General features: G+C 71.6%; 368 protein-coding genes, 1 tRNA gene and 33 pseudogenes (1 of these 402 running past the window's edge). 184 read left to right on the top strand and 218 right to left on the bottom strand.

Annotated features, from left to right (window positions below; all coding sequences use genetic code 11):
- Nucleotides 1-794: 794 nt before the first annotated feature.
- Nucleotides 795-3,332, top strand: coding sequence for a DEAD/DEAH box helicase (locus OHA91_RS39270; RefSeq protein WP_328738204.1), 2,538 nt, complete (start codon nt 795-797; stop codon nt 3,330-3,332).
- Between the two features lie 250 nt (nt 3,333-3,582).
- Here OHA91_RS39270 and OHA91_RS39265 read toward each other — a convergent pair whose 3' ends face one another.
- On the bottom strand, nt 3,583-4,626 hold the full coding sequence (locus OHA91_RS39265; protein ID WP_328738205.1) for a hypothetical protein: 1,044 nt from the start codon (nt 4,624-4,626) through the stop codon (nt 3,583-3,585).
- 263 nt (nt 4,627-4,889) lie between these two features.
- Nucleotides 4,890-5,360, bottom strand: a complete 471-nt coding sequence (nrdR, locus tag OHA91_RS39260) for a transcriptional regulator NrdR (RefSeq protein WP_328738206.1) — start codon at nt 5,358-5,360, stop codon at nt 4,890-4,892.
- A gap of 171 nt (nt 5,361-5,531) precedes the next feature.
- Here nrdR and OHA91_RS39255 point away from each other — a divergent pair, with 171 nt between their 5' ends.
- The 3 genes from OHA91_RS39255 to OHA91_RS39245 are packed head-to-tail and all read left to right on the top strand — an operon-like array spanning nt 5,532 to nt 9,393.
- Nucleotides 5,532-6,887: a dsDNA nuclease domain-containing protein gene (locus tag OHA91_RS39255; protein WP_328738207.1), complete on the top strand. Its 1,356-nt coding sequence runs from the start codon at nt 5,532-5,534 to the stop codon at nt 6,885-6,887.
- The gene (locus tag OHA91_RS39250) at nt 6,884-7,456 is read left to right on the top strand and encodes a hypothetical protein (protein ID WP_328738208.1); all 573 of its coding nucleotides are present in this window, start codon (nt 6,884-6,886) and stop codon (nt 7,454-7,456) included. Before OHA91_RS39255 ends, OHA91_RS39250 begins: the two co-directional genes overlap by 4 nt.
- The gene (locus OHA91_RS39245) at nt 7,456-9,393 is read left to right on the top strand and encodes a hypothetical protein (RefSeq protein WP_328738209.1); all 1,938 of its coding nucleotides are present in this window, start codon (nt 7,456-7,458) and stop codon (nt 9,391-9,393) included. The genes OHA91_RS39250 and OHA91_RS39245 overlap by 1 nt, the downstream gene beginning before the upstream one ends.
- A gap of 6 nt (nt 9,394-9,399) precedes the next feature.
- Here the strand turns inward: OHA91_RS39245 and OHA91_RS39240 are convergent, their stop codons facing one another.
- The 3 genes from OHA91_RS39240 to OHA91_RS39230 all read right to left on the bottom strand — a co-directional run bounded on the left by OHA91_RS39240 (nt 9,400) and on the right by OHA91_RS39230 (nt 14,042).
- The gene (locus OHA91_RS39240) at nt 9,400-11,586 is read right to left on the bottom strand and encodes a dsDNA nuclease domain-containing protein (RefSeq protein WP_328741034.1); all 2,187 of its coding nucleotides are present in this window, start codon (nt 11,584-11,586) and stop codon (nt 9,400-9,402) included.
- A 617-nt stretch (nt 11,587-12,203) separates the two neighbouring features.
- A complete protein-coding gene (locus tag OHA91_RS39235) occupies nt 12,204-13,040 on the bottom strand; it encodes a hypothetical protein (RefSeq protein ID WP_328738211.1) in 837 nt (278 codons plus the stop codon).
- 294 nt (nt 13,041-13,334) lie between these two features.
- A complete protein-coding gene (locus OHA91_RS39230) occupies nt 13,335-14,042 on the bottom strand; it encodes a hypothetical protein (RefSeq protein WP_328738212.1) in 708 nt (235 codons plus the stop codon).
- Nucleotides 14,043-14,390: 348 nt separating this feature from the next.
- Here OHA91_RS39230 and OHA91_RS39225 point away from each other — a divergent pair, with 348 nt between their 5' ends.
- Nucleotides 14,391-14,570 carry a hypothetical protein gene (locus OHA91_RS39225; RefSeq protein WP_328738213.1) on the top strand — a complete coding sequence of 60 codons (180 nt, stop codon included), beginning with the start codon at nt 14,391-14,393 and terminating at the stop codon, nt 14,568-14,570.
- A gap of 70 nt (nt 14,571-14,640) precedes the next feature.
- On the opposite strand, the gene OHA91_RS39220 is transcribed toward OHA91_RS39225, so the two are convergent.
- Together OHA91_RS39220 and OHA91_RS39215 are read right to left on the bottom strand one after the other, a co-directional pair.
- Nucleotides 14,641-15,066 (bottom strand): hypothetical protein, encoded by a 426-nt coding sequence (locus OHA91_RS39220; protein ID WP_328738214.1) that lies wholly within the window; start codon nt 15,064-15,066, stop codon nt 14,641-14,643.
- Between the two features lie 59 nt (nt 15,067-15,125).
- Nucleotides 15,126-22,511, bottom strand: coding sequence for a polymorphic toxin-type HINT domain-containing protein (locus OHA91_RS39215; protein WP_328738215.1), 7,386 nt, complete (start codon nt 22,509-22,511; stop codon nt 15,126-15,128).
- Between the two features lie 758 nt (nt 22,512-23,269).
- Here OHA91_RS39215 and OHA91_RS39210 point away from each other — a divergent pair.
- Together OHA91_RS39210 and OHA91_RS39205 are read left to right on the top strand one after the other, a co-directional pair.
- Nucleotides 23,270-26,269 (top strand): DNRLRE domain-containing protein, encoded by a 3,000-nt coding sequence (locus OHA91_RS39210; RefSeq protein WP_328738216.1) that lies wholly within the window; start codon nt 23,270-23,272, stop codon nt 26,267-26,269.
- Between the two features lie 129 nt (nt 26,270-26,398).
- Nucleotides 26,399-27,403, top strand: a complete 1,005-nt coding sequence (locus OHA91_RS39205; RefSeq protein WP_328738217.1) for a hypothetical protein — start codon at nt 26,399-26,401, stop codon at nt 27,401-27,403.
- A 789-nt stretch (nt 27,404-28,192) separates the two neighbouring features.
- Here the strand turns inward: OHA91_RS39205 and OHA91_RS39200 are convergent.
- Nucleotides 28,193-28,864: a hypothetical protein gene (locus OHA91_RS39200; RefSeq protein ID WP_328738218.1), complete on the bottom strand. Its 672-nt coding sequence runs from the start codon at nt 28,862-28,864 to the stop codon at nt 28,193-28,195.
- 10 nt (nt 28,865-28,874) lie between these two features.
- Nucleotides 28,875-29,075: a hypothetical protein gene (locus tag OHA91_RS39195; RefSeq protein WP_328741221.1), complete on the bottom strand. Its 201-nt coding sequence runs from the start codon at nt 29,073-29,075 to the stop codon at nt 28,875-28,877.
- A 288-nt stretch (nt 29,076-29,363) separates the two neighbouring features.
- Between OHA91_RS39195 and OHA91_RS39190 the strand changes: the two genes are divergently transcribed.
- The 3 genes from OHA91_RS39190 to OHA91_RS39180 are packed head-to-tail and all read left to right on the top strand — an operon-like array spanning nt 29,364 to nt 30,127.
- Nucleotides 29,364-29,708: a hypothetical protein gene (locus OHA91_RS39190; protein WP_328738219.1), complete on the top strand. Its 345-nt coding sequence runs from the start codon at nt 29,364-29,366 to the stop codon at nt 29,706-29,708.
- A gap of 13 nt (nt 29,709-29,721) precedes the next feature.
- Nucleotides 29,722-29,934: a hypothetical protein gene (locus OHA91_RS39185; RefSeq protein ID WP_328738220.1), complete on the top strand. Its 213-nt coding sequence runs from the start codon at nt 29,722-29,724 to the stop codon at nt 29,932-29,934.
- Between the two features lie 16 nt (nt 29,935-29,950).
- The gene (locus OHA91_RS39180; protein WP_328738221.1) at nt 29,951-30,127 is read left to right on the top strand and encodes a hypothetical protein; all 177 of its coding nucleotides are present in this window, start codon (nt 29,951-29,953) and stop codon (nt 30,125-30,127) included.
- A gap of 94 nt (nt 30,128-30,221) precedes the next feature.
- Here OHA91_RS39180 and OHA91_RS39175 read toward each other — a convergent pair whose 3' ends face one another.
- The 3 genes from OHA91_RS39175 to OHA91_RS39165 all read right to left on the bottom strand — a co-directional run bounded on the left by OHA91_RS39175 (nt 30,222) and on the right by OHA91_RS39165 (nt 32,560).
- Nucleotides 30,222-31,043: an IS5 family transposase gene (locus OHA91_RS39175; RefSeq protein WP_328738222.1), complete on the bottom strand. Its 822-nt coding sequence runs from the start codon at nt 31,041-31,043 to the stop codon at nt 30,222-30,224.
- A gap of 253 nt (nt 31,044-31,296) precedes the next feature.
- The gene (locus OHA91_RS39170; protein WP_328738223.1) at nt 31,297-32,043 is read right to left on the bottom strand and encodes a hypothetical protein; all 747 of its coding nucleotides are present in this window, start codon (nt 32,041-32,043) and stop codon (nt 31,297-31,299) included.
- A 316-nt stretch (nt 32,044-32,359) separates the two neighbouring features.
- Nucleotides 32,360-32,560: a hypothetical protein gene (locus OHA91_RS39165; protein WP_031155483.1), complete on the bottom strand. Its 201-nt coding sequence runs from the start codon at nt 32,558-32,560 to the stop codon at nt 32,360-32,362.
- A gap of 6 nt (nt 32,561-32,566) precedes the next feature.
- Between OHA91_RS39165 and OHA91_RS39160 the strand changes: the two genes are divergently transcribed.
- A complete protein-coding gene (locus tag OHA91_RS39160; RefSeq protein WP_031155486.1) occupies nt 32,567-32,818 on the top strand; it encodes an ISL3 family transposase in 252 nt (83 codons plus the stop codon).
- Nucleotides 32,819-32,976: 158 nt separating this feature from the next.
- Nucleotides 32,977-33,105 (top strand): annotated as a pseudogene (locus OHA91_RS40010) (hypothetical protein); the annotation flags it as partial.
- A 632-nt stretch (nt 33,106-33,737) separates the two neighbouring features.
- Here OHA91_RS40010 and OHA91_RS39155 read toward each other — a convergent pair.
- From OHA91_RS39155 to OHA91_RS39140, 4 genes are all read right to left on the bottom strand, one after another.
- Nucleotides 33,738-34,706, bottom strand: a complete 969-nt coding sequence (locus OHA91_RS39155) for a hypothetical protein (RefSeq protein ID WP_328738224.1) — start codon at nt 34,704-34,706, stop codon at nt 33,738-33,740.
- Nucleotides 34,703-37,249 (bottom strand): hypothetical protein, encoded by a 2,547-nt coding sequence (locus tag OHA91_RS39150; RefSeq protein ID WP_328738225.1) that lies wholly within the window; start codon nt 37,247-37,249, stop codon nt 34,703-34,705. Before OHA91_RS39150 ends, OHA91_RS39155 begins: the two co-directional genes overlap by 4 nt.
- Nucleotides 37,246-37,686, bottom strand: coding sequence for a DUF6507 family protein (locus tag OHA91_RS39145; protein WP_031155492.1), 441 nt, complete (start codon nt 37,684-37,686; stop codon nt 37,246-37,248). Before OHA91_RS39145 ends, OHA91_RS39150 begins: the two co-directional genes overlap by 4 nt.
- 241 nt (nt 37,687-37,927) lie before the next feature.
- The gene (locus OHA91_RS39140; protein ID WP_328738226.1) at nt 37,928-39,352 is read right to left on the bottom strand and encodes a DUF6177 family protein; all 1,425 of its coding nucleotides are present in this window, start codon (nt 39,350-39,352) and stop codon (nt 37,928-37,930) included.
- Nucleotides 39,353-39,839: 487 nt separating this feature from the next.
- Here OHA91_RS39140 and OHA91_RS39135 point away from each other — a divergent pair, with 487 nt between their 5' ends.
- Together OHA91_RS39135 and OHA91_RS39130 are read left to right on the top strand one after the other, a co-directional pair.
- Nucleotides 39,840-40,709, top strand: a complete 870-nt coding sequence (locus OHA91_RS39135; protein ID WP_328738227.1) for an IS5 family transposase — start codon at nt 39,840-39,842, stop codon at nt 40,707-40,709.
- Entirely contained in the window at nt 40,706-41,083 is a 378-nt protein-coding gene (locus tag OHA91_RS39130; RefSeq protein WP_328738228.1) for a hypothetical protein, read from the top strand. The genes OHA91_RS39135 and OHA91_RS39130 overlap by 4 nt, the downstream gene beginning before the upstream one ends.
- A gap of 176 nt (nt 41,084-41,259) precedes the next feature.
- On the opposite strand, the gene OHA91_RS39125 is transcribed toward OHA91_RS39130, so the two are convergent.
- The 10 genes and pseudogenes from OHA91_RS39125 to OHA91_RS39080 form a co-directional block, all read right to left on the bottom strand.
- On the bottom strand, nt 41,260-41,763 hold the full coding sequence (locus tag OHA91_RS39125) for a hypothetical protein (RefSeq protein ID WP_328738229.1): 504 nt from the start codon (nt 41,761-41,763) through the stop codon (nt 41,260-41,262).
- Between the two features lie 5 nt (nt 41,764-41,768).
- Nucleotides 41,769-48,002 carry a DNRLRE domain-containing protein gene (locus OHA91_RS39120; RefSeq protein WP_328738230.1) on the bottom strand — a complete coding sequence of 2,078 codons (6,234 nt, stop codon included), beginning with the start codon at nt 48,000-48,002 and terminating at the stop codon, nt 41,769-41,771.
- A gap of 650 nt (nt 48,003-48,652) precedes the next feature.
- The gene (locus tag OHA91_RS40005) at nt 48,653-49,321 is read right to left on the bottom strand and encodes a diiron oxygenase (RefSeq protein WP_078959468.1); all 669 of its coding nucleotides are present in this window, start codon (nt 49,319-49,321) and stop codon (nt 48,653-48,655) included.
- Between the two features lie 802 nt (nt 49,322-50,123).
- The gene (locus OHA91_RS39110; RefSeq protein ID WP_328738232.1) at nt 50,124-51,398 is read right to left on the bottom strand and encodes a sensor histidine kinase; all 1,275 of its coding nucleotides are present in this window, start codon (nt 51,396-51,398) and stop codon (nt 50,124-50,126) included.
- A gap of 16 nt (nt 51,399-51,414) precedes the next feature.
- Entirely contained in the window at nt 51,415-52,203 is a 789-nt protein-coding gene (gene cseB, locus OHA91_RS39105; RefSeq protein ID WP_031154622.1) for a two-component system response regulator CseB, read from the bottom strand.
- Nucleotides 52,204-52,242: 39 nt separating this feature from the next.
- Entirely contained in the window at nt 52,243-53,172 is a 930-nt protein-coding gene (locus OHA91_RS39100) for an endonuclease/exonuclease/phosphatase family protein (RefSeq protein ID WP_245240203.1), read from the bottom strand.
- Between the two features lie 550 nt (nt 53,173-53,722).
- Nucleotides 53,723-54,074 (bottom strand): annotated as a pseudogene (gene tpg / locus OHA91_RS39095) (telomere-protecting terminal protein Tpg); the annotation flags it as partial.
- Between the two features lie 182 nt (nt 54,075-54,256).
- The gene (locus OHA91_RS39090) at nt 54,257-54,544 is read right to left on the bottom strand and encodes a hypothetical protein (protein ID WP_328738233.1); all 288 of its coding nucleotides are present in this window, start codon (nt 54,542-54,544) and stop codon (nt 54,257-54,259) included.
- Nucleotides 54,545-54,955: 411 nt separating this feature from the next.
- Nucleotides 54,956-55,147, bottom strand: coding sequence for a hypothetical protein (locus tag OHA91_RS39085; protein ID WP_328738234.1), 192 nt, complete (start codon nt 55,145-55,147; stop codon nt 54,956-54,958).
- A 323-nt stretch (nt 55,148-55,470) separates the two neighbouring features.
- Nucleotides 55,471-55,695 carry a hypothetical protein gene (locus OHA91_RS39080; RefSeq protein WP_266505737.1) on the bottom strand — a complete coding sequence of 75 codons (225 nt, stop codon included), beginning with the start codon at nt 55,693-55,695 and terminating at the stop codon, nt 55,471-55,473.
- A 290-nt stretch (nt 55,696-55,985) separates the two neighbouring features.
- On the opposite strand from OHA91_RS39080, the pseudogene OHA91_RS39075 reads away from it, so the two are divergent.
- Nucleotides 55,986-56,882: pseudogene (locus OHA91_RS39075) on the top strand (acyl-CoA dehydrogenase); the annotation flags it as partial.
- A gap of 458 nt (nt 56,883-57,340) precedes the next feature.
- On the top strand, nt 57,341-58,105 hold the full coding sequence (locus OHA91_RS39070; protein WP_031154632.1) for a hypothetical protein: 765 nt from the start codon (nt 57,341-57,343) through the stop codon (nt 58,103-58,105).
- 793 nt (nt 58,106-58,898) lie between these two features.
- Here the strand turns inward: OHA91_RS39070 and OHA91_RS39065 are convergent.
- The 7 genes and pseudogenes from OHA91_RS39065 to OHA91_RS39995 all read right to left on the bottom strand — a co-directional run.
- Nucleotides 58,899-59,162 (bottom strand): annotated as a pseudogene (locus OHA91_RS39065) (hypothetical protein); the annotation flags it as partial.
- Nucleotides 59,154-59,243: pseudogene (locus OHA91_RS39060) on the bottom strand (HNH endonuclease); the annotation flags it as partial. The pseudogenes OHA91_RS39060 and OHA91_RS39065, both read right to left, overlap by 9 nt.
- Before the next feature lie 152 nt (nt 59,244-59,395).
- Nucleotides 59,396-61,630, bottom strand: coding sequence for an arylsulfatase (locus OHA91_RS39055; protein WP_328738235.1), 2,235 nt, complete (start codon nt 61,628-61,630; stop codon nt 59,396-59,398).
- 503 nt (nt 61,631-62,133) lie between these two features.
- The gene (locus OHA91_RS39050) at nt 62,134-62,343 is read right to left on the bottom strand and encodes a hypothetical protein (RefSeq protein WP_266505741.1); all 210 of its coding nucleotides are present in this window, start codon (nt 62,341-62,343) and stop codon (nt 62,134-62,136) included.
- 5 nt (nt 62,344-62,348) lie between these two features.
- Nucleotides 62,349-62,777 carry a hypothetical protein gene (locus OHA91_RS39045; protein ID WP_328738236.1) on the bottom strand — a complete coding sequence of 143 codons (429 nt, stop codon included), beginning with the start codon at nt 62,775-62,777 and terminating at the stop codon, nt 62,349-62,351.
- A 167-nt stretch (nt 62,778-62,944) separates the two neighbouring features.
- Nucleotides 62,945-63,058: pseudogene (locus tag OHA91_RS40000) on the bottom strand (hypothetical protein); the annotation flags it as partial.
- Nucleotides 63,059-63,122: 64 nt separating this feature from the next.
- A pseudogene (locus tag OHA91_RS39995) lies at nt 63,123-63,650 on the bottom strand (S1 family serine peptidase); the annotation flags it as partial.
- A gap of 304 nt (nt 63,651-63,954) precedes the next feature.
- Between OHA91_RS39995 and OHA91_RS39040 the strand changes: the two are divergent.
- From OHA91_RS39040 to OHA91_RS39030, 3 genes are all read left to right on the top strand, one after another.
- Nucleotides 63,955-64,281 (top strand): hypothetical protein, encoded by a 327-nt coding sequence (locus OHA91_RS39040; RefSeq protein ID WP_031154644.1) that lies wholly within the window; start codon nt 63,955-63,957, stop codon nt 64,279-64,281.
- Between the two features lie 52 nt (nt 64,282-64,333).
- A complete protein-coding gene (locus tag OHA91_RS39035; protein ID WP_266505747.1) occupies nt 64,334-64,459 on the top strand; it encodes a hypothetical protein in 126 nt (41 codons plus the stop codon).
- Nucleotides 64,460-64,617: 158 nt separating this feature from the next.
- Nucleotides 64,618-65,088, top strand: coding sequence for a DUF3592 domain-containing protein (locus OHA91_RS39030; protein WP_031154646.1), 471 nt, complete (start codon nt 64,618-64,620; stop codon nt 65,086-65,088).
- A 303-nt stretch (nt 65,089-65,391) separates the two neighbouring features.
- On the opposite strand, the gene OHA91_RS39025 is transcribed toward OHA91_RS39030, so the two are convergent.
- Nucleotides 65,392-65,961 carry a hypothetical protein gene (locus tag OHA91_RS39025; RefSeq protein WP_266505750.1) on the bottom strand — a complete coding sequence of 190 codons (570 nt, stop codon included), beginning with the start codon at nt 65,959-65,961 and terminating at the stop codon, nt 65,392-65,394.
- 129 nt (nt 65,962-66,090) lie between these two features.
- Between OHA91_RS39025 and OHA91_RS39020 the strand changes: the two genes are divergently transcribed.
- On the top strand, nt 66,091-66,354 hold the full coding sequence (locus OHA91_RS39020; protein ID WP_266505753.1) for a helix-turn-helix domain-containing protein: 264 nt from the start codon (nt 66,091-66,093) through the stop codon (nt 66,352-66,354).
- Nucleotides 66,355-66,749: 395 nt separating this feature from the next.
- Here OHA91_RS39020 and OHA91_RS39015 read toward each other — a convergent pair whose 3' ends face one another.
- Entirely contained in the window at nt 66,750-70,559 is a 3,810-nt protein-coding gene (locus OHA91_RS39015) for an nSTAND1 domain-containing NTPase (protein ID WP_328738237.1), read from the bottom strand.
- A 178-nt stretch (nt 70,560-70,737) separates the two neighbouring features.
- Between OHA91_RS39015 and OHA91_RS39010 the strand changes: the two genes are divergently transcribed.
- Nucleotides 70,738-71,196: an RICIN domain-containing protein gene (locus OHA91_RS39010; protein ID WP_031154655.1), complete on the top strand. Its 459-nt coding sequence runs from the start codon at nt 70,738-70,740 to the stop codon at nt 71,194-71,196.
- Between the two features lie 68 nt (nt 71,197-71,264).
- On the opposite strand, the gene OHA91_RS39005 is transcribed toward OHA91_RS39010, so the two are convergent.
- Entirely contained in the window at nt 71,265-71,789 is a 525-nt protein-coding gene (locus OHA91_RS39005; RefSeq protein ID WP_031154658.1) for a hypothetical protein, read from the bottom strand.
- 232 nt (nt 71,790-72,021) lie between these two features.
- Between OHA91_RS39005 and OHA91_RS39000 the strand changes: the two genes are divergently transcribed.
- The 3 genes from OHA91_RS39000 (at nt 72,022) to OHA91_RS38990 (ending at nt 73,754) form a co-directional block, all read left to right on the top strand.
- The gene (locus OHA91_RS39000; protein ID WP_031154660.1) at nt 72,022-72,507 is read left to right on the top strand and encodes a DUF2975 domain-containing protein; all 486 of its coding nucleotides are present in this window, start codon (nt 72,022-72,024) and stop codon (nt 72,505-72,507) included.
- Nucleotides 72,507-72,728 carry a helix-turn-helix domain-containing protein gene (locus tag OHA91_RS38995; RefSeq protein ID WP_031154662.1) on the top strand — a complete coding sequence of 74 codons (222 nt, stop codon included), beginning with the start codon at nt 72,507-72,509 and terminating at the stop codon, nt 72,726-72,728. Before OHA91_RS39000 ends, OHA91_RS38995 begins: the two co-directional genes overlap by 1 nt.
- Nucleotides 72,729-73,265: 537 nt before the next feature.
- Nucleotides 73,266-73,754, top strand: a complete 489-nt coding sequence (locus tag OHA91_RS38990; protein ID WP_031154664.1) for a hypothetical protein — start codon at nt 73,266-73,268, stop codon at nt 73,752-73,754.
- Nucleotides 73,755-73,783: 29 nt separating this feature from the next.
- Here the strand turns inward: OHA91_RS38990 and OHA91_RS38985 are convergent.
- Nucleotides 73,784-74,532: pseudogene (locus tag OHA91_RS38985) on the bottom strand (MerR family DNA-binding transcriptional regulator); the annotation flags it as partial.
- 223 nt (nt 74,533-74,755) lie between these two features.
- Here OHA91_RS38985 and OHA91_RS38980 point away from each other — a divergent pair.
- A complete protein-coding gene (locus tag OHA91_RS38980; RefSeq protein ID WP_328738238.1) occupies nt 74,756-75,595 on the top strand; it encodes a hypothetical protein in 840 nt (279 codons plus the stop codon).
- Between the two features lie 20 nt (nt 75,596-75,615).
- Here OHA91_RS38980 and OHA91_RS38975 read toward each other — a convergent pair whose 3' ends face one another.
- Nucleotides 75,616-77,001 carry a sensor histidine kinase gene (locus tag OHA91_RS38975; RefSeq protein WP_328738239.1) on the bottom strand — a complete coding sequence of 462 codons (1,386 nt, stop codon included), beginning with the start codon at nt 76,999-77,001 and terminating at the stop codon, nt 75,616-75,618.
- The gene (locus OHA91_RS38970; protein ID WP_051893407.1) at nt 76,998-77,714 is read right to left on the bottom strand and encodes a response regulator transcription factor; all 717 of its coding nucleotides are present in this window, start codon (nt 77,712-77,714) and stop codon (nt 76,998-77,000) included. The genes OHA91_RS38975 and OHA91_RS38970 overlap by 4 nt, the downstream gene beginning before the upstream one ends.
- Nucleotides 77,715-77,788: 74 nt before the next feature.
- Between OHA91_RS38970 and OHA91_RS38965 the strand changes: the two genes are divergently transcribed.
- Nucleotides 77,789-78,994, top strand: coding sequence for a UDP-N-acetylglucosamine--N-acetylmuramyl-(pentapeptide) pyrophosphoryl-undecaprenol N-acetylglucosamine transferase (locus tag OHA91_RS38965; RefSeq protein WP_328738240.1), 1,206 nt, complete (start codon nt 77,789-77,791; stop codon nt 78,992-78,994).
- A 47-nt stretch (nt 78,995-79,041) separates the two neighbouring features.
- On the opposite strand, the pseudogene OHA91_RS38960 reads toward OHA91_RS38965, so the two are convergent.
- A pseudogene (locus OHA91_RS38960) lies at nt 79,042-79,164 on the bottom strand (helix-turn-helix domain-containing protein); the annotation flags it as partial.
- A gap of 128 nt (nt 79,165-79,292) precedes the next feature.
- On the opposite strand from OHA91_RS38960, the gene OHA91_RS38955 reads away from it, so the two are divergent.
- From OHA91_RS38955 to OHA91_RS38945, 3 genes and pseudogenes are all read left to right on the top strand, one after another.
- Nucleotides 79,293-80,288, top strand: coding sequence for an SDR family NAD(P)-dependent oxidoreductase (locus tag OHA91_RS38955; RefSeq protein ID WP_031154677.1), 996 nt, complete (start codon nt 79,293-79,295; stop codon nt 80,286-80,288).
- An 83-nt stretch (nt 80,289-80,371) separates the two neighbouring features.
- Nucleotides 80,372-81,655: pseudogene (locus OHA91_RS38950) on the top strand (MFS transporter).
- Between the two features lie 140 nt (nt 81,656-81,795).
- Nucleotides 81,796-82,761: an MBL fold metallo-hydrolase gene (locus OHA91_RS38945; protein ID WP_328738241.1), complete on the top strand. Its 966-nt coding sequence runs from the start codon at nt 81,796-81,798 to the stop codon at nt 82,759-82,761.
- Nucleotides 82,762-82,824: 63 nt separating this feature from the next.
- Here the strand turns inward: OHA91_RS38945 and OHA91_RS38940 are convergent, their stop codons facing one another.
- The gene (locus OHA91_RS38940; RefSeq protein ID WP_031154682.1) at nt 82,825-83,208 is read right to left on the bottom strand and encodes a hypothetical protein; all 384 of its coding nucleotides are present in this window, start codon (nt 83,206-83,208) and stop codon (nt 82,825-82,827) included.
- Between the two features lie 75 nt (nt 83,209-83,283).
- Entirely contained in the window at nt 83,284-84,159 is an 876-nt protein-coding gene (locus OHA91_RS38935) for a C40 family peptidase (protein ID WP_031154684.1), read from the bottom strand.
- A 409-nt stretch (nt 84,160-84,568) separates the two neighbouring features.
- Here OHA91_RS38935 and OHA91_RS38930 point away from each other — a divergent pair, with 409 nt between their 5' ends.
- On the top strand, nt 84,569-85,354 hold the full coding sequence (locus tag OHA91_RS38930; RefSeq protein WP_328738242.1) for a rhomboid-like protein: 786 nt from the start codon (nt 84,569-84,571) through the stop codon (nt 85,352-85,354).
- An 8-nt stretch (nt 85,355-85,362) separates the two neighbouring features.
- Here the strand turns inward: OHA91_RS38930 and OHA91_RS38925 are convergent, their stop codons facing one another.
- The 5 genes from OHA91_RS38925 to OHA91_RS38905 form a co-directional block, all read right to left on the bottom strand.
- A complete protein-coding gene (locus OHA91_RS38925) occupies nt 85,363-85,725 on the bottom strand; it encodes an ATP-binding protein (RefSeq protein WP_328738243.1) in 363 nt (120 codons plus the stop codon).
- Nucleotides 85,620-87,464: a SpoIIE family protein phosphatase gene (locus OHA91_RS38920; protein WP_328738244.1), complete on the bottom strand. Its 1,845-nt coding sequence runs from the start codon at nt 87,462-87,464 to the stop codon at nt 85,620-85,622. Before OHA91_RS38920 ends, OHA91_RS38925 begins: the two co-directional genes overlap by 106 nt.
- 181 nt (nt 87,465-87,645) lie before the next feature.
- A complete protein-coding gene (locus tag OHA91_RS38915; protein ID WP_031154691.1) occupies nt 87,646-87,876 on the bottom strand; it encodes a serine hydrolase in 231 nt (76 codons plus the stop codon).
- 84 nt (nt 87,877-87,960) lie between these two features.
- A complete protein-coding gene (locus tag OHA91_RS38910) occupies nt 87,961-89,532 on the bottom strand; it encodes an alpha/beta fold hydrolase (RefSeq protein WP_328738245.1) in 1,572 nt (523 codons plus the stop codon).
- 427 nt (nt 89,533-89,959) lie between these two features.
- On the bottom strand, nt 89,960-90,508 hold the full coding sequence (locus tag OHA91_RS38905) for a CGNR zinc finger domain-containing protein (RefSeq protein WP_328738246.1): 549 nt from the start codon (nt 90,506-90,508) through the stop codon (nt 89,960-89,962).
- A 113-nt stretch (nt 90,509-90,621) separates the two neighbouring features.
- Here OHA91_RS38905 and OHA91_RS38900 point away from each other — a divergent pair, with 113 nt between their 5' ends.
- Nucleotides 90,622-91,248: an ATP-binding protein gene (locus OHA91_RS38900; RefSeq protein WP_328738247.1), complete on the top strand. Its 627-nt coding sequence runs from the start codon at nt 90,622-90,624 to the stop codon at nt 91,246-91,248.
- Between the two features lie 28 nt (nt 91,249-91,276).
- Here OHA91_RS38900 and msrA read toward each other — a convergent pair whose 3' ends face one another.
- Together msrA and OHA91_RS38890 are read right to left on the bottom strand one after the other, a co-directional pair.
- Entirely contained in the window at nt 91,277-91,783 is a 507-nt protein-coding gene (gene msrA / locus OHA91_RS38895; RefSeq protein ID WP_031154698.1) for a peptide-methionine (S)-S-oxide reductase MsrA, read from the bottom strand.
- 191 nt (nt 91,784-91,974) lie between these two features.
- A complete protein-coding gene (locus OHA91_RS38890; RefSeq protein WP_328738248.1) occupies nt 91,975-93,024 on the bottom strand; it encodes a helix-turn-helix domain-containing protein in 1,050 nt (349 codons plus the stop codon).
- Between the two features lie 119 nt (nt 93,025-93,143).
- Here OHA91_RS38890 and OHA91_RS38885 point away from each other — a divergent pair, with 119 nt between their 5' ends.
- Nucleotides 93,144-95,912, top strand: a complete 2,769-nt coding sequence (locus tag OHA91_RS38885) for a helix-turn-helix transcriptional regulator (protein ID WP_328738249.1) — start codon at nt 93,144-93,146, stop codon at nt 95,910-95,912.
- A gap of 62 nt (nt 95,913-95,974) precedes the next feature.
- Here the strand turns inward: OHA91_RS38885 and OHA91_RS38880 are convergent, their stop codons facing one another.
- A complete protein-coding gene (locus OHA91_RS38880; RefSeq protein ID WP_051893413.1) occupies nt 95,975-96,847 on the bottom strand; it encodes an alpha/beta hydrolase in 873 nt (290 codons plus the stop codon).
- Nucleotides 96,848-97,019: 172 nt separating this feature from the next.
- On the opposite strand from OHA91_RS38880, the pseudogene OHA91_RS38875 reads away from it, so the two are divergent.
- The 5 genes and pseudogenes from OHA91_RS38875 to eif5A form a co-directional block, all read left to right on the top strand.
- Nucleotides 97,020-97,611, top strand: a pseudogene (locus OHA91_RS38875) (amidase family protein); the annotation flags it as partial.
- 483 nt (nt 97,612-98,094) lie between these two features.
- On the top strand, nt 98,095-98,769 hold the full coding sequence (locus tag OHA91_RS38870) for a deoxynucleoside kinase (protein ID WP_031154705.1): 675 nt from the start codon (nt 98,095-98,097) through the stop codon (nt 98,767-98,769).
- Nucleotides 98,770-98,896: 127 nt separating this feature from the next.
- A complete protein-coding gene (locus tag OHA91_RS38865) occupies nt 98,897-99,088 on the top strand; it encodes a hypothetical protein (protein ID WP_158714847.1) in 192 nt (63 codons plus the stop codon).
- A gap of 85 nt (nt 99,089-99,173) precedes the next feature.
- The gene (locus tag OHA91_RS38860; protein ID WP_051893414.1) at nt 99,174-99,953 is read left to right on the top strand and encodes a barstar family protein; all 780 of its coding nucleotides are present in this window, start codon (nt 99,174-99,176) and stop codon (nt 99,951-99,953) included.
- 145 nt (nt 99,954-100,098) lie between these two features.
- The gene (eif5A, locus tag OHA91_RS38855; RefSeq protein ID WP_031154711.1) at nt 100,099-100,566 is read left to right on the top strand and encodes a translation initiation factor IF-5A; all 468 of its coding nucleotides are present in this window, start codon (nt 100,099-100,101) and stop codon (nt 100,564-100,566) included.
- 113 nt (nt 100,567-100,679) lie between these two features.
- On the opposite strand, the gene OHA91_RS38850 is transcribed toward eif5A, so the two are convergent.
- On the bottom strand, nt 100,680-102,170 hold the full coding sequence (locus OHA91_RS38850) for a sialidase family protein (protein WP_051893415.1): 1,491 nt from the start codon (nt 102,168-102,170) through the stop codon (nt 100,680-100,682).
- A 298-nt stretch (nt 102,171-102,468) separates the two neighbouring features.
- Here OHA91_RS38850 and OHA91_RS38845 point away from each other — a divergent pair, with 298 nt between their 5' ends.
- From OHA91_RS38845 to OHA91_RS39990, 4 genes and pseudogenes are all read left to right on the top strand, one after another.
- On the top strand, nt 102,469-103,464 hold the full coding sequence (locus tag OHA91_RS38845; protein ID WP_328738250.1) for a DUF4344 domain-containing metallopeptidase: 996 nt from the start codon (nt 102,469-102,471) through the stop codon (nt 103,462-103,464).
- Nucleotides 103,465-103,947: 483 nt separating this feature from the next.
- Nucleotides 103,948-104,469 carry a SpoIIE family protein phosphatase gene (locus OHA91_RS38840; protein WP_408059222.1) on the top strand — a complete coding sequence of 174 codons (522 nt, stop codon included), beginning with the start codon at nt 103,948-103,950 and terminating at the stop codon, nt 104,467-104,469.
- Nucleotides 104,466-105,311, top strand: coding sequence for a hypothetical protein (locus OHA91_RS38835; protein ID WP_266505817.1), 846 nt, complete (start codon nt 104,466-104,468; stop codon nt 105,309-105,311). The genes OHA91_RS38840 and OHA91_RS38835 overlap by 4 nt, the downstream gene beginning before the upstream one ends.
- Nucleotides 105,287-105,736: pseudogene (locus OHA91_RS39990) on the top strand (NAD(P)-dependent oxidoreductase); the annotation flags it as partial. The gene OHA91_RS38835 and the pseudogene OHA91_RS39990, both read left to right, overlap by 25 nt.
- A 183-nt stretch (nt 105,737-105,919) precedes the next feature.
- Here the strand turns inward: OHA91_RS39990 and OHA91_RS38830 are convergent.
- Complete coding sequence (locus tag OHA91_RS38830; RefSeq protein WP_240804227.1) at nt 105,920-106,324, bottom strand: aggregation-promoting factor C-terminal-like domain-containing protein; 405 nt, start codon at nt 106,322-106,324, stop codon at nt 105,920-105,922.
- An 853-nt stretch (nt 106,325-107,177) separates the two neighbouring features.
- On the opposite strand from OHA91_RS38830, the gene OHA91_RS38825 reads away from it, so the two are divergent.
- The 3 genes from OHA91_RS38825 (at nt 107,178) to OHA91_RS38815 (ending at nt 108,879) form a co-directional block, all read left to right on the top strand.
- Nucleotides 107,178-107,798, top strand: coding sequence for a hypothetical protein (locus OHA91_RS38825; RefSeq protein ID WP_328738252.1), 621 nt, complete (start codon nt 107,178-107,180; stop codon nt 107,796-107,798).
- Between the two features lie 62 nt (nt 107,799-107,860).
- Nucleotides 107,861-108,769: an allantoinase PuuE gene (gene puuE / locus OHA91_RS38820; protein ID WP_031154725.1), complete on the top strand. Its 909-nt coding sequence runs from the start codon at nt 107,861-107,863 to the stop codon at nt 108,767-108,769.
- A 35-nt stretch (nt 108,770-108,804) separates the two neighbouring features.
- Nucleotides 108,805-108,879 (top strand) — tRNA-Trp (locus OHA91_RS38815).
- 130 nt (nt 108,880-109,009) lie between these two features.
- Here the strand turns inward: OHA91_RS38815 and OHA91_RS38810 are convergent.
- The 5 genes and pseudogenes from OHA91_RS38810 to OHA91_RS38790 all read right to left on the bottom strand — a co-directional run.
- The gene (locus tag OHA91_RS38810) at nt 109,010-109,636 is read right to left on the bottom strand and encodes a hypothetical protein (protein ID WP_266505831.1); all 627 of its coding nucleotides are present in this window, start codon (nt 109,634-109,636) and stop codon (nt 109,010-109,012) included.
- 668 nt (nt 109,637-110,304) lie between these two features.
- A complete protein-coding gene (locus OHA91_RS38805) occupies nt 110,305-111,129 on the bottom strand; it encodes a MerR family transcriptional regulator (RefSeq protein ID WP_031154729.1) in 825 nt (274 codons plus the stop codon).
- Between the two features lie 48 nt (nt 111,130-111,177).
- Nucleotides 111,178-111,951, bottom strand: a complete 774-nt coding sequence (locus tag OHA91_RS38800) for a hypothetical protein (protein WP_328738253.1) — start codon at nt 111,949-111,951, stop codon at nt 111,178-111,180.
- A gap of 55 nt (nt 111,952-112,006) precedes the next feature.
- A complete protein-coding gene (locus tag OHA91_RS38795; protein WP_328738254.1) occupies nt 112,007-114,703 on the bottom strand; it encodes a DUF6493 family protein in 2,697 nt (898 codons plus the stop codon).
- A gap of 64 nt (nt 114,704-114,767) precedes the next feature.
- Nucleotides 114,768-116,150 (bottom strand): annotated as a pseudogene (locus OHA91_RS38790) (SWIM zinc finger family protein); the annotation flags it as partial.
- A gap of 71 nt (nt 116,151-116,221) precedes the next feature.
- Here OHA91_RS38790 and OHA91_RS38785 point away from each other — a divergent pair.
- Entirely contained in the window at nt 116,222-116,764 is a 543-nt protein-coding gene (locus tag OHA91_RS38785; protein WP_266505844.1) for an NUDIX domain-containing protein, read from the top strand.
- 22 nt (nt 116,765-116,786) lie between these two features.
- On the opposite strand, the gene OHA91_RS38780 is transcribed toward OHA91_RS38785, so the two are convergent.
- From OHA91_RS38780 to OHA91_RS38770, 3 genes are all read right to left on the bottom strand, one after another.
- Nucleotides 116,787-117,329, bottom strand: a complete 543-nt coding sequence (locus OHA91_RS38780) for a hypothetical protein (RefSeq protein WP_031154739.1) — start codon at nt 117,327-117,329, stop codon at nt 116,787-116,789.
- Nucleotides 117,330-117,640: 311 nt separating this feature from the next.
- Nucleotides 117,641-118,456: a YqjF family protein gene (locus OHA91_RS38775; protein ID WP_328738255.1), complete on the bottom strand. Its 816-nt coding sequence runs from the start codon at nt 118,454-118,456 to the stop codon at nt 117,641-117,643.
- 78 nt (nt 118,457-118,534) lie between these two features.
- Nucleotides 118,535-119,770 (bottom strand): serine hydrolase domain-containing protein, encoded by a 1,236-nt coding sequence (locus OHA91_RS38770; RefSeq protein WP_328738256.1) that lies wholly within the window; start codon nt 119,768-119,770, stop codon nt 118,535-118,537.
- A gap of 237 nt (nt 119,771-120,007) precedes the next feature.
- Between OHA91_RS38770 and OHA91_RS38765 the strand changes: the two genes are divergently transcribed.
- Nucleotides 120,008-121,645 carry an alpha/beta hydrolase gene (locus tag OHA91_RS38765; RefSeq protein ID WP_328738257.1) on the top strand — a complete coding sequence of 546 codons (1,638 nt, stop codon included), beginning with the start codon at nt 120,008-120,010 and terminating at the stop codon, nt 121,643-121,645.
- A gap of 184 nt (nt 121,646-121,829) precedes the next feature.
- Here the strand turns inward: OHA91_RS38765 and OHA91_RS38760 are convergent, their stop codons facing one another.
- From OHA91_RS38760 to OHA91_RS38750, 3 genes are all read right to left on the bottom strand, one after another.
- Nucleotides 121,830-122,522 (bottom strand): CPCC family cysteine-rich protein, encoded by a 693-nt coding sequence (locus OHA91_RS38760; RefSeq protein ID WP_107064775.1) that lies wholly within the window; start codon nt 122,520-122,522, stop codon nt 121,830-121,832.
- Between the two features lie 129 nt (nt 122,523-122,651).
- Entirely contained in the window at nt 122,652-123,788 is a 1,137-nt protein-coding gene (locus OHA91_RS38755) for a hypothetical protein (RefSeq protein ID WP_328738258.1), read from the bottom strand.
- 449 nt (nt 123,789-124,237) lie between these two features.
- Nucleotides 124,238-125,068 (bottom strand): hypothetical protein, encoded by an 831-nt coding sequence (locus OHA91_RS38750; protein WP_328738259.1) that lies wholly within the window; start codon nt 125,066-125,068, stop codon nt 124,238-124,240.
- A gap of 289 nt (nt 125,069-125,357) precedes the next feature.
- Between OHA91_RS38750 and OHA91_RS38745 the strand changes: the two genes are divergently transcribed.
- The 4 genes from OHA91_RS38745 to OHA91_RS38730 all read left to right on the top strand — a co-directional run bounded on the left by OHA91_RS38745 (nt 125,358) and on the right by OHA91_RS38730 (nt 128,382).
- Nucleotides 125,358-126,344, top strand: a complete 987-nt coding sequence (locus tag OHA91_RS38745) for an MsnO8 family LLM class oxidoreductase (RefSeq protein ID WP_031154753.1) — start codon at nt 125,358-125,360, stop codon at nt 126,342-126,344.
- A gap of 438 nt (nt 126,345-126,782) precedes the next feature.
- Nucleotides 126,783-127,265, top strand: coding sequence for a lamin tail domain-containing protein (locus tag OHA91_RS38740; RefSeq protein WP_031155608.1), 483 nt, complete (start codon nt 126,783-126,785; stop codon nt 127,263-127,265).
- 247 nt (nt 127,266-127,512) lie between these two features.
- Complete coding sequence (locus OHA91_RS38735; RefSeq protein WP_328738260.1) at nt 127,513-127,725, top strand: hypothetical protein; 213 nt, start codon at nt 127,513-127,515, stop codon at nt 127,723-127,725.
- 105 nt (nt 127,726-127,830) lie between these two features.
- On the top strand, nt 127,831-128,382 hold the full coding sequence (locus OHA91_RS38730) for a GNAT family N-acetyltransferase (protein ID WP_381628381.1): 552 nt from the start codon (nt 127,831-127,833) through the stop codon (nt 128,380-128,382).
- 509 nt (nt 128,383-128,891) lie between these two features.
- Here the strand turns inward: OHA91_RS38730 and OHA91_RS38725 are convergent.
- A complete protein-coding gene (locus tag OHA91_RS38725; RefSeq protein WP_328738261.1) occupies nt 128,892-130,439 on the bottom strand; it encodes a DUF6056 family protein in 1,548 nt (515 codons plus the stop codon).
- Between the two features lie 316 nt (nt 130,440-130,755).
- On the opposite strand from OHA91_RS38725, the gene OHA91_RS38720 reads away from it, so the two are divergent.
- The gene (locus tag OHA91_RS38720) at nt 130,756-132,144 is read left to right on the top strand and encodes a glycoside hydrolase family 15 protein (protein WP_051893515.1); all 1,389 of its coding nucleotides are present in this window, start codon (nt 130,756-130,758) and stop codon (nt 132,142-132,144) included.
- Between the two features lie 176 nt (nt 132,145-132,320).
- On the opposite strand, the gene OHA91_RS38715 is transcribed toward OHA91_RS38720, so the two are convergent.
- The 5 genes from OHA91_RS38715 to OHA91_RS38695 form a co-directional block, all read right to left on the bottom strand.
- Nucleotides 132,321-132,899, bottom strand: a complete 579-nt coding sequence (locus OHA91_RS38715; protein WP_328738262.1) for a hypothetical protein — start codon at nt 132,897-132,899, stop codon at nt 132,321-132,323.
- A gap of 78 nt (nt 132,900-132,977) precedes the next feature.
- Nucleotides 132,978-135,128 (bottom strand): PIG-L family deacetylase, encoded by a 2,151-nt coding sequence (locus tag OHA91_RS38710; protein ID WP_328741033.1) that lies wholly within the window; start codon nt 135,126-135,128, stop codon nt 132,978-132,980.
- A gap of 378 nt (nt 135,129-135,506) precedes the next feature.
- Nucleotides 135,507-135,944 carry a hypothetical protein gene (locus OHA91_RS38705; protein WP_328738265.1) on the bottom strand — a complete coding sequence of 146 codons (438 nt, stop codon included), beginning with the start codon at nt 135,942-135,944 and terminating at the stop codon, nt 135,507-135,509.
- A 936-nt stretch (nt 135,945-136,880) separates the two neighbouring features.
- Entirely contained in the window at nt 136,881-137,966 is a 1,086-nt protein-coding gene (locus OHA91_RS38700; protein WP_328741037.1) for a sugar ABC transporter substrate-binding protein, read from the bottom strand.
- A 286-nt stretch (nt 137,967-138,252) separates the two neighbouring features.
- Nucleotides 138,253-139,707: a hypothetical protein gene (locus OHA91_RS38695; RefSeq protein ID WP_328738266.1), complete on the bottom strand. Its 1,455-nt coding sequence runs from the start codon at nt 139,705-139,707 to the stop codon at nt 138,253-138,255.
- A 387-nt stretch (nt 139,708-140,094) separates the two neighbouring features.
- On the opposite strand from OHA91_RS38695, the gene OHA91_RS38690 reads away from it, so the two are divergent.
- From OHA91_RS38690 to OHA91_RS38650, 9 genes are all read left to right on the top strand, one after another.
- Nucleotides 140,095-140,292, top strand: a complete 198-nt coding sequence (locus OHA91_RS38690; RefSeq protein WP_266505876.1) for a hypothetical protein — start codon at nt 140,095-140,097, stop codon at nt 140,290-140,292.
- A gap of 347 nt (nt 140,293-140,639) precedes the next feature.
- Nucleotides 140,640-141,164: a stress protein gene (locus OHA91_RS38685; protein ID WP_276567047.1), complete on the top strand. Its 525-nt coding sequence runs from the start codon at nt 140,640-140,642 to the stop codon at nt 141,162-141,164.
- A 231-nt stretch (nt 141,165-141,395) separates the two neighbouring features.
- Complete coding sequence (locus OHA91_RS38680; RefSeq protein WP_328738267.1) at nt 141,396-141,941, top strand: stress protein; 546 nt, start codon at nt 141,396-141,398, stop codon at nt 141,939-141,941.
- A 500-nt stretch (nt 141,942-142,441) separates the two neighbouring features.
- A complete protein-coding gene (locus OHA91_RS38675; protein WP_158714920.1) occupies nt 142,442-142,615 on the top strand; it encodes a hypothetical protein in 174 nt (57 codons plus the stop codon).
- Between the two features lie 64 nt (nt 142,616-142,679).
- On the top strand, nt 142,680-142,979 hold the full coding sequence (locus OHA91_RS38670) for a hypothetical protein (protein ID WP_266505882.1): 300 nt from the start codon (nt 142,680-142,682) through the stop codon (nt 142,977-142,979).
- 151 nt (nt 142,980-143,130) lie between these two features.
- Nucleotides 143,131-143,931 carry a dioxygenase family protein gene (locus OHA91_RS38665; RefSeq protein ID WP_328738268.1) on the top strand — a complete coding sequence of 267 codons (801 nt, stop codon included), beginning with the start codon at nt 143,131-143,133 and terminating at the stop codon, nt 143,929-143,931.
- Between the two features lie 276 nt (nt 143,932-144,207).
- Nucleotides 144,208-144,741 carry a hypothetical protein gene (locus OHA91_RS38660; protein WP_328738269.1) on the top strand — a complete coding sequence of 178 codons (534 nt, stop codon included), beginning with the start codon at nt 144,208-144,210 and terminating at the stop codon, nt 144,739-144,741.
- Between the two features lie 527 nt (nt 144,742-145,268).
- Nucleotides 145,269-145,406 carry a hypothetical protein gene (locus OHA91_RS38655; RefSeq protein WP_328741032.1) on the top strand — a complete coding sequence of 46 codons (138 nt, stop codon included), beginning with the start codon at nt 145,269-145,271 and terminating at the stop codon, nt 145,404-145,406.
- A 1,096-nt stretch (nt 145,407-146,502) separates the two neighbouring features.
- The gene (locus OHA91_RS38650) at nt 146,503-146,742 is read left to right on the top strand and encodes a response regulator transcription factor (RefSeq protein ID WP_136234479.1); all 240 of its coding nucleotides are present in this window, start codon (nt 146,503-146,505) and stop codon (nt 146,740-146,742) included.
- 195 nt (nt 146,743-146,937) lie between these two features.
- Here the strand turns inward: OHA91_RS38650 and OHA91_RS38645 are convergent, their stop codons facing one another.
- Nucleotides 146,938-147,213, bottom strand: coding sequence for an isoamylase early set domain-containing protein (locus OHA91_RS38645; RefSeq protein ID WP_328741030.1), 276 nt, complete (start codon nt 147,211-147,213; stop codon nt 146,938-146,940).
- A 225-nt stretch (nt 147,214-147,438) separates the two neighbouring features.
- On the opposite strand from OHA91_RS38645, the gene OHA91_RS38640 reads away from it, so the two are divergent.
- Both OHA91_RS38640 and OHA91_RS38635 read left to right on the top strand, forming a co-directional pair.
- Nucleotides 147,439-147,723: a DUF6400 family protein gene (locus OHA91_RS38640; RefSeq protein ID WP_328741029.1), complete on the top strand. Its 285-nt coding sequence runs from the start codon at nt 147,439-147,441 to the stop codon at nt 147,721-147,723.
- Nucleotides 147,710-147,940: a hypothetical protein gene (locus tag OHA91_RS38635; protein ID WP_328741028.1), complete on the top strand. Its 231-nt coding sequence runs from the start codon at nt 147,710-147,712 to the stop codon at nt 147,938-147,940. Before OHA91_RS38640 ends, OHA91_RS38635 begins: the two co-directional genes overlap by 14 nt.
- Nucleotides 147,941-148,091: 151 nt before the next feature.
- On the opposite strand, the gene OHA91_RS38630 is transcribed toward OHA91_RS38635, so the two are convergent.
- Nucleotides 148,092-148,406 (bottom strand): hypothetical protein, encoded by a 315-nt coding sequence (locus OHA91_RS38630; protein ID WP_328741027.1) that lies wholly within the window; start codon nt 148,404-148,406, stop codon nt 148,092-148,094.
- Between the two features lie 777 nt (nt 148,407-149,183).
- Between OHA91_RS38630 and OHA91_RS38625 the strand changes: the two genes are divergently transcribed.
- Nucleotides 149,184-149,597, top strand: coding sequence for a hypothetical protein (locus OHA91_RS38625; protein ID WP_158721224.1), 414 nt, complete (start codon nt 149,184-149,186; stop codon nt 149,595-149,597).
- Between the two features lie 487 nt (nt 149,598-150,084).
- Here the strand turns inward: OHA91_RS38625 and OHA91_RS38620 are convergent.
- The 7 genes and pseudogenes from OHA91_RS38620 to OHA91_RS38590 form a co-directional block, all read right to left on the bottom strand.
- Nucleotides 150,085-150,852, bottom strand: a pseudogene (locus OHA91_RS38620) (IS256 family transposase); the annotation flags it as partial.
- Nucleotides 150,853-150,878: 26 nt separating this feature from the next.
- Nucleotides 150,879-151,457, bottom strand: a complete 579-nt coding sequence (locus OHA91_RS38615) for a TetR/AcrR family transcriptional regulator (RefSeq protein WP_328741025.1) — start codon at nt 151,455-151,457, stop codon at nt 150,879-150,881.
- Nucleotides 151,458-151,518: 61 nt separating this feature from the next.
- The gene (locus tag OHA91_RS38610) at nt 151,519-152,409 is read right to left on the bottom strand and encodes an SDR family NAD(P)-dependent oxidoreductase (protein ID WP_328741024.1); all 891 of its coding nucleotides are present in this window, start codon (nt 152,407-152,409) and stop codon (nt 151,519-151,521) included.
- A 714-nt stretch (nt 152,410-153,123) separates the two neighbouring features.
- A complete protein-coding gene (locus OHA91_RS38605; RefSeq protein WP_328741023.1) occupies nt 153,124-153,315 on the bottom strand; it encodes a hypothetical protein in 192 nt (63 codons plus the stop codon).
- A gap of 444 nt (nt 153,316-153,759) precedes the next feature.
- Nucleotides 153,760-153,984 carry a hypothetical protein gene (locus OHA91_RS38600; RefSeq protein WP_328741022.1) on the bottom strand — a complete coding sequence of 75 codons (225 nt, stop codon included), beginning with the start codon at nt 153,982-153,984 and terminating at the stop codon, nt 153,760-153,762.
- Between the two features lie 477 nt (nt 153,985-154,461).
- Complete coding sequence (locus OHA91_RS38595) at nt 154,462-154,668, bottom strand: hypothetical protein (RefSeq protein WP_328741021.1); 207 nt, start codon at nt 154,666-154,668, stop codon at nt 154,462-154,464.
- A complete protein-coding gene (locus tag OHA91_RS38590) occupies nt 154,665-154,994 on the bottom strand; it encodes a hypothetical protein (RefSeq protein WP_328741019.1) in 330 nt (109 codons plus the stop codon). Before OHA91_RS38590 ends, OHA91_RS38595 begins: the two co-directional genes overlap by 4 nt.
- Before the next feature lie 156 nt (nt 154,995-155,150).
- Here OHA91_RS38590 and OHA91_RS38585 point away from each other — a divergent pair.
- Nucleotides 155,151-155,571 (top strand): annotated as a pseudogene (locus OHA91_RS38585) (DUF6283 family protein).
- Nucleotides 155,572-155,652: 81 nt separating this feature from the next.
- On the opposite strand, the gene OHA91_RS38580 reads toward OHA91_RS38585, so the two are convergent.
- On the bottom strand, nt 155,653-156,432 hold the full coding sequence (locus OHA91_RS38580; RefSeq protein ID WP_328741017.1) for a DUF488 family protein: 780 nt from the start codon (nt 156,430-156,432) through the stop codon (nt 155,653-155,655).
- 224 nt (nt 156,433-156,656) lie between these two features.
- Here OHA91_RS38580 and OHA91_RS38575 point away from each other — a divergent pair, with 224 nt between their 5' ends.
- The gene (locus tag OHA91_RS38575) at nt 156,657-156,839 is read left to right on the top strand and encodes a hypothetical protein (protein WP_328741016.1); all 183 of its coding nucleotides are present in this window, start codon (nt 156,657-156,659) and stop codon (nt 156,837-156,839) included.
- 185 nt (nt 156,840-157,024) lie between these two features.
- Nucleotides 157,025-157,324, top strand: a pseudogene (locus tag OHA91_RS39985) (ATP-binding protein); the annotation flags it as partial.
- 207 nt (nt 157,325-157,531) lie between these two features.
- Here OHA91_RS39985 and OHA91_RS38570 read toward each other — a convergent pair.
- The 3 genes and pseudogenes from OHA91_RS38570 to OHA91_RS38560 form a co-directional block, all read right to left on the bottom strand.
- Nucleotides 157,532-158,099: pseudogene (locus tag OHA91_RS38570) on the bottom strand (DUF5914 domain-containing protein); the annotation flags it as partial.
- A gap of 145 nt (nt 158,100-158,244) precedes the next feature.
- Entirely contained in the window at nt 158,245-158,751 is a 507-nt protein-coding gene (locus OHA91_RS38565; protein WP_328741015.1) for a hypothetical protein, read from the bottom strand.
- 198 nt (nt 158,752-158,949) lie between these two features.
- Entirely contained in the window at nt 158,950-159,510 is a 561-nt protein-coding gene (locus tag OHA91_RS38560; protein ID WP_328741014.1) for a hemerythrin domain-containing protein, read from the bottom strand.
- 492 nt (nt 159,511-160,002) lie between these two features.
- Between OHA91_RS38560 and OHA91_RS38555 the strand changes: the two genes are divergently transcribed.
- Nucleotides 160,003-160,371: a PRC-barrel domain-containing protein gene (locus tag OHA91_RS38555; protein WP_328741013.1), complete on the top strand. Its 369-nt coding sequence runs from the start codon at nt 160,003-160,005 to the stop codon at nt 160,369-160,371.
- Between the two features lie 862 nt (nt 160,372-161,233).
- Here the strand turns inward: OHA91_RS38555 and OHA91_RS38550 are convergent.
- Nucleotides 161,234-161,554 (bottom strand): hypothetical protein, encoded by a 321-nt coding sequence (locus tag OHA91_RS38550; RefSeq protein ID WP_328741012.1) that lies wholly within the window; start codon nt 161,552-161,554, stop codon nt 161,234-161,236.
- A gap of 270 nt (nt 161,555-161,824) precedes the next feature.
- On the opposite strand from OHA91_RS38550, the pseudogene OHA91_RS38545 reads away from it, so the two are divergent.
- The 3 genes and pseudogenes from OHA91_RS38545 to OHA91_RS38530 all read left to right on the top strand — a co-directional run bounded on the left by OHA91_RS38545 (nt 161,825) and on the right by OHA91_RS38530 (nt 165,664).
- Nucleotides 161,825-163,519, top strand: a pseudogene (locus tag OHA91_RS38545) (alkaline phosphatase D family protein).
- A 1,079-nt stretch (nt 163,520-164,598) separates the two neighbouring features.
- Nucleotides 164,599-164,886 (top strand): annotated as a pseudogene (locus tag OHA91_RS40075) (transposase); the annotation flags it as partial.
- A gap of 463 nt (nt 164,887-165,349) precedes the next feature.
- Nucleotides 165,350-165,664: an Hsp20/alpha crystallin family protein gene (locus OHA91_RS38530; protein WP_328741010.1), complete on the top strand. Its 315-nt coding sequence runs from the start codon at nt 165,350-165,352 to the stop codon at nt 165,662-165,664.
- Between the two features lie 217 nt (nt 165,665-165,881).
- Here OHA91_RS38530 and OHA91_RS38525 read toward each other — a convergent pair whose 3' ends face one another.
- Nucleotides 165,882-166,322: a hypothetical protein gene (locus tag OHA91_RS38525; RefSeq protein WP_328741009.1), complete on the bottom strand. Its 441-nt coding sequence runs from the start codon at nt 166,320-166,322 to the stop codon at nt 165,882-165,884.
- 323 nt (nt 166,323-166,645) lie between these two features.
- Between OHA91_RS38525 and OHA91_RS38520 the strand changes: the two genes are divergently transcribed.
- Nucleotides 166,646-166,819, top strand: a complete 174-nt coding sequence (locus tag OHA91_RS38520; protein ID WP_328741008.1) for a hypothetical protein — start codon at nt 166,646-166,648, stop codon at nt 166,817-166,819.
- A gap of 181 nt (nt 166,820-167,000) precedes the next feature.
- Entirely contained in the window at nt 167,001-167,651 is a 651-nt protein-coding gene (locus OHA91_RS38515; protein WP_328741007.1) for a TetR/AcrR family transcriptional regulator, read from the top strand.
- Between the two features lie 80 nt (nt 167,652-167,731).
- Here OHA91_RS38515 and OHA91_RS38510 read toward each other — a convergent pair whose 3' ends face one another.
- From OHA91_RS38510 to OHA91_RS38475, 8 genes are all read right to left on the bottom strand, one after another.
- Nucleotides 167,732-168,136, bottom strand: coding sequence for a gas vesicle protein K (locus tag OHA91_RS38510; RefSeq protein ID WP_328741006.1), 405 nt, complete (start codon nt 168,134-168,136; stop codon nt 167,732-167,734).
- On the bottom strand, nt 168,126-168,347 hold the full coding sequence (locus tag OHA91_RS38505) for a gas vesicle protein (protein WP_328741004.1): 222 nt from the start codon (nt 168,345-168,347) through the stop codon (nt 168,126-168,128). The genes OHA91_RS38510 and OHA91_RS38505 overlap by 11 nt, the downstream gene beginning before the upstream one ends.
- On the bottom strand, nt 168,344-169,183 hold the full coding sequence (locus OHA91_RS38500; protein ID WP_328741003.1) for a GvpL/GvpF family gas vesicle protein: 840 nt from the start codon (nt 169,181-169,183) through the stop codon (nt 168,344-168,346). Before OHA91_RS38500 ends, OHA91_RS38505 begins: the two co-directional genes overlap by 4 nt.
- Entirely contained in the window at nt 169,180-169,548 is a 369-nt protein-coding gene (locus tag OHA91_RS38495) for a gas vesicle protein (RefSeq protein ID WP_328741220.1), read from the bottom strand. Before OHA91_RS38495 ends, OHA91_RS38500 begins: the two co-directional genes overlap by 4 nt.
- A gap of 72 nt (nt 169,549-169,620) precedes the next feature.
- Nucleotides 169,621-169,869, bottom strand: a complete 249-nt coding sequence (locus tag OHA91_RS38490; RefSeq protein ID WP_328741002.1) for a gas vesicle protein GvpG — start codon at nt 169,867-169,869, stop codon at nt 169,621-169,623.
- A gap of 28 nt (nt 169,870-169,897) precedes the next feature.
- On the bottom strand, nt 169,898-170,617 hold the full coding sequence (locus tag OHA91_RS38485) for a GvpL/GvpF family gas vesicle protein (RefSeq protein ID WP_328741001.1): 720 nt from the start codon (nt 170,615-170,617) through the stop codon (nt 169,898-169,900).
- A gap of 3 nt (nt 170,618-170,620) precedes the next feature.
- Nucleotides 170,621-171,073, bottom strand: coding sequence for a gas vesicle structural protein GvpA (locus OHA91_RS38480; RefSeq protein ID WP_328741000.1), 453 nt, complete (start codon nt 171,071-171,073; stop codon nt 170,621-170,623).
- A 29-nt stretch (nt 171,074-171,102) separates the two neighbouring features.
- Entirely contained in the window at nt 171,103-171,477 is a 375-nt protein-coding gene (locus OHA91_RS38475; protein ID WP_328740999.1) for a gas vesicle protein GvpO, read from the bottom strand.
- A 200-nt stretch (nt 171,478-171,677) separates the two neighbouring features.
- On the opposite strand from OHA91_RS38475, the gene OHA91_RS38470 reads away from it, so the two are divergent.
- Complete coding sequence (locus tag OHA91_RS38470) at nt 171,678-172,751, top strand: histone protein (RefSeq protein ID WP_328740997.1); 1,074 nt, start codon at nt 171,678-171,680, stop codon at nt 172,749-172,751.
- Between the two features lie 3 nt (nt 172,752-172,754).
- Nucleotides 172,755-173,819, top strand: coding sequence for an SRPBCC family protein (locus OHA91_RS38465; RefSeq protein ID WP_328740996.1), 1,065 nt, complete (start codon nt 172,755-172,757; stop codon nt 173,817-173,819).
- A gap of 107 nt (nt 173,820-173,926) precedes the next feature.
- On the opposite strand, the gene OHA91_RS38460 is transcribed toward OHA91_RS38465, so the two are convergent.
- Nucleotides 173,927-174,100 carry a CsbD family protein gene (locus OHA91_RS38460; RefSeq protein WP_266479400.1) on the bottom strand — a complete coding sequence of 58 codons (174 nt, stop codon included), beginning with the start codon at nt 174,098-174,100 and terminating at the stop codon, nt 173,927-173,929.
- 225 nt (nt 174,101-174,325) lie between these two features.
- On the opposite strand from OHA91_RS38460, the gene OHA91_RS38455 reads away from it, so the two are divergent.
- Nucleotides 174,326-175,045, top strand: a complete 720-nt coding sequence (locus OHA91_RS38455; RefSeq protein ID WP_328740995.1) for a hypothetical protein — start codon at nt 174,326-174,328, stop codon at nt 175,043-175,045.
- Nucleotides 175,046-175,052: 7 nt separating this feature from the next.
- Here the strand turns inward: OHA91_RS38455 and OHA91_RS38450 are convergent.
- From OHA91_RS38450 to OHA91_RS38420, 7 genes and pseudogenes are all read right to left on the bottom strand, one after another.
- Nucleotides 175,053-175,931, bottom strand: a pseudogene (locus tag OHA91_RS38450) (IS5 family transposase).
- A gap of 53 nt (nt 175,932-175,984) precedes the next feature.
- Nucleotides 175,985-176,940: pseudogene (locus OHA91_RS38445) on the bottom strand (IS481 family transposase).
- A 188-nt stretch (nt 176,941-177,128) separates the two neighbouring features.
- Nucleotides 177,129-177,692 (bottom strand): Asp23/Gls24 family envelope stress response protein, encoded by a 564-nt coding sequence (locus tag OHA91_RS38440; RefSeq protein ID WP_328740994.1) that lies wholly within the window; start codon nt 177,690-177,692, stop codon nt 177,129-177,131.
- Nucleotides 177,693-177,778: 86 nt separating this feature from the next.
- Nucleotides 177,779-178,426, bottom strand: a complete 648-nt coding sequence (locus tag OHA91_RS38435; RefSeq protein ID WP_328740993.1) for a DUF6286 domain-containing protein — start codon at nt 178,424-178,426, stop codon at nt 177,779-177,781.
- A gap of 35 nt (nt 178,427-178,461) precedes the next feature.
- Nucleotides 178,462-178,779 carry an Asp23/Gls24 family envelope stress response protein gene (locus OHA91_RS38430; RefSeq protein ID WP_328740991.1) on the bottom strand — a complete coding sequence of 106 codons (318 nt, stop codon included), beginning with the start codon at nt 178,777-178,779 and terminating at the stop codon, nt 178,462-178,464.
- Between the two features lie 83 nt (nt 178,780-178,862).
- Nucleotides 178,863-179,042: a DUF2273 domain-containing protein gene (locus OHA91_RS38425; RefSeq protein WP_030239695.1), complete on the bottom strand. Its 180-nt coding sequence runs from the start codon at nt 179,040-179,042 to the stop codon at nt 178,863-178,865.
- 62 nt (nt 179,043-179,104) lie between these two features.
- Nucleotides 179,105-179,584, bottom strand: coding sequence for an Asp23/Gls24 family envelope stress response protein (locus OHA91_RS38420; protein ID WP_328740989.1), 480 nt, complete (start codon nt 179,582-179,584; stop codon nt 179,105-179,107).
- Between the two features lie 163 nt (nt 179,585-179,747).
- Between OHA91_RS38420 and OHA91_RS38415 the strand changes: the two genes are divergently transcribed.
- The 3 genes from OHA91_RS38415 (at nt 179,748) to OHA91_RS38405 (ending at nt 181,428) form a co-directional block, all read left to right on the top strand.
- Complete coding sequence (locus tag OHA91_RS38415) at nt 179,748-180,392, top strand: RNA polymerase sigma factor (protein ID WP_328740988.1); 645 nt, start codon at nt 179,748-179,750, stop codon at nt 180,390-180,392.
- Between the two features lie 329 nt (nt 180,393-180,721).
- Entirely contained in the window at nt 180,722-181,069 is a 348-nt protein-coding gene (locus tag OHA91_RS38410) for an Asp23/Gls24 family envelope stress response protein (RefSeq protein WP_328740987.1), read from the top strand.
- Nucleotides 181,066-181,428, top strand: a complete 363-nt coding sequence (locus OHA91_RS38405) for a hypothetical protein (RefSeq protein ID WP_328740986.1) — start codon at nt 181,066-181,068, stop codon at nt 181,426-181,428. The genes OHA91_RS38410 and OHA91_RS38405 overlap by 4 nt, the downstream gene beginning before the upstream one ends.
- A gap of 615 nt (nt 181,429-182,043) precedes the next feature.
- Here OHA91_RS38405 and OHA91_RS38400 read toward each other — a convergent pair.
- From OHA91_RS38400 to OHA91_RS38385, 4 genes are all read right to left on the bottom strand, one after another.
- On the bottom strand, nt 182,044-182,307 hold the full coding sequence (locus OHA91_RS38400) for a GlsB/YeaQ/YmgE family stress response membrane protein (protein ID WP_328740985.1): 264 nt from the start codon (nt 182,305-182,307) through the stop codon (nt 182,044-182,046).
- A 132-nt stretch (nt 182,308-182,439) separates the two neighbouring features.
- Nucleotides 182,440-182,610 carry a hypothetical protein gene (locus OHA91_RS38395; RefSeq protein WP_328740984.1) on the bottom strand — a complete coding sequence of 57 codons (171 nt, stop codon included), beginning with the start codon at nt 182,608-182,610 and terminating at the stop codon, nt 182,440-182,442.
- Nucleotides 182,611-182,670: 60 nt separating this feature from the next.
- The gene (locus OHA91_RS38390) at nt 182,671-182,946 is read right to left on the bottom strand and encodes a hypothetical protein (RefSeq protein ID WP_328740983.1); all 276 of its coding nucleotides are present in this window, start codon (nt 182,944-182,946) and stop codon (nt 182,671-182,673) included.
- A gap of 13 nt (nt 182,947-182,959) precedes the next feature.
- Complete coding sequence (locus OHA91_RS38385; RefSeq protein WP_328740982.1) at nt 182,960-183,238, bottom strand: hypothetical protein; 279 nt, start codon at nt 183,236-183,238, stop codon at nt 182,960-182,962.
- 476 nt (nt 183,239-183,714) lie between these two features.
- Here OHA91_RS38385 and OHA91_RS38380 point away from each other — a divergent pair, with 476 nt between their 5' ends.
- Complete coding sequence (locus OHA91_RS38380; protein ID WP_328740981.1) at nt 183,715-183,852, top strand: hypothetical protein; 138 nt, start codon at nt 183,715-183,717, stop codon at nt 183,850-183,852.
- A 799-nt stretch (nt 183,853-184,651) separates the two neighbouring features.
- Nucleotides 184,652-184,822, top strand: coding sequence for a CsbD family protein (locus tag OHA91_RS38375; RefSeq protein ID WP_328740980.1), 171 nt, complete (start codon nt 184,652-184,654; stop codon nt 184,820-184,822).
- 95 nt (nt 184,823-184,917) lie between these two features.
- On the opposite strand, the pseudogene OHA91_RS38370 reads toward OHA91_RS38375, so the two are convergent.
- A pseudogene (locus tag OHA91_RS38370) lies at nt 184,918-185,685 on the bottom strand (IS5 family transposase).
- A gap of 299 nt (nt 185,686-185,984) precedes the next feature.
- Here OHA91_RS38370 and OHA91_RS38365 point away from each other — a divergent pair.
- The gene (locus tag OHA91_RS38365; protein ID WP_328740979.1) at nt 185,985-186,566 is read left to right on the top strand and encodes a hypothetical protein; all 582 of its coding nucleotides are present in this window, start codon (nt 185,985-185,987) and stop codon (nt 186,564-186,566) included.
- Between the two features lie 119 nt (nt 186,567-186,685).
- Here OHA91_RS38365 and OHA91_RS38360 read toward each other — a convergent pair whose 3' ends face one another.
- Together OHA91_RS38360 and OHA91_RS38355 are read right to left on the bottom strand one after the other, a co-directional pair.
- Complete coding sequence (locus tag OHA91_RS38360) at nt 186,686-186,940, bottom strand: hypothetical protein (protein ID WP_328740978.1); 255 nt, start codon at nt 186,938-186,940, stop codon at nt 186,686-186,688.
- A gap of 302 nt (nt 186,941-187,242) precedes the next feature.
- Nucleotides 187,243-187,518 carry a hypothetical protein gene (locus OHA91_RS38355; protein ID WP_328740977.1) on the bottom strand — a complete coding sequence of 92 codons (276 nt, stop codon included), beginning with the start codon at nt 187,516-187,518 and terminating at the stop codon, nt 187,243-187,245.
- A 720-nt stretch (nt 187,519-188,238) separates the two neighbouring features.
- Here OHA91_RS38355 and OHA91_RS38350 point away from each other — a divergent pair.
- Nucleotides 188,239-188,436 carry a hypothetical protein gene (locus OHA91_RS38350; protein ID WP_328740976.1) on the top strand — a complete coding sequence of 66 codons (198 nt, stop codon included), beginning with the start codon at nt 188,239-188,241 and terminating at the stop codon, nt 188,434-188,436.
- Between the two features lie 99 nt (nt 188,437-188,535).
- On the opposite strand, the pseudogene OHA91_RS39980 reads toward OHA91_RS38350, so the two are convergent.
- Nucleotides 188,536-188,904 (bottom strand): annotated as a pseudogene (locus tag OHA91_RS39980) (SsgA family sporulation/cell division regulator); the annotation flags it as partial.
- Nucleotides 188,905-189,611: 707 nt separating this feature from the next.
- Between OHA91_RS39980 and OHA91_RS38345 the strand changes: the two are divergent.
- A complete protein-coding gene (locus tag OHA91_RS38345) occupies nt 189,612-189,881 on the top strand; it encodes a hypothetical protein (RefSeq protein ID WP_328740975.1) in 270 nt (89 codons plus the stop codon).
- Between the two features lie 136 nt (nt 189,882-190,017).
- On the opposite strand, the pseudogene OHA91_RS38340 reads toward OHA91_RS38345, so the two are convergent.
- The 7 genes and pseudogenes from OHA91_RS38340 to OHA91_RS38310 all read right to left on the bottom strand — a co-directional run.
- Nucleotides 190,018-190,539, bottom strand: a pseudogene (locus OHA91_RS38340) (telomere-associated protein Tap); the annotation flags it as partial.
- A gap of 162 nt (nt 190,540-190,701) precedes the next feature.
- Complete coding sequence (locus OHA91_RS38335) at nt 190,702-191,544, bottom strand: hypothetical protein (RefSeq protein ID WP_328740974.1); 843 nt, start codon at nt 191,542-191,544, stop codon at nt 190,702-190,704.
- A 607-nt stretch (nt 191,545-192,151) separates the two neighbouring features.
- Complete coding sequence (locus OHA91_RS38330; RefSeq protein ID WP_019072426.1) at nt 192,152-192,355, bottom strand: cold-shock protein; 204 nt, start codon at nt 192,353-192,355, stop codon at nt 192,152-192,154.
- Between the two features lie 240 nt (nt 192,356-192,595).
- Nucleotides 192,596-192,934: a MerR family transcriptional regulator gene (locus OHA91_RS38325; RefSeq protein ID WP_328740973.1), complete on the bottom strand. Its 339-nt coding sequence runs from the start codon at nt 192,932-192,934 to the stop codon at nt 192,596-192,598.
- Between the two features lie 1,437 nt (nt 192,935-194,371).
- A complete protein-coding gene (locus tag OHA91_RS38320; RefSeq protein WP_328740972.1) occupies nt 194,372-195,946 on the bottom strand; it encodes an NAD(P)/FAD-dependent oxidoreductase in 1,575 nt (524 codons plus the stop codon).
- Nucleotides 195,943-196,662, bottom strand: a complete 720-nt coding sequence (locus OHA91_RS38315) for a class I SAM-dependent methyltransferase (protein WP_328740971.1) — start codon at nt 196,660-196,662, stop codon at nt 195,943-195,945. Before OHA91_RS38315 ends, OHA91_RS38320 begins: the two co-directional genes overlap by 4 nt.
- Nucleotides 196,663-196,699: 37 nt before the next feature.
- On the bottom strand, nt 196,700-197,887 hold the full coding sequence (locus OHA91_RS38310) for a lycopene cyclase family protein (protein WP_266504376.1): 1,188 nt from the start codon (nt 197,885-197,887) through the stop codon (nt 196,700-196,702).
- A gap of 218 nt (nt 197,888-198,105) precedes the next feature.
- Here OHA91_RS38310 and OHA91_RS38305 point away from each other — a divergent pair, with 218 nt between their 5' ends.
- From OHA91_RS38305 to OHA91_RS38290, 4 genes are read left to right on the top strand one after another with little or no spacing between them, the layout of a single operon-like run.
- Entirely contained in the window at nt 198,106-199,434 is a 1,329-nt protein-coding gene (locus OHA91_RS38305) for a polyprenyl synthetase family protein (RefSeq protein WP_328740969.1), read from the top strand.
- Nucleotides 199,431-200,951, top strand: a complete 1,521-nt coding sequence (gene crtI / locus OHA91_RS38300) for a phytoene desaturase family protein (protein WP_031155046.1) — start codon at nt 199,431-199,433, stop codon at nt 200,949-200,951. The genes OHA91_RS38305 and crtI overlap by 4 nt, the downstream gene beginning before the upstream one ends.
- Nucleotides 200,948-201,964, top strand: coding sequence for a phytoene/squalene synthase family protein (locus OHA91_RS38295; RefSeq protein ID WP_328740967.1), 1,017 nt, complete (start codon nt 200,948-200,950; stop codon nt 201,962-201,964). The genes crtI and OHA91_RS38295 overlap by 4 nt, the downstream gene beginning before the upstream one ends.
- Entirely contained in the window at nt 201,961-202,971 is a 1,011-nt protein-coding gene (locus tag OHA91_RS38290; RefSeq protein ID WP_031155042.1) for a DUF5914 domain-containing protein, read from the top strand. Before OHA91_RS38295 ends, OHA91_RS38290 begins: the two co-directional genes overlap by 4 nt.
- A 34-nt stretch (nt 202,972-203,005) precedes the next feature.
- On the opposite strand, the gene OHA91_RS38285 is transcribed toward OHA91_RS38290, so the two are convergent.
- The 4 genes and pseudogenes from OHA91_RS38285 to OHA91_RS38270 form a co-directional block, all read right to left on the bottom strand.
- Complete coding sequence (locus OHA91_RS38285; protein ID WP_328740966.1) at nt 203,006-204,631, bottom strand: sigma-70 family RNA polymerase sigma factor; 1,626 nt, start codon at nt 204,629-204,631, stop codon at nt 203,006-203,008.
- 557 nt (nt 204,632-205,188) lie between these two features.
- On the bottom strand, nt 205,189-205,443 hold the full coding sequence (locus OHA91_RS38280) for a hypothetical protein (RefSeq protein ID WP_245240222.1): 255 nt from the start codon (nt 205,441-205,443) through the stop codon (nt 205,189-205,191).
- A gap of 309 nt (nt 205,444-205,752) precedes the next feature.
- Nucleotides 205,753-205,988: pseudogene (locus tag OHA91_RS38275) on the bottom strand (hypothetical protein).
- Nucleotides 205,989-206,249: 261 nt separating this feature from the next.
- Nucleotides 206,250-207,704, bottom strand: a complete 1,455-nt coding sequence (locus tag OHA91_RS38270) for an SDR family oxidoreductase (RefSeq protein WP_328740965.1) — start codon at nt 207,702-207,704, stop codon at nt 206,250-206,252.
- 469 nt (nt 207,705-208,173) lie between these two features.
- Between OHA91_RS38270 and OHA91_RS38265 the strand changes: the two genes are divergently transcribed.
- From OHA91_RS38265 to OHA91_RS38255, 3 genes are all read left to right on the top strand, one after another.
- A complete protein-coding gene (locus OHA91_RS38265) occupies nt 208,174-208,593 on the top strand; it encodes a hypothetical protein (protein ID WP_328740964.1) in 420 nt (139 codons plus the stop codon).
- Nucleotides 208,590-208,805 carry a helix-turn-helix transcriptional regulator gene (locus OHA91_RS38260; RefSeq protein WP_328740963.1) on the top strand — a complete coding sequence of 72 codons (216 nt, stop codon included), beginning with the start codon at nt 208,590-208,592 and terminating at the stop codon, nt 208,803-208,805. The genes OHA91_RS38265 and OHA91_RS38260 overlap by 4 nt, the downstream gene beginning before the upstream one ends.
- A gap of 109 nt (nt 208,806-208,914) precedes the next feature.
- Complete coding sequence (locus tag OHA91_RS38255; protein ID WP_328740961.1) at nt 208,915-209,463, top strand: hypothetical protein; 549 nt, start codon at nt 208,915-208,917, stop codon at nt 209,461-209,463.
- Nucleotides 209,464-209,522: 59 nt separating this feature from the next.
- Here the strand turns inward: OHA91_RS38255 and OHA91_RS38250 are convergent, their stop codons facing one another.
- The 3 genes and pseudogenes from OHA91_RS38250 to OHA91_RS39975 all read right to left on the bottom strand — a co-directional run.
- Nucleotides 209,523-210,428, bottom strand: coding sequence for a hypothetical protein (locus OHA91_RS38250; protein ID WP_328740960.1), 906 nt, complete (start codon nt 210,426-210,428; stop codon nt 209,523-209,525).
- A 72-nt stretch (nt 210,429-210,500) separates the two neighbouring features.
- Nucleotides 210,501-211,148 carry a hypothetical protein gene (locus tag OHA91_RS38245; RefSeq protein ID WP_328740959.1) on the bottom strand — a complete coding sequence of 216 codons (648 nt, stop codon included), beginning with the start codon at nt 211,146-211,148 and terminating at the stop codon, nt 210,501-210,503.
- Nucleotides 211,096-211,266, bottom strand: a pseudogene (locus tag OHA91_RS39975) (hypothetical protein); the annotation flags it as partial. The pseudogene OHA91_RS39975 and the gene OHA91_RS38245, both read right to left, overlap by 53 nt.
- A gap of 376 nt (nt 211,267-211,642) precedes the next feature.
- Between OHA91_RS39975 and OHA91_RS38240 the strand changes: the two are divergent.
- On the top strand, nt 211,643-213,358 hold the full coding sequence (locus OHA91_RS38240) for a histidine kinase (RefSeq protein ID WP_328740956.1): 1,716 nt from the start codon (nt 211,643-211,645) through the stop codon (nt 213,356-213,358).
- 8 nt (nt 213,359-213,366) lie between these two features.
- Here OHA91_RS38240 and OHA91_RS38235 read toward each other — a convergent pair whose 3' ends face one another.
- From OHA91_RS38235 to OHA91_RS38225, 3 genes are all read right to left on the bottom strand, one after another.
- Nucleotides 213,367-213,975: a response regulator transcription factor gene (locus tag OHA91_RS38235; RefSeq protein ID WP_328740955.1), complete on the bottom strand. Its 609-nt coding sequence runs from the start codon at nt 213,973-213,975 to the stop codon at nt 213,367-213,369.
- A 246-nt stretch (nt 213,976-214,221) separates the two neighbouring features.
- Nucleotides 214,222-215,220, bottom strand: coding sequence for a phage baseplate protein (locus tag OHA91_RS38230; RefSeq protein WP_328740953.1), 999 nt, complete (start codon nt 215,218-215,220; stop codon nt 214,222-214,224).
- A 532-nt stretch (nt 215,221-215,752) separates the two neighbouring features.
- Complete coding sequence (locus OHA91_RS38225) at nt 215,753-216,304, bottom strand: RICIN domain-containing protein (protein ID WP_328740952.1); 552 nt, start codon at nt 216,302-216,304, stop codon at nt 215,753-215,755.
- Nucleotides 216,305-216,966: 662 nt separating this feature from the next.
- Between OHA91_RS38225 and OHA91_RS38220 the strand changes: the two genes are divergently transcribed.
- Complete coding sequence (locus tag OHA91_RS38220) at nt 216,967-218,571, top strand: MFS transporter (RefSeq protein WP_328740951.1); 1,605 nt, start codon at nt 216,967-216,969, stop codon at nt 218,569-218,571.
- Nucleotides 218,572-218,588: 17 nt separating this feature from the next.
- Nucleotides 218,589-219,572, top strand: coding sequence for a BtrH N-terminal domain-containing protein (locus tag OHA91_RS38215; protein WP_266504390.1), 984 nt, complete (start codon nt 218,589-218,591; stop codon nt 219,570-219,572).
- Between the two features lie 440 nt (nt 219,573-220,012).
- Here OHA91_RS38215 and OHA91_RS38210 read toward each other — a convergent pair whose 3' ends face one another.
- Nucleotides 220,013-220,957, bottom strand: coding sequence for an endonuclease/exonuclease/phosphatase family protein (locus OHA91_RS38210; protein ID WP_328740950.1), 945 nt, complete (start codon nt 220,955-220,957; stop codon nt 220,013-220,015).
- A 63-nt stretch (nt 220,958-221,020) separates the two neighbouring features.
- Here OHA91_RS38210 and OHA91_RS38205 point away from each other — a divergent pair, with 63 nt between their 5' ends.
- A complete protein-coding gene (locus tag OHA91_RS38205) occupies nt 221,021-222,136 on the top strand; it encodes an NADAR family protein (protein WP_031155026.1) in 1,116 nt (371 codons plus the stop codon).
- Between the two features lie 205 nt (nt 222,137-222,341).
- Here OHA91_RS38205 and OHA91_RS38200 read toward each other — a convergent pair whose 3' ends face one another.
- Together OHA91_RS38200 and OHA91_RS38195 are read right to left on the bottom strand one after the other, a co-directional pair.
- Nucleotides 222,342-222,992 carry a hypothetical protein gene (locus OHA91_RS38200; protein WP_266504395.1) on the bottom strand — a complete coding sequence of 217 codons (651 nt, stop codon included), beginning with the start codon at nt 222,990-222,992 and terminating at the stop codon, nt 222,342-222,344.
- 248 nt (nt 222,993-223,240) lie between these two features.
- Entirely contained in the window at nt 223,241-223,588 is a 348-nt protein-coding gene (locus tag OHA91_RS38195; protein WP_266504397.1) for a chloride channel protein, read from the bottom strand.
- A 359-nt stretch (nt 223,589-223,947) separates the two neighbouring features.
- On the opposite strand from OHA91_RS38195, the gene OHA91_RS39970 reads away from it, so the two are divergent.
- From OHA91_RS39970 to OHA91_RS38165, 6 genes are all read left to right on the top strand, one after another.
- The gene (locus tag OHA91_RS39970; protein WP_408059220.1) at nt 223,948-224,424 is read left to right on the top strand and encodes a zinc-binding dehydrogenase; all 477 of its coding nucleotides are present in this window, start codon (nt 223,948-223,950) and stop codon (nt 224,422-224,424) included.
- A 355-nt stretch (nt 224,425-224,779) separates the two neighbouring features.
- On the top strand, nt 224,780-225,373 hold the full coding sequence (locus tag OHA91_RS38185) for a TetR/AcrR family transcriptional regulator (protein ID WP_328740948.1): 594 nt from the start codon (nt 224,780-224,782) through the stop codon (nt 225,371-225,373).
- On the top strand, nt 225,370-226,209 hold the full coding sequence (locus OHA91_RS38180; RefSeq protein WP_266504401.1) for an alpha/beta fold hydrolase: 840 nt from the start codon (nt 225,370-225,372) through the stop codon (nt 226,207-226,209). The genes OHA91_RS38185 and OHA91_RS38180 overlap by 4 nt, the downstream gene beginning before the upstream one ends.
- A 224-nt stretch (nt 226,210-226,433) precedes the next feature.
- Complete coding sequence (locus OHA91_RS38175; RefSeq protein ID WP_051893445.1) at nt 226,434-227,156, top strand: 4'-phosphopantetheinyl transferase family protein; 723 nt, start codon at nt 226,434-226,436, stop codon at nt 227,154-227,156.
- A gap of 640 nt (nt 227,157-227,796) precedes the next feature.
- Nucleotides 227,797-229,368: a S8 family peptidase gene (locus tag OHA91_RS38170; protein ID WP_266504421.1), complete on the top strand. Its 1,572-nt coding sequence runs from the start codon at nt 227,797-227,799 to the stop codon at nt 229,366-229,368.
- A 186-nt stretch (nt 229,369-229,554) separates the two neighbouring features.
- A complete protein-coding gene (locus tag OHA91_RS38165) occupies nt 229,555-230,622 on the top strand; it encodes a DUF2804 domain-containing protein (protein WP_328740946.1) in 1,068 nt (355 codons plus the stop codon).
- Nucleotides 230,623-230,646: 24 nt separating this feature from the next.
- On the opposite strand, the gene OHA91_RS38160 is transcribed toward OHA91_RS38165, so the two are convergent.
- The 4 genes from OHA91_RS38160 to OHA91_RS38145 all read right to left on the bottom strand — a co-directional run bounded on the left by OHA91_RS38160 (nt 230,647) and on the right by OHA91_RS38145 (nt 236,002).
- Nucleotides 230,647-232,587 carry a hypothetical protein gene (locus tag OHA91_RS38160; protein ID WP_328740945.1) on the bottom strand — a complete coding sequence of 647 codons (1,941 nt, stop codon included), beginning with the start codon at nt 232,585-232,587 and terminating at the stop codon, nt 230,647-230,649.
- A gap of 261 nt (nt 232,588-232,848) precedes the next feature.
- A complete protein-coding gene (locus OHA91_RS38155) occupies nt 232,849-233,289 on the bottom strand; it encodes an STAS domain-containing protein (protein ID WP_266504429.1) in 441 nt (146 codons plus the stop codon).
- A complete protein-coding gene (locus tag OHA91_RS38150; protein ID WP_408059256.1) occupies nt 233,286-234,302 on the bottom strand; it encodes a cobalamin B12-binding domain-containing protein in 1,017 nt (338 codons plus the stop codon). The genes OHA91_RS38155 and OHA91_RS38150 overlap by 4 nt, the downstream gene beginning before the upstream one ends.
- Nucleotides 234,303-234,415: 113 nt before the next feature.
- Complete coding sequence (locus OHA91_RS38145) at nt 234,416-236,002, bottom strand: PP2C family protein-serine/threonine phosphatase (protein WP_408059255.1); 1,587 nt, start codon at nt 236,000-236,002, stop codon at nt 234,416-234,418.
- Between the two features lie 336 nt (nt 236,003-236,338).
- On the opposite strand from OHA91_RS38145, the gene OHA91_RS38140 reads away from it, so the two are divergent.
- From OHA91_RS38140 to OHA91_RS38120, 5 genes are all read left to right on the top strand, one after another.
- Nucleotides 236,339-236,686 carry an STAS domain-containing protein gene (locus tag OHA91_RS38140; RefSeq protein ID WP_031154990.1) on the top strand — a complete coding sequence of 116 codons (348 nt, stop codon included), beginning with the start codon at nt 236,339-236,341 and terminating at the stop codon, nt 236,684-236,686.
- 67 nt (nt 236,687-236,753) lie between these two features.
- Nucleotides 236,754-237,185 carry an ATP-binding protein gene (locus tag OHA91_RS38135; RefSeq protein WP_328740943.1) on the top strand — a complete coding sequence of 144 codons (432 nt, stop codon included), beginning with the start codon at nt 236,754-236,756 and terminating at the stop codon, nt 237,183-237,185.
- A 135-nt stretch (nt 237,186-237,320) separates the two neighbouring features.
- Nucleotides 237,321-239,105, top strand: a complete 1,785-nt coding sequence (locus OHA91_RS38130; protein WP_078959487.1) for a diacylglycerol kinase family protein — start codon at nt 237,321-237,323, stop codon at nt 239,103-239,105.
- Nucleotides 239,106-239,116: 11 nt separating this feature from the next.
- Nucleotides 239,117-240,070, top strand: coding sequence for a YihY/virulence factor BrkB family protein (locus OHA91_RS38125; protein ID WP_266504437.1), 954 nt, complete (start codon nt 239,117-239,119; stop codon nt 240,068-240,070).
- A 53-nt stretch (nt 240,071-240,123) separates the two neighbouring features.
- On the top strand, nt 240,124-240,957 hold the full coding sequence (locus OHA91_RS38120; protein ID WP_328740942.1) for a phosphatase PAP2 family protein: 834 nt from the start codon (nt 240,124-240,126) through the stop codon (nt 240,955-240,957).
- A gap of 313 nt (nt 240,958-241,270) precedes the next feature.
- Here OHA91_RS38120 and OHA91_RS38115 read toward each other — a convergent pair whose 3' ends face one another.
- Both OHA91_RS38115 and OHA91_RS38110 read right to left on the bottom strand, forming a co-directional pair.
- Entirely contained in the window at nt 241,271-241,564 is a 294-nt protein-coding gene (locus tag OHA91_RS38115; protein ID WP_031154976.1) for a DUF1905 domain-containing protein, read from the bottom strand.
- 54 nt (nt 241,565-241,618) lie between these two features.
- Entirely contained in the window at nt 241,619-242,125 is a 507-nt protein-coding gene (locus tag OHA91_RS38110; RefSeq protein ID WP_328740940.1) for a MarR family winged helix-turn-helix transcriptional regulator, read from the bottom strand.
- 101 nt (nt 242,126-242,226) lie between these two features.
- Here OHA91_RS38110 and OHA91_RS38105 point away from each other — a divergent pair, with 101 nt between their 5' ends.
- From OHA91_RS38105 to OHA91_RS38070, 8 genes are all read left to right on the top strand, one after another.
- The gene (locus OHA91_RS38105; protein ID WP_328740939.1) at nt 242,227-243,429 is read left to right on the top strand and encodes a PP2C family protein-serine/threonine phosphatase; all 1,203 of its coding nucleotides are present in this window, start codon (nt 242,227-242,229) and stop codon (nt 243,427-243,429) included.
- 54 nt (nt 243,430-243,483) lie between these two features.
- Entirely contained in the window at nt 243,484-244,035 is a 552-nt protein-coding gene (locus OHA91_RS38100; protein WP_063835611.1) for a MarR family winged helix-turn-helix transcriptional regulator, read from the top strand.
- Between the two features lie 169 nt (nt 244,036-244,204).
- The gene (locus OHA91_RS38095; protein ID WP_328740938.1) at nt 244,205-245,497 is read left to right on the top strand and encodes a PP2C family protein-serine/threonine phosphatase; all 1,293 of its coding nucleotides are present in this window, start codon (nt 244,205-244,207) and stop codon (nt 245,495-245,497) included.
- On the top strand, nt 245,479-247,182 hold the full coding sequence (locus OHA91_RS38090) for a sensor histidine kinase (protein WP_078959484.1): 1,704 nt from the start codon (nt 245,479-245,481) through the stop codon (nt 247,180-247,182). The genes OHA91_RS38095 and OHA91_RS38090 overlap by 19 nt, the downstream gene beginning before the upstream one ends.
- Nucleotides 247,182-247,640 (top strand): response regulator, encoded by a 459-nt coding sequence (locus OHA91_RS38085; RefSeq protein WP_031154963.1) that lies wholly within the window; start codon nt 247,182-247,184, stop codon nt 247,638-247,640. Before OHA91_RS38090 ends, OHA91_RS38085 begins: the two co-directional genes overlap by 1 nt.
- Before the next feature lie 23 nt (nt 247,641-247,663).
- Nucleotides 247,664-248,026, top strand: coding sequence for an STAS domain-containing protein (locus OHA91_RS38080; RefSeq protein ID WP_051893443.1), 363 nt, complete (start codon nt 247,664-247,666; stop codon nt 248,024-248,026).
- 146 nt (nt 248,027-248,172) lie between these two features.
- Nucleotides 248,173-248,937 (top strand): restriction endonuclease, encoded by a 765-nt coding sequence (locus OHA91_RS38075; RefSeq protein ID WP_078959483.1) that lies wholly within the window; start codon nt 248,173-248,175, stop codon nt 248,935-248,937.
- The gene (locus OHA91_RS38070) at nt 248,934-250,151 is read left to right on the top strand and encodes a phospholipase D-like domain-containing protein (protein WP_031154956.1); all 1,218 of its coding nucleotides are present in this window, start codon (nt 248,934-248,936) and stop codon (nt 250,149-250,151) included. Before OHA91_RS38075 ends, OHA91_RS38070 begins: the two co-directional genes overlap by 4 nt.
- Before the next feature lie 17 nt (nt 250,152-250,168).
- Here the strand turns inward: OHA91_RS38070 and OHA91_RS38065 are convergent, their stop codons facing one another.
- The 6 genes from OHA91_RS38065 to OHA91_RS38035 form a co-directional block, all read right to left on the bottom strand.
- Nucleotides 250,169-252,004, bottom strand: a complete 1,836-nt coding sequence (locus OHA91_RS38065; protein ID WP_266504459.1) for a glycoside hydrolase family 15 protein — start codon at nt 252,002-252,004, stop codon at nt 250,169-250,171.
- Between the two features lie 315 nt (nt 252,005-252,319).
- Nucleotides 252,320-252,586, bottom strand: coding sequence for a DUF4235 domain-containing protein (locus tag OHA91_RS38055; protein ID WP_031154953.1), 267 nt, complete (start codon nt 252,584-252,586; stop codon nt 252,320-252,322).
- On the bottom strand, nt 252,583-253,071 hold the full coding sequence (locus OHA91_RS38050) for a DUF3618 domain-containing protein (protein ID WP_328740935.1): 489 nt from the start codon (nt 253,069-253,071) through the stop codon (nt 252,583-252,585). The genes OHA91_RS38055 and OHA91_RS38050 overlap by 4 nt, the downstream gene beginning before the upstream one ends.
- Nucleotides 253,068-253,481 carry a phage holin family protein gene (locus tag OHA91_RS38045; RefSeq protein WP_031154950.1) on the bottom strand — a complete coding sequence of 138 codons (414 nt, stop codon included), beginning with the start codon at nt 253,479-253,481 and terminating at the stop codon, nt 253,068-253,070. The genes OHA91_RS38050 and OHA91_RS38045 overlap by 4 nt, the downstream gene beginning before the upstream one ends.
- A gap of 210 nt (nt 253,482-253,691) precedes the next feature.
- A complete protein-coding gene (locus OHA91_RS38040) occupies nt 253,692-254,738 on the bottom strand; it encodes a YihY/virulence factor BrkB family protein (RefSeq protein ID WP_328740934.1) in 1,047 nt (348 codons plus the stop codon).
- 148 nt (nt 254,739-254,886) lie between these two features.
- Complete coding sequence (locus tag OHA91_RS38035; RefSeq protein ID WP_328740933.1) at nt 254,887-255,885, bottom strand: magnesium and cobalt transport protein CorA; 999 nt, start codon at nt 255,883-255,885, stop codon at nt 254,887-254,889.
- A gap of 143 nt (nt 255,886-256,028) precedes the next feature.
- Between OHA91_RS38035 and OHA91_RS38030 the strand changes: the two genes are divergently transcribed.
- The 3 genes from OHA91_RS38030 to OHA91_RS38020 all read left to right on the top strand — a co-directional run bounded on the left by OHA91_RS38030 (nt 256,029) and on the right by OHA91_RS38020 (nt 258,182).
- Nucleotides 256,029-256,367 carry an STAS domain-containing protein gene (locus tag OHA91_RS38030; RefSeq protein WP_328740932.1) on the top strand — a complete coding sequence of 113 codons (339 nt, stop codon included), beginning with the start codon at nt 256,029-256,031 and terminating at the stop codon, nt 256,365-256,367.
- Nucleotides 256,368-256,517: 150 nt separating this feature from the next.
- On the top strand, nt 256,518-257,432 hold the full coding sequence (locus tag OHA91_RS38025) for a SigB/SigF/SigG family RNA polymerase sigma factor (protein ID WP_037633302.1): 915 nt from the start codon (nt 256,518-256,520) through the stop codon (nt 257,430-257,432).
- Between the two features lie 315 nt (nt 257,433-257,747).
- A complete protein-coding gene (locus OHA91_RS38020) occupies nt 257,748-258,182 on the top strand; it encodes an ATP-binding protein (protein WP_328740931.1) in 435 nt (144 codons plus the stop codon).
- A 103-nt stretch (nt 258,183-258,285) separates the two neighbouring features.
- On the opposite strand, the gene OHA91_RS38015 is transcribed toward OHA91_RS38020, so the two are convergent.
- From OHA91_RS38015 to OHA91_RS38005, 3 genes are all read right to left on the bottom strand, one after another.
- Nucleotides 258,286-259,653: an NAD(P)/FAD-dependent oxidoreductase gene (locus tag OHA91_RS38015; RefSeq protein ID WP_328740930.1), complete on the bottom strand. Its 1,368-nt coding sequence runs from the start codon at nt 259,651-259,653 to the stop codon at nt 258,286-258,288.
- Nucleotides 259,654-259,859: 206 nt separating this feature from the next.
- Nucleotides 259,860-260,888 carry an iron-containing redox enzyme family protein gene (locus OHA91_RS38010; RefSeq protein WP_031154933.1) on the bottom strand — a complete coding sequence of 343 codons (1,029 nt, stop codon included), beginning with the start codon at nt 260,886-260,888 and terminating at the stop codon, nt 259,860-259,862.
- 126 nt (nt 260,889-261,014) lie between these two features.
- Nucleotides 261,015-261,701 (bottom strand): HemK2/MTQ2 family protein methyltransferase, encoded by a 687-nt coding sequence (locus tag OHA91_RS38005; RefSeq protein WP_037633301.1) that lies wholly within the window; start codon nt 261,699-261,701, stop codon nt 261,015-261,017.
- Between the two features lie 434 nt (nt 261,702-262,135).
- On the opposite strand from OHA91_RS38005, the gene OHA91_RS38000 reads away from it, so the two are divergent.
- From OHA91_RS38000 to OHA91_RS37970, 7 genes and pseudogenes are all read left to right on the top strand, one after another.
- Nucleotides 262,136-262,861: a VOC family protein gene (locus tag OHA91_RS38000; RefSeq protein ID WP_031154928.1), complete on the top strand. Its 726-nt coding sequence runs from the start codon at nt 262,136-262,138 to the stop codon at nt 262,859-262,861.
- A gap of 408 nt (nt 262,862-263,269) precedes the next feature.
- A complete protein-coding gene (locus OHA91_RS37995) occupies nt 263,270-264,499 on the top strand; it encodes a PP2C family protein-serine/threonine phosphatase (RefSeq protein WP_328740929.1) in 1,230 nt (409 codons plus the stop codon).
- A gap of 143 nt (nt 264,500-264,642) precedes the next feature.
- Nucleotides 264,643-265,038 carry an ATP-binding protein gene (locus OHA91_RS37990; protein ID WP_051893338.1) on the top strand — a complete coding sequence of 132 codons (396 nt, stop codon included), beginning with the start codon at nt 264,643-264,645 and terminating at the stop codon, nt 265,036-265,038.
- A gap of 40 nt (nt 265,039-265,078) precedes the next feature.
- Nucleotides 265,079-265,387: pseudogene (locus tag OHA91_RS37985) on the top strand (aldehyde dehydrogenase); the annotation flags it as partial.
- A gap of 157 nt (nt 265,388-265,544) precedes the next feature.
- Complete coding sequence (locus OHA91_RS37980) at nt 265,545-266,081, top strand: isochorismatase family cysteine hydrolase (RefSeq protein WP_266504475.1); 537 nt, start codon at nt 265,545-265,547, stop codon at nt 266,079-266,081.
- A 110-nt stretch (nt 266,082-266,191) separates the two neighbouring features.
- Nucleotides 266,192-266,425: a DUF6479 family protein gene (locus OHA91_RS37975; protein ID WP_031153602.1), complete on the top strand. Its 234-nt coding sequence runs from the start codon at nt 266,192-266,194 to the stop codon at nt 266,423-266,425.
- A 226-nt stretch (nt 266,426-266,651) separates the two neighbouring features.
- Nucleotides 266,652-268,715 carry a protein kinase domain-containing protein gene (locus tag OHA91_RS37970; RefSeq protein ID WP_051893339.1) on the top strand — a complete coding sequence of 688 codons (2,064 nt, stop codon included), beginning with the start codon at nt 266,652-266,654 and terminating at the stop codon, nt 268,713-268,715.
- Between the two features lie 92 nt (nt 268,716-268,807).
- Here the strand turns inward: OHA91_RS37970 and OHA91_RS37965 are convergent, their stop codons facing one another.
- On the bottom strand, nt 268,808-269,686 hold the full coding sequence (locus OHA91_RS37965) for a helix-turn-helix domain-containing protein (protein ID WP_328740928.1): 879 nt from the start codon (nt 269,684-269,686) through the stop codon (nt 268,808-268,810).
- 848 nt (nt 269,687-270,534) lie between these two features.
- Between OHA91_RS37965 and OHA91_RS37960 the strand changes: the two genes are divergently transcribed.
- The 3 genes from OHA91_RS37960 (at nt 270,535) to OHA91_RS37950 (ending at nt 273,901) form a co-directional block, all read left to right on the top strand.
- Nucleotides 270,535-271,830, top strand: a complete 1,296-nt coding sequence (locus tag OHA91_RS37960) for an ice-binding family protein (RefSeq protein ID WP_031153609.1) — start codon at nt 270,535-270,537, stop codon at nt 271,828-271,830.
- Nucleotides 271,831-271,941: 111 nt separating this feature from the next.
- Nucleotides 271,942-272,682, top strand: a complete 741-nt coding sequence (locus OHA91_RS37955; protein ID WP_266504482.1) for a DUF5819 family protein — start codon at nt 271,942-271,944, stop codon at nt 272,680-272,682.
- Nucleotides 272,672-273,901, top strand: coding sequence for an HTTM domain-containing protein (locus OHA91_RS37950; RefSeq protein ID WP_328740927.1), 1,230 nt, complete (start codon nt 272,672-272,674; stop codon nt 273,899-273,901). Before OHA91_RS37955 ends, OHA91_RS37950 begins: the two co-directional genes overlap by 11 nt.
- Nucleotides 273,902-273,932: 31 nt before the next feature.
- On the opposite strand, the pseudogene OHA91_RS37945 reads toward OHA91_RS37950, so the two are convergent.
- Nucleotides 273,933-274,875, bottom strand: a pseudogene (locus OHA91_RS37945) (aldo/keto reductase); the annotation flags it as partial.
- Nucleotides 274,876-275,035: 160 nt separating this feature from the next.
- On the opposite strand from OHA91_RS37945, the gene OHA91_RS37940 reads away from it, so the two are divergent.
- Nucleotides 275,036-275,737 (top strand): calcium-binding protein, encoded by a 702-nt coding sequence (locus OHA91_RS37940; RefSeq protein ID WP_328740926.1) that lies wholly within the window; start codon nt 275,036-275,038, stop codon nt 275,735-275,737.
- 317 nt (nt 275,738-276,054) lie between these two features.
- Here OHA91_RS37940 and OHA91_RS37935 read toward each other — a convergent pair whose 3' ends face one another.
- The 6 genes from OHA91_RS37935 to OHA91_RS37910 all read right to left on the bottom strand — a co-directional run bounded on the left by OHA91_RS37935 (nt 276,055) and on the right by OHA91_RS37910 (nt 279,046).
- Nucleotides 276,055-276,285 carry a hypothetical protein gene (locus OHA91_RS37935; RefSeq protein ID WP_328740925.1) on the bottom strand — a complete coding sequence of 77 codons (231 nt, stop codon included), beginning with the start codon at nt 276,283-276,285 and terminating at the stop codon, nt 276,055-276,057.
- Nucleotides 276,286-276,320: 35 nt separating this feature from the next.
- Nucleotides 276,321-276,644 (bottom strand): hypothetical protein, encoded by a 324-nt coding sequence (locus OHA91_RS37930; RefSeq protein ID WP_031153620.1) that lies wholly within the window; start codon nt 276,642-276,644, stop codon nt 276,321-276,323.
- A gap of 420 nt (nt 276,645-277,064) precedes the next feature.
- Nucleotides 277,065-277,418 (bottom strand): STAS domain-containing protein, encoded by a 354-nt coding sequence (locus OHA91_RS37925; RefSeq protein ID WP_328740923.1) that lies wholly within the window; start codon nt 277,416-277,418, stop codon nt 277,065-277,067.
- A 203-nt stretch (nt 277,419-277,621) separates the two neighbouring features.
- On the bottom strand, nt 277,622-278,065 hold the full coding sequence (locus tag OHA91_RS37920; protein ID WP_031153622.1) for a DUF2267 domain-containing protein: 444 nt from the start codon (nt 278,063-278,065) through the stop codon (nt 277,622-277,624).
- A gap of 47 nt (nt 278,066-278,112) precedes the next feature.
- The gene (locus OHA91_RS37915; protein ID WP_031153623.1) at nt 278,113-278,508 is read right to left on the bottom strand and encodes a DUF2267 domain-containing protein; all 396 of its coding nucleotides are present in this window, start codon (nt 278,506-278,508) and stop codon (nt 278,113-278,115) included.
- 103 nt (nt 278,509-278,611) lie between these two features.
- Nucleotides 278,612-279,046, bottom strand: a complete 435-nt coding sequence (locus tag OHA91_RS37910) for an Hsp20/alpha crystallin family protein (RefSeq protein WP_031153625.1) — start codon at nt 279,044-279,046, stop codon at nt 278,612-278,614.
- A gap of 155 nt (nt 279,047-279,201) precedes the next feature.
- Here OHA91_RS37910 and OHA91_RS37905 point away from each other — a divergent pair, with 155 nt between their 5' ends.
- The 3 genes from OHA91_RS37905 (at nt 279,202) to OHA91_RS37895 (ending at nt 281,619) form a co-directional block, all read left to right on the top strand.
- Nucleotides 279,202-279,867, top strand: a complete 666-nt coding sequence (locus tag OHA91_RS37905) for a hypothetical protein (protein ID WP_031153627.1) — start codon at nt 279,202-279,204, stop codon at nt 279,865-279,867.
- Between the two features lie 191 nt (nt 279,868-280,058).
- Nucleotides 280,059-280,688, top strand: coding sequence for a flavodoxin family protein (locus OHA91_RS37900; RefSeq protein ID WP_031153629.1), 630 nt, complete (start codon nt 280,059-280,061; stop codon nt 280,686-280,688).
- Between the two features lie 37 nt (nt 280,689-280,725).
- The gene (locus OHA91_RS37895) at nt 280,726-281,619 is read left to right on the top strand and encodes an SDR family oxidoreductase (RefSeq protein WP_266504505.1); all 894 of its coding nucleotides are present in this window, start codon (nt 280,726-280,728) and stop codon (nt 281,617-281,619) included.
- Nucleotides 281,620-281,912: 293 nt separating this feature from the next.
- Here OHA91_RS37895 and OHA91_RS37890 read toward each other — a convergent pair whose 3' ends face one another.
- A complete protein-coding gene (locus OHA91_RS37890) occupies nt 281,913-282,137 on the bottom strand; it encodes a DUF6480 family protein (RefSeq protein WP_031153633.1) in 225 nt (74 codons plus the stop codon).
- Between the two features lie 99 nt (nt 282,138-282,236).
- Nucleotides 282,237-283,427: a zinc-dependent alcohol dehydrogenase gene (locus tag OHA91_RS37885; RefSeq protein WP_031153635.1), complete on the bottom strand. Its 1,191-nt coding sequence runs from the start codon at nt 283,425-283,427 to the stop codon at nt 282,237-282,239.
- A gap of 249 nt (nt 283,428-283,676) precedes the next feature.
- On the opposite strand from OHA91_RS37885, the gene OHA91_RS37880 reads away from it, so the two are divergent.
- Nucleotides 283,677-285,074 (top strand): AI-2E family transporter, encoded by a 1,398-nt coding sequence (locus OHA91_RS37880; RefSeq protein WP_328740922.1) that lies wholly within the window; start codon nt 283,677-283,679, stop codon nt 285,072-285,074.
- Between the two features lie 52 nt (nt 285,075-285,126).
- Here the strand turns inward: OHA91_RS37880 and OHA91_RS37875 are convergent, their stop codons facing one another.
- The 3 genes from OHA91_RS37875 to OHA91_RS37865 form a co-directional block, all read right to left on the bottom strand.
- Nucleotides 285,127-286,110, bottom strand: a complete 984-nt coding sequence (locus tag OHA91_RS37875) for an AraC family transcriptional regulator (RefSeq protein ID WP_408059219.1) — start codon at nt 286,108-286,110, stop codon at nt 285,127-285,129.
- A 369-nt stretch (nt 286,111-286,479) separates the two neighbouring features.
- Nucleotides 286,480-286,878 (bottom strand): DUF5133 domain-containing protein, encoded by a 399-nt coding sequence (locus tag OHA91_RS37870; RefSeq protein ID WP_158714828.1) that lies wholly within the window; start codon nt 286,876-286,878, stop codon nt 286,480-286,482.
- A gap of 141 nt (nt 286,879-287,019) precedes the next feature.
- Entirely contained in the window at nt 287,020-287,292 is a 273-nt protein-coding gene (locus OHA91_RS37865) for an STAS domain-containing protein (protein ID WP_328740919.1), read from the bottom strand.
- Nucleotides 287,293-287,389: 97 nt separating this feature from the next.
- On the opposite strand from OHA91_RS37865, the gene OHA91_RS37860 reads away from it, so the two are divergent.
- Together OHA91_RS37860 and OHA91_RS37855 are read left to right on the top strand one after the other, a co-directional pair.
- The gene (locus OHA91_RS37860; protein ID WP_408059254.1) at nt 287,390-287,788 is read left to right on the top strand and encodes a helix-turn-helix transcriptional regulator; all 399 of its coding nucleotides are present in this window, start codon (nt 287,390-287,392) and stop codon (nt 287,786-287,788) included.
- Nucleotides 287,760-287,924 carry an SRPBCC family protein gene (locus OHA91_RS37855; protein WP_266504517.1) on the top strand — a complete coding sequence of 55 codons (165 nt, stop codon included), beginning with the start codon at nt 287,760-287,762 and terminating at the stop codon, nt 287,922-287,924. The genes OHA91_RS37860 and OHA91_RS37855 overlap by 29 nt, the downstream gene beginning before the upstream one ends.
- Before the next feature lie 46 nt (nt 287,925-287,970).
- Here OHA91_RS37855 and OHA91_RS37850 read toward each other — a convergent pair whose 3' ends face one another.
- The 6 genes from OHA91_RS37850 to OHA91_RS37825 form a co-directional block, all read right to left on the bottom strand.
- Nucleotides 287,971-288,246: an isoamylase early set domain-containing protein gene (locus tag OHA91_RS37850; RefSeq protein WP_031153646.1), complete on the bottom strand. Its 276-nt coding sequence runs from the start codon at nt 288,244-288,246 to the stop codon at nt 287,971-287,973.
- A 337-nt stretch (nt 288,247-288,583) separates the two neighbouring features.
- Nucleotides 288,584-289,087: a hypothetical protein gene (locus tag OHA91_RS37845; protein ID WP_158714829.1), complete on the bottom strand. Its 504-nt coding sequence runs from the start codon at nt 289,085-289,087 to the stop codon at nt 288,584-288,586.
- Between the two features lie 1,229 nt (nt 289,088-290,316).
- Nucleotides 290,317-292,695: a bifunctional serine/threonine-protein kinase/ABC transporter substrate-binding protein gene (locus tag OHA91_RS37840; protein ID WP_328740918.1), complete on the bottom strand. Its 2,379-nt coding sequence runs from the start codon at nt 292,693-292,695 to the stop codon at nt 290,317-290,319.
- A gap of 91 nt (nt 292,696-292,786) precedes the next feature.
- Entirely contained in the window at nt 292,787-293,350 is a 564-nt protein-coding gene (locus OHA91_RS37835) for a DUF4291 domain-containing protein (protein WP_031153653.1), read from the bottom strand.
- Nucleotides 293,351-293,578: 228 nt separating this feature from the next.
- The gene (locus OHA91_RS37830) at nt 293,579-294,697 is read right to left on the bottom strand and encodes a mechanosensitive ion channel family protein (RefSeq protein WP_328740917.1); all 1,119 of its coding nucleotides are present in this window, start codon (nt 294,695-294,697) and stop codon (nt 293,579-293,581) included.
- 230 nt (nt 294,698-294,927) lie between these two features.
- A complete protein-coding gene (locus OHA91_RS37825; RefSeq protein WP_266504524.1) occupies nt 294,928-296,220 on the bottom strand; it encodes a C15 family peptidase in 1,293 nt (430 codons plus the stop codon).
- 185 nt (nt 296,221-296,405) lie between these two features.
- On the opposite strand from OHA91_RS37825, the pseudogene OHA91_RS37820 reads away from it, so the two are divergent.
- From OHA91_RS37820 to OHA91_RS37800, 5 genes and pseudogenes are all read left to right on the top strand, one after another.
- A pseudogene (locus tag OHA91_RS37820) lies at nt 296,406-296,478 on the top strand.
- Between the two features lie 65 nt (nt 296,479-296,543).
- Complete coding sequence (locus OHA91_RS37815) at nt 296,544-297,683, top strand: leucine-rich repeat domain-containing protein (RefSeq protein ID WP_328740916.1); 1,140 nt, start codon at nt 296,544-296,546, stop codon at nt 297,681-297,683.
- A complete protein-coding gene (locus OHA91_RS37810) occupies nt 297,680-299,371 on the top strand; it encodes an ankyrin repeat domain-containing protein (protein ID WP_266504530.1) in 1,692 nt (563 codons plus the stop codon). Before OHA91_RS37815 ends, OHA91_RS37810 begins: the two co-directional genes overlap by 4 nt.
- Nucleotides 299,368-300,585, top strand: coding sequence for an AAA family ATPase (locus tag OHA91_RS37805; RefSeq protein ID WP_328740915.1), 1,218 nt, complete (start codon nt 299,368-299,370; stop codon nt 300,583-300,585). Before OHA91_RS37810 ends, OHA91_RS37805 begins: the two co-directional genes overlap by 4 nt.
- A 16-nt stretch (nt 300,586-300,601) precedes the next feature.
- Entirely contained in the window at nt 300,602-301,804 is a 1,203-nt protein-coding gene (locus tag OHA91_RS37800; RefSeq protein WP_328740914.1) for a vWA domain-containing protein, read from the top strand.
- A 7-nt stretch (nt 301,805-301,811) separates the two neighbouring features.
- On the opposite strand, the gene OHA91_RS37795 is transcribed toward OHA91_RS37800, so the two are convergent.
- Nucleotides 301,812-302,543: an alpha/beta fold hydrolase gene (locus tag OHA91_RS37795; protein ID WP_328740913.1), complete on the bottom strand. Its 732-nt coding sequence runs from the start codon at nt 302,541-302,543 to the stop codon at nt 301,812-301,814.
- Nucleotides 302,544-302,630: 87 nt separating this feature from the next.
- Between OHA91_RS37795 and OHA91_RS37790 the strand changes: the two genes are divergently transcribed.
- Nucleotides 302,631-303,086 (top strand): hypothetical protein, encoded by a 456-nt coding sequence (locus tag OHA91_RS37790; RefSeq protein ID WP_266504538.1) that lies wholly within the window; start codon nt 302,631-302,633, stop codon nt 303,084-303,086.
- 73 nt (nt 303,087-303,159) lie between these two features.
- Here OHA91_RS37790 and OHA91_RS37785 read toward each other — a convergent pair whose 3' ends face one another.
- The gene (locus OHA91_RS37785) at nt 303,160-304,686 is read right to left on the bottom strand and encodes a hypothetical protein (protein ID WP_328740912.1); all 1,527 of its coding nucleotides are present in this window, start codon (nt 304,684-304,686) and stop codon (nt 303,160-303,162) included.
- A gap of 79 nt (nt 304,687-304,765) precedes the next feature.
- On the opposite strand from OHA91_RS37785, the gene OHA91_RS37780 reads away from it, so the two are divergent.
- From OHA91_RS37780 to OHA91_RS37760, 5 genes are all read left to right on the top strand, one after another.
- A complete protein-coding gene (locus tag OHA91_RS37780; protein ID WP_328740911.1) occupies nt 304,766-305,470 on the top strand; it encodes a VanZ family protein in 705 nt (234 codons plus the stop codon).
- A 40-nt stretch (nt 305,471-305,510) separates the two neighbouring features.
- On the top strand, nt 305,511-306,206 hold the full coding sequence (locus OHA91_RS37775; protein ID WP_031153680.1) for a response regulator transcription factor: 696 nt from the start codon (nt 305,511-305,513) through the stop codon (nt 306,204-306,206).
- Nucleotides 306,199-307,278 (top strand): sensor histidine kinase, encoded by a 1,080-nt coding sequence (locus OHA91_RS37770; RefSeq protein WP_031153683.1) that lies wholly within the window; start codon nt 306,199-306,201, stop codon nt 307,276-307,278. The genes OHA91_RS37775 and OHA91_RS37770 overlap by 8 nt, the downstream gene beginning before the upstream one ends.
- A gap of 47 nt (nt 307,279-307,325) precedes the next feature.
- Entirely contained in the window at nt 307,326-307,922 is a 597-nt protein-coding gene (locus OHA91_RS37765) for a hypothetical protein (protein WP_266504544.1), read from the top strand.
- 193 nt (nt 307,923-308,115) lie between these two features.
- Entirely contained in the window at nt 308,116-309,600 is a 1,485-nt protein-coding gene (locus OHA91_RS37760; protein ID WP_408059218.1) for an eCIS core domain-containing protein, read from the top strand.
- A gap of 71 nt (nt 309,601-309,671) precedes the next feature.
- Here the strand turns inward: OHA91_RS37760 and OHA91_RS37755 are convergent, their stop codons facing one another.
- From OHA91_RS37755 to OHA91_RS37725, 6 genes are all read right to left on the bottom strand, one after another.
- Nucleotides 309,672-310,079 (bottom strand): PPOX class F420-dependent oxidoreductase, encoded by a 408-nt coding sequence (locus OHA91_RS37755; RefSeq protein ID WP_031153692.1) that lies wholly within the window; start codon nt 310,077-310,079, stop codon nt 309,672-309,674.
- Nucleotides 310,080-310,287: 208 nt separating this feature from the next.
- Nucleotides 310,288-310,773, bottom strand: a complete 486-nt coding sequence (locus OHA91_RS37750) for a zinc ribbon domain-containing protein (RefSeq protein WP_037633021.1) — start codon at nt 310,771-310,773, stop codon at nt 310,288-310,290.
- Nucleotides 310,774-310,821: 48 nt separating this feature from the next.
- Entirely contained in the window at nt 310,822-311,343 is a 522-nt protein-coding gene (locus OHA91_RS37745; RefSeq protein ID WP_328740910.1) for an ATP-binding protein, read from the bottom strand.
- 35 nt (nt 311,344-311,378) lie between these two features.
- Entirely contained in the window at nt 311,379-311,615 is a 237-nt protein-coding gene (locus tag OHA91_RS37740) for a hypothetical protein (protein ID WP_328740909.1), read from the bottom strand.
- 155 nt (nt 311,616-311,770) lie between these two features.
- A complete protein-coding gene (locus tag OHA91_RS37730) occupies nt 311,771-312,928 on the bottom strand; it encodes a S41 family peptidase (RefSeq protein ID WP_266504553.1) in 1,158 nt (385 codons plus the stop codon).
- Nucleotides 312,929-312,969: 41 nt separating this feature from the next.
- Nucleotides 312,970-314,289, bottom strand: coding sequence for an MFS transporter (locus tag OHA91_RS37725; protein ID WP_266504556.1), 1,320 nt, complete (start codon nt 314,287-314,289; stop codon nt 312,970-312,972).
- Nucleotides 314,290-314,360: 71 nt separating this feature from the next.
- Between OHA91_RS37725 and OHA91_RS37720 the strand changes: the two genes are divergently transcribed.
- Nucleotides 314,361-315,353: a GlxA family transcriptional regulator gene (locus OHA91_RS37720; RefSeq protein ID WP_031153705.1), complete on the top strand. Its 993-nt coding sequence runs from the start codon at nt 314,361-314,363 to the stop codon at nt 315,351-315,353.
- Nucleotides 315,354-315,368: 15 nt separating this feature from the next.
- Here the strand turns inward: OHA91_RS37720 and OHA91_RS37715 are convergent, their stop codons facing one another.
- A complete protein-coding gene (locus OHA91_RS37715; protein WP_031153707.1) occupies nt 315,369-315,800 on the bottom strand; it encodes a GNAT family N-acetyltransferase in 432 nt (143 codons plus the stop codon).
- A 92-nt stretch (nt 315,801-315,892) separates the two neighbouring features.
- Here OHA91_RS37715 and OHA91_RS37710 point away from each other — a divergent pair, with 92 nt between their 5' ends.
- On the top strand, nt 315,893-316,378 hold the full coding sequence (locus tag OHA91_RS37710) for a hypothetical protein (RefSeq protein ID WP_031153710.1): 486 nt from the start codon (nt 315,893-315,895) through the stop codon (nt 316,376-316,378).
- Nucleotides 316,379-316,400: 22 nt separating this feature from the next.
- Here OHA91_RS37710 and OHA91_RS37705 read toward each other — a convergent pair whose 3' ends face one another.
- The 4 genes from OHA91_RS37705 to OHA91_RS37690 form a co-directional block, all read right to left on the bottom strand.
- Nucleotides 316,401-317,069 (bottom strand): VOC family protein, encoded by a 669-nt coding sequence (locus OHA91_RS37705; protein WP_031153712.1) that lies wholly within the window; start codon nt 317,067-317,069, stop codon nt 316,401-316,403.
- 86 nt (nt 317,070-317,155) lie between these two features.
- On the bottom strand, nt 317,156-317,536 hold the full coding sequence (locus OHA91_RS37700) for a hypothetical protein (protein ID WP_031153714.1): 381 nt from the start codon (nt 317,534-317,536) through the stop codon (nt 317,156-317,158).
- 2 nt (nt 317,537-317,538) lie between these two features.
- Nucleotides 317,539-317,784, bottom strand: a complete 246-nt coding sequence (locus OHA91_RS37695; RefSeq protein WP_031153716.1) for a hypothetical protein — start codon at nt 317,782-317,784, stop codon at nt 317,539-317,541.
- 61 nt (nt 317,785-317,845) lie between these two features.
- Complete coding sequence (locus OHA91_RS37690) at nt 317,846-318,895, bottom strand: ABC transporter permease (protein WP_328740907.1); 1,050 nt, start codon at nt 318,893-318,895, stop codon at nt 317,846-317,848.
- Nucleotides 318,896-319,003: 108 nt separating this feature from the next.
- Here OHA91_RS37690 and OHA91_RS37685 point away from each other — a divergent pair, with 108 nt between their 5' ends.
- Nucleotides 319,004-319,636, top strand: coding sequence for a TetR/AcrR family transcriptional regulator (locus OHA91_RS37685; RefSeq protein ID WP_031153720.1), 633 nt, complete (start codon nt 319,004-319,006; stop codon nt 319,634-319,636).
- Nucleotides 319,637-319,684: 48 nt separating this feature from the next.
- Here the strand turns inward: OHA91_RS37685 and OHA91_RS37680 are convergent, their stop codons facing one another.
- On the bottom strand, nt 319,685-320,158 hold the full coding sequence (locus OHA91_RS37680) for a GNAT family N-acetyltransferase (RefSeq protein ID WP_328740906.1): 474 nt from the start codon (nt 320,156-320,158) through the stop codon (nt 319,685-319,687).
- Here OHA91_RS37680 and OHA91_RS37675 point away from each other — a divergent pair.
- Nucleotides 320,157-320,378, top strand: a complete 222-nt coding sequence (locus OHA91_RS37675) for a hypothetical protein (protein WP_328740905.1) — start codon at nt 320,157-320,159, stop codon at nt 320,376-320,378. The two genes, OHA91_RS37680 and OHA91_RS37675, sit on opposite strands and share 2 nt — an antisense overlap.
- A gap of 68 nt (nt 320,379-320,446) precedes the next feature.
- Nucleotides 320,447-321,502, top strand: a complete 1,056-nt coding sequence (locus OHA91_RS37670; protein WP_266504574.1) for a serine hydrolase domain-containing protein — start codon at nt 320,447-320,449, stop codon at nt 321,500-321,502.
- 75 nt (nt 321,503-321,577) lie between these two features.
- Here OHA91_RS37670 and OHA91_RS37665 read toward each other — a convergent pair whose 3' ends face one another.
- Genes OHA91_RS37665 through OHA91_RS37650 form a run of 4 tightly spaced genes read right to left on the bottom strand, consistent with a single transcriptional unit; the run spans nt 321,578 to nt 325,053 of the window.
- Complete coding sequence (locus tag OHA91_RS37665) at nt 321,578-322,222, bottom strand: response regulator transcription factor (protein ID WP_328740904.1); 645 nt, start codon at nt 322,220-322,222, stop codon at nt 321,578-321,580.
- The gene (locus OHA91_RS37660; RefSeq protein ID WP_328740903.1) at nt 322,174-323,493 is read right to left on the bottom strand and encodes a sensor histidine kinase; all 1,320 of its coding nucleotides are present in this window, start codon (nt 323,491-323,493) and stop codon (nt 322,174-322,176) included. Before OHA91_RS37660 ends, OHA91_RS37665 begins: the two co-directional genes overlap by 49 nt.
- A gap of 1 nt (nt 323,494) precedes the next feature.
- Complete coding sequence (locus OHA91_RS37655) at nt 323,495-324,193, bottom strand: CPBP family intramembrane glutamic endopeptidase (protein ID WP_328740902.1); 699 nt, start codon at nt 324,191-324,193, stop codon at nt 323,495-323,497.
- Nucleotides 324,181-325,053 (bottom strand): hypothetical protein, encoded by an 873-nt coding sequence (locus OHA91_RS37650; RefSeq protein WP_328740901.1) that lies wholly within the window; start codon nt 325,051-325,053, stop codon nt 324,181-324,183. The genes OHA91_RS37655 and OHA91_RS37650 overlap by 13 nt, the downstream gene beginning before the upstream one ends.
- A 199-nt stretch (nt 325,054-325,252) precedes the next feature.
- On the opposite strand from OHA91_RS37650, the gene OHA91_RS37645 reads away from it, so the two are divergent.
- Entirely contained in the window at nt 325,253-325,954 is a 702-nt protein-coding gene (locus tag OHA91_RS37645) for a DUF1152 domain-containing protein (RefSeq protein ID WP_328740900.1), read from the top strand.
- Nucleotides 325,955-326,094: 140 nt separating this feature from the next.
- Here the strand turns inward: OHA91_RS37645 and OHA91_RS37640 are convergent, their stop codons facing one another.
- A complete protein-coding gene (locus OHA91_RS37640) occupies nt 326,095-327,543 on the bottom strand; it encodes a DUF7824 domain-containing protein (protein WP_051893349.1) in 1,449 nt (482 codons plus the stop codon).
- Nucleotides 327,544-327,808: 265 nt separating this feature from the next.
- Here OHA91_RS37640 and OHA91_RS37635 point away from each other — a divergent pair, with 265 nt between their 5' ends.
- A complete protein-coding gene (locus OHA91_RS37635) occupies nt 327,809-329,494 on the top strand; it encodes a purine-cytosine permease family protein (protein WP_078959432.1) in 1,686 nt (561 codons plus the stop codon).
- 45 nt (nt 329,495-329,539) lie between these two features.
- Here OHA91_RS37635 and OHA91_RS37630 read toward each other — a convergent pair whose 3' ends face one another.
- From OHA91_RS37630 to OHA91_RS37620, 3 genes are all read right to left on the bottom strand, one after another.
- Entirely contained in the window at nt 329,540-331,240 is a 1,701-nt protein-coding gene (locus OHA91_RS37630) for a PKD domain-containing protein (RefSeq protein WP_063835578.1), read from the bottom strand.
- A 285-nt stretch (nt 331,241-331,525) separates the two neighbouring features.
- Nucleotides 331,526-332,686 carry an ALF repeat-containing protein gene (locus OHA91_RS37625; protein ID WP_328740898.1) on the bottom strand — a complete coding sequence of 387 codons (1,161 nt, stop codon included), beginning with the start codon at nt 332,684-332,686 and terminating at the stop codon, nt 331,526-331,528.
- A 139-nt stretch (nt 332,687-332,825) separates the two neighbouring features.
- The gene (locus tag OHA91_RS37620; RefSeq protein ID WP_328740896.1) at nt 332,826-333,359 is read right to left on the bottom strand and encodes a hypothetical protein; all 534 of its coding nucleotides are present in this window, start codon (nt 333,357-333,359) and stop codon (nt 332,826-332,828) included.
- 200 nt (nt 333,360-333,559) lie between these two features.
- Between OHA91_RS37620 and OHA91_RS37615 the strand changes: the two genes are divergently transcribed.
- The 3 genes from OHA91_RS37615 to OHA91_RS37605 are packed head-to-tail and all read left to right on the top strand — an operon-like array spanning nt 333,560 to nt 335,330.
- The gene (locus OHA91_RS37615) at nt 333,560-333,961 is read left to right on the top strand and encodes a GntR family transcriptional regulator (RefSeq protein ID WP_031153748.1); all 402 of its coding nucleotides are present in this window, start codon (nt 333,560-333,562) and stop codon (nt 333,959-333,961) included.
- Nucleotides 333,958-334,467, top strand: coding sequence for an ATP-binding cassette domain-containing protein (locus OHA91_RS37610; protein WP_328740894.1), 510 nt, complete (start codon nt 333,958-333,960; stop codon nt 334,465-334,467). Before OHA91_RS37615 ends, OHA91_RS37610 begins: the two co-directional genes overlap by 4 nt.
- Nucleotides 334,464-335,330: a hypothetical protein gene (locus tag OHA91_RS37605; protein ID WP_328740893.1), complete on the top strand. Its 867-nt coding sequence runs from the start codon at nt 334,464-334,466 to the stop codon at nt 335,328-335,330. Before OHA91_RS37610 ends, OHA91_RS37605 begins: the two co-directional genes overlap by 4 nt.
- 130 nt (nt 335,331-335,460) lie before the next feature.
- Here the strand turns inward: OHA91_RS37605 and OHA91_RS37600 are convergent, their stop codons facing one another.
- Entirely contained in the window at nt 335,461-336,378 is a 918-nt protein-coding gene (locus OHA91_RS37600) for a LysR family transcriptional regulator (protein WP_031153756.1), read from the bottom strand.
- 78 nt (nt 336,379-336,456) lie between these two features.
- Here OHA91_RS37600 and OHA91_RS37595 point away from each other — a divergent pair, with 78 nt between their 5' ends.
- Nucleotides 336,457-337,962 (top strand): aminotransferase class I/II-fold pyridoxal phosphate-dependent enzyme, encoded by a 1,506-nt coding sequence (locus OHA91_RS37595; RefSeq protein ID WP_328741217.1) that lies wholly within the window; start codon nt 336,457-336,459, stop codon nt 337,960-337,962.
- A 64-nt stretch (nt 337,963-338,026) separates the two neighbouring features.
- A pseudogene (locus tag OHA91_RS37590) lies at nt 338,027-338,326 on the top strand (substrate-binding periplasmic protein); the annotation flags it as partial.
- A 190-nt stretch (nt 338,327-338,516) separates the two neighbouring features.
- Here OHA91_RS37590 and OHA91_RS37585 read toward each other — a convergent pair.
- The gene (locus OHA91_RS37585; RefSeq protein ID WP_037633053.1) at nt 338,517-338,789 is read right to left on the bottom strand and encodes an SH3 domain-containing protein; all 273 of its coding nucleotides are present in this window, start codon (nt 338,787-338,789) and stop codon (nt 338,517-338,519) included.
- A gap of 272 nt (nt 338,790-339,061) precedes the next feature.
- On the opposite strand from OHA91_RS37585, the gene OHA91_RS37580 reads away from it, so the two are divergent.
- Complete coding sequence (locus OHA91_RS37580) at nt 339,062-339,469, top strand: YciI family protein (RefSeq protein ID WP_031153765.1); 408 nt, start codon at nt 339,062-339,064, stop codon at nt 339,467-339,469.
- Between the two features lie 7 nt (nt 339,470-339,476).
- The gene (locus OHA91_RS37575; protein ID WP_328740892.1) at nt 339,477-340,634 is read left to right on the top strand and encodes an RNA polymerase sigma factor; all 1,158 of its coding nucleotides are present in this window, start codon (nt 339,477-339,479) and stop codon (nt 340,632-340,634) included.
- 18 nt (nt 340,635-340,652) lie between these two features.
- On the opposite strand, the gene OHA91_RS37570 is transcribed toward OHA91_RS37575, so the two are convergent.
- From OHA91_RS37570 to OHA91_RS37560, 3 genes are all read right to left on the bottom strand, one after another.
- Nucleotides 340,653-341,210 carry a pyridoxamine 5'-phosphate oxidase family protein gene (locus OHA91_RS37570; protein WP_031153767.1) on the bottom strand — a complete coding sequence of 186 codons (558 nt, stop codon included), beginning with the start codon at nt 341,208-341,210 and terminating at the stop codon, nt 340,653-340,655.
- Between the two features lie 194 nt (nt 341,211-341,404).
- Complete coding sequence (locus OHA91_RS37565; RefSeq protein ID WP_328741216.1) at nt 341,405-342,517, bottom strand: serine hydrolase domain-containing protein; 1,113 nt, start codon at nt 342,515-342,517, stop codon at nt 341,405-341,407.
- A 149-nt stretch (nt 342,518-342,666) separates the two neighbouring features.
- Entirely contained in the window at nt 342,667-343,566 is a 900-nt protein-coding gene (locus OHA91_RS37560) for an alpha/beta hydrolase (protein ID WP_031153772.1), read from the bottom strand.
- A gap of 90 nt (nt 343,567-343,656) precedes the next feature.
- Between OHA91_RS37560 and OHA91_RS37555 the strand changes: the two genes are divergently transcribed.
- Nucleotides 343,657-344,277, top strand: a complete 621-nt coding sequence (locus OHA91_RS37555) for a DJ-1/PfpI family protein (RefSeq protein WP_408059217.1) — start codon at nt 343,657-343,659, stop codon at nt 344,275-344,277.
- 294 nt (nt 344,278-344,571) lie between these two features.
- Here OHA91_RS37555 and OHA91_RS37550 read toward each other — a convergent pair whose 3' ends face one another.
- Nucleotides 344,572-345,939, bottom strand: a complete 1,368-nt coding sequence (locus tag OHA91_RS37550) for an acyl-CoA synthetase (protein WP_328740890.1) — start codon at nt 345,937-345,939, stop codon at nt 344,572-344,574.
- Between the two features lie 188 nt (nt 345,940-346,127).
- Here OHA91_RS37550 and OHA91_RS37545 point away from each other — a divergent pair, with 188 nt between their 5' ends.
- Nucleotides 346,128-346,616, top strand: coding sequence for an anthrone oxygenase family protein (locus OHA91_RS37545; protein WP_037633030.1), 489 nt, complete (start codon nt 346,128-346,130; stop codon nt 346,614-346,616).
- 43 nt (nt 346,617-346,659) lie between these two features.
- Here the strand turns inward: OHA91_RS37545 and OHA91_RS37540 are convergent, their stop codons facing one another.
- Complete coding sequence (locus OHA91_RS37540) at nt 346,660-347,226, bottom strand: anthrone oxygenase family protein (RefSeq protein ID WP_328740889.1); 567 nt, start codon at nt 347,224-347,226, stop codon at nt 346,660-346,662.
- 428 nt (nt 347,227-347,654) lie between these two features.
- Between OHA91_RS37540 and OHA91_RS37535 the strand changes: the two genes are divergently transcribed.
- A complete protein-coding gene (locus tag OHA91_RS37535; protein WP_328740887.1) occupies nt 347,655-349,097 on the top strand; it encodes an MFS transporter in 1,443 nt (480 codons plus the stop codon).
- Nucleotides 349,098-349,140: 43 nt separating this feature from the next.
- Here OHA91_RS37535 and OHA91_RS37530 read toward each other — a convergent pair whose 3' ends face one another.
- On the bottom strand, nt 349,141-349,824 hold the full coding sequence (locus OHA91_RS37530) for a response regulator (protein ID WP_266504629.1): 684 nt from the start codon (nt 349,822-349,824) through the stop codon (nt 349,141-349,143).
- Between the two features lie 10 nt (nt 349,825-349,834).
- Nucleotides 349,835-351,046, bottom strand: coding sequence for a sensor histidine kinase (locus OHA91_RS37525; RefSeq protein WP_328740886.1), 1,212 nt, complete (start codon nt 351,044-351,046; stop codon nt 349,835-349,837).
- A 427-nt stretch (nt 351,047-351,473) separates the two neighbouring features.
- On the opposite strand from OHA91_RS37525, the gene OHA91_RS37520 reads away from it, so the two are divergent.
- The 3 genes from OHA91_RS37520 (at nt 351,474) to OHA91_RS37510 (ending at nt 353,216) form a co-directional block, all read left to right on the top strand.
- Complete coding sequence (locus OHA91_RS37520) at nt 351,474-351,908, top strand: hypothetical protein (RefSeq protein ID WP_266504632.1); 435 nt, start codon at nt 351,474-351,476, stop codon at nt 351,906-351,908.
- Between the two features lie 86 nt (nt 351,909-351,994).
- On the top strand, nt 351,995-353,020 hold the full coding sequence (locus OHA91_RS37515) for an SAM-dependent methyltransferase (RefSeq protein WP_328740885.1): 1,026 nt from the start codon (nt 351,995-351,997) through the stop codon (nt 353,018-353,020).
- Nucleotides 353,021-353,093: 73 nt separating this feature from the next.
- On the top strand, nt 353,094-353,216 hold the full coding sequence (locus OHA91_RS37510) for a hypothetical protein (protein ID WP_266504637.1): 123 nt from the start codon (nt 353,094-353,096) through the stop codon (nt 353,214-353,216).
- A 150-nt stretch (nt 353,217-353,366) separates the two neighbouring features.
- On the opposite strand, the gene OHA91_RS37505 is transcribed toward OHA91_RS37510, so the two are convergent.
- Nucleotides 353,367-353,522, bottom strand: coding sequence for a DUF6131 family protein (locus OHA91_RS37505; protein ID WP_167344734.1), 156 nt, complete (start codon nt 353,520-353,522; stop codon nt 353,367-353,369).
- A 483-nt stretch (nt 353,523-354,005) separates the two neighbouring features.
- Between OHA91_RS37505 and OHA91_RS37500 the strand changes: the two genes are divergently transcribed.
- The 3 genes from OHA91_RS37500 (at nt 354,006) to OHA91_RS37490 (ending at nt 356,794) form a co-directional block, all read left to right on the top strand.
- The gene (locus OHA91_RS37500; RefSeq protein WP_031153795.1) at nt 354,006-354,185 is read left to right on the top strand and encodes a CsbD family protein; all 180 of its coding nucleotides are present in this window, start codon (nt 354,006-354,008) and stop codon (nt 354,183-354,185) included.
- Between the two features lie 221 nt (nt 354,186-354,406).
- Nucleotides 354,407-355,180, top strand: a complete 774-nt coding sequence (locus OHA91_RS37495) for a YhjD/YihY/BrkB family envelope integrity protein (protein WP_037633065.1) — start codon at nt 354,407-354,409, stop codon at nt 355,178-355,180.
- Nucleotides 355,181-355,363: 183 nt separating this feature from the next.
- Nucleotides 355,364-356,794 (top strand): amidohydrolase family protein, encoded by a 1,431-nt coding sequence (locus OHA91_RS37490; RefSeq protein ID WP_245240183.1) that lies wholly within the window; start codon nt 355,364-355,366, stop codon nt 356,792-356,794.
- A 39-nt stretch (nt 356,795-356,833) separates the two neighbouring features.
- Here the strand turns inward: OHA91_RS37490 and OHA91_RS37485 are convergent, their stop codons facing one another.
- Nucleotides 356,834-357,142, bottom strand: a complete 309-nt coding sequence (locus tag OHA91_RS37485; protein WP_328740883.1) for a hypothetical protein — start codon at nt 357,140-357,142, stop codon at nt 356,834-356,836.
- A gap of 125 nt (nt 357,143-357,267) precedes the next feature.
- Between OHA91_RS37485 and OHA91_RS37480 the strand changes: the two genes are divergently transcribed.
- The 10 genes and pseudogenes from OHA91_RS37480 (at nt 357,268) to OHA91_RS37440 (ending at nt 364,946) form a co-directional block, all read left to right on the top strand.
- The gene (locus tag OHA91_RS37480) at nt 357,268-357,609 is read left to right on the top strand and encodes a hypothetical protein (protein WP_031153805.1); all 342 of its coding nucleotides are present in this window, start codon (nt 357,268-357,270) and stop codon (nt 357,607-357,609) included.
- A gap of 427 nt (nt 357,610-358,036) precedes the next feature.
- The gene (locus OHA91_RS37475; protein WP_328740882.1) at nt 358,037-359,239 is read left to right on the top strand and encodes an acyl-CoA dehydrogenase family protein; all 1,203 of its coding nucleotides are present in this window, start codon (nt 358,037-358,039) and stop codon (nt 359,237-359,239) included.
- Nucleotides 359,240-359,314: 75 nt separating this feature from the next.
- Nucleotides 359,315-359,773, top strand: coding sequence for an RrF2 family transcriptional regulator (locus tag OHA91_RS37470; RefSeq protein ID WP_031153810.1), 459 nt, complete (start codon nt 359,315-359,317; stop codon nt 359,771-359,773).
- A gap of 149 nt (nt 359,774-359,922) precedes the next feature.
- The gene (locus OHA91_RS39965; protein ID WP_381774779.1) at nt 359,923-360,030 is read left to right on the top strand and encodes a putative leader peptide; all 108 of its coding nucleotides are present in this window, start codon (nt 359,923-359,925) and stop codon (nt 360,028-360,030) included.
- Between the two features lie 322 nt (nt 360,031-360,352).
- Nucleotides 360,353-361,462, top strand: a complete 1,110-nt coding sequence (locus OHA91_RS37465) for an aliphatic sulfonate ABC transporter substrate-binding protein (RefSeq protein WP_328740881.1) — start codon at nt 360,353-360,355, stop codon at nt 361,460-361,462.
- A gap of 37 nt (nt 361,463-361,499) precedes the next feature.
- On the top strand, nt 361,500-362,294 hold the full coding sequence (locus OHA91_RS37460; protein WP_328740880.1) for an ABC transporter ATP-binding protein: 795 nt from the start codon (nt 361,500-361,502) through the stop codon (nt 362,292-362,294).
- Nucleotides 362,281-363,165 carry an ABC transporter permease gene (locus tag OHA91_RS37455; protein ID WP_328740879.1) on the top strand — a complete coding sequence of 295 codons (885 nt, stop codon included), beginning with the start codon at nt 362,281-362,283 and terminating at the stop codon, nt 363,163-363,165. The genes OHA91_RS37460 and OHA91_RS37455 overlap by 14 nt, the downstream gene beginning before the upstream one ends.
- A gap of 15 nt (nt 363,166-363,180) precedes the next feature.
- A pseudogene (locus tag OHA91_RS37450) lies at nt 363,181-363,691 on the top strand (SUMF1/EgtB/PvdO family nonheme iron enzyme).
- 61 nt (nt 363,692-363,752) lie between these two features.
- Nucleotides 363,753-363,911, top strand: coding sequence for a hypothetical protein (locus tag OHA91_RS37445; RefSeq protein WP_158714791.1), 159 nt, complete (start codon nt 363,753-363,755; stop codon nt 363,909-363,911).
- Nucleotides 363,912-364,034: 123 nt separating this feature from the next.
- The gene (locus tag OHA91_RS37440) at nt 364,035-364,946 is read left to right on the top strand and encodes a glutathione S-transferase C-terminal domain-containing protein (RefSeq protein WP_051893226.1); all 912 of its coding nucleotides are present in this window, start codon (nt 364,035-364,037) and stop codon (nt 364,944-364,946) included.
- Nucleotides 364,947-364,961: 15 nt separating this feature from the next.
- On the opposite strand, the gene OHA91_RS37435 is transcribed toward OHA91_RS37440, so the two are convergent.
- From OHA91_RS37435 to OHA91_RS37405, 7 genes and pseudogenes are all read right to left on the bottom strand, one after another.
- Nucleotides 364,962-365,345, bottom strand: coding sequence for an NPCBM/NEW2 domain-containing protein (locus OHA91_RS37435; protein WP_328740878.1), 384 nt, complete (start codon nt 365,343-365,345; stop codon nt 364,962-364,964).
- 25 nt (nt 365,346-365,370) lie between these two features.
- Nucleotides 365,371-365,427: pseudogene (locus tag OHA91_RS37430) on the bottom strand (hypothetical protein); the annotation flags it as partial.
- Nucleotides 365,428-365,559: 132 nt separating this feature from the next.
- Entirely contained in the window at nt 365,560-366,207 is a 648-nt protein-coding gene (locus tag OHA91_RS37425) for a sulfatase-like hydrolase/transferase (protein WP_328740876.1), read from the bottom strand.
- A 143-nt stretch (nt 366,208-366,350) separates the two neighbouring features.
- Nucleotides 366,351-367,472 (bottom strand): aryl-sulfate sulfotransferase, encoded by a 1,122-nt coding sequence (locus OHA91_RS37420; protein ID WP_328740875.1) that lies wholly within the window; start codon nt 367,470-367,472, stop codon nt 366,351-366,353.
- A 32-nt stretch (nt 367,473-367,504) separates the two neighbouring features.
- Entirely contained in the window at nt 367,505-368,512 is a 1,008-nt protein-coding gene (locus tag OHA91_RS37415; protein ID WP_031151901.1) for an ABC transporter substrate-binding protein, read from the bottom strand.
- Nucleotides 368,513-368,569: 57 nt separating this feature from the next.
- Complete coding sequence (locus OHA91_RS37410) at nt 368,570-369,286, bottom strand: ABC transporter ATP-binding protein (protein ID WP_031151899.1); 717 nt, start codon at nt 369,284-369,286, stop codon at nt 368,570-368,572.
- A complete protein-coding gene (locus OHA91_RS37405; protein WP_031151896.1) occupies nt 369,283-370,062 on the bottom strand; it encodes an ABC transporter permease in 780 nt (259 codons plus the stop codon). The genes OHA91_RS37410 and OHA91_RS37405 overlap by 4 nt, the downstream gene beginning before the upstream one ends.
- A 128-nt stretch (nt 370,063-370,190) precedes the next feature.
- Between OHA91_RS37405 and OHA91_RS37400 the strand changes: the two genes are divergently transcribed.
- Both OHA91_RS37400 and OHA91_RS37395 read left to right on the top strand, forming a co-directional pair.
- The gene (locus OHA91_RS37400; protein WP_266504674.1) at nt 370,191-370,760 is read left to right on the top strand and encodes a helix-turn-helix domain-containing protein; all 570 of its coding nucleotides are present in this window, start codon (nt 370,191-370,193) and stop codon (nt 370,758-370,760) included.
- A 96-nt stretch (nt 370,761-370,856) separates the two neighbouring features.
- Nucleotides 370,857-371,345: a GNAT family N-acetyltransferase gene (locus OHA91_RS37395; protein WP_266504677.1), complete on the top strand. Its 489-nt coding sequence runs from the start codon at nt 370,857-370,859 to the stop codon at nt 371,343-371,345.
- A gap of 60 nt (nt 371,346-371,405) precedes the next feature.
- Here the strand turns inward: OHA91_RS37395 and OHA91_RS37390 are convergent, their stop codons facing one another.
- Both OHA91_RS37390 and OHA91_RS37380 read right to left on the bottom strand, forming a co-directional pair.
- Nucleotides 371,406-371,840, bottom strand: coding sequence for a VOC family protein (locus OHA91_RS37390; protein WP_031151889.1), 435 nt, complete (start codon nt 371,838-371,840; stop codon nt 371,406-371,408).
- Complete coding sequence (locus OHA91_RS37380) at nt 371,840-372,568, bottom strand: APC family permease (protein ID WP_266505682.1); 729 nt, start codon at nt 372,566-372,568, stop codon at nt 371,840-371,842. Before OHA91_RS37380 ends, OHA91_RS37390 begins: the two co-directional genes overlap by 1 nt.
- Nucleotides 372,569-372,625: 57 nt before the next feature.
- On the opposite strand from OHA91_RS37380, the gene OHA91_RS37375 reads away from it, so the two are divergent.
- Nucleotides 372,626-373,096 carry a ribosomal maturation YjgA family protein gene (locus tag OHA91_RS37375; protein ID WP_051893225.1) on the top strand — a complete coding sequence of 157 codons (471 nt, stop codon included), beginning with the start codon at nt 372,626-372,628 and terminating at the stop codon, nt 373,094-373,096.
- A gap of 149 nt (nt 373,097-373,245) precedes the next feature.
- Nucleotides 373,246-374,142 (top strand): polysaccharide deacetylase family protein, encoded by an 897-nt coding sequence (locus OHA91_RS37370; RefSeq protein ID WP_037632569.1) that lies wholly within the window; start codon nt 373,246-373,248, stop codon nt 374,140-374,142.
- A gap of 453 nt (nt 374,143-374,595) precedes the next feature.
- Here the strand turns inward: OHA91_RS37370 and OHA91_RS37365 are convergent, their stop codons facing one another.
- Entirely contained in the window at nt 374,596-375,180 is a 585-nt protein-coding gene (locus OHA91_RS37365) for a TetR/AcrR family transcriptional regulator (protein ID WP_031151878.1), read from the bottom strand.
- 70 nt (nt 375,181-375,250) lie between these two features.
- Between OHA91_RS37365 and OHA91_RS37360 the strand changes: the two genes are divergently transcribed.
- Nucleotides 375,251-377,056: an ABC transporter ATP-binding protein gene (locus OHA91_RS37360; protein ID WP_245240128.1), complete on the top strand. Its 1,806-nt coding sequence runs from the start codon at nt 375,251-375,253 to the stop codon at nt 377,054-377,056.
- Nucleotides 377,057-377,105: 49 nt separating this feature from the next.
- Here the strand turns inward: OHA91_RS37360 and OHA91_RS37355 are convergent, their stop codons facing one another.
- Both OHA91_RS37355 and OHA91_RS37350 read right to left on the bottom strand, forming a co-directional pair.
- The gene (locus OHA91_RS37355) at nt 377,106-378,611 is read right to left on the bottom strand and encodes a SpoIIE family protein phosphatase (protein WP_031151873.1); all 1,506 of its coding nucleotides are present in this window, start codon (nt 378,609-378,611) and stop codon (nt 377,106-377,108) included.
- 174 nt (nt 378,612-378,785) lie between these two features.
- On the bottom strand, nt 378,786-380,993 hold the full coding sequence (locus OHA91_RS37350) for a DUF4132 domain-containing protein (protein ID WP_328740873.1): 2,208 nt from the start codon (nt 380,991-380,993) through the stop codon (nt 378,786-378,788).
- A gap of 75 nt (nt 380,994-381,068) precedes the next feature.
- Here OHA91_RS37350 and OHA91_RS37345 point away from each other — a divergent pair, with 75 nt between their 5' ends.
- Nucleotides 381,069-382,190 carry a barstar family protein gene (locus OHA91_RS37345; protein WP_328740872.1) on the top strand — a complete coding sequence of 374 codons (1,122 nt, stop codon included), beginning with the start codon at nt 381,069-381,071 and terminating at the stop codon, nt 382,188-382,190.
- Here the strand turns inward: OHA91_RS37345 and OHA91_RS37340 are convergent.
- From OHA91_RS37340 to OHA91_RS37295, 10 genes and pseudogenes are all read right to left on the bottom strand, one after another.
- The gene (locus tag OHA91_RS37340) at nt 382,177-383,388 is read right to left on the bottom strand and encodes an FAD-dependent oxidoreductase (RefSeq protein WP_328740871.1); all 1,212 of its coding nucleotides are present in this window, start codon (nt 383,386-383,388) and stop codon (nt 382,177-382,179) included. The genes OHA91_RS37345 and OHA91_RS37340 overlap by 14 nt on opposite strands.
- A 30-nt stretch (nt 383,389-383,418) precedes the next feature.
- Complete coding sequence (locus OHA91_RS37335) at nt 383,419-384,114, bottom strand: hypothetical protein (protein ID WP_328740870.1); 696 nt, start codon at nt 384,112-384,114, stop codon at nt 383,419-383,421.
- Between the two features lie 49 nt (nt 384,115-384,163).
- On the bottom strand, nt 384,164-387,286 hold the full coding sequence (locus OHA91_RS37330) for a DUF4132 domain-containing protein (protein ID WP_328740869.1): 3,123 nt from the start codon (nt 387,284-387,286) through the stop codon (nt 384,164-384,166).
- 104 nt (nt 387,287-387,390) lie between these two features.
- Nucleotides 387,391-387,963 (bottom strand): annotated as a pseudogene (locus OHA91_RS37325) (hypothetical protein); the annotation flags it as partial.
- On the bottom strand, nt 387,960-389,342 hold the full coding sequence (locus OHA91_RS37320) for a hypothetical protein (protein ID WP_328740868.1): 1,383 nt from the start codon (nt 389,340-389,342) through the stop codon (nt 387,960-387,962). The pseudogene OHA91_RS37325 and the gene OHA91_RS37320, both read right to left, overlap by 4 nt.
- Nucleotides 389,339-390,172, bottom strand: coding sequence for an ABC transporter ATP-binding protein (locus OHA91_RS37315; RefSeq protein ID WP_328740867.1), 834 nt, complete (start codon nt 390,170-390,172; stop codon nt 389,339-389,341). The genes OHA91_RS37320 and OHA91_RS37315 overlap by 4 nt, the downstream gene beginning before the upstream one ends.
- Nucleotides 390,169-391,026, bottom strand: a complete 858-nt coding sequence (locus OHA91_RS37310; RefSeq protein ID WP_266504715.1) for a zf-HC2 domain-containing protein — start codon at nt 391,024-391,026, stop codon at nt 390,169-390,171. The genes OHA91_RS37315 and OHA91_RS37310 overlap by 4 nt, the downstream gene beginning before the upstream one ends.
- Nucleotides 391,023-391,586 (bottom strand): RNA polymerase sigma factor, encoded by a 564-nt coding sequence (locus OHA91_RS37305; protein WP_328740866.1) that lies wholly within the window; start codon nt 391,584-391,586, stop codon nt 391,023-391,025. The genes OHA91_RS37310 and OHA91_RS37305 overlap by 4 nt, the downstream gene beginning before the upstream one ends.
- Nucleotides 391,587-391,665: 79 nt before the next feature.
- Complete coding sequence (locus OHA91_RS37300; protein ID WP_031151848.1) at nt 391,666-392,889, bottom strand: cytochrome P450 family protein; 1,224 nt, start codon at nt 392,887-392,889, stop codon at nt 391,666-391,668.
- Nucleotides 392,890-393,368: 479 nt separating this feature from the next.
- Nucleotides 393,369-394,490: a hypothetical protein gene (locus tag OHA91_RS37295; RefSeq protein ID WP_266504723.1), complete on the bottom strand. Its 1,122-nt coding sequence runs from the start codon at nt 394,488-394,490 to the stop codon at nt 393,369-393,371.
- A 105-nt stretch (nt 394,491-394,595) separates the two neighbouring features.
- Between OHA91_RS37295 and OHA91_RS37290 the strand changes: the two genes are divergently transcribed.
- Nucleotides 394,596-395,141 carry a GNAT family N-acetyltransferase gene (locus OHA91_RS37290; RefSeq protein WP_266504726.1) on the top strand — a complete coding sequence of 182 codons (546 nt, stop codon included), beginning with the start codon at nt 394,596-394,598 and terminating at the stop codon, nt 395,139-395,141.
- Between the two features lie 64 nt (nt 395,142-395,205).
- Here OHA91_RS37290 and OHA91_RS37285 read toward each other — a convergent pair whose 3' ends face one another.
- Nucleotides 395,206-395,698, bottom strand: the 3' portion of a protein-coding gene (locus OHA91_RS37285) for a hypothetical protein (protein ID WP_031151844.1). The gene runs 47 nt beyond the window's last position; only the last 493 of its 540 coding nucleotides appear in the window; the start codon falls outside the window, past its right edge; the stop codon is at nt 395,206-395,208.

The following is a 395,698-nucleotide window of genomic DNA, read 5'->3' as shown; positions in this document are numbered from 1 at the left end:
GTACCTGAGCGCTGACGCGCTCAGGAGAGACGCCCTCCGCTGCGCTTCCGGGCAGGCTCCGCTGACGCTTCGCCAGATTCCCGCGCGAGCGCGGGAATCGACGGGCCTCAGGCGGCCCGTCAGGGGAAGTCCCGGCGCAAGCGCCGGGACGGTGACGCTGACGCGTCACCAGATGCCCGCTGACGCGGGCATCGACGGGCCTTCGGCCCGTTGGGGTGTCCGCTGACGCTCCCACCCCTGGGACCTTCCGGCTACGCCTCCAGGTCCTGGGCCCGCTGCCGCGGGCCGGCTGGCAGTACGCGGTGGGGTGGTGGTGGGCTACTCCCAGTAGGAGGATCCCCCGATCCACATGCTGGAGAGAGTGACGGTCCGTTCGTCGAGAGACACGTCCCACCGTTCCGCAGCGGCCTCGTACGCAGCCTTCACCTCTTCAGCCGGGCGGCAGCACCGGGTTGTGGCCACCTCTTCCCACACCCTGCGGATCCTGGTCGCCTCCTCTACCAGGTGAAGCAGACGTGTCATCTCCTGTGCACTGCGCTCCATGGCACTCCCCCATCGGTGTGTCGGCGCATCCATCGTCCACGCGTGACCCACAGCTGGGGTAGAGGCCGCTCGTTTCTGGTACGGAATCCGGTGATGTCTTGTTCAGGACGCCGCCGTGGGTGTAAGAACGATAGAGTCTTCTGTGTGCATCACTACGGATGTGATGCGTGTAGGTGTGTAGGATCCCGAGAACATCGCCACCCCCTCCCCCGGCGGGTCTGCCCGCCGCTTCGAGTTCAGCGGAGTACCGAATGCAGAAGTCCGGTGACATCGTGCTTCGTCCTCACCAGGAGGAGGCGGTGGAGGCCATTGTCCGGGGGCTGGATATCCCGCCGGGAAAGCGGATTCCGGAGGCGGGCCTGAGGGCTACGGTCATTTCCGCATGCGGGACCGGGAAGACTTTTATCGCCGCGGCAGCAGCGCTCCAACTGGCGCGGCACGGGCGGGTCCTGGTGCTCCTGCCGACGCTCGATCTGCTGACGCAGACGGTCCGGGAGTGGCGGCTCGCCGGGCACACCGGGCCGGCTGTCGCGGTCTGCTCCCTGGAGGACGACCCGCAGCTGTGGCAGCTCGACGTCCGGACCACGACCTCGGCCCCGCAGCTGGGGCTGTGGCACGGGCGCGGCCCCGTCACCGTCTACGCCACGTACGCCTCCCTGCCGGTCCTCGCCGAGGCCCACGAAGGCGCATATGGGCTGCCCATGGACGTGTTCGACCTGGTGGTCGTCGACGAGGCGCACCGCACGTCGGGGTCGGCGGGGAAGGCGTGGGCCGATGTCCACCGCCAGGAAGTCATCCCCGCGATGCGCCGGCTCTACATGACCGCCACCCCGAGGATCTGGATGGAACGGCCCCCGCGGTCCCAGGCGCAGGAGCGGGAGATGGAGGAGGTCCGCCGGCGTGCGGCGGAGGAGCGCGGGGAGCGTGAGGAGGCTGAGGCCGAGGGGCGGGTCTACGTCTCCCGGCCGCGCTGGGACCGGCTGCCGAAGGAGCTCGCCTGCTCGATGGACGACGAGCGGGTGTTCGGGCCGGTTGTTTATGAGTTGTCGCTCGCTTCGGCTATTTCCCGGGGGCTTTTGGCGAAGTATCAAATTGTCGTCGCGGAACTCACCGACCCCGTCGTCACTCCGCAACGGCTGAACAGTGAGGAGCGGTACGAGGAGCAGCTGCGCGGCCAGCGCCTCGCCGCGATGCAGACCGCTCTCCTGGAGACCATGGCCGAGCACGGGCTGCAGACCACCATCACCTTCCACCACCGCACGATCGAGGCCGAGGCCTTCGCGGCCGGCCTGCACCGCGTTGCGGCGCGGCTGCACCAGGTCGACCCGGGCCGGCATCCCGAGCGGGTGTGGTCGGGGTGGCTGTGCGGAGAACACGACGGCACCCACCGGCAGTCGGTCCTCGCGGACTTCGGCCGCCGGGCCGGCCGCGCCGTGCTCTCGAATTGCCGGGTTCTGGGCGAGGGAGTCGACATCCGGGCCACCGACAGCGTGGCCCTGATCGATCCCAAGGGGTCTGCCGTCGACATCGTCCAGGCCATCGGGCGGGCCCTGCGGCAGAAGCCCGGTGAAGGAAAGATGGCCACCCTCATCGTCCCCGTATTTCTGCGGAAGGATGAAAAGCCTGAGGACATGCTTTCGTCCAATTCGTATCGGCCGCTGGTTCGAGTTTTGGCGGGACTACGGGCGCACGATGAAAAGGCCGTGGAAATGCTTGCTGTTCCACAGGAGAACCAGAAAAGGATCGTGGACCCGTCTCGGCCGGTCGGGCAGGCGCCGGAGGAGGGCGAGGAGGAGTCACGGCTGCTCCTCCGGTTCGCGACGCCGCGGGACCCGGCGCTGATCGCGAAGTGGATCAGCTACCAGGTGATCAACACCGAACGGCAGGACTGGCGCCGGGGCGCCGAGGCAGCTCTGCGGTACCGGCAGCGCGAGGGTGATCTCGACGTCCCCTACGAGCACGTCGAGGCCGAGGGGATGTTCCCGCTGGGGCGATGGCTGTCCGATCAACGGCGCGCCTACCGGGCCGGGACCATGACCGGCGAGCGGGCGGCCGAGCTGGAGGAGCTCGGGATCGTCTGGGACACCGCCGACGCCGGCTTCGAGCAGAACCTCGGCGCCGCGCGAGCCTACTACGAGCTGCACGGCACCCTCGCGGCTCCACGGGGCGCCACCATCCTCGACATCGCGATCGGGCAGTACCTCACGAACATCCGCCGCCCCGGCGGGCTCGGCAAGGACCCCGGCCGGGCGCAGCGGCGGGCCGCCGCGCTCGCCGCGATCGACCCGGACTGGAACCCGGGGGTGCTGGGGTGGACGGTCGACTGGCAGCGGCACTACACCTACCTCACCCAGCTCCTCACCGAAGGCGCCCGCCTGACCGCAATCGTGCCGGGGGTGACGCGGCACGGTGAGGACGTCGGACGGTGGCTGGCCACCCAACGGCGGGGCTGGGACCGGCTGAACGAGGAGCAGCGGCGCCGGCTCGGCGAACTCGGCGTGAAGAAGGCCCCACCGGCCCGCAAGGCCCCGGTGGAGACGGCTACGGCGTCCGGGCCGCGCGCGGGCGGGGACGCCTTCCAGAAGGGCCTGCAGGCCCTCACCCAGTACGTGGCCCGTACGGGGTCTGTGACGGTGCCAAGGGGGCATGAGGAGGCTGTAGTCATCCACGGTGAGGAACACGCCGTGAAACTCGGCATCTGGCTCACCAACACCAGGAGCAGACGCGGCAAGCTAGACCAGACACAACTCGCAGCCCTCGCCAAACTCGGCATCCACTGGGCGCAATAGGGGTTGGTAGTGCGTCCCACCGGGGCCGAGGTCGACCGGGCGTAGGCATGACGGGGACCGGCAGCAGCGTGCTACGGAGCCGGGGTCATGCGGGTGGCAGGAGGGGGGCCAGGCCACCTGTCGGCGAGGGACCGACGGCCCGTCCCATAGCAATCGGGTGGCAGGTGGTTGACCATACGGCTCCCGAAATCCGGGCCCCGGGGACGTCATGGCCAATCCCCAGGTGCCCGTCGTGGTACGGGAGCGACTACTACATCAGCGCGGCGAGTGCCTGCTCAGCCATCTGAATGCCCTGCGTCGCCGCTATGGTGGTGGCGCCCTCCAGGAGCTTGTCCTTGAGCTGAGTGGCGAACTGGCGCAGGCGGCCCGGCTCGGGGTTGCCGGAGGTCGCCTCGGTGTGGAGCTCCTGGGCGACGCGCTCCAGTTCCACGCGGTCCTCATCGGGAAGGCCCAGGATGGGGCTGACCTGGCCGACGTATCCGGCGAGCTGGACGAACAGCGTCGGGTCGACGCCGTCGGTGTTGTTCTGTGTGAAGTTCTGCTGTTCGCCGATGATGACGCCCTTGGCGTTCGGCAGATAGGTGTTGTATGTGGTGCCGGGGCGGGGCTGGTTGACGTGATCCTGCACGCTTCCTCCAGTCAGGGCGCAGCTGACGCCCTGGGGTGTGATGGCGACGGTGGGGGGCTCGGTGTCGATGTGCTCAATCAGCTGGTGCTGGGCCAGGTGGGCGAGCGCTTCGTGCAACTCGGTGCCGGTGATCTCGGACCCGGCGAAGTACGCGGCGGGCGTGGCGAGAAACAGCACCGGGTTGATGGGCTTCTGGTCGCCGGCGGTGTCGAACAGCCACCGATGGAAGGCGTCCATGGTGTAGCGGAGACGGGCGGCGCGGTCCAGGCGCAGCTTCTTCAGCCGGTAGATCGCGGCGCGGCCCGCATCAGTGAGATGGACGTCAGGAGTGCCGCCCATGGTGCGCGCGACCCGGACCAGATCGCGCTGCTCCAGTTCGAACGCGAGCACGGCCGGGTCCTCGTCCGGCAGCTGCTGTTCTTCGACGAACCGGGTCACGTCGATGTAGCGCGAGGGGCTCCGCTGCGCTTGCTCGTCGAGCCACATCAGGAGCCTAGCCAGGACCGGGTCGCCTTCGGCGGAGTCACGGCCGGGCATGGTTCCTCCTGGGGCGGACGCCTCGGTCTGGATCGGCACCCGGATGGGATTCCGCTTGGCTGCGCGCTCGTAGCTCTTGGCGATGTCCTTGATGTGCTTGTCAATCGCGCGCTGGTTAATGCGGGCCACGATGTCCTCCTGTCTCAGGTACCTCAGCCAAGGGTACGGAGCGGGTCCGACAACGAGCCTTCCGTTTACCGGATGCCGGGGGGGTGCAGTGCGGGTGGACGCCGCCCTTCGTCGGCGGCCGGGGCCGGGATCCTTCCTTGAGTATTTTCTGACGGGCTGCGCGTCTGAGGGGGGACGTGATCAAGTAACTCTCCCTATGTCGGGTCGGGCTGGAGCGGGCTCAGATCGAGCCAGGGCTCACCTTCGCTGGTCTTCGAAAGCAACTACCGTTGTCGAGCCAGGGAGAACTTTCTGCGCTCACGCAGTTCCACGAAGGCGGTCTCGAAGTCTTCAAGGGTGTCGAACGCTTTGTAAACGGACGCGAACCGCAGGTACGCGACCAGGTCGAGCTCCTGCAACGGGCCGAGTATGGCCAGACCCACGTCGTGGGTGGTCAGCTCGGCGCTTCCGGTGGCGCGCACCGCCTCCTCGACCCGCTGGCCGAGCTTGGCGAGGGCGTCCTCGGTGACCGGCCGCCCCTGGCACGCCTTGCGCACGCCGGAGATGACCTTGGTACGGCTGAAGGGCTCGGTCACCCCGCTGCGCTTGATCACCATCAGCGAGGCCGTCTCCACCGTCGTGAAACGACGGGAGCAGTCGGGGCACTGACGGCGCCGACGGATCGACGTGCCGTCGTCCGTAGTGCGGCTGTCGACCACGCGGCTGTCGGGGTGCCTGCAGAAGGGGCAGTGCATGGTTCCCTCACCCTCCTTCTCGGCACGACTGAATCACCCCACAGAGCCCCTCAACGACGGAGAGCGATTTTTGTGATTGTTCGGTTACGCACGGCATGGGACCTGTGGTAGATCTGTGGATCTTCGGATCGTCCGGCCGGAGCATGGCTGACTCAAGGGTCGGTAGCGGGGGTGGGCGTGGTCGATGTGTTGGCGGACTCGGTGGGCGATCCCGAGCACTTCGTTCACCCGATTTTTCAGCTTCGCCCCGGCGAGGACAGCGGATCCGACACCCTTGGCCTGTATCGGTATCAGGCCGAGGTAGCAGCCCAGGCTTGTCTGGCCATGCTCACCCAGGACGTCATCGACTACGTCGTATGCGAGTGGCATGAGGACTTCGTCATCGCCTTCACGAACGGCGAGGTGGAGCTGGTCTCGGTCAAGCACAGCAGCCGCACCCAGTGGACCCTGGCGGACCTCTGCAAGGACGGCGGAGTAGCCCACCTATTTGACCGGTGGTCTGCCTGCGGGCGCGCCGCCAACGTGCGGCTTCGCCTCACAACGAACGCACCTCTCAGTCCCGCGAAAGACAACGCTTCAACTCTTGCCCGTATGTGCGGTCCAGACCCGGAGCTCACGACCGGCAGGGACGCCATGGCCAAGAGCCTCTCGCAACACCTGCTGAAGGTCCGCTGGAAGCAGCCGTACGACAGCATCCCTGAGGTGTTGCCGGAGCTGCGCAAGGCCAGCGATATCGCGGCCCCCCAGGATTTCATCGACCACGTGACCAACTTCATGGCAGCGCTGGAGATCCATTACAAGGATGTGCCATCCCATCGGCACATCACGGACATCAACATCCGCCAGTTGCTTGAGCCGGCCATCGAAGACCTTCAGCTCGATCACGTCGACGTGAACGCCAGCTACAAACGGATCATCGAACGGGTGGAACAGGCCAACCGAAGCGAGGGCGAGCGGGGGCAGCTGGCCGCCTACGTCGCCGACTCAAGTCGAGTGCGTTACAACACCCAGATTCTGCGACGTGTCGCGAGCCGTACGCTCTACCGCCAAACGATCTTGGACGAATTCGTCTATCGGCAAGCAGCAGTGCCGACGTACAGCCGCGGCCAGGCGCCCATGATTGCCCCTGGGGGCGCGGCGCTCCGCAAAAAGCTTGCCCGCGGCCAGGTTCCGTCTGACGAGGCTGCCTACGCCGAGGAACTCCGCTCAGCATGGTATGTGACTTGGTCACAGCGCCGTTCCGGGTTGGCGGGGGACGCCATGGACCTGGAGAACCTGCGCTTGGAGGTCGTGGATACCGTCTTCGACTGTCGGGCGCACGCGCAGAGCGAGGTCATTGACGGGGCTGCCTTCGGACAGCGGATGAATCAGCTCATCAGGCAGCGCCTCACGCCTGAAGTCGTCGACACTCCCATACCGTTCAAGATCAACAAGCTTCACCTTCGGGGTCTGGCCTATCAGCTCTGCGACGAGTGTCACTTCTACTTCTCTGCTCCTTTCGATGTCTCTACCGGGGAAGCATCGTGACGAACGGCGTCGAGCGCCTGGCTGCGGCTGCAGAGATCCGGCGTCAGGCCCGGGGTGATGAGCAGCGGGAAGCGCGCTACCACGAGGCCAGAGTTCTTCTGCTGATCGAGCGGTTCACCACGGCGAAGCGGTCGCTGGACGGCCTGACGAAGCTGGCCAAGCTGGACTTCCTCCTGCGCTATCCGACGATGCTGGAGCGTCTGCTCATCGAGCAGGGAGGCAGCTGGCCTGCGGGAGCGGAGCCCACGTCCTCGGAGCGGCTGGCTGTGGAGAGCCGGATGACCCGGTACAAGTACGGGCCCTGGGACCAGCGGTACTACAGCGTCCTCGGCTCCCTGGCCGGCCGCGGACTCATCACCTACGGCGGGTCAGGTCGCGCGGAGTTCCGCGTCACCGCGGACGGAGCGATGGCCGCGTCCATGCTGGCGCAGACCGACGAGTGGGCCGTGGTGGCTCAGCGGGTCGTCCTGCTGAAGAAGCACTTCGACAAGTCGGGATCGGCGTTGAAGACCCTCATCTATGATCGCCTGCCCGACGCGGTGGACAGGCCCTTGCGGACGGAAATCTGATGGCCACCCACCTCCGATTCCTCGCCCTGACCGTCACCACAGCCACTGCGGAGACGACGTACCGCTTCGATCAGCCGGCCACCGTCATCAGCGGCCCCAGCGGTGCGGGCAAGTCCAGCCTTCTCATGCTGCTCAAACATGCGATCGGGGGCACCGCAGTCCTGACGCCCGCGGTACGCGATCACGTCCACTCAGTGCTGGCCTCCGTCGTGGTTGGAGAGCAGCACATGATCCTCAAGCGGACGATCAGTGGTGACCGCTCCGACCGTGTCGACATCCTCGATCCCGAGACGATGGCGCTCCAGCACACTCTCGGCACCCGGGCGGAAGAAGGACAGCGAAGCCTGTCGGACGTTCTTCTGGACGCTCTGTGCTTCCCTCGCGAGAAGATCCCCACCACTCGCAACGGCAAGGCCACGACCCTCAACCTGACTTTCACCCACCTCTTCCGCTACGTCTACCTGGAAGCCCGCGAACTAGACCGCCAAGTGGTCGGCCACCTCGACAACCACTTCAAGAAGCAGCGCAAGGTGCTCTTCGAGCTCATGTTCGGCCTCACCACATCGACTGTGATGGAGCTGGAGAGGCAGGTGAACCAGCTCACCACGGACCTGCGGAAGGCGGAAGCCGAGGAAGAGAACGTCGGCGCCTTCCTCACGGCCACGGACCCCCGGACCGACGACGAACTGCGCACCGAGCTGTCCGGCCTGCGCGACATGCTGCAGAACGCCGAGACCACCCTGCGCACACTGCGAACGGAAATCTCCGAGACCAGTGCCGCAGACGCCGTCCTGCGCGGGGACCTACGGGCGGCCGTGCAGGCAGCGACGGCTGCCACACAGGAGATGCTCGCCGCCCGGGAACTGGTCGAAGCCCGTGAGTCCGTCGTCGCCCAAGTCGAACTCGACCTGAGGCGACTAGAACGCTCCGCAACCGCGATCGACCAGCTCTCCCCCTTCCACTTCGTGGTCTGCCCGCGCTGCGCACAACGCCTCGACGCGCGAACTGTCCCGGAAGATCACTGCGCCGTCTGCCTCCAAGCTGATCCCGCCGAGGAGGATGTGGACCCGGCAGCCGTCCGGGAAGCACGCAGCGCGCTGGAGCAGCAGCTCCAGGACGCACGCGAGCTGATGCAAGCGGACGCCGAGGTCCTGCGCAGGGCCCGTGACCGATCCTCTGACGCCGAGTTCCTCGCCACCAACCTGCGCCGGCAGCTCGATGCCCAGACACGCGATGTCGTCGCCCCGCGGTTCGACGCCATCTCGGACGCCAGTGCTCGCGTCGCCGCCCTCAACGGCGGGATCGACGCCGTCCTGCACCTGCGCGATTCGTGGGCGCGCGTACGTGCCATCGCGCAAGCCGCCAAGGACATCACCGCACTACGCAAAGCCGCCAACGCCGAGCTCAAGGTGCGCAAAGCAGAAAGCGACGCCAGACGATCCCTTGTCACCGACCTCAGCAGTCGTTTCACCACGACCCTGAGGGAGCTGAACCTGCCCTGGGAGCAGTCGGCCGTCATCGACCCGAAAACCTACCTGCCGGTGGTCGACAACACGCCCTTCGAAAGCCTCCAGGCGTCAGGCGGCGCTCTCCAAGCCGGCGTCAACATCGCCTACCACCTCGCACTCCTGGAATGCGGACTCACCCACCCCGACATCCTCGTCCCGTCGATCCTGCTCATCGACTCCCCCCGCAAAGCGCTAGGCAGCAACCGCGACGACCAGGAACGAGGCCGACGGATCTACAGCCGCTTCAAAGCCTTGACAGACGCCTACGGCCAGCGCCTCCAGCTCATCATCGCCGACAACGACACCGCGCCCTTGCCGGACGACGCCTTCAGCACCATCGAACTCGACTACACTCACCCCATGGTCCCCGGCGTCGCCCACCCCGGCCCCAACCACACCACACGCACCGAAGATGGATACCAGGCGTAGCCGTTCCTACCTCACCCCAGCAGTTGTGGCCGAACCCCGAGACGGTGACGAAACTGCTGATCGGATCCTGTGATCAACTCCCAACTCGTTCGCGAGTGAGGAGAAGTGACGGGCACAGTCGGGATGATCGCGCAGAGCTCCAGCGACCGAGCCGGCAGCATCCCCGGTCAGCGTACGAAGCCAGGGCCTGATCTTGTCCTGCGGTCTCCACTGGTCCCACGCAGCGTCCCAGCTAAACGCACCATTGCAGCTTTCCTCCAGCAGGTGCAGCCGGCCTGCATCAGCGGCGTAGCGTGCGACGGTGAACAGCCACAGGATCAGGGCGTCGACTTCCCCGCGCTCCGGTGAGCGGTGTGTGTCCAGAAGCTCGGGCATTGCCTGGACGATCTCGAGTGCCCGAGGGATGTCGGCCATCAGTGCCGGTATGAGCACCTCGGGGTCGATGGCAAGGAGTACGTCGCAGTACAGGGCAGCGTCGTCAGGGTGGGCGGCGGCCAGGACCACCAGTTCCTCGGGGGCGTTCGGTTCTCCAGCGTTCAGGGAGTCACGGAGTGCCGCGGCCTGTACTACGGGCGGAATGGGAGGTGTGTCGATCTCCTGGGCTATGAGATCAAGGAACGCTCGCACCGTTGCCGGCCGTCTCCTGGGGTCCGTGCGCGTCGCCTCCCGAACAACCGCACGCCAGGGCCCCGACTCCGGGATGAGAGCAACGTTCTGCAGTGGATCCCTGCCTGTGACCGCCCAGCCGATCAACTGCCCCAGACTGTAGATGTCGGTCGGCGGGCCAGCGCTGTGCGCGTCGTTGCTCAGCTCGGGGGCGGCAAAGCCCGCCGAGCCCATGCTTACCCCGACCCTCGTGCGCTGCGGATGGGTGGTCTGGCCAGGCGGACGGCGGGCAATGCCCCAGTCAGCCAGAACCCATCTCCCGTCAAGCCGGAGCACGTTAGACGGCTTGATGTCCCGGTGCACCCACCCGTGTTCGGAGGCTGATGCCTGCATGCCGTGGGCAGCCGCCAGAGCCGAGCACACGCTCTCCACGAGATCCCGCAGCGCAGCCGGATCCTTCAGTTCGTCGAGACACTGCGTTGCGACGGTCTGCGCCTTCGGCATGACGAACCACTTGCAGTCCGCGTCCGCGTCCCAGACCGGCATCGCGTTCGGGTGCTCGCTCAGGAGACGGCCAACCTCAATCTCACGGGTCATCCGGGCAACCTTGTGAAGGGGCGGGTGCTTGTCGCGCAGCTTCTTGAGGACCACGGGTGTGCCCGTTGGCTTGTGGGTCGCGTGGAAGACGTCAGCCATGCCGTCCTCTTGGCGATGGAAGGGGTGTTTCTCGCAGGCGTAGTCCCCTCGCATACCGCGAGCATCGTACGGAGCCGAGCCACGGGGCCCGTGGACCGGCGCCGGTGCATCGCCGCTGAAGCGATCCGAGTCGTCAGCCCGCACGTGGTCCGGACGATACAGACGCTGCCGGATGTCGGCGACAGCCCTCGGCCCGATCCGTTTGCCCAACTCTCCTGTCGACAGACCTTGCACTCCTGCCGCGTCATCCCACCAAGACTCCAGGCGACCTTGCATTGCCGCCCTGACACGACGAACCAGCTCGGTGTAGAGGTTGGTGATCTCCGCACCGGTCAAAGACGGAGCCAGTTCGTGGAGGAAGTCGAGGTTCCGCGACTCGATGTCTCCAGGCAGCTCCTGGACGCGTACCAGGTCCAAGAAGCCAGAAACCTCCTGGATGCCAGCGCTCAGATGGGTTGCCACCCGTTGCAGGCACTGTTCGTGCTGCGCGCCTTCCCCATGGGCAAGAGCCGCAACGAGAGGGTCAGCAGGATGGAGGGAGCCTTCCAGGACAGCCGTAAGCCCGTAGGAGAGCTTCTGTCCCCTCACCGCCTCATAGGAGTGCCACAGCTGCTTCAGCGGTCCCTTGGCTACCTCTCCGAGCCTCCACGGCCTGGTGGAGCTTCTAGCCCTGATCGCCTGGAACTCCCAGAACAGACCGCCGCTGGCCTGCCCTGCGGCGCTGCGGGCAACGATCACGTCCCCGATGTGCTCACACGTCACGTGCTGGACGTGCTGGTCAGCCAGCATCTCCAGAACGGAGAGTGCCGTCACATGAGTCTGGTACTCATACCCCCGGAGCACAGCCGAGCCAGAATCGTTCCGAGTGCCGATCGCAATCGGATCTGCCATATGCCCCCCAGCCCGCGCTCTCCAAGCACGCAGCGTAAGGGGTACTGAAGCAGCAGGTCGATCACTTCGATGAAGAGGCGAGCAAACCGTCCGAGCCGTCACGACCGCGCAGCAAAGGTGCTGAACAGCTTCGCCCATCAATAGCCCACTCCACCAGGACAAGTGCGCCTTACGGAACGGGGCGGTTGTGCGGGCGCACTGGCGGAATCGTGCCGGTTCCAGCACACAGGTCGGCCTGCTCGTCATGTTCGTGCTGGGGGCCTCAGCAGCAAGCCGATGAGCGGTGCTGCCCCGGTGAGACAGGTTCCGGAGCCGCAGTCGACGGTGCATCCGGTGAAGTGGCCCGGGTGGGACACGCCGGCCGTGGTACCGACGGTCTCGTACCCGATCGCCTTCCCCAGCCCGGGCAACGCCCCGTGAGCCGGTGTACGCCCGTCCCCCGCGTGTTCACAGCGCCCCACCTATGCGGTCAGGCCGCCGGAGGCGGCGAAGCGGACAGCACCGCCTGGGAGGTTTGGAAGGGTGTGCGGCCAGCCCGGCCGTACCGGGAGCTCAGGGGCCGGCCGCGGACCCCACGGCCGAAGGCGGTAACCCCCTTCGGGGGTGCGCGAAGCAACCTACGGAAGGTCTTCTAGCCGGGCGAGCAGGCTGGCGGCGGTGGCGACAGCCGCGACAGCGTCGGCCCGCGTCCACGTGAAGTGCTCTGTCGTGCCTGCATCGTCGTGCGGGGCGCCGCTGAAGAGCGCGAAGGCACTCTGGGTGAGCACCGCCCAGCGCTCCGCCTGGTCGCGGTCCTTGGCGTTCTTCTTCAGGGCCTGGCTGGACACGTTCTGGGTGTTGCAAGCCTCGCGTACAGGATCGAGGGCCGCGCGTGCGAGGGCAACGGCGTGCTCGTAGCGACCGTCTCGGATCGCAGTCTTCGCCTCACGAACACGACGGGCTGCAGTCGCACGAGCCTCGACCTCAGTGATCGAAACGAGGACGTCAACGAAGGCGCCGGCGTCGAGCTGAGCGATCGCGTTGCTCCACGCTGCGTGCGGGATGCGTATGACCTCCTGGCCGGAGGCGACAGGCCAGGTCTTGGCCTCCGCCAGTGCGGTCAGGGTGAGGTCAGCGCGCAGCACCAGGTCGGTGCCCGCCCTCATCTTCTCCAGGCCGCGCAGTTGCTGGTCCGTGACAGTCGTGTGAAGTGTGAGCACGGTCCCGAACGGCTTCAGTCCGATCGGTCCCGACGCGGCATGAAGGTCTCCGATCCAGCTCGCGGGGCTGGGCATGTCGTGCGTCCACAGCGAGCCCGAGACGAGGTACGGAGCGTCCTCGGCGTAGCCGCCATGGGGGTGAACCTCGAAGGTCAGGGCAAGCCGGTGTACGTCCCATCCCTGGTAGAGGTTGACGTGCTGCTGCGCCCGAATGTTGATGTTGTAACTGTTCGAGCCGAATTGAAAGTTGGCCATCGGTCCTCGTCTGGTTGAAGCCTCACCTGATGTTGTCAGGCCAACCGGCACGAACGGCATCGGTTTACAGCAGCTGCTTGCGAGCCAGAGCGCATGGGTCGCCGTCGGCTAGCTGAGGCCCGGTCATGGTGCGTCCGCGGTCCAGCTCCAACGGTTCCGGCCACCGGGCGGGGGGAGTAAGAGGGCCCCACCAACGCCAAAAGCAGGCGCGCAAGCTCGACCGGACACAGCGCGCAGCCCTCGCCGACCTCGGCATCGCCTGGGCGCGGTAGCGGCCTCCGGCACTGGCACGGGTTACACGTAGTGGGCTGCCCCGTTGTACGACATGCCCAGGGCCGCGGTGAGCTGTTTGATGTCGAGTTCGGCGGCGAGGGTGAGCAGTCGGGTGGAGCGCAGGATGCGCGGCAGCAGGCCGACCGGGGCGAGGCTGTCGCGGATGTGGGCCGCGCCGGCTGGTTCTCGGGTGGTTCTGGTCAGGCGTGTCACGAGGATGTGCGGGTTGTCTGTGCGCAGCGAGGCGCGGTGGCGGAGGCAGGCTGTCAGCGCCTTCCACGTCGCCTCATCGAGTGTGAGGTCGAGGGTGCGTCCGGGAAAGCGGACTGCGTAGCGGGCGGGGGTGAGGCGGTCGAGGGTGAGGAGGCTCAGTTCCGTCGTTGTTGCCGCGTGGAGGAGGGCGGCCAGGCCGATGAACGCTTCGTGCGGGTGTGTCTCGCCGGGGCTGTTCCAGCGGTGGTAGAGGGTGCGTTGCTGGTCGAGGGTGAGCACGGTGCCGCGGAAACCGCGGGCCTGTGGGGCGTCGAGGGGGCTGGCGGGGTTGTGGAGGACGGCTCCGGTGTGGTGGGCGTGGGCGAAGAACTGGCGCAGGCCAGCCAGCCAGGACGCCCTGCGGGCAGGGTTCAGGGCGAGGAAGGCTTCCAGGTCTGGTACGCCTTCGGTGACCGGCCGGCGAGGGACCCCTCCCGCGACCCGACCACCCATCACCACGACGGAGCCGCACCCCATTCGGCCTCCTCCCCCTCGGAGAGAGGGCCGGGGCCGGGGGCAGAGCCCCAGAACAGTGCCTGCTGGTGGTGTTGCGCGCCCGGACCGGCGGGGCCGCCGGCAAGCGGGGCGGAGACAGGAGCGCGCGGCGGCCCCGAGGGACCGGAGCGCGCGCGGGCCGCAACAGCGGGCCGCCTTGATCAAGCAAAGAAACTCTGAACAGCCCATCCCCTGGCCGACCCAAACGGACTGAGGAGAGAAGGCATACGCGAGCCAAATCGCCGGTGGGGACGGGAAAAGTGAGGGCACCCCTTTGGTGCGGACCTTCGGGACTGCCTTCCAGGTCGCCCCCACCTCTGGAGTGAGGCCATGGCCGCACTCGGCAGCTCCTTCATTGCAACTGACGCACCCACGGCAACGGCGGCGAACACAATGAGTGTGTTCGCCGCCGTTGCCGTCGATTACTGCCGTCACAGCACGTGGAGCCTCGCCCGCAACATACCCGACTTCGCTATCGCCATCGAGGAAGTCGAGCAGGGTTTCGCGTGATTTCCGGAGGTTCAGCGTGTACCTTGACGCGCCCCGCCTTACCGCGCGACACAGACGACAGAAAGCACGACTACGACCCGTATCCAGGTGCGGCAATAATGACCGATTCGAAGTGCCACCCCTCTTCGCCCCCTGAATCTTCCGGAAGCACGCTTCTCCACAGTCCGATAAATACACTCGGGGCCGTGATATTCAAGCCGCCATCTTCGATCTCGACATGGAACATCTCGGCAAGTTGCGAGATGACAGTATTTGCACTCTCCGCGAAGAGGTTCACGCCGCGGAAGACTACCTGCACATCCTTTTCGGGGCGAAACAGTTCAATGGCGCGCACCACTCCGAGCGAGTCAAAATCGACAGAAATCGAAAGCTCGGATTCATAGTGCGCAAACCCCCGGTTCCTCGACTCGCCCGGGACCGGCGGAACGAACCCCGGAATCTCTCGGAGGGATTGCTCTGCCGCTTCAATGGACATGCCGATCTGCAGGCCAGCCACCCCTCTAGGGGGGTCGAGCTCAATTACCACTTAGTCCTCCAAACCACAGATTCTACGGTCTACCACAGGGTCAATTGCACATGGACGGTTTGTGGGATGCCACGCGCGGCCTGATAGTCGGCGTTACCTGCGAGTGCGCCGATCATATCTCCAATGGCGTTGTTGTACTTTCCAGGGAAGCGTGTTATGACATCGTTAATGTCGTTCTGCATTGCCTGATCGATACGGCCGGAATTCACGAGATCCGTCTGCATCATTCTCCACGCCTTGGGCTCCGGCCGGGCCCCCGATCCGGTCGACCATACCTGTCGGTGGTCGACCCTATCCATCCGGATAGCTGGGCCTCGACTGTAGGACAGAGGAGTAGAGGCGTGTTGCGGCATGTGATTTATTTCTTGGGGTCCCGAGAAGCCTGGCTGATTTGCAGGCCTCAGGCTTCCGTGCGTCCCACCTACATTGCTTCCTCCGCAGTTGTGAACGAGGACCGAAGTCACGCCCGCAAGCACATAGTACGTGTGCAGGTCTGCGACGGTGAGGTTATGGACGATCGCTTGCTTGGTCGTCGACTTTTTGAGCGATGCGACCTGGACATGCGTGCCACTGCTTGTGCGGAGCCACTGTCCCGACTGAAGCTCAGCTGCGTCCACCCACTCAGCGAGGTCGACAACCCAGAACGGGTGCTTGTCTGTGGCCGTTATAACGCTTGGTGCGGTGTCAGGGATACGGTCTGTCTCGACCGTGATCTCGACGAGGTCCTTGGACCCGGCGCCGAGAATGGTGGCGGTCACATCCTTCGCGACGGTTTCACCCGTATCCGGGTCGGTGGCCAGCACCTGTTCGCCGATCTCGAGATCTTCAATCGGCTTACTGGTGCCGTCGGCCATGAGGACGTGCGTCCCGGTGGCGAAGCTATTGGGGATAGGACAAGAACCCCCACCGGGGCGCAGCTTACTTGCTGCATTCTTGAGGGCACCGCCAGCGGCCTTGAGGACGGGTGCCGCGACTGCGCCTGCTGCACCTCCTGCTGCGCCCCAGAGTGCGCCTTCGGCCATGTCGGAGAGGACGCCCATGGTGCTGTGGTCGGCTTTGTCGTCCATCGCGTTCGCCACGGCAGCGCCTGCGGCTCCTGCGAGGGCTCCGCAGCCGGCGGCTAGAGCGAATCCGGCTCCGCCGGTGCCGACGCCGACGGCTGCTGCTGTGGCCACGCAGGCGGTGCCGACGACGATTTCGGTGGTGATCGAGACGATCATCACCTTGTTCTCGTTCCAGAACTTGTTGACGTTCTTGACGGTCTTCTTCAGGTTGCACTTGGAAAAGATGCCGCAGTCTTTGCCCTTGTTCTTGGGGCCTCCTCCGTTGCCCTTGGTGTTGCCGTATCCGCGGACGTACCGGTCTGCGGCTTGGACGACGTTCTGCGGGGAGGACTGGAAGCCCGGGTCGTCGTGGCCTGCGAAGTACTTGAGGCCGCTCGGGTCGGCGTTGGAGATCGGGTTGCCGTTGGAGTAGGTGTACCCGTTCATTTGGAGCGGGTCGGTGATGTCGATGACCGGGTCGACGGACATGAATCGGCCCGTGGCCGGTTCGTACTCGCGGGCGCCGATGTGGGTCAGGGCGGTGGTGTTGTCGTCGTTTCCGGTTCCGAGGAAGGTGCGGCTGCCGGGCCAGTTGCCGGGCTGGGTGCCGCGGGGGTTTCCGTAGGGGTCGGACTTGCGGCGGGTGACCGTCTGGCCGGTGGCCTGTTCGACGCTGGTGGTTGCGGTGTTGTGGTGGTCGGTGAGCTGGGCGGAGAGGCTGTGGCCGGTGGTCTTGCCGTTGGTGCGGCGGACGGTGGTCGGGGCGCCGGGGCTGTTGTAGTAGCGGACGGCGTCCATGGCCTGGCCGGCCTTGTTGACGGTGATCTCGGCTTCGCCGAGGTAGAGGGTGCGGGAGCTGCCCGTTTCCTCGACGAGGCGGTTGCCGGATGCGTCGTAGAGGTACTGGGTTCCGGTGTTGCTGAAGGTCCACTGCTGGGCTGCGGCACCGGCGACGCAGGTGTAGATGTCGAGGTCGTTGCCCTCGGCGGGATTGTCGTTGGGGACGGTGACGCAGGCCTGGGCCTTCGTGCTGTGGAGGGTCTTGTCGGCCCGGTGGGTGAACTTCTGGGCGTCGTTGCTGGGGTCGCAGGGCTTCAGGACGGCTTCGCCGCCCTCGGCGGTGAGGCACTTCCCGAGGGCCTGGACGGTGCCGCCGGTCAGGCGCCACTGCTGGGCCTTGGACTCGTTGCAGGTCAGCAGCTGGACGGGGAGGGCACCTGCCGCGTTGGGGGTGGCGGTGCTGTCGACGTCGAGGCACTTGCCGGCGAGGCCGGTGACGGCGACGGCTCCGATGCCCGGGCTGCTGGCTGAGGTGAGCTTGCTGCGGGGGTCCCAGGTCAGGTTCTGGGTGTCGCCGTCGATGCGGCGGGTTGTGGTGTTTCCGAGGGTGTCGTAGGCGTAGGTCGTGAGCGAGTTGACCGTCAGGCCTGGCTTGGTGGTGGTCTTCGCGGCCTGCGCGAGCGCGTGGGGCTGCTTCTTGTTGCCGCCACCGGTGTCTATGCCGTAGGTGTAGGTCGTCTTCTCGCGGGTGGAGCCGTTGGAGGGGTCCTTGTCGAGGAGCTGGGTTCGGTTGCCGATCGCGTCGAACTGGTATTCCTGCCAGTAGCCGTCACCATCGGGGCCTGCGGTTGCGTGCGTCGGGTCCAGATCGGTGGGCTCCGTGCACTGGTCCGTTTTGCCGGTCCAGGCCTTGACCAGCTGCCCCAGAGCGTCATAGGTGAAGCACTGGCGGTCGGGAGTCGGCGGCAGCTGCGCGTCCGCGCCGGGCCTGGTGTCGGTGATGGAGGTGGGGTTGCCGACGGCGTCGTAGGTGTAGGTCGTGGCAGACAGGAGGTTCGGCGCGGTCTCGCGGTGGTTCTCGGTACCGCTGAGCCGGCCGGTGTTCGGGTTGAACGAGTTGGTCGTCCACACCCGGTTGGGTGCGCTGCCCGATGCCGTGCGCAGGACCTCGCCGAAGGGGCTGTAGATAGTTTCGGCGGTGTACCAGGCCAGACCCGACATGGTCTGGGGCATGCCGTCGGCGTTGTACCGGGTGATCAGCTTCTCGGCGGCGAGCCCGCCGGGCGTTGCCGGGAGGGTCGTCGACTGGACCTTGCCCGTGGGGGTGTAGGTGGTGGTGTAGTTGTAGGTGCCGGCGAGTCCCTTGGTTCCGGGGGAGTCGGAGGTACCGGTGATTTCCGGGATGGTGATCTTCGAGCCGGTGGGACGGTACTCGCTGTCGTAGCCGGTGACCTCGCTCGTGACCGGGGTAGCGCCCACCCAGCGGATGGAGGCGACCGGCTTGCCCTTTGCGTTGGCGAGGCTGTCGTAGGTCCAGGTGGCGACCTTGGGTCCGCTGGCGGAGTTGTCGCGCAGTTCGGTCTTGCGGCCGAGGACGTCGTAGGTCGTGAACTGCGCCTGGCCGGCGGAGTTCGTCACGGAGGTCTGCTGGTCGAGGTTGTTGTAGGTGAAGGTCGTCTGGCCAGTGTCGGGGTCGTCGGACGCGGTCATGCGGCCGCGTGCGTCGTAGGTGTAGGACCAGGTGTTGATGCCAGTGGTGTCGGTGACCTTGGTCAGCTTGTTGCGCAGGTCGTAGGTGTAGCTGGTCTTGTTCGACGCGCCACCGACGTTGGTGGTGGTGTAGTGCTCGACCTGCGTGGTACGGCCGAGGGCGTCCGTGTTCGTCTTGACCGCGCGGCTGCCCTTGAGGGGTGTCGTGCCGTCGGCCGACATGCCGGTGCGGGATCTGGTCCATTCGCCGCCGTACTCGACGGTGCTGGAGTCCTTCGCGTCGCCTCCGTGGAAGGTGGTGGTGCGCACCGCCCGTCCGACGCCGTCATAGGCGACTTGCGTGGAGTTGGGGACGGCGGTGTCGGACTCCGGGATGAAGATCTTCTTCTCGGGCTTGTTGTCCGCGAGGTAGCTGTTGTTCGTCCGACGGACCGTGCCGTTGCCGTTGTAGAGGGTGTCGTTGATCAGACGTCCTCCGCCGAGGGCGTCGGTCTGCACCTGCCGGGGGCGCAGCAGGCCGTCGTAGATCTCGATCGACTGCTTGTAGGTGCCGTCGTCCTGCAGGGTGGCGCTGGTGACGGTCGGCGGTGCGTGCTCCTTGATCTCGTAGGCGAAGGTGTGGGCCGGCTTGTCGCTGCCCGGGTTCTGCGACGGTGTCCAGACGTCCGTGGTCCGGCCGAGGGCGTCGTAGGCGGTCGTGACCTTCCGCCCGTTGGCGTCGGCCTCCTCCAGCGGCACGCCGCGGCCGGGGTCGTTCTTGGTGGTGCTCGTGTGTCCCAGTGCGTTGGTGCTGGTCACGGTGAACGCAGGACCGGTGGGCGGGCTGTACACCGTCGTGACGGGATTGTTCAGCGCGTCGATGGCCTTGGTGGGACGCCCGAGCGTGTCGTACTCGGTGCGCGCGGTGGTGATCCAGCCGGGGCCGGCCGCGTCGTTGGTTTCGGCCTGGTAGACGAGTCCCTTGCTGGGGGCGGCTCCGAACGCGTTGAGGGCGTCGTAGGAGTTCCGGGTGTTTGAGATGAGCGCCCCGGTGGCCTTCTGGGAGCAGTCACCCGCCGTGGTGCGGACGCCGGCGGCCAGGCCGATCAGGTGCGCGGTGGTGTTGTGGACGTAGTCGGTGCTGGCGCACGTCTGGTCGCTGAGCTGCTCGCCGCCCGTGCCGTTGGGTGTCGCGACTTCGGACTGGACGGTCTGGACGAGTCCGTAGGACGCGTCGAAGGTGTGGGTCTTGCGGACGGTGCGGGTGGAGCCGTTGCTGAGCCACTGGATGTCGTCCGTGCGCGCGGTACCGGAGCGGTAGGCGTACAGGGTGGTGTTGTTGGGCCTGGCCCGTTCGCCGCTCTGGTGCGACCACGGATAGGTGACAGTGCGCGAAAGGGGACTGCCGCCCTCGCCCGCCTTCGTGTACGTGGTGGTTTCGGCTGCGATGCCCTGGTACTGGGGAAGGTCCTCGGCGATGTCGGCGCCGTTGGAGTCCTTGATCGTGATCTTGTCGCGGCCGGCGTCGCCGGACATGCCGCGGAAGTACCGGGCCCGACTCTCCGACTGCTGGGTCGCGTCGTACGCGCCCGTGGTGGTGATGCCCCGCGTGGTGATGACGGTGGCGTAGCCGCGCCACTGGCTGTAGGTCCGCATCGTGGGCTTGGAGAACTCGTCGGTGTCCTTGGCCCAGGCGCCGCCGTCTTTGTAGTCGTACTTGGTGGTGACGTCGGGCTGGAGGGCGACTCGGTCCCTCTCGGTGACCTCGGTGACGACGTACTTGTTGAACCAGGCCAGCGGCGGGTTCTCCAGGCTGCTGTCCGGTGACCAGCGGACGGGGTAGCAACGGCTGGTGTTGGCCTCGGGCTGCGGGCGCGGCTCCGAAACCGAGCAGGGATCGGAGTAGGTGACGTGGATGTCGCCGCCGGTCTCCGTGGCGATGTTCTCGATGCGCAGGCGGTCGAAGTCCGGCCGGGGGTCCTGCGCTCCGTCCTTGACCCGGTTGGGCATGTCTTTTCCGTTGGGGCGGAAGGAGACCAAAGGCAGTGACTCGCTCAGTTGCGCGCCACCGCTGTCCAGCTTGGTGCTGAAACCCGTTCGCCGGATGGAGTCCAGCCACAGCGGCGGAGAGGTGTCCGTTCGCTGCTTCGGGAAGTAGTGGGACAGGCTCCACGTGTCGACGAGGGAAAGGCCTGTGGAGCCCGTAGTGCGCTGCGCTTTGGTGGTGACGGCGGCCAGTCGCTTGCGGGTCCAGAAGGTCGGTGAGCCGACGTAGCAGGCGCTACCGGCCTTGCAGTGGAGTGTGGAGGGGGTGTCCCACCAGTACTGCTTGTCTCCGTAGTTCTTCGACTCGAAGTTGCCTAGGGCGCACTTGGTCTCTTCGAGGCACCGTTCGTCGACCGTGAACTCGATCTTCGCGGCTGGCGCACCGGAGAGGTTGGTGTTGTGGAGACCGTAGGTGATCTGAGTGGGGTAGCCCGCACGATGGTAGGTGACCGGTGTCTTGAACTTCTCGTTCTTGGCGTAGCGGCCGTCCTCCCGCGCCCAGTCGATGATCATGGCGTTGCCGTGGACGTCTTCGACGTAGTCGAGGTTCCAGCGCCAGGCGGTCTGCTTGCTGCAAGAGGAATCGGCGAAGGCCGCTGCGTTGCAGGGCTCGCCGGGGTGGTTTCCGAAGACGGGCACGGTGAGGACCGAGTTGGTGACCGGTCGGTTGCCACCGGGTCCGTCGACGTCGTGGCGTCCGAAGAAGTAGCGGGTTCCGTCGCGGGTGGTGACGACCCAGTGTTCGCCGCCCCTGGCCCCGTTGGTCTCACTGGTGTCGGTCTTGAGTTCGACTCGGGAGCCGTCGTCGTTGGCCGGGATCCACTTGCCGGTGGCGGTGTCGTGAACGAGCTCGGTGGTGGACCCGCCGAGTGACATCACTACGTTGTCACCGGGCCCGGCCCAGCACAGGTCGCCCTTCTTCTTGTCGGTGGCGTTGCTGTTGTTCGCGCCGGTGGGGTTGGCCTCGACGTCGTCGGAGCAGGAGCGGTAGCGGCGCTCGACGTAGCCCGGTTCGTAGTCCCAGCCGTCACCGATCCAGGAGGCCTGGCTGTTGGCCACGGACGTCTTGCCGTCGACCGCCTGGGAGGAGTACGAGAAGGCGATCTTGGGTGAGGGTCCGGCCGGGGGTGCCGGCACGGTCAACGGGTACGTCCAGGAGAAGCCGCCGCCGCTGTTCCCCGCGGTCCACGAGCCGGAGGGGGAGAGCGAGGTCGCCTTGTACGAGCCGGCCATGCCGGAACCGCTGTCGGAGGCCGCCAGCACGACGGGGCCACCGCCACCGGTGACCGCCATCGTGCGCAGGCCCTCGCCGAAGGAGCTTCCCGGATCCACGGTCGCCTTGACCGTGCGTGTGGACGGGTCGTTGATGGTCGGGACTTCCCTGGAGTCCGCCGGCGAGCATCCTTCTTGGACCGGCTTTTGCAGGAAGCATGCGGGCAGCTGCCGGAACTTCAGGCGGGAAGCCCACCCAGTGCCGTAGAGGTCCTTGAACTTGGTGTAGTCCAGTTGCACGTCGACCGGTGTGACGGTGGTGCTGTCGGCCGGCGGGGTGACCACGATGAGGGCGCCGTCGATGTCGTCGGCCTCACTGGCCTCACGCGCGTCGAGCGTCACCGTCCAGGTTCCTGACGGATCCGCCGATGCCCCGGCGGCCTTGCCGATCTTCACGGGCAGGTTGGGGACCTGGACGAGTGCGCTGCCGCTGAGCGGGACCGGAACCGAATCCGGAGTGGGCGGCTCTACCGCCTTGGCCGCGTACTTCGGAGGACGAGCGACCGGCGTCGGCTCCCAGTCGTTCATCTGGGCCGCTGCGGCCTGGTTGAGTTTGATCGGCCGGTCTGTTTGGAGCTTCGGCAAGGTGACGCCGCTGCGGTCACCCGGTGGTGCCGCCCAGGCTTGAGATGGCAAAAGTGTCGCCACCAGCACCACGGAGAGCGTGATGCCGGCGCGCCCGGCCAGGCGCGCGCGTGCTGCGCGTGCCTTTCTGTTTCCGGGCAGGCGGAAGTTGTTCGCCGACAACGGCGACATGTTGACCCCCCACGCTCTGCCGCCGCGGCGATGGCACACGGCCGGCAGGAAACTGACAAATAGCCAGCTGATTCTCAGCCGAGCTGGCTGGAAAATCTATGGTTCCAATATCCGCTGTGCCGTTTATCACTTTGCCTCCCGTATACCTCAGGGCAATCGGCACAAAATGCTCCTGCAGGGCAGGTCAGACCCCCTGTGGAGTAGTGACGGAGCCCGGGGGATGGTTCATGCTCGGGACGCGAGTCATCTGAGAGACGGGCGAGTGGGGTCAGGATCCCTTCGGACTGTCATGCCGGTGGCCGGAATCATGTGAGTGCCGAGGGCCGCGCAAGCCTGCCCGAGGGGGGAGAGGTACAGCTGTGTCTGTCAGTGAATCCGTGGACGAAAGACCGCCAACAGCGGCTGAGAAAGAAGGCGCTGACGCGCCGGCCCGTCCCTGGTTCAGACGCCGTCGGGCCCTGGGCAGCCTCGCCGCTCTCCTGGCTGCAGCGGTCGCAATACCCGTCGGCGTCCACGTCACCGGCAGCGGGAAGGCGGATTCCCGGCCGGAAAAGGACATACCCGTCGCCGCGAACGAAGCCAAGCGTATGGCCCAGGAGACCGGCAAGGAGGTGGAAGCCACCGCAGAGCGCAGTGCGAACACCACGACCTTCGCCCGGCCTGACGGCACGTTCCGCAAGCAGATCTTCAGCTCTGCCGTCCGCGCCAAGGTCGACGGCCAGTGGAAGCCGATCGACACCACCCTGCAGCGTGTGAAAGACGGGTACGCGGCCAAGGCAGTCAACGGCCGAGTCGTCTTCAGCGCCGGCTCCCAGGCAGGCACCGGCGAACGAGCCTCACGCGCCGTGACCCGGGTTTCCCTGCGACAGGACACCCCCGCCGAAGTCTGGACCGACCTGGTCAGGCTGAACACCGGCGGTCACGACCTGGTCGTCAGCTGGCCCGGCGCGCTCCCCCAGCCCGTCATCGACGGGCCTCGCGCCCTCTACGAGAACGTCCGCCCAGGCATCGACCTGCTGATGACCGCACAGGACGGCGGCTACTCGCACCTGCTCGTCGTCAAGGACAAGCAGGCGGCGGCCGATCCGCTCCTGGGACAGCTGAAGTACCGCCTCGCCTCCCCCGACCTCACCTTCCACCTGGACGCCCAGTCCAGTGCGGTCAGCGCCCGCGACGGCGAGGGCGAGGAGATCGCCGGTTCGCCGACCCCGATGATGTGGGACTCCAGCGGCAAGGTCACCACCACCGACAACGAGCCGGCCTGGAAGCCGACCAAAACCGCGCAGCAGCACCCGACGCTCGCACTGCCCGGCCTCGCCGGTGCGGAAGGCGCACGGCTGAAGCCCGCGACAGCGACCCTCGCCGACAACACCCTCTCCGTCACCCCCGACGCATCCATGCTGAATGCCGCGGAGACGGCGTACCCGGTATTCATCGACCCCTCGTTCAAGGGGCGCAAGCACGCCTGGAGCCTGCTCTACAAAACGGCGGGCAACTCGAGCTTCTACAACGGGCAGAACTACAACGCGAGCGGCACCAACGAAGCCCGCGTCGGCTACGAGTCCACCACCGGCGGCACCTCCCGCTCCATCTTCAACTTCGACTTCGGCAGCCAGCTGCACGGCGTCGGCATCGACTCGGCCGTCGTCCGCGCCCTGCAGACCTACTCGTGGTCCTGCAGCCAGAAGCAGATGGACATCTACTCCACCCCGTACGTCACCTCCTCCAGCACCTGGAACAACACCAGCGGCTGGTGGACGTGGAAGGTCGCCACCGAGATGGCGGGCTACGGCTACAACAGCTCCTGCCCCGACAACTGGATCGCGCCCGACATCAAGGGCCTCGTCGCCCACGCCGCCAACAGCGGCTGGGGCGCGCTGTCCCTCGGCTTCGCCGCCCCGAACGAGTCGGACTCGTACTACTGGAAGAAGTTCATCGCCAACGGCGAGACCGCCCCGTACATCGAGGTCACCTACCACACGCCGCCGGATGTACCGCTCGCGGCGAACATGCAGACCTTCCCCGGCGGCCCGTGCCTGACCAGCGGCGCCGGCACCGGTATCGGCAAAACGGACGTGACCTTCCAGGTCAAGGGCGTCGACCGCGACGACCTGCCCCAGCAGCAGAACCTCGACCGGGTCCAGATCGAGGTGTGGAACGCCAGCACCGGAGCACAGGTCTACAACCAGCCGCTGCCGGTCAACAGCGAAGGCGTCGTCACCGCGACCGTACCCATGAACTCCTTCGCCGACGGGCAGAAGTACTACTGGCTCGCCCGGGCCAAGGATGTTGACAACTGGTGGTCGCCCGGCAGTGGGCCGCTCGACTCCGGAGGCGGCGGCTGGTGCACCCTCACCGTCAGCCACACCATCCCGCCGAACCCCGCCGTCAGCTCCGCCGCGTTCCCTCCACACGGTGACAACTACACCGAGTGGAGCGTCAACGCGGCAAGCACCCCGGGGCAAAAGATCAACTTCAAGGCCAACGGCGCCAAGCCCGAGGACATCCGCGAGTACCAGTGGAGCCTGAATCGGCCGCTCTTCGACCAGAAGGCCACCCCCAATGCGGCGGGTGACGCCGAGGCTTCCCTCCAGGTCGACACCGCCGGCCCGAACGTCCTCTACGTCCGCACCGTCAGCAAGTTCGGCAACATCTCCAACCCCACCCAGTACAAGTTCCTCGTCAAGCCCAGGCCGGGCCAGGACAAGCCGGGCGACGTCACCGGTGACGGGCATCCCGACCTCCTCGCCGTCGACGGGGACGGCAACCTCCTCACCTACGCCGGCGACCAGATCGGCGACACCGACCACTACATGCTCAGCGCCGTCCAGAACAGCGTCCCTGTGGCCGGCTACTGGAAGACGCAGGACGGCAAGCCCGCGCTCATCGGCCACTCCACGGACTGGTTCCCCGGCGACGGGCTGACCGACCTCATCGCCCGCATGCCTGACGGGAAGCTGTACATCTACCCCGGCCTCGGCAACAGCGCCGGCCAGTTCGACGTCGACCGCCGCATGGAAATTCTCCTGCCGGCAAGCGCACCCAGCCCGGCCACGTTCCGGCAGATCGTCGTCAGCGAAGACGTCGACGGTGACGGATTCGCAGACCTGTTCGCCGTCGACACCGCAGGCGGATTCTGGATCTTCTCCGGCTACACCGGCGGCAGCTTCACCTCGTACAAGAAGCTGGCCGACAAGGTCTGGGCACCGCGCGATCTCATCGGCGTTCGTGACGTCACCGGCGACAAGGTTCCAGACCTCCTCTTCCGGGACGACGCCAACGCCAACCGCGGCCTCCTCCTGCGCAAGGGCAAGCCCGGCGCCAACGGAGGTGTCGACCTGCAGTCCATCGCCGCCTCCGTCGACTCCGAAGGAGGCCAGGACTACACCTACGCCACCACCGGCTGGGGACGGACCGCCATCCCCAAGATCCTGGGCACCGCAGACGCCACCGGCGACGGCATACCCGACATCTGGGCCGTCGACGCCGGCGGCAAGCAGTGGCTCTACCAAGGCCGAGCCGGAGCCATCGGCCCCGCCTCCGGCGTCGACGAAGACAGCTGGAACACCTTCCTCACCATCGGCTGATCAACCGCACGCATGCGGAGCCACTGATGACCACGGCTGTGCCCTGCCGAGCGACAACTTGCGGCAGGGCACAGCCATCTCCTCACTCCGATACCACCCACGCTTCTCCACCGGAATTGGTACTCACCCGTGTCAACTGCTGCAGTTCTCTCCCTGTTGGGAATCGGCTGGCTGTACTTCTTTCTCCTGCCTTTCAAGCGGCAGAACCGCCGTCTGGCCGGCCCCGACCCTGAGCTGAAACGTGCCCTTGCCGCGGCCTCCCGCGGCCGATGGGAACCGGCAGCACAGCTACTGGCTGCCGCCGGAAACGACTGGGAGCGGCGTGCTCTGTACACCCAGCGGCTGGCGGAACTTGCCGCCCGAAAGGGGGACACGTGGCTCCGGTCATGGCAGACGGCCAACCCCGGCGACCCCGACGCCGCGCTGATCCACGCACGGACCCGCATCATGTATGCCTGGAGGCTGCGCGGTGCACGGTTGGCGCGTTACACCTCCCGCAAGCGCTTCGAGGGCTTCCACGAGGTCTTGATGAGCTGTCGTGACGACATCGCCCATGCCGCGTCGCTCAACCCACAGGACCCCACCCCTCTCATCGCTGAAATCGGAACGGCACTCGGCCTCGGGTACCCGAACCGCGAGATGCGCGCCCTGTGGGACGAGATCGTTGCGCGCGCACCGCATCATTACGAAGCTCACTACGTCGCCTTGCAATACTGGTGCGCCAAGTGGCACGGCTCGAAAAAGCTGGCGCGCGAGTTCGCCGATGCTGCCGCATCACAGGCCCCTCAAGGCAGCCTGATGACTGCTCTGCCCCTGGTCGCGTGGTATGAGAACCACGATGACGAGATGCCCGCCGACGCATACCGAAGCCCGAAGGTGCGGGCCCTGGTCGACGCCGCTCTGGCTGACGCCGCTGCCGCCGGCAACCACCCACGGCTCCCTGAAGTACGCCACCTACTCGCCCACTTCCTCGTCAAACAAGGCCGCTACCGGGCGGCAGTGAAACAGTTCCGCGCCGTGGACGGCCACGTAGACGCCCTGCCCTGGAACTACTGGCCTTGGAAGGGGCTCGCCTACCGGGCGGTGCGCACCAAGGCAGCCCGGGGGACGTTCAGGGAAGCGCTGCGCCGCTGAAACCGCCTCGTCCGGGCCTCGGCCCCGCAACGAAGAAACTGCTGGTATTGCACCGCCGCCCGTGCGCCGCCTCCTGGCCTGGCAGGCACCGCTCCAACTCCCGGTAGCCGGCCATGACCGGTATCAGTCGGGCAGGGCCCGAAAGGCCGGATACGGCATGCACTGACGTGGCGAGCACCACGGGACGTTGAGTACGGAACAGATGTGTCATGGCGGTTCTCCACTCGTGGAAAGCGCGCAAAAGAGGTCTTCCAGCACGCCTCGCCACGCCCGCCCATCACGCCTCGGGATCTCGTGCCGTGACAGTCACAGCCCAGCCTTTTGCCGCGGTGAGGAGCGCCGCGCGGGCGAGGCTTCACGCGGTCGCGGGCATAGGCACAGCCGGGCGGCCGACGTGGCCGGCGGTCCCGGAGCGTCGAGCCCGCGAACCAGACCGGGCGCCTGGCGTCCGCGCTCTGGGACATCAGCGGGGACGAGGAAGCCCCCGCCGTCGTACCGGCGCTGCTGGCCGCCTGGAAGGACAACGACTCCACCGCACGCCATGCCGTCGCCTGCCTCAACCGCATGGGCCCCGCAGCGCACCCCGCCCTCCCCCAGGTCCAGTCCGCGCGCGCGGCGGCCGGGCCGCCCCGGACGTACTACCTCCCGTCGCCGGGGCCCCGGGCCTGTCCCACACACTCATACCGGCACAGGCCGGGTAGTCCGTCCCCGTACGACAGAACCGATACAGCGCCCTGGGCAGCAGCCATCGATCACCATCAGACCGTCAGGCGCCAGGCGCAGTTCATATCACCAGTCGATGTGCGCCTCGATCCAGCGGTCCAGTCCCGCCGTGTCGCCCTCGGGGGGCAATTCGCGGGCCAGACTGAGGGGAGAAGCAGCGAGTTGCAGATGGGTGAGGTAGCCGTAGGGACCGTTGTCCGCGTGTGGCCCCACGATCACGGCCTGCGTGTCGGTGCGCCAGATCCGGTGAAGCATCGGCGGGCCCGTCACCACGGCCGCGTCGCTGGTGACCGTCCGCTCCGGAGCGGCGCCGAGATGGGCGGTGACGGCGTCCGCGGTCTGGTTGAGTATCTCGGTGCACGCCTCCACCGTGGACGGGCGGCGAACCGTCCAGCCCGGGGCCCTGCCCCAGTCGTCCACTAGTTCGCCCAGCCAGGGCATGTTGTCGAGGTCGTCGTCGTGCGGGTCGACGGGATACAGCTGTCCGAACACCAGGAATCGCCGCGCCGTCGGGTCCCCGAAAGGGGTGTCGCCCTCGGTGCACAACGGATGCCCATAGCCCGTGCGGTAGGAGTCCGTCAGGCATTCATGTTCCCAACTCCAGCCCCGAGCGCGCAGAACGGCGTCGAGCGCGTCGAAGTCATCCGCAGCCGTCAGTTCCTGCGGCAGGGAGAGGAACTCTGCCACGGCGGCCGGGATCACGGGGCAGTGGGCCAGTGCATGCACAGGGGTAGACATGGGGGGCAGGCTAAAACATGTCTGTGGGATCTCGGCAACGATCGCAAGGCGCCGACAGCGGGAAGCGTTCGCAGGAGAAGTCACTGGTCGGAAAGGCCTGCACCCAGGTATCCGCGCGCCGGTCGACGCGCAGCCGGGCGAAGATTTCGGCCGGCGCCCCGGGCGCGGGGGCGTACTGCGTGATGGGGGCGTGGTCGGGCTGCGCGCTCATCGGCGGGACTTCTCCTTGTGGAGGGCACGACCGCATACGGTCATGTCGTCGTCCGTTGCCCAGCTGCAGAATCCGCCGAAGGGCACCTCGGAGGAGGTCATAGGAATCGTTCCGTCCCAGTCCCGGCCGTGCTCGGCGCAGAGGAGGACCCCGGCAAGGTTTGGGTGACGGTAGGCCGCAATGCCTGCATAAGGAGGTGCGGGGGCGGGCTGCGCGCTCATGGCTGGTCCTCCCGGCGGCGGGGTCGTCACCTCACCGTACGCGCGCCGGGTGGCCGTGGATGCGGACATGACCGGATCCCCCTCCTACGGGGTGCGCAGGGTGCGGGCGACGGCCTGGGCGTGCTCGGGCAGCGGCATGCGGTCGATGCGGTCCGCTGCACGCCGTTGTCTGCTCAAGGCGGCCACCGACGGCCCGAACCCGATCGGCCTCGCCTTCACCGGCATGAGCAACCCCGTGCAGATGGCCTCCTTGCCGGGTATCGACAGCACCCCCATCCTGATCAGCGAACCGGCATCCGGTGTTTCTCAGAAGCCGTTGCTTTTTCCGGAGCTGATGTGTGTGTTTCCGCAGGTCAGGTGTGATGTGCGCGATGTCAAGGCAGGCTGGGGCCGTCTGATTCGTCGTGGATGACGTGAGGTGGCGGATGCCGTCGATGCGGGCTGTGATGGAGAGCCGTGAGAGGGCCGCGCTGGCGCGAGTGGAAGAACTGCGTGCCGAATTGGAGCGGGTGCGGGCGGCTCTCGCCGACGCGGAAGAGGTGCTGATCCGCCGGGTGATCGGCCTGGAGGAGTATCTCGAGACGCTGACCCAACTGGGAGGCCGAGCCCGCCGAGGCTTCAGGGCCGTCCGAGCCTGAGCCTGTTCGTGAGCCGGTGGTGGACGACGCGGCGGCCCCGTCGACGGCCAGGGCTCGGCGGGTGGTGGCCCGCAGGAAGGACGGGGTCGAGGTTGACATTCTCGGCCCGGACTACCGACGGATCATGGCCGTGCTCGAAAAGGCGGGCGGTGACGGATTGTCGGCGCGGCAAGTGGCGGTGGGCCTGGGCTAGGACGTTTCGGTTCCGGCCCGGGTGGAGGGTGCGCGGGGCAGGCTCAAGCGGCTGGTCGAGCGGGGCTGGCTGGCGGAGAGCCGGCCGGGTATGTTCACGCTGCCGCAGCGAGATTCCGCCGTTGCTGCTGGCGGCGGGTGGCGTGGCGGGCGAGGCGGCGGCTCATGACCATGGTCATCGACCACAGGACGAACGCCTCGCTGGTGTCGGAGCGCCGTTCGTAGTCGCGGGCGAGCCGCCGGCTGCGCATCAGCCAGGCGAAGGTCCGCTCGACGACCCATCTGCGGGGCAGGACGGTGAACCCGCGGCTGTCGTCACTGCGTCGGACGATGTCCAGGCGCAGGCCGAGCCGGTGGGCGGCTTCGGTGAGGACGTCGCCGGTGTAGGCGCCGTCCGCCCAGATCAGCCGGAGCCGGCGGAAGCATTCCCGCAGCGCGGGCAGCATCCCGCAGGCGGCGTTGCGGTCCGTCACCGACGCTGGGGTGACCAGCACCGCCAGGACGAGGCTGAGGCAGTCCACGACCAGGTGCCGCTTGCGTCCGTTGACCAACTTGCCGCCGTCGAAGCCGCGGGAGGCCGCGCCGACCACGGCGTCCCCTTTCACCGACTGCGAGTCCACGATCCCCGCGGTCGGCTCCGCGTCCCGGCCCTCCGCCTCGCGGACGCGTTCCCTCAGCCGGTCGTGGAACTCCCTGATCAGAGCGTTGTCGCGCCAGCGTCGAAAGAACGCGTAGACCCGGTCCCAGGGCGGGAGGTCCGCCGGCATCGCCCGCCACTTGATCCCGTTGTCGACCAGATACCGCACCGCGTCGACCATCTGCCGGTGGCAGTAGCTCTCCGGCCTGCCTCCCCGGCCGTCCATCCATGCCGGGACCGGCAGCATCGTCCGCACCACGGCCCACTCCGCGTCCGTCATGTCCGACGTGTAGCGAGGCCGGCGGCCTGGTTTGTCGGCCGCGTTCCCGAACCTGTGAGCAAGACAGTCACACCCCGGGGTGAACAGGCTGGACTCCACCGGAACGACCACGTACAACTGCGACAACAGGGCCTCCTGGCGCTCGGGCTTCGACAACCACGAGCTGTTCAGGAGGCCCTTCCTTCATGCTCTGCCAACCGCGAACTCACCCGATCCGGGCCCCGTTCGCACCTGCGGGCCGTGCGCCTGTCAGTCAGAAGGGCGGTTCGAGATCGCCGCGGCCATCGCTATGTGGCCCGCAGCCCCAGGGCTCCTCCTGGAAAGGTTCAATGTCGGTGACGTCGTGGCCCCATGCTTCGAGGGCCTTCCAGGCAACGCGCCGGTTAGGCTCGTCGCTGCTGGTGTCTAGGATGCGGCGCGCGTGCACGGCGAGGTGATCGCGGTGCTGGGCGAGCGCGGGGTGTTCGGCGAGGATGAGCGCGGCGAGGCCGGCGGCTTCGCGCACGTCCTCGTGACTGTCCTGCAGGAAGGGCTCGATGGCTCGATACAGCATCGGGCGCAGCTCCCGGAAGGCCGCCAGCGTGGTGTCGTGGGTGAGGAAGCCAGGGAAGTACTGCTCGGTGCGGTCGACAATCTCGTCGGAGGCGTCGTAGGCCGTGGAAACCAACCAGTTCAACCATGTCGCGCGGATGGGGACGTTGCGATAAGGCCGGAGGGTCATGGCCGCCGGGTGGGTGAGGATGCCGGCGACATACATGGCGACGGGGGCTGTGGCTTCGTAGATGCTGTTCTGGTGGCCGACCAGCTCACTCAGTTCCGACAAAGCGGTGACCTGCACCTTGGGATCAGGCTCCAGCAACCGTGCCAGGATTTTGGGAAGGCACTCACCGTTCCCGAAAGCCGTCTGGAGCGAACCCCAATCAGTCTCCGCTAGGACTACCTGGTACGGCGGCAAGTCAGGCTCGCGGGGCGCCCCGGCCTTGGAGCTGCTGTGGTTCACAGGCCAAACCTAGACCAGACTTCTGACACGATTCCCGTGCGGGCCGGTTAGAAGCCGCTGTCCTTCCGAGAGTGACGGGTGCGTTTGCGCTGGTCAGGTATAGGGTCGGTGTTTCGGCGGCAGAGACGAGGTGTTGTGTCGTCTCTGCGGTGGAGGTGCCGGGATGCCGTCGGTAGGGCCTCCTGGTGTGCTCAAGGTCTCGACAACCCCGAGCTGCACCAGAGGCTCTTTCTTCATGCACGGACAGACCGAAGATCGCCCGACCGAGCCGCCGCATTCGAACCCATGCTCACCAAGATCGGTACGACAACGGCTTCTAAGACATGTCTGCGGGATCTTGGCAACAATCGCGAGGCACCGACAGCGGGAAGCGTTCGCAGGAGGAGTCACTGGTCGGGAAGGCCGGCACCCAGGTATCCGCGCGCCGGTCGGCGCGCAGCCGGGCGAAGATTTCGGCCGGCACCCCGGGCGCGGAGGCGTACTGCGTGATGAGGGCGTGGTCGGGCTGCGCGCTCATCGGCGGGTGCTCACCGAGCGGCAGGGGGAACGACTCCCGCAGTGGCTCGAAGCCGTCCACCGGGACGATCTTCCCAGCCCCCACACTCTCGCGGCCGGCATCGACCGAGACCGCGACGCCGTCATCGCCGACCTGACCCTGCCCCGGAGCTCCGGCGTTGTCGAAGGGCACGTCAACTGGATCAAGATGCTCAAGCGCCAGATGTTCGGACGCGCCGGCTTCACACTGCTCCGCAAGCGGGTCCTCCTCGCCCCGTGACCGATGTCAGTGGCTCCTGGAACCACGCCTTCGTCCAAGACAGCCGTATCAGAAGCCATGCGTGGGAACGTGGGGAACCGGCCCGTTCGACAGCGACCTCGCCGCCGACGCCCTCGTCGCCAGCACCCTCCCAGACAGCCCCATCGTGATCGACCCCGATGACGGCCCCAGAACCGCTGCCCAAACTGCCAGCCTCCCTTCGCGCGTCGGCGAAACTCGCACTGGACCGGGTTCTCCAGGACGGATCAGAACTGACAACCGGCTGGGTGGACAGCGCTGACGCCAACCAGTGGCGCCAGGAAGTGCGACAGATCCTCCTAGCACTCGAACCGCTCACCCCGCTGTGCCGGAGCACGGTGAAGTCACCGCGCTCCGGCCAAGGGCAACGTGGTGGGATTCGAACCCACGGCCTCCGACCGGCGCCGGGGAGCGCCGGCCGCGCGAGCGGGTCCTGCTCCTCTGGATCACTGCGCGTAGGAGACCGGCTGCAGGGGCACCCCCAGAGCGATGCGGGCCTCCTTAAAGGCCTCGTCGGCGGGGTCCGGCAGCCGGCAGGCGTGGCGGAGGGCCACCTGCATCTCCTCCAGCCCGTCGAAATCTCGTGCAGCGAGGCCTTGTCGTCGGGGACGGCCGTCCGGGCCGCCCACCCCCGCAGCGCACGCAACGCGGTCTCGGCTTCGGCCGCGGTCGTGTTCGCCGCGGACACCGAGCAGCCCTCGCCCGCGAGGAACGCACCCGCCTCGGACTCGGGACACCGACACCCCTGCCGGCCTGTCCGTACCCACGAACAACCCGTGTCCGCCGCGGCGGGCGAGGAAGACCACGACACGGGAACGGTCCTCCCCGGCCGCGACGTCCTTGGCCGCGGGGACAGACGCACCGCTTTGATGGTCCACAGCGGTGTGGGGGGCGGAAACGGTCAGACGTCTTCCGCCCGTGCACGCAGCTCCGCCAGGCCCACGGGCCCCTCGGTGTCGCCCAGCGCTCGTCCCGTCAGCTCCGTGAGGGCCTGGCACGGTGACAGCCCCCGATCGGAGGCAGAGCGCAGGCGGTCCAGCCACGTGAGCGCCGTCCGGTACCTCTCGTCGTCGTCGAGATCGAGGGGCTCGAAGCTCGCCGCGGGCTCGGTCTCAGAGGCCCAGAGATATCCGAGCACCCCGCGGTCGTCGGTCACCGGCACGTACCGGACCTCGCCCGGCACCGAGCGTCGGTATCCAATGTGCCCGAAGCCGGGGGCGTGGGTGAAGACGTCGTACCGCCGGGGGATCTCGTACCGGGACCAGGAGTCGGACGGAGTTCCGTCCTGGTCGACGTGGGGAACGACGCCCGTCTCCGTCGGCGTGCCGAAGTAGGTGGGGTCCTCGGGGTCCAGGTCGGATCCCAGCACTTCGGTGAGCTCCGCGAGCACGGACGCCAAGCGAGGCGCGTTCGCCTCGTAGACGGCGGACTGGGCACGGCCTCGGAGGTCGTACTGCATCCAGGCATCGGAGTATGTGACCAGATCCACTGTGGCGAAGCTGGGGTCCACGAAGACGGTCAGGTCGAAGATGCCTTCCGTCCGGATCTCCTGCGCACCGGTGGACAGCGAGCCGGCCACGGTGCACCGGGCATCCACCGATCCGATGCGACCGGGGCGCATGGCAGACCTGATCGCGCCAGCCAGTTCCTCAGCGGATCCGGCAGCGGTGAGTTCGCTCTGGAACAGCGTGCCAGCCGGTGTGCCGGCCTCGGAGATGGAGAGACGGAAGGTCGGCTCGCCGAGCGCGAGCCCGTACGAGGCCAGCACGGACCGAGCCGCCATCAGGTCTCCGAGGCACCGGACCAGCGGGTCCACATCCTCGATGAAGTCGCCCCACGTCCATCGGGCGACCGGCGTACTGGCGATCACGGTGCCACCTCCGGCATGAACTTACCGTCCCGGGGGACGAATATGACTCCGTCCGGCGTGCGAATGACGAACTGCACACCCTTGGTGTCGTACTTCTCCTGAAGACGGGCGAGTTGCGTCTCCATCTCGCCCCTCGGAATCTTGGAGTCGATCACGAAGGTCTGCACGTCCGCGTTCGAGTCCAGGAGCTGATGGATGCTCTTGAAGATGCGCTGGACCGACTTCCCCGCGATGGGCGACGACTCCGGTCCTGTCATGTCCTTGAACTGCCAGCCGTGAACCCGGCCGTCCGCGTCCCTGGCCATCACATCGAGATCGGTCTTTTCGCCTGTGAAGACACCGGGCCTGATCTCGTTCCCGCCCTGCTTGACCTCGAAGGAGACATCGGTGACACCACTGTCATGCAGTCGGTTACCCAGACGCATCGCCTCGAGGCTGCCCGGGATCTCGGAAGGCCGGACGAGGTTGGACACCACGGTCTTGAAGCCATCGGCGTCCGTGAAGCGGCCCGAGGCGATGGTGTCGGCCATCTCCTTGCCGAAGGGGGACTCCGACAAGGTCTTCAGGACCGGTTCGATGTCCGGATGCTTGACCTTGACGGCGCGTATCTGGTCCCGAACCTGCTGTTCCAGTTCGCTGCCCCGCTGGAGCGGGCCGGTTCCGTTCTCGGGCCGCTCCCAAGCGGCAGGACCGTTCGGTCCATCAGGACCAGCGAGCCCACCGGTGCCCGGACCGTCGCCGTGGCCGCCGCCCGAAAGGGTGTCACCATGGCCACCGCCTGTGGGCGGGGGCTCGTGGTTGCCGTCGCCGTGGCCGCCGCCCGGGCCGTCCGCGTGGCCCGCCGTGGACGGGGGCTCCGGGTGGCCTCCCGTACCCGGGGAGTGGTTGTCCGCGCTGTTGCGCGGCATGCCGTCCGGGTTGTGGCCGCCCGGGGTGTGGTCGCCCGCGCGGCCCGTGGGGGTGTTGTCGAGGCCGTGGGCGCCGTTGTCCACCGTGCGGACCGGGTCGGAGATGTCGCTGCCGACGCGGACGACGTCGTCGCTGCGGCCGCCGACTCCCGCCAGGACCGGGGTCTCCCGGCGGACCGGGACCTCCGTCCTGGGGGTCTTCGCGCCGGTGTCGATCTTCGGGGACAGCTCGGGCGTGGCTTCGCCGGCCTTCTGGTAGAGGCTGCCGTCTTCCTTGTAGAGGTTGCCCGCCTCGTCGGCGTACTTCGCGGGGCCATCGAAGGGCCACTTGACCGTGCCCGGGGGCAGGGAGGCAGTGCCCTCGGGGAGCTTGATGATGTCGTCGGAGACCTTCATGGCCCCCTCGGGTGTCGGGGTGCCCTTGGGAAGCTGAATCGTTCCGTCAGGCAGTTCCACGGCGCCGTCGGGCAGGCTGAACGCCCCTTCGTCGATCTTGGGGACTTCGACCTTCCCCATGTCTTTCAGACCGGCCATCACGTCACCGATCTTCGAGACACCGGCTCCGGCGCCCTTGAACACGTACGTCATCGGATCGATCGCTCGACCTGCCTTGCCCGCCAGCGACAGCGTCTTCGCCGCAAGGCCCGCCTTACCCGCACCCGCTGCTGCGCCACCGGTGCCGCCGGTGAACACCGTCGTCACCACGTTGAACGTGACCGCTCCCGCCGCGCGGGAAGGGTTGGAACCCCACTGGTCCCACGCCAGGAGCGCCTTGCCGGTTTCCTTCATCGCCGTCCGTGAATCACGGATCCACGGCGGCAGGTCCTTGTCGTCTGCGAGCCAGAACACGGCCGCCGCCGGCGTCGCGGTGATGACCACCCCCGTCGCGAGCTTCCCCAGCCCCGTCCACGCCTGGCCCGCCGCATCCCAGCCGTCGAACCCGACCAGCGTCCCCAGGCCCTTGATCGTGCCCCACACGCCGTCCACGAAGACGCCCTTGCCGAAGTCGTAGAGGTGCTCCCACACCTGCCACGCCGGAACGGACTCCTCCACCGCGTCACCCCACGGCAAGGACTTCGACTGTTTGAGAGCCTCGGCGTCGTAGCCGTACATGCCCTCACCGTTGGAGCCGTCGTTCACCTTCAGCGGCGCGCCGCACACCAATGCCACGATCTTGTCGTGCGCATGCCGCTCCGCCGTCTGGAACTGCGCCCACACCTCTGCGATCTCGTTCCGGCGGGCGAGGTTCTCGTCGATGAGATCCTCGTCCTCTATCCAGTCCTCGTCGCGGGAGACCTTCGACTGGAACGACGCCGCCTCCGCCTTCAGTTCCTCCAGCTTCTTCACCAGAGGCCGGATCTCCTGCGCGTAGGCGCCCAGGGCCCCCGCAATGGTGCACATGTCGCTGCTGAACGACAGCGTGATGTCCACGACCGGCTTTGTCACCGCGAACAGCTGCTCGGCCTCGGGAGCCTGGTAGTACGCCGACATCCCGCCGAACGTCGTATGGACCGACGAGCCGGCGTTCGCCAATGCGCCCCCGTCCGCCGACAACGCCTTCACCTTCTCGTCCAACACCGACAGCTGACCCGTAAATACGGGCACATTGGCGGCGTCGACCGGCGCGTTGCTCACTTCGCGCCTCCCGCAGCGTCCTTCAGCTGATCCAGGCGCACGCTCTTCGCAGCGTCCTGGGCCTGCTTGGCGGCCTCCAGGTCACCTTGGATGTACTCGTTCGTCGCCTTGCCCGCGCCCAGGATCGCGGCCTGGATGCGCTCCGCGACGGACTTGAGGTCCGTCTGCCGCTTCTCCAGGTACTGACTGAGCGCGGCGCCCACCGGTCCAGTGCTGCCCCGATGCGACAAGGGCACCTGCCCGGTCGCCACCGGCCCCTGCATGGCGGCTGACGGCACCTTGGCCGCCGAACCCGGAATCGCCGTACCCGCCGCGTACGCGGCCTCCGCCATGTCCGACATCAGCTTGTTCAGTGCGTGCTCCACATCACCTGCCCGCTCACCGGTGAGCTTGAGCTGACTCTGCACACCTTGCGGCTTGATGTCCCACGACGTCATGGCTCCCCCGAAGCTCCGACATGCTCACCCCTTACGAGGCGCACTTCCAACCCAGTTCCCCGGCGCGGCGCTCGTCCGCCGCGGGGCCGGCATCAGGCTCACCGGACACTGCGCCCCACGACGACATCACCCTCCCCGACACTCGAACGATCGCAAGTATGATCGTTTCTATCAATCTACATAACTAATGCAACCAGCAGCCGACGAGCTGTGACATAAGCCTGACAAACCCGCAGGGCCGTCACTCACCCTTCAGGTGGCGCACCAACCGCTCGAAATCGCTCCACGCCGAAAGGTCCGAAGGGTCCCCCGGGAAGGGGTAGTAGAGTGCCGGGCGCGCCTTCGGCCCCAGCATGACCGGCTGCACTGACAGCGGCGTTCGCCGTGCGCGGTCGTCCGGCATCGCCCGAACCTCCTCGGATCCCAGGACGAACGCCAACGGCACACCGGGGCCCTCGAAACGGGCCGGTACCGCCAGATCACGGCGTGCTTTGCGGAGCTGTACGAGCATGGAGCACAGGTGGTGGCGGGTGGCGAGCGCCTCCGCCAGCCGCGGCAGCACGTCCAACGGCACTTCCTCGTGGGCCCCGTAGCCGAAGGCCAGCGTGACGTCCTCCTCCACACCCGCCTTCGTACGGGTCACCCGAACCCCGGCGAGTCCCGGCCGCGACGGGGCTCCCACGACTGCGAACCAGCTCGGCTCGGGCGACCGGGCGTGGGCGACCTCGGTCAGTCTTTCGGGGGACCAGGGCAGATTGGCCGGTTCGGCGGTGGACCAGCCGGCCGGCGCTCCGCCGGTGAGCTCGCGCCAGACCGCCTCCAGGGCGCCCCCGAGAACCAGCCGATCGTCGGCGGGGTGGATCGTCCGGAACGAAATGGCGAGTTGGTGCTCGCCCGTGTCATCGAACTCCTGGAACGAGGCCGCCACCGGGGTGTGCATTTCGCCCCCGCCCCCGTCCGGGTCCGGCTGCACGACCGGCGCGAACATGCCCTCCTGCCAGCGCAGCACCGCGCCCGTACGGCCGTCGTAGTACCCGTCCCGCGCGTCCCTGACAACCCAGCGCGATGGCACGCCGGGCAGGGCGTCACGCACGGCCGGGGTGAGAGTGCTGCTCGCCGGGCTGACGATCTGGAGTCCGCGCTCCGAGGCTGCGGCAGCCCGGAAGGCATCCGAGAGCCAGGCCGTCATCGCGACGACCGACCGGTCCGTGATCACCACGGCAACCTTGTCAGTCAGGACGTCCACGGCGGGTTGCGCGGCGGCTGGCGCAGGAGCTATGCCCACGCCTTCGGATGGGACCACTGCCACAGAGAGCGCGGCTTCCGGCGGCCAGGCCATGCCGCCGGTCAGCGCAGCAACCCGGGCCGCGAATGTACCTGCCAGCCGTTCCGCCTCCGCGACGCCGGTGGTAGCGCGGGCCTCGGTCCACCAGAACGGCACCGGCGGTTCCACGGCCCCAAACAACCGGGCTGCCTCGCCCGGGACTTGTATGAGCATCGGCGCCTCGACTGCCACGAGCGGCCGGCCCTGGGCATCGCAGAGCTGCACGACGGCGCCCTCACAGGTGGTGTCCACGAGCTTGTCGGGTCCGCCGGATAGAAGCCCAGCCAGCACGCTCCAGGCGTCCGGCATCCGCGGGGAGAGGGCTATGACGTCCGTGGTCATGTGGTCGTACGGTCCTTAGGTCTGGCGGTTTCGGCACTCGGTCTCATACACCGTGTGGTTCAGGCGGTAAGTCTGCCCCTCGGGCGCGTGCACATCTAACCGAGCCAGACGATGCCCAGCACGGAGAGCCGTCGGGAGAGGCGGCTCGCCACGGACGCGGCGCGGACGTCCTCACCCTCGGAATAGCCGACATTCCACTGCGGCCAGCCCCACGCGGACATCTTTCAAGATCGGAAAGACAAACAGCCTCTAAGAGGTCGTTTTCATCTTTAGTGCCTGGCTTTCGGGCGATTTCAGGGCGTGTGATCGCGGTGCGGTAGTGGCCAGAGGTGTACTTGATGGCTGTGGGTCGTGTGGGGTGACGGGTGGGACGGAGTGGGTCTTGTTCCTGTCTCATCCCAGGAAGTCCGCTCTTGGCGGCCTGCGTGCTTCCGTGGTCGCTGCTGTGCGCCTGGGCGCACTCGGTCTGCGGCGGTACGTCGAAGGTATGGCGAAGCGACGTGCGTATCCGAGTGATCTGTCCGATGCCCGCTGGGAGTTGATCGAGCCTGTGCTGGCCGCGTGGCCTTTCGAGCGCCGCGGCCGGGCCCTGGACTTCGGCCGGCCGCCCGAACACGACCTGCGCGACATCATGGACGCGATCTTGTATGTCGACCGCACCGGGGTCCAGTGGCGCTACCTCCCGCACGACTTCCCGCACTGGAACACCGTCTACGGCTACTTCGCCAAGTGGGCCGACGAGGGTGTATTTGCCCGGCTCAACGGCCTGCTCCGGCAGTTGCTGCGAGAGAAGGAGGGCCGGGACGCAGAGCCAACGGCCTGTGTGATCGACGCCCAGAGCATCAAGACCTCCACCAGCGTCCCCGCTGCCGGCCAGGGAATCGACGCCGGCAAGAAGATCGTCGGCAGGAAGCGGAGCATCGTCACCGACACACTCGGACTCCTCCTCGCCGTGCTGGTCACCGCGGCCAGCGTGCAGGACTTCGTCGCCGGCACCTCACTGCTCGACCAGATCGCCGTCGAACACCCCGGCATCCGCAAGGTGTGGGTCGACGGCGGTTACCGCCAGCGCCTCGTTGAGCATGCCGCCACCCTCGGCATCGACATGGAAATCACCACCCGCAAGCCCGGGAACAGGGGCTTCACCCCCATACCCAAACGGTGGGCGGTCGAGCGGACCTACGGCTGGCTCATGCTCCACCGACGCCTTGCCCGCGACTACGAAACCCTGCCCACCCGCTCCGAAGCCGTGATCCACATCGCCATGACCGACCTCATGGCCCGCCGCCTCACCAGCGAGAACACCATCTCCTGGCGCGACCCGAAGAAGTCCCCAGAACACCCGATTCCTGGATGAAACATCAGGCGAAAACGACCTCTAAGAAACGCTACGGTCTGACGGATGCGCTGGACGACCTCGCTGACGCGAGGGACCCCGTCGAGCGTCTGGCCGTGGCCGGGTACGCGGTCAGCGCCGCCGCCGATCTGCTCTGCGACCACCATCACGCGTGGATCGGCGGCGGAAAGTGGTTCCCCCGCCGCCTGTTGGAAGCCGACCCAGAGCGCGGAGCCGCCCTTCTCGAAGGACACCACCACTTGTGCGGCTCAGGCGAGCCCACAGCGCTGATCAGCGCAGCGTCAAAGGTGCTCGACCTCGTCGGCGGCCCTCTCCGCGAGGGCTACCGCAAAACCTGGCACGGCACCATTGACTCGGTTGCCGCGACACGCTAACGCAGACTGCAAACACCGCAGCGGACATCGGACAGCTGGCAACCCCGTCTGCCCCCTCTTCCGCGTTGCCGTCGCCGACGACGCCCGTGGGCATCGCGGTGGATTCGGGGCAGGGTCACGAAAGAGGCGCCTGGCGGGCGTCGGCCCGCCAGGCGCCTCGGTGCGCTGTCAGCGGTTCAGCAGGCGATCGTGGATCCGTCCAGAGCGGACTCCACGGTCACCACGTACTCCTTCGGCCCGTCGGCCCCCACCCGGAGCAGCGCCGGCTGACCGGCCACCTCCTTCTGGAAGCACATACCAAAGCCGCTCCGGAGCCGGTCTGGGGCCTGGGCCCGGGTGCCGACCGCCTTCCATCCTTCCTTGCCTGCGGTGTCCCAGTAGTGGGCGGCCAGTGACTGGGCGTCCAGGCCGTGGGTGTAGCCGCTGTCCGCGGCGACCCAGGGGTCGCCGCTGTCGTCCATGCACTCCACATTGGTCCGTTCCGCCACGGGCGTGGCACCGGTCGGGGCGGCGGGCGCCGCGGCCGAGACCTGGGCCATGCGTTCGACCGCCCTCGTCTCCTCGCACGAGCCTTCCGACCCGTAGAAGAGCACGTACAGCGACCCTGCCAGCAAGGCGAGGATGAGGGTGGCGGCCAGGCCCAGATACATCCCGCGACGCGGGGACTGTGTCGTGTTCATTGGGTTTACGACCAACTCGTCTTCAGGATGCGCCTGTCGATGTATACGAGCGCATAGTAGTAGAGGTTCCACCAGAAGGTGCCTGCGTAGTACCACCGCAGCATGCTCCACCAGTTCCGCACGGCGAAGCTCCGGGCGACGCTGTTGTTGTGCTGGTCGATCTTGGTGTCGTCACCGCTTTCGCCCCACTCGTGAGCGTCTCCCAGCCGCTTGGCCGCTCGCGCGCCGAAGAAGAAGGTCAGGCTGGTCTGCCACATGAAGTGCCGGATCGCGTTGTTGACCCGGCCCTTGCGGAAGGTTGCGAGCAGCATGCCCGAGATGGCCGAGGCCAAGGCGCAGCCGCGCCATCCGAGCGACCTGCAGGCGTTGGCCTCGATGATCTTCTTGCGCCAGGACTTGGAGATCCGGCCGTCCAGGTCCTGCTGGTTGACGGGGTCGGCGTTGGCGTACTCGTACGCGTTCGCGCTGCCGCCGTAGACCGGGTCCGCGGAAAGGAAGCGGCCGGTGGACGGGTTGTAGAGGCGGGCGCCCATCAGGGTCAGACCGCTGGGCGTCTCGCTGGAGCGCTGGTGACCGCCGAGCCAGCCGTAGCGGGCCGAGGCCTGTCCCGCGCGGGGCTTGCCGTACTCGTCGGTGTCCAGCACCAGGGGCGGCTGGCCGGCGGTCAGCGGGAGCTGCATGGCGACGGATCCCTGGATCGTCGTCAGGTGCAGGACGACGTCCCCCGTCTTGCTGGTGGTGGTCAGGCCGCCGGCGGAGGCGACGTTGCGGGTCACCGCACCGGTGGCGGTGTCCTCGACGATCCAGCGCGGGTTGTCCGTGTCGTCACTGTAGTGGTTGACCCGGGACGCGGTCTGGGTCCACACCGAGCCGTTGTACGACTCCTTCGTCCACCCTCGGTAGCGCTGGGCCGCGTCGAGGCCCCAGGTCTGCCGCTGGTTGGACAGGGTCTGCTGGCGGGTGCGGTCGCTGTTGTAGTAAGCGACGGTCCCGTGCCCCGGGACGGTGGTGGTGCGCCCGAACTCGTCGTAGGCGTAGCCGCTGTCGACGAGCCGGTCGGCGCTGTCGTAGGTGTGGGTGGTGGTGGTTCCGCCGGTGGCCGGGCAGTCGGCGCCCGGGGTGCCGGCGGCCGTGGTCAGGCCTGTGCGGTTCGAACGGCCGTCAAAGGCGTAGGTGCGCCGGGTGCAGACGGTGTCCGCAGTGTCCTCGACGGAGGCCAGGCGGCCAGCCGTGTCGTAGCGGAACCGCTGGTCGGAGATACCGGAGTGTGTGGTGATCTGGCCGTGGACGGATTCGTTCACGGTGTCGCTGTAGACGACGGCCGAGTCGCTGTCGCGCACGTAGCTGCGCTTCGTGGCGTCACCGCCCGGGTCCGTGCTGATGTTGAGCGTGTACCCGCCGGGCAGCTTTTCGCTGCGGACGGCGCCTGCGGCGTCGAACGACGGCCGGAACTCGCCGGCGACCGAGTCGGTGGTCTTCGTCGGAAGGCCCCGGGGTTCGGCGGCGTGGTCGTAGGTGAAGGTGACGGTCGACGGCACATTGTCCGTGATCTTGGTCGGACGGTCGAGCAGGTCGTACTCGGTGGTGGTGACACCGCCGTCGGCATCGGTGTAGGAGATCGTCCGGCCAAGCTTGTCGAACTGCTTGACGATGGTCCCACCGGTGGGCGAGGTGTTTTTGACGGCCCGGCCGGTCACCGCGTCGTACTCGGTGGTGGACTCCGGAGCTGCCGTGCCGGTGCCGCCGGTCGTGGTGACCTTGGTCGTCCGGCCGGCCGCGTCGAACTCGGTGGTGGTGGTCCGCGTGGACCCGTTCACTGTCTCGATCCGCTTGGCCGGGCTGCCCCACCAGTTGTACTCGGTGGTGATGGTCGCAAGCTTGGTCGGGTTCGACCCGCCTCCGGTGATGTCGCCGGCCGGACCGACCGTGCAGACCAGGTCGGCCCACTCGGGGCGGCCCTGGCAGGTGCCGGTGCCGGTCGCCGACCAGTACGTGGTGACGCGGGTCGAGGCGTCGCTGCCGTTCGATCCGTGGAGGAGCTGCTTGGAGACCCGGTTCTTGGCGTCGTACTCGGTCGTCTCCGTGATGGCCAGGCCACCAGGGTCCCTGACGGTCCGGATCGGCAGGCCCCTGAGCCAGTCATACACGGTCTCGGTCGCGCGGGGCTCACCGAGTACTGTCGGGTGCTCGCGGACCTGGGCGCCGACGGTGGCCTTGGTGACCTGGTCCTTGACCCTGGCGGTGCCGTTGGTGGGCCGTCCGGCGTCGTATTCGAGGATGGACCGGTCACGGGCGGTGACCGAGGTGCCGGTCGGAACCAGCAGGGTCTCACCGTTCTTCAGGTCGGCGGTCAGGTCTACACGCCGCAGCGGGCCGAGCTTGCCGAGTTCCCGCACTCCGGCCGCGTCGAACGTGGTCGCGGTGCTCAGCTGGTGGGCGCGCTCCGCGCTGGTGAGCTGGCCGATGCCCAGGTTCGCCTGTGCGGCCTGGTCCGCGGGGCTCGTGCCCAGCGCCAGGGCCCGGTTGGCGGCCGAGAGCTCGCGGACGGTGTTTCCATACCGGTCGTACTCGGTGGTGGTGATGTGACCGCCGGGTGACGCGCTGTTGACAGGCCGACCGGAGGCGCCCAGGTAGGTGACCGACGCCCGCGTGTAGGCCGAGGCGGCGAGTGCCGAACCGGAGTGGGACGAGGGGACTGCGTCGGCGGGGAACAAGGCGGTCGCGTCGGTGGGCGCGCTGGTCTGCCCCCAGGCCTTCACGTCGGCCGTGCCCATCGGGTACGGGGCCGCGCCGCCGGTGAGCGGGACGCCGTAGACCACGCTGGTGGCCGAGGTGCCCTGCTCCTCGCCCGCCGTGCCCGGCTTCAGACCGGCCCGGGAGGCCTTGAGTAGCATGCCGTCACCGGCCGTGGGCGAGGATCCCGCCTGGCCGTACGTGAATGACCAGGGCAGTTCGGACTTGGTCTGCAGCCAGTCGATGCGGTCCGCGGCGTTGTACGCGTACTGCGCCTGGGTACTCTGCGCCAGGTTGGGGTCCCACTGCTGGCGGAGGTTGCCGCCGGCGTCGTAGCGGTAGGTGGAGACCGCCTTCGAGGTGGCATTCGCGGCCCCGGGCTCCGTGGACCACAGCCGGATCTCCTTCACCTGGCCAGCGAAGTCGCCGAAGTCGGCGGAGGTGCTGTATCCGGTGGCGGTGGTGGCAGTCGCGTAGACGAACTCCAGCGAGCGGCATCCCTTGGTCTGCGGGGTGGTGGCGCAGACCGACGTGGTCACGGCTGAGGTCGGAGCGATGACCCGCTTGGGGCGGGCCAGCTTCTTGGTGTCGACGGTGACCGTTTCCGAGACCACGGTGGTGGTCGAGTTCTCGACTCCGCTGACCAGGGTGCTGGAGACCTGCCAGGTGGTCATCGCCGGGTCGCCACGGGTGAACTCGGTGACCGTGCCGCCGTCGTCGGTCAGCGTGAACGAGCCGCTGAGGCTACCGGTCAGGGTTATGCTGCCGGCGCCGGGCTCGGAGACCCAGCCGGTGCGTGCCGCGTTGGCGGTGAAGTGCAGCGCGTCACCCGAGGTGGTCACGACGTCCACGGCCGTGTCCGAGACCCGCGCGACGTGCGAGTAGTCGGACTGGACGAGCTCGGCCGCCGTGCCGGAGGCCCACTCCTGGCCGAAGATCGCGGCCTGGCCCTCCTGCTTGATGCCCTTGTGAGGGTCGCGCGAGGACGTGGTGCGGGAGACGGACATGCCGAAGGCGGACACGTCGGTGGCCGACACCTCGTAGTCGCCGGTCAGCAGGTTGAGCGTGCCCGGACCGACCGGACTGGTGGCGGCGCCGCTCGCGTTGCGGTCGACGACTACGGCGAGGGGCTGGGTGGCGCCGGTGGCGCTCGCCGGGCCGGTGAAGTCGGCCTTGATCTGGACGCTGCCGTCCGGGTCGACCGTGTCGGTGGTATTCCAGACCAGTGCGGGAGTGCGCCCCGAGGTCATGGACACGGGCCAGGCCGTCAGCGGCGTGCCGCCGTTGGTGACGTGCCCCGGCGGAATCTGGACCCAGGGGTCGGCCTCGGAGCGGCGCCAGGAGAAGGACGCCGCGTTGAAGGCGGCGCCGTCCGCTTCGGCGGTCAGGGGAAGCCGTCGGGCCGTACGCTCGCCGTCCTCAGGCTGGACGAAGCCGCCCGGCCCGGCGTGGAACTCGTACTCGACGGCCTCCGACTCGTTGTCGGCCTTGTCGACGGTGCGCACATGGAGGGTGTGGGTTCCGTTCGACGGCGGGGTGACGGACAACGTCCGGGTGCCGGCGGCACCGTCGGTGGGCACGCGCGTCCACTCGGCGGCGTCCAGGGACCATTCGAGCCACTGGTGATCCGTGCCGGCGGGCGGGGAGACGGTGAAGTTCCCTGCCTGCCCGGCGCTCTTGACCCAGGCGTTGGACGGGTAGTCCGTCGAGGTCAGCCCGGTGGGGGCGGAGGGGGCGGTGGTGTCGACGGTGAACGTCTTCCAGGCCGACCAGCCAAGGTTGTAGTGGGTTCCGTCGTACGGGTTGGAGCGGAACTTGTATGTCTTGCCGTTGGTCAGCACACCTGCCGGAACGGTGACCGAGGCAGCCTCGCCGGAAGCGACGAAGGGCGACACGATGACGTTGCCGACCTGGGTGTTGGTGGCCGAGTCGAAGATCTGGAAGGTGCCGTTGACCTGGTCGCCATTGGCGTCGACGAAGGTGTCGCGCAGGGTCGGGGTCAGGGTGTTGACGGTGTAGGCGCCGCCGTAGGAGAAGAACGGCGGGCCGGCCTCCTGCTTGGTGCCCGTCCGCGGCCGGTAGTTGTAGGTGACGGTCAGCTTAGGGACATTGGAGGCGGCGTTGGAGGAGTTCACCCGCTTCCACTGCTTGATGTTGTTCTCGTCCGTGGCCCGCAGGCCCATGCCCGAGACCGCCCACTTGTTGTTGGACCAGTGCTGGACCAGGCTGGTGACGTCGGCGTTGATCCAGCCGTCGGGCTGGGTGGCGCAGCCCGGGTTGCCCTTGGTCTCGGTGGAGGTGGCCATCTTGGTGACCATCGCCGGCTGATTGGTCCAGCGGGAGGCGGTGGAGGCGTTGTTGGCGGTCCACACTTCCCAGGGCTGAGCAGTGCAATCCGTGTTGCCGGAGTGGAAGTTCCACAGCGACAGTTTCGCGTCCGAGATCAGCGCGTCGGCGACCGGAGCGGTGTTCCAGGTGATGAAGGAACGCGCCGTGCGCCAGGTTCCGTCACCGTTCTTGGTACCGGGGTTGCCGAGGTCCAGCTCGGTGTCGTTGGACCAGTCGACGGTCTCGCCCTGCTGGACGTAGGTATCGAAGAGGTTGCCCAGCGAGGACGTCGAGGGGTCGACGGTGACAGGGTACTTCGTCGCGGGGTCCGCGAGGAAGGCCGCGTCGGGGGTGATGACCAGGTCGACGCCGTCCTTGGTCTTGACGACCTTCATGCCGACCTTCGCCCGCCGGGTGTGCTCGCCGGAGGCGGCGTCGACGGTCGCGTCCCACATGACCGGGGCCGGCATGGTCGCGGTCTTCTGCGACTTCTTGTCGGTGAAGAGCACGCTGCCGTCGGGCTGCTGCTCGACCTTCAGGCCCATGGTCTTCAGGGGCAGCGTGTAGCCGAAGCCCGCCTCGGGCTTCGCCTTCAGTTCGACGAACTGCTCGAAGCCGGTACGGGTCGCCTCGACGATCAGGTCCGCACCCGGCACGGCGCCTTCGTACGTGGCCTTCGTGCCGTCCAGCTTCGGGGCCGGCAGGCCGCCGCGCCACTGGAGCGTGATCGCCTCGTCGCCGGTGCCCAGTGTCACCAGGTCCGCGGCCGCCGTCGTGTCCCCGGCCGGCGGGGCCGACTTCAGGAAGGGCACCTTCGAGGCGGTCTTCCCGGACAGGCGCAGGCCCTGCGGGTGGGCCTTGGAGGCGACCGAACCGTCGGGCCCGGCCGCGAGGTTCACATCGACGTCGCGCCACTGGCCCGTGGCGGGGTCCTTGAACCGGATCGGGCCGGCCGCGATCTCGGTGGTCAGCGACCCGTCCTGGTTGACATACGTCGTGGACGTCTCGGAGCGCTCCGAGAGCGCCTCCACGCGGTGCTTGTACAGACGCGCGGCCACCCGGGCGGACGGTATGTCCGCCGCGGACTGCGCGGTCTGCGGGGCCTGCTTCGCCTTGTCGGCGCCGGGGGCGGGGGCGGCTATGGCGGCCTCGGCTCCGTAGATCGTCGACACGGTCATCACGACAGCCAGCGCGGCGGCCGTGGCACCCAGCCCGGCCGGTGCCCTGAACGGCGACCGGACGCGCCCCGCAGGCCCGTCCGCTCTTCTTCGGTAACGCAAGATCCCCCCAGGGGATGACGATTCGACCACCTGCACATCGCAAATGATCACTGCCTTGAAAGTAGCCGTCCCTACAAGGTCTAAAATCGTCACCAAATGAACAAAGTGATTCTTTCCCGTGAGCGGAATGGCATCTCATTTCGGTCACGAGGCGCCCGTTCGGCCGAGTCACACCTAACCCACTCAAAGTTACTGTCTGGTAAGACCTTCGGTGCGCCGAACGGCCCACCCGAGCCAGCCTCTTGACTCCCAGGCAATTGACTCCGCCAGGGCCGGGCGACACCGGCGAGGCAGCAGGTTCTGGGGGCCCGCGCTCGGCCCGAGGCCCATATCCGTCCACGCAAGCGAGGCTGATTTCCCGTGTCCGCGAGCCTGACCGGCAGCATCGTCCGTTCCGCCACGCCGCGGGCGACGCTGCGACGCTTCCTCGCTCTCGACTCCCGATCAGGGTGCAGTCCGGCCCGATCTCCGGATACACCTCCGCCCCGGCCGCTTCAAAATCATCATGGGACGGGGTCGGGGAGCCGAGCGCCGGACCATCCGGAGAGTCATCCTGGGGGCGAGGGTGATCTGGCCGGTGTCCTTCTTCTCCCCGGGGCCTGGCGACGACCTTCTGAATGCCGAGGGGTGGGATGGAGTTGAAAGATCCGGCGTCGATGATGTTGTGCTCGACACCACCGTCTTGTTCGGGGTGCTGGTGACCGTCCGTGGCACTGGCACGGACGATGTTCCGCACGTCTCGACGGGAGCAGGAATGGAACGACCTTGGCTCCGCTCCACCGCAGCGTTTCCCGGAAGTGTGCATTGGCACGTGTTTCGCTGCGGGCAACACGTGGATCCAGGCCCATGTCGCGATAGACGCGCGAGTTGACCAGTAGCTTGGTGACTGCCACTGCGCGGATACCCATCCGTTGCCGCTGCACGGCTAGGCGTGCGGACGGCATGTGTCTGACGGAGTCCCGTAGGGCGGAGCGCGCGAAACTGATGTGCCGGGCCTCGTCGGCGACGTGGATCCGGCACACCTGGCGGACAAGCGGGTGGACCCGCTCGTCGCGGGCTGCCTCGCGCTGGAAGCGGTCGAGGACTTCTTCGAAGATCAGCGGCGTGGCGAACCTGAGGTCGTCCCGGGAGGGGAGGAAACATACGGCTGCACGGTGAAGGGTTGCTGAGGGGCGATAGTCGGGGCAGCCGAGACCGTCCAGAAGCTGGCTGAACATACCGGAGTGGCGGGCGCCTCTCCGGCCAGCGGCTGCCCGCCCCGCGGAACTTCCCACGTCCGCAGGTCGCGAACCTCGCGCTGGAGGGCGCCCAGCAGCGACGGGCCGGCCGTCGTGGCAGCGAGTCTGCGCAGTCGTTTCGCAGCCGCACGGCGTTTCGCCGAGGACCTGTCGTCAAGCTGAACAACCGCCTCGTCCAACGTCAACACCGCGTACGCCTCCTGATGAGATCTGCTCGGACGGCAACGCCAGGCGCTCCCACGGACGCTGAACGGCGGGCAATGACTTCAGGTGTCAGACGGCCATAAGAAGCGACGTCTGAACGAAACCCCACCCGGGCATCCAGCACGCATACTCGGGCGTGGTCGTTCGTACGGGGGCGGTGCCGGACACGCTCGGGTGCCCACCCCCAAGGGCGACCGCGGCAGAGAAGTCGGCGGTGAGTCCGACATGGGGAGGGCGTGCTCGACGTGACTCGCGCCCCGGCCAGGAGGACTGTCACCCCCATCCCACCCACCATGATCCCCTCCGGCAGCGTGTAACACTGGGCGCCCTCACGATGCGTGTCCGGAACCCGGCTGCGACCCGCCGACCCGGGGGGCAGCACCGGACCTGTACCTGCCAGGCCCCACTGCCGCGGCCGCGGCGGGCTCCTGCCGGTGGGCGAGAGCAGGCCGACCGAGCATGTCCGGCAGCGGCGCCGAGTCCTCAGGGTCGGTGGCGTGCGCCGCTAACGCTCGTCGGGCGGCGGCGCGGTCTGGCGGGTCGCCGAGCGCCGGCAGGGACGGGTCATCACACCGTTTCAGCCACCGGACGGACCGCACCCGCCGTCTAGGTCGAGGGTGGCGACCGCGCCCCCTTCCGGAGCGTTCGCGAAGGCCAGCCTGGCGCCGAGGACGTTCGCCTGCCCAAGCGCGATGGTCAGCCCGAGTCCGTGCCCCCGCCCTCGCTCGGGGGTTCCCGTCCGAAAGCGTTGCGGGCCTTCCGTGAGCAGCGCAGCGGGATAGCCGAGCCCTTGGTCCCGTACGAGGATCCGCGCGCCCGTGGCGGTGGCCTCCACAGCGACTTGGACGGGGCCGGTGCCGTGCCGGTGTGCGTTGGTGACGAGGTTGACCACGATCCGTTCCACCCGGCGCGGGTCGGTCTCCAGGATCGGGGTGGCACGGATCGCCACGGCGGTCGGCGTCCCCGTGCGGCGGACGATGTCGGTGACCAGTTCGCCCAGCGGCACCGCGTCGGTCCGGGCTTGTTCGGCTCCGGCGTCGAGCCGGGAGATTTCCAGGAGGTCCTCGACCAGCCCGTTCAGGGCCCGGGCACGGTCCCGGACGAGCTCGGCCGCCTCGTCGCCCTCCGGGAGGAGACCGGCTGCGGTGGACAACCCCATCAGCGGGGTGCGCAGTTCGTGCGCGACGTCCGCGGTGAAGCGACGCTCGCCTTCCAGCTTGTGCTGCAGGGCCGCAGCCATCTCGTCGACGGCCGCCGCCATCTCGGTGATCTCGTCACGGGCCCGGCCGCCCGGTCCGATCCGGGCGTCGAGGTCGCCGCCGGCGATGGCCCGGGCCGTGCGGGATCCCCGGCGCAGCCTGCGGTTCATCGGTTCGGTGGCCAGGGCGGCGAGCGGTACGACGACCAGGAGGGCGGCGAGCACGGCTTTGACGATGCTGCGGTCCAGGAGTTGGAGGCCGCGTACCTCGGAGCTCATGTCCGTGCGGGCGACGAGTACCCGGCCGCCCTCGACGGGCATGGCCGCCCACATCCAGTACCAGTTGGGGGGTTTGCGGTCGTTCCAGGTCGCGTACAGAGCGGCCGGGTCCTTGGCGGCCAGCGCCCGGGCGAGCGGTGCGTCGAGCCGCTCGGGAGTGAGGACTTCGACTTCGAGCGGCGCGCTGCCCGTGCGGGTGTACTCGCGCTCCGCGGCTGCCAGGCGCGCGGAGAGGCGTTCGTTCCCGGTGTGTTCACTTCGTTCGGCCATCGCCTGGTGGACGAGGAGGCCGATCACGGCGGCCACGGCGCAGCAGGCGGCTGCGGTCAGGGCGGCTATCTTCCAGCGCAGGGCGCGCGGGTTGAGGAGTGCCATGGGTGTGGAGGGTCCCTCAGTCGCGGACGAGTTTGTAGCCGAAGCCCCGGACGGTCTCGATCCGCCCGGCTCCGATCTTCTTGCGCAGCCGTAGCACGCACAGGTCCACGACGCGGGTGTCGCCCTCCCAGCCGTAGTCCCACACGTCCCGCAGGAGACGGCGGCGGTCGAGTACGGCGCCGGGTGCCGCCGCGAACTCCAGCAGCAGCCGCAGCTCGGTGGGGGTCAGCGGAACGGGCTGGCCGTCCCGGTGTACGTCCAGGCCGAGGGTGTTCACGGACAGGTCCCCGAAGACCAGCTCCGCAGGGGTCGTCCCGGTGTCCGCGGAGGCGACTGCGGGGTTCGCCGGCCCGGCCCCGCGCGCCGGAGTCGTCTCCGGTTGGGCGGGCCGGAAGGTGGCGCGGCGCAGCAGCGTCCGGATGCGGGCGACGAGGACTGGGGTGTCGACGGGTTTGACGACATAGTCGTCGGCGCCCGCCTCCAGTCCGGAGACCACGTCGAGGGCGTCTCCGCGCGCGGACATCATCAGGACCGGGACCAGGCTCTGCTCGCGGATCCGGCGGCACAGCCCGATGCCGTCGAGTTCGGGCAGCATCACGTCCAGGATCAGCAGGTCGTGCCTGCCGGCCCGGAACGCCTCCAAGCCGTCGAGTCCGTTCATGGCCACCGCTACCTGATAGCCGTACCGCTCTAGGGACAGCTGTACGGCGCGGCGGATGGTGGCGTCGTCCTCGACGACGAGGACGCTGACGGGGTCTGGGACCCGGGGTGCCGACACGCCACCTACCTGCTCAGATACGGACATTTGTGGAGTCCATCCTAGTCAGTGGGGCCTGCGGTGCGGTCACAGCCGGAGGGAGGCCGCGACGGGGAGGTGGTCGCTGCCGGTAGCGGGAAGGGTCCACGAGGAGGTCGTGCTCATCCCCTTCACCAGGATCTGGTCGATGCGGACCATGGGGAACGGAGCGGGCCAGGTGAATCCGAAGCCTGCGCCCGCCGCGCGCTGAGCGGAGGTCAGCTGGGAGGTCACCGGTCGCAAAGCCGAGTCATCCGCCGTGCCGTTGAAGTCACCCATCACGACGACCCTGTCCAGCGGCTCTGCCCGCACGGCCGCGGCCAGCTTCCGGGCCGCGTCATTGCGGCGGTCGGTGGTAAATCCGGCGTCCGGGGTCAGGCGTACCGAAGCGAGGTGGGCGGCGAAGACCGCGACAGGGCCGTGCGGGGTCGCTACGGTGGCCCGTACGGCACGTGTCCACGGCATGATCGGCACCGCTTCCACGCCGTTCAGGGGGTGCTTGCTCCACAGTCTGACGCCGAGAGTGTCGGAGCGGTACGGATAGCCGGCGGCAAGCTCGCGTTCGTAGAAGGGCGTGGCCTTCGAGGACATCTCTTCCAGGGCCAGCACGTCCGCGCCCGATGCGGCAAGCGCTCGCGCGGTCCGCGCCGGATCGGGATTGTCCTCGTCCACGTTGTGGCTTACCACGGTGAAGTTCCCGCTGCCGGATCGCTTGTCAGCGAGGGTCCCGCCGAAAAGGAGGCCCCAGACGGCTAGGGGGGCCAGGACGGCGACGGCCGCGAGCCGGGAGCGGCGTACTGCCGCCGCCACGAGGAGGACGGGGACACTCAGCCCGGCCCAGGGCAGGAAGGTCTGGAACAGGCTGCCGAGGTTGACGGCCCCGTTCGGGATTCTGGTGTGCAGGGCCATCGTCAGGGCCGCACACACCGCGCCGGTGGCGATCAGCAAGCCGCGGCCACGGCCGGTGGGCACGAGTATGCGGCAGCGGTTGGCGGACAGAGGCGGAGGCGGGGCGGGCGGCTCCGCTTCCTCGGTGGCCTCAGAACGGTACGGAGTGCTCAGCACGGCATTTGCCTTCCGATATCTCGTAAGCCGGTGATCCGGTACCAGCACAGCCTGGGAGAGGCGCGCTTCCAGGGCGTCAGGAGGCGCCTTCGAGGGACCCGCAGTTGCGTTTCAGCTGGGTATCGGTCATGCAGAGCAGACTGATGATGCGGGTCGTGGCCTGACGCCCGCCGCACCTGTTACCGGTTGTGCCGGCTCGCCCACGCCCGGCTCCGGCACGGGCGGATCGGCGCGGGCACCCGTCTGTTCGAGGGCGCCTCCCCCGTGCTACGCCTGGAGACCGTACGGGTGGTCGGCTCGCCGAAGGTGACGCACGTGGCCTGCCGGATTGCCTCGTCCCGGGCGCCTACTCGACCGGTCGCCCATGCAGGCCGCATTCACGAGATGGACGGGAACGCGTAACCGGGACGAATGCTGATCCAAACAGCTGGTTCGACGGCGAACGCTGCCGGCCGAATTTCTCGCCGTCGTCGGTCGTGCCGACGGGCGCGGTGTAGCCGAACCGGGCCCGCGTCTCCACCGTGATCCCGGTACTGGCGGCGGCCTGTTTGCGGCGGCGGCCGCGTACCACGGGCTGCCAGCGGGCCCGTACGGCCGTGTCGATACGGTCCACAACACTCTTGGGCGGAGTCTTCCGGTCGCCCTTGCGGTAGCGCTCCATGGACCGCTGAAATGACCCCCAGCTCCTGAGCGACGGCCCTGGTCGACTTTAGCTGCCTGACCAAGAAGTTGATCCGCCCCTTCAACGTCTTGGGCGGCTCGCGCGTGAGCCCTTCCAGGTCGGCTCGGTCCAGGGCGTCATCGATGTCCCCCACCAGCTACGTGTCCTTCCTCGTGGCCCCGCTGCCCGGGCGCAGCGCCGGGACAAGGGTGCCCGGCGAGGTTCCGGCCGCTGGACCGGCTGCCGCTTCTTCTCGTGGGCCGTGGCGTGGCAGTCTGCCCGACCGCAGAGCGCCGCGTGGCCGCCCGACGGGGATAAGAAGGGATCGCTCGCCTGCTATCGCGGGCCCCAGGCCTCCACCCCGTCCCGGGCGTTGTACTGCGCAACCCACCCGGCGACGTCCGGGCAGTCCGCAGGCGGGTAGGCGGCGTCGGGCACGAGCCGGAGCGCCTTGGGGACGTTCACACCCGGGTGCATCTTGAGGACGTGGTCCCTGGCCCGGGCGAGCGCCAGGTCCATCCGCTCGTCCTCGAGGACGAGCTCACCAAGTGCTCCGCACTGCGCGCACCGGACGTACGTCACCTCGACCGGGGTCTGCATCCCGAACGGCAGTTGCTCCACCATCTCCATGCCCTGCCCAACGCGGCCGGGTCACGCCGGACCCGCGCCGGGCAGACCCGTGGGGGAACGGATGAAGTTTCCCGGGCGGTATGCGTCCCAACCGTCCAACGACGCGGCACTCCCGGGGTTCCGGCACCTTGACCGCCGGGTGTGAACGCGTGACAGGGACCGGGGTGACCTGTCGTCCGGCGAGCTGTCCGACTCCGTGGTGGTGGCCGATGGCATGGTGGCCCCTTCTCAGCTCCCCCGAGGCGCAGGCCGGCTGAGCGTGGCCCCCGGGGCCACGCCACCATGGCCGGGCGCCGACGCTGCGCCCCAGGCCTGTGGTGGGGCCGGGCGGTGGCATGGACAGAGCCCGGCCGGGGTGACTACGGGCGCCTGGCCGGGCTCTGCGTGCGTGGGATGCCGTTTGCGTCAGAAGTCCTCGCGCAGGTCGTCGCGCTCGTCGCGGCGCCGCTCCATGTCCTCCGGGCGCTGGCCGCCGCGGGAAGGCATGCCGGGCTCGGGGTGCACCGGGTCCTGACCGGGCCGCTGCGGGCGCTGTGGGCGCTGCTGTTCCTCGCGGACCTTGCCCGGCTCCTGGCGCTTGTCCTGCGTACCGCCCATGACGGCGACTCCTCAATGCGTTGCGTGGGGTGGTACTTCCTCCGCCACGCTGACACCCGGAGTCACAGCGCGCACCATTTCAGCTACGTACCGTGGCGGACGGGTGAGCGGCGGCCCGTGCGAATGCGTCACGAGCTTCCCGCCGGCACCCCGGCCGAGAACGGGAAGCGGGAGGTCATCGCCGGGCCGCCCCCGAAGAACGACAGCGCCCAGGACGGAGAAGGCTCCAACAGCCGCCTGCACACCCGATACAAGGGGTCGGCCCGCCGGCGCCCGCCGACAGGGATGCCCGTCCCGCGCAGGAGTCTCGCGAGCCGGGCGGGTCAGATGTCGCCGGTCCACACTTCGGGGCCGCCGCCCTCCCACCGGATCGGCCCCGCCTCGGACAGGTCCACATCTTCCAGGCCGGCCCGGCGCAGGAACTCCGACACATCCGCGGGCGTGAACGCCCGACCGAGGTCGGCGTCCACGCCGAGGACGTGCGCGGTGACCTTCCGCCCGCCCTGCGGCGACACGGGATGGATCACGATCTCCGTCTGGTCCGCCATACAACCCAGCGTGCGACGTCCCGGGCGGCAGGGCATCCGGAGCGGAGTCCGATTCCGCGTGCTGACCAGCAGTAGAGCGGCCCCGCAGGCGCGCTGGGAGCGGCAAGAAGTGACGCCTTCTCAGAACTGCTGCGAAGAAGGGGCGTTTGGGGTGGAGACGCCGGGTCAGACGCGTACATGTCGGAGGCCTCGCCGTGGGGGTGGGCTTCCGGAGGGGGCTCCGTCCCCGTGACGCACCTCCCCCGGCGTCACGGGGCAGGCCCGCCCGCACGACGGGCTGCCGCCCGGATCTGCACGGCGCCCAGGACGTGGTCCGCTCACAGCTGCACGACGTCTTCTCCGGCATCACGGACGACGCCGAGGAGCGGCGCCGCCTCGAGTCCCGCGCCGCGGGGCTGAAGGCTCTCGCGACCTGGCATGCCACCCGGGTCGTCCAGGAGTGCCGCGAAGCCTGCGGCGGCGCCGGATACCTCGCGGTCAACCGGTTCGCCGCGCTCAAGGCCGACAGCGACGTGTTCACCACCTTCGAAGGCGACAACCACGTCCTTCTGCAGCTCGTCGCCAAGGGGCTGCTCACCGATCAGGCGAGCGCGTTCGAGGACCTCGACCAAGCGGGCATGGTCCGCTTCGTCACCGGCCTCGCCGTCGAAACGCTCCTGGAGCGAACCTCCGTCCACAAGCCGCTCGAACGCGAACGCGATCTGCTGCCCGGCGGCGACGAATGGGACCGGGAAGCCGGACTGCTCGACTCCGACTACCAGCTCGCCATGGTCCGCTTCCAGGAAGAGCACATGCTGGCCGGCCTGGCCCGCCGGATCAAGAGCGGGACCGACCAGAAGCGGGACCCGGGTGCGGTCTTCTCACAGGTGCAGGACCACGTCGTCGCGCTCGCCCGCGCCCACGTCGAGCGGCTGGTGACGGAGGCGTTCGTGGAGAAGGTACGCGCGATGCCCGAGGGCGATGAGAAGGTCGCACTGGCCTTGCTGTGCGATCTGTTCGCCCTCTCGACGATCGAGGCGGACCGGGCCTGGTTCATGGAGCACGGTCGACTGACCGTGCAGCGCTCGAAGACGATCAGCCGCGAGGTGAGCGACCTGTGCCGCAAGGTCCGGCCGCTCGCGCGCGACCTGGTCGACGCCTGGGACATCCCGCCCGAGATGCTGCGCGCGCCCGATCTCCTGGGTTGAGCCCAGCGGGCCCACGTTGCTACGGCGGGCTGCCCGCCGGTTCACCTGCTGCCCAGCACCCGGACGGCCTCCACAACCAGAGCGGCCATCTCGGCCGGGGGCCGCGTCACAGCGGCCCGCACCAGAACGTCCATCAACGAAGCCTGCGCCAGCCACGCCCCCGTTCCCGGCCCGCGCGCCGGAAGAACCTGAATGGACGACGAGGCAGCAGGAGAAGCCGGGGCCGAGCCGGGAACCCGTGGGCGCCGGCTCCTGCCGTGCGGCTCCCGCACCCGCCGCGGAGGCCTCTTCGTGTTCCAGGACTGAGTTCCGCAGGGGTGCCACCTCTTCGTGTTCCAGGACTGAGTTCCGCAGGGGTGCCACCAGCGTCCTGTCCCCCTCCCCGGGGAGGGGGACAGGACGCTGGTTAGAGTGCGGGCGGACCGTTCAGGTCCGCTCGCACTCTGGGGGGTTTTCGCGTGTCCGAGTACCGTCTCGTCTTCTCCGCCGCACTGGTCACCGCCGGCTGCCTGCTGCTCTCCGCCTGCGGAGGCACCCCCGCACCCGGCGGCGCCGGCCGCCCGGCAGACGGCACGCGCACCTCCGCCGCGCCCGCCCCCTCGAAGCCGGCGCCCACCGCTGCGTTGCCGACACCGGGTGCGGCAGGCGAGATACCGGACACCGCGCGACTGGCGGAACTGGCGCTGCAGCCGGGCGAGACCGCCGGGGTCCTGGAGGACGGGGGCAGCACCCACAGCCTGGACTGGGTCGAGGGGAGACCGCTGTCCCCGGCCGAACTGAAGGACCCCTGTACCACCATGTGGGGCCTGCTCCGCCAGCGAGGCGCCCACGCCGCCGTCTCCCAGACCTTCGACACCGAGGAACCGGGAAGCCCGACGGTCAACGTACTGTCGTCCTATCCGGGGACCGACGCCTCAACGGTGTTCGGCCGGCTGCGCACGGCACTCGCGGGCTGTCCCACGGTGGAGGAGGACGGCCGCACGGTCACGACCCGCTACGAAGACCTCGACACGGCGGGCTTCCCGGAGGACACTCTGCGCATCCGGATGACCATGACCGATGCGGGCTCCACCGGCCCCGCCGAGGTCATCGACCGCATCGTGACCCGGGTCGGCGTGTGCATCACCGACCTCGGCGCGACAGGGACAGAGCCCTACCCGGGCGTCTCCGAGACGCCCGTCCTGCGCCAGATCGACCGCCTCCGAGCCGCCCAGGGACTCTGAACCCGGCCTTCCCGACGGCCCCGTCGGGCGGCCCGACCTGCGGCGAGGGCTCTCCCCTGGCCGGGCCGCCGGGGGCCAGGGCAGCTGGCTGAGCGCTCCAGCAGGCCCCGGTCGCGTGCCTCCCGGATGAAGTCGTCCACCCGGTCCAGGCCCCGCTGGAGGATCCGGCCGAGAACCTGCCGGACGGGCAGGCGGGCAGTGACGCTGCTCCGGTGGAGCGTGACGACCAGCCGGGAGAACGGCTGACCTCCGCCCCGGCCGGACCGAACGGACGATCCCCGCAGGGACGGGCGCCGCGGCGACAGCGCGGTCACCCCGGGGATCAGCCCAGGGTGCGGACGAGCGCCGACAGGGGGCAGTTTCAGTCCGCGGGACGCCAGGCGGACACCCGGGTGGTCAGCTCGCGGGGCGGTCGGCGATGTGGCGCTCGCAGACCGCCCGGTACGCCGGGAAGCGCAGAGCGATCTCAGAGAGCCTGGCAACCATCTCCGCACGGCGGGGCAGCGTTACCCGACCGTCTCTCCTCTTCCCCTCGTCATGAGTCACACCATGTCGGACCATGGACTGTTCGTTGGCGTGGTGCTCCTCGGAGGGCGGCTGTTGAAGTGGTACTCCTCGGAGGGCAACGAGTCCCATTCAGTATTCGCACCATCGCGCGGCACCATGAACAGCGGACGTGACCGGAGGGCCTCCCCGACCCATTGCGCGCGCATGACGATCCCGGGATCATCCGGTGCTGCGTATCCCTCGGCCATGATGCGAAACTGCACGTCCATCACCTCGGCATAGGCGATTGAGTCGCGCACACCACGTACGCGTCCCGGTCCACCGACCCCTGCGGCAGACCGGCGTTGGCGTACACCGCCTTGCGCCACGCGGCCGGCACCAGCTTCTCGTCGACCTCGCGCGGCAGCAGCGGCTTGTCCTTCACCCGTCGCGCCAGCGCGGGCAGCCGCTTCACCCCGGCCAGCACCCGCGCGCCGCCGGTCGACGCCGCCAGCGCCTTCGACTCGCCCAGCAGCGCCAGGAACGGGCGCACCGTCTTATAGCGGGTGGTCACCGCGACCAGCGAGGCCGGCTGGCCCTGGTCGTTCGCGTACGCCTCACGCCGCGCCGCCGTCCACGCCGACGCCCCAGCTGGCGGGGAGCGTCATTCGAACCGTGCGGTATTCCCTGTGGGCCGGTAGTGGAGTGCCTACGTTGGGCCTGCTGTACCCGGTGGATCGCCTCTCCTCGCGCAGGTGTTGCCCACTGCGGGGTTGGTCCGCGACTCCGTAGGCCACCCGCGGGTCACTGGCGGGCCATGTGCATGCGCATCTCGCTCTCGGCGTCGACGATGAGGTCGCCGGACAGGTCGACGGTGACGCTGTGAAGAGTGCCGGTGAAGCGGAACGGCGCCTGGTAGTCGGGGGTGACGGCAGATCCGGGATTGGCGCCGCAAGCCATGCCGCCCGGATTGAAGGTGATCGGCGTGGTGACCGGCATCTCGGTCTCGCCGACGAGGCGGCCGTCGATGTAGAGCTGGGCGCGGCCGGGTGCGCCCTTGCCGTGGGCGATGTCGGGGGCGCCGGTGGGCTCGAACTCGAAGCGCAGCGCGTGCCGCCCCTCGGGCACGGTTTCGCTGGAGGCGACGTGGTGCAGGGCCCGTTGGACGTAGTTGTGGGCGTAGTGGAGGTGGCCGTCCTTGACGTAGAGGGACCAGCCGCCGGCGTTGGTGCCCTGGCAGAGCAGGACGCCCTGCGCGCCGCCGGGCGGGATCTCGACGTCGGCGGTGACGCTGTGGGGGCGGTTGAGGACCCGGGGGGCGACTGCGGCGGGCACGGCCTGGGTGCCGGAACGGAAGGTGTAGCTGGTGCGGTTCTCGGTGATCTGCGGGCGCTCGGTCATGATGCGCTGCAGGACGCTGCCGTCGATCGGCATCACGTTGTACTTGCCGGCCTCCACGTACCACAGCGCGATCATCTCGATGAGTTTGCTGCGGTGCTCCTGGGCGAGGTTCCGGGTTTCGGCGATGTCCTCGTCGACGTGGTAGAGCTCCCAGTGGTGGGCGTCGAGGTCGTCGAGGTCGGCCATGGTGATCGGAGTGCCGAAGGGCCGCTCGGCCTCCTCGAACGAGGGACCGGGCCAGGGACAGACCGCCCGCCATCCGTCGTGGTCGATCGCCCGGTGCCCGAGCATCTCGTAGTACTGGGTGTGGTGGCGGCTCGCCGCGCCAGCGTCGTCGAAGGTGTGCGCGAAGCTGACCCCGTGCAGGGGTGACTGGGTGACCCCCCGAATGGTCGTGGGCGCCTCGATGCCGAGCACGTCCAGGACGGTGGGCACCATGTCGATGATGTGCGCGAACTGGTCGCGGATCTCACCTCGGGCCTTGATGCCGTCGGGCCAGTGGACGAGGAACGGGTCGCTGACGCCGCCGCGGTAGGTCTCCCGCTTCCACCGCCGGAACGGCGTGTTGCCCGCCCAGGTCCATCCCCACGGGTAGTGGTTGAACGTGGAGGGGCCGCCGAGCTCGTCGATCTGCGTCAGGCTCTCCTCCAGCGTCTCGGGCGCGTTGTTGAAGAACTGCACTTCGTTGGTGGTGCCGGTCGCCCCGCCCTCGGCGCTCGCACCGTTGTCGGAGACCACCATGATCAGCGTGTTGTCGAACTCGCCTGTCTCCTTCAGGAAGTCCACCAGCCGCCCGATGTGGTGGTCGGTGTGGGAGAGGAACCCGGCGTAGACCTCCATCATCCGCGCGGCAAGTCTCCTTGCCTCCGGGGACAGCGACTCCCACGTGGGCACGTCCGGATCGCGCGGGGACAGGCGGGCGTCGGCGGGCACCACGCCGAGCTGCTTCTGCCGGGCGAAGGTCTGCTCGCGGTAGGCGTCCCAGCCGTCGTCGAACCGTCCCCGGTAGCGGTCGGCCCACTCCTTGGGCACATGGTGCGGGGCATGGGTCGCGCCGGGGCACAGGTTCAGGAAGAACGGCTTGTCCGGGGCGACCTGCTTGGCGTCGGCGATGAACGACATCGCCCGCTCGACCAGGTCCTCCGTCAGGTGGTAGCCCTCCTGCGGCGTGGCCGGCGGCTCGACCTGGTGGTTGTCGTACACCAGGTCCGGATACCACTGGCTCGTGTCGCCGCCGAGGAACCCGTAGAACCGCTCGAAGCCCCGCCCCAGCGGCCACCGGTCGTACGGCCCGGCCGCCGACTCCTGCTCCGAGGGCATCAGGTGCCACTTGCCGACCATGTACGTGTTGTAGCCGTGCTGCAGCAGCATCTCCGACAGGAACCCGTTCTCGAACGGGATCTGCCCGTTGTAGCCCGGGTAGCCGGTGGCCAGTTCCGTGATCGCGGCCATGCCGTTGGCATGGTGGTTGCGGCCCGTGATGATGCAGGAGCGCGACGGCGAGCACAGCGCGGTGGTGTGCATGTTGCTGTACAGCAGCCCGCCTGCGGCCAGCGCGTCCAGATTCGGCGTCTCGATCGGACTGCCGTAGCAGCCGAACTGCCCGAACCCCGTGTCGTCGAACACGATGAACAACACGTTCGGCGCACCCGCCACCGCCCGCACCGGCTGGGGCCACGCCGGACTCGACTCATCGGTCGTCCGCCCGATCGCCCCCGGAAACCGCTGCCCCGGCCTGTACTCACTCCACGACGACTGCGCCATCTGTCTCCGTCCCACCAGCGGCGCGAGCACCGGTGCTGTGTGTGCTGCTGTGCGACCTGCTGCTGCTACCACAGAGCCCTGCCGCGACGCGGGATCCGTACCGGACGGCCCGGGCAGGAGGCCCCGGCCGGGGCCACGGTCCTGGGCTACTCCACGCTAGGACGCCGCCACCACCACGGCGAGCGGGCTGCGCCGTCTGGCCCTCCATGCGAGAAGGCGCTACGGGGCGGGGTGTAGGCGACGGTGCCCCCGCCCCAGCCGGCCACGATGTCGCACAGCCGGTCCTGCTCGTCTTGGTGGTGGATAGGCTGGACAGGTCAGCAGGCTCCTTCCCAGCACCCGGTCGCCGCCACCCCTTGCAGCTGAGCTGCGGGCCTCTACGAGGCAGCGCGCTCGTAGACGACAGTCGTGTTGGGGCAGTCCTCAGCGAGTCCGAGAAGTGCCTGGCGCTCAGCCTCGTCGACGGCCAGGTCCCAGCGGAGCTTGGTGGCGACCCAGGTCGCGGCATACGTGTGGTAGGAGCCGTCCGACGGAAGCCACTCCGCCGGGTCTTTGTCGGCCTTGGACCGTTTGGAGGCGGCGGACACCGCGATCAGCGTGTCCGGGGACGCCTGGTCGTTCGCATACGCCTCCCGGCGTGCGGCAGACCACGGGGTCTGTTCCGAGTCCGGCCTCGGGGAACATCGGTACAGCGGTCATCGGTGAGAACGATCATGGGGTCTGCTGCGGATCTCCGCGTTCGGGTGGTGCTGGGTCTGGAGGCGTCGCGCAGGTCGATCTCCTCGGCGGTGAGCGGGTCCCCAGGTCGGCGGATGCGGACGGGCGTGGGCCGCATCGGCAGGCCGTCGTCCGCGGTGGCTTCCTCGGCTTCGGCGAGGGCCCGGTAGAGCGAGGCGACCGATGGGGACTTGCCCGCGTTCTTCCCGGTCTTGATGACCAGCTTCTTGGCGATCTCGGGGACTGGGAGGCCTTTGTTCTTGAGCGCGACGGCGAAGGTGGGGTCCAGCCAAGGTGAGCCCAAGAGGGGCAGTGGGATGGCCTTGGTTTGTTGAAGACCGCCGGCTCGTTCACCGGCTCGGTGCGGGCGCTGCCGGACTGGCGGTGGGGACAGCCGGTCCTACTGGCCTGGATCCAGGTCCTGTAGGAGGCGACCCTGGTGAAGACGTCGGGGTAGCCGTCGGCGCGGCACTGGCCGGGGCCGAGCAGGCCCTCCCGGTGGAAGGAGTTGATGCCCACCAGGGTCGGGACGCCGTTCATGCGCAGGACGAGGGGGGCGCCGCCGTCGCCGGAGCAGGTACTCATGTCGGCTTTGGAGGCGGCGCACAGCTTGCTCGCCGTGATGGCCGGGGAGGTGCCCGTAGGCCCTCTGGCAGAAGTCCAGGTGGACGATCTGTAGGGCGGCCTCCTGCAAGATGCGGGAGGGGGCGGGGAGAACGCCGGCCAGGGCTCCCCAGCCGGCGACGGTGGCCATCTTGCCGACGTACTCGGCGTCGGAGCCGGCCGTAGTGGGAAGGCCGCTCGGCTGGATGTTCGAGCGAAATTGGACCCGTTGGGCGAGGGTGAGGACTGCGAGGTCGCCTTCGTGGGTGCTGGGGTTGTAGCCGGGGTGGGGCAGGAGCCGGTCGACGTTGTAGTCCAAGGAGACGGCCTCGTCTGATGTGCGGAGATCGTGTTCGCCCAGCCGGACCCCAACCTCTGCCGGGCTGGTGCCCCCGTCAACGAGGCAGTGGGCCGCGGTGAGGACGTGTTGCGAGTCGATCAGGGCTCCCCCGCACTTGGGGGCCCACTTCCCTCCCGAAGCGGTACTGATCATGGCCAGCCAGGGGTGGCTGGCGACGGCGGCCTCTTGGCCCCCTGTGCAGTCCGGGCAGGACCGGCCGAGCGAGGCGATCATCCAGCCCCCGATCGCGACGGTCGTCCCGCAGTTCCCGCAGTGGTCGATGTCGGGCGTGGGACAGGTTGCCGGGAGCGGCGCGGAAGTCCTGGTTCCCCAAGCAGGCTGGCGCCGCACGTCTCATGCAGCGAGCCCCGGTACACCTCGACCTTCCCCGCCCTCGCGGCTAGAGGCAATATGGCTGCCAATCCAGCACAACTGGGATCACAGAGCACTGGGGAGGCGCAGCGGTGGGAATCTTCGACAGACGCAGACGCCAGCGGGAGGCAGCGCAAGATGCCGAATGGAGTGCCCGCTTGACGCCATGATCGCGCAGGCAGAAGCCGGCCGACACTTCATCGCGCCCGCTACAGCCCACCAGATGTTCGCCAGCCCTGCCCAGATCCAGGGGTTTGCCGAGTACTTCGACGGTGTCTTGTCCTTCAAGCCGCAGGGAGCCCTGAGCAGTGCCGAGGCATGGAAGTGCCAGGCTTCCCAGATCGATGCCGTCCGAGACGGTGACTCGCCTGGCGAGATCATGGTCACGTTCCATCCTGGATCGCCGTTCCTGGCGATTGTCGTGATGCCGGACCGACACGAGGACAAATGGCGGGCACTCTCGCCGGCCGACGGGCAGTCCCCCGCGAGCTGAATATCTGAACACTTCACCGCCGCTGCCACAGCGGCTGGAGGGTGCCGTCGGTGTGGACCAGGCGGAGGGCGACGGCGGCAGCGAGGCCGGAACAAACCACGGCCACAACCGCAACCTGGTGGCCCACGGCCCGACCGGGGTGAGCTTCGCGGACCAGCCGTTGACCCGCAAGAGCTGACCCACGCCGGGGGCGGGGGCCTGGGGTCGTGGCCGCGGCGGAATGTGTGATCAACTGCTGCAAGGCGTACGGCTTCCGGCGTTGCGGCCGCCGGGAAGCAGCGGCGGAGGGTGCACGTCGCCCATCCGTCGACGTCTGCCGCGAATCGAGAAGCCCACATGAGCACGTCCCAGGTTCTTTGGCTCTTTGCGCTGATCTTCATCCCGGCCGGAGCCGTCATCGGCGCGGCGGCGTACCGCAAGGTGTGGCAGGTGCGCGCTCTGGTCCGGCGGGGGGCTCGGGCCCACGGCGTGGTGGTCCGCCTCGCGGCGACGAAGCTGGAGGGGCCGGGTGAGGGCGGCACCATCACCTTCCGAAGCTCCGGCACGACCGTGTACCACCCGGTCATCGCCTGGACCACCGCCGATGGCCGGGCGATGGAAACCAGGACGGACATAGCCCGCTCCCGGGACAGGACCCTGGCTGTCGGTACCCGGGTCGAGGTCCGCTACGACGCCGCGAAGCCCACCCGTTGGACGCTCCCGGCCGAGAGCAGCCTCCTGTGGTGGCTCTTCGTCGGGATCGGCGCCCTCTTCGTCGTGATCGGATCGGGTTTCCTCGTCGGAGCACTACGCACATCCGGGCTCTGAAGCCCAGCCCCCACCCGCTCCCATGCAACCACAGGCTTCTCGCCCGACGCGTTCGCGCGGTGCGCCGGGCATTCCGCTTGGTGTGATTCTCGGGGCGGTCTGCATGGCGGGGCTCTGCCCGATCGGCTGCCCAGGTCCCGGGCCCGATCTCTGGCCGGCTGATCGCCGTTCCGGCGCCGGGCGCGCGCAGTGGGCTCAGGGGTCGGTGACGCCGAGTTCTTGGGTAGCGGGGCAGATCGAGCAGGTTGCCACTCTGTCTCATCGGGGACTCCGGCACCGGCAAGTCCCACCTGCTGATCGGGCCTATTCGTCGAAGCCGTCGGGGACTTTCCCGCAGGGCGCGTAGATGCTGACGGCGAGCGTCCCGGTCGCCTCGTACCAGCCCACGTCGACCTGGTCGCCGGTGCCCGGATCCTCGAAGCGGAACCCCATATCGGAAATGCGCTCGCGGGTGAGCTTCCAGCCCTGCTCCGAGAGCCGGTTGCGGATGCGCTCCTGACCGGCACGAGCCGTGGCCTGAGGAACGTCCGCCGCCTTCCAGTCGAGGTCGAAGCTGCGCACGTCGCGGCGGGCCTCGTCGATGTGGGCGAAGGCCCGCAGTCCGCGGTAGTAGCAGGCGCCCGTGTCCACGGGGTGGGCCTCGAAGCGGGAGCGCCCGTCCAGGTCTTCCTCTACGCGCTCGGCCTGCTCCCTGAGGCGCATGGCGACCACGTTCGGGTCGACCTCCGGGTACGGCGCGCCGTTCCACAACCGGTACCCGCCCCAGGACATGGTCAACAGGAGTGTGACGCCGGCGAGCACCAGCGCCACACGAAGGGGGCGCGCACTCAAGGGGGGCGCAGTTGCGCCGGTAGCGGGCTGGACGGAGTTCATGATCGAGAGGGTAGTGGTGGGGGGCGTGCCCGCCGCATCGGGGCAGCTACTCATACGGGGGTGAGTAGCGGGCGCGGATTCGAAGAGGTCTGCACCGACCGGGCGTTCGTGATGCGGAATGCTTTGGTCATGAGCGAAGAATCCGAGCGGCTGGCGAAAGCTCTCATCGAGTTCCGGGAAGCCGAGGGCATCTCCGTGATGGAGCTTGCGCATCGCACCCAGTTGAGCCGGGCGACCATCAGGTTCCACGAGGATGGCGAAGGCCTGCCCACTTCCCTCGCGGCCCGCTGTTTCGAGGAAGTGCTCGGCTGGGCACCGGGCAGCATCCCGACCGCTTCGCGCGGGACGACGGATCTCGAGCTCCCGCCGGACTCCGGCACTGTCACTGGGTAGGGTCGATCGGCCAGGACTGGTGGTGGCAGTTGTGGGGTGATCACCGCGCCGACCCTGCATCCCAACCTCCCCCCCTGATGGTCCTCTGGAGAACGGGCGCTGTGCGTCCAAAGGGCGGCGACGCAGGGGGGATGGGATGTCGACGTCGATGCGGCGGTGGTTGTGGGGTGGTTGGGCGGTGCTGGTCCTGGTCGGTGGGGCAGCCACCCTGTACCTGGAGGGTCCGGCGGCCGCTCCGGGCGAGCCGCGGCTGCGCCGGGAGCGGCCTTCTGCACCCGCGCCGGACCCGGTCCCCTGCCCGAGTGCCGGCCCGGCGGCGCCGGAGGGCCCGCACAGCTGCAGCTCATGGCAGCGGGGGTAGGACCACACGCACCGGCGCCTCTTCTGCTCGGCTGTCATGGGGCGGGGCAGGGTGGGGTGAAGTCGAGGGCCGGGAAGTGCTGGGTCCACTGGGCTTTGGTGATGCGGGGGTGGGCGCTGTCGCAGATGCGGGCGGTGACCGCGTGCAGGTGGGTGTCCCACAGGCGGATCGTGAAGTCGTTGCCGCCGGTGGCGAGGGTGGCGCCGTCCGGGCTGAAGGCCACGGCCGGTACGGGGTTCGCATGGCCGGTGAGGACGGTGGGGGTGGCCGGACCGGTCAGGTCCCACAGGAGGGCCTTGCTGTCCGCGGTGCCGGCTGCCAGGCGGTGGCCTTCGGCGTCGAAGGCCAGCGTGTAGATCCAGGAGCCGGAGGCCGGCAGTTGGGTCGTCTTCGCCGGGTGGTGGAGGTCGTGGACGTCGACAAGCCAGATGGTCTTGTCCGTCCGGTGGAAGGCGGCCAGTCGGCGGTTGTCGGGGCTGAAGACGCCGCCGGTGAGGGGGAGGGAATGGAGTGGGGACGGGAGTTCTCGGGGGGTGCGTGGTCGGGTGATGTCCCAGAACGCGAGTGATCCGGACTCGCCGGCGCTGGTGACCAGGGTGCGGCCGTCCGGGCGGAACGAGGCCGCCGTGATGTGCTGGCCGTCCTCGGCGATCCGGCTCAGCCGGCGGGGACCGGCGGGGTCGGTCAGGTCCCACAGGCCGGCCGTGGCTTGTGCCCAGATGGCCAGGAGGCGGCCGTCCGGGGCGAAGGCGGTGCCGCCGACTTCGCCGGCGTCGGGGGCGATGACCGATGTCAGTTGGGGCTTGCGGGGATCGGTGACGTTCCAGACGCGGGCGGTGCCGTCCTCGCTCGCGGTGACGAGGGTGCGGCCGTCCGGGCTGAACGTCACGCAGCGGACGAACCTGGTGTGTCCGTGCAGGGCCGACAGCGGCCGCAGGGCGCGGCCGCCGGTGACCTGCCACAGGCGTGCGGTGCCGTCCCAGCTGGCGCTGGCGAGCAGGCGGCCGCCGGGGGCGAACGCCAGGGAGGTGACCACGTCGTCGTGGGTCGCGAGGGAGAGGTCCCGCAGGTCCAGGAGCCGGTCGGAGTTGGCGAGTACGCGGCCGTCCGGGCTGAACGCGGCCTGGTAGAAGCCGCCCTGGATCGTGCTGGTCCGCCGGGGGGCGGCGGGGGTGGTGACGTCCCAGAAGTGGGTGGATCCGCCGACCGTGACGAGGGTGGTGCCGTCCGGGCTGAAGGCGACCGACCAGACGATCGCGGGATGGCCGGGCAGGACGGCCGGTGGCTGTGGCTGTGGCTGTGGTGGCGTACGTCGGCCGGCGGCGAGGTGCCAGATGCGTGCGGTGCGGTCCCAGCTGCCGGTCGCCAGGGTCGTGCCGCCGGGGCTGAAGGCGGACGAGGTAACGGTGTCGGTGTGTCCGCGCAGGACGTCGAGGAGGCGGGGGACCGCGGGATCGCCCACGTCCCAGACCCTGGCGGTGGTGTCGCCGGTGGTCGCCATCGTGTGACGGTCCGGGCTGAACGCCACCGAGGTGACCGCGGCGGTGTGTCCGGGCAGGGTGGCCAGCAGGCGCGGCCGGCGGGGGTCGGCGGCGTTCCACAGGCGTGTCGTGCCGTCGGTGTGGCCGGTGGCCAGGACACCGCTGCCGCCGGGCCCGTACGCCACCCAGCTCGGGGCGGCGGACGGCTGGTCGGGCAGGGCGGCGAGCTCGGCGGGCGCGCGCCGGTTCGTCACGTCCCACAGGCGGACGGAGCGTTCGCCGGCCGTGGCCAGGATGCGGCCGGTCCCGTCGAAGGCGACCGACACGAGGCGTTCGGGCCGGCGCACGGCGGCCAGTTGTACGGGGTGGTGGGCGTCTTTGATGTCCCACAGCCGGGCCGTGCGGTCCCAGCTCGCGGTGGCCAGGAGCGTGCTGTCCGGGGCTACGGAGATCGAGACCACGTCGGAGGTGTGACCGGTGAGCCGGCTGGTGTAGGGGGTCGCGAAGGTGCTCATGAGCTGGTCGCGGACGTCGCGGGTGGCTGCCAGCCGGTGGGCGGCCAGGTTCAGCTGCGCGGCGAGGGCGGGGTCGTGCCGGCGTACCTCGGCCGCGTCGGCTGCGGCTTTGCGTGCGATGGCGACGTTGCGCTGGCGGATGGCCGAGTCGCGGGAGTCGACGGCCAGTGCGCCCGCGGTCGCCGCGATGACCACCAGCACGGTGAGCAGGGTGACGAGTTGGCGCAGGCGGACCGTGCGTCGCCTGACCGCGGCCGTCTCGCCTGCCTGTGCTTCGCGGGCGGCGTCGAGGAAGCGTCGTTCCTTGGAGGTCAGGCGGCTGTCGTAGGCGGCGGCCAGGTCGAGGGCCGCGGCGAGGCGGGCGCCCCGGTAGAGGGTGTGCGGGTCGTGGCCCTGTGCCTCCCAGTCGGCGGTGGCGTCGGTGAGCTGGCGGTGCAGGAGGAGGCGGTCGCGGTCCTCGGTGAGCCAGCCGCGCAGTCTGGGCCAGCAGCGGATGATGGCCTCGTGGGTGATCTCGACGCAGCCGTCGTCGAGGGTGACGAGCCGTTGGCGGGCGAGGGATTCGAGTACGTGGGCGGTGTCGGGGCCCGGGGCGAGTTCGTTCGTGGTGATGCGGCGCCGGGTGTCTTCGGTGCCGTCGCCGAGTGCGGTGAGCCGCAGGAACAGTGACCTGGCGTGGTCCTGCTGTGCCGGTGTCAGGGCTGCGTAGGCGGCTTCCGCGGTGTGGGCGAGGGCGTGCTGGATTCCGCCGGCCGCGAGGTATCCGTCGAGGGTGAGGCGGCTGCCGCAGCGGCGGCGCCAGGTTTCGACCATGGCGTGGGAGACCAGGGGCAGTGCGCCCGGCTGGCCGGTCGCGTCCGCGACCACGGCCGCGAGGAGCGGGCCGGTGACCGTGCAGTCGGCGAGTGCGGCCGGGCCGGTGATGGCCTCGCGGAGTTCCTGGCTGGTCATCGGGCCGACCGCGATCTGTGCGTCGCGCATCGCTTCGACGAGGTGGGGGTTTTGGACGCAGTGGCCGTAGAAGTCGGCGCGTACGCCGAGCACGACCCGGGTCCGGCTGGTCGGGGTGGCGGCGGCCGCGATCAGCACGGCGATGAACGCGTCGCGCTCGTCCTGGTCCCGGCAGAGGGTGAAGACCTCCTCGAACTGGTCGACGACGATGAGGATGTCGGTGCCGGTGGCCGGGGGGTGGCCGAGGGCGGTCTGCCGGATGCGCAGGTGCAGGGTGGCGGGGTCGTTGCGCAGTTCGGTGAGCAGCGTGCCGGGGGCCTCCCCCGTTGCGGCGGCGAGGTGGATGGCGCATTCCTCGACGGGGTGCGGGCCGGGGGTGAAGAGGATCACCGGCTGTCCGGTCGTGCGGGTGCGGGCGACGAGTCCGGCGCGCAGCAGCGAGGACTTTCCCGATCCGGAGGGTCCGAAGACGGTCAGGAAGCGGTGGTCGCGGACCTTTGCGAGGAGCTCGGCGGTCAGGTGTTCGCGGCCGAAGAAGCGGTCGGCGTCCTCGGGTTGGAAGGCGGACAGTCCGGCGTAGGGCGCGGTCCGGTGGTCGGTTTCGGTGGGCTGGTGGTGTTGTGCGGTCGCGGCGATCTCGGCGGCGGTCGTGTGCCACCGGGCTTCCCATTCACGGCGGTCGCCCTGGCACGCTTCGACGTAGGCGAGCGTGACGGCGAGGCTCGGGAGCGCGTCACCGCCCGCGGCGTCCGAGAGGGTGGTGGACGAGTAGTGCGCCCGTTTCGCCAGTGCCCGGTAGGGCGGCCGGCCGGCTGCCTCGCGCAGTTTGCGGAGGTCGGCTGCGAACTGGGTGAGCGGACCGGAGTCCGGGTCGAGCGGGCGTTCGGGGCGTGGCATTGCCTTCCTCCCTGCGGCTTTCCCGCAGCTTTCCGCGGCCGTGTCGGGTGGTGTTTGTCCAGCTTTTGATGTCCGGAATCCCCGTTCCGGCGCCGGACATCAAGCGGGGGCTAGACATGGGTCGGCGCAACCGCGCAACGGCGATCGGAAGGGGAAAATCATGAGGTCCGTGCGACGAATGATGCTGCTGGCGGCGGTCACCGGGCTGCTGGCCGGCGGCACCGTGACGGGCTCGCCCGTGCATGCCGCGGCTGCCGCGGCACCGCTGCTGAAGTCCAACCTGAACGGAAGGTGCGCCGACGTCTTCATGTTCCACCAGGAGAACGGCGCCTCCACGGTGACGTGGGACTGCCACGGCGGGACCAACCAGCAGTGGTACTGGGACGGTGAGCGGATTCGCTCCAACTTGAACGGGAAGTGCCTGGAGATCTACGGTCCGCACCTGGGCGACCAGGGCTCGGTGGCCATGTGGGACTGCCACGGCGGTCTGCACCAGAGGTGGTACCGCAACGGCAGTGAGATCCGGAACCGGGTGAACGGCAAGTGCCTGGACATCCTGGCCGGGCGGCCCGAGAACGGCCAGCTGCTGGTGAGCTGGGGCTGCAACGGCGCGCGGAGCCAGAGCTGGGACTTCTGAACGACCGTCCTGCCGTCGGCCTGCTCGGCCCGGCCCATCGCGGGCCGGGCCGGGTGGGCCGGGGGCGGCTACATGCAGACCGGCGGGTCCGGGTAGGAGCAGCCCGCGTAGGTGTCGCCCTCGTACGTGATGCCGCCTTCCATCGGCTGGTCGCAGGTGGCGCAGTTGACGGCGAAGTACGGGTTGACGCGGAGGAAGGCGGCGTTCTTCAGTTCGAAGATCGCCTGTACCGCGGCCGGCCCGTGCTCGCGGATTCCGTGCCGGAGGAAGTCGAAGGCGCTGAACTCGTGGCCCTGCCGGCAAACGAAGCGGCCGAACCGGAAGGTGCCGATGTCGGCGATGCCCAACTCGGACTCGATCCGCGCCTTCTCCTCGTCGGAGACCTGTTCGAGCCGGGAGTCCCTGACGAGCTCGGGCGTCCAGTGCAGGTCCCGGAGGGTGCGGGCCTGTTCGCGGGACAGGTAGAAGGATGCGGTTCTGCCGCTCTTGATGGTCTCCTGCACGAGGGCCACGACCGCGTCGTCCTCTGCCGAGACGACGACCTTGCCGCTGCCGACGGCTGCTTCGATGTGGGCCAGCAAGGAATTGTCCACGCCGCGTCCTTCCGGGTCTGCACCTTGAATCCGGTCCCTGCGCTCGCGGAGAACTATTCTGTTCGGCCGCTCGGTCCGGCAGCTGCCACACGGGCGGCCTCCCCCACATGGCAGCTTCGGACGGCGGCCCGGGTGTGCGGCGTGCGGAACTGCCGCCCACCTGTCCTCCCAGCCTTGCTCGATCTATCGAATTTCGATAGATTTCCATCGTGGGTCGATGGAAGGATGGGTCATGGGGAAGCTGACCGTGCGTGCGTTGCGCGCCGTGCTCGCGGTGGTGTTCGTGGGCACCGTGTTCGTGCAGGCGGCGATGGTGTGGGCGTTGGTCACGGGCGAGACGGAGGGGTCGCTGCCGCTGACCCCGATGCGCGTGATCGTGATGCTGGGCATGGTGGCGGCCCAGGTGGCCCTGGCCTGCGTATGGCGGCTGACGGCGATGGTGCGGCGCGGAACCGTGTTCTCCCACGCCGCCTTCCGGTACGTGGACGGCGTGATCGGCGCGATCACTGCGGCGGCCGTGCTGTGGTTCGCGGTCACGGCGGTCAACGCCCCCGGCCAGCGGGAGGACCCGGGCGTTACTGTGATCCTGGGCGGGATCGGCCTGGCCATCCTGGGGGTCGCGCTCATCGTGCTGGTACTGCGGATGCTGCTCGCGCAGGCCGTCGCGCGCGACGGCGAAGCGGCGCAGATGCGGGCCGAGTTGGACGAGGTGATCTGATGCCCATCACCGTCGACATCGACGTGATGCTGGCCAGGCGGAAGATGTCCGTGGGGGAACTCGCGGACCGGGTGGGGATCACGCCGGCCAACCTGGCGGTGCTGAAGAACGGCCGCGCCAAGGCGGTGCGCTTCGCGACGCTCGCCGCGCTCTGCGAGGCGCTCGAGTGCCAGCCGGGCGACCTGCTGCGCTGGGAGGCCGGGGACACCGCCGGCGAATGACATCGCGCGGCCGGGCGGCCCGGCGTCGCGCATCACCGGCGGTCAGCCTGCGGTCGTAGTCCTGTTGGTCCTCAAGTTGCAGAGGGACGCGGTGGCGCATCCCGAGTGACCGCGTGACCCGGGCGCGGGCGGCGTTTCCCCGCGCCGGGCCGACGCCGCCTTCGAAGGATCCGGGCTCTCACCGGTGGGCGACACCGCGGCTGCAAGCTGGGTAACCGCCGGTTCCGGAATGTTTGATTCCGGGGGCGGTGTCCCAGCATCACCGCATTTGACCCCTGCGCCGCCGTGACGGCGCCCGACGTGACAGCCGAGGGAGACCACGGGTTGGAAAGGCGTACGTCGGGCGGCCGCGCCGGCCGCTCTTGCCGCAGCGGTCACGCTCGTCCTGGCGGCTCCCCCTTCCGCCGGCGCCGAACCCCGGGCCGGAACCTCGACCGCGACCGCGCGGCAGGACGCCTCCCCACGCCGCCTCCGCCCCGCCTCCCCCGCGACTTACGCGGCAAGGGCAGGTGGATCGTCCGGGACCTGGACATCACGGTGCCGTTCACCTGGGAGGGCAGGAACGGCGACAGCCAGATGACCGCGGGAGGCCTGCAGTACCCGATCTGGTTCACCAACCTGATCCACCACGGCACGCTCTGCACCCTCACGTACAAGTGGCCCGGTCTGAACGAACACCCCTGCTCAGCGATCCCGGGCTTCAGCCTGGAGGACCTTAACCGGGGCTTCGAGAACGCCCGGTTCGTCGGACGGGAGACCCTGCGGCGCACCCCGCAGCGGCACGTGAACCACTGGAGGGTGGGCGTGGTCTTCCCGCAGCTGCCTCCCGGGAACCACCCGCGTCTGCCGCTCGCGCTCGGCGACATCTACGTCGACGAGAACGACCGGGGCACCTTCTGGCAGGTGCTGCAGTTCGGTGTCCAGAACCTCTACGACCCCGAGCCGGACGAGTGGCTGGTCATGGACACCTTCGAGCACCGGCCCGGGACCGTGGCCCTTCCCGCGCGGTGCGAGCCGCCCCGATAGGGCCCGGCGGCGGGGCTACGGGGGGGGCAGGCCACGAGCAGCCGCAGGCCGAGGTCGGCCGCGTCGAGGTCGGCGAGGTGGCCGTTGCGCTCGGCCCACCGCCCGGAGGCGAGGTCGTCGGCGAGGCTGCGCACCGCCCGCTGCTCGGCCCGAGGCCCGACCCTGGTCCACACCGACATCGCACGGCGCACACGGTCCTCCAGGTACGCCCCCGGCCGGCGCCAGTACGCCTCGAACAGGCCGTCGGCGCAGCCCCACGGGGCGGGCACCGGTCCTCCGCGGCGGCGGCCACGCACGGCGCCGAGCCGGCGCGCCGCGGCCGGCGCATGACCGCCGAGGGCTCCACCGCGGTCACCTCGCGGTCGGCGGGCTCGTAGGAGCCGGTGCCGGCCACGTTCAGCACCGTGCGCGCGTCCCCGAGCGCATCCCGGATCTGCGCGGAGATCCGCGGATCGGTGCACCGTGTCACCGTGTAGGCGCCGCCGATCGCGTCGTACAGCCGTGCACCGAGCATCCCCAGTTGCTCCTCCGCTGCCACCTTCAGCCCCTTCGCCCGTGCCTCGAGTTCCCTGTCGATGGCCGCCACCGTGGCGCCGGCGCGGTCACGCCGCTCCAGCAGTACGCCGCGCAGCCGGCGCAGGTGCGCGGCGGCGTCGGCGGACGGGTCGCAGGCCCGGTACCCGGCCGGGGTGCGTGCCGAGGGCCGGACGAGCCCGATGTGGTCGTAGTGGTGCAGCGTGTGGATGCTGACGTCGGCCAGCTCTGCCACGCGTCCCACGGTCCAGTGTTCCTCCACCGCACCGACTGTGCGGCCTGACGTCGCGTGAGGGTCAAGATCCGCGCGACCCGTCAATGTTCAACATTTACCTGGGTCGCATCGGCATCTTTCCTGACATAAACTCAGAAAAGAAAAGGATTGTGGCCGTTGACGACTCAACGAGTGGCCCCTGAATTCTTGAACTCCGAAGGAAATCGGCAGTGTGAGAACAGGAGGAAATGCCATGCTCTTCTTCTACAGCCAGGACACCAGGGCTGCCGGATCGGGCAGACTCGACGGCAGTGGTGATTTCGTCAGCCTGAAGGACTTCCCCGCCGGGCAGTTCGGGAACTGGACGCACATCGTGCCCGGTGGCGGCCAGCTCTTCTTCTACAGCAAGGACACACGGGCAGCGGCGACGGGAAAACTCGACGCGGGCGGTGACTTCGTCAACCTGAAGGACTTCCCGGCCGGGCAGTTCGGGGACTGGACCCACATATCGCCGGACGGCGTCCTGCTCTTCTTCTACAGCAAGGGCACGCGAGCGGCCGGAACCGGTCGGCTCGATGCCAGTGGTGAATTCTTCAACCTGGTGGACTTCCCCGCCGGGCAGTTCGGGGACTGGACCCACGTCCTCTTCGCCGGCGGTGATCTTCTGGCCCGCTTCTTCTTCTACAGCAAGAGCACACGGGCGGCCGGGTCGGGTGACCTCGACGACGACGGCGACTTCATCAACCTGGTGGACTTCCCGGCCGGGCAGTTCGGGGACTGGACCCACGTCGTCTTCGACGGAGGCGCCTCGAAGCTCTTCTTCTACAGCAAGGGCACGCGGGCGGCCGGAACCGGCAGGCTCGACGCGGGCGGGGACTTCGTCCATCTGAAGGACTTCCCCGCCGGGCAGTTCGGAGACTGGACCCACATCGTGCCCACCCACCGCCGGCTGTTCTTCTACGACCAGCAGACGCGGGCCGCCGCATCGGGAGAGCTCGACGACAGCGGCGACTTCATCAACCTGGTGGACTTCCCCGCCGGGCAGTTCGGGAACTGGACCCACATCGGTGCGACCCAGGACGGGCTGCCCTGAGGCCCGCCCGGTCGGCGCGTTCAGAACGTCAGGCGGAAGAGGGCGCCGCCGCCCGGGGCGGCTTCTGCCGTCAGGTCGGCGGAGTGGGCCCGGGCGATCTGCCGGGCCATGGCCAGGCCCAGGCCCGAGCCCGGCAGGGCGCGGGCCGTGCCGGCGCGGTAGAAGCGGTCGAAGACGTGCGGGAGGTCCTGCGGGGAGATGCCGGGGCCGTGGTCGCGGACCGTCAGCTGCGGGCCCCGGCCCGGGGCGCCCACCGCCAGCTCGACCTCGACGGGCAGGCCGGAGGGGCTGAACTTGGCGGCGTTGTCGAGGAGGTTGCCCAGCAGGCGGCTGAGCCGTGCGGGGACGCCGGGCACCACGACGGGCTCGGCCGGCACCCGTACGTGGAAGGCCACCGCCGGCCAGTGCGTGCGGGCGGCCTGCGCGCAGTGTTCCACCAGGGCGCCCAGGCGGACCTGTTCCACCAGCGGCTGGGGTTCTTCGTCGCGGGCCAGCTCGATCAGGTCATTGACCAGACCCGTCACCTCGCGCAGTTGCCGGCCCAGCGCGGTGGAGGCGCGGTCGCGCTGTTCGGGGGTGAGGCGGTCGGCGCGGGCGAGGAGTTCGGCGTTGGTCCGCAGTGCCGTGAGCGGGGTGCGCAGTTCGTGGGAGGCGTCGGCGACGAGTTGGCGCTGTGCGGCGATGGACTGTTCGAGTTCGTCCAGCATGGTGTTGAAGCTGGTGGCCAGGCGGGTGATCTCGTCCTCGCGTCCGGGTGGGGGCAGTTCGATGCGGTGGCGGGCGTCGCGGGTGGCCGCGATCCGCTCGGCGGTCGCGGTGAGCCGGGCGACCGGGGCCAGGCCGGTGCGTGAGACCCAGTGGCCGAGGAGGGCGGCCAGCAGGACGCCGGCGGCGGCGGTCAGGACCAGCCAGCGGGCGGCTTCCTCGATGCCGTCCAGGGCGGTGTCGGCGCGCAGGGCGACCTGGAGTGCGCGGCCCTCGGCGTAGTCGGTGGTGAGCATCCGGGCGGGGTGTCCGGCGACCGTGATGTTCGTGTAGTAGGGGGACTTCGTGCCTTGTGCGACCTTGCGGGCGGCGGGGGCGACGGGGAGCTGTCCCGGCGGGCGGGGGTCGGCGGCGGGGTCGGCGGGGACGACCTCCGCGCATGCGGGGGCGGCCAGGAAGCGGCACTCCCCCGCCAGGACGCCGGGTGCGGATCCCGGGTTGCGCTGGGCGGCGAGGCGCGCGGACTGGGTGAGGCTGAGGTCGAGCTGCTCGTAGAGGGCGGAGCGGACCACCAGGTACGCCGCCGCGCACACCCCGACCGCGACGAGGGCGACGGCGGCGGTGACGGACAGGGCGAGGCGGGTGCGCAGGGGGCCGCGCCGGCGCCAGACCCGGCCGAGGCGCCGGCGGCCGGCGCTCACGCCGCGTCCAGCCGGTAGCCGACACCGTGGACGGTGTGCACGAGGCGGGGTTCGCCCGCGGCCTCCAGTTTGCGGCGCAGGTAGCCGACGTAGACGGCGAGGGAGTTGGAGTCCGGGCCGAAGTCGCGTCCCCACACGAGCTCGAGGATGAGCTCGCGCGGGAGTACCTGGCCGGGGTGGCGCAGGAGGAGTTCGAGCAGGGCCGCTTCGGTGCGGCTGAACTCCAGCGGGCGGCCGCCCCGGCGGCCGGTGCGGGTCGCGGGGTCGAGGACGAGGTCGGCGAAGCCGAGCGGGGCGGCGCCGGCGGGTGCGGGTGCGGCCCGCCGCAGCAGGGCGCGGACCCGGGCGATCAGCTCGTCGAGGGCGAAGGGTTTGACGAGGTAGTCGTCGGCGCCCGCCTCCAGTCCGTCGACGCGTTCGCTGACGGAGTCCAGGGCGGTCAGGACGAGGACGGGGGTGCGGTCGCCCATCGCCCGCAGCTGCCGGCAGACGCCGAGGCCGTCGAGGACGGGCATCATGACGTCGAGGACGACCGCGTCGGGTTCCCAGGCCGCCACCTGGGAGAGGGCGGCGAGGCCGTCCGCGGCGCCGCGGACCTCGTACCCCTCGACGGTGAGTCCGTCCTCGACGGCCGCCCGTACCTCGGGCTCGTCGTCGACGACGAGGATGCGCCGCCGGCCGCCCGTGGTGTCTGTGCTGTTCGTGGAGCTCATGGGGGCAAAGCCTGCCAAAGGCTTCTGAGAGAACCTCTTAGAACGTTCTTAGGGCGCACCGGGAGTGTGCGCACATGACCACCACCACATCACACCCGCCTGCGGCCGGGGCGCTCTCCGTCGTGATCGGTGCGGGCGGCACCGGCGGGCACATCTATCCAGGGCTCGCTCTCGCGGAGGCGCTGCGGGCCGCCGTGCCCGGCGCCGTGGTCTCGTTCATCGGGACCGAGCGGGGCCTGGAGGGCGAGCTGATCCCCGGTGCCGGCTACCGCCTGCACACCGTCGACATGATCCCCTTCGATCCCGCCCTGGGCGCGAAGCGGTACCTGCTGCCCGCGGCGCTGCTGCGCTCGGCGCACCAGGCGCGCTCGGTGATCCGGGCGCAGGGCGCCCATGTCGTCGTGGGCATGGGCGGGTATCCGAGCGCGCCCGCCGTGCTCGGTGCCCGGCTGGCCGGGCTGCCGGCGGTGATCCACGAGTCCAACGCGGTGCCGGGCCGCGCCAACCAGTTCGCGGCCCGGCTCACCTCGCACGTCGCGGTGGCCTTCGACCGCAGCCGGGCCCATCTGGCGGGCGGGGAGCGGGCGCTGACCACCGGGATGCCGATCTCCGCGGCCCTGTCCGGTCTCGCCGAGCTGCCCGGGGCGCAGCGGGCGGCGCTGCGCGTGGAGGCCCGGCGGGCGCTGGGGGTGGCGGCGGGTCGGCGGCTGGTCGTCTTCAACGGCGGCAGCCTGGGCGCGGTGCGCCTGACCCGGGCGGCGGCCGCGCTGGCGGGCCTGTGGCAGGGCCGGGACGACGTACAGCTGCTGGTGAAGACCGGTCCGGCCGTACTGGCGGACACGGTGGCCGAGCTGGCGGCGTCGGGCGGGCAGCGGATCGCGCGGGCCGTGCCGTACCTGGACCGGATGGACCTGGTCTACGCGGCGGCCGACCTGGTGGTGTGCCGTGCGGGCTCGGCGACCGTCGCCGAGCTGGCGGCGACCGGGGTCCCGGCGGTGCTGGTGCCGTACCCGTACGCGCCGGGCGACCACCAGACTCACAACGCGCGGGTGCTGTCCGACGCGGGCGCCGGGCTGCTGCTGCCAGACGCCGAGACCACCGCCGAGCGCCTCGCCGGCCTCGTCGGGCCGCTGCTGGCCGATCCGGCGCGGCTGTCGGCGATGGCCGGCGCCGCCGACTCCGGCCCGCACGCGCGGGCCGCCGAGCTGCTGGCCGCCGAGGTCCTGCGCGTCGCCGGCCTCGCCCCCACTTCCGTCGTCTCTGATCTGGAGCACGCTTGACATCCTCCCCGCCCTAAAGGGCCGAGGGTTCCCGACTTGTCCGCCTTGTAGGCGGCTTTCCGGGCGGCGAGCGCATCGTTGTAGACCAGCCGGGCGCAGCCAAACGTACGGGCCAGCGCGATGCGCTGTCCCGGTGTCGGCTCGATCCGGAATGAGTACCGCAGATGCACGCAGTGAACCTCGCTGCCGCCACTGACAACGCCGTTCCGCCCAGAGGGCGAACCGGCTTTCCCTGCCCTGCTCCGCAGGGGTTTTGTTCTCCCCCGGCCGAAGCCGGGGTGTCCACGAAAGGATCCTGATGAACAGCTGGACCGGCCGTACTGTCCTGGTCACCGGCGCGGAGGGCTTCATCGGCTCGACGCTGGTGGACCTGCTGGTGGCGCGGGGTGCGCGGGTGCGCGCCTTCGTCCACTACAAGCCGTACGCGGAGAAGGGGCACTTGGCGCGCTACCTCGCCGACCCGGACGGTGCGGTGGAGATGTGGGCGGGTGACGTCCGTGACGCGGGCCGGGTCAGTGACGCGGTGGCCGGCTGCGACACCGTCTTCCATCTGGCGGCGCTGATCGGGATTCCGTACAGCTACGCCTCGCCGGGTGCGTACGTGCAGACGAACGTGACGGGCACGCAGAACGTGGCGGAGGCCTGCCGGCGGCACGGGGTGCGGCGGCTGGTGCACACCTCGACGAGCGAGGTCTACGGGACGGCGCTGACCGCCCCCATTTCCGAGAGCCACCCGCTGCAGCCGCAGTCCCCGTACTCGGCTTCGAAGATCGGCGCGGACATGATGGCGCTGTCCTTCCACCACGCGTTCGAGCTGCCGGTGGCGGTGGTGCGTCCGTTCAACACCTACGGGCCGCGGCAGTCGGCGCGCGCGGTGATCCCGACGATCCTGGCCCAGCTGCACGCCGGGTCGCGGGAGGTCCGCCTCGGATCGCTGACGCCGACCCGGGACTTCACGTACGTGACGGACACGGCGGAGGGCTTCCTGGCGGTGGCCGGGTGCGAGCGGGCGCTGGGTGAGGTGGTCAACCTCGGTACCGGTGAGGAGATCTCCGTCGGGGCGCTGGCGCAGGCCCTGGTGAAGGCTTCCGGGCGGGATGCGGAGGTGGTGGTGGACCCGGCGCGGCTGAGGCCGTCGGGCAGTGAGGTGCAGCGGCTGCTGTCGGACAACGCGCGGGCCCGGGACTGGGCGGGCTGGCGGCCTCGGGTCGGTCTGGAGGAGGGGTTGCGGCGGACCTCGGAGTGGATCGCGGCGAACCCTTCGCTGTTCGCGCCGGACCGTTACGCGGTCTGAGCCTCCCCCGTCGTCGGCGGCGGGGCTCCGGTGGGTCCGAACGGACCAGTCCGGCGCGCCGCCGTCGGGCTCCTGTCCCTAGCGTGGCGCTGTGGAGAGCTGATGCCCCAGCAGCTGCCGCCTGGCGGAACCTGATCGTGGCCACGGTCGGGTTCACCCTCACCTTCTGGGCCTGGGACCTGATCGCGCCGCTGGGCAGCGACTACCACGACCGGCTCGGCCTGACCTCGCTCCAGCAGTCGCTGCTGGTCGCGGTGCCAGTGCTGGTCGGCGCCCTCGGCCGGGTCCCGGTGGGTGCGCCCACCGACCGCTACGGGGCCCGGCGGATGTTCCCCCTGGTGTCCGCGCTCGCCGTGGTGCCGGTGGTGCTGCTGATTCCCGCCCGGGACTCCTACGTGGCGACGCTGGCGGTCGGTTTCCTGCTGGGGCTGGCGGGCACGACGTTCGCCATCGGTGTGCCGCTGGTCAACTCCTGGTTTCCGCCGGCGCGGCGCGGGTTCGCGCTCGGGGTGTTCGGCATGGGGATGGGCGGGGTGGCGCTCTCCGGCTACTTCACCCCGCGCATCGCGCAGCGCGGCGAGCACCTGCCGTTCGTGGTGGTGGCGGTCGCGGTGGCCGTGTACGCCGTGGTGGCGGCGCTGCTGATCCGGGACCGGCCGGACCGGCCCCTGCCGGCCGGTTCGCTCGGGTACCGGCTCGCCTCGGCCGGGCGGCTGGGGGTGACCTGGGAGTTGTCGGCGCTGTATGCGGTCGGGTTCGGCGGGATCGTCGCCTTCGGGGTCTACCTGCCGACGTATCTGAGGACCGGGTACGGGTTGACGCCGACGGATGCGGGTACCAAGGCGGCCGGGTTCGCCCTGTTGACCGTGGTCGCCCGTCCGTTCGGCGGCTGGCTGGCCGACCGTGTCCTCCCGCCGTGGTGACGGCGGGTGCCCTCGCCTTCGTGGCCCTCCTCGCCGTCGTCCAGGCGTTCGATCCGCCTCTGGATCCGGTCGGCACCGTGTGCCTGCTGTGCATCGCGGCCGGGCTCGGCACGGCCAGCGGCAGTGTGTTCGCCCTGGTGTCGCAGGTGACGCCGCAGCCGCAGGTCGGCAGCGTCACCGGCATCGTCGGTGCGGTCGGCGGCCTGGGCGGCTTCGTGGGCGCCCCTGGTCATGGGCGCCGTCCACAGCGCCAAGGGCTCCTACTCGATCGGGTTCATGCTGCTGTCCGATCTGGCCCTGGCGGGCTGCGTGTACGCGTACGTGCGGATGCGCACCGTACGGCCGTCCGCCGCCGGCGACATGGCCGGGGGCGGCGCCGGGGTCGGGGGCGTCAGGGTGGGCGGGTCGGGACCGGGGAGCCCGGTCCGGAGCGGCGGGGTCTGACGCCGGTACGCGCGGCGCACGATCGGCGGCGCACGGTCGTCGGCGCTGGTCGTGCGGCGGGAAAACCGCGGGCCGCGGTGGTGTGCCGGCCGTTACGATCGGCCCCTTCACCCGATCATGGCGGTCCGACGGAGGCACCGATGACACTGGCCCCTGCGCGGACGACACCGGCCGCCCATCCCGAGCGGCTGGAGCGGGGGCACCCGTTCCGGCAGTGGAAGACCTGGCGGATACCCGGTACCGAGTTCACCCTCACCGGCTATTCGCGGGCCAACGACAAGACGTTCTTCCACATCCCGGAGCTGCGGTGCGCGCTCGACGCCGGGCTGGCGGAGGGGCGGCAGCCGGAGACCGTCTTCCTCACCCATACCCACCACGACCACTCCAAGGACCTCGACTACCTGGCCGCCAGGGCCGACGGGGTCGACATCCACCTGCCGGCCGCGGCAGTGCCGTACGTGGAGTCGTTCCTGCGGGCGTCCGCCGAGCTGAACCACGGCGCCGCCTACGACCCTGCGCTCGCCGCGGGCTGCCGGCTGCACGGGGTGCGCGGCGGTGACGAGTTCGCCTTCGGGCGGCGCGGCCACCGTGTGCGGGTGGTGGAGTGCGTCCACAAGGTGCCGTGCGTGGGGTACGCGTTCTCCGAGCCGCGCAAGGCGCTGCTGCCCGAGTACGAGGAACTGCGGCGCGGCCTCGCGGAGCAGGGCCGGGGTGCGGAGTTCGGCCGGATCCTCGCCGAGCGCCGCAAGGAGGGCGTGGAGGTCGAACGGGAGGTGCTCAGGCCGCTGTTCGCGTTCCTCGGGGACACCCACGTGAGCGTCTTCGAGGACAATCCGTGGCTGTTGGAGTATCCGGTGGTCATCACCGAGTGCACGTTCCTCGACGACGCCGAGCTGGCGCGCGCCGACCGGGTCGGGCACACCGTGTGGAGCCGGCTGAAGCCGGTCGTCGAGGCCCACCCGGAGACCCTCTTCGTCCTCACCCATTTCAGCCTGCGCCATTCGGACCAGGACGTGCTCGACTTCTTCCGCGACGAGCGGCCCGCGAACGTGCTGCTGTGGGCGCATCCGGAGAGCCGGCTGCCGGAGCAGCACCAGCACGGCTGACGGACGGCGCGGCCCCCATCGGCTGTCGCCGGTGGGGGCCGCGCCGTCGTTCACAGGAGTTGCTCAGCACTCGCGCAGGCCCGGCGCGGGGTCGACGGAGGTGTGGACGTCGACGGCGGCGACGTTGCCCCACTGGCCGTTGTCCAACTGGGTCCAGTACCAGACGTTGTTGCCGCCGGCGTGCTGGTCGCCGCGGCCCCAGCACTGGAACCAACTGGGGCTGGTGTTCAACGGCCCGCGCACCGCGGAGTTGTAGCGGCGGTGCTCGTAGCCCTTGGCGCCGACCCGGTTGCCGCACCACAGCTTGCCGTCGGCGCGCACCCCGCATTCGGCGGCCGCGCTCCTGCCGGCGGCGGGCGCGGCCGCGGCGGGCCCGGTCACGGTGGCCGTGCCGGCCGCCAGTGCGGCGGCGGCGAGACCCAGGGCGATCTTGTTGCGTGCGGACATGGTTCCTCCTCGAAGAACCGGCTCTCTCGGGAGCCGGGTGATGGACGGGTGCTGTGTGGTGTGTGGTGTGCGTGTTCAGGGGCAGGTGCGTACGCCGTCCAGCCAGGCGGGGCCCTTGATGTAGATGTTGGTGATCCACGCCCCGTACTCGGGCAGGTAGGACCAGGCGTCGTTGGTGTAGCCCTCGGCGGTCACGGGTTCGGCGTGCTTCTGGCAGTCGATGCGCACCGTGGTGGGGCCGGGGAACTTGTGGACGCGCGGGCTGGTGGTGGACGGCTCCTTGTGGGTCCACACGTCCGTGCCCCAGGTGCTGAACGTGCCGGGTGCCTGCGCCGGCGGTGCGATGCGGACCGCTCCGGCGTAGTCGCCGCCCAGCCGTACGTCGCTGACGGTGATCCGGGTGCCCGATTCCCGGGCCTCGACCATCTTGCCCGCGCCCAGGTAGATCGCGATGTGGTGGACGGAGCCCCCCGAGCCCCAGGCCAGGAGGTCCCCCGGGAGCAGTGGTGCGGTCCCCTGCCCGGCGGTGAACCGCTGTTGCACCTGCGGTGAGTGGAACTGGTGGTAGGCGTTGCCGGTCAGCGGGTCGCCGCCGGCCGCGCGGTGGTAGGCGTAGCGGACCAGTCCCGAGCAGTCGAAGCCGAGGCGCTCGGGGTCGTGTGCGCTGTCGGGGTCGCTGGGGTCGACCTGGCCGTAGGTGGGGCCCGGTTGTGGTCCGTGGCCGCCGCCCCAGGTGTACCAGACGCCGATCTGTTCGCAGGCGGCTGCCACGGCCTTCTCGGCCACCGCGGAGGCGCCGGGGGCGAGTACTCGGCACTCCCCCGCCGCCGCCACCGCCGCTGTCTTCGGTGCCGCGGTGGTGGCGGCCGCGGTGGCGCTGTGGGCTCCTTCCCATGCGGTCAGGAGGGTGAGCGCCGTCGCCGCCGCCACCGCTGTCGTGCGCATCGCCATGTCCGGTCCCCCGTTTCCGCCGCGCGGTGTGCCGCGGGGCGTCGTACTCGTCGTGGTGTCCTGTCGTCGGGCACTTCGAGACTGTTCCCCGGCGGCCGTGTGTGTCGAGGAGGCGCGGGTCGCCCACTGCAACGGGAAACGGGAAACTTCGGGGAAACCCCTTCCCGCCTGGGCTTTTGAGCAGCCGTCAGCGGTGCTCCCGGAGGGGTGTCCGGGCCCGGCGCGGGGCGTGTGGTCCGCTTCCGGCGCGCCGGGTGGGCGTCGTACGCCGTCGCATGTCTGCGGGTTCACCGGAACCCGGGCGCGGCAAACCGCATCACCTTGAGGGGGTGGCCGGGGACCGGCCGCGGCGAGGTGCCGGCCGGCGTGTCCCCCGCCTTCGACTCGACCGGACCGGAGAATGCCGCGGATGAACTCATCGCCACTGCCGGGGCCCCTCGGCAGAGCGCTCCGCGCCGTGCGGTGGTATCCGCGCCGTGCGCCGCTGACCCTGGCCTTTGTCTGCCTGCTCCTGGCCGGCCACGCGTGGATCGGCCGGGTGTCCGCCGATCGGGCGGCCGCCGTGCTGGGGTACCTCAGCACCAACCTGGACAACCTGCGGGATCATCCGCTGCCGGCGCTGGTCGGCAGCGCGTTGTTCTTCGACGGGACGCTCACGGACGTCGCGTCGACGGACTTCGTGGGCACCCTGATCACCTTGGGTCTCGGGGTGTGCTGCTTCCTGGCGTGGGCGGAGTCGCGGTGGGGGAAGCGGCGCGCGGTGGCGGTGTTCCTCGGCGGGCATGTCGCGGCCACGCTGCTGACCGCCGCCGTCATCGGTGTCGGGCTGCGGTACGGCTGGTATCCGGCGGCGGTGCGGGGGTCCTTGGACTACGGGGTCAGTTACGGCGCGCAGACGGTGCTGGCGGTCGGCACGCTCGCCCTGCCGCGCCGGGGCCGCCTGCCCTGGGCGGTGTTCGTGCTCGCGTGGCCTCTGGGCGGGCTGGAGTGGAACGGGCCGCTGCCGGACTTCACCACGGTCGGCCATCTCCTGGCGGCGGTCCTCGGCTTCGGGCTGCTGGCCGTCCCGGCCTTCCGGCGCCGGCGGGTCCGCGCCGGCGGGCCGTCCTCCGCCGCCGCCGAAGCCGGGGCCGGGGCGGGAGCCGGTGCCAGTGCCGGAGCCGGAGCCGGGGCCGGGGCGCCTCCCTCGGTGTGAGTCCGCCGTCAGGCGGGGTGCACTGCCTGTTCGGCCCAGATGGCTTTGCCGCGGCGGGCGGGGCGCACGCCCCAGTTCTCGGTGAGCTGGGAGGTGATGAACAGGCCTCGGCCGCCTTCGTCGGTGTCGTCGGCGTGGCGTAGTTGGGGAGAGGTGCTGTTGTCGTCGATGACTTCGCAGGTCAGGGAGTACTCGGTGCGGATCAGGCGGAGTTGGAAGGGGGTGGAGGTGTACCGGACGGCGTTGGTGGCGAGTTCGCTGGCGATCAGGGCGGTGCTGTCCCCCAGGTGGTGCAGGCCCAGGCGGCGAGGGTGTGACGGACGGCGCTGCGTGCGTCGGCGATGGTGGAGGCGTCGTTGGGCCAGGTCCATGCCGCAGCCCGGTCGGGGCCGAGGAGGCGGGTGCGGGCGAGGAGCAGGACCACGTCGTGGTCGGTTTCGTGCGGGGCCATGGCGTAGTGGACGGCGTCGCAGCGGTCCTGCAGGGTGCCGGTGCCGGAGGCGAGGGCCTGGCCCAGCCGGCTCTGCTGTGCGGCCGTCGCGTCCTGTCCCGCGGTGTCCAGGATCCCGGTGTTGTAGAGGGCCAGGGTGGTTCCCTCGGGCAGTTGGAGTTCGGCGGCCTCGTACTGGCCGTTGCCGCGGCCGAGGATGGGGCCGGCGGGGATCTCGGCGAACGACACGGTGCCGTCGGGCCACAGGATGGCCGGCGGGGGGTGTCCGGAGCTGGCCGCGGTGCAGCGGCCGGTGACGGGGTCGTAGACGGCGTACAGGCAGCTGACGGGCCGGTGGGGCTCCTGTGGTGGGAGCTCGGCGCGGAAGCGGGCGGTCAGCGCGTGGAGTCGTTCGAGGACTTCGTCGGGGGGCAGGTCCATGGCCGACAGGGCGCTGAGGGCGACCCTCAGCTCTCCCACGCGCGCGGCGGACTGCAGGCCCGGTGCGGGGATGTCGCCCACCGCGAGCGCGACGCGGGCGCTGGAGAGCGGGATGACGTCGAACCAGTCGGCGCCGGGGCCGGTCGGGCGGTAGGTGTGGGCGGTGTCCACGGCGATGTGGGCGGCTACCTGGGGTGGGCGCAGGTCGAGCTGCAGGAGGCGGGCGATGGACCGTTCGCGGTTGTACAGGCGGGCGTTGTCCAGGCACAGCGCGGTCCGGGCGGCCAGGTCGGCGGCCAGGGCGAGGTCCTGCCTGTCGAACGGCTCGGGGGTGTGCCAGCGCAGGAAGACGGCCAGTCCGAGGACGACCCCGCGGGCGGCCAGCGGGACGAGGAGCAGCGAGTGCACGCCGCCTGCGAGGAACCGGCGTCGGCGTTCGGGTTCGCGTGCCAGCCACGCCGGGTCGTGCTGGATGTCGGTCACCAGGCGGGGTTGGAGATCGGCCAGGCAGGCGGTGTAGGGGGTGTTGCTGGCGAAGGCGCTGACTTCCCCCACCTGGTGGATCGCGATGTCCTGCCCGCCGGGCCGGGCGCTGTAGGCGGCTCGCCGTAGCGGCAGGTTGTCCAGGAGGGGGCCGGAGGGTGGGGCCTGACCGCGCAGCACCGAGTCCAGGACGTCCACGGCGACGCCGTCGGCGAGCGCGGGCACGGTCAGGTCGGCCAGTTCCTGCGCGGTGCGCAGGACGTCCAGGGTGGTGCCGATGGTGCCGGCCGCCTGGTGCAGCAGTGCCTGCCGGCTGCGGGCCCGGTGTTCTTCGGTGCCGTCGGTGGCTGCGGCGGCGACGCCCAGGACCCGGCCCTCGGCGTCCTGCAGGCGGTGCAGGTCGAGGGAGAGGATGTGCGGCCGGCGGGCGGGGCCGGCGGTGCGGCCTTGCAGGAGCACCCCGAGCTGGGGGGTGCCGGTCTTCAGGACCTGCCCGAGCACATCGCGCAGGCGGTCGGTTTCGGCGTCCGGGAGCAGGTCCCACAGGTAGCGTCCGGCCAGGCCCTGGCCGGGCGGGGCCTGGCCGGGCGGGGCCTGGCCGGGCGGGCGATGCGTGTCCTGCGCGGCCGTATTGGCGTACGTGACCCGCAGCTCGGTGTCCAGGAGGTACATCGGGGTCCGTGCCCGGGTGAACAGGGCGGTGAGCACGGCCTCGCCCAGGGGGCCTGCCCCGCTGTCCCACCGTCCCCATGCCATGTGTGTCGCTGCCCGTCCCTCGTCCGGGGATCTGGCGATCCGCTCCATGCCTGTCAGAGCCGCCCGGGGCCTCTCCTCCCCTCCCGGGCTCGGCGGCAGGGGTGAGCGCTTCCTCTCCCGATCATCATCCTGTTGTCGGGCCTGCGCCACCCGCCGGGGCTGCGCCACCCGCCGGGCCCGGTCATGTGGTCCAGATGTCCAGCAGTTGGTTCGCCGCGTGGAAATGGTCGGGCGAGTCCACGTTGCACACGACGGTGACGGCGGTGTTGCGGTCCGGGCTCACGATGAAGGTGCTGTGGAATCCCTCCCAGTCGCCCCGGTGGACCAGGGTCTTGTCGGGGAGGAGGAGGATTCCGGCCCCGTACCGCCCTTCGTCGATGCCGCGTGGGCGCAGGACGTCGCCGACGCTCACCGCGCCTTGCGTGATCCCGGTGAGCAGGTGCGGTCCGCCGGTGCGGTAGTTGTCGGCCTTTCTTTCCGCGCGGGCGTTCGGCGCTCACTTCGGGGTGATGGTGAACGGTTCCCACTTGAGGTCTGCCACGCAGCCGGTGTCGGGTGCGGTCGGGCGGGTGAGGAAGGACGCCAGCACCTTCTGGGCGCAGGGTGACTGCGGGACGGTCCAGTGCCCGATGCCGGGGATCTGCACGGTGCTCGATCGGGGCAGTGTGCGGGCGGTCTGCTGGGCCCAGCTCGGCCCGGTCTTCATGTCGAACGTTCCGTTGAGGAAGAGCGTCGGCACCGAGGCGGCGGGGGCCACCCGCTGCCGGGCGGTGCGGTCGGGGACGTTCCAGATGCGGCACACCTGTTCCTGGAAGGCGAGTTGGGGTGCCTGGGCCAGGACGGGGTCCGGCCAGTGGGGGAAGGCCCGGCGGCCGGCGTCCAGTACGTCGGACGCCGTGTGGTCCGGCACCCACTCGCTGCACACCACCGAGTTCGTCAGGCCGTGGGCGGTCTGGCCGGTGACCTGGACCGAGCCGGCGGCCCGGGCCCGGGCGAAGCGTTCCGGGTGTCCGCGGGCGAGTTCGTCGATCGCAGCCGGGACGTCTTTGAAGGGGATGGCCTTGGCGACCAGGAGGTTGACCAGCGCGCCGCCGTCGAGGACGACCTTCACCGGGGCTCCGCCCTGGGGCGGGCGGACGTTCAGTGTCAGCGGGTGGGCCTGCAGTTTGCGCACCTGCTCGTCCAGGGTGCGTTCGAGGTCGGGGTAGCGGCTGTTGCAGCGGGGCTCGGCCGCGCAGGCCTTGTAGAGGTTCGCGAGGCCTTCCTGGGCGCTTGCCCAGGCGAAGGGCAGGGAGACGGACTGCGCAGGGGCGATGGAGTCGAGCGCCACCGCGCGGATGCCCTGGGGGTGCAGGCGCAGGTAGGTCAGGGCGAGGTTGCTGCCGTAGGAGTGGCCGTAGACGTTCCACTGCTTGATGCCGAGTGCGGTGCGCAGGTCGGCGAAGTCGGCGGCGTTCTCGGTGCTGTTGTAGGCGCTGAGGTCGGTGCCTTCGGCCGTGAGGCGGTCCCGGCACTGCTTGGCCGCGTCGAGCATGAGGCGCTCGGTCTGTGGTGCGTAGGAGGGCAGCCCGACGGAGGTGGCGTAGAAGCGGTCCAGTTCCGGGCAGGCGAGGTCGGGGGTGTCGTAGAGGTTGCCGCGCTGGGCCATGACGATCAGGTCGCGGTCGCGGTTCAGGCCGGAGGAGACCAGGTAGGGGATGTCGTCGAAGGTCTCGCCGCCGGGGCCGCCCGACATGAACACCACGGGGTCCTGGGCGGGCTTCGGCGAGGTGGCGGGGATGACCGCCGCGGCCAGCCGGATGGTCCGGCCGCCGGGCCGGGTGCGGTTCTCGGGGACCTCCAGGTATCCGCAGCGGGCGGTGGCCAGGGCTTCGATCGGTTCGGGGGTGCTGGGGCAGGGGCCCGGTACGAAGCGGGCCCCTGCGGCCGGGGCGGGCCCGGTGGGGGCGGGGGTGGGGGGGGCGGGGGTGGGTGGTGCGGCGGCGGCCTGCGTGGGGCCGAGGGCCGTCAGGAGGGCGAGAACGGCCCCGGCGGCCTGCACCCCGGGCGGGAAGCGGTGCTGTGGCATGTGATCCCGTTCCTCTGCCGATGCCGATCGGCGGCTGCCCCGCCGGGCGGCGGCGTGGCGGTGTGGGCGGAACGCGCACCATCAACGCTACCGGGACGCGTGCGGTCCCGCTCAGGCGGGCGAGGGGGCCGGACGGGCCCTGCCGTGCGGTGGCTCTGACCATGGGCGGACTGCCGGCCGGACCGGAGGGGGACCGGCAGCCGCGGGCGGCCCACCGAGGCGACCCGGCTGCCACCTCGACCTGCGGGGGCGGCGTCCGCGTCACCCGCCCGGGAAGGACCCGCCCCGCCGTACGGAGGGTGGTGCGCCGCTCGTCGGAGCTCCGCCCTGTGGAGCGGGGCCCGGGCCCGGCTCTCGGTCAAGAACCCCTCGACGGCCGGGCCGAGGTCGTCGCACGTCGCTTTCCCGCACCCGGAACGGACCGCTGCTACGACGCGACGGCGCGCTTGCGTGCCCGGTAGGCGGCGGCCTTGATCTTGTTGCCGCAGGGGTCCATCCCGCACCACTCGCGGCGCGCTCCGCGGGAGCGGTCGACGTAGAACTGGGTGCACTCGGGGTTCGCGCACTCCTTGAGCAGGGGCACGTCCGGCCCGCTGAGGACGGTGACCGTGTCGCGGGCGACGTATGCCAGCGCCTGCTGGATCGTGGCCTCGATCCGGCGGCCGGTGGCCGTGAGCCGGAGGACGGGCGCCGGGCCGCGGGCGGCCTCGTTGACGAGGGCCAGTGCCTCCTCGTCGTAGCTCTCGCCGTCGATCCTCGCCCGGACCAGCCGGTAGATCGCCTCCCGCAGGACCAGCGCCTCGGCGAGGTCGGCCTCCTGGCAGTCGATTCCGCTCTCGGTGATGCCGCATTCGCTGAACCACAGCCCGAGGCTCTCCGGCGAGTCGAGCATCTCCCGGGTCTTGGGGCCGTAGCGCACGCGCAGCGTCCCCGCGAAGTCGAGTGCCGGTGTTCCGGCAGGAAACGCATGCCCCATATCACCAGTCTGACAGGTGACGTTAGGGCGTGCAAGGAGCATGGACTCGGTGGGCGGTCACCGGCCGGAGGGCGGCCCGCACGGGCTTCGGCACCGGGCGGGATACTTGTCCGATGGACGGTTTGAGGGCTTCCTGGGCCAACACGACGCACGACTGGGCCGCCACCGTCGATGCGGATCATCTGGCACACATCCGGTGCAGTCCCGCGGAGTTCGCTCCGGACGGCCCCTGGCACCTGGCCCTGGAGGTACTCGCCTATGCCGCCGACGAGGCGTCGGGCAGGGGCGGCGGAAGCTGCGCCGTCGCCCTCCATCCCGACGGCTCCCTGTCCGTCCGCGATGACGGACGGGGCACCGACACCCGGGTGGACGAGCACGGCCGGACGGTGAAGAAGCCGGTCATGGCCACGAAGGACCTGCGGTTCTTCGACGTCCCGCAGGCCGAGGTACTGCCCGACGGCCGTCCCCGGCGCGGCATGTCCGTGGTCGCGGCGCTCAGCGAGTGGCTCGTCCACACCAACCGCCGCCGGAGCGGGGCCTGGACCCAGCGCTACGAACGCGGCGTCCCCGTCACCGGCCTCGAGCCCGTCGAGGCCGACGGCACGACCGGCACGCTGGTCCGCTTCAGGCCGGACGAGTCGCTGGGGGCGGTGACCGCGCCGGCGGCCGTCGACCTTGCGCGCCTCGCCGCGGCCTGGCCGCATCTGGAGCTTCGGGTCGACGACCGGCGCGGGGGCTGACGGCTCCGCCGCCGGCCGGCCGCGAATCCTAGGCCCGCTTGGGGAGCTTCCAGTGGGGGCGGGGGAAGTGGCAGGTGTAGCCGTCGGGGTAGCGGGCGAGGTAGTCCTGGTGCTCCGGTTCGGCTTCCCAGAACTCGTCGGCGGGGACCACCTCGGTCACGACCGTTCCGGGCCACAGGCCGGACACCTCGACGTCGGCGATGGTCTCCTGGGCGATGTGCCGCTGCTCTTCGTCCAGGTAGAAGATGGCGGAGCGGTAGCTGGTGCCGATGTCGTTGCCCTGGCGGTTCTTCGTCGTCGGGTCGTGGATCTGGAAGAAGTACTCGAGGATGGTGCGGTAGTCGGTGGCGGCGGGGTCGAAGACGATCTCGATCGCCTCCGCGTGGGTGCCGTGGTCGCGGTAGGTGGGGTGGGGTGTGCCGCCGCCGCTGTATCCGACCCGTGTGCTCAGCACGCCGGGGAGTCTGCGGATGAGGTCCTGCATGCCCCAGAAGCAGCCGCCGGCCAGCCATGCCTTCTGCTCGGTCTTGCTCATGACGGGTTGTCCTTTCGTTGTCCTCCGAGGACGCCCATCAAGTATCACCTGTTGGAACGGTGACCTGATGGTCGCGACTTCGGGTGCCGCCTGTCAATGCGCGGCGGCCGTGGCGCCCGCCGCCCTGCGCCGCACCAGGCGGGGCGCAGGGCCGGCAGACGCGCTCATCGCGGACCTGGGGTACATCCAGCTCAACGGGCACAAGCGCAACGGCTGACACCGGCCGGCACCCCGCCCGGCGGAGGATTCCGGGGCGGCGCGAAGGAGTTGGTCCAGTCCCGCGGTGACATGCCGTACCGCTGGCGGAACACACGGCTGAAGTGGTTGGCGCTGACGAAGCCCCACCGGTGTGCGATGCAGGAGACGGTCCTGCTGCGTCCCGGTCGGGCCAGCTCCCGGGCGGCCTCTTCCAGGCGGCGCTCCCGGATCCAGTTGCCGACCGTCGTGGCGTCCTGCGAGAAGAGCCGGTGCAGGTAGCGGACGGACACGTGGTGTGCGGTGGCGATCGACCGTGGGGACAGGTCCGGGTCCGCCAGGTGCAGGCTGATGTGGGCACGGATACGCGCCATCAGGACCGCTGCTTCCGTCGTGGCGGTCCCGGCTGCGGGCCGGGTGCCGGCGGCGGCCCGCTCCGCGATGAGGGTGGCCAGCATCCCTGCGATGTGGCCGGCCATGCGGCCGCCGGCTTCGGCATCCAGGCCCGGTGCCGCTTCGGCGAAGGCGGCCAGGAAGCGGGAGACGACGGACCCCAGGCCCGGAGTGGCCCGGATGACACTGCCCAGCACGGCCGACAGGTCTGCCTGCGGGACGGCGAGCACGGCACACGGCAGCCGGAGCAGGTGCATCCGGGAGGGCTCGGGCAACTCCACGGCGAGTTCGCCGCCCGAGGGGAGCAGGGCCATGTCGCCCTGCGACAGGCGTATCCGGCTGCCGTTGCGGGACAGCAGCCCGCTACCCGAGGCCTGAACGGCCACGACGACGAACGGCCCGCCGATTTCGCTGTTCCGGCCGTCGCGGTGGGTCCGGTGCGGTGTGGCTTCGAGGGTGCGTATCCGAAGGTATCCGCAGTCGTCGATCGCGATCTCGTCGGCGAACAGCCCCGGCTCCGCCGCCCTGTCCGTCGCCCTGTCCGTCGCCCTGTCCGCCGCGCGGTCCGTCGCCCTGTCCGTCGCCCTGTCCGCCGTCGGCTGGTCCGCGGGGCGGGACCGTGTGCGGACCCGTTCGGTTTTTTGCGCTTGCATGCCCCGAGCGTGCCGAGGGAGGGCGGGGGTTCGAATCCCGGAAACCTCCCAGTCGGTTCCGCCCGGTCCCCAGTCCGGCGCGGTCCGCCCGGGGAACCCGGAGCCGGTATGTTCAGTTCATGATCATGAGAGGCCGGGGGGCGGAAAGCGCTCTGGTGCACCGGCTGTTGGAGGGCGCCCGCGCGGGCATGAGCGGCGTGCTCGTCCTGCGCGGCGATGCCGGCATCGGCAAGACGGCCCTGCTGGACCACGCGGTCGCGTCGGCTTCGGGCCTGCAGGTCACGCGGGTCGCGGGCGTCGAGGCCGAGCAGGAGCTGGGTTTCGCGGCCGTGCACCGCGTCCTGCTGCCGTTCCTGGGTGCCCGGGCCGGGCTGCCCGGGCCGCAGCGTGCCGCGCTCGAAACGGCGTTCGGGATGGTGGGCGGTGCCGCGCCCGACCGGTTCCTGGTGGGGCTCGCCGCTCTCACCCTCCTCGCGGAGTCCGCCCGCGAGCGGCCGCTGCTGGTCGTGTGCGACGACGCCCAGTGGCTGGACCGGGAGTCCCTCGACGTCCTGGCCTTCGTGGGGCGCCGGCTCCACGCCGACGGCATCGTCGCTCTTTTCGCCCTGCGCGACGACGCGGCGGCGCCGCCGACACTGACCGGTCTGCCCGAACTCCGGCTCGGCCGGCTGCCGGAGAGCGATGCGCTGGCGCTGCTCATGGACCACGCCGACGGCGGGATCGACCAGGTCGTGGCCGAGCGGATCATCGCCGAGGCGGCCGGCAATCCGCTCGCCCTGCGCGAACTGGCCCAGGGGCCCCATGTCGTGGAGGCGGGGTTCGCCGAACCGCCGGCCCTCGGGCGGCGCCTGGAGGCACGGTTCCTGCGGCGGGTCCACGACATGCCGGTGCTGACCCGGACGGTGCTGCTGACGGCGGCCGCCGACGCGACCGGCGACCGGCACCTCGTACGGCGGGCGGTCCGGCACCGGATGGGGGCCGGCAACGACGACATAGCCGAGGCGTTCGAACAGGCCGAACGGGAGGAGCTGCTGACCGCCCGCCCCGCTCCCGGCGCCTCCGCGTTCCGTCACCCGCTGATCCGCTCGGCCGTGTACGGGGGCGCGTCGCGGGCCGAACGCCGTTCCGTGCATGCCGCTCTCGCCGCCGTGACCGACGCGCACGCCGAACCCGAACGGCACGCCTGGCATGCGGCCGCCGCCGCGGACGGCCCCGACGAGCAGGTCGCGTCCGCACTGCACGGCTGTGCCGAGCGGGCCAGGAACACCGGCGGCTACCTGGCTCAGGCCGCTTTCCTGCAGCGGGCCGCGGATCTCACCGACGACCCGGTCCAGCGGACCGCACGGCTGCTCGAGGCGTGTGCGGCGGCGCTCATGGCCGGCGCCCCGCACCGGGCCGAGGAGCTCCTCTCCCGGCTGCCGGCGCCGGGGCCTGCGATCCCCGTCCTGGGCGCCCATGCCGACCGGCTGGGCGGGCTGGCCCGCCTGATGCTGGGCGGGGACGGGGCGGTGCGCCTGCTCCTCGACGCCGCCCTGGTGCTCTCGGAGCACGACCCGGGAGCGGGCCGCGACACGCTGCTGGAGGCCTTCGACGCTGCGATGGTCGCTCCCCGCAGCGGCCCCGATGCCGGTGCCCTGCAGGTGGCCGGCGCCGCGCTCACCGCCGTCGCCTGCCGTACGGCCCCGGCGCCCGGTGCGGATGTTTGCGTTCCGGATCTTCTGCTGGACGGTCACGCCCGGCTGGTCGCCGTCGGCCACCGCGAGGCCGCGCCGTCCCTGCGGGCGGCGCTCGCGGCGATGAGGCTGCCCGGAGCGGAAGAGGGCGGAGCGGTCCGCTGGAGCCTGCTGGGGATGATCGCCGCCGTCGAGTTGTGGGACATCGACGCCCTGGGGGAATGCGGACGGCGGTACGCCGATGCCGCGCGCGGCCACGGGGCGCTGCGCATGCTCCAGATCAGTGCGCACGCCAACGCGACCTCGGAGGTGTTCCGCGGCAACCTGGCCGGTGCGGAAGCGCACTTCGCGGAGTTCAAGGACATCGCGGACGCGACCGGAGCCGATCCGCGCTTTTCCCACCCCACCGATGTGATGCTGCACGCCTGGCGCGGGGACGAGCCGGCGACCCTGTCGGCGGTGGCGGCGCAGCGGGAGCTGTATCCCGAGCTTCCCGGCGGGATTCAGGTGCAATTGGCCCGTGCGGCGCTGGTCGTGCTCGGGCTGGGCGGGCGCCGCTACCCGCAGGCCCAGGCCGCGGCCCAGGCGGTTCTCGACGACCCTCCGCCGCACTGCGGCGGGCTGAGCCTTCCCGGCCTGGTCGAGGCCGCCGTCCGCAACGGCGATCAGGGCGTGGCCCGCCGGGCCTTGGAGCTCCTCGCCGAGCGGGCCACGGCCAGCGGCACCCCGTGGGCGTCGGGCCTGCTGGCCCGCAGCCGCGCCCTCGTCGCCCCGGACAGCGAGGCGGAGGGCCTCTTCCAGGAGGCCGCCGCGCATCTGGCGCCGACGCCGCTCCTCACCGAGAAGGCGCACACGGACCTCCTGTACGGGGAGTGGCTGCGTCGGCAGCGCCGCAGGCACGACGCCCGAAGCCTGCTGCGGCGCGCCCACGGGCAGTTCACGTCGATGGGGGCGGCCGCCTTCGCCGAGCGGGCCCGTCTGGAACTGCGGGCCACGGGCGAGCAGGCGCGCAAGCGGGGCGCGGGGACCGAGCGGCACCTCACCCCGCAGGAGTTCCGGGTCGCGCGGATGGCAGCTCGTGGTGCCACCAATCAGGAGATCGCGACGGACTTGTTCATCAGTGCGAGCACGGTGGAGTACCACCTCGGCAAGGTCTTCCGGAAGCTCGGTGTCTCCTCCCGCCGGCAGTTGGCTGCGTCGCTGCCGCAGGAGTAGCCGCCGCAGGAGTGGCCACCGCAGGGGTGGCCGCCGCAGGGGTGGCCGCCGCTGCGGGGCGCCTACCGGGCGGGGTCGGCGAAGCGGCGGACGAAGTCGAGCGCGGTCTGCGCGACCTCGCGCCAGCCGTGGTCGATGGTGAGGGAGTGCCCTCGGCCCGCGATCTCGGTGATCTCGGTGACCGCGTGGGTGTTGCGGGCCTGCTTGCGGTACGAGGCGTCGGCGATGGCCCAGGGGACCGTGTGGTCCTTCTCCCCCGAGATGACCAGGAGCGGGCCCCGGTCCGCGGCGGTGGTGTCGACCTTCACCTCCGTCCACGGGTTCACGTTCGCGGCCGCCGCCTGGAAGAGCGGCCGGCCCGGGGCGGGTACCGCGAACGTCTCGTACAGCTGCCGGGCCTCCTGCTCGTCGACCGCGTTGGCGAACGCGTAGCGGAACTGCTCGTACGTCAGCGGTACCGCGCGGTGGTAGTTGGCCGGGTTGCCGAGGACCGCGCCGGCGGCGCGGAGGGAGGACAGCGGGAGCGGGAGCACGCCGCGGAAGGGCGCGGGGTCGATGGCGACCGAGGCTCTGGACAGGCCGCGCCCGGCGATGATCTGTGTGATCAGGCCGCCGAAGGAGTGGCCGATGACCACGGGTTTGCGGTCCAGTCCGCCGATGAGGTCGCAGAAGTGGTCGGCGACCTGCCCGACGCTCTTGCGCGCGAACGCCTCGGGGTGGGCGCCGGCCTCTGCGACGGTCTCCGGATCGTCGGGCCAGCCCGCGGTGACCGGCGCGAATCCGGCCTCCTCGAAGAGCGCCGCCCAGCGGTCCCAGCTGGTGGGCAGCAGCCAGAGGCCGTGGACGAACACGGCCGGCACGCGGCCGGTGGCGTTGGCGTCCTCGATGCGGGCCCGGTCGCGCGCCGGGGGTGTGGGGGAAGCGGGGCCTGCCATGGGTGTCTCCTTCGCGACGGGGGCGTCCGCGCGCACGGCAGTGCGGGCCGGGCCGGGGCGGTCAGCCGAAGCTATCCACGGCCGCTGGACGCCGATCGCCCCCTGGCGCCCGGGACGTGCCTCTCCGTGCACGGCGGCGGGCCGCCGAGGGCCGCGCGGGCGCACTCGGCCGCTCACCGCCGCCGCCCAGGCGGCGACGGCCGCCGTGAACCCGCGGATCAACGCGGTGGTGGAGAGCTGGCCCGCCGAGGACGCCCCGGCCCCGGGCAGCACGCCGCTCGCGGGCGTGCCGTTCCTCATCAAGGACCTGGCGGTCTCCATGCGGGGCAAGCGCGTCGAGCTGGGCAGCCGGCTGGCCGCCGGCAACGTGGCACGGCAGGACTCCTTCCTGATGCGGCGCTTCCGCCGGGCCGGCCTGGTGACGCTGGGCCGCACGGCCACGCCCGAATTCGGCTACAGCACCACTACGGAGCCGGTCCTGTACGGCGCCACCCGCAACCCCTGGCACCTCACCCGGACCCCCGGCGGCTCCAGCGGCGGGTCGGCCGCGGCCGTCGCCGCCGGCATCACCCCCCTCGCGCACGCCACCGACGCGGCCGGATCGATCCGGGTGCCGGCCGCCAGTACCGGGCTGTTCGGCCTCAAGCCCACCCGCGTCCGCGTCTCCCTGGGCCCGGACGCCGACGAGGTCTTCAGCGGCCTCGCCGTGCACGGCGGGCTCAGCCGGACCGTGCGCGACAGCGCGGCCCTCCTGGACCTGATGGCTCGCCGCGCAACTGGAGAAGGCCGCTCCCTGGGCAGAGCGCAGGCCCGCCGTATGGGCGGGCACGCACCGGCCCGCCTGATCCCCTGCCCGGGCCCCGCCCCGGCGTCGGGCGGGTACGGCCTGCTGCCGGTGCGCGGACACGGCCGGCGCGGCGGCACCGGGCGTGGGCGTGGCCGGGGTGGGGCGAGGGGGGTGCGTCGCGCGCCGAAGGGCTGGTCGGCACGGGTGAATCGTCATCTAAGATTCAAGCTGGCCGCGGGGCCGGGGCTCGTCGCTGTGTGCGGCGACCGCGGAAGGGCCAGGCCGGCCGGTCGATGAGAGCGGCCCGTGTCAGGGGTTCCGGTTCCGGTCCGGACGGGGACCATCTGACGCTGATCATGAAGCTCCCGGGGAATCGCGTGCCGTCGGCGTGCGTCTCAGTGGTGTGAGATGCCCAGCCCGCACGCCCACGCACATGAAGACCGCCGGGGAGAAGTGAGGTATGGCAGTGATCTGCGTCGGAGGCATGATCGGGATCGGCAAGACGAGTGTGGCCGAACTGCTCGCCAAGGAACTGGGCAGCGACGTCTTCTACGAGAGCGTCGACGACAATCCGATCCTTCCGCTCTTCTACACGGCGAGCCCCGAGGAGATCCAGGCGAGGCGCTACCCCTTCCTGCTCCAGCTCTACTTCCTGCAGACCCGGTTCGCCTCGATCAAGGAGGCGTACAAGCAGGGCGACAACGTCCTGGACCGGTCCATCTACGAGGACTGGTACTTCGCCAAGGTCAACCACGACCTGGGCCGGATCAGCTCCCTCGAGATGCAGGTGTACGAGGGCCTGCTGGGCGAGATGATGCGCGAGATCGACGGCCTGCCGTACCGCAAGGCCCCCGACCTCATGGTCTACCTCAAGGCGGACTTCGAGACGGTGCTGCACCGGATCGGCCTGCGGGGCCGCGACTTCGAGCAGGACGAGAGCCTCATCGAGTACTACCGCACCCTGTGGTCGGGCTACGACGACTGGGTGAACCTGCACTACTCGGCCAGCGAGGTCCTCGTCGTCGACATGAACCACACGGATGTCGTGCACAACCCCGACGACGCGGCCCGCGTGGTCCAGGAGGTCAAGGTCGCCCTGGCCGCGGTCAGGGCGAACGCCGCGACCGGCCTCTGACCGGGCAGGTCGTGGCCGCCTCCCCCGCGCGGGGGAGGCGGCCACGACCTGGGGACGATGCCCGGGCACCCGGCGGGTGGCGACGATCAAGGCACTGCCGTACACACGCCGGAATCGGAGCCTCACCATGCTGAAGTGGACCCTGCGCGCCACCGCCGTCCTCGCCGTCGCCGCCGCGATCGCCGCCCCCGTCGCCGTGCCCGCACCCGAAGCGACGCCCACCGCACCCTCTGCCGCCGTCACCGCCGCCGCGCCCGAGGCCGGGCTCGCCTCCCCCGCGAGCGGGACGACGGAGTGGGGCCACCCCGTCGCCCTCTAAGAGGCGGACCGGGGGGCCGCCGCCCGGGCCTGCGGGGCCGTTAATCGCTCGGTCCTCCGGCAAGTGCCGTGCAAGGATCCCGTCCATGCCGCCGACGCCCACCCTGACCGATCGACGCTCCCCCTGGGTCGTGTTCACTTCCCCGACCGACCCGTGGCTGGCGTCGGAAACGGCCGCGCTCGTGCAGCGCAACGGGCTGGTCCTGCGGCTGGACGGCCGGGAGATGCGGGATGCGGCGTCCGTCTTCCGCACGTTCGCCCGGGAGTTGTCGTTCCTCGGCTACTTCGGCCACAACTGGGACGCGCTCGTGGACTGCCTCCACGACTGGCACGGCTCCGGGCACGGCGATCAGGACCTCGCGATCCTGATCGACCACGCGGACGACCTGCTGATGTCGGACTTCCTCGGGCTGTTCGTGTCGGTCCTGGCCCAGGCTGCCTGGAACTCCAACCTCCGCCTGGACGCCGACGGCGAGCTCGACGAGTGGCGTCGGCCTATGGCCCAGCACTTCGTCTTCCTCCTGGACCACACCGCTCCCGTCGCCTTCGCGGAAGCGGCGGCCCGCGGCATGGACGTGGCGGTGGCGCTCTCGGACGGCCGCCTGCTCGTCACCCTGACCGACGTCGACTGGCCCGGTGGAGATCCCGCGTCCGCGCCCTGGACGGCCGGCCCGCTCTCCTTCGCGGATGAGGAGATCCTCAGCGGCATGAACGTCCAGGCCATCACGCTGTTCCGCGAGCACCTCGGCTGCTCGATCCACGAGGCCCTGGCCATCCTCCAGTCCCGCTCCGACCACCTGCGCCGAGGAGTTCCGGCTGGGCGAGGTGTCGGTGGCCGCGCCGGTGCGGGGCCCGGCGGGCCCTGAACGGGGAGGCGGGTGGGGTGTTGGGCCGTACGCGGCGGGTGGGTGCGCCCCCGCTCACCCCGTCGGGGGAACGGTCGGTGCTTCGCGTGGCGGGAGGTGGTCTACTGCGGCTCGACCAGCGGAAACCTTCGCAACAGGAGGCAGCATGAGCGACGTGGACCTCGACTTCGAACCGCCTGCGGAAGCCAGTGGGAGCGACACGTTCCCGATGCGGGCGGGGACCCTGCGCAGGAACGGCCATGTGCTCATGGACGGCTTTCCCTGCAGGCTCACCGACGTCTCGATCTCGAAGTCGGGTCAGCGCGGCCAGACCGAGGTGAACCTCACGGGGATCGACATCTTCACCGGCGAGAGGCACGAGGACATGCACCCCTGCGCCCACGACGTGCAGGTACCGGTGGTCGTCCTCACCGAGTACGTGCTGACCGGCATCGACGACGGGTACCTCTCGCTCGTGGGCGAGTCCACGGGCGAGGCCAGGGACGGCATCGCGCTGCCGGAGGGCACGCTCGGCCGGGACATCGAGAGCGACTTCGCCGCCGGCAGGGGCGTCCGCGTCGCCGTGACCCGCGCCATGGGCCGGGAAGCCGTCACCGGCCACCGCGCGGAGTAGCGAGCCCCGCGGCGGCCGGTGCGCAGCGGCCGGCTGCCGCGGCCCCCGCCGACCGGATCCTCAATCGGAACGCCTCGACCGCCGCCCGCCCGGGCGGATGGGCGGGCGGGCGGTCAGTGGGTGCGGAGGGTGGCGGTGTACACGTCCGTACGGTTGCGGGGCGCGTCGGAGTGGGTCTCGGTCAGGACCGCCCGCACTCCCTTGCCGTCCGCTGCCAGGCCCTGGTAGTCGCCGAGGAAGTAGCCCCCGGCGAACGGCGCCTGCAGCCAGTCGAAGACCCGCGAGACCTGTCGTTCGCTCTGCCGCTCCGGGTCGCCGTGCGGCAGCGTGGCCAGCTGGTAGGCGGTGGGCAGGGTGGTGGTGTCGCCGGGCTCCAGGAAGCGCAGGTCGTAGTAGGTGAGTGCGACGGTGCCCCGTTCGTCGACCGCGATCGACGGGGAGAAGGCCGGCACGCCCGGGGGGCTGATCAGCTCGGGGCTCCCCCAGGTGCGTCCGCCGTCGGTGGAGCGCACGAGCTGGACGGAGTCGAAGTCGCCGCCGGAGAAGTCCGAGCCTTCGTAGGCCATGTACAGGGTTCCGGTCTTCGGGTCGACGGCCGGGCTGGGCAGGGTGGATGCGGCGCGCAGTGCCTTGGCGGGGTCGTTGGGGTGGACCTCCGGTACGGAGGTGTCCCGGGCGACGGTGGTCGGGGCGCTCCAGGTCCGGCCGGCGTCGGTCGAGGTGACCATCGCGTAGTGGGCTTCGGTGACGGTGCTCAGGTCGTCGGAGTAGGTGATCCGGTCGAAGAAGTCGTACAGGGTGCCGGTGCGGGGGTCGACGACGATCACGTGGCCGATGGTCTGGGTATTGGGCACGGCGGCGGTGTCGACGAACGGCCGGGCCTTGCTCCAGGTGCGGCCGCCGTCGCGGGTGAGGGAGATGTAGCCGGGGCCGTCGAGGGAGCTCGGGCCGGGCGGGTCGTTGTCCAGGCGGTTCCAGACCTGGTAGGCGGTGCCCTTGCGGATCGGGTCGGCGGTGAGGGAGGGCTTGTCGTTGAAGAACGGCTGCTCGTCGACGTGCGTGGTGGTGAGGTGGTGCCAGGTGCGGCCGCCGTCGCGGGAGGTGGCGGCCAGGAGGGCGCTGCGGGTGCTCCGGGTGAAGTCGACGCCTTCCCCACTGGCGTAGACGGTTCCGTCGGGGCCGGTGCTCACCCAGGGGTCGGTGGCCCGTTCGTAGTCGGCGCCGCCCGGGGCGCAGAGGCTGAACGGCAGCGTGCTGCGGTGGAAGGTGCGGCCGTCCGTGGTCCAGGAGGCGACCAGGCCGCGGGCGCCGCCGTCGTTCCAGCGGTCCTGCTGGTACACGGTGACCACGCGCTCGGGGTGGTTCGGGTCGACGGACAGGTACGGCTCGACCTCGGTGCCCGGGTAGACGACGCTGTCGGGGGACCTGGCGCCGATGGTGCAGTCCGCGTACGGGTCGCCGTGGGACACCCTGACCAGGGGTGCGCCGTCCGGGGCGGCGCCGGGGCCGGGGTTGCGGTCTGCGGTCGCGGGGGTCGCGGCGGTGACCGTGGCGAGCAGGAGCGCAGCAGCGGCGGCAGCGGCCAGGGGCGGGAAGGCGCGCATACGGGATCTCCTCCGGGCCTGGGCGGCCGTTCGGTGCGGGACCGTCGTGGTCGGCGGGCGGGGGTGGGGTGACGTGATGACTCGGCCTGGTGTTCTTCGGCGTCGTGGCCGGGGCCCTTGATGGGCCGAACGGCGTGCTCTTCCCCGGCGTCGCCGAGGTGCACGGCGGACGTGCTCGGGCGGACGCGCACGGGCGGGCCCTCCCCCGAACGGGCGCCTCGACGGGCACCCGCCTCCCGGCGGCCGGAGGATCGGTGCGGGGACACGCGACGGGGCGGATCACGGGAGCGGATCAAGGATGCCGAACACCGCCGGTTGCTCGAAGAGGACGCGCGTCGTGGTGCTGACGGGCGTGCTGGCCCTTGCCGGGGTCGTCGTGACGGGGTGCGGCGGCGGGGCGCGCGACGGCGGGCAGGTGCCCGGGGCGGGGCCGCACCCGCAGGCGGCGCGCTCGGGCCGGGTCAGCGTCGTCTACGAGACCGGTACGGTCGCACCGCAGGACCGGCAGGTCGTGGCGCTGATCCGGAAGTCCGGGGTGCTGGAGCGGTCGGCCGACTGGGTGAACAGGACGCTCGCCCTCCCGCACGACCTGGTCGTGAAGGTCACCGCCGACGTGCCGCGCGGCGTCACCGACGCCGTCACCCAGCCCGACGGCAGGACGATCTTCGTCCCGCCGCCGTTCCTGGCCGAGATCGAGAAGGCCTTCGCCGATGTCGTGAAGACCGTCGAGCGGCCCGTGCCGTTGACGGCGTCGCAGTACAACACCGACGACCTGACCGTGCTGTCGACGGAGTTCATCTTCGGCCACGAGATGGGCCATGCGCTGCAGCGCCAGTTGCTGCTGGCCAACCTCGGCCTCGAAGAGGACGCCGCCGACGGCTTCGCGTCCTTCTACACCGTCAACGAGGTCGGGCCGGGGCCGTCGCTGGCCGCCGCGGTCCTCTTCGACGAGATCGCCCGCAAGGAGGGCCGGCCGACCCTGGAGGGCATGTCGAGCGACCACCCGGTCACCCAGCAGCGGGCCTACAACTTCCTGTGCTACCTGTACGGCAGCGACCCGAAGAAGTACCAGCGGTCCCTGGTCGACAGCGGCTATCTCCCGAAGACCCGCGCCCCCTTGTGCCCGCAGGCGTGGGCGATGCTGGACTACGGCTGGTGGACCCAGCTCCAGCCGCACTTCAGCCCGGCGTTCAAGGCCCGGGGTGACGGGGAGCAGAAGAAGGCGCATGCGCGGCTGGTGGCGGAGACGCAGGCCCTGGCGGAGCGGATCGACGAGATCCGCAGCAGCCAATGAGCCGGTCCCGCCCATGAGACCGTCCGCCGCCGGCCGGTGGCCGGCCCTGTGGGCGGGGCGCGACGCGCCGGTGCCGGACGGGCGCCTGGCACACGACGCGGCGGCCACTTCCCGGCGCGCAAGAGGCCGACCAGCAGCCCGTACGGCTCGCCGCGCGCGGGGTCCGTCGGGTGCGGCTCGTCGACCATCGTGCGCAGCCGGGCCTCCAGGGCCCGCGCCTCGGCACCGGTGAGCCAGAGGTGGCGCAGGACGGTGTGCGAGGCCCTGGCCGGGCGGGCTCGGCAGCGTCTCTGCGAGGGCTGCGTTGATCAGGAACTCCGGGCCGACCGCCGCGTCCTGGTGCAGTGTGAAGCCTCTGCCGACCAGGGCGGAGTACTGCTCGGTGCCGCCGCGTACCCGGCGGGTCTCGGCCAGGCGGACCAGGCCCGCCTCGCGCAGCACGCGCACGTGGTGGCCGATGGTGCCCTTGCTCATCTCCAGCACCTGGGCGAGCTGGCCGCAAAGGCGCAGGAGGCCCAGGGCGAGGAGCTGTTCGCGACCGCCGTGCTCATCGAGTACGACAGCCTGGCGCACCGGGTGCCGGTGACCGACCACGGGCACGTCGAGCCGGTCCTCATCTCCCGCGGCGAGGTACGGGTCCTGAGCGGCCTGCCGGCGCTGCCGCTGGGCCTGGGCGGCCTGGCCGAGACCGGCACGGCTGCGGTGTGGCGCCACCGGTTCGCCCGGGGCGACATCCTGCTGCTGGTCACTGGCGGGCTGGTGGAGCCCCGCGACACCGACGGCGACTTCTACCCGCTGGTGAACCGCCTGCGCCACCGGTTCGCGGACCGCCCCGCCCCCGGACCCGCCGACGTCATCAACTTCCTCGACACCGACCTCCCCCGCCACACCCGCCTCCACGACGATGTCGCGATGATGGGCGGCGGCGGGCACCGCAACGGTGGCCGGCGGATCCCCGGGGGTGAGCAGTGGTCGAGGTCGCACAGCACGGTGCGTTCGGCGTGAACAGTGTCGGCATGGAGGGCCGGCCGTTCCCGTTGGGCTTCAGCGTCCGCGAGGGCGGGGCGGGGGTGTGGCGGGTGGCCGCCTGCGCGGCGCAGGCGGGCGAGTTGGCCGACCTGCTCGTCGCCGCGGCCACGGCGAACGGCGCGGTCGCGGTGGTGTCGCTGGAGACCAACTCCTACCTGGACGAGGACTGGCGGCCGTTGCCGCCCTCGCTGATCGCGGCCGACCTCGGCGTGCCGTGCACGGTCCACCCCCTGGGGTCCTGGGCGTCCGGCACGCACGGACTCGCGGAGGAGCTCCTGGTGATGGACCGCGCTCTCCTGCCCCGTTTCCTCGACGGCACCTGGTCGCCGTACGAACTGTCCCTGATCGACGTGCCCGCCGACGTGACCGCGGACCGGCTCGACGAGGTCGCCCTCGTACTCGGCACGGCCCGCGGCGACGAGCCGCTCCTGAGCCGTCTAGAAGACTCCCGGGTCTGGTTCTCGGGCCACGACGACTGCTACGTGCTGCTGGAGACCCGCGATCCCGCCCTGCCGGCCGCGGTCCTGGCGCGGCTGCTGGCCCTGCTGGCCGGCTCCGCCCTCACCGGCCTCCCCGGCCTCGCCGAGGGGCCCTCGGTGCGCGTTCCCGAGCCCGGGCCCGGGCCGGCCGAGCAGCTGATCGCCGCCGCACCCCATTGGATCGGGGCGCTGGGTGAAGTCACCGAGGACCGGGTGATCATCGGGCTGGCCGCCCTGCCGCGGCCGTGGCGGCTGGACGTTGCGTTCCCGCAGCGGGCCGACTTCACGGCGACCCTCGACGTACGCAGCGGCACATGGCGGATCACGCCCGCGGAGTAGGAGGCGTGGGCCCCCGGGGGGGGGGCGGCGGGCCGTGCGGGATTCTCGGAACGCGGGCCCGCCACCGCGCCCCACGCCAAGGAGGCCTGATCATGCAGCTCACCGTTCTCGGTGCCACGGGCCCCATCGGCCGGCAGGTGCTCCGGCAGGCCCTCGCGGCCGGGCACCGGGTCACCGCACTGGTCCGTGACCCGGCCCGGCTGCCGGAGCGCGGTGACGCGCGCGTCACCGTCGCCATCGGCGACGCCGCCTGCGCTGCGGACGTCGAGGAGGCGGCCCGGGGCAGCCAGGCCCTGATCTGCGCCCTGGGACCGGGCAAGGACTACAGGTCCGCTCTCGCCACCCGCACCGCCGGGCCCGTGCTGGAGGCCATGGCCGCAGCCGGCGTGACGCGCCTGGTCTGGCTCTCGGCCCTCGGCTCGGGCACCACCGTTCGCGTCCGGCGCGATGCGCACGCGGACGTCCCGGAAGCCGAAACGCGGGGTGGCGCGCGGCGGTTCGCCCGTCACGGTCGCGGTCCAGCCGTCCCGGCCGGGTATGCGGAAGACGCCCGGCCGGGAGGTCCCGGCCGGGCGTCTATTCGTGTGCGTCGGCTGCCCGCTGGTGGCTTAGTACCAGTGGTGGGTCTGCCAGAAGTTCCAGGCGCCGACGGGGCTGCCGTAGCGCTCGTTCATGTAGTCCAGGCCCCACTTGATCTGGGTGGCCGGGTTGGTCTTCCAGTCGGCGCCCGCGGAGGACATCTTCGAGGCCGGCAGGGCCTGGACCAGGCCGTACGCGCCGGAGGAGGCGTTCGTGGCGGTGTGGTTCCAGCCGCTCTCGCGGGAAACGATGTTGTTGAAGGCCGCGAACTGCGCCGGGTCCTTGATCATCTGCTGGGCGATCGCCTTGGCGCTCGTCGGGGCCGCCTGGGCGGGAACCGTGGCGAGCATGGAGCCGGCGACACCGAGGGCGACGACGGTGCCCGCGAGGGCCTTCTTGGAGGCGGCGATGCGGCGGATGACGGAGTTGGACACGGAGATACCTTCCACAGGGGACAAGGGCGGTCGCGGCATGCCTGCGGCATGCGTGAGCCACTCACGCGGTGGAGAGGGGTTCGTCGGCGGCGGGGAGGACCCGTGCCGCCCGGCGACTCATCCAGTTCTACAGACGCCCCGACCCCCTGGCAACGACCGCCATTACTAGGGGGCTTCGCAGTCGGGGACCGTCGGCCCCGCCGGGGGCGGGACGGTGTTCGTGCAGGTGGGAGCGGGATGGGAGGGGCCGCAGCGGTGCCTTCGGGGCTACTATCGCGCTTCGTGTGTGACGTGAGTCCTATGGGGCGGGTCACGACCGGGACGCCCGGATCTCACCGAATGTCACCGGACGTACCCCTTTGAGGGACCGGGGCAGATGTCCGTATTGCGGTGGATTCGAAGGAAATGAGCGGTCTGGGGCTGTCTTCCTTGCCCGCCGCGGCACCGGCCCGGGGCCAGGGCCGGCGGGAGCGGGCCTGCGCCGCCGGTACGCCGGTACGCCGTCTCCGTGGGCGGGCCGCCCGGGAACGCGGGGCGCGGATCGGGGCGGGCGGGGCGGCGCCGGCCTCGGTGAGGGCGTAGTCGACGCGGGGCGGGGCCTCGGCGGCGCGGCGGCGGTGCACCGGGGCGCGGGACGGGGCGCGGGACGGGATGCGGGACGGGGGTTCCGCGGAGGTCCGAGCCCCGCCTGAGGTGGTGCGTCCGGAGGGCGGGGGTCCTCTTGGGGGTTTTTGCCGTTTTCGGTCAATGAGGGTGGGGTTTCTGGTCGTTTGCGGGCGGATGGTCCGGGTTCCGGGGCGGCGGCGCCTCAGGCTGGAGGCACGTGACCGAGACGTGCGGGGGGAAGCGGACCATGGCGGTACGTACGAGGGTGCGCGGGGGCTGTGTCGTGGCGGGGGCCGCGGTACTGGCCGTCGCAGTGGCGTCGGGCCCGGCCGCGGGCGCCGACCAGTGGCGGCCGCGGCCGGGGAGCCTGTACATCTCCGACCTGCCCACGACCGAGTCGTGGCGGGCCGCGCCGATCGCGCGGGGGTGGGGCGACTCGTACGACGCGTGCCTGGAGGGGTGGCCGGAAGGGCGGCCCGAGGTGAACGTGTGGCACCGGGATTTCACCACCGCCGAGACCGCCTTCGCCCAGCAGAAGGTGGTGGTCTTCGCCACCGAGGCCGAGGCGGTCGCGTTCGCGGAGGCGACCCGGCACAACTACGCCGGCTGCGCGAACCGGCCGCAGCCGCCGGGGGTGACCGCGACCGGCTACGACCACGGGGTGGTGGACGTGGAGGAGGGAGCGACCCTCCAGGGCATGTACACCTTCGATGCGGACGCCCATGAGCGCCCCCACTTCAACTACCTGTGGGGCGTGGGCCGCGACGGGGACACCGTCACGCTGGTGCTGTGGTCGAGCTATTGGGGCGAGCCGCCCGTGGCCTCCTGGAAGAAGACGCTGCGTACCGCGGTGAACAAGCTGTACTAGACCTCCCCGGGCCGGGCGCGTGTGCGCGGCGGGGGCGGGGTGGCGGCGGTAGGGTGCGGGCCGTGTCCGAGCAGCAGCGTGATCTCGCCGGGTACGGCGCCGAGCCGCCGCGTGCGGCGTGGCCCGGGGGTGCCCGCGTCGCCGTCAGCCTCGTGCTGAACTACGAGGAGGGCGGGGAGCAGAACGTCCTGGAGGGCGACCGCGCCTCGGAGGGGTACCTCCACGAGATCGTGGGTGCGCCGCCCGTGACGGGCGGGCGCGACCTGAACGTGGAGTCGATGTTCGCCTACGGCTCGCGCGCCGGTTTCTGGCGCATCCACCGCACGCTGGCGGCGCACGGTGCGCCGCTGACCGTCCACGCCGTGGGGCAGGCCCTGGAGCGCAACCCCGACGCGGCGCGCGCGATGGGCGCAGCCGGCTGGGAGGTGGCGGGCCACGGGTGGCGGTGGATCGACTACCGGCACGTGCCCGAGGACGTCGAGCGGGCCGACATCGCGCGCACGGCCGCGGTGATCGGGCGGCTCGCCGGGCGCCGGCCGGTGGGCTGGTACACCGGCCGGACCAGCGCGAACACCAGGCGGCTGGTCGCCGGGGAGGGCGGTTTCCTCTACGACAGCGACGACTACTCCGACGACCTGCCGTTCTACGTCGAGGCGGGCGGCCGCCCGCACCTGGTGGTGCCGTACAGCCTCGACGCGAACGACTTCAAGTTCCTGATCGTCCACGGTTTCACGACCGCCGAGGACATGCTCGCCTACCTCGTCGACACCTTCGAGACGCTCCGCGCAGAGGGCGCGGACCGGCCGCGCATGATGAGCGTCGGCCTGCACTGCCGGATCATCGGGCGGCCCGGGCGGATCCGCGCGCTCGACGGGTTCTTGAAGCACGTCGCGCAGCGGGGCGGGGCGTGGGTCGCCACGCGGGAGGAGATCGCACGGCACTGGCTGGCCACGCACCCGCCCGCAGGCTGAACCGTGTGCGTGTGCGCTTAGGATGCCGGGCGGGCGGGGCCGTAGCGCAGAGGTCGTCGCGCGCGGTCTCCAAAACCGTGAGGACGCCGGTTCGAATCCGGCCGGCTCCGCCTCCCGTAGCCGCCGCGAAGCCCCCGTCGGATCCCGGTGGGATCCGGCAGGGGCTGATCGGCTGCGGTCTTGCGTACCGTGCGCTCAGTGCCGGGTGCGCAGAGCCATGGCGCGGGGTCCCGGTGCGGTTCAGCCTTCCTCGGTGGAGGCCGAGGCCGTCTCCTGCTGCGGAGCGGACTCCTGGGCGGGCGCGGACTCCTGCTCCGGGGCCGACTCGGGCTTGGTCTCGGGCGCGGTCTCCGGCGCGGTCTCCGGCTTCGTCTCCGGCTTCGTCTCCGGCGCGGTCTCCGGCTTCGTCTCCGGCGCGGTCTCCGGCTTGGTCTCGGGCTTCGTCTCGGGGGTCTGGACCTTGTCGGGGTTCTCCTTGTCCACGACCACCGGGTCCGGCTTCGGGGCCGGCTTGGTCTCGGGGGCCGGGGCGGGCTTGTCGGCCTTGTGCTCGCAGTAGACCTTGCCCTGGTAGAACTTGCAGCCCGGCATGTTCTCCACGTCGCGGACCTTGTTCTTCTTGCCCTTGCCGTGCTTCTTCTCGTTCTTCTTGCCCTTGCTGTGCTTCTTGTTCTTGTTCTCCCACTTGTCCTTCTTGTTCTTGCCCTCGCTCTCGTGACCGCTCTTCGCCTGGGCAGCGACCGAGGTCGTACCGGCCGCTGCCGGGGCGGCGAAAGCACTGGTGGGAACCAGCACGCCCCCTCCGACGATCGCGGCCGAGACGGCGTACATCGCGAAACGCTGCTTACGGGAGGTGGTACGGAACATGGGAATGACTCCAAAGAAGAGGCGGGGGGAAGATCGGATCCAGAGAACTTGGGGCGAAATGTCCGGTTTGTTCTCTGGTTAAAAGACTGACTCCCGGACTTCATGAAGCTGTCCGCCGACTGTCACAGGCGCGTGACAGGCGGCGCGGCTCCCCCATCCGGGCCCCCTCCGGTCCCCCATCGGCCCGCCCCCGGCATGGCGCCGGGGCCCGCGGCGGCGCGCGGCGGATGCCGGTGGCGATGCCTCCGACCCTGCAGGAGGGGCCCGTGCACGACCCCAGCCCTCGAATCCCGATGCCGGGCACCCGCAGCGGCTGCGAGGGCATCGGCAGGTACGAGGTCATCCGCACCAGGGCGGCCGTGGCGGAGCCGGCCGGCAGCGACGCCGCCGCGCTGGCGTACGCGCGGAGAGCCGGCGGGAGAAGGCCGTCGCCGACTGCCTGGCGTCCACGACGACCCTGTGGCTGCCCCTGTACGGGGTCGGGGCGGCCGTGCTGGTGGGCGCGGGGGCGTGGTACTGCGACCGGAACCGGGCCGGGAGGCGCTCCCGGCCCGGTTCCTCCCCGCAGGAGCCGGTGGACACGGCGAGCGCGGAGGGCCGGTCCGGCGCAGGTCCGGCGCGGCGGTACGGCACGCCCCCGCGCCCCCGCTCCGCGTACGGCGTGGCGGTCAGTCGGCCAGGGGGACGGCGATGTCGCAGGCCGGGTCGGCCGGGCCGATCTCGGACCAGTCCACGAAGTAGACCTCGCGGGGCGCCGCCGTCGTGGTGCGGGCCTCGCGCTGCGCCCACGCGTAGACCGCGTCGTAGGCGGAGAGGATCTGCGGGTAGGCCGTCTGCGCCTTGGTGAGGCGGGTGTAGGCCTGTGTGTGGGCCGGTTCGGTGCGGGAGGCCGCCGGGAGCCGGCCGGCGCGGGCCGGGTCCACCGGGACGCAGAGCTCCACGGGGCCGTCGCTGTCCTCGTTGACCTCCCCGTGGTAGACGACGAACGGGTCACCGAAGAAGCCCCCGTGCGCCTCTGCCACCGGGGCCAGCCGGCCCAGGGCGGCCGGTATCCAGTCGGGCAGCTCCTCCGGGGTGATGTGCCGCTGTTCCGTGAGGACCAGCTGCTGCGGCACCTCGCGCTCCTGGATCTCGTACATGTCCGTACTCCCTTCGTCTCCGAGCAGGTGGATACGGAGGTGCGCCGCCAGCTCGCGCTGCGCCGCGTGGCGGCGCTCGACGCCGTCCCAGTACTCGGCCACCAGCCGGGCCGCCTCCGGGGCGGGGGCGGCCAGGACCGCGCCGACGTCGGCCAGCGGCATGTCCAGCCCGCGCAGCCGCACGATCAGCCGGGCGGCGGCGAGCCGGCCCTCCCGGTAGTACCGGTAGCCGGTGACGGCGTCGACGTGGTCGGGCGGCAGCAGGCCGTGGCGGTCGTAGAGGCGCAGGGCCTTGTGCGACAGCCGTGCCCGGCGGGCGAACGCGCCGATGCTGAGCAGTGCTTCTTCCTCCATGGCCGCTACGCTCCCCTCTCCCCCAGGGTCAGGGTCAACCGGGCGGGTTCAGCAGTCACCGGGGTTCGGGCGGACGGGATGCGGCAGGGGCCGGGGCCGGTCGTCGGGGAGGGTGTGGAGGAAGTCGCGGGCGAGGGTGCGGACGTCGTTCCAGGCGGGGTCGGCGGCCAGGGAGTCGGCCCACCGTGCGGTGCGGGCGGTGGCGTCGAGGGCGCCGGTGCGGCGGGCGATGGCCTGGAGGGTGTGCAGGTGCCCGGGGGTGAAGACCGCGCGGTCGGTGAGGCCTTCGGCGATGCTGCCGGCGAACTCGACCTCTTCGACGGCGGTTTGCACGGTGAGCCGGCGCTCGCCCAGCCAGGCCTGCTGGTCGGGGAGGTCGGCGGCGAGGAGGGCCAGGAGCCTGAGTGTCCAGGTCCGCCAGTGCTTGTCGTTGGGGTCCACCGGTGCAGGATCGCATCGCGTCCCCCCTGACCCGCGCCCGGGCCGGGGCCGGGGGCGCGGCTCGGCCGCTCGGCACGCGTCGGCGGGCGCCGACAGGTCCGCGGCGGCGATCAGGAGGTCGAGCAGGCCGGGCCGCACCGTGGTGCCGGGGACGGCTGCCAGGCCGATCAGGTAGGGCAGGGCGGCGGGCATCACGGCGCTCATGTGCAGGACGCCGTCCATCAGGACGATGCCCGGTACCCGCAGGGCTTCGGGGCCGGCCGTCTCGTCCAGGAGGCCGCGGAGCAGGGCCGGGACGCCGGCGGGGCACCCGGGAGCCCGTGGCCGGCCGCCCCGGGGCGTCTCCAGGGCGGGGTGGGCCGGAGTGCGCGCCGCGCTCACCGGGGCCGGGGACTTCCTGGTGGGGTCGGCGGCATCGGTGAGCAGGGCGGGCGGTCTATCCGGCGGTGGTGGTCAGGGCGGTGTGCAGGCGGCGGGCCTGGGTGGCCAGTTGGGAGGTGCCCTTGCGGGCGGCGGCCGGGGCCAGGCCCTCGGGCGGCGGGCCGCCGGGGCGGCAGTGCTCCGCGCAGTCGGCGGCCACGGCGAGGAGTTCGCCCGCGCCGCGGGCCGGGCCGTCGGTGAGGACGGCGGGCAGGGCTCCGGCCAGGAACGCCCAGGTCGTCGCGTACGCTCCGGTGGCCGCGGCCGTGCGGGCGGCGTCGGCCAGCCGGTTGGGTTTGACGGTGCCCAGGCTCAGGAGTTCGGCCAGGTCGCGCCCGAGGAGGGCGGTGTCCAGTTCCCGGCGTGCGGCCAGGACGAGGAGTGCGTCGACCGCGGCGAGGCGGTCCTCGGCGTGGCGGGCTCCGAGTCCGGTGGCCACGGCGAGGTGCAGTGCGGGGCCGGCGGGGCCGCCCAGTTCGGCGAGCCGGGAGAGGACTTCGCCCGCACCGCGGTCCTCGTCGATGGCGCATTCGGTCAGGTCGGGCAGCAGCCACACGGCCTGCGTCTCGCGGTCCTGCGGCAGGACCGCGAGGTGTGCGAGCTCCTGGCCGCGCCAGTGCCAGCAGTGCGGGCTGCCGGTGCGGGGGCGGCCGAGCGGGTGGAAGACGGGCGGGAACTCCTTCTGGATGACGGGGTGTTCGGGGACCTCCAGCACGATGCGGCGCACGGTCAGCCGTTCGGCGCCCCACCAGGTGCGCGGGCCGCGGTCCCGATCGCTGACGTGGCGGGTGTGGGGTGCCGGTTCGCCGTCGGCGGTGAGCCAGGCGGCCAGGCGCCGCCCCTCGGGGGTGGCGAGGGCGTCGGCCGCGGCAGCGGCCTGGGGGTCGCGCCGTACGCGCAGCAGGGCCTGGGCGAAGTCGGCGGGGGCGGGTTCGGCGCCCTGGCGGGCGTAGGCGGTCAGGCGGGTGATGAGGTCGTGCGGTTCGAGGGTGCCGCAGTCCCAGGTGGGGGTGGCCAGCAGGAACGGGAGGGGGTCGGTGAGCAGGCGCAGGGCGGCTTCGCGGGCCCGGGCGGTGGTGACGCGCTGGAGGGCGTCGTGGATGCAGTGCTGTCCGAAGCCCCTGCCGTTGATGGGGCGCCGGGGTGAGAGGTCGGCGGGGTCGAGGCGGCCGAGGACGGCGGCGGCGAGGAGTTCGGGGGCCGAGAGGTGGGCGGGGTCGGCGTGGCCGGCGTCTTCGCGTGCCCAGTGGCGGTCGGCCAGGGCCGGGCGCAGTGCGGCGGCCAGGGCGGTCCGGTCCTGGTGTGCGTGGCGGACCAGGAGGTCGAGGGCGGTCTCGGTCTCCTCGGCGGTCGGTGCGTTGGTCTTGGCGAGGGCGGCGACGAGTTCGACGGTCCGGGCGATGGGCTGGCCGGCGGTGGTGAGGGGGCGGCGGGCGGGTGCGGCGGGGAGGGTCTCCTCGTAGCCGTCGGTGCCTGTGCCGCCGGCGGGGTCGGCGATGGTTCCGAGCAGGGCGGCGGCCGTGCGCCGCAGGGCGGGGCCGAGCTGTTCGGCGTCGAAGGCGAGGTCGGCGCGCAGGGCGTCGTCGTCGGGGCGCAGGTGGGTGGCGACGAGTTTGAGTGCTTTCTCCTGCAGGGCGGTGTCGGGGTGGCCGAAGGCGGCGGCGGTGGCGGGCAGCAGGGTGAAGCGGTCCTCCCGGTCGCGGCGCAGGGCCTTGCCGAGCAGGACGAGCTGGGCGCGGACGAGTTTCTTCTCGGGGCGGAAGAGGACGGACTGCGACATCTCGGCGAGGCGTTCGGCGGGGAGTCGGCCGGCTTCGAAGAGCGCGGTGAGGGTCTGCTGGGCGCGGCCGGCGGTGGGTGAGGGTGCGTCGGCGGCCAGGGCGATCCAGTCCGCGGTGTGCTCGGCGCGTTCGTCGGCGGTGAGGTCGAGGACGTCGAGGAGGTCGGTGTAGAAGGCGAGGTGGCCGGTGCGGCCGCCGCGCAGCAGGCGGTTGACGGTGCCGGTGAGGAGGGCGCGGCGCTCCACGGTGCCTTCGGTGGCCAGGTGGGCGAGTTCGGCGGGCCAGCGGCCGGGGGTTTGGGGGTCGTCGTACCAGGTGAGGGAGGGGGCGGGTTCGGCGGTTTCGAACAGGCGGGGTACGAGTTCGGCGGTGTAGGGGTCTTCGCGCAGGGCGACCCGCAGGGGACGGGGGCGGGGGCGGGGGCGGCGTCCGGTACTGCTGCTGGTCGTGGTGGTGGTGGTGTCGGTGCCGGTGGTGGTCGCCCGGGCCCAGGCGTGGACGAAGCCGTCGGTGGTGGGGGCGGGGGCTTCGGTGCCTTCCAGGAGGGCGCGGATGAGGGGGTAGTCGTCCTCGACGGTGGCGGTGCGGGCGGCGAGGCGGTGGGCGACGTCGGCGCGCCAGGCGGGGTCGCGGGCGGCGAGGAGCGCGGCCAGCCGGGCGGTGTCGCGGGTGCGGCCGTCGCGCAGGTCGCGGGCGGCGATCCAGGAGGCGGCGGCGGCCGGGCCGGTGTGGCAGGCGGCTCCGGCGAGGTGCAGGGCGCGCAGGGTGGGCTCGGCGTCCCAGCGGCGGCTCCAGTCCCAGGTGCGTATCTCGCGCCGCAGGGTGGTCAGTTCGGGCAGGAGGGCGCGGCGTTCGCCGGCGGTGAGGGGGGTGATCAGGGTGGTGACCAGGTCGCAGCGGCCGGTGCGGACGGCGTCGAGGAGGGTGTTCATCGGGTGTCTCCGGCAGCAGCGGTGGTGGTGTCGGCGTTGGTGGTGAGGGAGGGGTGGCGGTGGTGGTCCGTTCGCGGTGGGCCATGCGGACGGCGAGGGCGTGTTTGCAGGGGCCGCGGCGGCCGCGGTAGTCGGCCCACCACTGGCAGGTGCAGCTCAGGACGCCGCCGGGGGCTTCGCGGACCTGGTAGCGGCGCTCGCCGGAGCGGACGGTCGCGGTGCCCGACCCGGTGGTGGCGGGGGTGTGGAGGTGGACCGCGCCGTCGGCGAGGAGGGTGCGGGCGGCGGTGAGGCGGGGGTTGCGGGCTTCGGCTCGGTGGGCGTCGTAGGGCAGTTCGCGGTGGAAGTAGGCGGCGTCCGCGGCGTCGTAGCCGACGCGGCCGGCGGTGCCGAGCCGGGTCAGGGCGGCGCGTACGCGCTGCGGGCTCAGTCCGCTCTGGGCGGCGAGGTCGGCGATGTCGATGCGCGGTTCCCAGGAGAGCAGCACGGACACCAGGTCGGCGTCGGCGGCGGCCTCGTCGCCGGCCAGTGCCTCCAGGACGGCGCCCTCGCCGGAGAACCCGCGGCTGGGCTCCGGGGAGAGGGTGAGGGTCAGGCGCATGCCGGGCATGGCGACCTCCCAGGCGGCGGCGGTGGCGGCGCCGTCGTGGCCGGCGGGCCCGTACACGCGCAGTGCGGTGGCGTGCCGCAGCACCCGCTGCAGGGCGGTGAGTCGCTCGGGGCCGGGCAGGCAGACGGCGCCGGGGACGGGGCGGGTGGTGGGGCGCAGGGTGCGGCCGGCGGGGACCACCCACAGGGGTGCCCGGCTGCCCGGTCCGGTGCCGGTGGTGCGCGGGAGGGAGCGCAGGAAGCGTACGGCCTCGGCCGCGGACAACTCGGCGCGCAGGTCGAAGGCGGCGGTGATCACCTGGGATTCGGCGAAGCCGCGCAGCCAGCGGTCGGGCAGCGGGACCTTCTTCTCCACCACGGGTCCGTCCAGGGTGGTGACGGCCAGTTCGTCGGGGCCGACCCGCAGGTGGAGGGGTTCGTCGCCGCTGAGCCGGGACAGGGCTTCGCGCAGCGGGTTGTTGACGTCGACGTTGGTGGTGCCGTGGCCGGTGTCGGCGCCGTCGAGGCCTTCGGGGAGTACGTCGAGCCGGGCGTAGACCCCGCAGCAGCCGGAGAAGGACTCGAAGCGCAGCCGGTCGCCGCCGGCCGTGACGACCGGGTCGAGGGAGGCCCGCAGGGTGCGCTGGTAGTAGCGGGCTGCGGCGACGTCGGCGACGGCGAGCAGGCCCCGGGCGGCGGCCTGAGGCGAGCTCAGGAACCCGGCGAAGAACTGCGGGTGGGCCTCGCGGCCCACCGGGGTCAGCCCGCCGGAGGTCTCCAGTCCGAGGAGGCCGGCGCCGCCTTCGGTGGTGAGGGCGGACGGGCGTGCGTAGGCGAGTGCCTGGATGGATCGGCTCATGGGCGCAAACGTAGGGGCGACCACCGACAACGCTGACGGAGTGTCAGTCCGGGGGTGGGATGATGGCCGTCATGACTTCCGCTCCCCCGGCACCGACGGTCCCGTTCTCCCGCATCAAGATCCGCACCGCGGCCCTGGTGTTCTGCGGGGACGAGGTCGCGCTCATCCGCCGCGACCGCGCCGGCTCCACCCACTACAGCCCGCCGGGCGGGAACGTGGAGGACGGCGAGGACCTCACCTGCGCCCTGCGCCGGGAGCTCGCCGAGGAACTCGGCCTGGACATCGGCCTCGCCGAGGGCGGCGACCTGCTGTGGGTCGTCGACCAGCGCGTCACCCGTCCCGGGCCCACACCGCCCCCGCGCAAGCTGCACCTGATCCACCGCCTGCACATCACCCCCGAGCTGCGCGCCACCCTCGCCGAGGAGGAACTGGACGAACAGCCCGACGGGAGCCACGAGGTCGGCGTGATCGAGTGGATCGACTACCGCGGGGCCGCCGGGCTCCCGCTCTTCCCGCCGATCGGTGCCGCTCTCGCCGCGCTGCCCGACCCCCGCGCGGCCACCGCCGACGCCGCCCTGGCCGCCGTCACCGACGACAACTACACGTGGGTGTGACGACCGGCGCGGCCCGGCGCGGTCAGGGGGTCCGGCGCGGGCGCGCGGGGCGGTGCGGGCGGCGGCGGGCGGCGGGGGCCTCCGGGGCGGCCTGCGGTGAGGAGAACCCGCCCGCGACGGGCAGGGGGACCGCCGCCGGTGCGGTGGCGGGCGCGGGGACCGAGGCCGCGGGCGGGGCCTGACGGCCCTGGGGCTGGGACCGGCCGAGGATGGCGGTGTGCGCGATGAGCGGTGCGCAGGACTGGCAGATCTCGGCGAGCGTCCAGACCTGTCCCACGGCCGGGTTGTGGACCAGGACCAGGAGGGTGGAGCCGGTGCACTGGGTGCGGGCCTCGTGGAGCGCGCACTGCGCGGCCCGGCAGGCGCACGCGGTGTCGGGGCGTACGGTGGCCAGCCGGGCGTGGGCCCGGACGTGTTCGGCGGCGAACCGCTTCAGGGCCGCGGTGTCCTTCGAACGGGGCGGCATGCGGCAGGCTTCGGTGCTGCAGGTGACGGAGGCGCTGTGATCGGCGTGGCCGGTGAGCCGGACCGTCCAGGTCCGGCCGGGCACGCGGGATCCGGGCATGAGGGTCAAGTCGGGGTCCGATCGTCGTGTTCCAGGTGGGTCGGTCGCACCGACGCGGTGCCGATCGCGGCGGGGTGGACCCCGCGGGCTGTCGTCGCGGGCGGCGTCTGCGGTTGCGGCGCCGGGCAGCGGAGAAACGGACATCGCGCGGCCTCGGACCTGGGGTCTTCGGTCTTTTTCGCACGTGGCCGCGGGCTCTGTCAATGGCGCGTACCCGTCCGGCCGCCCGCCGGACAGGAACGAGGGCGGCAGCGGGGGCGGGAACGGGGCGGATGTGCCCGGGGTGCGCTCGCGGTGCACCCGGGGTGCGGTCAGTTCGGCCGGCGGGGCGGGCGGGTGAACCGTACGGGGACTCCCGGGGAGTACAGCACGCTCACGGGCGGGCCGGCGGGCGGCCGCAGGCCGGCGGCGGCCACCAGGTTCTCGTCGCAGCCGAGGAGTTCGGCGCGGTGCAGCGGCCAGCGCGGGTGGCTGTTGGGCAGGTACAGCAGCCGGCCGCCGAAGTCGCTGTGCATGCCCCAGCGGGCGGTCAGGAAGTGTTCGAGGGCGGTCGGCTCCTCGATGCGTTCGCCGGTCCGCACGGTGATCGTGCTGTGCGCGCCGCGCGGGCCGGGCCAGCGCCGGCTGCTGGTGTAGGTGAGGGTGGGGCCGTCGCGGCGGACCGACATGCGTGACCACACGTACGGGAGGCGGAACGCGGTGCGGGCGGCGAGGACCGGGAGGAGGCGGGAGGCGTCGAGGGAGCGGAAGACCACGCCGCGGCGGCCGTGGGCGTCGACCGAGTAGAGGCGGACGTTGGTCTCGGGGAAGGAGCCCAGGTAGGGGATGCCGGGGAGGCGGAACCAGCCGACGCGGTGCATGCGGAACGCGACGAGGCCGACGTAGGTGAGGCCGTCCAGGGTGTCCGGCGTGGTGCCGGCCGGGAGCAGCGGGGCGACGTCGGCGGGGTCGGCGGGCCAGTGCAGGAAGGCCAGGTCGAGCCAGGACTGGGTGAGCAGGGGCCTGTGCGCGCGGGCGGGGCGGGGCGGATCGGCCGTTATCGGCTCGGCGGGCCCGGCAGGCTGCTCTGCGGGCCCGGGAGGCTGCTCTGCGGGCTCGGGGGGCTCGGCGGGCGGCGTGGGCGGCATCGCGTCAGTATCCCGCAGGGTGCTGGACCGCGGTTCCCCGCCGCGGGTGGACGCCGGCGGCGGGGAACCGCGTACGGCTCAGGAAGCGGGGGCGGGGGCGGGGGTGGGGGTGGGGGTGGGGCAGTATTCGGCTTCCATGATGGCCTCCGGGGCGGTCGGCAGGCTCCAGTCCCCGTTGCGGTTGTAGGCGAGCTGGTGGCCGCCGTTCTCGGTGGTGACGGCCAGGGAGGTCGAGCCGACCATGCCTCCGCCGTGGCCCCACAGCGTGGTGCCGCAGCTCGTGCGCATCCGGGTGATGCCGAGCCCGTAGGCCATGTCGGGGCGTTCGCGGATCTCCACCGTGGTCTTCATGGCGGCCAGCTGGCGGGGGGCGAGGAGCTCGCCGCGCATCAGGGCGCGGTAGAAGCGGTTGAGGTCGCCGGCGGTGGAGATGATGTCGCCGTCGGCCCGGCCCTGCGAGCCGTTCATCTCGGTGACGTCGTCGATCCGGTCGGGGGCCTGCGCGAACAGTTTGGAGTAGGCGCGGCTGCTGGGGCGGGGGATGTGGATGCTGTTGCCGGGGTTGGTGGTGGCCTTGAGGCCCAGGGGCCTGATGATGCGGTCGCGGACCTCGGCCTCGTAGGAACGTCCGCCCGCCTTCTCGATGATCAGCGCGGCCAGGACGTAGTTGGTGTTGGAGTACGAGAAGCGGTCGCCGGGAGAGAACAGCGGCGGGTGGGAGAGGGCCACCTGCACGTGCTGGGCGGGCGGCAGGGTGTCGTAGCGGTGCCGCAGGTAGCCGTCGCCGAGCATGTACGTCTGCAGGTACTCCTCGTCGGCCAGGTAGTCGAAGAGGCCGGAGGTGTGGTTGAGGAGCCGGCGCACGGTGATCGTGCCGCCGTCGTTGCCGTTGCCCCTCACCAGGCCCGGCAGATGGTGCTCGACGGTGTCGTCGAGGCGGAGTTTGCCTTCCGTTTCCATCTGGAGCAGGACGACGGCCACGAAGGTCTTGGTGATGCTGCCGATCCGGAACCGGTCGTCGGTGCCGCGGGGGGTGCCGGTGGCCAGGTCGCCGACGCCGGAGGCCGCCTTCCAGACGCCGCGGGTGTCGCGGGCCTGGGCCGTGATGCCGGGGATGCCGGCCCGGACTTCGGCGTCCATGGCGCGCCGGGTCGCCGCGTGCCCCGCCCGCGCGGCGGCCCGGTCCGCGGCGGGGTCCGGGCCGGGGTCGGGGGCGGCCTGGGCGGGGACGGTGAGGGTGGTGGCCGCCATCGCGGCCGCCGCCAGGCCCACCAGGGCGACCCGTGCGGCCGTAGCGGTCGTGCGTAACGTCATGCCGTGCTCCTTCGCGGTCTGGGTGCTCGCTGGAACTGCTGCGGCTTTCCCCGGGAACCGGTGGGGTCCACCCGCCGGGCAAGACCGCGGAGGGCCGGTCGGGGGTTGAGCGCGGGCCCGGGCCTCACCTCCTGGGTGTAAGGCGGAGTCAACTCCTGGTGGGACGACGGGAGCGGGGCGGGCGGCTACGTTGGCGGCCGTTCGCGACGCCCGTCACCATCACGGAGGTGCGCAAGCATGCAGACCCGTTCCGCCGTCGCCCCGCGCGGGCGCGTGGTGGGGGCGATGGCCCTCGTCCTGACCGCGGTCACCGCGCTGACGGGGGCCGCGCCCGCGCCCGCGACCGCGACCGTCGCGGCGCCCGCCGACTCGGTGTCCTCGGCCGAGGCCGATCCGCCCGTGCCCGTCCTGTCCTGGGGCCCCTGCACCGGCCCGCAGGACGGCTTCGAGTGCGCGACCGCCCGGGTACCGCTGGACCACCGCCGGCCGGGCGGGCCCACGATCGCCCTCGCCGTCACCCGGCGGCCCGCGGCCGACCCGGCCCGCCGCACCGGTGTGCTGCTGCTGCACCCGGGCGGGCCGGGCAACTCCGGTGTGGACTTCGCCCGTAACAGCCACGCCGCCCTGCCCGCCGCCCTGCGCGACTCCTTCGACGTCGTCGGCTACGACATGCGGGGGGTGGCGCGCAGCGGCCAGGTGGAGTGCTGGGACGACAAGGAGTACGCGGCCGCCGTGGACGCCGCGCGCGCCGTGCCCGGCCCGGGTGCCGTGCACCGGGCCGTCCGGCAGGGCGCCGACTTCGAAGCCGCCTGCCGGCAGCGCTCGGGCGGCCTGGTGCCGTTCGTCGGCACCGGCTTCAACGCCCGGGACATCGACCTGCTGCGCCGGGCGCTGGGCGAGGAGACGCTGTCCTTCTACGGCCGTTCCTTCGGCAGTTACGTCGGCACCCTCTACGCGGCGCAGTTCCCGCGGCGGGTGCGGGCGATGGTCCTGGACGGGGCCTACGACCCGCGCCTGTACGCGGAGGTGCCCTACGCCTACGACGCCGCGCAGTTCGCCGCCCTGGACGCGGCGGTCGGCCGGTTCCTGGACTGGTGCGCGGGCAACGCGGCCGTCTGCGGGTTCGGCGGGGGCCGGCCGCGGCAGGCCTTCGACGACCTCAAGCGGGCGCTGGACGCGAACCCGGTCATCACCGCGAGCGGACGTCCGGCCACCGGCTACACCCTCGCCTACCGCCTGATGTTCAACATCAACGCGGGCAAGGAGATCTGGCCCTACCTGGGCGAGGCGCTGCGGGCGGCGCAGGCCCGCCAGGCCTCGTTCCTGCTGTCCCCGCCGTCGCCGGCGTCCTTCGACTTCCTGACGGTGAACACGGCCGTCGAGTGCGCCGACCGCGTCTACCCGGCCGGCCGGCTGCTCCTGGGCGCGCTGGTCGGCGCGCACGCCGCGTCGGCTCCGCTGCTGGGGCCCCCGATCGGTCTCGGGCCGCCCACCTACGACCACAACCACGCGCCGGCGTGCGTCCAGTGGCAGGCGGACCGGCCGAGCCGTTACGAGGGCTCCTACCGGGCGGCGGGTTCCGCGCCGATCCTGGTCCTGGGGACGACCGGGGACCCCGACACCCCCTACCAGGACGCCGTGGCCCTCGCCGGGACGCTGGAGAACGGCCGGCTGCTGACCTTCGCCGCCGAGGGGCACACCGCCTACAACCGCAGCGCGTGCGTCAGCGCCCTGGCCACCGGCTACCTCGCCACGCTGACGCTGCCCGCGCGGGGCACCGTCTGCGCGGACGAGGCGCCCCCGGAACCGGTCGGGCGGCGCGCCGCGGGCCTGGAGGTCGACGAGACGCGCGATGTGATCCCCGTGCTGCGCTGAGCAGCGGGGCCGCAGCGGGGTGGGGTGGGTGTGGGGGCCGGGCGGGATGCGGTCCCCGTCGCAGCCATGAGGGCCAGAACCGCACCCCGCACCGGTCACCTACCCGACCCCGCCCGGCCGACACACGCCGCCCGGCCCGCCCCGCCCCGCCCCGGCCCGGGCGGGGCGGGGCGGGGCGGGGCGGTCACAGGGTGCCGTGCCGGGGGTCGTAGACGACGGTGAAGTCCGCGGCCGTCTCCGCGTACTTCTCCAGCTGGTCGCGGAGCACGGCCGCGGCCCGCGGTTCCCGCAGCTCCAGCTCGGCCCAGCCGGTGAACCGCAGGTGCGCGGGCATGGCGACGAGGCCGGTGATCGCGTCCCAGAACGCGTCCGGGTTCATGCCGTAGAACGGCGGGAAGCCGAGTTCCCGCTTGAGGACCTCGTGGAGGTCACGCTCGCTGCGGACCGGGCCGACGTCGATGACCAGCCGGCGGGCGGGATCGTGTGCGGGGTCCTCGGGGACGCCCCAGAACGAGGGGAGCCACCAGCACAGGACCGCCCCGTCTTCGGGCCAAGGACGCAGCTCCGTGTCCCCGGAGTCCTCGAAGAAGTCGGTGGCGGGGTCGATCGGGCGCCAGGCCGCGTCCAGGGGTTCGTCGTCCGCTGCGGGCCTGGCGAACCGCCTGCCCCGCTGGTCGCAGGCTTCGTAGGCACGGAAGTTGAGCTGGGCCTCGACGAGCGACACGTGGTTCGCGCCGCGCGGCATGAACGGCCGGCGGAACTGCTCCGGGTCGTCCTGCCAGGAGCAGACCGGGCAGATGGCGTAGGAGCCGGGCCAACCGTCTTCGGTGTCGAAGACGAGATGACCACAACAGGGGCACGGGCGACGGGTGTCCACCGGACCAGTCTGCAAGGTGCCGTGACGGGCGGCGGCATGGGCCCGCGCCGGACATGCGGCGGCACCTCGCAGAGGTTGCCTCTGCGAGGTGCCGCACTCGACCGCCGGTTGCCGGCTGTTGGTTGCCGGTCAGCCCTGGGTTCCGCCCTGGGTGCTGCCGGCCCCGCCACCCTGGGTTCCACCCTGGGTGCTGCCGGCGCCGCCACCCTGGGTACCGCCCTGGGTGTTCCCGGTGCCGCCACCCTGGGTACCGCCCTGGGTGTTCCCGGTGCCGCCACCCTGGGTACCGCCCTGCGTGTTGCCGGTGCCGCCACCCTGCGTGCCACCCTGCGTGTTGCCGGCCCCGCCACCCTGCGTGCCACCCTGCGTGTTGCCGGTGCCACCGCCCTGCGTGCCACCCTGCGTGTTGCCGGTGCCGCCACCCTGCGTGCCACCCTGCGTGTTCCCGGTGCCACCGCCCTGCGTACCGCCCTGCGTGTTCCCGGTGCCACCGCCCTGCGTACCGCCCTGCGTGTTGCCGGTGCCACCGCCCTGCGTACCGCCCTGCGTGTTCCCGGCGCCGCCACCCTGGGTTCCACCCTGCGTGTTCCCGGCGCCACCGCCCTGCGTGCCACCCTGGGTGTTGCCGTTACCGCCACCCTGGGTCCCGCCCTGGGTGTTGCCGTTGCCGGCGCCCTGCGTCCCGCCCTGGGTGTTGCCGTTGCCGACCTGGGTGCCGCCGATGGTGTTGTTCGAGCCGCCGATGATCGTGTTGTTGACGATGTTCGTCACGTTGTTCGTCACCTGGTTCACCACAGAGGGCGCCAGTCCGAGCTTCTTCGCTTCCGAAGCCGCTGCCTTTCGACCGATGGCGGCTGCCTGTGCCTGGGAAGCTCCGCCGCGCGCCGCCTGCTGGGCCGCGGCCGTGCCTCGTGCCGTTGCCGCTGCCACGTCGGTCTTCGTGGAGACCGAGGCGGGGCCCGTTGCCGCGCACCGGACGGTTCCCACGGAGACCGGACCGCTTCCGGTGATTCCGACCCGGATGTCGCCCTTCGGTCCGGCGGCGACGCGGGCGATGGTCTTCCCGTTGCGCTTGACGTCGTAGGTCTGCTTGAGGACGAAGCCGTTGCCTCGGACCTCCCCGTCCTTCAGGCTGCATACCGCCGCAGGGGCTGCGGTCGGAAGTGCGGAAGCCTGGGAAGCGAATGCCACTCCCGCCGTTCCGGCGAGTATCGCGGTGACACAGGAAAGACCGGCAATGTTGGCGACGCGCTTCTTCCTCGACATTTAAATCTCCTTTGAATGATCGACCCGGATTTCTGAGATTCTCTGCGAGCCGGGGATTCGGCTTGTCCGGTGTCTCAGTTCCGTCTGATGGCCGAGCGGTTTATCTGTCTCCAGATTGCCGTTTCCGGGCGCGGGGCGAAAGCGACGGAGATTCGGGACTTGACAAATTCAGATTCGGGTGGGCGGTCGCATATTGCCTGGTGGCGGCGGGTTTCCGTTGCCCGCGGTGGGGCCCAGTGGGGGCCGTATCGCTGCGTTGTCGGGGTGGACCGGGCGCGTTCGCCGGTGTTTCCTCGCCCGTCGGGGCGGGTGCGGGGCCGGGTGGGGTCTGGACGCACGGGTCCAGCCGTTGCCGCCCCGACGTGGGTCGGGGCGGCAACGGCTGGAGGGGACGGCATCGCCTCGCAGAGGGAGCCTCTGCGAGGTGATGCGCCATTCGGCCGGCTTGGTCAGCCCTGGGTTCCACCCTGGGTGTTGCCGTTGCCGCCACCCTGCGTACCGCCCTGGGTGTTCCCGTTACCGCCACCCTGGGTTCCACCCTGGGTGTTGCCGTTGCCGCCACCCTGCGTACCGCCCTGGGTGTTGCCATTGCCGCCACCCTGCGTACCGCCCTGGGTGTTGCCGTTACCGCCACCCTGCGTACCGCCCTGGGTGTTGCCATTGCCGCCACCCTGGGTTCCACCCTGGGTGTTCCCGTTGCCGCCACCCTGCGTACCGCCCTGGGTGTTCCCGTTGCCGCCACCCTGCGTCCCGCCCTGGGTGTTGCCGTTACCGCCACCCTGCGTACCGCCCTGGGTGTTCCCGTTGCCGCCACCCTGCGTACCGCCCTGGGTGTTCCCGTTGCCGCCACCCTGCGTACCGCCCTGGGTGTTCCCGTTGCCGCCACCCTGCGTACCGCCCTGGGTGTTCCCGTTGCCGCCACCCTGGGTTCCACCCTGGGTGTTGCCGTTACCGCCACCCTGCGTACCGCCCTGGGTGTTCCCGTTACCGCCACCCTGGGTTCCACCCTGGGTGTTGCCATTGCCGCCACCCTGCGTACCGCCCTGGGTGTTGCCGCCCTTGTTGCGCTTCTTCTTCTTGCCGTGGTGGTTGCCGTCGTGCTTCTTGTGGTCGTGCTTGTTGTGACTGACGACGCTCTCCACCGACGTGGTGGGGGCGGCCATCGCGGAGGACGAGGGGACGAGGATCCCGCCGGCGATCGCGGCGGCCGCGACGGCGGTCGCGAGGCGGAACCGGCGCTTGGGGCGGGTGGACTCAGACGTCTCGAACTTACGGTTCATGATTTTCTCCTGATCGGAATCGGACCCTGAGCGGGTTCCGAAAGATTCGCTTCCTCCGCGATGTGGGGATTGTTCCCACTGCGTCTGCGACCTCGTTTCCTTTTCGGTGGGGCCGCATATCCAGTAAGCCCTTCCACCGCGACACCGGTCACGTTCCGGGAATTCGGGGCTTGACGTTTTCGCGGATGCGGGTTACCCGGAAATGGAGCTGTCGGGCCGGTCCGTCCGCGGTGGCGTGAAAACGATCATGGGGGCCGTCGTCGGGGCGCGTGATCCCTATGCTGACGGGATGCTCGACATACCTCTTTCAGCGCTGGAAGTCGCGATGGTGCAGACGGGCACCCGCGCCGTGGACACCCTGCGGGACACCGCCGCGTTCGCCCGGGAAATGGAGAGGCTGGGCTACCGCCGCCTCTGGTACGCGGAGCATCACCACTCCCCCGCGATCGGCGCGTTCCCGCCGGTCGTGCTGACGGCGCACGCGGCCGCCTCGACCTCGGTGATCCGTCTCGGTTCGGGCGGGGTGCTGGCCCCCAACCATGCGCCGATCACGCTGGCGGAGCAGTTCGGGACGCTGGCCGCCCTGCACGAGGACCGTATCGACCTGGGCATCGGCCGCGGTCCGGGCACTTTCGAGGAGGCCATCGCCCGGGCGCTGCGCCGCGGGGCCGGGCCGGCGTCGGACGCGGAGTACCGGCAGGACGTGGCCGCGATCCTGTCGTTCCTGGTGGAGGAGGTAGCGCTCGGTCCGCTGCCGGAGCCTTGGCTGCTGGCTTCCAGTACCGCGGGGGCCGCTCTCGCCGCGGCGCTCGGGCTGCCGGTCGCGATAGCGCACCACATCCGTCCGGACAACACCCTTGCGGCCGTGGAGGGTTACCGGGCGGCGTTCGCCCCGTCCCGCTGGTGCGAGCGGCCCCGGGTGCTGCTGTGCGTGGAGACGGTGTGCGCGCCGACGGAGGAGGAGGCCGTGTGGCGGGCGGGTCCGATGAACGTCGTCAAGGCCGGGCTCCTGCAGGGGCTGAGCCAGACGCCGTTCCCCACGCCCGCGCAGGCGGCCGCCCATCCCTTCACGGAGCAGGAGCGGCAGGCGCTGGACGGTTTCCGTGCGCAGCAGGCGGTCGGGGCGCCCGAGGCGGTGGTGGGGCGGCTCGCGCAGCTGGCCGGTGAGGCCGGGGCGGACGAGTTGATGCTGGCCACGCCCGTCTACGACCTGGGTGACCGGATCGCTTCGTATGAGCTGGTCAGGAAGTACTGGGGGGCGGCGACGGCGCCGTAGGCGGGGCTGCGGGGGCCGGTTTCTCGTACACCGGAATCGTTTCCGCAGGTGCGTGCGAAGGGGTGGCGGGAGCGGCTGTTACAGGGCCTTGAACCCGTTCGGCGCAGTGGTGCGGGCCGTGGCCGGGCCGGGGTCCGCGGGCGGGGAGGGCGGCTGTGCAGGCGTGCCACCGGCTGGTGGCGAACTGCCGTGGCCTGGGCGTCAATCCGGTGTGACGGCTGCCCACTACAAGGGAGAGTTACGGACATATCCGGATTGGGAAACAGGGGGTGGGTGGGCGGTGTCCGGGTGTCGGCGGGGGCCAGAGTGTGGCTCCTCGGCCAGACGCCGGGAACCGTTTCAGGCCAGACCGGTACGCATCCGCACCCGTAGGTGTGCGGGTGCGGGTGCATGTCGCCGGTCGGGGCCGCCCGTTGACGTCGAAGGGGTCCATCCTCCATGTCTGCTTCCCTCGCCACCCGCCGCGCTCTCGCCGCCCTCCTGGCCGCCGGCACCCTCGTCGGCGCCGCCGCGCTGCCCGCCGCGGCCGACGACCACCGCCGCGACCAGCGCGGCCGGCACTCCGCCCTCGTCATCGGCGACGTCCAGTACGACAGCCCCCACCGCGGCGACCGCTCCCACCGCGCCCTCAACCGCGAATGGGTCGAGATCAAGAACACCGGCCGGAACAGCGTCAACCTCCGCGGCTACACCCTCACCGACCAGCAGGGCAACCGCTACCGCTTCCCCGACTTCCGCCTGGACGGCCGCTCCGCCGTCAAGGTCCACACCGGACAGGGCCGCGACACCCGCCACGACCTCTACCAGGACCGCAACCGGCAGGTCTGGAACGACCGCGACACCGCCACCCTCCGCGACAACCGCGGCAACGTCGTCGACACCGAGTCCTGGGGCCGCCGCGGACACCAGCACCGCGGCTGATCCGGCCCGGCGGTCGCCCCGACGGGGACGGTGACCGCCGGCCGCGGGGGTGCGGCGTGTCACGGCCGGGCGGGCCGTGGCACGCCGCACCCGTGCGTGTGCGTGTGCGTGTGCGTGTTGTGCCCGCCGGGGGGTGCCGTGCGGGCGGGTGCATTCGGGTGGCGGCGTGCCGTGTCGGGCCGGTGGTGCGGGCCCGGTTCGCGATGCTGGGCCGGGTCCCTCTCCCCACGGCGAGTAGGAGTACGGCATGACGGCGGACGCGGTCGGGCGTTTCCTGGCGGCTCTGGAGCCGCAGCGGCGGGAGGCCGTGGCGGGCAGGCCGCGCGAGGAGCAGGAGCGGCTGGCGGCCGCGTGGGAGGAGGAGCTGGGTTCGGACGACGAGCTCGACATCCTCGACGAGCTCTCTCCGCCCGCGGCGGAGGCCGAGGCGGCCCGCCGGGTGATGGACCGCGAGGCCTGATCCGGCCTCCGCCCGCCGCGGCCGGGCCCGGCGGGCGGGTGGGTAGGGGCTGGCGGTCGGTCCCGGGGCTGGGGAAGACTGCGGCGGGTGCGTGATCATCTGGAAGTGTCCCCGGGTCTTCGGCTGCGGCGCTGGTCTCCGACGGACGCCGGGGCGGTGCTGGCGGCGTTCGCCGATCCGGTGATGGCGTGGCAGGCCGGTGAGCCGATCGTGGCCTTGCCGGCGGCGCGGCGGTGGCTGGCGGCCCGGGCGGAGCAGTGGGACGCGGGGTCGGCTTTCGCCTTCGCGGTCGTCGACGGTGCGGACGCGGTACTGGGGAATGTGGCGGTCGGCGCCGTCGACCGGCGTCACCGGACGGGCTGGGTGTCGTACTGGACGGGTGCGGCGGCCCGCGGGCGGGGCGTCGCGTCGGGCGGCTGCCGTGCGGTGGCCGCCTGGGCCTTCGAGGACGCCGGCCTGTTCCGGCTGGAGCTGGGCCACCGGGTCAACAACCCGGCGTCGTGCCGGGTGGCGCGGGCTGCGGGCTTCGCGGTCGAGGGGGTCCAGCGCGGCAAGCTCGAGTACGACGGGGTCCGCCACGACGTCGAACTGCACGCACGGCTGGCGACCGACGCCGTACCGCCGCCCGTACGGCCGGGGCGGACCACCGCCGGCTGAGACGGCCGGGCCGGCCCCCGGGCGCACCGTCCCCGGGCCCCGGGCCGTGGTGTCCGGCCGCGGCGGGCGGGTGCTCGTCGTGGGGTTCCCGGGGCGCCGGATGAAGCCGCGGGCGTCGCGCCCGGTGGGTCCGGACGGAGCGCGGGCGCGCGGCAGCGGCGGTTGCGCTTCCGGGAGAGCGGCGGGTGCTCCCCGGGTACGTGGCGGGGGGGCGGCCCGCCCCTCCCCGGTCGGGCACGGGTGAAGGCCCGGCCGGGGAGGGGCGGGCGGTGCCGGTCGGGCCCGCCGTGTGCCGGAGGGTGTGGAGGTTTCGCCGTGGTGGCGGGCGAGGGGGCTTTCGGCCGTCCGACGGCCGGCCTGCGAGCGGCCGGGGGGGGCGGCCGCCGGGCCGGTCGGGGGACTCGGCGGGCCGCGATTGCGTGCGGGGTGTGCTGGCCTCGGCGGCTCGGGGCGCGGGGACGTCGCGGGCGGTCGGCTCGGCCGGGCGGCTTCGGATCGGGGGTGGGGGGTCAGCGGCGGTGGATGCGGTCGACGCCGTACCAGCGGGACATGCAGGCGGCGACCCAGTCGCGGTTGTAGTCGGCGGTGAAGAACGGTTCGGCGAGGCTGCCGATGGGCAGGGGGCGGTAGCCGACGCTGGTGGCGCCTTGCGCCGCCTCGGCGCGGATGCGGGCGTTCTGGGCGTCCCAGGCGATGGAGCGGGCCACCGTGGTGGTGGTGAGCTGCTGGAGGCCGGGGACGAGGGAGGCCGTCGAGGCGAGCGTCAGGCAGAACGCGGCCGTGGCGCAGGCGGCCAGGGTGCCCGGGCCGGCGGGGCGGCGGGCGGCGAGGCGGGGGCCGGCCCATGCGCCCAGCAGGGCTCCGTAGCCGCACAGGGCCAGTTCCATGGGCAGCAGGTAGCTCGTCCAGGTGCGGGCGTACGTCCATCCGGTGGGGCCGTATCCGCTGCGCAGGCCCGCCGCGACCGCGAAGGAGCCCAGGACGACCACGGGCAGCGGGAGCAGCAGCAGGGCGGCCCGCGTCCACCGCGGGGCCGAGGCCGGGAGCGGGGGTGAGGGTGAGGGTCGGGGGGTGCGGAGGGTGGCGGCCAGGCCCAGGAGGAGGCCGGCGGCGGGGGCGGCGAGGTAGGCCCACTGGCCGGTGACGGTGTCCCACATGTGCAGCCAGTCCTCGTAGGTGGCGCGCAGTTCGGCCGTGGAGAGCAGCGGTTCCTTCTCGGGCTGCTGGGCGCGGCGCCAGCGGGCGCCCGGGGAGGTGTAGAGGACGGCGAGGCCGCACACGAGGCCGGTGCACCACAGCAGGCACCAGGTGAAGGGGCGCCAGGTGGTGGCCAGGCGCAGGCGGGGCAGGCACAGTACGGCGGTCAGGGCGGCGGCGAGGCCGGTGACGAGGGCGAAGGGTTCGCTGAGGGTGCCGAGGGCGAAGCCGATGAGGAGGGCGCCGGCGAGGCCGGCGGTGCGGACGGCCCGGCGGGGGTGGGAGACGGTGGCCAGGGCCAGTAGGAGTGCCCACAGGCCGATGACGCTGGGCAGGGTGTGGGAGATGGTGGCGGGGGCCCACAGCAGGACCTGGTAGCTGCGGGTGCCCGCGAAGTAGAGGAGTGCCTGGAGGACCAGGGCGCAGGCGGTCAGGAGCAGCAGGGGCGGGGTGTGGCCGAGGGCGCGCAGGAGGCGGCGGCCCAGCAGGACCAGGGCGGCGGTGAGCAGGACGGCGATGAGGGTGGGGAGGATCTTGGTGCCGGCCGGTCCGCCGCGGTAGAGGAGGCCGCTGAGGAAGGCGTTGGCGATGCGGCCGTTCTGGGTGGTGTAGAAGTCGGCGGTGATGCCGAGGACGCCCAGGTCGCGGGTTTTCCAGGCGGCGCACCAGTCGTCGGAGGTGGGGCGGATGTAGAGGCCGAGGAAGCATCCGACGGCGACGAGGGCTCCGGCGGCGGCGAGGAGGGTCGCCGCGGCGGCGGGCAGGAGGGTGCGCGGGAGTCGGCGGGGGCCGGTTTCCGGGCCGGTGTGGGAGGAGGGGCTCACGCGTTCTTCCTCGCCCTCGGCCGCCATGGTGCTCATGGGCCTCCCCTTCGCAGCGGGGGCCCGTCGGGCAAGGGCGGCCGGTGCGCCCCGCCGGCTGTGGTGATCGCACGGCCCGCGAACACCCATGATGTGCACGGTTCGCCGCGTGCGGCATCCCGGGGCGGGGCGGGATGCGGGCCGGGCGGCCGGGGGCGGGCGGTGCGGGCTGCCGGGGCGGGTGCGTGGGGGGCGGCTCACCCGGGCGGCGGGGCTTCCGTGGCGGGGCGGGCGGTGGTCTTCGAGGATGAGTGGGGGTCAGGGTCCGCTCGTGCGCCCGGTGCGCGGGTGCGCGGATGCGGCGGAGGGAGTGGCGATGCCCGGTGTCCTCGGCTGCTGGGCGGTGGTTGCGGCGGCGTTGACGAGTACGGCCGTTCCCGTGTGCGGGGCGGGCGGTCATGCGCCGTTGTCGGGGCTGACCGCTCCCACCGTCGGTGTGCTGTCCAATGCGAGTGCCGCCGAGGGGGTTTCGGCGTCGCTGGCCGCCGGTGCCCGGTACGTGGAGGGCAGCAATGTGCTGCGGCTGGCGTCGGGGCGGTGGCGGTACCTGCCTTCGGGGCGGTCGGTGTCGGTGGTGGTCGCGGCCGGGGACGGGCGGGCGCTGCGGCAGATCGGGCAGAGCCGGGCCTGGCTGGCGGCCGGCCGGGTCCCGGGCCGGTCGGCGGCCGAGCGGGCGGCGGCCGGGCGGGCGCTGCTGGCGATGCGGGCGCTGCTGCGGCCCAACGGGGCGATGGCGGCGGGGTGGAGTCCGGGGTGGATGTACTCCTGGCCGCGGGATTCGAGTTTCGCGTGTGCCGCGTTCGCGCACACCGGGCATGACGAGGAGGCTTTTCGGATCCTGCGGCACAGTGCGGCGACCCAGCGCGGGGACGGCAGCTGGGAGGCGCGTACGAAGCTGGACGGTTCGGGGCCGCCGGACGGCAGGCGGTGGCAGCTCGATGCCAACGGCTGGGTGCCGTGGGCGGCGTGGCAGTGGTACCGGGTGGCGCCCGTGGAGGGGCGGCGGGAGCGGCTGGCGGCCCTGTATCCGATGATCCGCAAGGCGGCCGACCGTGCGGTGCTCTCCCTGGGGGCGGACGGGTTGCCCCCGGCTTCTCCGGACTACTGGGAGCTGATGACGGCGACGGCGAACATCGGTACGGCCGCGCCGTTGCTGGCCGGGCTGAACGCGTCGGCGGACCTGGCACGGGAGGCGGGCCGGCCGCAGGATGCGGTGCGTTGGGCGCGGGCGGCGCGGCGGCTGTCGGCGGGGATCTCCAAGCGGTTCTTCCCGCTCGGCTACCAGCGGACCGTCGACGGGCGGCACGGGCGCGACAGTGCGGTGGCGTTCATGGCGCCGCCGTTCAACGCGGCGGCCGCCGGTGTGCCCGCGGCGCTGGAGTCCACCTACCGGGCGCTGCTGCTGCCCAACGGGGGGCTGACTCCGGGCAACGATCCGGGGGCTCCGTGGGGGGCTGTGGCGTGGACGCCCAGTACGGCGTTCTTCGCGCTGGCCTGGGCGGCGGGGGGCCGGCCGGCGAAGGCGGGGCCGGTGCTGCAGTGGGTGCTGTCGAAGCGGAACGCTCTGGGTGAGCTGCCGGAGAAGGTGGACCGGGCCGGCCGGCCGGCGTCGGTGGCGCCGCTGGCGTGGACGGGTTCGATCGTGGTGCTGTCGCTGGTGGCGCTCGAGGCCGGCGGGCTGTCCGCCCCGCCCCTGCAGCCGTAGGCGGGGAATCGGACGGGCCGGGTCAGACGGGCCGGGCCAGACGGGCCGGGCCAGACGGGCCGGGCCAGACGGGCCGGGCCAGACGGGCCGGGCCAGACGGGCCGGGCCAGACGGGCCGGGCCAGACGGGCCGGGCCAGACGGGCCGGGCCAGACGGGCCGGGTCAGAGGGGCCGGGTCAGAGGGGCCGGGTCGCCGCGCCGGGTGGCGGGGCGGTGCGGACCTTCTCCAGGGCGGCCAGCAGGCGGCGGTAGGCCGCCTGTTCGGCGGCCACCGCCCGCCGCGCCTGTTCCAGGGCCGGGTGGCGGGGGTCCTGCCGCGCCTGCCCCTGCGCCTGCCCCTGCGCCTGTTCCTGTTTCTGGGCCTGTTCCTGTTTTCGGGCCTGGGCGGTGGCGGCCAGGCGCAGGGTTCTGGCCCGGCGTACCTCGCTCTCCGCTGCGAGGCAGGCCTGGTCAAGGAGGCGGTGGTCGAGGACTTCGGTGAAGGCGCGCCGGGCCAGGGTGTCGAGGCGGTCGAGGCCGGCGGCGCAGTGGTCGGGGTCGGGGGTGGCGCAGCCCTGGGCGAGGGCGGTGGAGAGGGCGTTCAGGGTGGCTGCGAGGCGCGGGTACTCCCAGGCCGGGGCGGTGTCGTCACGGCAGCCGGCGGTGAGGGCCGCGGCGGCGGCGAGGCAGACGGCCAGGGCCAGGCTGCGGACGGTTCTCGTCCGCGGACGCGTCCGCGTGCGGGTGCGGGTGCGGGCGGTGCGGTAAGCGGTCACGAAGGGCCCCGATCGCCGGTGGTCAGGACGGGGAGGGGCGGCCGGGGCGGCCGGGGTGGTCATCGTCGCCCGGGGTGTTCACCCGTGCCACCCGGAGCCCTGGCGGGCGGCCTGGGCGAGGGCGGTGGGTGCGACGGCCCGGTGCCACGGCACGGGCCCGCCGGACCCGCCGGGCCCGCCGGGAGTGGGGCTGGGGGTGGGTGTGGGTGTGGTGGTGAGGTGCAGGCCGGCGTCCAGGCCGAGGGCGGCGGCCAGGCCGGTGCCGTCGGGTGCGGTCACGGCGGCCGGGGCGCCGGTGTAGAGCATCTGGGACTCCGACCAGGCGGGCGCCCGGCCGGGGAGGGTGACGGCGGCCGTGCCGGTGGCGGCGCGGCCGGCGAGGAGGTGGCCGGCGGTGGCGATGGCGCCGTAGCCGCCTTCGCCGCCGGCGTCGGCGGGCGGGGTGAAGCCGGGTGCGGCAGCGGTGGCGGTGGCCAGGGTGGTGGTGACGGTGCCGGCGGAGGGGCGGCGGAAGGAGAGGCGGACGCCGTCGTCCTGCGGTGTCGCGGAGAGCACGCCGGTGGTCGCGGGCAGGTTGGTGGGGAAGGGGCCGGCGAGCGGGGCGCCGGGGGCGGGCTGGGTCCAGGCCAGGACGGTGGTGTCGGTGGCCGCGTACACGTGGCGGCGTCCGGCGCTGTCGGTGGCGGTGACCGGGTCGCCCTGCAGGCCGGTGCCGCCCAGGGTCTGCCATGGGCCGAAGGCGGTGTCGGGGGCGGGCTGGGTGCGGGCGTGCAGGGTGCGCCGGGAGTCGCGTACGTAGACGGTGATGCGGCCGGTGGCGTCGGCGGTGGCGGTCGGTGCGCCGAGGGCGGTGGTGGCGGAGGTGTCGCCGGTGTCGGGGGTGCCGAGGCTCTGCCAGGGGCCGAAGTCGGCGCCGGGGGCGCTTTGGAGGGCGTAGACGGCCTCGCGCCGGTAGTCCTGGGGGGTGGTGCCCAGGGTGGTGCGGGTGGCGAGGACGGCGATGCGGCCGTCGGGGAGGCGGGCGGTGGACGCGCCGGCGTCGATGGTGGTGCCGGGGGCGGTGGCGGGCAGGAAGCGGGGGCCCTGCCAGTCGGCGGCGGGGGTGGGGCGGGTCCAGTAGGCCATCTGGCCGTCGAGGGCGGCGAAGGCGTAGAGCCGGCCGGGGGTGCCTTGGGTCATCCAGGTGGTGCTCTCGCCGCGGCTGTAGCGGATGGTCTGGTTCCATCCGGCGCCGGTGGGCCGGGTCGCGGTCTTGCGGTCGCCGCAGCCGGCGGGGCTGCCGCACCAGTCCTGGTGGTCGCTCCAGGCGTAGGTCTTGAGGTAGCCGAGTTTCTCCTCGGCGGCCTTCGCGTCGAGGGTGGGGGGCAGGGAGCTGTTGGGGTAGCTCACGTAGTTCTGGACCGAGAAGTGCGGGCGGTCGGCGGAGGCGGCGTAGCGTTCGGTGGCCGCCTGCACGAAGCGGGCCCCGTACATGTGGTCCTGGTGGTCGAGGAAGGCGCCGGCGGGCCGGGTGCGGCCGGGGGTGGGGTCCTGGGTGCGGATGGTGGTGGGTTTGTAGAGCGCGAAGACGTTCGCGATGGCCTGGACGGCCTGCTCCTTGGTGTAGGAGAAGGGGGAGGCGACGGGTGTGCCGGAGGCGAGCTGGGAGCCGAGGGCGGGGACCTTGCCGTCCCACAGGCCGCGCAGGCTGTCGGGGTTGTCGCCGGAGATGCTGCGGGCTTCGCGCATCTGCATCCACACCAGGTTGACCTCGGGGCGGGCGAGGAGGACGTCGACCTCGGCGCTGCCGCCGCCGGTGGTGGGTATGGAGGTGCGCTGCCAGGCGCTGGTGCGCCGGCCGGTGGCCATCTCGGCGTAGGCGGCGCGTATGCCGTTCTGGCGGGCTTCGGCGTAGGCGGCGTGGTCGGCGGGGCGGGTGGGGTCCTGCAGGTGGGGGCTGTGGGCTTCGTTCCTGCCGTCGGACTCGCCGGCGGTCAGGTAGACGGTGGTGACCTTGACGCCGGTGGATATGGAGCGACTCAGGTCGGGGTTCATGAAGAAGAGGTCGTCGTCGGGGTGCGCGACGACCTGGAGGACCGTGCCCTGGGTCACGCTGGGGCGCAGGGGGGCCTGGGGGGCTGCGGGGCGGGGGGCGGTGGTGTATCCGTAGGCCCAGGTGGTGATCCCGGCGGCGCCGGCGGTGAGTGCGGCGAGCAGGGCCGCGGTGCGGGTGCGGCTGGCCAGGGACATCTGCGGGCGCCTTGGGGGTCGGTCCGGTGCGGGTGTGCGCCGAAGGGCGGAGTCGGTGCCCCGATGGCTCCAGCACTTCCGGAGACGACCGGGGCCGATTATGCCCCGCGTGTTTTCTGCTGACACACCATCAAGCGGCATATGGAAACAAACCAGTTGAATGCAACATATGGGCAGCTTGTCCATATTTGGCACTGGTTGGGTGGGAGGCGGGGTGGGGGCGGCGTGGTGTGCGTCACTCCCGGGGCGTTCCGGGCGGGCGGGGCGTGCGCGGGGGCCGCGGGACTGCGGGGGCGGTGTGCGGGGTTCCGGGTGGGAGGGTTTTCGCGGGCTTCTGCTGGGCTTTTACCGGGATTTGCGGGTTCCTGCGGGTTTCTTCTACGGGTGCTCGGCCGGGAGGGGGCGGAGGGCGGGCCGGCGGGTGGGGATGCGGTCGGGCGTGGCGGCGGTGAGGTCGCTCACACCGCCCGGGCCGGGGCGCGGTGGTTCGGGCCGGGCGGGCGCCGCGGTGACCGCCCCGGGGCGGGCGGCCAGCGCCGGCGGGCGGCCGCGGTAACGGTCCCGGGGCGGCAGATCGGGCGCCGGCGGGCGGCCGCGGTGCCCCGCGTCCGGTCCCGGAGCGGGCGTCGCAGTGACGGTCCCGGGGCGGGCGGCCGCGGTGACGGTCCCGGGGCGGGCGGCCGCGGTGACGGTCCCGGGGCGCGGTGGTTCGGGCGGGCGGGCGGCCGCAGTGACAGTCCCGGGGCGGCGGACCGGGCGCCGGCGGGCGGCCGCGGTGACGGTCCCGGGGTGGGCGGGCGCCGACGGGCGTCGCACTGACGTCCCGGGGCGGGCGGGCCAGGCGCCGACGGGCGACCGCAGTGACAGTCCCAGGGCGGCGGACCGGGCGCCGGCGGGCGGCCGCGTTGCCCCGCGCCCGGTCCCGGGCGCACGGCCCGGGGCCGGGTGGCCGGCGCACGGCCCGGGGCCGGGTGGCCGGCGCACGGCCCGGGGCCGGGTGGCGGGCGGGCGTTGTGGCGGGCCCGCCGGAACGGTGCGTCCGCCGCGCGGTAGCCCGCCGGGGAGGCCGGTGCCGGTCCCGCGCGCCATGGGGCGCGGCGGGCGCGCTCCGTCCGCCGCAGCCGGGCTTCGGGCGGTGCGGTGACGCACCGGCAGGCGGGGAAGCCGATGCGCAGGTGGGCCGGCTCCGTCGGGGTGGCTGCCGGGGCAGCCGCCCGACGGAGCACTCGAAGCCTGCGTACCTGATTTGCGGGGGGGGGGCTCCGTGGAGCAGGACGTGGCCCGGTGCCCGGCCGCCCGGCCGTGTCGGAGGCGGGGGCGCCCAGGGGCCGGGGCGAGGAAGGCTGCGGTGTCCGTCGCGTCCGGGCCTGTCGGCGGGGACGCACGTCGGCGTTCCGTGCGGCCGGGTGGCCGGCGGTCCGGTCGGGGGCCGGGCGCCGGTGCTTCGGATGCTCCGTCAGCAGGAGCCGCTCCCCCGGGTCGGCGGGGCCACCTCGCGGGCGTACGCGGCATCGGCTCCGCAGCCGGGACCGGGGGTGGGGCGATCCGCTGGACCGGCGCGGTGCGCCACACGCGCGAGCGGGGGCTGCCGGCCGGCGGGGGCGCCCGGCGCCCCGGCCCGGCCCGGCCCGCAGCGCCTCCCCGAACGGCGGTGGCAAGCCCGTGTGTTCATCCCGCCACGCGAGCGTGCGGACGTACGGGCGCTGCGGGGGGGCGGCGGGGGCCCTTTGCGGGTCCGCGCCGCCGCGGGTGCTACTTCAGGCCGGTCTCCTGGCATGCGGCCTTGAGGGCGTCGGTGCAGATCTCGTCGATGGTGTAGACGCCGTCGAGGACCACGGTGCTGCGGATGTTGTCGCGGGTCACCGACATGCCGGGGATGAGGACGGCCGGGATGCGCTTGGTGGTCGGGCTGCTGACCACCTGGTTGATGATCCCGTCGATCTTCTCGCCCTGGGCGAGGAGGACGGCGAGTTCGGCGGCGGCCTCGGCCTCGCGGGCGTAGGGCTTGTACACGGTCATGTACTGCTCGCCCGCCACGATGCGCCGCACGCCGGCGAGTTCGGCGTCCTGGCCGGTGACCGGGGGCAGCGGGGAGACGCCGGCGGCCTTGAGGGCGGAGATGATGCCGCCGGCCATGCCGTCGTTGGCGGAGTAGACGCCGACGACCTTGTCCTTGCCGAGCGCGGAGAGCGCGGCCGCCATGTTGGTGTTGGCGTTCTCCGGCTTCCACTCGACGGTGTCGTACTCCTTGCCGACGTTCACCTTGCCGTCCAGGACGGAGCGGGCACCGGTCTTGAAGCTGGCGGCGTTGGGGTCGGTGACCGCGCCGTTCATCATGACGATCTTGCCGTTGCGGGCCTTGTCGCCCAGGGCCTCCAGCAGGGCCTTGCCCTGGACGCGGCCGACGTCCTCGTTGTCGAAGGAGGTGTAGGCGTCGATCGGGCCCTCGGCCAGGCGGTCGTAGGCGACCACCGCTATGCCCGCCTCCTTGGCCTTCGTCACCGCGCCGGCGATGGCCTTGGAGTCCACCGCGTCGATGACCAGGACGTCCACCTTGTCCTTGATCATCGCGTCGGCCTGGGCGCTCTGTCTGACCGCGTCGCCCCCCGCGTTGGCGTAGAGCACCTTGCCCTTGCCGAGGGTCAGCAGGGCGACCTTCTTCTCCATCAGCGGCTTGTCGAACTTCTCGTACCGCGCGGTCTCGTTCTCGGGGAGCAGCAGGCCGATCCTGACCGCGCCGTCGCCGCCGCTGCCGGCGCTGCCGGCTTCGGTGGTGCCGCAGGCGGTGAGCGTGACGGCGAGCGCCGCGACGGCAAGAGCAACGGGGGCACGCCCCAGGTACGCGTTCACGAGGTGAGCCTCCCTGACGGGGCCGTATGTGTACGGCCGAGGTGGACGCAGTCAACGTGCCCGCACCGCTGCCGTCAAGAAGTGAATCCTTAACGAGATGGCAACGCTGTCATGGTGTTGCCCCACCTGGTCCGGTCAGGGGTTTCCTCCGCCGGTGGGGGTCCGGCTGCTGGTGTGGCATCAACTCCTGAAGGGTGGGGGGTGGGTGGGTGTTCGAGATGTGGCGCGAGGGGTTTCAGAGCGGGGTTTCGGGCGGGGTTTCAGGGGCGGGGTTTCAGGGGGCGGTCGTGGCGCGGTGGGGGTCCTCGGCGGGCGGGGCGGCGGACGCCGAGCGCAGGGCGAGGAGGTATCCGGCCTGGAAGCGGCTCTCGGCGCCCAGTTCGTCCATCAGCTCGGCGATGTGGCGCCGGCAGGTCCGCAGGGACATGCCGAGCCGGCGGGCGATGAGCTCGTCCTTGGCGCCGCCGGCGAGCCGGCCGGCGATCGTGTCCTGGAGCTGGGCCGAGGTGGTCGCGGTGTAGGAGGCGGAGAAGGGCTCGGCCAGGCTCCAGGCGTTGGCGAAGACCGAGCACAGGAAGGCGACGGCGGAGGGTTCGCGCAGTACGACGGCCGCGTCGGGGTTGTCCCATACCGGGAGGAAAGCCGTGGCGCGGTCGAAGACCAGCATCTTGCCGAAGAGTTCGCCCAGGGTGCGGACCTCGGCGCCGGCGGCGCTGACGGCCTGTACGTACTCCTGGGTGCCCGGGCTGTAGCGGGCGGTGTGCTGGTAGAGGGTGTGCAGGCGCACTCCGCGGCCGAGCATCTCCAGGTCCCGCGGAAGCGCGCGCTCCAGGTAGCCGGGCGGGCGGCCGCCGCCGGGCTGGACGGTGAGGACCTCCTCGGTGCAGCGGGCCGCGGTGTCGGCGATGAGGAGCATGACGCGGTCGCGGGACTCGACCACCTCGACGGCGCCGGAGTCGGCGCCGCGGCGGTAGGTCTCCTCGTACAGGGGGATCAGCGAGCTGAGCCGGGCGCGGGTGCGTTCCAGGGTCTCCAGGCGGCGGCGCAGCCGGTTCTCCTCCGGCCCCACCAGTTCGGCGGCGGCGGTGTAGGGGCTGACGGCCCGCCACCGGGCGCGTGTGCCGTCGGGGTCGCGGGCCAGGAGGCGGTGGCGGACCAGTTCGGCGGCGGCGCGCTCGGTGTGTTCCTCGGCGAGGCCGAGTGCGGCGGCCAGGGCGGTGGTCGGCTGGGGGCCGCCCTCCAGCAGGCGGGTGTAGAGCCTGATCGCCGTCGGGCCGAGCTCCGCGGTGTCCGCCGGGGCCGGGGCCGGGTCGGGGGCCGGGTCGGGGTACGCCGGGGCCGGAGCGGGGTCCGGGTACGCAGCCGCAGCCTTGGCCTGGGCCGGGTCGGGGTACGCCGGGTCCGCAGCGGGGTCCGGGGCTGAAGCCGCATTCGAGTACGGGGGCGCAGCCGGGGCGGGGGCCGGGTCGGGGACCGCAGTCGGGGCCGGAGCTGGGTCCGGGTGCGGAGCCGCAGCCGTAGCCGGGTCGGGGTATGGGACCGCAGCCGGGTCGGGGTGCGGGTCCGCGACCGCAGCCGCGTTCGGGTCCGGGGCCGGGACCGCAGCCGGGGCCGGGTCGGGGTCGGGGTACGGATCCGAGTAGGGGGCCGCAGCCGGGTCGGGGGTCGGCGGGGGCGGTAACGCTCCCGGCACCTCTGCAGATGCCCCGGTATTTATGGTTCTGTCCATTTTTTGCACCCCTCCCTTTCGTGCCACGCACCTTGCTGAGGCCCGTGCCCGCTGGACCCCGAGTTCCGGGCCGGAGATTCTTGAGTCACCGGAAAGAAAGACCCGGCAGGAATCAGATCGGAATTCACTTTCTCAGGAGAACAGCATGAAGTTCACTCGGTTCCTTTGCACGGCGGCGCTGGCCGTGGGTATTGCGGGCAGCATCGTTTCCGGCGGGGCGCCGGACTTCGGATCCGGTCCGGCTTCCGCACGGACCGCCGCCCCGTGCGACGGCCGTCCGGGGGACACCGAGTGGACCAACCCCGCAAGCCACTGCCCTCCGGCCCTCTAGAGCCGATCGGGCGCCACCAGGTTCCACCCTCGCGCGAAAGTCACTGGAAGAACCCGATGCCGAACCCCCCTCCAGGCCGCAGGGAAGCCGGTCTTCCCTGGTGGCAGGCCCTCTCGCTGCTCTGCGCCGGATGCCTGGCCGTCCTGCTGCACCGGCGGATCACCGACCCCTCCCCCTCGCGGGCCCCCCGCCGCACCGGCGGCGGGAGCGCGCCGCACAACGACGCGGCCGCCCATCTCACCACTTCCTGGTGACGGAAAAACCCTTCCCCGCCCCCGATGGCCGAGAGCGCTTTCAGTAAATCAGCAATCCGGGGCGGGAGAGGAGTCGGCCGAATGGGTTCGGCCTGAAATAGGCCCGATCCTTTCCTTTCCGGCCATGGGCCGGCAGCGCCGGCCGCACGCCCCGGAAATCCTGTTCCGGTGGCACAGCATTCACAGTCCGGCATTCGCCTCACGGCCCGCTCCCGGACCGCCCACAGCCCACTCCGAGCCCACTTCGGGCCCACTCCGGCCACTCCGGGCCTGCGCGCGGCCTCTGGCGGCCCGCCGGCCCCTCACGACCACCGAATGTCCGCTACATCCCTTTGAGGAGAAAAGATATGCGTATCAGCCGCAAGCGTGTCGCCGTCATGATCGTCAGCTCGGTCGCCGCCGCGGGGGTCCTGCTGCCCTCCGCCGCCTCCTACGCCGCCCCGGCGCCCGCCCCGGCCGCCCCGGCCGCCGCCTCGGGCGTCGCCCCGGGCGAGGCGGGCGCCCTCGCGGGGAGGGTCGACGTCGCCTCCGCGGTCCTCGACATCACCCAGAAGATCTTCAACATCGTCACCGAGGCCATCGAGCGCAAGCAGAACCGCTCCGGCTACGTGAAGTCCCTGATGGAGGGGGCCTTCTACGAGTCCGGCCAGCGCTACAACGTGATGGTCATCAACAATGCCAACCACTACACCCCCAACCTGCACGGCGTGGTCTACGACGCCAAGGTCAGCGGCATCCACGGCACCTACCGGGTACTGGTCTTCGAGTCGGGCCAGTTCACCAACCACGGCGACGGCGGCTGGATCAACTGGGCCTTCCGCGGCTGGTTCGACCGCGACGGCGGCCACGTGAACTTCCGCCGCTCCTGGTAATCCGCCACCCCCGGCCCCGCTCCCGACCCGGCCCCGCTCCCGCTCCGGCCCGCTCTCGGCCCCGGCCGCGGCCCCCGCTCGCCGCTCGCTGCTCGCTGCTCGCTGCTCGCTGCCGCGGTCTCTGCCCCCCCTGCCCCCTGCGCCACTCCCCCGAGCCCGTCCCCACCCCGCCCCGTCCCCGTTCCCACCCCTGTCCCCATCCACGTCCCCGTAGAACAGGACTTCATCGCCATGCGCCGCAACACCACGCTCGCCACGATCGCCCTGACCGCGCTCACCCTGACCGGGGCGGCCGCGCTCCCGGCCCAGGCCGCCGGGCAGCCCGCCCCGGCCCCCGCCGCCGTCTCCGCTCCCGCCTCCCCGGCCGTCTCCTCCCCCGCCGCGTCCGAACCCGACGCCGCGGCCGCCGCCGACAAGAGCGTGAGCGTCAACGTCTCCATGGACCAGCTCGGCAGCGGCAAGGCCATCGCCGACGCCCTGCGCGGCATCAAGACCGACGACCGCGGCACCTTCGTGCAGGAAGCCATCGACAAGGCGTTCAAGGCCGCCGGCAGCCGGCACAACGTCATGCTGTTCAACCTCAGCCAGAACTACAACGACCAGTTCCAGGGCACCCGCGTCTACGCCAACGTCCAGTGGGGCAACATCCACTACGGCCTGTGGGTGTTCGAGTCCGGGCAGTTCACCAACCAGGGCGACGGCGGCTGGATCAACTGGGGCTTCGTCGGCTGGTACGAGCGCAACGGCGGCCACGTGAAGTTCAACCGCTCCTGGTAAACACCCGCGAGGTAACACCCGCACCCGCGAGGCCCACCGGCGGCCCCTTCCGGCTTTCGTCCACGGACACCGGAGGGGGCCGCCGGGCGTGCCCGGCGGGGCGTTGCCAGTGCCCCGGGAGAGGCCTCGCCGCCAGGACGGTCCCGCACGCCGACAAGGCGCGCTCCAGCCTTGCCCGGCCGTGCCGGGTACACCCGCGGCCCCGGGGCGGCTGCAGCGCACGCCTCCGGCGGGCACTACGGCGGCGGCAACAGCCCGCCGGACCACGACGCCTCCCACGACCTGCTGCGCCGTTCGGCGCCGGCCCGGGAGGCGGAGCACCCGGCCGGGCCGCCCCCGACTCCCCCACCGGACAGGCCGCGAACAGGGCCGCGCCGGCCGGTGACACCGCACCCACCCGCCGCCGCCTCAGCCTCGACAACGTCTTCGGCGCGGCAGCCGGGGCCCGGCCGCTCAGCCGGGTGCTGTGCGCGCCGGGCATGCTCGGGACCTGGCGCAGCATGTCCCCTCGTACCGCCGCGCATGTGCGGACGATGACGGCGGTGCGGGCGGCGGACGCGGCAGCGATGCGCGAGGTCGAGGGGACCGGCGGGGAGAAGGCGCCGGTCATCGCCGAGCGGCTCGCACTGCCCGCCCCGGTCATCGACACCCCGGCCACGGCCGGGGGAACCTGAGCGAGCCGCAGCAGCGGGCGGCCGGCGTCGATGAGAGGGGCCGTCGGCGGGCCGGACGCTCGTGGTGAGCGGCAGGATGAACGGCCCGCCGGAGGAACCGGGGCGTACGCAGACGAACGCACCGATCGAACGGGCCCGCCGACGGGAAGGCGGGAAGGCGGGAAGCAGCGTCAACTCCCAGACCAGCCAACCGCTCTGCACACCGGCGGCGAACGCCAAACCGAACTCGAAGGCCGCCGAAGCGGCGGAACTCGGCGTCACGGTCCTGACCCCGCAGGCCTTCGCCGAACTCCTCGCCGACCACCTCAACCAACCGGCCGGCCGGCCGGCCGCGACGCCCCGCCCCGCCTCCGGGTCGGCATGACAAGGGCAGGGGGCGGGGTGGGGTGGGGAGCCGGTGGGTGGACGGGGGTGTGTCGGTGCCGGGCAGGGAGGGCGGCGTCCGGCACGGTGGGGCGCGGGTCCAGCCGTCCGCCCCGCGCGCAGGCGGCATCCGGGGCGTGTGAGGGGTTCGCATGGCCGAGAACAACGACACCAGCACCAGCACGGGCAGCGGCAGCGGCAGCGGCACCGAGGCCCGCTCCGGCGGCGGCGGTGCGGTCTCCTCGCCGACCAGCCGTCGTGCCCTGCTGCTGGCCGCCGGCTCGGCCGGGGCCGCCGCCGTCCTGAGCGCGGCGTGCGCCGCCCCGGCCGGGACGCGGGGTGCGGCGGGAGTGCCGTCCGCCTCCCCGCCCCGGCCCCCCTCACCGACCCCGTCGGGAGCGTCGAGGGCCGCGGCCCCGGCCTGCGTCCTCGCCGTCGGGGCGGGCGCGGGACCGTACTACCTGGATCTGGACCTGGTCCGCTCCGACATCACCCAGGGCCGCGGCGGGGTACCGCTGCGACTGGACCTGACGGTGGTACGGGTCCCCGACGGCTGCCGGCCGCTCGCGGCCGCCGGCGTCGAGGTGTGGCACGCCGACGCCGACGGCGACTACTCCACCGGCAAGGACACCTTCCTGCGCGGCACCCAGATCACCGACCGCACCGGACGCTGCGTGTTCCACACGATCGTGCCCGGCTGGTACGCCGGACTGGCCCCGCACATCCACTTCAAGGTCCGCCCCGACACCCGCACCGAGACGACCTCGCAGTTCTTCTTCCCCGAGGACCTCCTGACCCAGGTCTACACACGCCAGCCCTACGCCCGCCGCACCGCACCCGCACACCCCAACCGGCGCGACAGCCGCTACCGGGCCGCAGGAGAAACCATGACCCTGGCCCTCACCCCCGACGGCAACGGCTACCACGCCGCCTACACCATCGGCATCACCTGACCCCGAACAACCCCACCCCCGGCAACCCGACACCCGGCAACCCGAACCGGAGCAGCCCGACACCCGGCAACCCGAACCGGAGCAGCCCAACCACCGCAACAGCCCGGACACCGGCGGCCCGAACCGCCGGCCCGGGCCGGCAGGCGTCGCATATTCGCAGGTCAGGCACGACTGCGGGGTGCGGGACGCTGCCAGCGGGTGCGGGGTGCGCCCGAATCGGAGAAGCTGGGCATGGCCGCAGCGCCGCCGGGCGCGACGGATGGGCGAGGAGGTCTCGTGGACGCTTCAGGAGACGGCCGCAACCCCCGCGGACCGCAGGCCCACACCCGCACCCGGACCCGGACCCGGACCCGGACCGGGATCCTGCTGAGCGCCGCAGCAGCCCTCGTGGCCGCCGCCGTACCGGCCTCCGCATCCCACCCCGCACCCGCGCCCGCACCCGACCCGGTGGTGGTCGACTGCTTCTCCAAGGGCCAGGTACGCCCCGACGAGTACCTGCTGGCCTGCGGCGACGGCAACAACCGGCTCGTCGACCTGCGCTGGAACACCTGGGGACCCAAGACCGCAACAGCCACCGGCACCGACATGGTCAACGACTGCCGCCCCTACTGCGCAGCAGGCCGCTTCCGCCCCTACCCGGTGACCGTGACCCTCAGCGACCCGCAGCCCTGGCCCGACCGCCCCGGCACCCAGCGGTTCGCCACGATCCGGCTCCTGTACACCGACACCGCGCCGGCCCCCGTCCCCAAGGACGTGACCTACAAACTCGTGTACGACACCCCCAGCCCCACCCCCACCCCCAGCTCCTGACACGGAACCCCAGCCGCAAACACGCGGGCACGCAAGCTCGCGCGGTTGCGGGGTCGCGAAGTCGCGGGGTCGGGGGGTCGCGAAGTCGGGGGGGTCGGGGGGTCGGGGGGCGCGAAGTCGGGGGGTCGGGGGGCGCGAAGTCGGGGGGTCGGGGGGTCGGGGTCGCGGTGTGACATGCCGCCCTCGGCCCCATGGGAACCCCGCCCCCCATAGGGACCCCGCCCCCAGGCGCCCGCGCACCGGCGGGGTTCCGGGGCGGGCCCGCCCCGGCCGCTCGCGCCAAGCCGGGCCGGCGTGTACAGCACACACGCGAAGCAGCAACCCGCAACGTCGGACAGGCGCCGGGCACAAGACCGGACGGACGAACCCTGCACAGCCGCAGCCGCAGCCGTATCCGCGTCCGCGTCCGCGGGAGTACCCCGTACCGGCGGCGAGTCCCGGCGGGCGGCGGACTGTGCGCGCCACAGGGACGAGACACCACGCCGGCCCGTGAACCCCGACAGCCCGGGCACGGGAAGGTACTGCGCGTGGAAAAGCCGGCCGCGGCACGGATCGCCATGACGGACCCGGCCGCCCGGCAGACCGCTGCACCGCCGGACACCGACCAGCCCCGGACCTCCGCGGCGATCACGCCACCAGCTGGGCACGCCGCGGAGACCCGCTGACCACTGCACGAACCTCACCGGAACAAGCCCCTGGAAGTCGTCGCGGGCACGGTCAGCCACCACCACGGACCCTCAACCCGCCACACCCCCGACCCCCGACCCGGCGGCGGCGCCGCGCCCGCCGGCCGAAACGGCCCACAGGACCGGCGGGCAGCGAACATCCAGGCGCCCGCGCCCCCGCCACCGGCCCTCACCCCACCCGACGCCTACCCCGCGAACCGGCCGCAGGAGACCACGGCCCCGGCGGCAGTGACGACCGCGCCGACGCCGCCACTGCGACCACCCGACCCGCAGCGCCTCCCGACGACGGGCCGGGCACCCGCCGTACCCGGCTGCCGCAGGCACCGGCCACGACCACCGCCACCACGGACACCCGGCCACGGACAACCCCGCCTACACAGGCCCCCACAACGAAACCACCCCCGCCGATACCGCACACACCCGACCGAACGCACCCCGCGGCCCAATCCCCCGCACCACCACCCACCCCGCCACCGCGCACGCCCTGACGGGCAGTGCCGCCACCACCGGACAGGCCAACCCCGCAACCGGCAACACCGGCCCGGGAGGTTGCCACGTTCACACCACGCGGCAACCTCACCGCCGACCCCACCCGCACCCGCCGCCACCAGCCCGCACCCGCCGCAACCGGCCGCCGCCACCGCGCGCGCCGTAAAGGACCGCCCGCCCCGCCCGCACCCCGCCCCGCCCCGGCCGCGGCGCGGGGATGTTCCCGCCTACGTACACCCCGATGCCAGGCCGGTCGCCACGGCTCTGCGCCGGCCCTTCCAACGGATCTTCGACGACCTGGACCGGCCACCCACCCACACCGCAAGCACCGCGGACACCGCGGGACAAGGAGGACGGCACGGGAAAAGAGGGTGCGGGGGAAAGGGGGCGGCACGGGAAGGGGGGCGGCGGGGGAAGGGGGCGGCGGGGGGCCTGTCACACGGCTGTGACAGTCGCCGGACAGCCTCATGAAGTCCCACGGCCACGCTCTTAACAAGAGAACAAAAGGGACATTCGGCCGGAATGTCCCTCCTGCTTCCGAGGACGCGAGCAGCGATGACCGAGCCGATACGGCGGAGGAAATCCGATGACTCCCACACTCACCACGCCGCACACCGCAGCCACCGCCGCCCCCGCGCCTGAGCTGGCCCCGCGCGAGCAGGAGGCACTGCGGCACATCGCCGCCGGACGCACCTACCTCCAGACAGCCCGCCACATGGGACTGTCCAAGCACACCGTCGACGCCTACCTGCGCCGCATCCGGGCCAAGCTGAACGTCAACAGCACCGCCGAGATGACCCGCATGGCCATCGCCCTGGGCCTGTGACCACACCACACCCCGGCCCGTCCCCGGCCCGTTTCCGCCCCCGGCCCGTTTCCACCGGGCCCCGTACGCCCCCGCGCACGGGGCCCGGCCACGTCACACCGGGGGCCCACACCGCAAAGCGGGACCCCCACCGGGGGGCCGGACACCGAAAACGGACAGGCAGGCAGGCCGGCAGGCCGGCCGTCCGGGGCGGGGTCAGGTGTGCAGGCGGCTGTTGGGGCCGTCCTGGTCGCCGGCGCTCTCGTCGTTGAACCAGTAGTCACCCGCCGCCAGGTAACGGAAGGAATGGGTGTGCTCACTGGGCAGCGTCAGGGTAACGGCCCGCTTGCCGTCCGTACGCGGCTCCAGGGTGTGCACCCCGGGCTGCCAGCCGTTGAAATCCCCCACCACACTGACCGGCCCGGGCGGGGTGTCCGCGGGCAGGACGAAGGTGACCTCGGTGCGGTCCTTGCGCAACGTGCGCTCCAGCATGGGGCTGCTCCTGACTGGCGGTACGAGGGGGATGTACTGGCCCATCGTCGGCGCTCCACCGCCGGGCCGCACTCCGAGACCCGCCCCCGCCCCACTTTCGGCGACATGTACCAGGCCCCCCCACCACCACCCCCGCCGCAGGCGCCGACACCACCCGCGAACAGCCCTGTGACTCCGCCCACCCTCCCTTGACCAGACAAGAAAGGGTTACCTAACTTCGAGGACATGGCCCCCCACACCCCCTCCCCCGACGACCACACCCCCACCGATGCCGGCACGTCCGGGCTGACCGACTTCACACTCGACCTCACCTCCCAGGAAGTACTCCGCCGCGCCCACGTGATGGAAGCCCTCGGCCCCCACTGGAACCCGATCGAAGTCCTCCACAGCGAGGAAACCGCGCACAACCTGCTGTACTCCGGACTCGACGCCCAACAACAACGCCTCCACGACGACCTCACCGCCGCCGGCATCCTCCCCACCCGCGAAGACGGCCATGCTGCCCCTTGACCCACAAGCCGACCCCGGCCGCCGCGCCTGGATCCCCTGCCCCCAATGCCCCGACACACACCACTGCCAACCCTGCCAACAACAACGCACCTGCCCCACACACTGGCGCTACCTCCTCACCAACACCGGCAGCCTCCTCCACCTCCAATGCCCCCACTGCAACCACCTATGGACACACGAAAGCAACTTCGGCGCCACCCGCACGCCAGCGCCGTGACCGGTCCGGGCAACCATCCGGCCCGATCGGTCACTGCCCATGTTCCGGCGACTTTTGCCGCCCCTCCACCGGTCAAAGGAGAGGACCTGACCCAGGCACGGGGCGAGCGCCATGTTCCACGCTCGCCCCGCCCACGGACCGGCCGCTCCCACTACACCCAGGCGACTCGTTCCACCGTGTCGTTGTACCCCGCCGGCTCCTCGAGCTTCTCCCCAGCCCTCAGGATGCGCTCACCCCTGCCGATCAGCTTCACATCGCTGTCCGTGAGGTTCACCCACGACGAGACGTTCTTGAACATGCTGCCCCCGGGAATCGGCAGCTCGGTGAGGTCCACGTCGAAGCCGGCGCCGATCCCGTACCCCGGCCCCTGGCAGCTGTAGTCCCGATACAGCCCCAGAGTCTTGGGCGGACACGGCGCACCTTCAGGAAGAATCCGGACTACTCCAGGCGGCAGTTGAGTACTCACGACTCGCTCCATTCTCCAGCTCCCGCCAGCATTTCCGGCAGGACTTGCATCACCAACGTTCCACACAAAAGCAGCACAACCAGGCCCCACACCTAGCTTGATCGTTCCTGCAATGAACATGACCACCCACACAGCCGATACATCCACCCGACCACCCCAAGCCCCTCCACCCGCACGCCGATGCCGAACTCACCGCCTCCCTGGACCGCCCGCCACCCCAGACGCGCGGTACATCCCGTGTATCGGCGACATCCCGTTCCGCCCCGGCCAGGCCGGAACGGGATGATCGGTAGGAAGTCCGGTGGCCACTGGACGGCGTGGTGCTCGCCCACCATGACCTCCACCATCTCCTCCGGAAAGGCATGCCCTGCATCCGCGCAAGCAGAGCGCATCAACGCGGACGCCAGGTCATACCCCCCCTCCGGCGCCTGGGACGTGAACGCTGATTCCGCGGCCTGCCGGGCTCAACGGAGCGCGTTCGCGCAACCTTGCAGAAGCGGGTTCACCCTCCCGGAGCGCCCGATTCACCGGCGAAACGCCACTGCACACCCGCAGTCCGTCCCCACGTCCGGAGCAAACCCCGCCCGCGAAAGCCCTCGCCCCAAGCGCGCCGAAGGCGCGCCACGGTCCGGGACGAGCGCCTCCCGCGCCCCCTCAACCGGTGGTTTCACCGCGTGAGGACCACGAAGGCCGTGCTGGCGCCCCTAGCTTCGGGTGTGCCCGACGGCCCGGGGAGGCCGCCGGCACCACCACAGAGGGGAAGAACTGCACATGCCCATGAGCAAGAAGACCCGCGCAGCCGTGTGGACCAGCGTCGCCCTCGGGCTCCTCGCCGGCGGAACATGGGCGGGAACCGCGGTGGCCGCACCCCCGGGCTCCGCGAAGGTGACCGCCCCCTACGCGCAGGCCGCGGCCGTGGTCAACGCCAACGGCAGCGTCAACCGGTCCAAGGGCATCGAAGCCGTCACCAAGCCCGCGGCGGGCCACTACTGCGTCGAGCTGGAGGACAAGGACCTCGACATCCGCAAACTCGTCCCCAACGCCACCCTGCAATACATCAGCTTCGAATACGACATCCGGATCTCAATGTGGCCGCACCCCTCATGCGGGACCCGCACCGACACCTTCCTCGTCATCACCGGAAAGCCCGGCGTCTACGAAGACGCCTCCTTCTCCATCGTCGTCCCCTAACCCCCTCCCCAGGACTGCGGACGGGCACAGCAGGTTCCCCTGCCCAGTGCCGGCCCGCGACCCCTCCCCCGCATCGAAACGAAGGTCAGGGGCTGCAGTCCAGCCGCCAGCCCCAACCGATTCCGCGGCCGCTCACCCGGCGGCCGCGGCCGGGACCCTCACCGAACCGGGGTACGTCCTCGAACGCGCGGGCGGTCGAAGCAGTGGGGCGGCCCGGTACTACTGCCGCCAGAGCGCTCTGGTCACCGGGCCTCGCCCGCGCACGCCCTCTCGGCGCGGACTGCGCCCGACCATAGCCGCAGCCAGCCCTCGCCCCCCGACAGAAGAACCACGGTCGGACCCCGTGTGACATGCGCGGGCGAAGGTTGACCCCCGACACTGACACCGCCACTCGCACCCGGAACCCGCATTCCCCGCATTCCCCGTATTCCCCGCAAGTTACGCACGCCGGGGGACGTGTCAGCGATCTTGTGTAAGTCGGTTGGTGTCATTGGACGCCGAGCCGGCCCCCGAAGAAGAGCGAGAACTGGTTCAGCGCCTCCTTCCAGTGTGGGGCGACGCGGTCGGCGTCACGCGCTTCGAGGTCGATCCGCTCGCGGACCGCAAGGCAAAGGACCTTCAACGCGGCCTGCTCCAAGGGGAAACGGCCGCGGTTGCGGGTGGCTTTGCGCAGCCGCGAGTTGATCGATTCAACCATGTTCGTGGAGTAGACCACCGTCCTTATGGCCGGCGCGAACGCCAGGCAAGGGGTGGACTCCGGCCAGGCCGACCGCCAGGTCCGCACGCTCGCCGGATAGCGTTCGCCCAGCTCAGAGGCCTCGAACGCGTCGAGGGCCTGCTCGGCGGCCGCCTCGGTCGGCGCCGCGTAGACCCCCTTGAGGGCAGGCACCAGTTTCGGGTGGTCCCGTGCTGACGACAGTCTGAGCGGGGCCCTCGTCAGGTGGATCACGCACGTTTGGACGGTGGCCTTGGGCCAGGTCGCGGTGACCGCGTCGGGCAGGCCCTTGAGTCCGTCGCAGACGACGATGCAGACGTCTTCGATGCCCCGGTTCCGCAGCTCGGAGAGGACTGCCATCCAGGGGGTTGCGCCTTCGCCTTCGGAGCCGACCCACAGGCCGAGGACGTCCTTGCGGCCGTCCATGTCGACGCCGACGGCCAGGTAGACCGGCTTCGAGGCCACCGAACCGGACCGGATCTTCACCCACAAGGCGTCGATGTAGATGATCGGCCAGACCGCGTCCAGAGGCCGGTCTCGCCCCAGGTGGGGTGCGGGCGGTGATCTCATGCGTGCTGTGGTGCGGCCCGCAGTCCTTCGAGAAATGTGGCCAGGTAGCGGTGTGCGGTGTCGATCCGGTCGGCGGGTGGCCCGCCGTGGACGTTGACGGCGTAGGCGATGCCGCACATGAGCGGGACGAGGTCGGCGGCGGCCAGGTCACGTCGGACGGCGCCGGCGTCGCGGGCCCGGTCGAGGAGTGCGGTGCCGGCTGCCTGAAGCGCACTTTTGAGTTCTGTGGTGCGCGGCAGGGTGTCGGTGGCTGCGGCGGCGACCGGGCCCAGGGATGCGTCGGTGACCTGGGCTTCGACGGTGCGGAGCAGGAAGCCTTCGAGCGCGTGCCAGGGGTCGGGGTCGGCCAGCGCCTGCCGGCCGTGGGCGGCCAGGGCTTCCAGGCAGGGACCGGCGACGGTCTCCAGCAGTGCCTCGGGGGTGGCGAAGTGCCGGTATACGGTGGCGACTCCGAGTCCGGCGCGGCCGGCGACGTCGTTCAGCTGCAGGGGTGTGCCCTGGTCGACCAGGGCGCGGGCAACAGCGACGATCCGGCCCCAGTTGCGGGCTGCGTCCTTGCGCAGGGGCGTCGTCATAGGAGGCATGTTAATCGGATGGCTCATCCGGATGCCGCCGCCGGTACCCGTCGCCCGGCGGTCAGGCGGTTGTGAGGGGTGCGTGCCGTTCGCTGAGCCGGCGCACGTCCTCGGCGACGCGGGGGTCTGTGGCTGCGCGCAGCGGCGTCACGGGGTGCGCCTGGGGGCCGATGACGATGCCGGTCCGGCCTTCGAGGGCGTCGTCGGTGGCGGCGACGAGTGAGGGCCGGGCGGCAAGTGAGGCCGGTCCCGAGGTGGAGCGTTCGAAGGTGCGGCGTACCAGCGGCCACAGCAGCCGCAGGGCCGGGGAGACGATCTTCGGGTCGGCCAGGGTGCCGTTGGTCATGTCGGTCGCGGCGCCTCCGGGGTCGGCGGCGAAGACGGAGACACCAGTGCCTTCCAGCCGGGTGGCCAGGTCGAGCGTGTAGGCGAGGTTGGCGAGCTTGGCGCGACCGTACCAGTGGAAGCCGTAGTAGCCGCCGGGCGGCTCGACGGCGGCGAAGGCCCGCTTTCCCAGCCCGGCCGCGCCCGAGGTCACATTCACGATCCTGCTGGGCGCCCCGGCCGTCAGCGTGGGCAGCAGCAGTTCCGTCAGCAGGTACGGCGAGAGGTGGTTGACGACGAACGATGCTTCGATCCCGCCCAGGGTCCGCCGCTCCGGGAACATCGCCCCGACGTTGTTGACCAGCACGGTCAGCGGTTGGCCGGAGGCGGCGTGCTCGGCGGCGATCCGTTCGGCGAGCGCGCGCACTTGGTCGAGCGAGCCGAGATCAGCCGGCAAGAACCGGGCGGGGTGTGCCGGGTGCGTTGCATTGATTCGCTCGACCGCCTGGGCGCCGCGGGCGGTGTTGCGTCCGACCACGGTGACCGAGAACCCGGCGGCGGCCAGCCCCAGAGCGGTTTCAAGTCCGATGCCGCCCGTCCCTGCCGTGACCACAGCTCTCTTCGTCATGCAATCCTCCACCCAGTTATGCGGATACTTCATCCGCTTCCTGGATCGTAGCGCAATCGGATTAGCTATCCGTTTAGGTGATCGGCCCAACTGCGGCTCCCGGACAAGGACCCGGCCACCCGCCTCCTGGAGAACACCACCACCAGGGCCGGGCCCGCCCCCTGCCGCCGATCTCGCTGCCCTGACCACCTGCCGCCCCCACGCGCGCGGCCACGCCACGACCCAGGTCAGGCCGACAAGGAGACAGGAGCCCATGCAGGTGGCCAGGGCCTGCCCCGGGCAGACCCGTGGGGGAACGGATGGAGTTTTCCGGAGCGGTGTGCGTCCCAACCGTCCAACACGTGACACGCCACCAGTTCCGGGCCCCTTGACCGCCGGCGTGTGAACGCCGTGACAGGCAGCCGCGGCGGTCCGTCGTCCGGCGAGCCGCCCGACTCCGCTGTAGTGACCCATGGCGTGGTGGCCCTTTCCCAGCACCCAGAGGCGCGGACCGGCCCAGCGTGGCGGCGGGTCCTCCTGCCCCAGGCCACGCTATGCCACCGCGGCCGGGCTTCGGCGCCGCGCCCCAAGCCTGTGGTGGGCCCGGCGGTGGCATGAACAGAGCCCGGCCGGGATGACTACAGGCGCCTGGCCGGGCGGTGGCATGAACAGAGCCCGGCCGGGATGACTACAGGCGCCTGGCCGGGCTCTGCGTGCGTGGGGTACCGCCTGGGGTCAGAAGTCCTCGCGCAGGTCGTCGTGCTCGTCGCGGCGCCGCTCCATCTCCTCGGGGCGCTGGCCACCGCGGGAGGGGGTGCCGGGCTCGGGGTGGGCCGGGTCCTGACCGGGCCGCTGCGGGCGCTGGGGGCGCTGCTGTTCTTCGCGGCCCTTGCCCGGTTCCTGGCGCTTGTCCTGCATACCGCCCATGACGGCAACTCCTCGATGCGTGAGGTGGGGGGGGTTGGCACTTCCTCCGCCACACTGACACCAAGAGTCACATCCCGCACTATTTCGGCTACGTATCGTGGCGGAAGGGTGAGCGGCGGCCGATGCGGATGCGTCACGAGCCCGGGGTGCCGAGGACGAGCGCACCCACCCACCCTTCCCCGCGCCGTCAGGAGCAGGATTCACATGCTGGAGCGCACCCTGCGCACGGACCCCACCGCGGCCGCGCTTCCCGCCGGTGCCCCGGCCGAGAACGGGAAGCGGGCCGTCGCCGCCGGGCCGCCCCCGCAGAACAGCCGCCCCTGCCGCTACCTGGCGGCCCGGGACTACCGGTTCAACAACGACAGTGGCCAGAACAGGGAAGGCCCCAACAGCCGCCTTCACACCTCAGACACGGGCTCGGCCTGTCAGCACCCAGCCCGGCAGTCAGATGTCGCCGGTCCACACCTCGGGGCCGCCGCCCTCCCACCGGATCGGCCCGTCCTCGGACAGGTCCACGTCCTCCAGGCCGGCCCGGCGCAGGAACTCCGACACATCCCCGGACGTGAACGCCCGACCAAGGTCAGCGTCCACGCCGAGGGCGTGCACGGTGACCTTCCGCCCGCCCTGCGGCGACACGGGATGGATCACGATCTCCGTCTGATCCGCCATACACCCCAGCCTGCGGCGCCCCGCGCTGCACGGCATCCGGATGCAAGCCCCCTCCCGCACGCCGACCAGCAATGAAGCAGCCCCGCAGGCGCCCCGAGAGCAGCAAAACGTGACGTCCTCTCAGAACTGCTGCGGAAACAGCGCTGAGGGAGGAGGCGCCGCGTCAGACGCGTACCTGCCGGAGGTCTCGCCGTGGGGAGTGGGCTCCCGGAACGGGCCCCGCCCCCGTGACGCCCCCCCCGGCTCATGGGGCAAGCCCGCCCGCACCACGGGCTGCCACCCGGACCCATACAGCACCCGGACACCCACACCCCGACCTCCTCCCCCGCCGCCAGGGCGGGCCTGCCGACAATCCCCGCCAGGTCACAAGCGGTCAGATCACCGGCCCCCGGGCGACGGACCGACGGCAGCAGCTCAACGCAAGATCAATCGCTCCCGCCACGGCGGCCGGGACGGGGGTGGCGTCCCTCCAGCCGGTCAGCTCGGACCGGCAGCCCCCAGCGTGTACGTGATGAGGCGGGCGCGGACGCCCGTCCCGTGGCCGTCCATGGGCGCGCCGACGCTGCTCACACGCAGGCCTTCGCCCCAGGCCGACAGGCCCACGCGGCCGTCGCCGGCCTTCACATCGGCGTGAGCGGGCGCTGCGGCGAACACGACGGCCGCCGCGGTGAGTACATGGATCACCTTTCGCATACCGCTCCAACCAGCATCGAGCGCGGGCAGCCGTGGCCCGGCGGCGGGGACTCGCGGCCGGGAAGCCCGGCGACGCCCTGGAGGACAATCCACTCGAACTCCGGCCACTCCCCCACCACGCCCACGTTGTTGGCGACAGCTTCGACGATCACCTGCAGCAGGCACTGCCGCCGCTCCCGGTCCGCGTCCTGGCCGGTTGAGTTCCCCGGCCGCCGCTCGGTGTCCGGCGCCAGCGGAGCGGGGGCGCGGCAGGTGCAGGGCGCCCGAGCGCCACGCGCCTGCCGCCACCCCCGCATCGGCTCCGTGAACCAGTTCACGAACCCCACACCCCGCCCCTGCCCCCTCTCCATAGCGCTCCACCATCACGGATAAAGGCAACCGCGACCCGGCCGTGGACAGGGCCGGCGATCGTCGGACAGCCTTCTCCCAGCGAACGAAACGTGCTCGCGCCCCCGCCATCGATACTGGGGCGCATGGCATCCTCGATCCGCCCCCCGGCACCGCGTCCGTGCGAAAGCTGCCCCTACAGGCGCGATGTACCAGCCGGCATCTGGGCGAGCGAGGAGTACGACAAGCTCCGGCGGCGCTACGACGCCGACACCCCGCATCTTCCAGTGCCACCAGAGCGACGCAGGCCACGACAGCAGACGGATCTGCGCCGGCTGGGCCGGATGCCACGACAGCGACAGCCTGCTCGGTCTGCGCCTGGCAGTCCTCCAAGGTCGTGTGGACAGCGCCACATACCAGGCTGTGGTCGACTACACCTCCCCAGTGCCACTATTCAGCTCCGGCGGCCAGGCCGCCGACCACGGCCTGGCCGGCCTCGACACCCCCACTGATGACGCCCGCCACATGATCGACAAGATCAGTCGCACCCGCCAAGACCTCCGATGACAGAACCCGCGGGAAGGAGCCGTGCCCCTACCGCAACGCCTGCCAGACAGCGGGCGCCGACCGGGTGGGGGCCGGGGCCAGTCATTCCTGAAGCCTCTGGCCCTCGGGATTTCGCGGCGTACGTGCGGACCTCCTCCGACTCCGGCACCTGCGGCCCGGAGCATGAACCCGGAGCCTGCCGGGGCCGATGGCCATGCGGGCCGGCGTCCACGCGGCCGGGCGGCGCGCACCCCGTCCCCCGAGTCGGCATAGGGGGGCGCTGTAGTGGTGAACGGCCCAGCCCACGGCGCACAGCGCGAGACCGAGCACGGTACCGGCGTACGTGCGGGGGCGGGGCCCCAGCACCCTCGCACGGTGCTGTGCGCCACGCTCCAGCACACGCAGCGCCGCCTGCACCGCAACGGGATGCGCCCCCGGGGCCCGGCAGGACGTTGGGGAGGCAGCGTTGCCGGAGCGCCGGGGCGGCCACCACCGCGGGGACGCCGTTGACAGTCTCGCGGGACATGGTTTCGGCACCGAAGACTTGGTCGGCCTTGAGGGCGGCCTTACGGCGACACGCGTGACGTACTCCGGTGCCAGTGCCTCGCGGTTGCGTTTGCCCACGCCCTGGCGATCGTCCTCGCGATGCTGGAGCTGACGCAGCTCTGTCGTCGGTGCCAACGCTTTCAGGTGTCGGTAGTCGATGTTGGCCGCGGCGAGCGCGCGCTGGAGGCAGGCGGCGTTCGCCCAGGCATGGTCATGACCCCGAACGCCGCGACGCTGGCGGAGGTCGAACAACAGCCTCACGCGCTTGGCGACGAGTTCGTCGAGGAAGTCCGCGACCGTGAGTCCGTAGACGCCGACCGTGGCGATGCGTCTCATAGGACCGACTCCCCTCGGCGCATTCAGCGTCTGCCTCCCCGGGAGACCGACGGGACCGGTCGGCACCTACCCACCGCCTGCTGCCCTATCCCCAGGGAGTCCCGCGGGTCAGCCGCCCGGTCTCGGGCAGTCGCAAGACGGGGCGGCGAACGGCTTGGTGCAGTCCGGGCTGCTCTCTGTGTTCTTTGGAGCGGGCCCGCTTGCCCCAACGCAAGGAGAGAGCCATGGGAATGAACGACAAGGGCAAAAGGCTCAAGGAAGCAGCCAAGGGGGTCATGGATACCGGTGAGAAGGAGGCCACCGAGCAGCACGGCCAGGAACCTCAGGACGGACTGAAGGGGCGCCTCGGAGAGGAAGACCGTCAGGCATCCTTCGACGGTATGCGCAACGGGGTCGATGACCGTTAGTCCGGTTGGGGCGCACGCACGAAAGACAACGTGTAGCGACGCCATCATGGGAAGGTGGCGTACCTTCAAGCGGCAGCAAATGGCCCGTCTACGTATCGCGCGGCGAGCACGCCACTGCCACGCGGGGCGCCCTACGGCAGACGCGCGGCCGGAATCTCTTGCTGCGGCTGGGGCAGCCGAGGAGTATGACGCCGCGATCAGGCACACCGAAGGTGCCGACAGGGATGACCTGTGCGCAGGCGCGGGATACCGCCCGCCGTGCCCTGGCCGAGCAAGAAGTGCCTCCGGTCCTGGTCGCCGACGTTTTGACGGTGGTGAGCGAACTCGTCTCAAACGCCGTGAGACACGCAGGAGGCGTCACGGACTTCCAGATCGCCGTCCGGGCCGGCCAGGTCATCATCGAGGTGTCCGACCGCTCGGCTCTCCTGCCTCACCTCCGGCCGCCCTCCCCGCACACGCCCGGCGGCTTCGGATGGCGGGTGGTGAAGACCCTCGCCCCAGCACCTACGTCCGGTCCCACCGCAGCGGCAAAACCATCATCGCCGCCCTCCCAACCCCCGCCGGCCCCCCACCCGCACTCTGCCCCCCGGAGACGTTGTGGGTGCCGACCCGCCATGAGCAGACGAGCGCCACAATCACCCGGGAGCCTGCACACAGGGCTCCCCTCGCCCGGCGAATTCGTTCGGTCGGAGTCAGCCGGGGAATCGGCCCGTGGAGCGCAGCTGCCGGCGGCGCTCGGCGTAGGGAAGCTCGTCCCGCCACAGCCGGGCGGCCGCATGGCGCATCACCGGGCGGAGGATCGGCGCGGCCCAGCGGGCGCCCGCGAAGCCCGGGCGGTCGGAGGCGGCCCCACGGCTTCGGTCACAGCCGTCCGCGGGCGACCGAGCTCGTCCGGCCCGAGGGCGGTCGCGTGGGTCTCCACCACCGAACCCGCGCCCTCCCCCTCGGTAATGCGCACGACGACGGTGCGAGGCCCAGGAGCGGTGAAGACCGCCTGCACGGGTACCACGAGCGGTCCGGCCACCTGGAAGGAGACGTCGACGGTGAAACCGTCCTCGGCGTCGTCCCCGCCGGGCGAGCGGTGACCGTGAGGTCGAGGAACGAATGAGGGTGGAACCAGGCCCCGTGCAACGGATCCAGCCAGTTGGCCACGACGTCCTCGGGTTCGCAGCGCCCGGTGCCCTCATGCACAGCAGTCACCCCATTGGCCGGTGTCGGCCGGGCCGGCACGACGGGTTCGGGCGCGAACCCGTCCCCTCCCCCGCGGCTGGGGTAGAGGCCCCCTCATTGGTGATCTGCCTGGTGGCCTTGGTATGCGCCCCCTCACTGGCCTACGCCATCGTGCTGGACATCTGATGTTGGTGAGGGGTGAAGCGGCCCGCCGGGCGTGCCGGGGGTGCTGCAACTAACCCAGGGCGGCGTTCTCGTTGTCCAGCAGCAGGTCCATCAGCAGGTCCCGATGCAGGGCGGCGACCGGTTCGAGCAGGTCGGGGTGGCGCAGCAGGGGCGCGGCGTCTTGTTCACGGTCGCCGGGGCGGGTGAGGCGGGTGACCTCACCGGTCTGGCCGCGGTCTACGAGGCGGTGAGCCTCGACGGCGAGCGCGGGGGCGGCGAGGAGACAGGCAGCCCAGCTGATGACGGTTTCGTCGACCCAGGTCCGCCAGTCAACGTCTGCGTCGCGGCCGTGGTCGGCGCCGGTCAGCCAGTCGAGCCGGGCGCTTCCGCCCGGGCCGAGGAGGTGCAGGATCTCGGCGTCGAGGGGGGTGCGGTATCGCAGGTCGGCCGCGAGGGTGACGGCCTGCCGGGCCTGGGCTTCGGCCACCGCCCGGCTGAAAGCGCCCGGGGCGGGCGGGAAGGCGGTCAGCAGCCAGCGGGTGCCGGCGGCTATGACGGGTGCAAGGTCGGCGGGCACGGCGGCTTCCTCGGGGGCGTGCTCGCTCTGGCCTGTGCCGGGTCTGCGAGCTGCGGCGCGAAGCTGCGCCGCTCCGCTCGGAGCAGGCAGCGTAGCCCGCAGCGGCTGGTGTGCGGCATGACGCACGTCACCGTCCGTCCAGGGCGGCGGACACGGGAACCGTTATCTGGGAGGACCGCCGCCCTGGAGGGGGGTGGGTCAGGACTTGCCGCGGCCGGTCACGAAGTCGCGTGCGCGGTCCACCAGGCCGGCGCCCGGAGCGAGGAGCTTGCTGGCAGTGGGGCTGCTCGGCGCGGCGGGGTGTGGGCGGGTGGGTGCCATGGCCTTGGCACGGCGGATCTTGTCGCCGAGATCGTCGAGTTGTTGCGGGGTGCAGGCGCGCTGCAGCATCGGAAACAGGTTGCTCTCCTCGTCCTGGACATGGGCGGCGACCTCGTCCATGAGCTGCTGCATGAGCGGGCTGATCTGCGCGTCGTCGGTGCTCGTCTTCTCCAACTGCTTGAGGATCTTCTCGACGCGGCTGTGGTCGTCGATCTCCTTGTCAGCCATCCGGTCGCCGCCCTCGACGTGCTCGCGTACCGCGGGGTAGAGGTACTGCTCCTCGGCGACCGAGTGCCGCACCAGCTCGATGGTGATCTCGTCGATGAGATCACGGAGCTCCTGCCCGCCGCCGGTCATGGCCTGGAGACGGGCGAACATCTCCTCCACCTCCCGGTGGTCGGCCATCAGCTCGTCGATCACATTCCCGCCGTGTCCCATGTCGCCTCCATGCGTGTTCGGGGTGGGGCCGCTCCGGGCCCGCCCCGATCGCTTCCCTGCATGACTCGAAGTCGCCCGGCCGCGTCGGGCTTCTCACCCGATCGGGGGCGGCAGCTGCCAGCCGGAGGGCCGCGCAGCTTGTGGTCGGTGTCGCGGATGGGCATCAGCCCCGAAGCGGCTTTCCCGGCGGCTCGCATGCGAGCGGGGCATGGGGTGCCCGTGAGGCTCTTCCGCACCTGGCCGCACCCGCCGGTCCGACGCAACGCGCCGAGCTGGGAACCAGCCTGCACGCCGGACGTCGTGCTGGCTCCCATTGAGCTGGTCTGGCCCAGTCAGACCTCTCTTGGCCACCTGGTCGCCGCCCGCCCAGTAGTTCCAGAACCGGTGAATGAACCCGTCCAACAAGGGCACGGGCGAACAGACCACTGCAGGAACGTGGGGGTCGGGATCGGTCTCTTCCCGCCCTCGAGAACCTCTGAGGAGTTGCTTTCCATGACCGAGAACGTGTGGAGTTACAAGCCGACCGCAGGCCGTCTGACCACCACGAACCTCACCGGTTACAAGGTCGAGGCGACCGACGGGACTATCGGCAAGGTCGACAAGCATTCCGACGAGGTCGGAGATGCCTACCTGGTCGTCGACACCGGCGTGTGGATTTTCGGCAAGGAAGTCCTGCTGCCGGCGAGCACGGTGGTCCGGATCGACGAGGAGGAGGAGAAGGTCTACATCGACCTCACCAAGGAACAGATCAAGGACGCTCCTGAGTTCCACCGGGACAAGCATCTCGGCGATGCTGGCTACCGACAGGAACTGGGCACCTACTACGGCACCGGCGCTCCTTTCGGAGGCCGCCCGGCCTGATCCCCTCTTGCAGGTGCGGGGCGGCGCCGGCGCCCCTTGAGGGGTGTGTCGGCGCCGCCCCGCGGCGATCTCGACGAGCACGCGGGTGAGCCCCTGCGCGCAGCGGTGGACAGCGTCACCGGGGGGTACGGGACCTCCTGGTGGACCTGCACAGGGTCGCGGTCATGGACCGCGACGGCCTGCTGCACCTCCTCGACGCCCACCGGCGCGCCGAGCGGCGGGGCCTGCGCGTCCTGGTCACCGGGTGGCAGCCGCAGCCCCAACAATGCCTGGCCCACATCGCCGGTATCCCCGGAGCCCGCACTGCCACCGGTGAGCGGTACGCCGTGACAGGCTTCCGCCGGTCCAGCAACCAGGCCCCGGTGTCGGCGGCGCGAACGGCAGTTGGCACCCACGTCCTGACCGCGCCGGGCGGTACCGGGGGGCGGCTATGCCCAGGTTGGAGACGTCCTTGCCCGCAGTCCAGTTCAGCGCGGAGGTGGTGGGGCGGGGCGGCTTGACCACGTACCCGTACTTGTACGCGTGGGCGGAGTTCGGGTCGGGTGCGACACAGAGGTGTCCCGCTCCGGTCGTGGTCGTGACGGTGAGGTTCGTGGCGTAGGCCTCTATCGGGAGCTCGCCGTGGTTCCCTGAATTCAGGTGTTGGAGGTAGTAGCCGCCGGCGAGGCAGGGCCAGCTGTTGGGCGGCAGGCCCCTGGTGTCGATGTGACGGAACAAACCGCCTTGCTGCCGGCGCCGCAGTAGCCAACGACGTCGATGATCACGTCGGTCCCGACTGAGGCGCCGTCGTGGACGCTGATCTTTCCGTCGGCGCCGACGGGGACGATGACCGAGTTGGCGACCGTCTGGCCAGGGGTGAAGTTCAGGCTGGAGGTGGCCGGGCCGCCTGACCGCGGGGGAAGACCGTCAGGTGGCCGGCCTGCTTCGGGTTGGTGACGGTCACGTTGAGTGCCAGGGCGGTCGCGCCCGACGGGATGCCGCTCCTGCCCGTGATCTGGACTGCGAAGGTGCCCTGTCCGGCAACCTGCCCGCGCGCCGCGCCAAGGCCTACGCGGGTGTCGACGAAGCGAACCGGGTTCAGCGAGGTGTAGCGTCCGGCGGCCGAACGGTCGAAGTAGCCGGTCACATCCGCGATCAGGTCCACTGAGCAGGACAACGCTGCTGTGGATTCCTCGAAGTACACCGTGCCCGGCTCACCCCATGACAGCCCGACGACGCCTCTGGTTGGGACGGCGGCCAGGATCCTGCCCGCGGTTGACATCGCCACGGGACTGGAGCGGCCCGCTTGACTCCCCGTGGTGCCTCTCGCACCCCTCCGCCGGTCGGCGTCTGCCGCTGACGCGCTGGTCCGGGCAAGAGCCCCGCGTGGCACGACGGCGCCGTTGCCGCCGTCGTTCAGTACCGTACGGAGCGGCCGTTCCGTACCGTACGGAGCACCGGAAGGGGACTCGCGATGGCCGGTCTTAGGCTGGGCCCACTCCTGCGACACGTGGACTGGGAATCGGGCACGAGCGCGACGGTGTGGGTGGAGAGCGACCGAGCGTGCACGGTGGAGGTCCGGTGCGCGGGCGGCGGCGGGGGTTCGGCGTCCACGTTCTGCGTCGTCGGCCACCACTACGCACTGGTGGTCGTCACGGGACTCGCCCCTGCGTCCGCCACACCGTACGAGGTGCTGCTCGACGGCGAGCGGGTGTGGCCCCTCGCGGACTCGCCCCACGCGCCCAGTACCATCCATACGCCGCCGGTCCCGGCGACGGGCGCGGTGGTCGCCTTCGGCTCGTGCCGGTGGGCGTCGCCTGCTGTGGGCGAGCCCGATCCGGTGGGCCCCGATGTCCTCGACACCCTCTCCGCCCGTCTCGCCGCCGACCCGGAGGCCGAGCGTCCGGACGTTCTCCTCCTCCTGGGCGACCAGGTGTACGCGGACGAGACGTCCGCCGACACCCGCGCCTGGATCGCCCGGCACCGGCGGGCCGCCGGCACCGGCTCCGCCGCCCCGCCGGACCAAGTCGCCGACTACGAGTAGTACGCCCACCTCTACGACGAGTCCTGGGGCGATCCCGAGCTGCGCTGGCTGCTCTCAACCATCCCCAGCTGCATGATCTTCGACGACCACGACGTCATCGACGACTGGAACACCAGCGCCGCCTGGGTGGCCGACATGCGGGCGACACCCTGGTGGCACGAGCGGATCACCAGCGGCCTGATGTCGTACTGGGTCTACCAGCACCTCGGGAACCTCTCCCCCGCCGAGCTCGCCGAGGACGAGCTGTACGCGGCGGTGCGGGCGGCCGACGACGGCACGGAGGTGCTGCGCGCGTTTGCCGAACGTGCCGACGCCGACCCGACGGCGGCGCGCTGGAGCTACCGTAGGGACTTCGGCCGCACCCGACTGCTGATGGTGGACACCCGGGCCGCACGGGTGCTGGAGGAGGAGCACCGGTCGATGCTGGACGCCGAAGAGGCGGCCTGGCTGCGGACGCAAGCGTTCGACGACCCCGGCAGCGTCGACCATCTGCTGGTCGGAACCTCGCTCCCGTGGCTGCTGCCCCCGATGGTCCACTTCGCAGAGGGTTGGCACGCGGCGCTCTGCCGGGGCGAACGGGGGCCGCGCTGGGCGCGCTTCGGAGAGTGGTTGCGCCGACGGGCGGACTTGGAGCACTGGGCGGCGTTCACGTCGTCGTTCGAAGGGCTGACGGAGACGGTCGCCGAGGTGGGGAGGGGCGACGCCGCCCCGGCGACGGTGTGCGTGCTTTCCGGGGACGTACACCACGCGTATGTGGCGGAGCCCGTCTGGACCACCGGACAACAGCCGCGCTCCCGTGTCTTCCAGTTCACCTGCTCGCCGCTGCACAACTCGGTGCCCGCAGCCATACGGGCCGGATTCCGTTTCGGCTGGAGCCGGTTCGCCAGGGGGATCGGACATCTCCTCGCCCGCCACGGGCGGGTCGCGAGACCGGCGGTCCGGTGGGAGCGCACCGGTGGCCCGTGGTTCGGCAACCAGTTGATGACGCTGACACTGCGCGGGCGTACGGCGCGGCTGCGGCTGGAGCGGGCTTCGGCGGGTGCCGGGCGGGGACAGCGCGGGACCGACCGTGCGGGAGCGCGGCTCATTGGCGTCCTCGACCGCAGTCTGACGGACGGAAGGTGACGCCCCGCCCGGCGGTCGATCACTGCTCTTGTCCCGGGCCACCGGGCCAGGCGGCTTACCGGGCGACGGGGATGCTGTCCACCTTCAGGATGCGACCGCGCAGTACCGGGCACGCAGCCTGCTGCTGCCTGGGCGGACGCGGCTGCGTCACTCGGTCCGCCTCCCACTGCGCGTAGGACAGGTGGCGCTCCGCCCGGTCGGTGTCCGGCCGACATCCCAGAGCGGCCCGAGCGCCGCCACGATCTCATTGAGAGGGGCGCCGCAGTGCAGCGGGCCGATGGCTGCGGTGGAACCGAACTGGGCCAGGGCGCTAAGGGCGGTCACGCGGTGGAGCGTGCCACGACACATTTCCAGGGCCGGCTGGGGGCTGAATCGGGCTTCGGGGCGCGATTCGGCGCTGCCCGGGCCGTCTCCGGGTACGGAGGCCAGCCGGACCGGGTACGGCCGTCGCGCTGTGGGCCGGGACGGCGAGGCGGGGGCCAGATCCTCCCGTCTCGCAGCGGACGGGAGGATCGAAGCGCGTCCATGGTGATCCGCCGGGTGGGACCGAGGCTTTGGACGACGCCTTCCACCGTCTCCGTCGAGTGGGCACTGCGGCCCCACTTCCGGGGGAAGAGGACGTAGCTGATCAGCTTCGGGCGAGGCTCGGCGTCGAGGAGCACGTCCAACATTTCGTCCATGCAGGCGCAACGCCTGCCCGTGCGCCGGAGGGTGAGTCCGGCCGCCGACCCGTTATGCGCCTGACCGGGCCTTCGCCTCGCGCGGCGAGACCGCTCGAAGGCGCCCGGGGCGCTGCGGCGGTGAGAGCGAGGGCGGCCTCGACCGGCAGGCACTGCGCGAGGTCGCCGCGTTCGGTACCGGTCAGCTGGCGGCCGAGGGCGGTGAGGACCTGGTGGACGGCTTCCACTTCCGCGGCGCGTTCCCGGGCGGGGTAGGCGCCCTTGCTGCCGGATCTGGCGCCGAGGCAGCCGGCTCTTGGTACTGCAACGGCGTTTGGCGCGGCTGGTGGGTCGGACACTTGCTGAGCGGGACATGGGTGGGGCGTCACGGTTGACGATGTTCGAGGCTGGGCGGCGGGGCTGGAGGTGCTGAAGGACCGAATCGGTCAGCATTTCCGCAGGTCGGGGCCTTGCCGTCGGGCGGGCGGGTATCTGCGGGGCTGCTGTCGCCGCTGGAGCGCAAGAACGGCTGGACGATGGCCGAGCAGGCCTGCGAGCGGTGCCCGGACGGCGTGCAGCGCTTTATGAACCAGGCCGACTGGGACGCGGACGCGGTCCGCGATGAGGTCCGCTCATTCACGCTGGAGCATCTCGCGGCGGACGGCGGCGTATTGATCATGGACGACCGGGTTCGTCAAGAAGGGCGTCTGATCCGCCCGCCACCAACTGCAGCCGGCAACATCGGTCGGGCACTGCACTTTGGCTGCAGACGGCAAGTACCCACGAAAGGCCTTCTCCAGTCTCCATCCCGCCGATGCCTGCGGGCAGTCCTGCCCCCGACCACGGACACCGCCCCTGCTCAGGCGTTTCGCGGCCGCCTCGCCGATCGTCCTGGCTCGCTCTGCCACGCATGACGGCCGGAGATCAGGGCAGGCGTATTGTCATGAAAATAGCGTTACCCACCCTCTTGGTGTGTATATACCAAGAGTGACGAGGGAACGGGGATACTGTCATGACCTTCTCGGTTCGACGGAGTTTCGGCGACAGCATGTGGCGCCGCCCCAGCCCGGGCTGGTTGGATCCCCGGCATCCTTTCGGATCCATGCGCCACCAAGTGGGCCACTACCTGGAGCAGGCCGCCCTCACACAGGCCGGTCAAGGGTGGACGCCCTTGACCGAAGAGGAAGAGACCGAGGACGCGTACGTGGTCAAGGCCGAAATGCCCGGCATACCCCGCGAGAACATCACCGTGGAGATGGACGGCAACGATCTGTGCATCACGGGCGAGTTCGACAATAGGTCCGACAAGGTGCTCGCCCAGCGCAGGGGCAGGTTCTGCTACCGCGCCAGACTGTCCGGGGGTATCGACAGCGACAGGACCGAAGCCACTCTCGACAGGGGCGTCCTGACGGTCCGCATCTCCAAGTCGGGCGAATCCAAGCCGCGCAGGATCCCCATCACCGGCGGCTACGACCAGTTCGTTTGAGGAGGCACGAGGGGGACGCCCGACGTCCTGGGCGCCCTGCGCCGGCTGGAAGCGCGGGCGAGGAGGTCTGGGGTGCTGTATTCACGTACGGCCTTCTGGCCATGGAGCGCACGCAGACCTGGATTGATCTTCCTGGATTGTTATCACGGTCAAGCCGAGTTCTGGTCACATACCGAAAGGTCACCCGAAGGCACGTATTGAGTGGAGAGGCTCCTTGTCACTCCATGATCGTGACCGGAGCCCTGAAGCTGTCCTCGGCAAGCAGGTCCAAGTCGCGTACTCCGTCATTGGCCTGCTGCCAGACACGTACGTAATTGGTTCGCGCCGCCCAGGTGCCGAGGTCGGCGGTATCAGCGCTGAACTGCTGCCAGGTCGTTCCGTGCTCGTCCAGGTGATCCGGCCAGGTGTCCGGCCGGTATGCCCACACGGTGACGTGGGTGACGCGGCCGATGGCCTGGCGGAACGGGTTGTCGGAGGCAGAGGCCTCGATGGGGGCTTGCAGGGAACCGAGGCGCCGCAACCCGAGGTAGGCGAGGGAGTACACGACGGCACCCTCGCCCCTGTCCCATGCATCGGGGCGCACTGTGATGGCGTTCCCCTGGTAGTAGGCCGCGTCGTACAGCCTCGCTCCGATCTTCAGGCCGGGGTCGTTCGGCATGTCGCCCTCCCGCGCCTCCGGGCTTGCGGGCCCGGGTCTCTGCTGTCGCCGATCCCTGGGAGGCTGAATCGTCGAAACACCTAGGTCGGGCCGCAGCCATGGTGGCCGCTCCTCGCATCGGCGTGCATGGGGAGCGACCAAACCAGCTTCCCATGTTTTGGGCACACTGCCGCGATCCGTCGGGTGTCGGCTCTCGTGTCGTATTCCGGCTCGGTCGCCAGCGAAACCGGCACGACGCGTTTGGGTGGGGCCGTTTCCGCTGGGGCAGACGGGTAGAAGCCCATTTTGAAGAGAAGCTCAGTGGACAAGCAATGGGGGCGAAGATGGGCGCGAAAGAGAAGATGAAGGCAGCGGCCGAGCAGGTGCTCGGCCGGGCGATGAAGGAGACGGGACAGGCCACGGGGCACAAGACCACGGCCGCCAAGGGCACAGCCTTGGGAGCACGGGGCAAGGCCCGGCATCTGAAGGAAGAGACGAAGGACAGGTTCAAGGGCTGAAGCCCGTGTGGAGCAAGCCGGCGCGGTCCGGCGTGTGCGCGCCCGCTCGGACCGGCGATGCCCGACGGGTCGATCGAGAACCCATGGAGGCGGGGCTGTTTCCTTGCCGGAGACATGGCGGCCGGAAAGCACAGCAATCCCTCGCGAGCGATAGGGTGTAACTCGCGAGGAGGAGGCTGTCATGGGTGAAACAGCTTCGGCGACTACCCCCCGTGAGCGGTACCGACAGCAGGTTCGGGCAGAGATCAAAGAACGGGCCTGGGAGCAGATCACCGCTGCCGGAACATCCGCGCTCTCCCTCAACGGGATCGCCAGACTTATGGGCCTGAGCGGCACCGGGCTCTACCGATATTTCACGAGCCGTGACGAATTGCTCACAGAATTGGTTCATGACGCCTACCAGAGTTTGGTGGGGACACTCAGGACTGCGGCTGCCCAGGGAAAAGGGGGTCTTGCAGGCCTCGGACAGGCCCTGCGAATATGGGCGCTCGACGACCCGCAGCGGTATTTCCTCGTCTACGGACCTCCGGTGCCGGCCTACCGCGCCTCCGCTGACGTCGCCGCGTGGGCGGCGGAGATCATGGACATACTCATCGATGCCTGCGCCGACGTACCCGACGCGCCCGCGATGACGCCCGAGACCCCACTGGGGAGTGGCCCTGGGCGGGCGGTAGGGCGGGCCGAGGCGGCAGTGGCGCAGCGCCTGGCCATCTCCTTCCGGACCCGGCTGCACGGGGTGCTCTCCCTGGAACTCAGCGGTCACTTCGCCGGAATGGAATACGACCCGGCCCTGCTGTACCAGGCCGAGCTGGACCTGCTCGCGTCCCACTGAGCGCCCCAGAGCCTGCCCGTTCAGCTCGGGTGTCAAGGAAGTGGCCCTGCGGGGCCGCCGCGCTTGCGGTGGTCAGGGCATCAGCCGCGGGGCGGAAGGAGGGGGCCGAGGGGGCCGAGGTCGATGTTGAGGTCCTCCAGGGCGTAGCCGTGTTCCTCGCAAAGGTCGGCAAGGCTGTCATGGAGGGCAAGGAGGGTGGCACCGAGTTCCTCCTCCTGTTCGTCGGTGAGATCACCGGCATCGACGCGGCGCAGGGCTTGACGTTCGATGAGTTGGCGCAGGAGCTCGATGATGGTGAGGACGAGCTTCAGAAGGTCTTCCCCGACGGCGTCCGGGTCGGTTGTCAGGCGGTGGGCAGGGCGGGCGGGTTTGTCGTGAGGGGCGGGGGGCGCCTGGATGAGCCGGAAGGCCTGGGAGAGGCTGTCGCCCAGGTCTTGGACTCGGCCGGGCCGGGAGTGTGGAGACGGGAGGTGTTCATGGCTCATCGTGTCCGCCCTCCTGCTCCCCGGCGGGGGCGATCTCGGAGCTGACTGAGACGATGAGGGCACGCAGGGAGATACGGACGAGGTCGATGTCGGCGATGGACAGGACGATGTCGCCGGTGAGGACGACTCCGCCGCTCAGGAGCCGGTCGAGGAGGTCGACGAGGGCGACCTGGCGGCCGGGCAAGGGTTCGCCGTGTTCGCTGACGGTCATGGTGGCGGCTCGGGAGCGTCGGTCGGGCCGGCCGCCGGCATGGCGAAGGAGTAAGGAGCCCAGGGGCCGGTCACCTCGATGCGCAGGTCGGGGAAGTGCTGGGCGGCGTCGGCGATGGCAGCCTGGAACGGCCCCGCCTGGTCGTCGGGGATGAGGTAGGCGTAGTTGACGACGTTCTCCTGGGTGCCTGTGAGTTCGCCGCGCTGGGGTGCGTGGCGCACACGCTGGGTGGCATGGCGCGAGGCGATGGTCTCGATGGTCTCGGCAGCCTGTTCTGCCTGCTGGTAGACGGCGTCGCGGGAGTGGCGCTGGGCCCTGCGTGCCTGCAGATAGGCCTTGCCCGGGCTGGCAGCCGGGGCGGGGGCCGCGGCAGGGGGCTGCGTGGCCTCGGTCGTGAGGTAAATCTTCACCCCGTACTCGGTGTGGTCGCGCAGCTGGTCGAGACGCTGGATGAAGACGTCCTCTTGGGCGGCGAGCGCTTGCAGAGCCCGGTGGTCGTCCTGGTAGACGGTGGCCATGCGCAGGGGCAGGACGGGGGCCCGGGCGGCGACGGCCTGGACGACATCGTGATGGGTGCGCGCGACGTACTCGAGCCAGTCCAGGTCCTCGAAGTGGTTCTTGAGGGCGGTCTCGTTGAAGTCCTGTTCAGGCACGTCGCTGGCCACGAAGGCGAGCAACGCGAGCGACGTACTGGGGGCGGGCTCGGTGCCGGCGGTGAGAGGAAGAAACCTGAGCGGCGCCTGGCCGATGCCGTGCAGGCCGGCGAGGGCGTCGCCCAGCGGGCCGGTCCGGTGGGTGACTGCATAGACGTAGGTAAGGCTGCCGGGGGTGTTCACGGAGGGCTCTTCCGTCGTCGGCCAGCCGGTCGGCCACCTTGTTCCTCACCCGGGACCTCTTCTTCGTCGTACGCGCCGGGTTCGAGTCGGCCGCGAAGGGCGTCGAGTTCGGCGCGCAGTCGGCGGTTCTCCTGTTCCAGCGGACTGCCCGTGTGCCGGGACGACAGGGAGGGGTCGTGCTCCCACCAGTCGATGCCCATCTCCTTGGCCTTGTCCACGGACGCGATCAGGATGCGGAGCTTGATGGTCAACAGCTCGATGTCGAGAAGGTTGATGCGGATGTCGCCGGCGATGACGATCCCCTTGTCCAGGACACGCTCGAGGATGTCGGCGAGGCTGGAGGTGGCGGACTGCCCGTATGGCATCGGCGCGCGGGAGGCGAAGCTTCCGGGTCGGCCGGGCAGAGGTTCGGTCACGGTGGCCCCTCATTCTTCGACTCAGGAAAGCTGCTGCCGGAACGCTGCGATCTCTTCCAGCCGGTCGATCAGCTCGTCCTCCTGGCGGTCGAAAGTCTCCTGATCGATCTCTCCGCACAGCAGCTGCCGCTCCAGATCCGCCAGCCCCCGCCAGATCGGAGCGGGGTCGTAGTACTCCTCTTCCGCCTGGTCGACCACGCGCTGGGCGACCCAGGTGACAGCGCGTACCGGTGCTACGGGGAGCGTCAGCAGGTAGGTCAGGAGTCCCATAGCGTTCCCCTTCCGTGGGTGGGGTGGGTTATTGGACGAAGCTGTATGGGGGCAGCGGTCCGGAAAAGCGCAGGTCGATGTCGCTGCCGATCTCCCGTGCCAGGTTTGCTTCCGCGGTACGCAGAGCCTCCTTGTGCTCGTCGTGCACGAGGAGGGAGAGGTTGAGGAAGTCGCTCCCCGAGGGCGGGTGGGCCAGGTATTCGCGGGAGAAGGGGACGAGCGCCTCAGTCAGGCCGGCCGCCAGGGCCTCCTGCCGTACCTGCACCTCGCGGGCGATTATTTCGCCCAGGGCAAGGGGCAGGCTCGGGTCCCGGTCTCCGCTGCGGATACGGTCGTTGAGGTCGCTCGCTTCGGGCACATCCTGAAGAATCTGCTGCAGCAGTGGTGCCTCATCGGCCTGCGAGGCCCTCACGTGGTACTCGGCGCACCCCTCTAGGCGCCCCAGCGCACCGAGGTAGCTCTCCTCGTTGGACTCGAGGGCCTGGCGGACGGCGAGATCGTCGGTGGCAATGTACCCGAATTGCAGCGGCAGGATGACCCCGTCGGCCATCAGCAGCTCCTGGACCCGTTGGTGGGTGTTCAGGTCGCGGCGCTTGGGCCGGATCTCCTCGGCGATGTCGCTGACCACCGCGCACAGCGAGCCTGCAGTGACCGTGCGCAGCGCGTTGGGCTCGGCGCCGACGCCGCTGACGCCGTCCAGCCGGAGGGGGTGGTCCTTCGCGGCAATGGAGTACACATAGAGCGGCATCGGTTACTCCTTCTCCCGCCGTACAGGGCGCCGGGCGGCAGGGCGGCGTCTCCTGGGTGCCTCTTCCTCTTCCTCCGGCTCGCTCGACTTGGAGGACTTACCGGTCAGGGAATCGGTGACGGCCTCAACGGCTCCGCCGATGGCTCCCCTGGTCTTCCCGCGGGCCCCTCCTTCCATCATGTTCCCCATGACGTCGGGAAGCTGGGCTGGGGCCTTGCGGCCTGCTTCGAGGTCGAGGCGGTTGCAGGCCTCGGCAAAGCGGAGGTAGGTGTCGACGCTGGCCACGACGATCCGCGCGTCAATCTTGATGAGTTCGATGCCCACCAGGGAGACGCGGACGAAGACGTCGATGACCAGCCCGCGGTCGAGGATGAGTTCCAGGACGTCGTAGAGGCTGCTCGTGCCGCCTCCTTGCCCTCGGGCGACGGGGCCACCGCCCTGCGGCACCATGGTCATGGCGCCTCCTTCCGCCGGTCGGCCTGCGCTCAGGTTGGCCGGTCGATCATGCCGCGGGTGTAGCGGCGGGTGCGTTTGTAGGAGATCAACTCGCCGTCCTCGTCCAGCGCGACCCGATAGCTGGCCATCACACTGGTGGTGTCCGGAATGCGTTCCAGCTCCACCACTTCCACCTGCGCCTCCCAGCCGTCCTCGGTCGGCTGGAGCGAGGAGACGGAATCGGGAAGCCGGCCCAGCAGTTCAGCAAGCTGCTGCGCTGCGGCACGCATCGCCGCCGCCGCACCCGTCGTTCCGGAACGACGCCGGGGCGCAGTGCGCCTGGGTCCTTCCCTGTCCTGCCCTTCGCCGTCACCGGCGGCGTGCGAAGAGCCCCGCCGGGGGCGTGCAGGTTCCGCTGCGGCCATACGGCCCTCCCTTGGGGAGACGGCCTCACAGAAACTAGAATGTCACCAAACCCAGCTATAAGCCCAATATCGGGGCAGAAGCCTTTTCGGGGACGGCCTCCGGCCGGACCTCCATCTCGTCGGCGGGCAGTGCGCACATGGCGATCCACTACCCCCGGGCGACACCACCCAGACCGAAAGCGCCCTGGCAGGGGATGATCATGGAGGACACCACCAAGATCGCGCTCGCAGCCGCTGTGGCTGGCGGATACCTACTCGGCCGAACGAAGAAGGGCCGCCTGGCCTTCACCGTGGCGACCTATCTCGCCGGTCGCCGCTTCGGCCTCGAACCCGGACAGCTGCTCAAGGAAGGCGCCTCCCGACTCAAGGAGATGCCACAGTTCGAAGAACTTGCCGAGCAACTGCGCGGAGAAGCCCTCGACGCCGGCAAGCAAGCGCTGACTGTCGCAGCCAACCGAAAGCTTGCCGACCTCGCCGGCGTACTGCACGAGCGCACCCTCGAGCTCACCCGCAGCGGTCGGGACGAGGAGGAGCAGGACGAGGAACCGTACGAAGAAGAGGAAGCCGAGGACTACGCGGGAGAGGACGAGGAGGCCTACGCCGAGCCCGATGACGAGGTCGAAGAAGACGAAGAGGAGGAAGACGAGGAAGAGGGCGAGCAGGGACCGGAGGCGGAGGCCGAAGAGGCCGAAGAGGAGGAGGAGGAACCCGAGCAAGAGGAACCCGAGGAGGAAGAAGAGCCCGAGGAAGAAGAGCCGGAGGAGGAAGCAGAAGAAGAGGAGCCTCCCCCGCGACCGCGCCGGAAGCGCACCCCGGTTCGCGCACGCAGCAGCAAGCCCGCGGCGCCCGCCCGAAAGACCGCGCGGCGTCCCACCCCGGCGAAGGAGTCAGCACCTGCGAAGAAGCCGGCGCCCGCAAAGAAGGCCGCCCCCGCAAGGAGGACGCCCACGAAGAAGGCAGCGCCCGCCGGGGAGGCCGCACCCGCGAAGAAGGCCGCGGCGAAGAAGTCCTCCCCCGCCAGGAAGCCGACAGCGAAGAAGACCGGCGGCGCGGCCCGGCCGGCAAAGAAGGCAGCGCCCGCCAAGAAGAGCGCCCCGCGCACGGCGGCTGCGAAGAAGACCAGCGCCCCGCCGCGCAAGAGGAGCACAGCTCAGAGCCCGGCACGCAAGAGCGCTGCCACCAAGGCCACCGCCAAGAAGACCACAGGCCGCAGCCCGGCACGCAAGACGGCCGCCAAGAAGACGGCGGCGCGCAAGCCGTCCACGCGGAGGTAGGCCATGGCAACCTCAGACCGCACAGGCTCGTCGGAATCCCCCTCCGGGATGGACAAGCTGCTCAAGGAACTCACGGGATACCTCGCCGCCCAGGCCGACCAACTGGCCGACAAGGCGACCGACAAGCTCTCCGACGTCACCGACCAGCTCTACGACGTCGCCGACAACAAGGGCAGCCTCTCGGACGTCGCCGGCATCGGCAGTCGGATGCTGCAGGGCGACTCCCCCCTGAAAGCGTTCGCCGGCCAGAAGCTCGGCAACCTCAAGGACAAGGTCACTGAAGCGTTCGGTGGCGGCAAAGGCAAGGGCCGCAAGAGCAGCGGGGGCAAAGTCGTCAACATCGTCGAGGCCCTCGACGTCGGCCTGCCGTTGCGCACGGTCTACGACCACTGGACGCAGTACGAGAACTTCAGCGGATTCACCAAAGGCGTCCGCGACGTCTCCCGCGACGACGACACCACCAGCGACTGGAAGGTCAAGGTCGGTCCCTCGACACGAAGCTTCAAGGCAACGGTCCAGGAACAGGTACCCGACGACCGCATCGTGTGGACCTCTCAGGGCGCCAAGGGAACGACCCGCGGCTGCGTCACCTTCCACGAACTCGCCCCGTCGCTGACCCGCATCGTCATCGTCGTCGAGTACTACCCCTCCGGTCTGTTCGAGAAGACCGGCAATCTGTGGCGTGCCCAGGGCCGCCGACTGCGCCTGGATCTGAAGAACTTCCTGCGCCACGCCATGCTCACCACCGACGAGCCGGAAGGCTGGCGCGGCGAAATCCGCGACGGCGAGGTCGTCCAGACACACGAAGAAGCACTCGAAGAAGAACAAGCCGAAGAGCCGGAGGAAGGCGAGTACGAGGACGGCGGCTCCGAGGACGACGAGGAGGAGTACGCGGACGGCCAGGAGCAGGACGAAGAAGGCGATGCGGACGAGGACGCCCAGTACAGCAACGAGGAACTCGAAGAGGAAGAAGAAGAACCTGAGGAGGAGGAAGACGAGGAACCTGGGGAGGAGGAAGACGACGAGCCAGCTCCGCCTCGCCGACGCCGGCACCGGCAGCCCGCGTGAAGCCGTCCCTTTGAAGCAGGAGCGATTGACACGTGTGAGGGCCGGCGGGAGATCTCCCGCCGGCCCTCACCCCCATGCCACCTCGCGTACCAGCTCACCTCGGCGTGTCAGTGCTTCAGTGTGTCTTTGGCCTTCTGGGCTGTCTGCTTCGCATCACCCAGCATCTGCTCCCTCTGCCCCTTGGCCTCCAGGCTCTCGTTCCCCACTGCCTTGCCCGTGGTTTCCTTCACCTTGCCCTTGGTCGTCTTGGCGACGTTCTTGACCTTCTTACCTGCGCCCATTTCTCTCACCTCCCGGCAGCTCGCGCTCGGCAGTACAAGCCTGCTCAGCCCCTACCCGCCGAGAGAACCGATAGGCATTTCGCCGCATCCGGGATGAAAGGGGGAGGATGTGGCGGCTGCACGGCCCATCTTGGGCCTGTCCGATGGGTCTCCAGGAGCTGTCACCACGACACTCGTGCGAAGGCCGAGTCGCCCCTGGCGGCCTTGGGAGGGTTCAATGCCCAGGTGGTGGACTGGACACAGATGCGCGACTGCTGGTTCGAGGTCGATCGCGTTCCTGAGCTCTTGGAGCGGGTGGAGCGCGAGGACGACCCTGAAGCGTGGAAGGAGCTGGGTTGGCGGCTCGTCCTTGAGCACGATCTGCTGTCTCCGGCCAGTTTCGCCGCCTTCCCGCGCCTGGTTCGTCTCGCGCCCCGCAGCGCGGAGGCGCGCGGCCTGGCCGGGAAGATCCTTGGGCGCGCGGCAGGGCGGCACGGCTGCGATGGCCTGCTGGCTGACTGCGCCGAGGCGATCGAGGAGTTCCGTGAGGTGCTGGACGGGCACCTGCGGTCGCGGCCGGCTGACTACCTCGTGTGCTTCCGTGCCCTGCTCGCGGTTGAAGAGGAGTACCACTGGGCGAACGCTCTGGAGGGCTTCACGGACGACATCATGGGCGTGGGCTGTCCCCACTGTGGCGCGGCCGTGACGATCGTCATCGGCGGCTTCGGATGCTACTCGCAGGGGCGTGACGGGGGTGAGGAGGTCCGACGGGACCTGCGGCCGGCGGCCTCCGAGGAACTCACCGCAACCGGCCGATGGATGTATGGGATCACTGTCCGCGACGGGCAGGAGGCACTGGCCAACGGAATTGCCCACCTGTTCGGTGGAGCGGAATGTCCGCGCTGTGCCAGCGTCTTCACCGTCGCGGACGAGTACACATCCGCCAACCGTCCGGTCATGCGTTAAGCCACGACTACGAGCGGAGCCACATTCGGATCACGGCAGCGGTGACCGTGCCGTGGAAAACGTAGGCTCTCTTGTCGTAGCGGGTCGCCGCGGCTCGAAAGCTCTTGAGTCGGTTGATCATCCGCTCCACTTCGTTGCGACGCCGATAGATCGCCCAATCGAAGCCGGTCGGTCGGCCGCCCTTGCTGCCTCGGCGTCGGCGGTTGGCGCGTTGGTCCCGCTTCTCCGGAATGATGTGCTTGATCTGGCGTCGCCGCAGGTAATGACGGTTGCGGCGAGAGGAATAGGCCTTGTCTCCACCGAGGTGGTCGGGCTGAGTGCGTGGGTGTCCACCGCCTGGCCGAGGAACTCGGATCTGCTCAAGCACGGGATCATCTGCGGGGCATCCCCCACTGACCGGGTGTGATGATGAAGGCGAGCGGGCGCCGCCCGCCCTCGCCGGCCAGGTGGATCGTGCAAGTCAGTCCACCCCGTGAACGCCCCAGGGCCTCATCCACTCGGTGCTGGGCCGATCTGCTGTGCTCTCCCGGGATTCTTGCTGGGCTTGAGCGAGCGCCTACTGCGTGCTGATGGCCGCGGCAGGAATTGGAGTCCACGCTGACCATGCTCCAGCCGATCCGGCCTTCAGCGTCGGCCGCGGCCTGAATCGCCCGCAGGACCTTCTCCCATGTTCCGTCCGCTGACCACCTGCGATGACGGCCATGAACCGTCTTCCAATTCCCGAAGCTCGGCGGCAGGTCCCTCCAAGGGAGGCCGGTCCGCTGCCGGCACAGAATCCCGTGATCACTCTGCGATGACACTGCCCACGCCCGCCTCGTCCGTGGTTCTTTGGCAGGTGTGGTTCCAACGAAGCCCACTCGTTATCCGAAGGATCGCCCCGCCCCATAAGACTCGAAACGATCCACCTGCAGACGAGTCACCCGACCCATCGGACAGGGCCTAGTTGTATTGACCCGCAGCGTTGTTCACGCGGCTGATGGGCGGGTGTCCGCCCAGTGCGGTGTGGCAGCGGTGGTGGTTGTAGGTGTGGAGGAAGTCTGCCAGGGCTGCTGTCCGCTCGTCGTTGGAGGTGTAGGGCCGTAGGTACGCCCATTCCTCGAGCAGGGTGCGGTTGAAGCGTTCGACCTTGCCGTTGGTCTGGGGCCGGTAGGCACGGGTGAGCTTGCCGGCGGCGCCGATGTCGCTCAGGACGGCCTTCCAGGCCAGGCCCTTGCGGTAGGCCCACGCGTTGTCGGTGAGGACGCGTTCGATGCGGGTGATGCCCTGAGTGTGAAAGAACGCGGCGGCGCGGGCGAGGAAGTCTGCGCAGGTGGCGACCTTCTCGTCGGGGTGGATCTCGCTGTAGGCCAGGCGGCTGTGGTCGTCGACTGCGGAGTGGACATAGTCGAATCCCACGCCGGACTTCTTGCTGCGGCCGGCTTCGCGGCCCAGGGCCTTGTGGCCGCCGCCGGTGGGTATCCGGCCGGTTTCTTCACGTCCACGTGGATGAGCTCGCCTGGCCGGTCGCGTTCGTAGCGGCGGATCACGGTGCCGGTCGGGCGGTCCATCCAGGCGAGTCGGTGCAGGCGGTGCCGGGTCAGGATGCGGTGGACGGTCGAGGCGGGCAGGCCCACGATGGGGCCGATCCGGGCGGGGCCGAGCTTGCGGTCCCGCCGCAGGTCACACACTCGGGCCTCGATCGCGGCGGCAGTTCGGTGCGGGGTTGTCCGCGGCCGGGAGGACCGATCGGCCAGGCCGGCCTCGCCCTCGGTCCGCCACCGCCGCACCCATTTGTGGGCGGTGGCCCGCGATATACCCATCTCGGCGGCGACATGGGCGATCGGACGGCCCGATGCGACACGTTCAACCAGCAGTCGCCTACCGAAGACGGTCAGCCGGGCATTACGGTGGGACACGAAGACCTCCGTCGCGCAATGGGTTCCTAGACAGCTCCCACCACACCGGAGGTCTTCGCCATGTTCAAGACCTGCCGAGTGTCAACAACGCTCGTGATCAATACACCTAGTGCGCCGGTTCCTCTGGTGTCCGGTGAGAGCCCAACGCACCCGCAGTAAGCTCGCACTCTCGACCGCGGACAGGGTCCCTATTGGGCACGGTGGGGTTTGTGCTGGGTCAACCGCAGGTGCGCCCTCGCAGGCAGCGTCCGGTCCGTGGACCGGCGGGCGCGTTCCAGCGGCCCGTCGCGCAGCGCCTGCAGGACGGGGCCGGGCTCGGCGTCGGGTGTGAGGGTGAGGGCGACATGGGCTTCGGGACGGCTCGACGAGCCGTCCATTCGTGCGCGGGCCTGGTGAACACCGGGCAGGTGCCGGGCGTCGGCGGCCAGAGCGTCGCCGAGGGCACCCTCGCGCAGTTCCACTCCATCAACGGCGTGGGCTCCGCCCACGGACAGGGCGCCGGGGTGAGTGCGGCGCAGCTGCGCCAGCAGCCACCACACGGCGAGCAGGGTGACGATGGCCAAAACGGCGATGACTGCGGGCCACCACCATCCTTCGTCTGCCCAGCGGGTACGGTCGGCGTCAGCGAGCAGGACATCGCGGGGAGTGGCAAGGGGCCAGCCGTCGGGTGGTGCCAGTGACCAGCGTCGATAAAGGTCGAAGGCACCCGCCAGGATCATGAGGCCTGTGCCGAGTAGGACAAAGCCTGCCACGGCCAGCAGAACTCGGTTGACTGCGGATTTCCTTTTCATCGGATCCCCTTCTGTCTTCTGCTCGGCGGCGGACATCACCGGCGTTACTACTTGTGACGTGGGCGTACCCGGACGTCCAGCGACGGAGGGCGTGCGAGGTCGAGCCGGTCGAGGGCCTCTTGCAGAGCGACCAGGAGATCGGCCTTGACGTCGACGGGGGCGCGGAATCGCACATCCGCGCGCGCCTTGATGCGATGCCGGAAGAACCGGACCTTGGCAGCACTGACCCCGGGGACGCGCATCGCGGCATCCCGCAGCTTCAGTTCCGCGGCCTCGCGGTCCAGTACGGCGCGCATCTCCGCGTCGGGAGTCTCAAGGGGCAGCTGGTGGCGAAGGCCCGGGCTCAGGGCCAGGATGATCAGCCAGAGGCCGATAACGGCGATGACGGCGGCCCCGATCTGTAGCGCCGGGTCATCCAGCGGGCGGGCAGCCAGTTCGTCGGCCAGCCGTATGCGCCAGCCTGCGGCGGCCTGGCCGGCACGGACCCTGATGACGTCGAACAGGAGGGATCCCGCCGCGACCGCGATGATCAGGGCTGTGAGCGCGGCGGGTATACGGCGCGCGGACCATGGGCGCCGCGCAGCAGAATGTGGTCTGGCCGGAGGCCGCTCGTCCAGCAGCCCCACCGTGCGGTAGGTGGCCTCGTCCGTCTCGGTGGGCCCCTTCTCGGCCAGGGGATCTTGCTCGCGTTCCATGCCGGCTCTCCTTCCCGGTGGGAATGCGGTCCGGTTCACTGCACGCGGCGGTGCTCCAGGCCCTCGGCGGGAATCAGGTGCTCGATGGCAAGGGTGACTTCTGTGACGCGCATACCGGTCAAATGAGCCACCCGCTCACTGACGTAGTCCTGCAGCCGACGGGAGACGCCGGCGAGGTCCGCCGGGTAGGGCAGGTCCAGAGTCAGTCCCAACCGGGCCGTGCCGCTGCCGACGGTGGCCGAGGCGCGTGGACCGGCCAGTTTCGCGTGAGCGATCGAGGTGTCCGTGTGCGTGGCCAGTGCCTCTTTTGCGGCGCGGGCCGCGATGCGGGCGACCACCTTGTCCGGGATCACCGTGGCCCCCCGTTCGGCCGCCGGTAGCACCGGCGGGGTGGGGGCTGCCGCACCCCCGTGCGGCGCAGGCTCAGCTTGCGGGGTCACTGCCGGTTCCGGGAACGCGTGAAGTCGGACAGCTCCAGGTCACCCTGCAACATGCGGCCGATGATCAGGCCCACCAGGCCCAGGAACGCCACGAGCAGGAACGCCCAGAAGCCGCCGAAAAATGCGGCGAAGCCAAGGGCCATGCCGGCAAGCAGGCCCACAGTTGCTGCGCTCATTTCACTCACCTGAATTTCGCGTCGGTTGTTTCGCGGCCGCCGAGTCCGGGGGCTGCGAGGAGTCATTGCACGCGTCCCTCGCCTTCCTGGTCGTCCTCCTCGTCGGGCAGGTGGACATCGTCGACGGCGATGTTCACCTCGACGACCTCAAGGCCGGTCATGCGTTCGACCGCCGTGATGACGCTGGTACGGACGTCGGCGGCGATGTCCACGATGGCGACGCCGTACTCCACGACGACGTCGAGATCGATGGCGGCCTGCCGTTCGCCCACCTCGACCTTCACGCCGCGGCTCACGCTGGGACGGCCGCCGGGGACCTTGTCGGTCACCGCCCCGAGCGTGCGGGCCATGCCGGAGCCGAGGCTGTGGATGCCCGGCACCTCGCGGGTGGCCATTCCTGCGATCTTCTCCACCACGCTGTCGGCGATGGTCGTCTTGCCCCGCGACTCGGGTGCGGTTCCGGCGCCGGTGGGGCCCGCGAGGGCCTTGCCCGCAGGACGTGACTCGCCTCCGCCTGAGGTGGGGTTGATGGTGTCCGACATGAGGACCTCCCCAGGGTGAATGTCCGGGCGCCGGTGCGGCGCCCTCATGCTTAGGACACCTCGCGTGGACATTCCTCACGCGGCTCGTGCGGGGCAGCCCGCCTACCATCGAGGAGTACCTAGCAGGCCGCAACGAGTGTCTTCGGCAGGAAGCGAGTGGCCGATGCGCAACCGGACCGACCCCTCCCGCCAGCCTGGCGCAAACCTCCCCCTGCGACCGGTAGCGGTGCCGATCGGCGGCGTCGCCACGGAGCAGGACGCTGTAGGCGCACTGGACGACAGCGTGCTGGCGATACGAGCCTCGGAAGGGGACGAAGACGCCTTCGCCGTCCTGGTCCGCCGGCACAGCAGCCGCCTGCTCGCCCTCGCCCAGCATCTGCTCGGCAACCGAGCAGACGCAGAGGACGCGGTCCAAGACGCCTTCATCAGCGCTTGGCGGCGGCTGCCGGAATTCCGGCACAGTGCCTCGTTCAGCACCTGGATGTATCGCATCGTGACGAACCGCTGCCTCAACACTCTGCGCCGCCGGCCCCATCCGTTGCCCCTGGACACCGTCCCCGAACCGGCTGCCGTGGATGCGAACAGCTCACCACCCAAGGTGGCCGAGACGGACGCGGCAGCAGCCGCCCTGACGCAAGCGCTCCTGGCATTGGGCCCCGAGCTCCGGGTGTGCTGGGTGCTGCGGGAACTGCACGGCCTGCACTACGAAGAGATCGCCCACGTGGTGGGCAGCAGTGAACAAACGGTGCGCGGCAGACTCTTTCGCGCACGACGCGCTCTGATGGAGGCGATGCGCCCATGGCGCTAGACGACCCGCACCCCGCCTCAGGCGACGAGCCCGCAGGCGTGCACGCCGTAGCGGCTGAAGCGTCGCTACATCCCGACGCGGAGCTGCTGGCGGGTGCGGAACTTTTGCCCTGCGGGCGCCCCCTCGGGCATGCCTGGCAACAGGCCCGCAGCGCGGCCGGCGCAGCAGACCCGCACAGCAGCCGCTGTCCCCACTGCCGCGAGGCCATCGATGGGCTGACAGCCCTGGACCGGGCAACCCGTGCTCTGCGCGGCGAGAAACAACCCGACGGTCACCGCCTCGCCACACGTGTCATCAATGCGGTCCGCAGCGAGGTACGGCTCGGCACCATGTTGCTGCTCGACGACCCCGATCACGACCTGCGGATCGCCGAGAGCGCGGCCGCGAAGGTGCTGCGTCGGGCCGCCGACACCGTCCCCGGCGTCCGCGCCGCCAGCTGCCGCGTGGCCACGGCGAAAGACGCCCACGTCCAGGCCGTCCATATCGTCGTCATCACGGTGGCAGCCACGCTCGACCAGCCGCTGCGAGGGCGGGCCGAGGCAGTACGCCAAGCCGTCCTCCACGCGGCCGAACACGTCCTCGGTCTCGCCGTCACCACCGTCGACGTGGAAGTCAACGCCGTACTGGGAGCCCCCCGCGTGCATGGTGACGAGCGGTGCGAACTGAGCGAACGATGAACGCCTCCCACCGCGAGAACCTCCACCGAGCGGCAGCCCGGGCCGCCCTCGACGTACCCGGCGTACTCGCTCTCCAGCCCGCGCTCGCCGACCGGCTGGCGCTCGCAGCCTCCCGCATGTACGAAGCCGTGGCCGCAGGTGCCACCGGGCACCCCGAGGCGGCCGGTGTCCGCTGCGAACTCACCCCGGTCGGCGTTTGGCACGTGGAGGTGCGCTGCATCCTGGACAAGGACCACCGCGTCGTCGACGTCGCCCGACGGGTCCGCGAAAGCGTGCGGACGGCCATCATCTCCCACCTGGCCCAACAAGGCAGGGCGGCGGGCGTCACCGTTGTGGTCACCGTCACGCGCACCGTGTAGCCCGCCGGGCATGCCATCCGCGTGGTTTCGCTTAGGCACGCTGCGGGTCGACGGCCTCGCCTTGGCCATGCGGTCGTGGGCACATGGTCGGCCTGGTCCGCGCGCATCCTCAACGATGTCGGCGGCTGTAGCGTTCGTTGTTTTAAACCGGGTAGGTGCACACAGGGACTCACATAGGGTTTCTCCCATTGATTCGGGAATTGGTCGTGCCGACGACAAAAACGCGGCCCGTAGCTGCGGGAGGCAAGCGTGAAGTTCATCCTGGGGCGGCACGGACACAAATGGAGACGGCGCCGGATGATTGTCGGCTGGATGCGACGACCTCTCGCTGGGATCCTCTTGCGACTGACAGCATGGGGTTTGCGAGTGACGGTGCGGGCCGCTCGGTGGGCGCTGCGCCGCAAGATGAAGCGCGTCCTGCATAGGTTACAGGCGCATACGCTCGGGCGTGGATGCCGTGATTGCGTCCGCCAGCTGGGAGCAGCCCCTCGCAGCGCGGGCCTTACCCGGTCACAGTCAGCCATGCTTGCGGTGAACGGAGAAACGGCTTCGCCTGCTCACGCAGGGAAGCCGTTTCGCCTATCAATGGGACCGGCGTCCGGTTGCCGTTTCCTGCTAGTGCCTAGCACTCCTGAAAAGGCGGAAGACGCCGAGGAGAATGAGGGAGCCGACGATGGCGGCGACCCACGTCGAGATCTCGAAGAAGCCGTCAACGGAGTCGACTCCGAAAATCACCTTACCGAGCCACCCACCGAGCAGGCCGCCCGCGATGCCTATCAATATGGTGACGATAATGCCGCCCGGGTCCTTCCCGGGCATCAGCATTTTGGCGATGATGCCCGCGAACAGCCCGATAAGAATCCAAGCAAGTATGCCCATGATCCCTTCCTGTCTCGTCACATAAATGAGCGATGCAACCTAATTCCGATTCCGTGCTATTGTCGCAGCCATCGAGCCTTTACCTGTGCCAACGCCTTCAACCACTCGCCAACGACCAAGGATCCGATGCGGTCAACTCAACGCATCCTTGCCCTTCTCCTTGACGCGCCGGGCATTGCCCCGGGCTTCCAGAGCTGCGCCCTTGGCGGCCAGCGTCTCCTTACCCATGGCATGGGCTGCTTTCTTTACAGCCCTTCCCGCAACTCGCTCTATCTCAGCCTTCGCTTTCTCACCAGCGCCCATGTCGCCCCCTTAAACGTTCTTACGCTATGCATATGTCCGCCCGGGCGGCTCGCAAACGATTCACGCGAACCGATCCACTGTGACCTCGACATCGTGGGGCGCCACAAGGCTCAGCGGGGCGTCGATGGCATCCTGCCAGTTCACAGGTGGGCAGGCGGCGAGATCACCGGCGAGGTTGCCCAGCTCGTTCACGGGCTTGTGGTCGACCGGGTCGCGAAGCTGGTGAAGGTGGTGCGGGAGCCGGATGGTATCGGGCCCGGCGGCGGCCGCCCCTGGTGCCAAGCCGAGCCAACCGTCCCGGTGCCGTTGGCGCTCCGGCTCCTCCTGCTCGGCCACCAGTTGCGCGGGGTCACGAGCTCGCGCTCGCGGCCGCCGCCCGCTGGCACTCGTAGCAGGCGCTCCAGGGCACGTCCGCGCCCCGCTGACCTGGGTGGACTGGCTTGCCGCAGTCCGGGCACGGCGAGCGGGAGGCCGCCCGCGCCTGTTCCGCGGCCGTCTTGTGGACCGCGGCCTGTTTCTCGGCCGGGCTGCGCCGTACGGGCTGCTGCACGAACGCGGCCAGTGTCTCGGTGACCTTGAGAGCGTGTTTGGCGCCTGACGCCGCTGCGGCCCGCCCCGTCCCGCCCATCTCCTTTGACCGGCCGTTCCAGCACATGCGCGGCGGCTTCCAGCCCGGACGGGGTCAGCGACCTCAGCTTCTCCGTGGTCCTCCCGCCCTGCACCCGCGATGTCGTCTCCGCCGACACCCGAGCCCGCCGGCCTTCAAGTCCCAGCCGCCCCGAACTGGTACCGGATCCGCGGTCCCCGGACACCTCAGGGTCCACAGCTGCGCCGCTGTCGCGATCCTCCCGAGTCCGCGTCGTCGACCTCTATTGACGTCGCCCCGCCCCGTCTCGCCTATCCATCCGCTACCTCTCATCCATGATCGGGCAAAGAAGGGGTGCCGGGGGCCTGACTTTCGACTGGTCAAGAGGCCTGAGCTGCGGAACATCCTCAAGGTGGAGGACCATCACCCCAGGGGGAAACACAGGACTGACCCCGCGCGCCGCGGGGCAGGTGCCGGAAGGGAAGCCGACGGGCCGAACTCGAAGGCAGGTGAGTCTGATGGCTTCAACCAGCGATCCCACATGGTCCGAAGTGCGCCGCCCTGGTGATCGGCGCAAGCGGGGTCTCGTGGTCCTGGGCGGGCTGTGCATCGCGGGGCTGGTGCTCTGGCAGATCACGGAGCGGAGGCACATGTGAATGCGTTGAAGATCAGGAAGACGCGCCGACCCGCCACCGACACAGGACCGCACGTGGAGGGAGATCGCCGCAACGCTGCAGGGCGCCGTCTTCGCCGCCGTCAAGGGCGGTGATCGACCGCAGCTCGCCACCCAACAGGTCGCGGGCGCTTGGCCCGCATGGCACCCGCCCTTGGAAGGAGCAAGAGCCCCGCCGGCTCTGTCCCTGCGCGGTCCCGACCCCGCTGCGTGGTGTCGGGCCCGGGCCGCTCAGGCGGCGCGGTGGGCGGTGGTGGCGTCGCGCTGAAGGTGAGGTGCCGCATGTCGCAGGCCACGATGGTGGGACCGTCGGCGCTGATGTAGAGCTCGTCGAGAGCGGCCCGGGTCTCCAGGTCCAGTTCACCGGCCGGTGCGAGATGCACCGTTGGCCCGTAGCGCCTCGGCATCACACGGAAATCCATGTCGTCCCGCCTCGCCGCACTAATGCATGCCTGCACGGATCTAGGCCGCAGCTGGCCCGGATTCGATGGTCGCGCCGCTGCCGACCCAGCCGCAAGCCAACCCGCCGGGCTCAGGCCGCCGCATCAGGCCGGGGGTCCAACGCCTCGAGGCCGACCCCCGCCACTCCGCGGCAGCGGCAAGGCGCCACGTCCCTGAGGGCCGCCCTGCGCCCTGTCGGTGGTCGGTGCTTCTTTTGGGGTGCTCAGGCGTCTCATCTGTGCCCTTCACCTCTGCTCAGCGCTGAGACTTCTTTCACCTGTGGAGGTATAGGTGGTGGGAGACGGGGCAGCGGCATGGGTGAGGGCACGGAGGTGAGCAGGATGGCCACGGGTAAGAAGATCAAGAACACCGGAAAGAGCGTGAAGGGGAAAGTCAAGGAAACGGCCGGCAAGGCCGTCGGTAACGAGAGCCTGGAGCTGAAGGGAAAGGCCGAACAGACGGCGGCTGACGCCAAGCAAGCCGGCCAGAAGGCCAAGGACGCCCTGACCTGATGAGTCCCGGCGTCGGATGCGTCTATGGGTGCCGCCGTCCAGTCCTTGGGACGGCGGCACTCAGTTGTCACGACGTGGCCATTGAGCTCTTTCCATCATCGTTCTGAGCTGGCCAAATACAGGGTCAGGACGGCTTGGACCAGGCTTGTGATGCGGGCGGTCGAGCACCGCAGTTTGCGGAGGAGTCGCCAGGACTTGAGGGTGGCGACGGCCTGCTCGACGAGGGCTCGGATTTTGGCATGGGACCGGTTGACGGCCTTCTGACCTTGGGAGAGTGTTTCCCGGCGTCCCCAGTACGGGATGCGGACCGTGCCTCCGGCGCCTCGGTATCCCTTATCGGCCCAGTACTTGATGCCGGCGTCCGTGAGCATGCGGACGATGCCCTGGTCGCGGGCGGCCCGGACGTCGTGGACGGCTCCGGGCAGGGCAGGTGAGGCCCACAGCAGCCGGCCGGAGGGGTCGGCCAGGATCTGCACGTTCATCCCGTGTTTCTTGTGCTTGCCGGAGTAGAAGGGACGCTCCGCGGCGATGCGGCCGATCGGCAACAGGGTGCCGTCCAGCAGTACGAACGCTTCCTCGATGCCGCACGGGCAGCCTCCTCAAGGGTCGGGGCGAGTGCGACCAAGAGGTCGACAGCCTCGGCGACGTACCGGTAGGCGGTCGTGGTGCCGACGCCGAACCCGGCCGCGAGCTGGGCGTAGGGGTGGCCGTTGCGGAGGTGGGCGAGTGTAAGCAGGGCCTGCCGGCCCTGGGCTCAGGCGTCGCCACCGGGTGCCGTGCTCCCGGCGGTGTTGGCGGAGCTTGGCGGACAGGAAGCGCAGGGCAGAGCTGGACACGTCGACCCCGGACGGGTATACAAGCACGCGAAACCTCTGGAGAAGACGGATTCCTTGGTCGAAGACCCGTCTAGCAGGGACTTCGACTGTCTGTCAGTCCAACTGGCCTACGCATCATCCGGGTTGGAGTCGACTCAGTTCCTCAAGACCCAGGTCGGCGGCCTGCTCGCGACAGACTTTCTCCACCTCGACACCATCAATCTGCACCGCTTGTACGCCCTGCTCGTCAAGGCATCGCGGGAGTCATGCCGACGGCCGCCCCTCGCCATCGGAGTCCGCCGATATTCCGGGCGACAGTCCGGACCAGCGGGTGGCATCATTCGGCCATGTGCGAAGACTGCCTGGCCAGCTACACACACTGTGTCCACGTCACCACTGATGCCGCCGACGCGTACCGCCAGGCCATGCGGCTGTGCGCTCTGATGGAACACCGCGGCGAAGAGGCGGAACTGCTGACGCACCTGGAGAGCGTCGACGAGGTCCGCCGAATGGCGGCGGCGCTGCCGAACTCCCGTTTTGTGCACCACCCTTACCCTGGCGCCCGGCCCTCTTGCGGCGCCGGCGGCTGCGAACCGGACGTGCCGGTCATGGACGACCGTGAACTGGAGGCACACCTGCCGCTCGAAATGTCGGCACGGTTCGCACGGGGGACGGCCGAGGACCGGGTTATCGCGGCACTGGGCGACAGCGGCAGCGCGGTCTTCCTCGTATGGCCGGGCCGCTGGCCGGATAGACCCGAGCACGGCCTGCACGGCTCCCGCCACGACGCGGTACAGGTCGCCTTCCGCGGCGACCACGCCGACCCTGCACTGCCGTCCGGCCGGCACGCGGTCCACGTCCACGTGTCCAAGCAGTCCGGCCACCGCGGCGTCGAGTATCTGGCTGCGCAGTCGGGCGTCCGCCCGTGACTAACTCGGCGCTCGTGCACGCCGCCGTCCGTTCCGCATCACCGCACTCGTCCAAGCCGTCCTCGCCCTAAATCTGACCAGCTCAGCGTGAAGTTGGAAAGAGCTCATTCTGTGGACCGCTACTCCATGATCGTGACGCGCTCCGGTGAGGCGCCCCGGAGCTGTGGCCACACCGGCTCTTTTTCGAGCGACCGAACCAGCGACTCAGCCGCGCCACCAGAATCCCTTCTGGGAAAGCTGACAGCCGCCTCGCCACCGCCCTGCGCTACGACCGCGCTCCAAAGCTCGGCATCAACGGGCGCTTCACCTCCCGCGCCGGGCACGACCAGTGCTTCCACGCCCTCACCGACATCGCCGACCTTGCTGCCGGCCATCCGGCGATCTCGGCCGTGACCCCGGTCCGCAGTGACGGCCAGGCCCTGCTGTGCTCCGAGCACGGCAGCACCCAGCTGGCCCGGGTATGCCGCGGAATGCGCCCGCCCATACACCGAGGCGGAGGCGGCCGCGTTCCTGGCGTTGCACCGGATGCTGCGCGAGGCGCTGCCGCGACACCGGCGCCGGGAGCTGGACGAGATCGCGGGGATGGCCCGGCCGTTGCGCCCGGCCCGGATCCAGCCGCTGCGGATCGGCCGCCCCGCCCGAAGGTGTGGCCGCTGCCACTGCCGCCTGGTGGCCGCTACGACTGGGTGAGTCCCTTGAGGCGAGCCGCGTAGTCGGCTGCGATACGGGCGGCATCGCCGGGGCCGGCGGTGTCCAGGCGCGTCTGGTCGTCGATCGCGGCCTGCCGGGCGGCCTTCAGCTGCTCGATGTGTTCGTCATCGGGGACAGGCTCCCGGCGCTCGGCGGTGATGCGGGCGTTGTAGAAGGCGATGACCTCCCGCACGGCGTCACGTGCGAGCTGGTCCTCATCGCCGTCCAGGGGCTCGAAGGCGGAGGTGTTCGGGTCCGACATGGGACCACCCTTCCGGAATGATCTTGATGGTAAGGGGGCTCATTCTCCCCCACTTCGCTCCCGGGGCCGCGCTCAACCGCAGGCTGTCGGAGCCCCTTGCGGTAGCCAGCGGGAGGCGCCGCACGGCCTGCAGAACCAGCGCCTGGGCCCGCAGGTGCATACCGAAGTCGTCGCTGAGCACCCCAGTGCCCGCCGCCGGCTTGAGCTGTCCAGTTCCGCGGCATACAGCAGGATCTCCATGCCCAGGTTTCCGCGCCGGTGGCTCAAGGCATCCGGGGTGACGCCGTCTCGGACCGTCGCCGGCCGGGACCGCCGACCAGCGTTTTCTCCAGAGTTGCGGGCCGCAGGCTTGCTCGTGCTGAGTGCGGTCGCCACCCCCTTGACCGGCACAGCGCGGGCACCGAGTTCGTACGCGGCGTCCTGGCCGGTCTGGGCGATGACGTACCGCAAGGTCCGCGAGGGCTTAAACGCGACCAGCGGTTACCGCACAGACCGGGTCGCGTACGGCGAGGTCCTGGGCGCGCTCGGCCCGTTCGGTGATCAGTCGTTGGAAACCCGGCCAGCGCGGACCGCTCAACCGCATCATCAAAACAGCCGGGCAGTCCGGACATGAAACCTGTGCCGACGCGGCGCTCACCCACTGAGCGTGGGGGAGGATGGGCACGATGCTCGACCCCGCCCGACCCGCCCGGCCCTGTCCCGCGGCGAGAGGAGCAGCCCATGAACGACCCCACCTCCACGACCGCTCTCGACAGCGAAGCCCTGCGCGCGGTCATCGAAGCCGCGATCGCGAATTACCTCGACGATGCCGCGGCAACGGATACTGCCGGCCTCGCCGCCCACGTCACGGCCGCCGTCGAACGACTGCTGGCCGCCGGGCCGCCGGCACAACCGGCTCCGGAGGGCGACGAGATCTGAAGCATCTCCAGCAACCCCAGCACGGGCCGACCCAAAGCCCGCCCGAGGGCCCACACCGCGGCGGGGTGAGCCGGAAGCGCGTTGCTGACTTTTCGGGATGTCGTGCCATGCCTGTACGTCGCCGGTGCCGCTGAGGGTGCGGCATCCGTCGGCGAGGAGGTCTCGGCCGAGGGTCCAGACGACGTCTCCGCCTGAGCAGTGGAAGACGGCCTGTACGCACAGCGGGTCGGTGCTGCGGTAGGAGAATCGGACCGGCCATCGGATGGGGCGTCGAGCGCGGGGCAGGCACTGGTCGGCCAGGGTGGACCACTGGGCGTCACGGCGGGTTGTACCGGGACGGGGAAGGGCTTCCACGGCATCGGATCCTTGGGGTGGGTGCAGGGTTTCGTTGCGTGTATCCCTGCACCCGGCGGCGAACCGGGTGGGCACGAGGTCGACCGGGTGAAACGCTACTGCCCAAGCTGACATCCAGCGCAGAGAGTCTCGCAAGCCGGTCTCGGCGAGGCCATGGCGGTCACGCCGCGACGGACCCGCACGGGTGGCGCCCCTGTCCGGTACCAGCGTGCAGCGGGGCCGGGGCCGTAGGCTGCCTGCGGATGCGGCCAGCCGCGTGACGCTGCTACTTGCCGCCCCTGCCTGTGCCGAGCAGCGTCTGCCGTCCGCGGCCGCCGGCCGTGTCGGCGCTGTCGCCCACATCAAGGCCCACCTGCGCGCCGCCCCCGCCCCGCGGGCTGGGGCGTACTGCGCCTGCCGGGCCGAGGGTTGTCGCACCCATCTGCGCGACACCGGCCGTCCACGCGCGCAACCCTGCCGATGCGGCGGCCCAGTCGTCATCGCCGTGATCACCGACCCGAAACGCCCCTGGTGGCAAGCCATGGAGTGCTGCTCCCGATGCGCGGCCGCCACCCCCGGAGCAAAGACCGCCGCCGCCTCCCAACCACTCATGGCCCCGGCCCCGGCCGGCAAGCGCACGGGCACGGCCACGGGAGCGCCGCTTTTCTCCGGTCGCCGCCGGCCCGGTCCCAGCTCCCCGCTCCGGTACGGCGCCCCCACAGCAGATCGCCCAGCGGCACCTTTCCCAGGATCTGCGACAGGCCGTCTGCACCAGTAGCAGATGCGCGATGCTGGCGTGTGGGGGACGGTGGAGGCTACGCAGTCGGATCCCGAGGAGCGCCATGATCGTCAAGTTGCTGCACGACAAGGGCCTGCGCAGCGAGCACGCGTATACCGTTGCCTGTCTGACCATCGGGTTGTCCGTCGCCTCTTGGGTGACGTCGCTGAAGGTGGAACCGGCGGGTATCGACCGGGCGGACCGGTGGGGGATCTTCGTCGCTACGTGGCCGGCGACCTGGTTCGGTCTCGGCCTGGCACTCGCCCAGTACGAAGACGGCGAAGACCTGCACGAACATGCTGAAGACCCGTTCGAAGATGTTGCACCCGGTTAGGGCTCGCCCGTTTGAGCCGTGCGGAGCAGGTCGGGCCCATGTCTGCGGCCGTCGCGTCGGCTCCGACCGACGTAGATCGCGCCTAAGGCCATCGGATCCCGCCGTCTTCCCGTGCCTCGGGGGTTCGCACCCACCTTCCGACCAAGTACCGCAGGGTGCACTGGGCGTCGGTCATGGGCCGCGCCCAGTCGTACGCCTCCTCAAAGAGCCGCTCGGCGGGGCCGCGGACGTGGAAGCGCCCGAGGTCCTTGAGTAGCGGGTGCCCGTCCGGGGCCTCGCACGGCGCGCAGTCCACCGGGTCCTTGCCCAGCGAGCCGGGGGTCTTCTCGTCGGCCTGGCGCAGGGCGCCGGTCTCCTCGTCCCGCACGGCGCAGGTCGGCGGGTGCAGGGCGGTCATCAGCTCCAGGCCGGTGACGGCGGTGGAGCCGCGCGGCGTCATCACCCGGGTCGCGTACATGCCCAGGAGCCGGGCGAGTTCCGCCGGCGCCAGCTGTCCGGCCGTGCCCCAGTGGCGGGTGTCCAGCGCGTTCCACGAGGGGATGCACAGTTGGACGCACTGCCGGTCGGAGCCCTTGGCGGGCCAGTAGATCCGGCCCCAGGGGGCGAAGCCGCGCTTGATGAGCTGCCAGTCGGCGCGGGTCAGCTGCTTGACGACCTGGCGGGCCAGCGCTCCGGCTCCTGGCTAGCCGTACGTCGTCCACCACTGGGCCGAGTTCCTTCTCCCCGCCTGACCGGACCCGCCATCCTCGCGGCGCCGCTCCGTTTGGCCTAGGAAGTGGGCGACGGCTTGGCCGGCGTCGGTGGGGGCGAGGCGCCCCGGTCACTTGCCTAGCCGCCACATGCGCAACTGGTACCGGTCCTCCGTGGTGCGCTTGCGCCACCCACGGACCCCGTACCGGCCGGCCTCTGGCACTGGCACGACGGACCCGTCAACCGGAACGTACTTGCCGCGCAGCAGTACCACCGCGCGCTCCTCGCCGATCAGGAGCTCTCCGTAGCCGAGGAACGTGCCGTCCCCGCCGATCGTCTCGACGTCGACGACTTCTATCGACACCACGACCTCGTGGCCCGCTTCCGCTCCGATGGCCACAGCGCCGCCGCGCCCGAACACCCGGAACGCCTCGTCGGCGGGTGGCGCATCGGGCAACTGGCCCTCGTAGCCGGGAACGGCCAGCCACATCACACCGCGGTCCGGGCGGCACACGACGATCGTTCTCGCGGCCGCCTCCTCCGCGATGCGCCAGAGCTGGATCAGGTACCGCTCCAGATTCTCGTGCACGCCTTCCGGCGGCCGCCCATCGAAGAGAACCTCCCGGCACACCCTCACCGCGTACACGCCCGGGTTCCCCACCGGAATCGGGTGGTCCGCAGGTCCGCCCGTCAGACCGGCCACGATGAGGATCCCGGACCGCAGCGTCACCGACACCTGCTCCACAACCGGCATGGCCGGGGCCAGCGGTTCTTCGTCCCACACCTCCACGGCCACGTCCGCTTCGTGGGTGTGCGCGAGGCTCATCACACGCAGGCTCCGATGCCCGACACCGATGCTCTGGTCCTCGTTCAGGGGCGGCTGCTCCTCATCACCGGCCGCGTAGTCGTGGAGCGTGAACTGCGCGTACTCGACAGGGACATACCGGTCGGCCCTAATGAAGCTCTTCGCCATACGGTCAGCATTCCACCCCCAGCGGCGGCCCGAAGCCGTGCCCGTCGTGGACACCGTCTTAAGACGGTGTCCATGTGGTGAGGCACATGAGTCTTGCGGGCGGCAATCCGGCCGGCACCGTTCACCGACTCGCCACGCCAGGAGCTCGGACGCGGCGATCCGTCCGCACACAGTGCGGCGTCGCACGTCTCTCACCCGATTGCGGGGAAGGGCTGGCCCAACAGGCCGAGTCCTCGCCAAGCAGTGAGCCGTAGGGCCCTGCTGCCCTGCTGCTCACCGGGCAGCAGGGCGGACACCGGGCCCCGGCAACGACCACAGCGGCACTGTCAGGAGGCCTGTCGGCCTGCGCAGCTCGGCCTGACGACCCAGCCGGAGATGCGGCTGGGGGCATACGGCGCTGTCCGGAGTTCGCACGCTGCAGGCCCACGCCGCGAAGCCCGCACGCTGCCACTGGTGATGGCCGGCGCGGACTCCGGTCCCCGCACAGAATCAGGGCCGCGCAGCAGCTGCACAGCCCTGATTCTGTGTGTCTCAGATCCCGCCTACGCGCCGGACAAGTCCATCCTTACGCGCCCGGCTGCGGTGCCGGCGGGCGGGGTGGTGGAGGTCAGGCCGGGTTGATGTTCTCGGCCTGGGGGCCCTTCTGGCCCTGGGTGACGTCGAACGTCACGGCTTGGCCTTCCTGGAGCTCGCGGAAGCCCGAGGAGTTGATCGCGGAGTAGTGGGCGAAGACGTCCGGGCCGCCGCCGTCCTGCGCGATGAAGCCGAAGCCCTTCTCCGCGTTGAACCACTTCACAGTTCCCGTAGCCATCTTTTATGCCTTCCAGTCGATGAACGCCTCCCACGACGCGCGGAAGGCGGAGGTGATCGCCCTGGTTCCTGCGGCACAGCACAGCAAAACGCCCACGCCGAGGCGTGGGCAAAGGGAACTTCCGAACCACGACAGCTGACGCAGACGCTACACGCCCGTACACCCTGTCACCACAGGAAACCTGCGCGTCCCACCCCAGACTTTGGTGGGGGCCCGCCAGTACGGCAGGCTCGCCCTGCCTCAGGCCGCGGCCGGTGGATTCGACGCTTTGGCGGCGCGGCGGTACTCGGCGTTGATGCGCTGGGCTTCTTCGAGCTGGTCTTCGAGGATGACGATGCGGCAGGCGGCCTCGATGGGGGTGCCCTGGTCGACGAGTTCCCGGGCGCGGGCGGCGATGCGCAGCTGGTAGCGGGAGTAGCGGCGGTGGCCGCCGGCGGAGCGGAGCGGGGTGATCAGGCGCGCTTCGCCGATGGCGCGGAGGAAGCCCTGGGTGGTGCCGAGCATCTCGGCGGCCCGGCCCATCGTGTAGGCGGGGTAGTCGTCGTCATCGAGACGGCCGAACGAGTCGTCTGCTGTCATTGAACCTCTCTGTGGAACACGTGGAGGGGCCCTGGTGCCGTACGGCACCAGGGCCCCGAAGGAACTACTACACCATCTGCCGGCCCTGATACTGCGCCGGCCTTCTGTTATCCGCTGATCCGTCCCAAGGGGGACGGGAGCTGCGGGGATCGCGGTTGCTTGACCGGAGACCACCTCACTATCGATGTCCTGCGGTACCCGGGCTCGGACTTCCGCCCGGGCGATCCTGATGGCGCCTGATTCCTCCGTTCATCCCTCGGATGATCAACTGCTTGCCGAGCGGGGAAATGCGAACTGCTCCACTCGGTACTACGGGTACTGCGTACTTCTTTACTGCTTGTGGCCTGACCAAGCGCCACGCTCCGGCAGCCAGCCCCGTCGCCCATCCTGCGTCTGCTCCGGCTTAGAACCCCACTACCGAACTTCCCGGTGCGCGCGCCCGCAGCCGACGCCTTCACCGAGGTGCTGCTCACTTGCTTCACTGCGGGGTGCTGCAACCACTGCGGCGGCCCCTGATGACTGCGGGCCACCCGGTCCGGCCGTCAGTCCCGTCGCCGTCCTGCAACCGCTCTGGCTTCGAAACTCCACCGCCGCACCGTCCCACAACTGCAACTGCGGTACTGCTGCCCGGCAGTTCGTGTCTGCCGGGCCCTTCTTGACTGGGCTACGAGAGAAACCATAACCACACCACGACTCAATGTCTACTCTGGCCGACATAGATTTTCGCGTGCGTGTCCCTGAGGTAATCGGGTGCTGCCGGGTTTGAGCGACTGCGGGGCGGGGGCACGAGGATCGGGCAGGCGGGGCCGGATCCCGACAACAGGCCCGGAGCGCACGATGACCACGATGAGCGCCGAGCGAACAGCCCTTCGTTCCCTGTCCGCCCGTCGGCGAGGCGCGCCAGGCCGACCAGGCGTTCCTCTGACCCCTCGGGCAGTCGGCCATCGGCCATCGGCCCGGGACCAGGCCGACACGGTCGCCCGGGTCGTCTCCGAGCTCGCGACCAACGCACTGAGCCACGGTGGTGGCGCCTACATCTTCCGCACCGCCGTCCACCCCGGCACGAACTTCGGCGGCCGACCGCCTCGCGAGTCCCGCACCAGGCCCGGCCACGGCACCCTGACCGCTTCCAGGACAGGCTCGAACTGCACGGAGTCGCCTCGCTGACCGGCCGTGATCCGGCGGCGTGCCGTTGAGCCCGGCAGGCCGCGGAATCAGCGTTCACGTCCCAGGCGATCAGACCCTTCACGTCGGCTTCGGCCTGGAGCTGGGCGACGATCCGGACCCGGGTCCGTCCCGCTGCCGGCGCCGGAACAGGTCGGAGATCCGGTCCCACGAAACGTCGCCTTCCGGCACGTTCGTCAGATCTCCACGTCCCACGACGAGTGATCATCAACCAACAAAATCCACTTTCACCACCATGAGGTCGGGACGCAGTCACGTGCCTCCTCGTCCCACCCAGGTGGCTGCCTTCCGCAATACGGCGACGCGACCGCGGTCCGGCACCGTCCACAGGGTCTGCCCGTGCAGCCCCCAGCCTTCGAGCAGGGCGTTCGCCGCCTGGAAGCCCGTTGTTGCCGCCCGTTCCATCAGCGCGACCGGAAGGTCGGTGCGCACGACGTCGCCGGCGACCACCAGCCGGGCATCGGAGGTGCGGACGGTGGGGCGGTGGTCGTAGCCGCCCACGGAGAACAGCGGGCAGTCCTCGCGCCATTCGTGGCGGACGTCGACGACCTGGGCCACGCGGGTCTCCGGGTACACGCGGTGGAGCTGCTGGAGGAGTTGCCGCTCCTGGTCGTGGCGCGCAGCGCACGGATCGACGGCATAGGCGTGGAGTTCCAGTACGGATCCTCCGGTGCGCGCCGCCCAGCGGGCGGCCTCGTCCTCCCATCGGTTCAGCACGCTGATGTTGTCGAGGCCTCCGAAGCCGCTGGTGCCCAGGAAACCGGGGCGGTCCGGGGCGACGGGCCGGTCGAGCCAGAGTCGGGTGACGAGGAAGGGCGGCGCCGTGCGCAGGCGCGCCACGCGCTCCCGCCACGCGGGGTCGCCCAGCCGCTCGGAACGGGCGACCAGGGACCGCAGGCCGGCGGCGTCCAGGGCGAGGACCACGGCGTCGTACCGTCGCGTGGCGCCGTCCGCGGTCACCTCGAACGCACCCGCGGGGACGCGTTCGACGTGCCCGACGGGGCTTGCCGTGCGTACCTCGGCGCCGTGCCGCCCGAGGTATTCGGCCAGGGGGGCCCACAGCGCGGCCGGGTAGGGCGAGCGGGGCACGTCGAACAGGAGGCCTTCGGCGGAGCCCAGGAAGTAGATGTGGAACATGAGCGCCATTTCGGCTGCGGACAGCCGGCGCGGGTCGGCGAAGAAGCTCCGGGAGAAGACCTCGAAAGCCAGGTGGCGAGCCTGTTCCGGAAAGCCGATGGCCTCCAGGAAATCGTGGGCACTGGTGCCGTCGAGCCGGTGGTACACGTCGGGGACGCGGACGTCGAGCAGCGGTAGGGCCGGAACCGGGTTCATGGCGCGCAGGTCCCGCAGGCGGAAGGACGGGCTGAGCGCGACGAAGCCCAGTGCGCTCCACGGCGGGGTGCGCGGCACGCGCCGGAAGCTGTCGCGCAGCCCGTCCGCGTGCAGCAGCGGGTAGTCGGGCAGTCCGGTGAGGCCGGCCAGGGCGGGATCGGTGCGGCGCAACAGGCCCCGCAGGTTGTAGTACTGCCGGAAGAAGGCGTGAAAGCCGCGGCTCATCGTCACGGTGCTGCCGTCGCGCAACCGGGTCGGCCAACCGCCCACCCGGCCGCCGAGGTAGGGCTCGCGCTCGTACAGCGTCACCGTCACGCCCCGTTCGGCCAGCGCGGTGGCGGCGGCGAGGCCGGCGATCCCGCCGCCGATCACGGCTGCCGTGGGGCGGCCTGCTGCGTGGCGGGCTCCTGGTCGGGCGGGCAGGACGCGTGCCCGCCGGTCCTTGCCGCGGCGCGGGGCCGGCCGCCGCTCGTGCGCGGGGGCGGATCCGGTCACCGGGAGGCTCCCGTGCGCGTGGCCACGAAGGTGTGGGTGATGCCGGTCTGCCAGCCCGGTAGGGGCAGGGTACGGACCTTGTCGAAGCCGGCCCCGCGGATCCGGGCGGCGAAGCGGTCGGCCTGGTCGAAGTCGACGACGCTGCGCCACAGGTGGCGGTACAGGGGCCCGTCCCCCAACAGGGTGGCGGCCGGCTGGACGATGCCGCGGCACACCAGCGTCCACACTGCCCGGTCGGCGCGGCGGCCGCTGAGGCTGTATTCGTGCACGGCGAGCCGGCCGCCCGGTCCCAGCACGCTGTGCACGGTGGCGAGGACGGCCTCGGGATCGGTGAGATTGCGGAAGAGGTATGCGGCGAATACCGCGTCGAAGGGTCCGTGGACGCCCGCATCCGTCAGGAACTCGGCCGGGGCGTGGACGAAGCGCACGCCGTCGCCCCACGGTTTGGCGGCGGCTCTCGCCAGCATGCCGGCCGAGGCGTCGACGGCCGTGATCTCGGCGGCTGGGAGGACGGACCGGATCGCGGCTGTCGAGGCTCCGGTACCGCAGCCGAGGTCCAAGACCCGCAGCCCCTCCCCGTGTGCGGGCAGGCCGAGGCGGCGCACCGAGCGCCGCAGATGTGCGTGGTAGCCGGGGTTCGCGGCGACCAGTGCGTCGTAGGTGTGGGAGGCATGGTCGAACGCGGCGGCGAGGTCCTCGTCGCGCAGCAGGGTCATACGGTCTCCAGGGACTGGTGGAATCGCGGTGGAGGGGTCAGGGGAAGGGACGGCGCGGTAGCCAGGGCAGCTCGACGGCGGTGCGCAGCATGGGGCCGACCGGGGCGTGGCGGCCGACGGCCAGGTCTTCGAGCAGGTTCGTGCGCCCGTCGAGGAAGCGCAGCAGCCGGGCCGGCGGGACGCGGGCGAAGAGTCGGCAGAACAGGTCGGGGCCGTCGATCCGGCCGCTGTCCAGCGCGCGCAGGAGTACCGCGTCCATGGTGCGGGCCCGCACGGAATGGGCGGCCGGAGGTACCGGATCGCGGCCCTGCCGCAGCGCGGCGGCGGCGGCCCGTGTCTGGCGCTGGAGTCCGGCGAAGGTGTATCCGGTGGACGGACGGGTCGCACCGCCGGCGGCGCCGATCCGGAACACCGACGCACCGACCCGTTGTGGCATGGGGGCGTCCGTCATGGGGATCAGGCCGGTCTCGGTCGCGACGATGTCCAGGTCGCCGAGAGACAGGACGTCTGCGGCGTAGTGCCGCAGCGCCGCCTCGTAGCCGCTGTCCGTCAGCACGTGCGGGGAGAACTCGGTGTACTCGACGAGGGCTTCGCACGGGCCTGTGGGCAGAACGTAGCCGAAGGAGAGCCCGTCGGCGGGCTGTGGTGTGCGAAAGTCCATCAGGTCGGCGGTCCCGGTGTCAAAGGCGGGCCGAGCGGTCCGGACGAACCAGCCGTGGAAGTGCTGGAGCACGGTGGTGCGGGCGGCCGGGAGGCTTCCCAGGGGACGCGAGTCGAACACCCACCGGGCCTCGAGTGCGTCGAGGCTGCCGTCGGGCCGGGTCATCAGCACCCGGGGGCCGGAGGGGGTCTCTTCCACCGTGTCCACGATCGCCTCCAGGCGGCGGACGTTGGGGCTGCGCGCGAGGTCCCGGGCGACGAGGGTCTCGAAGTCGTCGGAGCGGATCATCTTGTACCGCAGCGGTGCGATGTCCCCCTGGATCGCGGGGCCGGCGGGCGGCCGTACCCGCAGGTGGCGCCATTGTGAGCGCACCGCGGCGTCGAAGCGGCCGCGGCCGGCCCCCCAGAAGCACCACGTGCGCGGGGCGGGGCGCAACGGGCCGGGCGGAGCATCGAGGAGGATGACGGACGGGGCCGGTGCTGCGGGCGCGCGTCCGTTCAGCCGGTGGGCCAGGGACAAGCCGGCGGCTCCCGCCCCGATGACCGCCACGTCCGTCTTCAGCACGGTTGTTGTCTCCCTTCCGCATCGGCGTGTACGCGCGGGGGTTTCCTGCCACGGCACGGAATCGGATGCGGTCTTGTGCCGGCGTCACCTGGTCAGGTGCGTCCGCACGATGGCATTCCCGCGCGTTCGGGTATCCGCTCCGGACTGCATCCGTATCACGGGAAGGGACCGAAGACACACGTGCCGAGCGATCGACACCACGACGAGAGGAAACCGGGATGCGCCGGACCCAGGCGAAGGACCAGCCCGCGGCCGCACCGCCGCCCGTTCCCCGCCTGGTGGCCCCTTCGGGTTCCGCTCTGCGGCGCCGTCGGGCCGGCCGGGCGGCCGCCGGGGCCGGGCGCGGCGCGGAGACCGCGGACGGCATCATGGTGCCGGGCGGACCCGAGGCGGTGGATGCGAACGTGCCCGCCGCGATCGGGCACGCGCTGGAGCAGGTGCTCGCAGACCGGCTCACCCGGGCCGGGGTACTGGACGCCGACTTCGCCGGTGAATTGGCCGAGCGCGTCGCGCGCTTCACCCGGGAGGGCGGCAAGCTCACCCGCCCGCAGCTCCTCTGGTGGTCGATGCGCGCCTGCGGCGGGGGCGACGAGTCGACGGCCGCGGCCGCCCTGCGCATCGGCGCGGCGCTCGAACTGCTCCAGACCTGTGCCCTGGTCCACGACGACGTGATGGACGGGTCGGCTCTGCGGCGAGGCCGCCCGGCGCTCCACGCCGACGTGCGGGACGGATACAGCGGCGCCGCGGCGCCGGCTCGCGCCGCCCGTTTCGGGGAGGCGGCTGCGGTCCTGGCCGGGGACCTGGCACTTGCGTGGGCGGATGACGTGGTGGCGGACACGGCGCTGGACCCGTGGACGGCGACCGTGGTGCGCGAGGTGTGGAGCGATATGCGCATCGAGATGGTGGCGGGCCAGTTCCTCGACCTCCAGGGGCAGCTGACCGGGTCGCGCTCCCCGTCGCGGGCGCTGCGCGCCGCCCACCTCAAGAGTGCCCTGTACTCGGTTCAACGGCCCCTGGCGCTGGGTGCGGCGGTCGCGGGCGCGGACGGCCGGACCATGCGGGCGCTGTGCTCGGCCGGGCGCTGTGTGGGCATGGCCTTCCAGTTGCGCGACGACCTCGAGGACGTCTTCGGCGACCCGCGGCACACCGGCAAGAGCTGCGGCGGGGACATCCGCGGCGGGAAGCCGACCTATCTGGCGGCGCTGGCGGTGGCGCGCGCCAAGGCCAGGGCCGACCGGCCGGCCCTGGCGGTGCTCGAGCGGGCCCTCGGGAACGAGGAGCTGACACGTGCGGGTCTCGACGAGGTACGGGAGGTATTGGTACGGACGGGCGCCCGGGCAGCGGTCGAGGCGAAGATCGAGCGCCTGTCGGCCCAGGGGCTGCGTCACTTCGACGGCGCCTCTCTCCACGCGGACGCCGCGGGCCGCCTGCGCGGGCTGCTGAGCGCGCAGGCGGCCGGCCGCCCTGCGGACCCCCCGCCGGCCCGATCACATCCCGCGTCCGCTGCCGCTCCGGCCGGCTCCGACGCGCCGGAGGGCCGGCGATGACCCGTACGGTGAGTGGCCCCACGGACCACGTGGTGATCGTCGGGGCGGGCCTGGCCGGCCTGTCGGCGGCCCTGCACCTACTGGGAGCGGGGCGCCAGGTCACCGTGGTCGAACGGGACGACCTGCCGGGCGGGCGGGCGGGTCGCCTGCTGCGGGGCGGCTACCGGATCGACACCGGCCCGACCGTGCTGACCATGCCCGACCTCGCCGACGAAGCCTTCGCGGCGGTCGGGGACAGCCTGGACCGGCGGGTGGACCTGATTCCGCTGCACCCGGCCTACCGGGCCTCGTTCGCGGACGGCAGCACCCTGGACGTGCACACCGACCGCGAGGCGATGGCCTCGGCGGTCGAGCGGTTCGCCGGAGCCGGTGAGGCGGCCGGCTACCGGCGGCTGCGCGCCTGGCTGGAGCAGCTCTACCGGGCTCAGATGCGCCGTTTCATCGACGCGAACTTCGACTCGCCCCTGGACCTGCTGACCGTCGACCTCGCCCGGCTGGCGGCGCTCGGCGGATTCGGGCGGCTGGACCGGCGCATCGCGGGCTTCCTGAAGGACGAGCGGCTGCAACGGGTCTTCTCCTTCCAGGCCCTGTACGCGGGCGTGCCGCCGGCTCGGGCACTCGCCGCCTACGCCGTCATCGCCTACATGGACACGGTGGCCGGGGTGTACTTCCCGCGCGGCGGCATGCACGCTCTGCCGCAGGCCATGGCGGACGCCGCCGCCGACGCGGGCGCCGAGCTTCGGTTCGGCGAGCCGGTGACCGGGCTGGAACGCTCCGGCGAGCGGATCACCGCCGTCGTCACCACGAAGGACCGCATCCCCTGCGACGCGGTCGTCCTCACCGCTGACCTGCCGTGCAGTTACCGGCTTCTCGGCCGCCGGCCCCGCAGGCCGGTGAAGCTGCGGCACTCCCCCTCCGCCGTCGTGCTGCACGCGGGCACGGACCGCACCTGGCCGCAACTGGCCCACCACACGATCTCGTTCGGTGCCGCCTGGCGGACCACGTTCGACGAACTCACCCGGCAGGGACGGCTGATGAGCGATCCGTCCCTCCTCATCACCCGGCCCACGGCCACCGACCCCGCTCTCGCCCCACCGGGCCGTCATCTCCACTACGTCCTCGCCCCCTGCCCCAACACCGAGATCGGGCCCGCAGGTGCTGCCTGGGGCGAGCTCGGCCCCCGCTACCGGGCCGACCTGCTGCGCGAGCTGGAACGGCGCGGCCTCGACGGCATCGAGGAGGCCATCGAGGACGAATGCCTGGTCACCCCGGCGGACTGGCTCGGCCAAGGACACGCGGCGGGCACCCCCTTCTCGGCCGCCCACACGTTCCTGCAGACGGGCCCGTTCCGGCCCCGCAATCTGGTCCGGGGCACGCAGAACGCCGTCCTGGCCGGCTGCGGCACCACCCCCGGCGTGGGCGTGCCGACGGCCCTGGTGTCGGGGAAGCTGGCGGCGGCCCGGATCACGGGCGGCGCCCGGCGTACTTCCGGCCGGACCGAGGGGGCGGCCCGATGACCCGCCGTGAACTCGACGCGGCGGGCATCACCGATCCGGCGCTGCGAGCGGCATACCGCCGCTGCCGCGAGCTGAATGCGGCGCACGGAAGGACCTACTTCCTGGCCACCCGCCTGCTGCCGGCCGAACGCCGGCCCGCCGTGCACGCGCTGTACGGATTCGCACGGTGGGCCGACGACATCGTCGACTCGACGGATCCCGGTGCGGACGACGGCCTGCGCGGTGCGCGGCTGGCGGCGCTGCAGCGGCGTCTGGACGAGGGGCTGCATCGGGGGGACAGCGGCGAACCGGTCGTGGCGGCCCTCGCCGATACGGCTCGCCGGTACGCCATCGATCACGGCCACTTCGAGGACTTCATGGCCGCGATGCGGTCCGATCTGGTGGTGACGGCCTACCCCACCTATGCGGACCTGCGCAGCTACATGCACGGGTCGGCGGCCGTGATCGGGCTGCAGATGCTGCCGGTGCTGGGCACGGTGGTGCAGCGAGAGGAAGCCGAGCCGTACGCGGCAGCCCTCGGGGTCGCCTTCCAGCTCACCAACTTCCTGCGGGACGTCGGCGAGGACCTCGACCGCGGGCGCGTGTACCTGCCGGAGGACCTTCTGGCCGGGCACGGGGTCGAGCGGGAGCTGATGCACTGGTGCCGGAGGACGGGCCGCCAGGACCGCCGTGCGCTGGCCGCCCTGCGGGAGTTCGAGGCACTCACCCGCGGCGTCTACCGAGAAGCTCGGCCCGGCCTCGCCATGCTCGATCCGGTGTCCCTTCCCTGCATCCGCACGGCGTACGTCCTGTACGGAAGCATCCTGGACGCGATCAGCCGGGACGGCTATGCGGTGCTGCACCAGCGCGCCGTGGTACCGCGCCGCAGACGCGCGACGGTCGCGGCAGGCGCACTGGCCCAGCTGGCGGCCATCAGGCTGCGCCACCGCCGGCGCTCCGCGCCGGTGCCCGCCCGGACACCTCCGACGCCGCCCGTCGACCCGGCCCGCCCGGTCTCAGAGGAGGTCGCGTGAATCCCGAACCGCCGGCACGGCGCGCCCGTCTGCCCCTTTCGCTGCGCCGCAGCCCCGTGCCGTGGGAGCGGCAACGGCCGACCTGGCGCGACGCCAGGCCGAGCCTCATCGCGGAAGCAGTGAAGCGGGCGCAGGCCCGGCCGTCGGGGAACTGGTACGTGGTGGGGGCGTCCGCCTCGCTGGGCGGCGACCGCCCCCTGGCCCGTACCGTGGCCGACCATGAGGTCGTGCTCTGGCGCGGCGCCGGCGGCCGGCTGCACGCCGGCCCGGGTGCCTGCCCGCACCTCGGGGCGCCTCTCGGGGACAGCCCGGTCCGGTGCGGAGCGCTGGTGTGTCATTGGCACGGACTCGCCCTTGACGGCTCGTCGTTCGCGGGCTGGGAACCGCTGCCGGCCTTCGACGACGGCATCCTCCTGTGGGTGCGTCTCGACGAGGTCGGCGGGGAGGCACCGCTGGACGCCCCCGTCGTGCCGGTCCGGCCGGCTCACGCTCGTGGGGTGACCGCGGTGTACGAGGGCAGGGGGCGCTGCGAACCCGAGGATGTCGTGGCCAATCGTCTGGATCCATGGCACGGTGCCTGGTTCCACCCGTATTCGTTCGTCGACCTCACGGTCGTCGGCTCACCCGGCGGGGACGGCGCCGACGACGGCTTCACCGTCGGCGTCTCCTTCAAGGTGGCCGGTCGCCTGGTGGTACCCGTGCAGGCGGTCTTCACCGCTCCTGAACCACGTACCGTCGTCATGCGCATCACCGAGGGGGAAGGCGCGGGCTCGGTGGTGGAGACGCATGCGACCCCCCTCGGGCCGGACGAACTCGGCCGTCCGCGCACGGCGGTGACCGAGGCCGTGGTGGCCGCCTCGGACCGGCCGGGCTTCGTGTTCGCCCGCTGGGCCGCCCCGGTCCTTCGCCCGGTGATGCGCGCTGCGGCGGCCCGGCTGTGGCGGGACGACCTGGCCTACGCCGAGCGGCGCTGGCACCTGCGCTCCACGGGCCGGTTCCCGGGGTGACCTCGGTTCGACGAACGCCCGCCCGCGTGCGGGCTCACCTCAGAGCGAAGAGCAGGTTGACCGAGTTGTAGTAGTTGGGCAGGTGCACCATCTCCGATCCCGGACGCGGAGGGTCGGCCTTCGGCCAGTTCCGCGGGCCCAGAAGATGGTCGGCGTAGTCGCTGTGCGGGACCTTCGGCACGAACCAGACGCGGTACGCGCCGTATCGTGCGTCCTGCTCGAACCGCCAGAGTTGCGTCACTCGGTCCGCGCCGGTCCGGCACGCGCGGAGGGTGACCTCGGCGAGATTCCCGCCGCGGGTGGTTCCGTCGAGGCAGGTGCCGGTGTCCGCGTTGCGGAGCTGGTACGTGTTCTGGTGGGCCGGGAGCCGCTGCCACCCCTGGTCGGCCTTTCCGGTGCACTTCTCCAACTGCAACGAGCCGTCGGAACCGCCGTCGCCAAGGCCGACGCACAGGCCCGAGGCCACGTTGACCAGGGCGGCTCCGGCGTGGTCCGGCGAGGGCGAAGCCGAGGTCGGCGCGGCGGACGCAGAGGCGGACGGGGAGGCGGACGGGAGACCCGTGGCGGGGGCCGTGGCGAAGGCCGCCGATCCGATGGCCATGATCGGTGCTGCCTCCGGGAGCGGGCTGCTGCCCGGAGCCGCGGGGGTTGCGGCGGGGGCTGCGGCCCTGCCGGAACCGTTGCTCCCGGAGTCGGCCGGCAGCAGGACGGCCGCGGTGGCCGCCGTTCCCACCACGGCTGCCGCAGCCACCCATTTCACGGCGCCGGCCTTCGCTGCGGCGAGCTGCGTCCCGTTCAGTGTGGCCGCGGCGAGATGTGTGCCGTTCCCGCCCAGGGCCGACAGGAAGGAGGCGGGGTTCCACAGCAGGATTCCACCCAGCAACAGCACGCCCAGACGGCCGTTGACGTCGCGCAGGTCACGCTCGGCCCGTGCGCAGTCGTCGCACCCCTGGAGGTGGCGGCTCAGGTCCCGGGTGAGGCGTTTGCCCGGCCGGCGCAGCCTGGCGGCGATCTGCCCCCCGTAGTGCCGGCACTCGTCGCTCGCGCTCTGGTCCAGATGGGCGCGCAGGTACGCCTCCTTCAGGCCTTCCCGTGCCCGCGCGACCAGTGAGCCGACGCCTCCCGCCGATATCCCGAGGCGTGCCGCGGTCTCGGCCGCCGGCTCGCCTTCGACGACGGAGTGCCACAGCACGGCCTGCCAGCGCTCCGGCAGCGACTCGTAGGCACGCAGGACCAGCGATCCTTCTTCCGCCGTGAACACGGCGTCCTCGGCGTCCTGGCCGTCCGAGAGTTGCGCGGCCCATTCCTCGAAGTCGTCCGACAGCCGGGTACGGGCGGCCTCCCGCGCCCATGTGGCCGCCAGACGGCGCACACAGGTCAGCAGGTAGGGCCGCCAGGCGTACTCGGGGCCGGCACCCCAGGCGATGGCCCGGTAGGTACGGGCGAAGGCCTCGGCAGCGAGGTCCTGGGCGGTGGACAGGTCTCGGCAGCACGTGCGGGCGTAGGCGAGCACCGAGGAGTGGTGACGGGCGAACACCTCGTCCATCACGTCGCCGACCGCCGCGTCGGGCTCCGAGGTGTGCCCACGCAGCAGGGCACAGAGCTCCCCGTCGCTGAGGCTTCGAAGTTGCTGCTGACGGGGGGTCCCCGGTGTACTCAACACGCGCTCCCGTGTGGCTTGCTGGTGACCCGGGCGTCGGATCCGGGTACGTCTGTCAGGGGTGCGACGCTGCGCCCGACCGGAATTCGCGCAAGCATGCACCGTCGCTCGGCTGCAAGCAAACGGGGCGTCGTCGGCGCGAGGTGCGGACGGCGCCGGCCGACGCGGGCCGGACGACTGCAGCAACCCGGTCGGCCAACCTGGCTCCCGATGCGGCGCGATGCGTCATCGCGTCCCAACTAGAGTACAAATGGAGCCTGTTGGAGCTGCGCTTTTGATTCCTGAGAGGCGATGAGAACAGGATCGATCGGCGCGGCCTCCGCTCTTGTGCGCGACGGCAACGCATTCCGGAGGGAGCTTGCGTTTCGTGGACTCCTCCCACCCGGGTGCCGTTGGCGGTCAGGAGGATCACACGAACCGGAATGTCCGGCATGCCGCTATGAGGACGTCGGCATCTTGCCGCGCCGCGTGCGCCCACCCCGGATCGGTGTCGGACCGCTGTCGGCACACCCCCCGAATGCGCTCACGCCGGTACACGTGAACGCGCTCAGTTGGGGTCAGTCGTGGACACGAGCCTCACTCAGCACCCACGTGTCGGCCGTGCGGACATCCCAGCTGGAACTGTCGAACTCTCTCAGCGTCAGCATCAGTTCGCCTCCCGCGCAGCCGTCGAAGTCTGCGTCGACCGCCTGTATGTGCGGCGCCTCCATGGCCAGCAACTCAAGGGTGGGGATTTTCCGGTGCCGGCTGAAGCCTTCAGCACCTGAGCGAAAGCCGGGTGCGCCGGTTCGTCGAAGATCTGCACCTTCCATCTCAGCCCGAGTCCGTAACTCCCCCAGCCCGAACCAGGAGCTCAGCCAGGGTGACGTAGCGCCGGTCAGCCCGGCAGCCCGAGTGAGGAATGCCGTCCCGCCAGGCCGCAAAAGGAGACCATCTGCATGGGCGATGGTGTTTCAGTCATGGGCCCGGCATCCTGATTCGATCTCGGAGGATCGCATTCCAGCTCTTCCGTTCTGTTTCGCCTCCCCAGCACGCCCTGGGCGGCGTCGACGCCGCGATCACATCAGCCGCGCAGCATCGTCGCAGCGGGGCGGCCTGCCCCGTCGGCAAGCCGCCCTGGCTCAGCGAAACTCGTGGACCACCTGGATCTCGCCGACAGTGTGAGCGTTGAAGTCGTCCAGCTCCTCGGCCGGTACCCACAACTCGATGATCGTGCGCCCGCCCGCCTGCTGGACGGGGTACCGGCTCAAGAACTCCGCCGAGGCGGCCAAGCGCGCCAGTTCAGCTCGCGGACCAGGGCCAGCTCCTCGAGGCCGGTCTCCGAATCCGGGAGGCCGCTGGTACGGCCGGTCTGCAACCGGACGATACCCGTGCCGGAAACTGGGGAGCTACCCAGTTTGCGCACCAGGTCATAGCCCGTGACCAGCCCTTTCGCAGCAGCCCTTAGGATCCCGTCACCGTCTGGCCCAGGATCGGCGTACTGCACTGCGGTCCCACCGATCCGGCCCTCGACCACCAGACCGGCTGCTTCCGGGCGACCTGATCACCTCAGGCAATGTGACGTGACCGGGCGATACCGGCTACAGGAGGTCGAGCACCTCACCTCGGCCTTGTACGGCTACCAGGCTGCAGGGCGGTAGTCCTTGAGGAACACCGCGTGCAGGGGCCGGCCCGCCTCACCCTCGCGAATGGGGTGGTAGATACGTGCCGCGCCGTCGACGACGTCCAGCGGAGGCCTCCATCCTGTCGCTGCGTGTCGCGCCCGTGCGGCTGCGGGCTTCTCGTCCGTGACCCAGCCGGTGTCGACTGAGCAGCAGTGGATTCCCCGTGAGGCGAGAGCGGAGGCGCTGGTGCGGGTGAGCATGTTCAGGGCGGCCTTGGCCATGTTGGTGTGCGGATGGTCGGGCGACTTGTTGAGCGCGCCGAACTGGCCCTCCACCGCCGAGACGTTGATCAGGTAGCGGGTGGGGTGGGGCGAAGCCTCCATCAGCGGCAGCAGTCGGTCGGCGAGAAGGAACGGGGCGACGGCATTGACGAGTTGCACCTCGATGAGTTCCGCGGCACTGATCTGGCCGAGCTGCAGGGTCCAGGAGTTCATCGGGGCGGTATCGGGCAGCAGTCCTGCCGCATCGACCGCGCCCCCTGTGTCCGCGGGTATGTCGAGTGCGGTCGCGGCCGGGGTGCCGCCTGTGGTCAGGGCGCGGTGGGGATGGCCGGGCACGACGAAGCCCGGGGCCACCCAGTGACGTGCGGCCGGAAGCCCGGCCGCTTCGGTGGCGGCCAGGGCCGCGTATGTCTCGGGTGCGCGGCGCAGGGTCTGGGCTGCGTTGTTGATGAGGATGTCCAGCGGGCGGGCGCGTGCCAACTCCTGCTCGGTGAAGGCCAGTACCTGCCGCGGGTCCCGCAGGTCGAGCGCGGCTACGGTCAGCCGGTTCCACCAGCGGTCACGGTCTGGGGCGGCGGCGAATCGGGCTGCGGCATCGCGGGGGAAGCGGGTGGTGACGGTCAGGTCGGCGCCGTCGCGCAGCAGCATCAGGGCGAGTTCGTGGCCGATCTTGACTCGGCCGCCGGTCAGCAGCGCGCGGCGTCCGGTGAGGTCGGTGCGTGCAGTGCGCTGGTCGAGGTTGGAGGTGGCGCAGGTCATGCACAGGTGGTGGTAGAAGGGGTGCACTTCCCTGTAATGGTCCTTGCAGATGTAGCACCGTTGACCGCGGCGCAGGGTGCCCAGGACCGCCGGCTTCTGCGCGGCGGCCGTCGGCCCGCCTGCGGACGGCTCGGAGTCGGGTCCGGCTTCTGTCAGCTGCTGCGGGCCGGGCAGCCGGGTGGGGAGGGCGGTGTCCATGATCCGGTCGCGTGATCCGGTGACGGTGGCGGCGAGGAGCGCGGCGTCGAACTCCCGGTCCCTTACGCGTGCTCGGGCCCTGCGATCGCGACGGCCGCGCCGGAGGAGGTTCTTGGCGGCTCCCTCGATGCGGCGCCGCTGCGCGTCCTCCGCCGGCAGTTCGGCGGCCTGCTTGAGTAGCGCCAGCAGGTTCTCCACCGACTCGCTGTCCATACACGTCTTCGAATTCACCGCCCCATTCTCAGGGTCGGCCGGCCTGCCCCGACCTGCCGCCCCTCCGGGGTGATGGCAGGCCGCACCCACGCCCCGCGATGCGGGCATGCCCCCGCCCTGCAGGGCGGGCTTCGCCTCGGCCTCTGCCGGGGCTGCCCCTGGTGTGGTCCGGGAAGCCCACGGTGTCCCGCGTCCGGGAACCGTGCGAAACGGAGCCCCCGTGCGACAGGCCCGCCGCCTCACCGACCCACCGCACCCCAGCTCTGATTCCTCGCCGCCCGCCTCCCCTCGTCCAGGGCCTGTTCGATCATTTGCTTCCAGACCGTTCCGCAGCTCGGCGTGAGGTGCGGGCGATCGATCGCCGAGCCGGACCGACGTCCGGGACGGACGGCCGCCGACGCCTTGAATCGATGACGGATCGTCAACTGCCCACACCTGTTTGACAAGGACCATTTACATCTAGACAAGGCCCCTTTACATTGCCCTCATGAGGAGAACACCAGAGAATCGCCAGAGCCGAAGCGACACGGCCCGCACCCGAGCGTGGTTCCTCGACTGGTTGCCGGCGGTCATCGCCCTCGGGCTGCTCAGCCTGATCGCAGAGTTCGGCCTCTTCGGCTCGGCGGATTCGTGGAAGCTGTTCTGGTCGCTGCTGAACCTCGCCCCGGGCCTGTGGATCGTCCGGGCCGTGGTCAGGAGCTTGCGCCGCGCCGACGAGTACCAGCGTCGCGGCCAGCTCGAGGCTCTGGCGATCGGGTTCGGCGTGCTGCTCATGTCGATCTTCGCCGTCGGGCTCCTCCAGACGGCCGGGGTGGGCGACCTGCGCCAGCTGGTCCAGATCAGCTTCCTCGGAAGCATCCTGATCTGGATCGCGGCCCTGCTGTTCAAGACCCCGCGCACCCGGTGAAGAACCGGCTCAGGGAGCTGCGGGCGGTGCACCGTTGGAGTCAGGTCGACCTCGCTGACCGCCTCGACGTCTCACGGCAAACCGTCTACGCCATCGAAACGGGTCGCTACGACCCCAGCCTGCCGCTCGCGTTCAAGATCGCCTCCTTGTTCGGCGAACCGATCGAGGACCTCTTCTTCCCGGACGAAGACACGGACCGCGAACCGCAGTGATCCGTGTGCCGAGTCGCGGCATTCCGGGCCGTGTCTCGGATACCCGTTCCGAGTGCGCCAACCCGTCGACTCGGCCACCACGCCTCCGGGCCCGGGGTACGGTCTTCATGTGATCTACCTGATCGGCGGCCCACCCCGGGTGGGTAAGAGCACCCTGGCGTGGATGCTGCTCGAGCGGGAGGGCCTCCCGGGATGCCCGACCGATGCCCTGGTGTCGATGCTGCAACACGCTGCCCCCGAGCACGGCGTGCGGCATGGTACGCATCCGGACAAGGCAGTGTTCGCCCAGCCGTTCCTCATCGAGTTCATCCGCGCAGTTGCAGAGGCTCTCGACGACTCCGATCCCCATGACGGCTATGTGATCGAGGGCGACATCGTCACACCGGTGGCGGCCACGACCGCCGCCGAGCTCGGGATACCGCTGACCTCCGTCTTCCTCGGAAACACGAAACTGTCCCCCGAGCACCTGCGGGCCGCACCGGACTGGCTCGAGGCAGCCGATGACACCACCTACCGGGAGATCGCCGCGTGGGTGAGGGATCGGAGCTCCGCTCTGCGCGAGGCGTGTGCCGCCTCCGGGCACGTCTACGTCGAGTTGGGGACCGGCTACGCGCAGGGAATCGAGCGGGCCTACGCCGCATTGCTGGGGAGGACCTGACCTTCCGGCGTCAGCGGCCGCCAAGTAGAACGTGGCGGCCATCGCGGGCCGCGACCGGGTCAGGGAACGGTGATGATGAGCACCTGGCCGTGTGCGGACAGGTGTTGCGCGTCCTCCATACCGGCGACCCAGCTGGTGAGGGCGTACCGGCCCCGGGCGAGGGGCATCCCGATGACCGCGCTCCGGCCCGGGGAGAGCGGTGGCGTCCCCAGCTGCGCGGCGAGGTCGAAGGGCCTGGGCGTCTGCCGAGTGTCCTGGAAGAACCTCTGGACGTCGGCATCGGTGACGGAGTCGTCGGTGAGCGGGTACACCGCGAGCTCGTCAACCTGTCCTCGCATCGCGTTCACGTAGCGCAAGGGCCGGTCCCGGCGGATGCGCCCGTCGAGGACGAAGCGCGGGCCCCGCGCCGTGTCGACGGCGGTGACGGTGGCGGTGGCGGACGGACAGGTGCGCCCGGCTCCGGCCTCCTCGGCCGCGTGGAGGAGGAGCGGGCTGACGTACTCTGCGCCGGGGAGGGGACCGCGTCCGATGGGACCCTCGAAGTCCTTGTACTCCAGCACGAGGTACGGGCCGGGCGGCAGCCACGCCGTGAAGGACGACTGCGAACCGGGGACCGCCATGGCGCCGCCGTACAGCTCGGCATCGGCCATCAGCGCCTTGGACGCCTCGATGACGCCCTGCGGACTCTCCTTCTCGAAGACGTCGCGCAGGTGCCTGCGGAAGGACGCCTCACCGATGCCCCGGCGGAGTCGGGCGATACCGACGATGCCGGTACGGGTACTGGTCGTCCGTACCCGGAAGGTCACCGCGCCGGCGACCGCGGTCGCCGGCGTGCTGAAACCGTCCTCGCCGGTCACGATGTCGAGCGGCTCCGGCCCCCGCGACGGCGAGCCGGCTCCGATGAGCGCGAGAGCTGCCGTCGCCGTGCCGGCGGTCAGAAGACCGCGCCTGGTCCACGTGTTCATGATCTGCTCCTCTTCTTGCCGGAAACGCACAGACCGCCGCGTCGTGTGACCGTGCTGCGGCGTGCGGGGAGTTCACTGGGCCGGCCAGGCGAACGGGCAGCCCACCAGGTGGTACTTGAGCAGCATGCTCGTCATCGTGACCGCGGCCACGGCCGTGACGGTGAACAGGATGCAGCCGGTCACGCTCCACCAGCTGCGGAGCCAGGCCGCGATCGCCCAGGCCACGACACCAGGCGTCAACGCCACGAGCGCCGTGCCCAGCATCATGATGGTGGACAGCAGCGGCGCTCCGAGCGGCACCATTTCCATCATCGCGTTGCCGTCCCGGACGGCCGCGCCGAGTGCGGCCGTGAACGCGGCCGCGATCAGCCCGGTCGCCGAGGCCGTGGAGCGTGCGGCCCGTGCTGCGCGGGGGTGCACGCTTCGGCCCCGCTGCCAGCGCACCAGGGCGGTTACGGGGTAAGCCGGCGCGGCAAGTACCAGCACGCCCGTACTGGTGCCGAGCAGTCCCAGGTACAGGGCCGGCGACTGGCGCCGGGCCAGCTTCTCGTAGGTGGTCGACGGGACCGCCGACGAGACGAAAACGCCCTTGGCGAAGGCCAGGGTCGCGCGGGTCGACCGGAGTTCGGGTACGGACGTCCGCGACGCCGTAGCCCTTGGCCAGGACGGTCCGGCCGCCGGATGCGACGGTGACGGCCGCGCCGGAAATGCGATCGTCATCCAGGTAGTCGGCTACGGCGGCGTCGACGAGGGAGTCGAGACGGGGCGGAGCGGCCGCGCGAGCGGGTGCCGCGAGGGAGAGCCGCGCGGCGGAGGTGATCGTGATCGTGGCGGCCATCGAGGTGAGGGGCCGCCGTATCGACGTCGTGCGCATACATCGACGATCTCGTTCGGGGACCGTCCGGCGGCAGTGCGAGGCACATCGGCCAATGTGTATTTCACACCCGTGCGGCGCACTGGCGTGCGTCTAACGTGACCTCATGAATGGGTGGGGCTGGGCATTTCGGCGCGGGCGGGGAATCGGGCCCGGAGGCGCCGAGCCGGGAATCGGGAGCGTTGGGGGTCGGCCGGGCGAGCCGGTCGCCGGCCCGGCTCCGGAAGGTCGCTCCTGGGGAGCCGGCCCTTCGGCCGGCACGGATGCCGATGCCGCTACGGATGCCGGCCCCGACGCCGGTCCGGCGCCGGCGGTCGTATCGGGGATCCTCGTCGTCGTCGTGCTCGGCTTTTCCTTCGAACCCGGTGTCGCCCTGCCGCGCCCGGCCGCCGTGCCGATGCTGCTGCTCCAGTTGGCCACCTGCCTGCCTTCGGCGCGGCGGCTGCGCGGGGCCTGGACCCTCTGCGCGCAGGTCCTGCTCACGCCCTGGTCCGGGCTGCCCGGTTTCCTCGGCGCCTCCGTCCTGCTGGTCGTCGAACGGCGCTTCCGGTGGGCCTTGTTCACGGGCGTCGTGCTGGCTGCGGGGCCGCTCGCGCCCGGCGACGGCGGTGTCCATTCCGTCCTCAACGGTATCGGCAACGCGCTCGCCCACGGATTGGTCATCTATGCGCTGACCCGGCTCACCGACCTGTACACCGAGCTCCGCGCCACCCGTGGCGCACTGGCGGAGGCCTTGGTCACCGCCGAGCGGGAACGCGCCGGGCGCAGTCTGGACGCGGTGCTGGGTACGGCCCTGGCGGAGATCGCCCGGCTGGCCGGGCAGGGTACGCATGCGGCGCGGCGACTCGTGACGGTCGCGCGGGCGGCGACCGAGCGCGTGCGCGCCGCGCCGCCCGCGCAGTCGGCCGGCGGGGCGGACGTCCTTCCTGGTGCCCTGTCGCCCCGGCTGGTGTGGCCCATCGTGGTCGCCACCCACGTCGAGTACCTCGTCGTGGGCACTGCGTTCCTGCTCGGTGCCGGGGTCCCGGGCGGGCGGGTCGTCGCCTACGCGGCCGCACTGGGGGCGGTGGTCGCACTGCAGGCGTACCACTCCATGCCGCGTCTCCCGGGCATGCGTCCCCCGTACGTCGCGTGGACGCTGGGCGCGCAGCTCATCCTCGCCCTGGGCATGCTGGCCGCTCCCGACGGGCCGTACCCCCAGCTGGTGGGTTTCGCGGCCGCCTCCGTGCTGATCGTCCTTCCCGGGCGCACCGCCTGGCCGGCGGTCGGGGCGACGACCGCGCTGGCAGCGATCGCAATGTTGCTGCGGACGGATGGGCCGGGGGCTGGAGGCACCGTTCTCCTCCTGCTGGACGTAGTGGTGATCGCTTCGGTCTTCTACGGCCTTGCCCTGCTCACCCGCCTCGTCCGCCAGGTGCGGGAGGCCCGCGGAGCACTGGCAGCGCTGGCCGTGGCGCGAGAGCGGCGGCGCATCGCCCGGGACGTCCACGACCTGCTGGGCCACGGGCTGTCCGCGATCGTCCTGAAGGGCGAGCTGGCAGTCCGCGACCCCGACCGGGAGCGGGCCGATCGACATCTCGCGGATGTGGCAGCGCTGGCCGAACGGGCTCTGGCGGACCTTCGGGCGATCCCGGGGGAAAGCACGGAGATCTCCCTGGCCGAGGAAGTGGACTCCGCCCGGAAGATCCTGGCTGCCGCGGGCGTCGCCGTGCAGGTGCGGGGCGATGCGGACGAGGTGGAGGGCGCGTCGGAGGCACTGTTCGCCACGGTGTTGCGGGAGGCCGTGGCGAACGTGCTGCGACACGCGGCGGGAGCCCGCCGGTGCGAGGTGGATTTCGGCCCGAGGCTGCTGCGGGTGGCGGACGACGGCCGTGCGGTTCCTCCGCCCTCACCGGGGCGAGGCTGCGCCGCGGGTCCCGGTGGCAACGGGCTGAGGAATCTGCGTGAGCGCGCGGGCGCACTCGGCGGGGTCTTGGACGCCGGGCCGGCTCCGCACGGCCGCGGCTACGTCCTGACCGTCCGTCTGGAATCCGTTCCCGTCCCCGTCGTCGGGTGAACTCCGTGTCACTCCAGCCAGCCGTGCTCCCGGGCGATCCGCACCGCGTCGAGCCGGTTGCGGGCGCCGAGCTTGGTGACGGCGGCACCGAGGTAGTTCCGTACGGTGCCCTGCGTGAGGTGCAACTCGCCGGCGATCTCGTCGAGCTCAGCGCCGGTGGCGGCCAGCCGCAGCACATCGGTTTCGCGGGAGGTGAGGGGGCTCTCCTGGGCGGTGAGCGCCGCAGCTGCCAGCTTCGGATCGATGACGTGCTCCCCCACGGCGACACTGCGGATCGCGGCGGCGAGCCGATCGGGCTGGGCGTCCTTGAGCATGAACCCGCCCACCCGGGCGGCGAGTGCCGACCTCAGCGCCTCGGGCCGGCCCAGAGCGGTGAGGATCAGGATCCGGCAGTCGGGAAGCACGGCGCGGAGGTCGCGGGCGGCGGTGAGGCCGTCGGCGCCGGGCATGTTCAGGTCGAGTACCGCGACGGTGGGGTGGTGGGCGAGGGCGGCGGGTACGACGGCGTCGCCGCGAGCCACCTCGGCCACGACCTCCATGTCAGGTTCCATGCCCAGCAGGGCGGCCAGCGCCCCTCGGATCATGTGCATGTCCTCGGCCAGCAGAATGCGGATCACTGTCCCTCCCGGAAGATCGTAACGGCCGACGGCGGAAGGGCTCGGCCCGCCGGGATGCTCCGTGGCAACCGCAACACATGCTTCAGGACGCTGCATTGATCCCGCTGGACGTGTCTGCCGTCCACCTCGCCGAACCCGCCGGGCGCCGGAACCCGCTGCTGACGGGATGTCCGGCGTCGGTGGTCGTACGGTCCACGGGACGGCGCCGGACGACCCTGCGTCCGGGCGGTTCCTTCCGGGCTCGGCCTACACGAACTCGCTCTTGTAGAAGACGCTCGCGTGGCGGGCTCCCGATGTGTTCGAGTGGAAGCCGAAGGCAAGCCGCGGCCCGCCCGGGGACTGCCAGATCGCCATGCCCTGCGGTTCGCGGCCCGGCAGGGACTGGCCGGCCGTCGTTGCGAAGCGGTCCACCACCGTGGAGTTCCCGACGTCGTTCAGGTCGACCGTGGTGATGTACGAGGGGTTTCCCACGGGGCCTTCCAGCAGGTAGGCGTACCGGCCGTAGGCGGCGAAGCCCTGGAAAGGGTTGGCCTTGCCCCAGTCGCCGCGGGCCGGCAGGGCCCGCTCCACCAGCCGGTGCGCGCTGGTGAGCCGCCCGGCGCGGGCATCGTTCAGTGTGAAGGCGACGATGCGGCGCTGGTCGGTTCCGACGTTGTAGCGCACGAGCAGACGGTCCGTGGACGGGTCGATCACGGGCTGCGGGTTGATCATCGTGTCGCCGATCGAGGGCGTGCGGTCCTGGACCGAGGGGTCGTCCTGCTCCAGTACGGCCCCGTTGACGAACGGGAACCGGCCGATCCGCGTACCGAATCCGCTGGCACTCGTCTTCCACTCGGTCCACAGGTGGACCTGACCGCCGTACGGCTCCACCGCGATCGATACGCCGTGGCCGAAGCCGTGGAGGGCCATGGACCCCAGCTGGTTGCCCCCCGTGTCGGTCTGGGTGACCCACAGGTCGCCGTTGGTGCTCCCCGTCTTCGTCTGCAGGAAGTACACGTGCCGGTGAACGTTGTCGTATCCGAAGGACTGCATCACCCAGTTGGCATGGAGCGGCTTCTTCCATATCGGATTGCCGCCGGATCCGTCGAGCTTGAACCGTGGCGAGTCGGGCACGACCGCGCTCGCGGGGGAAGCCGTGAAGAGGGGAAGTGCGGCGCCGCCCACCACGGCGGCGGCGACGCCTGCACCCGTCTTGAGGAACCCGCGTCGGCTGGTGGCGCGCTTCGCTGAACCGTCGGTGCTCATGAAGAACTTCCCCTCTTCAAACCCGGTCGTGTGTGAGGTCGTACGGCTGACGAGTCATCAACAATGTTGTGCAGAAGTACATTTGTGCAACATCATTCGTTCAGCACGGGCATCAATGTCTGGATCTTCTACCTCGCGGGCCGGTGAGGCCGTTTGCGAGCCCTCCCAGGCGCTCGCCGCCGAAAGACTCCAGGAGTGGTACTTCAAGGAGGTGGACGGGCCAAGGGCCTGCTGGTGGAGTTCACGGACATGGACTGCATCGACGTCGCCGTCCAGACCCGTCCGGGTATGGCGGATGCCCTGTGAGCCTGATTGACTCACAGGGCATTCGTGCTGGTGGGGCAGCGTGCTGCGAGCCCGGGGGGCGGGGGCTGGCAGGACCGCTGCGCCGCGGTCGGGGATTCGGACGCGGCCAACGGGCCGTCCGCCCGGGGAGGGCGGTGGGCTCGGCGCGCTCCAGGTTCGGCGGGGACAGCCGGCGTTGCACGTGGATTCCGACTCACCTGCACGGCCGCTGGTGCGTTCAGGCGGTCTAGTACAGCTTCGTACCGGCCTGTCCCTTGCAGTCCCACAGCTGGACGCGGGCGCCGTTGGCGGTTCCGGAGTTCTCGACCTCGAGGCACTTTCCGCTGGCGGGGTTCCTGAGGGTGTAGTAGCCGTTGCCGGCGTCGAGCGGGTACCACTTGGATCCGGCCTGTCCGTTGCAGGCCCACTGCTGGACGCGGGCGCCGTTGGTGGTCCGGGAGTTCTCGACCTCGAGGCATTTGCCGCTGTGGTAGTTCTTGACGTATTCGTAGCTGCCGTGCTTTTCGCCGTACCAGCCGGATCCGGCCTGTCCGTTGCAGGCCCACTGCTGGACGCGGGCGCCGTTGGCGGTCCCGGAGTTCTCGACCTCGAGGCACTTGCCGTTGAAGGTGTGGATCAGCCAGCCGCCTGCAGCGGCTGCGGACATGCCCTGATCGGACGTGGACTGTCCGGGGCCGGGCAGGTGCGAGGGGCCGGAAGCAGATGCGGAGGCGGGAGTGACGCCGAGCGCCCAGGCGCTGACCAAAACGGCGCCGAGGGTGAGAAGGCGACGGGGCATGTGTGTGTCCTTTCGTTGTCGGCCTTCGGGCCGGGACGTGAACGGAGTTACACGATCTCGTTCCGCGACCGGTCGGCGGCAGTGCGATGCTCATCGGCCGATGTGTATTTCACATGGGTGAGGCGGGTGCGGTGCACGGCGTGCGTCCAACGCGGCCTCATGAGCGGGCGGAGCTGGGCATTGCGGCGCGGGCGGCCGCCGTCGCGCAGGCCCAGGGCAGCGGGCCCGGAAACAGCGAGCCCCCACGACCCGACGGGCAAGCCGCCCAACGGCCCGGCCCCGGCGTCGAAGGACCGCTCCAGAGGACGCGCCGGGCCTCGGCACCTGGTGCTGTCGTTCGGCCGGCCGCTTGAGCGCACCGAGGACGGCTTGACCACTCCCCGTCGTGATGGGTCGTCCGGCTGCCGCCGACGGCAGCCTTCGTGATCTCCCGGGGCCCCTCGTTCCGGTCCTCGGCCGATGGGCGCTCATGGCGTGTTCCGGTCTGCTCGACCGCAGACACCAGGAACCGGGCCTCGATACGTACCGACAACCCGCGGCGGGCACCGGTGGGGCGGGCGGACCGCGTCGGCAGCGGTGGGCGTGTCATCCCGATGGGGCGATGTGCGACACGGAGGATCAGGCAAGACTCTCGCCGAGACCGACTTCGCTCCGGAGGTTCCATGTCGCACAGCGGCGCGCCTCGCATCGACGTTCCGCGTGAGGCCCCGGCGCGGGCGTCGCTCGTTCTGGCGTCCCTGATCATCGTTGCCGCGGTGGCCAACTTGAACCTGTCGGTGGCCAACGTGGCCCTGCCCGCGATCGGCAAGGCGTTCGACTCCTCCCAGAGCGCGCTGAACCTGATCGCCGTGGGGTATTCCCTCGGCCTGGCCGCGTCGGTGCTCTATCTGGGGGCGGTGGGCGACCGTCACGGGCGCAAGCTGCTGCTGCTCCTCGGCGTCGCCCTGTCCGTCCCCGCCTGTCTGCTCGCCGCGTACGCGCCGAGCGACACCGTCCTCGTGGTGGCCCGGATCCTCGGCGGGCTCTCGGCGGGCATGGCCTACCCGACCACCTTGGCACTGATCACCGCCCTGTGGGCGGGGCCGGGGCGGACGAAGTCGATCGCACTGTGGTCGGCCCTGGGCGGCGGCATCTCCCTGCTCGGGCCGGTGATCGCGGGCGCGCTGCTCGAACGCTTCTACTGGGGGTCGGTGTTCCTGGTCACCCTGCCCCTCGCCGTGGTCGCGCTGGTCATGGCCCTGCTGTTCGTCCCCGCGCACGCCAACGAGTCGGCCGAACCGGTGGACAACCTCGGCGGCATCCTGTCCGTCCTCCTGGTCGCGGGGCTGGTGCTGGCGATCAATTTCGCCGCCGTCCCCGACCAGGGGGCACTGGTCGTCGGCCTCGCCGCGATCGCCCTGGCCGCCGGAGCGGCGTTCGTCTGGCGTCAGCGCCGGGCTCCCAACCCGTTGTACGACCTCCACATCGCCGGCCGGCGCACGTTCTGGGTCGCCGCATGCGCGGGCATCATCGTGTACGGCTCCATGATGGGATCGGCGTTCATCAGCCAGCAGTACCTGCAGAACGTGCTCGAGTACAACCCCGTCGAAGCCGGCGCCGCCATCCTCCCCCTCGTCGTGATGATCGTGCTCGTGGCACCACGGTCCGCGAAGCTGGTCGAGACACGGGGAGCCCGCACGACCCTGCTGATCGGTTACACGTTCCTGTTCCTCGCCTTCGCCTGGATGCTGCTGTTCTGGGGCGAGGACAGCAGCTACTGGCAGATCGGCCTCGCCTACGTGCTCATCGGTATCGGCGCCGGCTTCGCCGGGACGCCCGCATCCCACTCGCTCACCGGATCGGTGCCCGTGCGACGCGCCGGCATGGCCTCAGGCACGGCCGACCTTCAACGGGACCTCGGCGGGGCCGTCATGCAGTCCATCATGGGTCTGCTCCTCACCGCCGGCTACGCCTCGGCCTTCAGCGCTGCGATCGCCGCTTCCCCCGAGAGCAAGGACGTGTCCGACCAGGTCCAGAGCGAGCTGACGAAGTCGTTCGCCTCCGCCGGGCAGGTCGCCCAGCAGTACCCCGAGTACGCCGACCAGATCGTCGCGGCAGCACGCCAGTCGTTCCTCCACGGTGACGACCGGGCGTACGCCGTCGGCCTGGTCGCGATCGCGCTGGGTGCGCTGCTGATCTTCCTCATGTTCCCGCACCGGGATGCCGAGCGGGAACTCCTACTGCGCTACTACACCGAGGACTCCGCATCCGCCGACCGGGGGCTGTGAGGAGGAGAATGCCAAGCATGGCCATGGTGAAAGACCTTGATGTCCGCGGTATGCAGCACTGCGAGACGACGGCACTGGGCATGCTGCTGCGGCACGAGGGACTCGACTTGTCCGAACCCATGCTGTTCGGCCTCGGCTCCGGGTTGTCCTTCATCTACTGGGACAGCAAGAGCATGGGCCTTCCCTTCCTGGGGGGCCGGGTGAAACCGTTCGAGCTCACCAGGAACCTGACTGCCAGGCTCGGACTCGAGCTCCTGGTCTCGGAGACCACCTCCCCGCGCAAGGCGTGGCAGAACGTGGCGGCCCCCATCGACGCCGGTCGGCCGGTCGGGCTTCAGCTCGACAGCTACCACCTGGACTACTTCAGCACCAAGGTGCATTTCGGCGGGCACGTGGTGGCCATGTACGGCTATGACGAGCAGGACGCCCACCTGGTGGACACCGACCCGCAGGGCGGAGCCGTCTCGACCAGTCTCGCCAGCCTGGCCAGGGCAAGGGCCGAGCGCGGCCCCATGACCGCCAAGAACCGCTCCTTCACCATCACGGCGCCCGTGGGCCTGACGCCACCACGAGACCGGATCGTCCCCGCGATCAAGACCTGCGCCGACGCCTTCCTGCACCCGCCCATCGCGAACCTGGGGCACCGCGGCATCGCGAAGGCCGCCGAGCAGGTACCGAAATGGCTGCAGCGCAGCGCCAACCCACGCGAGGACCTGCCGCAGGCCGCCGTCCTCATGGAGAGGGCCGGCACCGGCGGCGCCCTGTTCCGCAACCTCTACCGGGACTTCCTCGCCGAGTGCGCCCAGCTGATCGACAACAGCCACCTGCGCACCGGCCACACCCTGTACACCGAGGCCGCCGTCTTCTGGACAGAAGTGGCCGCGCTCATCGCGGCAGCAGGCGAATCCGGCGACGCGGACCATCTCGTACGGGCCGGCTCCGTACTCGGTGAACTCGCGCGTATCGAGCGCTCTGCGATGCAGGCACTCACCATGCTCTAGTGCGCGGGCACACCACGGTGGCCGTGCCGCCGGCCGCGGGGCAGGTGGAGCAGTGCGGTGGCATGCGGACGGTGCGCGTGGTGGGATCGGCGGATGAAGGATCCCTTCGGCTGTGACGAGCCAGCTCTCCTGGCATGTTCCGGGACGGCGGACCGGGCGGCGGCGCGCCGCGCTGTTGCTGCGCGCGCCGCCGACGCAAGGGACCTGGAGCTGTTGCTGGACATACTCGGGCTGCTCCCCGACCCGGGCCCCGGGCCCGAGTCCTGGGCCGCCGCCTCCAGAGCACTCGATCCGCAGGCGGGGCACGACAACCGCCCGCCCGGCCAGTAGGACTGGGCACGAGGCGCGGCGTCGGCGGCGTGGGCGGGGAGGGAGAGGAGGAGGGTTGTCGGCAGTTCGCCTCTTCGCGCCGCCCGTTTCGCTGACGAAACGGCACTGCGCTACCTCCGGCCGGACACCCCCCGGCCCCGGTTCAGGTCGGTGTACAGCAGGTGGTGGTCCGAGTACGGGCTGGGGCGGACGTGGTCCGTGCCCGGGGTGATACCGCGCAGGAAGACGTAGTCGAACGTGCTGTCCCAGTCGGTGGTCGTCGTGCAGGCGTCGGCGTCTGCGCCGGCGTCGGCGTCCGCGTCGGCGTCCGCGTCGGCATCGGTGGTCGAGGGGCGGCAGCCGTGGTCCGTGTCCGGGGCCAGGGCCCACATCGGGGCGAGTTCGGGCGCGTGCGGCACGGCGTTGAAGTCGCCGAGGACGATCGCGCGGTCGTGGCGGGCGACTTCCGCGGCGAGCACCTCGATCTGTCCCGCGCGTACCTCGCCCTGCCGGCGCTCGGCGAGGTGGGTGTTGAAGACGCGGACGGGCCGGCCGTCCACCAGCGTGGTGACGGCCAGGTAACCGCGGTCCTCCGAGCCGCCGACGGGGTACTCGACGCTCACCCGGTCCGTCATCGGCGCCGCCGAGAGGATCGCCTGGCCGTAGCCGCCCGGCCGCCACGGCAGCCCCCCGCAGCGGTTCCAGTTCCGCAGGACCGTCCCGTACTCGACCCGGTAGGTCAGCCCGTAGACCTCCTCCAGGTACCTGCGGATCCGTTCGACGTCACGTACGCACGCCTCCTGCAGGGCGATGAGCTGCGGCGCGTACGTGGCGATCTCCGTCGCCCGGCCGAAGTCGTTCCCGCTCCCGCAGGGATTGCAGATGTTCCACGTGCCGACCCGGCCCGGTACGACCGCCTCGGCGGCGTCGGGCTGCAGCGGCCTGGCGAACAGGAGGCCACCGTTCGGTGCGCCGGCGCCCTGGAGCAGCACGAGGCAGACCGCTGTCATCGCGGCCGCGACCCACCGCGCGCCCCTGCTCAGCACGATCGCCTCCCTGGAGTGGACGCACCTCATCACACGGTGCCTCGCCCCAGTATCCAGGTGCTTCCCGGCCGGTCCGTCCGGCATCATCACCGCATGATCGACAATCGGATCACCCATCGAACGGCGGACGGCGTCCGCGTGCCCGGCACCTGGCGGCACGCGTTCATATGCAACGGCGGCTCCTACTTCCTCACCGACCTCTTCATCTACGCCGACGGCCTCGTCGACTGCTGGGAGTTGGTCACCCTCGACGAGTTCGAACAGAAGCTCCGCTGTGGATGGGTGGCCACCAGCCTTCCGGACGGCGGGCGCGCCTCCGCGCACGGCCTGGCTTCGTGGACGTTCGGTGAACCGTGCACCTGGCTGACGCCGGACCTTCTGCTCGCCGAAGTCCGCGACACCATCGACGAGCTGAACGGCCGCCCCGATTCGACCGCCCGCTGCCTCGCCGCGGTGGACGTCTTCATGGCGGACCGCACGGAGGAGAGCCGGGCCGCCGCCCGGGCTGCCTACCTGGCCGTCCCCGAGAGCGTGCGGCACTACGCGCTCGGCGACATGGACCGCAAGGACCGTCCCCTCAAGGTGCTGGTGGCGGGGCCCGGCGGCCGGATCCCGGACGAGTCGGGGGCAACGGTCGCGCAGCAGGAGTACGACGCAGCCGTCGCCTACTTCGAGGACCGCGCGCAGTGGCTCGCGAAGGCCCCTTCGCGGGTGCCCGCCGACGGGCCGGCCGAGTCCTTCGCTCCTGCGGTCAAGATCTACCACTCGTATCCGCAGCGCGCGCTCGAAGACCCGGGCAAGAAGGCCCTGCGCAACGACTACCCCGCGCCGATCACCATCGGGGACGTCACGTACCCGTCGGTGGCGCACGCCTACTGGGCCCGGTCCGTCGCCGAACCGGATGCCCGTGCCGCAGTCGTGGCGGCGGAGTCGGGCGCGAAGGCCCGTACGGTCGCGGCCGCGGTGGCCCGGCGCGAAGGCTGGGGGCAGGTCCGGACGGCGGTCATGGCCCGGCTGCTGCGAGCCAAGTACGAGCAGCACCCCGACCTCGCGGCGATCCTGCTCGCCACGGGTGACGCGACCCTGCTCTACGACGACGCCGACTCGGGCTTCTGGGGCGAGAACGGCGGCCGGGGCCGCAACTGGACGGGCCGCCTTCTGGAACTCGTCCGTGCCGAACTGCTGGCCCGGCAGGCTCTCGTCGACTGACGCGGGCCACGCATCGAGGTGTGCTCGGCGGGGCGATCCCGGCCGGACGTCCGTGCGTCATCAGATTGCACGCGGCCGCCGCGAAAACCGAACCGGACTACGTCGTGACCGACGACGGGCACGCCTTCGGCCCACCGTTCGGCGGGTACGTGGACCCTGGCCACGGTGGCCGCCGCTGAACCCGACCGGCCTCGCATCGCGGGTGTCAGTGCTGCCCGGCATGGTACCGGGCATGATCAACGACTTGGAGAGCATCGACTGGGCATCCATGGGGCACGCCTACGGGCCGGCCGATGATGTTCCGCAATGGCTGCACGACATGGCGTTGCCCGACGCCGAGCCCCGGGAGCAGGCCTTCAGCAGCTTCTACGGTGCCGCCCATCACCAGGGGGACGTGTATCCGTGCACGGTGGCCAGTCTGCCGTTCCTGTTCGCCATGGCTGACTCCCCCTCCACGCCCGATCGGGCGTCGGTGGTCGCGCTGATCGTGAGCATCGGCCGTGAAGCCGTCGATCATGAGGGCTTCGGCGGCGTCTGGATCGGTCCCGACGGTCAGGAGTCCACTGCCTACCAGGACGCCGCAGCGCTGATACGCGGGTGCGGAGAGGCTTTCGTCGGCTGCGCACGTGACGCAGACGCGCGGGTGCGCGGGGCCGCGATCGCGGGCTTGGGGCTGTTCCTGGATGACGCCGAGCGGGCGGTAGGCGTTCTCCGGGGCCGGCTCGGCGCCGATGATGAGACTGCAGCGCCCCGCCCAGCTCAGCGCCCGTACCGCCGCCGGCCCGAAGCGCTTCGAGCCCGCCGAACGCGCGATGCGTACGCGCCGCGAGGTCGTCGCGGACGCGTACGACGACATCGTGGAGTCCTACTCCACCCAGGTCGCGGCCCGCTCGGCCCGCCGCACGGCGCAGCTCCCCTTGCTGTCCCGCCGTCATGGGCACCGGACCCGACGCCGTCGTCATCGGCTTCGTCTCGATCGGGGGCGTCCTGGAGGAGCCGGTCGGCGAGGCCGCCGCTCCGGGCGCGGGCCGGCCTTGCGATCCGGCGTGGAGGATCGTCGCCGGGCCTTGCCGCCCGGACGCTCCGGGTCCGTGGGTTCGGTGTCTACCGGGGTCTCTTCTCACGTGCCGCCGGTGCGGTCGTGCCGCGCAGCAGGGCGCCGGTCGCGGTCGCACCGGCGACGGCGAGCAGGAGCGGAATGACAACTTCCTGCTGGGAGCCGGTGAATTCCAGGGCGAGCACGACCGCCGTGACCGGCATCCGCTGGGACACCGCCAGGAACGCCCCCGCGGCCACGACCGCGTAGGACGCCAGGAGGGTACCCGGCCACATCAGTTCCCAGAGCCGGCCGACGACGATGCCGAGCAGCGCGCCGTTGGCGAACGACGGCGTCAGGAGCCCTCCGTAGGCGCCGGCCCGGAGGCACAGGGCGACGACCGCGGTACGCAGCACCAGGAGTACGAAGGTGACGTTCGGTCATGAGACCGCGGGCGAGGTGGCCGTTCTCGGTGAGGACGTCACCGGTCCCGCGAGGGAGACCGCGTCGTCCTCCAGGCCGGTGAGGTCCGCGACGGAGCCCCTGCACTCGGGGGGTGAGCATCGACGGCGGCTGGGCCGAGTACACCGTGGCCGCCGCCGAAGTGGTGGTCCCCCTGCCGCCCGGGATCCCCTTCGAGCAGGCCTGAGTCATCCCCGACGCGGTCTCCACCCCGTGGGCGGCGATCACCTCGGGTGCGAACGTACGCCCCCCGGAGGCCGTCGCGGTATGGGGTGTCGGCGGTCTCGCCGCGCACGCCGTGCAGTTGCTCCGGATGGTGGGCGCATGCCCGGTCGTCGCCGTGGACCCGTTGCCGGCCGCCCGCGAGCGGGCCCTCCGGCTGGGGGCCGACACCGCCCTGGACCCGGCAGACCCCGAATTCGCCAACCTGCTGCGCGCCGCCGCCGGGACCGGGGGCGTCGCCGCCTTCGACTTCGCCGGTGTGCCTGCCGCACGGGACCAGGCGCTGGCCGCCCTCGCCGAGTACGGCCGGCTGGTCCTGGTCGGCCTCACCGACCAGCCCTTCACCATCCAGGACAACCTCTGGTTCTGCCGTTTCCGGCAACGAGTCCTGGGCCACTACGGCTCCCGCCCCGAGGACCTCGTCGACCTGGTCCGCCTGGTGGGCATGCGCCGTCTGGACCTCTCCGGCTCGATCAGCGGGATCCACCGGCCGGCCGACGCGGCGCAGGCCGTGAAGGCTCTGGAACGCAAGGAGGACAACCCGATCCGGCTGATCCTCACACCCTGACGGCCCCGCACCGGTCCGGCCAGAACGACGGGCTCAGCCGAACTCGGACCAGTGGCCTTGCCGACGAGGGCGTGGGTCTCGAACCCCCAGGCGACGGCGAGGAACGCCACGAACGTCATGCCGCGTCCGCCGGTGTCGTCCTGCTGGCGCCCGGTTGACGCGGGGAGTGGTGAGCGGGTCGTCGTCCTCGACCTCCACGCGGACGCGCCTTCCTCGTCGGCATCAATGCGGACGAGTAAGGCACCCCGGCTGCCGGTCGGTGGGGCATGGCGGGGCCAGGCGGCAATGCCTTCCACTTGCCATACCTAGTACCTCTAGGCTAAACCTAGAGACCCTAGGATGATGAGGAGGGCGCATGGCACGGGCAGGGCTGACGGCGGACCGGGTGACGATCGCGGGCGCCGAACTGGCGGACGAGGTCGGGCTCGACCAGGTGACCATGTCGCAGTTGGCGCGGCGACTCGGCGTGAAGGATGCGAGCCTCTACACGCATGTCCGTGGCCTGGAAGACTTGCGCGGGCGGATCGCGCTGCTGGCGGCGGAAGAGAAGACCGTCCGTATCGCGGAGGCCACCGCCGGACGGGCGGGCAAGGATGCGCTGGTCGCGTTTGCCGACGCGTGGCGGGAGTACGCCCACAAGCATCCGGGCCGCTACATGGCGACGCAGACCCCGATCCGGATCGACCCCGAGCTGGCCGCAAAAGCGGCCGGACCTCGCCGCGCGGTCGAGCTGACCTACGGCGTGCTGCGCGGCTACGGACTCACCGAGCCTGACCTGACCGACGCGGTGCGGTTGCTACGCAGTACGTTCCACGGCTTCGTCGCCCTGGAGGCCGCGGGCGGGTTCGCTCATGAGCGTTCGCCGCAGCAGACCTGGGTCCGAGCCCTCGACGCTCTCCACATCCTCCTGGAGCACTGGCCCCCGTCCCGAAAAGGAGACTCCGCATGACCGACCCGACCATCGGCAGCCTGCGGGTGAACGGCGCGACCCTGCACTACGAAGTACGCGGCCAGGGCGGCCCGCTCCTGCTGCTGATCCCCGGAGGGGCGGGCGGCGCGGCCTCCTTCGACGGCATCGCCGACGACTTGGCCACCGAGTACACCGTCGCGACCTACGACCCCCGCGGCATGTCCCGAAGCACGCTGGACGACCCCGAAGCCGAGCAGAGCGTGGCCGAACACGCCGACGACGCCTTCCGGATGGTGGAACTGCTGTCGCCGGATGAGCCGGCCCGGGTGTTCGGGTCCAGCTCGGGCGCGATCGCCAGCCTGCACCTGCTCACCGCGCATCCCGAACGCGTCGAACGCGTCGTGGCACACGAGCCGCCGGTAGTGGAGGTCCTGCCGGACGCCCCCGAACACCGCGCGTTCATCGCACGCGTACAGGCAACGTTCCAAACGGAGGGGCTCATGCCGGCGATCGCCGTGTTCTCCGCAGGTCTCAAGAAGGACGGCGAAACCCTCGAGCCGCAAGCCGAGACCAAGCTTCCACCGCGGGCTGCGGCGCGGGTTGAGCAGACGATGGCCAACCTGCCCTACTTCGTCGGGCGCATCGTGCCGAGCTTCATGTCCTACGCCCCGGACATCCACCGACTGCAGGCCCTGTCGAACCGGCTCGTGCTCGCCTGCGGCCACGACTCACGCGGCGAGCTGCCCTACCGTCCGGCCGCCTTCCTGGCCGACCGTCTTTGCACGGAACTCCTGCATTTCCCCGGCGGGCACACCGGCCTGACCACGCACCCCGACGAGTTCGGCGAGTTGCTCCGGAAGGCATTCCGAGCGTGAACCCGAAGCGAACTCGCCCTGGGTGACTCAAACCGAAGGTGGCGACTCAACGGCACGTGCGCAACTGGTGTAAGCAGGCAGCGCCGTGTGAGGGTGCGTGAGATCTCGCCGGGCTGCTCAGAAGAATGGGGGCGGGGCCTGGCGGGTCATGCGCCACACGGTCCGCCGAGCCCCGTCCGGCCGTCCCGGCCGGCGCCTCGACCGGCTCGATTACTCTCAAACGCGTGATCGAGCACATCAACCAACTTGGTGCCAACCCACCCGTCCCCGGACCCGCACCCACCCCCACCACACCCGTCGTCTGGGCCCTCAACACCACCATCCACACCGTCGGCGGCCACCACGTCACCGACGCCCACACCATCCTCGACGCAAACGAAAACGAACGCGCCACCCGCTTCCACACCCCCGGCCTCACCCACCGCTACACCACCTCCCACCTCGCCCTCCGCACCATCCTCGCCCTCTACCTCAACCAACCCGCCCACACCATCCAACTCACCCGCGAAGACTGCCCCTGCTGCGGACAACCCCACGGCCGACCCAACCTCCCCGGAAACCCACTCCACTTCTCCCTCTCCCACAGCGGCGACCACGCCTACATCGCCCTCGCCACCACCCCCGTCGGCATCGACATCGAAGAACACCCCACCCCCCAAACCATCAACGACGTCCTCCACCTCCTCCACCCCACCGAAACCCAAGAACTCACCACCCTCCCCACCCACGAACGAACCACCGCACTCGCCCGCTGCTGGGCCCGCAAAGAAGCCTGCCTCAAAGCCACCGGCACCGGACTCGCCAACGGCCTCACCCACCCCTACGTCAGCACCCACCCCACCCCACCCACCATCCCCGGCTACCACCTCACCGACCTCCCCACCCCACCCCACCACCAAGCCGCCCTCGCCACCCTCACCCACACCACCCGCACCGTCGACGCGTGAGGCCGCTCACGAAAATTTCACAACTCGGTTCCCGGGTCGGTCGTAGGCGATCCCCGGCGGCTCCGCACCGCTCCGTACCGGGCTCCAAGACCAGGCTTCGAAGCCGTCCGCAGGGAGCCTCCGCGCGCGTCGAACCGCCCCGTCATGTGCCGCCGGGGCCCACGGCGGGAAGTGCGACGTGGCTGGAATCCGTTCCCGGTGCGGAAGTGACGGAGCGTGTCAGTCCGTCAGGGGCATCGGGAAAGGCTCAGGCAGCGGCGGCGGCGAGCCGTGCCGGTCCGGGAGAGGTTCTGCGGCGGGGCGTCCTGGGGCCACGACCGCTTCCGGCGTGAAATCGAGCCACCTGGGGCACCGCGGTTCGGGCCGCACATGCGGTACCGAAATGCGGTCGGCGGGCTTCCGGTCTCCGGGTCGGGGCGATCGGCCGTGCCCGCGTCATGTGCGGTACGTCTTTGCTCAATCGTGGCCGGAGCATGGCAAGGATGTTACGCGTCCGTCGGCCTCTTGTGGGCGGGCCGGGGGTGGGTCAACCTTTCGAAGGCGAAGGTGAGTTGACGGATTGTCATGTGCATGGCGACACCCTGTCGAGTCGCATCCGCTTCATCCCCGAAGTGCACCACCCATGAGGAGGACCCCCCACATGTCCGTGATGCGTCACACCCGCCGGAGGTTCGCCGGCATCAGCGCGACCGCCGTCGCGGCCCTCGCGCTCGGCGCGGCCGCCGCACTGCCCGCCTCGGCCGCCGACAGCGGTGCGCAGGGTGTCATCGAGAACGCCGGCGCCGCCGGAAGCATCTCCGGCAGCTACATCGTGACCCTGAAGGACTCCGCTGCCCGCTCCACCGCCGACAGCGGCAAGGCCGTGGCGAAGCGCTACGGCGCGAAGATCGACCGGACCTACAGCGCGGCCCTCAACGGCTACTCCATCAAGGTCTCCGAGGCGCAGGCCAAGAAGCTCGCCGCCGACCCGGCCGTCCAGTCGGTCGTGCAGGACCGCGTCTTCACCGTGGACGCGACCCAGCCGAACCCGCCGTCCTGGGGCCTCGACCGGATCGACCAGCGCGCGCTCCCGCTGAACCAGAGCTACACCTACCCGGACAAGGCCGGCGAGGGCGTCACCGCGTACGTCATCGACACCGGTGTCCGCATCACGCACCAGGACTTCGGCGGGCGCGCCTCCTACGGCTACGACGCCATCGACAACGACAACACCGCCCAGGACGGCCACGGCCACGGCACGCACGTCGCCGGCACCGTCGCGGGCGGAGCGTACGGCGTGGCCAAGAAGGCCAAGATCGTCGGCGTCCGCGTCCTCGACAACAACGGCTCCGGCACGACCGCCCAGGTCGTCGCCGGCATCGACTGGGTGACCCGCAACGCCGTCAAGCCGGCCGTCGCCAACATGTCCCTCGGCGGCGGCGCCGACTCCGCGCTCGACACGGCCGTCCGCAACTCCATAGCCTCCGGCATCACCTACGGCGTCGCGGCGGGCAACGAGTCCACGAACGCCTCCACCAAGTCCCCGGCCCGTGTCACCGAGGCCATCACCGTCGGCGCCACCACCAACACCGACGCCAAGGCGAGCTACTCCAACTACGGCAACGTCCTGGACCTCTTCGCCCCCGGATCCTCCATCACCTCCTCGTGGGGCACCGGCGACACCGCCACCAACACCATCTCCGGCACGTCCATGGCCACGCCGCACGTGGTCGGGGCGGCGGCTCTGTACCTGTCGCAGAACACCTCGAGCACCCCGGCACAGGTCCGTGACGCCCTGGTCGCGGCCGCCACGCCGAACGTGGTGACCAGCCCCGGTACGGGCTCCCCGAACCTGCTGCTCAACGTCGGCGAGGGTGGCACCGTCCCGCCGGGCAAGCGCTTCGAGAACACCGCCGACTACGCGATCAGCGACAACGCCACCGTCGACTCGCCCGTCACCGTCAGCGGTGTCGCCGGCAACGCCCCGGCGGCGCTGACCGTCGCGGTCGACATCAAGCACACCTACATCGGCGACCTCAAGGTGGACCTGGTCGCGCCCGACGGCACCCTGTACAACCTGCACAACCGCTCCGGCGGCAGCGCGGACAACATCATCAAGACCGTCACCGTCAACGCCTCCTCCGAGGTCGCCAACGGAGTGTGGAAGCTCCGGGTGAACGACAACGCGAACCTGGACACCGGAAAGATCGACTCCTGGGCGCTGACGTTCTGAGCGCAGCGCAGGCAGCAGCGCGTGACTTCTGATCCGCGGTGAACTGATGAACAGGCGGGGGCGACCACACGGTGGTCGCCCCCGCCGCTCGTTCACGGACGCGGGAGACAAGACGCGGGACGCGGGTGCGCCGGACGCCGGACGCGGACCCCTCGACCACCGCGCCCGGCCGCATAGGGTCCGCGCATGGCCACGTACGAACGTGAGATCACCGGTCCGGTCGGCCTGTGCCGGCCCGACGGCAGGCTCGATCCCGCTGCGGTCGGATGGTCGCGCCGGCCCCTGCACCGCTCGGCGATCCCGGGCTGGGGCCGCACCAAACGGTGGGAGTACTGGTGCGTCACGACACCGACGCACCTGGTCGCCCTCACCGTCAGCGACCTGGACTACCTGGCGCTGAACTCCGTCTACGTCCTGGAGTTCGGGCCCGCCCGGCGGCGCGAGTTCGAGCGGACCGCGATCGTGCCCGGCGGCCGCGGCGTGCGCCTGCCCGACACCGTCGCCGGCTCCGCGGGGACGCCGCCCCTCGTCGTGGGACCCGAGCGGCCCGTCCGCGGCCAGGTCCGCATCGAGATCGCCGAAGAGGCGGGCGGCACCCGGCTGACGGCGCGCTGCCTGGGGCCCGGCCGGATGCCCGTGGAGGTCGACCTGCTCGCCGCGCTGCCGGACGGGCACGAGACCCTTTCGGTGGTCGTCCCGTGGAGCGACCGGCGCTTCCAGTACACCTCCAAACACACGGCGCGCCCCGCGTCGGGCACCGTCACCGTCGGGGACGACGTCCTGCCGTTCGGGGACGGAGCGTGGGCCGTACTGGACCACGGGCGCGGGCGCTGGCCCCGGCGCGTGCGTTGGAACTGGGGGGCGGCTTCGGGGCGTACGGGCGGGCACACCGTCGGCATCCAGCTCGGCGGGCAGTGGACCCGCGGCACGGGGTCGACCGAGAACGCGCTGTGCGTCGACGGCAGGCTCACCAAGATCGGCCGGGAGCTCGTCTGGGACTTCGCGCCCGACGACCCCCTGGCGCCGTGGACCGTCCACGACGGCCGGGACGGACAGGACGGACAGGACGCACTGGTGGACCTGCGGTTCACACCGTTCCACGTACGGCGCGTCCGCACGGACGTCGGGCTCATCGGCAGCCGCACCGACCAGTGCTTCGGCCACTACGCGGGCACCGTCCGCGACGAAGGGGGGCGGCGGATCGCGGTCGACGGCCTGCTGGGCTGGGCGGAGAACGTCCGCATGCGTTGGTAGCGGCCCAGCTCCCGGGCCAGCCGGTCAGTCTCGGCCTCCTCCCGCTCCGTCGAGGGCGGTGACGGTGCCGCCGCCGGCGAGGGTTCCCATCAGGGACACCGGCCCGTCCGGTCCGGCCCAAGGGGCGGTGAGGGTGCGTTCGGCAGCGTCGGCGCGGACCGCTCCGGTCGCCGTGATTGCGCTGACCTGCCGGCTTCCTGCGGCCAGCAGGTACCAGCGGCCGGCCGGGGAACGCCAGCGGAAACCCGCGAGGAGGTGCTGGCCGAACCTGCCGCAGGCGGCGGTGGACCGGGCCCGTGCCACGTCCTGCGGTGTTCCGGCCTCGAGGCGCAGCAGGACGGTGACGTCGCCGGGCCCTGCCCAGCCGGAGGCCCGCGTGCAGGACCAGACGGCGCGGCCGGCGCCGTCGGGCAGCTGGGCGGCCGCGAAGTCCCAGACGTTGACGGCCCGGTACGCGCCTCCGCGCAGTTCGCCGAGCCGGCAGGCCAGGCGCGCCCAAGTCGCGCGGGCCTCGGGGCCGGTGGCTTCGCGCGGCTGGCGGGCGGGGGCGGCGGGGCCGTCCGGCAGTGGCGTGTAAGTCAGGTGTACGGGGGACAGCGCGCCGAGGTCGGTGAGGACGAAGGAGTGCTTCTCGACGATGCGGGTCGAGGAGGTGAGTTCGAGGACGGGCCAGGACGCACAGGATCCGCCGGCCGGAGGCACTGCGGCCGGGGCGGTGACCCCGTCGGCGGCGACGGCGAGCGCGTGTCCCGTGTCGCCCGCCCGGAGCAGGTCGCGGGCGGCTGCCCGCGCGATCCAGGGGGCGAGGAGGTAGCGGGCCGACGCCCCGTCGGGGGCCCGGGACAGGGTGAGGGCGGCCGCCGTGGTGACCCCGGCGTCGTCGGTGCGGGTGACGTCGAGCGTGCGGCCGCCGCTGGAGCGGGTGGTGGTTTCGCCGTAGCGCACGACGCGGTCCCCGTCGCGCATGAGCACCACCGCGCGGCCGTCCAGTTCGCCCGCGTAAAGGAGTTGGGGCGGCCGTGCAGGCGGTTCGGCCGTGGTGCCGGGAGTCGTGGCGACCGGGGTCGTGCCCGGCGCGGCCCAGGTGCCGAGGGCGCGGGCCAGCAGGTCGCGGTCGCCGGTCCGGCCGCCGCGGGCGGGCCAGGCGGTGAAGTCGACGCGGGCGGTGTCGGACCACGCCTCGGCGGAAACGCGCTGGAGCCGGGCGGGGTCCAGCGCCCCGGAGGCCGCCGCGGATCCGGCGGCCGGCCGTACGTCCGGATCCGGGCGCGAGCCGTGGACGGCCAACAGGGTGAGGGTCAGCGCCAAGGCGGCGAGACCGGCCCAGCAGGCCCGTGCCCTGCGGCGCCGGCGCAGCAGGTCGGTGGGGCGGGCGCTGACCACGCTGGCGTCGAACTCCGGTCGGCGCAGGGCCCGGAGCAGTTCCTCGCCGACGGGCAGGGCGAGGGCGTCGCGTACGGCGCCGGCCGGATCGGCGGCCCCGGCCCGGCCGAGGAGGCGTACGGTCTCGTCCTCCGCCAGGTCGTCCAGGTGGAGCAGGACGAACGCCGCCCGCACCGGGGCGGGGGCACCGCTCAGGGTCTGGGCGGCCTCGTCGATCCCGCCCGCGGGCGGCCACAGCCGCAGCCCCCACACGAAGGGCGGGACGGGCGGTCGTCCGATACGGGCCCAGGTGATGGCAGGTCCCCCAGGGGCGAGGGCGGCGCGCAGGACGCGGGAGCGGACCAGCGCGAGATGCCGGTCGGGCCCGTCCGTGCCGCCCTCGGCCGGGGCGGGTCCCGCCGGTGTGCCGGAGCGGGGCAGCGCCCGCTGCACAGCCTTGTGGGCCAGCAGAACGCGGGCGTGCCGGCCCAGCGAGTCCGGGAGCGTCAGGTAGGCGAGCCGGACCAGTCGGGGGTAGTGCTCGACGAGGACCGCCTCGGCGTGCTCGACGGCGTCCGACCCGAATCTCTGAGAGGTGCTCACGCCCGCGTCAAACGAGTGAATCCTGCGATGGTCACACACCGATCCGGATCCGTCCGGCCCAGCCGCCGTTTCGCCCGGCCCTGCCACCGCTTCGCCCGGTACGGCACCGACCGTGGGCAGGCGTGCGGGCGACCCGGGCCCGGGGAACGGGGCCGGCGCCTCGTCCGGTTCCCCGGCGGCTGCGGCCGGTCCGGTGGCCGGCCGGGCAGTGCCGGCCGCTGGCCGGCCGTGGCCTGGGCCTGGGCCGGGACCGGTACGGACTCAGATGCGGGGCTCGGGGCCGCCGGACGGAGTGGAGGGGAGGTTCTCCTCCCCCGGGCCGCCGCGCGCGGTGCTGCCGCCGGTGCGGCGCAGTTGCTGCGTGCCCGCGCCCGGTGCCGTGAGGTGGTCCAGGGTGCCGGTGATCTCCAGGATCCGGTTCAGCTGTACGGTCCGGCCGTCGATGTGGAGCCCCGCGCCCGCCTTGTCGGCCAGGCGCCGGACCATCAGCAGGGCCGCCAGGCCGCTGGAGTCGACGGCGGACAGCCCGGCACAGTCCAGCCGCAGGTCCCGTAGCCCGGGACGCGCGGCGATGAGACGGCCGACCGCCTCGATGAGGCGGTCGGCGTGGAGGTGGTCGAGGTCGCCGCTCAGCTCGACGCGCACGGCCTCGTGCGAGGAGGTGTACGTCAGGCCGAGCGGGGCGGAGGGCAGACTCGTCATTCGGCGGTCCCGGCGGCGGTGAGGAGAGTACGGGTCAGGCCGGCGGCTCCGGCCCGCAGGGTGGCGGTGGTACGGGGGAAGTCCTGCAGTTCCCGCTCCAGGAGCTCCAGGGCGGGCAGCAGTGAGGCGGCCGGGACGCCGCGGGCATCCAGGACGCCTGCGGTCCACAACAGGAATCCGCGGAAGAGCTCCTCGTCGCCGGTGTAGAGGGCGGCGGCCAGGAACTCGACGACGTGGGAGAGGTCTTCGGCGGTGCGCTCGCGCTGCACTGCGGTGTAGGTGCGCATCGCCGGATAGGCGTTCTCCAGCTGGTGGAACACGGCTCGGACCAGCCGCGGGCGGCTCCGGGCGACCAGCGTGTACTCCTGGTCGTCGAGGTGGGGCAGGTCGTCGACGGCCTGGTGCCCTGGCCGGGGCCGCGGCAGGGGGCCGCAGGCCAGCTCGTCGGCGGCGGCCCGCGCGTCGGGGGCCCAGGCGTCCGCGCCCAACAGGCGGGCGTAGCGGCCTTCCGGTCCGAAGGCGGCGCCGCCCACGATCACGGGGGTCCCGACGGCCTGGCAGGCGGTGATGGCCGCGTGCGCGGCGGGCAGCCGGGTCGCGAGGGAGCCGGAGAGGGCCACGGCGTCCGGGCCGGTGCGGTGCAGATGCGCGACGAGGTGCGGGGCGGGAACCTGCGCGCCGAGGTAGTCGACGTGCCAGCCCCTGATCCGCAGCACCTCGGCCAGGAGCCGGGCGGGCAGCGCGTGCCACTCGCCGTCCACGCAGGCAACCGTGATCCGGCCGCGCGTCGGTTCCCCGCGCGCCGACCGGTGCAGGGCGACGGCGGCGACGGCGCGGTCGTTGATGGCGGTCGCCGCGTGCGCCTGCGCGACGGTGATGCGGTTCGCCGCCCACTCGCGGCCGACCCGCCCCTGTACGGCGGCGATGACGTCGAGCAGGAGGTCCTCCGCGCCCGTGCCCTCGTCCAGTGCGCGCAGCAGCGTGCCTACCGTGGCGGCCTCGTCGAACGCCATCACCGACTCCCAGACCTGCGCGAGGAGTTCCTCCGACGCCGCAGCGCGATGCGTGGTCGTGGCGGTGAAGGCGGCAGGGGCTGTGGCCGGTGCCAGGCCGGTGTCGTGCGGGCTCACGCGGTGAACCGCCCGCGGGTGTGGCCGTCGACGGCGCTGAGGTGGTTGGTGCGCGGCGCCGAGATCACGACGACGGCCATGTCGTCGTGGTGTCCGGCCCCCACCCACCGGGAGGTGAGCATCTGCACGTGCTCCACGACGGCCTCGGCGGGCATCGCCGCGCACTCCGACAGGGCGCGGCGCAGCCGCTCCTCCCCGAACATCGCACCGCCCATGGGTCCTCCCCGTGCCTCGCTGATCCCGTCGGTGTACAGCACGCAGGTGTCCCCGGGGGCCAGCGTCACGTGGGCCGTCTCCGTGGTGATCCGGGGCAGGGCGCCGACCAGCGTGCCCTTCGTGCGGGCCTCCTCCACCCGGCCGTCGGAGCGCAGGATCAGCGGGGCGGGGTGGCCGGCGCTCGTCAGGCGCAGCCGCACCGCGTTCCCGTCCCGGGCGGCGGATGCCAGGACGATGGTGGCGAAGCGGGTGCTCTCGGAGTTGAGCAGCGAGGTGTTGAGGAGGCTCAGGATCCGGTGGTGGTCGTCGGCCATCGGGAGGAGGGCGTGCAGGGTGTTGCGGATCTTGCCCGTCATCACCGCTGCCTCCAGTCCCTTGCCGCACACGTCCCCGAGTACGACGAGGGAGGGTTCGCCCTCCTCGGCGGCCGGGTGCACGTCGTAGAAGTCGCCGCCCACCCGTTCGTGGTCCTTCGACGGCCGGTAGCCCCCTGCGTACTCCACCCCGGAGACCTGCTGCAGCCGGGGCGGCAGGAGCTCGCGCATCAGGGTGTCGGTGATCGACGCCTGCTCCGCGTAGAGCCGGGCGGCCGACATCGCGGCGCCCGCCCGGGCGGCGAACAGCCGCGCGAACACCTCCTCGCCCTCCGTGAACGCGTTCGCGCCGTCCGCCCGCAGCAGTACCAGGGCGCCCGCGGGCACGCCGTGCCCGGGCAGGGGTGTGATGACGATCGACCCCACGGTGTCCAGGCCGTCCGGCACCAGCCAGGCCGGGGCGGCGGACGGGTCGAGCCAGCGGGAGGGAACGGGCGGGAAGCCCTGGAGCGCCTCGGCCAGCCCCGGTACCTCCTCGGGGTCGACGACCGCTCGGGACACCGACGGGCCGCCTCCGCGGACGCAGGACACGATCGGAAGCTCGGAGCGGTGCAGGGGCGCGAACACCAGGGCCGCGTCCGCGAGGTGATCGGCCGCCATCTGGGCGGTGACGTCCATGCACCGGTCGAGGTTGAGGGACGACAGCAGGAGGTTGGAGGAACGGACCAGGAAATCGGTGCGTTCCCGTTCGGTCCACAGGGCTTCCCGGACCAGCCGGTGGTCGGTGTCGTCCACGAGCCACCACACGACCGTGCCGTCGTCACCGGGGGTCGGATGCGCCTCGTACGAGCGGTCCCCCACGGCCCCCTGGACGGTACCGGCTCCGGCGGGCGGGCGCTGCGCGGGCGGGGGTGTGGTGTGGCGCGCGTGCGCCGAGACCAGCCATCCCGGCACCGCGGCCGCCATCGCCGAGCCCGGGCGGGCGTCGGGGAACACCAGCCCGGCCGCCTCGTTGGCGCGGACCACGACAGCACGGGCATCGGCCACCAGCACCGGGTAGGGGACCTGATTCCACGACAGGCCCTCGGCGGGCGAGCTCGGCGTCGTCTCGGTGGAAGGAACCAAACGTTGAAGGCCCGCTGCGCGGACCCCTCACCTCTTCATCGCGTCATCGCGTTCATCACGTCGGAAAAGACCTCGGACGGCCTCGGCACAACAGTTGTCCTCCGGCAACCATCCTCCATGGGCCGTACACCGTGCAACCGGGCCCCGGCTGAACGTGGTGTCGAGGGCTCATCCCTGCGGGTGCCGGAGTGCCGCGGGGCCGAGCCGTTCGCCGGTACGGACACCCGGTCACCGGGCCCGGACACGATGTAGGAGGATGTCCCGGTGACAGGAGAGGAAGCGGTCGTCACCACGACCACAGAACGCGATGCGACCGTCATCAGCCTGCACGGCGAAGTCGACGAGGACAACGCGCCGTTCCTGGCCCGCGCCCTCGCGCAGGCCGCGGCGAGCGGCGTGCCGCGCACCGTGGTGGACCTGTCGGGAACCACCTTCGTGGACTCCTCCGTGCTGCACGCGCTGCTTGACGCGCAGCGGGCCCACGCGGCCGCGGCGGCGGTGCTCGTCCTCGCCGGCCCGCTGCACACCGCCGTCCGGCGACTGTTCGAAGTCACCGGATCCGCACCGGCGTTCCGGATGGCGGACAGCGTGGCGACAGCGATGACATGCTGACCCCCACCCCACGTCCCCGAACGGGTCGCCACGGTACGACCCGTGCGGCCATGGGCAGGCGATGAGCATGAACCGACCCCCGCCGTCCGAAGCCCCCCTGGGCTCGCAGCGGCACCGCGTGGACGCCGCCGGCGACCGGCACGCCGGCCCGCCCGCCTCGGCGGCCGCGGCCCGTGAGCACGTCCGCGAGCTGCTGCTCCTCGCGGGCGTGGACCTCGACAGCGTCACCGCGGCGGACGCGCTGCTCGTCACGTCGGAGCTGGTCACCAACGCGATCCGGCACGGTGACGGGGTCACCGCCTTCCGGGCCGACATCTCCGGCGACGTCCTGCGGCTGTCCATCGCCGATGCCAACCCGCGCCTCCCCGCGGCCCGTACGGGGACGGTGGACCACCCCGGTGGATACGGCTGGCCGCTCATCCAGCGGCTGACGGAGCACGTCGACTGCAGCACACGCCCCGACGGCAAGACGATCACGACGGCCCTCCGCCTGAGCTGACCCGTCCCGGGAGGCGGTCGCGGCCGTGTGCCGCGGCCGGCGGGCCGGCCGGCACGTCGGAGGCGGATCGCCCGATCCGGGTACCACCCGGTCGGCGGGCGCATCATCGGGCGGTGACGGGCAACAAGGGCCTCCATGACGACGGAGAACGGCGGGTCCGCGAGACGCTCCCGGCTGGTGTGGCTCTTGGCGGCCCAGACCACCTCGATGGTGCTCCTGGGCCTCTGGGTGACACATGTGGCGGTCGGCCATTGGCCGCTCACCCTGGAGGGCCGGCTGTCCCAGGCCTTCGCCACGCATCGGAGCCCCGTCGGGAACGGCCTCACCGCGGGGCTGTCGCTGCTGGCCAGCACGGAGGGCATCGTCGGTGTGACGCTGGTCTGCGTGGCCGCGCTGCTGGCGCTGCCGTCCGCCCCGCGGTGGGCCGAGGCCGTGTTCCTGGGTGCGTCGGTCGCCGTCCAGTCGGCGGTCTTCCTCGTCGTCACGGTCTTCGTGGAGCGGCCGCGCCCCGATGTTCCCCAGTTGGACGGGGCGCCGCCCACGTCGAGTTTCCCCTCGGGGCACGTCGGCGCGTCCGTCGCCCTGTACGGAGGGTTGGCGACCCTCGTGCTGAGCCGTACGCGTGGCCCGTGGCGGTACCTCACGGCCGGGGTGCTGCTGCTCGTGCCGCCCGCGGTCGGGCTGTCCCGGGTCTACCGGGGGATGCACCATCCGTCCGACGTGCTGGGCGGTCTGCTCAACGGCGCCGCGACCCTGCTCGTCCTGGGGTCCGTGTTCCTGGCCGGCCACGGCGCCGACGGCGGCCGGGCACCGAAGGGGGCTTCGGGTGGCGGGGCCCGGGCCGTACCCGCGCAGCCAGGCCGGCCCCCGCTCACGGGCGGGCGTCGTGGGGGCGGGCGGGCCGTCGTCGTACGCCATCCCCACGGCTGCCCGGACGAGCTGGCCGATGAGGTGCGCGCCCGGCTCCACCGGCACGGCTTCACCGCGCAGCGGTGGACCTCGACCACCGTGGACCGGCCCGGCGGGAGCCTGGCCGAGGAGTGCGCCGCGGGCGGTGTGGACCTGGTCGTCGTATGCGGCGGCGACGGCACCGTACGCGTCTGCGCCGACGTCGTCGCCGGCACCGGAATCCCGCTGGTGCTCGTGCCCTGCGGCACCGGCAACCTGCTCGCCCGAAATCTGGACCTCTCCTCCGACCCGGCGACGGCGCTCGACGAGGCCCTGGCCGGCGGCGACTTCGGGATCGACGTCGGCCGGGTGGAGGGGGACGGCCTCCGGCCGACCCGGTTCACCGTCATGGCGGGGGCGGGCTTCGACGCCGCCATGGTCCGCGACGCGTCTCCGGTGCTCAAGGCACGCCTGGGCTGGGCGGCGTACGCCCTGTCGGCGGCCCGGCACCTGCGCGACCCCCGCATGCGCCTGTCCCTCCGCCTCGACGGGGGCCGCCGGATCCGGCGGCGGGCCCGCATGGTCGTCATCGGCAACGTCGGCTCGCTCCAGGCCGGCCTGGAACTGCTGCCGCGGGCCCGGCCGGACAGCGGCCGGCTGGAGGTCGTGCTCTTCGACCCGCGGGGAGCCGCCGGCTGGCTCGCCGCAGCGGCCCACCTGGCCGTCCGCGTCGTACGGCGTCCGGCCGCGGCCCCCGCAGCCGGCGGGCCGGACGGGTCTGTGTCCGTCGCCGCGGGATCGCTGGAGTACTTCAGTGCCGGCCGGATCGAGGTCCGCTTCGCGCGGGCCCAGGACCGCGAGGTCGACGGCGACACCATGAGCAGGGGCGCCCGGCTGACCGTCGACACCGAACCGGGCGCCCTGCGGATTCGGCTGCCCCGCGCGCCCGGCGCCGCAAGCGCCGCAACCGCCGCCGCGCTGTCCGGCGTACCCGACCGCACCTCGCGTACCGCACCCACCGCACACCTCTGAGGAGACGAACGATGGGAACCGCCACCCGGGTACCGCAGCGACGCGACGTGCGGGGCGACGAGTTGTCCGGCGACGAGGCATGGGCGGCGCTGCGCCGTTACGGCGGCTGGCGCCTGGCCCGGGACTCCTTCGTGCGCTTCCGCTACGCGGACGGCTTCAGCCACTCCCGCGCCCTGGCCCTCCAGACCGTCCTGTCGATCGTGCCCCTGGCCATCGCAGCGATAGGCCTCTCCGGCGTGCTGCACACCGAGGACATCGGGCGCGTGGCCGAGCTCACGATCAGCCGGTTGACCAGCGGGCCCAGCCAGGAAATGGTCGACGAGGCCCTGCGCGAGAGCCGCCGGCACGCCGGCGACGGCGGGCAGGCGGCCCTGTGGCTGGGCCTGTTGTTCTCCCTCGTCAACGTCACCACGAGCCTGTGCCAGGTCGAGCGCGGCGCGAACCGCATCTACGGCAACGAACGCGACCGGCCCTTCCTGCGCAAGTACTCGCGCGGCCTGGTCATGGCGGTGCTGGCTGGGCTCCCCCTCGGGCTCAGCTTCATCCTCACGGTCCTCGGCGCCCACCTGACCCGCGCGTTCGCCGAGGTGTACCACCTCGGCGAGGCCACCATCCGCGCCTGGGACGTCCTGCGGTGGCCCGTCGGCATCCTGCTGGCCGTGCTCGCCACCAGCGCGATCTTCCGGCTCTCGCCGCGCCGTGCCCAACCCGGCTACACCTGGCTCGCCTTCGGCGCCGTCGTGCACCTGGTGCTGTGGCTCGGCGCGACCTGGGCGCTGAGCCTGTACGTCGGCGCCAGCAGTTCCTTCACCAGCGTGTACGGGCCCCTCAGCGCGATCATGTCCCTGCTGCTGTGGTCCTACCTCACCTCCCTGGCCCTGTTCCTCGGCCTCTCCTTCGCGGCCCAGCTGGAAGCCGTGCGCGCGGGGACGAAGGATCCGGTGGCCCGGGACCCGGGCGTCTGACACCGCACCCGCCCGCCCGCTACGCCCCCTCCCCGAAGGCAGGTACCGCCCCCATGGCACAGCGCACGGCCCGTTCCCGACGACTCGCCAGCGTCCGGGCGCTGCTCGCCCGGCACTCGGGACCCGACGCCGCCTTCGGTCGCAGACTGGTGCTGGCGGTGACGGCGACGGCCGCGGTGGCGGTGCCGTTCGCCCTGGCCCTCGTACTCGTCGAGTCCCGGTGGCCGCCGCTGTACCGGCTCGACCGGGCCACCGCGGAGCGGCTGCACCGCACCGCCCTCGAACACCCGGCCTGGGTGCGCGTCCTGGACTTCTTCACCGGCGTGGTGTGGGACCCGGTGACCATGCGGCTGCTGGTGGCGGCCCTGGTGGTGTGGCTCCTGACCCGGCGGGCCTGGCGCCTGGCAACCTGGGCCGCCGTCACGGCGACGTCCGGGGCGCTGATCGGGTTCCTGGTCAAGAACGTGGTGGAGCGGGCCCGTCCGCACCTGCCGGAACCCGTCGCCCACGCGCCCGGCTTCTCGTTCCCCTCCGGCCACGCCATGACGGCCATGACCTCCTGCGCCGTCCTCCTCCTGGTGCTGCTCCCGCTGGTGCCCCGCGCCTGGCGGGCACTGCCGTGGGCGCTCGCGGCGACGGCGGTCCTGGGGGTGGGCTACACCCGGGTCGCCCTGGGGGTGCACTGGGTGAGCGACGTGGTCGGGGGCTGGCTGCTCGGCGCCGCCGTGGTGACGGCGACGACGCTCGTCTTCGAGGCCTGGCGGGCAGACACCGGGCGACCGCGTACGGCGGTGAGCGAGGGCCTGGAGCCCGAGATCTCCTCCGACGCCGACCCGGAGGCCCCCTCCCGCCAGGCGGCCGTCGCGCCGTCCGACCTGGGCACGTGACGCTTCTTCACCTCTTCTGCGAGCAACCGCGTTTGAAGGCGGGCTTCCGGGTCAGACGCGTGTTGTCGGAAGTCAACGGCTTCCGGTACGGGCTCCGCCGCAGGGCGTCCTCCCCCTGGCGCCGTGCGGCCGGCCCGGCTGAACGACGGGCTGCCGCCGGACCCGTACGGCACCCGGGCACCCGCACTTCCCGGCCGCCTCCCCGCGCCGGAAGGGCAGGGTGTCCGGCGAACCCCCGGCGTCGGCGCTCGTACCGCCGTCCCCGGGCAGCGGACCACCCGGCGGCAGCAGCCCGGCACTCCCCCGATCCCCGTCAGCCCTGTAGGCGAACGGTCATCTCCACGGTGACCTCGTCCCCTGCCGCCAGCCCCAGCGGCGTTCGGACGGCGCTCTTGACGGGCAGCCAGTACCCGCCTTCCCGCGGGAACAGCGACGTCTCGAAGGTGACTTCGCCGATGCGGGCCTCCACGGGGACGACGCCCCAGCCGTACGTGGCCATCGCCGCCACCTGCTGCACATCGGCGGCCTGGTCTTCCGGCACGGGGACGAAGTAGAACGGCGCGGGTCCACGCCACTCGACCATCCGGCCGTCGAAGACGATGTGCATCGAAGCGTTCCCTCCTCGGGACGGCGCCGGGCGGTGCGCTGCAAGCCACTCACCCTACGCGAGGGCCGTCCTGGCGATGAGGGAGTCCGGGGACTGCAGCCGCAGCGGCTTCGTGACCGCCGCGCAGAAGTCGGCGAGCCCCGCTGCCAGGGCGGCCCGGGAGGCCTGCGGCATCGCGGCCATCGCCTCGGCCAGCACCTCCTGTCTGCGGGCGCGCAGCCGTTCGAGGTACGTCCGGCCCGCGGGCGTCAGCTGGAGCAGCACCTCGCGGCGGTCTTCCGAACCCGGGTGCCGTTCGAGGAAGCCGACGGCCTGCAGGCGGTCGCAGAGCCGGGTGACCGACGGCGGGGCCGCCTCCAGCAGCCTGCCGAGCTCGCGCAGGTTCAGCTGGTCGTTCCCGTCGACGAGGAACAGCACCCGGGCCTGCGCGGAGGAGACGGGCGGGGCGCTGGCCGTGTCCCGGCCCCGCTCCCAGACCACCTCCAACAGCTCGATCAGCTCGCTCATTTCCGCCACCGCCGACACGGCGGGCCGCGGGGAGCCGATCGACGGCTGACTCATGTGACACTCCCTACCGGACGTACGCGCAGCCCTTCCCCGGCGGACCGGCGGCTTCGTCGTCCCCCATCTTGGCAGTTGCGAGGAAGACAGGTACGGGTCCGGTGACTGAAGGCGAACGCGGCGAGGGCGCCGGGAACGTGGAACGCCTGCTGCGCGAGGCGGCGCCGCACGAGCTGTTCGAGAAGGTCCGCGGCGTCCTGGCCCGCGACCACGGGGCGGCCGGCGCCAAACTGCTGATGGCGGACTACGCCTCCGCCCGGCTGCAGCCCGTCACGGCGCAGCCCTTCACCGCCGATTCCGTGTCGGCGTACAACAGCTCCGAGGGCCGGGCCTTCGGCGCCCAGGAGCCGCACGTGGTGTCCGAGGAGGGCGGGACCACCGTCCATCTGCCGGTGAGCGTGCGCGGCGACCGGCTCGGGGTCCTGAGCGTCCGCTACCCGGCCGGCGTCCGGGTCGGCGGACTCCTCGGCCCGCTGCAGGACGTGGCGGACGCGCTGGCCCACGAGATCCTCGTCGCCGACCGCGACACCGACTTCTTCCTCCAGGCGCGCCGGGCCAGGCGGCTCACGCTGGCCGCCGAGATGCAGTGGGAGCTGCTGCCGGGGCGCTCCTGCTCCCGTCCCGAGTACGACCTCGGAGCCCAGCTGGAGCCCGCGTACGCCATCCACGGCGACAGCTTCGACTGGTCGGCCTCCGCCGACCATCTGACGCTGACCGTCAACAACGGCATGGGCGAGGGCATCGACGCGGCGCTGCTGACCAGTCTCGCCGTCAGCGCCCTGCGTAACGCCCGGCGGGCCGGACTCGGTCTGGCCGACCAGGCGGCGCTGGCGGACCAGGCTCTCTACGGCCAGTACCAGGGGCGGCTGCACCTGGCGATGCTGCTGCTCCGGTTCGACCTGGACACCGGCGAGGTCGAGGTCATCGACGCCGGGTCGCCCCGGGTCTGGCGGCTGCGCGGGGGCACGCTGGAGCCGTTCGCCCTGGAGGCTCAGCTGCCGCTGGGGATGTTCGAGGACACCGTCTACACCTGCCAGCGCTTCCGGATGCTGCCCGGGGACCGGCTGTTCTTCCTGAGCGACGGCGTCTACGACGTCCTCTCGCCGGCGGGCGAGCCCTACGGCCTGCACGCCCTGGCCCGGGCCGTCACGAACACCCGGCTGCTGCCTCCCTCGCAGGTGCCGCGCGCCCTGCTGGAGGAGCTGCCGGGCTACCGGGGCGGTGCGGACGCCGCCGACGACGCGATGGTGGTCTGCCTGGACTGGCACGGCAGGCCCGGTACGGAGCGCAGCGGCGAACGCTGAGCCGTGAGCGGTGAGCGGTGAGCCGCCCGAACGGGACGGTGGCACAGTGGTGGCATGGCCCGTCCCGGCCGCTCCGGCGCCTACGAGGACCCGGCCGCGGCCCTTTCCGCCGCGGCGGAACTCCTCGCGGTGCTGCACGCCAGGGGCCAGGACGGTGTGGAACCCGCCGTATCGCCGTCGCAGCTGCGGGCGCTGCTCGCCGTCGAGGGGGCCGAGGGAATCAACCTGCGGACGCTGAGCGACGTACTCGGCTCGCGCCCGCCGTCGGTCACCCGGCTCTGCGACCGGCTGGAGGCCATGGGACTGCTGATCCGCTCGCCCCGTCCGTCCAGCCGGCGCGAGGTGGAGCTGCGGCTCACGCCGCGGGGGCGGGCGCTGCTGGACGAGCGGCGGGCGATCCGGATGCGCGAGCTGTCGGCGGTGCTCGGCCGGATGGCGCCCGAGGCCGTGGACGCGCTGATCGCGGGCCTGACGGCGTTCCGGGCGGCGGCCGCGGAGTCGTACCCGGCCGACGGCCCGCCGGCGGGCACGGACACGTCTGCCGCACCGGCATCCCCGGGACCGAGGGCTACGTCCGCACCGGCCCGGGTCCCGGACAGCGCCTGACGGTCGACGGTCCGTGGGGGGCGGTGACGGGCCCGTCCGCCGGCATGACAGAATCATTGAGTTCGTAAAATATTGCCTACCGGCAAATGATCACTCTAGGCTTACCCGACGCAACCAGGCGTCCGTCGGGCATCCACCGTCCGAAACCAGAAGGGGCAGACGCGACGCCATGGTGAGCATTTCCGGGCTGGGGGCCCAGAGCCCGGCCGCCCGCACCCCGCAGCAGGCGGTGATCCCGCCACGGCAGGCGTCCTCCGCGAATCCGGACGACTCGCTGGTCCTGTGGAACGGCGTACCGCCGTACGTCCTGCTCATCGAGGACGACGAGGGCGACGCCGTCCTCGTCGAGGAACTCGTGGAGGACAGCGGGATCGAGGTCCGCCTCGGCCGGGCCCGGTCCCTCGCCGACGCACTGCACCTACTGGAGGCCGAGGCACCCGAGTGCGTCCTCCTCGACCTGCACCTGCCGGACGCACAGGGCCTGGACGGCCTGGAGAAGGTCCTCACCGTGTCCGCCGAGGCCGCGGTCGTCGTCCTGACCGGTCTGTCGGAGGAACGGGCGGGACTGACGGCCGTCGCGGCCGGCGCCCAGGACTACCTGGTCAAGGGGCGTCTGGAAGCCGACGTCTTCATGCGGGCCATCCGCTACGCGATCCAGCGCAAGCGCACCGAGCTGGCGGCCGTCGCCCTCCAGGCGGGCAAGCTCCGCGCCGAGGAGAACGCGCGCCTCGAACGCGGCCTGCTGCCCACACCGCTGCTGCTGGACGATGCGCCCGATGCCGTCAGCGTCTGCGCCCGCTACCACCCCGGACGCGCCCAGACGCTGCTCGGCGGTGACTTCTACGACGTCGTCCAGACCCCCGACGGAGCCACGCACGCCGTCGTCGGCGACGTGTCGGGCCACGGCCCCAGCGAGGCGGCGCTCGGCGTGTGCCTGCGCGTGGCCTGGCGGTCCTTCGTCATGGCCGGTGCCCGTGGCGCCGAACTGCTCGGACTGCTGGAGCGGATCCTGCTGGCGGAGCGCTCCGGCCCCGAGATCTTCGCCACCCTCGTCTCCCTCACCCGTCCCGGCGGCACCCATGCCGTCTCCGTGCAGCGCGCCGGCCACCCCGGTTTCCTGGTCCGCTCGGCGACCGGCGTGGAGCTGCGCACCGTTCCGGGCGGTCCCGCGCTGGGCATCGTGCCCGGCTGGGGCGCCGGCTGGCCCGTCACCGAGGTGCCCGTGGAGGCGGGGGACGCCGTGATGCTCTTCACCGACGGCCTGATCGAGGGACGCATCGGCCCCGGCTCCGACCGCCTTGACGAGGAGGGCCTCCTGGAGATCGCCCGCAAGCACGCCGACCTGCCCGCGGAACCGTTCGTCGACACCCTCATCCAGACGGCGCAGGGCCTCGCCGCGGACTGGGGCGGCCTGGCCGACGACGTCGCCGTCCTCCACCTCGAATGGAACTCCCCCACGTGACCACCCCCGCACAGCCTCCCGTACCGTCCCGAGGACGGGCGCCCGACCACCAGGGACCGAGCCTCCGGTTCTGGCTGACCACCGTGCTGGTGGTGCTCGCCCTCATGGTCGTCGGGGCGGGCACGCTCGGCGCCGCCCTCCTGTCGCACACCACCACGACCGGGAACCGGCTCGTCGACGGGATCCTGCCCGCCCAGCGGGACGCCCTGCGGCTGGAGACGGCCCTCCTGGACCAGGAGACCGGGATCCGCGGCTACCTGCTGGCCGACGAACCCGCGCTCCTGGAACCGTACGAACGCGGCCTGCCCAACGAGGCCGCGGCCGCCCAGCGCCTGGCGACGGTCCTCGACGACGACGGCGTGCGCGAGGACCTGGCGGCCGTGCAGGAGGCCGCCCGGATCTGGCGCGACGAGTTCGCGGCCCCCGCCATCGCCTCCGTGGAGAACGGCACCGCCCCGCCGTCCCTCCAGGCCGGCAAGGACCGCTTCGACGAGGTCCGCCGCCGCATCACCGCACAGCAGGCGCGCCTGGACCGCATCCAGGCCGATGCCCGCACCACCTTCGGCGAGGCACGCTCGCAGCGCGACCGCATCCTGCTGGCGATCGTCGTGGCCTTCCTGCTGGCCGGCTCCGCCCTCGCCGTCCTGCTCCACGTGGGCGTGCTGCGGCCGCTCGCCCTGGTGCGGACCGCTTCCCAGCGCGTCGCGGACGGGGCCTTCGAAGAGGTGATCCCCCTGCGCGGCCCCTCCGATCTACGGGCCCTGGCCCGGGCCGTGGAGGCCATGCGGCACCGGACCGTGGCCGACCTGAACGCCTCGCGGGCGAACGCCGAGCGGCTCGACCGCACGGCAGCCGAGCTCGACGCCCAGGCGGTGGAGCTGCGCCGTTCCAATGCCGAGCTGGAGCAGTTCGCGTACGTGGCCTCGCACGACCTCCAGGAGCCGCTGCGCAAGGTGGCCTCCTTCTGCCAGCTGCTGGAGAAGCGGTACGGGGACCGGCTCGACGAGCGCGGCGCGCAGTACATCGGCTTCGCCGTCGACGGCGCCAAGCGGATGCAGGTGCTGATCAACGACCTGCTGACGTTCTCCCGGGTGGGCCGCGTCCAGGACGCGCGGGAGACGGTCGCGCTGGACGGCCCCCTGGACCGGGCGCTGCGCAACCTGGCCGCAGCGGTGGAGGAGAGCGGCGCGGAGATCACCCGGCCCGATCGTCTTCCGGACGTGGTGGGCGACCCGACGCTCCTGACAATGCTGTGGCAGAACCTGGTGGGCAACGCCGTCAAGTTCCGCTCGCCCGACCGCGCTCCGCGCGTCGAGGTGGCCGTGGTCGACGATCCGGCCGCGGCACCGGGCTTCCACACTTTCGCCGTCACCGACAACGGCATCGGGGTACCGGCCGAATTCGCCGAGAAGGTCTTCGTCATCTTCCAGCGGCTGCACGGCCGGGAGACCTACGGCGGCACCGGCATCGGCCTCTCGCTCTGCAAGAAGATCGTCGAGCACGCGGGCGGCCGCATCCGGATCGACACCGACCACCAGGAAGGCACCCGGATCGTCTTCACCCTGCCCGACGCTTCCGCCACGGCCGCCGCCACGACTTCCGCCACCGCCGATGCGGTTGAGACCACGGCGTCCGACGCCGATGCCGCGCCGCCCGCCCCCGCACCCACCCGAGGAACCAGCTGATGAGCAGCCCCGCAGACCGGCCCCAGGCCGCCCCCGCCGAAGTCCTGCTGGTCGAGGACGACGCGGGCGACGAGCTGATGACCCGAGAAGCCTTCGAGGACAACAAGATCGGCAACGTGCTGCACGTCGTGCGGGACGGCCTGGAGGCCCTTGACTTCCTCTACCGCCGTGGCGAGCACGCGAACGCCCCGCGCCCCGACCTGATCCTGCTCGATCTGAACCTGCCCAAGTACGACGGACGACAGGTCCTCGAACGGATCAAGACGGACCCGGATCTCAACCACATCCCCGTGGTCGTGCTCACCACCTCGGCGGCCGAGGAGGACATCCTGCGCAGCTACAAGCTGCACGCCAACGCCTACGTGACGAAGCCGGTGGACCTCGACCAGTTCATCCGGGCGATCCAGCAGATCGACGACTTCTTCGTCACCGTGGTCAAGCTCCCCCGCACAGGGTGAGGGAGAAGGAGGACGTGAGCAGCATGGACACGTACAGCGCCGAAGCGCGCAGCCATGTCGAGACCCGGTCCGAGGGGGACGTGCGCATCGTGGTGATGGCGGGTGAGTTCGACATCGACAACGTGGCCGATCTGCGGATCGCGTTGGACCCCGCAGCGCCCGGTGTCACCCGGTTCGTCCTGGACGTGGCCGCGGTGACCTTCGTCGACTCGGCCGCGCTCGGCATCATGCTGCAACCCGTCCTGCACCGCCCGGTGGTCCTGGCGGGTACCGTGCCGCGCAGGCTGGCCCGGCTGCTGGAGATCACCGGTGCCGACCTGGCCTTCGCCCATGCGCCCAGCGTGGCCGAGGGCACGGTCATGATCGTCCCGCCCCGGCGGGGCTGAGCGGCCCTTCGGGGAGCCCCGGCCGGTTTGAGAACCGGATTCCCGGCCATACGGGCGTCGAACGGGCTTCGGCGTCCGCCGCGGTCCCCGCTCCGACACCGGTCGGGGCGGGGACCTCGGCGTGCCGGGCGAGAGGGGGAACAGTGATGACCACACCCGAGGAGGACGCTCCCGCGTCCGTGCGGGGCGCCGGTTCCGCGCGGCGGGCCGGGTCCCTGGGCCGCGACGCGGTGCTCGCGCTCGGGCTGCTCGGCACCGCCGTCGCAGGCGTTGCGGCGTTCCTGAAGGCTGCTGCCGCGACGGACGGGGGCCGGCTCCCGGTGGCCCCGGTCGCCGCCCTGACCGTGCTCCTGCTCGGCGCGCTCCTGGCGAAGTGGAGCTTCGCTCCGGTCCGGCGCCGGGTGCGTGCCCCGCGGCCCACGGCGTACGCGGAACCGCCAGCGGACCTGCCCGACGTCGGGGGTGACGCCCTCGACCACGCCGCGGTCGACGCCGACGGCTTCGAGCACACGGTGGCCGCCTTGTGCGCACGGGACGGCTGCACCCCGGTGGAGGTGGTCGGCGGCGCGGGCGACCTGGGCGCCGACGTCCTCGCGACGACGGCGGACGGGCGGCGGGTGGTGATCCAGTGCAAGCACTACGCCGAGGACAACCGGGTCGGCTCGCAGGACCTCCAGCGCTTCGGCGGAACCTGCTTCGCGGTCCACGAGGCCGATGTCGCCGTCATCGTGACGACCAGTTCCTTCACCGCGCCGGCCGCCGAGTACGCCGACGCCTGCGGGATCGTCCGCGTGGACGGCGAGGGCCTGGCCGCCTGGACCGAACTCCAAGCGCCTCCCCCGTGGGAGTCGTCCGCCGGCGCGCCCGCACCCGCCGCCCCGTCCGCCTCTGTGCGAGGAGCCACCTCATGACCACCACCGACAGCGGCACCATCCCGGCCGCGGGCACGCAAGCCCGCGACGCCGGAGCCGACGAACGCATCCACCGCATCCGCCGCCGCCTCGAACGCCTCATCGGCATAGCCGCCACCGAGGGGAACTCCGTACTGCCGTTGCGCAACGGCGACGAGATCTTCACCTCGATGCTCGACGCCATCTCCTCCGCCCGGCACACCATCGACATGATGACCTTCGTCTACTGGAAGGGCGACATCGCCCGCCGGTTCGCCGAGGCCCTGGCCGAGCGGGCCCGCCACGGCGTGCGCGTGCGGCTGCTGCTGGACGGCTTCGGCAGCCGCCTGATCGAACAGGACCTGCTGGAGCGCATGAGCACGGCCGGGGTGGACGTCGCCTGGTTCCGCAGACCCGCCTTCCTCTCCCCGCTCAAGCAGAACCACCGCTGCCACCGCAAGGTCCTCGTCGTCGACGAACGGACCGCCTTCACGGGCGGCGTCGGCATAGCCGAGGAGTGGTGCGGCGATGCCCGCAACCCGCACGAGTGGCGCGACACGCACGCCGAGGTCCGCGGGCCGGCCGTCGACGGAATCGCCGCGGCGTTCGCCCAGAACTGGGCGGAGTGCCATCCCGAGCTCTTCGACGACCGCGACCGTTTCGTGAGCCACGAGCCGGCCGGATCCTCCGTCGTCCAGGTGGTGCGGGGCTCGGCCGCCTTCGGGTGGCAGGACATGCAGACGCTGATGCGGGTCGTCCTCGAATCCGCGGAGGAACGCGTGCGCCTGGCGACCGCGTACTTCGCCCCCGACGACTACTTCGTCGAGCTGCTGTCCGCCACCGCCCGCCGGGGCGTCACCGTCGAGATCCTGCTTCCCGGCCCGCACACCGACAAGCGGGTGTGCCAACTGGCGGGCCAGCACCACTACGAGGCGCTGACCGCCGCCGGCGTGCGCATCCACCAGTACCAGCCGACGATGATGCACGCCAAGATCATGACGATGGACGGGGTGGTCTCCCTGATCGGCTCGTCGAACTTCAACCGCCGCTCCCTCGACCACGACGAGGAGGTCATGCTGGCCGTCATGGACCCGGCCGTCACCCGGACCCTGGACGAGCACTACGACGAGGACCTCCGCTCCAGCACGCGCATCGCCCCGGAACGCTGGCGCCGCCGCTCCGTCCTCCAACGCGCCCGGGAGCTCTCGATCCGGCCGCTGCGCCGCTTCCTGTGAGGGGCGGGGATGCCGCGTCAGCCCAGTGCGCGGTCGAGGTTGAATGCGGCGCTGATCAGTGAGAGGTGGGTGAAGGCCTGGGGGAAGTTGCCCAGTTGTTCGCCGGTCGGGCCGATCTCCTCAGCGAACAGGCCGAGGTGGTTGGCGTAGGTGAGCATCTTCTCGAAGGCGAGCCGGGCCTCTTCCAGTCGGCCCGCCCGGGCCAGCGCCTCCACGTACCAGAACGAGCAGATCGAGAAGGTGCCCTCGGGGCCGTGCAGGCCGTCCGGGCTGGTGGTCGGGTCGTAGCGGTACACCAGCGAGTCGGAGACCAGGTCCATGCCGAGCGCGTCCAGGGTGGAGAGCCACTTGGGGTCGGTGGGCGAGATGAACTTGGCCATCGGCATCATCAGGAGCGAGGCGTCCAGCACGTGGTCGTCCAGTCCCTGGACGAACGCCCGTCGCTCGGCCGACCAGCCGCGCCGCATGATCTGCCGGTAGATCGCGTCCCGGGACTCCCGCCAGCGGGGCAGGTCCGCCGGCAGACCGCGACGGTTCGCCATGCGCATGGCGCGCTCCAGCGCCACCCAGCACATCAGCCGCGAGTACACGAAGTTCCGCCGGCCCGCCCTGGTCTCCCACACCCCCTCGTCGGGCTGGTCCCAGTGCTCGCAGAGCCAGTCCACCACGGCACCGACCTCGTCCCAACGGTCGCTGCTGATCGGCTGCCCCCACTTGTCGTAGAGGTAGATCGAGTCGATCAGGGCGCCGTAGATGTCCAACTGGAGCTGGCCGGTGGCGGCGTTGCCCACCCGGACGGGTCCGGAGCCCAGGTATCCCTCCAGGTGGGGAAGCTCGTACTCGGGCAGCTCGGTGCGCCCGTCGATGCCGTACATGATCTGCAACGGCCCGGTGTCCCCCGTGCCCCGCAGGATGCCCCGCTCGGAGATGAACCCCATGAACGCCTCGGCCTCCGTGGTGAACCCCAGGCGCAGCATCGCGTAGACGCAGAAGGCGGCGTCGCGGACCCAGACATAGCGGTAGTCCCAGTTGCGTTCGCCGCCGATCTGCTCGGGCAGGCTGGTGGTCGGTGCGGCCACGATCGCACCGGTCGGCGCGTACGTGAGCAGCTTCAGCACCAGCGCGGAGCGGTTCACCATCTCCCGCCACCGCCCGTGGTAGCGGGAACCTGCCAGCCAGCGGCGCCAGAACCGGACGGTCGCCTCCGCCTGCTCCTGCGCCTCGGCGCGCGGGCACGACCGGGGCGGGGCGTCGTCGCCGATCTGGTCGAGGGCGAACACGTTGGACTCGCCCTCGAGGAGCTTGAAGTGCGACCAGACGTCCAGGCCGTCGGTTTCCAGGGGTGTGGTGGCGGTGAGCGCGAGCGTCAGAGACGGGGAGCGGAACACCGCCGTGTGGTCTTCGAGGTGCGTGGTGTGCGCTTCGGCGCCGTAGCCGAAGCGGGGGGCGATCCGCGCCCTGAACGGGAGGGTCCCGCGGACGCAGACCACCCGCCGGATCAGCCGGTGGCGGGCCGCCTCGCGCGAGTCGTCGACCACGGGCATGAAGTCCTGGATCTCCGCCACCCCGTCCGCAGCGAAGAACCGCGTGATCAGCACGTTCGTGTCGGGGAAGTAGAACTGCCGGGTGCGGGTGGGGACCTCGGCGGCCAACTCGAACGACCCGCCCCGGTCGGCGTCGAGGATGGCCCCGAAGACGCTGGGCGCATCGAAGCGGGGGCAGCAGTACCAGTCGATGGTGCCGTTCGTACCGACCAGGGCGGCTGTACGAAGATCGCCGATCAGTCCGTGCTCGGAGATCGGGATGTAACGGCCGCCGTCCACCTGCTCGAAACCAGCCGTGCCGAACGCCATACCGGCCTCCCTGCCGCGGTGGCTCGGGCCTGGAGATGAAGCCTCACTCCTCATGCTAGACCGCTGCTCGCGGCGGGGTCCGACGGAGCCGTGCGGACGGAGGAGGATCGGGTAGGCCTGCGTACGCTCAGGGCGAGGCCGATTTCGCCGCGCCGGCGGGCGAGCTGTCGGCCGTGGTGACGTTCACCGTCCTGCTCTCGGTACTCCCTCACGGCGTCGCGGCGACACCCGTCACTGCCCGCCACTGGCCCCCGCAGGGAGGTGCCGGGCAGGCGGTGCCGGCCGGCTCGGGAAGGTGGCCGGCACCGCCGCTGGTCAGCCGGGCCAGGTGCCCGTGAGGCGCCGAACGGCTACGGCCCCCGACCGGTCGACCGATGCCTTGACCACGGCGAAGATCGCACCCTGGATGGCCGCGGCGAGCAGGATCTGCTTCCAGGTCCGGTCCTCGTCGGTGGCGTCGGGAGCATCGCCCTCGCCCTCGATGATCTTCCACGCCTGCTTGAAGGCGGCGCCTGCGATCACACCGCTGAGGGCGCCGAGCGCCAGCCCGACGGGCTTGTACGCGATCTTCGAGGCCTTCACCGGCGGCGTCCCCGGCTGCGGCGGACCAGCAGGAGGACCACTACGGCGGCTCCGGCCACCAGGAGCGGCGTGCGGTTGGCGCGTGCGGCCGTCGCTGCCCGGCCGGCCTTGTCCAGGAGCGGGTCGGGCGTCCTGTCCGTCGCGTACTGGCCCGCCTTGGCCGCGTTCTCCCGTACCTGTGCTGCGGCCTGCGCGGTCTTCTCCAGGAGCGGGTCGGGGGTCTTGTCCTTGACCAGCTGGGCGGCGTGCCCCGCCTTCTCACGGATCTGGTCGGTGAGCAGCGCTGCCTTCTCGACGGCCTGATCCTTGGCGGCGGCCGTCTTCTCCTTGGCGTGGGCCTTGATGTCGGCCTTCTCGGCGAGGGCCTCGACGGTCCGGCCGAGTTCGTCCCGGGTGCGCTCGACCTGATCGCGCAGTTCGGCGGAGCCGGGGCCGGGAGGGGTGGGGGCGGGGGTGCCGATATTGGTTCGGGCTTCGTCGTTCATCGGTGTGCCTTCTCCTTGATCTCGGCCAGGTCGGCCTTGACGCTGTCGATGGTCTGTTCGGGAGCCGGGGTTCCGGCCCGGGCGATCTGCTTCTTTCCGGCCAGGGCGGTCCCGCCCGCCGCGATCCCGAGGGCGGCGGTGATGACCAGGGCGGACGCCCACACCGGCAGGACCAGCGCGAGAGCGGCGATACAGGTTGCCGTCAGAGCCTGGAGTGCCAGGAGGCCGATGATCCCTGTGGCACCGAAGAGGCCGCCGCCCTTCCCGTAGCGCTTGCCCTTCTCGGCCATCTCCGCCCGGGCAAGCTGCATCTCCTCGCGCACGAGCTCGGAGATCTGCTGTGAAGCGCGCGAAACCAGGACGCCCACCGAGTCGTCGGCGGCGTCGGGCCGCCGCTCTACCGTGGTCATGACAGGGACACCTTGCCTTTCTTCCACATGCCGGTTCAGGGTTCGGACGGTCATGTCGTCGCCGTCACGGCGCGACTACCCTGCAATCGCCCCGTCACCCGCACGGCCACCAGCGGTGTGCGAAAGGTGGCCCGACAGCAGCCCGGGGGCCGACCTCGTCGGAGCGGGCGTGCCGTGCCGGTCTCGCGGCGAGCCGTGTCCTCGCACGGGTCAGTGCTCCGTCCTGCGGCGGTCGCCGTCGCTCCACGCACGGGTGTCGCGGGGCTCGACGTAGGGTTCCTCGTCCTCGGGCAGTCCGCCGGCGATCGCGCGCTGCCGGGCCATTTCCGCGTCGAACTCCAGCCCGAGGAGGATCGCGAGGTTGGTGATCCACAGCCACACGAGGAAGATGATCACGCCGGCGAGGGTGCCGTAGGTCTTGTTGTAGGAAGCGAAGTTCGCGACGTAGAACGCGAAGCCTGCCGAGGCGGCCATCCAGATCGCCAGCGCCAGGAGGCTGCCTGGCGTCACCCACTTGAAGCCGCGGCCCTTCGCGTTCGGCGCGGCCCAGTAGAGAATCGCGATCATGATCGTGACGAGGAGGACCAGCACCGGCCACTTCGCGATCGACCACACGGTCAGGGCGGTGTCCCCGATCCCCAGGGCGCTGCCCACCTGCCGGGCGAGAGAGCCGGAGAAGACGACGATGAGCGCGCTGGCGCAGGCCAGGACCATCAGCGTGACGGTGAGAACCAGGCGCAGCGGGAGGACCTTCCACACCGGGCGGCCTTCGGGCACGTCGTAGACGGCGTTCGAGGCGCGGATGAACGCGGCGATGTAGCCGGACGCCGACCACACGGCGACGACGAGGCCGACGACCGCCAGGAGCGATCCGACGCCGGAGTGGCCCTGGAGCTGCTGCACGGCATCGGTGATCACGTCCCGCGCCGAGCCCGGTGCCAGTTTCTGCAGGTTGTCCAGCACCTGCCGGGTGGCGGACTCCCCCGCGAGGCCGAGCAGCGACACCAGCACGAGCAGGGCGGGGAAGAGGGCGAGGACTCCGTAGTAGGTCAGCGCCGCGGCCCGGTCGGCGAGCTCGTCGTCCTTGAACTCCTTCACGGTGCCGCGCAGCACGGCTTTCCACGACCGCCCGGGCAGCTCGGTGGGCCGGTCGGGCGCCCGCTCCTCCACCTGCGGATCCGGGCCCGCCGTGCTCTCACGGCCGCTGCCTCCGCGCTCGTCGTCTCCGCCTGGTCCTGCCTCGGGTGTGCGTGTCATACCCTGCGGCTATCCACCGCGGCGCCACTCATGTCCGCGGGGGACGAGAAACCGGGCCTCCTCCGCAGGGGCGTCGATCGGCCCGCGTCCCGGCGGTGGCCGGCCGCCACACCTGCCCGTGGCGGGACCCTGGCCCCGGCACCGGTCCCTACAGCCAGCCGTTGCGGCGGAAGGCCCGGTAGAGGGCGCCGGCCGCGAGCGCCATGAGACCGACGGCGAGCGGATAGCCGTAGGTCCAGCCGAGTTCCGGCATGTGCTCGAAGTTCATGCCGTAGACGCCGGCGACCATCGTGGGAACCGCGAAGATCGCCGCCCACGCCGAGATGCGTCGCATGTCGTCGTTCTGCCAGGTGCCCACCCGGGCCTGCTGCGCGCCGAGCACCGAGTCCAGCAGTTCGTCCAGGGTCCGCACCTCGATGTCCGTGCGGTGCAGGTGGTCGGCGACGTCACGGATGTACGGGGCGATCTTCGGCTGGTGGTCCTCCTCCCCCGGGCCGCCGGACAGGAGGCCTTGGACCACCGGAACGAGTGGCTGCACGGCGTCACGGAACTCACGGACCTCGCGCTTGAGGGAGTAGATGCTCCCGGTGTGGTCGACGCGGGAAGTCGAGAACACCTCGTCCTCGAGCCGGTTGAGCGTGGCGCGCACCCTCCGGGCGGCGCCGCTGTACGCATCGACGGCGACGTCCAGTACGGCGTGCAGCACAGCCCTGGGGCCGTGGCGCAGCATGGCCGGATCGGCGTCCAGCCGGCGGGCGGCCTCGCTGCAGGGATCGATCGTTCCGTGGCTCACGGTGAGTACGCTGCGAGGTCCAACGAAGATCATGATGTCGCCGGTCTCCACCGCCGTTTCCTCTTCCACATACCGGAGGGTCTTCAGCGCGACGGCCAGGACCCCGCCGAAGCGCTCGCCCTTCGGACGCTGCCGCCCGTGGAGCGCGTCCTCGACAGCCAGCGGATGCAGGCCCAGTTCCTCGGCCAGCTCGACCAGCTCACCTTCCGACGGGGCTGCCAGCCGGAGCCAGGCGAACTCGCCGACTCCCAAGCCCCGCAGTCGCTTGAGGACGGACTGACAGGCGTCGTCCGGCAGCTCGCACTCCACGTGCTCCGACTGTCCCGATCCCTGGTCGTAAATGACACATTCCATCTCCAGCGCATGCTTCGCCCGCGGCATTTCATGCGCCGGCAGCCGGCTCCGGCCTTGTGTCCGGACACGTCCTGCGCCCCTCGGCCGGCGGCGCGGCCACAGGGTGCTACCCACACGCCCGGCCTGCGCCTAGGCTGAAGGTCATGGCAGACGACCAGGACGGCCGTGCCCGTCTCCAGGTGGAGCGCACCGGACAGGGTGTCATGGTGCACGTCCGCGGCGAGATGGACATCGACCACGCGGACCGGCTGCGCGAAACCCTGCACGCCGAAGTCACCCGCCCCCAGGGACACGCCGAGATCGTTGTCGACGTAACCGATCTCACCTTCTGCGACTCCGCCGGCCTCAACGCCCTCCTCCAGGCCCGCCTCACCGCTCAGGGCCTTGGACGGCGCATCCATCTGCACCGTCCCTCCCGGCAGATGACGCGGCTGCTGGAACTGACCGGAGCCGACCAGCTCTTCCCCACCACGCCCGCCTGACCAGGGGCTCGCCCCAACCCCCGTGTCCTGCGGCCGTCCTGTCGGCCCGGACCCGCCCGGCGACAGCGGACGCCCGTCACGTGCGTAGAACCGCAAAGCCTGGGCAGAAGGGGCGGACAGCCGTTAGCCAACTGGGAGGGAGCGGTCGCCATGTCTCGCTCGACCACCATGATGGGCCCCGTCCGGGCAGAAGAATCGCACGTCACGGGTACCCCGGGAACACCGGCGGAGGACCGGGAACCGGTTCGAGTGGAGAACGCCCGTGAGATGGCGCCAGGCGACGCGCGCGAGCTCTCGCGCGTCTTCTTCCGCAGACTGTGCACGCTGGAGGAGGGCACGCGCGAGTACCAGTACACGCGCAACACCCTGATCGAGATGAACCTGTCCCTCGTGCAGTTCGCCGCACGGCGCTTCCGGGCCCGCGTGCTCGGCGGGGGCCTGGACATGGACGACATCATCCAGGTGGGCACGATCGGCCTGATCAAGGCCATCGACCGCTACGACCTCGACCGCGAGGTCGAGTTCTCCACGCTCGCCCTGCCGTACATCATCGGTGAGATAAAGCGCCACTTCCGCGACACCACCTGGGCCGTACACGTTCCCCGCCGCCTCCAGGAACTCCGCAGCGAGCTCGCCAAGGCCCAGGAGGCCCTGACCGACGTCCTCGGCCGGGCGCCGACGGTCAAGGAGGTGGCCCAGCACCTCGAACTGACCGAGGAACAGGTCATCGACGGACTCATCGCCGCGAACGGCTATACGAGCGGCTCCCTCGACACCGCCGCCGCGGACAGCGACGTTTCGTCCTCGACCGGCCGGACCACCCGGCCACTGGCGGAGCTCGTCGGCGATGTCGACCCCGCCATGGACTTGTTCGAGGACTTCCACACCCTCGCTCCGCTGCTGCGACAACTGGACGAGCGCGACCGGCTGATCCTGCGGATGCGCTTCGGCCAGGAGAAGACCCAGGCCGAGATCGGCGCCGAACTGGGCATCTCGCAGATGCAGGTCTCCCGCCTCCTGTCCCGAACTCTCGCCCGGCTTCGCGCCGGAATGCTCGCCGGGTAGGGGCCACCGATGACGTCCCTACCGGGAAACGCGGTGCCGCGGTCCGAGGTCGACCCACCGTCTTCGCGATCAGGTCGAGTTCCGCAGCACCGCCGGCAGCCTCACGCTGCCGTTTCACAAAGCAAGCCCCCGAGGCGGGGGGTCCCCTACACTGTCACGACCGTGCCGAGGCTTCCCGCCCCACCCGCGGGCATCCGACCGGCCCATGACGCCGGGCGCGACCGCGGGACGGGCCGGGTGCCGGGAGCAGAGGCCATGTGTGAACGCGGGGGTGGGACCACAGTGGAGACGAAGGAACCGCAGACGAGCGGTCCGATGAGCGTTGGCCTTCCGTCCGGGAGGCAGCGCCGTCGGCTCGCCCTCGTGGGCGTCCCGGGGGCCGTTGCCCGGGGCCGCGACTTCACCCGCCAGGCACTGCGGGACTGGGGCTGGGACAAGACCGAGACCTCCGAGGACACCCTCCTCCTTGTGTCCGAACTGCTGACCAACGCGTCGCTGCATGCGAACGGCTGCCGCGAACTCGTCCTGATCGCGGATGAGACCGCCTTGCACATCGAGGTCCACGACGGCACGACGACCCCTCCCGTCCGCCACCCGGCGCCGCAACGCGGCGTCCCGGGCGGCCGCGGCCTGTACATCGTGGAGCGCCTGTCCGATCGCTGGGGCACACAGGCGTACGGGACCGGGAAGGCCGTGTGGGCCGAGATCGAGGCTTCCCGGCTGGAGGACGGCATGCCAGCGGAACGCTGACCACTCCGGCCCCGCGCTGCGGGCTTGCCGCCCGTCCCGGTGTCGGCAACGCCACGGCCTCGGCCCACGCCCCGGCCCCGCACTCCGCCGGCCTGCTGAGCTGTCAGCCGGCTCCGTGGGACACCGTGCGGGCCCGCACCTCCTCCGGGGTGAGGTAGTGGTTCGTGTACTCGAAGTCGCGCAGCGTCCCCGGTTTGTACGTCTGGAAGCCGGTCCGGACGAAGTCGTCGCCGGCCACGGCGTTCAGGAGCCAGTTGGTCAACACCCGGGTCTTCGCGGCGCCGGTGCGCAGCGCCGCCCAGTGGTAGCCGCGGGCCACGGCCTGGGCGGGCATTCCGCGCAGGTCGATGCCGAGCGGTCGGGAGACGCCGTCGCGGCCGCCGAGGTCCACGACCAGTCCGAGGTCCTTGTGGGCGTACGGACGCAGTGGCGTGCCCCGCAGCGTGGCGACGACGTTGTCGGCGGCGACCTTGCCCTGGCGCTCGGCGTGTTGCGCGGTGGGCGGGCACACCGCACCGTCGCCGCCGCCGGCGAGGTCGGGGACGGCGGCCGCGTCACCGAGCGCGAACGCGCCGTCCGCCCCCGGCACCCGCAGGTCCGGGGCGACGACGAGCCGGCCGCTCTTGGCGGTCTCGGCGCCCAGCGTGGCGATGAGCGGGCTCGCGGCGACGCCGGCGGTCCAGATGAGGGTGCGGCAGGGCAGCACGCGGCCGTCGGTGAGGGTGACGTCCTCGGGGCCCGCCTTGGCCACGGAGGAGCCGAGGGAGACCTCGATGCCGCGGCGGCGCAGCACGTCGAGGGCTGCCCGGCCCAGCCGGTCGCCGAGCTCGGGCATCAGCTTCGGGGCCACGTCCACGAGGTGCCAGCTGATCTCGCGCCCGTCCAGGCGGGGGTAGCGGCCGACGGCGTTCGCGGTGAGCCGCTCCAGGGAGGCGGCCGTCTCGGTGCCCGCGTAGCCACCGCCCACCACGACGAAGCCGAGCCGTGAGGCCCGTTCGGCAGAGCCGGGTGCGGCGGCATCGGCGAGGTCGAGCTGGGCGATCACGTGGTCGCGCAGGTGTGCCGCCTCGGCCAGCGTCTTCATGCCGCGGCCGTGCTCCGCCAGGCCGGGGATGTCGAAGGTGCGGGTCACGCTCCCCGGCGCGAGCACCAGGCGGTCGTACGGCTGGTCCACCAGCTCCCCGGTGATCTTCCGGATGATGCAGACCTTGGCCCGGGTGTCGACGCCCACGGCCCCGCCGGGCACGATCCGGGTCCGGTGGCGGCGGCTGCGGCGCAGCGACACGGCGACGGACTGGGGGGTGAGCACTCCGGAGGCCACCTGCGGCAGCAGGGGCAGGTAGAGCTGGTAGGAGAACGGAGTGACCAGCAGGATCTCCGCCTCTCCGGGTGAAAGCGTGCGCTCCAGGCGGCGTACGCAGGCGACGCCGGCGAAGCCCGCGCCGACGACCACGATCCTCGGTCGTGCCATGGTGTCCGTCCCTTCTCGGGTGTACGGGTCCCCGACACGCCTTCCCCGGCAGGCCGTTCCATGCACGCGGAAATCGGGACGGACGTCTCCGGAGGCCGGCAGCGCCCAGTGGACCTTGAACGTCGCGAAGTCCCACCGGAAGGGTTCCAGTTGACGCACGAGGCGGGGCGGGAGGTCGTCCTCGCCCTCACGGACCCCCGCCCGCGCTAGTGCTCGGGCAGGGGCGTGCGCAGTGCGCTGCGTTCGTGGTCCCAGGCTTCGCGGATGTGGCTCGCGAGTCGGTCTTCGAGCAGGACGGTCGCCGCGCAGCCGAAGGCGATGTCCTCTTCGAGGTCCGGCTCGTCGGCGAGGAGGCCGCCGATGACTTCGTGGCGGACGACCTGCTCGTGGACGGCGTCGGCCTCCACGTGTTCGGCGTAGAAGTGCTCGGCTGCCGGCCCCGCGCCGCAGCGCCGCATGGCTGCGGCCAGGCGGCGCGAGCCGGGTGAGGAGGTGACCTCGACGCACGCGAAGTGACCGACGAGCGCTCCGCGAAGCGCCCGGTGCAACCCGAAGAGCGACATCAGGTTCACGGTGGCGAGCAGGGGTGCCGGTGCCTGGTCCAGGTAGCGGCCGTACGCGGGGTCCAGCCCGAGGTCGGTCATGAGGTCGGCGAAGAGCCGGGCGTGGATGCGGTCGGCGCGGCCGGCGCCGAACTCGTCGTACTCGATGGCCACCATCGCGGCCTTCGCGCGGCCGGTGAGGCGGGGGACGACCCAGACGTGCGGGTCTGCCTCCTTGAGGTGGTAGAGGGAGCGCAGGGCCGCGTACTCGCGCAACTGCCAGAGCTCACCCTGGGTTTCGAGGTGGCGGCTGAGGCTGCCGGAGAGGTCGAGGGGCTCGACGAGCAGCGGGCCGAAGGCGTCCGCCACCGACCCGGGGGCGTCGGAGAGCTCGGTGCGCAGGGCGTGCAGGAAGCGGGCCTCCATGGCCTGGCGCAGACGCAGCAGGTCCGGGTCCCATTCACGTGCGTCGTCCACCTCCTCGAAGCCGCGGTAGTGCAGTTCGTACAGCAGGTAGAGGGCGAGCTGGAGGTCCTCACCCCACGGGTTGGCCTTCAGTACGGATCCCGGCGCGTGCACCAGGGGGGAGCCCTTCCGCAGGGCCCGAACCACGGCGTCGGAGAGCTCGCCCCGCCCGTCTACGAGACGGGGGCCGGCGGCGGTTGCGGTGACGGTCTGGCTGGGAGGGGTCATGCGGGGTTCCTGTTCTCGGGCGCTGACGAGGCTCGTTCGCGGGCGCGACGGTGGTGGCGCACCGCGGGTACACGCGGCTGCGGCGGCAGGTCGTCCCCCGGGACGGGGACCGGGCACGGGGTGGGGTCAGGATCGCTGGGCACGGATCACCACCAGTTCTTCCCGTTCGTCCGCTTCGGCGACCAGGCCCTGCTGTTCCAGCCAGGACCGTCGCGACCGCAGTACGGGGCCCCACGGCACGGATGCCGTCGCCGTGACCTGCGCGGCCAGCCCTGCCCCCGCCAGCCGGTCGACGGTCTCCTCGGCACCGCACATCCCCGAATGCACCATGAGGAGGACTCCGCCCGGCAGCAGCAGGCCCGGGGCGTCCGCGCAGATCCGGTCGATGACCGCGCGCCCGTCGGGTCCGGCGTCCCAGGCCCGTTCCGGCCCGCGCGAGGGCGGCCGGCTGTCGGGGGCGGGGACGTACGGGGGGTTCGAGAAGACGACGTCGAAACGCCGTCCCGTGGTGCGTGCCTCGAAATCCCCGTGCAGGACGCTCAGCGGTAGACGGTGCAGCCAGGCGTTCAGCCGGGCCGTGGCCACCGCGGGCCAGGACACGTCGACTGCCGTCACCCGGGCGCCCCTGGTCGCGGCGTGCAGCGCGAGGGCTCCGGTGCCCGTACCGATCTCCAGGACCTCGGTACCGGACCCGAGGTCCTCGTCGGCGAGTGCCGCGGCGAGCAGCCTGGTGTCCGCCTGCGGATGGTAGACGCCCGGCAGGGCCAACAGAGCGGCGGGCAGCGTGGTCGAGGAAAGAGCTTTACTGGGCACCGTACCTCCGGTTTCGCGGCGGCTCGCTCGCGGAGCGAGCCACAGCGATCGATGACGTACTGCGCCTGCCCTGACCGAGACGCCCCACCCGAAAGAGCGCCGATCTTCGGAGGATCCGACTAGACCGGGTCCCTCATTCCGCATTCCTCCACGCCATGAGAATTCTCCCGAACCAAAAGGCCGGAAGGTGAGGAAGGAGGTGATCGAGATGGCCCAGCAAGGACGCCGAATCCCGCGATCGGAGGGAGCGTGGGGTGGCAGCCCGGATTGGTGCGCGAGGCGGCGCGCTCGCAGGTCGGAACGCCACACCTCACCGCGTTGACGCACTGGCGGGGCTACTGTGGGAAGGTCCCACGAGCGTCGGAATGAGGCGGCTCCTTTCGGTGTCCACGTCAAGCAATGAGGTCAGAGGCGCACCCTGTTGGGTGAGCCTGGTGACGGGAGATCTCGATTCCGCTCAGCGGTTCTACGGTGCCGTGCTGGGCTGGACGTTCCGACGGACCCGGCTCGGCGAGTGGTTCTCTTTCGCCTTTCGCGACGGCGCTCCCGTGGCTGGTTTCGTGGCTCCCGAGAATCTGTCGCTGCCCGCCGCCTGGACGCCGTATTTCGCCGTCGACGACGCCGACGTGACCGCCTCGCGCATCCGCGAGCGCGGCGCCACCGTCGCGGTGGGCCCCCTGTCCTTCGGGGCGGGCCGGGCCGTCCTGGCGGCTGACCCCGACGGGGCGGTCTTCGGGCTCTGGCAGGGCGAGATCTTCCGGCAGTGGAGGGTGGGCCGCGGCACCGCTCCCGCCTGGCTGGAACTCCGTACGCGCGACGCCTTCACCGCCGCCATTTTCTACGGGGAGGTCCTGGACTGGGCCGGCGAATCGCCCACGTCCTGCGTGGTGGCCTACGAACACGACCACGTCGTCCTGCGCCACGGCAACGACACGGTGGCACTGATCAGTGGCGGAGCGGTGGACAAGGATCCCGACCCGCACGTCCGTCCACGGTGGCACGTCCACTTCCGCGTGCCCGACCTGGAGGCCGCTGTCGCGGCGGCCACCGCTGCGGGCGGGAGTATCGCCTCCCCGGTGGAGACTTCCAGCGCCGGCCGATGGGTCACCCTCCGCGACCCGGAGGGCGCCCTGTTCACCGTGCTGGCACCACAGGGGTGACTCCGCCGAGCGCAGAAGGTTCGGCGCAGGGGCGTGCCCGCTCTCCCCGCGAGCGGTCCGGGCGGAACCGGGCGGACGACAGCACCGGGGAAGCAGCCGCAGGGCGCCGTCCGGTACGCCTCCCGCCGGGTCCACCGCGCCGGGACCGCGGCAAGGCCCGGACAACCGGCCGGCGGTCAGCGCCCATGGCCGACAGCCGCCTCCTGGGCTGGTGGCGGCAGGGTGCCGGGCTCCGGGGGCTCGTGGTGCAATGTGAACTGTCGGGTGCTGCCTCGGCGTGGATCTTCGTGCATCCGGGACGTAGGACCGGCCGGCTTCAAGCAGTAAGGGGTCGCTGTGACCGCAGGAGAGCCGGACGACGGGCGGGCCTCTCGCCCGCCCGCGGGCGGAAGCCGGCGGGTCAGGGCAATGACCTTGGCGGGGACCTTGGAAGCGGCGGAGGCCGCGGCACCCGTCGAGTCACTCGACGTGGTCGCGCGCATGCTCAAGGAACACCTCGGGGCCGCGTCGGTGTCGTTCCTGATCACCGACTTCACCGGCAGCTCGGTCGTGCGGCTGGGCGCTGCGGGCAGCGTCGAGACCGGTGAGCCGGCCCGGCGCATCCGGCTGCGGGGCACCCTGTACGACGACGTGATCCGCAGCCAGCGGCCGAGGGTGGAGGACAGGGGCGGGAGTGAGCTGGTGCGGGTCGTCGCGCCGGTGACCAGCCGCGGGGACGCCATCGGGCTCCTCGAACTGTTCCTGCCCGCGGCACCGGGCGCGCAGGTGATGCGGGAGATCGGCGAGACCGCGCACGCGCTGGCGTACATCGTCATCGCGAACCGGTCCCACACCGACGTGTACCAGTGGGGCCGGCGCACCAAGCCGCTGAGCCTGGCCGCCGAGATCCAGCACCGGCTGCTCCCGGCATCACTGGCCTGCGAGGCGGCACAGTTCGCGGTAGCGGGAGCGCTGGAACCCGCCGATCACGTGGGGGGCGACACCTTCGACTACGTGATCGACCGGGATACGGTCCAGCTCTCCGTGACCGACGCCATGGGCCACGACGTCGACGCTGCGCTGCTGGCCACACTGGTGGTGGGCGCCCTGCGGCGGGCCCGGCGGGCGGGTGAGGACCTCGCGGAACAGGCCCGCCAGGCCGACCAGGCCATGCACGATCACGGCCACCAGGGCTACGTCACCGGCCAACTGCTGCGCATCAGCCTGCTCGACGGCACGACCGAATTCGTCAATGCCGGGCACCCCTGGCCGCTGCGGATGCGCGACGGGGAGGTGCAGGAGATCGTTCCCGAAGTCGATGCGCCGTTCGGTCTCAGCCTCCGGGCCTCCCCCGCCAACACCTACCAGGTGCAGTCGCTGGACCTGCGGCCCGGTGACCGGCTGGTGATGTTGACGGACGGCATGCTGGAGCGCAACGCCGAGAGCCTCGACCTGGCGGACCTGATCCTGCGCACCCGCGCGCTGCATCCCCGCGAGGCCGCCCGTACCCTCATCGGGGCCATCGTCGACGCCAGCGACGACTGCCTGGACGACGACGCGACCGTCATGTGCCTGGATTGGCACGGCGTCGGCACCTCCCGGCGCGACGCCGCCACAGGCGCCGACCTCACCGACGCCTCGCGGCCGTCAGGGAGATGACGGCCAACGTTTCCCCACCCGGCTGCGCCGCATCGCGCCGTCACCGCAGCGGGTTCTCCAGAACGGACCGTGTGGGGACAGAGCGGGTCTTTTGCCGTAGACGGGGCAGGCGCTGTGTAGGTCCACCCGCGAAAGGAGGCCCCATGGCCGCACCCGTCCTTGATCAGCCCGTGTGCCGCACCGGTCAGCCCACCACAGCCGCACGCGACGCCACCCGCGCCTTCCTCCACCAAGCCGCACAGGTCAGGCCCCCTGCCCAGCCCTCGCACGCAGACAGCGTCCTCCTGGTCGTCACCGAGCTCGTCACCAACGCCCTCCGTTACACCGGGGGACCCTGCGCCCTCCACCTGGAACTGCGCGGCGATCACCTCGAGATCCGTGTCACCGACACAAGCCCCCGGCGGCCCCGCCCGCGGCCGCCGCACACGGACGGATCCGGCGGCTGGGGATGGCTCCTGATCGGCACCCTCACCACCCACGTCCGCATCGAGCCCACCCCGGAGGGCGGCAAGACCATCTGCGCCCGCTCCCCTTGGTAGACCCTGTAGGCCGGTCGCGAAAGATCGCGCCGACATCGACGGAGGCGCCGAGGCCCAGGGCGAGCTCGAAGCCCAGGGGAAGGTACCGCTGGGTTTCGGCATGCTCTGGTTCAAGGGCCTGCGCATCGCCACCGGCCAGGCACCCGTCAAGCGCTACCACCGGGCCCTGCGCGACCTGATCGCCGGCGGCAAGGCCGAGCCCGGCTTCCTCGTCTCCCACGAACTCAGCCTGGACGAGGCGTCCTCGGCGTACGAGCACGTCGACAACCGCGACGACGGCTGGACCAAGGTCGTCCTGCACCCCAACGGCAGCAACGGCGCCGGCCACCGCGCATCCGCCTCCGAGTGAAGGAGCAGGAACCTGACCACCCGCTGACGCGCCCGCCGGGCGAACACCGCACACGGGACCGGTTCCCCGCCGACCTCGGCCCGGACCCGGGTGCAGAAGAGGCCATGCCGCTCGTGTCACCGGCTCGCCGCCAGGCACTTCTGGGAGCGTGGGGAGCATGGCGAAGACCGCTCTTGTCATCATCGACATGCTGAACACGTACGACCATCAGGACGCGGATGAACTGGTCCCCTCCGTCGAGCAGGCCCTGCCCTCCGTGGTCCGCCTGCTGGAGGAAGCACGCCGACGGGGGCTGCCGGTCATCTACGCCAACGACAACTTCGGGAAATGGCGTTCCCACCACGGGGAAATCCTGCAAGCCGCCCTGGCCGGCCCCCGTGCCGACCTGGTCGAACCCGTGCGCCCCGACGCGGATTCCTACTTCATCGTCAAGGCACGCCACTCCGCCTTCTACGAAACGCCCCTCGCGTACCTGCTGGGAACACTGGGCGTCAGCCACCTCGTACTGTGCGGGCAGGTGACGGAACAGTGCGTGCTGTACTCCGCGCTCGACGCCCACATCAGGCACCTGAGGGTCACCATCGCCCGCGATGCCGTCGCCCACATCCACGCGGACCTGGCCGGCGCCGCCCTGAGCATGATGGAGGTCAACATGGCGGCACGCGTCGTGCCCGCGGCAGAGGCCCTCACCTGAGAAGGCGGCGCCGTCGGGCCCGGGGTCACCATGGGACCTCACATCCGCACCAACCGATATAAACCCGCTCGGCGTCCGGTATGTCCGTGGATCGCGGGTAGGGGCCGCGCATGACAGCCATCGAAACGCTAGCGGCCGAAGGCCAGGCCTCACTCTTCCTCATCCTCGCCGGAGTGGTCCTGGTCGTCCTTCTGATCGGTGCCTTCTGGTACGGGAGCCGGCGCAGGCGCCGGGAGGCACCGCCCGCCGACCAGAACCCTGTCGCGCGGGGCCGCGAGGACTCCTGGCAGACCCCGGAAGAGCATGCACGCGACCAGGAGGACCAGGAGCATCCCCGCCCGTGAACCCGCCGCTCGCCTCAACACCCGCCCCGCGACCAGGAACTCCGCACATGGGCGGCGCAGCATCGACGCCCACGGCCGCCGGCCGCAAGGGCCGCTCCGGCGACCGCGGGGGCGGACTGCTGAAGGCACCCTCGTCCTCCCGCGCGAGGGCCTCGCTTGACTGCTGGTCGACACGACAGGTAAGGAGAGGCTGTTCATTGCGCAAGGTGTGAAGTACGGGGGACATATGAAGCCGCTCGAAACGGGCGATCCCACCTCGCTCGGCGACGGCCGGTACCGGCTGGTGGGGCGGCTCGGCCAGGGGGGCATGGGCGTGGTCTACCTGGGCCGCTCCCAGTCCGGCCGTGCGGTCGCCGTCAAGGTCGTACGTCCCGAGCTGAGCACCGAGCCCGGGTTCAAGCGCAGGTTCGCCGACGAGGTCGCGGCCGCGCGGCGTGTCGGCGGCTTCCACACCGCGCCGGTGGTCGACGCCGACCCGGACGGCGATCCGGCGTGGCTGGTGACGGCCTTCGTACCCGGTCCCACCCTTCAAGCAGTACTCGCGCGCGTCGGATCGCTGCCCCTGGACACGCTCACCGTCCTGGCCGCCGGGCTGGCCGAGGCGCTGGAGGCGATCCACCGAGCGGGCGTCATCCACCGCGATCTCAAGCCCGCCAACATCATCGTCGCGGAGGACGGGCCGCGTGTCATCGATTTCGGCATCGCACGCGCTCTGGACGGAACGTCCCTGACCCAGACCGGCCTGCAGGTCGGCACGCCGGGATTCCTGGCACCCGAACAGCTCACCGGCGGTGGGGCGGTCACCCCTGCGGTCGACATGTTCGCTCTGGGGGTGGTGCTCACGCAGGCCGCGGGCGGCACCCCCTTCGGCGACGGCCCGTCCGCGGCCAGGCACTACAAGGTCGTCTACGAGGAGCCGGACCTGACCGCGGTGCCCGGTGAACTCCGCGAGGCCATCGCCGCCTGCCTGTCCAAGGACCCGGCTGCAAGACCCACCCCGGCCGCCTTCCTCGACGCTCTGACCGTCCGCCACCCGGACGGTGGCTCCTGGCTGCCGGAGGCGGCGACGCAGCTGCTGCCGCCCCCGGAGCCGGCGGTGCGTCCCACCACGCCGGACAGCCCGTCGGAAACCGCACCGGATCTCCCCGCACCGGATCTCCCCGTACCGGACGCCGCCCCGCCCGCTGTGGCGGAGCCCCGTACCGAGCAGTCGCGCACCGTGACCGGCCCCGCCGCGCGCCTCTCCCCCACCCCCGTCCCTGCGCAGGTGCCCCAGGTGCCCCAGTCGCAGCCGGTTTCGGGGAAGTCCCGGCGTCGCCGCGCAGTGGTGGCCGCGTTGCTCGTGACGTCGCTCGCGGCCGGCGGCCTGTTCGTGTGGCAGCCCTGGAAGGATTCGGCCCGGGACAACGCCAAGCCCCCCGCCACCACACCCACCGGATCCGCCCCCACCCCTGCCGCGTTCCCGGCCGATCCCCTGCTGATCCGGCAGGACACCGCCCCGGGCTGGCCCGGGACGTGCCACAGCGTCATCGCCCGCCGGGACGCCGCTGCGGAGAAGCCCGTGCAGCTCATCGCCGGGGGCGCAGGCGCGTGCGACACCTTGCCCCAGTGGTCCCCTGACCGCAGGTCGTTCGCGTTCACCCGCACCACCTCCGAGGGCACGGCCGTGTGGACCGCCAACGCCGACGGTTCGAACGCGCGGCGGATCACCTCCGTCGCCGGCGGCCGGGTGTCCTGGTCGCCGGACGGCAGCCGGCTCGCCGTGCTGCGCAACAAGGACGGCGTACAGCAGCTGTTCGTCGTCGGCGTCGCCGACGGCACGACTCGCCAGCTCACGTCGGGCCGGGGCCCGGTCGAGGATCCCGCGTGGTCACCGGACGGCAAGAGCATCGCGGTCTGCCTGCAGACAGAACCCGAGAACTGGCAGATCCACGTGGTCGACCCCGCCGACCCGAACCGCGCCCCGCAGCAGGTGACCCGGCTGCCCCATCCGGCACTCGACCCGGTGTGGTCACCCGACGGCACCACCTTCGCCTACACGGCCGGGACCTACGGCACGGGCACTCAGGGCGACATCCGCCTCGTGGCCGCCGACGGCAGTGCCGATCGTGAACTCGTCGCCACCGGCGCCCATGAGATGGACCCCGCCTGGTCCGCCGACGGCACCTGGGTGGCCTTCGTCCGCGGCCCGTACGAGAAGCCCGTGATCTGGGCCGCGCGCGCGGACAAGACCGGCGAGCGGACCCTCACCACCGGCGCTGCCGCCGAGGGGCATCCCTCCTGGCGCTGAGGCGTCCGAACGCCGACGGTACGGTCAGGGGCCGATGGTGCCCCTGACCGCGGTAGGGCCCTGCCCCGGGTGGGGGGAATCCTGCGCGCCGATCACGGCGGGGCAGGCAGCGTTGCGGCGGCCGGCAGCTCCTGGGCGGCGCGGGTGATGAAGCGGCGGGTGAGCTCCGGGTTCAGGGCCTGGGCCTGAACCCGGTCGAACATGGCGCCGTAGTGCCGCACGTCGGATCGTTTCTCCAGGTAGAGGTCGCTGGTGAAACGCTCCAGATAGACCGTCCCCGTGGCAGTGTCCGGGAAGTCGAGGATGGTGAACTGTCCCAAGATTCCAGGATGGGCTCCCGCGCTGTGCGGGAGGACCTGCACGGTGATGTGCGGCTGCTCGCCGAGGCGGTTCAGGTACTCGAGCTGCTCGCGCATGATCTCGGGGCTGCCGACCACTCGGCGCAGTGCTGATTCGTCCAGCACGACCTCCAGACGGATGGACCGGGCCGGGTGGTGGACGCGGGACTGACGGCGCAGCCGTACCTCAAGGCGCACGGCGATCTGCTCCTCCGTGGCGAGAGGGATCGTTTCCGCGATAACCGCTGACGCGTAGGCGGGTGTTTGCAGCAGGCCTGGGATCACCAGGGGTTCGTAGGAGCGAACAGCAGCGGCTGCGGTCTCCATGCCGATGTAGACGGCGTACGGCACTTTTCCGCAGGCGACCCACCAGCCTTGCCGGTTCGCTTCGCCGGCCATCTCCATCAACGAGTCGATGACTTGCTGGTCCCTGACGTGATACAGGCCGCACAAGTCCCGGACGTCGCGCGGGCTGATGGCACGGCGGCCGTTCTCCAAATGGCTGACCTTGGGCTGGGAGATCAACAGGTGTTGAGCCACCTGCGTGCTGGTCAGGCCGCGGGCCAGACGAAGTCGGCGCAGCTCCGCCCCCAGACGGCGTCGCCTGATGGTCGGGTTTCCGTTCACCGCCACGGGCGGTCTACCTCCGGTTCGGGACTGTCTGTCAGTCACGGAAATCGCCGCGGCCGGGCCCGGGTGAACGCATGCGCCGCGGAATGATCAACGGGCCCGCTCGAGTGTCACGTGGCGCCGGCTCAACGGCGTGCACAGCCCAAGCAGAATTCACCCGAATGCCACGCCCCTCCACCTATCCGACGGAAACGACTGCTTATCCGCCAAACCCGCTGCGGAGGCGTCGTCAGGGTTCCGGCGCCGGGCCCGCCTTCTGGGAGTGGCGCACCCACGACGCCGTCCATGGCGAGACCTCTTCCGGCTTCGGGCTCCGGCTGCGTCGGGTGGTGCGAGCCGGCCGCCGGGTGTCGCCGGAGACGAAAAGGGGCCGGAAGTCACCTGCGAATGAACTCACGCTCGATCAGACAGAACAGGCATCGCTCACCAATTCGACAAGGCCGGTGTTCGAGTTGCACAAAAATGGAGCGCACGCACCGCCGATCCAAGACGTATGAATTGCAGGAAGATCGATCGGCACGCCCACTCTCCACCCGGCTCCGGAAATCACCCTCCTGGCGGCACGTCTCACGCGCAGCCGGTTTCGACGCATATCCATATGAGCGGCTCCGCCTCGGGCGAGTTAATCCAGCCCCATCTGGGGGGAAATATCTCATGATACGCGCGGCGAGTCCTGATATTTTCATCGCGCTTCACCACGCCGAATATGTTTGTAATTCCCCCTCCTACCCGTTGCCTATTCTTGCCACTCGAATGTTGCTGCGTAATATGCGGCGACAACGACAAGGCTTCCCGGGCGATCGGACAGGAGCCCGGTATGCCACGGCCCCCACAGGAAGTGGCCCCCCTCGATGAAGCTGAATATCCAAGCGGCTCAGCGCCGCACTCTTTCCGGCTGGCTGGCCTCGGCCGTCGCCGTAACGGTTGCCGCTGTCATGGTCGCCGGATTGCCGACGCAGGCCCTGGCCATCGCGACAGCCGTGCCTCTGGGCACCACCGCCAGCTACTCCGTTCTTGCAGGTCAGGGAGTCACCAACACCGGCCCCACGGTGATCGACCACGACCTTGGGACGCACCCGAACCCGGCCATCACCGGATTCCCGCCCGGCCTGGTCCTCGGCGCCGTGCACCCTGCGGATGCCCAGGCCCTCCAGGCCAAGAGCGATCTGATCATCGCGTACAACAACGCGGCCGGCCAGGCCGAGGACTTCGACCTTCCGGCGGCCATCGGCTCGGGAACGTCCGGGCCCACAGAGCTCATTCCGGGCGTTTACACGAGAGACCCCGCAGGCAGTGTCGGACTCACCGGTGACCTGGTCCTGAATGCCGGGGGCAACCCCAACGCGGTCTGGGTGTTCCAGATTCCTGCGGCGCTGACGACGGCGACCTCCAGCCGGATCCTCCTCACGAACGGCGCTTCGCCGTGCAACGTGTTCTGGCAGATCGGGAGTTCGGCGGAGCTCAACACCAACACCACTTTCGTGGGCACCATCATGGCGCTGACTTCGATCTTCCTGCGCACCGGAACGAACATCGAAGGCCGGGCCCTGGCGCGCAACGGCGAAGTGACGATGGACAACAACCGGATCTTCCTCGGCGGGTGCTCCACCGGCGGAACGACCACGGGCACGACCACCGGCACGACGACCGGCACGACCACCGGTACCACCACCGGCGCGACGACCGGAACCACCGGAACCCCGACCGCCGGATCGACGACCGGTACGACCGTGGGTCTGATCGGGGGCGGCCTCCTGGGCGGACCGATCGTCGACCTCGTGTCCGGCGGCACCTCGGGGAACATCGCCGGCAACACCTCCGGAAACACCTCGGGCAACACGGCCGGCAACAGCACCGGTGGCAACACGACCGGCGGCAACACGACCGGCGGGACCATCACCGGGGGCAACGTCACCGGCGGCCACGGCGGTCGGCCCGGCGGTCCGGGCCACGGTGGACCGGGCGGCCCGGACCACGGCCTTGAGCACCACGGTCCGGAGCACGGCGGGCCGGGCAACGGGCACGACGAAGGACCCGGCAAGCCGGACCACCACCACGGCCACGGCCACGACGGGAAGCCCGGCGACCACTACGGCTACGGCAACAAGCCCGCGGGCCACGAGGGTCGCGAAGGCCACGAGGGCTAGGCAGAAGGCTGCACGAAGTCCGTTCATCGGATGACGGCGCGCGGCGGGATCCTCACCGAATCCGCCGCGCGCCGTCGGTGAGTCGCACAGAGCTCAGGCGAAACAGCAGACATGAGAAAGACCGGGTGGGCGGTGTCGAGCAGAACTGAATCTGCGGGCGTGAAGGAACTTCATCAGTCCGATTCCGGTCCGGTCCCCCAACAGCGCCATGACGAAGAGGCCATGCCGGGCGAGCGGACCAGGAGAGTTCGCGCAGTGAAAGCAGGGCTGCGCACCGCCGTAGTCCTCTGCCTGGTCACGACTCTGGTCCACGTCGTCCTGGTGTTCCTTCATGTGGCCCCCTCCAACCCTGTGTCGAAGCGGTACAGCGCGCAGGTCAACGGATGGGTGTTCCCGCTCTTCGAACAGAACTGGCGGCTCTTCGCCCCGGACCCCGACTCCTTCAACCGACAGATCCTGGCGAGAACCGCCCACACGGACTCCAAAGGATCGGTACAGGTGACCCCCTGGTTCGACCTGGCTGCCTTGGACCACTCCGCAGTCGACCACAACGTATTTCCGAGCCATACGTCCCAGAACCTCCTGCGCCGCGCCTGGACCTCCTACGTCGAGACACATGGAGGAAGCGACACGGCACGCTCGGAGCGGGCCGTGATGCTGCAGGCGTACCTGCGCAATATCGCTGCGGACCGCGTAGCCGCCCACAACGACGGCGGCACCTTCGACTTCATTCAGCTCCGGGTCGTCACGCTGCCCGTCGCTGCGCCCGGCACAGCGGCCGGGAACCGCCCGCCGGCACCCACCGAGGACCGGCTCCTACCCTGGTGGAAGGTGACCTCCCATGGGAAGTGAACAGATCTCCCAGCCCCCTTCCACGGCGGCCACACCGCACCGGCCCGCGGCTCGGGAGACCTCGGTCGCCGGCACGGCACACCGGTGGCTCCTCGACCGGATCGGTGCTCTGTGGGCGCTTCTCACCGACCGGCCGGTCTCCCTGTACGCCGCATCGGTTCTGCGCATCGGCTACGGGCTGCTCTATCTGGTCTTCCTGCTGCGCGAGTTCCCGCACCGTGACCAGATCTGGGGCCCCGGCTCCCCCTGGACACCGGCGCTGGCACAGCAGCTCTTCGACCAGACGGGCTGGAACAGCATCCTGATCCTGTCCGACAGCCGCGTCTACTTCGAACTCTGCTACGCGATGGCCCTCGTCACGTCCGCGCTGTTCATGCTGGGCTGGCGGACCCGGGCCATGTCCGTCCTCTTCGCCCTCGTGGTGACCTCGTTCCATGCCAGGTCGATCTTCATGACGGACGGGGGCGACAACCTGATCCTGCTGATGGCCCTCTACCTCGTCCTCACCGCGTGCGGTCGGCGCTGGTCCCTGGACGCACGCAGGAACCGGCTCAAGGCAGCCCGCGCGGGCGACGCCGCGGAGCCCGTGAGGAGCCCCTTCGTACAACAACTCCACGATGCTCGTGCCACCTTGACCACGGTGGCGCACAACTGCGGCATCCTCGTCATCGCGGCACAGGTCTGCTTCCTCTACGGATCGGCCGGCCTGTACAAGATCCAGGGCCCGACCTGGGGCGGCGGCACCGCTCTCCACTACGCGCTGAACCTCGAACTCTTCCAGCCCTGGCCCGCGCTCTCCCACTTCGTGGACCAGTATCCGATGGTGATCGCGATCGCCAGCTACGTGACGGTGCTCTTGCAGGTCGCCTTCCCGTTCGTACTCTTCGGCAGGCTCAAGTACCCCGTTCTGACCGTGCTGCTGGGCATGCACATCGGCATCGCGGTGCTCCTGGGACTGCCCCTCTTCTCCGGCGCGATGATCGTTGCGGACGCCGTGTTCCTTCCCGACCGCTTCTACGCCTTCCTGCCGCGCCTGTGGCGACGCACAGGACGGCGCGCAGAGGCATGGCGGCCGGGAACCGGCCGAGCGGCGGGATCCGCATCGGTGCCTGCGCAGGGCAGGCCCGGCGAAGCCGGCTCGGCGCATGGGCCCACCCCGGCAGGGCAGCGGGGCACGTCGCTCGCCACCGGGCGCACGTCCGACTCCGCAGCACCCTGATCGGCCGCAGGCCACATCGCCGCGTGGATCTTCAGCGGCTCAGCGCGTCGATCCCCGCCAGCTCCTCCTCGGACAGCGGTCCCCCGTGCAGCGCGCCGAGGTTCTGGTCCAGTTGGCGCATGCTGCTCGCCCCGATGATCACCGACACCACCCGGGGGTCGCGCAGCACCCAGGAGATCGCCAGTTGCGCCAGGCTCTGTCCGCGTCGCTCCGCCAGCTCGCCCAGGGCCCGCAGCCGCTCCAGCTTGGTGTCGGTCAGCGCCTCCTCCTTGAGGAAGTGCCCGACAGACATGCGCGACCCGGCGGGAACCTCGCCAGCAAGGTAGCGGCTCGTCAGAAGGCCCTGTGCGAGCGGCGAGTAGGCGATCAGGCCGGTACGGGTGTCACCGACCGCGTCCAGCAGTCCGTCCTCGGGGGTGCGGTCGAGGATGGAGTAGCGGGCCTGGTTCAGCAGGGCCGGGGTTCCCAGCTCCCGCAGGATCGCCACCGCCTCGCGATGCTGCTCGGCCGGGTAGTTGGAGATGCCGGCATACAGGGCCCTGCCAGAGCGCACCGCTGCGTTCAGCGCCCCCATGGTCTCCTCGAGCGGGGTCTCGGGATCGTAGCGGTGCGAATAGAACACGTCCACGTACTCCAGGCCCATCCGCGTCAGTGACTGGTCCAGACTCGCCAGCAGGTACTTCCGGCTGCCGCCGTCCCCGTACGGACCGGGCCACATGTCGTAGCCCGCTTTGGAGGCGATGAACAGCTCGTCGCGGTACGGCCGGAAGTCCTGCGCCAAGAGACGGCCGAAGTTGCGCTCCGCGCTCCCGTATGGCGGGCCGTAGTTGTTGGCCAGGTCGAAGTGACGTGACGCCCTGGTCGAAGGCCCGGCGCAGCACCGCCCGCTGCACTTCCAGCGGGTTGCCGTCACCGAAGTTGTGCCACAGGCCCAGCGAGACGACGGGCAACCGCACGCCGCCCCGTCCGGCTCGGCAACGACTACGTGCGTGGGGGCGACGAGGCCGACGCCTGCCGCGCCGACCTGGGCGACAGCGTCACCGAATGCCCGTGACCCGCCCGCGGGGGCCGGGTCGGCCGCATGCTGTGCCACCCACGACGAACGCGTCCTGACGACGAGGGAGACACACGAACATGACAGCGCGACACATCTGCGGGTTGGTCACCGCGGGAGCAGTTCTGTGCGCCGCGTGGGGCGGCACCGCCGCCTCGGCGGCACCACTCGCCTCCGGGCCGCGGCACCCGGCGGGCGCCACGGTCGTCGAGATGTCAGGAGGCACGCTGCTCGTCACCGCCGGTCAGGGGGTGGACAACGACATCACCATCCGCCGCCAGGGCGACATCGTCCTCGTCTCGGACACCGCTGCCGAGATACGCTCCTCGGCCCCCTGCGAACCCCGTACACCGGGCACCGTGGCCTGCCCGCTCCCCACGGACGTGCAGGCACGCGGCCAGGACGGCGACGACGCCATCACGGTCTCCCCCAACGTCGACGCCCCGGCCACCCTGTACGGAGGCGGCGGCAAGGACCGGCTCAACGGCGGCCCGCACGCCGACCGCCTCGTCGGCGATGAACCGGCCGGAGCCGCCGGCCTCACGGCAGCGACCCCCGGCAACGACACCATCAACGGCGGCCCGGGGAACGACACCCTCCTCGGCCTGGGCGGCAACGACACCATCAGCGGCGGGCCGGGGAACGACACCCTCAACGGGAACGAGGGCAACGACACCCTCGTCGCCACCGACGGCGTGAACGCCAACACCAGCCTCGACGGCGGTCCCGCGTTCGACTCCTGCACCCGCGACACCGGCGACCCGATGGTCAACTGCCCCTGATGACAAGGCCTGGTGTGCGCCTCCGCCGGAACGGAGGCGCACACAGGCCCGTTCGTGACCGGCCGCTTCGCGGACGGACCTGCCGTTCAGCGCACGCCGAGTGTGCCGAGGGAGGCGCTGACGCGGGCCTTCACCGCGCCGTTCACCGGGAACCGTCGGCCTCGGGTCTCCGTTCCGGTCACGTTCCATGTCGCCGTTATGGTCGCGCTGGAGGGCCTCGGGCAGGGCGAACTCCAAGCGTGCCGGCCGACCCGGAAGGGATCCGGCGGCAGGATCGTGGGCCGCCGAATTCCGGCAGTCGGACGCGACACCGGCGCTCAGGACAGCAGGCCGGCGCATCGGGCTGACTTCCGCGTACCGGCGAAACGGGCGAAACCGGTGGTGACCAGCCCGAAGCAGGCGAGGCCGTGGCCGCCGGCCCGGGCCACGGGCACCCTTGCTTGGCGCGCCGGGCCCGGTGCGGTGGCCACCGCCAGATTCCGCCCCCACTCGGCAGCCCTCGCATAGCCGGCATCCGGACGGTAGCCCCAGATGTCGAACTCGGTCACAGCAGACTCCCTTCCTCACGCTCACCCCGCCGGCTTCAGTGGCCCAAGGCCCGCTTCAGCTCTGCCTTGTCCATCTTCGAACGGCCCTCGATCCCCTTCTGCTTGGCCTCGTTGTACAGCTGCTCCTTGGTGGGGCCCTGAGAGCCGCGGTGGGAGCGCTGACCGCCGCGCTTGGAGGACGACATGTCCTGGACGGAGGACCGGGAGGCGGTCTTCGACTCGCCGGAGCGGGCGCGTTCCTTGTTCACGGTGCGGGCGGCGATCTCCTTGGCGCGCTTCGGGCTCTCGCCGCGATCCTCGGCGCTTTCCTTGATGTGCTCGTACTGCCGTTCCCGCTTCGGGCTGGAACCACGGGGCATGACAACCCTCCTCGGCTCGTAGTGGGTTCCGGGCATCCGTGCTGCCCCTTCCCGCCCCCGGTCATGTCATTGCGCGCACTCGCGCCTCCCCTCGTCCGGGTGCGCCGGCAGCGGTGCTCCGGCCTTCCTGCGCGTCCGCTCCCTGCCGGCACGTTCCACGCGGGCGGGGTCGGCGGGTGGGCCGGTGCCGGGACCGGTCCGGGACGGGACTCCCGGCGGGCGACCGTGCTCGTCCACGGCCGCTCCCTCATCGGGAAGCAGCTTCGGGCGCGGGTCCTGCTTCTTGGCGTTCATGATCGACCTACTCTCCCATCAGCGCGCCCACCACCCACAGGACAGGGGCCCGGTCGGATGCCACATGTGCAGTGACGCGGTGGCGTACTTCCCAGTCATGGGATCACCTGCCTTCTGCGCATGCGCTCAGGTGAGGAGTGAGCGGGTGTCGGTGAGGTCCAGGAGCCGCTCGACCCGGCGCCCGGCAGCCGTGATGTGCAGACCACGTCCGGCTCGCAGGGCCGCACGGCGGGCGGCCAGGAGGGTGTTGAGGCCTGCGCAGTCGCAGAAGGCCACGCGCTGCAAGTCCAGGAGGATGGTGGCTCGGTGGGAGACGACGGCGGCCAGGAGCACCTGGCGGAGGAACGTGGCGTTGTGGAAGTCGATCTCACCGCGCGCCACGACCTGGACCGTCCCGGGTTGCGGTCCGGGGATGACCTCGATTTCCAGGCCGACCTCTTCCGGGGGACGGAGACGGCGGTCGGACACGATGGCGGTCATGCCTGCCTCCCCATACGTTCTGGGGTTTTTTCCGCTTCCAACAGCATCGTCGACATTCGGACGACCTGCGTCAATAAAAGAGCGAAAAACGGGACGTATATACAACCAGGGAGCAAACTGGAGCCATAAGGATCGACCACCACCCCGTGCCAGCCACTTCGGGCAGGAGCGACCCGCACCGGTCCCGGGCCGACCGGGTCGGGTCAGGCAGCGTGCTCGGGCTGGCGCAGTTCGGCCTGGCCGAAGAGGAGGGCGTAGCCGCCGGGCAGTTGGCGGAGGATGCGGGCGAGGAGGTCGGGGCCGGCGAGGCGGGCGACGACGGCGAGCACGGCGCCGGTGTCCCAGCGGGCGATGGCCGGGCTGGTGCCGGTGCGGGTGGCCATGTCCTTGACGAAGCTCCAGCCGGTGCGCTGTTCGGTCTCGGGGATCTGGGCGGTCAGGGCGAGGGCGGCTTCGACGGGCAGGCACTGGGCGAGGTCGACGCGTTCTTCGCCGGTGACTTGCCGGCCGAGGGCGGCCAGGACAGTGCGGACGGCTCCCTCGGCGCGCTCGCGGGTGGGGTAGGCGCCTTCGTAGCGCACGCGTTCCAGCATCTGGTCGAACGTCATGGCCATGGCGGGCAGGTTCGCTCGAGGCTGTTCGTACATGGTGCTGCGGCTTTCTCTTGCAGGGCCGCCGGTGAGGGCGGGCGGCGTCAGGTGGGCTGGGGGTGACCGAAGAGGAGGCCGTAGCCGGGGGGCAGCTGGAGCAGGACCTCGCGCGTGAGGGCGTCTCCCGCCGCCGCGGCCACGGTGGACAGGACCGCGCCGATGTCCCACAGGGCCGTCGTCTCGGTGGCACCCTCGATCCAGGCCGCGGTCGCACGGACGAACCGTTCGGGCGTGAGCGGTTCGGCGGCCTGCAGGGGGTTGAGGAGGATCAGGGCGTAGGTCTCGGGGAGTCGGGCGGCGAGCTCGGCCCGCACGGTGCCGACGAGGTGCGCGCCCAGCAGCGCCAGGACGACGCGGGCTACGCGTTCGGCTTCCTCCCGAGTCCGGTACTCGCCGCGTTCCTGGACATGGTCCAGGAACGCGTCCCGGCGCATCGACATCTCACGTCACCTCCGTGGGAGGGGCGAAAGGGGAAGGGGTGCGGAGGACGGGGTGCCGGAGGGGGATCGGGTTCCCCGTCCTCCGCCGCCGGTGCAGGCCTGGTCAGCCGGAGATCTGCTTGCGGCCGGACTCGCCGCCGATGGCGATCTTCCGCGGCTTGGCGCGCTCGGCGATCGGGATCCGCAGGGTCAGGACACCCGCGTCGTAGTCGGCTTCGATGTGCTCGGTGTCGAGGGTGTCGGCCAGCATGACCTGGCGGGAGAAGACGCCGAGGGGCCGCTCGGAGAGCTCCATCTGTACGCCGTCGGACTTCCCCGCGGGCCGGCGCTCGGCCTTCACCGTGAGCATGTTCCGCTCGACGTCGATGTCGATCGCCTCGGTGCTGACTCCGGGGAGGTCGAAGGCGATGACGTACGTGTCGCCCTGGCGGTAGGCGTCCATGGGCATCACGGACGGCTTCGACCAGGTCCCGGACGTACCCGAGAGCTGCTGGACGATGCGGTCCATCTCGCGGAACGGGTCGGTGCGCATCAACATCGCGAAACACCTCCAGTTGGTTCAGGCAGAAACTGCCAATGCGCTTCAACGTGCCTCCGTTGTAACATGTCGTCGGAACGATGACAAGTAAGACGTCACTGGAAGGATGACGCCACCCCATGGCAACGAAACGACGACATTCTGGAGATGGTGTCATGAGCGAGCCGCCGTCGCCCGAGCCGGTCCGCTTCACGGCTGCCGCCGCAGCCCTGGAGATCATCAGCAAGGCCGTGGCAGACACCCGACAGCCCACCGCGGACACCCCGGAGGAGCGGACCGCAGCCGTACCGGCCGCGGGGCCCCACCCCGCCTTGGCCGCTCTGCTGATGCTGCGCGAGGTCCGGGAGCAGCTCGCCGGCTGGGAGAGCGTGCTGATCGAGACCGCCCGCGGCCAGGGCGCCAGCTGGGCCGAGCTCGCCGGGCCGCTCGGGGTCGCCAGCCGCCAGGCCGCCGAACGCCGCTACCTCCGGCTGCGCCCCGGAGCGGCGGGAAGCACGGGCGAACAGCGCGTCCAGGCGACCCGCGACTCGCGGGCCGCCGACCGCACCGTCACCGCCTGGGCCCGCGACAACGCGGCCGACCTACGGCGCCTTGCAGGACAGGTCACCTCCCTCACCGGCCTTCCCGCCGACGCCGAGGGAGCCGTCGGCGAACTCAACCTGGCACTCGCCGACAACGACGCCGCCCGCCTCGTCGGCCCTCTGGCCGGCACCCGGCCCCACCTGGGGCCGGACGACAGCGAACTCGCCGACCGCATCGACGCCATGACCCGCCACGCCGACCGGCTCCGCCAGGACAGCAACGACCAACGCAACACATGAACGCCGCAACCACCCGTGCTGATGGCCCGTCCCGCCGTGCTCGACGGCCTCGTGCGCGGCCACGGGGCACCAAAGCCGAGTGACCGCCTCGCCGGACAGGGCGGACGCAGCAGGCACTGGTACGCCTCCCGAACGGCGGGCACCACCGTGAATGGCGGGATACGTCATGACCATCGGGGTAGCCGGACCACATGGACACCAACACCAAAACCACGCCGCTGCGCGCTGTCGCGCTGGTCTGCACGCTTTCCCCGTCGCCGAAACCGTCCAGCTCGCAGTTGCTGGCCGAGCAGACCATGGCCGCCCTCGCCGATCACGGCGTCACCGGCAAGGTGATCCGGATCGCCGACCACGACGTCAAGCCGGGCGTCGGGGTCGACATGGGCGGAGGGGATGCGTGGCCGGAGATCCGGGACACGGTCCTGGGCTGCGACATCCTGGTCCTGTCCACGCCGATCTGGCTCGGCCATCCCTCCAGCACCGCCCAGCGGGTGCTGGAGCGCCTGAACGCGGAGCTCGGCGAGAGCGACGACGAGGGCCGCCCGCTCACCTACGGCAAGGTCGCCGCGGTCTGTGTCGTCGGCAACGAGGACGGCGCCCACCACGTCAGCGCCGACCTGTTCCAGGGCCTCAACGACGTCGGCTTCTCCCTAGCCCCGAACGCGGTCACCTACTGGGTCGGCGAGGCCATGCAGGGCACCGACTACCAGGACCTCGACAAGACCCCCGAGAAGACCGCCGCCACGACGGCCACCCTCGCCGCGAACACCGCCCACCTCGCCCGGCGCCTCAAGGCCGCGTCGTACCCGCCCTCTTCCTGACCGTCGCCGCACCCGACCGTGCCGGAAGGAGACCGCAATGTCCTCCCATGAGCAGGCACATCTCACCGATCCGGTGGGGCTGTACCCCCGGCCCCCGTTCCCCGAGCAGGATCAGGACCACCCCGGTTCGACCGAGGCCATGGATCCCCGTCCCGATCACGGCGAGGACACCTACGAGGGCCATGGCCTGCTGCACGGCCGCAGGGCGCTGGTCACCGGAGGGGACTCCGGGATCGGCCGGGCCGTGTGCCTGGCCTTCGCACGGGAAGGCGCCGACGTCGTCTTCACCCATCTGCCCGAGGAAGCCGACGAAGCCGACGCGACCACCCGCCTGATCCGACAGGCCGGCCGCACGGCGGTGGCCGTCGCCTGCGACATCCGGCACGAAGGCGAGTGCACCGCCCTCGTCGACAAGGCAGTGGGCGAGCTGGGCGGTATCGACCTGCTGGTCAACAACGCCGCCTATCAGATGGCCCAGCCGGACGGGATAGAGGCGATCACCACCGAGCAGTTCGACCGGGTGATGAAGACCAACCTGTACGGGATGTTCTGGATCACCAAGGCGGCGCTGGCCCACATGCCGCGCGGCGCCTCGGTGATCAACACCGCGTCGGTACAGGGCTACCAGCCCAGCCCGCACCTCCTCGACTACGCCATGACCAAGTCCGCGATCATCTCCTTCACCCACGGCCTCGCCCAGATGCTCGCCGAGCGCGGTATCCGCGCCAACGCCGTGGCGCCGGGACCGGTGTGGACCCCGCTGATCCCTGCGACGATGCCCGACCCGTCGGAGTTCGGCGAGCAGTCGCCGCTGGGCCGGCCCGCCCAGCCGGCGGAGATGGCACCCGCGTACGTCTTCCTCGCCTCCGACCAGGCCTCCTACATCACCGGCGAGATCGTCAACGCAACCGGCGGAACGCCCCTGCCGTGACCCCGGACGAAGCTCTGCGCCGGATCGCCTTCCTCCTCGAATGGCGGGGCGCGTCGCCGTACCGGGTAGGGGCTTTCCACACGGCGGCCGACGCCGCCGTGTGGAACCGACCCGGGTGCCGGCGCCGACTGGGACCTCGCAGGAGCGAGCAGCGGGGGCTGCCACCTGCACTCCGACCGGTCGGACGGCGGCAGCCCGATCGACATCCTCGATGACGGCTCACTCGACCAGGACGAAGGTAGCCGTTCCGGCCCTCACCGGTCCGTGGCTGGTGTGGGCCCCGTCAACGTCGCTCACATGTTCAGCATGACGGCGTACGCGAGGAAGAAGAGGGCGCAGGCCAGGGCCACCAGGCAGATCAACACAAGGGGGCCTTTGCCCCAGCCGCGGGTGAGGGGACGGTACGGGCCGGCGCCGGAGCCGGTGCTCGACTCGCCGGGCGGGGTTTCGCCCGGAGGCACACCGCCATAGGGCCGGGACGCATTGTGCGGGTCTGGGTCTGGAACACGTGCGGACATGTCTGCCTCCCTCTGCTTGAAGGCTGCGGCCGGCCTGCCGACAGGTCGGCTGGGACGCCTGGCACCTACCCGCTACGTGCCGTCGCACCCCTCATGGCTTCATGCCTGCGGCTGGAAGAGAACCTTCACCATGTGGTCCCGCTTCTGCTGGAAGTCCGCGTACGCCTGTGGGGCATCGTCCAGGGGCAGGTGATGGGTGGCGAAGCCCTCGGCTCCGAGAGGGTCTCCGTCGGTCAGCAGGGGCAGAAGGGCGTCGACCCACCGGTGGACGTTCGCCTGTCCCATGCGCAGCTGGATCTGCTTGTCGAACATCGTGAACAGCGGGAGCGGGTCGACGGCTCCGCCATAGACCCCGGAAAGGGAGATCGTGCCGCCGCGGCGTACGAGCTCGATGGCCAGTTTCAGGGCGCCCAGACGGTCCACGCCGGCCTTCTTCATCAGTGCGGAGGCCAGGGCGTCCGGGAGCAGGCCGGTCGCGGTCTGTGCGGCCTTGGCGCCGAGACTGCCGTGGGCCTCCATGCCGACGGCGTCGATCACGGCGTCCGGACCGCGGCCGCCGGTCGCACTGCGGACCGCGTCCACGAGCTGATCTCCGTACCGGGACAGGTCGTAGACCTGTACGCCGTGTCCGGCGACACGGGCGAGCCGTTCGGGCACCAGGTCGATGCCGATCACCTTGCCGGCCCCGCGATGGGCGGCGATGCGGGTGCACATGTCGCCGATGGGCCCGAGCCCGAGGACGGCCACGCTCCCACCAGGTGGGATGTCGGCGTAGACGACGCCCTGCCAGGCGGTCGGCAGGACGTCCGACAGGTACACGAACCGTTCATCTGGTGGCCCGTCGGGAACACGGATCGGGAGGGTGTCGGCGAAGGGGACGCGCAGGTACTCGGCCTGCCCTCCAGGGACCTGGCCGTAGAGCTTGGTGTAGCCGAAGAGACTCGCGCCGGTTCCGTGCTCGCGGACCTGGGTGGTCTCGCACTGCGAGTGCAGCCCCCGCTCGCACATGAAGCAGGTCCCGCACGAGACGTTGAACGGGACCACGACCCGGTCACCCACGGTGAGGTGCTTGACGTCGGGGCCGACTTCGGCGACCACTCCCATCGGCTCGTGGCCGAGGATGTCGCCCGCGTCCAGGAACGGACCCAGCACCTCGTAGAGGTGCAGATCGGAGCCGCACAGCCCGGTGGTCGTCACCTTGATGATCGCATCAGTGGGATCGATGATGCCCGGATCGGGGACGGTTTCAACCCGCACGTCACGCCGCCCCTGCCACGTCACTGCCTTCATCACGCCTCCAGCCCTCGGGGTGGTTTCACGCTCCGGCTCCCAGGCGCCTACCCCGGGCGCCCGGTGTAAGCGCAGCGGAGGCCCGTTGCGGCGGCGGGGCTGACCGGTTCGGGCTGCCGCCGCGGGCGCGGATCCGTGTCCGGCGGTTCCCGGTCCCTCTCCCGGAGCGGCCCGCACCTCCGCCGGTCCGATCGTCTGATCACCTCGGAACGGGGCAGACGCTGCAACGGGGCGGAGGGAGGTCCGAGGATGTCCAGGCTCCGTGACCTGCTGGGCCGCGCGAAGGGCGCCGCGACCGCGGTCGGTGAGCGGCGTGCGCGGGCGCTGGCCCGCCACGACGCCGAGGAGGCCGCCGAGCAGAAGCGGGAGCGGGCGGTGCGCTTGCGACCGGCCTCGGCACGGGAGCGCGCGCCGGACCCGGCCCGTGCGGTGCCCTGGGGCATGCGGGTCGCGGCCGAGGTCGCCTGGCGGTTCCTGGTTCTCGCCGCCGCCGTGTGGGTCGTGATGCGGGTGATCGGCTCCGTTCGGCTGGTCGCGCTCGCCTTCGTCGCCGCGCTGCTGATCACCGCCCTGCTCCAGCCGACGGTCGCCCGGCTGCACCGCCGGGGACTCCCTCAGGGTCTCTCCACCGTCGTCACGGCACTCTGCGGCTTCGTCGCGCTCGGGCTGATCGGCTGGTTCGTCGTATGGCAGGTGCTCGACAATCTGGACAGCCTGTCCGAACGGCTCCAGGAAGGCATCGCGGAACTGAAACGGTGGCTCCTCTACAGCCCGTTCCACGTGACCGAACAGCAGATCAACGACGTCACCGAGCGCCTGAGCGATGCCATCGGCACCAGCACCAGCGACATCACCTCGACCGGTCTCCAGGGAGTGACCGTCCTGATCGAGGTCATCACCGGCATGCTCCTGGCGATGTTCATCACGCTCTTCCTGCTGTACGACGGCAGAAAGGTCTGGGAGTGGACGCTGAAGCTGCTGCCGGCCGCCGTGCAGCCCCGAGTCGCCGGAGCGGGTCCGCCGGCCTGGCGGACCCTCACCGCCTACATCCGCGGGACTCTGATAGTCGCCCTGATCGACGCGGTGTTCATCGGCGTCGGGATCTACTTCCTCGGCGTCCCCCTCGCCGTACCCATAGCCGTGGTGATCTTCCTGGCCTCGTTCGTGCCGCTGATCGGCGCCATCGCCTCCGGCGCGCTCGCGGTGATCGTCGCGCTGGTCACCCAGGGCGTCTTCACCGCCTTGATGACCCTGCTGGTGGTGCTCCTCGTCCAACAGATCGAAGGGCACATCCTGCAACCGTTCATACTCGGGCGGGCCGTCCGGATCCATCCGCTGGCCGTGGCCCTGTCCGTCGCCACCGGCGGACTTGTCGCCGGTATCGGCGGCGCAGTCGTCGCGGTCCCGCTCGTGGCCGTGGCGAACACGGTGATCGTGCACCTCCGGTCCCACGCGGACGAGGACGAGGGGCCGGCGGCGGAACCGGAAGCCGAGCCGGGCGCGACGCCGAATCCAGAACCGGGGCCCGCGCCTCCGGGGGCGCCGGCGGGGTCCACGGCCCCGGCGCCTCCCGCAGAGGCGGAAGAGGGTGCCTCCTCCGTCGTCGACGAGGAGCCCACCAAGGAACGGCCGCCCCCCTTGGAGTGAACACCAGGAGGACTGGTCCGACGCCCACAGCGACGCGCGTCCGCCTGGCCGCTCAGGACCCGGCGAGCGTGCGCAGCGGAGGCACTCCGTAGGCCTCACGGTAGGCGGCGGCGAAACGCCCCTGGTGGTGGAAGCCCCACCGGGAGGCGATGGCCGTGACGGTGTCCCGTGCCGGATCGGCGGCAACCAGCTCGTCGTGCGCCTCTGCAAGGCGTACGCGGCGCAGGTAGGCCGTGGGCGTCGTGCCGAGGTGGCGTCGGAACGCGTACTGCACGGCCCGAGGGGTGACGCCGGCGGCGGCGGCCATGTCCGCCAGGCCGATTTCGGCCGCGGGCTGCGACTCGATGAACGCGACAGCCCTGCGGGCGGTCTCCGACGTCGCATCGCGGGTGTCCGCGAGAACGGGCTCGGGGCGGGCGTCGGTGTCGAAGGCCGCCAGGACCGTCGCGGCGAGCAGGCGCGCGGCCGCGTCGACCACCAGCGGCGCGCTGCCGGGCATCCGGGCAAGGGCCAGGACGCTCTGCTCGACGTAGTCGACGGTCTTCTTCCACTGATCGGCCATGGCCGGGGAGACAGGAGTGAAGCGGGTGAAACGCAGGGGGCGGGCCTTCTGCCCTTCCGGGTGGCCCGCGACCTCCTGCACCAGCGCGAGCGGCACCGTCACGGCCCGCAGCTCGGCGGCGAACACCCTTCCCCCATAAGGGAGTTGGGGCTGCGAGATCGCCAGGACGTCACCCGGTCCTGCCTCGGCGACGTCGCCCTTGCACTCCCGGATCATGCGGCCGCCGACGACGTGCGTGATGGCCACGGCACCCAGCGGGTCGGTGGCATAGGAGTATTCCGTCGGCAGTGCCAGGGTACTGAGCGACAGCGGTCCCGCGGTGGCACGGGAATACCGGAACGCGCTGTGGGGTGCCGGCGTTCTCATGCGCAGGCTCGTCCCGTAGGCAGCCTTCAACCAGTCGCGGGCGACGTCCACTTCGGTGGTCCGAAAGCTCTGTCCACCCGACGGTCCCGCGTGCGGTTGATGTGGCATGACGACGGACGTCCTCTCGCGCGGCGAGCGCGGCACGCACGAGCAGCGCAACCTCAGGATACGTCCGGAGCCGACATCACGTGCACGCCAGGATCACGGGGCGGGAGGGCGGCCGGTGTGGGTGGGGAGGGCGGTCCGAGGTGGGGCAGGAGGGCCGAGCGGCCGGACACCTCGACGACGACCTGGGCGGATCGGGTGCGGCGGATCGGGGCCTCATACTCCTCCGGCCGGCCGCGCCGCTTGTCGTTGCTCTCGAACCTTCGCGGTGGTGTAGGCGTCCCACAGGTCCGGGGAGACCAGGTCCGTCGGGGCAGCTTCCACTGCCGCAGGCAAAGCTCGTACAGCCCCTGGGTGCAGAAACCCTGAGGTTCAGCCCTCTGTGTACTGGACCGCCTCGCGCACCGCGGCGTAGGCGCAGGGCTCGGCCATGAGGACGCACAGGGTGAACATGCAGTCTTCGAAGGCGCGCCGTGCGGTCTCGTCGGCGGGCGCGGCCGCCAGGCGGAGGCGGGCGTCGAAGAACCTGCCGAGGGCCCGCTCGACGTCAGCCTCGTGCGGCAGCAGCCGTGGAGCGGACGTCGCAGGCGGGGTGTCCACGGTGCGGGAGGCCTGGACGGCTTGGCGCAGCGCCCGCTCGGCGCGGGCCGGGGCGGGCAGACCTCGGGAGTCGGCGAGCATCCCCTGGGCCAGCATCGTCTCGGGCAGGCCGGTTCGTGCGGCTGCGGCAGACAGGATCCGCTCCGCCTCGCGGGCCGGGGCCGGGGTCATCGCCATCAGGGTGCCCACCGCCCACGCGACCGCCTCCTCCGGTCGTGCCGGCGTGCCTGGGGCGGGCCGTGCGGCTCGGGGGCCACCGGGGAGAGGGGCGGGCGCGGTCATGGAGAGCACCTGCCTTCGGGGCGGACGGGATCAGGTGAGCAGAACCCGGGTGGCGGTGAGCAGCGGTGACGCGCAGGCGGCGGCCGGCGAGAAGGTGACCCGGCTCATGTCGACGAGGAGGGTGCCGCGGTCGGAGACGAGGGCGGCCAGGAGGGCCGTGCGGAGGGTGGCGGCGTTGTCGAAGTCGATCTCGCCGCTCTCGCGGACGGTGACGGTCCCGGGCTGCGGTCCGGGGGTGACGTCGACTTCCAGGGCTACGGCTTCGAGGGTGTCGGAGCGGTCTTGGTACATGATCGCGGCCATGGCTGCCTCCCCTGGCCACGGGGCTTCTTCACCTTCCACCAGCATCGTCGGCATTCAGTGGACACACGTCAAGAAATACGCGAAAAGCAGGACGTAAATCGAAATCACGGGGCATTCTGGATGTACGGGAGCGCTTGCACCTCCCGGAACCTCGTGGACGTTCCTGACCAGCCACGCTCGTGTCCTCCTCGCCCTCGCCAAGGATCCCGGCACCCGCCTCCGCGACGTCGCCGCGACCTGTGTGCTGACCGAGCGCACGGTCCAGGCGATCGTCGCCGACCTGGAGCAGGAGGGGTACCTCACCCGGGTACGCGAGGGACGGCGCAATCACTACGGGATCACTCCCGGCGCGAAGTTCCGGCATCCTGCGGAAGAGGGGCGCGACATCGCGGGCTTGCTCGCCCTCTTCGCCGATGCCCCGCCCCCGGCCCAGCCGACGGTGGGGCCGGCCGCTACGGCTTTCACGGGTGGAGGACCCCTACAGTTCGGTCCGTGAACGATCGGGAAGCGCGGAGAACATCGGCGACCAGCTCGGCGCCGTCGACCGGCAGGTCAAGGGTGACCTGAAGCGCTTCAAGCACGTCGTCGAAGACCGCGGCCCCGCCACCGGACAGTGGCGGGGCCAGGTCTGACAGCGCTCGCCGAACAGCCCCGGGTTGCACCGCCACGTCGGGGCGGTCAGGTGTGGATGCGGCCGTTCACACCGTCGTGGCTGTCGGCGTGGTCGTCGTCGAACCAGTAGTCGCCGGCCGCGAGGTAGCGGAACGAGTGGGCGCTGTGGGCGGGCAGCGCGACGGTCGCGGCGCGGGTGCCGTCGCCGCGGGGCTCCAGGGGGTGGGCGGCGGGATTCCAGTGGTTGAAGTCCCCCACAACGCTGACGGGCCCCTCCGGGGCGTTGTCGGGGAGGATGAAGGTGACCTGGGTACGGCCCTTGAGCTGCTTGCGTTCGAGCACGGAAAGACTCCAGCCACGAAGAACGGGGAACCGGCCCGTGCATTTTCGCGCCGGGGTGCGTGTGGGCAGCGGCACAGCGCCGTGGACCGGGCGGAGGTCACCCGGGTGGCCGCGAACCGCCCGCTGCCAGGTCGACCCCACGGCGTCGCCACACCGGGCGTTCACCGGCAGGTGCAGCGTCAACGGGGCTTCCGCAACTGCGGCGTCCGGCCCGGCCGTGCGCTCGCGGGCGGAGGCAGCGCGGGCGTTCGCGGTGTCCTGCTCACCGATGAACCCATGTTCGGGGCGCTGGCGCCGCGGCCGGTCGACTGCTGCGACCGGCCGCGGGGCGGGGCTGTCAGAGAACGGGAGTGTCGGGCAGCGGGGCGAAGCCGGCGCCGCACGCGGCCGGAAGGTTCGCCGGCGTGAAGGGGGTCCCGGACGCGGTGCTGCAGACGGCCTGGCGGAGCACCCCGTTGCTGGCCAGCAGGGTGATGTAGAGGTGGCCGGGGTCTTCCTCGGTGACCGACACGGCGGTGCCCGCCACGCACTGCGGGGCGCCGGCCAGGAGCCCCAGGTTGATCCACACGCCGGGGTTGCGGCTGTCGTTGAGGAAGGCGTGCCCCTTCCGGTCGGTCGCGGCACGGAACACGGTTTCGAACAGGCCGCCGGCTCCGGAGTAGTCGACGACGGTGGAGCTCACGTCCCGCGACACCGAACACCGCTTCGTATCCTCGGCCTGAGCCTGGGTGTCCTTGCGGGTGGGGTCGTCGTCTGCGAGCGCGGACGGGGCCGTAAGCGCCCCCAGGAGCAGGGCCCCCGCGACTGCGATACCCCGTGCAGCCCAAGCGTGCTTCCTCATGCGTTTCCTTCCGTGGATGCGGGCCGGCCTCGCGGCGTGGAGTCATGTGGGAACGTCCCGCGCGCGTTCAGTCGGCTCGCCGACTGGTGAGACCGTTGCGACGTCCGCCCGGCCTCCGTTTCGGAATCGAATATTCCGCGCCCACTCCCGGTGCACACGCATAGCTACGTTTCATCACCCTAAGAGATCGGGGCTGGCTGCTGGGCCGGGGCTGACAAGGGCAGGTCGAGGCGGCGGATTACGGAGGTGGCGGCGCCCCCGTCGAAGTGGCTGCTGCGGCCGAGCGCGTACCCCAGGCGGAGCAGGGGCCGATGCAGCGGATCCCGAGCAGAGCCGCGACGACCCGTTCGCGCGGCCCGGTGTCGCTGCCCGCCACTCCGTGGGCCGTGAACGTGGCGCCCAGGGCCACGGATCGCTCCAGGTGTGCGGAGAGCGTCATTACCGCAGGGCGGGCCCGGAAGAACAGGGCGCCGAGCAGTCTTCCCATCATCAGGCCGACAGCTACGCCGACTGCGGGGCGGCCCAAGAGATCGACCAGGAACCACCGGGCCCACCCAGTCTGCCGCGGTGCCCGCTCCGGCTGCGGCGTACGCCGCGGCGGTGGGCCTTGGTGACGTGCTCGACCATGGTCGGTCCCGCCCGGGCTCCGCCACCGGGACAGGGAGCGGCAGCAGCGCGACAAGGCGCAGGGGTGCGGTCTCGCCGTTTCCGGCCCTTCCACAGCGGAGTGTGCGGGGTCCTACCGGCGTGCGGCTGCCGGAGTGTTGTCGCGCCGCTGTCCCGTCGGCATGCCGCTCAGCCATCACTCGGAAAGAGGCGGGTGCCCCTCCGGTTCGGTCCGTGGGCGATCAGGAGGCACAGTTCCTGGACGCCGACCCGCTCCTGCGGGGGCACGCGGCCTGGGGGCGGCGCTTCGGTCTGGTGGCTCTGGCCGTTGCCGCGGTGGCACGAAGGACTGGCGGCGCCGGCGGGGCTCCCGGAGTCCAAACCCGTCGGAGCACCGCACACCTCCACCGGAATCGAAGGCTGAACCCCACGACGAAGCCGATTCGGCGGGAGGGCCGGCGCAGGGTTCGGGGGCCGTCATCGCCCTGCACTTGTGCCTGGCCGGCAGTCGGCCCGTCGGCGTGCGCCGACGGAGGCGGCGCCCAGGCCCACACGCCGCCCGAACCGCGACACGACAGCCCACTCGCACGCGTCACGTACGATCCCCGGGCCTTCCGGCAGCGTCAGCGCGGAGCGGGGCCGCTCGTTGCGCTCACCCAGGTTCCGCCCTTCACGCTGTACACCGTCAGGGTGCGGTTGACCGTGTCGCCGTCCGCGTTGAAGGCGACCCGGCCCGTGGCGCCGTCGAAGGTCAGCCGCGCCACGGCCTGCGGCATCGCCGCCCGGGCGTTGGACGGGAGGGTCCCGTCGTTGGCCGCCACGAGGGCCTTCACCGCCTCGATGAGCGCCCAGGTCGCGTCGTACGCGTAGGGGCCGTACCAGCCGGCCGCCTCCGGGTACCCGGCCTGCTGGTACCGGGCGAGGAAGTCCTGCCCGGCCGCCGATTCCTCGGCGGGGACGCCGATGTTGGTCGCGAGGTCGCCCTCGGCCTTCGGGTTCGCCGTGAGGTACTGCTGGTCGAAGATGCCGTCGCCGCCCATGACGGGGGCGGTCACCCCCGCCTGCTTGAGCTGCTGGGAGAGCGGGGCGGCGGTGTCGTAGTAGCCGCCGAAGTAGACGGCGTCCGCGCCCGAGGACCGCGCCCTCTCGGCGAGGCCGGTGAAGGCGCGTTCAGCGGGATCGACCTGCTCGGTGCCGACGACGGTGCCGCCGAGCTTCGTGAACTCGGCCGTGAAGCCGGAGGTGAGCGCGGTGCCGTGGGCGCTCGCGTCGTCGACCACGTAGAGCTTGGTCTTCTTCAGCCTGCCGTGCAGGTACCGGGCGGCGAACGGCCCCTGGTCGACGTCCGTGGCGATGGTACGGAAGTAGGTGTCGTGGGGACGGGACTTGGTGCCTGCGGCCCAGTCGGGGCCCAGCGTCAGGACGGGGTCGGTGTTGCCCGGTGACACGTTGACCACGCCCGCCTGCGCGAGCGGTGCCACCAGTGTCCGGGCGACACCGGAGTTGAGGGGTCCGACGACGCCCAGCACGCGCTCGTCGGCCACGAACCGGGCGGCGTTGGGCGCGCCCTTGGCGGGGTCGGCCCCGTCGTCCAGTGCTTTGATCTCGAAGTTGACGCCGGGGACGTGCCCGGTCTCGTTGGCGGTCCTGGCCGCCAGGTCGGCGGAGTTCTTGATACCGGCGCCCATCGGGGACAGCCCGCCGCTGAGTGGCGCGTCCACACCGATCACGACGGTGACGGTAGAGGCCTCCGGGCCGCTGCCGGCCTCCCTGCCGCGGGGTTTGTCACCACCATGGGTGAGGGTCCAGGTCAGGACGGAGCCTGTGGCGAGCGTGGCCAGTGCCGTGCCCAGGATGACGGAGCGCCTGGTGAGGGCCCGCTTCGCCCGCTTCGGGGTCGCGGTCCGCTCTTCGTGCTCCCTCGTGGGGGTCTCCTCCAGCGTGACCGGCTCTTCGGCCGGGGGCGCGGGCGGACCGGTCGGCCGGTCCGGGAAGGGACCCCCGGGGGCGTCGGCGCCTGAGCCCGGGTCCAGGAGCGTTCGGGTCCGCTCCGCCGGTGCGTCCGGTGCTGGTGTCGGCCTCGGATCGGGGGCGGGCGTGGGCGTGGGGGCCGGTGTGGCAACGGGGTCGGTCTCACGCCCGGGCTCCTGCCCGGCGGATGCGTCGGTGCCTGTCGCGGAGGACGCCAGCACCGACGCGAGCATCTCGGCCGCTTCCGCGACTCCGATGCGCTGCGCCGGGTCCTTGGTGAGGAGCGCGTCCAGTACGGGCGCCAGCGGGCCGGCGTGGACCGGCGGCCGGTACGGGCGGGTGAACACGGCCACGGCAAGGGCGTGCAGCCCTTCCACATCGAACGGCGGGCACCCCTCGACAGCGTGGTAGAGGGTGGCGCCGAGCGCCCACAGGTCGTTGGCCGGGGTCGGACGCTTGCCCTCCAGCTGCTCCGGCGGCATGTACTGCGGCGTGCCGATCACGATCCCGGTGTGGCTCAGCCGGGTCGTGGCGTCCGTGAGGTGGGCGATGCCGAAGTCGGTGAGGACGACGCGGTCCTTGGTGAGGAGCACGTTGTCCGGCTTGATGTCCCGGTGGACGATCCGCGCCCGGTGTGCTTCGGCCAGGGCGTCGAGCACGGCGGCGCCGATCTCGGCCACACGCCGCACGGGCAGCCGGCCCTGGCTGCGGATGGCCGCGGCGAGGGACTGCCCGCGGATCAGCTCCATCACGATGACGGGGGCGCCGTGGTGCTCGACGACGTCATGGATGGTGATGATCCCGGGGTGGCTGATAGTGACCGCTGCGCGGGCCTCGCCGGTGAACCGCCGGAGCAATGCTGCGCGGTCGCCGTCGTCCATGCCCGGCGGGAAGAGGATCTCCTTGACGGCGACCTCGCGCCCGAAAAGCTGCTGGTCGATACCACGCCAGACCCGGCCCATACCGCCTTGGCCAATGCGTTCGACCAGCTGGTACCGGCCGGCGATGAGTTCGGGATTCTGCTCGGTCACGCGCACACTCTAGATCCTGCTGAGCCGATCAGGTGACGAAAGAATGGCCTGATCACCCCCACGGTGCGGCCGGCTGCCCTCCCGTCGGACGTCATCCATCGGGACAAAGGCCTTCCAGCTCCCGAGGAAGTGGGTAGACGCGCTCCGTGGGCAGAAGTCGCCGGGCCTTGTCGGCATGCCCGGTCTGTATCAGGGTCGCGGCCCTGCGGACCTGAGGTGTGAGGTCGGTGAGGCTGACGATCCAGTCGTCGGTGAACGTACGGATGAGGTGCCGGCCGATGCCTACCTGGATGCTGTAGTGGTTCAGTGCCGCTCCGCGGGGCGAACGTTCCGGATCCCACTGGACGTGTACGGCTGCCTGGGCCACGGCTGCCGGGTCCGCGGTCGTGAGCACGGCCCGGGACAGGGCTTCCTCCCAGCCCTGCCGGGTCATCCGCACCCCGAGAATGCGCTCTTGGCCGGGCTTGCGGGCCCAGTTGCTGCGGTGCATGAGCCACAGGAACGAGGGCTTGATCCACGTCATCCGGTGGAACGAGAACGGCGCGACGAAGCGGCCCGCTCGCAGCGCCGCGTCGGCGATGGCAGGACTGTACGCCTGGTAGACGACGATGGTGCGGGCATCGTGGTCGGCGCGGATCTGGTACTGGGACGTCACGCTACGTACCCTGCCGAGCGCTTCCCTCGCATCGCAATCCATTTCACCGGCGCCTCAGCCGCGCGATCACCGCGAAGGGACGCGACGCCCCATCGGCCCGCGCTTCCCCATCGCCCGCGCCGCTCTGCGGTGAGTACCGTCCACATCGGCCGCCGACGAACGGCCTGCGGGCTCCGGCGGTCGGTTTCCTGGCCGACGGAGCCCGCTTTCCCGGTGTTCCGCGGGTCGTCAGTTGCGGGTGTCCGTCAGTTCCGTCGCGGTCGACGGGGAGGACCCGCGCTGGTGGGGGACGGGGGCGTGCGGGGGCGGCGTCAGGGCTTCGTCGCGCTGGAGGGCGATCGTGTGGGTCGGGGCCGGGATCGAGATGCCCTCCGTACGGAAGCGCCGGTGCAGGCGCTTGATGAACTCGTGCTTGATCCGGTACTGGTCGCTGAACTCGCCGACGCCCAGGATCACCGTGAAGTTGATGCGGGAGTCCGCGAACGTGTGGAAGCGGACGGCTCCTTCGTGGTCGGGGACCGCGCCGTTGATGTCCGCCATCACCCCGTCGACGACATCGAGGGTCACCCGCTCGACGTGCTCCAGGTCGCTCTCGTAGCCCACCCCCACCTGGACCATGATCGAGAACTGCGCTTCCGGCTGGGTGAAGTTGGTCATGTTCGTCCGCGCGAGACGCCCGTTGGGGATGATGACCAGGTTGTTCGACAGGTTGCGCACCACGGTGTTGCGCCAGTTGATGTCGACGACGTAGCCCTCCTCGCCGCTGGTGAGCCGGATGTAGTCACCGGGCTGCACGGTCTTCGAGGCGAGGATGTGCACGCCCGCGAAGAGGTTGGCGAGGGTGTCCTGGAGTGCCAGCGCCACCGCCAGACCGCCCACGCCGAGGGCGGTGACCAGGGGGGCGATGGATACGCCGAGGGTCTCCAGGGCGACGAGGACGCCCATCACGAGGACCACGATGCGCGTGATGTTGACGAAGATGGACGCCGAAGCGGCCACCCCGGTACGCGTCCCCGCCACCGACTGGACGAGGCCCGCGACGACCCGGGCCGTGCTCAGCGTGGCGATGAGGATGAGCAGCGCGGTCAGGGACTGGTTCACGAACCCCGAGACGCGCGCGGTGAGCGGCAGGGTCGTGGCGGCCACCGCGGCGCCCGCGATGAGCGCGGCGCCCGGGGCGATGGTGCGCAGCGCGTCGACGATGATGTCGTCGCCGCGCCAGCGGGTCCGCTCGGCGTGCCGGCCCAGCCACCGCAGGAGGGCACGCAGCAGCAGTCCGGCCGCGGCGCCCGCCGCCAGGGCGATACCCGCGACCAGCCAGTCGTGCAGGACGAGATCCCGGTTCAACGGACCCCCTCCGCTGCGCGGCGGCGGCCAGGGGGTGTGGCGGCGGACGCCGCCGGCCGTCGTATGAGGTGTGTCGTCACCTTGTCACCTGTCAGTTCGTCGTGCTGTAAGCCGCGTTCGGGCGTGTGTACGCATCCGGAACGGGCTGCCATCCTGCCCCATGGCGGGGTGACGCACCGCAGGCGGGGGCCACGGGCGAAGCCACGGGCGGACGGCGGGCGAGGCGGCGACTACCGCCGTACGGCGGCGTGTTCGAGGACGGCGCGGACCTCCGCGGTGATCGCGCTCTCGTTGCGTTCGAACTCGGGGCCGGTCAGCAGCTGGGGATCGGCCGGCAGGCCGGTGAGCACCGGGGTGTGGAGGTGGCCGCCGGGCAGGTGCGGGGCGAGTTCGGCGCGCAGCCGGTTGGAGCGGTAGGCGACCTCGTTGGACAGGTAGCCTCCCCCGCCGCCCGCGACGGCGCGGGAGCCGGGCGTCGGGCCGTCGGTCCGGTCGACGGGAGCCGTGGCGCCCGCCGGGATCTCGGTCACGTCGCTGTTGAGGAGGACCGGGTACGGGGTCTGTACGGCGGCGGTCACCGCGTCGGCGGGGAGCGTGGTGCGGATGAACTCCGGGCCGGGGCCGAGGCCGGGGGCCGTCACCGGACGTTCGCGGGTGCCGCCGGAGAGGGCGCGCGCGTTGTCGGGGTACGGGTCGGCGGACCGCGCCCGTCCGGCCCAGTCCTCCAGGGTGAAGATGCCGGGGTAGCCCTGGCTGACGGTGGTGATGATGTCGGCGGAGGCGGGGCCTGCGGCCAGGTGCGGGGTGAACGCCCGCTCCACGATGCCGGCGTCGAAGTCGGCGTACCGCACGGGCAGGACGACGGCGCGGATCTCGGCCTGGGTGCCGTCGGCGAGGGTGAGGCGCCGTCCGTTGAGCTGGAGGGCGGCCGATCCGGACGGGTTGGCGCGGCGGATCTCCGCGTCGAGCCCGAAGGGGTCGAATCCGCTGATGAAGATCCTTCGTACGCCGGGCGCCGTGCGGAAGGCGTTGTCGGTGAGGCCGCGGGAGGCGTCTTCGAGGCGGGCGCGGAGCGCCGCCTTGTCGGCGGGGAACTCCGGCTGCCAGCGGGCGAGTGCGGCGGTCATGCCGAGCCGCGCCCAGTACAGCGGCCGGTCGTCGCCGGGGGCGAGGTCGCCGCCGGGGCGCTGGCTCTGGGCCCGCCGTACGGAGGCCTGCCAGAGGGCCTGGCCCCAGGAGTCGAGGAGCCGTTCGGCCTCGGCGCGGCTGCGCGTGGTGCACAGGGCGGCGGGGAATCGCCGTACGAAGTCCCCGAAGCCGGCGCGCTCGACGAGGGCGGTGGCACGGGGGTCCGCGAGCCGTGTCTGTTCGGCGTCGAGCGGAACGGACGCCGGGGGACGGCAGGCGGCCGCGCCGTCGGCGGCGGCGTGCGCGGGCGAGGCGTGCGCGGGTGAGGCGACCGAGAGGGGGAGGACGGTGACGAGGAGGGCTGCGGCTGATGCCGCACGACGTAAGAGCATCATGCGATGTGACATTACATAGGGACCCCCACCCCCACCAGGCACACCGGCCGCAGCCGTCCGGACTGGCTCAACTCCGCCGCTGACGCGTCCGGTTCGGCATTCAGGACGCGTAACGTACGACAACGTCCGGCGATCCAAACTGGTGATCGATTTTCGGCCGCCGTGTGGGTATGATCGCCGGCAGCAAGGCCGTAGCGCAGAGGTCGTCGCGCCCACGCATCGAGCTGGAGGACGTCGGTTCGAATCCGACCGGTCTTGCGTCTACCTCCGCAGTACGTCGTGATGGACGCCGGGCACCGGCGAAGGAAACCGGTGGAGTGGTGATGACACAGCCGACACCCGTACGGTGCCCCGCGATCGAGCACCCCGACCTGCCGCCGGCCGACCCGGCCGGCCTCGACCCGCTGCTCGCCCGGCTCGCCGCGGACCGGCCCGTCGAGACCGACGAGACCTTCCCGCTCGGCACCCTGCGCGCCGACGGCCGCGTCGACCTCTGCAAGCAGGGTCTCGGCCCGGCCGGAACGGCCCGGCTGCTGCCGGCCGCGGCCGCCTCCGCGCACGCCACCCACCTGCTCCTCGGCACCAACGCCATCGGCGACGCGGGCGCCCTCACCCTGGCCGAGGCCCTCGCCGCCGACGGCCACGGGCTGCACACCCTCTACCTCGGCTGCAACCGGATCGGCCCCGACGGCGTGGGCTCCCTCGCCGGCGCGCTCACCGACGACACCACCGTGCGCGCCCTCTGGCTCAAGCGGAACCCGCTCCACGAGGACGGCGCCCGCATCCTGGCCGCGCTACTGGGCCGCAACACCGCCCTGCGCACCCTCGACCTGGTCAACACCGGGATCGGCGCCGACGGCGTACGCCTCGTGCTCGACGCGCTGCTGGAGCGCGAACAGCCCCTGGAGCGGCTCTCCCTCGGCGGCAACGGGCTCGGCCCCGACGCCGCCCCGCTGCTGGCCGCCCTGATCCGGGATGCCGGCGTACGCGAGCTGTACGTCCCCGCCAACCACCTCGGCGACGAGGGCGTCGCGGCCCTCGCCGCCGCCGCGGCCGATTCCGCGCACCCGGTCCGCCTCGGGCTCGGCGGCAACGGGATCGGCGCCGCCGGAGCGTGCGCGCTGGCCGCCTCCCTCGGCGGCATCGAAGCGCTCGACCTGGGCCGGACCCTGTCCGAGCGCAGCCTCGGGGCTCCCGGCAACCACCCGGGCGACGAAGGGGCGTACGCCCTGGCCGCCGCCCTCCCCGGCAGCCCCCTGCGCCGGCTGGAACTGCGCCACACCGGCCTGACCGGGCGGGGTGCGAAGCGCCTGCTCGCGGCGGTGCGCGACGACAGCCCGCTGGAGTACGTGGGCCTCGGCCCCGGACTCCCCCGCCGCGTGAAGCGCTCCTTCACCGAACGGCTCCGCCCCGCCCGGGCCGCCCATCCCGACGTGCGGGCCATCGGCAGCGTGTACCGGTGAGCCCGGCGAACGCAGTACTCACCGGCGGCTTCACGGCGGAGGACGCCCCGGCCTGGCAGCGGATCCGCCGCTACGCCGTACCCGGCTGGATGATCGAGCAGGCCACCGCGCACCGGCTGGCCGGTGACTGGCGGGCGGCCTGCGCGACCGCCGCCGTGGACGTCGGCTTCGAACTGCCCGACGTGGAGGCCCGCTACGGCGCCGCCGTGGCCGAGGCCGTGGCGGAGGACCTGCGGTACCTCGCCCCGGACCTGCTGCGCTGGCACCTGCCCCGGCTCCTGGGCGGCCGCACCACCATCGCCCCCGACCTGCGGATCGTGCTCGCCACCTACGGCGGCCCCGGCGGGCCGGCCCTGTCGGTCACCACGCCCCTCCTGACCGAGGGCTCGCAGCGGCTGCGCCTGCAGTGCGCGCCCGTCGCCGCCGAGTGGAACAAGTACACGGGGCGCGGTTTCGTCCCGGAGGACTGGACCTCGATCAGGCCGTTCTGGGACGCCCGCCGCGCATCCGGGCTGGGAACGCGCTTCGCCGAACCGGAGGGCCTCGCCGAGCGGATCGCCCGGCTGCGGGCCACAGGGGACACGGTCGGTGCCTTCGAGGCCGCGGGCGTCACCTGCGACCTGACCGTCCCCACGCCGCAGTCGTACCAGCGTCCGGCGGACCCGGAGGCCCTCCTCGCGCAGCTGCCCGTCGACCTCACCCGGCTCGCGGCGGAGACGGTTCGGCTCGTGGCGGCCGGGGCGGGCGACCGGTACCGGATCCCGGTGAACTGGCGCTGCTCCCTCCTGCTGGAACCCGCCGGTCCCGGCGCGCTCCGGGCCCGCGTCATCGAAGTGGCCGAGGCAGCCGCCGTCCCGCTCCTGCCCCGGTACGCCTGGCAGCGGCTCCCCGATCTGGAACTGGTACGGACCGGTCGGATCTCCCCGCGCGAGCTGCACCCGCTGGTGGCCGCCGCCCTGTTCCCCGAAGCCGGCCCGGCGGTCGGCCCGCCCGGCCCCGACGCGGGTGCACCGGTACGGGTGCGCTGTCGCGGCGGGTGGCACGAGGTGCGCTCGCGCGGCGGAGTACTGGATGTCCCGCACACCCCGGAGGAGCAGCAACGGGAGCGTGCGATGCGGGCGTTCGGCGGCACGGTCTCGGGCTGCTTCGCCGTCCAGCAGAGCTGGACCACGGGCGGGGGGCGGCTGCCGCGCGGCCTCCGGGCCCAGCGGCACGAGCTCTTCCTGCGCGTCCAGCACGGCGACACCCCCGGCGTGATGGCACTTCTGGACGCCGGCGTGGACCCCCGGATCCGCGACGCCCGCCGACGGGGACTGCTGCACGGGCTCCACCTGCTCGACCACGAGGTCCTGCTGCCGCGGCTGCTGGCGGCCGGACTCGACCTGGAGGCCCGGGACAAGGCGGAGCGCACCCCTCTGCTGTCGGCGGTGCACTGGGGCGGTTCGGCGGAGCTGGTGAGGGCCCTGCTGGCGGCCGGTGCGCGGATCGACGTCATCGACGAGATGGAACTGTCGCTGTCCCAGGAGATCCGCCGCTACAAGCGCACCGACCTCACCTTCCTCCGGAACCGCGTCGACGAGGAGTTCCCCGACATCGGCGCCGACTGGTTCGACGAGCACATGGAGTACCGGGAGGAAGAGGAAGGCGAAGAGGACCACGACGAGGCCGAAGAGGACGACGACGCATGAGTGCGCAGACGAATGCGAAGGCCAAGCAGGTGCGGCCCGCCCGGGCCCTGGCCGCCGCCGACGCCCTGGGCGCCCGGCTGAGCGCCACCCGCACCGAGCCCGCCACCAACCCCCAGCTGGAAGCACTGGCACTGGCCGTGACGGCCAATCAGCCCGTCCTCCTGTGGGGTGAGCCGGGCATCGGCAAGTCCGCCGGCATGGAGCAGCTCGCCACCGCGCTCGGCGTACCGCTGGAGACCGTCATCGCCAGTGTCCACGAACCCTCCGACTTCGCCGGTCTGCCCATCGTCGGCGACGACCCCGCCGCCACCGGCGTCCCCATGGCGCCGCCGGACTGGGCGGTGCGCCTCGCCCGCACCGGGCACGGGCTGCTGTTCTTCGACGAGCTGTCCTCCGCCCCGCCGGCCGTGCAGGCGGCGCTGCTGCGCGTGGTCCTGGAGCGCCGGGTCGGCAGCCTCGAACTCCCGGCGGCGGTACGGATCGTCGCCGCGGCCAATCCGCCCGCCAGCGCCGCGGACGGCTGGCACCTCAGCCCGCCGCTCGCCAACCGCTTCGTCCACCTCGACTGGACGCACAACCCGCGCACCGTCGCCCGCGGCATGGCCGGCACCTGGCCCGAGGTGGCGATCCCCACCGTCGATCCCGGCAGGGCTTCCGGGGCGGTGGCCCGCGCCCGCGGCGCCGTGTCCGGCTTCCTCACCGCCCGGCCGGGCCTGGTCCACCACATGCCGGCCGAGGCCGCCGGGCGGGGCCGCGGCTGGCCCTCGCCCCGTACCTGGGAGATGGCCCTGCGGCTGCTGGCCACGGGGTACGCGGCCTCCACCGGCCGGGAGGCACTGGCCGCCGCGCTCACCGGCGCCGTCGGCGAGGCCGCCGGGATCGAACTGCTCTCGTACCTCGAACACCTCGACCTGCCCGACCCGGACCGGGTACTGGCCGACCCGGACGCCTTCGCCCTGCCCGAGCGCGGCGACCGGCAGCTGGCCTTCCTCATCGCCGTGGTCGCAGCCGTGCAGAGCGAGCTCACCCGCCCCCGTTGGGAGGCGGCCTGGGCGGTCCTCGCCAAGGCCGTGGACGCGGGCGTGCCCGACGTCGCCGCCCGCGCCGCCGTCGACCTCGCCGCCATGCGCGACGTCGACTGGCCGGTGCCCGCCGGCATCGACGCCTTCGTGGAACTGCTCCAGCTGTCCGGCGCGCTGCCGGGCGGCGGCTGAACCCGGGCCGTCCGCCGTGAGCCTGGAGGCGGCCCCGGACCTGGACCGTGCCAAGCTGCTGGCCGCCCGCTACAAGGCGGCCGAAGCCCGTCCGTACCTCGCCTCCGCGCTGTACGCCCTGACCGTGGTCCCCTCGGCCGGGGTGCGCACCATGGGCGTCGACCGGCACTGGCGCTGCTACGTCTCCCCCGCATTCGTCGAGGCGACCGAAGTCGTCGAACTGGCCGGGGTGTGGATCCACGAGGTGGCGCACCTGCTGCGCGACCACCACGGCCGGGCCGAGCGGCTGCCCGCCGCCGACCAGCGCGACCACGTCCGGGTCAACATCGCCCAGGACTGCGAGATCAACGACGACCTGCTCGCCGACGGCCTGGCGCTGCCCGAGGGCCGGATGGAGCCTCGGCTCTACGGCCTGCCCACGGGCGGCCTGTTCGAGACGTACCTGCCGGGGATTCCCCCGACGCCCCACGGGCCGGACTGCGGTTCCGGCGCCCACGGCACCTCCGTGCCCTGGGAGCTCGGCGAGGGCGGCGGCCCCGCCCGGGTCGGCCCGGTGGAGGCGGAGGCGCTGCGCCGACAGACCGCCGAGGCCGTGCGGGCACACCAGCGCGCCCGGGGCCGGATCCCCGCGGGCTGGGCCCGCTGGGCCGAGGAACTCCTGGAACCCACCGTCGACTGGCGCCAGGCCCTGGCGGGAGCGGTCCGCGAGGCCGCCGCCTGGGCGGCCGGCGCGGTGGACTACACGTACCGCCGCCCCTCGCGCCGGACCCCGGCGCTCGGCGGCCGGGTGGTGCTGCCCAGCCTGCGCAGGCCGCTGCCGCGGGTGGCCGTCGTCGTCGACACCTCGGGGTCGATGGGCCCGGACGACCTCGCGGCCGCGCTCGCCGAACTCACCGGTGTCCTGCGGGAGGTGGGCGTCGGCGGCAACCGGGTCGCCGTCCTCGCGTGCGACGCGGACGTGCACGCCGTGACGCGGGTGCGCAGTGCCGGGGAGGTGACCCTCGCCGGCGGCGGAGGCACGGACATGCGGGTCGGCATCAGCGCGGCGCTGGCCCTGCCCGACCGGCCGAACATGGTGGTCGTGCTGACCGACGGGTACACGCCGTGGCCGGACGAGACGCCGTCCTGCCGCCTGATCGCCGCGCTGATCGGAGAGGACCCGCCCGCTCCCCCGTCCTGGGTGGAGAGCGTACGCGTCGCCGGTCCCGGCCCGGCGTAGCCCGCGGTCAGCCGCGCACCGGCAGTTGCAGGGCGAAGCGGCGGACGGCGTCGGTGAACGCCTCGGGATCGTCGAAGTTGGCGAGGTGCCTTGCCCGTGGGATCAGTTCGACGCGGGCGTGCGGGTGCGCGCGGGCGAATTCCCTCTCGCCGGAACGGAAGACGGTGTCCTTCTCGCCGTTCAGGATGAGCACGGGGGCGTCCACGTGACGCATCGCGGACGCCTCGAAGCGGCCCAGCACCTCGCCCCAGGCGGCCGGCAGGGTGTGGAAGGCGTAGCCGGCGCGGATGGTCGCCCCCACCACCTCGGGAGGGTAGAGCCGGCGCAGCAGCCGGTCGTTCCACCGGGTCAGCCGGGCCGCCGGTACGCGCGGGACGAGCCCGGCGACCCACCGGTACGGGATCGCCCACGCACCGGTCGTGGAGACGCTGGCCCCCGCGAGGACCAGCCCCCGCAGCAGTTCCGGGCGGCGCCGCGCGAACTCCAGCGCCGCGTATCCGCCGAGGGAGTGCCCGACGACCAGGGCGGGTCCGCGGTCGAGGGAGTCCACCGCGGCCGCGATGACCTCCGAGGCCGCGCCGAGGCTCCAGGGCTGGGCACAGCGGGACCCGTGGCCCGGCAGGTCCACGGCGGCCGCCGGGAAGTCCTGCTGGAGTGCGGCGAGTTGCGGGCTCCACTGCCCCGCGCTGAACCGCGTCCCGTGCACGAAGACGATGGGTGGTGCGTCCGCAGCCGTCATGGGTCCCCCTGATCCACGATCTCCTCCTAACCAACCGTACCGGCGGGGCAGTTCACGTCCGGGCCGGGTCTTGGCATGATCGGGATCATGACGCATCACCCCCGCCTGCCGACCACCGAGTCGGCCGTCGCCGCGATAAGAGCCGTCGCGGCCCAGTACCAACGGGCCATGGCCGTCACCGAGGACATCGGCGCCGACCGGACGTCGCGGAGGAGCTCCGCGCCACTGTTCTCCGTCGCCGATCCCGACGGGTCGCTGCCCCATGAGGCGTTCGTGGAACTGGGCGGCAGCCCGGCGGTGGGCATTCGGCTCTTCCCCGAAGACGACGCGGAGATCACGGTGGACGGGGTGGAGTTCCAGGACCTCCCACGCGACTGCGTCCCGCCGTTCCTGACGGCCGTCTACAGCGGACTGGCCTTCGTCAAAGGCAGGTTCTTCCCACCGGGCTACCACCTCTGCGTCCCCCTTCCCGGCGACGAGACCTACAAGGAACGCGTCCCCGGCGTCTCCCTCACGCCCTGGCTCTCCGGACGGGTCCGCTAGCACGACCTGCCCGAGCCCGCGCCGTTCGTGACCGGGCGGAGAGGTGGCGCGGGCGGATCCTGTCCGAGCCCCGTCAGCGCGGCAGGTCCGCCAGGTCCAGCAGGGCGTGCAGGCGGGCGGCCGGCAGGTCCGGGTTGGCCGCGGCGCCCTCGGCCGTCGCCGGGTCGTGGAGGAGCGCCTCCACGGCGTCCCCGGTGAAGAGCGGGTTGGCCGCGGCGGCCCGGCGGACGCGGTCGTCCCGGTCGGTGAGCAGTCCCACGGGAGCCCGCCCGAGCGTCGGATCGGCGGCAGCCAGTGCCCGTACCTCAGGGTCCTCGTGGTCGAGCAGGTGGGAGAGGCCGGTCCGCGGCAGCCTGGACTGCATGAGCAGGTGGGGGCGTTGCCGGGGGCGGGCGACGAAGGCCGCGAGGACGGTCTCGGCGGGAGCCAGCGGATGCCACGAGGCCAGCCTGTGGCGGACCTCCTCGTGCGGGTCCTCCGCCAGCCGTGCCACCAGATCGGCGGGCAGCGTGGGACATCTCGCGGCGGCCAGCCGCAGCATCACCTCCTCGGACTCGGCGCAGGCCCGGTACCAGTCCGCGTCCGGCTCGGTGTACGGCTCCGGGATCGGGCAGACGCAGTCCCAGTCGCGGGGGTCCTCCTTCATCTCGTGATCGACGGCCCGGCATTGCGCTGTGGTGCGGGGCAGCGGCTGCACCCTGGCGCGGGTGCGCACCCGCTCGTGGGGATCCTCGGCGAGCTCGGCCCACACGGCCGGATCGAGGTCGGCCCGGGCGGCGACGCACTCGCGCACCGCGGGGTCGGCGTCGCGGGCGAGCCGGGCGACGGCGTGCGGGGGCGTGTAGGGATTGAACGCGATGGACGTGCGGAATTCCGGGTCGGCCAGGGCCGCCTCGAGAACGGCATCCGACAGCGCGTAGTTGTTGAGGACCATCCACCGGTAGTGGCCAGGGGCGGGGAAGACCGCCCCCTTGCCTGCCGGGTCCGCCGCGCTGACCCGGTATTCGGCGGATGCCCGGACGTCGGGATCGGGATCGTTCAGCAATGCTTCCTGTTCCTCGGCGGTGAGCCGGCTCCACACGTCCGTTGCGAGGCCCCGCACAGTGGGGTGCTCGTGCCCGCGCATCCTGTACCGGAAGGAGGCGGTCACCTGCCTGGAGAACATGAGTTCCTGCAGGATCTCGTTGACCGTGAGCAGCTCGGGTTCGCCGCTGTCCTCGGCGGTCAGCAAGGTAAGGAGGACGCCGTCCGGCAGTGGTCGCTGCTGACGAGGGCGCGGGCGGGGTCCCCCGGCGACGGCCGCGCGGACCATGACGTGGGGGTCCGCGGCCAGACGGCCGCGGTGGGCGGGCGCGGCATGCGCGTTGCGGGCCAAAAACCGGCGGACCTTGGCCTCCGGGTGCGCGACCACCGCGTCCACGACCTCGTCGGGCAGGCCGCGCTCCTCGCAGAGGAGCTGCCGGGCCGCTCCGGCCGCCGGGTCCAGCAGTCGCAGCAGGACCTCGGCAGGGGCTCCCGGGTTGGCCGCGACGCCGCGCAGCCACAGGTCCGTCAGGGCAGAAGCAGGGCAAGGAGAGGAAGCAGAAGGCGAAATGGGCATCCGGACATCATCGCGCGTATCGCGGGTGTATCGAAAACCCCATACGCCACCGCAACGGCCGTGCGTTTCCAATGGGGGCATGAACCACGACGCATCCCTGCCGCCACCGCCCCGCCGTACGGGCGGGATCCTGCTCCTCGGCCTGGCGGTCGTCGGCTTGGCGGGTGTTGCCTTCATCCTGCGGAAGCCCCTCATGATGTCCGCGCCGACGTGCATGGCCGGGCGGTGGCACGGCTGCTACGACACGTTCAACGGTGTGGTGCTCATGACGCTGGTCACGCTGCCGTTGGCGGTGCTGGTGGCGTGGGTCCTGGCGCGCCGTCGCCGTGCCGCGGGCGTCCCGTCGGCGTGGCGGCTGTCGCTGGCCGAGGTGGGCATGGTGCACGGGACGGTGCCGTGGGTGTGGATGATCCTGATGCCGGGCGCCGGGGCCGGTGTCGTTCCGGGCCGGGTGAGCCTCGTACCGTTGCGGGATCTGGTCACGATGGGGCCGCTCGGGATCGTGGGCAACCTGCTGGTCTTCGCGTCGCTGGGGCTCTTCGCCCCGATGCGGTTCGCGGCACTGGCGTCCGTGCCGCGGGTCCTGGCGCTCGGGGCGGGCTGTTCGGCCCTGGTGGAGAGCGCACAGTACGTGCTTTGGCTGGACCGGGTGTCGTCGGTGGACGACGTACTGGTCAACGCCGCCGGTGCCGCGCTGGCCGCGGCGGCGTCGCGCCGCTGGTGGCGCACGGCGGAACGGGCGCCGTCGGACGGGCCGCGACCCGCACTGGCGTCGGCGGGCTGAGCATACGTCGGCGACAGGGTGCGCCGCTTAGGCTTCCGACATGCGCGTTTTGATCGTGGAGGACGAGCCCTACCTGGCCGAGGCGGTCCGTGACGGTCTGCGGCTGGAGGCGATCGCCGCCGACATCGCCGGCGACGGTGACACCGCCCTCGAACTGCTCAGCGTCAACTCCTACGACCTCGCGGTCCTCGACCGCGACATCCCCGGCCCCTCCGGTGACGAGGTCGCCCGTCGCATCGTCGCCTCCGGCAGCGGTATCCCGATCCTCATGCTGACCGCTGCCGACCGGATCGACGACAAGGCTTCCGGGTTCGGGCTGGGCGCCGACGACTACCTGACGAAACCGTTCGAGCTGCGGGAGCTGGTCCTGCGGCTGCGGGCGCTCGACCGCAGGCGCGCGTACGCCCGGCCCCCGGTCCGCGAGATCGCGGGCCTGCGGGTCGATCCCTTCCGGCGGGAGGTGTTCCGCGACGGGCGCTACGTCGCACTCACCCGCAAGCAGTTCGCCGTGCTGGAAGTCCTCGTGGCCGCCGAGGGCGGGGTCGTCAGCGCGGAGGAGCTGCTGGAACGGGCCTGGGACGAGAACGTCGACCCGCTCACCAACGCGGTGCGCATCACCGTGTCCGCGCTGCGCAAGCGGCTCGGCGAACCGTGGATCATCGCGACGGTGCCCGGAGTCGGCTACCGCATCGATACCGGTACGGGCCCTGCGGTCCCCGGCAGCGCGCATGCGTAGGCGTCCGGGGCTCAGCGCCCGGCTGAAGCTCGCCCTCAGCTATGCCGGGTTCCTCTTCGTGGCCGGAGCCCTGCTGCTGGCCGTGGTGTGGTGGTTCCTGCTGCGCTACGTACCCGACAACTCGCAGGGCCTTCTCGGGATCTCGCCCAACCGCTACCTCCTCGTGCGCACCTTCGCCCCCGCAGCGGCCGTGGCGATGGCCTTCCTGCTCGTGTTCGGCCTCCTGGGCGGATGGGTCCTCGCCGGCCGGATGCTCAGACCCCTCACGCTGATCACGGATGCGGCGCGTACGGCCGGGCGGGGCTCGCTGTCCCACCGGATCCACATGGAGGGCCGCCAGGACGAGTTCCGTGAACTCTCCGACGCGTTCGACTCGATGCTCGACCGGTTGGAGTCCCACGTCGCCGAGCAGCAGCGGTTCGCCGCGAACGCCTCCCACGAACTGCGCACCCCACTAGCGATCTCGCGGACGCTCCTGGACGTCGCCCGCAAGGACCCCGGGCAGGACCGCGGCGAGCTGATCGAGCGCCTGTACGCCGTGAACACGCGGGCGATCGACCTCACCGAGGCGCTCCTGCTGCTCTCCCGCGGCGACCGCGGGAACTTCACCCGCGAGAGCGTCGACCTCTCCCTGGTCGCCGAAGAGGCCGCCGAGACGCTGCTCCCCCTCGCGGAGGAGCGCCGGACCACCCTCGACGTGACCGGCGGCGCGGCCCGGACCAGCGGCTCCGCGGAGCTGCTGCTGCGGATGGTGACGAACCTCGTCCAGAACGCCGTCGTCCACAACCTCTCCGCCGGCGGGACCGTGACCGTCCACACGCAGGCGTACGGCGGCACGATCGTGCTGCGCGTCGAGAACACGGGCCGTGTGCTCCCCGCGGACCTGGTGCCGACCCTCACCGAGCCCTTCCGGCGCGGAACGGAACGCGTACGCACCGACGAGCACGCCGGCGTCGGCCTCGGTCTGGCCATCGTCCACAGCATCGTCCGCGCCCACGACGGCACCCTCGACCTCGCCCCGCGCCCCGCCGGCGGCCTCGTCGCCACGGTCCGGCTCCCCGCCGCGCCCTAGCCCCTGCCGATCACGCCGGGCTCGCGGGGTCTGCCTATGCTGCCGCCATGGGTTTGTCTCTCACGCTGTTCATCGCGGACTGGAAGCACCTGGGCTCCCTCCCCGTCGAGGACCGGATCCGGGCCCTGGACGAGGAGTACCAGAAGGGCGAGATGGCCGGCGGCGGCAGGGACTGGCCCCCGGCTCATGGGGCCGCGTGGTGCGCCGAGTACGACTTCCGCAGCACCACCGGCGCCTTCAGCCCGCACGCCCGCGCGGGAGATGCATGGGACGACATGCGGCCTCTCGTCGACGCGTCCGTACGTGAGGCGATGGATGCCTTTCTCGCCGGTCTGATCTGGGACGCGGATCCCGCCGACGATCCTGCGCTGAACGGCGGCGGAGGGTTCTTCCCGCCGCCCGCCGATCGTTGGCACTCGTCGGTGCTCGTCGTGTGCCCGCCCGGGGCGCTGCGCGGCAAGGTGCGCGCCTGGACGGGTGTGGGGTCCCGTCTCGAGGAGCTTCGTGAGGCGTTCGCCGCGGAGTGTGCGGGCTGGGCCGGCCGCCCGGACACCTTCGAGGACTTCACCGCGCTGCTGCGCGAATGGGGCGATGTGACCACGGAGGCCGCCCGCCGCGGTTGGGGCCTGGTGGGTCTGCCTTAACGGGCACGCCGGTTGCACGTCTCGATGTACGTCCGGGCAGAGAGTCGACGCCAGGCGCCGATCACGGCCTTCACGTCGGCAAGCTGGCTGATAATGCTTCAGAACCCCTGGTCACGAGGGGTGACCGCCCCTTGGGGGTGTGGCCTGGCAGCCGCGCGAAGCGGCTTCCCCGACGTACCGAAAAGGCGATCGCGTGAGTCCCAAGCACCCCCGCCCGACGCAGAAGACCGACGACCAGTTGCTGCAGACCGGCCGCCGTACCGCGGCACCGCAGCAGGAAGCCGCGGCGCCCGTGGGGCTGATGGGGCTCCAGGCGAGTGCGGGCAACGCCGCGGTCGTACAGATGCTCCGGCGGGCCGGTCACGGGCGGGACCAGGAGCAGCACCAGCACACGGACGGGTGCGGACACCAGCAGTCCGAGCAGCACGCTGTGCAGCGGTCCGCCGTTCACGACGTCCTGCGCGCCCCCGGACGCCCCATGGACGCCGCCACCCGCAGCGACATGGAAGCCCGCCTCGGTGCGGACTTCTCCGACGTCCGCATCCATGACAACGGCGCCGCCAAGGCCTCCGCCGCCGAGGTGGGGGCCCGCGCCTACACCTCCGGCAGCCATGTCGTCATCGGCGCCGGCGGCAGCGACAAGCACACCCTCGCCCACGAACTCACCCACGTCATCCAGCAGCGCCAGGGACCGGTCGCGGGTACCGACAACGGATCGGGGCTGAAGGTCTCCGACCCGTCGGACCGGTTCGAGCGGGAGGCGGAGGCGAACGCCAGCCGGGTCATGGCACCCGGCCACCAGGCCGCCACCGCGGACGTGCAGCGCCAGGCGGCACCGTCGGCCGCGTCCGGTTCCCATCACGCCGTGCAGCGTGTCGCGAACCCGCAGGACCTGTTGACGGTCGAGCACTGGGAGGACAAGGCAGGAGTGGGCGGGTCCAGCAGCTCGGCAGCCAAGGCCAAGTCCGCACAGATCGCCGCTTCCAAGAAGAGCATGAAGGGCTTCAAAGCCAGCAAGCCTCCGCGCAGGATCGATGAAATCATCACGACCATCGGCCCCCGGCTCCTGGCCGATCTGGCGCGAATGCCGGAGGACTCCGGGCGGATGGAGCTGTACCGCTCCATGAGTTTCGACGAGGCTCACAGCGCCCTCACCTACTGGGGCGACGCAGCCGCACGGACCGAGATGACGGAGTACATAGCGGGCGGAGCGGGCACGGCGAAGGAGTTCAGGCAGAACGGGTACTCCGGCATGACGATCGGGGCCCACCTCGGGGACCAGGGCCAGGCCGATGCGTACCACGCCTTCCAGGGTGATTCCTACGCGGTCCAGCTGAAGTTCACCCTGAAACCCGGCGCCCACGAACTCCTTTTCAACCAGGACCACATGGCACTCGGACCGGGCTACAAGAACGACCTGATCCGCAAGGCGAACGGCGGCGGCTACCAGAACGCGAACGCGAACGAGGGCACGCTGGGTGGGTACATCGGCGTGAAGGCCGAGGACAACGAACCGTACAGTCTGGGCATCGCACAGGGTGCCAACGGCAAGAACGGCCGTGAGCTCGGCGCGAGTCAGCTGCTCTTCCAGCTGTTCGTCGAGAACGTCGAACTCGTCAAGAACAGGTCCGGGCAGGAACTGCCCGGCGCGGCCGCCCAGCAGGAAATGGCAGCTTAGTCACAGCTCGCCGTGGATGCCCGGGGCGGGCCGGCTCGGTCCGACTCCGGGCATCCACGGGTCCCGGCGGACTAGATCGAGCCGACGACCTTGCGGGGAACGACCCGGACCACGACGCGCGGGGCGTCGTCGACGGAGGCGGGGTTGAAGTCCCGGTAGTCCTTGCCCGTGTACTTGCGCGAGAGCTCGTTGATCAGCTCCTGCCCGCCCTCCGTGGTCAGCTCGGCGGTACCCCGCACCTCGGCGTAGGTGTACGGCGCGTCCGGCGGGTTGATCATCACGGTGATGCGCGGGTCACGGCGCAGGTTCTGTTCCTTCCTGCGGCCCTCCGTCGTGGAGATGAGCAGGTCGTCGCCGTCGCGCATGAGCCAGGTCACGGACAGTTGCGGGCTGCCGTCGGGCTGGATGGTCGCCACCGTCGCGAACATGGGGGAATCGTCGATGACCCGCTTCAGATCATCGGAGAGTGCAGCAGACACGGGCGCAAGCCTTTCCGGAAGGGCGTCCCGTGCCCACGGCACGGAACCCGACAACGTCTGACCCTGGGTCACCATAGTCCCGTGACAGCGCGACTCAGCGTGACGGCACGGCTTCCGGTGTCGGATCACCGGCACGCCGGAGCTCCCGGGGCCCGGCCGGTCCGTCCGCGAAGGCCCCGGGGCGCGGAGGCCGGCCCCTGACAGGCGCCTACCGGCCCTCGGGGCGGTCCGTCAGCGCCGTGCCGCAGCCGCTGCAGTAGCGGGCGTCCGCCTCGATCGCGTGCCGGTGGCACCGGCCGCACACCAGGTGCAGCGCGCACGGCTCGGGCGCGACGGCAGGGGTGGTCCGTCCGATGCTCATCCCGCGGCGCCTGTGGTGCACGGTCAGCACGAGCAGCCCCTCGGGGCCGGCCAGCAGTGCCCGGGACGTGCCGCGCGGCAGCAGTCCGATGAATCCGGGAGCCAGCCGGGACGTGGTGCCGTCCGAGGTGAGGGTGCCGCCGCCCCCGACGACGACCAGCATCACGTCGACCTCGTCCTCGACGTACGCCGCCCCGCCGGTCCCGGGCAGGTGGCGCACCAGGTTGGCGTCCAACTGCCGGTCGGCACCCTCCAGGCGCCACAGCGCGCCGCTCTCCCCTTGCGCCACCGCCGCGACCAGCCCCGCGACCGTTACGAACTCCGCCTCCCGCACAGCCTGTATTTCCTTCACACCCGAGCCGAACTGCACCGCACCACACCATCATGATCTCTCACCCGTCGCCCCGGCGGCGAACCCGCCGAGAGGCCGGAGTTCGGCTTCGGCTTCGGCCTGCTCCCCGAGGCGGCGGCCGGGGAGCCGGAGGTGCAGCCGGTAGCCGCCGGTCGGGGTGGGGCCGTGGGAGAGGCTGCCGTCCAGGTGTTCGGCTCGTTCCCCCAGGCCGAGCAGGCCGTGCCGGGCACTGGGCAGCCCCAGGGCGGGTTGCCGGGCGGGGGTGTTGATGCCCGTCGCCTCGAGGACGGTCCCGGGGGCGGCGGACCTCGACGACGACGGTCGAACCGGGCGCGTGCAGGCGGTCGAGCAGGGCGAGGGGCGCGGGGTGCAGGGCGAGTTCCGCGTCGGGGTCGCCCGGGGCGCGCAGCACGGCGACCATGTGGCGCAGTCCGTCCAGGGGGCGGCGCTCGCCCGGGCGCGGAGCTCGCGCTGGTGCTCCTGCGCCGCCCGCAGTTCGGCCATGCTCCGGGCGAGCTCGCGACGGGTCAGCACGAGCCGGCCGCAGAGCACCGCCACTCCTGCGGCGGTGAGCGGGTAGCCGACGGCTACGGCGGACTCGGGCGCGTTGGCCGGCTCGTACCCGTCGATTCCGGCAGGTTGCCGCAGATCGCGTACGCCAGTGCGCTGCCGGCCAGGACCCGGCGGGCGCGGCGCTGTTCGGCCAGGCAGAACAGGGCGATCAGGGCGGCGACGGCGCCGGGGGCGACTGCCGCCCACTCGCCCGTCCCGGTGTACGCCCACGCATCGGCGAGGACGGCGGCCACCAGCACCGCGTCCGTCACCGCCCGGCCCCGCAGGACCGCCGGGCGTCACGGGTGCACTGCGTCGAACAGGCCGGCGCGCTGGGCCCACAGGGCGGCCCGGACGCGGTTGCCGACGTCCAGTTTGGCCAGTACGGCGCTCACGTGGTCGTTCGGCGTTGCTCGCCGCCCGTCGGTCACTGGCGGCAGGCGGGCCGGGACTCCAGCCACTTCCGAGCGGCGTCGATGACCGGGTCACCGGTGCCTCGGACCATGTCGCTGTCGGTGAAGGCCACGCGGACGTCGGGGGCGATGGGGGTGTTGACGTACCTGCGCCCGGTCCGGTCCATGTCGGCCGCTTCGGTGAGGAGGAGGAGCGCGCCGTCGTTGAGCGGGTAGGCCGTGTTTCCCGTCGCCAGCCCGGCCGTGGGCAGTCCGAAGCTCCGGCTCTCCGGCCGGCCGCGGAAGGCGATCAGGGCGGCCTCGCCGGCGCTCGCCGTTTCGGGTCCCGTGAGGATCGCGACCGGCGGCGCGGGCCGTTTCAGAACGTAGGCGTTGTGCGTCACGTAGTCTTCGATGCCGTTCTCGCCCGTTTCGATGCTCGGGGGGAGGTCCTTGGGGATGACCTCGCCGCCGATGGACAGCTGCCCTTTGTTCAGCGCCCATGCGCCCTTGTTGCCGTCTGCGTCCACGAAGGCGCCGAGGTGCCCGTCGCCCAGCAACGGCGCCAGGACGTCGAGTTTGGGCCAGACGGCTCCTCCACCGTCCGCCCGCAGGTCGACGATCCATCCGCAGGGCCGGGAGGCGTCGAGCGTGCGGACCAGCCGGGCGCCGGCCCGGGCGTAGCCCGGGATCTTGTCGGTGGTCGGGAGCGACACGTAGCCGATCTCCTGTCCGACGATGCGGCCGCTGGGTACCGGCGGCGGTGCGCCGAGGCCGGGTACCTCCACCTCGGGGGACGGTCTGAACTCTCCGGCCTGTTCCGGCCTCATGAAGGCGGTGTGCGGGTTGTCGAGGGCTTTGACGGCGAGGTCGATCGCGTCGTAGGTGTCGGCGGTGGTCTTGGCCCCGGCGGCCTTGGCGAACGCCTGGCGCCGCACTTCGGGCCAGTCGACCTCGTTCTTGTCCAGCGACTTGTCCTGGAGCAGGTCCAGGACGTGGGTCAGGTACAGCTCGGCGGCTGCGGACATGTCATCGGTGGGCTGCGGTGACGGGGCGAGGGGCGCCGCTTCGGCTGTCCGGTCGCCGACGCGCGCGGCGGCCGGTGTACTGCCGCCCGTGGCCGTCACGAGCCCTGCTGCCAGCGCCACCGAGACGGACAGCAGTGCCCAACGCTTTCGCCTGCCCGTGGTCACGAGGTCCTCCTCGTCGAGAGCAGAGACCGCCTCTTTCATCGTCACGCTCGTGGGGGCGGCCCGGCAACCGGAGGGTGCACCGTGGCAACGGCCCGGTGCAGGGTGCGGATCGCCGGGATCGCGAAGAGCGTGGCGCAGCCCAGCAGGCAGGCGCCCGCCGACACCCACAGCAGCCGGTCCGGGGAGGCCAGTGCGGTGGCCGGTCCCGCCAGCATCTGGCCGAGTGCGATCCCGGACACCGAGCCCGCCTGTTCGTACGCGGTGACCCGGTTGAGGACCGCGGACGGGGTGTGGGTCTGCACGCTGGTCGCCCACATCACCGACCAGAACGCGATGGCCGCGCCGCCGAGGGCGTGGCCCGCGAGCAGCACCGGCAGGCCGGCACCCAGCGCGATGCAGAGGGGCAGGGCGGTGTACAGCGCCATCGCCACCGTACCGGCGGCCAGTGGCCGGACCGGGCGCAGCCGCAACGCCAGCAGTCCGCCGAGTACCGTCCCGGCGCCGAGGAAGGAGACCGCCAGGCCGTACGCGTCCGGGCCGAGGCGGACGCCGACCAGCGCCGAGCCGAGCGGGACGAGCGGGCCGAAGACCAGGACGCCGTAGCCCATCCAGATCAGGATCACCGCCCACATCCAGGTGCGGGCGCGGAACTCCCGCCATCCCTGGTGCAGTTCGCGGCGGAGCGAACGGCCCGTGCGGGTGCGGGAGTCGGCGGCGGCCGGGGTGTGCGAGGGCGTGGCCGCGGGGTCGAACCGGATGAGCGCCAGGCACAGGGCGCTGAGCAGGAAGGTGCCGGCATCGATCGCGTAGACGGTTCCGGCGCTGGTCAGGGTGATCAGCAGGCCCGCCAGGGCCGGGCCGAGCAGGTGGGCGAGCGCGTCGGCCACCTTGAGCGTGGCGTTGGCCCGCTGCGGCTCGCGGGCGACGAGAGGGACCATCCCGTTCACGCCCGGCAGGAACATCGCGACGGCCGCACCGGCCAGCGCCGCCATGGTCACCAGCAGCCAGAACGGCGGCTTCCCGGTGAAGAAGGCGGCGGCCAGCACCCCTTGGGTGAGCACGCGGACGAGGTCCGCCCCGATCATCATCCGGCGTGCGCCGAACCGGTCGGCGAACACACCGCCGAAGAGCGCCAGGAGGACGAACGTCCCGGTCCAGACGCCGAGGACGAGGCCGACACCTGAAATCCCGTACAGCGCACCGACAGCGAGGGCGACGGCCACCGGCATCATCGCGTCGCCGAGGAGCGAGACCGCGCGGGCGGTGAAGTAGAGCGTGAACCGTCGGTCCCACAAGGGGAGCTGGACGGCCTGCGGGTCGGCCGGGGCGGGGCGGCCGTGCGGTGTCTGTGTCGTGGTCACGCACCGATATTGGACTGGACCATTCGGTGGGCCCCAGTGTCCTGACCGACATGATGGGGTACTTTCCCGCCATGACGCCGCGTCCGCCGCCGAAATCCCCTGCGCCGCACCGGGTCGTGGCCCTGCTGCAGCCCCCGCAGTCCGCGTTCCCCCTGGCCTGCGCGAGCGAGGTGTTCGGCGACCACGGCCCGGCGGTCCCCGCCCGCTACGCGTTCGAGGTCTGTACCGAGCTTCCCGGTCCGGTGCGGACCGAGGCCGGCTACGACATGCTGGTCACGACCGGCCTGGACGCGTTGGAGCGCGCCGACACCGTCCTGGTCCCCGGCCGGCGGCAGCCGGCCTGCACGGAGGTGCCGTCGGCGGTGGTCTCGGCGGTCCGCCGGGCGCATGCGCGCGGCGCGCGGGTCGTCGGCCTCTGCTCGGGCGCCTTCGTGCTCGCCGCCGCGGGACTGCTGGACGGCCGGCGGGCAGCCACCCACTGGGCCCAGGCCGCCGAACTGTCCGCCCGGTTCCCGCGGGTCCGCGTCGACCCCGCCGTGCTCTACGTCGACCACGGCGACGTCGCCACCAGCGCCGGGTCCGCAGCCGGTGTGGACCTCTGCCTGCACCTGGTGAGGGTCGATCAGGGCGCCGCGTACGCGATGCGGATCGCCCGTCAGATGGTGATGCCGCCGCACCGCGAGGGCTGCCAGCTGCAGTACGCCGAGCTGCCCGCCTCCGGCCCGGTCACCGATTCGCTGGCACCGCTGCTGGAGTGGCTGGACGGGCGGCTGGACCGACCCGTCAGCGTCGCCGAGATGGCGGCCCGCTCGCAGGTATCGGCCCGCACGCTGACCCGGCGCTTCACCGAGCAGCTGGGCATCAGTCCCGGACGGTGGCTGCTGGACCGGCGGATCGCCGCCACCCGGGCGCTGTTGGAGGAGACCGACCTGCCCGTGGAGACCATCGCGCGGCGGGTCGGTCTCTCCTCTGCCGTCAACCTGCGACGGCGCTTCCACGAGGCCCTGCGCACGACGCCGGCCGCGTACCGGCGCACGTTCCGTGCGGACAGGGCCGTCGGGTAGCCGGGGCCGGGCGGCTCACTGCCGGCCCAGCGCCATCCACCGCTCGGGCGCCTCCAGCGGGGCGAAGCCGATCTTGGCGTAGATCTCGTGCGCGTCCGCGGTGGCCAGCAGGATGCGGCGCAGGTTGTACGGGGCGAGGTGGTCGCGCACCGCGGTCACGAGCGCGGTTCCGATTCCCTTGCCGCGCACCTGCGGGGAGATGTACACGTCGCAGAGCCAGGCGAAGTCGGCCTTGTCGGTCACGACGCGGGCATAGCCGACCTGCTGACCGGAGGCCCGCTCGTAGACGCCGAAGTTCAGGGAACCGGCGATGGCCCGGTCCTGCTTCTCCCGGGACCGGTCACGGGCCCAGTAAGCGTCCTGCGACAGCCATCGGTGGACCAGGGCGGCATCGATCCTGGCGGAGTCGGCGGATATCTCGTATTCAGCGGGAAGATCAGTGGTCATGGCTGCATCCAAGCAGTCCGGCCGCTCCCCCACCGCTGATTTTCGTCCCGCGAAATGATCACCTCACGGGGCTGCGTGCGAGGATCCACACCATGGATCATGAGATCGCCTGGACGCACGGAACGGCGGGTGAGCCCTCCGCAGGCCCCGAGGACGTACTGCGCCTGCTGCGGGATGCCGTCCGCCCGGAACCGGGCGGACGCGTCGAGATCCTGGTCGCCGAGTGCGAGACGTGCGGTCCCGGGGAAGAGTTCGAGGTCGCCAAGGGCGAGTGCTTCTGCGTGGGTTGCTGCATTCCGCTCGGCATCACCGACGGGTACGCGCACCCCGCCGCCGACTACCCGTGGCGACTGGAGGCCTCCGAGGTCCCGCTGCCGCCCGCCTCGCCGGGCCCGGGCTTCGAACCGCCGGACCTGCCCCGCTGCCCCGCGGGACACGACGTGTTCCACGTGGCGGTCGCCCTGGCCTTCGCCGCGGACGGGGCGCTGCGGGGCGTCTCGGTCGGCCTGCGGTGCCCCGAGGACGGGGCGCTGTGCCTGTACGTCGACAACGCGCGCGTGGTGCCGTGCGCGGCCTGACCCGGCCCCGCCCGGCCGGGAGTCAGGACTGCGCCGGGGCGGGCGGCTCGGGGGCCTCCCAGGCGAACCCGTCCGGGTCGGTGAAGGCGTCGGGAGTGCCGCCGAGGACGATGCGGTGCGAGCCCGTGCCGTCGGCGGGGACGCCGAGGTCCTTGGCCAGGGCGCGGCGCTTGTACAGCGCCAGCTTGACGGGGCCGGACTCGCCGGCTGCGAACTCGGCGTACTTGCCGCCGAAGCTCTTGGCCACGGTCAGGCCGCGCCCGACGTAGAACTGCCGGGTGGCCTTGACGTCCTCGACGCCGATCAGCAGGACGACCTCGTCGATCTCGCGGGTGGCGGGACCGGTGTCCTTCCTCGCCGAGGTGGCGATCTTCCAGATCGTCCCGTCGGGGGCCTGGACGACGCCGCCGTAGCCCCACAGGGACTTCGCGGCGGGCTTCAGCACCGCGGCGCCGGCGTCCACCGCGGCCGCGACGAAGCCGTCGACGGTGGCGGGGCCGGACACGGTGAGCCCCAGGGTGAATCCGCGGAATCCGGTGGAGTGCGCGTCGGAGGCCCGCAGGCGTACGTACGCCTCGACGCCGAAGGCGCCGTAGAAGCGGCGGGCGGCCTCCAGGTCGGCCACTTCGAGGGTGACGGACGCGAGGGAGGCGGGGGACGTGTGGGCCGCGGTGTGCGTGGTGGTTGTCATGTCCCTCACGCTAGGCGGCGCACGGCGGCCGTGGCTTCTCCATTCCTGACCGGTCTCGGGCAACCCCGCGGCCGGCACGTCCCCGGTCAGGAATCCGGGCGCATCGCGCGCAGCCGGTCGGCAACGTCGTACACGTTCAGCCGCAGGCCGCGGATGTCGGTGATCAGGTCCCGCCACGGCTCGAAGGCCGTGTCCACGTCCTTGCCCGAGGCCCTGATGTAGGCCACGGCGACGCCGTAGCCGAAGTACTCGTTCCTGGCGGGCAGCGGGCGCAGCAGCACGATCTGCTCCAGCAGTGCCGCTGCCCGCCAGTACGCGTCGGGTGGGTCGGTCGCCAGCGCGGGCGTGTTCACGCGGTGCCGTGCGACGGCGGCGACCAGGCCCGAGTAGTCGAGCACGCCGAGGTCCTGGCCGAGGAGTTCTTCCTGCCGGTCCAGGAGCCACCGGATGTCGATGTGCAGCTCCAAGATCAGGCCGCCCGGTCCGCGCGGGCGGACGGCGGCAGCCCGCCGAACTCACGGTCGAACGCCTCCGCGATGCCCGGCCGGCCGACGACCTCGCGGAACACGGCCGTCGCCCTCCCCAGTGCGAGCTGGTTCTCCTCCTCGATGGCCAGCTCCGCCAGATAGGCGCGGACGCTCATGCCCCGGGCGGCGGCCACCGCGGCGAACCGGTCCCGGGTCGCCGAGTCGATCTTCACAGTCGTGTCTGCCATGACCCGAGTATGCACCCGTGAATACCTTCATGAATACGGTACGGGGATACCGGGTCCGGCGTCACGACCGGGGAGCGGGGGCCGGAGCCGAATCCACCGGCGCCGGGGCCGAGGGCGCCGGGAGGGACGAGGCAGCCGGGGCGCCCGGGGCGGAACGGCGACCGGCGAACACGATGGCGGTCACGCCCAGCACGGCCCACACGGACAGGACCAGCGCGGGCCCGGCCGCGGCGGCGCCGTCGAAGAAGGCGACCGAGCGGAGCAGGGAGCTGCCCGCGCCGGGCGGCAGCCACTGACCGATGAGCCCGGCGGGCTCGGGCAGCAGCTGCGGCGCCCCCGCGGCGCCGGAGAACGGATTGCCGAGCAGGACGATCAGCAGGACGCCGAGGCCGATGCCCGCCTTGCCGAGAAGGGCGTGGAGCCCCGCGACGCCGCCGGCGATGGCCGCGACGGTCAGGGCGAGGACCCCCGCCTCGGCCCACCAGTTGCCGGTGAGGACGCCCAGCCAGCTGTGCGCGAGCGCGGCTCCGGTCAGGCCGACGAGGGTCGCTGCGCCGAGTACGGCGGTGGCGGCGCGGCCGCCGCGCAGTCCGCTGAGGGAGACGAGGGCTCCGGCCGCGACCCCGGCGAGGGCGAGGGGCAGGACGCTGGCGCCGAAGCCGGTGCCGCGGGCGTCGGCGGCGGGCGCCGGCACCACGTCGGTGACGGGCACGGCCTGCGCCCCGGCCGGCGCCCGGGAGGTGAGGGCCTGCGTCAGCAGCTGCGCAACCGCGGGGCTCGCGGCGGACGCGGTCAGCAGGTGCGGCCCCTGCGGGGTGGCGACGACCGCGCCGTAGACCTCGCGGTTCTCCAGGGCGGTGCGGGCGGCGGCCTCGTCGGCGTACCGGTGGATCTCGAAGGCCCCCTCGTGGGAGGCGAGCCGCTGCTCCAGCGGTGCGGCCGCGGCAGCGGGTCCGGCGACGCCGACGGGCAGGTCGCGGGGGGCCATCCGGGTGGCGGGCCAGGCGAAGGCCCAGAGGGCCACCGCGGCAAGGAGCGGGACCATCACCATCACGGCCAGGACGCGGCGCGAGGCCGGGACCGCGTGGCGGGAGGTGGGTGTCACTGGCATGGCGGGGACTCGATTCAAAGAGAAGGATCGTTCGTTTTACGTCCTGGGCCCACTGTGCGCCGACCGCCCCTCCTTGTCAAGAATGAATGTTCGTTTTAGCGTGGGGGCATGGCACGTGTATCCCAGGCGCACCTCGACGCCCGCCGCCGGCAGATCCTCGACGGCGCAACCCGCTGCTTCACGCGCAACGGCTTCCACGCCACGTCCATGCAGGACGTGCTGAAGGAGGCGGACCTGTCCGCCGGCGCCGTCTACCGCTACTTCCGCAGCAAGGAGGAACTGATCGCCGCGATCGCCGAGGAGACGTTCGTGCTGATCCGCGGCGCGTTCGAGGCGGCGGCGGAACAGGACCCGCCGCCCGGCCCGGACCTCCTGATCTCCGAGGTCCTCGGCACGATCCTGGACGTGCGGGCCGAAGAGCCCGGAGCCGGCCCCCGGGACTTCCCCCGCCTGATGCTCCAGGTCTGGACCGAGACCCTGCGCAACGAGGACCTCGCCGCCCTGCTGCGCCGCGGGTACGAGGAGATCAGCGGGGCGTGGGTGGGGCTCGTGGAGAGCTACCGGAAGGCGGGCATGCTTCCCTCCGACGTCCCCGCGGAACACATCGCGCGGACCCTCATCGCGGCGGCCCAGGGGTACATCACCCAGCAGGCGCTGTTCGGCGGGATCGATCCCGGGATGCTCCGTGACGGACTGCGCGGCCTGATGTCCATGGGCGACGGCGCCCCGGCGCACCGTTGACCCCGGCGGGAGCGGCTCCCGCCGGAGCCGACGGCGGCCGCAGGTCCGTCAGGTGCCGAGCGGAAGCTCCAGCAGTTCCTCCGGGGGCAGGAATCCGAGGCGCTGGTAGAGCGGGGCGCTGCGCTCCGACGGCCAGACGATCAGACCGTCGAGGCCGGCGCCGCGTGCATGCTCCCGGAGCGCCGCGAGGAGGGCCGAGCCGACCCCCTTGTTCCGGTACGCCGGCATGACGAAGAAGTTCGTGACGTAGCCGACCGCGTTGTTGTCCTCGTAGGGCTCCGGCATCCGCTCCACCAGGCAGAGGAACACGTGACCGCGGATTCCACCCCCGCCCTCCGCGACCCAGGCCAGCCAACGGCCGTCGCCGAGCCGGTCGCGGATCCACCGCTCGGCCTCTGCCACGTCCCGGGCGGGGGTCGGCGCTCGCCCTCCGAAGTCCTCCTGCTTGAACGTCCAGCGCAGCTCGGCCAAGGCACGGGCATCGGCCGGCCGGGCCGGACGCACGACAGGGTCTGTGGTCATGGGGGCGAGCTTCACGCCTGCGACAGGGCGGTGCAAGCCGGTTTCCGCTCCCGTCACCACCCGCGGCCGTCCCGAGCACGTCATCGGGATCCTGACGGACGCGTACGGCCTCACCTTGCGCGAACAGCAGGTCGCCCAACTGGTCACCTGCGGGGTGTCCGACACCGACAGCGACCGCACCATGGGACGGCACGGCTGGTTCCGTACTGCTCAGGTCTGAGTAGCGGCCGCCGGAAATCATCATCCCGGCGCACCGGCCGAAGGATCGGCGCCGCGATGATGTTCGTCATGGCACAAGAACTCGGAACCCTCGCCCAGCAGACCGCGGACCGGCTGGCCGAGAAGCACGTCGGCGTGGTGGTGGCCGCGGTGGCGGAAGACGTCGTGGAGATCCGGGGCGCCGGGAGCACCGGCGCGGACGACGGCCGCACCCCCGGGCCCGACACCCTGTTCGAGATCGGTTCGGTGACGAAGCCGTTCACGGCCCTGGCCCTGGCACGGCTGGCGTCCACCGGCCGGGCGGGGCTGGACGAGCCGCTCGCCGATCTGCTGCCCGCCGGGACGTCCGTACCGTCGCGCGACGGCCGGCAGATCTCCCTGCAGCACCTGGCCACCCACACCTCCGGCCTGCCGCGACTGCCCCGGGGCATGCTGCTCCCGGCCCTGCTTCACCCGTCCAAGCCGGATCCGTACGCCGACTGCACGGCCGACGCCCTGCTGGCCGGACTAGCCAGGACGCGCCTCGGGGCCGTGCCGGGCAAGCGCTTCCGCTACTCCAATCTCGGAGCCGGACTGCTGGGGCTTGCCCTCGCGCGCCGGGCCGGTACGGACTACGAGTCGCTCATCACCCTGGAGATCTGCGCCCCGTTGGGCATGACGGACACCGTCGTGACGTTGGGCGGGGCCCGTTCGCGACGCAGCGCGCAGGGCCACGCGCGGCGCGGGCGGCCCGTCTCACCGTGGCACCTCGCCGATCTGGCGGGCGCCGGCGCCCTGCGGTCGACCGCGACCGACCTGGTGGCCTTCGTACGGGCCCAGTTGGACGGCGGCCCCGAAGAGCTCGCCGAGGCGATCCGCCTGAGCCGCTCGGTGGAGCACCGCACGAGCCCCTTCGCCCGGGTGCACCTCGGGTGGATGGCGCACCGCCTCCACCCCCGGCAGGGCGCCCACCTCCAGATCTGGCACAACGGCGGGACGGGGGGCTTCTCCTCCTTCGTGGGCTTCGACCCGGAGAAGCGGCTCGCCGTCATCGCCCTCGGCAACACCAGCGGCCGCCCGGTGGACCGCCCCGCCTTCGACCTCCTGCGCACGCTGCAGCAGGAGCGTGCGTCCGAGCCGAACTGACCCGGCGCGAATCCGGCAGCCCGGGCGGGACAGCCCCGGTCGAACCGGCGCCGCGGTCTCCCCCGTCGGGCTCCACTACCGCTTCAGGTAGGCCAGGACCGCCAGGACGCGGCGGTTGTCGTCCGCGGACGGTTCGATCCGGAGCTTGGTGAAGATGGCCGCGGTGTGCTTGGCGACCGCGCTCTCGCTGATGAACAGGGCCCCCGCGACGGCCGCGTTGGAGCGGCCCTCGGCCATGAGGCGCAGCACGTCCAGCTCGCGCGGCGTGAGCTCCGCCGTGGTGCCGCGGGCATCGCTGCGGGCCAGCAGCCGTGCGATGACCTGCGGGTCCATCACCGTGCCGCCCGCGGCCACGGTGCGTACCGCGTCGACGAACTGGGTGGTGTGCGTGATCCGGTCCTTGAGGAGGTAGCCGATGGCTCCCTCACCTCCGGCGAGCAGTTCGTGCGCGTAGAGCTGGTCCACGTACTGGGACAGGACGAGGACCGGCAGCGCCGGCCGGGACCGGCGGGCTTCCAAGGCCGCCTGGAGGCCTTCGTCGGTGAAGGTGGGTGGCAGCCGGATGTCGACCACGGCCACGTCCGGCTCCTCCTGGAGGAGCGTCCTGAGCAGGGCGGGTCCGTTGTCGACGGCTGCGATGACGTCGAAGCCGTGGTCCTGGAGGGTGCGCGTCAACCCGTCCCGGAGGAGGAAGAGGTCTTCGGCAAGGACGACGCGCACGGTATCTCCAAGGTCGCGGTGGTCGGGCCGCCCCGCGGGCTGTGCAGGACGAGGGTTCCGTCGAAGGGTTCGATGCGGCGCCGCAGGCCCCGCAGGCCGCTTCCGTCGGGGTCGGCGCCGCCGCGGCCTTCGTCGGCCACCGTCACGCGCAGGACGCCGGCGGTGTGGCCCAGGCGGATGCGGACCTCGGGGGCGCCGGAGTGCTTGGCGGCGTTGGCGAGCAGCTCCGCGACGGCGAAGTAGCCGGCCGACTCGACGGGGGCCGGGAGCCGGCCGGGCAGGGCCGCCTCCACGTGCACGTCGAGGTGGCTGTCGAGGGCCAGCGAGCGCACCGCGTCGCCGAGGCCCCGGTCGGCGAGGATCGGCGGCAGCACGCCGTGGACGAGCTCGCGCAGGTCCTGGAGGGCCCGCTGGGAGGTGGCCCGTACCTCCTGCAGCAGGGCGCGGGCGGCCGGCAGGTCGTGGTCGAGGAGGCGGGTGGCCTCGTCCAGGGTCATGCCCAGGGCGACGAGCCGGGCCTGCGCGCCGTCGTGCAGGTCCCGTTCGATGCGCCGCAGTTCGGCGGCCTGGACATCGAGGACGTCGGCGCGGGATCCGGCGAGGTGCTCGATGCGGCGGACGAGTTCGGTGGTGTACGGGGCGGCCAGCAGCCGCCCGCTCCAGCGCGCGTGCAGCCGCAGGACGGCGGGGGCCAGACGCAGTCCGGCGGCCGTGAACCCGAGGCCGAGGACGAGCGCGGCGAGCATCCCCGTCGTGGAGTCGACCAGGACGAAGGCGTACCAGTTGCCCTCGCCCAGGCGCCGCCAGACGAAGGGCTGGACGGCCGCGCCGAAGAGCCCGTACCAGACGAGGGCCGGCGGCCCGGCGGCGAGCAGCGCGCCCGTCCACGGCTCCGCCCAGGCCCAGCGCAGGTCGTGCCAGAACCCGGCGTCGCCGAGGAGCGCGAGGGCCCGCCGGCCGCGGCCTCCTGGACCGGTGGGCAGGGGTGGGAGCGGTCGCGGCGGGCTGATCACCGTCCCCGTCCGGCGGGCGGCCCGGTCGCGGTAGCGGTCGGACATCCGGCGCAGGACCGTCGCGGCGGGAGGCAGCAGGAGGAAGCCGACGCCGACGGGCAGGAGCAGCAGGGCCCCGATCACGAGGGCGCCGGCCCCGGACACGGCGAACGCGGCGAGGGACAGCAGCTGGCAGCGGCCGATGTCGGCCGGCACACCCCGGATGCCGGGCCGCCGCCTGGTCCCCTGCGCCGCCATTCCCACCTGTCGCCTCGTCATGTCAGCGCGCTCCGGGCGCCGTTGCGACAATGATCTTATCCGGCGCCGTGTGCGCCGTCCGGCGGGCGGCGGCGATCCACGGGAGCGCGGCGGCCAGGCTCGCGGCTCCGAGGATCAGCATGGGCGCCGTCGCCGCGGCCGTCTCGTCGGTCACGTACAGCATGCCGAGGTTGATCAGGGTGTGGAAGCCGCCCGCGAGCAGCAGGCGGTTGCTCCGTACGCCTTCCAGGGCCAGGCCGAGGATGACGGACATCGCGGTGGTGGCCAGCAGGAACCCGGCGGCGAAGGCGGGCTCCTGCGCGAGGACCGGTACGTGCCACAGGCCCCAGACGACCCCGACCAGCGCGGAGGCGGTGACCGGGCCGAAGCGGGTGCGCAGCAGCGGCTGGAGGTAGCAGCGCCATCCGATCTCCTCGGCGCAGGCGCCGAGGAGTTGGGCGGCCACGACCAGGGCGAGGGGGTGGGCGAAGGCCCGGGGGCTGGTGACGGGGAGCGAGCCGGATGTGAGGAGGCCGCCGCCTACGCACAGGGCGGTGATCAGGACGGGGGTGAGCAGCAGGGCGGCGCGGCGCCCGGTCGTTGCGCCGGCCCGGTCGCGGGTGGGCAGGGTGCCCCCGAGCCGGTCCCTGATCCGGCCCGGCCACAGCAGCGCCACGGCGGCCACGGCGACGGCGGGCCCGAACTGCGTCAGTTGCACCACCTCGGGCGGGATGCCGGTCGCGGGCTGGAGGGCTCCGCACATCCCCGCCGCAAGGAAGGCGACCGCGAGGAACACCCCTGCTTGCGCCGCCCATGCCGTCCGCGGCGGCCGCCGACGCCCCTGCTCGTGTGCCTGCTGCTGGTGCTGTTCGTGCTCCGGCATGCCGTCTGGCCTCCCCGTGGTCCGGTGCGGGGCGTGCTCGTCACGCCCCGCACCGACTCTGCCGTCAGGGGTCCGGCCGGTCCTTGTACGTGGCTGCCGAAGCGGGGTGTACCCAGGTACACCTTCCGCCGGGCGCCACCGGACCGTGTGCCCGTTTCATGCCTTCGGGGCCGGCCGCTGCCGGTCGGCCAGGGCGTCAGGCCCGTGACGACGGCGCCGCGGCGGCGCTTGGCCTCGACGGTCGTCATTCCTGCGTGCAGGGCCGTCGAGCCGTGGGCGTAGGCGTCCTGGATGGGCAGGTAGTACATGAGGTTGAAGTACAGGTGGGGTGCGGCGCGGGTGCGGTCGACGGCGACCGCGCGGATCCACGTGGTGGACGCGTAGTTGTAGTACAGGCAGAAGCCGGCCATGCGCGGGCCGTCGCAGGCGGCCACCACGCGTGCGGCGCTGCCCATCGCCGCCGCCTGGCGTTTGAGCAGGGCGGTCATCGCGTCGATGCCGTCCTGGTCGTGGCCGTGGTCCTGCTGGTGGCCGGCGAGCAGGACCCCGGCGTCCTCGGCGCAGTCCGCGAGGGCCAGGTGGCGTACGTCCGGGCCGTTCGCGGTGAACTCGCGGTGTTCGCGGCGCACGCCGACGCGGCGCACGCCGAGGAGTTCGAGCCGATCCTGGACGCCGCCGAGGACAACGGCCTCCTGCACCGGCTCGGCCGCCGCATCCGGCTCACCCCCAGGGGCTTCAAGTACCGCGACGTCCTGTCCTGGATGTTCTACTCCGGGACCGTCAAGGGGCTCGACCGCGCGTACTACGAGAACCTGCACGCGGCGAACGTCCGCGCCCGCAGGAACATGGGGGCCACTCCCGTGCGGATCACGGCGTCGACCTGCGCGAGGGCGTGGCGTGAGCGACCTGTACGTCGCGGCGGGCGGGGGCGGGGACCCCCTCGGCACCCTGATCGCCGCTCGCACCCTCACCGCGGCCCCGGAGGCGGCGCTGATCGCCACGTACGCGTGGGAGCGCCCCGAGGTCGATCCCACGCACGGCCCGCTCGGGGAGGAGCATTTCACCGGGCTCGTCCGTGATGCGGGCGGCGCCCCGGCCTTCAGCCCTGCCACGCGTGCCCGACGCCCGGCCGGATCCACCCTTCCCGCTCTGGCCCGGGACCTCCCGGCCCGGCTGCTGCTGCTCGACCCCTCCCGGGGGCTGCAGGCCCTGGCCGGGCAGATCGGCGCTGCGGCCGCGGCATCGGGCGGCCGCATCCGCATCGTGGACATCGGCGGCGACATCCTCACGCACGGCGACGAGCCCGGTCTGTGCAGCCCGTTCGGGGACGCCCTCACCCTCGCCGCCTGCCACCTCACCGGACTCCCGACGACCGTTCATGTCGCGGGCCCCGGCCTCGACGGGGAGATCGACGAGCGGTCCCTGCTCGGGCGCCTCGCCGGACGCCACCCCCACATCCCGGGGCCGGCCGCGGTCTCGGCGGCCGGCCGTGCGCTGGCCTGGCACCCCTCCGAGGCATCGGCCCTGTGGGCCGCCGCCGTCCTGGGCGCCCGCGGCTCCGTCCGTACCGTCAACCACGCGGGTCGTTGCGCCACCTGAGGTGGTGTTCCGCGTCCTGCGCGCGCAGTGCGCGCAGCCTCACCAGCTTTCCTTCGATCATGCACATGATCGTAGGGGGTGACCCGCTGTCGGTGATCTTGAGTTTCGGTGGCCGGCAGGAGCCGGGGGGACGGCCCGGCTCACCCGCCGGTGAGGGCGGCGCTCAGCCGGCGGGCCTCGGCGACCACTGCGGACGTGCCGCGCCGGGCCGCGGCCACCGCCACTGCTTCGGGAACCGGGCCCGTGGCTCCGGAGCGTTCCGCGCAGGAGGCGGCGACGGCCAGTACCTCGCCCGCGCCGCGTACCGACGGCAGGAGGGCCGGGAGTACTTCGGCGAGGACGGTCCACACGGTCGCGTGCGCACCCGCTGCCGCGGCGGAACGGGCCGCGTCCGCAAGCCGGTTGGGCTTGACCGTGCCCAGCGCCGTCATGGCGGCGAGCTCGCGGCCGAGCAGCGGGGCGTCGAGCTCGCCCCGGGCGGCCAGCGCCAGCAGTGCCTCCACCGCCGGGCGGCGGCTGTCCGCGTACCGGCCGCCCAGTCCCGCCGCCACGGCGGCGTGCAGGGCCGGCCCCGCGGGCCCGCCCAGCAGGGCGAGGTGCGGCAGCATCCACGCGCCGCCGTGGTCGTCGGCGGTCGCGGCCAGTGTGATGTGCGGCAGGAGCCACGCGGCCTGGGTGTCCCGGTCCTCGGGCAGCACCGACGCCCGTACGGCGTGGCCCTGGTGCCAGTGGTAGCACTGGGTGAATCCCTCGTGCGGGCGGCCCAGCCAGTGGAAGGATTCCGGGAACTCCCGCTGCAGGGCCGGCCGTTCACCGGTGAGAAAGGCGACCTGTGCGGCGGTGGTGCCGATCCGCTGCCAGGCCCTGTGTACCTGTGGGTCGGGTTCGACGACGCGGCGCAGCGCCGGGGCCGGTGCGCCGTCCGGCCCGAGCCAGGCGGCGAGCCGGGCGCCTTCGGCGGTGCCGAGGCGGGCCGCGGCTTCGGCGGCCGCCCCGGCCGCGGGGTCGCCGCGGCGTATGCGCAGCAGCGCCTGCCCGAAGTCGGCCGGGCCGGGCCGGACGCCCAGCCGCCGGTACTCGGTGAGCCGTTCGACCAGTTCAGCCGCCTCCAGCGCGCCCGTGTCCCAGGTGGGCGTGGACAGCAGGAACGGCAGCGGGTCCTTGGACATGAGCGTGTACCCGACCTCGCGCAGCCGCGCGGCGATCACCAGCTCCAGGCCTTCCTGCGCGCACTCCTCGTGCCCCCGATGGCGGCGCACGTACTCGGGCTTGAGGCTGTAACCCGGGACCAGCCACAACAGCGAGGCCACCACGGCGTCCACGCCGCCCAGGCGCTGCGCCTCGATCTCCTGCTCCTTGTAGCGGTGGCCCAGGGCGGAGGAGAGGGCGCGCGCGAGCGGGTAGCGGTCGCGGTGGGCGTGCCGTACCAGCCCGTCGAGGGAGCGCTCGAAGTCCTCAACGGTGTGAGCACGGGAGTCGAGGTGGGCCGCCGTCAGCCCGACGGTCTCGGCGAGCCCCTCGGGCGCGGCGTCGAGCCGCCGCGCGGGAGGCACGGGCGGGAGGGTGTCCTCGATGGCGGTCCAGATCATGGCGCAACGCTAGACGCACCCACTGACAGGGGCTGCGCGCGGTGTGCGTAACAGCCTCGTCGCCTGCGGCAACACGGTGTTCACCGCATCGCGCACCCGGGGTAACAACCGCTTCCTACCGTGACCGTCCGTAGGACCAACGCCTTGAACCGGGTCGTCGGAGACCCCTCATGACGGCCCGTCACTCCCCGTCCTGCCAATGGCGTCACACGGGGCTCCGCACGTCGTCGCAGCACCTGCACCCAGCCCCACCGGGAGGCGTGGCATGAGCACCACCGAGTCACCACGGCCGAGAACGGACAAGGCCGACACGGCCGGCGCAGCCGACGCGGCCGGCAGGGCCGAGACCACTGCCGACCAGGCGGTCAAGGAGACGCTGGAGGACTACACCCTCCGCTTCGCACCCCGCAGTTACCGCCGCTGGACCCCCATGGTCGTGGCCACCACGGCCCTCGGCGGCATCGCCTACATGGCCGACTTCTCCATCGGCGCCGGCATCGGCCTGGCCCACGGGACCAGCAACGCGCTCCTGGCCATCGCGCTCGCAGCGGTCGTCATCTTCGTCACCGGCTTCCCCCTCGCCTACTACGGCGCGCGCTACAACATCGACCTGGACCTGATCACCCGCGGCTCGGGATTCGGCTACTACGGCTCGGTCCTGACCAGCATCATCTTCGCCAGCTTCACCTTCATCTTCTTCGCCCTCGAAGGCTCGATCATGGCGCAGGGCCTCGAAATCGGCCTCGGACTGCCGCTGTGGCTGGGCTACGCCGTCTCCACGCTCATGGTGATCCCGCTGGTCGTGTACGGCATGAAGGCGCTCAGCAAGCTCCAGGTGTGGACCACCCCGATCTGGCTGCTGCTCATGGTCGCTCCGCTGGTCTACCTGATCGCCAACGACCCCGGCACGGTCGACCGCTTCCTGGCCTACCCCGGCACGGACGGCGACGGCGCCGTCAACACCGCCTCCGTCATGCTCGGAGCGGGTGTCTGCCTGTCCTTGATCGCGCAGATCGGCGAACAGATCGACTACCTGCGCTTCATGCCGCCCAGGACCGAGGCGAACAAGCGCGCCTGGTGGACCGCCGTGGTCATGGCCGGACCGGGCTGGGTCGTCCTCGGTGCGCTCAAGCAGGCCATCGGCGTCTTCCTCGCCGTCTACATCCTCGCCGAGGTCGGGCCGGTCGCCGCTCCGGAGCCCATCCAGCAGTTCCGCGGCGCCTTCGAGGCGATGATGCCGTCCTGGCTGGTCATCCCGCTGGCCGTGGTCCTGGTGGTCATCAGTCAGATCAAGATCAACGTGACGAACGCGTACTCCGGATCGCTGGCCTGGACGAACTCCTTCACCCGCGTCACCGGGCACTACCCCGGCCGCATGGTCTTCGTCCTGGTCAACCTGGCCTTCGCACTCGTGCTGATGGAGGCCGACATGTTCAGCTTCCTCAACGGCGTCCTGGGCTTCTACTCGAACTGCGCGATCGCGTGGGTGGTCACCGTGGCCACCGACATCGGCGTCAACAAGTACGTGCTGAAGCTGTCCCCGCTCCAGCCGGAGTTCCGCCGCGGCATGCTGCACGCGGTCAATCCGGTCGGGGTCGTGGCCTTCGTCGCCGCGTCGGGCCTGTCGATCGCCATGTACTTCCACCTCCTCGGCGACACCCTCCAGCCGTACTCGCCCGTGGCCGCGGCGGTCATCGCCTTCGTGCTCACCCCGTTGATGGCCGTGGTCACCCGGGGCCGCTACTACCTGCGCCGCACCGACGACGGCATCGCCGAGCCCCTGCTGGACGCCGACGGCAACCCGAGCGGGGCCACCCTCGACTGCCACGTCTGCCACCAGTCCTACGAGCGTCCCGACCTCACGGCCTGCGTCACCCACGAGGCGGTGGTCTGCTCGCTGTGCCTGAGCACCGACAAGACCGGCGACCACGTCCTGCCGGCCGGCGTGTAGACCCTGCGGGAGGGGTGACGCGCCCGTGCGCGCCACCCCCGGGGGTCACTTCGTCTGGTAGACGCCGAAGACGTCGAGCACCAGGTCGGCGTCCTCGTGGCCCTGGTTCCAGAAGTCGATGACGCCGTGGTCGCCGTCGCTCGCCTGCACCAGGTTCGGCACGGTCGTGCCGGCCGTCCAGTTCAGGGTGGAGGAGCCGGGGCGCGCCGCGGCGGGTGCGGCCGGCCCGCCCTCCGCCGGCAGCGCGTAGGGGCTCGGCGCCACCGAGAGGAATCCGGTGCCGCCGGTCTCGGTGACGGTGGCGTTCAGCACGTAGGCCTCGACACCCGTCGGGGTCTCGCTGTCGGGGGTGAAGCCCTGCGTGATGTACTCCCGGGCCCGGAACCTGCCGCCGGGCCATCCGTACGCCTCCTCCCGGGTGTCCAGCGTCCGGAACGGGGTGAAGGGCAGGAAGGCGGCCTTGCTCTCCTTGCTGTAGTAGCCGACGACGTCGACCACCACGTGGGTCGGCGACCAGGCCCCGTTGAAGATCTTGATCGTTCCGTCCGCGGCCACCGGCACGATCACGGCGTTGGCCACCGTCTGGCCGGGCACGAAGTTCAGGTTCGACGCCGTCGGGACGGGGCCGGTGCCGGAGAAGGCGGTCAGGTGGCCCGGCCCCTGGGGTTCGGTCACCGTGACGTTCAGTGCCACGGCCGTGATGTTCTCGGGCACTCCTTGCAGGCCGCCGATGCGGGTCGTGAAGGCGCTGCGGGAGGCGAGCATGCCCTTGGACGTGCCCGTGCCCTCACGGGTGTCCACGAAGCGGGCGGGCGTCATCGAGGTGTAGCCGCTGTCCGAGGCCCGGGTGAAGTAGCCCGTGACGTCGGCGATGAGGTCCACCGAGCTCCAGCCGCCGTTGAAGAGCTCCACGTAGCCGTCCTCGCCCACCGGCACGATCACCAGGTTCGGGACGGAGTGGCCGGCCGTGTAGTTCAGGTTCGAGGTGATCGGGCGCTCGTAGCCCGCTCCGGGCCACGCGGTCACGTGCCCGCTGTCGACGGTCTCGGTGACGGTGACGTTGAGGGCGACCGCGGTGACGCCGGCCGGGACGGAGGCGTTGCCGGCCACCTTGACCCGGGCGGAGCCCTGGCCGGCGACCTTGCCCACGGGCGAGCCGGTGCCGTTGCGGGTGTCGAGGAGCCGGGTCGGGGCGTGCGGGGTGAAGTCGGCGCCGGGGGTGAGGAAGGCCCCGCCGTTGGTGGCCTGGACGGCGTTGGCGGTGTCGGTCACCGTCACCTTCACCTGGTACTCGCCGGACTTGTCGTACGTGTGCGAGTGGTGCAGTTCGGCGTTGCCCTGGGCGGTGACCGTGTCGGTCTTCCCGTCGCCCCAGTCGATGGCGACGTCGAGCGCGAAGTCGGCGCTCGTGATCAGGGTGGTGAGCTCGATCCCGTGCGCGGTGTAGCTGGTGCCGCTGACGTCCACCGCGAGGGTGGGGTTGGCTCCCGCGTCGAGTGCGGCCTGCTCGGCCGCCGCGGCCCCAGCGGTCTGTGGTGCGGCGCTCTTGGCGCCGACCCCGGCTTTCCCCTTGGCGGCAGCGGGCAGGGTGGTGCGGATCGTGCGGTCCGCGGGGCTGTGGAAGCCCTCGGACGTGGATGCTTCGGCGATCGCCTCGGCCACGCCGGCCGCGACGGGTACGGGATCAGCCGCCTGCGCGGTGCCCGGAATGATGCCGAGACCGGCCGCCACGAAGGCAGCGGTCATTACGAGTCGGTGGTTGCGCACCGGCCCCCCAGGTGTGGTGATGAGCGAAGAGGGGCCACCGTATGGAAGGTTCCGGCCAAGGGTCACGAGGTTCTGGCACGATTCACTCCATAGGGGCCAACGCTTTACCGGCTGTGCGGTTTGCGATCGACCGGAGGTCGTCTGCCGTTCCGTCGAGATGTCGGGCCCGCACCGTCGGCTCCACGGCCTGTTCGAACGCGACCAAGGGCCGCCACCCGTGAGGGTGACGGCCCCTGTGGTGCAGGCGTGCGACGGCGAACCCGGTCAGCCCTTCGCGCCGGCCCGGCGCATGCGGGCGGCGAGCAGGAGACCGGCGCCGGCGACGAGGGCGGTGCCCGCGCCGCCCGCCATCAGGGTCGTGTTGACGCCCGCGCCCGTGGTGGCGAGGGGCGCGCCGTTGCCGCCCTGGGCGGTGACGGCGGTGTTGCCGGAGCCCTGGCCGGAGCCGTTGCCCTGGCCCTGGCCCTGGTCCTTGCCGTCCTGGCCCGGGCCGGTCTTGTCCTTGTCCTTGGCCTTGTCCTTCTCCTTGTCCGCCTGGTCCTTGGCCGCCTGGTCCTTCGCCCGGGCTTCGTGCTGGCCCGTCTTCAGGAACTCGACCCGGTCGGCGGGCGTGCCCTTGAGCGCGGCGCGGCCCGCCTTGACGAGCTCGGGACCGCCACCGTGGATGATCTGGGCGATCGCGACGCTGTTGTCCTGGTCGCGCAGCTCGTGCTGGGTCACCTCCAGGAAGTGACGCAGCTCGGCCGGGGTCGGCGACCCGTTGAGGAGCTTGCTGATCGCCTCGCTCAGGATCGGGCCGTCCCAGCCCTCGTCGATGCGGGACAGTTCGACGCGGTCGTCCGACGCCTGGGCGAGGTACCGGCCGGTCTTCAGGAAGGCGGTGCGGTCGGCGGGGGTGCCCTGGAGCGCCTTCTTCCCGGCCTCCTTGACCGCCGAGCCGCCGGTGCCGATCAGCCTGGAGATCTCGACCTTGTTGTCCTCGTCGCGCAGCTCGTGCTGGGTCACCTCGTAGAAGTGGCGCAGCTGCTCCAGGGTCTCCCCGCCCTGGAAGACCTTCTCGATGCCCGCCTTCAGGGCGGGGCCCGCATCGTGGCTGAGCCGCATGATGGCCACGCGGTAGTCGTCGATGCGGATCTTGTGCTGGTCTACCTCGATGAACTTCCTCATGGCCTGCGGGCCGTCGGCGATGGCCTTGCGGCCGGCTTCCTTCATGTACTCGCTGGCCATCGGGTGAGCGATGATCGCGAGGATGGTCTTGCGGTCCTCTTCGGCCTGGTCGGGCACGGACTGGTCCGGCGTGGTCGGAGCCGGCTGGTTGCCGGCGGCCGGAGCGTCCGAACCGGCGGCGAACGCCGGTGACGCGATGAGGACGGCCGGAGCAAGAGCAGCAGTGGTGACCGCTGCGGCGATCCGGGACAACTTCACAGACAAAACCCCCTGGAAACGTTTCTTCGCCACAGCAGACGCTCGAACTGCGCAGATGGTTGCATCGGTACATCACTTCCGGCGCATCCATTCACGCGGGCCACCGCCGACGCGGGCGTGACCTTCGTCGAGCCCTTGATCAGCGCTGGACGCCGTCTTCCGTCCCGGGGTTCTCCGTCCCCACCCACTCCCGCAGGAGGGCTTCGCGCTCGGGCGGTCTCGGCGTACCGCCGTGGTCCCGGCTCCAGGCCATGAGGGTCCCTGGGTCTGCCGCGCCCTCCCGGAACCGGGTCAGGAGGCGCTGGGACAGGGCGATCTCCTGCGAGGTGTAGCCCTTGGCCGCCGCCCAGACCCGCACCTCCTCCGTGCCGTCGTCCGATTCGAGGACCAGGAGCATCTGCGGCGGTGTCCCACCGCCGTAGCTCGATCCCAGCGTGACCACCGCTTCCAGCACCGCTGCCAGAAAGCGCCCGCCGCCTCCCGCCTCGCCCTCCACGGGCGCGGCCTCCACCACCGCGGAACGCAGTCCCGACCACGGCCACGCCCGAGTGCCGTCCCCGTCGCGCGCCTGCACCCCCTCGGAGGTGATGCGGACGTAGTGCTCCTCGGCATCCGGTGGGGAACCCAGGTGCACGGATTCTTCGGTGATCCAGAACAGTCCTACCATCGCCACGACTGACCCCTGATGTGCGTGCCCGTCGATCCCGGGCGGCTGCGCCCGTCCTCCTGTGCACGGCGCCGCCCGATTCCAGTAGGCCCCGCCGTGCCGGACGGGGCACGTCCCCGCATCCCGTGGCTTGACAACCATTGACAGTCGGGGTGCCCACCACGCACCCTTTCACCACTTCCTTAGTGAAAGGAGGATGAGCAGGCGTGATCGAGTACCGCATCGACCGGCGCAGTGGTGTGGCCACGTATCTCCAGATCGTCCAGCAGACCAAACAGGCTCTGCGTCTGGGCCTGCTGGAGACCGGGGACCGGCTGCCCACCGCCCGTGAGGTGGTCGAGGCACTCGCCATCAACCCCAACACCGTGCTCAAGGCCTACCGCGAGCTCGAACGCGAGGGCCTGGTGGAGGGCCGCAGGGGGCTCGGCACCTTCGTCCGGCGGACGCTGGGCGAGGGCAGGGCCGCAGACGCCGCGCTGCGCACCGAACTCGCCCAGTGGCTCGCACGGGCGCGCCAAGCCGGCCTGGAGCAGGACGACATCACCGCACTGTTCACCTCTGTACTGAGCGGATCCGACAGTGAACCGAACCGGGGGGACGAAGGATGACCGCAGCCATCGAAGCGCACGGCCTGAAACGGAGGTTCCGCCGCGGCAGATGGACCCTGAAGGACTGTTCCTTCAGGCTCCCCGCCGGCCGCGTGTGCGGCCCGAGCGGCCCCGACGGAGCCGGCAGGTCCACCCTGCCGGCCCTGGCCGCGGGTGTGCTGAAGCCCACCGAAGGCACCCTGACGGCCCCGGCCCGCGAGGCCATCGCCCACGTCCCCCAGGGCGAGCCGCTCCACCCGCAGCCGACGATCGCCGAGACCCTGCGCACGGGCGCCGACGTGGATCCCGGCCGCTGGGACCGGGACCAGGTCGCCGCGGGCACGCTCATGGAGGCCGGCGGCCCCGATCCGGCCCGACGCGGCCGCGCTCTGTCCCGCGGCCGGCGTTCCCGGCCGGCTCCGGCCCTGGCCCTCGGCAAGCGGCCGACGCTGTTACTCCTCGACGAAGCCGTTTCCGGTGTGGACCCGCTCGGCGGCCCGGTCGGCGACCTGGAGGCAGCGGCATGACGCCCTCCGATCTGCATGGCCCCTTCCGGGTCACGGTCCGCCTGCACCGCCACGCGCTGTGGGCCGCGGTCGCCCTGGTGCTGCTCGCCGCCCTCGCCCTGCCCGCCGGCCGCTGGTACGTCCAGTCATGGGCCGAGGAACTCGCTGCGACCGGCTGCACGGTGGAGCGGACGGTCCCCGGCTGCGGCATCCAGGTCCGCGGCTTCCTCTCCCGCAGCCTGTACTTCCAGAAGGTGTTCCACTTCGTCGCGCTCGCCGTTACGGCGCTGCCCCTGCTCCTCGCCGCGTTCGCGGCGGGCCCACTGATCGGGCGCGAGCTGGAATCCGGAACATACCGACTCCAGTGGACCCAGTCGGTCAGCCCGGCCCGCTGGCTCGCCGCCAGGCTGGCGGTGCCGGTCGCCGCCGTGCTGCTCCTGCTGCCCGCATTCGCGGTGCTGGCGGCTTGGATCCGGCGCGGAACCCTGGACACCTGGTACCCCATCCACTGGTACGCCTTTCCCTTCTACGGGGCGATCGGACCGGTGGCGGTGGCCTACGCCCTCCTCGGCATCGCCGTCGGCGCGCTGGCCGGCCTGGTGATCGGTCGCACGGTCCCCGCCATGGCCGCGGCCCTGGCCCTGGTCGGGACCGTCGGGGTGACCCTCACCGTGCTCCGCCCCCGCTTCTGGCCCGCCCTCGACGGGCCCGTGCGCGGCGGGAACGTCTGGGACTTCTCCGGTCCGGTCGACCGCATCGGGATCCGCCACCACCCCGAATCCCACTTCTGGCCGCTGCAACTGGTCGAGAGCGCGATCCTGCTGACCCTCGCCGCCGTCGCGATCCTCACGGCCTTCGCGCTCCTGCGCCGCCGGCACCGCTGAGGCCTGTCACCCGCCCGCGGGCAGGGCTCCCCCCTGCCCGCGGCTCCACCAGGGGCCACCGCCGCGGCGAGAACGCCCGGCGCGGAGGAACAGCGGGGTGACCGCCGCACACACGGCCACCGGCCGGGGGCTACGTCGCGGCCCAGCGCTCCGTGATCAAGGCGGCCTGTTCCTGCAGGGCCGCGATCAGCTCCTGCGCGGCGGCGGCCGAGGTGGAGCGCAGTAAGGCGACGCTGATCTCGCGGGCGAGGTCGGGGTGGGCAAGGGACCGTACCGCGAGGTCGGGCCGGGGGTGTCCCAGGGCGAGCCGCGGTACGAGGGCCACGCCCGTCCCCGCCGCGACGAGGCCCTGGACCACCGCGTAGTCGTCGGTGCGCATCGCATGCAGGGGCTCGTACCCCTCTTGGGCACACGCCCAGGCGAGCACGCGGTCGCACGGGTCGTGGGGATCGGCCGCGCCCACCCACGCGGTGTCCCGCAGCTCGCCGAGGGGTACCCGGTCCAGCGATGCACACGGGTGGTCCTCCGGCATGACCAGGAGGAGCGGATCGGCCAGCAGCGGGTGGACCTCGAAGTCCTCGTCGAGGTCGAGGCGGTCGCCGGGCTGCGAGAAGACGAGGGCTGCATCGAGCTCGCGGGCTTTCAACCCGCGCAGCAGCAGCGGGAGTTCGCCCTCGGTGAGCGAGATGTGCACCCCTTGGCGGTGGAGGCGCTTGACCGCGGGCGCGAGCAGCAGTGCGCCCGCCGTGGGAAACGTACCGATGTGCAGCGTACGCGCGCCGCGCTCGGCGAGGCTGCGCACCTCCAGCTCGGCCTGACGCAGTCGCTCCAGTACGGCCTCGGCGTGCGGCAGCAGGGCTTCGCCGAGTTCGGTCAGCGTGGCCCCGCGCGGCCCGCGCTGGACGAGCCGGGCACTGAAGTGGGCTTCCAGGGCTGAGAGGTGGTGGGTGATCGTGGGCTGGCTGTAGTGCAGTGCGCGGCCGGCCGCGGCGAGCGAGCCCTCCTGCGCGATGGACCGCAGGACCTGGAGATGCCTGACGTCGAGCATATAGACATCCTATGGAGGGGTAACGAAAAGCCCATCCTTCTTCGATGGGGCGAAGGCTGTCACGCTCCCACCGTGAACATGAGAACGACCGATCAGCACACCCCTTACTCCCCCACCTCCATCCCCTCCGGCACCGCCGCCGGCCAGCTGGACGCCCCGTACGCCGAGGCCGTGCTGCGCCATGCCGGACGGGACTGGCTGAGGCTGAACGTCCCCGGGCACGCCGCGACCCCCGGCTCGGACCTCGCCGGCTTCTTCGGGGCGAGGATCACGGCGCTGGACTTCCCTCCGCTGCTCGACGGCATCGACCTCGGCCCGGGCACCCCGCTGGACCGGGCCCTGGAGCTGGCGGCCGAGGCCTGGGGGGCGCACCGCACGTGGTTCCTGACGAACGGCGCCTCGCAGGGCAACCAGATCGCCTCGATGGTCGCCCCCGCCCTGGGGCGCACGCTCGTCGTGCAGCGCAGCGTGCACTCCAGCGTGATCGACGGGCTGGTGCTGTCCGGCATGGACGCCGTCTTCGTCCAGCCGTCCGTCGACCCCGAGCAGGGCATCGCCCACGGTGTGACCGCCGTGGACGTGGCGGCGGCGCTGGAGCGGACGCCGGACGCGGCCGCCGTGTACATCGTCTCGCCGAGCTACTTCGGCGCGGTCGCCGACGTCCGCGCCATCGCGGACGCCGCCCATGCCGCGGGGGTCCCGCTGATCGTCGACGAGGCGTGGGGATCGCACTTCGGTTTCCATCCGGCCCTTCCCGGGCGTGCGCTGTCCCTGGGCGCGGACCTGGTGACCTCCAGTACGCACAAACTGGCGGGCAGCCTGACGCAGTCGGCGATGCTCCACCTGGCGGAGGGCCCCTTCGCGGACCGGCTCGAACCGCTCGTGGACCGGGCGTTCCGGCTGGTCCAGTCCACCAGCGCGAGTGCCCTGCTGACGGCGTCGCTGGATCTCGCCCGGAGGAGTCTGGTCGCCGACGCCGAGGCGACGGGCGGCAGTGTCGGGGCCGCGGACCGGGTGCGGAGCGCCGTCCGCGCGCTGGGCCGCTTCACGGTGGTGAGCGACGGATTCCACGTCTTCCCCGACATCGTCGGCGCCGATCCGCTGCGGATCGCGATCGACACCCGAGCCGGCGGGATCACGGGCCACGAGGCCCGGCGCCGACTCTTCCGGGACCACCAGATCATGGTCGAGGTGGCAACCGACGCGGCGATCGTCGCCGTGATCGGTGCGGGATCCGCCCCCGACACCGACCGGTTCGTCGAGGCACTGCACACCCTGCCCTCCCCGCTCACCGACCCGGACGGCGCCGGCGGCATGCTGCGGCTGCCGGAGCCCGGCCTCACGAAGCTCACCGCCCGCGAGGCGTTCCTGAGTCCCACCCGCGTCGTGGCCGCCGAGGAGGCCGTCGGCCGGATCTCCGCGGACACGCTGGCCGCGTACCCGCCGGGCATCCCCAACGTCCTGCCGGGCGAGGTCATCACCGCCGAGGTCGTCCGGTTCCTCCAGCGGACCGCGGCCGCGCCGAACGGCCACGTACGCGGTGCGCTCGACCCGGGCGTGACGCGCCTGCGCGTCGTCGCCTGAGACCGCGGGGCCGACCGACCGCCCGGCGTCCCGCACCGCCCCCTCCCCACCCTTCCCCCCGACGGACGCCGAGGCGCAGACGCGCGTGAAGGCGGGCGGCGCCGTCGCAGGGATCAACGACTACCCCGTGGCCGCCTACCTGGCCCTCAAGGCCGACGGCGGAAACGCCTTCGAGGTCGTCGGCAACCAGATCCGGGCCGGCCCCTTCGGAATCGCCGTGGCCAAGGACGACCCCGAACTGCGCGACGCCCTCAAGGCCGCCCTGGCGGCGAGCATCGCGGACGGTTCGTACCAGAAGGCACTCGACAAGTGGGGTGCGGGCACGGGGGCGGTCGCCACGGCGAACGTCAACACCGGCTCCTGAACCCCAGCACACCGAAGGGCAGTCGTAAGGACTGACGTCATCGACCCGTCGTCCCCCCTTGGGAGCGGCGCCCGCTCCGGCCGGGGTCCCCCCACGGGCCATCCCGGCCGTTCCGGTCCGCCACCACGGACGCTGGGCAAAGGGGGCGCGGACAACACTCCGCGCCCCCTTCCGTGCGACGTCCGGCCTCTCAGCCCTGGGGGGAAGCCGGATGGACGTCCTTGGACAGCGGCACCTCTCCGGTGTTGTCGACGTGGCGCGCCGCGACCCAGACGGCCTCGTCACGCAGCAGGTACCAGATGCTGTTGCCGTCGATGGTCTGGGCGTGCACCTTGCTGTGCAGACCGATCTCGGTACCGTGGGTCAGGTTGCCGACGACGGAGGAGTCCGTGCTCGGATACTGCCGCAGGTTGACGCCGGCGGTGCTGACGACCGTGCCGAACGGCTGTGATGGGCGGGACATCATGACCTCCAAGGGAACGCCGGAGCGGTGGGACGCAGTCCGGCATGTGGACGGGTTGCTGGCACGGTAGAGCCACTGCCCGCCGAGGGGGCGCAGGCGTGCGGCGCTCAGCCCGACTGGCGCCCGGGCATCATCATTTCGATGGTCGCTCCGCCCGGTCCGGCGCGTTCCGCCGAAAAAGTCATGGCCGGGATGTCGAGAAGCGGTTTCCTGCTCCGTCCCCGGTGTGAAGGCGACCAGAATGGGTCGCACCAGCACCGAGGAGATGCACCATGGCGAAGTACCTGCTGCTCAAGCACTACCGAGGCGCCCCCGCTGCGGTCAACGACGTGCCCATGGACCGGTGGACGCAGGACGAGATCTCCGACCACGTGCAGTACATGAACGACTTCGCGGCGCGGCTCGAGAAGACCGGCGAGTTCGTCGACGGACAGGCGCTGGCGCCCGAGGGGGCGTGGGTCCGGTACGACGGTGAGGGGCGGCCGCCTGTCACCGACGGGCCGTTCGCCGAGACCAAGGACCTGATCGCCGGCTGGATGGTGATCGACGTCGACGGCTACGAGCGCGCCGTAGAGCTGGCCGGGGAGCTGTCGGCCGCTCCGGGGGCGGGCGGGAAGCCGATCCACGAGTGGCTCGAGGTGCGCCCGTTCCTGTCCGCGCCGCCCACCATCACGGAGTGACCCCGGGATGAACGAGGTCCTCCTGCGGAGCCTCACGCCCGGCGTGCTCGCCGTCCTCGTCCGCCGCGGAGCCGATTTCGCGGCGGCCGGCGCCGCCGTCCAGGACGCGCTGGTCGAGGCGGTCCGCGTCTGGCCCGACGACCCGCCGCGGGACGCGAAGGGCTGGCTGGTCACCGTGGCGTGGCGCCGGTTCCTCGACGCGACCCGGGCGGACGCCTCCCGCCGCCGGCGGGAGGACCTCGTCGACCGGGAGCCGACGCCCGGCCCCGCACCCGCGGCGGACGACACGCTCCAGCTCTACTTCCTGTGCGCGCACCCGTCGCTGACGCCGTCGTCCGCGGTCGCGCTCACGCTGCGGGCCGTCGGCGGGCTCAGCACCCGCCAGATCGCCCAGGCTTATCTGGTGCCCGAGGCGACCATGGCGCAGCGGATCAGCCGGGCCAAGCGCACCGTCTCCGGAGTGCGGTTCGACCAGCCCGGTGACGTCGCCACCGTGCTGCGCGTCCTGTACCTGGTGTTCAACGAGGGCTACTCCGGCGACGTCGACCTCGCTGCGGAGGCCATCCGGCTCACCCGGCAGCTGGCGGCCCGCGTGGACCATCCCGAGGTGGCGGGGCTGCTCGCGCTCATGCTGCTCCACCATGCCCGGCGGGCCGCTCGCACCGCGGCCGACGGCGGCCTGGTGCCGCTCGCCGGGCAGGACCGGGGCCGGTGGGACACGAGGATGATCGCCGAGGGCGTCGCGGTGCTGCAGGGGGCGCTGGCCCGCGACCGGCTGGGTGAGTTCCAGGCCCAGGCCGCCATCGCGGCGCTCCATGCGGACGCGCCCACCGCCGGGGAGACCGACTGGCCGCAGATCGTCGAGTGGTACGACGAGCTCGCACGCCTGACCGACAGCCCGGTCGTACGGCTCAACCGCGCGGTGGCCGTCGGCGAGGCCGACGGGCCGCGGGCCGGCCTGGCGGCGCTCGCGGCGGTGGACGGCACGCTGCCCCGCCACACCGCGGTGGCTGCGTACCTCCACGAGCGCGACGGTGACCCGGCGACGGCGGCGCGGCTGTACGCGGAAGCGGCCCTGAAGGCTCCGAACCTCGCCGAACGCGACCATCTGACGCGTCAGGCCGCCCGGATCAACGCCCGGCTGAACGCCGGCCCGTCCGGGTGAGTCGAGGGGTGGGCTTGCTCAGAAGGTCCACCGGGTGTGGCTGTAGACGCCGCCGTCGCGGCCGAACCCGTACGCCGTGGTCGGGGCCACCGCGAACACCACCGCGGTTCCCTGCCGGAACGCGTCGTCGATGCCGTGGAAGGTGCCCTCGGGGGAGGTGATGTGCGCACCGTACTTCGTCTCGTACGCCGTGATCACCTCCTCCAGCCGGGCAGGATCCGAGATCTGCTGCGCCCTGCCCTCGACCACGAGGTCCAGGCCTTCGGTGAGCGAGTTCCCCCCGGTGGTCAGCGCGCAGTGGCCGTCGTGCGCCAGGTTCTTCGCCTTCTGCTCCTCCGGTCCGGTGGAGAAGTACATGACCCCGTCGTGCCAGGCGGCGATCACGGGGGTGACGTGGAGGCGGCCGTCGGGCCGTACCGTGGACAGCCAGAAGATCTCGGCGGCGCCCAGCTGCCGCTCGGCCTCGGACCAGTCGGTGGCGGTGACGTCGGAGGCACCCGGGCGCGGGTTGAGCGCGGAGCTGTAGCGGGCGTCGAGTTCGGTCGTGGGCTGCTTGGCGGTTCCCTGCGACGGCATCGTGGGTCTCCTCCCTCTCCCCCGCGTCGGCGGCCGGCGCGGTCGGCGGGTATCGGCGTCGGCTCGCTGCCGAGAGGAACGAGCTCGTGCATCCTCGCCCGCGAGCGTGCCCGGCGGCGCCGTACGCGGCCGTCGGACCGGCCGGGGTCACCCGGCCGGTCGCGGGCTCGACCTGTTCGTGTGTGCGGTCATGGTCATTCCGGGGTGGCGGCGCACATCGCCGTCCGGTACAGCGTCGAGAGTGCGTCGTCGATGGGGTGGTGTTGCGGCCGGCCGGAAGAGTCCGGCCTGTTCCACCTCTCCAGATTGACGCCCACGGACATCTGGCGCTTGCCGTCGGCCCGGGTCAGGGACATCGTCCGCGCTCCCCACACCGTGCCGTCGTGGCCCCAGAAGGTGCCGCAGCCCGGGACGGTGACCTTGTGCAGGCCGAGGCCGTACTGGATGGTCGATCCGTCCAGGGCGCGGACCGGGATCGTGCGCTGCATCTCCGCCAGCGACCGCTGGTTGACGAGCCTGCCGTCGAGCAGCTTGGCGTAGAAGCGGTTGAGGTCCTCCATGGTCGATACGAGGGCGGCTCCCGTGCCCGTCCAGGACATGTCGTAGACGCTGTAGTCGCGCGGCGGGTCGAGCACGCCGTAGAGGGCTTCGTACATCCGTGAGTGCGGTCCGTCGATGCGCGTCCCGGACGGGAACTCGGTGTTCCGTAGCCCGGCGCGTTCGATGACGTGGTGGGTGATGTACTCCTCGGCCGTGGTTCCGGTCGCGTGTTCGAGGAGTTGGCCGAGGAGGAGGTAGTTGGTGTTGGAGTAGACCCCGGTGGCGGCTCCCGGTTCGCCGGCGGGAGGGGCCGCGAGTCCGAGCGCGATGAGCTCGGCCGGGCGGAACTGCCTGAACCGGTTGTCGTCGAGGCTCTTGGCCGAAGAAGGCGAGGGGAACGTCTGGAGGGACGGGAACGCGTAGGGGATGTAATCCGGAATGCCGCTGGTGTTGTTGAGCAGCATCCGGACTGTGATCTTCCTGCCGCGCTCTCCCGGCACGAGGGCCGGCAGGTAGTCGCCGATCGGGGCGTCGAGCCGGATCCGGCCCTGTTCGGCCTGCTGCATGACGGCGACGGCGGTGAAGGTCTTGGTGACGCTGCCGACGCGGTGGCGCATGTCGGGCCGTACGGGGCGGCCGGTGTCGAGATCGGCGACCCCGGAGGCGCCGCGCCAGGTCCGGCCCGTGTCCCCGCCGAAGACGCCGCCGCCGGAGGCGCGTACTTCTGCGTACAGTCCCGGCACCCCTGCCTGCCGGACCCCTTCCATGGCGGACTTCAGCGCCGCCCGGTCGGGGCCGGTCGAGGGGGTGGGGGCTGCGGCCAGCGTGCCCGCGCAGGCGGTCAGTACGGCCAGGGTCGCGCACAGTGCCGTTCGGATCTTCATGGTGTCCGTCCCTTCGTGATCGATGCGGGTGCTCACTCGGCGAGCGCGCGGCGCAGGGCCGCGGTGAGGTCGGCATTCTGGCGCTGGGACACGGCCGCGGAGAGGATCGCCTGCGAGCCGTGGAAGGTTCCGGGGTACTGGTGCAGTTCCACCGGTACGCCGGCCTGGAGCAGCCGCAGCGCGTAGGCGATGCCGTCGTCGCGGTTCGGGTCGAACTCCGAGGTGGCGATGTAGGCGGGCGGCAGGCCGGACAGGTCGGCGGCCCGGGCCGGGGCGGCGTACGGGGTGGCGGGCCGCGGGCCGAGGTAGTGCCGCCACGCCTGGGCGATCTTGCCGCGGTCCAGCCAGGGGGTGTCGGTGAAGTGCCGGGCCGACCAGGTCTCCTGACGGTCGTCGAGGCCGGCCTCGTTGAGCAGCTGGAAGCGGATCGGCGGCCCCTGCTCGTCGCGCGCCCGCAGGGCCGCCGCGGCCGCGAGCCCGGCGCCGGCGCTGTGCCCTGCGACCGCGATCCGTTCGGGGTCGATGCCGAGCTCGGCGGCGTGCTCGGCCGTCCAGGCCAATACGGCGTACGCGTCGTCCAGGGCGGCCGGGAAGCGGTGCTCGGGAGCCGCGCGGTAGTCGACCGAGATCACCACCGCGTCCGTGCTGTCGGCGATCCGGGCGGCCCACGGGTGCTCGGTCTCCAGGTCGCCCATGATGAGCCCGCCGCCGCGGAGCCATACGACGGCGCCGCCACGGGCGCGGTGCGGGCGGTAGATCCGTACGGGCACGGCGGGTTCACCGGGGACCGTGCGGTCCTCGATCTCCAGGCCGGCGAGGTCCGGGGCGGGGCGCGAGGCGGCCAGCCCGGCGTAGATCTTGCGGGCGGCGGCCGGGTCGGCCCAGTCGGTCTCGGGGAGGAAGGGGACGAAGGCTTCGAGTTCGGGATCCATGACGACCATCCTCACGGCCGCCGCCCGGTACATCACCCGTCAACTGTCTGACGTCCGGGGCCGATCGGCCGCCGATCGGCGCACGGGGTTGTGGGCGCACCACACGGTGCGCGGGGAACTCGGGCGTCGGTCCCTTCGACCCCCTGTGGGAGACGCGGGACACCGGTCGGCCGCCGTCCCGACCCCACGGACCGGGCGGTCGAGGTCCGGTACGTCACCACCTCCCGCCCCCGCTTCGTGCGGGCGTCGTACGGGACGCGGGTCGGCGTCGAACACGGCTGGGCCCCGCAGGAGGCCGACGTCGTCGTCGTACCGGGCGGCGGCTACGCCCGCCGCGAGAACCCCGGGGTGTGGGCGGAGATCCGGCGGGGCACCCTTCCGCGCGCGCTGGTTGCGGCGCCACGCTGCGGCCTCACCGTCGCCGCGCTGTGCACGGGCGTGATGCTGCTGGCGGCCGCCGGGCTGACCCGGGGCCGCCCCTGCACCACCCACCACACGGCGCGCCCGGACCTGGAGCGGGAGGGCGGCGTGCTGAAGAACGCGCGCGTGGTGGACGACGGCGATCTGGTGACGGCCGGAGGCATCACCTCCGGCCTGGAGCTCGCACTGTGGCTCGTGCGCCGCGAACTCGGCGCCGACGCGGCGACCGGCATCGAGGCCATGCTGGAGTACGAGGCCCGCGGCACGGTGTGGACCCGCACCCGGATCTGACCTCTCGGATCTCCGGCATCCGGAACGCCGCTCGGCGGTTCGACCGGAGGTCCGGGCTGGCGTCCGGCGCGCTGCTTCGACCCGACGTCCGTTCTGCCTGCGGATCGGAGCCTGCTCGTGACCGAAGCGGTCGGCGACGATCCATGAGCCGGCTCCAAGAGCGGCGAGACCTTCTCGCCCACTGGCGAGTGGGGCATCCGCTGCCGGCGGGGTCGCCGCACGTAGGCGGCGGGCCGAGGGCCGTTGCCGGGGCCGGCTCCGCCTCCTGCGGGGGGCACCGCGGGGCACGGGGGCTCAGGCGCGGTCGCCGGGCGCGGGAGGGTCCAGGAGCAGGCGCTTCTGGGGCTTGCCCATGGCGTTGCGCGGGATCGCCCCGACGAAGCGGACCTCGCGGGGGCGTTTGTGGACCGACAGGTGGGCGGCGACGAAGTCGGTGAGCTCGGCTCCCGTGACGCCCTCGGCGACGACGAACGCGACGATCCGCTGGCCGAGGTCCGCGTCGGGGACACCGACCACGGCCGCCTCCCGCACCCGGGGGTGGTCCAGGAGGGCGTTCTCGATCTCGCCCGCGCCGATCCGGTAGCCGCCCGACTTGATCATGTCGGTGGAGGCGCGGCCCACGATCCGGTGGACGCCGTCCTTCTCGTCGACGGCCGCGATGTCGCCCGTACGGAACCAGCCGTCCTCGGTGTACGCGGCGGCGGTCGCCTCGGGCCGGCCGAGGTAGCCGGAGAACAAGGTGGGTCCGGTCAGCTGGAGTTCGCCGATCTCCGCACCGTCCTCGGCCGCGATGCGGGTGGCGATGCCCGGCAGCGGGGTGCCGACGGTACCCGGGTGGAGGTCGCCGCCGGCCCGGCCGCTGACGGTGATCAGCGTCTCCGTCATCCCGTACCGCTCGACGATGCGGTGTCCGCTCGCGCCCTCGATGTCCCGGAAGACCGGCGCGGGCAGCGCCGCACTGCCCGACACCAGGAGCCGGGCCCCCGACAGGGCGGCAGCGGCGTGCGGCTCGCGGGCGATACGGGACCACACGGTCGGCACGCCGAAGTACAGGCTCCCGCCCGCGGCCGCGTACGCCTCGGGCGTCGGCCGGCCGGTGTGCACGAGGCGGCTGCCGGTGCGCAGGGCGCCGAGGACTCCGAGGACGAGACCGTGGACGTGGAACAGCGGGAGTCCGTGGACCAGGGTGTCGTCGGCGGTCCACTGCCAGGCCTCGGCGAGGGCGTCCAGGTCGGCGGTGATCGCGGCGCTGCTGAGGACCACGCCCTTGGGGGCGCCGGTGGTACCGGAGGTGTAGAGGATCAGCGCGGGATCGTCGGGGGTGCGCACGGCGGCGGGGGCGGGGGTCCTGTCCGAGCGGCGGGCGAAGTCGACCTCGATGGTGCGGGCCCCGGAGTCGCGCAGGATGTGGCCGAGCTCGGCCGGACCCGCGTCGGGCGGCAGCGGAACGCACGGCACGCCGGCGAGCAGCGCGCCGACCACGGCGGCCACCGTCTCCAGGGAGGCCGTCGCGGTCACCGCGAACGCGGGGACCCCCGATGCGGCGAGATCGGCGGCCACCTGGCGGGCGGCCGCCAGGAGTTCCTCGTAGGAGGCGGTACGGCCGGCGACGGTGACGGCGTCCGCGCGGTCCCCGTGGACACCGGTGAGGGCGGTCAGCATGGCGGGCGGCTCCGTTCGGCGGTGGTGTGGGGTGCTGGGAGTGCTGGGAGGTCGAGGCGCTGGGAGGTGACGCGAAGGCCGGGCCAGCCTACGCGGGCTCGAACCGGTCCCCCGCACCCTATGATCGGCGGGACTTGACCGTTCGAAGACCAGTTCTCGACCTGATTCTCGATCCGGGGGAGCCCCACGTGGAAACGGCACGGTTGGCGACGATGATCGCCGCGACGATCACCATCGGCTGGATGAGCGGCCTCTTCTACGGCTTCTCCGTATCCGTGATGCCGGGGCTCCGGGTGGCCGGCGACCGCACCGTCATCGAGACCATGCAGCGGATCAACGTGGCGATCCTCAACGGCTGGTTCCTGCTGGGTTACGTCGGCGCGCTCGTCTTCAGCGCGGCCGCGGTGGTGCTCCACGCCGTCGGCAGCGGCGGTCGGGACGCGCTGGGGCCGCTGATCGGCGCACTCGTCGCGTACCTCGCGGCGATGGTCGTGACGGCCAGGATCAACATCCCGCTGAACAACGCCCTGGAACAGGCCGGCCCGGTCGACCGCATCGGCGACCCCCCGGCGGTCCGCCGCGCCTTCGAAGGGCCGTGGGTACGCGCCAACGTGTGGCGGGCCGTGCTGTGCACGATCGCCCTCGGCCTCCTCGCCTGGGCGCTGGTCCTGCACTGACGCGCCGGGGAGGGTGCCGGGGCCGGCCGGGCCGGGCGGGCGTTCAGCGGGTGGTGCGGCCGTGGAGGAGCAGGGCGCGGGCGAGGGCGGCCAGGGCGGTGGTGCACAGCAGCGTGCGGATGATGTTGGTGGTCACCCAGGTCGTCCTGAACCGCTCGACGATCTCGAAGTCCTTCATCCCGGCGACGTCGCCGGCGTCCGCGAGCTCGTTGTTGAGGGGGATGTTCACGGTGAAGGTGACCAGCAGGACGACGAGGTAGGCCGCGGCGGCCGCGCCCACCCACAGGGCGGCCGCCCGCCGCCCGCCGCGGAACTCCAGGACCGCCGACAGCACGGCGGCCACCAGCGCCAGCAGGAACACCATCCCGAAGAGCGGGTTGCCGTCGATGGCCTTGTTGAAGGCACGCATCGCCGTGACGTACGTCTGCTCGTCCCCCGCCGCGAGCCCGGGCATCACGGAGACGTCGAACGCGAAGAACAGCCCGGCCATCAGGCCCACCAGGACCGTGGCGACGGTCAGCACGGCGCCGGCCAGTCGGTTGCCCCTCGCGGGCGGAGCAGGCTGGCTGGACTGTGCGGGCGGTACGAACGGCGACGGACCGGCAGACATGCGATGTACGTCCTCTCCCCGAGCAATGGCGCGCAACGACGGCGCGTTCCGGACGCGAAGGACCGATCTTGACATCAACTGATCACAATTCCGAGTGAGTTGGGACGACGTTTGAGCGAATCTTTAGGCACCTCGCAGCGGTGGCGCCGACGGCACCGCCGGCCGTGGTGCACGCCAGGTCCATCCGTCCGGGCATGGAAACCGCCTCTCTGTGCCGGGAGCACGCTGACCGCATGCGTGTCGCATCGCACCGCACCGCAACCTCCGAGCGCCGGCGGGCCGCCGAACCCGGGAAACCGCGATCACGCGCGACGCGGCGCGCCGCGTGGAACTGCGGACCGTCGCGGGCGCCTCCACAATGGGACGAGGGCGCGCGTGCGGCCGTCGGCCGTGCCGCCGCGACCGCGTCGGCCGAGAGGAACGCCCTCATGCGCGCTGAGTCTTCGCCGACCGCGCGGAGGAAGGGGGCCTTCGTCGCGGTCGCCCTCGCCCTGTTCTGCATCCAGCTCGACTTCTTCGCGCTCAACCTCGCCATTCCCGGCATCTCGGCGGAGCTCGGCATCACGGTCTCGGCCGCGCAGTGGACCCTGTCCGCGTACATGCTCGCCATCGGCTGCTTCTTCATCGTCGGCGGCCGGGTGGGGGACGTCTTCGGCCGGCGCGGCACTCTGCTGGCCGGGACGGCCCTGTTCGCGGCCGGTTCCGTCGGCTGCGCGCTGGCTCCCGGCCTCGGGCCGCTGGTGGCGGCCCGGGTCGCGCAGGGGGTGGGCGCGGCCTTCGTCTTCCCCGTGTCCGTGGCCGTGATCACCAACACCTTTCCGGAGGAGACCCGGGCCAAGGCCCTGGGCGCGGTGTTCGGAGTCGCCAACATAGGGACCGCGCTCGGGCCCTTCGTGGGTGGGGGCCTCACCGAGGGTCCCGGCTGGCGATGGATCTTCTGGCTGATGGCGCCGCTGAGCGCGCTCTCGCTGCTGATCGCCCTCGTCTGCGTACCGGACTCGCGCGACGCGTCGGCGCCGCGCCAGCTCGACCTCCTCGGCTGCGCCCTGATCGTGTGCTCGCTGGCGGCCCTGACGCTGGCCGTGGAGCGCGGTGACGCCTGGGGCTGGGAGAGCGCCCGCACCCTCGCCTTCTTCGCCGTGGCCGTGGCGGCCGGCGGGCTGTTCGTCGTACGGGAGCGGCGCGCCCGGCACCCGCTGGTCGATCTGCGGCTGTTCCGCAACATCCCGTACGTGCTGGTCACGGCGATGGGATCGCTCACGAACATGGGCTACGGCGTCACCGTCTTCCTCGCCACGCTCTACCTCCAGGGCGTACGCGGGCTCTCGCCGCTCGTGGCGGGCACGGTGTTCCTGGCCCCGGCCCTGCTGGTGGCGCTCAGCGGGCCGCTCGGTGTGCGGCTGGGCCGGCACATGCGGGCGACCGCGGTGATGGCACTGGCGGGGGCCGTAGCGGGGACGGGAATGTACGCGCTGGCCGGGGTCGGCGCGTGGTGGCTTTACGTGCCGGTGTTCGCGTGGTGCGGCCTGGGCCTGGGGCTGGGCTGGACCTACTCCAGCGTGGCGACGCAGCAGGTCGTCGCACCGGCCAGGGCGGGCGAGGCGTCGGGCGTCCTGCTGACGTTCCTGGTCACGCTGGGCGCGATTGCCCTGGCGGGGGCGGCTGCGGCGATCTCGGCCATGACCCCGCAGCGGCCGCCCGAGGAGGCCTACGACGCGATCCTGCGCCTGGGCGGGGTGGTCGTCGTCGCGGCGGCGGCGGTCGTCATGGTCGTACGCCACCGGCTCGTGGCACTGGGCAAGGTGCCACCGCTGTCGATGCGGGTCGGTGACGGACCGCGACCGCGCCACGAGGAGGACCGGCGGCCCTGAGCCGGGCCGCCGTCAGGGGCCGGGCTGTCAGGGCCGGGCTCGGTCAGGGCAGCGCGGTCGGGCCGCCCGGGGTCACGAGGGCGGTCTCGTACGCGAAGACGACGACCTGGGCACGGCTGGAGAGGCCGAGCTTGGCCATCGCGCGGTTGAGGTGGGTCTTCACGGTGGCTTCGCTGATGAAGAGCTGCTGGGCGACGTCCGTGTTGGTCGCTCCCGTGGCCACGAGCCGCAGCACGTCGCGTTCACGGCTGGTGACGGTGTCCCATTCCGGGGCGATCGTCCTCGGCGACGCCGGTCCCGGGTGGTACGCCTCGATCAGGCGCCTGGTGACGGTCGGCGCGAAGAGCATGTCGCCCGAGGCTACGGTGTGGATGGCGGCGACCAGCCGCTCCGGGGGCGTCTCCTTGAGGAGGAACCCGCAGGCGCCCGCGCGCAGGGCGTTGTAGACGTATTCGTCCAGGTCGAAGGTGGTCAGGACGAGGATCCTCGGAGCACTGTCACCCGCCGCGGCCCTGCCGAGGATGTGTTCCATCGCGGTGATGCCGTCGGTACCCGGCATCCGCAGGTCCATGAGGATGACGTCGGGTGCGGTGGTCTCGGCCAGTCGGACGGCTTCGTCCCCGTCGCACGCCTCGCCGACCACGGTCAGGCCGGGCGCGGCGTTGAGCAGGGAGACGAGTCCGGCGCGGATCAGTACCTGATCGTCGACCACCAGTACCGTGGGCATCGGGAAATCCTCATCGGGAACGGGCGTCCCCGGAACCCGGGGCCGGGCGACCGTCCGGCCGGTCACCGGCGGTGGGTGCCGGAAGGACGAGTCGCACCTCGAATCCACCGGGGGCGCGGCGGCCGGCGGTGACCGACCCGCCGTAGATCTTCGCGCGTTCCCGCATCCCGATCAAGCCGTGACCAGCTGTGATCACGGTTTTTGGCCGGAACGCGCCGCTTCCTTCGTCGCCGCTTCCTTCGTCGGCGCTACCCTCGTCGGCGCTTCCCTCGTCGGTGACGGTCACGACGACGGTGCGGCTCTCGTAGCGGATGATGACGGCGGCGCTGGTGGGCCCCGCGTGCTTGAGCACGTTGGTCAGTGCCTCCTGGATCACCCGGTAGACGCAGAGTGCCATGCCCTGCGGGAGGCGCACGGGGGAACCGACGACCTCCATGGTGACCTGGACCCCCGCGCCCCGCACCCGGTCGAGGAGTCTGTCGAGCAGGTCCAGCCCGGGGGCGGGGGCATAGGCGCCGCCCCCGGGCTCCAACGCTCCGGGGTCGTCCGGATCCGCCCGCCCTTCCGACTGGTCCTCCTGGCCGACACGCAGCAGGAAGAGCATGCGGCGCATCTCCTCCAGCGCTTCCCTGCTGGTGCCGGCGATGGTGTCGAGGGCCTGCCGGCTGGACGCCGGGTCGGTGGGGAACACGTACGAGGCCATCCCGGCCTGCAACGAGATCACGGACATGTGGTGCGCGACCACGTCGTGGAGTTCGCGCGCTATGCGTACCCGTTCCTCGGTGAGGGCCCGGCGGGCGTTCTCCTCCTGCTGCCGGCGCAGTTGGAAGGTGAGCTCGGCGAACTGCCGGTTGCGTTCGGCGAGTCGGCCCGAGCCGCGACCGACGACGAACACCACCGCCGGGAACAGGACGGCCTGGGCGAGGACGGTGGGCATGGAGCTGTTCTCCGCGTTGGCCAGCCCGGCGTACACCCAGGTACCGGTCACGACCGCCGCGCACGCGACGGACGTACGCAGGGTGCGGGTCGCCGCCACCGTGTACAGGCCCAGGAGCGGTGGCATCGAATTGACCACGGGCCAGTACCCGCAGGTGATGAACACGACCCACAGCGCGCTGCTGGCGGCGAATGCCGCGACGGGCGCGATCCGACGGGCGAGCAGCACCAGACCCACCAGAACGGTCAGGACCGCGCCCAGCTCGTCCAACGGCTGCCATCCCACCGGCGGTTGCTCCCGGCCCAGCAGAAGTCCCGCGCCGGCATAGCCCAGCGCGAGCGCCGAGTCGATGGCCAGGGACCGGTACCGGACCGGAAACGGGAACGGGAACGGGAACCGATGTCTGTGGCCTTCCGCGAGCCTGTCGCGCAACCCCAATCCAGCGTGCATCGGCGCAGCCTACGGGTCGTGGCCCGGCCTGGGCCATGGGCCCCGGGCACGACGGGCTCTACCGCGTCCGCATGCCCCTGCTACCGCGGGAGTTGCAGGCCCGGCGGCCGCCACCCGCACCGGGTGGAGATCCGGATCATCCCGGTGCGTGCCGCGCGGCGGCCCGCAACCAGCCTAGTTTTCTGTCTCGCCGGGCCGCAGGAACACACGGCGGCGGCACCTCAATCGATCCTCTGCATCCCCCGGAAAGGGAGACACAGCCATGACCATCGTCGTGAAGCGCGCGCTCTTCGGAGCCTCAGCCCTTGCCTCCGCCCTCGTCGTCGGGCTGGCCGGCACGGCCAGCGCCGCCACCATCGGCTTCAACAAGACCTCCACCAGCGGTAAGGCCGAGGTCGGCGGCACGTACGAGTACCACGTGGCGGGCTCGATCCCCGGTTCGCAGGAGAAGCTCTACGCCGGGTCGTTCCAGGGCGCCTACGCCAAGGACAAGGTGGCGGGCGACGGGTACGAGGCCGTGCTCGCCCTGTCCTACCAGGACTGGGTGGGCGGTGCCTGGGTGCCGGTGAAGAACAAGGTGGCGGTGGTCAACGGCTCGAAGAGCTGGACCTTCAAGAACAAGAAGGACGTGAAGGCGTACGCCTGCGACCGCAAGGTGGGCACCACGAAGCTCGTGAACTGCCGCGCGGCCTTCTAGGCCGTCTCTTTCGGATCTTGCCACCGCGAGGGGGTGGGCGCGGCCGCGGCCGCGCCCACCCCCTCTTGGCCTGCTTGAATGACCGGATGGATCTTGAGACGCTCCGGGCCCTGCTGGCCGATGAAGGCCAGCAGGTGCTGGCCGCCCTGCAGGCCGACGACCCGGTCGGGGAGGCCGCGACGGTGGCCGGCCTGCTGCGCGAACATCCTGCCGCACTGGTGTCCGCCGCCCGGGAGCAGGTCCGGTTGCGTCGGCGGGCCGCGGCGAAGTACGGGGAGTACGCGGCCCGCCTGTACTTCACCCCCGACAGCGTCGAGCTGTCGTCCCACCTCGCCGTGTCCGAGTACAAGCTGGACCGCGTCCTGCACGAGGTCGGCGTCGTGCTGATCGACGCGATGTGCCTCGGCAGCGGCGCCGACGCCCTCGTACTGGGCTGGTCGCACCACACCGACGCCGTCGACGCGGACCCGCTGACCGTCGAGATCGCCAGGGCGAACCTGCCGGGAATGCACGACGCGAACCTCTACCCGACCTGCGAGGACGTCACGGAGTTCGACAGCCGGGGCGAAGCCGTGTTCATCGACCTGATGCGGCGGGACGGGCCGGACGGGGTACCGGATGCCGAAACCTACGATCCGCCGCTGTCCTGGGCGTTGGACCGGGTGCGGACGACCGGTTACGGCTGGGTCAGGCTCGCGCCGGATCTTCCGGGCCAGGTCCCGCCGACCGGCCTCGCAGGGGCCGACGAGGTGGAGTGGATCTCCCATGAGGGACGGATCCAGGAAGCGGTGGTGTGGTTCGGCCTTGACGTGCAGCGGACGCCCTCGCCCGTCCCGGTGCGCAGGGCCACCGTGCTGCCCTCCGGTGCGTCGCTCATGGAGCGCCGCAACCTGTCGGCGCCGGACGTGCGGCCGATCGGCCGCTACCTGTACGTGCCCGACCCCGCCGTCGTCCACGCCCGCCTGGTCGGCGAGCTCGCCCGCGAAGTCGCCGGCGGTCTCGTCGAAGGGGGCGGGTCCCTCCTCACCTCCGACGAGTTGCACCGCACGCCCTTCGCCGCCGTGTACGAGGTCGGCGCCGCGCTGCCCCTCGACGGCACGCGCATCCCCTGAAGGTGACGACCGGGCCCGCCCGAATTCGTCGCCCGCAAGGCGTTGTCCGGCGCAGCGCGGGCAGGCGCGGGACATGACGACTGTGAGTACGACTGCGAGTGCGAGTGTCGTGGACGCCCCGGTCTGGGTCCACCTGGCCGTGATGGCGGCGGCGATCCTCATCCTGGTCTACAACCTGGCGAGGGACAGCCGGTAGCCGGTGTCGCGCAGAGCCGGCGCTGTGGCGAAGACGATCTTCGCCATCACCGCGTCGGTGCCGTGCTCGGCGGAAGGTCATGCGGCCCAACGTACCGAGGCCTGCCCGGTCATGATCGACCGGACAGGCCCGATTCGGCCACCTCGTGGTCTACCAATAATGGCGTCGGCCGCCGACCGCGTGCCCGACCGAGCCCAGGATCCACAGCGCCGCGCCCACCACGAGCAGGATGACCCCGAGGGTCCACAGGAAGGAGACCCCGGTCAGGAATCCGATGAGCAGGAGGATCAACCCGACGGCAATCATGAGTACCTCATTCTCGCGTTGGAAATGTCGGCGGAACGGTCGGAACCGCCGTGGCGCTTCAGACGCCGTCTGCCCTCGAAAACCGCGCGTATCCGTGCCCCTCCCGATCCGCCGCGACTGATTGGAACGCGTCCGGCCGGGCAGACGCAGAAGCGCGCGTACGGCGCACGACCACCCTCGAGGGCGAAAGAGACCGAGGTGAACCGTATGGACCGGAAGGCGTCCGAAACAGAATCCGAAGGCTCCGGGCCGACGCCCCGGAAGCCCGACCCGACTCCCCGGGACCCCGCGCACGCGCAACGCGGCCCTCGGCCGGGCGAGCCGCGTCCCGCTCCCGCCCAGCCGTCTCCCAGCGAGCGGCCGGCGGCCGCCGAGCCGCCCGACTAGGACGGCGAGCCGGACGGTCCACCGCGCGTTGCGGGGCACTCCCTGCGGACGCATGGTGGGCAGTGCATTCCCCCTTCACTCAAGGAGCACCTCGTCATGAGCAAGGCAAAGGGCAAGACCAAGCAGATCAAGGGCAAGCTCAAGGAGACCGCGGGCGACGCGATGGACGACAAGCGCATGCAGGCGGAAGGCAGCGCCGAGCGGATGACCGGCAAGGCGGAGGAGATGGCCTCGGAGGCCGCGGACAGGACCAAGAAGGGCATGCGCAAGTCCTGACCGGCGCACCTCCGCACGACAGACCGAGGAGGGGGCCGGGCCGTCGTCCCGACGGGCCCGGCCCCCTCCCCTGTCACCCCGACGGTGGATTCCGGGGCACCGGAGTCCTAGCGTGGGAGCAACAGCTGGAGCGGCCATGCTCGCCACATCGCCCTCGCCCGAACCCGCCCGCTCGACATGACGGGGTTGCCGTGCCGAGCCGGCCGTCGCCCTTCGGGCGCATACGCAGTACCTACCGCCGGGCCCGGGCCGGGCGCCGCTGGGTGCGCGTCCGTGAGGCCGAGCTGTGGCAGCGTTCGCTGGGGTTCGCCGCGCTCGGATTCCTGACGCTGGTACCGCTGCTGGTCGTCGTGTCCGCGGCGAACACGGCCGGCGGGGAGGAATTCGCCCAATGGCTGGGCGACGGGCTCGGCGTGTCGCCGGCCGCCCGGGCTCAGATCGCCGACCTCTTCGCTCTGCCGGGACAGGCATGGCGTACCACGACGGCCTTCGGCCTCGCTCTGCTCGCCGTGTTCGGGCTGTCCTTCGGCACCATGCTGCAGGCCGGGTACGAGAAGATCTGGGACCTGCCGCCGACCCGCTGGTGGGCCAAGTGGCGGCACGTGGTGTGGCTCGCCGCGCTGGTCGGCTTCCTGTACCTGTCGGCCATCACCCCGCCGTGGCGGGAGTCCTCCGCCCGCGGCGTCGTCACGGTGGCGATCGGCACGCTGTTCTTCTGGTGGTCGCAGCGGCTGCTGCTGGGCGGGCGGGTCGCGTGGACCGCGCTCCTGCCCGGGGCCGTGGCCACCATGCTCGGGCTGCTGGGCCTGCGGGTCTTCTCCCGTTTCGTCTTCTCCCCGCTGATCGCGTCCAGCGCCGTCACGTACGGTCCCTTCGGCACCGTCCTCGTCATCCAGAGCTGGCTCGTCGGCGTGGGAGTCGTCGTCTTCGGCGGGGCGCTCGCGGGCCGGCTGGTCCACGACGAGCTGCTGCGCCGGACCCCGCCGGACGGGTGAGGCACGGCAACATGGCCGGTTCATGTCTGGCGGACGACGGAAACGGAAAAAGTTTTCCGCCGACGCCCATCGAATGGCCGTTCGCTGGGAATGCTGCGTGTGATCTCCCGCCCCTGCCCGACGCCCCGTCCGAGCGTCGCCGGGGCGGGCCTTCCGTTCTGCGCCCTCGGGAGGTAACACGTCATGCATTCCACCCCCACCCCGCCCGCGCCCCCCAGCCGGCGCGATCTCCTCACCGGCCTCGGCCTGGCCGCTGCCGCGCCGCTCCTCCTCGGTGTCACCGCCCGCCGCACGGCCCCGGACCCCCTGCCCGGCCGGCCCGCGCCGGCCGGCGGGACGGTCCTGCTGCGTGGGGCGTCCCTCGTCCTCACCATGGACCCCGCCGTCGGCAGCGGGCCTCTCGGGGCCCTTGAGAACGCCGACGTCCTGATGCGGGGCGGCGCCATCGCCGCCGTCGGCACGGCTCTCCAACGGCCGCCCGGAGCCCGGGTGGTGGAGGCCTCGGGCAAGCTGGTCATGCCGGGGTTCGTCGACACCCACACGCACCTCTGGCAGGCGGTGATCCGCGGCGGCTGTACCGACCGCGACCTGTTCGGCTGGTTCGCGGGGTGTACCGACCCCCAGCGCGGACGGCTCACCCCCGCGGCCCTCCACAGCTTCGTGCGGCTCGCCGCCCTCGACGCCGTCCAGTCGGGCGTCACCACGCTGGTGGACTGGGTCGACATCTTCGCCTACGACCTCGTGGAGAGTTACGTACGCGCCCTGGCCGGCACCGGGGTCCGCTTCACCTACGCGATGTTCCCGCCCAAGCCGGACGCGGTGCTGGTCTCGAAGGTGAAGAAGGAACTCGTCGATCCGGTGCCACTGGGTTCCTTCCAGGTGGCCACGCACGCGGCGCGGGCCGTCCAGGACCTCAACCGGGCGCACTGGGAGGCCGCCCAGGAGCTGGGCGTCATGCTCAACTCCCATGTGCTGGAACGCCCCGAGCAGCGCGCGGACGACCCCATCGGGGTCCTCGGCGACATCGGCGCGCTGGGCCCGCGGCTCCTGATCAACCACGCCGTCCACCTGACCGACGCCGAGATCGCCGCCGTCGCCGAACACGACGTACGGGCGGCCCACTGCCCCCTGAGCAACATGCGGCTGGCCTCCGGCATCATGCGGCTGGCCGAATTCGGACGTCGTGGTGTGAAGGTCGGGCTCGGCCTGGACGGCGGGACCAACGACAGTTCGGACTTCCACGCGCTGATGAAGACGGCCGTCGGCCTGCAGCGCGCCCGGGCCACGGACGCCGGGGTGTTCCCGCAGGTGCAGGACGTCTTACGGATGGCCACGCTGGGCGGCGCCGAAGCGCTCGGCATCGCCGACCGGGTGGGCTCGCTGACGCCGGGCAAGCGGGCCGACGTCGTCGTCATCGACCCGGCCGCCCTGAACTTCGCACCGCGCTTCGACTGGGTCGGCCAGATCGTCTTCAACGGGCGGCCCGAGAACATAGAAGCGGTGTTCGTGGACGGACGGGCGCTGAAGTTCGACGGCCGGCTGGTCGACATCGACACGGGCCGTGTCGTCCGCGAGGCGGAGGCGGCCGCCACCCGCCTCCGGGCGGCCGGATAGCACGAGGGCCGGGCCCCGCTCCCTGGTGGACCGCACTCCCTAGGAGGCCGCCCGCCGGTTCCTGCGGGCGGTGAGCTGTCCCTGGACGTAGGCGTCGGTCTCCGGTGCGTAGGGGCCGCCGTGGTCGAAGAGCACGTCGGTGATGCGTCGCCATTCGGCCACTTCCGCACGGGTTCGGCTGTCCGCCTCGTCCAGGTCGCCCGCGGATTCCTCGGCGGCCTCCAGCGCGTCCGCGGTCTGGTGGTGCGTCATGCCCGTGGCCCGTCGGCGTACCCTGTCGCGGGCCGCGCGCTCCTCGGGGGTCGGCTCGTGCGGTTCGTTCGTCGCGGTCGCGGCGTCCTGGGGCATGGATGGTTCGCCTTCCGTCACGGGCCCGTTGACGGCCCCTCGCTCACCATCCGACTACCCGCGGCGGCCCGTTTCATCTCAAGGTGGTCCGGGCCGACCCGGCCACCCTCCTCCAGGAGTCATGCATGGCACGCTCGCTCGACGGCCTCGTCTTCGTCCCGGCTGCCGACCAGGCCCCAGGCCAGGTCGGCCGCCGGACCCGGTTCGAGTACCACGAACGCGACGGTCTCGTCTGGGCCGACTACGCGGGCGGAGACGTGGTCAAGGGGCACCTGATCGGTACCCGGGCGGCCGACACCGTCGACTTCCGCTACGTCCAGCTCCGCATCGACGGCACGACCGCGTCCGGGCACTGCACCTCGCTCGTGACCGAACTCCCCGACGGCCGAGTGCGCTTGGAGGAGAACTGGACCTGGGAATCCCAAGAGGGCAGCGGCACCAGCACGGTGGAACAGTCGCTGGACTGACCTCGCGGCAGCCCCAGGCCAGTGCGTCTCTTTTCCCAAGACGGATCTGTCCACGATGCGGGCGCGGTCTTGCTGAGGGGGCCGCCTTCCGCGAGTATCCCTATCAATCCGATAGGGAAGGTGGGATTGAGTTGCCGCGCGGTTTCCTGCCACGACGCTGTTGCTGTCGGCGCTCGCCGAACTCCCAGCGCCGCTCCTGGCTTGCCGCTCCCGGCCGGGCGGGCTCGTCGCCCGCACGCGTGCCACCGCATCGCCTCCCCCTCCCCCGGTCCCCCCGTTCCCGTGCTCCACACACCGCCCGGCACCAGGCCGCGGCCGTCCGACAACGTTCCGGAGTAGCCCCCATGCCCACCGCCGTTCCGCATGGCCCCGCCGTCCGCCCAGTCCCCGCGCCCCGCCACGGCACCCCGGCCTGTCGGTGAAGTCCGTGGCGACGACACCGAGCACGGCCGTCGCCCGGCCGGGCGACGAGCAGCGTGCGCTGATGCGTACCGCCCGCGACGTGGCGGACGACCTCGCCGCGGACGCCATCGCCCGCGAGCGGGCGGGCCGGCCGCCGACGGACGAGAGGACCCGGCTGCGCGAGGCCGGGCTGCTCGCCGCCCTCACCCCGCCCGCGCCCGGCCGCGGCACGGACTGGCGTACCGGATGCACCGTCATACGGGAGGTCGCCGCGGCGGACAGCTCCGTCGGCGACGTGCTCGCGCGCCACTACGTGCACACCTGGAGCGGCCGGTTCTACGCGAGTCACCACCACGCGGCCACCCTTGAGGAGGCGTCGGTGCGCGAACAGTGGCTGTGGACCGGGGCGGTGCGCGCGCCCGTACCCGACGAGGACGGCGGCGACGGGCCGGACCTCACGCTGAGGCCCCGCAACACCGGCTACGTGCTGAACGGGCGCCGGTCCGTCGACACGGCGGTGGCCGTAGCCGACCAGATCGTGCTGGACGCCGTCTGCGCCGTGACCGGTGACGTCCTGGTCGTACGGGTCTCGCCGCGCACGCGGGGCGTGACCGTCGAGGCCGCGCACGACCGCCTCGGGCAGCGCGTCGCCGGCGCGGGCGAGGTCGTCCTCGACCGGGTCACCGTCGCACCGGGCCAGGTGCTGGGCCGCCGCCCGGACGACGAGGAGTCGACCGCGCCCTTCACCGCGCTGGCGGAGCCGGCGCTCCGGCTCGCCCTGTGCCACGTCGTCCTCGGCATCGTCGAGGGCGCGCTCACCGAAGCGCGCGACCTCAGCAGGGGCGGCCGCGCACACCGGCTGCCCGGCGAGGACCCCGACCTCCTGCTGACGTACGGGGAGCTCGCCTCCGCCGCCCACACCGCCACCGCCGTGGTCGATCGGGCGACCGAGGCGATGGCGCGGGCCCTCGACGCGGGTACGCACCTCGACGCCGAAGAGCCCGCGGGCGTCGCCGCCCTCGTGGCCACGGCCGAGACCGTGACGTCGCGGGCCGCCCTGCACGTCACCACGCGGGTGCTGGAGCTCGCCGACGCGCCCGGCCTGGACCGGTTCTGGCGCAACGCCCGCGTCCTGACCGCCCACCGCCCGGCCGCGCACCGCCTGCGCTCCATCGGCGAGCACTACCTCAACGGCTCGCACCGCGCGGTGGCGGCGGCCTTCCACTGACGCGGGGTGGGCGGCGGCGGACCGCCGCCGCCCACCCGCAGGACGTGGACCGGAGCCGTACGGGATAATGTGCGCATGCGGATCTCAGCCAGGGCGGACTACGCGGTACGTGCCGCACTGCAGCTCGCGGTGTCACAGGACGACGGGCCCCTGAAGGCCGAAGCCATCGCAGACGCCCAGGACATCCCGCACAAGTTCCTCGAGGGCATCCTGAACGACATGCGCCGGGGCGGTCTCGTCCTCAGCCAGCGGGGCGGCAACGGCGGCTACCGGCTGGCCAAGCCCGCCGGGGCGATCAGCATCGCGGACGTCATCCGCGTCGTGGACGGCCCCCTGGTCTCGGTGCGCGGCGTCCGCCCGCCGGACCTGTCCTACACCGGCCCCGCCGAATCGCTGCTCCCCCTGTGGATCGCACTGCGGTCCAACGTGCGCGAGATCCTCGAGGGCGTGTCCCTCGCCGACGTGGCGGCTTCCGACCTGCCGGCCGACGTCTCCGCGCTGACCGACGTACCCGATGCCTGGACCAATCCCTGAGTCAGGGCCCTCCAGCCAGGCCGCTCACCTGCACGTTCTCGCAGATCGAGACAAGCTCGTCCACTATATGGGCAACCCCTTGGGGTGTGTGGCGCCGTCTGCCAATATGCCTACCAGCCAGGTAGGAAAACTAGGGATTCGGGGGTGAGGTGACCGTGCGCACGCTGCATCACGCAGGCCTTCTGCTGCCCCGTCTCACCACCCGCCGGCACATCGATCTGGTCCGTACCTCCAGCGCCATCTGTCAGCCTGCCTGACACCGTGCGCGGAGCCCCGCTCCGCGCACAGAGCACCGCTCTGCGCTGCACCGTCCCGCTCCCAGTCGGCCGGATGGAACCTCTGGGCCGACCTCGCCGCCCGCAGCACCTTCGAGCGCGGCGTGCGATGTACGGCGGCTCGACATCCGCCCCGTCGGCATTCGCGACACCTTCGGCCCCCCGCCCCCGACGGCGGTCCACCACCGGCAGTGGGCGCCGCGCGTGCCGACGACCTCGCACGGCACACCTCCGTTTCCGCGTATCTCCACAGCTCCGCATCTCCACAGCTTCCCGAAGACCCTCCCCGTGAAAGGACACCTCCGTGTCTGCCGCCAGACCGCTCACCACCCTGCGCGCCATCGCCGTCACCGCCACGCTCCCCCTCCTCCTGACGGCCTGCGGCTACGGTTCCGAGGCGAAGAAGGAAGACGACAAGGCCAACGTCGCGGCCACCGACGGCAGGAAGCTGTCGGCGTCCGAGGTCCGTATCGGGTACTTCCCCAACCTGACCCACGCCACCGCCCTGGTCGGCATCCAGGAGGGCCTGATCGAGAAGGAGCTGAACGGCACCAAGATCAAGCCGCAGACCTTCAACGCCGGTCCGTCGGAGATCGAGGCGCTCAACGGCGGTTCGCTCGACATCGGTTTCATCGGCCCCTCGCCGTCGATCAACGGCTATGTGAAGTCCAAGGGCTCCAACCTGCGGATCATCTCCGGCTCCGCCTCGGGCGGCGTGAAGCTGGTGGTGAACCCGGACAAGATCAAGACCCTGGACGACCTCAAGGGCAAGAAGATCGCCACCCCGCAGAAGGGGAACACGCAGGACGTCGCGTTCCTCAACTGGATCTCCGAGAAGGGCTGGACGGTCGACCCGGAGTCCGGCAAGGGTGACGTCTCCGTCGTCCGCACCGACAACAAGGTCACCCCGGACGCCTTCAAGCAGGGTTCCATCGACGGCGCCTGGGTGCCGGAGCCGACGGCTTCCAAGCTCGTCTCCGACGGCGGTTCCGTCCTCCTCGACGAGACCGCCCTGTGGCCCGAAAAGAAGTTCGTGATCACGAACATCATCGTGTCGCAGAAGTTCCTCAAGGAGCACCCGGACGTCGTCGAGGCCGTGCTCAAGGGCACGGTGAAGACGAACGAGTGGATCCACGCCAACCAGGACAAGGCCAAGGCCTCCGCCAACGCGGCGCTCAAGGCCCTGAACGGCAAGGAACTCGAGAACGCCGTCATCGACCCGGCGTGGCCGAGCATCCAGATCACCGACGACCCGCTGGCCTCGACGCTGAAGACCCAGTCGGACTGGGCGGTCAAGGCCAAGCTCATCGAGCAGCCCGACCTGGCCGGCATCTACGACCTGACGCTCCTGAACAAGGTCCTGAAGGCCGCCGGCAAGCCCGAGGTCTCCGACGCCGGCCTCGGCGCCAAGTAAGCGTACGAGCGCTTCAGTTCCCCAGGAGGTGACGACCATGGCCACCACTCTCGCCAAGGCTGCCGAAGGCGCCGCTCACACGGCGGCGCACGCCGCCCGTATCGAGCACGTCTCGAAGTCCTTCTCCGGCCCGGCCGGATCGCAGCTCGTCCTGGACGACATCAGCCTCGATGTCGCTCCCGGAGAGTTCGTCACCATCCTGGGGGCCTCCGGCTGCGGAAAGTCCACCCTGCTCAACCTGGTCGCCGGCCTCGACAAGCCGACCGCGGGATCCGTCGAGACCCCCGGCGGCCGCCCCGCGCTCATGTTCCAGGAACACGCCCTCTTCCCCTGGCTGACCGCCGGCAAGAACATCGAACTCGCCCTGCGCCTGCGCGGGGTCGCCAAGGCCGACCGCAAGCCCGAGGCCGAACGCCTGCTGGACCTCGTCCGCCTCGGCGGCGCCCACGGCAAGCGCGTCCACGAACTCTCCGGCGGCATGCGCCAGCGCGTCGCCCTGGCCCGCGCCCTCGCCCAGGACAGCCGCCTGCTGCTCATGGACGAACCCTTCGCGGCCCTCGACGCCATCACCCGCGACGTCCTCCACGGCGAACTCACCCGCATCTGGGAAGAGACGGGCCTCTCGGTCCTGTTCGTCACCCACAACGTGCGCGAGGCCGTCCGCCTCGCCCAGCGCGTGGTCCTGCTCTCCTCCCGCCCCGGACGGGTCGCCAAGGAATGGACCGTGGACATCCCGCAGCCGCGCCGCATCGAGGACGCGGACGTCGCGGAACTGTCCCTCGAGATCACCGAACACCTGCGTGGGGAGATCCGCCGCCATGGCCAGCACTGAAACGAAGGCGACCAGGGACGACCTCGCGGGACTGGAGGCCGGCCTCGACGCCCTGGACGCCGTCGACGTCCGCCGCTCCCCCGTCAGGGAGATCCTGGTCAAGAAGACCCTTCCGCCGGTCCTGGCCGTCGCCCTGGTGCTCGCCGTCTGGCAGCTCCTCGTCTCCGCGGGGGTCACCGAGGAGAACAAGCTGCCTCCGCTGACCGCAGTGTGGGACAGCCTGTCCGACATGTGGGTCAAGGGCACGCTCGTGGAGGTCATCTGGACCTCCGTCTCCCGCGGTCTGCTCGGCTTCCTGCTGGCCCTGGCCATCGGCACCCCGCTCGGTCTGCTGGTCGCCCGGGTGAAGTTCGTGCGCGCCGCGATCGGCCCGATCCTCCAGGGCCTGCAGTCCCTGCCGTCGGTGGCGTGGGTGCCGCCGGCCGTGCTCTGGTTCGGCCTCAACGACGCCATGATGTTCACGGTGATCCTGCTCGGCGCCGTCCCCTCGATCGCCAACGGGCTTGTCTCCGGCATCGACCAGGTCCCGCCCTTGTACCTGCGGGCCGGCCGCACGCTCGGCGCCACCGGCATCAAGGGGGTGTGGCACGTCGTCGTTCCGGCCGCGCTGCCCGGCTACGTCGCCGGCCTCAAGCAGGGCTGGGCCTTCTCCTGGCGCTCACTGATGGCCGCCGAGATCATCGCCTCCTCCCCCGACCTGGGCCTGGGCCTGGGCCAGCTCCTGGAGAACGGCCGCAACAACATCGACCTGCCCGGCGTGTTCCTCGCGATCATCCTGATCCTCGTCGTCGGCATCGCCATCGACCTGCTGATCTTCAGCCCCCTCGAACGGTACGTCCTGCGCAGCCGCGGCCTCCTGGTCACGAGCTGAACGGGCTGAACCGCCATGCCTTCATGCTGCACGCCCGGACACGGTGACGCCGGCGCCGTCGTGCTCTCACCTGCGCTGCCGGGGCCGCGTACCGAAGCCGCCCGGCGGGCCGCTCGCCGGCTGGTCGACCTGGCGGGCGGGCGACTCCTCATGGGCACCGACGACCCGGACGGGTTCCCCGCCGACGGCGAGGGGCCGGTGCGGGAGGTGACCGCCAGTCCGTTCCGCCTCGCCGCCACGACGGTGACGAACGCCCAGTTCGCCACCTTCGTCAAGGCCACCGGCCATGTCACCGAGGCCGAGGAGTTCGGGTTCTCCTTCGTCTTCGGCGGCTCCCCCGGCCGCCACATGTGCAACATCTGGCAGGGCGACTTCCCGGCCCTCAACACCGCGGAGGACGGTTGGGAAGGCACGGCTCCGGTGACGTGACCGCTACCGCGTCGCGGCCCGCAGCTCCAACACGCCCGACAGTTCCACCGGCAACATCGGCTTCCGCGTGGCCGCGGACGGCAGCAGGCCCTCTTGACAGCACCCAGGCGCGGATCGACACTCCAGTTCGGCGAATCCTGGTGAACTGGTAGGGAATCATGGGGCGTTCAGCGCTGGGCCGCGGGACCGACGGCGTGCGTGCCGTCGCCTCCCTGCCGCTGCCGCTGCTGACCTCCCGCCGCCACATCGACCTGCTCCGCGTGTGCAGTGCGGCGAGTCCCCTGCACCACGGCGGCCCCGTGCCCGCCCGCTCCTGACCCGTCGCGCACACACCCCAGCGCGCACGCATCCACCGCGCACTCACCCACCGGGTCCCCCCGCGCCGAAGCCGTCGCGGGCCGTCGCCGTATGTCCGTGCCCGAGCAATCCCAGGGAGACGCATGTCAGCCACGTACCCGAAAGCCGTGCCGTCCTTCCAGAGCAGGATCGGGCGTGACGCGCGCAGCGGCTTCCCCGCCGTTCCGCACCGCTACCGGCTCCACCTGACGCCGTCCTGTCCGAGCTGCCTGCGGATCGCCGTCACGCACAGCCTGCTGGGCCTGCGGGACGTACTCCCGGTGACATCGCTGCCCGCCGTACCGGACGCGTCCGACGGCGGGTACCTGGCGTTGCGCCCGCTGTACGAGGCCAGTTCGCACCTGTATCCCGGACCGGCCCTGGCGCCGGTCCTCAGCGACGGCTGGACCGGACGGATCGTCAGCACCCACGCCCCCGACATCGTGCAGGACCTGACGCGGCGGTTCGGGGTCTCCGGACCCCGCCTGTACCCGGACGGCGCCGACGCACGCATCGAGGAGATCGGCCGGCTCTGCGAGCAGGGCGTCAACGCGGCGGCGCAGCGCGCCGGCCAGTACGGTGCCGACGCGGCGGCCCGCGACGTCGCGCTGGCCGCGCTGCTGCGCGGGCTGGGTGTGCTGGAGCGGCGGCTGGCCTCGGCCGACTACCTGCTGGGCGAGCACCTCACCGCCGCCGACGTGCAGTTGTGGGTGACGTTGGTGCAGCTGGACACGGTGCACCGCTGGCACCTGGACGCCGCGGCGGTGTACCGGATCACCGACCACCCCCGTCTCTGGTCGTACGCGCGGCGGCTGGCGGCCCATCCCGCTTTCGGGCCGCACCTCGACCTGGACGGAATCGCACGCCGGCACCACGCCCACTGCCGGGGCCAGGAGGCCGCCGGCGCGGCGGTACGGATCGTGGACTGGACGCGATGCGCCGCGAGCACCGACACGGACGCCGGTACCGGCGCCGCTACCGGCACCGGCGCGGTCGTGAAGACGACCGGGAGCTGACTGCGGGGCTCCGGCTCAGCGGACGGTCACCCGGGCGAGGGCCCAGGAGGTGTGGTCCAGGGCCGTGTTGGCGTTGGCCTCCTCGACGACCAGGTGCAGCAGCTTCACTCCGCGCACGTCGAGGTCCACCTGCACCGGGCCGCCCGCTCCGGTCAGCTTGCCGCTGGTGAAGAGGACCTTGCCGTCGCCCCGCACCGAGGCCTTCGTCGCGCCGGTGGCGCCCTGGTTCGTGGAGAAGTCGTCGATGCCGACGAGGGCGGTGAAGCGGTCCGCGGTGCCGCCGAGGTGGTAGACGACCTCGGAGGGTGCGTGGACGCCGAGGTCCTTGCCGTAGGTCACTCCGCCGAAGGAGATGGGGGTGCCGTCCCCGGCCGCCTTGCCGGCCGTTGGAGCGGTCACGTTCCACCGGGCCCCAGCCGTTGGTGGCCGACACCCAGTCGAGATCGCTCAGGTAGGCGTCGGAGGCGGGCGCCGGCGGCACCGTGGAGACCCGTTCCCGGGCGGAGTAGCGCACCGGCCCGGTGGGGGTCTGCGCGGTGCCTTCGACGGTCAGCGGCCACTGCGTGCCCGGGGTCGACCCCGCCCTCCTCGTGCGGGCCGTTGTCGCTGGTGATCAGGACGACGGTGTTCTCTGCGGTGCCGAGCGCGCGTAGGCGCCCTTCGCGCCGTTGGCGTTGGCGGCGACGGTCTCCTTCGCGCCGTTGTGCCACAGGTACTGCGGGTAGTACTCGTGGGCGTGGCCGTGGTCGATGTACCCGTAGAACTCCTCGAAGCCGCGGGAGTTGGGGTGGCTGGGCTGGTCGCCGTCCTCCGGGCCGAAGCCCCACTTCCCGATCACCGCGGTGCGGTAGCCGCGGGCGCGCAGGACTTCGGCGAAGGTGGTGTCCCCGGCCTTCAGCGAGCCCGCGACACCGCCCGGGTTGGCCCGGACGGCGGAGTGGCCGGTGTGCAGGCCGGTCAGCAGGGAGCAGCGGGAGGGGGCGCAGACGGCGGCCGTGGAGTAGGCGTCGGTGAACCTCAGGCCCTCGGCGGCGAGCCGGTCGATGCGCGGTGTGGTGATCAGCTGCTGGCCGTACGCGCCGAGGTCGCCGTAGCCGAGGTCGTCGGCGAGGATCACGACGAGGTTCGGGCCGACCGTGCCGGAGGTCGCCGAGGCCGGGGCAGGGGCTGCCGCCGTCGCCCGGGCCTCCGGTGCGGCGGAGAGCGGGGCGAGGCCGATGGCGGCCGCGGAACCGGCGAGGAAGTGGCGACGGGTGGGCATCAGGTGGACTCCTTGGCTCTCGCGTACGGAGTCCGATCATGCGGAGGGCACCGGCCCGGCGGCCATGCACACGGTATGAACAACGTGTGACGGCCCTCGTCGGTCAGGTTTGCGCGGATGCCCGAGGGAGTGTCGGTCGGAGGTCAGGCCGTCGTACCCAGCCAGGGGATCTGGTCGGCGGAGTAGCGGTGGGCGCGGAAGACGGAGTTCTGGGCGCCGGCCGAGGACTCCAGGCCCACGCCGTCACCGAACGCGCGGAACTGCGGCACCACGAACTCCCACACCACGTGGCCTTCGGGGGTGACCTCGAAGAGCCGCCCGAAGGAGCCCTCGGCGATGAAGGTGTTGCCGTTGGGCAGGCGCTGGGCGCTGGACATGTACGGGCTGTAGAAGTTCTGCGGCGGGTTGTCCTGGTAGGACCACACCTCCTTGCCGGTGCGCGGGTCCAGCTCCAGGACCCGCGAGTACGGCACGGAGGTGGTGTCGCGGTAGGTGCCGTTGTCGAAGACGAGGATGTTGCCGTTCGGCAGCTCGTGCGGATGGTGCTGCTGGGCCAGGACGTCGGGGCCGATGTGCCACAGGACGGACCCGTCCGCGCGGTCGACGGCCACGGCGCAGGAGGCGCTGCGGAAGCCCAGGACGATGGAGCCGTCGGCACTCTCGTTGACGGTGTTGGCCATGGGCCAGTGCTCTCGGGCGAAGTGCGGGTTGAGCGGGAAGTCCTCGGGGTCGAGGTGGTCGATGGCGGCCCAGCGCCACACTTCCCGGCCGTCCCAGGCCAGTTCGTACACGACGTCGCCGTAGATGACGCCGCCCGGGGCCTCGGAGCCGGGGATGCCGCCGCGGATGCGGGCCGCGTCGGCCGGGGCGAGCGGTTCGACGACGGTGATGACGAGGTTGCCGTTGCGCAGCAGCGAGGCGTCGTGGTGGTGGAAGGGGTGGCGGACCTCGCGGACGACCGTGGAGTCGGGGGCCAGTTCCTGGAAGATGCCGCCGTGGTAGACGTCCCAGATGGGGAAGAGGGTCGGGCTGTCGGTGTCCTTGGCGGCGTAGAAGAGGTTGCCGTTCGGCAGGAGCTGCGCCTGGCGGCCGGGCGGGTGCGGGGAGTTCCAGGTGTGCGCGGTCCGGCCTTCGATGTCGACGAGGTGGATCTCGCCGGCGCTGGTGATCGGGGTGTAGAGGGTGTAGCCGCCGTGGCTGCGCTCGGGGTCGTGGGCGATCAGGCCGACGCCGCGGCGGCGCAGGGTGTTCTGGTCGACGGTCATGGCGATGTGTCTCCTCGTGGTGGGGGTGTGGTTCAGCGGACGGTGACGGCGGCCCGGTCGACGGCGGTCAGGGGTCCGGGGTTCAGGTACCGCTGGAGTGCGGCGCGGTCGGCGGATCCGGGCAGGCCCTGGGCGGCCTTGGCCCAGGCGGCCTCCTCCTCCAACTGGGTCAGCAGCTCGGTCGAGAGGGTCGCGCCGTAGGTGTAGCGGGACTGGTAGGCGTCGACGTAGCCGGTCTGGAGCGCGCCCTTGGACTGGGCCACGACGGCCTGCCGTGCGCGGGCCGGGTCCGCTCCGATCTCGCGCTGGGCGCGCAGGACGGTGCGCAGTACGGCGGCGGTGGTCTCGTCGCTCGTCTTCGCACCCGCGACCAGCAGGGTCCGTGCGGTGTATCCGGTGAAGGGGAGCTCGGCGTAGCGCTCGCCGAGCGCCGTGCGGGCGGCCTCGTAGAAGCTGGGGAAGGTGACGCCGGCGTCGATGTCGCCGCGGGCGAGCGCCGGAGTCACCTGGTTCGGGGCGAGGTTGACGACGGTCACGTCCGCGGCCGTCAGCCGTGCGGAGGCGAGCATCCGCGAGAGGGCGTACTCGACGTTCGTGCCCTGCGGGACTCCGACCTTGCGGCCCTTGAGCGCGGCGAAGCCGGTGACGGCCCGGTCGGTGCGGGTGAGGAGGCGCCAGTCGGAGAAGCGGGACAGGTCGGCGACGATCCGCAGGTCGCGTCCGCCGAGCGCCGCCGTCACGGCGGGCAGGTCTCCGACGACGCCGAGCTGCGCCTGGCCGCCGAGGACGGCGTTGAGGGCGTCGCGGCCGCTGGGCCGGGTGGTGACGGTGACGTCGATGCCTTCGGCGGACCAGAGTCCGTGCTCCTGGGCGACGTGGACGGGTGCTCCGCCGAGGTGGTCGCTGCCGACGACGGAGACGGCCGGGCGGCCGCCGCTCCCGTCGGCGTTCGCGGGGTCGGAGCCGTCGGCGCAGGCCGAGGCGAACGTGGTGAGCAGGGCCGCCATGAGCAGGGCGGCTGCCGCGCGGGGTCTGAGCATCGGAGGGTCCTTGCGTGGATGGGGAGGGGCAGGCGGACGAGGGGGGAGAGCGGGGGTTCAGTCGGAGCCGAGGTGGCGGGCGATGAGCGAGCGCAGGTCCGGGTCGGGGGGTCCGTCCGGGACGGCGTGGTCGGCGAGCACCCGGCCGGGGGTGCCGCCGAGGACGACGACCCGCTGGGCGAGGGCCAGCGCCTCGTCGATGTCGTGGGTGACGAACAGGACGGTGGTGCCGCGGCGTTGCCACAGCTCCCGCAGGAGGCGCTGCATGCGGGTGCGGGTCAGGGTGTCGAGGGCGCCGAACGGCTCGTCCATGAGGAGCACTTCGGGCTCGGCGGCCAGGGCGCGGGCCAGGGCGACGCGTTGCTGCATGCCGCCGGACAGTTGTGCCGGGTACTTGTCGGTGCCGTCGGCCAGGCCGACCTCGGCGAGGGCCTCCAGGGCGCGCCGGCGGCGTTCCGCGCGCGGCAGGCCGTGCCGTTTGAGCGCGAACTCGACGTTGCCGCGTGCCGTGCGCCAGGGGAAGAGCGCGTAGTGCTGGAAGACGACGCCCCGGTCCGGGCCGGGTCCGTGCACGGGCCGGGAGCCCGCCGTCACCTGACCCGTGGCGGGCGGTACGAAGCCGGCGACGGCGCCGAGGACCGTCGACTTGCCGCATCCGCTGGGCCCGAGCAGGGCGGTGAACGACCCGGCGGGGAGTTCCAGGTCCGTGTTCTGCAGGACGGGGGCGGCTCCGTAGCGTACGGACAGCCCCTCCAGTCGTACCGCGAGGCTCATGAGGTGCTCCAGTGCACGAACCGGCGGCCGATCGCGGCCAGTACGAGGTCCACGGCCACGCCGAGCAGCCCGAGCACGAGCAGCCCCGCGAACATCCGGTCCACGCGCAGGAACTGGCCGTCCACCTGGAGCCGGTACGCCAGGCCGCTGTCCGCTCCGCCCAGTTCGGCGGCCACCAGGGCGAGCAGCGCCACCGAGGCCCCGTACCGCAGGGCCGCGAGGACGGCGGGCGCGGCGGCGGGCAGCAGCACCTCGACGAACCGGCGGTGCAGCGGGGCGCCCAGGGTCCGGGCCGCCCGCAGGTGGGAGACCGGGACGCGGGACACGCCGTCGTGGACGTAGAGCCAGACGGCGAGCAGGACGGCGTAGGCGATGAGGAGGCGTTTGGCGGTCTCCCCGATGCCGAACCAGGCGGTCGCGAGCGGTACCAGGGCGATGGCCGGTATCGGGCGAAGGAAGGAGACGACGGGGGTGACGGCGGCGGAGAGCTTCGGCAGGTAGCCGGTGGCGAAGCCGAGGGCGCTGCCGACGACGGCTCCCAGTGCGAAGCCCTGTCCGGCGCGGGTCAGGCTGGCACCGAGGTCGGCGGCCAGGATGCCGCTGCGTGCGCTGTCGGCGAGGGCGGCCAGGGTCTCGGCGGGGGTGGGCAGGAGCGCCGGGGCCACCACTGCGGACCGGGCGAGCAGGTACCAGAGCGCGAGCACGGCGGCAGCCGCGCCCAGGGCCGGGCCCAGTCGGCCGAGGGCCCGGCCGGGCGGTGAAGGGGTGGCGTGCACGGAGCGTCTCCTCGGTGGTCGATAAGTGAGGTCAATAATTGACCACGCTTATGACGGGAGTGTTGCAGCAGTGCGAAACCTCTTCGGGGCCTGAAGCCCTTGATCGGAGATGAGGTACGTTCACCAGCGTGTCTCGACCCGAACCCACGCCCGAGGCGATCGAGGTCGGACGGGTGATCCGGAGCTGCCGCAAGCGAAGCGGCGTCTCCATGGCCGTCCTCGCCGCCCGCTCAGGCCTCTCCCAGCCGTTCCTCAGCCAGCTCGAACGGGGCCTCACCACACCCAGCCTCAGCTCGATCTACCGGATCGCGGAGGCCCTGGAGGTGAGCCCGGGCGCCTTCCTGAGGCCGCCCGCGCGCCCGGGTGCGGTCAGCCACGAGAGCGACCCGCAGGTGATCCGGGTGGAGGAGTCAGCGGGGCAGGTCGCGCAGGTGCTCATCCCCGGCGGGCGCAGCGCGCTGATGGAGGCGTACGAGCACCACTTCGAGCCCGGCCAGGGCGAGCGCGGCTGGTTCGAGCACCCCGGCGAGGACTTCCTCTACGTGCTGGAGGGCGAGGTGGTCCTGGAGGTCGAGGGCGAGGAGCCCCTGACCCTGCGCGCCGGCCAGAGCGCCCACCACCGCGGCGAAGTCCCCCACCGCTGCCGCCTGTCGGGCCCCACCCCCGCCCGCACCCTCCTGGTGATCGCGAACGCCTAGGCCCCGTCGCGGCGGTGAGCCGGGAGCGCGGACCGAGGAAACGGCTTTGCACCCCGCGCGGCGGACGTGGATGCTGACTCGCCGGAGGTACTGGTGATGACCGAGGTCGTACTGAAGCTGTCAGCCCGCGACTTGACGCATGCGGACCTGGCGTTCTGCGGGTGGGCGGGTTCCGATCACCACCTGGCCGGCGTGGCACGGCAGTTGGAACGTGCGCGGACCGGTGAGGTCGACTACCTGGCAGTCTGCCCCGCAACGGACATCCCGGTGGCGAAGGGAGGCGTCGACTACCGGGTCAAGGAGGGTGTCGGCACCCTGTGGCAGCTGGCCGTGCATCCCGCGCTGCAGTCGTACGGCATCGGCACGTTCCTCGTCGAGTCCGCAGAACTGCGGACCAGGAGCCGCGGGCTGCGGCGTGCCGAGCTGGGCGTGGAGGAGGGCAACCCGAGGGCGCGTGCGCTGTACGAGCGACTGGGCTATGCCGCCTACGACCGCCGACGGGACGTGTGGGACGAGCAGGCCCCCGACGGATCGCTGCGACGCTACGAAACGATGTGCACGTTGATGCGCAAGGAGCTCGCCTAGGGTCGGCGTCCCGGGCCTACCCTGCTGCTGCCGGTCCCCCGGCCGGCAGGAGCACGGTGCTCAGTCGAGGCAGAACTCGTTGCCCTCCACGTCCTGCATCACGAGGCAGGACTCGTTCGCCTCGTCGGCGACGAGCAGGTGTACGCGTGTCGCGCCGAGCGCGACCAGGCGGGTGCATTCGGCTTCCAGGGCCGCCACGCGCTCCTCACCGACGAGACCGGTTCCGACGCGGACGTCGATGTGGAGGCGGTTCTTAACGACCTTGCCTTCGGGGACGCGCTGGAAGAACAGTCGCGGGCCCACACCCGAGGGGTCGACGCACGCGAACGCCGAACCCTGGCGCTCGGGCGGCAGGGCGCGATCGAATGCGCCCCAGTCCGCGAACCCCTCCGGTGGCGGCGGCACGACGTACCCGAGCGCCTCGCACCAGAAACGGGCGACTCGCTCGGGCTGTGCGCAGTCGAAGGTGAGCTGGAACTTCTTGATCGGCGCCATCACGCCATCATAGGGACGGGTCCTTCGCCGTCTCCACGCGTTTGTTCAGGCACGCGGGCGGCGGCGCAGCAGCGGGTCGGACAGGGCCGGCGGTGGTCGGTCCCGAGCCGGCGCAGGCTGTTCTCCACCTCGCGGATGATCCAACGGCGGCTGTTGCCCTGCTCGTTCGGGTCGGCGTCCGTGACCTCGCCCAGGTACTGGCCCCAGCTCACCGCGACCGTGGCGACGGCCACGCCGTACTCCAGGATCAGGCACCAGGCGACCAGGTACGCGGCCCCCTCGCCCAGCGAGGCGTACGCGTAGGAGTAGGTGCTGCCCGAGACCGGGACCGCGCCCGCCAGCTCGGCGTAACAGAGGGGCCCAGGCCTGCGACGACGGCGGCCAGCGCGAAGGCGGGCACGACGGCGGGCCCCGCCTTGGGCACGGTCGATCCGAGGACGAAGAAGATCCCCGTTCCGACGGCGGAACTGATCCCGAGCATGGTCAGCCGGCCCAGCCCCATCGTGCGCCGGAGACCGCCCCGACCGTCCTCCTCGTCCGCCTCTCGCACCAGGTGGTCGAGTGGTTTGCGGCGCATGACCGCTCTCGTGAACGTAGGCATCGTCCGTGCTCCTCAGGGAGCCGTGCGCCCGGACATCGGGGCGCCGCACGGATCCTGTAAGCCCGAAAGGATCAGGCCAACGGAGCAGGCTCCCGTGCTCGGCGGGCCGCGTTGGCCGATCGGCCATAGACACGGCACGGGCCCCGGGCCTGGGGCGGGCGGGCGGCTCCGGCAGGATGGCCCGGTGACCCTCGCACCCGGAACCGGTGACCGTGCCGACGCCGCCGACGACCCCGGCCTCGTACGGATCCGTCTGGTGGCGGCGGGGGCGGCCGTGCTGACGGTCGGCGCGGGGCTCGGGCTGCGGGCAGTGGCGGCGGGGAGCGTGGCCAAGTACGGCGGGGACGCCCTGTACACCGTGCTGCTGCTGACGCTCGTCGTGCTGATCGCGCCCCGGTGGACGCCGCTGCGGGCCGCCGGGACCGCACTGGCGGCCAGTTGGGCCGTCGAGCTCTTCCAGCTCAGCTCCGTACCGGCGGACCTGTCCCGTGACAGCGTGGCCGCCCGCCTCGTCCTCGGCTCGACCTTCAACGCGCCGGACCTGCTCTGGTACGCGGCCGGTGCGGCAGGTGGCTGGCTGCTGCACACTGCGATGAGCCGGCGCCGCCGGGTCGCGGCCGGGGCCCTGCCGGCCGGTGAGACTCCTCACACGTGACGGAACGGCATGAGCCCGGAATGTCCCGTTCGGCCTGGTGTTCAGGGCCTGGAACCGGCCGATCGGCCGAGGAGGGCTCCCGGACGGATGACCTAGCCTGGATCGGCAACGCGATTTCGGGGGGCCGAGCGCAAAGGAAGAGCGCCTCCATGGGCATCACCAGCAGTTCCGCCCGCCGCGTCCGGCGGGCGGGATCCGCCGCCACGGCGGCCGTCCTCGGCGTCCTGGCCGTTTCCGGCACCCCGGCCATCGCCGCCACGGACGGCTCCGCGGACAAGCCGGCGGCAGGCTCGGCGGACAAGCCCGCGGCAGGCTCGGCGAAGAAGCCGGCGGAGAAGGTCCCGGCCGGCTCGGCCCAGAAGCCCGCGGCGGGGAAGCCCTCCGGTTCGGCCGCTTCGGCCGGAAACGCGGGATCCGCACGCAGCGCCGCGGGGATACCCCTGGCGATCTCCCGGCTGGCCCAGGGCCCGGGCCGGGACGTCGCGATCACCATCGACGACGGCCCGGACCCCCGCTGGACGCCCCAGGTCCTGGAGGTGCTGCGGAAGAACCACGTCAAGGCCACCTTCTGCATGATCGGGACCAAGGCGCAGAAGTACCCGGAGCTCGTCCGCTCGGTCGCCGCCGACGGGCACCGCCTGTGCAACCACTCCGTCGACCACGACGTGACCATGGACCACAAGCCCGTCGCCTACCAGAAGCAGCAGATCCTCGAGGCCAAGGCCATGATCGAGAAGGCCGCTCCGGGGGTCCCGGTGGGCTACTACCGCGCACCGGGCGGCGCCTTCACCCCCGACAGCCGGGCGATCGCGGCGGAGAGCGGGATGCGGCCGCTGGGCTGGAGCGTGGACCCCAAGGACTGGAGCCGTCCGGGCCTGCCCGCGATCATCACCGCCCTAGAGGGCAAGCTTCCCCAGCAGCCGACCGTCCTCTTCCACGACGGCGGCGGCGACCGCAGCGAGACCGTCGCGGCGCTCAAGCAGTACCTGCCCTGGCTCACCGCACAGGGCTACCACTTCACGTTCCCGGCGCGCACCACTCCGTAGCCGGTCAGCCGTCGGGCGATACCAGGCGGGGGAATCCGGGATCCCGGCGCCCCGCCTTCGGCTGCGGCTGCGGACCCGGCGCGGCATCACCGCCCTTGCGGCGCACGCCCCCGCCTCAGCTGATGTGACCGACCAGGACGGCTCCGCCACCGCCATGCGGAACGGTGAGGCGAGGCTCTCCTCGCGCGCAACCCTGCCCGATCCCTTCCGGGCTTTCGCCGACGGCACCGCGGTGGGCCGGGCCCCGGCGGGGCGGGTCACCGAACTGGTCCCCTTCGACGCTTTCGTCGAGGTCGCCCGGGGATCGAGGGTCTGGCTCACGTGCGGGACCTCGCCCCGGAACCGGTGCGGGCTCCCGAGGAGGTCGTCCAGGTCGGGACGGCCTCACGGTCGTCGCCCACGGAGACCGACCGGGAGCGGCGCCGGCTGGTCCTCGCCGGCGCGCCCGCTGATTCAGGAGGCCGCCATGGCCTTCCGCAAGGTGTGGAGGCACGACGAGAGGGCCGTGTGGCGGGGCGTGCCGTAGTCGCGCGCCTGCATCCAGGCCGCGTACAGCAGGGACCACAGCACGTTCTGCAGCCACTCGGCGTCCGCCTCGGCGTCCACCGTGCCCTCGGCCTGGCCTCGTTCGATGAGGCGGACCAGGACGCGGTCGGAGTCGGTCTCCTCCTCGAAGCCCGCCCAGCTCAGGAACTGCGGCACGTCGAACAGCAGCATGAGGCGGTCCCCCAGCTCGAAGTACTCCAGGCAGAGCCGTTCCAGCGCCTTCGGGGCCGGGCCGTCCTCCACCCGCGCGCGTACGGTCGCCTCCTGCAGCCGCTCCCGCACGTCCGCCCCGAGCGCCGCCACCAGGTCCGAGCGTTCGGCGAAGTAGCGGTGGACGGTCGTGCGTCCGACGCCGGCGGCCTCGGCCACGTCCGCGAGCGACGCCCCGTGATGGGCCGACAGGACGGTGACGGCGGCGTCGAGGATCGCCCGCCGCGTGCGGGCGCGGGTGGCGGTCTCGGTGGTCGCCGTCGCGATGTGGTCATGCTCCATGGGCGTACGGTAGCGCGCCCGCAATGAAACTCACTTGACCTTAATGGAACATCGATGTTCCATTTTCGGCATGGCTGACTCGACACCCGCGCCCCGTGCCGCCTTCGACGCGCCCCGGCTGCGCGTCCTGTGGTCCTTCGCCCGCCCGCACCGCCGCACGCTGGCCATGGGGCTGGTCCTGGCACTGGCCGGCTCCGCCCTCGGCCTGGCCACGCCCATGATCACCAAGTGGGTGCTGGACGCCCTGAACGACGCCACCTCGCTCACCGGACCCGTGACCGCGCTGTTCGTGCTCCTCGTCGTCGGCGCCGCCGTGTCGTACCGGCAGTGGTGCATGCTCGGGACAGTGGGCGAACGCGTCGTACTGGAGGCGCGCGAGTCGATGGTGCGGCGGTTCCTGCACGCCACCGTGCCCGCCCTCACCCGGCGCCCGACCGGTGAGCTCGTCACCCGCGTGACCTCGGACACCGTCCTGCTCCGCGAGGCCACCGCCCAGTCGTTCGTCGGCCTGGTCAACGGCTCCGTCATGCTCGTGGGAAGCCTGGTCCTGATGGGCGTGCTCGACCTGGTGCTGCTCGGCACGACCATGGCCGCCGTGGCCGTGACCGCTGCGCTCTTCGCGCTGCTCATGCCGGGCATCGGCCAGGCGCAGCAACGCTCCCAGGAGCACATCGGCCGACTCGGCGGCCTCCTGGAGGGCACGCTGCGCGCGATCCGCACGGTGAAGGTGAGCCGCGCCGAGGAGCGGGCCGCCGAACGGATCGTGGCCGACGCCCGGGCCGCGGCGGACTACGGCATCCGGGCGGTCCGCCAGGAGGCCCTGGCCTGGACGGTGGCCGGATCCGGCATCCAGCTGGCCATCATCGCGATCCTGGGCGTCGGAGCCTGGCGGGTCGGCGAGGGGAGCCTGGAGGTCTCCAGCCTGATCGCCTTCCTGTTGTACGCGTTCACGCTGATGGAGCCGGTCAGCACGCTCAGCCAGAACGTGACCTCCCTCCAGGCCGGCATGGCCGCGGCCGAACGCATCCGGCAGACCGCCGACTTGACGGCGGAAGGTGACGACACCGTGCCGCGGCAGGCCGACGAGAGGACCGCACGCACGGCGGACTCCGGCGCACCGGCGGAGGTGCCCGTGCTCGAACTGCGCGGTGTCAGCGCCGCGTACGGCCCCGAGGCCGCGCACGCCGTCACCGACGTACGGCTGGCCGTTCCCCGGCGCGGTCACACCGCGATCGTCGGGCCGTCGGGCGCGGGCAAGACCACCCTGTTCTCGCTCGTCCTGCGGTTCCTGGAACCGGTAGACGGCGAACTGCTCCTGAACGGAAGGCCGTACCGCGACTACAGCCACTCCGAGGTACGGGCGCGGCTGGCGTACGTCGAGCAGGACACCCCCGTCGTGCCCGGCACCCTCCGCGACAACCTGCTGCTCGCCCGGCCGGACGCCACCGACGAGGAACTCCGCCGCGTGCTGCGGGACGTACGGCTGGCGGAGAAGGTCGACGCGCTCGAAGCGGGTCTGGACAGTCCACTGTCGTCGGCACACGTGTCGGGCGGCGAACGCCAGCGCATCGCGCTCGCTCGCGCCCTGCTGCGTACTCCGGAGGTCCTGCTGCTGGACGAGGCGACCGCGCAGCTGGACGGGCTGACGGAGGCCGCGGTGCAGGACTGTATCCGGAGCCGGGCGGCGACGGGTGCCGTGGTGACGGTCGCGCACCGGCTTTCGACGGTGGTCGACGCCGACCTGATCGTGGTCATGGAGGCGGGCCGGATCCGCGCCCGCGGCACCCACGAGGAGCTGCTGGAGACGGACCCGCTCTACCGCGAACTGGTGGCCGCCCTGCGCCTGGCCACCACCGCAGGGGCCGAGATGGCATGAGCGCGCCGTCCCCTCGGTCCGGTGTCGCTCGGTGCAACGGGGGCCGGGCTCAGGCGGGTTGTTCGGGGGTCGGGGTGGCGCGGGCGATCAGGAGGGCCACGTCGTCGTGGACTCCCGGGTGGCGCATGGTGTCCAGCAGCAGGTCGCAGGTCTCGTCCAGCGGGCGGCGGGGGTCGTCGAGGGCGTCGATGAGGACGTCGAGGCGTTTGTCGATCGGATCGTCGCGGGTCTCGACCAGGCCGTCGGTGTAGAGGACGAGCTGGTCGCCCGCCTCGACGGGGATGCTGACGGTGTGGAAGGCGACACCGACGCCGCCGAGCGGAGCGCCGGTGGGCAGGTCGAGGAGCCGGCGCGTGCCGTCCTGGCGCAGGAGGACCGGAGGCAGGTGCCCGGCCAGGGAGAGGTGCCACTGGGCCGCGTGCGGGTCGTAGACGGCGTAGACGCAGGTCGCGATGGTTTCCAGGCCCTCGGTGACGTGGTCGAGGTGGTGCAGGACCTGCGCGGGATCGAGGTCGAGATCGGCCAGGGTCCGGGTGGCGGTGCGGAGCTGGCCCATGCTGGCCGCTGCCCCGACTCCGCTGCCCATGACGTCGCCGACGACGAGGGCGGTCTTGTCGCCGCTCAGCGGGATCACGTCGAACCAGTCGCCGCCGATCTCCATCGTGGCCTGGGCGGGGCGGTAGCGGGTGGCGACCTCCAGGCCCGGCCGCCGCGGCGGCGTGTGCGGCAGCAGGCTGCGCTGGAGGGTGAGTGCGGTGTGGCGTTGTTCCTCGACCGCCCGGTGCCGCTCGGTGACGTCCACGCTGGCGGTGGCCACGCCCAGCACGGTCCCGTTGGGGGCTTCGAGCCGGTAGAACGAGATCGACCAGGCATGGTCGTGGTCCGGGTCGGCCGGGGTACGGCCGACGGTGTACTGGTCCACGATGGGGACACCGGTGGCCAGCACCTCGCGCATCGCGGCCTCGAAGGACGGGTCCACGGCCGGCAGCACCTCGTGGACGTGCCGGCCGATGTGCTCGGCGGCGGACACCCCGTTGAGGCGTTCCTCCGCCGGGTTGACCGAGACGTAGCGGAGGTCGGTGTCGAGGACGCCGAGGCCGACCGGCGACTGGTCCACGAGCCGGGCGGACAGCGCCAGGTCCCGTTCGAGCTGCCGTACCGTCGCCTGGTCGGCTGCCAGGCCCAGGGCGTAGTACTCCTGCTGGGAGTCCAGCAGCCGCATGTTGCGGAACTCGACCATGCGCGTGCTGCCGTCCTTGTGCCGGACGGGGAAGACGCCGACCCAGCTGACCCCGACCTCCATGACCTCGGCGAACATGTCCAGCACGGCCGGGAGGTGCTCCTCGTGGAGCAGCAGGTGGCCCGCGTACTCCCCGAGCGCCTCCTCTGCGGTGTAACCGAACAGTTCCTCGGCCTGGGGACTCCACAGATCGATCCTGCCCTCGGCGTCGAGGAGGATGGCGGCCACGCGCAGCACGTCGAGCAGGCCGCCCGGCCCGGACGCGGCGGGGCGCGCCGTTCCGGGATCGCCGTGCGAGGGCTCGATCGCTCCCATCTCCGGGCTCTCCTTCCGGCCGCCGCAGGCTGGGGCCCTACCCTCCCAGCCATCTCATCGTCCCTCTCTGCGCGACACGCGTGCACGCCGCGCCCCCGCCGGACGGCCCAGCAGTAACCGTGTGCCACCCTCCGGCTACTGCATCGCCGCGGGTGGGGGTGTCTCTCGGGGGCGTCAGCCGCGTATCTGGCTGGTGATGGTCGGGTCCGTGATCGACGTGTCGTCGGCCAGCAGCAGGGCCTTGCTCAGGATGACCGCGAGGGTCCGGTCGCCCTCGTAGGGGAGATAGCCCGTGTCCGGGGCGGCTTCCGCCTTCGGGACGATGCACAGGTACTGGTCGTTCGGCGACATCAGGATGTTCCCCGAGCCGAGGTGGATCTTGTACGTGTGCAGCTCGCCCCGCACGTGCAGGAACCGGCCCTCGACCGTGCAGCGGTCCGCGACGGCCAGCCTCGGCACCAGCCGCTCCAGCAGCGCCCGCCTGGTCTCGGCGCTCGCGCCCAGCTCGCCGAAGCCGTAGGAGGTCCAGTAGTCCCGGAAGCGGCCCTGCGGCCCGCCGTCGGCCCAGGTGGGGTCGTTGCCGACGCTGGCCACGCCCACGAACAGGTCCACGTCGCGCATCACCTCGCTCAGCACCAGCTCCGGTATCCCGGCGAGCGGCAGCGGATCGACGTGGTGCTGACCCCTGCGCCGCAGCATCGTGTAGGCGCCGCCGGTGCAGTGCGCGTGGTTCGGCGGGGCGTCGATCGGATAGAAGCGCACCTGGTCGGTGCGCAGGCGGAGGTAGCTGCCGGAGCCGGTGGTGTCGCCGTAGTGGTCGCCGGTGTCGTCGGCCTCGATCCAGTACTCGGCGCGCAGCCCCCACTGCGGCAGTTCCCGGACGGCGGGCGGGAGGCTGTCGTCCACGCTCAGGCGCAGCTTGTTGCGCCAGCCCCGTACGGCGGCCAGCGCATGGAACTGGTGCTGGCGCAGGACATGGCCGGCGAAGCGGTTGGAGTACGTGGCGGTGGTGCGCTCCGCGTCGGTGAGGGGGTACACCTCGCGGTGGGCCTGCTTGAAGGGCTGGGTCACGCCGCACGCTTCGAGCCGCTCGCGCCAGGCGGCGATCTCTTCCCGGTCCCTGCCGACCGGGTGCCAGAGCCCGACCTCGGCGTCGGGGCGGGCGCGGACCGGGTCGCCCGCGAGATCGCGCATGTCCCCTCCGTCGAAGAGGGCGGGGATGCCGGCGACGGTCCAGATCAGGCGACGGGCGAGGGTGCCGACGAGGGGATGGTCCGCAAAGCGCTCCCGCCACGGCCCGAACGACCACGTACGGCGGGCGAGGAACTGCCGGTCGAGCCGCTCCACCTGGGCGGAGAGCGTCTTGTCGATGTCCTTGACGGTGGCCTTGAGCTCCCTGAGCGCGTCGGCGTGGTCCCGCCGCACCGCCGCGGGCGGGGACTTGACCGGCTTCCCGGCCGAAGTGCGCCACGTCAGGACCGCCTTGGAACCGCGGATCTCCACCAGGGCGGTGCTCTCCCCGAAGGCGAACGTGCCGTGGCCGACCGCGGCTGCGGATCCGCTCAGGCCGAAGGCGGGGACGGCCAGCTCCTCGACCTCCTCACGGCTCATGCCGAGGTCTCGGGCACGTGCCTCCAGGGCCGCCTCGATGATCTTGAGGGTGCCCTTGAAGGTCACGCGGGAGGCCAGCCGTGCCAGCTCTGCGAGCGCCGCCTCGCCCTCCGCCCGGGCCAGGGCCGTGACCCCGGCGTTGGCCACCTTCGGGTTGAGCGGTCCGTGTCCCGGCACCTTGCGCAGGCACGTCTCCACGAGGACGCCGAGCGCGCGCGGCGTATCGGGGTGTGCGGGCAGGAGCGGCAGGAACCACGCCAGTCCGCGCAGGGCGTTGGCGTTGTGCGGGTCGAGCTGCTTCTCGTACCAGGAGTCCGTGAGTTCCAGCGTACGGGGGCGGCCGACGAGGCCGAACCAGCGGAGCACCGACCGGCGCAGCTCGTCGGGGTCGGCGGCCGTCTCCGCCAGGAGGGCGCGGGCGGTCTTCTCCCACTTGGCGGTGGGCCGGGCCGCGGTGGCGGTGACGGCATGGGCGAGCAGCGGCTCCCATCGTCCGTCGGCCGTCGCCTCGTCCGCCCAGGGCTCGCCCGTGTTGAGGGCGGGGCAGTCCAGTTGGCCGAGGGCCGCGGACAGGTCTGCGACGGCGTACGAGACGAGCGCGCTGCGCCTGAGGGTGGCGACCGCGGCCGGCGGGATGCTGCGGCCGGCGGCCAGTTCGGCCTGTACGCGGGCGGACCAGCCCTCGTAGTACGTGTGGAAGGTGCTTCCCAGGTGCAGGAAGTCAGCGGTCCGGTTCGCCGCTTCCCCATCGGTCGTCGTCGCGTTGTGCATGGGGCCGAGAGTAGGCCCCGGCACTGACAACGCCCGGTGCACGGCGGTGGGGTGGGACGGGGCAAGATTCCCGTCGTGCATGAGAACGAGGCCCGTCGCGGGCGAGCGCGGTACACCCTCACCGACACGGAACGGGGCCACGCCTGGGGCACCTGCGCCGAGGTGGAGGGGCTGTTCGGGGAGACCGGGCGCGAGACGTACGAACTGTTCGGCTGGACTCCCGAGGGGCCCGGGGAGCCCGAGGGGCCCGGGGAGCCCGAGGGGCCCGGGGTGCGCGGCTGGATCGGCCGTGAAGTGTGGTTCGTTCCCGAGGACGGGGCGTTCGACGCCTGGCTGCTGGAGGATGCCGAGAGCCTCGGACCGCACCCCGGGGCGGACGGTCTCGTCCTGACCGGCCTCGACGGCCGTCCGGGACCGCCCGAGGACCACCACGGCCCTGTCCTCCTGCACGACGGGCGGCGCCGGCTGGGCTCCTGCCGCGGGTTCGCCCGCGCCCTGCCGCCCAGGCGCCCGGATCCTCCGATCGTCCTGCGCGGGCTCGCCCCGGGTGAGGAGCTGCGGCGGGCCCTGGAGACGGCCACCCGGTCGACACTGGACCTGGGTGAAGCGGCCCTGGAGGTACGGGACGACCGCGGCGAGCCGTTCGCGGAACTGCTGCTGTGGGCCACCGTCAGCGGCTGGCGCCCGTCCGCGCCCGGCGCGGATCTGATCGACCTGGAGCTGGAGGGCAAGCTCTCCGAGCCCGTTCCGGAGTCGGCCCGGCCGCTGTGGGAGCGCTGGCTCGCCGGGGTGCCGCGGACGACCGGCACCTGGGCCGGCCTCGATACGCGGCAGCGGTGGGCCTGGTTGGACCACGTCCTGCGAAGGCCCCGCCCGCACGCGGACATCGCCCGGCCTCCGGGCCACGCCTACGAGCTGGACGGCCGGCACGTCACGGACGTGCCGGGGCTCTACCTCGCGCTCGGTGAGGCGGTCAACGGTCCGGGCGGCTACCTCGGCGCCAATCTGCATGCCCTTGCCGACTGTCTGGGCGGCGGCTTCGGCTGCTCCGGCCCGGAAACGCTGCTCTGGCGGGACTCCGCCGTGGCGCGCGAGCACCTGTCCCATGCCCTGACGCCGGACGGCCGGCCCTACGACCTGTTCGCCTGTGTTCTCGACGTCCTGGCCGAGCGCAGGATGCGGGTCACCCTGGCGTGACCCGCGTCGCACCGGGGAGGCGGAAGCCGTTGAAGAGGTCGTCCATGCCCCGCAGGGCCAGGCGCGTCGGAATCGCGCGGACCGCCAGGTCCCGGGCCGTCGCCGCGAACGGGTTGCGCAGGGCGCCCAGGCGGCCGACGCGGCGGGCACGGAGGCGAACGGCGTCGGTACGGTCGCGGCGGGCCGCGGTGTACGCGGCGAGGGCGGCCGGTACGGTGTCGCCGGAGTCGGCGCTGTCGCCGGTGTCTCCGGCCGGGAGCAGGTGCGCGAGGACCACCGCGTCCTCGATGGCCTGGCAGCCGCCCTGGCCGAGGTTGGGGGCCATGGCGTGGGCGGCGTCGCCGAGCCAGGCGATCCGGCCGTGGTGCAGGCGGGGCAGCGGGGCGGCCAGGTCGTACAGGTCGTTCTGGAGGACGTCGGCGGGGTCGAAGCCCCCGACGCGGTCCAGCAGGGCCGGGATCGGGTCGTGCCACGAGCCGAAGCGGCGGCTCAGTTCCGCGCGGGGGTCGGCCGGCCGGGTGCCGGCCGGGACGACCGCGGTGGCGTAGAGGTAGTACCGGCCGTCGGCGAGCGGTGTCACGCCGAAGCGCTCCCCCCGCCCCCACGTCTCGCTCATGGACGGTATCCGCAGGTCCGGGGCGTCGACGAGGGTCCGCCAGGCCGTCTCGCCGATGTAGTGCAGGCCGGGGTGTTCGGGGAAGCAGGCGCGGCGCAGGGGGCTGTGGATCCCGTCGGCGGCGACGACCAGATCGGCGGGAAGGTCCGGGCCCTCGGCCGTACGCACGGTCGGGCGGCCGGCGGCGTCGACCACGCCGGTCACGGTGGTGCCGTAGCGGAGGGCTTCCGGCGGCAGGGCGGCGGCCAGGGCCGCGGTGAAGGCCGGGCGCGGTACGGCGATCGGCGGCATGCCGTAGCGGGCCGCCATGTACGAGGTCTCGGCGCGGGTGAGCCACCGGCCGTCGGAGCGGCGTACGCCCATCGTGGCGGGTACGGCGCTGCCGGCGGCCCGGGCCGCGTCGACGCCGATGCTGTCGAGGGCGCGCAGGGCGTTGGGGGCGAGTCCGATGCCGGCACCGGTGGTGGGGGGCTCGGGGGCGCGTTCGCAGACGGTGACCCGCCAGCCGCGGCGGTGCAGTGCGACGGCGGCGGTGAGGCCGCCGATCCCGGCCCCGGCCACCACCGCGTGACGTCTCTGCATGGACACCTCTCCGTTCGGTTCGCGCACCTTCTAGTACGTCTCCAGGACCTGGTCCGACACGGCGAAGACTTCCTCGCAGTCCGGGCAGGTCGCCCGGCCGAAGAGGTACGTCAGACCGTGCGCGACCTTCGCCTGACCCGCCTCCGTCGCCATGCGGTGCAGGCGGGCCGGCAGCGAGTCGAGGGCGGCCGGGTCCGCGGGCAGCAGTGCCGCCCTGACCGGATCGGACGTCACGTAGTCACCTGCCGAGGCGAAGGTTCCGTACTCGCCGAAGGCGACGAACAGCGTCGACGAGCACGCCGGGCAGTCGACTTCGTACTCCTTCGTGAACAGGCCTTCCAGACGGCCCGGGCTCCACACCCGCTCGCCCTCGAAGGCCAGGATGCCTTGCAGGAGGTAGACGAAGGCCGCGGCGTCGTCGCCCGCCTCGCCGAGCAGGCGGCCGGCCGTCCGAAGGAAGACGGCGATCTCCTCCGCGTAGCGCGCGGCCTGTGCCTCGTCCGCCGCCGAGACGATCAGGCCCGCCATCGAGACGGCCTCGTGCGGGGCCCCGGGGGCGCGGCCGGCCGAGACGGCGGCCAGGTACGGGAGGGCGAGGAAGCTGTCGTCGTCGACGCAGTTCAGGTGGCACAGGTCGTCCCACAGGTCGCTCCACACCTGTCCGTCGTCTTCGCCGCCCAGGCGTGCGAAGGCGGCGGCCAGGTCGTCGGAAGGTTTCGCGATCATGCCACCGGATCCTTCCAGACACGCGTCCCGCGGCGGACGGCAGCCCCGTTCACCGGACGAACCGGCGGAGCGTCGCCTGCCACGTCTCGCACCACAGCACGCCCTGTAGGAGCCCCAGGGCCCGCGACCGGCAGGAGTCGTCCGCGATGTGCGGCAGGGTCTTCTCGATGACGGGCAGCAGGTCCTGCGCGAACGGGGTCCCCTCGCGGAAATCGAGGTACCGGCTCCGGCGGGTGGCGGGCTCGACGGCGAACATCTGCGCATGCCGGTGGCGTACGGCGGCGTCCGCCGACTCCAGCAGTTCCCGCGCGTGGTCGGCGGTGGCCTCCCGCACCCCGCACGGGGCCGTCCGGTCGCCGTCGTGCCCGTGGGCGAGGCAGCCGGCGCGCAGGGTGTCCGCCAGCAGGGCGGCCGGTTCGACGGCCAGCGCCAGCCGGACGTGGGCGTCGAAGTGACTCGCCGCCCCGGCGACGACGAACGGTTCCACATGGAGCAGCAGGTCCTGGAGGGCGAACAGCCGGTCCTCGCCGCCGGTCCGCAGGCGCAGCGCACGCTCGTCGAGGATCCCGGCCATCAACTCCCGCAGCGGTTCCAGCGCGGCCACCTTCTTCGTGACCTTCGGGAACGGCGTGAGGTGGTGCCGGGTGACGGTGTACCCGAGGCTTCCCCGTACGGGGGCGGTCAGTTCACCGCGGATCGGCTCCCGGAAGGCCGGGTCGGCCAGTACCGGTTCGACACCGTCGGTCCCCCGCCGCTGAATCCACTGGAGCGCCCAGACGCGCCCGCCTTCGGCCGGCTCGTCCAACGGCATGCCGACCCGCTTCATGAGGGCGAGCAGCCCGAGGTCCACACCGACGGACCGGAAGTCGCCTCCCAGCGTTTCGCTCTGCAGCCCGAGCAGGGGCTCACGCCTCTCGCCCGCCTCGCGCATCCGGGCCGCGATCGAGGCCACCACCGGCTCCAGGCCGGCGACGGGCAGTCGTAGTCCGGCGTACCGCCGGAGGAACAGCGTCAGCCAGGCGTTCGCGGCCTTCGCCGACTCGGCGGAGGCCGCTGGCGTCCCGCCCGTGAACGGCTCCAGCAGGCCCGTGCGTGCCAGCAGCGCCAGCCATGCCCCGGCGGCCGCGGTCTTCGCCGCGGCCGAGGAGCCACGGGGCTCCGGCAGGTGGGTCCGCAGGTGTCCGGCCGTGTCGGGGTGCTCCGCCAGGTCCCGCTCCAGCGGCGCCGCCCATGCCTCCCACACGGATGCCGCGGCCTTCTCCAGTCCTCCGCCCCGCAGCAGCAGGTGGAAGATCTCCGTGTTGGTGTCGTCGGCGGCCAGGGGACCGCTGCCCGCTCCCTCGGCCAGCTCGACCGCGAACGACGCGGGGATGCCGCGCGGCCGGGAGCGGGTCACCCCGTCCCGGACGAAGGACGTGGGAATGCCGCTCTCCTTGCGGCACCAGTCCAGCACGAGCCTGCGGTGCTCCTCGTACGCCTCGCTCGCCGACGTGCGCGCGGCGATGTCGTCCCGGTGCTGCCCGAGCAGCTTCCCGTCGACGACGCCGAGCACGCCGAACTCCGAGACGGTTTCCCGCAGCGCGGACTCGTCGATCCCGCCCAACTGCTTCTCGGCGGCCCGTGCCTCCGCGTAGAGCGGTCGTGCCATCGCGACGCTGCCCGCCGCGACCACGATCCGCGCGCCCTCGTCCAGGGCGTGCGGCAGGAGCGCGGGGTGATCAGCGGTCAGCTTCTTCAGGCTCGCGCGGAGTTGGGCCGCCGCCCGGCCCGGCTTCGTCTCGGCCGTCGTCGCGCAGGTGCGCAGCGGCGCGAGCAGCGCCATCGCCTGTCGTGCCAGCCCGGGGTGCACCCGGCAGACCCGGGACAGGAAGTCCAGGGGCCGTACCGACGCCCTGCCCACAGGCGTGGCCCCGCCGGCATCCGGCTCCAGGCCCAGCGTCCGCGCCACCGCGTCGTGCGCCCCGACCGCCCGCGCCACGACGAGCCGTACGAACCAACCGCCCTCCTCCAGGAGCGGCGATCCGTAGCGGCGCGCGGTCAGCGGCTCCTCGCCCGGGCCGGCGGGTTCGCCGGCCAGCACCGCGCCCGCGTCGAGGAGTTGGCGTGCGTCGGCGGAGGGGCGCGGTTTCGGGGCATCGGCCTGCGATGCCCCGGCCGCGGCGTACGCGGCGCACTCGACGAGGAAGGACTGGTAGCCGGCGGACGAGTCGGCCGGCAGGGCGGCGGCCGGGCGCCCCTCGCCGGGGTCCCGCTCGTCGAAGAGGGTGGCGATCGCTCTGATCCCCTCGGACCAGACGGGCCGGGGCACCGCGTCGTACGTCCCCGGCCCCTGCCGCCCCCGGGCATCGGTGAACCGGAAGTCGTGCAGGCTCACCGGCGCCGCCGGGCCCTGGTGGCGCAGATCGGCCACCATGCCGTAGGCGCTCCCCCGGTGCGGGAACGTGAAGCCGGCGCGCTCCCCGCCGATGCGTCCGCCGAACCGCGCGACCAGCCGCTCGAACCGGGCGCCGGACGCGTACGCGGCGCCGTGGAAGACGGTGATGCCGTCGCGGGTGTTCCGCGTTCCTCCCGTGTCCGTTGCCGGCGCCGGGGAGCAGTCCGGGCGTACGTACACCGCGCGGTGCAGTTGCTCGATGCCCTGCTCACCGCCCAGGGCGTCCAGGAGCCCGTGCCAGCGTCCGAGCAGGCCGGTGCCGCGCGGGTCGAGGAGCACCGGGTGCGGGATCACGACGAGGGTGTCGTGCAGCTCGCGTTCCCCGTCGAGTCCCGTCACCAGCAGCGGACCGGCCGGGCCCGCCGCGATGCCCGTGAGCACCCCGGCACGCCGTACGTCCGGGCCCTCCGCCCCGCCGTACGGCGCGATCACCGCGTGGCGCAGGGCCCGCTGCCAGTACGGGTCGGGCCACACCTGACGTATCAACGCCGCGGACACCGGCAGGGATTGGGTCATCCATCGCTCGACGCTCGCCAGCGTCAGGTCGGCGTGGTCGCCGATCCATGCGGCCAGCGCCGTCAGTTCCTGCACCAGCGGCTCGGCCTTGAGGGCGGGCGGTACCTTCTTCAGCTCGCGCCCCGCCGCCGTGCGGCAGCGGAGCACGGGCTTCGGCCCGCTCCGGACATCGAGCGTCAGCTCGTGGTCCCCGGCAGCCCTCCATGCAGTGGTCGGATCCATGGCGTCGTACCCCCGTGGTGCATCGGCGCCCGCACCTCACCGAGCGGGCCCCACCAACCTACTGGGAGCCGCTGACAACGCCCGGGGCGGCCGCGGCGCGGTCGCCGTCTCGGCCCGGTCACCGCGTAGGCGGCGGTACCGGCAGCCGTGATCGTCAGCGCGGTCCAGGTGCTCGCTGCCGTACCGGGCGGTTGCAGCATCCAGGTCACGACCTCCATCGGCACGCCGGTGAGGGGCGGGGAGAACGACGAGAGGGCCAGCCACCCGACGGGCAGGGTCCAGGCGTACGCAGCACCGCACACCGCCGCCCCGAGGGCGGCGAGTCCCATCAGCCCGGCGGCGTCCCGGACGACGAACGCGGTGGCCGCCAGGTCCTCGCCCACGGCCCGGAGCCCGAGGACCATCGCGCAGGCGGCCGTGCCCGCGAGCAGCACGTGCGCCGTCCTGCGGGTCCACCAGCGGATCGCGGCCGTCCGGTCCAGCGCGAGGTCCTGTCCGCCGAGTCCGGTCGAAGCGGCGGCGGCCACGATGGCGAGGAAGAGGGCGGCCGGCCGCGGATCGCCGGGGGCGGCGGCGCCGTCCCGGGCCAGGGCCCACACCGCCAGCGCTCCGGTCACCGCTGCGGCGAGCGCCGCGGGCACCTGCCGCGAACGCGCGTACAGCACCAGCCATCTCACGGCGACTCACCCTCTCCGGCGAGTGCGCCGAGCGGGTCGCCCTCGCAGCCGACCGCGGCGGCGCGCATGGCGTTGATCCGTGCGAGCTGTTCTTCCCGCGGCAGTGCTTTGAGCTCCCGCCACACCGGTTCGGCGAGGGTGAGCTGTTCGGCCCGGGAGTGGCCGTTGCCGTCGAGGGGCAGGAGGTCGCCGAGGACCCAGCCCGCCGCGATGCTCTGCGCGGCGGTCTCCACGGCCGGACCGCCCTCGCGGTCGCTGCGGGGGCGGCAGACCGGGGCCATGCCCTGGGCGACCAGGGCCCTGACCAGGGCGTCGCCGCGCGCTCCGGCGATCGTCCCGTCGTCGAAGTCGACCACGAGGACGCCGTCGTAGCGTTCCGGGACGGCGCCGAGTTCCCGCGGGGTGGTGCCCTCCTGGATGACGACCGGCGCCCCGTCACCCAGCGCCTGGTGCAGCAGGCGCAGGGCCTTCCGGCCGGGGCCCGTGAGGTCGGCGAGCCGCGCCCGGTGCGTCTTCGTCACGCACACCGGGCCGTCGCACACCTGGCGGGCGGCCGCCTCGTCGACGACGTACGTCCGGCGCGGGTCGGAGGGCAGGACGAGCAGGGCGAGCACCGCGCCCGCCAGTACGGGTGCCAGGGCCAGCAGCCGGGCGCGCGGCGTCGCCGCGGCCAGCAGCGCGAAGCCGGTCGCGGCCACGCCCAGGAGCCAGAGCGTCTGTCCCACGTGCACGGAGGCGGACAGGGTGAACAGCACCTCGCGTACCTGTGCCACCGCCGGTGAGAGCAGCGAGAGGCGGTTGGGGACGGCGGCCTGCGGCACCGCCGTCTCGTCCGAGACGCGTAGGACGTTGGTGAACACCAGTGCGCCCACGGCCAGTACGGGCGGGGTCAGCACCGAGGGCAGGGCCCGCCCGATCCCCATGCCCAGGACAGCCCCCGCCGCCAGGGAGAGCGCTCCCACCAGCGAGATCGGCAGCCAGCCGAAGTGCGGGTAACCGGTGCCGGCGAGCACCTGGACGGCTCCGACGAGGACGACGAGCGCGAAGGCGCAGGTGAGCGTCAAGGCCGTGGCCCCGGCGAGCGCGGCGGCGCGGTGGCGGGCGGGCCTCGGCGTGCTCGCCAGCAGTTCGCCCGTCCCGGAGCGGTGGTCGCGCAGTCCCTGGAGCGCCCCCAGCCCCACGGCGACCGGCCACAGCAGGATCAGCAGGGAACGGGTCCACAGGGCCATGGAGGTCCACTGGGCCGTCCAGCGCGCGGTGCCGGTCCACCACAGTCCGGGGATCAGGTAGAGGAGCGCCAGCGGTGCCGCGAGGAGCACGAGAGCGGCCCAGGGGGCGACGGAACGCCGCAGTTCGGTGCGCAGGACGCGGGAGTTCACCACTTCCCCCTCAGCTGGCCGGGATCGAGCAGGAGCGCCGAGTAGCCTCGCTCCAGCGGGCTGTCGCCGACGTGCTCGGGGCCGCCCGCGGCGGCGAGCTGGTCGGGGGTGCCCTGGAAGACCAGTCGGCCCTCGGCGAAGAGCACGACGTCGGTGCACGCGGCGGCGACGTCCTCGACCAGGTGGGTGGAGACGACCACGCATGCGTCCATGCCGAGTTCCTGGAGCAGTTGGCGCAGGCGCAGCCGCTGCGCCGGGTCGAGGCCGACGGTCGGTTCGTCGAGGAGGAGGACCTTCGGGTCGTTGACGATGGCCTGGGCGATGCCCACCCTGCGGACCATCCCGCCCGACAGGGTCTTCATCCGGTGGTCGGCGCGGTCCGCGAGGCCGACCCGTTCCACGGCTCGTTGCACCGCGCCGGGGATGTCCGCTTCCGGCACCTCCTTCAGCCAGGCCATGTACTCGACGAACTCGCGCACGGTGAAGCGCTTGTAGTAGCCGAACTCCTGCGGCAGGTAGCCGATCCGGCGGCGCAGTGCGCGGTGTCCGCCCCGGCCGCCGACGGACTCGCCGAGCAGTTCCAGGGTGCCGGCGGCGGGGCGCAGGACGGTGGCGAGCGCCCGGATGAGAGTGGTCTTGCCCGCCCCGTTGGGGCCGAGCAGGCCGTGCACTCCGGTGCCGAGCGACAGGTCGAGCCCGTCGACGGCCGTACGGTTCCTGCCGACCGCGACCTTGAGTCCGCGGGCCTGGATCTCCCAGGCGTAGGCGGTGGGTGCGAGGTCGGCGGCGTTCACCGCGCGCATGGTGTGGGGGTCCTTCCTGTTGGTCATCGATGGGCTCCGAGTACGGAGTAGGCGCCCCTGCGGGTGATGACGACGGCGGTGCCGAGGGCGAGTGCCAGGCCCCATGCGGGCAGTCCGGCGCTCTGGAGGGCGAAGGCGGCGCGGCCGGCGGCCACGGTCGGTGCCACGATCACCGCGGCCCACACGGCCACGAGGGCGACGGCGGCGCGGGTGACGCCGACGACACCGCCGAGTGCCAGGGTCGCGGAGGTGAAGGCCAGGCAGGGCAGCAGCCATTGCGCGAACATGACCCCGGTGGCCCATCCGGCGACGAGCAGGACGGGGAGGAGCACGGCGAGGACGGCGGCGGTGCGCCGCAGCACCAGGGGCAGCCCCGCCCGGGGCGCGGAGGCCGTCAGTTCGTACGCGGGGTCCAGGCCGCGCGACCAGGACGCCGCGACGCCGAGTACGGGCAGGACCGGGGCGAGCAGCAGTACGAGCGACACCTCGCCGGCGTCCGTGCCGGTGCCCGGGCCCGCGAGGTCGAGTACGAGGGCGAGCACCGTCACGGTCGCGGTCATGGCCAGCCAGGGCACCATCGCCGGCGTCAGCCATCTCGACAGCCGCCGCGACAGGCGGGCCGACGGGCCGGCCGGCCGGCGGCGTCGCGCGTGCGGCACGGCGGGGGCGGCGGACAGCTCGGCTTCGAGGCCGGACCACACCGTGTCGACCAGCGCCGTCACGGCCGGTGCCTGCTCCACCACGGCGGCCGCCAGCCGGTCACGGCAGACCCGGCAGGCCTCCAGGTGGGCCTCCAGTGCCCACAACTCGTCGGCGGCGATGTCCTCGTCGCCGCGCGCATAGGCGTCCACGATCCGCGCCGCGGCGTGTTCCGCGCTCATGACAGCGCCTCCCTCATGGCGATCCGCGCCCTACGGGCGCGGGTCTTGACCGTGCCCTCGGGCAGTCCGAGCAGAACGGCGGTCTCCCGGACGGACATCCCGTCGAGGACCATGGCCTGGAGTACCTGTCTGAGTTCGGGCGCGAGGCGCCGCAGCGCGTCGCCGACGTCGGAGCCGACGGTCGCGGCGAGCGCCTCCTCCTCGGCCGCCGGCGCCACCGGCTGCGGGGCCGCGGCGGGTGGCGGCTGCGCGTGGTGGGCCCGGCGCCGGAAGGCGTCGACGAGGCGGCGCGCCGCTATCGTCCACACCCAGCCGACGGCGGTCCCGCCCGCGGCGCTCCCGGCGAACGCGCCGGCCGCCCGCCACACCGCCAGGTACGTCTCCTGCATGACTTCGGCGACGATCTGCTCGTCGGCGCAGCGGCGGCGCAAGCGCACCGCCAGCCACGGCGACGTGCGCCGGTACAACTCCTCGAATGCGGCACGGTCGCCCCTCGCCACGAGCCGGACGAGACGTTCCTCGTCCACTTCGTGCGGCGCCGCCGCCCTGACTGATCTCACGCCTGATAGACGCCCGGTTCGGCCTGCGGGTTTTCGATTCGGGGTGATCCGGGTCACGGCGCCGGCGCCCCGGCGGGGCTCAGTGCGTCGAGCGCGCCGTCTCGTAGCGGACCGGGAGCTCCGTCAGGCCGCGGGCGCGCAGGGAGGGCCGCCAGCGGGGAGCGGGGCTCGCGGGTTCGAGGACGGGGTAGCGCTCCAGGAGCGCGGCCAGGGCGATCTCGGTCTCGGCGCGGGCCAGGGGGGCGCCGAGGCAGTAGTGGATGCCGTGGCCGAGCGCGAGGTGGCCCGAGGTGTCTCGGTCCAGGTCGAGGAGACCGGGGCGGGGGAAGCGGGCCGGGTCGCGGTTGGCCGAGGAGAGCGAGAGCAGGACCGTCTCCCCCGCCGGGACGGTGACCCCCGCGATGGTGATGTCCTCGGTCGGGAAGCGGCGGATGGCGAGGGGTGCCGGGCCCTCGTACCGTGCGAGTTCCTCGACGGCGGCCGGGAGGCCGGACGGGTCCTTGCGCAGGCGCGCGAGTTCCTCGGGGTGCTCCAGGAGCGTGTGGATCGCGTTGCCGATGAGCTGGACGGTGTTCTCGTACCCGGCGAAGAGGATGAGGAAGGCGAGCGACATCAACTCGTCCTCGCTGAGCCGGTCGCCGCCGCTGTCGCCGCCGCCGTCCCCGTCGCTGCCGCCGCCGTCCCGGACGGCTATCAGGTCGGACAGCAGGTCGTCGCCGGGCCGGCTGCGCTTGTGCGCCATGAGCTCGGTGAAGAAGCCGAGCATTGCCACCACCGCTTCCTTCGCGGCGCGGGGCCGGCTGGGGTCCGGGGTGATGAGCGCGTCCGTCCAGGTGCGGAAGTCGAGGCGGCGGTCCTCCGGCACGCCCAGCAGGTCGCAGATGACGACGATCGGCAGCGGGGCGGCGTAGGCGGCCACCAAGTCGGCGGTTCCGGCCGGGCCGAGGGCGTCGAGGAGGCGGTCCGCGGTCGCGCGGATGGGCGTGCGGAGCTGCTCGGTGCGGCGCGGGGTGAAGGCGCGGCTCACGAGCCTGCGGATGCGGGTGTGGTCAGGGGGGTCCATGTTGAGCAGGTTGGCGTCCAGGGCCGGCGGCAGCGAAAGCCCCCGGTAACCTCCTTCGGTTGCACGGGACTTGTCCAGGGAGAGCCGGGGGTCGGCGAGGGCGGCGCGTACGTCGTCGTACCGCGTGACCAGCCATGCCGGGGTGCCGTCGGTGCCGGTGATGCGGCACACGGGTGCGGTGTCGCGCAGCCGGTCGTAGACGGAGTGGGGGTGCTCGATCAGTTCGCCCTGAAGATCCATGGGGCCAACCTTAGGGTCATGCGGCGAACGGCCCTTTCGGCACCGGCGCCGCGGCGGCCCGGAAGATGTCCGCGGCACCTCCGTCAGGAACGGGTCTGCGGGGTAGGCGACGACCGTGCCGTCCGGGCCGTCGTCGGCCTCCTGCCGGATGACCGCTTCGACGCCCTGGCCAAGGGCCCTTTGAGGGCGTCGGTCACGCGGACGGTGCGGTCGATCCACGCAATGCCGTCGCTGTCCACGGGCGCGGACCGGCTGACGACCGCGGCTCTCAGCCTCCCAGCGGATCTCGGCCGCATCCAGTCGAGGAACGGCCCCGGGAGTCCGCCGCGGGCTCACCGGCCCCCCGTGTCCACGGCGTCGAGGTACCTACCTGCGCGCGGCGGAACGCACCGCCGGCACGCCGCTCCTGGACGACGCGCCGGCGGCGGCCCGCCTCGCCGACCACCATCCCGACGTCACCGACGCCGCGGAGGGGGCAGTCAGTAGCCGTCCGCCGCCAAGCGACCCGCTTCCTGCCAGGACATCAGCTCCCGTACGCCGGTGAAGTACGGCGCCGCCTCGGCGGGTTCGAGCACGGCTTCGAGCGTGAGGCTGCCGGGCACGCGGGGCAGGAAGCGGACGGCCTGGTACTGGTGGCGGAAAACCGGCGGGTCCAGGACGAGGCGGCGCACTCCGTCGACCACGGGAATCCGGTCGGGAGTCGTGGCGCTCCAGATCCAACGGCCTGACGGCTCGGCAAAGTTGAAGCACTCCATGGTCCTCGGCAGGTCGCCCGGGCGGTCCATGTCGATCGGGGCGGAGGTGCTCAGTGCGACCGCTTCGGCGCTCGGGACGTCTGCGGGGAGGTGCCCCGGAAGGTGTCCGCCGCCGATCAGCACCCCGGCCAGCAGGGTCTGGAGCTGGTAGTTGTCGGCGATCCCGCTCATCCGCATGCGGAAGGCCCGTCCGGAGGCGCGGTCCAGGACCAGGAGCGGTTCGTCGTCGAGGAGCAGGAGCGCCCGCTGTGCGCACTGCAGGTCGCCTATGTGCGGTTCGAGCCTGCGGGTGAGTTCCACCAGCGCGTCGCGGTCGGCGGGCGCGTCGGGGGCGGTCAGGCTCGCCCGGACCCGGGGGTCGGCGAGGACGGCCACGGCGGCCCGCTCCCACTGTTCCACCGAGAGCCAGCCGAAGTACGGGGCGTGCCACACCTGTGCGTAGTCGGCGCCGAAGGCCTTCTGCTGTTCCGGACTGGGCATGCCCGACGGGTCCGGAAGCTCCTCCTCCTCGCCGTAGTGCTCCTGCCAGAGCCGGGCGAACTCAAGGGCCTGCTCCATGCTCGCCCGCAGCCCCGCCAGGAGGGGGCGCGCACAGGCCACGGCGTCCGCGTTCCACTCGACCAGCGCGCCCACGAACACGCTGTAGACGGCGGCGTGCCACTGCGGCATCCCGCCCAGCTGCGCGGCCAGGTGCGGTCCCAGCTCCCGGGAATGCTCGGCCAGCGTCTCCTCGGGCAGGGTGGCGAGAGATTCGTAAGCCGCTTCCAGGCGCGAGATGCTGTGCTGCGCGATCGCGGCGTCGAAGGACTCCACGGCGGAGCGGACCGCTGTGTCGGGTGTGATCATCGGCGTAGTCTAGAAGCCGGCCGCGGGGAAGCCCCGGCCGGGCCGAGTCCGCCACCCCCCTCGGAGGCGGTTTCGCCGTCCGTACCGGCTGACATGCTCCTTCCCATGACGGATGACAGCCTGCCCGAACTCGCCCGGATCTCCGACGTCCACGAAGTGCGTCCCGCTCTCCGGGACCAGTTGACCGACTGCTGGACGGAGGTCACCAACTCCGGCGGCGCCGCAGGGTTCCCCTTCCCGCCCGTGGACCACGAACAGGTGGCACCGGTCGTGGACGAACTCCTCGGCAGCCTCGATCCGCGGCGGAGCCGGCTCGTCACCGCCGCGTTCGGCGGCGTCCTCGCCGGATGGGTCGTCCTGCGCCGTGATCCCCACCGGCTCGTGGAGCACTGGGGCACGGTCCACCACCTCCAGACCCGCCCCGGGCTCCGTGGCCGCGGGGTCGGATCCGCCCTGATGCGGGAACTGCGGGAGGTCGCCCGCGACGAACTGGGCCTGGAACAGCTCCATCTCGCGGCCCGGGGAGGGGAGGGACTGGAGGACTTCTACGGCCGGCTCGGATGGCGCGAGGTCGGCCGCTGGCCCGGAGCCCTGCGCCTCGCACCCGACGACACCCGGGACGAGGTCCTGATGCTCCTCGATGCCCTCTGACCGGTCCGCCTCCCGGTACGGGACCGGGAGGCGGACCGGGCGTGGGACGGGTGGCTCTGTGCGCTCAGCGGAACAGCATGGACGCGTCCCCGGCCGGGGTGGTCACCGAGCCCGGGCACAGGAAACTGCCCGAGGCCTTGGTCGCGGTGAAGGCCCGGTTGATGTACTTCCGGCTCGTGCCGTCGCGGTCCCACACGATGTTCGTCGCCTTGTAGCGGCAGGAGATGAAGCTCTGCCTCCCGGTGATGTCGATGAGATCGGTCCGGGCCGTGCCGGCCGCGTCGTCGAACGTGAAGGCGGGGTTGTTGTTGAGGGTGGCGGCGATGCCGCCACCGCAGGCGAGGTTGCCTCCCGGCGTGTTGATCGTGGTGCGGTCGACGGTGAGGGCGTTCGGGGCGGCGGCGCTGGTGCTCCCGTTCGTCCAACTACAGCTGTTGCCGGCGACGACCATCACGCCGTCGACCTTCTGGTCGGCGGCCGGGGCGGCGGAGCCGTACGCGAGGGCGGTGCCGGTACCGGCCAAGCCCGCCGCGACGACGAGTGTCGCGATCCCGGCG

The organism is Streptomyces erythrochromogenes, assembly GCF_036170895.1.
GTDB classification, from domain to species: domain Bacteria; phylum Actinomycetota; class Actinomycetes; order Streptomycetales; family Streptomycetaceae; genus Streptomyces; species Streptomyces erythrochromogenes.
This window is presented reverse-complemented; position numbering and strand designations above follow the sequence as displayed.

Coding starts and splice junctions, on each gene's coding strand:
- OHA91_RS38885 (WP_328738249.1), top strand. CDS start 93,144: ATGATCATGAGAGGCCGGGGGGCGGAAAGCGCTCTGGTGCACCGGCTG.
- OHA91_RS38680 (WP_328738267.1), top strand. CDS start 141,396: ATGCGCCGCAACACCACGCTCGCCACGATCGCCCTGACCGCGCTCACC.
- OHA91_RS39190 (WP_328738219.1), top strand. CDS start 29,364: ATGACCGGATCCCCCTCCTACGGGGTGCGCAGGGTGCGGGCGACGGCC.
- OHA91_RS37470 (WP_031153810.1), top strand. CDS start 359,315: ATGCGGATCTCAGCCAGGGCGGACTACGCGGTACGTGCCGCACTGCAG.
- OHA91_RS38495 (WP_328741220.1), bottom strand. CDS start 169,548: ATGCCATACGGGCAGTCCGCCACCTCCAGCCTCGCCGACATCCTCGAG.
- OHA91_RS37295 (WP_266504723.1), bottom strand. CDS start 394,490: ATGATCACACCCGACACAGCGGTCCGCTCCGCCGTGGAGTCCTTCGAC.
- OHA91_RS38490 (WP_328741002.1), bottom strand. CDS start 169,869: ATGGGACTCCTGACCTACCTGCTGACGCTCCCCGTAGCACCGGTACGC.
- OHA91_RS37460 (WP_328740880.1), top strand. CDS start 361,500: ATGGCCACCACTCTCGCCAAGGCTGCCGAAGGCGCCGCTCACACGGCG.
- msrA (WP_031154698.1), bottom strand. CDS start 91,783: ATGAGCAAGACCGAGCAGAAGGCATGGCTGGCCGGCGGCTGCTTCTGG.
- OHA91_RS37990 (WP_051893338.1), top strand. CDS start 264,643: ATGGCCGCACCCGTCCTTGATCAGCCCGTGTGCCGCACCGGTCAGCCC.
- OHA91_RS37680 (WP_328740906.1), bottom strand. CDS start 320,158: ATGACCACAGACCCTGTCGTGCGTCCGGCCCGGCCGGCCGATGCCCGT.
- OHA91_RS38965 (WP_328738240.1), top strand. CDS start 77,789: ATGACCACCACCACATCACACCCGCCTGCGGCCGGGGCGCTCTCCGTC.
- OHA91_RS38355 (WP_328740977.1), bottom strand. CDS start 187,518: ATGTCGGACCCGAACACCTCCGCCTTCGAGCCCCTGGACGGCGATGAG.
- OHA91_RS37925 (WP_328740923.1), bottom strand. CDS start 277,418: ATGACCGCCATCGTGTCCGACCGCCGTCTCCGTCCCCCGGAAGAGGTC.
- OHA91_RS37685 (WP_031153720.1), top strand. CDS start 319,004: ATGGCACGTGTATCCCAGGCGCACCTCGACGCCCGCCGCCGGCAGATC.
- OHA91_RS37605 (WP_328740893.1), top strand. CDS start 334,464: ATGACGCCCTCCGATCTGCATGGCCCCTTCCGGGTCACGGTCCGCCTG.
- OHA91_RS38600 (WP_328741022.1), bottom strand. CDS start 153,984: ATGGCGGATCAGACGGAGATCGTGATCCATCCCGTGTCGCCGCAGGGC.
- OHA91_RS37955 (WP_266504482.1), top strand. CDS start 271,942: ATGAGAAAGACCGGGTGGGCGGTGTCGAGCAGAACTGAATCTGCGGGC.
- OHA91_RS38465 (WP_328740996.1), top strand. CDS start 172,755: ATGGCAACCTCAGACCGCACAGGCTCGTCGGAATCCCCCTCCGGGATG.
- OHA91_RS38970 (WP_051893407.1), bottom strand. CDS start 77,714: ATGAGCTCCACGAACAGCACAGACACCACGGGCGGCCGGCGGCGCATC.
- OHA91_RS38425 (WP_030239695.1), bottom strand. CDS start 179,042: ATGAGCGCAGCAACTGTGGGCCTGCTTGCCGGCATGGCCCTTGGCTTC.
- cseB (WP_031154622.1), bottom strand. CDS start 52,203: ATGTCCGTATCTGAGCAGGTAGGTGGCGTGTCGGCACCCCGGGTCCCA.
- OHA91_RS38845 (WP_328738250.1), top strand. CDS start 102,469: ATGCCGAACACCGCCGGTTGCTCGAAGAGGACGCGCGTCGTGGTGCTG.
- OHA91_RS38075 (WP_078959483.1), top strand. CDS start 248,173: ATGACCACACCCGAGGAGGACGCTCCCGCGTCCGTGCGGGGCGCCGGT.
- OHA91_RS38945 (WP_328738241.1), top strand. CDS start 81,796: ATGACACTGGCCCCTGCGCGGACGACACCGGCCGCCCATCCCGAGCGG.
- OHA91_RS38580 (WP_328741017.1), bottom strand. CDS start 156,432: ATGAGACGCATCGCCACGGTCGGCGTCTACGGACTCACGGTCGCGGAC.
- eif5A (WP_031154711.1), top strand. CDS start 100,099: ATGAGCGACGTGGACCTCGACTTCGAACCGCCTGCGGAAGCCAGTGGG.
- OHA91_RS37520 (WP_266504632.1), top strand. CDS start 351,474: ATGACCATCGTCGTGAAGCGCGCGCTCTTCGGAGCCTCAGCCCTTGCC.
- OHA91_RS37330 (WP_328740869.1), bottom strand. CDS start 387,286: ATGGATCCGACCACTGCATGGAGGGCTGCCGGGGACCACGAGCTGACG.
- OHA91_RS38170 (WP_266504421.1), top strand. CDS start 227,797: ATGTCCGTGATGCGTCACACCCGCCGGAGGTTCGCCGGCATCAGCGCG.
- OHA91_RS37675 (WP_328740905.1), top strand. CDS start 320,157: ATGGGGGCGAGCTTCACGCCTGCGACAGGGCGGTGCAAGCCGGTTTCC.
- OHA91_RS39175 (WP_328738222.1), bottom strand. CDS start 31,043: ATGACGGACGCGGAGTGGGCCGTGGTGCGGACGATGCTGCCGGTCCCG.
- OHA91_RS38850 (WP_051893415.1), bottom strand. CDS start 102,170: ATGCGCGCCTTCCCGCCCCTGGCCGCTGCCGCCGCTGCTGCGCTCCTG.
- OHA91_RS38315 (WP_328740971.1), bottom strand. CDS start 196,662: ATGACCCTGCTGCGCGACGAGGACCTCGCCGCCGCGTTCGACCATGCC.
- OHA91_RS38325 (WP_328740973.1), bottom strand. CDS start 192,934: ATGACAGCAGACGACTCGTTCGGCCGTCTCGATGACGACGACTACCCC.
- OHA91_RS39225 (WP_328738213.1), top strand. CDS start 14,391: ATGGCCGCACTCGGCAGCTCCTTCATTGCAACTGACGCACCCACGGCA.
- OHA91_RS37690 (WP_328740907.1), bottom strand. CDS start 318,895: ATGCCAGTGACACCCACCTCCCGCCACGCGGTCCCGGCCTCGCGCCGC.
- OHA91_RS37585 (WP_037633053.1), bottom strand. CDS start 338,789: ATGTCCCGCCCATCACAGCCGTTCGGCACGGTCGTCAGCACCGCCGGC.
- OHA91_RS37720 (WP_031153705.1), top strand. CDS start 314,361: ATGACGCCGCGTCCGCCGCCGAAATCCCCTGCGCCGCACCGGGTCGTG.
- OHA91_RS38080 (WP_051893443.1), top strand. CDS start 247,664: ATGGACACGTACAGCGCCGAAGCGCGCAGCCATGTCGAGACCCGGTCC.
- OHA91_RS37715 (WP_031153707.1), bottom strand. CDS start 315,800: ATGACCACTGATCTTCCCGCTGAATACGAGATATCCGCCGACTCCGCC.
- OHA91_RS37335 (WP_328740870.1), bottom strand. CDS start 384,114: ATGATCGCGAAACCTTCCGACGACCTGGCCGCCGCCTTCGCACGCCTG.
- OHA91_RS38030 (WP_328740932.1), top strand. CDS start 256,029: ATGGCAGACGACCAGGACGGCCGTGCCCGTCTCCAGGTGGAGCGCACC.
- nrdR (WP_328738206.1), bottom strand. CDS start 5,360: ATGCACTGCCCCTTCTGCAGGCACCCCGACAGCCGCGTGGTCGACAGC.
- OHA91_RS37765 (WP_266504544.1), top strand. CDS start 307,326: ATGGGTTTGTCTCTCACGCTGTTCATCGCGGACTGGAAGCACCTGGGC.
- OHA91_RS39135 (WP_328738227.1), top strand. CDS start 39,840: ATGGCGAAGCGACGTGCGTATCCGAGTGATCTGTCCGATGCCCGCTGG.
- OHA91_RS38865 (WP_158714847.1), top strand. CDS start 98,897: ATGCTGAAGTGGACCCTGCGCGCCACCGCCGTCCTCGCCGTCGCCGCC.
- OHA91_RS38560 (WP_328741014.1), bottom strand. CDS start 159,510: ATGGGACACGGCGGGAATGTGATCGACGAGCTGATGGCCGACCACCGG.
- OHA91_RS38250 (WP_328740960.1), bottom strand. CDS start 210,428: ATGAACACGTGGACCAGGCGCGGTCTTCTGACCGCCGGCACGGCGACG.
- OHA91_RS37975 (WP_031153602.1), top strand. CDS start 266,192: ATGACAGCCATCGAAACGCTAGCGGCCGAAGGCCAGGCCTCACTCTTC.
- OHA91_RS37900 (WP_031153629.1), top strand. CDS start 280,059: ATGGACACCAACACCAAAACCACGCCGCTGCGCGCTGTCGCGCTGGTC.
- OHA91_RS39125 (WP_328738229.1), bottom strand. CDS start 41,763: ATGAACACGACACAGTCCCCGCGTCGCGGGATGTATCTGGGCCTGGCC.
- OHA91_RS38610 (WP_328741024.1), bottom strand. CDS start 152,409: ATGACGAAGAGAGCTGTGGTCACGGCAGGGACGGGCGGCATCGGACTT.
- OHA91_RS38280 (WP_245240222.1), bottom strand. CDS start 205,443: ATGGAAGGTGCAGATCTTCGACGAACCGGCGCACCCGGCTTTCGCTCA.
- OHA91_RS38420 (WP_328740989.1), bottom strand. CDS start 179,584: ATGTCGGACACCATCAACCCCACCTCAGGCGGAGGCGAGTCACGTCCT.
- OHA91_RS39120 (WP_328738230.1), bottom strand. CDS start 48,002: ATGACCGTGTCGACGATCTACGGAGCCGAGGCCGCCATAGCCGCCCCC.
- OHA91_RS38650 (WP_136234479.1), top strand. CDS start 146,503: ATGACTCCCACACTCACCACGCCGCACACCGCAGCCACCGCCGCCCCC.
- OHA91_RS37995 (WP_328740929.1), top strand. CDS start 263,270: ATGACCTTGGCGGGGACCTTGGAAGCGGCGGAGGCCGCGGCACCCGTC.
- OHA91_RS37550 (WP_328740890.1), bottom strand. CDS start 345,939: ATGCTGACCGCCCTCACCGGTGTCCACGGGGACCGCGCGGACGCCGTC.
- OHA91_RS37560 (WP_031153772.1), bottom strand. CDS start 343,566: ATGGATCCCGAACTCGAAGCCTTCGTCCCCTTCCTCCCCGAGACCGAC.
- OHA91_RS38795 (WP_328738254.1), bottom strand. CDS start 114,703: ATGAACACCCTCCTCGACGCCGTCCGCACCGGCCGCTGCGACCTGGTC.
- OHA91_RS38710 (WP_328741033.1), bottom strand. CDS start 135,128: ATGTCCCTGGCCAGCCGCACCCGCACCGCGGCCCTGCTCGCCGCACTC.
- OHA91_RS37880 (WP_328740922.1), top strand. CDS start 283,677: ATGTCCAGGCTCCGTGACCTGCTGGGCCGCGCGAAGGGCGCCGCGACC.
- OHA91_RS38040 (WP_328740934.1), bottom strand. CDS start 254,738: ATGACACGCACACCCGAGGCAGGACCAGGCGGAGACGACGAGCGCGGA.
- OHA91_RS38365 (WP_328740979.1), top strand. CDS start 185,985: ATGTGCGAAGACTGCCTGGCCAGCTACACACACTGTGTCCACGTCACC.
- OHA91_RS38020 (WP_328740931.1), top strand. CDS start 257,748: ATGAGCGTTGGCCTTCCGTCCGGGAGGCAGCGCCGTCGGCTCGCCCTC.
- OHA91_RS39085 (WP_328738234.1), bottom strand. CDS start 55,147: ATGGGCGGTACGCAGGACAAGCGCCAGGAGCCGGGCAAGGTCCGCGAG.
- OHA91_RS38380 (WP_328740981.1), top strand. CDS start 183,715: ATGGCTTCAACCAGCGATCCCACATGGTCCGAAGTGCGCCGCCCTGGT.
- OHA91_RS38690 (WP_266505876.1), top strand. CDS start 140,095: ATGCCGAACCCCCCTCCAGGCCGCAGGGAAGCCGGTCTTCCCTGGTGG.
- OHA91_RS37960 (WP_031153609.1), top strand. CDS start 270,535: ATGAAGCTGAATATCCAAGCGGCTCAGCGCCGCACTCTTTCCGGCTGG.
- OHA91_RS38035 (WP_328740933.1), bottom strand. CDS start 255,885: ATGGAATGTGTCATTTACGACCAGGGATCGGGACAGTCGGAGCACGTG.
- OHA91_RS38480 (WP_328741000.1), bottom strand. CDS start 171,073: ATGACCATGGTGCCGCAGGGCGGTGGCCCCGTCGCCCGAGGGCAAGGA.
- OHA91_RS37930 (WP_031153620.1), bottom strand. CDS start 276,644: ATGCCCCGTGGTTCCAGCCCGAAGCGGGAACGGCAGTACGAGCACATC.
- OHA91_RS39000 (WP_031154660.1), top strand. CDS start 72,022: ATGGGGAAGCTGACCGTGCGTGCGTTGCGCGCCGTGCTCGCGGTGGTG.
- OHA91_RS38120 (WP_328740942.1), top strand. CDS start 240,124: ATGGCACAGCGCACGGCCCGTTCCCGACGACTCGCCAGCGTCCGGGCG.
- OHA91_RS37530 (WP_266504629.1), bottom strand. CDS start 349,824: ATGCCCACGGTACTGGTGGTCGACGATCAGGTACTGATCCGCGCCGGA.
- OHA91_RS37575 (WP_328740892.1), top strand. CDS start 339,477: ATGAACGAGGTCCTCCTGCGGAGCCTCACGCCCGGCGTGCTCGCCGTC.
- OHA91_RS38910 (WP_328738245.1), bottom strand. CDS start 89,532: ATGCCACAGCACCGCTTCCCGCCCGGGGTGCAGGCCGCCGGGGCCGTT.
- OHA91_RS38155 (WP_266504429.1), bottom strand. CDS start 233,289: ATGACGAGTCTGCCCTCCGCCCCGCTCGGCCTGACGTACACCTCCTCG.
- OHA91_RS37825 (WP_266504524.1), bottom strand. CDS start 296,220: ATGATGCTCTTACGTCGTGCGGCATCAGCCGCAGCCCTCCTCGTCACC.
- OHA91_RS39020 (WP_266505753.1), top strand. CDS start 66,091: ATGAGCGAAGAATCCGAGCGGCTGGCGAAAGCTCTCATCGAGTTCCGG.
- OHA91_RS38555 (WP_328741013.1), top strand. CDS start 160,003: ATGACCGAGAACGTGTGGAGTTACAAGCCGACCGCAGGCCGTCTGACC.
- OHA91_RS37845 (WP_158714829.1), bottom strand. CDS start 289,087: ATGAGGAAGCACGCTTGGGCTGCACGGGGTATCGCAGTCGCGGGGGCC.
- OHA91_RS38510 (WP_328741006.1), bottom strand. CDS start 168,136: ATGAGCCATGAACACCTCCCGTCTCCACACTCCCGGCCCGGCCGAGTC.
- OHA91_RS37480 (WP_031153805.1), top strand. CDS start 357,268: ATGGCACGCTCGCTCGACGGCCTCGTCTTCGTCCCGGCTGCCGACCAG.
- OHA91_RS38695 (WP_328738266.1), bottom strand. CDS start 139,707: ATGGACAGAACCATAAATACCGGGGCATCTGCAGAGGTGCCGGGAGCG.
- OHA91_RS38905 (WP_328738246.1), bottom strand. CDS start 90,508: ATGGGGCATGCGTTTCCTGCCGGAACACCGGCACTCGACTTCGCGGGG.
- OHA91_RS38225 (WP_328740952.1), bottom strand. CDS start 216,304: ATGCCCCGTCGCCTTCTCACCCTCGGCGCCGTTTTGGTCAGCGCCTGG.
- OHA91_RS39165 (WP_031155483.1), bottom strand. CDS start 32,560: ATGAGCGCGCAGCCCGACCACGCCCTCATCACGCAGTACGCCTCCGCG.
- OHA91_RS37670 (WP_266504574.1), top strand. CDS start 320,447: ATGGCACAAGAACTCGGAACCCTCGCCCAGCAGACCGCGGACCGGCTG.
- OHA91_RS37515 (WP_328740885.1), top strand. CDS start 351,995: ATGGATCTTGAGACGCTCCGGGCCCTGCTGGCCGATGAAGGCCAGCAG.
- OHA91_RS37870 (WP_158714828.1), bottom strand. CDS start 286,878: ATGACCCCGGCCCCGGCCCGCGAGGCGGAGCGGATCCTGTCTGCCGCA.
- crtI (WP_031155046.1), top strand. CDS start 199,431: ATGACCCGTACGGTGAGTGGCCCCACGGACCACGTGGTGATCGTCGGG.
- OHA91_RS39200 (WP_328738218.1), bottom strand. CDS start 28,864: ATGTCTACCCCTGTGCATGCACTGGCCCACTGCCCCGTGATCCCGGCC.
- OHA91_RS38205 (WP_031155026.1), top strand. CDS start 221,021: ATGATCGACAATCGGATCACCCATCGAACGGCGGACGGCGTCCGCGTG.
- OHA91_RS38265 (WP_328740964.1), top strand. CDS start 208,174: ATGAGGAGAACACCAGAGAATCGCCAGAGCCGAAGCGACACGGCCCGC.
- OHA91_RS38740 (WP_031155608.1), top strand. CDS start 126,783: ATGTCTGCTTCCCTCGCCACCCGCCGCGCTCTCGCCGCCCTCCTGGCC.
- OHA91_RS37875 (WP_408059219.1), bottom strand. CDS start 286,110: ATGCCACATCAACCGCACGCGGGACCGTCGGGTGGACAGAGCTTTCGG.
- OHA91_RS38165 (WP_328740946.1), top strand. CDS start 229,555: ATGGCCACGTACGAACGTGAGATCACCGGTCCGGTCGGCCTGTGCCGG.
- OHA91_RS37390 (WP_031151889.1), bottom strand. CDS start 371,840: ATGGCGCCGATCAAGAAGTTCCAGCTCACCTTCGACTGCGCACAGCCC.
- OHA91_RS38720 (WP_051893515.1), top strand. CDS start 130,756: ATGCCCGGTGTCCTCGGCTGCTGGGCGGTGGTTGCGGCGGCGTTGACG.
- OHA91_RS37425 (WP_328740876.1), bottom strand. CDS start 366,207: ATGCCCACCCGTCGCCACTTCCTCGCCGGTTCCGCGGCCGCCATCGGC.
- OHA91_RS38755 (WP_328738258.1), bottom strand. CDS start 123,788: ATGTCGAGGAAGAAGCGCGTCGCCAACATTGCCGGTCTTTCCTGTGTC.
- OHA91_RS38395 (WP_328740984.1), bottom strand. CDS start 182,610: ATGGGCGCTGGTGAGAAAGCGAAGGCTGAGATAGAGCGAGTTGCGGGA.
- OHA91_RS37440 (WP_051893226.1), top strand. CDS start 364,035: ATGTCAGCCACGTACCCGAAAGCCGTGCCGTCCTTCCAGAGCAGGATC.
- OHA91_RS38860 (WP_051893414.1), top strand. CDS start 99,174: ATGCCGCCGACGCCCACCCTGACCGATCGACGCTCCCCCTGGGTCGTG.
- OHA91_RS37535 (WP_328740887.1), top strand. CDS start 347,655: ATGCGCGCTGAGTCTTCGCCGACCGCGCGGAGGAAGGGGGCCTTCGTC.
- OHA91_RS39270 (WP_328738204.1), top strand. CDS start 795: ATGCAGAAGTCCGGTGACATCGTGCTTCGTCCTCACCAGGAGGAGGCG.
- OHA91_RS39235 (WP_328738211.1), bottom strand. CDS start 13,040: ATGGCCAACTTTCAATTCGGCTCGAACAGTTACAACATCAACATTCGG.
- OHA91_RS37595 (WP_328741217.1), top strand. CDS start 336,457: ATGAGAACGACCGATCAGCACACCCCTTACTCCCCCACCTCCATCCCC.
- OHA91_RS37455 (WP_328740879.1), top strand. CDS start 362,281: ATGGCCAGCACTGAAACGAAGGCGACCAGGGACGACCTCGCGGGACTG.
- OHA91_RS38095 (WP_328740938.1), top strand. CDS start 244,205: ATGGTGAGCATTTCCGGGCTGGGGGCCCAGAGCCCGGCCGCCCGCACC.
- OHA91_RS38900 (WP_328738247.1), top strand. CDS start 90,622: ATGGACGGTTTGAGGGCTTCCTGGGCCAACACGACGCACGACTGGGCC.
- OHA91_RS37980 (WP_266504475.1), top strand. CDS start 265,545: ATGGCGAAGACCGCTCTTGTCATCATCGACATGCTGAACACGTACGAC.
- OHA91_RS38135 (WP_328740943.1), top strand. CDS start 236,754: ATGAACCGACCCCCGCCGTCCGAAGCCCCCCTGGGCTCGCAGCGGCAC.
- OHA91_RS37600 (WP_031153756.1), bottom strand. CDS start 336,378: ATGCTCGACGTCAGGCATCTCCAGGTCCTGCGGTCCATCGCGCAGGAG.
- OHA91_RS37865 (WP_328740919.1), bottom strand. CDS start 287,292: ATGGCCGCGATCATGTACCAAGACCGCTCCGACACCCTCGAAGCCGTA.
- OHA91_RS38470 (WP_328740997.1), top strand. CDS start 171,678: ATGGAGGACACCACCAAGATCGCGCTCGCAGCCGCTGTGGCTGGCGGA.
- OHA91_RS40005 (WP_078959468.1), bottom strand. CDS start 49,321: ATGTTCAGCCAGCTTCTGGACGGTCTCGGCTGCCCCGACTATCGCCCC.
- OHA91_RS37705 (WP_031153712.1), bottom strand. CDS start 317,069: ATGACAACCACCACGCACACCGCGGCCCACACGTCCCCCGCCTCCCTC.
- OHA91_RS38050 (WP_328740935.1), bottom strand. CDS start 253,071: ATGAACGACGAAGCCCGAACCAATATCGGCACCCCCGCCCCCACCCCT.
- OHA91_RS37370 (WP_037632569.1), top strand. CDS start 373,246: ATGGGCATCACCAGCAGTTCCGCCCGCCGCGTCCGGCGGGCGGGATCC.
- OHA91_RS37640 (WP_051893349.1), bottom strand. CDS start 327,543: ATGATCTGGACCGCCATCGAGGACACCCTCCCGCCCGTGCCTCCCGCG.
- OHA91_RS38045 (WP_031154950.1), bottom strand. CDS start 253,481: ATGACCACGGTAGAGCGGCGGCCCGACGCCGCCGACGACTCGGTGGGC.
- OHA91_RS38635 (WP_328741028.1), top strand. CDS start 147,710: ATGCTGCCCCTTGACCCACAAGCCGACCCCGGCCGCCGCGCCTGGATC.
- OHA91_RS37815 (WP_328740916.1), top strand. CDS start 296,544: ATGACACAGCCGACACCCGTACGGTGCCCCGCGATCGAGCACCCCGAC.
- OHA91_RS39195 (WP_328741221.1), bottom strand. CDS start 29,075: ATGAGCGCGCAGCCCGACCACGCCCCCATCACGCAGTACGCCCCCGCG.
- OHA91_RS37485 (WP_328740883.1), bottom strand. CDS start 357,142: ATGCCCCAGGACGCCGCGACCGCGACGAACGAACCGCACGAGCCGACC.
- OHA91_RS38090 (WP_078959484.1), top strand. CDS start 245,479: ATGGAACTCCCCCACGTGACCACCCCCGCACAGCCTCCCGTACCGTCC.
- OHA91_RS39130 (WP_328738228.1), top strand. CDS start 40,706: ATGAAACATCAGGCGAAAACGACCTCTAAGAAACGCTACGGTCTGACG.
- OHA91_RS37505 (WP_167344734.1), bottom strand. CDS start 353,522: ATGATTGCCGTCGGGTTGATCCTCCTGCTCATCGGATTCCTGACCGGG.
- OHA91_RS37635 (WP_078959432.1), top strand. CDS start 327,809: ATGAGCACCACCGAGTCACCACGGCCGAGAACGGACAAGGCCGACACG.
- OHA91_RS38415 (WP_328740988.1), top strand. CDS start 179,748: ATGCGCAACCGGACCGACCCCTCCCGCCAGCCTGGCGCAAACCTCCCC.
- OHA91_RS38410 (WP_328740987.1), top strand. CDS start 180,722: ATGTTGCTGCTCGACGACCCCGATCACGACCTGCGGATCGCCGAGAGC.
- OHA91_RS37355 (WP_031151873.1), bottom strand. CDS start 378,611: ATGGGAGCGATCGAGCCCTCGCACGGCGATCCCGGAACGGCGCGCCCC.
- OHA91_RS38460 (WP_266479400.1), bottom strand. CDS start 174,100: ATGGGCGCAGGTAAGAAGGTCAAGAACGTCGCCAAGACGACCAAGGGC.
- OHA91_RS37950 (WP_328740927.1), top strand. CDS start 272,672: ATGGGAAGTGAACAGATCTCCCAGCCCCCTTCCACGGCGGCCACACCG.
- OHA91_RS38150 (WP_408059256.1), bottom strand. CDS start 234,302: ATGGCGTTCGACGAGGCCGCCACGGTAGGCACGCTGCTGCGCGCACTG.
- OHA91_RS38505 (WP_328741004.1), bottom strand. CDS start 168,347: ATGACCGTCAGCGAACACGGCGAACCCTTGCCCGGCCGCCAGGTCGCC.
- OHA91_RS37540 (WP_328740889.1), bottom strand. CDS start 347,226: ATGTCTGCCGGTCCGTCGCCGTTCGTACCGCCCGCACAGTCCAGCCAG.
- OHA91_RS39245 (WP_328738209.1), top strand. CDS start 7,456: ATGGCCACCCACCTCCGATTCCTCGCCCTGACCGTCACCACAGCCACT.
- OHA91_RS39210 (WP_328738216.1), top strand. CDS start 23,270: ATGGCCCAGGAGACCGGCAAGGAGGTGGAAGCCACCGCAGAGCGCAGT.
- OHA91_RS38100 (WP_063835611.1), top strand. CDS start 243,484: ATGGCCCGTCCCGGCCGCTCCGGCGCCTACGAGGACCCGGCCGCGGCC.
- OHA91_RS38475 (WP_328740999.1), bottom strand. CDS start 171,477: ATGGCCGCAGCGGAACCTGCACGCCCCCGGCGGGGCTCTTCGCACGCC.
- OHA91_RS38200 (WP_266504395.1), bottom strand. CDS start 222,992: ATGTCGTCGTACGCGTCCGCGACGACCTCGCGGCGCGTACGCATCGCG.
- OHA91_RS38350 (WP_328740976.1), top strand. CDS start 188,239: ATGAACGACCCCACCTCCACGACCGCTCTCGACAGCGAAGCCCTGCGC.
- OHA91_RS37695 (WP_031153716.1), bottom strand. CDS start 317,784: ATGGCAGACACGACTGTGAAGATCGACTCGGCGACCCGGGACCGGTTC.
- OHA91_RS37970 (WP_051893339.1), top strand. CDS start 266,652: ATGAAGCCGCTCGAAACGGGCGATCCCACCTCGCTCGGCGACGGCCGG.
- OHA91_RS37510 (WP_266504637.1), top strand. CDS start 353,094: ATGACGACTGTGAGTACGACTGCGAGTGCGAGTGTCGTGGACGCCCCG.
- OHA91_RS38230 (WP_328740953.1), bottom strand. CDS start 215,220: ATGAGCACCGACGGTTCAGCGAAGCGCGCCACCAGCCGACGCGGGTTC.
- OHA91_RS37445 (WP_158714791.1), top strand. CDS start 363,753: ATGGGGCGTTCAGCGCTGGGCCGCGGGACCGACGGCGTGCGTGCCGTC.
- OHA91_RS39145 (WP_031155492.1), bottom strand. CDS start 37,686: ATGACGTCGTGGGACATCAAGCCGCAAGGTGTGCAGAGTCAGCTCAAG.
- OHA91_RS37350 (WP_328740873.1), bottom strand. CDS start 380,993: ATGCACAACGCGACGACGACCGATGGGGAAGCGGCGAACCGGACCGCT.
- OHA91_RS37630 (WP_063835578.1), bottom strand. CDS start 331,240: ATGACCGCTGCCTTCGTGGCGGCCGGTCTCGGCATCATTCCGGGCACC.
- OHA91_RS38210 (WP_328740950.1), bottom strand. CDS start 220,957: ATGAGGTGCGTCCACTCCAGGGAGGCGATCGTGCTGAGCAGGGGCGCG.
- OHA91_RS37775 (WP_031153680.1), top strand. CDS start 305,511: ATGCGCGTTTTGATCGTGGAGGACGAGCCCTACCTGGCCGAGGCGGTC.
- OHA91_RS38065 (WP_266504459.1), bottom strand. CDS start 252,004: ATGGCGTTCGGCACGGCTGGTTTCGAGCAGGTGGACGGCGGCCGTTAC.
- OHA91_RS37395 (WP_266504677.1), top strand. CDS start 370,857: ATGACCGAGGTCGTACTGAAGCTGTCAGCCCGCGACTTGACGCATGCG.
- OHA91_RS39010 (WP_031154655.1), top strand. CDS start 70,738: ATGATGCTGCTGGCGGCGGTCACCGGGCTGCTGGCCGGCGGCACCGTG.
- OHA91_RS37360 (WP_245240128.1), top strand. CDS start 375,251: ATGGCTGACTCGACACCCGCGCCCCGTGCCGCCTTCGACGCGCCCCGG.
- OHA91_RS38405 (WP_328740986.1), top strand. CDS start 181,066: ATGAACGCCTCCCACCGCGAGAACCTCCACCGAGCGGCAGCCCGGGCC.
- OHA91_RS38930 (WP_328738242.1), top strand. CDS start 84,569: ATGAACTCATCGCCACTGCCGGGGCCCCTCGGCAGAGCGCTCCGCGCC.
- OHA91_RS38935 (WP_031154684.1), bottom strand. CDS start 84,159: ATGGCGATGCGCACGACAGCGGTGGCGGCGGCGACGGCGCTCACCCTC.
- OHA91_RS38615 (WP_328741025.1), bottom strand. CDS start 151,457: ATGACGACGCCCCTGCGCAAGGACGCAGCCCGCAACTGGGGCCGGATC.
- OHA91_RS38575 (WP_328741016.1), top strand. CDS start 156,657: ATGGGAATGAACGACAAGGGCAAAAGGCTCAAGGAAGCAGCCAAGGGG.
- OHA91_RS39040 (WP_031154644.1), top strand. CDS start 63,955: ATGATCGCGCAGGCAGAAGCCGGCCGACACTTCATCGCGCCCGCTACA.
- OHA91_RS37920 (WP_031153622.1), bottom strand. CDS start 278,065: ATGTACGAACAGCCTCGAGCGAACCTGCCCGCCATGGCCATGACGTTC.
- OHA91_RS37290 (WP_266504726.1), top strand. CDS start 394,596: ATGACGGATGACAGCCTGCCCGAACTCGCCCGGATCTCCGACGTCCAC.
- OHA91_RS38110 (WP_328740940.1), bottom strand. CDS start 242,125: ATGAGTCAGCCGTCGATCGGCTCCCCGCGGCCCGCCGTGTCGGCGGTG.
- OHA91_RS38745 (WP_031154753.1), top strand. CDS start 125,358: ATGCTCGACATACCTCTTTCAGCGCTGGAAGTCGCGATGGTGCAGACG.
- OHA91_RS38330 (WP_019072426.1), bottom strand. CDS start 192,355: ATGGCTACGGGAACTGTGAAGTGGTTCAACGCGGAGAAGGGCTTCGGC.
- OHA91_RS38215 (WP_266504390.1), top strand. CDS start 218,589: ATGGCCATGGTGAAAGACCTTGATGTCCGCGGTATGCAGCACTGCGAG.
- OHA91_RS39185 (WP_328738220.1), top strand. CDS start 29,722: ATGCCGTCGATGCGGGCTGTGATGGAGAGCCGTGAGAGGGCCGCGCTG.
- OHA91_RS38525 (WP_328741009.1), bottom strand. CDS start 166,322: ATGCCGAACGACCCCGGCCTGAAGATCGGAGCGAGGCTGTACGACGCG.
- OHA91_RS37885 (WP_031153635.1), bottom strand. CDS start 283,427: ATGAAGGCAGTGACGTGGCAGGGGCGGCGTGACGTGCGGGTTGAAACC.
- OHA91_RS38180 (WP_266504401.1), top strand. CDS start 225,370: ATGACCGACCCGACCATCGGCAGCCTGCGGGTGAACGGCGCGACCCTG.
- OHA91_RS38515 (WP_328741007.1), top strand. CDS start 167,001: ATGGGTGAAACAGCTTCGGCGACTACCCCCCGTGAGCGGTACCGACAG.
- OHA91_RS39090 (WP_328738233.1), bottom strand. CDS start 54,544: ATGGTGGAGCAACTGCCGTTCGGGATGCAGACCCCGGTCGAGGTGACG.
- OHA91_RS37660 (WP_328740903.1), bottom strand. CDS start 323,493: ATGACGAGGCGACAGGTGGGAATGGCGGCGCAGGGGACCAGGCGGCGG.
- OHA91_RS38435 (WP_328740993.1), bottom strand. CDS start 178,426: ATGGAACGCGAGCAAGATCCCCTGGCCGAGAAGGGGCCCACCGAGACG.
- OHA91_RS37610 (WP_328740894.1), top strand. CDS start 333,958: ATGACCGCAGCCATCGAAGCGCACGGCCTGAAACGGAGGTTCCGCCGC.
- OHA91_RS38115 (WP_031154976.1), bottom strand. CDS start 241,564: ATGCACATCGTCTTCGACGGCCGGATGGTCGAGTGGCGTGGACCCGCG.
- OHA91_RS39240 (WP_328741034.1), bottom strand. CDS start 11,586: ATGGCAGATCCGATTGCGATCGGCACTCGGAACGATTCTGGCTCGGCT.
- OHA91_RS38955 (WP_031154677.1), top strand. CDS start 79,293: ATGAACAGCTGGACCGGCCGTACTGTCCTGGTCACCGGCGCGGAGGGC.
- OHA91_RS38685 (WP_276567047.1), top strand. CDS start 140,640: ATGCGTATCAGCCGCAAGCGTGTCGCCGTCATGATCGTCAGCTCGGTC.
- OHA91_RS38890 (WP_328738248.1), bottom strand. CDS start 93,024: ATGCAAGCGCAAAAAACCGAACGGGTCCGCACACGGTCCCGCCCCGCG.
- OHA91_RS38335 (WP_328740974.1), bottom strand. CDS start 191,544: ATGGCGAAGAGCTTCATTAGGGCCGACCGGTATGTCCCTGTCGAGTAC.
- OHA91_RS38785 (WP_266505844.1), top strand. CDS start 116,222: ATGACTTCCGCTCCCCCGGCACCGACGGTCCCGTTCTCCCGCATCAAG.
- OHA91_RS37780 (WP_328740911.1), top strand. CDS start 304,766: ATGAACCACGACGCATCCCTGCCGCCACCGCCCCGCCGTACGGGCGGG.
- OHA91_RS38605 (WP_328741023.1), bottom strand. CDS start 153,315: ATGGGCGGTATGCAGGACAAGCGCCAGGAACCGGGCAAGGGCCGCGAA.
- OHA91_RS39080 (WP_266505737.1), bottom strand. CDS start 55,695: ATGGCGGACCAGACGGAGATCGTGATCCATCCCGTGTCGCCGCAGGGC.
- OHA91_RS38010 (WP_031154933.1), bottom strand. CDS start 260,888: ATGACCCCTCCCAGCCAGACCGTCACCGCAACCGCCGCCGGCCCCCGT.
- OHA91_RS38735 (WP_328738260.1), top strand. CDS start 127,513: ATGACGGCGGACGCGGTCGGGCGTTTCCTGGCGGCTCTGGAGCCGCAG.
- OHA91_RS38400 (WP_328740985.1), bottom strand. CDS start 182,307: ATGGGCATACTTGCTTGGATTCTTATCGGGCTGTTCGCGGGCATCATC.
- OHA91_RS38775 (WP_328738255.1), bottom strand. CDS start 118,456: ATGCCGCCCACGCCGCCCGCCGAGCCCCCCGAGCCCGCAGAGCAGCCT.
- OHA91_RS38245 (WP_328740959.1), bottom strand. CDS start 211,148: ATGACGATCGCATTTCCGGCGCGGCCGTCACCGTCGCATCCGGCGGCC.
- OHA91_RS37790 (WP_266504538.1), top strand. CDS start 302,631: ATGACGCATCACCCCCGCCTGCCGACCACCGAGTCGGCCGTCGCCGCG.
- OHA91_RS38765 (WP_328738257.1), top strand. CDS start 120,008: ATGCAGACCCGTTCCGCCGTCGCCCCGCGCGGGCGCGTGGTGGGGGCG.
- OHA91_RS37565 (WP_328741216.1), bottom strand. CDS start 342,517: ATGGAAGGGGTCCGGCAGGCAGGGGTGCCGGGACTGTACGCAGAAGTA.
- OHA91_RS38375 (WP_328740980.1), top strand. CDS start 184,652: ATGGCCACGGGTAAGAAGATCAAGAACACCGGAAAGAGCGTGAAGGGG.
- OHA91_RS39110 (WP_328738232.1), bottom strand. CDS start 51,398: ATGGCACTCCTCAACCCGCGCGCCCTGCGCTGGAAGATAGCCGCCCTG.
- OHA91_RS37415 (WP_031151901.1), bottom strand. CDS start 368,512: ATGCTCAGACCCCGCGCGGCAGCCGCCCTGCTCATGGCGGCCCTGCTC.
- OHA91_RS37580 (WP_031153765.1), top strand. CDS start 339,062: ATGGCGAAGTACCTGCTGCTCAAGCACTACCGAGGCGCCCCCGCTGCG.
- OHA91_RS38305 (WP_328740969.1), top strand. CDS start 198,106: ATGCGCCGGACCCAGGCGAAGGACCAGCCCGCGGCCGCACCGCCGCCC.
- OHA91_RS38070 (WP_031154956.1), top strand. CDS start 248,934: ATGACCACCACCGACAGCGGCACCATCCCGGCCGCGGGCACGCAAGCC.
- OHA91_RS37500 (WP_031153795.1), top strand. CDS start 354,006: ATGAGCAAGGCAAAGGGCAAGACCAAGCAGATCAAGGGCAAGCTCAAG.
- OHA91_RS38750 (WP_328738259.1), bottom strand. CDS start 125,068: ATGAACCGTAAGTTCGAGACGTCTGAGTCCACCCGCCCCAAGCGCCGG.
- OHA91_RS38675 (WP_158714920.1), top strand. CDS start 142,442: ATGTCCCCTCGTACCGCCGCGCATGTGCGGACGATGACGGCGGTGCGG.
- OHA91_RS38520 (WP_328741008.1), top strand. CDS start 166,646: ATGGGCGCGAAAGAGAAGATGAAGGCAGCGGCCGAGCAGGTGCTCGGC.
- OHA91_RS38665 (WP_328738268.1), top strand. CDS start 143,131: ATGGCCGAGAACAACGACACCAGCACCAGCACGGGCAGCGGCAGCGGC.
- OHA91_RS38295 (WP_328740967.1), top strand. CDS start 200,948: ATGACCCGCCGTGAACTCGACGCGGCGGGCATCACCGATCCGGCGCTG.
- OHA91_RS38940 (WP_031154682.1), bottom strand. CDS start 83,208: ATGTCCGCACGCAACAAGATCGCCCTGGGTCTCGCCGCCGCCGCACTG.
- OHA91_RS38185 (WP_328740948.1), top strand. CDS start 224,780: ATGGCACGGGCAGGGCTGACGGCGGACCGGGTGACGATCGCGGGCGCC.
- OHA91_RS38640 (WP_328741029.1), top strand. CDS start 147,439: ATGGCCCCCCACACCCCCTCCCCCGACGACCACACCCCCACCGATGCC.
- OHA91_RS37300 (WP_031151848.1), bottom strand. CDS start 392,889: ATGGATCTTCAGGGCGAACTGATCGAGCACCCCCACTCCGTCTACGAC.
- OHA91_RS38130 (WP_078959487.1), top strand. CDS start 237,321: ATGACGACGGAGAACGGCGGGTCCGCGAGACGCTCCCGGCTGGTGTGG.
- OHA91_RS38995 (WP_031154662.1), top strand. CDS start 72,507: ATGCCCATCACCGTCGACATCGACGTGATGCTGGCCAGGCGGAAGATG.
- OHA91_RS37420 (WP_328740875.1), bottom strand. CDS start 367,472: ATGACCGTCGACCAGAACACCCTGCGCCGCCGCGGCGTCGGCCTGATC.
- OHA91_RS38085 (WP_031154963.1), top strand. CDS start 247,182: ATGAGCAGCCCCGCAGACCGGCCCCAGGCCGCCCCCGCCGAAGTCCTG.
- OHA91_RS37410 (WP_031151899.1), bottom strand. CDS start 369,286: ATGAGCCTCGCGGTACGACTGGAGGGGCTGTCCGTACGCTACGGAGCC.
- OHA91_RS37805 (WP_328740915.1), top strand. CDS start 299,368: ATGAGTGCGCAGACGAATGCGAAGGCCAAGCAGGTGCGGCCCGCCCGG.
- OHA91_RS37380 (WP_266505682.1), bottom strand. CDS start 372,568: ATGGCCGATCGGCCAACGCGGCCCGCCGAGCACGGGAGCCTGCTCCGT.
- OHA91_RS38725 (WP_328738261.1), bottom strand. CDS start 130,439: ATGAGCACCATGGCGGCCGAGGGCGAGGAAGAACGCGTGAGCCCCTCC.
- OHA91_RS37310 (WP_266504715.1), bottom strand. CDS start 391,026: ATGAGCGCGGAACACGCCGCGGCGCGGATCGTGGACGCCTATGCGCGC.
- OHA91_RS37365 (WP_031151878.1), bottom strand. CDS start 375,180: ATGGAGCATGACCACATCGCGACGGCGACCACCGAGACCGCCACCCGC.
- OHA91_RS38125 (WP_266504437.1), top strand. CDS start 239,117: ATGGGAACCGCCACCCGGGTACCGCAGCGACGCGACGTGCGGGGCGAC.
- OHA91_RS39015 (WP_328738237.1), bottom strand. CDS start 70,559: ATGCCACGCCCCGAACGCCCGCTCGACCCGGACTCCGGTCCGCTCACC.
- OHA91_RS38770 (WP_328738256.1), bottom strand. CDS start 119,770: ATGACGTTACGCACGACCGCTACGGCCGCACGGGTCGCCCTGGTGGGC.
- OHA91_RS38385 (WP_328740982.1), bottom strand. CDS start 183,238: ATGGGCGGGACGGGGCGGGCCGCAGCGGCGTCAGGCGCCAAACACGCT.
- OHA91_RS38880 (WP_051893413.1), bottom strand. CDS start 96,847: ATGGCAGGCCCCGCTTCCCCCACACCCCCGGCGCGCGACCGGGCCCGC.
- OHA91_RS38825 (WP_328738252.1), top strand. CDS start 107,178: ATGGCGGTACGTACGAGGGTGCGCGGGGGCTGTGTCGTGGCGGGGGCC.
- OHA91_RS39230 (WP_328738212.1), bottom strand. CDS start 14,042: ATGGGGTGCGGCTCCGTCGTGGTGATGGGTGGTCGGGTCGCGGGAGGG.
- OHA91_RS37570 (WP_031153767.1), bottom strand. CDS start 341,210: ATGCCGTCGCAGGGAACCGCCAAGCAGCCCACGACCGAACTCGACGCC.
- OHA91_RS38805 (WP_031154729.1), bottom strand. CDS start 111,129: ATGGAGGAAGAAGCACTGCTCAGCATCGGCGCGTTCGCCCGCCGGGCA.
- OHA91_RS37770 (WP_031153683.1), top strand. CDS start 306,199: ATGCGTAGGCGTCCGGGGCTCAGCGCCCGGCTGAAGCTCGCCCTCAGC.
- OHA91_RS39140 (WP_328738226.1), bottom strand. CDS start 39,352: ATGACCACGGACGTCATAGCCCTCTCCCCGCGGATGCCGGACGCCTGG.
- OHA91_RS37915 (WP_031153623.1), bottom strand. CDS start 278,508: ATGTCGATGCGCCGGGACGCGTTCCTGGACCATGTCCAGGAACGCGGC.
- OHA91_RS38360 (WP_328740978.1), bottom strand. CDS start 186,940: ATGGCCGGCAGCAAGGTCGGCGATGTCGGTGAGGGCGTGGAAGCACTG.
- OHA91_RS38345 (WP_328740975.1), top strand. CDS start 189,612: ATGATCGTCAAGTTGCTGCACGACAAGGGCCTGCGCAGCGAGCACGCG.
- OHA91_RS38625 (WP_158721224.1), top strand. CDS start 149,184: ATGAGCAAGAAGACCCGCGCAGCCGTGTGGACCAGCGTCGCCCTCGGG.
- OHA91_RS37340 (WP_328740871.1), bottom strand. CDS start 383,388: ATGCAGAGACGTCACGCGGTGGTGGCCGGGGCCGGGATCGGCGGCCTC.
- OHA91_RS38025 (WP_037633302.1), top strand. CDS start 256,518: ATGTCTCGCTCGACCACCATGATGGGCCCCGTCCGGGCAGAAGAATCG.
- OHA91_RS37795 (WP_328740913.1), bottom strand. CDS start 302,543: ATGACGGCTGCGGACGCACCACCCATCGTCTTCGTGCACGGGACGCGG.
- OHA91_RS37890 (WP_031153633.1), bottom strand. CDS start 282,137: ATGTCCGCACGTGTTCCAGACCCAGACCCGCACAATGCGTCCCGGCCC.
- OHA91_RS38870 (WP_031154705.1), top strand. CDS start 98,095: ATGGCAGTGATCTGCGTCGGAGGCATGATCGGGATCGGCAAGACGAGT.
- OHA91_RS38980 (WP_328738238.1), top strand. CDS start 74,756: ATGCTCTTCTTCTACAGCCAGGACACCAGGGCTGCCGGATCGGGCAGA.
- OHA91_RS37315 (WP_328740867.1), bottom strand. CDS start 390,172: ATGACCAACAGGAAGGACCCCCACACCATGCGCGCGGTGAACGCCGCC.
- OHA91_RS39970 (WP_408059220.1), top strand. CDS start 223,948: ATGGTGGGCGCATGCCCGGTCGTCGCCGTGGACCCGTTGCCGGCCGCC.
- OHA91_RS38015 (WP_328740930.1), bottom strand. CDS start 259,653: ATGGCACGACCGAGGATCGTGGTCGTCGGCGCGGGCTTCGCCGGCGTC.
- OHA91_RS37710 (WP_031153710.1), top strand. CDS start 315,893: ATGGATCATGAGATCGCCTGGACGCACGGAACGGCGGGTGAGCCCTCC.
- OHA91_RS38220 (WP_328740951.1), top strand. CDS start 216,967: ATGTCGCACAGCGGCGCGCCTCGCATCGACGTTCCGCGTGAGGCCCCG.
- OHA91_RS39030 (WP_031154646.1), top strand. CDS start 64,618: ATGAGCACGTCCCAGGTTCTTTGGCTCTTTGCGCTGATCTTCATCCCG.
- OHA91_RS37940 (WP_328740926.1), top strand. CDS start 275,036: ATGACAGCGCGACACATCTGCGGGTTGGTCACCGCGGGAGCAGTTCTG.
- OHA91_RS38780 (WP_031154739.1), bottom strand. CDS start 117,329: ATGCCCGGATCCCGCGTGCCCGGCCGGACCTGGACGGTCCGGCTCACC.
- OHA91_RS38920 (WP_328738244.1), bottom strand. CDS start 87,464: ATGGCATGGGGACGGTGGGACAGCGGGGCAGGCCCCCTGGGCGAGGCC.
- OHA91_RS38485 (WP_328741001.1), bottom strand. CDS start 170,617: ATGCCGCTCTATGTGTACTCCATTGCCGCGAAGGACCACCCCCTCCGG.
- OHA91_RS38810 (WP_266505831.1), bottom strand. CDS start 109,636: ATGTTCCGTACCACCTCCCGTAAGCAGCGTTTCGCGATGTACGCCGTC.
- OHA91_RS37910 (WP_031153625.1), bottom strand. CDS start 279,046: ATGTTGATGCGCACCGACCCGTTCCGCGAGATGGACCGCATCGTCCAG.
- OHA91_RS37785 (WP_328740912.1), bottom strand. CDS start 304,686: ATGCCCATTTCGCCTTCTGCTTCCTCTCCTTGCCCTGCTTCTGCCCTG.
- OHA91_RS37895 (WP_266504505.1), top strand. CDS start 280,726: ATGTCCTCCCATGAGCAGGCACATCTCACCGATCCGGTGGGGCTGTAC.
- OHA91_RS39025 (WP_266505750.1), bottom strand. CDS start 65,961: ATGAACTCCGTCCAGCCCGCTACCGGCGCAACTGCGCCCCCCTTGAGT.
- OHA91_RS37490 (WP_245240183.1), top strand. CDS start 355,364: ATGCATTCCACCCCCACCCCGCCCGCGCCCCCCAGCCGGCGCGATCTC.
- OHA91_RS38645 (WP_328741030.1), bottom strand. CDS start 147,213: ATGCTGGAGCGCACGTTGCGCAAGGACCGCACCGAGGTCACCTTCGTC.
- OHA91_RS38925 (WP_328738243.1), bottom strand. CDS start 85,725: ATGGACCTGGCCCAACGACGCCTCCACCATCGCCGACGCACGCAGCGC.
- OHA91_RS37905 (WP_031153627.1), top strand. CDS start 279,202: ATGAGCGAGCCGCCGTCGCCCGAGCCGGTCCGCTTCACGGCTGCCGCC.